Source organism: Pseudomonas sp. LBUM1643 (genome assembly GCF_059716215.1).
Map to the genome: position 1 here is coordinate 5,588,735 of NZ_CP166813.1, position 461,373 is coordinate 6,050,107.

The 461,373-nt window shown below is 58.7% G+C and carries 403 protein-coding genes, 7 tRNA genes, 3 rRNA genes, 5 pseudogenes and 1 riboswitch (1 of these 419 running past the window's edge); of the genes and pseudogenes, 175 read left to right on the plus strand and 243 right to left on the minus strand.

What is annotated here, in order from left to right; all coding sequences use genetic code 11:
- Together gdhA and ettA are read right to left on the minus strand one after the other, a co-directional pair.
- A protein-coding gene (gene gdhA / locus ACA063_RS25260) for an NADP-specific glutamate dehydrogenase (RefSeq protein ID WP_497663786.1) crosses the window boundary here: on the minus strand, nt 1-419 show its beginning. It extends 919 nt beyond the left edge of the window; the window shows 419 of its 1,338 coding nt (coding positions 1-419); the start codon lies at nt 417-419; its stop codon lies beyond the left edge, outside the window.
- 372 nt (nt 420-791) lie between these two features.
- The gene (ettA, locus tag ACA063_RS25265; protein ID WP_162437766.1) at nt 792-2,456 is read right to left on the minus strand and encodes an energy-dependent translational throttle protein EttA; all 1,665 of its coding nucleotides are present in this window, start codon (nt 2,454-2,456) and stop codon (nt 792-794) included.
- Nucleotides 2,457-2,741: 285 nt separating this feature from the next.
- On the opposite strand from ettA, the gene ACA063_RS25270 reads away from it, so the two are divergent.
- The 6 genes from ACA063_RS25270 (at nt 2,742) to ACA063_RS25295 (ending at nt 12,014) form a co-directional block, all read left to right on the plus strand.
- Complete coding sequence (locus ACA063_RS25270; protein WP_497663787.1) at nt 2,742-6,590, plus strand: sensor domain-containing protein; 3,849 nt, start codon at nt 2,742-2,744, stop codon at nt 6,588-6,590.
- 249 nt (nt 6,591-6,839) lie between these two features.
- Nucleotides 6,840-8,093, plus strand: a complete 1,254-nt coding sequence (gene glyA, locus ACA063_RS25275; RefSeq protein WP_497663788.1) for a serine hydroxymethyltransferase — start codon at nt 6,840-6,842, stop codon at nt 8,091-8,093.
- 249 nt (nt 8,094-8,342) lie between these two features.
- On the plus strand, nt 8,343-8,906 hold the full coding sequence (locus ACA063_RS25280; RefSeq protein ID WP_497663789.1) for a hypothetical protein: 564 nt from the start codon (nt 8,343-8,345) through the stop codon (nt 8,904-8,906).
- A gap of 318 nt (nt 8,907-9,224) precedes the next feature.
- Nucleotides 9,225-10,538, plus strand: a complete 1,314-nt coding sequence (locus tag ACA063_RS25285; RefSeq protein ID WP_497663790.1) for a C4-dicarboxylate transporter DctA — start codon at nt 9,225-9,227, stop codon at nt 10,536-10,538.
- 54 nt (nt 10,539-10,592) lie between these two features.
- Complete coding sequence (locus ACA063_RS25290; protein ID WP_162437762.1) at nt 10,593-11,297, plus strand: FadR/GntR family transcriptional regulator; 705 nt, start codon at nt 10,593-10,595, stop codon at nt 11,295-11,297.
- A 27-nt stretch (nt 11,298-11,324) separates the two neighbouring features.
- Nucleotides 11,325-12,014: a GntR family transcriptional regulator gene (locus tag ACA063_RS25295; RefSeq protein ID WP_497663791.1), complete on the plus strand. Its 690-nt coding sequence runs from the start codon at nt 11,325-11,327 to the stop codon at nt 12,012-12,014.
- Nucleotides 12,015-12,144: 130 nt separating this feature from the next.
- On the opposite strand, the gene yjiA is transcribed toward ACA063_RS25295, so the two are convergent.
- The 3 genes from yjiA to ACA063_RS25310 form a co-directional block, all read right to left on the minus strand.
- On the minus strand, nt 12,145-13,116 hold the full coding sequence (gene yjiA / locus ACA063_RS25300; RefSeq protein ID WP_497663792.1) for a GTPase: 972 nt from the start codon (nt 13,114-13,116) through the stop codon (nt 12,145-12,147).
- Between the two features lie 162 nt (nt 13,117-13,278).
- Nucleotides 13,279-13,476 carry a YbdD/YjiX family protein gene (locus ACA063_RS25305; protein ID WP_007895266.1) on the minus strand — a complete coding sequence of 66 codons (198 nt, stop codon included), beginning with the start codon at nt 13,474-13,476 and terminating at the stop codon, nt 13,279-13,281.
- A 15-nt stretch (nt 13,477-13,491) separates the two neighbouring features.
- Nucleotides 13,492-15,558, minus strand: a complete 2,067-nt coding sequence (locus tag ACA063_RS25310; RefSeq protein WP_497663793.1) for a carbon starvation CstA family protein — start codon at nt 15,556-15,558, stop codon at nt 13,492-13,494.
- A 159-nt stretch (nt 15,559-15,717) separates the two neighbouring features.
- On the opposite strand from ACA063_RS25310, the gene ACA063_RS25315 reads away from it, so the two are divergent.
- Complete coding sequence (locus ACA063_RS25315; protein WP_497663794.1) at nt 15,718-16,086, plus strand: PilZ domain-containing protein; 369 nt, start codon at nt 15,718-15,720, stop codon at nt 16,084-16,086.
- A gap of 122 nt (nt 16,087-16,208) precedes the next feature.
- Here the strand turns inward: ACA063_RS25315 and radA are convergent, their stop codons facing one another.
- Nucleotides 16,209-17,576: a DNA repair protein RadA gene (gene radA / locus ACA063_RS25320; RefSeq protein ID WP_162439539.1), complete on the minus strand. Its 1,368-nt coding sequence runs from the start codon at nt 17,574-17,576 to the stop codon at nt 16,209-16,211.
- Between the two features lie 594 nt (nt 17,577-18,170).
- On the opposite strand from radA, the gene mscL reads away from it, so the two are divergent.
- Nucleotides 18,171-18,596: a large-conductance mechanosensitive channel protein MscL gene (gene mscL / locus ACA063_RS25325; protein ID WP_497663795.1), complete on the plus strand. Its 426-nt coding sequence runs from the start codon at nt 18,171-18,173 to the stop codon at nt 18,594-18,596.
- A gap of 34 nt (nt 18,597-18,630) precedes the next feature.
- On the opposite strand, the gene ACA063_RS25330 is transcribed toward mscL, so the two are convergent.
- On the minus strand, nt 18,631-19,407 hold the full coding sequence (locus tag ACA063_RS25330) for a ferredoxin--NADP reductase (RefSeq protein ID WP_497663796.1): 777 nt from the start codon (nt 19,405-19,407) through the stop codon (nt 18,631-18,633).
- Nucleotides 19,408-19,728: 321 nt separating this feature from the next.
- Between ACA063_RS25330 and ACA063_RS25335 the strand changes: the two genes are divergently transcribed.
- Nucleotides 19,729-20,460, plus strand: a complete 732-nt coding sequence (locus tag ACA063_RS25335) for an autoinducer binding domain-containing protein (RefSeq protein WP_497663797.1) — start codon at nt 19,729-19,731, stop codon at nt 20,458-20,460.
- A 157-nt stretch (nt 20,461-20,617) separates the two neighbouring features.
- Nucleotides 20,618-21,742: a methyltransferase gene (locus ACA063_RS25340; RefSeq protein ID WP_497663798.1), complete on the plus strand. Its 1,125-nt coding sequence runs from the start codon at nt 20,618-20,620 to the stop codon at nt 21,740-21,742.
- Nucleotides 21,743-21,801: 59 nt separating this feature from the next.
- Here the strand turns inward: ACA063_RS25340 and ACA063_RS25345 are convergent, their stop codons facing one another.
- The 3 genes from ACA063_RS25345 to ACA063_RS25355 form a co-directional block, all read right to left on the minus strand.
- The gene (locus ACA063_RS25345; RefSeq protein ID WP_247292717.1) at nt 21,802-21,969 is read right to left on the minus strand and encodes a DUF2474 domain-containing protein; all 168 of its coding nucleotides are present in this window, start codon (nt 21,967-21,969) and stop codon (nt 21,802-21,804) included.
- 81 nt (nt 21,970-22,050) lie between these two features.
- Nucleotides 22,051-23,058 (minus strand): cytochrome d ubiquinol oxidase subunit II, encoded by a 1,008-nt coding sequence (gene cydB, locus ACA063_RS25350; protein ID WP_497663799.1) that lies wholly within the window; start codon nt 23,056-23,058, stop codon nt 22,051-22,053.
- A 3-nt stretch (nt 23,059-23,061) separates the two neighbouring features.
- The gene (locus ACA063_RS25355) at nt 23,062-24,501 is read right to left on the minus strand and encodes a cytochrome ubiquinol oxidase subunit I (RefSeq protein ID WP_497663800.1); all 1,440 of its coding nucleotides are present in this window, start codon (nt 24,499-24,501) and stop codon (nt 23,062-23,064) included.
- A 504-nt stretch (nt 24,502-25,005) separates the two neighbouring features.
- On the opposite strand from ACA063_RS25355, the gene ACA063_RS25360 reads away from it, so the two are divergent.
- Nucleotides 25,006-26,244 carry an MFS transporter gene (locus ACA063_RS25360; RefSeq protein ID WP_497663801.1) on the plus strand — a complete coding sequence of 413 codons (1,239 nt, stop codon included), beginning with the start codon at nt 25,006-25,008 and terminating at the stop codon, nt 26,242-26,244.
- On the opposite strand, the gene ACA063_RS25365 is transcribed toward ACA063_RS25360, so the two are convergent.
- The 5 genes from ACA063_RS25365 to ACA063_RS25385 form a co-directional block, all read right to left on the minus strand.
- On the minus strand, nt 26,241-28,442 hold the full coding sequence (locus tag ACA063_RS25365) for a xanthine dehydrogenase family protein molybdopterin-binding subunit (protein WP_497663802.1): 2,202 nt from the start codon (nt 28,440-28,442) through the stop codon (nt 26,241-26,243). The two genes, ACA063_RS25360 and ACA063_RS25365, sit on opposite strands and share 4 nt — an antisense overlap.
- A complete protein-coding gene (locus tag ACA063_RS25370; RefSeq protein WP_497663803.1) occupies nt 28,442-29,428 on the minus strand; it encodes an FAD binding domain-containing protein in 987 nt (328 codons plus the stop codon). Before ACA063_RS25370 ends, ACA063_RS25365 begins: the two co-directional genes overlap by 1 nt.
- Nucleotides 29,425-29,958 (minus strand): (2Fe-2S)-binding protein, encoded by a 534-nt coding sequence (locus ACA063_RS25375; protein ID WP_497663804.1) that lies wholly within the window; start codon nt 29,956-29,958, stop codon nt 29,425-29,427. Before ACA063_RS25375 ends, ACA063_RS25370 begins: the two co-directional genes overlap by 4 nt.
- 138 nt (nt 29,959-30,096) lie before the next feature.
- A complete protein-coding gene (locus tag ACA063_RS25380; RefSeq protein ID WP_497663805.1) occupies nt 30,097-30,648 on the minus strand; it encodes a DJ-1 family glyoxalase III in 552 nt (183 codons plus the stop codon).
- Nucleotides 30,649-30,715: 67 nt separating this feature from the next.
- Nucleotides 30,716-31,162, minus strand: coding sequence for a DUF4879 domain-containing protein (locus tag ACA063_RS25385; RefSeq protein WP_497663806.1), 447 nt, complete (start codon nt 31,160-31,162; stop codon nt 30,716-30,718).
- A 223-nt stretch (nt 31,163-31,385) separates the two neighbouring features.
- Between ACA063_RS25385 and ACA063_RS25390 the strand changes: the two genes are divergently transcribed.
- Together ACA063_RS25390 and trmA are read left to right on the plus strand one after the other, a co-directional pair.
- Complete coding sequence (locus ACA063_RS25390) at nt 31,386-32,681, plus strand: NCS2 family permease (protein WP_162439553.1); 1,296 nt, start codon at nt 31,386-31,388, stop codon at nt 32,679-32,681.
- Complete coding sequence (gene trmA, locus ACA063_RS25395) at nt 32,678-33,757, plus strand: tRNA (uridine(54)-C5)-methyltransferase TrmA (RefSeq protein WP_497663807.1); 1,080 nt, start codon at nt 32,678-32,680, stop codon at nt 33,755-33,757. Before ACA063_RS25390 ends, trmA begins: the two co-directional genes overlap by 4 nt.
- A 54-nt stretch (nt 33,758-33,811) precedes the next feature.
- Here the strand turns inward: trmA and ACA063_RS25400 are convergent, their stop codons facing one another.
- Both ACA063_RS25400 and ACA063_RS25405 read right to left on the minus strand, forming a co-directional pair.
- Nucleotides 33,812-34,258, minus strand: a complete 447-nt coding sequence (locus ACA063_RS25400) for a DUF2442 domain-containing protein (protein ID WP_497663808.1) — start codon at nt 34,256-34,258, stop codon at nt 33,812-33,814.
- On the minus strand, nt 34,255-34,683 hold the full coding sequence (locus tag ACA063_RS25405) for a DUF4160 domain-containing protein (protein WP_497663809.1): 429 nt from the start codon (nt 34,681-34,683) through the stop codon (nt 34,255-34,257). The genes ACA063_RS25400 and ACA063_RS25405 overlap by 4 nt, the downstream gene beginning before the upstream one ends.
- A gap of 304 nt (nt 34,684-34,987) precedes the next feature.
- Between ACA063_RS25405 and aroQ the strand changes: the two genes are divergently transcribed.
- Complete coding sequence (aroQ, locus tag ACA063_RS25410; RefSeq protein WP_497663810.1) at nt 34,988-35,428, plus strand: type II 3-dehydroquinate dehydratase; 441 nt, start codon at nt 34,988-34,990, stop codon at nt 35,426-35,428.
- A gap of 5 nt (nt 35,429-35,433) precedes the next feature.
- Nucleotides 35,434-36,288, plus strand: coding sequence for a shikimate dehydrogenase (locus ACA063_RS25415; RefSeq protein ID WP_497663811.1), 855 nt, complete (start codon nt 35,434-35,436; stop codon nt 36,286-36,288).
- A gap of 57 nt (nt 36,289-36,345) precedes the next feature.
- Here the strand turns inward: ACA063_RS25415 and ACA063_RS25420 are convergent, their stop codons facing one another.
- Together ACA063_RS25420 and quiC are read right to left on the minus strand one after the other, a co-directional pair.
- Nucleotides 36,346-37,023 carry a TetR/AcrR family transcriptional regulator gene (locus ACA063_RS25420; protein ID WP_497663812.1) on the minus strand — a complete coding sequence of 226 codons (678 nt, stop codon included), beginning with the start codon at nt 37,021-37,023 and terminating at the stop codon, nt 36,346-36,348.
- A 102-nt stretch (nt 37,024-37,125) separates the two neighbouring features.
- A complete protein-coding gene (gene quiC / locus ACA063_RS25425; RefSeq protein ID WP_497663813.1) occupies nt 37,126-39,027 on the minus strand; it encodes a 3-dehydroshikimate dehydratase QuiC in 1,902 nt (633 codons plus the stop codon).
- A gap of 458 nt (nt 39,028-39,485) precedes the next feature.
- Here quiC and ACA063_RS25430 point away from each other — a divergent pair, with 458 nt between their 5' ends.
- Nucleotides 39,486-40,802, plus strand: a complete 1,317-nt coding sequence (locus tag ACA063_RS25430) for an MFS transporter (RefSeq protein ID WP_497663814.1) — start codon at nt 39,486-39,488, stop codon at nt 40,800-40,802.
- 45 nt (nt 40,803-40,847) lie between these two features.
- On the opposite strand, the gene ACA063_RS25435 is transcribed toward ACA063_RS25430, so the two are convergent.
- Nucleotides 40,848-41,726, minus strand: coding sequence for a DMT family transporter (locus tag ACA063_RS25435; protein ID WP_497663815.1), 879 nt, complete (start codon nt 41,724-41,726; stop codon nt 40,848-40,850).
- Nucleotides 41,727-41,888: 162 nt separating this feature from the next.
- Nucleotides 41,889-42,665 (minus strand): IclR family transcriptional regulator, encoded by a 777-nt coding sequence (locus ACA063_RS25440; protein WP_497663816.1) that lies wholly within the window; start codon nt 42,663-42,665, stop codon nt 41,889-41,891.
- A 187-nt stretch (nt 42,666-42,852) separates the two neighbouring features.
- Between ACA063_RS25440 and ypfJ (ACA063_RS25445) the strand changes: the two genes are divergently transcribed.
- The 3 genes from ypfJ (ACA063_RS25445) (at nt 42,853) to ACA063_RS25455 (ending at nt 45,699) form a co-directional block, all read left to right on the plus strand.
- A complete protein-coding gene (ypfJ, locus tag ACA063_RS25445; protein ID WP_497663817.1) occupies nt 42,853-43,695 on the plus strand; it encodes a KPN_02809 family neutral zinc metallopeptidase in 843 nt (280 codons plus the stop codon).
- A 150-nt stretch (nt 43,696-43,845) separates the two neighbouring features.
- Nucleotides 43,846-44,739: a KPN_02809 family neutral zinc metallopeptidase gene (gene ypfJ, locus ACA063_RS25450; RefSeq protein WP_497663818.1), complete on the plus strand. Its 894-nt coding sequence runs from the start codon at nt 43,846-43,848 to the stop codon at nt 44,737-44,739.
- The gene (locus ACA063_RS25455; protein ID WP_497663819.1) at nt 44,740-45,699 is read left to right on the plus strand and encodes an alpha/beta fold hydrolase; all 960 of its coding nucleotides are present in this window, start codon (nt 44,740-44,742) and stop codon (nt 45,697-45,699) included.
- Nucleotides 45,700-45,819: 120 nt separating this feature from the next.
- Here ACA063_RS25455 and ACA063_RS25460 read toward each other — a convergent pair whose 3' ends face one another.
- From ACA063_RS25460 to ACA063_RS25470, 3 genes are all read right to left on the minus strand, one after another.
- The gene (locus tag ACA063_RS25460; protein WP_497663820.1) at nt 45,820-46,413 is read right to left on the minus strand and encodes an HAD family hydrolase; all 594 of its coding nucleotides are present in this window, start codon (nt 46,411-46,413) and stop codon (nt 45,820-45,822) included.
- Complete coding sequence (gene tesB / locus ACA063_RS25465) at nt 46,410-47,279, minus strand: acyl-CoA thioesterase II (RefSeq protein WP_497663821.1); 870 nt, start codon at nt 47,277-47,279, stop codon at nt 46,410-46,412. Before tesB ends, ACA063_RS25460 begins: the two co-directional genes overlap by 4 nt.
- A gap of 106 nt (nt 47,280-47,385) precedes the next feature.
- Nucleotides 47,386-47,955, minus strand: coding sequence for a GNAT family N-acetyltransferase (locus tag ACA063_RS25470; protein WP_497663822.1), 570 nt, complete (start codon nt 47,953-47,955; stop codon nt 47,386-47,388).
- 84 nt (nt 47,956-48,039) lie between these two features.
- Here ACA063_RS25470 and ACA063_RS25475 point away from each other — a divergent pair, with 84 nt between their 5' ends.
- On the plus strand, nt 48,040-48,960 hold the full coding sequence (locus ACA063_RS25475) for a histone deacetylase family protein (RefSeq protein WP_497663823.1): 921 nt from the start codon (nt 48,040-48,042) through the stop codon (nt 48,958-48,960).
- A 281-nt stretch (nt 48,961-49,241) separates the two neighbouring features.
- Entirely contained in the window at nt 49,242-50,483 is a 1,242-nt protein-coding gene (locus ACA063_RS25480) for a TIGR03862 family flavoprotein (protein ID WP_497666588.1), read from the plus strand.
- 59 nt (nt 50,484-50,542) lie between these two features.
- Here ACA063_RS25480 and rhlE1 read toward each other — a convergent pair whose 3' ends face one another.
- The 5 genes from rhlE1 to ACA063_RS25505 all read right to left on the minus strand — a co-directional run bounded on the left by rhlE1 (nt 50,543) and on the right by ACA063_RS25505 (nt 55,252).
- A complete protein-coding gene (gene rhlE1, locus ACA063_RS25485; protein WP_462033302.1) occupies nt 50,543-51,877 on the minus strand; it encodes an RNA helicase RhlE1 in 1,335 nt (444 codons plus the stop codon).
- Nucleotides 51,878-51,957: 80 nt separating this feature from the next.
- Entirely contained in the window at nt 51,958-52,884 is a 927-nt protein-coding gene (gene yedA / locus ACA063_RS25490; RefSeq protein WP_497663824.1) for a drug/metabolite exporter YedA, read from the minus strand.
- Nucleotides 52,885-53,241: 357 nt separating this feature from the next.
- Nucleotides 53,242-53,853 carry an exonuclease domain-containing protein gene (locus tag ACA063_RS25495; RefSeq protein ID WP_490147790.1) on the minus strand — a complete coding sequence of 204 codons (612 nt, stop codon included), beginning with the start codon at nt 53,851-53,853 and terminating at the stop codon, nt 53,242-53,244.
- A gap of 22 nt (nt 53,854-53,875) precedes the next feature.
- On the minus strand, nt 53,876-54,355 hold the full coding sequence (locus ACA063_RS25500) for a LabA-like NYN domain-containing protein (protein ID WP_054616703.1): 480 nt from the start codon (nt 54,353-54,355) through the stop codon (nt 53,876-53,878).
- Between the two features lie 141 nt (nt 54,356-54,496).
- A complete protein-coding gene (locus ACA063_RS25505; RefSeq protein ID WP_497663825.1) occupies nt 54,497-55,252 on the minus strand; it encodes a DUF2076 domain-containing protein in 756 nt (251 codons plus the stop codon).
- A gap of 178 nt (nt 55,253-55,430) precedes the next feature.
- Between ACA063_RS25505 and ACA063_RS25510 the strand changes: the two genes are divergently transcribed.
- Nucleotides 55,431-56,105 carry a DUF7847 domain-containing protein gene (locus ACA063_RS25510; RefSeq protein WP_497663826.1) on the plus strand — a complete coding sequence of 225 codons (675 nt, stop codon included), beginning with the start codon at nt 55,431-55,433 and terminating at the stop codon, nt 56,103-56,105.
- A 242-nt stretch (nt 56,106-56,347) separates the two neighbouring features.
- A complete protein-coding gene (locus tag ACA063_RS25515; RefSeq protein ID WP_497663827.1) occupies nt 56,348-57,427 on the plus strand; it encodes an endonuclease/exonuclease/phosphatase family protein in 1,080 nt (359 codons plus the stop codon).
- 197 nt (nt 57,428-57,624) lie between these two features.
- Here the strand turns inward: ACA063_RS25515 and ACA063_RS25520 are convergent, their stop codons facing one another.
- The 5 genes from ACA063_RS25520 to ACA063_RS25540 all read right to left on the minus strand — a co-directional run bounded on the left by ACA063_RS25520 (nt 57,625) and on the right by ACA063_RS25540 (nt 63,541).
- Nucleotides 57,625-58,461, minus strand: a complete 837-nt coding sequence (locus tag ACA063_RS25520; protein WP_497663828.1) for an ABC transporter ATP-binding protein — start codon at nt 58,459-58,461, stop codon at nt 57,625-57,627.
- Nucleotides 58,449-59,252 carry an ABC transporter permease gene (locus ACA063_RS25525; RefSeq protein ID WP_497663829.1) on the minus strand — a complete coding sequence of 268 codons (804 nt, stop codon included), beginning with the start codon at nt 59,250-59,252 and terminating at the stop codon, nt 58,449-58,451. Before ACA063_RS25525 ends, ACA063_RS25520 begins: the two co-directional genes overlap by 13 nt.
- Before the next feature lie 9 nt (nt 59,253-59,261).
- Nucleotides 59,262-60,248: an ABC transporter substrate-binding protein gene (locus tag ACA063_RS25530; protein WP_497663830.1), complete on the minus strand. Its 987-nt coding sequence runs from the start codon at nt 60,246-60,248 to the stop codon at nt 59,262-59,264.
- Between the two features lie 397 nt (nt 60,249-60,645).
- Nucleotides 60,646-62,016 carry an aspartate aminotransferase family protein gene (locus tag ACA063_RS25535; RefSeq protein WP_497663831.1) on the minus strand — a complete coding sequence of 457 codons (1,371 nt, stop codon included), beginning with the start codon at nt 62,014-62,016 and terminating at the stop codon, nt 60,646-60,648.
- 34 nt (nt 62,017-62,050) lie between these two features.
- Nucleotides 62,051-63,541 carry an aldehyde dehydrogenase gene (locus tag ACA063_RS25540; RefSeq protein ID WP_497663832.1) on the minus strand — a complete coding sequence of 497 codons (1,491 nt, stop codon included), beginning with the start codon at nt 63,539-63,541 and terminating at the stop codon, nt 62,051-62,053.
- 225 nt (nt 63,542-63,766) lie between these two features.
- On the opposite strand from ACA063_RS25540, the gene ACA063_RS25545 reads away from it, so the two are divergent.
- On the plus strand, nt 63,767-64,681 hold the full coding sequence (locus tag ACA063_RS25545; RefSeq protein ID WP_497663833.1) for a LysR substrate-binding domain-containing protein: 915 nt from the start codon (nt 63,767-63,769) through the stop codon (nt 64,679-64,681).
- Nucleotides 64,682-64,816: 135 nt separating this feature from the next.
- Here the strand turns inward: ACA063_RS25545 and hrpB are convergent, their stop codons facing one another.
- Entirely contained in the window at nt 64,817-67,336 is a 2,520-nt protein-coding gene (gene hrpB / locus ACA063_RS25550) for an ATP-dependent helicase HrpB (RefSeq protein WP_497663834.1), read from the minus strand.
- Nucleotides 67,337-67,446: 110 nt separating this feature from the next.
- On the opposite strand from hrpB, the gene pmcY reads away from it, so the two are divergent.
- Nucleotides 67,447-67,866: a periplasmic Zn2+ metallochaperone PmcY gene (gene pmcY, locus ACA063_RS25555; protein WP_162439954.1), complete on the plus strand. Its 420-nt coding sequence runs from the start codon at nt 67,447-67,449 to the stop codon at nt 67,864-67,866.
- A 27-nt stretch (nt 67,867-67,893) separates the two neighbouring features.
- Nucleotides 67,894-68,802: a cation diffusion facilitator family transporter gene (locus tag ACA063_RS25560; protein ID WP_497663835.1), complete on the plus strand. Its 909-nt coding sequence runs from the start codon at nt 67,894-67,896 to the stop codon at nt 68,800-68,802.
- On the opposite strand, the gene ACA063_RS25565 is transcribed toward ACA063_RS25560, so the two are convergent.
- The gene (locus ACA063_RS25565) at nt 68,784-69,869 is read right to left on the minus strand and encodes a DUF6515 family protein (RefSeq protein ID WP_497663836.1); all 1,086 of its coding nucleotides are present in this window, start codon (nt 69,867-69,869) and stop codon (nt 68,784-68,786) included. The genes ACA063_RS25560 and ACA063_RS25565 overlap by 19 nt on opposite strands.
- 436 nt (nt 69,870-70,305) lie before the next feature.
- On the opposite strand from ACA063_RS25565, the gene ACA063_RS25570 reads away from it, so the two are divergent.
- On the plus strand, nt 70,306-70,785 hold the full coding sequence (locus tag ACA063_RS25570; protein WP_007937367.1) for an Lrp/AsnC family transcriptional regulator: 480 nt from the start codon (nt 70,306-70,308) through the stop codon (nt 70,783-70,785).
- A gap of 190 nt (nt 70,786-70,975) precedes the next feature.
- A complete protein-coding gene (locus ACA063_RS25575) occupies nt 70,976-71,185 on the plus strand; it encodes a DUF2788 domain-containing protein (protein WP_026077819.1) in 210 nt (69 codons plus the stop codon).
- Here ACA063_RS25575 and ACA063_RS25580 read toward each other — a convergent pair.
- The 4 genes from ACA063_RS25580 to ACA063_RS25595 form a co-directional block, all read right to left on the minus strand.
- Nucleotides 71,180-71,821 carry a pseudouridine synthase gene (locus ACA063_RS25580; RefSeq protein WP_497663837.1) on the minus strand — a complete coding sequence of 214 codons (642 nt, stop codon included), beginning with the start codon at nt 71,819-71,821 and terminating at the stop codon, nt 71,180-71,182. The genes ACA063_RS25575 and ACA063_RS25580 overlap by 6 nt on opposite strands.
- A 70-nt stretch (nt 71,822-71,891) precedes the next feature.
- Entirely contained in the window at nt 71,892-73,391 is a 1,500-nt protein-coding gene (amn, locus tag ACA063_RS25585) for an AMP nucleosidase (RefSeq protein ID WP_178114332.1), read from the minus strand.
- Nucleotides 73,392-73,564: 173 nt separating this feature from the next.
- Entirely contained in the window at nt 73,565-75,214 is a 1,650-nt protein-coding gene (locus tag ACA063_RS25590; RefSeq protein ID WP_497663838.1) for an acyl-CoA dehydrogenase family protein, read from the minus strand.
- A gap of 75 nt (nt 75,215-75,289) precedes the next feature.
- Nucleotides 75,290-77,665 carry a hybrid sensor histidine kinase/response regulator gene (locus ACA063_RS25595; RefSeq protein ID WP_497663839.1) on the minus strand — a complete coding sequence of 792 codons (2,376 nt, stop codon included), beginning with the start codon at nt 77,663-77,665 and terminating at the stop codon, nt 75,290-75,292.
- Nucleotides 77,666-78,105: 440 nt separating this feature from the next.
- Between ACA063_RS25595 and ACA063_RS25600 the strand changes: the two genes are divergently transcribed.
- The 4 genes from ACA063_RS25600 to ACA063_RS25615 all read left to right on the plus strand — a co-directional run bounded on the left by ACA063_RS25600 (nt 78,106) and on the right by ACA063_RS25615 (nt 81,639).
- Nucleotides 78,106-78,903 carry a hydroxymethylpyrimidine/phosphomethylpyrimidine kinase gene (locus ACA063_RS25600; protein WP_162439947.1) on the plus strand — a complete coding sequence of 266 codons (798 nt, stop codon included), beginning with the start codon at nt 78,106-78,108 and terminating at the stop codon, nt 78,901-78,903.
- A 36-nt stretch (nt 78,904-78,939) separates the two neighbouring features.
- The gene (thiE, locus tag ACA063_RS25605; RefSeq protein ID WP_497663840.1) at nt 78,940-79,563 is read left to right on the plus strand and encodes a thiamine phosphate synthase; all 624 of its coding nucleotides are present in this window, start codon (nt 78,940-78,942) and stop codon (nt 79,561-79,563) included.
- 18 nt (nt 79,564-79,581) lie between these two features.
- Complete coding sequence (hemL, locus tag ACA063_RS25610) at nt 79,582-80,865, plus strand: glutamate-1-semialdehyde 2,1-aminomutase (protein WP_497663841.1); 1,284 nt, start codon at nt 79,582-79,584, stop codon at nt 80,863-80,865.
- 225 nt (nt 80,866-81,090) lie between these two features.
- The gene (locus ACA063_RS25615; RefSeq protein WP_194692852.1) at nt 81,091-81,639 is read left to right on the plus strand and encodes a tetratricopeptide repeat protein; all 549 of its coding nucleotides are present in this window, start codon (nt 81,091-81,093) and stop codon (nt 81,637-81,639) included.
- 227 nt (nt 81,640-81,866) lie between these two features.
- Here ACA063_RS25615 and ACA063_RS25620 read toward each other — a convergent pair whose 3' ends face one another.
- Nucleotides 81,867-82,196, minus strand: a complete 330-nt coding sequence (locus tag ACA063_RS25620) for a DUF1820 family protein (RefSeq protein WP_007894425.1) — start codon at nt 82,194-82,196, stop codon at nt 81,867-81,869.
- Nucleotides 82,197-82,331: 135 nt separating this feature from the next.
- Between ACA063_RS25620 and miaB the strand changes: the two genes are divergently transcribed.
- The 5 genes from miaB (at nt 82,332) to lnt (ending at nt 87,815) form a co-directional block, all read left to right on the plus strand.
- Complete coding sequence (miaB, locus tag ACA063_RS25625; RefSeq protein ID WP_169372937.1) at nt 82,332-83,660, plus strand: tRNA (N6-isopentenyl adenosine(37)-C2)-methylthiotransferase MiaB; 1,329 nt, start codon at nt 82,332-82,334, stop codon at nt 83,658-83,660.
- 286 nt (nt 83,661-83,946) lie between these two features.
- A complete protein-coding gene (locus ACA063_RS25630; RefSeq protein WP_497663842.1) occupies nt 83,947-84,951 on the plus strand; it encodes a PhoH family protein in 1,005 nt (334 codons plus the stop codon).
- Nucleotides 84,944-85,438, plus strand: coding sequence for an rRNA maturation RNase YbeY (gene ybeY, locus ACA063_RS25635; RefSeq protein WP_162439941.1), 495 nt, complete (start codon nt 84,944-84,946; stop codon nt 85,436-85,438). Before ACA063_RS25630 ends, ybeY begins: the two co-directional genes overlap by 8 nt.
- A gap of 5 nt (nt 85,439-85,443) precedes the next feature.
- Nucleotides 85,444-86,283 carry a CorC family transporter gene (locus tag ACA063_RS25640; protein ID WP_045062079.1) on the plus strand — a complete coding sequence of 280 codons (840 nt, stop codon included), beginning with the start codon at nt 85,444-85,446 and terminating at the stop codon, nt 86,281-86,283.
- Between the two features lie 8 nt (nt 86,284-86,291).
- Nucleotides 86,292-87,815, plus strand: coding sequence for an apolipoprotein N-acyltransferase (gene lnt, locus ACA063_RS25645; RefSeq protein ID WP_497663843.1), 1,524 nt, complete (start codon nt 86,292-86,294; stop codon nt 87,813-87,815).
- Between the two features lie 124 nt (nt 87,816-87,939).
- Here lnt and ACA063_RS25650 read toward each other — a convergent pair whose 3' ends face one another.
- Nucleotides 87,940-88,701: a YdcF family protein gene (locus ACA063_RS25650; RefSeq protein ID WP_497663844.1), complete on the minus strand. Its 762-nt coding sequence runs from the start codon at nt 88,699-88,701 to the stop codon at nt 87,940-87,942.
- A 119-nt stretch (nt 88,702-88,820) separates the two neighbouring features.
- A complete protein-coding gene (locus ACA063_RS25655; protein ID WP_497663845.1) occupies nt 88,821-89,141 on the minus strand; it encodes a hypothetical protein in 321 nt (106 codons plus the stop codon).
- A gap of 279 nt (nt 89,142-89,420) precedes the next feature.
- On the opposite strand from ACA063_RS25655, the gene leuS reads away from it, so the two are divergent.
- The 5 genes from leuS to ACA063_RS25680 all read left to right on the plus strand — a co-directional run bounded on the left by leuS (nt 89,421) and on the right by ACA063_RS25680 (nt 95,457).
- Nucleotides 89,421-92,027 (plus strand): leucine--tRNA ligase, encoded by a 2,607-nt coding sequence (gene leuS / locus ACA063_RS25660; RefSeq protein WP_497663846.1) that lies wholly within the window; start codon nt 89,421-89,423, stop codon nt 92,025-92,027.
- 88 nt (nt 92,028-92,115) lie between these two features.
- On the plus strand, nt 92,116-92,721 hold the full coding sequence (locus tag ACA063_RS25665) for an LPS-assembly lipoprotein LptE (RefSeq protein ID WP_497663847.1): 606 nt from the start codon (nt 92,116-92,118) through the stop codon (nt 92,719-92,721).
- A gap of 39 nt (nt 92,722-92,760) precedes the next feature.
- The gene (holA, locus tag ACA063_RS25670; RefSeq protein ID WP_497663848.1) at nt 92,761-93,798 is read left to right on the plus strand and encodes a DNA polymerase III subunit delta; all 1,038 of its coding nucleotides are present in this window, start codon (nt 92,761-92,763) and stop codon (nt 93,796-93,798) included.
- A gap of 109 nt (nt 93,799-93,907) precedes the next feature.
- On the plus strand, nt 93,908-94,072 hold the full coding sequence (gene arfA, locus ACA063_RS25675; protein WP_052967114.1) for an alternative ribosome rescue factor ArfA: 165 nt from the start codon (nt 93,908-93,910) through the stop codon (nt 94,070-94,072).
- A gap of 62 nt (nt 94,073-94,134) precedes the next feature.
- The gene (locus ACA063_RS25680; RefSeq protein ID WP_497663849.1) at nt 94,135-95,457 is read left to right on the plus strand and encodes a lytic murein transglycosylase; all 1,323 of its coding nucleotides are present in this window, start codon (nt 94,135-94,137) and stop codon (nt 95,455-95,457) included.
- Between the two features lie 95 nt (nt 95,458-95,552).
- Here the strand turns inward: ACA063_RS25680 and ACA063_RS25685 are convergent, their stop codons facing one another.
- From ACA063_RS25685 to ACA063_RS25745, 13 genes are all read right to left on the minus strand, one after another.
- A complete protein-coding gene (locus ACA063_RS25685) occupies nt 95,553-96,503 on the minus strand; it encodes a S66 peptidase family protein (protein WP_497663850.1) in 951 nt (316 codons plus the stop codon).
- A gap of 177 nt (nt 96,504-96,680) precedes the next feature.
- Nucleotides 96,681-97,706: a lipoyl synthase gene (gene lipA / locus ACA063_RS25690; RefSeq protein WP_497663851.1), complete on the minus strand. Its 1,026-nt coding sequence runs from the start codon at nt 97,704-97,706 to the stop codon at nt 96,681-96,683.
- Between the two features lies 1 nt (nt 97,707).
- On the minus strand, nt 97,708-98,355 hold the full coding sequence (lipB, locus tag ACA063_RS25695; RefSeq protein WP_162439932.1) for a lipoyl(octanoyl) transferase LipB: 648 nt from the start codon (nt 98,353-98,355) through the stop codon (nt 97,708-97,710).
- A complete protein-coding gene (locus tag ACA063_RS25700; protein WP_045062090.1) occupies nt 98,355-98,630 on the minus strand; it encodes a DUF493 domain-containing protein in 276 nt (91 codons plus the stop codon). The genes lipB and ACA063_RS25700 overlap by 1 nt, the downstream gene beginning before the upstream one ends.
- 86 nt (nt 98,631-98,716) lie before the next feature.
- Nucleotides 98,717-99,874, minus strand: a complete 1,158-nt coding sequence (locus ACA063_RS25705) for a D-alanyl-D-alanine carboxypeptidase family protein (RefSeq protein ID WP_497663852.1) — start codon at nt 99,872-99,874, stop codon at nt 98,717-98,719.
- A 180-nt stretch (nt 99,875-100,054) separates the two neighbouring features.
- On the minus strand, nt 100,055-101,068 hold the full coding sequence (locus tag ACA063_RS25710; protein WP_497663853.1) for a septal ring lytic transglycosylase RlpA family protein: 1,014 nt from the start codon (nt 101,066-101,068) through the stop codon (nt 100,055-100,057).
- On the minus strand, nt 101,068-102,078 hold the full coding sequence (mltB, locus tag ACA063_RS25715; RefSeq protein WP_162439928.1) for a lytic murein transglycosylase B: 1,011 nt from the start codon (nt 102,076-102,078) through the stop codon (nt 101,068-101,070). The genes ACA063_RS25710 and mltB overlap by 1 nt, the downstream gene beginning before the upstream one ends.
- Nucleotides 102,079-102,095: 17 nt before the next feature.
- Nucleotides 102,096-103,199, minus strand: coding sequence for a rod shape-determining protein RodA (rodA, locus tag ACA063_RS25720; RefSeq protein WP_497666589.1), 1,104 nt, complete (start codon nt 103,197-103,199; stop codon nt 102,096-102,098).
- Between the two features lie 31 nt (nt 103,200-103,230).
- Nucleotides 103,231-105,126 (minus strand): penicillin-binding protein 2, encoded by a 1,896-nt coding sequence (gene mrdA / locus ACA063_RS25725; protein ID WP_162439927.1) that lies wholly within the window; start codon nt 105,124-105,126, stop codon nt 103,231-103,233.
- A gap of 10 nt (nt 105,127-105,136) precedes the next feature.
- A complete protein-coding gene (rlmH, locus tag ACA063_RS25730) occupies nt 105,137-105,604 on the minus strand; it encodes a 23S rRNA (pseudouridine(1915)-N(3))-methyltransferase RlmH (RefSeq protein ID WP_003185785.1) in 468 nt (155 codons plus the stop codon).
- A gap of 9 nt (nt 105,605-105,613) precedes the next feature.
- Nucleotides 105,614-106,108: a ribosome silencing factor gene (rsfS, locus tag ACA063_RS25735; RefSeq protein WP_162439926.1), complete on the minus strand. Its 495-nt coding sequence runs from the start codon at nt 106,106-106,108 to the stop codon at nt 105,614-105,616.
- Between the two features lie 72 nt (nt 106,109-106,180).
- A complete protein-coding gene (gene nadD / locus ACA063_RS25740) occupies nt 106,181-106,870 on the minus strand; it encodes a nicotinate-nucleotide adenylyltransferase (RefSeq protein WP_268932914.1) in 690 nt (229 codons plus the stop codon).
- Nucleotide 106,871: 1 nt separating this feature from the next.
- Nucleotides 106,872-108,143, minus strand: coding sequence for a glutamate-5-semialdehyde dehydrogenase (locus tag ACA063_RS25745; RefSeq protein WP_497663854.1), 1,272 nt, complete (start codon nt 108,141-108,143; stop codon nt 106,872-106,874).
- A gap of 189 nt (nt 108,144-108,332) precedes the next feature.
- Between ACA063_RS25745 and ACA063_RS25750 the strand changes: the two genes are divergently transcribed.
- Entirely contained in the window at nt 108,333-109,031 is a 699-nt protein-coding gene (locus ACA063_RS25750; protein ID WP_497663855.1) for a DNA-3-methyladenine glycosylase, read from the plus strand.
- Nucleotides 109,032-109,178: 147 nt separating this feature from the next.
- Nucleotides 109,179-110,495: a bifunctional DedA family/phosphatase PAP2 family protein gene (locus ACA063_RS25755; protein ID WP_497663856.1), complete on the plus strand. Its 1,317-nt coding sequence runs from the start codon at nt 109,179-109,181 to the stop codon at nt 110,493-110,495.
- A gap of 159 nt (nt 110,496-110,654) precedes the next feature.
- Here ACA063_RS25755 and ACA063_RS25760 read toward each other — a convergent pair whose 3' ends face one another.
- Genes ACA063_RS25760 through ACA063_RS25770 form a run of 3 tightly spaced genes read right to left on the minus strand, consistent with a single transcriptional unit; the run spans nt 110,655 to nt 112,331 of the window.
- Nucleotides 110,655-111,245: an LON peptidase substrate-binding domain-containing protein gene (locus tag ACA063_RS25760; protein ID WP_162441208.1), complete on the minus strand. Its 591-nt coding sequence runs from the start codon at nt 111,243-111,245 to the stop codon at nt 110,655-110,657.
- Between the two features lie 10 nt (nt 111,246-111,255).
- The gene (locus ACA063_RS25765) at nt 111,256-111,972 is read right to left on the minus strand and encodes an LrgB family protein (protein ID WP_247266967.1); all 717 of its coding nucleotides are present in this window, start codon (nt 111,970-111,972) and stop codon (nt 111,256-111,258) included.
- The gene (locus ACA063_RS25770; RefSeq protein WP_497663857.1) at nt 111,969-112,331 is read right to left on the minus strand and encodes a CidA/LrgA family protein; all 363 of its coding nucleotides are present in this window, start codon (nt 112,329-112,331) and stop codon (nt 111,969-111,971) included. The genes ACA063_RS25765 and ACA063_RS25770 overlap by 4 nt, the downstream gene beginning before the upstream one ends.
- 197 nt (nt 112,332-112,528) lie before the next feature.
- Between ACA063_RS25770 and ACA063_RS25775 the strand changes: the two genes are divergently transcribed.
- The 3 genes from ACA063_RS25775 (at nt 112,529) to ACA063_RS25785 (ending at nt 115,475) form a co-directional block, all read left to right on the plus strand.
- Nucleotides 112,529-112,984 (plus strand): MaoC family dehydratase, encoded by a 456-nt coding sequence (locus ACA063_RS25775; protein ID WP_162439585.1) that lies wholly within the window; start codon nt 112,529-112,531, stop codon nt 112,982-112,984.
- A 103-nt stretch (nt 112,985-113,087) separates the two neighbouring features.
- On the plus strand, nt 113,088-114,806 hold the full coding sequence (locus ACA063_RS25780; RefSeq protein WP_497663858.1) for a C13 family peptidase: 1,719 nt from the start codon (nt 113,088-113,090) through the stop codon (nt 114,804-114,806).
- A gap of 27 nt (nt 114,807-114,833) precedes the next feature.
- Nucleotides 114,834-115,475 carry an oxidoreductase gene (locus tag ACA063_RS25785; protein WP_497663859.1) on the plus strand — a complete coding sequence of 214 codons (642 nt, stop codon included), beginning with the start codon at nt 114,834-114,836 and terminating at the stop codon, nt 115,473-115,475.
- 86 nt (nt 115,476-115,561) lie between these two features.
- Here the strand turns inward: ACA063_RS25785 and ACA063_RS25790 are convergent, their stop codons facing one another.
- The 4 genes from ACA063_RS25790 to ACA063_RS25805 form a co-directional block, all read right to left on the minus strand.
- Nucleotides 115,562-115,846 (minus strand): YceK/YidQ family lipoprotein, encoded by a 285-nt coding sequence (locus ACA063_RS25790; RefSeq protein ID WP_497663860.1) that lies wholly within the window; start codon nt 115,844-115,846, stop codon nt 115,562-115,564.
- On the minus strand, nt 115,839-116,471 hold the full coding sequence (ubiX, locus tag ACA063_RS25795) for a flavin prenyltransferase UbiX (protein WP_497663861.1): 633 nt from the start codon (nt 116,469-116,471) through the stop codon (nt 115,839-115,841). The genes ACA063_RS25790 and ubiX overlap by 8 nt, the downstream gene beginning before the upstream one ends.
- Complete coding sequence (gene mpl / locus ACA063_RS25800; protein ID WP_194692868.1) at nt 116,468-117,817, minus strand: UDP-N-acetylmuramate:L-alanyl-gamma-D-glutamyl-meso-diaminopimelate ligase; 1,350 nt, start codon at nt 117,815-117,817, stop codon at nt 116,468-116,470. Before mpl ends, ubiX begins: the two co-directional genes overlap by 4 nt.
- A 185-nt stretch (nt 117,818-118,002) precedes the next feature.
- Complete coding sequence (locus ACA063_RS25805; protein ID WP_497663862.1) at nt 118,003-119,916, minus strand: sigma-54-dependent Fis family transcriptional regulator; 1,914 nt, start codon at nt 119,914-119,916, stop codon at nt 118,003-118,005.
- 463 nt (nt 119,917-120,379) lie between these two features.
- Between ACA063_RS25805 and exaC the strand changes: the two genes are divergently transcribed.
- The 9 genes from exaC to ACA063_RS25850 all read left to right on the plus strand — a co-directional run bounded on the left by exaC (nt 120,380) and on the right by ACA063_RS25850 (nt 129,772).
- Nucleotides 120,380-121,900, plus strand: coding sequence for an acetaldehyde dehydrogenase ExaC (exaC, locus tag ACA063_RS25810; protein ID WP_497663863.1), 1,521 nt, complete (start codon nt 120,380-120,382; stop codon nt 121,898-121,900).
- Nucleotides 121,901-122,078: 178 nt separating this feature from the next.
- Nucleotides 122,079-123,527, plus strand: a complete 1,449-nt coding sequence (eat, locus tag ACA063_RS25815; protein WP_497663864.1) for an ethanolamine permease — start codon at nt 122,079-122,081, stop codon at nt 123,525-123,527.
- A 51-nt stretch (nt 123,528-123,578) separates the two neighbouring features.
- Nucleotides 123,579-124,973, plus strand: a complete 1,395-nt coding sequence (locus ACA063_RS25820) for an ethanolamine ammonia-lyase subunit EutB (RefSeq protein ID WP_497663865.1) — start codon at nt 123,579-123,581, stop codon at nt 124,971-124,973.
- Complete coding sequence (gene eutC, locus ACA063_RS25825) at nt 124,970-125,806, plus strand: ethanolamine ammonia-lyase subunit EutC (RefSeq protein ID WP_497663866.1); 837 nt, start codon at nt 124,970-124,972, stop codon at nt 125,804-125,806. Before ACA063_RS25820 ends, eutC begins: the two co-directional genes overlap by 4 nt.
- Before the next feature lie 119 nt (nt 125,807-125,925).
- Nucleotides 125,926-126,387, plus strand: a complete 462-nt coding sequence (locus ACA063_RS25830; RefSeq protein WP_497663867.1) for a GNAT family N-acetyltransferase — start codon at nt 125,926-125,928, stop codon at nt 126,385-126,387.
- 287 nt (nt 126,388-126,674) lie between these two features.
- Complete coding sequence (locus tag ACA063_RS25835; protein ID WP_497663868.1) at nt 126,675-127,331, plus strand: DedA family protein; 657 nt, start codon at nt 126,675-126,677, stop codon at nt 127,329-127,331.
- A 6-nt stretch (nt 127,332-127,337) separates the two neighbouring features.
- Nucleotides 127,338-128,150 carry a M90 family metallopeptidase gene (locus ACA063_RS25840; protein WP_497663869.1) on the plus strand — a complete coding sequence of 271 codons (813 nt, stop codon included), beginning with the start codon at nt 127,338-127,340 and terminating at the stop codon, nt 128,148-128,150.
- A 114-nt stretch (nt 128,151-128,264) separates the two neighbouring features.
- Nucleotides 128,265-128,792, plus strand: coding sequence for an inorganic diphosphatase (gene ppa, locus ACA063_RS25845; protein WP_162439598.1), 528 nt, complete (start codon nt 128,265-128,267; stop codon nt 128,790-128,792).
- A gap of 227 nt (nt 128,793-129,019) precedes the next feature.
- Nucleotides 129,020-129,772: a S24 family peptidase gene (locus tag ACA063_RS25850; protein WP_497663870.1), complete on the plus strand. Its 753-nt coding sequence runs from the start codon at nt 129,020-129,022 to the stop codon at nt 129,770-129,772.
- A gap of 429 nt (nt 129,773-130,201) precedes the next feature.
- On the opposite strand, the gene ACA063_RS25855 is transcribed toward ACA063_RS25850, so the two are convergent.
- The 6 genes from ACA063_RS25855 to ACA063_RS25880 are packed head-to-tail and all read right to left on the minus strand — an operon-like array spanning nt 130,202 to nt 140,377.
- A complete protein-coding gene (locus ACA063_RS25855) occupies nt 130,202-131,017 on the minus strand; it encodes a YfaP family protein (protein WP_497663871.1) in 816 nt (271 codons plus the stop codon).
- Between the two features lie 3 nt (nt 131,018-131,020).
- Complete coding sequence (locus ACA063_RS25860; protein WP_497663872.1) at nt 131,021-132,640, minus strand: DUF2300 domain-containing protein; 1,620 nt, start codon at nt 132,638-132,640, stop codon at nt 131,021-131,023.
- Nucleotide 132,641: 1 nt separating this feature from the next.
- On the minus strand, nt 132,642-137,207 hold the full coding sequence (locus ACA063_RS25865) for an alpha-2-macroglobulin family protein (RefSeq protein WP_497666590.1): 4,566 nt from the start codon (nt 137,205-137,207) through the stop codon (nt 132,642-132,644).
- Entirely contained in the window at nt 137,204-137,854 is a 651-nt protein-coding gene (locus tag ACA063_RS25870) for a DUF1175 domain-containing protein (protein WP_497663873.1), read from the minus strand. Before ACA063_RS25870 ends, ACA063_RS25865 begins: the two co-directional genes overlap by 4 nt.
- On the minus strand, nt 137,839-139,536 hold the full coding sequence (locus tag ACA063_RS25875) for a DUF2138 domain-containing protein (RefSeq protein ID WP_497663874.1): 1,698 nt from the start codon (nt 139,534-139,536) through the stop codon (nt 137,839-137,841). The genes ACA063_RS25870 and ACA063_RS25875 overlap by 16 nt, the downstream gene beginning before the upstream one ends.
- A gap of 49 nt (nt 139,537-139,585) precedes the next feature.
- On the minus strand, nt 139,586-140,377 hold the full coding sequence (locus ACA063_RS25880; protein WP_497663875.1) for a YfaP family protein: 792 nt from the start codon (nt 140,375-140,377) through the stop codon (nt 139,586-139,588).
- A 476-nt stretch (nt 140,378-140,853) separates the two neighbouring features.
- Between ACA063_RS25880 and ACA063_RS25885 the strand changes: the two genes are divergently transcribed.
- The 4 genes from ACA063_RS25885 to ACA063_RS25900 all read left to right on the plus strand — a co-directional run bounded on the left by ACA063_RS25885 (nt 140,854) and on the right by ACA063_RS25900 (nt 146,011).
- Complete coding sequence (locus ACA063_RS25885) at nt 140,854-141,096, plus strand: exodeoxyribonuclease VII small subunit (protein WP_003228627.1); 243 nt, start codon at nt 140,854-140,856, stop codon at nt 141,094-141,096.
- Nucleotides 141,093-141,980 (plus strand): (2E,6E)-farnesyl diphosphate synthase, encoded by an 888-nt coding sequence (ispA, locus tag ACA063_RS25890; protein ID WP_497663876.1) that lies wholly within the window; start codon nt 141,093-141,095, stop codon nt 141,978-141,980. The genes ACA063_RS25885 and ispA overlap by 4 nt, the downstream gene beginning before the upstream one ends.
- A gap of 92 nt (nt 141,981-142,072) precedes the next feature.
- Nucleotides 142,073-143,971, plus strand: a complete 1,899-nt coding sequence (gene dxs, locus ACA063_RS25895; protein WP_497663877.1) for a 1-deoxy-D-xylulose-5-phosphate synthase — start codon at nt 142,073-142,075, stop codon at nt 143,969-143,971.
- Between the two features lie 156 nt (nt 143,972-144,127).
- Nucleotides 144,128-146,011: a TonB-dependent receptor domain-containing protein gene (locus ACA063_RS25900; protein ID WP_497663878.1), complete on the plus strand. Its 1,884-nt coding sequence runs from the start codon at nt 144,128-144,130 to the stop codon at nt 146,009-146,011.
- Nucleotides 146,012-146,042: 31 nt separating this feature from the next.
- Here the strand turns inward: ACA063_RS25900 and ACA063_RS25905 are convergent, their stop codons facing one another.
- The 7 genes from ACA063_RS25905 to ACA063_RS25935 are packed head-to-tail and all read right to left on the minus strand — an operon-like array spanning nt 146,043 to nt 153,597.
- Entirely contained in the window at nt 146,043-147,224 is a 1,182-nt protein-coding gene (locus ACA063_RS25905; RefSeq protein ID WP_497663879.1) for a pyridoxal phosphate-dependent aminotransferase, read from the minus strand.
- A 33-nt stretch (nt 147,225-147,257) separates the two neighbouring features.
- The gene (locus tag ACA063_RS25910) at nt 147,258-147,947 is read right to left on the minus strand and encodes an ABC transporter permease (protein WP_497663880.1); all 690 of its coding nucleotides are present in this window, start codon (nt 147,945-147,947) and stop codon (nt 147,258-147,260) included.
- A 12-nt stretch (nt 147,948-147,959) separates the two neighbouring features.
- Nucleotides 147,960-148,673 (minus strand): ABC transporter permease, encoded by a 714-nt coding sequence (locus ACA063_RS25915; protein ID WP_497663881.1) that lies wholly within the window; start codon nt 148,671-148,673, stop codon nt 147,960-147,962.
- A 29-nt stretch (nt 148,674-148,702) separates the two neighbouring features.
- A complete protein-coding gene (locus ACA063_RS25920; RefSeq protein WP_497663882.1) occupies nt 148,703-149,476 on the minus strand; it encodes a transporter substrate-binding domain-containing protein in 774 nt (257 codons plus the stop codon).
- Between the two features lie 54 nt (nt 149,477-149,530).
- Nucleotides 149,531-150,343 carry an ABC transporter ATP-binding protein gene (locus ACA063_RS25925; RefSeq protein ID WP_497663883.1) on the minus strand — a complete coding sequence of 271 codons (813 nt, stop codon included), beginning with the start codon at nt 150,341-150,343 and terminating at the stop codon, nt 149,531-149,533.
- A gap of 33 nt (nt 150,344-150,376) precedes the next feature.
- Nucleotides 150,377-151,960, minus strand: a complete 1,584-nt coding sequence (locus ACA063_RS25930) for a zinc-binding metallopeptidase family protein (protein WP_497663884.1) — start codon at nt 151,958-151,960, stop codon at nt 150,377-150,379.
- 35 nt (nt 151,961-151,995) lie between these two features.
- Nucleotides 151,996-153,597 carry a 5-guanidino-2-oxopentanoate decarboxylase gene (locus tag ACA063_RS25935; protein ID WP_497663885.1) on the minus strand — a complete coding sequence of 534 codons (1,602 nt, stop codon included), beginning with the start codon at nt 153,595-153,597 and terminating at the stop codon, nt 151,996-151,998.
- 255 nt (nt 153,598-153,852) lie between these two features.
- Here ACA063_RS25935 and ACA063_RS25940 point away from each other — a divergent pair, with 255 nt between their 5' ends.
- A complete protein-coding gene (locus tag ACA063_RS25940) occupies nt 153,853-154,971 on the plus strand; it encodes a succinylglutamate desuccinylase/aspartoacylase family protein (protein WP_497663886.1) in 1,119 nt (372 codons plus the stop codon).
- Between the two features lie 2 nt (nt 154,972-154,973).
- Here the strand turns inward: ACA063_RS25940 and ACA063_RS25945 are convergent, their stop codons facing one another.
- The 12 genes from ACA063_RS25945 to nrdR form a co-directional block, all read right to left on the minus strand.
- A complete protein-coding gene (locus ACA063_RS25945) occupies nt 154,974-155,774 on the minus strand; it encodes a cobalamin-binding protein (RefSeq protein WP_497663887.1) in 801 nt (266 codons plus the stop codon).
- Complete coding sequence (locus ACA063_RS25950; RefSeq protein ID WP_497663888.1) at nt 155,774-156,193, minus strand: MFS transporter; 420 nt, start codon at nt 156,191-156,193, stop codon at nt 155,774-155,776. The genes ACA063_RS25945 and ACA063_RS25950 overlap by 1 nt, the downstream gene beginning before the upstream one ends.
- Nucleotides 156,190-156,807 carry a GTP cyclohydrolase II gene (gene ribA / locus ACA063_RS25955; protein WP_162441029.1) on the minus strand — a complete coding sequence of 206 codons (618 nt, stop codon included), beginning with the start codon at nt 156,805-156,807 and terminating at the stop codon, nt 156,190-156,192. The genes ACA063_RS25950 and ribA overlap by 4 nt, the downstream gene beginning before the upstream one ends.
- A 287-nt stretch (nt 156,808-157,094) precedes the next feature.
- Entirely contained in the window at nt 157,095-157,829 is a 735-nt protein-coding gene (locus ACA063_RS25960) for a substrate-binding periplasmic protein (RefSeq protein WP_497663889.1), read from the minus strand.
- Between the two features lie 23 nt (nt 157,830-157,852).
- Nucleotides 157,853-158,356, minus strand: a complete 504-nt coding sequence (locus ACA063_RS25965; protein WP_003228639.1) for a phosphatidylglycerophosphatase A family protein — start codon at nt 158,354-158,356, stop codon at nt 157,853-157,855.
- Complete coding sequence (thiL, locus tag ACA063_RS25970) at nt 158,353-159,318, minus strand: thiamine-phosphate kinase (protein ID WP_497663890.1); 966 nt, start codon at nt 159,316-159,318, stop codon at nt 158,353-158,355. The genes ACA063_RS25965 and thiL overlap by 4 nt, the downstream gene beginning before the upstream one ends.
- A gap of 28 nt (nt 159,319-159,346) precedes the next feature.
- Nucleotides 159,347-159,847 carry a transcription antitermination factor NusB gene (gene nusB / locus ACA063_RS25975; protein ID WP_497663891.1) on the minus strand — a complete coding sequence of 167 codons (501 nt, stop codon included), beginning with the start codon at nt 159,845-159,847 and terminating at the stop codon, nt 159,347-159,349.
- Nucleotides 159,844-160,320 (minus strand): 6,7-dimethyl-8-ribityllumazine synthase, encoded by a 477-nt coding sequence (gene ribH / locus ACA063_RS25980; RefSeq protein WP_003185938.1) that lies wholly within the window; start codon nt 160,318-160,320, stop codon nt 159,844-159,846. Before ribH ends, nusB begins: the two co-directional genes overlap by 4 nt.
- Before the next feature lie 234 nt (nt 160,321-160,554).
- On the minus strand, nt 160,555-161,646 hold the full coding sequence (gene ribBA, locus ACA063_RS25985; protein WP_497663892.1) for a bifunctional 3,4-dihydroxy-2-butanone-4-phosphate synthase/GTP cyclohydrolase II: 1,092 nt from the start codon (nt 161,644-161,646) through the stop codon (nt 160,555-160,557).
- A gap of 16 nt (nt 161,647-161,662) precedes the next feature.
- On the minus strand, nt 161,663-162,328 hold the full coding sequence (locus ACA063_RS25990) for a riboflavin synthase (protein ID WP_162438871.1): 666 nt from the start codon (nt 162,326-162,328) through the stop codon (nt 161,663-161,665).
- A 46-nt stretch (nt 162,329-162,374) separates the two neighbouring features.
- Entirely contained in the window at nt 162,375-163,508 is a 1,134-nt protein-coding gene (gene ribD, locus ACA063_RS25995; RefSeq protein WP_497663893.1) for a bifunctional diaminohydroxyphosphoribosylaminopyrimidine deaminase/5-amino-6-(5-phosphoribosylamino)uracil reductase RibD, read from the minus strand.
- Nucleotides 163,505-163,969 (minus strand): transcriptional regulator NrdR, encoded by a 465-nt coding sequence (nrdR, locus tag ACA063_RS26000; protein WP_003228656.1) that lies wholly within the window; start codon nt 163,967-163,969, stop codon nt 163,505-163,507. Before nrdR ends, ribD begins: the two co-directional genes overlap by 4 nt.
- 128 nt (nt 163,970-164,097) lie before the next feature.
- Here nrdR and ACA063_RS26005 point away from each other — a divergent pair, with 128 nt between their 5' ends.
- The 3 genes from ACA063_RS26005 to trxA all read left to right on the plus strand — a co-directional run bounded on the left by ACA063_RS26005 (nt 164,098) and on the right by trxA (nt 166,260).
- Entirely contained in the window at nt 164,098-164,562 is a 465-nt protein-coding gene (locus ACA063_RS26005) for a YbaY family lipoprotein (RefSeq protein WP_162438869.1), read from the plus strand.
- On the plus strand, nt 164,559-165,218 hold the full coding sequence (locus ACA063_RS26010) for a class I SAM-dependent methyltransferase (protein ID WP_497663894.1): 660 nt from the start codon (nt 164,559-164,561) through the stop codon (nt 165,216-165,218). The genes ACA063_RS26005 and ACA063_RS26010 overlap by 4 nt, the downstream gene beginning before the upstream one ends.
- A 169-nt stretch (nt 165,219-165,387) precedes the next feature.
- Entirely contained in the window at nt 165,388-166,260 is an 873-nt protein-coding gene (gene trxA / locus ACA063_RS26015; protein ID WP_497663895.1) for a thioredoxin, read from the plus strand.
- Between the two features lie 135 nt (nt 166,261-166,395).
- On the opposite strand, the gene ACA063_RS26020 is transcribed toward trxA, so the two are convergent.
- Complete coding sequence (locus tag ACA063_RS26020) at nt 166,396-166,737, minus strand: hypothetical protein (protein WP_497663896.1); 342 nt, start codon at nt 166,735-166,737, stop codon at nt 166,396-166,398.
- A gap of 136 nt (nt 166,738-166,873) precedes the next feature.
- Between ACA063_RS26020 and ACA063_RS26025 the strand changes: the two genes are divergently transcribed.
- The 5 genes from ACA063_RS26025 to ACA063_RS26045 all read left to right on the plus strand — a co-directional run bounded on the left by ACA063_RS26025 (nt 166,874) and on the right by ACA063_RS26045 (nt 171,050).
- Nucleotides 166,874-167,473: a DUF2796 domain-containing protein gene (locus ACA063_RS26025; protein WP_497663897.1), complete on the plus strand. Its 600-nt coding sequence runs from the start codon at nt 166,874-166,876 to the stop codon at nt 167,471-167,473.
- A 139-nt stretch (nt 167,474-167,612) separates the two neighbouring features.
- A complete protein-coding gene (locus tag ACA063_RS26030; RefSeq protein WP_497663898.1) occupies nt 167,613-168,323 on the plus strand; it encodes an ABC transporter ATP-binding protein in 711 nt (236 codons plus the stop codon).
- Nucleotide 168,324: 1 nt separating this feature from the next.
- Nucleotides 168,325-169,590 (plus strand): ABC transporter permease, encoded by a 1,266-nt coding sequence (locus ACA063_RS26035; RefSeq protein WP_497663899.1) that lies wholly within the window; start codon nt 168,325-168,327, stop codon nt 169,588-169,590.
- Between the two features lie 22 nt (nt 169,591-169,612).
- A complete protein-coding gene (locus ACA063_RS26040) occupies nt 169,613-170,131 on the plus strand; it encodes a DUF3299 domain-containing protein (RefSeq protein ID WP_162438862.1) in 519 nt (172 codons plus the stop codon).
- A gap of 220 nt (nt 170,132-170,351) precedes the next feature.
- Nucleotides 170,352-171,050, plus strand: a complete 699-nt coding sequence (locus ACA063_RS26045; protein WP_162438861.1) for an OmpW/AlkL family protein — start codon at nt 170,352-170,354, stop codon at nt 171,048-171,050.
- A 111-nt stretch (nt 171,051-171,161) separates the two neighbouring features.
- On the opposite strand, the gene pgnE is transcribed toward ACA063_RS26045, so the two are convergent.
- Both pgnE and ACA063_RS26055 read right to left on the minus strand, forming a co-directional pair.
- Nucleotides 171,162-172,091, minus strand: a complete 930-nt coding sequence (gene pgnE / locus ACA063_RS26050; protein ID WP_497663900.1) for a UDP-N-acetylglucosamine epimerase PgnE — start codon at nt 172,089-172,091, stop codon at nt 171,162-171,164.
- Nucleotides 172,084-172,968, minus strand: a complete 885-nt coding sequence (locus ACA063_RS26055; RefSeq protein ID WP_497663901.1) for a sugar nucleotide-binding protein — start codon at nt 172,966-172,968, stop codon at nt 172,084-172,086. Before ACA063_RS26055 ends, pgnE begins: the two co-directional genes overlap by 8 nt.
- A gap of 307 nt (nt 172,969-173,275) precedes the next feature.
- Between ACA063_RS26055 and ACA063_RS26060 the strand changes: the two genes are divergently transcribed.
- Nucleotides 173,276-177,580: a DEAD/DEAH box helicase gene (locus ACA063_RS26060; protein WP_497663902.1), complete on the plus strand. Its 4,305-nt coding sequence runs from the start codon at nt 173,276-173,278 to the stop codon at nt 177,578-177,580.
- A gap of 135 nt (nt 177,581-177,715) precedes the next feature.
- Here the strand turns inward: ACA063_RS26060 and ACA063_RS26065 are convergent, their stop codons facing one another.
- Entirely contained in the window at nt 177,716-179,836 is a 2,121-nt protein-coding gene (locus ACA063_RS26065) for a mechanosensitive ion channel family protein (RefSeq protein WP_497663903.1), read from the minus strand.
- 372 nt (nt 179,837-180,208) lie between these two features.
- Between ACA063_RS26065 and ACA063_RS26070 the strand changes: the two genes are divergently transcribed.
- From ACA063_RS26070 to ACA063_RS26085, 4 genes are read left to right on the plus strand one after another with little or no spacing between them, the layout of a single operon-like run.
- A complete protein-coding gene (locus tag ACA063_RS26070; protein WP_497663904.1) occupies nt 180,209-181,135 on the plus strand; it encodes a DUF72 domain-containing protein in 927 nt (308 codons plus the stop codon).
- A complete protein-coding gene (locus ACA063_RS26075) occupies nt 181,132-181,926 on the plus strand; it encodes an endonuclease/exonuclease/phosphatase family protein (RefSeq protein WP_497663905.1) in 795 nt (264 codons plus the stop codon). Before ACA063_RS26070 ends, ACA063_RS26075 begins: the two co-directional genes overlap by 4 nt.
- A complete protein-coding gene (gene clsB, locus ACA063_RS26080) occupies nt 181,923-183,215 on the plus strand; it encodes a cardiolipin synthase ClsB (RefSeq protein ID WP_497663906.1) in 1,293 nt (430 codons plus the stop codon). Before ACA063_RS26075 ends, clsB begins: the two co-directional genes overlap by 4 nt.
- Nucleotides 183,202-184,191 (plus strand): lysylphosphatidylglycerol synthase domain-containing protein, encoded by a 990-nt coding sequence (locus tag ACA063_RS26085; RefSeq protein ID WP_497663907.1) that lies wholly within the window; start codon nt 183,202-183,204, stop codon nt 184,189-184,191. Before clsB ends, ACA063_RS26085 begins: the two co-directional genes overlap by 14 nt.
- A 56-nt stretch (nt 184,192-184,247) precedes the next feature.
- Here the strand turns inward: ACA063_RS26085 and ACA063_RS26090 are convergent, their stop codons facing one another.
- The 3 genes from ACA063_RS26090 to ACA063_RS26100 form a co-directional block, all read right to left on the minus strand.
- Complete coding sequence (locus ACA063_RS26090) at nt 184,248-185,006, minus strand: alpha/beta hydrolase family protein (RefSeq protein WP_162438852.1); 759 nt, start codon at nt 185,004-185,006, stop codon at nt 184,248-184,250.
- Entirely contained in the window at nt 184,996-186,105 is a 1,110-nt protein-coding gene (locus tag ACA063_RS26095; protein WP_497663908.1) for a DUF3182 family protein, read from the minus strand. The genes ACA063_RS26090 and ACA063_RS26095 overlap by 11 nt, the downstream gene beginning before the upstream one ends.
- A 129-nt stretch (nt 186,106-186,234) precedes the next feature.
- Nucleotides 186,235-187,221 (minus strand): GlxA family transcriptional regulator, encoded by a 987-nt coding sequence (locus ACA063_RS26100; protein ID WP_497663909.1) that lies wholly within the window; start codon nt 187,219-187,221, stop codon nt 186,235-186,237.
- A 101-nt stretch (nt 187,222-187,322) separates the two neighbouring features.
- Between ACA063_RS26100 and ACA063_RS26105 the strand changes: the two genes are divergently transcribed.
- The gene (locus ACA063_RS26105; RefSeq protein WP_497663910.1) at nt 187,323-187,877 is read left to right on the plus strand and encodes a cysteine hydrolase family protein; all 555 of its coding nucleotides are present in this window, start codon (nt 187,323-187,325) and stop codon (nt 187,875-187,877) included.
- A 160-nt stretch (nt 187,878-188,037) separates the two neighbouring features.
- Entirely contained in the window at nt 188,038-190,236 is a 2,199-nt protein-coding gene (locus tag ACA063_RS26110; RefSeq protein WP_497663911.1) for an OsmC domain/YcaO domain-containing protein, read from the plus strand.
- A 115-nt stretch (nt 190,237-190,351) separates the two neighbouring features.
- On the opposite strand, the gene ACA063_RS26115 is transcribed toward ACA063_RS26110, so the two are convergent.
- Nucleotides 190,352-190,888, minus strand: a complete 537-nt coding sequence (locus ACA063_RS26115) for a single-stranded DNA-binding protein (RefSeq protein ID WP_162438847.1) — start codon at nt 190,886-190,888, stop codon at nt 190,352-190,354.
- Nucleotides 190,889-190,897: 9 nt separating this feature from the next.
- A complete protein-coding gene (locus tag ACA063_RS26120; protein ID WP_490147839.1) occupies nt 190,898-192,295 on the minus strand; it encodes an MFS transporter in 1,398 nt (465 codons plus the stop codon).
- A gap of 191 nt (nt 192,296-192,486) precedes the next feature.
- Here ACA063_RS26120 and uvrA point away from each other — a divergent pair, with 191 nt between their 5' ends.
- Entirely contained in the window at nt 192,487-195,321 is a 2,835-nt protein-coding gene (uvrA, locus tag ACA063_RS26125; protein WP_162438845.1) for an excinuclease ABC subunit UvrA, read from the plus strand.
- A 62-nt stretch (nt 195,322-195,383) separates the two neighbouring features.
- Here the strand turns inward: uvrA and bfr are convergent, their stop codons facing one another.
- From bfr to tyrS, 56 genes are all read right to left on the minus strand, one after another.
- Nucleotides 195,384-195,848: a bacterioferritin gene (gene bfr, locus ACA063_RS26130; RefSeq protein ID WP_007933692.1), complete on the minus strand. Its 465-nt coding sequence runs from the start codon at nt 195,846-195,848 to the stop codon at nt 195,384-195,386.
- A gap of 149 nt (nt 195,849-195,997) precedes the next feature.
- Nucleotides 195,998-197,452 (minus strand): catalase, encoded by a 1,455-nt coding sequence (locus tag ACA063_RS26135; protein ID WP_497663912.1) that lies wholly within the window; start codon nt 197,450-197,452, stop codon nt 195,998-196,000.
- A 197-nt stretch (nt 197,453-197,649) separates the two neighbouring features.
- Nucleotides 197,650-198,036 carry a 50S ribosomal protein L17 gene (gene rplQ, locus ACA063_RS26140; protein WP_007896790.1) on the minus strand — a complete coding sequence of 129 codons (387 nt, stop codon included), beginning with the start codon at nt 198,034-198,036 and terminating at the stop codon, nt 197,650-197,652.
- 42 nt (nt 198,037-198,078) lie between these two features.
- A complete protein-coding gene (locus ACA063_RS26145; RefSeq protein WP_003186012.1) occupies nt 198,079-199,080 on the minus strand; it encodes a DNA-directed RNA polymerase subunit alpha in 1,002 nt (333 codons plus the stop codon).
- A gap of 22 nt (nt 199,081-199,102) precedes the next feature.
- The gene (gene rpsD, locus ACA063_RS26150; protein ID WP_003210056.1) at nt 199,103-199,723 is read right to left on the minus strand and encodes a 30S ribosomal protein S4; all 621 of its coding nucleotides are present in this window, start codon (nt 199,721-199,723) and stop codon (nt 199,103-199,105) included.
- 18 nt (nt 199,724-199,741) lie between these two features.
- On the minus strand, nt 199,742-200,131 hold the full coding sequence (gene rpsK, locus ACA063_RS26155; protein ID WP_002555466.1) for a 30S ribosomal protein S11: 390 nt from the start codon (nt 200,129-200,131) through the stop codon (nt 199,742-199,744).
- A gap of 30 nt (nt 200,132-200,161) precedes the next feature.
- Nucleotides 200,162-200,518 carry a 30S ribosomal protein S13 gene (rpsM, locus tag ACA063_RS26160; RefSeq protein WP_003186020.1) on the minus strand — a complete coding sequence of 119 codons (357 nt, stop codon included), beginning with the start codon at nt 200,516-200,518 and terminating at the stop codon, nt 200,162-200,164.
- Between the two features lie 129 nt (nt 200,519-200,647).
- Nucleotides 200,648-200,764: a 50S ribosomal protein L36 gene (gene rpmJ / locus ACA063_RS26165; protein ID WP_002555468.1), complete on the minus strand. Its 117-nt coding sequence runs from the start codon at nt 200,762-200,764 to the stop codon at nt 200,648-200,650.
- Nucleotides 200,765-200,792: 28 nt separating this feature from the next.
- Nucleotides 200,793-202,121 carry a preprotein translocase subunit SecY gene (gene secY, locus ACA063_RS26170; RefSeq protein ID WP_008073883.1) on the minus strand — a complete coding sequence of 443 codons (1,329 nt, stop codon included), beginning with the start codon at nt 202,119-202,121 and terminating at the stop codon, nt 200,793-200,795.
- Nucleotides 202,122-202,559, minus strand: coding sequence for a 50S ribosomal protein L15 (gene rplO / locus ACA063_RS26175; protein WP_010467269.1), 438 nt, complete (start codon nt 202,557-202,559; stop codon nt 202,122-202,124).
- Between the two features lie 3 nt (nt 202,560-202,562).
- Nucleotides 202,563-202,739, minus strand: a complete 177-nt coding sequence (gene rpmD / locus ACA063_RS26180) for a 50S ribosomal protein L30 (RefSeq protein ID WP_003186033.1) — start codon at nt 202,737-202,739, stop codon at nt 202,563-202,565.
- Between the two features lie 2 nt (nt 202,740-202,741).
- Nucleotides 202,742-203,242 carry a 30S ribosomal protein S5 gene (gene rpsE, locus ACA063_RS26185; protein WP_007943782.1) on the minus strand — a complete coding sequence of 167 codons (501 nt, stop codon included), beginning with the start codon at nt 203,240-203,242 and terminating at the stop codon, nt 202,742-202,744.
- 3 nt (nt 203,243-203,245) lie between these two features.
- A complete protein-coding gene (rplR, locus tag ACA063_RS26190; protein WP_003186037.1) occupies nt 203,246-203,596 on the minus strand; it encodes a 50S ribosomal protein L18 in 351 nt (116 codons plus the stop codon).
- Nucleotides 203,597-203,606: 10 nt separating this feature from the next.
- Nucleotides 203,607-204,140 (minus strand): 50S ribosomal protein L6, encoded by a 534-nt coding sequence (gene rplF / locus ACA063_RS26195; RefSeq protein WP_003176412.1) that lies wholly within the window; start codon nt 204,138-204,140, stop codon nt 203,607-203,609.
- Between the two features lie 12 nt (nt 204,141-204,152).
- Nucleotides 204,153-204,545, minus strand: coding sequence for a 30S ribosomal protein S8 (rpsH, locus tag ACA063_RS26200; RefSeq protein ID WP_003186040.1), 393 nt, complete (start codon nt 204,543-204,545; stop codon nt 204,153-204,155).
- A 210-nt stretch (nt 204,546-204,755) separates the two neighbouring features.
- Entirely contained in the window at nt 204,756-205,061 is a 306-nt protein-coding gene (gene rpsN / locus ACA063_RS26205; RefSeq protein ID WP_003176414.1) for a 30S ribosomal protein S14, read from the minus strand.
- 13 nt (nt 205,062-205,074) lie between these two features.
- The gene (gene rplE, locus ACA063_RS26210) at nt 205,075-205,614 is read right to left on the minus strand and encodes a 50S ribosomal protein L5 (RefSeq protein ID WP_003176415.1); all 540 of its coding nucleotides are present in this window, start codon (nt 205,612-205,614) and stop codon (nt 205,075-205,077) included.
- Between the two features lie 20 nt (nt 205,615-205,634).
- Entirely contained in the window at nt 205,635-205,949 is a 315-nt protein-coding gene (rplX, locus tag ACA063_RS26215) for a 50S ribosomal protein L24 (protein WP_003176416.1), read from the minus strand.
- A gap of 11 nt (nt 205,950-205,960) precedes the next feature.
- Nucleotides 205,961-206,329, minus strand: a complete 369-nt coding sequence (gene rplN / locus ACA063_RS26220) for a 50S ribosomal protein L14 (protein WP_002555479.1) — start codon at nt 206,327-206,329, stop codon at nt 205,961-205,963.
- Between the two features lie 23 nt (nt 206,330-206,352).
- On the minus strand, nt 206,353-206,619 hold the full coding sequence (rpsQ, locus tag ACA063_RS26225) for a 30S ribosomal protein S17 (RefSeq protein WP_003176419.1): 267 nt from the start codon (nt 206,617-206,619) through the stop codon (nt 206,353-206,355).
- A gap of 2 nt (nt 206,620-206,621) precedes the next feature.
- The gene (gene rpmC, locus ACA063_RS26230; RefSeq protein ID WP_008030901.1) at nt 206,622-206,813 is read right to left on the minus strand and encodes a 50S ribosomal protein L29; all 192 of its coding nucleotides are present in this window, start codon (nt 206,811-206,813) and stop codon (nt 206,622-206,624) included.
- Nucleotides 206,813-207,226, minus strand: coding sequence for a 50S ribosomal protein L16 (gene rplP, locus ACA063_RS26235; protein ID WP_008145497.1), 414 nt, complete (start codon nt 207,224-207,226; stop codon nt 206,813-206,815). The genes rpmC and rplP overlap by 1 nt, the downstream gene beginning before the upstream one ends.
- A gap of 12 nt (nt 207,227-207,238) precedes the next feature.
- Entirely contained in the window at nt 207,239-207,925 is a 687-nt protein-coding gene (rpsC, locus tag ACA063_RS26240; RefSeq protein ID WP_003176422.1) for a 30S ribosomal protein S3, read from the minus strand.
- Between the two features lie 13 nt (nt 207,926-207,938).
- Nucleotides 207,939-208,271 carry a 50S ribosomal protein L22 gene (gene rplV / locus ACA063_RS26245; RefSeq protein WP_003103908.1) on the minus strand — a complete coding sequence of 111 codons (333 nt, stop codon included), beginning with the start codon at nt 208,269-208,271 and terminating at the stop codon, nt 207,939-207,941.
- A 13-nt stretch (nt 208,272-208,284) separates the two neighbouring features.
- The gene (gene rpsS, locus ACA063_RS26250; RefSeq protein ID WP_002555486.1) at nt 208,285-208,560 is read right to left on the minus strand and encodes a 30S ribosomal protein S19; all 276 of its coding nucleotides are present in this window, start codon (nt 208,558-208,560) and stop codon (nt 208,285-208,287) included.
- Between the two features lie 16 nt (nt 208,561-208,576).
- The gene (gene rplB / locus ACA063_RS26255; protein WP_032884535.1) at nt 208,577-209,401 is read right to left on the minus strand and encodes a 50S ribosomal protein L2; all 825 of its coding nucleotides are present in this window, start codon (nt 209,399-209,401) and stop codon (nt 208,577-208,579) included.
- Nucleotides 209,402-209,415: 14 nt separating this feature from the next.
- Nucleotides 209,416-209,715 (minus strand): 50S ribosomal protein L23, encoded by a 300-nt coding sequence (gene rplW, locus ACA063_RS26260; protein ID WP_002555488.1) that lies wholly within the window; start codon nt 209,713-209,715, stop codon nt 209,416-209,418.
- Nucleotides 209,712-210,314 (minus strand): 50S ribosomal protein L4, encoded by a 603-nt coding sequence (rplD, locus tag ACA063_RS26265; protein ID WP_007896707.1) that lies wholly within the window; start codon nt 210,312-210,314, stop codon nt 209,712-209,714. The genes rplW and rplD overlap by 4 nt, the downstream gene beginning before the upstream one ends.
- 12 nt (nt 210,315-210,326) lie before the next feature.
- Nucleotides 210,327-210,962 (minus strand): 50S ribosomal protein L3, encoded by a 636-nt coding sequence (gene rplC, locus ACA063_RS26270; RefSeq protein ID WP_003186059.1) that lies wholly within the window; start codon nt 210,960-210,962, stop codon nt 210,327-210,329.
- A gap of 80 nt (nt 210,963-211,042) precedes the next feature.
- Complete coding sequence (gene rpsJ, locus ACA063_RS26275; RefSeq protein WP_003186070.1) at nt 211,043-211,354, minus strand: 30S ribosomal protein S10; 312 nt, start codon at nt 211,352-211,354, stop codon at nt 211,043-211,045.
- 141 nt (nt 211,355-211,495) lie between these two features.
- Entirely contained in the window at nt 211,496-212,689 is a 1,194-nt protein-coding gene (gene tuf / locus ACA063_RS26280) for an elongation factor Tu (protein ID WP_008145495.1), read from the minus strand.
- Between the two features lie 31 nt (nt 212,690-212,720).
- Nucleotides 212,721-214,826 (minus strand): elongation factor G, encoded by a 2,106-nt coding sequence (fusA, locus tag ACA063_RS26285; protein WP_497663913.1) that lies wholly within the window; start codon nt 214,824-214,826, stop codon nt 212,721-212,723.
- Between the two features lie 30 nt (nt 214,827-214,856).
- Nucleotides 214,857-215,327 (minus strand): 30S ribosomal protein S7, encoded by a 471-nt coding sequence (gene rpsG / locus ACA063_RS26290; protein WP_002555493.1) that lies wholly within the window; start codon nt 215,325-215,327, stop codon nt 214,857-214,859.
- A 117-nt stretch (nt 215,328-215,444) separates the two neighbouring features.
- A complete protein-coding gene (gene rpsL / locus ACA063_RS26295) occupies nt 215,445-215,816 on the minus strand; it encodes a 30S ribosomal protein S12 (protein WP_002555494.1) in 372 nt (123 codons plus the stop codon).
- Between the two features lie 216 nt (nt 215,817-216,032).
- Nucleotides 216,033-220,232: a DNA-directed RNA polymerase subunit beta' gene (gene rpoC / locus ACA063_RS26300; RefSeq protein WP_162438842.1), complete on the minus strand. Its 4,200-nt coding sequence runs from the start codon at nt 220,230-220,232 to the stop codon at nt 216,033-216,035.
- A gap of 64 nt (nt 220,233-220,296) precedes the next feature.
- The gene (gene rpoB, locus ACA063_RS26305; RefSeq protein WP_497663914.1) at nt 220,297-224,370 is read right to left on the minus strand and encodes a DNA-directed RNA polymerase subunit beta; all 4,074 of its coding nucleotides are present in this window, start codon (nt 224,368-224,370) and stop codon (nt 220,297-220,299) included.
- Nucleotides 224,371-224,590: 220 nt separating this feature from the next.
- A complete protein-coding gene (rplL, locus tag ACA063_RS26310) occupies nt 224,591-224,956 on the minus strand; it encodes a 50S ribosomal protein L7/L12 (protein WP_007896630.1) in 366 nt (121 codons plus the stop codon).
- Nucleotides 224,957-225,036: 80 nt separating this feature from the next.
- Nucleotides 225,037-225,537 (minus strand): 50S ribosomal protein L10, encoded by a 501-nt coding sequence (gene rplJ, locus ACA063_RS26315; RefSeq protein ID WP_497663915.1) that lies wholly within the window; start codon nt 225,535-225,537, stop codon nt 225,037-225,039.
- A gap of 198 nt (nt 225,538-225,735) precedes the next feature.
- Complete coding sequence (gene rplA / locus ACA063_RS26320) at nt 225,736-226,431, minus strand: 50S ribosomal protein L1 (protein WP_162438840.1); 696 nt, start codon at nt 226,429-226,431, stop codon at nt 225,736-225,738.
- Nucleotides 226,431-226,862, minus strand: a complete 432-nt coding sequence (gene rplK / locus ACA063_RS26325; RefSeq protein ID WP_008008888.1) for a 50S ribosomal protein L11 — start codon at nt 226,860-226,862, stop codon at nt 226,431-226,433. Before rplK ends, rplA begins: the two co-directional genes overlap by 1 nt.
- A gap of 117 nt (nt 226,863-226,979) precedes the next feature.
- Complete coding sequence (gene nusG / locus ACA063_RS26330) at nt 226,980-227,513, minus strand: transcription termination/antitermination protein NusG (protein ID WP_054052239.1); 534 nt, start codon at nt 227,511-227,513, stop codon at nt 226,980-226,982.
- Nucleotides 227,514-227,522: 9 nt separating this feature from the next.
- The gene (gene secE, locus ACA063_RS26335) at nt 227,523-227,891 is read right to left on the minus strand and encodes a preprotein translocase subunit SecE (protein WP_009045851.1); all 369 of its coding nucleotides are present in this window, start codon (nt 227,889-227,891) and stop codon (nt 227,523-227,525) included.
- 45 nt (nt 227,892-227,936) lie between these two features.
- Nucleotides 227,937-228,012: transfer RNA gene (locus tag ACA063_RS26340), tRNA-Trp, on the minus strand.
- Nucleotides 228,013-228,065: 53 nt separating this feature from the next.
- The gene (gene tuf, locus ACA063_RS26345; protein ID WP_007896619.1) at nt 228,066-229,259 is read right to left on the minus strand and encodes an elongation factor Tu; all 1,194 of its coding nucleotides are present in this window, start codon (nt 229,257-229,259) and stop codon (nt 228,066-228,068) included.
- An 84-nt stretch (nt 229,260-229,343) separates the two neighbouring features.
- Nucleotides 229,344-229,419 (minus strand) — tRNA-Thr (locus tag ACA063_RS26350).
- 26 nt (nt 229,420-229,445) lie between these two features.
- Nucleotides 229,446-229,519, minus strand: a tRNA-Gly gene (locus ACA063_RS26355).
- Nucleotides 229,520-229,542: 23 nt separating this feature from the next.
- Nucleotides 229,543-229,627: transfer RNA gene (locus ACA063_RS26360), tRNA-Tyr, on the minus strand.
- Nucleotides 229,628-229,769: 142 nt separating this feature from the next.
- Entirely contained in the window at nt 229,770-230,210 is a 441-nt protein-coding gene (locus ACA063_RS26365; RefSeq protein ID WP_497663916.1) for a hypothetical protein, read from the minus strand.
- Between the two features lie 8 nt (nt 230,211-230,218).
- A complete protein-coding gene (locus ACA063_RS26370) occupies nt 230,219-230,968 on the minus strand; it encodes a pantothenate kinase (RefSeq protein WP_497663917.1) in 750 nt (249 codons plus the stop codon).
- Nucleotides 230,958-231,917, minus strand: coding sequence for a bifunctional biotin--[acetyl-CoA-carboxylase] ligase/biotin operon repressor BirA (gene birA, locus ACA063_RS26375; protein WP_497663918.1), 960 nt, complete (start codon nt 231,915-231,917; stop codon nt 230,958-230,960). The genes ACA063_RS26370 and birA overlap by 11 nt, the downstream gene beginning before the upstream one ends.
- Before the next feature lie 135 nt (nt 231,918-232,052).
- Nucleotides 232,053-232,168 (minus strand): 5S ribosomal RNA (gene rrf / locus ACA063_RS26380).
- Nucleotides 232,169-232,325: 157 nt separating this feature from the next.
- A 23S ribosomal RNA gene (locus ACA063_RS26385) occupies nt 232,326-235,217 on the minus strand.
- A 239-nt stretch (nt 235,218-235,456) separates the two neighbouring features.
- A tRNA-Ala gene (locus ACA063_RS26390) sits at nt 235,457-235,532 on the minus strand.
- A gap of 10 nt (nt 235,533-235,542) precedes the next feature.
- A tRNA-Ile gene (locus tag ACA063_RS26395) sits at nt 235,543-235,619 on the minus strand.
- Nucleotides 235,620-235,741: 122 nt separating this feature from the next.
- Nucleotides 235,742-237,278, minus strand: a 16S ribosomal RNA gene (locus ACA063_RS26400).
- The 16S, 23S and 5S rRNA genes sit together here with 2 tRNA genes alongside, the layout of an rRNA operon.
- A gap of 495 nt (nt 237,279-237,773) precedes the next feature.
- Entirely contained in the window at nt 237,774-238,973 is a 1,200-nt protein-coding gene (gene tyrS / locus ACA063_RS26405) for a tyrosine--tRNA ligase (RefSeq protein ID WP_497663919.1), read from the minus strand.
- A 212-nt stretch (nt 238,974-239,185) separates the two neighbouring features.
- Here tyrS and ACA063_RS26410 point away from each other — a divergent pair, with 212 nt between their 5' ends.
- Together ACA063_RS26410 and ACA063_RS26415 are read left to right on the plus strand one after the other, a co-directional pair.
- On the plus strand, nt 239,186-240,610 hold the full coding sequence (locus ACA063_RS26410) for a peptidoglycan DD-metalloendopeptidase family protein (RefSeq protein WP_497663920.1): 1,425 nt from the start codon (nt 239,186-239,188) through the stop codon (nt 240,608-240,610).
- 3 nt (nt 240,611-240,613) lie between these two features.
- Nucleotides 240,614-241,705, plus strand: a complete 1,092-nt coding sequence (locus ACA063_RS26415; RefSeq protein WP_497663921.1) for an anhydro-N-acetylmuramic acid kinase — start codon at nt 240,614-240,616, stop codon at nt 241,703-241,705.
- 81 nt (nt 241,706-241,786) lie between these two features.
- Here the strand turns inward: ACA063_RS26415 and erpA are convergent, their stop codons facing one another.
- Together erpA and argC are read right to left on the minus strand one after the other, a co-directional pair.
- Complete coding sequence (gene erpA / locus ACA063_RS26420; RefSeq protein WP_007947969.1) at nt 241,787-242,137, minus strand: iron-sulfur cluster insertion protein ErpA; 351 nt, start codon at nt 242,135-242,137, stop codon at nt 241,787-241,789.
- A 168-nt stretch (nt 242,138-242,305) separates the two neighbouring features.
- Nucleotides 242,306-243,340: an N-acetyl-gamma-glutamyl-phosphate reductase gene (argC, locus tag ACA063_RS26425; RefSeq protein WP_497663922.1), complete on the minus strand. Its 1,035-nt coding sequence runs from the start codon at nt 243,338-243,340 to the stop codon at nt 242,306-242,308.
- 137 nt (nt 243,341-243,477) lie between these two features.
- Here argC and hemJ point away from each other — a divergent pair, with 137 nt between their 5' ends.
- The 6 genes from hemJ to coq7 all read left to right on the plus strand — a co-directional run bounded on the left by hemJ (nt 243,478) and on the right by coq7 (nt 247,997).
- Entirely contained in the window at nt 243,478-243,906 is a 429-nt protein-coding gene (hemJ, locus tag ACA063_RS26430) for a protoporphyrinogen oxidase HemJ (protein WP_497663923.1), read from the plus strand.
- A gap of 33 nt (nt 243,907-243,939) precedes the next feature.
- Nucleotides 243,940-244,908, plus strand: a complete 969-nt coding sequence (locus ACA063_RS26435; RefSeq protein ID WP_497663924.1) for an NAD(P)H-dependent flavin oxidoreductase — start codon at nt 243,940-243,942, stop codon at nt 244,906-244,908.
- A gap of 72 nt (nt 244,909-244,980) precedes the next feature.
- The gene (locus ACA063_RS26440; RefSeq protein WP_497663925.1) at nt 244,981-245,955 is read left to right on the plus strand and encodes a DUF805 domain-containing protein; all 975 of its coding nucleotides are present in this window, start codon (nt 244,981-244,983) and stop codon (nt 245,953-245,955) included.
- Between the two features lie 62 nt (nt 245,956-246,017).
- Nucleotides 246,018-246,806, plus strand: a complete 789-nt coding sequence (locus ACA063_RS26445) for an SDR family NAD(P)-dependent oxidoreductase (protein ID WP_497663926.1) — start codon at nt 246,018-246,020, stop codon at nt 246,804-246,806.
- Between the two features lie 80 nt (nt 246,807-246,886).
- Nucleotides 246,887-247,225, plus strand: coding sequence for a histidine triad nucleotide-binding protein (locus tag ACA063_RS26450; protein WP_008027110.1), 339 nt, complete (start codon nt 246,887-246,889; stop codon nt 247,223-247,225).
- A gap of 124 nt (nt 247,226-247,349) precedes the next feature.
- Nucleotides 247,350-247,997, plus strand: coding sequence for a 2-polyprenyl-3-methyl-6-methoxy-1,4-benzoquinone monooxygenase (coq7, locus tag ACA063_RS26455; RefSeq protein ID WP_162436287.1), 648 nt, complete (start codon nt 247,350-247,352; stop codon nt 247,995-247,997).
- Nucleotides 247,998-248,142: 145 nt separating this feature from the next.
- Here coq7 and ACA063_RS26460 read toward each other — a convergent pair whose 3' ends face one another.
- On the minus strand, nt 248,143-248,565 hold the full coding sequence (locus ACA063_RS26460; RefSeq protein WP_008061600.1) for an OsmC family protein: 423 nt from the start codon (nt 248,563-248,565) through the stop codon (nt 248,143-248,145).
- A 259-nt stretch (nt 248,566-248,824) separates the two neighbouring features.
- Here ACA063_RS26460 and crp point away from each other — a divergent pair, with 259 nt between their 5' ends.
- On the plus strand, nt 248,825-249,469 hold the full coding sequence (gene crp / locus ACA063_RS26465; protein ID WP_194693780.1) for a cAMP-activated global transcriptional regulator CRP: 645 nt from the start codon (nt 248,825-248,827) through the stop codon (nt 249,467-249,469).
- A 45-nt stretch (nt 249,470-249,514) separates the two neighbouring features.
- Here crp and ACA063_RS26470 read toward each other — a convergent pair whose 3' ends face one another.
- The 4 genes from ACA063_RS26470 to ACA063_RS26485 form a co-directional block, all read right to left on the minus strand.
- Nucleotides 249,515-250,213, minus strand: coding sequence for a lipoate--protein ligase family protein (locus ACA063_RS26470; protein ID WP_497663927.1), 699 nt, complete (start codon nt 250,211-250,213; stop codon nt 249,515-249,517).
- 119 nt (nt 250,214-250,332) lie between these two features.
- Entirely contained in the window at nt 250,333-251,169 is an 837-nt protein-coding gene (gene trpC / locus ACA063_RS26475) for an indole-3-glycerol phosphate synthase TrpC (protein WP_497663928.1), read from the minus strand.
- A complete protein-coding gene (gene trpD / locus ACA063_RS26480) occupies nt 251,166-252,215 on the minus strand; it encodes an anthranilate phosphoribosyltransferase (protein WP_162436283.1) in 1,050 nt (349 codons plus the stop codon). Before trpD ends, trpC begins: the two co-directional genes overlap by 4 nt.
- Nucleotides 252,216-252,224: 9 nt before the next feature.
- Nucleotides 252,225-252,818, minus strand: a complete 594-nt coding sequence (locus ACA063_RS26485) for an aminodeoxychorismate/anthranilate synthase component II (protein ID WP_007980194.1) — start codon at nt 252,816-252,818, stop codon at nt 252,225-252,227.
- 407 nt (nt 252,819-253,225) lie between these two features.
- Here ACA063_RS26485 and estP point away from each other — a divergent pair, with 407 nt between their 5' ends.
- Complete coding sequence (gene estP / locus ACA063_RS26490; protein ID WP_497663929.1) at nt 253,226-255,133, plus strand: esterase EstP; 1,908 nt, start codon at nt 253,226-253,228, stop codon at nt 255,131-255,133.
- An 87-nt stretch (nt 255,134-255,220) separates the two neighbouring features.
- Here the strand turns inward: estP and trpE are convergent, their stop codons facing one another.
- The 10 genes from trpE to ACA063_RS26540 all read right to left on the minus strand — a co-directional run bounded on the left by trpE (nt 255,221) and on the right by ACA063_RS26540 (nt 267,589).
- Complete coding sequence (gene trpE / locus ACA063_RS26495; protein ID WP_497663930.1) at nt 255,221-256,702, minus strand: anthranilate synthase component I; 1,482 nt, start codon at nt 256,700-256,702, stop codon at nt 255,221-255,223.
- A gap of 71 nt (nt 256,703-256,773) precedes the next feature.
- The gene (locus ACA063_RS26500; protein WP_162436280.1) at nt 256,774-257,592 is read right to left on the minus strand and encodes a phosphoglycolate phosphatase; all 819 of its coding nucleotides are present in this window, start codon (nt 257,590-257,592) and stop codon (nt 256,774-256,776) included.
- The gene (gene rpe / locus ACA063_RS26505; protein WP_008035979.1) at nt 257,589-258,263 is read right to left on the minus strand and encodes a ribulose-phosphate 3-epimerase; all 675 of its coding nucleotides are present in this window, start codon (nt 258,261-258,263) and stop codon (nt 257,589-257,591) included. The genes ACA063_RS26500 and rpe overlap by 4 nt, the downstream gene beginning before the upstream one ends.
- Before the next feature lie 80 nt (nt 258,264-258,343).
- Nucleotides 258,344-259,492: an iron-containing alcohol dehydrogenase gene (locus ACA063_RS26510; RefSeq protein ID WP_497663931.1), complete on the minus strand. Its 1,149-nt coding sequence runs from the start codon at nt 259,490-259,492 to the stop codon at nt 258,344-258,346.
- 202 nt (nt 259,493-259,694) lie between these two features.
- On the minus strand, nt 259,695-260,519 hold the full coding sequence (locus ACA063_RS26515; protein WP_497663932.1) for an ABC transporter permease: 825 nt from the start codon (nt 260,517-260,519) through the stop codon (nt 259,695-259,697).
- 11 nt (nt 260,520-260,530) lie between these two features.
- Nucleotides 260,531-261,778 carry an ABC transporter permease gene (locus ACA063_RS26520; protein WP_497663933.1) on the minus strand — a complete coding sequence of 416 codons (1,248 nt, stop codon included), beginning with the start codon at nt 261,776-261,778 and terminating at the stop codon, nt 260,531-260,533.
- Nucleotides 261,779-261,944: 166 nt separating this feature from the next.
- Nucleotides 261,945-262,988 carry an ABC transporter substrate-binding protein gene (locus tag ACA063_RS26525; protein WP_497663934.1) on the minus strand — a complete coding sequence of 348 codons (1,044 nt, stop codon included), beginning with the start codon at nt 262,986-262,988 and terminating at the stop codon, nt 261,945-261,947.
- A 43-nt stretch (nt 262,989-263,031) separates the two neighbouring features.
- On the minus strand, nt 263,032-264,156 hold the full coding sequence (locus ACA063_RS26530; RefSeq protein ID WP_497663935.1) for an ABC transporter ATP-binding protein: 1,125 nt from the start codon (nt 264,154-264,156) through the stop codon (nt 263,032-263,034).
- Between the two features lie 340 nt (nt 264,157-264,496).
- The gene (locus tag ACA063_RS26535; RefSeq protein ID WP_162436274.1) at nt 264,497-265,126 is read right to left on the minus strand and encodes a response regulator; all 630 of its coding nucleotides are present in this window, start codon (nt 265,124-265,126) and stop codon (nt 264,497-264,499) included.
- A gap of 66 nt (nt 265,127-265,192) precedes the next feature.
- Nucleotides 265,193-267,589, minus strand: a complete 2,397-nt coding sequence (locus tag ACA063_RS26540) for a PAS domain-containing sensor histidine kinase (RefSeq protein WP_497663936.1) — start codon at nt 267,587-267,589, stop codon at nt 265,193-265,195.
- A 73-nt stretch (nt 267,590-267,662) separates the two neighbouring features.
- Here ACA063_RS26540 and ACA063_RS26545 point away from each other — a divergent pair, with 73 nt between their 5' ends.
- Complete coding sequence (locus ACA063_RS26545; RefSeq protein WP_497663937.1) at nt 267,663-268,646, plus strand: alpha/beta hydrolase family protein; 984 nt, start codon at nt 267,663-267,665, stop codon at nt 268,644-268,646.
- A 67-nt stretch (nt 268,647-268,713) separates the two neighbouring features.
- Here the strand turns inward: ACA063_RS26545 and ACA063_RS26550 are convergent, their stop codons facing one another.
- The 3 genes from ACA063_RS26550 to ACA063_RS26560 are packed head-to-tail and all read right to left on the minus strand — an operon-like array spanning nt 268,714 to nt 271,170.
- A complete protein-coding gene (locus ACA063_RS26550; RefSeq protein ID WP_497663938.1) occupies nt 268,714-269,481 on the minus strand; it encodes a DnaJ domain-containing protein in 768 nt (255 codons plus the stop codon).
- 1 nt (nt 269,482) lies between these two features.
- A complete protein-coding gene (murU, locus tag ACA063_RS26555) occupies nt 269,483-270,154 on the minus strand; it encodes an N-acetylmuramate alpha-1-phosphate uridylyltransferase MurU (protein WP_497663939.1) in 672 nt (223 codons plus the stop codon).
- Nucleotides 270,151-271,170 (minus strand): aminoglycoside phosphotransferase family protein, encoded by a 1,020-nt coding sequence (locus ACA063_RS26560; protein ID WP_497663940.1) that lies wholly within the window; start codon nt 271,168-271,170, stop codon nt 270,151-270,153. Before ACA063_RS26560 ends, murU begins: the two co-directional genes overlap by 4 nt.
- A gap of 130 nt (nt 271,171-271,300) precedes the next feature.
- Between ACA063_RS26560 and ACA063_RS26565 the strand changes: the two genes are divergently transcribed.
- From ACA063_RS26565 to ACA063_RS26615, 11 genes are all read left to right on the plus strand, one after another.
- Complete coding sequence (locus tag ACA063_RS26565; protein WP_497663941.1) at nt 271,301-274,099, plus strand: LPS-assembly protein LptD; 2,799 nt, start codon at nt 271,301-271,303, stop codon at nt 274,097-274,099.
- Nucleotides 274,080-275,396: a peptidylprolyl isomerase SurA gene (gene surA, locus ACA063_RS26570; RefSeq protein WP_194693792.1), complete on the plus strand. Its 1,317-nt coding sequence runs from the start codon at nt 274,080-274,082 to the stop codon at nt 275,394-275,396. The genes ACA063_RS26565 and surA overlap by 20 nt, the downstream gene beginning before the upstream one ends.
- The gene (gene pdxA, locus ACA063_RS26575; protein ID WP_497663942.1) at nt 275,393-276,382 is read left to right on the plus strand and encodes a 4-hydroxythreonine-4-phosphate dehydrogenase PdxA; all 990 of its coding nucleotides are present in this window, start codon (nt 275,393-275,395) and stop codon (nt 276,380-276,382) included. Before surA ends, pdxA begins: the two co-directional genes overlap by 4 nt.
- Nucleotides 276,379-277,197 carry a 16S rRNA (adenine(1518)-N(6)/adenine(1519)-N(6))-dimethyltransferase RsmA gene (rsmA, locus tag ACA063_RS26580; RefSeq protein WP_497663943.1) on the plus strand — a complete coding sequence of 273 codons (819 nt, stop codon included), beginning with the start codon at nt 276,379-276,381 and terminating at the stop codon, nt 277,195-277,197. Before pdxA ends, rsmA begins: the two co-directional genes overlap by 4 nt.
- A gap of 122 nt (nt 277,198-277,319) precedes the next feature.
- Nucleotides 277,320-277,700 (plus strand): Co2+/Mg2+ efflux facilitator ApaG/CorD, encoded by a 381-nt coding sequence (gene apaG / locus ACA063_RS26585; protein ID WP_497663944.1) that lies wholly within the window; start codon nt 277,320-277,322, stop codon nt 277,698-277,700.
- Entirely contained in the window at nt 277,700-278,584 is an 885-nt protein-coding gene (locus ACA063_RS26590; RefSeq protein ID WP_497663945.1) for a symmetrical bis(5'-nucleosyl)-tetraphosphatase, read from the plus strand. The genes apaG and ACA063_RS26590 overlap by 1 nt, the downstream gene beginning before the upstream one ends.
- Before the next feature lie 33 nt (nt 278,585-278,617).
- Entirely contained in the window at nt 278,618-278,947 is a 330-nt protein-coding gene (gene glpE / locus ACA063_RS26595) for a thiosulfate sulfurtransferase GlpE (protein WP_497663946.1), read from the plus strand.
- Nucleotides 278,948-279,244: 297 nt separating this feature from the next.
- A complete protein-coding gene (locus ACA063_RS26600) occupies nt 279,245-281,167 on the plus strand; it encodes a PrkA family serine protein kinase (protein ID WP_046029985.1) in 1,923 nt (640 codons plus the stop codon).
- A 141-nt stretch (nt 281,168-281,308) separates the two neighbouring features.
- Nucleotides 281,309-282,580 (plus strand): YeaH/YhbH family protein, encoded by a 1,272-nt coding sequence (locus ACA063_RS26605; protein WP_162436261.1) that lies wholly within the window; start codon nt 281,309-281,311, stop codon nt 282,578-282,580.
- Nucleotides 282,577-284,139, plus strand: coding sequence for a SpoVR family protein (locus ACA063_RS26610; RefSeq protein ID WP_497663947.1), 1,563 nt, complete (start codon nt 282,577-282,579; stop codon nt 284,137-284,139). Before ACA063_RS26605 ends, ACA063_RS26610 begins: the two co-directional genes overlap by 4 nt.
- A gap of 63 nt (nt 284,140-284,202) precedes the next feature.
- Nucleotides 284,203-285,432 carry a multifunctional CCA addition/repair protein gene (locus ACA063_RS26615; RefSeq protein ID WP_497663948.1) on the plus strand — a complete coding sequence of 410 codons (1,230 nt, stop codon included), beginning with the start codon at nt 284,203-284,205 and terminating at the stop codon, nt 285,430-285,432.
- A 73-nt stretch (nt 285,433-285,505) separates the two neighbouring features.
- Here ACA063_RS26615 and folK read toward each other — a convergent pair whose 3' ends face one another.
- Nucleotides 285,506-286,024 carry a 2-amino-4-hydroxy-6-hydroxymethyldihydropteridine diphosphokinase gene (gene folK / locus ACA063_RS26620; RefSeq protein ID WP_497663949.1) on the minus strand — a complete coding sequence of 173 codons (519 nt, stop codon included), beginning with the start codon at nt 286,022-286,024 and terminating at the stop codon, nt 285,506-285,508.
- Nucleotides 286,015-286,371: a dihydroneopterin aldolase gene (gene folB / locus ACA063_RS26625; protein WP_194693799.1), complete on the minus strand. Its 357-nt coding sequence runs from the start codon at nt 286,369-286,371 to the stop codon at nt 286,015-286,017. Before folB ends, folK begins: the two co-directional genes overlap by 10 nt.
- A 74-nt stretch (nt 286,372-286,445) precedes the next feature.
- Between folB and plsY the strand changes: the two genes are divergently transcribed.
- Nucleotides 286,446-287,015: a glycerol-3-phosphate 1-O-acyltransferase PlsY gene (gene plsY / locus ACA063_RS26630; RefSeq protein ID WP_497663950.1), complete on the plus strand. Its 570-nt coding sequence runs from the start codon at nt 286,446-286,448 to the stop codon at nt 287,013-287,015.
- A 23-nt stretch (nt 287,016-287,038) separates the two neighbouring features.
- Here plsY and tsaD read toward each other — a convergent pair whose 3' ends face one another.
- The gene (tsaD, locus tag ACA063_RS26635) at nt 287,039-288,064 is read right to left on the minus strand and encodes a tRNA (adenosine(37)-N6)-threonylcarbamoyltransferase complex transferase subunit TsaD (protein ID WP_162436255.1); all 1,026 of its coding nucleotides are present in this window, start codon (nt 288,062-288,064) and stop codon (nt 287,039-287,041) included.
- A gap of 199 nt (nt 288,065-288,263) precedes the next feature.
- Here tsaD and rpsU point away from each other — a divergent pair, with 199 nt between their 5' ends.
- The 5 genes from rpsU (at nt 288,264) to ACA063_RS26660 (ending at nt 296,820) form a co-directional block, all read left to right on the plus strand.
- Nucleotides 288,264-288,479: a 30S ribosomal protein S21 gene (gene rpsU / locus ACA063_RS26640; RefSeq protein WP_002551877.1), complete on the plus strand. Its 216-nt coding sequence runs from the start codon at nt 288,264-288,266 to the stop codon at nt 288,477-288,479.
- A 482-nt stretch (nt 288,480-288,961) separates the two neighbouring features.
- Nucleotides 288,962-290,941, plus strand: coding sequence for a DNA primase (gene dnaG, locus ACA063_RS26645; RefSeq protein ID WP_194693801.1), 1,980 nt, complete (start codon nt 288,962-288,964; stop codon nt 290,939-290,941).
- A gap of 67 nt (nt 290,942-291,008) precedes the next feature.
- Entirely contained in the window at nt 291,009-292,859 is a 1,851-nt protein-coding gene (gene rpoD, locus ACA063_RS26650) for an RNA polymerase sigma factor RpoD (protein ID WP_162436253.1), read from the plus strand.
- Nucleotides 292,860-292,981: 122 nt separating this feature from the next.
- Nucleotides 292,982-296,728: an EAL domain-containing protein gene (locus ACA063_RS26655; protein WP_497663951.1), complete on the plus strand. Its 3,747-nt coding sequence runs from the start codon at nt 292,982-292,984 to the stop codon at nt 296,726-296,728.
- A 15-nt stretch (nt 296,729-296,743) separates the two neighbouring features.
- Nucleotides 296,744-296,820, plus strand: a tRNA-Ile gene (locus tag ACA063_RS26660).
- 57 nt (nt 296,821-296,877) lie between these two features.
- Here ACA063_RS26660 and ACA063_RS26665 read toward each other — a convergent pair.
- Nucleotides 296,878-297,558 carry a peptidase M41 gene (locus ACA063_RS26665; protein WP_497663952.1) on the minus strand — a complete coding sequence of 227 codons (681 nt, stop codon included), beginning with the start codon at nt 297,556-297,558 and terminating at the stop codon, nt 296,878-296,880.
- Nucleotides 297,559-297,671: 113 nt separating this feature from the next.
- Nucleotides 297,672-300,026 (minus strand): glucose/quinate/shikimate family membrane-bound PQQ-dependent dehydrogenase, encoded by a 2,355-nt coding sequence (locus ACA063_RS26670; RefSeq protein ID WP_497663953.1) that lies wholly within the window; start codon nt 300,024-300,026, stop codon nt 297,672-297,674.
- Nucleotides 300,027-300,201: 175 nt separating this feature from the next.
- On the opposite strand from ACA063_RS26670, the gene ACA063_RS26675 reads away from it, so the two are divergent.
- The 10 genes from ACA063_RS26675 to ACA063_RS26720 all read left to right on the plus strand — a co-directional run bounded on the left by ACA063_RS26675 (nt 300,202) and on the right by ACA063_RS26720 (nt 311,179).
- Nucleotides 300,202-300,663 carry an Lrp/AsnC family transcriptional regulator gene (locus tag ACA063_RS26675; RefSeq protein WP_046029956.1) on the plus strand — a complete coding sequence of 154 codons (462 nt, stop codon included), beginning with the start codon at nt 300,202-300,204 and terminating at the stop codon, nt 300,661-300,663.
- A 198-nt stretch (nt 300,664-300,861) separates the two neighbouring features.
- Nucleotides 300,862-302,544: a flavin monoamine oxidase family protein gene (locus tag ACA063_RS26680; RefSeq protein WP_497663954.1), complete on the plus strand. Its 1,683-nt coding sequence runs from the start codon at nt 300,862-300,864 to the stop codon at nt 302,542-302,544.
- Between the two features lie 12 nt (nt 302,545-302,556).
- Entirely contained in the window at nt 302,557-303,351 is a 795-nt protein-coding gene (locus tag ACA063_RS26685; RefSeq protein ID WP_497663955.1) for a carbon-nitrogen hydrolase family protein, read from the plus strand.
- 48 nt (nt 303,352-303,399) lie between these two features.
- Nucleotides 303,400-305,826 (plus strand): pyrroloquinoline quinone biosynthesis protein PqqF, encoded by a 2,427-nt coding sequence (gene pqqF, locus ACA063_RS26690; RefSeq protein ID WP_497663956.1) that lies wholly within the window; start codon nt 303,400-303,402, stop codon nt 305,824-305,826.
- A gap of 154 nt (nt 305,827-305,980) precedes the next feature.
- Complete coding sequence (gene pqqA, locus ACA063_RS26695; RefSeq protein WP_009045898.1) at nt 305,981-306,055, plus strand: pyrroloquinoline quinone precursor peptide PqqA; 75 nt, start codon at nt 305,981-305,983, stop codon at nt 306,053-306,055.
- A 71-nt stretch (nt 306,056-306,126) separates the two neighbouring features.
- Nucleotides 306,127-307,038, plus strand: a complete 912-nt coding sequence (pqqB, locus tag ACA063_RS26700; protein ID WP_497663957.1) for a pyrroloquinoline quinone biosynthesis protein PqqB — start codon at nt 306,127-306,129, stop codon at nt 307,036-307,038.
- Between the two features lie 177 nt (nt 307,039-307,215).
- Nucleotides 307,216-307,968: a pyrroloquinoline-quinone synthase PqqC gene (gene pqqC / locus ACA063_RS26705; protein ID WP_497663958.1), complete on the plus strand. Its 753-nt coding sequence runs from the start codon at nt 307,216-307,218 to the stop codon at nt 307,966-307,968.
- Entirely contained in the window at nt 307,965-308,240 is a 276-nt protein-coding gene (gene pqqD / locus ACA063_RS26710; RefSeq protein WP_497663959.1) for a pyrroloquinoline quinone biosynthesis peptide chaperone PqqD, read from the plus strand. Before pqqC ends, pqqD begins: the two co-directional genes overlap by 4 nt.
- A 4-nt stretch (nt 308,241-308,244) precedes the next feature.
- Nucleotides 308,245-309,387, plus strand: a complete 1,143-nt coding sequence (gene pqqE, locus ACA063_RS26715; RefSeq protein ID WP_497666591.1) for a pyrroloquinoline quinone biosynthesis protein PqqE — start codon at nt 308,245-308,247, stop codon at nt 309,385-309,387.
- A complete protein-coding gene (locus ACA063_RS26720) occupies nt 309,353-311,179 on the plus strand; it encodes a S9 family peptidase (RefSeq protein ID WP_497663960.1) in 1,827 nt (608 codons plus the stop codon). The genes pqqE and ACA063_RS26720 overlap by 35 nt, the downstream gene beginning before the upstream one ends.
- A gap of 79 nt (nt 311,180-311,258) precedes the next feature.
- On the opposite strand, the gene ACA063_RS26725 is transcribed toward ACA063_RS26720, so the two are convergent.
- Both ACA063_RS26725 and ACA063_RS26730 read right to left on the minus strand, forming a co-directional pair.
- Nucleotides 311,259-311,417 (minus strand): YqaE/Pmp3 family membrane protein, encoded by a 159-nt coding sequence (locus ACA063_RS26725; RefSeq protein ID WP_003228885.1) that lies wholly within the window; start codon nt 311,415-311,417, stop codon nt 311,259-311,261.
- A gap of 241 nt (nt 311,418-311,658) precedes the next feature.
- Nucleotides 311,659-312,942, minus strand: coding sequence for an aspartate aminotransferase family protein (locus ACA063_RS26730; RefSeq protein ID WP_497663961.1), 1,284 nt, complete (start codon nt 312,940-312,942; stop codon nt 311,659-311,661).
- Nucleotides 312,943-313,111: 169 nt separating this feature from the next.
- Between ACA063_RS26730 and ACA063_RS26735 the strand changes: the two genes are divergently transcribed.
- On the plus strand, nt 313,112-314,041 hold the full coding sequence (locus ACA063_RS26735) for a LysR family transcriptional regulator (RefSeq protein WP_497663962.1): 930 nt from the start codon (nt 313,112-313,114) through the stop codon (nt 314,039-314,041).
- A 228-nt stretch (nt 314,042-314,269) separates the two neighbouring features.
- Here the strand turns inward: ACA063_RS26735 and ACA063_RS26740 are convergent, their stop codons facing one another.
- From ACA063_RS26740 to bioB, 11 genes are all read right to left on the minus strand, one after another.
- Nucleotides 314,270-316,048, minus strand: a complete 1,779-nt coding sequence (locus ACA063_RS26740) for an acyl-CoA dehydrogenase C-terminal domain-containing protein (RefSeq protein ID WP_497663963.1) — start codon at nt 316,046-316,048, stop codon at nt 314,270-314,272.
- Nucleotides 316,049-316,302: 254 nt separating this feature from the next.
- Nucleotides 316,303-318,099, minus strand: a complete 1,797-nt coding sequence (locus tag ACA063_RS26745) for an acyl-CoA dehydrogenase C-terminal domain-containing protein (RefSeq protein WP_497663964.1) — start codon at nt 318,097-318,099, stop codon at nt 316,303-316,305.
- A gap of 90 nt (nt 318,100-318,189) precedes the next feature.
- Entirely contained in the window at nt 318,190-319,479 is a 1,290-nt protein-coding gene (locus tag ACA063_RS26750; RefSeq protein ID WP_497663965.1) for a GGDEF domain-containing protein, read from the minus strand.
- A gap of 287 nt (nt 319,480-319,766) precedes the next feature.
- Complete coding sequence (locus ACA063_RS26755) at nt 319,767-321,875, minus strand: cytochrome-c peroxidase (protein WP_497663966.1); 2,109 nt, start codon at nt 321,873-321,875, stop codon at nt 319,767-319,769.
- 215 nt (nt 321,876-322,090) lie between these two features.
- Nucleotides 322,091-323,896, minus strand: coding sequence for a phenylacyl-CoA dehydrogenase (locus ACA063_RS26760; RefSeq protein WP_162436236.1), 1,806 nt, complete (start codon nt 323,894-323,896; stop codon nt 322,091-322,093).
- 277 nt (nt 323,897-324,173) lie between these two features.
- Nucleotides 324,174-324,434 carry a pyrroloquinoline quinone biosynthesis protein PqqE gene (locus ACA063_RS26765; RefSeq protein WP_497666592.1) on the minus strand — a complete coding sequence of 87 codons (261 nt, stop codon included), beginning with the start codon at nt 324,432-324,434 and terminating at the stop codon, nt 324,174-324,176.
- A gap of 143 nt (nt 324,435-324,577) precedes the next feature.
- On the minus strand, nt 324,578-325,258 hold the full coding sequence (bioD, locus tag ACA063_RS26770; RefSeq protein WP_497663967.1) for a dethiobiotin synthase: 681 nt from the start codon (nt 325,256-325,258) through the stop codon (nt 324,578-324,580).
- On the minus strand, nt 325,255-326,067 hold the full coding sequence (bioC, locus tag ACA063_RS26775) for a malonyl-ACP O-methyltransferase BioC (RefSeq protein WP_497663968.1): 813 nt from the start codon (nt 326,065-326,067) through the stop codon (nt 325,255-325,257). Before bioC ends, bioD begins: the two co-directional genes overlap by 4 nt.
- Nucleotides 326,060-326,791 (minus strand): alpha/beta fold hydrolase, encoded by a 732-nt coding sequence (locus ACA063_RS26780; protein WP_497663969.1) that lies wholly within the window; start codon nt 326,789-326,791, stop codon nt 326,060-326,062. Before ACA063_RS26780 ends, bioC begins: the two co-directional genes overlap by 8 nt.
- Nucleotides 326,784-327,962: an 8-amino-7-oxononanoate synthase gene (gene bioF, locus ACA063_RS26785; RefSeq protein WP_497663970.1), complete on the minus strand. Its 1,179-nt coding sequence runs from the start codon at nt 327,960-327,962 to the stop codon at nt 326,784-326,786. The genes ACA063_RS26780 and bioF overlap by 8 nt, the downstream gene beginning before the upstream one ends.
- 167 nt (nt 327,963-328,129) lie before the next feature.
- Nucleotides 328,130-329,185: a biotin synthase BioB gene (gene bioB / locus ACA063_RS26790; protein WP_497663971.1), complete on the minus strand. Its 1,056-nt coding sequence runs from the start codon at nt 329,183-329,185 to the stop codon at nt 328,130-328,132.
- 91 nt (nt 329,186-329,276) lie between these two features.
- Here bioB and ACA063_RS26795 point away from each other — a divergent pair.
- The 5 genes and pseudogenes from ACA063_RS26795 (at nt 329,277) to rarD (ending at nt 335,411) form a co-directional block, all read left to right on the plus strand.
- A pseudogene (locus ACA063_RS26795) lies at nt 329,277-330,016 on the plus strand (ComF family protein).
- A gap of 311 nt (nt 330,017-330,327) precedes the next feature.
- A complete protein-coding gene (locus ACA063_RS26800) occupies nt 330,328-331,092 on the plus strand; it encodes a TOBE domain-containing protein (protein ID WP_497663972.1) in 765 nt (254 codons plus the stop codon).
- Nucleotides 331,093-331,150: 58 nt separating this feature from the next.
- Complete coding sequence (locus ACA063_RS26805; protein WP_497663973.1) at nt 331,151-333,052, plus strand: PhoX family protein; 1,902 nt, start codon at nt 331,151-331,153, stop codon at nt 333,050-333,052.
- Nucleotides 333,053-333,350: 298 nt separating this feature from the next.
- On the plus strand, nt 333,351-334,325 hold the full coding sequence (locus ACA063_RS26810) for a serine/threonine protein kinase (protein WP_162436227.1): 975 nt from the start codon (nt 333,351-333,353) through the stop codon (nt 334,323-334,325).
- Between the two features lie 198 nt (nt 334,326-334,523).
- Nucleotides 334,524-335,411, plus strand: a complete 888-nt coding sequence (rarD, locus tag ACA063_RS26815) for an EamA family transporter RarD (protein ID WP_497663974.1) — start codon at nt 334,524-334,526, stop codon at nt 335,409-335,411.
- 229 nt (nt 335,412-335,640) lie between these two features.
- Here the strand turns inward: rarD and ACA063_RS26820 are convergent, their stop codons facing one another.
- A complete protein-coding gene (locus tag ACA063_RS26820; RefSeq protein WP_123410579.1) occupies nt 335,641-336,159 on the minus strand; it encodes a glycine cleavage system transcriptional repressor in 519 nt (172 codons plus the stop codon).
- A 615-nt stretch (nt 336,160-336,774) separates the two neighbouring features.
- On the opposite strand from ACA063_RS26820, the gene ACA063_RS26825 reads away from it, so the two are divergent.
- On the plus strand, nt 336,775-338,952 hold the full coding sequence (locus tag ACA063_RS26825; protein ID WP_497663975.1) for a malate synthase G: 2,178 nt from the start codon (nt 336,775-336,777) through the stop codon (nt 338,950-338,952).
- Between the two features lie 175 nt (nt 338,953-339,127).
- Here the strand turns inward: ACA063_RS26825 and ACA063_RS26830 are convergent, their stop codons facing one another.
- On the minus strand, nt 339,128-339,574 hold the full coding sequence (locus ACA063_RS26830; RefSeq protein ID WP_497663976.1) for a response regulator: 447 nt from the start codon (nt 339,572-339,574) through the stop codon (nt 339,128-339,130).
- Between the two features lie 253 nt (nt 339,575-339,827).
- On the opposite strand from ACA063_RS26830, the gene ACA063_RS26835 reads away from it, so the two are divergent.
- The 11 genes and pseudogenes from ACA063_RS26835 (at nt 339,828) to ACA063_RS26885 (ending at nt 351,719) form a co-directional block, all read left to right on the plus strand.
- On the plus strand, nt 339,828-341,768 hold the full coding sequence (locus ACA063_RS26835; protein WP_497663977.1) for a putative nucleotidyltransferase substrate binding domain-containing protein: 1,941 nt from the start codon (nt 339,828-339,830) through the stop codon (nt 341,766-341,768).
- The gene (locus ACA063_RS26840; RefSeq protein WP_497663978.1) at nt 341,765-342,472 is read left to right on the plus strand and encodes a 3'-5' exonuclease; all 708 of its coding nucleotides are present in this window, start codon (nt 341,765-341,767) and stop codon (nt 342,470-342,472) included. Before ACA063_RS26835 ends, ACA063_RS26840 begins: the two co-directional genes overlap by 4 nt.
- 275 nt (nt 342,473-342,747) lie before the next feature.
- Entirely contained in the window at nt 342,748-343,266 is a 519-nt protein-coding gene (locus tag ACA063_RS26845) for an RNA polymerase sigma factor (protein ID WP_162436221.1), read from the plus strand.
- A complete protein-coding gene (locus ACA063_RS26850; protein WP_497663979.1) occupies nt 343,263-344,234 on the plus strand; it encodes a FecR domain-containing protein in 972 nt (323 codons plus the stop codon). Before ACA063_RS26845 ends, ACA063_RS26850 begins: the two co-directional genes overlap by 4 nt.
- 378 nt (nt 344,235-344,612) lie before the next feature.
- On the plus strand, nt 344,613-347,042 hold the full coding sequence (locus ACA063_RS26855; RefSeq protein ID WP_497663980.1) for a TonB-dependent siderophore receptor: 2,430 nt from the start codon (nt 344,613-344,615) through the stop codon (nt 347,040-347,042).
- Between the two features lie 71 nt (nt 347,043-347,113).
- A complete protein-coding gene (locus tag ACA063_RS26860; RefSeq protein ID WP_497663981.1) occupies nt 347,114-348,244 on the plus strand; it encodes a PepSY-associated TM helix domain-containing protein in 1,131 nt (376 codons plus the stop codon).
- A complete protein-coding gene (locus tag ACA063_RS26865; protein WP_497663982.1) occupies nt 348,241-348,420 on the plus strand; it encodes a hypothetical protein in 180 nt (59 codons plus the stop codon). The genes ACA063_RS26860 and ACA063_RS26865 overlap by 4 nt, the downstream gene beginning before the upstream one ends.
- Nucleotides 348,421-348,673: 253 nt before the next feature.
- Nucleotides 348,674-349,303 (plus strand): glutathione S-transferase, encoded by a 630-nt coding sequence (locus tag ACA063_RS26870; protein ID WP_497663983.1) that lies wholly within the window; start codon nt 348,674-348,676, stop codon nt 349,301-349,303.
- Nucleotides 349,304-349,409: 106 nt separating this feature from the next.
- Nucleotides 349,410-349,942: pseudogene (locus ACA063_RS26875) on the plus strand (RHS repeat-associated core domain-containing protein); the annotation flags it as partial.
- A 722-nt stretch (nt 349,943-350,664) separates the two neighbouring features.
- Nucleotides 350,665-351,203 (plus strand): annotated as a pseudogene (locus ACA063_RS26880) (RHS repeat-associated core domain-containing protein); the annotation flags it as partial.
- Between the two features lie 27 nt (nt 351,204-351,230).
- On the plus strand, nt 351,231-351,719 hold the full coding sequence (locus ACA063_RS26885) for a hypothetical protein (protein ID WP_497666606.1): 489 nt from the start codon (nt 351,231-351,233) through the stop codon (nt 351,717-351,719).
- Nucleotides 351,720-351,932: 213 nt separating this feature from the next.
- On the opposite strand, the gene ACA063_RS26890 is transcribed toward ACA063_RS26885, so the two are convergent.
- The gene (locus tag ACA063_RS26890) at nt 351,933-352,283 is read right to left on the minus strand and encodes a DUF6124 family protein (protein WP_497663984.1); all 351 of its coding nucleotides are present in this window, start codon (nt 352,281-352,283) and stop codon (nt 351,933-351,935) included.
- Between the two features lie 526 nt (nt 352,284-352,809).
- On the opposite strand from ACA063_RS26890, the gene ACA063_RS26895 reads away from it, so the two are divergent.
- Entirely contained in the window at nt 352,810-353,883 is a 1,074-nt protein-coding gene (locus ACA063_RS26895; RefSeq protein ID WP_497663985.1) for an RHS repeat-associated core domain-containing protein, read from the plus strand.
- Between the two features lie 254 nt (nt 353,884-354,137).
- Here the strand turns inward: ACA063_RS26895 and creD are convergent, their stop codons facing one another.
- The 3 genes from creD to creB all read right to left on the minus strand — a co-directional run bounded on the left by creD (nt 354,138) and on the right by creB (nt 357,817).
- Nucleotides 354,138-355,508 (minus strand): cell envelope integrity protein CreD, encoded by a 1,371-nt coding sequence (creD, locus tag ACA063_RS26900; protein ID WP_497663986.1) that lies wholly within the window; start codon nt 355,506-355,508, stop codon nt 354,138-354,140.
- 210 nt (nt 355,509-355,718) lie between these two features.
- On the minus strand, nt 355,719-357,137 hold the full coding sequence (gene creC / locus ACA063_RS26905; protein WP_497663987.1) for a two-component system sensor histidine kinase CreC: 1,419 nt from the start codon (nt 357,135-357,137) through the stop codon (nt 355,719-355,721).
- Nucleotides 357,137-357,817, minus strand: a complete 681-nt coding sequence (gene creB, locus ACA063_RS26910; protein WP_497663988.1) for a two-component system response regulator CreB — start codon at nt 357,815-357,817, stop codon at nt 357,137-357,139. Before creB ends, creC begins: the two co-directional genes overlap by 1 nt.
- A gap of 175 nt (nt 357,818-357,992) precedes the next feature.
- Between creB and ACA063_RS26915 the strand changes: the two are divergent.
- Nucleotides 357,993-358,317, plus strand: a pseudogene (locus ACA063_RS26915) (RHS repeat-associated core domain-containing protein); the annotation flags it as partial.
- Nucleotides 358,318-358,825: 508 nt separating this feature from the next.
- On the opposite strand, the gene rloA2 reads toward ACA063_RS26915, so the two are convergent.
- Nucleotides 358,826-359,332: a retropepsin-like aspartic peptidase RloA2 gene (gene rloA2, locus ACA063_RS26920; RefSeq protein ID WP_162436209.1), complete on the minus strand. Its 507-nt coding sequence runs from the start codon at nt 359,330-359,332 to the stop codon at nt 358,826-358,828.
- Nucleotides 359,333-359,540: 208 nt separating this feature from the next.
- Here rloA2 and yihG point away from each other — a divergent pair, with 208 nt between their 5' ends.
- Nucleotides 359,541-360,428, plus strand: coding sequence for a 1-acylglycerol-3-phosphate O-acyltransferase, YihG family (gene yihG / locus ACA063_RS26925; RefSeq protein ID WP_497663989.1), 888 nt, complete (start codon nt 359,541-359,543; stop codon nt 360,426-360,428).
- Nucleotide 360,429: 1 nt separating this feature from the next.
- On the opposite strand, the gene ACA063_RS26930 is transcribed toward yihG, so the two are convergent.
- Nucleotides 360,430-360,984: a DUF2780 domain-containing protein gene (locus tag ACA063_RS26930; RefSeq protein ID WP_497663990.1), complete on the minus strand. Its 555-nt coding sequence runs from the start codon at nt 360,982-360,984 to the stop codon at nt 360,430-360,432.
- 294 nt (nt 360,985-361,278) lie between these two features.
- On the opposite strand from ACA063_RS26930, the gene ACA063_RS26935 reads away from it, so the two are divergent.
- Both ACA063_RS26935 and ACA063_RS26940 read left to right on the plus strand, forming a co-directional pair.
- Nucleotides 361,279-362,274: an RHS repeat-associated core domain-containing protein gene (locus ACA063_RS26935; RefSeq protein ID WP_497663991.1), complete on the plus strand. Its 996-nt coding sequence runs from the start codon at nt 361,279-361,281 to the stop codon at nt 362,272-362,274.
- A 136-nt stretch (nt 362,275-362,410) separates the two neighbouring features.
- On the plus strand, nt 362,411-363,526 hold the full coding sequence (locus ACA063_RS26940; RefSeq protein ID WP_497663992.1) for an RHS repeat-associated core domain-containing protein: 1,116 nt from the start codon (nt 362,411-362,413) through the stop codon (nt 363,524-363,526).
- A 45-nt stretch (nt 363,527-363,571) separates the two neighbouring features.
- Here ACA063_RS26940 and fdhA read toward each other — a convergent pair whose 3' ends face one another.
- The 8 genes from fdhA to ACA063_RS26980 form a co-directional block, all read right to left on the minus strand.
- Complete coding sequence (gene fdhA / locus ACA063_RS26945) at nt 363,572-364,771, minus strand: formaldehyde dehydrogenase, glutathione-independent (protein ID WP_007947729.1); 1,200 nt, start codon at nt 364,769-364,771, stop codon at nt 363,572-363,574.
- Between the two features lie 247 nt (nt 364,772-365,018).
- Nucleotides 365,019-365,876, minus strand: coding sequence for a formyltetrahydrofolate deformylase (gene purU / locus ACA063_RS26950; protein WP_194691087.1), 858 nt, complete (start codon nt 365,874-365,876; stop codon nt 365,019-365,021).
- A 186-nt stretch (nt 365,877-366,062) separates the two neighbouring features.
- On the minus strand, nt 366,063-366,695 hold the full coding sequence (locus ACA063_RS26955; RefSeq protein ID WP_123513157.1) for a sarcosine oxidase subunit gamma: 633 nt from the start codon (nt 366,693-366,695) through the stop codon (nt 366,063-366,065).
- Between the two features lie 149 nt (nt 366,696-366,844).
- A complete protein-coding gene (locus ACA063_RS26960) occupies nt 366,845-369,862 on the minus strand; it encodes a sarcosine oxidase subunit alpha (protein ID WP_497663993.1) in 3,018 nt (1,005 codons plus the stop codon).
- Complete coding sequence (locus ACA063_RS26965; RefSeq protein WP_162436200.1) at nt 369,859-370,188, minus strand: sarcosine oxidase subunit delta; 330 nt, start codon at nt 370,186-370,188, stop codon at nt 369,859-369,861. The genes ACA063_RS26960 and ACA063_RS26965 overlap by 4 nt, the downstream gene beginning before the upstream one ends.
- Before the next feature lie 14 nt (nt 370,189-370,202).
- Nucleotides 370,203-371,453, minus strand: coding sequence for a sarcosine oxidase subunit beta (locus ACA063_RS26970; RefSeq protein ID WP_007947735.1), 1,251 nt, complete (start codon nt 371,451-371,453; stop codon nt 370,203-370,205).
- A gap of 23 nt (nt 371,454-371,476) precedes the next feature.
- Complete coding sequence (gene glyA / locus ACA063_RS26975; protein ID WP_497663994.1) at nt 371,477-372,730, minus strand: serine hydroxymethyltransferase; 1,254 nt, start codon at nt 372,728-372,730, stop codon at nt 371,477-371,479.
- A 291-nt stretch (nt 372,731-373,021) separates the two neighbouring features.
- A complete protein-coding gene (locus ACA063_RS26980) occupies nt 373,022-373,738 on the minus strand; it encodes a TraX family protein (RefSeq protein WP_497663995.1) in 717 nt (238 codons plus the stop codon).
- 131 nt (nt 373,739-373,869) lie between these two features.
- Between ACA063_RS26980 and ACA063_RS26985 the strand changes: the two genes are divergently transcribed.
- The 3 genes from ACA063_RS26985 to ACA063_RS26995 all read left to right on the plus strand — a co-directional run bounded on the left by ACA063_RS26985 (nt 373,870) and on the right by ACA063_RS26995 (nt 376,506).
- Nucleotides 373,870-374,910, plus strand: coding sequence for a threonine aldolase family protein (locus ACA063_RS26985; protein WP_497438997.1), 1,041 nt, complete (start codon nt 373,870-373,872; stop codon nt 374,908-374,910).
- Between the two features lie 367 nt (nt 374,911-375,277).
- On the plus strand, nt 375,278-376,102 hold the full coding sequence (locus ACA063_RS26990) for an SDR family oxidoreductase (protein WP_497663996.1): 825 nt from the start codon (nt 375,278-375,280) through the stop codon (nt 376,100-376,102).
- Nucleotides 376,103-376,308: 206 nt separating this feature from the next.
- Nucleotides 376,309-376,506 (plus strand): hypothetical protein, encoded by a 198-nt coding sequence (locus tag ACA063_RS26995; protein WP_497663997.1) that lies wholly within the window; start codon nt 376,309-376,311, stop codon nt 376,504-376,506.
- 215 nt (nt 376,507-376,721) lie between these two features.
- Here the strand turns inward: ACA063_RS26995 and gbcB are convergent, their stop codons facing one another.
- Nucleotides 376,722-377,822 carry a glycine betaine monooxygenase reductase subunit gene (gene gbcB, locus ACA063_RS27000; protein ID WP_497663998.1) on the minus strand — a complete coding sequence of 367 codons (1,101 nt, stop codon included), beginning with the start codon at nt 377,820-377,822 and terminating at the stop codon, nt 376,722-376,724.
- Between the two features lie 283 nt (nt 377,823-378,105).
- On the opposite strand from gbcB, the gene gbca reads away from it, so the two are divergent.
- Nucleotides 378,106-379,401 (plus strand): glycine betaine monooxygenase oxygenase subunit, encoded by a 1,296-nt coding sequence (gene gbca, locus ACA063_RS27005; protein ID WP_497663999.1) that lies wholly within the window; start codon nt 378,106-378,108, stop codon nt 379,399-379,401.
- A gap of 971 nt (nt 379,402-380,372) precedes the next feature.
- Here gbca and ACA063_RS27010 read toward each other — a convergent pair.
- The 7 genes from ACA063_RS27010 to ACA063_RS27040 form a co-directional block, all read right to left on the minus strand.
- Nucleotides 380,373-380,939, minus strand: a complete 567-nt coding sequence (locus ACA063_RS27010; protein WP_497664000.1) for a GNAT family N-acetyltransferase — start codon at nt 380,937-380,939, stop codon at nt 380,373-380,375.
- A gap of 114 nt (nt 380,940-381,053) precedes the next feature.
- Nucleotides 381,054-381,824: an electron transfer flavoprotein subunit beta gene (gene etfB / locus ACA063_RS27015; RefSeq protein ID WP_497664001.1), complete on the minus strand. Its 771-nt coding sequence runs from the start codon at nt 381,822-381,824 to the stop codon at nt 381,054-381,056.
- 15 nt (nt 381,825-381,839) lie between these two features.
- The gene (etfA, locus tag ACA063_RS27020) at nt 381,840-383,060 is read right to left on the minus strand and encodes an electron transfer flavoprotein subunit alpha (RefSeq protein WP_497664002.1); all 1,221 of its coding nucleotides are present in this window, start codon (nt 383,058-383,060) and stop codon (nt 381,840-381,842) included.
- Complete coding sequence (gene dgcB / locus ACA063_RS27025) at nt 383,060-385,012, minus strand: dimethylglycine demethylation protein DgcB (protein ID WP_497664003.1); 1,953 nt, start codon at nt 385,010-385,012, stop codon at nt 383,060-383,062. The genes etfA and dgcB overlap by 1 nt, the downstream gene beginning before the upstream one ends.
- A 208-nt stretch (nt 385,013-385,220) precedes the next feature.
- Nucleotides 385,221-387,281: a dimethylglycine demethylation protein DgcA gene (dgcA, locus tag ACA063_RS27030; protein WP_045059901.1), complete on the minus strand. Its 2,061-nt coding sequence runs from the start codon at nt 387,279-387,281 to the stop codon at nt 385,221-385,223.
- A gap of 15 nt (nt 387,282-387,296) precedes the next feature.
- Entirely contained in the window at nt 387,297-387,827 is a 531-nt protein-coding gene (locus ACA063_RS27035) for a DUF5943 domain-containing protein (RefSeq protein WP_497664004.1), read from the minus strand.
- Between the two features lie 164 nt (nt 387,828-387,991).
- Nucleotides 387,992-388,969, minus strand: a complete 978-nt coding sequence (locus tag ACA063_RS27040) for a dipeptidase (RefSeq protein ID WP_008033250.1) — start codon at nt 388,967-388,969, stop codon at nt 387,992-387,994.
- A 261-nt stretch (nt 388,970-389,230) separates the two neighbouring features.
- On the opposite strand from ACA063_RS27040, the gene ACA063_RS27045 reads away from it, so the two are divergent.
- Nucleotides 389,231-389,635: a lysozyme inhibitor LprI family protein gene (locus ACA063_RS27045; RefSeq protein WP_490145856.1), complete on the plus strand. Its 405-nt coding sequence runs from the start codon at nt 389,231-389,233 to the stop codon at nt 389,633-389,635.
- A 97-nt stretch (nt 389,636-389,732) separates the two neighbouring features.
- Here the strand turns inward: ACA063_RS27045 and ACA063_RS27050 are convergent, their stop codons facing one another.
- Both ACA063_RS27050 and ACA063_RS27055 read right to left on the minus strand, forming a co-directional pair.
- The gene (locus ACA063_RS27050) at nt 389,733-390,242 is read right to left on the minus strand and encodes a nucleoside deaminase (protein ID WP_497664005.1); all 510 of its coding nucleotides are present in this window, start codon (nt 390,240-390,242) and stop codon (nt 389,733-389,735) included.
- Between the two features lie 60 nt (nt 390,243-390,302).
- The gene (locus tag ACA063_RS27055) at nt 390,303-391,637 is read right to left on the minus strand and encodes a nucleobase:cation symporter-2 family protein (RefSeq protein ID WP_497664006.1); all 1,335 of its coding nucleotides are present in this window, start codon (nt 391,635-391,637) and stop codon (nt 390,303-390,305) included.
- A gap of 189 nt (nt 391,638-391,826) precedes the next feature.
- Here ACA063_RS27055 and ACA063_RS27060 point away from each other — a divergent pair, with 189 nt between their 5' ends.
- Complete coding sequence (locus ACA063_RS27060; protein ID WP_497664007.1) at nt 391,827-392,741, plus strand: LysR family transcriptional regulator; 915 nt, start codon at nt 391,827-391,829, stop codon at nt 392,739-392,741.
- 75 nt (nt 392,742-392,816) lie between these two features.
- Nucleotides 392,817-393,233: a DUF3010 family protein gene (locus ACA063_RS27065; protein ID WP_497664008.1), complete on the plus strand. Its 417-nt coding sequence runs from the start codon at nt 392,817-392,819 to the stop codon at nt 393,231-393,233.
- Nucleotides 393,234-393,425: 192 nt separating this feature from the next.
- Here ACA063_RS27065 and ACA063_RS27070 read toward each other — a convergent pair whose 3' ends face one another.
- Nucleotides 393,426-394,370, minus strand: coding sequence for a GlxA family transcriptional regulator (locus ACA063_RS27070; RefSeq protein WP_497664009.1), 945 nt, complete (start codon nt 394,368-394,370; stop codon nt 393,426-393,428).
- 206 nt (nt 394,371-394,576) lie between these two features.
- On the opposite strand from ACA063_RS27070, the gene choX reads away from it, so the two are divergent.
- From choX to ACA063_RS27100, 6 genes are all read left to right on the plus strand, one after another.
- Nucleotides 394,577-395,521, plus strand: a complete 945-nt coding sequence (gene choX, locus ACA063_RS27075) for a choline ABC transporter substrate-binding protein (protein WP_497664010.1) — start codon at nt 394,577-394,579, stop codon at nt 395,519-395,521.
- Between the two features lie 75 nt (nt 395,522-395,596).
- Nucleotides 395,597-396,484 carry a 3-dehydrocarnitine:acetyl-CoA trimethylamine transferase CdhC gene (cdhC, locus tag ACA063_RS27080; RefSeq protein ID WP_194691076.1) on the plus strand — a complete coding sequence of 296 codons (888 nt, stop codon included), beginning with the start codon at nt 395,597-395,599 and terminating at the stop codon, nt 396,482-396,484.
- Between the two features lie 230 nt (nt 396,485-396,714).
- The gene (locus ACA063_RS27085; RefSeq protein ID WP_497664011.1) at nt 396,715-397,680 is read left to right on the plus strand and encodes an L-carnitine dehydrogenase; all 966 of its coding nucleotides are present in this window, start codon (nt 396,715-396,717) and stop codon (nt 397,678-397,680) included.
- Between the two features lie 124 nt (nt 397,681-397,804).
- Entirely contained in the window at nt 397,805-398,281 is a 477-nt protein-coding gene (locus ACA063_RS27090) for a thioesterase family protein (RefSeq protein WP_497664012.1), read from the plus strand.
- Nucleotides 398,282-398,294: 13 nt separating this feature from the next.
- On the plus strand, nt 398,295-399,458 hold the full coding sequence (locus tag ACA063_RS27095) for a gamma-butyrobetaine dioxygenase (RefSeq protein WP_497664013.1): 1,164 nt from the start codon (nt 398,295-398,297) through the stop codon (nt 399,456-399,458).
- A 386-nt stretch (nt 399,459-399,844) separates the two neighbouring features.
- Entirely contained in the window at nt 399,845-400,108 is a 264-nt protein-coding gene (locus ACA063_RS27100; protein ID WP_497664014.1) for a hypothetical protein, read from the plus strand.
- 114 nt (nt 400,109-400,222) lie between these two features.
- Here the strand turns inward: ACA063_RS27100 and gbdR are convergent, their stop codons facing one another.
- Nucleotides 400,223-401,326, minus strand: a complete 1,104-nt coding sequence (gene gbdR, locus ACA063_RS27105; RefSeq protein WP_162436179.1) for a choline metabolism transcriptional regulator GbdR — start codon at nt 401,324-401,326, stop codon at nt 400,223-400,225.
- 520 nt (nt 401,327-401,846) lie between these two features.
- Nucleotides 401,847-403,223, minus strand: a complete 1,377-nt coding sequence (locus tag ACA063_RS27110) for an L-serine ammonia-lyase (RefSeq protein WP_150785772.1) — start codon at nt 403,221-403,223, stop codon at nt 401,847-401,849.
- Nucleotides 403,224-403,660: 437 nt separating this feature from the next.
- On the opposite strand from ACA063_RS27110, the gene ACA063_RS27115 reads away from it, so the two are divergent.
- From ACA063_RS27115 to choV, 3 genes are all read left to right on the plus strand, one after another.
- Nucleotides 403,661-404,608: a choline ABC transporter substrate-binding protein gene (locus ACA063_RS27115; protein ID WP_162436177.1), complete on the plus strand. Its 948-nt coding sequence runs from the start codon at nt 403,661-403,663 to the stop codon at nt 404,606-404,608.
- A 67-nt stretch (nt 404,609-404,675) separates the two neighbouring features.
- Complete coding sequence (choW, locus tag ACA063_RS27120) at nt 404,676-405,521, plus strand: choline ABC transporter permease subunit (RefSeq protein WP_497664015.1); 846 nt, start codon at nt 404,676-404,678, stop codon at nt 405,519-405,521.
- Nucleotides 405,518-406,696 (plus strand): choline ABC transporter ATP-binding protein, encoded by a 1,179-nt coding sequence (choV, locus tag ACA063_RS27125; protein ID WP_497664016.1) that lies wholly within the window; start codon nt 405,518-405,520, stop codon nt 406,694-406,696. The genes choW and choV overlap by 4 nt, the downstream gene beginning before the upstream one ends.
- Before the next feature lie 269 nt (nt 406,697-406,965).
- On the opposite strand, the gene betT is transcribed toward choV, so the two are convergent.
- On the minus strand, nt 406,966-408,963 hold the full coding sequence (gene betT, locus ACA063_RS27130; RefSeq protein WP_497664017.1) for a choline BCCT transporter BetT: 1,998 nt from the start codon (nt 408,961-408,963) through the stop codon (nt 406,966-406,968).
- A gap of 322 nt (nt 408,964-409,285) precedes the next feature.
- Here betT and betI point away from each other — a divergent pair, with 322 nt between their 5' ends.
- The 9 genes from betI (at nt 409,286) to yccS (ending at nt 423,637) form a co-directional block, all read left to right on the plus strand.
- Complete coding sequence (gene betI, locus ACA063_RS27135) at nt 409,286-409,879, plus strand: transcriptional regulator BetI (RefSeq protein ID WP_162436174.1); 594 nt, start codon at nt 409,286-409,288, stop codon at nt 409,877-409,879.
- 110 nt (nt 409,880-409,989) lie between these two features.
- The gene (gene betB, locus ACA063_RS27140) at nt 409,990-411,462 is read left to right on the plus strand and encodes a betaine-aldehyde dehydrogenase (protein WP_162436173.1); all 1,473 of its coding nucleotides are present in this window, start codon (nt 409,990-409,992) and stop codon (nt 411,460-411,462) included.
- Nucleotides 411,463-411,675: 213 nt separating this feature from the next.
- Nucleotides 411,676-413,376 carry a choline dehydrogenase gene (gene betA, locus ACA063_RS27145; RefSeq protein ID WP_497664018.1) on the plus strand — a complete coding sequence of 567 codons (1,701 nt, stop codon included), beginning with the start codon at nt 411,676-411,678 and terminating at the stop codon, nt 413,374-413,376.
- A gap of 284 nt (nt 413,377-413,660) precedes the next feature.
- Nucleotides 413,661-415,103, plus strand: a complete 1,443-nt coding sequence (locus tag ACA063_RS27150; protein ID WP_497664019.1) for a TldD/PmbA family protein — start codon at nt 413,661-413,663, stop codon at nt 415,101-415,103.
- Nucleotides 415,103-416,440, plus strand: coding sequence for a TldD/PmbA family protein (locus tag ACA063_RS27155; RefSeq protein WP_497664020.1), 1,338 nt, complete (start codon nt 415,103-415,105; stop codon nt 416,438-416,440). Before ACA063_RS27150 ends, ACA063_RS27155 begins: the two co-directional genes overlap by 1 nt.
- 144 nt (nt 416,441-416,584) lie before the next feature.
- Nucleotides 416,585-418,090 (plus strand): multidrug transporter subunit MdtD, encoded by a 1,506-nt coding sequence (gene mdtD, locus ACA063_RS27160; protein WP_497666593.1) that lies wholly within the window; start codon nt 416,585-416,587, stop codon nt 418,088-418,090.
- A 347-nt stretch (nt 418,091-418,437) separates the two neighbouring features.
- Nucleotides 418,438-419,775, plus strand: a complete 1,338-nt coding sequence (gene dbpA / locus ACA063_RS27165) for an ATP-dependent RNA helicase DbpA (protein WP_235992769.1) — start codon at nt 418,438-418,440, stop codon at nt 419,773-419,775.
- 129 nt (nt 419,776-419,904) lie between these two features.
- A complete protein-coding gene (locus tag ACA063_RS27170) occupies nt 419,905-421,083 on the plus strand; it encodes a BaiN/RdsA family NAD(P)/FAD-dependent oxidoreductase (protein WP_497664021.1) in 1,179 nt (392 codons plus the stop codon).
- Between the two features lie 370 nt (nt 421,084-421,453).
- The gene (gene yccS / locus ACA063_RS27175; RefSeq protein ID WP_497664022.1) at nt 421,454-423,637 is read left to right on the plus strand and encodes a YccS family putative transporter; all 2,184 of its coding nucleotides are present in this window, start codon (nt 421,454-421,456) and stop codon (nt 423,635-423,637) included.
- 149 nt (nt 423,638-423,786) lie between these two features.
- On the opposite strand, the gene ACA063_RS27180 is transcribed toward yccS, so the two are convergent.
- The gene (locus tag ACA063_RS27180) at nt 423,787-424,524 is read right to left on the minus strand and encodes a substrate-binding periplasmic protein (protein WP_497664023.1); all 738 of its coding nucleotides are present in this window, start codon (nt 424,522-424,524) and stop codon (nt 423,787-423,789) included.
- 167 nt (nt 424,525-424,691) lie between these two features.
- Here ACA063_RS27180 and ACA063_RS27185 point away from each other — a divergent pair, with 167 nt between their 5' ends.
- Nucleotides 424,692-425,144: a GNAT family N-acetyltransferase gene (locus ACA063_RS27185; RefSeq protein WP_497664024.1), complete on the plus strand. Its 453-nt coding sequence runs from the start codon at nt 424,692-424,694 to the stop codon at nt 425,142-425,144.
- A 133-nt stretch (nt 425,145-425,277) separates the two neighbouring features.
- Here ACA063_RS27185 and ACA063_RS27190 read toward each other — a convergent pair whose 3' ends face one another.
- The 3 genes from ACA063_RS27190 to ACA063_RS27200 are packed head-to-tail and all read right to left on the minus strand — an operon-like array spanning nt 425,278 to nt 428,304.
- The gene (locus ACA063_RS27190) at nt 425,278-425,574 is read right to left on the minus strand and encodes a winged helix-turn-helix domain-containing protein (protein WP_162436161.1); all 297 of its coding nucleotides are present in this window, start codon (nt 425,572-425,574) and stop codon (nt 425,278-425,280) included.
- A 53-nt stretch (nt 425,575-425,627) separates the two neighbouring features.
- Nucleotides 425,628-426,134 carry a M48 metallopeptidase family protein gene (locus ACA063_RS27195; protein WP_497664025.1) on the minus strand — a complete coding sequence of 169 codons (507 nt, stop codon included), beginning with the start codon at nt 426,132-426,134 and terminating at the stop codon, nt 425,628-425,630.
- Between the two features lie 46 nt (nt 426,135-426,180).
- A complete protein-coding gene (locus tag ACA063_RS27200) occupies nt 426,181-428,304 on the minus strand; it encodes a putative bifunctional diguanylate cyclase/phosphodiesterase (RefSeq protein ID WP_497664026.1) in 2,124 nt (707 codons plus the stop codon).
- 322 nt (nt 428,305-428,626) lie between these two features.
- On the opposite strand from ACA063_RS27200, the gene ACA063_RS27205 reads away from it, so the two are divergent.
- Nucleotides 428,627-429,295 (plus strand): polysaccharide lyase family 7 protein, encoded by a 669-nt coding sequence (locus tag ACA063_RS27205; protein ID WP_497664027.1) that lies wholly within the window; start codon nt 428,627-428,629, stop codon nt 429,293-429,295.
- 238 nt (nt 429,296-429,533) lie between these two features.
- On the opposite strand, the gene fba is transcribed toward ACA063_RS27205, so the two are convergent.
- The 6 genes from fba to tkt all read right to left on the minus strand — a co-directional run bounded on the left by fba (nt 429,534) and on the right by tkt (nt 435,947).
- Nucleotides 429,534-430,598 (minus strand): class II fructose-bisphosphate aldolase, encoded by a 1,065-nt coding sequence (gene fba / locus ACA063_RS27210; protein ID WP_046045276.1) that lies wholly within the window; start codon nt 430,596-430,598, stop codon nt 429,534-429,536.
- 290 nt (nt 430,599-430,888) lie between these two features.
- On the minus strand, nt 430,889-431,221 hold the full coding sequence (locus ACA063_RS27215) for an MliC family protein (protein WP_497664028.1): 333 nt from the start codon (nt 431,219-431,221) through the stop codon (nt 430,889-430,891).
- Between the two features lie 56 nt (nt 431,222-431,277).
- On the minus strand, nt 431,278-431,499 hold the full coding sequence (locus ACA063_RS27220; protein ID WP_497664029.1) for a hypothetical protein: 222 nt from the start codon (nt 431,497-431,499) through the stop codon (nt 431,278-431,280).
- Between the two features lie 34 nt (nt 431,500-431,533).
- Nucleotides 431,534-432,697 carry a phosphoglycerate kinase gene (locus ACA063_RS27225; protein ID WP_194691061.1) on the minus strand — a complete coding sequence of 388 codons (1,164 nt, stop codon included), beginning with the start codon at nt 432,695-432,697 and terminating at the stop codon, nt 431,534-431,536.
- Nucleotides 432,698-432,714: 17 nt separating this feature from the next.
- Complete coding sequence (epd, locus tag ACA063_RS27230; RefSeq protein ID WP_162436154.1) at nt 432,715-433,779, minus strand: erythrose-4-phosphate dehydrogenase; 1,065 nt, start codon at nt 433,777-433,779, stop codon at nt 432,715-432,717.
- Between the two features lie 170 nt (nt 433,780-433,949).
- Complete coding sequence (gene tkt, locus ACA063_RS27235; protein WP_497664030.1) at nt 433,950-435,947, minus strand: transketolase; 1,998 nt, start codon at nt 435,945-435,947, stop codon at nt 433,950-433,952.
- A 260-nt stretch (nt 435,948-436,207) separates the two neighbouring features.
- On the opposite strand from tkt, the gene ACA063_RS27240 reads away from it, so the two are divergent.
- The 4 genes from ACA063_RS27240 (at nt 436,208) to ACA063_RS27255 (ending at nt 440,742) form a co-directional block, all read left to right on the plus strand.
- On the plus strand, nt 436,208-437,203 hold the full coding sequence (locus ACA063_RS27240) for an ArsR/SmtB family transcription factor (protein ID WP_497664031.1): 996 nt from the start codon (nt 436,208-436,210) through the stop codon (nt 437,201-437,203).
- An 18-nt stretch (nt 437,204-437,221) separates the two neighbouring features.
- A complete protein-coding gene (gene metK / locus ACA063_RS27245) occupies nt 437,222-438,412 on the plus strand; it encodes a methionine adenosyltransferase (protein WP_162436151.1) in 1,191 nt (396 codons plus the stop codon).
- Between the two features lie 167 nt (nt 438,413-438,579).
- Nucleotides 438,580-440,247: an NAD-dependent DNA ligase LigB gene (gene ligB, locus ACA063_RS27250; RefSeq protein ID WP_497664032.1), complete on the plus strand. Its 1,668-nt coding sequence runs from the start codon at nt 438,580-438,582 to the stop codon at nt 440,245-440,247.
- Nucleotides 440,248-440,346: 99 nt separating this feature from the next.
- A complete protein-coding gene (locus tag ACA063_RS27255; RefSeq protein WP_194691057.1) occupies nt 440,347-440,742 on the plus strand; it encodes a DUF1090 domain-containing protein in 396 nt (131 codons plus the stop codon).
- 50 nt (nt 440,743-440,792) lie between these two features.
- Here the strand turns inward: ACA063_RS27255 and ACA063_RS27260 are convergent, their stop codons facing one another.
- Nucleotides 440,793-441,242, minus strand: a complete 450-nt coding sequence (locus ACA063_RS27260) for a c-type cytochrome (protein WP_497664033.1) — start codon at nt 441,240-441,242, stop codon at nt 440,793-440,795.
- 127 nt (nt 441,243-441,369) lie between these two features.
- On the opposite strand from ACA063_RS27260, the gene mltA reads away from it, so the two are divergent.
- A complete protein-coding gene (gene mltA, locus ACA063_RS27265; protein ID WP_497664034.1) occupies nt 441,370-442,542 on the plus strand; it encodes a murein transglycosylase A in 1,173 nt (390 codons plus the stop codon).
- Nucleotides 442,543-442,643: 101 nt separating this feature from the next.
- Here the strand turns inward: mltA and ACA063_RS27270 are convergent, their stop codons facing one another.
- Both ACA063_RS27270 and ACA063_RS27275 read right to left on the minus strand, forming a co-directional pair.
- Nucleotides 442,644-443,027 (minus strand): MAPEG family protein, encoded by a 384-nt coding sequence (locus ACA063_RS27270; protein ID WP_497664035.1) that lies wholly within the window; start codon nt 443,025-443,027, stop codon nt 442,644-442,646.
- A gap of 40 nt (nt 443,028-443,067) precedes the next feature.
- Nucleotides 443,068-443,184: pseudogene (locus ACA063_RS27275) on the minus strand (EamA family transporter); the annotation flags it as partial.
- Nucleotides 443,185-443,478: 294 nt separating this feature from the next.
- Here ACA063_RS27275 and ACA063_RS27280 point away from each other — a divergent pair.
- A complete protein-coding gene (locus ACA063_RS27280) occupies nt 443,479-444,648 on the plus strand; it encodes an MFS transporter (RefSeq protein ID WP_497664036.1) in 1,170 nt (389 codons plus the stop codon).
- 170 nt (nt 444,649-444,818) lie between these two features.
- Here the strand turns inward: ACA063_RS27280 and ACA063_RS27285 are convergent, their stop codons facing one another.
- The 6 genes from ACA063_RS27285 to ACA063_RS27310 form a co-directional block, all read right to left on the minus strand.
- On the minus strand, nt 444,819-446,681 hold the full coding sequence (locus ACA063_RS27285; RefSeq protein WP_497664037.1) for a DUF3857 domain-containing transglutaminase family protein: 1,863 nt from the start codon (nt 446,679-446,681) through the stop codon (nt 444,819-444,821).
- 98 nt (nt 446,682-446,779) lie between these two features.
- A complete protein-coding gene (locus ACA063_RS27290; RefSeq protein WP_497664038.1) occupies nt 446,780-447,355 on the minus strand; it encodes an SCO family protein in 576 nt (191 codons plus the stop codon).
- Between the two features lie 3 nt (nt 447,356-447,358).
- On the minus strand, nt 447,359-448,501 hold the full coding sequence (locus ACA063_RS27295) for a hypothetical protein (protein ID WP_497664039.1): 1,143 nt from the start codon (nt 448,499-448,501) through the stop codon (nt 447,359-447,361).
- A gap of 12 nt (nt 448,502-448,513) precedes the next feature.
- The gene (locus ACA063_RS27300) at nt 448,514-450,055 is read right to left on the minus strand and encodes a multicopper oxidase family protein (RefSeq protein ID WP_497664040.1); all 1,542 of its coding nucleotides are present in this window, start codon (nt 450,053-450,055) and stop codon (nt 448,514-448,516) included.
- Nucleotides 450,056-450,383: 328 nt separating this feature from the next.
- The gene (locus ACA063_RS27305) at nt 450,384-451,265 is read right to left on the minus strand and encodes a formate/nitrite transporter family protein (RefSeq protein WP_497666594.1); all 882 of its coding nucleotides are present in this window, start codon (nt 451,263-451,265) and stop codon (nt 450,384-450,386) included.
- A 141-nt stretch (nt 451,266-451,406) separates the two neighbouring features.
- A complete protein-coding gene (locus ACA063_RS27310; protein ID WP_497664041.1) occupies nt 451,407-451,811 on the minus strand; it encodes an acyl-CoA thioesterase in 405 nt (134 codons plus the stop codon).
- A gap of 198 nt (nt 451,812-452,009) precedes the next feature.
- Nucleotides 452,010-452,112, plus strand: a riboswitch (S-adenosyl-L-homocysteine riboswitch).
- Between the two features lie 23 nt (nt 452,113-452,135).
- Between ACA063_RS27310 and ahcY the strand changes: the two genes are divergently transcribed.
- The 4 genes from ahcY to rhlE2 all read left to right on the plus strand — a co-directional run bounded on the left by ahcY (nt 452,136) and on the right by rhlE2 (nt 457,733).
- On the plus strand, nt 452,136-453,545 hold the full coding sequence (gene ahcY / locus ACA063_RS27315; RefSeq protein WP_162441071.1) for an adenosylhomocysteinase: 1,410 nt from the start codon (nt 452,136-452,138) through the stop codon (nt 453,543-453,545).
- 234 nt (nt 453,546-453,779) lie between these two features.
- Nucleotides 453,780-454,625: a methylenetetrahydrofolate reductase [NAD(P)H] gene (metF, locus tag ACA063_RS27320; protein ID WP_497664042.1), complete on the plus strand. Its 846-nt coding sequence runs from the start codon at nt 453,780-453,782 to the stop codon at nt 454,623-454,625.
- A 191-nt stretch (nt 454,626-454,816) separates the two neighbouring features.
- The gene (locus ACA063_RS27325) at nt 454,817-455,632 is read left to right on the plus strand and encodes a substrate-binding periplasmic protein (protein WP_497664043.1); all 816 of its coding nucleotides are present in this window, start codon (nt 454,817-454,819) and stop codon (nt 455,630-455,632) included.
- Nucleotides 455,633-455,855: 223 nt separating this feature from the next.
- Nucleotides 455,856-457,733, plus strand: coding sequence for an RNA helicase RhlE2 (rhlE2, locus tag ACA063_RS27330; RefSeq protein ID WP_497664044.1), 1,878 nt, complete (start codon nt 455,856-455,858; stop codon nt 457,731-457,733).
- Between the two features lie 270 nt (nt 457,734-458,003).
- Here the strand turns inward: rhlE2 and ACA063_RS27335 are convergent, their stop codons facing one another.
- The 3 genes from ACA063_RS27335 to ACA063_RS27345 all read right to left on the minus strand — a co-directional run bounded on the left by ACA063_RS27335 (nt 458,004) and on the right by ACA063_RS27345 (nt 461,235).
- On the minus strand, nt 458,004-458,588 hold the full coding sequence (locus ACA063_RS27335) for a YceI family protein (protein WP_497664045.1): 585 nt from the start codon (nt 458,586-458,588) through the stop codon (nt 458,004-458,006).
- A gap of 32 nt (nt 458,589-458,620) precedes the next feature.
- Nucleotides 458,621-459,172: a cytochrome b gene (locus tag ACA063_RS27340; RefSeq protein ID WP_497664046.1), complete on the minus strand. Its 552-nt coding sequence runs from the start codon at nt 459,170-459,172 to the stop codon at nt 458,621-458,623.
- Between the two features lie 299 nt (nt 459,173-459,471).
- On the minus strand, nt 459,472-461,235 hold the full coding sequence (locus ACA063_RS27345) for a flavin monoamine oxidase family protein (RefSeq protein ID WP_497664047.1): 1,764 nt from the start codon (nt 461,233-461,235) through the stop codon (nt 459,472-459,474).
- Nucleotides 461,236-461,373: the final 138 nt, after the last annotated feature.

Genomic DNA, 461,373 nt, shown 5'->3' on the forward strand with positions numbered 1-461,373 from the left:
TCTGCGTCGCTTTTGCCTTTGGGATCGAAGTCCGATCCACCTTTACCGCCGCCCATGGGTAGCGACGTCAGCGAGTTTTTGAACGTCTGCTCAAACGCGAGGAATTTCAGCACGCCGAGGTTTACCGAAGGATGGAAACGCAAACCGCCCTTGTACGGGCCGATGGCGCTGTTCATCTGGATGCGGAATCCGCGATTGACCTGCACCTTGCCGTGATCGTCGACCCAGGAAACCCGAAACACCACCGCCCGCTCCGGCTCGCAGATGCGCTCCAGAATGCCTGAGTTCAGGTAGTGCGGATTGGCTTCGAGAAAAGGCCACAAGCTGCGCAGGACCTCTTCGACGGCCTGGTGGAATTCAGGCTGGTCAGGGTCACGTTTTTTCAGGCGGGCAAGGAAGGATTCAACGGATTCGATCATGAAAAGTCTCGGCGAATTTGTTGTCGTTGGAGGAGATTGAGCCGGACTTTAACAAACGATTCGCGCACAAGAACAGCGCGAAATGTCGCACTTATGAAATTAAATGGTGCACAGGATATAAATAAGGCTGTTTTTTAGACTGTTTTGCACCTGAAGAGGGAGATCGAATCCAAGTAGTGCATCAACAGTTACACCGCCATCGCTAGCAGGCTAGCTCCCACAAGTGACTGGCGGTGAATCGGACTTCAGTGCCTGCACAAAACCCTGTGGGAGCCGGCTTGCCGGCGATGAATTCGGCACGGAGCAACTGACAAATCGCGGACAAAAAAACGGAGCCCGAAGGCTCCGTTTTTTCATGCAACCCACCTGATATCAGGCCAGTTTCTTGTGCCGTACACGATGCGGCTGGGCCGCTGCTTCGCCGAGGCGCTTTTTGCGATCGGCTTCGTATTCGGTGTAGTTGCCTTCGAAGAACACGGCTTGCGAGTCGTCTTCGTACGCCAGGATGTGAGTCGCGACGCGGTCAAGGAACCACCGATCGTGAGAGATCACAATGGCGGCGCCCGGGAAGTCAAGCAAGGCTTCTTCCAGGGAACGCAGGGTTTCAACGTCGAGGTCGTTGGAAGGTTCGTCGAGCAGCAGGACGTTGCCGCCCTCTTTCAAGGTCAGGGCCAGGTGCAAGCGACCGCGCTCACCACCGGACAGGTCCTTGACGAACTTCTGCTGATCGCCGCCCTTGAAGTTGAAGCGACCCACGTAGGTGCGCGACGGGATTTCGTAGTTGCCGATGCGGATCTGATCGGAACCATCGGAGATTTGCTGGAACACTGTCTTGCTGCCATCCAGGTCTTCGCGGCTCTGATCGACGCAGGCCAGTTGCACGGTATCGCCGACTTCGATGGTGCCCGAGTCCGGCGTTTCCTTGCCCATCAGCATGCGGAACAGCGTGGACTTACCGGCACCGTTACCGCCGATCACGCCAACGATGGCGCCTTTAGGCATGGAGAACGACAGGTTGTCGATCAGTACGCGATCGCCATAGCCCTTGGAAACGTTCTTGAACTCGATGACCTTGTCGCCCAGGCGCGGGCCGGCCGGAATGTAGATCTCGTTGGTTTCGCTGCGCTTCTGGAATTCCTGCGATTGCATTTCTTCGAAGCGTTGCAGACGAGCCTTGGATTTGGACTGGCGGGCCTTGGCGCCTTTGCGCACCCACTCCAGTTCTTCCTTCATGGCTTTTTCATGGGCCGACTGCTGCTTGGACTCGGCCGCCAGACGATTGGACTTGGCTTCGAGCCAACCCGAATAGTTGCCCTCGTACGGGATACCGGCGCCACGGTCGAGCTCGAGAATCCAGCCGGCGACGTTGTCCAGGAAGTAACGGTCGTGCGTGATCGCAACCACGGTGCCCGGGAAGTCGTGCAGGAAGTGCTCCAGCCAGGCGACGGAATCGGCGTCCAGGTGGTTGGTTGGTTCGTCGAGCAGCAGCATGTCGGGGGCGGACAGCAGCAGACGGCACAGGGCCACACGACGCTTTTCACCACCGGACAGGAATTCGACCTTGGCATCCCACGCCGGCAGACGCAGCGCATCGGCAGCGACTTCCAGTTGACGATCCAGGTTGTGACCGTCGCTGGCTTGCAGAATGGCTTCGAGCTTGGCCTGTTCTGCAGCCAGTTTATCGAAGTCAGCATCTTCTTCAGCGTAGGCCGCGTAGACCTCGTCCAGGCGCGCCTGAGCGTTCTTGATCACGCTGACCGCTTCCTCGACCACTTCACGCACGGTCTTGGTCGGGTCCAGGATCGGCTCTTGCGGCAAGTAACCGATGTTCAGGTCCGGCATCGGACGGGCTTCACCCTCGAACTCGGTATCGACGCCCGCCATGATTTTCAGCAGCGTGGACTTACCCGAACCGTTGAGGCCGAGCACGCCGATCTTGGCGCCGGGGAAGAAGGACAGTGAGATGTTTTTCAGGATTTCCCGCTTCGGCGGAACAACTTTGCCCAGCCGATGCATGGTGAAGACGTATTGAGCCATGGAGAACCTTGGGTCAGTGACAGATGAATGATTGGAGCGCAGGCGATGCCCGGCCAGACCGTGCGCGTCGTACGATCGATGGGTATCAATGCGTGCGCGCTGAAAAAGTCTGATTCTAGGAGCTGGAACGCTCCCGCGTAACCGGCAAAGCTACCTGATTGACGGAAGGCAGTCCAGCCGAGCAGGGCTGGCACTTTGCCACAACTCAAGGCATGCTAGCCGCCCTTCGGGCGTCCGGCTTATAGTGCACGTCGCGCCGGTCCAGCCCATCCGCAGGATTTCAGTTTGCCTAACGTCCCTCCGTCATCTGCCCCGAGCGCACCGTCTCTTGCGACCGGCTCGCCCCTGCGTGGCACGTTGAAAGGTGCGCTGGCGACGCTCGTATTACTGTTGCTCGCCCTGCTCTTTTGGCAACTGCTCGATCAACTGAGCGAAACCCAGAAAAACCAGCGTCAGTACGCGATCGACTACACCGCCGACCTGGCGTCGCAAGTCAGCCTGAACATGGCACTCAACGCCCAGATTGCGCTCAACCTGCTACCGATCGTCGAGCAACCGCAAAGCGCCGACGAACAGCAGGCGCTGTTGCGCAAGTTGCAACAGTCACTGCCCGATGTCCGCAGCCTGGCACTGCTAAGCCCCTCCGGAAAAATACTCAGCGACAGCGCTGAAAACAGCGACGACGCCGACTACCTGAGCGAACTGGTCCGGCGCAGTCGCGCCCAGGCCCACTATTTCAGCGACGCCGAGGACGGTTCGGTGGTGCATCTGTTGCTGCACCAGGCCAGCGGCAGTACACGGGGTTATTGGGCCCTGCGCCTCACACCGACCTTCTTCTCTTCCCTGACCAAGCAACACGAAGCGGGCATCCGCCCGCTATGGCTGGTGGAAAACCGCCTCACTCATCAGATCATCAGCCGTGATGATGCTTTGCCCATGGCCGAACCCAGAACCCTGACGCCGGACGATCTAACCAACAGCGTGCTCACCGTTCCTCTGAGCAGCAGCGACTGGCAACTGCGTGGGCTGTTCGACCGCCAACGCGTGATCGAGCATCTATTGCCGGCCTTCATCGGCAAATGCCTGCTGGGACTGGCCTTCTCGCTGCTGCCGTTCATCGTTCTGCTGAACATGCGCCGGCGTCAGCGCCAGTTGCACGAGGGCCGTCGACGCTATCAGGATATTTTCGAAGGCACCGGCGTCGCACTGTGCGTGCTGGATGTGTCAGGGCTCATCAGCGTCTTCGAAAAAGCGAAGATCCACAGCAGCGAACACCTCAAAACCTGGCTGGATACGCCATCGCAACGTCAGCAACTGCTGCAGGAATTGCGCATCACCGAGGTCAACCAGGTCGCTCTGCAACTGCTCAACGTCAATTCCTGCGAGCAAGCCTGGCACCTGCTGATCGACGGCAATCCTCTGGACGGCACTGCCATCGGCGACCGGGTACTGGACGCCGTGCTGAACCGACACAAGCAGCTCGAACTGGAAATCAAACTCCAGGACGCCAGTGGTCGCGACCAGCATCTGTGGCTGGTCCTGCGCTTGCCGGAGGATCAGGACGACTACAAAGCGGTGATCCTGAGCATTACCGACATCACCAGCCGCAAGCTCATTGAGCTGTCACTGCTGGAGCGTGAAGGGTTCTGGTCCGACGTAGTGCGCACGGTGCCGGATCACCTGTATGTGCAAGATGTCATCAGCCAGCGGATGATTTTCAGCAACCACCATTTGGGCCAGACACTCGGCTACAACCGCACCGAGCTGCACCAGATGGGCGAGTACTTCTGGGAAATCCTGCTGCACCCGGAAGATGCCGACTTCTATCACCATTCGCGACAGACCCAGCGCCAGGGTGGTTACGGTCAATTGATGCAGTGCCAGCTGCGTTTCCGTCATCGGGACGGCAAATGGCGGTGCTTCGAGACTCGTGAGCAAGCACTCGCGCGGGACAAGGACAATCAGGTCACCCGTATCATCGGCGTGGCCAAGGACATCACTGAACAGATCGAGGCCAGTGAGTCCCTGCGCGACAGCGAACAACGATACCGGATGCTCGCCGAAAGCATCAGCGACGTGATCTTCTCCACCGACAGCAAGCTGTCGCTCAACTATGTCAGCCCGTCGGTGCACGCCGTGCTGGGCTACGACGTCGATTCGATTTTCCAGAACGGCTGGCAATCGACGATTGCCAACCCGCAACAACTGACCGGCATTTATAGCTTGATGGATCGGGTCAGCAAGGCGCTGGACAAGCCGGAGCAGCTTGCGCTGTTACGCAACCAGGTGCAGACCCAGTTGTACCTGTTTGACTGTCTGCGGGCCGACGGTCGCAAGATTCCAATCGAACTGCGCCTGGTGCTGGTCTGGGATGAGCACGACGCCTTCGAAGGTGTGCTCGGCGTAGGTCGCGACATCAGCCAGCAGCGCCGGGCCGAGAAGGACCTGCGCATGGCGGCGACGGTATTCGAGCACTCGACGTCGGCGATCCTGATTACCGATCCGGCCGGCTATATCGTCCAGGCCAACGAAGCGTTCAGCCGCGTCAGCGGTTACGCGGTGGAGCAAGTCCTCGACCAGTTGCCGAACATGCTCACCGTCGACGACCAGCAGGAAGCCCATCTGCGTTACGTCCTCAAACAGCTGAACCAGCACAGCACCTGGGAAGGCGAGGTGTGGCTCAAGCGCCGCAGCGGCGAGCACTACCCCGCCTGGGTGGGGATTACCGCCGTGCTGGATGACGAAGGCGATCTGGCCAGCTACGTGTGTTTCTTCAGCGACATCAGCGAGCGCAAGGCCAGTGAACAGCGGATTCACCGCCTGGCCTATTACGACGCCCTGACGCACTTGCCTAACCGAACGCTGTTCCAGGATCGCCTGCACACGGCGCTGCAATCGGCCGAACGGCAGAGATCCTGGGTGGTGCTGATGTTTCTCGATCTGGACCGCTTCAAGCCGATCAACGACTCCCTCGGCCACGCGGCCGGCGATCGCATGCTCAAGGAAATGGCGACGCGCCTGCTCGGTTGCGTCGACGATGACGACACCGTGGCGCGCATGGGTGGCGATGAATTCACCCTGCTGCTGCAGCCGCGGGCCAACCGTGAAATGGCGCTGAACCGGGCAATACATGTGGCCGAACAGATCCTTGCCAGCCTGGTGAAACCGTTCGTACTCGAAGGCCGGGAGTTCTTCGTCACGGCGAGTATCGGCATCGCCCTGAGCCCGCAGGACGGGAATGAACTCAGTCAGCTGATGAAAAACGCGGACACCGCGATGTATCACGCCAAGGAACGCGGAAAGAACAACTTCCAGTTCTATCAGGCTGACATGAACGCCAGCGCCCTGGAGCGCCTGGAACTGGAAAGCGACCTGCGTCACGCCCTCGAACAGAACGAATTCGTGCTGTATTACCAACCGCAATTCAGCGGCGACGGCAAACGTCTGACCGGTGCCGAAGCGCTGCTGCGCTGGCGCCACCCTCGTCGCGGATTGGTGCCGCCGGGGGATTTTATCCCGGTGCTCGAAGAGCTCGGCCTGGTGGTTGATGTGGGCGACTGGGTGATCAGCGAAGCCTGCCGTCAGCTCAAGACCTGGCATCAAGCCAAGGTTCGCGTGCCCAAGGTGTCGGTCAACATCTCGGCGCGGCAGTTCTCCGATGGCCAACTGGGTACGCGCATCGCCAACATCCTCAAGGACATTGGACTGTCGCCGGCGTGCCTGGAGATCGAGCTGACTGAAAGTATTCTGATGCGCGAAGTCAGCGAGGCGATGCAGATTCTCGACGGTCTGAAAAATCTTGGCTTGAGCATTGCGGTCGATGACTTCGGCACCGGCTATTCCTCGCTCAACTACCTCAAGCAGTTCCCTATCGACGTGTTGAAAATCGACCGCACTTTCGTCGATGGCTTGCCCTCCGGAGAACAGGATGCACAGATTGCCCGGGCAATCATCGCTATGGCGCACAGCCTCAATCTGGCCGTGATCGCTGAAGGTGTCGAGACCCAGGAGCAGCTGGATTTCCTGCGTGAGCATGGTTGCGATGAGGTTCAGGGGTATCTGTTCGGACGGCCCATGCCGGCTGAACGCTTTGAAGAACAGTTCAGCATTGATGCGTTGTTCGTGTTTGATTGAAGCGAGCAATCATTGTGGCGAGGGGCTTGTCGGAACGATGCACCGTCCCGTTTGAGTGCGCAGCGCTCACAGGATTCTGGGGCCGCTTCGCAGCCCAACGGGAGCAAGCTCCCTCGCCACAGGCAACACGATCACCGCTGATCCCGTCATGAAGCCCACTTGTCTGCGACATGATGTCCTTTCATATGCCATCTAAAACCCATTGGGTTAGAATGCCCCCCTTTTCTGCCCCGATCCTTGAGGACCGCCATGTTCAGCCGTGATTTGACTATTGCCAAGTACGACGCCGATCTCTTTGCCGCCATGGAGCAAGAAGCTCAGCGCCAGGAAGAACATATTGAGCTGATCGCTTCGGAAAACTACACCAGCCCTGCGGTGATGGAAGCTCAAGGCTCGGTACTGACCAACAAGTACGCCGAAGGCTACCCGGGCAAGCGCTACTACGGTGGTTGCGAGTTCGTCGACGTGGTCGAGCAGCTTGCAATTGATCGCGCCAAAGAACTGTTCGGCGCCGATTACGCCAACGTTCAGCCGCACGCCGGTTCGCAAGCCAACAGCGCCGTGTACCTGGCTCTGCTGTCGGCTGGCGACACCATCCTGGGCATGAGCCTGGCACACGGCGGTCACCTGACCCACGGCGCCAGCGTTTCGTCTTCGGGCAAGCTGTACAACGCCGTTCAATACGGCATCGACGCCAACGGCCTGATCGACTACGACGAAGTCGAGCGCCTGGCGGTTGAGCACAAGCCGAAAATGATCGTGGCCGGTTTCTCTGCCTACTCGCAGATTCTGGACTTCCCTCGCTTCCGCGAAATCGCTGACAAAGTCGGCGCTTATCTCTTTGTCGATATGGCTCACGTGGCCGGTCTGGTCGCCGCTGGCGTCTACCCGAACCCGGTGCCTTTCGCTGACGTCGTGACCACCACCACGCACAAGACCCTGCGCGGTCCACGTGGCGGCCTGATCCTCGCTCGCGCCAACGCCGACATCGAGAAGAAGCTGAACTCCGCCGTATTCCCGGGCGCCCAGGGTGGCCCGCTGGAGCACGTGATCGCTGCCAAGGCGATCTGCTTTAAAGAAGCGCTGCAGCCTGAGTTCAAGACCTACCAGCAACAAGTCGTGAAGAACGCCAAGGCCATGGCCGGTGTGTTCATCGAGCGCGGTTTCGACGTGGTGTCCGGCGGTACTGAAAACCACCTGTTCCTGCTGTCGCTGATCAAGCAGGAAATCTCCGGTAAAGACGCCGACGCCGCTCTGGGCAAAGCGTTCATCACCGTGAACAAGAACTCCGTGCCAAACGATCCACGCTCCCCGTTCGTCACCTCCGGCCTGCGCTTCGGCACTCCGGCTGTGACCACTCGTGGCTTCAAGGAAGCAGAGTGCAAGGAACTGGCCGGCTGGATCTGCGACATCCTGGCTGACCTGAACAACGATGCGGTGATCGACGCCGTCCGTGAGAAGGTCAAGGCCATCTGCAAAAAGCTGCCGGTATACGGCGCTTAATTGCACCGTTAAATCGCAGCAATAAAAAACCGGCCAGTGATGGCCGGTTTTTTTTCGCCTGTACCAATAAAGCCTTACTCGCCGAGCGCGCAATTACACTCAATGAACAGTCGACACCGACACTTATCCTGGCTCACCCATCACCATTAAAACTTTTGCCACACAGTAAAAACTACAACGCATACAAACATGCTTAAGCTGAAATCCGAACTCTGTGTAAACCCATTACATCAAATAACGGATTTCATTATGAACAGTGATATTGAAAAATCGTTTCTGGCAAATCTATTGATGGTTGGCCATAAGGTAAGTCTCATGGAGTTTCTCCATGGCAAGCCGGCCATGGCAACCATCGGCATGGTCAGCGGTGGTTTTTTCACCGGCAAACCCCAGACACGCGATCATTCCAGCCTGCTCGGTATCCGGCCCAGCGAGGAGGTTGGCCCGGTAAAGGCGTTAAGACTGCACTTTCGGCACACGGCCAATGGCTACATAATTTCCATAAAAAATCGCGGTGAATACTACAATCAGCTCATGAGTGAAAGTTGGCAGGAAGTGGTGGGGGCGAAAGATTGCAACATTGACGAACCGTCGATCTACACCCTGGTCAATCTCCAGAACAAACCCGTCACACTTGAACATCTGCCAGCGGCTCACTCTCCCGTTGCCCTGATGACTGAAGACAATAGTTATTTGGGGGCTATTAGAGTGAGAGGTTCGCCTTACGGTTATATAGGCAAAACCAAAGAGCGCTCAAAAATAACATTTGTCCTGAGCATTCTTGAAAGACAAGTACCCCATACTCATCCCTGATAAAGATCAGGCATTAAAGCCCCCTCGTTGCTCCGCTCTTACACCCAATAAGGCTGGCACCTTCAAGTTTTACTGCATCAACTCCAAAAAAATCGGCGCTTGCGCCGATTTTTTCGTCTGAGTAACCGCTCAACGCCACACTGCTTCGACCAACTGGTATGACCGGTCAAGCCAATCGTTCAATTTCCGCTTGCGATTTCAGAAAAACCTCGCCTAGACTGCGCCTGCACTGGACATACCGGTAAGACCACAATAATTAAGTCCTGAATCTGATGCGCGAAGCGCACGGCAGCCAGGACACCGACCAGGATTCCTCCCATGCTCAGATGGTGCTCGCGTTCAATCTTCCTTCAAGTGGTTCTCGGACTGGTGCTCGGCATCGTCTGCGGGCTGACCCTTCCCGAATACTCCGCTCAGCTCAAACCCCTGGGTGATGGCTTCATCAAACTGATCAAGATGCTCATCGGGCTGATTGTTTTCTGCGTGGTGGTCAGCGGCATCAGTGGCGCGGGCGATCTGAAAAAAGTCGGACGCATCGGCCTGAAGTCGGTGATCTACTTCGAAGTGCTGACCACCATCGCCCTGGTGATCGGTCTGGTGTTCGCCTTCAGCACCGGTATCGGCAGCGGCGCGAACATTCACCTGGACCAGCTCTCCGCTGCCGACATGGGCGACATCGCCCAGCGGGGTCAGCACATGCACACCACCACCCAGTTCCTGATGGACCTGATTCCGACCTCGGTCATCGGTGCGTTTGCTGACAACAACATCCTGCAAGTGTTGCTGTTTTCGGTGCTGTTCGGCAGCGCGCTGAACCTGGTCGGCGAAGCGGCCTCGGGCATTTCCCGACTCATCAATGAGCTGAGCCATGTGATTTTCCGCATCATGGGCATGATCGTGCGCTTGGCGCCGATCGGCGTGTTCGGCGCCATTGCGTTTACCACCAGCAAATATGGCCTGGATTCGCTGCAGCATCTGGGCAGCCTCGTAGGCCTGTTTTACCTGACGTGCCTCGCGTTCGTATCGTTGATTCTCGGGCTAGTGATGCGCCTGTCCGGTCTGCGGATGTGGCCACTGCTCAAGTACCTGCGCGAAGAACTGACGATCGTCATGGGCACCGCTTCGTCCGACGCCGTGCTGCCACAAATCATGCGCAAGCTTGAGCATCTGGGCATCGGCAGTTCAACGGTCGGCCTGGTGATTCCAACCGGTTACTCGTTCAACCTTGACGGTTTTTCGATCTACCTGACCCTCGCCATCGTCTTCATCGCTAATGCCACCGGAACGCCATTGGCGATGACCGATCTGCTGACGATTTTGCTGGTGTCGCTGATCACCTCAAAAGGCGCACACGGCATCCCCGGTTCGGCGCTGGTCATTCTGGCGGCGACGCTGACCGCGATTCCGGCAATCCCCGTGGTTGGCCTGGTGCTGGTACTCGCGGTGGACTGGTTCATGGGCATCGGACGGGCGCTGACGAACCTGATCGGCAATTGCGTCGCCACGGTGGCCATTGCACGGTGGGAAAAAGACATCGATATCCAGCGCGCAAACAAGGTGCTTTCCGGTCAGGTGGGTTATACCTTCCAGCCGAGAAAACCGGTGGCACCGGCCCATCAGCAGGAATTCTAAATAACGTGTGCCTGCCCCGCGGGCAGGCACCTTTATCGCGACATGGAGCGAACAGTGATTACCTCGTCAACCGTCGTAAATTCAGTAGTGGAAAAACTGCGGGCCGCGCTGGTCCGTGGTCAGTGGCGCAAAGGCGAAATGCTGCCCGGGCAACGTGAGCTGGCCGAGCAACTGGGCATCAGCCGCCCGAGTCTGCGCGAAGCCGTAATCGTTCTGGAAACCCTTGGCCTGGTGCGCTCCATGCCGGGCAAAGGCGTGGTGGTGCTGGACGCTCCTCTCGCCGACAGCCAAAGCCATGACAGCGCGGTGGCCGGCGCAAGTCTGGAAGATGTGCTGCAACTGCGCTACACCCTCGAGCCGTTTATCGTCGGCCTGGTGGCGCAGTCGATCAGCAGCAAGGAAGTCGGCCAACTGCGCCTGACCTTGATGGACATGCGCGAAGCACTGGAGGCCAACGACAGCGAGGCCGGCGTGAACGCTTACATCGCCTTCCACGAAGAACTGTTCACGCTGACGTCCAACCCGATTTTCCAAAGCGTGGTGCAGCAAACCAGCAACGCCCTCAAGCAAAGCGCCGAGGTGCTGCGCAATTCCCCCGAACACCTGGCTGAACGCCTTGAAGAAAACGAAGCAGTGGTACGTGCGATCCGTAGCAAGAACAGTGCTCAGGCGAGTGCCGAAATGCGTCGGCATATTCTTCGCGAAGGTCAGCGGATGGGCATTGAACTGAACATCCCGGACGACAACCTCGGCAGTTGACCACCCTACAGACACCGGAGACAGGCCATGAACAGCTTCGCCTCACCCCAGACTCTGACTGCCCTGCCGTTTTCTTTGCCGCAGGACGATCTCTATACGCGGCTGTTCGATGCCATTCTCGAACAACGCATTCACGCGCACAGTCGCTTTACTGAAGAAAGCCTGGCGCAGATGTTTGGTGCTCGACGCAGCGACATTCGTGGCGTGCTGACCCGCCTCTCACATCAACAGATCATTGTCCTCAAGCCCAACCATCGTCCCCGTGTCGCGTCGCTGGATCGCGAGCAAACCCGACAGACGCTGCATGCACGGCGGTTGACGGAAACCACATTGGTACACCTGGCCAGTGAAAGACGTTGCCGGCAAGACTGGAAACGCCTGCATAGCCTGATCGAAAAAGAACGCCTTTGCACCGAACAGGCACCGGCGATTCGACTGTCCGGGGACTTTCATCTGCAATTGGCGGAAATGGCGGGAAATGCTCCATTGGCGCATTTTTTGGACAGTCTGGTACCGTTGACTGCGCTGGCGATTGCGCAGTCTGATGCTCGGTTAGAGGGATATTGCGATTGGCAGGTGCACGAAGGGATTCTGGACGCCATCGAGCGGGGAGATGCGCTTAATGCCGAAAGGTTGCTGACGGGGCATCTGGATTTTCTGGAAAACACGTTACTGAACTCGCCACCGAAACCCAGCAAAAACCGTGTCGCCAGTTAAGCAGTCTTCGCGAGCAGGCTCACTCCCACAATGGTTTTGTGTCGTCCGGCTTAGAGCGGGCAACCTCTATCGAATGAGGGAGCGAGCCTGCTCGCGATGAGGGCTTCATACGCGAAGAGAATTCACGCCCCTACTCCGCCGCCACCTTCGCAAACCCCGCACGGATTTTCTCTTCCGGCAAATCATCGGCAATAAACACGATCACGCTTTCGCGCGGTTCATCGTCCGCCCACTCGGTATCCCAGTCGAAGCCATACAACTTCAACACGCCCTGGAACACCATGCGCCGAGGTTCACCAACAATGTTCAGCACGCCTTTGTAGCGCAGCAATTGCTTGCCGTGGTCTTCCAGCAGTTCGTTCATGAACTCGCTGAGCTTGTCGATATCCAGTGGCTTGTCAGTGCGCAGAACAAGGCTGGAGATTCGATCGATCGAAGGCGCCTTGCCCACCGGACGCAAGCTGATGCCGCCGCCCAGGTCCGCATTGAGGTTGAAACCGCGCACATCGAGCAATTCGGCCAGGTCGATGTTGCCGTGGTCGACCACTCGAATGGGGGCTCGACGGTTGATACGGGTCAAGCGCTCGCTCAACGCGGTGAACGTCGCCTCATCCACCAGATCACGCTTGCTCACCAGCAGGCGATCGGCAAAACCGATCTGCGCCTGGGCGATGGTCTGGGTCAGATGGGTGTCGGCATGAGCGGCGTCTACCAAGGTGATGATGCCGTCGAGAATGTAGCGCTCACGCAACTCTTCATCGATGAAAAAGGTTTGCGCGACGGGCGCCGGATCGGCCAGGCCCGTGCATTCGATCACCAGACGGTCGAAGGCGATCTCCCCGCTGTCCAGACGCTCAAGCAACAGATAAAGCGCTTTGGTCAGGTCGGTGTGGATGGTGCAACAGACACAGCCGTTGGACAGCGTCATCACCTGTACAGGCTCGTCGCCCAACAACTGGGTGTCGATGCCGGCGTCGCTGAATTCGTTCTCGATCACGGCGATTTTCAGGCCGTGTTCGGCTTTGAGCAGATGGCGCAGCAAAGTGGTTTTGCCGGCACCGAGGAAGCCGCTGAGGATCGTTACTGGAATGGGAGAGGACAAACTGGATCTCCTGACTCACAAAATTAAAGTATCAACACAAAATAAATGTGGGAGCTAGCCTGCTGGCGATGGCGGCGGAACATTCAACATCACTGTTGATTGAAAGTCCGCCATCGCCAGCAGGCTAGCTCCCACAAGATTGCTGTTAATCCGACAACCGGATCAACAGCACTTCGGCCCACCCTTGCCACCGTAACGGGCTTCCTGACGCTCCCGGAAGAACATCTCGTAGCTCATCACCGGTTTGTCCGGGTGTTTGGTTTGCATATGCTCGACATAGTTGTCGTAGTCGGGCATGCCGACCATCAGGCGCGCGGCCTGACCGAGGTATTTACCGAGGCGACTCAGGTCATTGAACATGTTTGCAATCCTCGATTACGCATCCGGCACAGCCTGGAATGGCGCTTCTTTATCCGTACGCTCTTTGGTACCCCAGGCGGCAATACCGACCTTGAGTGCATAGAACAGGATGCTGAACACCACAAACAGGAACAGCCCCGTCAGCGTTGCGTTGGTGTACGCGTTGTAGATCACGTGTTGCATCTGGTTGATGTCCTTGGCCGGGGCCAGGATCTGACCGTTGGCCAGTGCATCGCTGTACTTCCTGGCCAGCGACAGGAAGCCGATCGCCGGGTTGGCGTCGAACAGCTTGATGAAGCCTGCCGTCACGGTGCAGATCAGCAGCCAGACAGCTGGCAGCATGGTCACCCATATGTAGCGTTGACGTTTCATTTTGATCAGCACAACCGTTGCCAGCATCAGCGCGATGCCCGCCAGCATCTGGTTGGAGATACCAAACAGCGGCCACAAGGTATTGATCCCGCCTAACGGATCGATTACGCCTTGATACAGCAGGTAGCCCCACATCGCCACGCAACCGGCAGTGGCGATCAGGTTGGCAGTCCAGGATTCGGTGCGTTTCAGCGCCGGCACGAAAGAACCCAGCAGATCCTGCAACATGAAACGCCCGGCACGGGTGCCTGCGTCCACGGCGGTGAGGATAAACAGTGCTTCGAACAGAATCGCAAAGTGGTACCAGAACGCCATGGTGTTTTCACCCGGCAGGACACTGTGCAGGATCTGCGCGATACCGACCGCCAGGGTCGGCGCACCGCCGGCGCGAGCCAGAATGGTGGTTTCACCGATGTCCTTGGCCACCGCTTGCAGGGCTTCAGGTGTGATCGCGAAACCCCAGCTACTGACGGTTTGCGCCACAGTCACCACATCACCACCCACAATCGCTGCCGGGCTGTTCATGGCGAAATACACACCAGGCTCGATCACCGAAGCGGCGACCATCGCCATGATGGCCACGAAGGATTCCATCAGCATGCCGCCGTACCCGATGTAACGGGCATGGCCTTCATTGGCCAACAGTTTCGGTGTGGTACCGGAAGAAATCAGCGCATGGAACCCCGACACCGCACCGCACGCGATGGTGATGAACAGGAACGGGAACAGACCGCCCTTCCACACCGGCCCGGTGCCGTCGATGAATTGAGTCAGTGCCGGCATTTTCAGATCAGGCATGGTGATCAGAATGCCGATCGCCAGGGCAATGATGGTGCCGATTTTCAGGAAGGTCGACAGGTAGTCACGGGGTGCCAGGATCAGCCACACCGGCAGCACCGCGGCCACAAAACCGTAGCCGATCAGCATCCAGGTGATCTGGATCCCGGTAAAGGTGAAGGCTTTGGCCCAGACCGGATCAGCGGCGATCTGCCCACCGAGCCAGATCGAGCCCAGCAGCAAGAGCACGCCAATGACGGAAATTTCACCGATACGGCCCGGGCGGATGTAGCGCATGTAAATGCCCATGAACATCGCAATCGGGATGGTCGCCATCACTGTGAAAATGCCCCATGGGCTCTCTGCCAGCGCTTTAACCACGATCAACGCCAGCACCGCGAGGATGATGATCATGATCAGGAAGCAGCCAAACAGCGCGATGGTGCCAGGGATACGGCCCATTTCCTCACGGACCATGTCGCCCAATGAACGACCGTTGCGACGAGTGGACAGGAACAGGATCATGAAATCCTGAACCGCACCCGCCAGCACCACGCCGGCAATCAGCCACAGCGTGCCGGGCAGGTAACCCATCTGCGCCGCCAACACCGGACCGACCAAAGGCCCCGCGCCAGCGATGGCAGCGAAGTGGTGACCGAAGAGGATGTGCTTGTTGGTTGGAACGTAGTCCAGACCATCATTGTTGAGTACGGCGGGGGTGGCCCGACGTGGATCGAGTTGCATCACATTGTTAGCGATGAACAGACTGTAGTAACGGTACGCGACCAGATAGATGGCCACCGCTGCAACCACAATCCACAAGGCGTTGATCGCCTCGCCTCGGCGCAATGCCACTACGCCCAGGGCGCACGCTCCTACGATTGCCAGCAGCAGCCAGGGTAGATGGCGTAGCAGGCTATTATTATTTTTCATTTTATGATTCCAGCCAGGGTGGACAAGAAAGACAGCCACCCCGAGTTTAGCTCTCCTGACGGCAAAGACCATACCCCGACATTGGTCTAGAGACCTGTCCGCGCTGGCGGCCTTTGACAATGCGGGTCTATAGTCAGCGAACATTTCGAGGATTGCCCCATGAGCGACCACGCTGCCGATCGCCGCCGCTTCAAACGAATCGCATTCGATGCCAAAACCGAGCTGGGCCAAGGGGAAATGATCTGGCCAGTGAAGCTGATCGACCTTTCACTGAAGGGGCTGTTGATCGAACGACCAGCGCCGTGGCTTGGGGATCAAGCCAAGGATTTCTTCGTGAATATTCATCTGACCGATGAAATCGACATCACCATGGACGTACAGCTAACCCATGAAGCCAACGGTCAGCTTGGTTTCGTCTGCAAACACATCAGCCTTGAATCCATTGAACGCCTTCGGCGGTTGATCGAGTTCAACCTGGGAGATCCGCAGGAGCTGGAGCGGGAACTGGGTGCACTGATCGAGGTTTGATCGCTCTACTCCATGTAGGAGCTGCCGCAGGCTGCGATCTTTTGATCTGGATGTTCAGCGTCTTTAAACACGCCAAAATCAAAAGATCGCAGCCTTCGGCAGCTCCTACAGGGGGATTGTGTTTATTCGAATAGAGCGTCGAGGGCTTGCTCAAGACGCGTCACGGCAATGATCTGCAATCCGGCAGGCGCTTCCTTCGGCGCATTACCCTTGGGCACGATGGCGCGCTTGAACCCGTGCTTGGCCGCTTCCTTCAAGCGTTCCTGACCGCTGGGTACCGGCCGCACTTCACCTGACAAGCCCACTTCACCGAACACAAGCAGATCGTGGGGCAACGGCCGGTTACGCAAACTGGACATGACCGCCGCCATCAGCGCCAGGTCGGAAGCGGTCTCCAACACCTTCACGCCGCCCACCACGTTGAGGAACACATCCTGATCGTGGGTCGGAATGCCGCCGTGACGGTGCAGCACCGCCAACAACATTGCCAGGCGGTTCTGATCCAGCCCCAACGTGACCCGGCGCGGGTTGGCGAGGTGACTGTCATCCACCAGGGCCTGGACTTCCACCAGCATTGGCCGGGTCCCTTCCCACGTCGCCATGACCACACTGCCAGGTACTTCTTCCTGCGCGCGCGTCAGAAAAATCGCCGAAGGGTTGGAGACTTCTTTCAGCCCCTTGTCGGTCATGCCGAACACACCCAGTTCGTTAACCGCACCAAAACGGTTTTTCACCGCGCGCAACAAGCGCAACCGCCCATCCGACTCGCCTTCGAAATACAGCACGGTGTCTACCATGTGCTCCAGCACACGGGGACCGGCAAGCGCACCCTCTTTGGTGACATGACCCACCAGGAAAATGGCCGTGCCACTCTGCTTGGCATAGCGCACCAGCAACGCCGCACTTTCCCGTACCTGGGAGACACCGCCCGGCGCCGATTGCAGTTGCTCAGTGAAAATGGTCTGGATGGAGTCGATCACCATGACTTTGGGTTTTTCGACCCGTGCCGTGGCGATGATTGTTTCGATGCAGGTTTCGGTCATCACCCGCAGCTGATCCTGAGGCAGCCCCAGGCGCCGGGCCCGCATCGCGACTTGCTGCTGGGATTCTTCGCCGGTGACGTACAGTGCAGGCATGGTTTTGGCGAGGTTGCATAAGGTTTGCAACAGAATGGTCGATTTGCCGATGCCCGGATCACCGCCAATCAACACCACCGAGCCGTCCACCAGACCACCGCCCAGCACCCGATCGAGTTCACTGGAGGCTGTGGAGAAACGCGGGATTTCTTCAACGCTGACTTCGGCCAGCGTCCTGATCTGTGCCTGCTGGCCAGTCCAACCGGTGCGACCGCTGGGAGGTGCGGCACCACCGCTCTCCACCATGGTTTCGGTCAGGGTATTCCAGGCGCCGCACTCGCCACACTGGCCGGCCCACTTGGGAAAAGTCGAGCCGCACTCGGTGCAGCCGTACATGCGCTTGGCCTTGGCCATTTTAACTCCCGACAAAAAAACGCGATGATAGCGCAGTTGAGCCGGATCAGTTGCCAATGGGTTTGAGCACTTGCCTGATCGAACGACGAGGTTTTATTCACGCAGTGGCTATTAAGAAAAACTTGTACAAACTAATAAACAGATCGGCACTGTACTCAACAACTAATACACAAACCCTGTACAACTCTTTATCTACCAAAACAGACTTGTACAATTTTAACTAACATCGATATTAGAATGCCACCAATCGTCATTATTGATACACATTTGACATGTCGACTGTCAAAGCATTGGCTAATCGTTATCAAACTTACCCTGTGAAAGTACGCGTTTAATCCAAGCCATTCGACTTCCTTCCGGCAGCTGTTTTTCCACCGGATAATAATGGATCAGTCCTCCCAACTCCTCGCAGGCGAGCATCACATCATTCGGTGGAACGAACGCTGATCGTGCAGCGGTGATGGCCTTTTATAAACTTTTTCCGGCGGGTCCGGTCGATTGCAGGCAAGCTCTGTAAGCAGTCGTTTCGGGCAGAACGCTTTCTGCTGATTTACACTGCCTTCACCAACCTCATCTGTAACAAGGAAAAAACCTATGGGCGTGATCAGTGAGTTCAAGGCCTTCGCGGTCAAAGGGAACGTGATCGACATGGCAGTCGGTATCATCATCGGCGCCGCGTTCGGCAAAATCGTGTCATCGTTCGTCGGTGACGTCATCATGCCGCCAATCGGTATGCTGATTGGGGGGGTGGATTTCAGTGATCTGGCGATTACGCTCAAGGCAGCGGACGGCAATATCCCTGCGGTGGTGATGGCTTACGGTAAATTTATCCAGACCATCATTGACTTCGTCATCGTCGCTTTCGCGATCTTCATGGGCGTCAAAGCCATCAATCGTCTGAAGCGCGAGGAAGCCGTGGCGCCAACACTGCCGCCGGTTCCGACCAAGGAAGAGGTGCTGCTGGGCGAGATTCGCGATCTGCTCAAAGCCCGGAACGATCGACCCGGAACGCAAGATTGAAAACAGAAACGGCGCCTTCCCGGCGCCGTTTTTTTTACCAGTAAGTTTCCACAGCCACCTGTCCGGGCCGTCGACTGAGGCTCAGGTGCATGTCGCGCTGCTTCAATACTTTTCGGGTGTCATCGATCATCTGTGGATTGCCGCAAAGCATGACCCGCGAATGTTCCGGCGTTAGCGCCACCCCGGCTGCGCGCTCCAATTCGCCGTTCTCGATGAGCGTCGTGATTCGCCCGTTCAACGCTCCGGGGTACGCTTCGCGAGTGACGGTGGGAATAAACTGCAACTTGTGCGCGAACTCCACCAGGTAGTCACGCTGCACCAGCCCCGCAATCAAGTCTCGATAAGCCAGCTCCCGGGCTTCGCGCACGCTGTAGACCAGGAAGATGCGCTCGAATTTTTCCCAGACTTCGAAGTCCTGCAGGATCGACAAAAACGGCGCAAGACCCGTGCCGGTGGCGAGTAACCAGAGATCACGCCCGTCGACGAAGCGATCAAGGGTCAGGTAACCGAAGGCCTGACGGTCAACCAGCAGCGTATCGCCAACTTCAAGCCGACTCAGCTCACTGGTGAATTCGCCACCCGGCACAACAATCGAAAAAAACTCGAGAAACTCGTCATGAGGTGACGAAACCATTGAATACGCGCGCCATACCGTGCTGCCGTCAGCCTTGGTGACCCCCAGCCGCGCGAATTGACCTGCACGAAAACGAAAGCCGGGGTCCCTCGTAGTCCGTAATGTGAACAGATTCGGGGTCAATGAATGGACATCGAGCAGGGTCTGGCGAGTGAATTTTTCTGCACTGGCGGTCATGGGTCGCTCCGATCAACAGGTAACCCAGTGTCCCGCATAGCACAAAAATTAAACACCGACGGTTTGTAATGGCTTTAACCTCTCCGGCCTGCACTAACCGATTAGTTAAAACAAACAGATAGTTAAAATTACGGATGACATCCAATAACTTCAACTCACTCCATATTGTATTAGAACCGAATCGTCACATCTAAAGCGCTAACAACAGCTAAATAATAACTACTTCTCTGAAGGAAATATCCTACACTTTTCGGGGTGCCGGATCTTGGATCCACTACGCCCCCCCTCGTGTCACCAGCAAACGGTAATTGGAGCTTCACTATGGAACGGTGGAAAGAATCACAAATGGAACAATTGTCCGTTACAACGGACATTCATGTTGCGTACCAGATTTCGCTGACTTTCGCCAAGAACACCGGGTTCCGATTTTGTGCTTTTTCAACCAGTTATTTAGACAAAATAACCACTTCCAGCGTGATCCAGTTCGACAATTATCCTGGCGAATTGAACGCGAAGTATGAGCAAAAAGTCTTCGGAGCACTTAACCCGATAGTGGCGCATTGCAATCAATCGATGTTTCCAATTCTCTGGTCGCAGGAGCTGTTCTCCGACGCTACCTGGATATGGGACGCGCTCGAGCAGCATGGTTTGCAGTACGGGTGGTCTCAATCGTTCTACGATGAGGAAAGTGGTCTGTACAGCATCTTGAGCCTGGCCCGAAGCCATCAGCCGATCACGACGTTTGAGCTCTACGATAATCTGGGTTTTTCGGTATTCATCGGGCGCCATTTGCACGCGCTGGCCGTACGAACGCTGCCCAAACAGGTCACCGAGCGCTCAGTACCGCACTTGTCGGAGCGTGAAATCGATGTCTTGAAATTGGCAGCAGCTGGAAAGACGGCAGGAGAAAGCGCCAAAATTCTCAACGTCACTCCGCGCACTGTCAATTTCCATGTACAAAGCGCAATCATGAAATTCGGCGTCAATAACAAAATTTCAGCAGTGATTGCGGCTGCCAAAGTCGGAATCCTCACCAACACCCTGAGCCGCTGACAAAACCAGCGAGTAATTCAATGGAAAAAATCGTACCATTTGCAGCCTTTCCGAGTGTTGACCTGTAAACCTCTACAGCGCAGTACGCTCGGCCGGATTCGCCCGCAACAATGCCCCTGGCGGCGAGAATTCGTTGATTACCAAGAGCCCCCCGCCCATGCCTTTGCTTGAAACCCCCTTTGCCCAACTCGATCTGATCCGCCAGCCCGAGCAGTCGAACGAGCCGCTACAAGCATTCGATGCTGCAGACGAGTATTTGCTTAACTACCTGGCCGAACAGCAACCCACCGTGCAAACCCGGGTGCTGGTGCTCAACGACAGCTTCGGGGCATTGGCCGCAAGCCTGGCTGGCAAAACGCATGTCACCAGCAGCGGCGATTCGTTCCTGGCTTTTCAGGGGCTGGAAAAGAACCTGCTGCGTAACAGCCACGCATTTGATGCTGTGCCGATGGTGCCTGCCAACCAGCCATTCACCGGGCCGTTTGACCGGGTCCTGATCAGGGTGCCAAAGACCCTGGCCTTGCTCGAGGAGCAACTGATACGCCTTCAGGGCCAATTGGCACCGGGCGCCCAAGTGGTCGCAGCCGCCATGATCAAGCACCTGCCCCGCGCTGCCGGCGACTTGCTTGAACGTTACATCGGCCCGGTCCATGCCTCGCTGGCCGTCAAGAAGGCACGTTTACTGATCGCGACCGCTGAAGCCAGGGTCGCAGCGGTATCGCCCTACCCGACACGCTATCAGCTCGACACACCTGCTATCGAACTGCTCAACCACGCCAACGTGTTCTGCCGCGAAGGTCTGGATATCGGCACACGAGCGTTCCTGCCGCATCTACCAAAGAACCTGGGCGCCACTCGTGTCGCGGACCTTGGCTGTGGCAACGGTGTTCTGGCCATTGCCAGCGCCCTGCAAAACCCTGACGCTCAGTACACGCTGGTCGACGAGTCGTTCATGGCGGTGCAATCGGCTGCTGAAAACTGGCGCGTAGCGCTGGGTGACAGGGATGTCATCGTGCGGGCCGGTGATGGCCTGGCCGAACAGGAATCACAATCGCTGGACGTGGTGCTGTGCAATCCACCGTTCCACCAGCAGCAAGTCGTGGGCGATTTCCTCGCCTGGCGCATGTTCCAGCAAGCCCGGGAAGCGCTAGTGGTGGGCGGCGCCTTGTACATCGTGGGCAACCGACATCTGGGCTATCACAGCAAACTGGCCCGGCTGTTCCGTGGCGTCGAGCAAGTGGCGGCCACGCCCAAGTTTGTGATCCTCAAAGCCCGCAAGTAAATCGCAGGCAAAAAAAACCTCCATACGCTGGAGGTTTTTTATTGAAGGGCTGCAGCAACTCAATGTGTGCTCAGCCCTGCTGCGTTCATGAACATGCGCATCAGGCTCGCGACGATAAACAGCGCGCCCACGCTACCGACCCAGATCATCGCCAGCCATCCGAGTCGCTGCCACAGAGGCTTCTTCTCTGCGGCTTCGATTTCCTGCAATGAATGCTTACCAGTCATGGATTCAAACCCTCCTCTTCAAGGTTGACGGCGTCTGTTTCGACGCCATCGCGAGCAAGCTTTGCTCCCACAGGCCGTGCGCTAGTGGTAGCCATCTTCATGGGTGACCTTGCCGCGGAACACGTAATAGCTCCAGAAGGTGTAGCCCAGGATGAACGGGATGATAAACAGCGTGCCCACCAGCATGAAGCCCTGGCTTTGCGGCGGTGCGGCGGCGTCCCAGATCGAGATCGACGGCGGCACGATGTTCGGCCACAGGCTGATACCCAGACCGCTGTAGCCCAGGAAGATCAACACCAGGGTCAACAGGAATGGCGTGTAATTCGCATTGCGCGCCACGGCCCGGATCAAACCGTACATGGTGACCAGCACCAGGATCGGCACCGGCAGGAACCAGAATAAATTGGGCAGGGTGAACCAGCGCGAGGCGATCTCAGGATGAGCCAGCGGCGTCCACAGGCTGACAATACCGATTACCGCCAACACCACGAAGGCCAATGGCCGCGCGAGGTTGTGCATCTGTTCCTGCAATTTTCCTTCGGTTTTCATGATCAGCCAGGTGCAACCCAGCAGCGCATACGCCACCACCAAAGCAAGACCACAGAACAGGGTGAAAGGCGTCAGCCAGTCCAGCGAACCACCGGCAAATTGACGGTTTACCACCGGTAGCCCATCAATGAATGCGCCCAGTGCCACGCCCTGGAAAAACGTTGCAGCCACCGAACCACCAATGAACGCCTTGTCCCATAGGTGACGCTTGTCGTCTTTGGCCTTGAAACGAAACTCGAAGGCCACGCCACGGAAAATCAGCCCGATCAGCATGAATATCAGCGGCAGATACAGCGCCGACAGAACGACCGAATAGGCCAGCGGGAAGGCGCCGAACAACGCCGCGCCCCCGAGCACCAACCAGGTTTCGTTGCCGTCCCAGACAGGCGCGACGGTGTTCATCATCACGTCCCGATCCGTCTTGCCCTTGATGAACGGGAAGAGAATACCGATACCCAGGTCGAAACCGTCCATGACCACGTACATCATGATGCCGAAGATGATAATCACGGCCCAGATCAGCGGAAGATCAATACCCATGATTCAAATCTCCTTGGTCAGGCTGTGGTCGGCGTCAGCGTCAGCATCGTCTTCCGCTGCGGACAGCGGACGGGCTGGTGTACGTTTCTTGCCAGGACCGCCATCGTTGGTTTCCTTGCCTTCGTCGATCTTCGGTCCTTTGCGCACCAGACGCATCATGTAGCCCAGACCGGCACCGAACAGCGCGAAATACACCACGACGAACATGATCAGGGTGATGCTCATCTGCAGGAAACTATGGTTGGAGGACGCATCCGCCGTTCGCATCAAGCCGTAAACCACCCAGGGCTGACGACCAATTTCAGTCGTGAACCACCCGGCGAGAATTGCGATCAGCCCCGAAGGCCCCATCCACAATGCCAGGTACAGGAACGGACGCGAGGTGTACAGCTTGTCGCTCTTGCGCAGCCACAGGCTCCACAGACCGGTGAAGATCATCAGGAAACCCAAGCCAACCATGACCCGGAACGACCAGAACACGATGGTCGAATTGGGCCTGTCTTCAGGCGGGAAGTCCTTGAGTGCGGGGACCTGTTTATCCAGCGAGTGGGTGAGGATCAGGCTGCCCAGGTAGGGGATTTCGACGGCATACTTGGTTTTTTCAGCTTTCATGTCCGGCCAGCCAAACAGGATCAGCGGAGTCGGCTCATCACCGACGTTTTCCCAGTGCCCTTCGATTGCTGCGATTTTCGCTGGCTGATGTTCAAGTGTATTAAGGCCGTGGAAATCACCGATGACCGCCTGAATCGGCGCGACGATCAATGCCATCCACATGGCCATCGAGAGCATGGTACGAATCGCCGGATTGTCCTTGCCGCGGAGCAAATGCCAGGCTGCCGAGGAACCGACGAAGAAGGCGGTCGCTACGAATGCAGCGGTTGCCATGTGCGCCAGACGGTACGGGAACGACGGATTGAAAATCACCGCCAGCCAGTCCACCGGAATCACTTGTCCATTGATGATTTCGTAACCTTGCGGGGTTTGCATCCAGCTGTTGGAGGCGAGAATCCAGAAGGTCGAGATCAGGGTGCCGATGGCAACCATGACCGTCGAGAAGAAGTGCAGGTTGCGCCCGACCTTGTTCCAGCCGAACAACATGACGCCGAGGAAGCCGGCTTCCAGGAAGAACGCGGTCAGTACTTCATAGGTGAGCAACGGGCCTGTCACCGCACCGGCGAAGTCCGAGAATCGGCTCCAGTTCGTGCCGAACTGATAGGCCATCACCAGGCCGGAAACCACCCCCATGCCGAAGTTGACGGCAAAGATCTTCGACCAGAAGTGGTACAGGTCGCGGTAGGTATCGTTATTGGTTTTCAGCCACAGGCCTTCGAGCACCGCCAGGTAACTCGCCAGGCCAATGGTGATGGCCGGGAACAGAATGTGGAACGAAATGGTGTACGCGAACTGAATTCGGGCGAGATCAAGCGCCTCCAAACCGAACATAAGTCTTCCTCTGTCAGGTAATACCGGCTGAAGGCCTGCGGCCTGCACCCACTGCCCCCACGGATATGGAGTGTGGCGAATTCAAATTCGTTCTTTTTTTACAATCATCACAGCGTAGGGAGTCTGGCCATCTGGCCGCCGGATCATTTCCACAAAGGGTTTTGATCTGGATCAAGCATGGTTCAAAGAGTAGTCCCATTTTTGAGGGTGACCCGTGTGGTCTTTTGCCGCGTGACAGGTTGCCTCATGGCCGCAGCAACTGTTTGTAACACTCCCTGTGGCGAGGGAGCTTGCTCCCGCTGGGCTGCGCAGCAGCCCCATTCTCTTCAGTCAGTGTTGAATATCAAAAATGGAGACTGCTGCGCAGCCGAACGGGAGCAAGCTCCCTCGCCACGGGGGACCAAGTGAGATCGGTGTCTTGCTAACTAAATTTGCCTCGGCCGCAACTTCTAGTTACAGGTTGGTGATAATCTCGGGACTACCCTCGCTCAAGATCCGCCTCAGATGCCCAGCCAAACGCCCCTGCTGTTACGTCATCACCGCCCTTTCATCGCGTTCTGGCTGGCCCGTGTATTCACGGCCAGCGGCTTTCAGATGCTCACCGTCGCCATCGGCTGGAATCTGTATCAACTGACCGGAAACGTGCTCGATCTCGGTCTCGTGGGCCTGGTGGAATTTGCACCACGGGTGCTGTTCATGTTGCACACCGGTCATGTGGCGGACCGTTATGACCGACGCAAAGTCGCGGCGATCTGTCAGTCACTGCAAGCGCTGATTGCGCTGTCGCTGGCTATCGGCAGCGCCACCGATCATGTCACCCGGGAGATGATCTTCATCCTCGCGTTCCTGCTGGGGGCCGCGCGTTCCTTTGAAATGCCGACCACTCAAGCGTTGCTGCCCAGCATTGTGCCCAGCGCCCTGTTTCCCCGGGCGGTTGCCGCCGCACAGTCTGCCCAGCAATCGGCCACCATCGTCGCCCCGGCCCTCGGCGGTTTGCTCTACGCCTTCGGCAGCGTCTGGGTCTATGGTCCGACGGTCATTCTCTACCTCATTGCCTGCGGACTGATGCTCAACCTGCCGGCACGCCAGACACCGTTGAACAAGGGTAAAGCCACCCTGGACTCACTGTTGGCCGGCATCCGTTTCATTCGCAGTCGCCCGGATATCCTCGGGGCGATTTCTCTGGATCTGTTCGCGGTTTTACTGGGGGGCGCGACGGCGTTGCTGCCGGTGTTCGCCAAAGACATTCTGCTGACGGGGCCGTGGGGACTGGGCCTGTTGCGTTCTGCACCCGCTGTGGGCGCATTGATGATGTCGCTTTGGCTCGCGCGGTTCTCCGTGGACCGCAAGGTCGGGCGAGTGATGTTCACTGCCGTAGGCGTGTTCGGTGTCGCGACCATCGCGTTCGGCCTGTCGACTTCATTCTGGTTTTCCCTCGCGGTACTGGTGGTGCTGGGCGCGGCAGACATGATCAGCATGGTGATTCGCGCCTCCTTCGTGCAGCTGGAAACCCCGGACGAAATGCGTGGCCGGGTGAGCGCCGTGAACGGGCTGTTCATCGGCGCTTCGAACCAGTTAGGCGAATTTGAATCCGGCCTGACCGCTCACTGGTTCGGCACCGTACCGGCCGTTGTGATGGGCGGCATTGGCACCCTGGTGGTGACCGGCGTCTGGATCAAACTGTTCCCGACCCTGGCCAACCGCGACCGCATGCATGTGCCTGCGGAAGAAGCCAAGGTCTAAAGCAGTTTGTCGAGGGTGACGGGAAAGTCCCGCACCCGCTTGCCAGTGGCGTGATAGATAGCGTTGGCCACCGCCGCGGCAACGCCAACGATGCCGATTTCACCCACGCCTTTCGAACCGAGGGCGTTGACGATGTCGTCGTGTTCTTCGACGAACAACACGTCAATGTCACCGATGTCAGCATTCACCGGGATGTGATATTCGGCCAGGCTGTGGTTCATGTGACGGCCCAGCGCATGATCGGTTTGCGTTTCCTCGTGCAGCGCCATTCCAATGCCCCACACCACGCCGCCGAGAATCTGACTGCGCGCCATTTTCGGGTTAACCACCCTGCCCGCCGCGATGGCGCTGACCACGCGGTTGACCTTCACCGTTCCCAGGTCCTCATCGACAAACACCTCGACGAACACTGCCGAGTGAGTCGCCGTCGCATACGCCTCGCGTTTTTTGTCCGGCTCGGCATCCACCTGGACCTCCAGCGTGGCTTCGCCACTGTCCCGGACCAGCTCAGCCAGTGACACCCTCGCCTCACCGAACACTAACTGGCCGTCTTCGAAAACCGCCTGCTCCGTCGTCACCGCACTGAACGCCGGGTGCGTCTGCCGCGCCACCGCGAGCAGTTTTTCTTTCAATGCCTCGCAAGCCTGTTGCACGGCAGTACCCACCGACGACACGGTGAACGAGCCACCCTGCAGCGGCGCTGTGGGCAATGAGGAATCGCCGAGGACAAAGGTGACGTCCTTCACCGAAACGCCTGACGCCTGCGCGGCAATTTGCGTCATCACGGTGTAGGTTCCGGTGCCAATGTCCGTCGTCGCGCTGCTGACGGTTAAATGGCCCGCGTGGTCCAGGCAGGCCTTGGCACTGGCTTTCTGCTGCATCGCCTCCCAGACTCCGCCGGCCATCCCCCAGCCCACCAATTGGCGGCCATGGCGCATGCTGCGTGGTTCGGGATTACGCGCATCCCAACCAAACCGCTCGGCACCCTGCGCATAACAGGCGCGCAATTCTTTACTGGAATACGGCTTGTCTTCGTTCTGATTGCGTTCTGAGTAGTTGATCAAACGCAGCTGCACCGGGTCGATCGCCAGCGCACACGCCAGCTCGTCCATGGCGCACTCAAGACCAATCAGTCCGAGCGCGGCCCCCGGTGCTCGCATGTCCAACGGTGTGAACACGTCGAGGGGGACTAACTTGTAGGTCAGTTGCACGTTGTCACAGTGATAGAGCATGCCGCTCCATTCCACGACATGTTCGGTAAAGTCCTCGAAGCGCGAGGTCTGGCCAATCGCGGTGTGCGCCACCGCCAGCAAGCGTCCGTTGGCTACTGCGCCCAGTTGCAGTCGCTGCAACGTGCGAGGCCGATAACCGAAGGTGAACATCTGCTGGCGGGTCAGCGTCACGCGCACCGAGCGCTGAAGTTTGAGCGCGGCCATGACGGCGAGTGGCAGTTGATATTGCGGGCGTAAACCCGAGCCGAATGCACCGCCAACGTAGGCAGCGAAAATCCTGACCTGCTCTTTCTCGAGGCCGAAGACTTTTTGCACGTAGGACTGACAGTTTTGCGGCCCTTGGGTCTTGTCATGAATGTGCAGGCTGCCATCGGACTGATACAGCACCGTACTGGCGTGCGGCTCCATTGGATTGTGATGTTCAATCGGGGTGCTGTAATTCAGATCCAGGCTGATAGCCGCACCGGCAAACTCGGCCTGAAAATTCCCACGGGGCTTGGGCAGTTCGGCGGGCGCGGGATGCGCTTCTTCCTGCAACGACAACAGATCGGTCTGATGGGCTTCACTTTCGTATTCGATCACCACCAGGGAACCGGCATGGCGCGCCAGTTCAAGGTTATCCGCCACCACCAGCGCAAGTGGCTGGCCACTGTAGAGCACCCGGTCGTTATACAGCGGACGAAACGGTGAGCCTTCGGCAGAGTCGGCGTCGTCGTAATCCTCGTCGTAACTGGCGATCTTCGGCCGGCTCACATGATCGATCACCGCGATGACACCGGGCAGTGCCAATGCTTTCGATGCATCAATGCTGATCACCCGACCCCGGGCGATGCGGCTGGAAACAACACTGCCATGCAGCAGTCCATCCTCTGGATGTTCACCAGCGTAGCGTGCCTGCCCCGTGACTTTGAGTGTGCCGTCAACGCGGTCCAGTGGTTGGCCCATGGGTTGAGTAAACGTATTCATCAGGCTTGCCCTCCCAGCGCGGCATCGCTCAGGGCGCGGACGATTGCCCGACGCGCCAGTTTGACCTTGAAAGCGTTGTGTTCGAGGGGTTCGGCGTGTTGCAGCAAGGCATCGGCGGCGGCGCTAAAGGTCTCGCGGCTGACGGCTTTGCCCACCAGGAAACTTTCTACGGCCTTGTCGCGCCAGGGTTTGTGCGCCACACCACCGAGTACCAGACGCGCCTCGCGGATGATCGGCCCGGTCATGTCGAGTGCCGCAGCCACCGAGACCAGTGCGAAGGCATAGGACGCACGATCGCGGATCTTCAGGTAATGGCTGTACTGGGCAAAACCGGCAGCCGGCAACTCGATGGCGGTGATCAACTCGTCGTCGGCCAACTGGTTGTCACGCTCTGGCGACTCGCCTGGCAGGCGGTGGAAGTCGGCGAACTCGATGACTCGCGAGCCTGCGCGCCCTTGAACGTGGACCAGCGCCTCCAGTGCGGCCAGCGCGACACACATGTCCGAGGGATGTGTGGCGACGCACTGCACGCTGGCGCCGAAGATGGCATGAATGCGGTTCAGTCCGTCCTTCGCCGGGCAGCCGCTGCCGGGCTCGCGTTTGTTGCACGGTACGCTGGCGTCGTAGAAGTAGTAGCAACGCGTGCGCTGCAACAGGTTGCCGCCCGTGCTGGCCATGTTGCGCAGCTGCGGCGAGGCGCCCGCCAGTATTGCCTGGGACAACAGCGGGTAACGCTGTTCGATCAAGGGATGCCAGGCCAGGTCGGCATTGCTGACGAGGGCGCCGATCATCAATCCGCCCTTCTCGGTTTCGCGGACCTCTCGCAGGGGCAGCCCGGTGATATCGATCAGGTGCTCAGGACGGGTGACGTTTTCCTTCATCAAGTCCAGCAGGTTGGTACCGCCGGCAATAAACCGTGACGCGGGACCGGCGAGATGAACGGCGTCCTGCACCGAGTCGGGCTTGCTGTAATGAAAGGGATTCATTGGCCACCTCCTTGCCCGTCTTGCTGACGACAGGCGGGAAGCGCCTCTTCGATGGCATCGCGAATGTTGCTATACGCGCCGCAGCGGCAGAGATTGCCACTCATCAGTTCCTGGATTTGTTCCGTGGTCTGCGCGCGGCCTTCGTTGGCCATTCCCACGGCGGAGCAGATCTGCCCCGGCGTGCAGTATCCGCACTGGAATGCGTCGTGCTTGATGAAGGCCTGCTGCATCGGGTGCAGTTGATCGCCGTTTGCCAGACCTTCGATGGTGGTCAGGTCGGCACCGTCGCACATCACGGCCAACGTCAGGCAGGCGTTCACGCGCTTGCCGTTGAGCAGTACGGTGCAGGCACCGCACTGGCCGTGGTCGCAGCCTTTTTTCGTGCCGATCAGGTCCAGTTGTTCACGCAGCAAATCCAGCAGCGTGGTCCAGGGCAACACCTCAAGCTCACGCCTATGACCATTGAGGGTGATGCGCAACGGATGTCGGGCAAAGGACGGCTGCGCCGCCTTGGGGTTGGTCACGCTCATAGTCACCTCACGGTTGATCGTACGTTCGCGGCGTTTTGGCAAACCGCCGTCATAAGGGGTACGACTTCGAGGTGAGTGGAGCGTTCAAGGAAGTTGATCTGTGGCGAAGGAGCTTGGTCCATTGCCACAGAATCGGCGCTAAATGACTAATTCCGCTGCCACAGAGGCACGCGTGGCTTTACCGCAAAGCTGTTCTACAAGCGCCAAAGCAAATGGCAGGGCAGCGCCGGAGCCTTGCGCGGTGATGCAGTTACCGTCGACCACTACCGGTTGATCGACGAAGTTGCAGCCAGACAATTGGTGGCTGGCTGAAGGCAGGCAGGTCATGCGCCGCTGACGCAGGACACCAAAGGCCTGCAATGCCGACGCAGGAGCCTCGGCAATACCGGCAAACAGTCGGCCGGCAGCTGCCTGGTCCTTGATCAGTTGTTGCAGCGGTTGATGCGCCGCCAGGCGCTGTGCCCCGACTGAACCGCCGGGCAGCGCGATCAGGTCAAACGTCTGGGCGAGCAAGTCAACGAGCATTGCATCGGCCGTCAAGCGAGTGCCGCGCGCGCAGGTGAGCATGCGCCGTCCCTCGATGCTGGCCACCACCACTTCGACTTTGGCGCGGCGCAGCACATCGACCAGGGTCACGGTTTGCAGATCATCGATGCCCTCGGCGAGGGTAATCAGGGCTCTAAAGGTCATGGGGGGTGTTCCACAGAATGATCTCTAAAGCGTAGTCAGCTTTCTTGAGCCCTGTTCTGGCTGGCCGTTACTTGATGTAAAGCTGGGTCGACATCGTATTGCCCGGTGCATTGATCGAGGTGTTGCTGAAGGTGAAAGTACCCTCCTGCTTACCGGCCAGATCAAACACGTACAAATAGCCGACCGTTTTTTTTCCGACGGTGCATTCCGTCAGGTTGCCGTTATCAAACGCGCAGATGGGGGTTCGGGTGCCGTTCACTTCGAAACCATCCAGTCCGACTTGAGCCGTACGCCCGTAGCCGACTTCCAGCACATACACCTTGATACTCGGCCCACTGTGATTGCAGCGCGTCTGTTCCTGCCCCTGTGCAATGTCTTCAAAGCCGCAGGCCGGCGATTCGACCTTGAGTACCTTCACCTGGCTCAAGGGGGGCGCCGATGCCGCCGACACCGTTTGTGCCCCAAGGAACACGGCCAAAGCTGTCCCGGACACTCTAAACAGAAGCTTTTTCATGCAGCCCTCATGTCACCCCAAAACCAGCGCGCAGTATGGCTCACTTGGCTTTAACGCAAAACATCGACGACGATCGCAGCCATAAGCAGCCACAGCCCCACGCTGCTGGTATGATGCGCGGCTTTTTCCGACCCACAGAAAATTACCAGGCGCCTGCAGCGGTCTGTGCTTTGCTGTTGAGGTCGATACATTCACGGCGCCGGGCGCGCCACGGGGAGCAGACATGCTGGAAAGGCTGTTTCAACTCAAGGCACACAACACCAACGTGCGGACCGAGATTCTTGCGGGCGTAACGACCTTCCTGGCCATGGCCTACATTCTGTTCGTCAACCCGAGCATCCTCGGCGAGACCGGCATGGACAAGGGTGCGGTGTTTGTCGCGACCTGTCTGGCGGCGGCCATTGGCTCGACGGTCATGGGCCTGATCGCCAACTACCCGATCGCGCTGGCACCGGGCATGGGCTTGAACGCCTTCTTCACCTACACCGTGGTCCTGCACATGGGTCACACCTGGCAAGTGGCGCTGGGCGCGGTGTTCATCTCGGCGGTGCTGTTCTTCCTGCTGTCGATCTTCCGCATTCGTGAATGGATCATCAACAGCATCCCGCTACCGCTGCGTTCGGCGATTGCGGCCGGTATCGGCCTGTTCCTGGCACTGATTGCCCTGCACAACGCCGGCATCGTGGTCAGCAACCCGGCAACAATGGTCGGCCTCGGCGACTTGAAGCAACCGGCGCCGATCCTCGCGACCCTCGGCTTTGCCCTGATCGTGGCTCTCGAAGCCATGAAGATACGCGGCGCTGTGCTGATCGGGATTCTGGTGGTGACCATCGCCTCCATTGCGCTGGGCTTTACCCCGTTCGGTGGCGTGATGTCGATGCCTCCGTCCCTGGCACCGACGTTCCTGCAACTCGATATCAAAGGCGCGCTGGACATCGGTCTGGTCAGCGTGATTTTTGCCTTCCTGTTCGTTGATCTGTTCGACAACTCCGGCACATTGATTGGCGTCGCCAAGCGCGCAGGGCTGATGGGCAAGGACGGCCACATGCCGAAAATGGGCCGCGCGCTCATCGCCGACAGCACGGCCGCCATGGCCGGTTCGCTGCTGGGTACATCGACGACGACCAGCTACATCGAATCCGCAGCCGGCGTGAGTGCGGGTGGCCGCACCGGCCTGACTGCGGTGGTGGTGGCGATCCTGTTCCTGCTGGCGCTGTTCTTCTCGCCGCTGGCCGCCAGCGTTCCGGCGTTCGCAACCGCACCGGCCCTGCTGTTCGTCGCGGTATTGATGACATCCGGCCTGGCCGAAATAGACTGGGACGACATTACCGTTGCCGCGCCGGTCGTTGTCACCGCCCTGGCGATGCCATTCACGTACTCCATCGCCAACGGCATCGCCTTCGGTTTCATCTCCTGGACCGTGATCAAGCTGCTGTCCGGCCGCGCCCGTGAGCTGAATCCGGCGCTGGTGATTCTGTCGATTCTGTTCGTGATCAAGTTGGGTTGGTTCAACGCATGACTTTTGATTCCCAGGCTTACGCTACTCAACTCGAAGAAAAGGTTACGCGCCTGCGTGACCTGCTGACCCCGTTCGATGCGCCCGAGCCGACCGTGTTCGACTCGCCGCTGAAGAACTTTCGCCTGCGTGCGGAATTTCGTCTGTGGCGCGAAGGCGGCGAGCGTCACTACGCGATGTTTTCCCAGGAAGACAAACGCACGCCGATTCTGATCGAAGAGTTCCCGATCGCCAGCCTGCGCATCAACCAGTTGATGCCGCAACTCAAGGCGGCGTGGAAGGCCAGTGCAGCACTGAGCCACAAACTGTTTCAGGTGGAGTTCCTGACCACCCTGGCCGGCGACGCGATGATCACCCTGTGTTATCACCGCCCGCTGGACGAGCATTGGCACACCGCCGCGTCGAAACTGGCAGCCGACCTTAACGTCAGCGTGATCGGCCGCTCCAAGGGCAAACGCGAAGTCATCGGTCACGATTATGTGGTCGAGAAGCTTGAAGTGGGCGGTCGCACCTTCAGCTATCGCCAACCGGAAGGCGCGTTCACTCAGCCCAACGGCACCGTGAATCAGAAAATGCTCAACTGGGCATACGACTCACTGGGCGATCGTGCGGATGATTTGCTGGAGCTGTACTGCGGCAACGGCAACTTCACCCTGCCCCTCGCCACCCGCGTGCGCAAAGTGCTGGCCACCGAAATCAGCAAGGCCTCGGTCAATGCAGCCTTGAGCAACCTCAGCGAAAACGCTGTGGATAACGTCACCCTGGTGCGTCTGTCCGCCGAAGAACTGACCGAAGCGCTGAACGAAGTGCGTCCTTTCCGTCGTCTGCAAGGCATCGATCTGAAGAGCTACGAATTCGGCAGCGTCTTCGTCGATCCGCCTCGCGCCGGCATGGACCCGGACACCTGCGAACTGACCCGGCGCTTCGACAACATCCTCTACATTTCCTGTAATCCGGAAACACTGGCGGCCAACATCGCCCAGTTGCACGACACGCACCACATCACCCGGTGCGCGATGTTCGACCAGTTCCCCTGGACGCATCACATGGAATCCGGAGTGATGCTGACCCGTCGTTGATTGCAGCAGCCACAAACAGAAAAGCCGTCTTCACGACGGCTTTTTTTTGGGTGCTCAGTGGGGGAGATCGGCTTTGCGTGGCCGGCCACCCTTACGACCATTCGCCCGCGCAGCTTCGGATTTTGCCGCACTGCTCTGACTACCATTGCGCGAGGCGATAACCGAGGCAGCCATATGCATCAGCGACTCGCTCGACGAAATCATCCCCGCGATGGAGACGTGCCGATCCTTGCCTTCATGGCATAACGCACTTCCGGAAAAGCCGACTTTCAACTCGGCGAAGTCCTCGGTGGCGAAATCATCGAACTCCGGATAGTTCCGAACCGGCAGCAGCACGCCACTGCCATCGACGAAACTGATTGCCAGGCACGGATTCATAAAACTCACCGACGCCACTTGCAAACCACTTTTATGGCGTAGCTGCCCGCGCTGGACGGCGTCATCCAGCACAGCGTCGGTAACAGGTTGATCGGGCAACATTCCTGCCTTTAACGTTTTCATAGCTGAATCTCCACGCCCTCCGGGATGCCCATGAGCGCCAGCAGGGTCTTGTTCGTCTCGGGCTCATAGCAAGCCGAATGAATCATGCAGGTCGTACTCGCGATCTTTTGTACCACCACGACTTCGTTTGTCTGCCAGTCCCATATTTGCCGGTTGAGGCAGACCGTGCGCAGCTTGTCCCACCAAATTGTCCGGGCTCGCCGCAGGTGGGCGGGTTGTCTGAGTGCATGACGCAGTCCTTCCAGCACTGCAGAAGTTGGCCGTTTTGCGTGTGCAACCACGTCCCACAGCTCGACACTGTTGTGCCAAAAACTGAATTTAAAACGCGCACTCCAACTTCCACCGTCCACATGCGCGTGTGGCGGGCAATGCTCATCGCGCAGCATGATCACCACCGAAATCCCTTTGTAGCGGAACAATTTCATACTAACCCATCCGTTAGGTTATTGAGCTGATTGGCTCGACAATTCCTGAAAAACCGATAGCCGGCTCGCATCGTCAGTCCAGAATCCTGGTTTCAGCCTAGTGCTTGAACTCATTCCGGACGCAGCAAGTCCCCCTGCAAATGAGTAAGCAATCCTTTCACCGCACCCTGTGAAATTGTCCGATCACCGCACACAAACGCCTGCGATCCCGCCTCTGCAATTGACCAAACTAACCAGCTAGTACAATTTATCTCCACAGGCTGAAAACTCGGCCGACGCCAAAAATAATACGTGGAGAGACCCCATGCCCCCTATCGTTCTGGTGCTGAACGGCCCGAACCTGAACCTGCTTGGCACCCGTGAACCGGCCACTTATGGGCACGAAACCCTGGCGGATATCTCGGCGCTGTGTGGACGTGCCGCCGAGGAATTCGGCCTCACTGTGGAATTTCGCCAAACCAACCATGAAGGCGAACTGCTGGACTGGATTCACGCGGCTCGCCAGCGCTGCGCTGGAATCGTGATCAACCCGGCCGCCTGGACGCACACCTCGGTTGCGATTCGTGATGCGTTGGTTGCCAGTGAGCTGCCGGTCATTGAAGTACACCTGTCCAACGTTCACGCCCGTGAGCCTTTTCGCCACCACTCGTTCGTATCGGCTGTGGCGACGGCGGTAATGGCCGGTTTTGGCAGCCATGGTTATCGCCTGGCGCTGGAGCATTTCAGCCTGCGTTTGAAGGGGTGAGCAGCATGGACCAGCACAACGTGGTACTGGCCGGCCTGATCGGTGCCGGCATTCAGGCGTCACGCACTCCAGCGCTGCACGAGCATGAAGGCGATGCGCAGGGCATGCGGTATCTCTATCGCCTGATCGATCTCGACCAGTTGAAACTCGACAGCGCTGCCCTGCCCGAGCTGCTGATGGCCGCGGAGTGCATGAACTTTACCGGCCTCAACATCACATTTCCCTGCAAGCAGACGATCATTCCGTTGCTCGATGAACTGTCGCCGGAAGCCCGTGGCATCGGGGCGGTCAACACGGTGGTGCTTAAGGACGGTAAACGAATCGGCCACAACACCGACTGCCTGGGTTTTGCCGAAGGATTTCGGCGTGGCTTGCAGGGCGCTTCCGTTGAGCGCGTCGTACAAATGGGCGCGGGCGGTGCCGGTGCGGCGGTCGCCCATGCGCTATTGAGCGAAGGCGTCCAACGGCTGAGCATTTTCGATGTGGAAATCAGCCGCGCCGCAGCCTTGGCGCAGAATCTCAATCAACATTTCGGTGCCAGCCGTGCGGTGGCCGGCCACGATTTGCCGAGTGCGCTGGCCCAGTCGAACGGGCTGGTCAACACCACGCCCATGGGCATGAAGAAACTGCCGGGCATGCCCGTTCCCGTGGAACTGCTTCGCAAGGAGTTGTGGGTAGCAGAGATCGTCTACTTTCCGCTGGAAACCGAACTGCTACACAACGCACGTGCCTTGGGCTGCCGGACGCTGGATGGCGGCAACATGGCGGTGTTTCAGGCGGTAAAGGCGTTTGAGTTGTTCAGCGGCGTGGTGCCGGATGCGCAGCGAATGCTCGCGCATTTTCAAAGAATGAACGGCTAAAGATCAAAAAATCGCAGCCTGCGGCAGTGCCTGCAGGCCGCGATCCCAAGGATGAAATCAAGCCTGCAGATAGCGCAAAACCGACTCGCAGATCATTTCCCGATGACGCTGCTTGATGCGCTCGTTCGGCAAATCGATCTGGAACATTTCACTGAGCGTGTGGCGGTTCGAAACGCGATAGAAGCAGAACGAACTCATCAGCAAATGCACATCCAGCGGATCGAGTCCGGGGCGGAACACACCTTCGTCTGCACCCCGGCGCAGGGTCACGCCCAATGCGTCGAGAACGGTGTTGTTCATCGCCTTGATGGCATCTGAACGCTTCACGTACTCGGCGTTGTGGATATTCTCGATGCTGACGATACGCACGAAGTCGACGTTGCGGTCATGGTGATCGAAGGTAAATTCCACCAGGCGGCGAATCGCTTCCACGGGTGCCAGCTCGGACAGGTTCAAACGGTTTTCAGTGTTACGGATGTCACCGTACAGCTTCTCCAGAACCTCGACGTAGAGCTGTTCTTTACTACCGAAGTAGTAATAGATCATGCGCTTCGAGGTGTGGATCCGGTCAGCGATCGCGTCGACGCGAGCGCCGGAAAGCCCCTGCTGGACGAACTCGACAATGGCCTCTTGAAGAATATTCTCGCGGGTTTTTTCCGGATTGTTCTTGCGACTCTTGCGAGGCCCCACCACTGGTTCGTCGGGCACTACGGAGAGTTCTGGGGATATTGTCATTGCGGGCTCACGGCCATCACTGAACAGGCTGGCGATTATGAGCCGCGCCGCACGGCGAAGGAAGCTGTGCGGCAGCGGTTTAACCTCGCGCTTACCAATTTCCTACAACTTTGCCTGACGGACGGCGCCGCTACGTGATTTGGCCATGGCCGCCAGCCGTACCGCTACGTTCGCAGCACCGTAGCCTGTATAGCCGTTCTTGCGCTGGATGATTTCGAAGAAGAAGCGCCCTTCGAACGGCTCGGTGTAGACGTGAAACAGCTCGCCCCCCTGGGAATCCCGGTCGTAAAGCACGTTGTAGTACGCCAGTTCGCTGAGGAATTCGTCGTCAAAATCGAAGCGCGCCGCAAGGTCGTCGTAATAATTGAGCGGGATGTCCAGCAGCGGTACGCCCGCCTCTTTGGCGCGACTGACTTCAGCGAAGATGTCGTCACAATCGAAAGCGATGTGATGCACGCCCGAGCCGCGATAGCTCGACAGTGCGTGTGAAATCGCGGTGTTACGGTTCTCGGAGATGTTCAACGGCAAGCGGATCGAACTGTCACGACTGCGCAGGGCCCGGCTCTTCACCAGACCATACGGGTCAGGAAGCACCACTTCATCGTCGGCTTCGAAGTCCAGCAGGCTTTTGTAAAAAAGCACCCAGCTGTCGAGGCTGTCGGCGGGCAATGCAATGGCCATATGGTCGATGCGTTTGAGGCCGCCGCGAGCCACCGCATCGGGGCGCACATTGAAATCGGTCCCGTAGACATCGGCGTCCTGATCCACCAGATAGATCAGGCTGCCATCCGGTGCGCGCACGGCGGCCAGCTCCAGCTCGTTCGGGCCCACCAGCCCGCGATAGGGCTGACCTTTATAAGCAACGGCGCGGGCCAGTGCACTGCTGCTGTCCTTGACCCGCACGGCCATGGCGCACAGCGAAGGACCGTGAGCTTCGAAAAAGCTGTTGGCAAAGGAGTAAGGCTCGCAATTGAGGATCAGGTTGATATCACCCTGACGCAGCAAGCTCACGCTCTTGGAGCGATGTTGCCCCGCCTTGACGAACCCCAGTCGTTCCAGCCAGTGGGAAAGCTTGGCGCCAAGGCTCTCATCCACCGCAAATTCGAGAAACTCGATCCCGTTGTACTCGCTGGCCTTGGGAGTCTCGAAAAGAATCTCCGGGTTGGCCGCTGGCTTGGCTTCCTGCGCCAGCCGCTCACGGGTTTTCTCTTCCAGGTACAGCAGCGAACGCAACCCGTCGGCGGCGTTGGCTCGAGGCGGTGCGGCGCGGAAGCCATCGTTGAAGATCTCCAGCGACAGTGGCCCGGTGTAACCGCTCTTGATGATGGGTGCGAGGAAACCGGCCAGATCGAATTCGCCCTGCCCCGGGAAACAGCGGAAGTGCCGGCTCCACTCCAGCACGTCCATAGCCAGGATCGGTGCGTCAGCCATTTGGACAAAGAAAATCTTGTCGCCGGGAATATCAGCGATTGCGCTGGGATCGCCCTTGAGCGACAGGGTGTGAAAACTGTCCAGCAGCACGCCGAGACTCGGGTGATCAGCCTGGCGGACGATGTTCCACACCTGTTGCCACGTGTTGACATGCCGCCCCCACGCCAGCGCTTCATAACCGATACGCAGGCCACGCGCCCCGGCGTGCTCGGCGAGCAGACGCAAATCGTCGACGAGAATCTGTTCGTCACCGATGGAATCGGCAGAGGCGTTGCTGCACACCAGCACGAGGTCGGTACCGAGCTCCTGCATCAGGTCAAACTTGCGTTCGGCCCGTTCCAGGTTGCGCGGCAAGCGATCGCGGCGGCAGCCCTCGAAATCCCGGAAAGGCTGAAACAGGGTGATCGCGATCCCGAGATCGGCGCACATCTGTTTGATTTCCCGTGGACTACCGTCGTAGTAGAGCAGGTCATTCTCGAAAATCTCCACCCCGTCAAAGCCGGCGGCGGCAATGGCTTCAAGTTTTTCCGGCAGGGTACCGCTCAAGGAAACGGTGGCAATGGAACGCTGCATATTTCGACTCCCGGTGGTGGAGACAATCTTGTTATCGACATTGCAATACCGCATCTGTAGCAGCTGGCGAAGCCTGCGTCCGGCTGCGAAGCAGTCGTATATTCAGTGAACTCGGTTTACCTGTATGGCCGTATAGCCAGATTAACGACTGCTTCGCAGCCGGACGCAGGCTTCGCCAGCTGCTACAGAGGTTGCGTTGGGCAACGAGTGATGATTTGACGCTGGGTGAATTATTGGCCGAGCACCTCGACACAGCAATCCAAAGTGTACTACCCGGTTAGTTTTTCGTTCGATTATCGAACACTATGGCCGTTGGTGAATTGACGATTTTTTGTCCACTGCGCAACATCAACTGCACATTGAGTCCGGTCATGAACCACCGGGTTCGGTAACCAACGACACAGCACACCCTATAAAAACAATCGGTGGCCTACATGATTCCTTCTCAGAGCTCTTCCATGGAGCGTACCTCCATGACCCCTGCCAGCAGCGGTGTCGGCGACAAGATCCGCGGTGCCATGGCGGTCGGCAAGACCCGCTGGGGCATGCTGGCGCTGGTGTTTTTCGCCACCACCCTGAACTACATCGACCGCGCCGCTCTGGGCGTGATGCAGCCGATCCTGGCCAAGGAAATGAGCTGGACGGCGATGGATTACGCCAACATCAACTTCTGGTTCCAGGTCGGTTACGCCATCGGCTTCGTGCTGCAAGGTCGATTGATCGACAAAGTCGGTGTGAAGCGCGTGTTCTTCTGCGCGGTGTTGCTCTGGAGCCTGGCCACCGGTGCTCATGGTCTGGCCACTTCGGCGGTCGGTTTCATGGTCTGCCGGTTCATTCTCGGACTGACCGAAGCCGCCAACTACCCGGCCTGTGTCAAAACCACGCGGCTGTGGTTTCCGGCCGGCGAACGCGCTGTGGCCACGGGCATCTTCAATGCGGGTACCAACGTCGGCGCGATGTTCACCCCGATGCTGCTGCCGCTGATTCTCCACGTGTGGGGATGGCAGGCCGCGTTCCTGTGCATGTCTGCTCTGGGCGGGATCTGGTTGCTGTTCTGGGGTTTGAAGTATTTCAACCCGGAAGATCATCCGAGCGTTAAACAGACGGAACTGGACTACATCCAGAAAGAAGTGGAGCCGGAACAATCCCGCGTGCCCTTCTCGAAAATCCTGCGCATGCGCGGCACCTGGGCATTTGCCCTCGCCTACTCGCTGACCGCGCCGGTGTTCTGGTTCTATCTCTACTGGCTGCCGCCCTTCCTCAACCAGCAATACAACCTGGGAATCAACGTCACCCAGATGGGTATCCCGTTGATCATCATCTACCTGACCGCTGACTTCGGCAGCGTCGGTGGCGGGATCCTGTCCTCGTTCCTGATCGGTCGCGGCATGAATCCAATCAAGGCACGCCTGCTGTCCATGTTCCTGTTCGCTTGCTGCATCGTCGGCGTGATCATGGCAGCGGGGTCCAGCAATCTGTGGGTCGCCGTCTTTGCGATCTCGCTGGCCATCGGTGCGCACCAAGCCTGGACCGCGAACATCTGGAGCCTGGTGATGGACTACACGCCCAAGCACATGATGAGCACAGTGTTCGGCTTTGGTGGCATGTGCGCAGCCATCGGCGGGATGTTCATGACCCAGTTGGTGGGCCATATCCTGACGGTGACGAACAACAACTACACCGTGCTGTTCACCATGATCCCGGCGATGTACTTCATCGCGCTGATCTGGATGTACTTCATGGCACCGCGCAAGATTCCGACCGTCACTGACTGATAGTCCTTCCTCTCGCGGGTCTGATTCCAGGCCCGCTTCTCTACGTCATCGCCGGCGCTGTTGCCACACCGCAGCCAACCCGCTGCAGCAGATCACCGCGATCCCGACCACCGTGGTCAGGGTCGGCGTGTGAGAAAACAGCAGCCATCCCAACAAACCTGCAAAGACGATCTGGCAATAGCCGAAAGGTGCCAACAAGGCCGGTGCGGCGTATCGGAATGCCTGGGTCAGCAACAAGTGAGCCGTCATCCCGCAGGCGCCTAGCGCCACCATCAGACACCCATGAAGCAACGTAGGCACCTGCCAGAAAAACGGTACCAGCGCGCTCATCACCAAGGTATTGCACAGACCGGCGAAAAAGTTACTGGTCGTCGGGCTGTCGATTTCACTGAGCTTGCGCGTGAGCAACTGATAGAAGCAGAAGAACAGCGCCGAACACAAAGGCAGCAACACCGCCGGCGTGAACAACTCCCCACCGGGATGGACAATGATCAATACGCCTATGAACCCGCAGATGACCGCGACCCATTGGCCACGGGTCACATGCTCTTTCAAGAGCGGCACCGACAGCGCAGTCACCAGCACCGGGGCGAGAAAGTTGACGGCCGTGGCTTCGGCCAGGGGGATGTATTGCAAGCCGGTGGTGAAAAACAGACTGGTGCCCAGCAGGCACAACGCCCTGATGAACTGCAGCATCGGTCGCTTGGTACGCAGGACACGCAACCCCGATTGCGGCAGGAAAATACCCGCCATCAACAAGGTATGAACCACATAGCGGGCCCAGACCACCATGACGATCGGGTAGAAACCCGACAGGTACTTCGACAAGGCGTCATGGCTCGAGAAGAGAAAGGTGGCGATGACGATCAGCAAAATCCCTTTCAAGGGATGGTTAACGCCTGAGAGCGGAGTGCTGACGGTCATGAATGTCCCTTACGTCCTGAAATCAAAAACATCGTCGCATCGTCCTCTCGTGATTACCGTCAGAATAGATCCATCTCGACAATTTAGAACCTGATTCCATTTTCTATCACAGACGAACAGCGAAAATGTGCGAACAACGCACAGGTTTTTCCTCGAATCAGTCTAGCCAAACAACTCGGAGGCCAGACTCGCCGCCGACAACTCCTCTGTAAATTTCAACAAGACCGGCGCCAATTCATGCAACCGTGCTCCCGGCATCCGCGCGCTGGGGCCGGCGATGCTCAACACACCAATGACTCGGCCATCGCCGGGATGGCGCACTACCGCCGCTATCGCCGACGTGCCCACGGCCGAGCTTTCTTCTACCCACGCATACCCTTGTTCCCGCGCCAGACGCAAGCGTTCGAGGAGTTCGATGTTGGAACGAGGTGCGTTCGGACCGAGATCCTTGGGTTGTTCCGCACCCTGACGCTCCACCAATGACAGGGCTTCGGCATCGCTCATGCACGCCAGCCACGCATGCCCGGAAGCCGTGTAAAAAAGCGGCGCATCACGGCCCATGTCGGGGTCATAGCGCAAACCGGACCGAGCGCCCTGGGCTTTGGCAATCCAGGTCTGGCGCTCACCTTCGATCACGCCCAGGCGTACCAGTTCACCGGTTTCCTGGGCAAGCCGATCGAGCACAGGCTGGACAATGTCGGCACCGCTACTCGACAGATAACGAAACCCCATCGCCACCAGTTTGGTCGACAGCTGATAGCGCAGGTTCTCCGGGTTTTGCCGGACGTAACCCAATCGAGTTAGTTCGGCAAGCAAGCGGTGCGTCGCACTTTTCGGGATGTCCAACTGCTCCGCGAGCATCTGCAGGGGCACGCCGCGGGGGTCGCTGGTGAGGCTTTCCAGGACGCTGAAAACTCGTTCGATCTGACTGCCGGCCATGGGGGTTCCAACGAAAAGATTTCGATGATTCTAAAAGACAATGGGGTGAATGCGAAATCTGGAACTAGCGGCCACAGTGATCATCCCTAACGCTCGCTTACACATTCAGCCCGCACTCCCAGGCAGATACGGTTATTCATGGACAGGGCGATTACCCGCCTTCATCAATCCATGAGAGACCACCACCATGTTATGGAACAAGGCAAGACGCAGCACCAACGTTAACGACACTCGCGAGGGCAAGGATGCCCGCAAACCTACAGGGTTAGTACTCGGCGCAGGATTGGCGTTCGCACTCACAGGCGCCGGCGTGTACACGGCGCTGAGCCCACCGCAAGACATTCCACCCGTGCAGAACACCTCTGGCTTTCCCGTGCCCGCCATCGACCCGCAACTGACGTTCGTTCAGGCCGTGCTGGGCGATACCGAAGACACCTGGAAGGACCTCTTTGCCCAAACCGGAAAACACTACCCCGAACCGACGTTGACCCTGTTCGGCAATGGAGTGAATTCGGGATGCGGTTACATCGGCTCCGGGGGCGGCCCGTTTTATTGCCCGACGAACAAGCAGGTTTATCTGGATCTCGATTTTTTCCGACTCATGTCCGAGCGCCTTTCGGTGGTGGGCGATTTTGCCCAGGCCTACATCATCGCTCACGAGGTCGGTCATCATGTGCAGCTTGAACTGGGTCTGTCCGAGCCATTGGAAAAAGCCCTCATCGAACAACGGCCCGTGACGGGTGACGGCGGCCTCGAGGTTCGCGGCGAACTGCAAGCCGACTGCCTGGCCGGAATCTGGGCGCACCATGCGCAAAAGCGGCACGAGTGGCTGGAACCGGGGGATATCGACCTCGCGCTGAACGCCGCGTCAACCTTCGGTGACGACTACCTGCAGGCGCTGCGTAAAGGCAACGTTTTGCCTGAGACGTTCAGCCACGGTACCTCGCAGCAACGCCAGCACTGGTTCACCCAAGGTTTTACCGTGGGTACGATAGACGCCTGCGATACCTTTACTGCCGAAACCCTGTAATCCCCTTCGTCAGCTCAAATCGCTGATATCACCCCAGGCACAGAACCGCCGCGCCATAAGGCTGTCAGACGACCGGACTGGCGCGGCACCTGCTCACCAGCAACACTCATCACCACGTTTGTTCATCACGCAAGGAAAGAGGATTCCCACATGCTATGGAAAAAAGGCCGACGCAGCGACAACGTGGTAGATGCCCGTGGCGATGACGTCGGCGGTGGTGGCGGTGGGATGCGCTTTGGTGGCGGCAAAGGTTTGAGCCTGACGGCCATCATCCTGATCGTCGGCATCGGCTGGATCACCGGGCAGGATCCCTTGCAGATCCTCGGGCAATTGACCGGGCAGATGAGTGAGCAATCGGCACCGGCGACCACCCAGACGCGCAAAGCGCCACCGGCCAACGATGAGAGTGCCGAGTTCGTGCGCTCGATCCTGGGTGATACCGAAGACACCTGGGGCCAGATTTTTCAGCAGGCGGGACGGCAGTATAAAAACCCGACCCTGGTGTTGTTCAGCAACCGCGTCAACTCGGCGTGTGGTTTGGCGACGTCGGCGACCGGCCCGTTTTATTGCCCCGCAGACCAGAAGGTTTACCTGGACATGAGTTTCTTCCAGGAAATGTCCCAACGCTTTTCCGCAGCCGGCGACTTTGCACAGGCTTATGTAATCGCTCACGAAGTCGGCCACCACGTTCAGACGTTGCTCGGGGTGTCGGCGAAAATTCAGGCTGCGCGCCAGCAAGGTCGGCAGATGGAAGGTGACGGCGGTTTGCTGGTTCGCCAGGAGCTTCAGGCCGATTGCCTGGCCGGCGTCTGGGCAAACAATGCGCAGAAACGCCTGAACTGGCTTGAGCCCGGTGATATCGAAGAAGCCTTGAACGCCGCCAACGCCATCGGCGACGACCGCTTGCAACAGCAAGGCCAGGGTCGCGTGGTGCCGGACTCGTTTACCCATGGCACGTCAGCGCAAAGGGTGCGCTGGTTCAAAACCGGATTTGCGCAAGGCCAGGTTGGCCAGTGCGATACCTTTGCGGCGAAAAATCTGTAAATGAAAAATTGGCTGTTGATGCTGTTGTTTACCTGCGCAAGTACCCTCGCCGCCGAGCATGGCGTGAAAGAAGTAAGCCCCGGGCGGTTGTTGTTGAAAGAAGGTGAGATGGCCGTCGGCATCGGCCCGGCGCCTGCGAAGATCGAACGCGTACTGATCATCCTGCATGGTCGGTTACGCAATGCTGAAACCTATCGCCAGAGTGCCGAACACGCGGCCGAACTGGCCGGACAAACGTCCACCACGCTGGTGGTCGCCCCCCAGTTCCTCAACGAAACAGATCTCGCCCTGCACCCATTGCCCGACACCGTGTTGCGTTGGAAGGGTAATGAGTGGATGGCGGGCGGTTTATCCACCGCGCCGTTTCCTCTCAGTTCCTACGCAGCGCTCGACCAAATCATCGGCCGGTTTGCTGACCGTCGACAGTTTCCAGACGTGAAGGAAGTCATCATTGCCGGGCACTCCGGCGGCGCTCAGGTGGTGCAACGGTATGCACTGCTGAGCAGCGATCAGCCGGACCTGGAAGCGGCCGGCGTGCACGTGCGTTACGTGATCGCCAATCCTTCTTCCTATGCGTATTTCGATGAGCGACGACCGGTGGCGTTCAACCATGCGGCCTGCCCCGGTTTCAACCGCTGGAAGTATGGGCTCGCGGATTTGCCTGCCTATGCACAAGGACAAACCCCTGCGACGCTTGCGCAGCAATACGCCAAGCGTGACATCGTTTACCTGTTGGGCCAGCAGGACACCGACCCGAATCATCCGGCGCTGGACAAGGGGTGCGAGGCGAAAGCTCAAGGCCCGAATCGGCTGATGCGCGGGCGCAATTATTTCGAGTATTTAAAGCGCGAGCGTCCTGAGGGGTTGAACCAGCAACTGATCGAGGTGCCCGGGGTTGGGCATGATGGGGCGGGGATGTTTACGTCACCGGAGGGGCTGAAGGTATTGTTGGGTCAGTAAACGTTGGCGCCTGGATTGACGCCATCGCTAGCAGACTAGCTCCCACAGGGTTCTTTGCTGATCGATAGTCCTGAGGTTGATTCAGTCAATGTGGGAGCTAGCCTGCTAGCGAAGAGGTCCTCAAACTGAAATCATTTCCCGCAATGCCACACAATCCGCCGCATGCCAGTCCGTCAACTCCGGCCACGGATTGTCCGGCAGGTTCACCAACACCGTCCGCGCACCCGCCGCCCGGCCGCAATCCAGATCAAAGCGGTAATCGCCCACCATCACCATCTCGCTGGCCGGCACGTTCCAGGCTTCAGCCAGCTTCAACAACCCGCCCGGATGAGGTTTCGGCGGCGCCTCATCGCGCCCCAGCACATCTTCCATCGCGAAACAGTCAGCCAGGCCGATGGCCTCCAGCGTCACATGCGCCAGTTCCCGCGCGTTACGCGTAAGGATACCCAGACGGTAGCCGCGTCCTGCCAATTCACGCACCAGCTCCACCGCGCCCGGCGCCGGTGTTGAACCTAGCGCCAGATCACGTTCGTGCTCCAGCAGCCACGCATGTTTTGCCGCCGCTTCCTCAGCCGGGAGTGCGGCGAGGTGGGTCAGGATATCGTCCTCGGCAGGGATCGACAGCGCCACGCGAATCGCCGCGAAGTCGTGCACAGCCACCGTCAGGGTGCCGTCCATGTCGAACACCCAATGGCGCACCTCGCCCAGACTCATGCCCAATCCTTGCGGTGGCGAATCAGGCCTTCCTGCGTGACCGACGCCACCAGTTGCCCGGCGCGGTTGAACACGCTGCCACGGGTAAATCCGCGGGAGTTGCCGGCCCACGGGCTGTCCATCGCGTACAGCAACCAGTCATCGGCGCGCAGATCCGCGTGGAACCACAGCGCGTGATCCAGGCTGGCGACCTGCATGTCCTTGTGCCAGACCGATTTGCCATGGGGCTGCATCGAGGTGGTCAGCAAGCCAAAATCCGACGCGTAGGCCAACAGGTATTTATGCAGCGCCGGCGAATCGGCCAAGGCACCGTCGGCACGAAACCAGACGTACTTGACCGGATCGGACGGTGCCGGGTTGTAGGGGTCTTTCTCGGTAATCGGCCGGAATTCGATGGGTTTGGCGCACAGCAGTTTTTCGCGCATGTGTTCCGGGATCAGGTGCGCACGCTGCTGGGCCAGTTCGAGCTCTGACGGGAGGTTTTCCGGACCGACCACCACCGGCATCTCGGCCTGATGCTGGAAGCCTTCCTCGTCATACTGGAACGACGCGCTGCAGGTAAAAATCGGGTTGCCCTTCTGAATCGCCGTCACCCGACGTGTACTGAAACTGCCGCCGTCACGCACCCGGTCCACCTGGTAAACCACTGGCAGAGCGGAATCGCCCGGACGCAGGAAATAACCGTGCATCGAATGCACATGGCGCGCTTCTTCAACCGTCTGACTGGCCGCCGACAGGGACTGACCGATGACCTGACCGCCGAACAACTGGCGAAAGCCCAGATCCTGACTACGGCCACGAAACAGGTTTTCCTCGATCGGTTCCAGGGTCAGCAGGTCGACCAGATCATCCAACACTTGGCTCATTCAGACTCTCCTAACACAACGCAATGCCGCGCAGTCTTGGCTGCGGCGGCCGATTCAATTTCTGGCCAGCGCCATTATGGGAGCCATTGTAAACATCCAGGCGAGCTTAGCCATGCAAGGTTTGCAGCCATTGTTCACGGGTGATGCGGTACAGCACATGGTGACGCAGAGGATGGCCGAGGGCGAGCTTGGGATGCTCAAAGTCATCGGCTGAATCATGGTGCATGCCGATGGCCTGCATGACTTTCTCCGATGGCAGGTTGGATTGCGCGGTGAAGGCCACCACTTCTTTCAATGCCAATCGGTCAAACCCGCAGCGCAGAGCGGTCCAGGCCGCTTCACTGGCATAACCCAGCCCCCAGTGTTCACGCGCCAGGCGCCAGCCGATCTCGATGGCCGGCGTGAAGGGCGCGTCGAAACCGACCACACCCAGCCCGGTAAAACCGATAAAAGCCCCCGTGTCCTTGCGTTGCAGTGCCCAGAGACCGAAACCATGCTCGGCAAAATGTCCACGAATGCGACCGATCAACGAGGCGCTTTCAAGCCGACTCAAGGGCGCCGGGAAGTAACACATCACTTGTGGGTTGGCGCACATCGCCGCAAATTCCGGCAAATCCTCATCGCGCCATTGCCGCAACAGCAGGCGTGCGCTCTCGAGTTCCAGTATCGGCTCCATCGTGCTCCCCCTTTCCATGTCTCAAGTTTACATCGCTGGTAGGATCCTTCATTCATTCCTGCACGCATCCAAGATAAATCAGCCATGCCCCTGCCGTTGATCTACCACGAAGACTACAGTCCTGAGTTCCCGGCGGATCACCGCTTTCCCATGGACAAATTTCGCCTGCTGCGCGATCACCTGGTAGACAGCGGGTTGACCCGGGACGCCGACCTGTTGCGTCCGGAACTGTGCCCGCCAGAGATTCTCGCCCTCGCTCATGACCCTGCGTATATCGAACGCTACATGGGTGGCGAGTTGTCCCGTGAAGACCAGCGGCGTCTCGGCCTGCCCTGGAGCGAAGCCCTGGCACGCCGGACGATACGGGCGGTTGGCGGTTCACTGCTGGCGGCCGAGCAGGCGCTGGAACACGGATTGGCCTGCCACCTGGCAGGCGGCACACACCATGCGCATTACGATCACCCCGCCGGTTTCTGCATCTTCAATGACCTGGCCGTCATCAGCCATTTCCTTCTGCAAAGCGGTCGGGTGAATCGAGTGTTAATTTTCGATTGCGATGTGCATCAGGGCGACGGGACGGCGCGGATTCTGCACAACACCCCTGAAGCGATCACCGTTTCCCTGCACTGCGAGAAGAACTTTCCTGCACGCAAGGCCGAAAGCGACTGGGACATTCCCTTGCCAATGGGCATGGGCGACGCCGATTACCTGAAAGTCGTGGACGATGCGCTCAACTATTTGCTGCCGCTGTACCAACCCGACCTGGTGTTGTACGACGCCGGCGTCGATGTGCATAAAGACGACGCGCTCGGCTACCTGAAGCTGACAGACGAAGGCGTCGCCGCACGGGACGAAAGCGTGATGCGGCATTGCCTCGGCAGGGATATCCCCGTGGTCGGGGTCATCGGCGGCGGCTACAGCAAAGACCGCAAGGCCCTGGCGCGTCGACACGGGATTCTGCACCACAGCGCGCAACGGGTCTGGCTGTCATCAGGGTGTCATTGAGCTGTGGATGCTTTACCCACAATGCCTGTGGAACTGCCTGTGGATAACCTGAGTGAAAGGGACTGCAGGCCTTGATGTATATAGCCTGCAAAGTGGTGGTTGTTTTTTGATCAGCTCCAGAAGCATTCACTTCCCCCTGTGGGAGCGAGCCTGCTCGCGATGGCGATTTATCATTCAACCGTGATGTCGACTGAATGACCGCTATCGCGAGCAGGCTCACTCCTGCATAGATTCGTGCTGATAGAATGCGCGCCTTATTCCGCCACACCGCAGCGCTCGCCATGACCAAACCTTCACCCTTCTCTTCCTCTCACGTCGCCATCATCGGCGGCGGCCCCGCTGGACTGATGGCGGCCGAAGTGCTGAGCCAGGCCGGGATCAAGGTGGACCTGTACGACGGCATGCCTTCGGTAGGGCGAAAATTCCTGTTGGCCGGGGTTGGCGGCATGAACATCACCCATTCCGAAGCCTACCCGGCGTTTCTCTCCCGGTATGCCCAACGCGCTCCACAGATCGCCCCGCTGTTGCGCTCATTCGGCGCTGATGCCCTGTGCCAGTGGATTCATGATCTGGGCATCGAGACCTTTGTCGGCAGCTCGGGCCGAGTGTTTCCTACCGACATGAAAGCCGCTCCCCTGCTGCGTGCCTGGCTCAAACGCTTACGCGAGGCTGGCGTAGTTATCCACACCCGCCACCGCTGGCTGGGCTGGGATAACAACGGCAGCTTGCGCATCGACAGCCCCGACGGCGAAAAAACCGTTAAACCCGACGCTACCCTGCTCGCACTGGGCGGTGGAAGCTGGTCGCGCCTGGGTTCGGACGGCGCGTGGATGCTGCCATTGGAACAACGCGGCGTAGGACTGGCGCCATTGCAGCCCAGCAATTGCGGCTTCGAGGTGCAGGCCTGGAGTGATTTGATGGTCAGTAAATTCGCTGGCGCGCCGCTGAAAAATATCGCCATCGGCCTCAATGACGACGTCCCACGGCTCGGCGAATGCGTGATAACGGCGACCGGGATTGAAGGCAGCCTGGTTTACGCCCTGTCGGCTCCGATCCGCGAAGCCATCAATCAGCACGGCTCAGCAACCGTTCATCTGGACCTGTTGCCGGGCCGCCCTGTGGATAAAGTCCAGGCGGCACTGGATAAACCACGGGGCTCACGCTCCCTGTCCAAACACTTGCACAGTCAGCTCGGGATTGATGGCGTCAAAGCGGCGCTGCTGAGAGAACTCACACCGGCTGAAACCTTTGCCGATATGGCGCTGCTGGCCAAAGCGATCAAAGCGCTGCCACTGACCCTGGTGAAAACCCGCCCACTGGACGAAGCCATCAGCAGTGCGGGTGGTGTGTTGTTCGAAGCGATGGATGAACGTTTGATGCTCAAGCAAGTGCCTGGCGTGTTTTGCGCTGGGGAAATGCTCGATTGGGAGGCGCCGACGGGGGGGTATTTGCTGACGGCGTGTTTCGCCAGTGGGCGTGCGGCGGGTTTGGGGATGGTGGACTGGCTGAGGCGTATTAGTTAAGACCGAGTTGCTCCGGGCGGCGATCCGACGATCGGCGCAACTCGGTCTCAAGCAGCGAATTAAGGCTTCTTCTTACGCGGACCAGTATTGAACACCGGGACTTTTCGCACAGGCTTGATCGAAGGTTCCGGCGCCGAAGCATCCCCACTCTCGACCCACTTGCCCAGGTTGCGTTTGCCGCCGCCGGAGGTTTTTGGCTTCTTCGGCTTTTTCGGTTTCTTCACGACCTGACCGCTGGCATCGGTGTCCGGCACGCGGTGTTCGGGTTCGAAATCGTGCTCCATCTGCCGAGGCAACGTCTGACGCGTCAACGTTTCAATGGCCGACAGCAGATTCACTTCATCCGCACAAACCAGCGAAATCGCCTGTCCGGTTGCACCTGCACGACCGGTACGACCAATGCGGTGAATGTAGTCTTCCGCCACGATCGGCAGGTCGAAGTTGACCACCAACGGCAAATCTTCGATATCCAGACCGCGGGCCGCCACGTCAGTAGCTACCAGGATCTGTACTTCGCTGGCCTTGAAACGGTCCAGTGCACGCTGGCGCGTCGCCTGTGGTTTGTCCCCGTGGATGCCGTCGGCGTTGATGCCCAGGCCCTGGAGTTTTTCCACCAGCGCGTCCACACCGTTACGGGTCTTGGCGAACACCAGCACCTGCTTCCACTTGCCCTTGCGCAGCAAATGGATGAACAGCTCCGGCTTGCGCTTCTTGTCCACCACCACAACCCATTGCTTGACGGTGCTGGCGGCAACGTTGCGCGGGCTGACCTCGATGCTCAGAGGGTCGTTGAGCATTTGCCCGGCCAACAAACGGATGGCGTCGGAGAAGGTCGCGGAAAACAACAGCGTCTGACGTTGCTTCGGCAGCACGCGGTAAATATTCCCCAGCTCTTCCGAAAAACCCAGATCGAGCATGCGGTCAGCTTCGTCAAGAATCAGGGTTTGCAGCTGATTGAACTTGAGGGCCTTCTGGCGATACAGGTCGAGCAAACGACCCGGGGTCGCCACCAGCACGTCGACACCTTTGCGCAGCTTCATCATCTGCGGGTTGATGCTGACGCCGCCGTATACCGCGTAAGTGCTCAACGGCAGATTCTCGGCGTACTGACGCACGGCTTCGTGAACCTGTTCCGCCAATTCACGAGTCGGCACCAGGATCAGTGCGCGCACCGAGTTGGACGCCACTTTCGGCCCTTCCATGGCCAGCAATTGCAGGAGTGGCAGCGCGAAACCGGCGGTCTTGCCTGTCCCCGTCTGGGCGGCGGCCATCAGGTCGCGACCGGCCAGCACCGCTGGAATGGCTTGCGCCTGGACCGGCGTCGGGGTCTGGTAGCCGAGCGTCTCAAGAGAGCGCAGCAAGGGTTCGATCAGGCCAAGGGTGGCGAAAGTCATGGGATTACCGTAGGAAAATTCAGCGCGGGTTTTTCAAAACACAAGTGTGCAAAACATGATGCAATGCCGCGCAGTTTACCCTAATTCACTCGGGATTCTGTCGACACCGCTGCAGCGGGTTTGACCGGAGCGCGGCGCCACTGCGGCAACCCGATCAGGACCACGGCGCTGATGATCACGGCCATGGCCAACGCTTCTTCAATTCCGATGGTCTCACCGACAAACACAATCCCGAGCAATACCGCGACCGCCGGGTTCACGTAGGCATAGCTTGTGGCCGCCGCAGGTCGCACGTTTTTCAACAGGTACATGTATGCGTTGAACGCGATGATCGAGCCGAAGAAGATCAGATACGCCAGGGCCACCCAACCTTCAACCGGTGGCAGGCTTTCCAGGCGTTCGCCGCTTACGGCGCTGCCGATCAACAACACAACGCCGCCCACCAGCATTTCCACCGCGCTGGCCATCGCGCCCTGGGGCAACGGCAGGTGTCTGCTCCAGACCGACCCAAAAGCCCATGCCGCTGCGGCGAAGACCAGCAAAGCTGCGCCCGTCGGGCTCGATTGCAGGTTGGAGCCGAGGTTCAACATGCCAATGCCGATCAACCCAAGCACAATCCCGGCCCATTCGAGACGGGTATTTCGCGCGCCCCAGAAGTATCCGCAGAGCAAGGTAAACAAGGGCACCGTCGCCACTGCCAAAGCGGCTACACCTGAAGCAACGCCTGTATGTTCGGCAATACTGACCGCGCCGTTACCGCAGCTCAACAGCAGAATGCCTATGATGCCTGCCGCTTTCCACTGCGCCCAGGTCGGTGCAGGTGCCCCGCGCCAGCGCAGAAACGCGTACATCAGCGTGCCCGCAATCACGAAGCGAATACCGGCGAGCAGCAACGGCGGCCAGTATTCCACGCCAATGCGAATCACCAGGTAGGTAGAGCCCCAAATCACGTACAACGCGAAAAATGCGGCGATCAACGGTAAGGGGAAGCGACGTAAGCCAGGCATGGGGCAGCTCGAAGGCAAGACAAAAGAACGGTTATTCTAGAAAGGCCAGCGGTTAAAGATAAGTTACAAAACCGGTTTTTAGCGCCAGTACACTTTAAAAACAAAGTGGTAGGAACCCTGTAGGAGCTGTCGAGTGAAACGAGGCTGCGATCTTTTGATCTTGATTTTTGAAGACAAGATCAAAAGATCGCAGCCTCGTTTCACTCGACAGCTCCTACAGGGGTTCGGGGGGCCGGGGTTTCAGGGGTTCGGGGGTTCGGGGGTCGGGGGTTCGGGGGTCGGGGGTTCAGGAAGTCAGGGATGCGGGAGTTCGAGGGGGCAGGCGCTCAGCAGTTCAGCGGATCTACCGTGTTTCTGTCAGAACCCGCGATGCCGCTTCAAATGCTCATTGATCTTCGCCGCCGGCACTTTCTGCAAACTGCACAGCAAATCATGGGACAGCTCGCGCAGCCCATGCTTCTGCCGTAATTCCTGGGCCAGGTGCGCCGTCAGGTTGGCCGCCATCTCCGCATCGGCCATGGCCCGGTGAGCCTGGCCCGTGTGGGGTAGTTGCGCGAAGGTGGTGAGGGTGCCGAGTTTATGGTTCGGCGCCGCCGGCATCAGACGACGGGCGAGCAGCAGTGAACAGGCAAAGTTCTGCAAGCGGGTGCGCTTGATGCGCCCCATCTCGAAGTCCCAGAACTTCTGGTCGAACGCCGCGTTGTGCGCCAGCAGAGGCGTGATGCCAACGAACTCGTTGACCTCATTCATCACTTTCTCGGCCGAGGGTGCGGTACGCAGCATGGCGTTGCTGATGCCGGTGAGTTGTTCGATGAATCCCGGCACACGCACGCCAGCGTTCATCAGGCTCTGGTAACGCTCGACGATGCGCCCCTGTTCAAGGATCACCACGGCGATTTCCGTGGCCCGGCAACTGCTGCTCGGTGAGATCCCGGTGGTTTCAAAGTCGATGACTGCTATGCGTTCCAAACCTGTTTCAACTCCGTATAAATCAATTCTTGAGCAGCAACGCGCCTTCGATCGGCACGTAGCGGCTGGCGGCGCGGATCAGCGAATTGGCGGTCAGGCCAGGTACGCCGTAAGCCACGGCTTGCACGCCGTGCTTGCTGATGATGCGCTCGAGCAGCATGTCGAAATCACCGTCGCCGGAAGCCAACACGACTTCGTCGACATGATCGGCGGCGTCCATGATATCGAGGGTAATGCCCACGTCCCAATCACCCTTTGCCGAGCCGTCGCTGCGCTGGATATAGGGTTTCAGCTTCACGACGAAGCCCAGGTTGCGCAGGATCTGCTGGAACTGCTGCTGTTTGCTGTCGCCACGATCGATCGCGTAGGCATAAGCCTCGACAATCTCGCCCTGTTTGCTGATATCAGCCCACAAAGCGGCGTAGTTGAAGTGGCAACCATAGGCCTGACGCACGGTGTAATAGAGGTTCTGGACATCGGCGAACACTGCGATTTTTTTCACCGTTCATCCTCGTTCGCGCGCAGACGCGCAGGCTGGATCAGGCACCAGGCCCGAAAGGGAGCCCAGTATGCCAGCACGAAGGAATGTTCCGCGAATAATCAGCCATGCGGCGAGAGAGGTTGCCCCCTCGCCGCAACGGAATCAGACGAAGGAGTCGTCATCTGCGCCAAAGAATGACGAACTGTCGTCACTGTAATCAGCATCGGCATAACCGCCCTGATCGCTGGCGCTGTTGTCAGCGACGCGCTGGTCATCGCCCCAACCATTGTCGCCGCCGCTCTGATCGTTGACCTGAGCCGGTTCTTCCTTGATCACTTCAACCACTTCGGGCTGCTGATTGTGATTGAACAGGCTGCTGATGCCTTGTGCCAGCATCACGCCACCCGCCACGCCGGCTGCCGTTTTCAGGGCGCCCCCGAGAAAACTGCCGCCCGCCGGTTGCTGCGCGGCGTAATTCTGCTGAGGGGGTGCAGCACCGAAGTTCTGCTGAGCGGGCTGTGAATTGAACGAAGGACGCGCCGGCTCACGCCAGCCTCCACCGCTCGACACCGGTGCCGATTGAGTGGGCGCTGGCTGCGGATCGCGGGAACCACCGCCGAAGATGCTCGACAGGAAACCACCACTCGCGGGTGCCGACGGCTGTGCTTTGGCTTGCTGCAGCTCGGCCTGCAATTGCTGGACTTGCTGGGTGAGTTGCTTGTTCTGCTGGTCGAGGCTCTTGAGGGCTGCCTCTTGCACCAGAATCGCCTGGGTCATGAAATAGCCTGCTGCGGGCTGGCGAGTCAGGTGTTCCTTGATCCGCGCCTCGGCCTGGGCGTCACGCGGGGCTGAATCCGTTTCGGCCTGCTGCAGCCGGGAAAACAGTCCATCGATCAGGGTTTGTTCTTCGCTGTTCATGGCGACCTCGTAGATTGCCGGGAATTTCGTCGTCCTCATCCACTGTGGATAAGGTGCCTACTGGTAATGGAGGCTGATACAGGATGTTTCAATGACCTTTACCGAACGTTTACGTTTGCGCCGCCAAGTGCATCATCGGTTAAAGTGAGCCACTGCTTTCAACCTGCGATACCGACTGATGAATTCCTTCGATGTACTGCGTGACTCTCTGTATTTCTTCAAGCGCAATCTGGGCCAGATCGTGCGGCTGTGCCTGCCGTTGGTGATCTTCGAGGCGCTGTTGCAACAAGTGGTCGACTACTCCACTGAGCCGGACAGCTTTCCCGGCATCAGCGTGATCGTCGGTTTGTTGATCTACCCGCTCTATACCGCCGCACTGATCCTGTTTCTCGACGCCCGCAGTCGTGGCGAATCGCCGCGCACCCGTGACCTGCTGGCGATGTCCGCGACCTTGTGGCCGCGCTTCGCCCTGCTGACGGCCCTTAACACGCTGCTGATCCTGCTCGGCTTGTCGCTGTATTTCCTGCCAGGCATCTGGCTGATGGTGACCCTGGCCTTCGGCGAATACCTGCTGGTGCTGCGTGGATTGGCCCCGCTTGCCGCCATGAAGGAAAGCCTGCGCCTGACCCGGGGGCATTTCCTGAGAATCCTGGTGTGCATTCTGTGTGTGATGGGCCCGTTGTGGGTGCTCAAGGGCGCGACGCTGGCGATCTACCCCGACCCGCAGAACCCGGTCATTTCACTGCTGATCGACAGCGCTCACAGCTTCCTGCAACTGTTCACCAGCGTGGTGCTGTTCCGTTTGTTCATGTTGATCAGCGAACAACCGGCCAAAACCGATGGCCCGCTGTAACAGACGCCGCAAACTACCTGTAGCAGCTGGCGAAGCCTGCGTCCGGCTGCGCAGCAGTCGTAGAAATCTTTGGTCGCGGTGTTTCAGGCAAACCGCGTATACCGTTTACGACTGCTTCGCAGCCGGACGCAGGCTTCGCCAGCTGCTACAAGGGGCGGGTGATCACGCTAACATCCTTGGGATTACGCCCGACGCTCGGTTATGCTCGGGCTCATCTTTTGTAACGCGATAAAAGCCGAGCCATGACCCGTCTACTGCGCTACACCTTGCTGGGCCTGCTGATCGCGATCGCCCTGGTCGCCCTGCTGATCTACAACCTGACCTGGCGCCCAGGGGCCAAGGAAATGTTGCCCGTCAGTTGCAACGCACAGGCCCCCACGCTGGTGCCTGGCCAAGCGCTGAAGATAATGACCTGGAACGTCCAGTACCTGGCAGGCAAGCGCTATGTGTTCTGGAACGACCTGGCCCAAGGCAATGACGAAAATCCCACGCCGGAAGACATGGCATTCAGCCTCGATGAAGTCGCGCGGGTGATCCGTGACGAGCAGCCGGACATCGTGCTGTTGCAGGAGCTGGATGACGGCGCCAAAGCCAGTGATTACCAGAACCAGCTCAAACTGCTCCAGGAACGGCTCGCCGATCTCTACCCCTGCAGCGCCCACGCGTTCGACTGGAAGGCCGAATTCGTTCCCGAGCCCCACATCTTTGGCGCCGTCGGCCGGCAACTCGCCACCCTCAGCCGCTACCAGATCGAACACGCCGAACGCCTGCAATTGCCTCTCGAGCCCGTCAACTTCATCAGCCGTCAGTTCAAACCGAAAAACGCTCTGCTGGTCACGTATCTGCCGTTGAGCGATGGCGGCCAGATCGCCGCGCTCAATACGCATCTGGACCGCGCCACCCAATCGGATGAAACGCTGCAAGACCAGGTGACCGCCGTGGGCAAGGTGCTCGACCGATACGAAAGCCGAGGCACACCATGGCTGATTGGCGGTGATTTCAATCTGTTGCCGTTGGGGCAATTCCAGCGCCTGCCCAACGAACAACGCACGCCCTACTCCGCAGACAGCGCGCTGCATCTGCTGTGGGACAAGTACCCGATGATCCCCACCAACAACGAAGCCAGCGGTGCCGACCGGGCGCTGTGGCTGACGCATTACCCCAATGATCCGGGCTTGAACGGCCCGGACCGAACGGTTGATTACCTGTTCTACAGCCCGCGAATCAAACGGGTCGAGGCCATGGTGAGGCAGGACGATACGTTGCGCATTTCCGATCACTTGCCGGTGATCGCGCGGTTTCTGTTGCCGGCAGCACCGTAATCTTTGGCTGAACACAAAACTGTGGGCGAGCCTGTGTGGCGAGGGAGCTTGTCGAATCGTCGCACCGTCCCGCTGGGTCGCGAAGCGGCCCCAACAGCTTTGAATCTGCTGCGCAGCCGAGCAGGACGGTGCGACGATTCGACAAGCTCCCTCACCACACAGGCTCACTCCCAAAGGTGGATTGTGTTTGGCCGATATCAATGCGCCTCTTCCAGCTCATCATGCAGCAACCCGAAAATCTCGCGTTTCATCTCGATAAATGAGCGCTCCATGACCATGTTTAAGTGGCGTGGACGTTCGATCGGCACATCCAGAATCTGCTTGATCCTCCCCGGCCGCGCGCCCATCACGTAGACCCGATCCCCCAACAGAATCGCCTCGTCGATATCGTGGGTCACGAACAGCACGGTTTTTTTGCTGTTGCCCCAAACCCGCAATAACAGCTGCTGCATTTGCAGGCGAGTCTGGCTATCGAGGGCACCGAAGGGCTCGTCCATCAGCAGAATCTGCGGATCGTTGGCCAGCGCGCGAGCAATCGCCACACGTTGCATCATGCCGCCGGACAGCTGCTTGGCGTAGTTGTCGGCAAAGCCGGTCAAGCCCACTTCATTGACGTAGTAGTCGACGATTTCCTTGCGCTGCGCGGCCGCCATACCCCGCCGTTTGAGACCGAATTCGACGTTCTGGCGCACGGTCAGCCAGGGGAACAGGGTGTAGCTCTGGAACACCATGCCGCGATCCGCACCCGGCCCCTGCACTTGCTGACCGCCCACGTAGATCTCGCCTTCCGTGGGTTCGTTGAGCCCGGCGGTGAGGTACAACAGGCTCGACTTGCCACAGCCTGACGGCCCGACCAGCACCGCGAATTGTTGATCGGGCACCTCGAACGACACCTTCTCCAGTGCGGTAAACATCCCCCCGTCAGGCTTCTGGTAGCGCAGGCTGACCTTGTCCACTTGCAACCGTGGCGCGGCCTGTACCGGAGCCGACTGGGACGTGACGAAACGAGTGTTGACTGCGGTTACTGAGCCCATGCGGCGATCCTCAGACGTAGGAAGCGGAACAGTTGATCGGTGAACAGGCCAAGCAGGCCGATGATCGCGATAGCCAGGAAGATCACGTCAACCTGAAACCCGCGCATGGCTTTGAGGCTCAGGTAACCCAGGCCACTGGACGCCGCTACCAGCTCGGCCACCACCAGGTAAGTCCAGGCCCAGCCCATGGTCACGCGCAGGGTGTCGAGCACACCGGGCAACGACGCTGGCGCGATCACGTGCAGCACCGCATCGCGACGAGTTGAACCGAGGGTGTAGGAGGCGTTGATCAGGTCTTTGGAGATGCCTTTTGACACGTCGGCGATCATCACCAGTTGCTGGAAGAACACGCCGAAGATGATCACCGAAACCCGTTGCTCCAGGCCGATGCCGATCCACAGAATGAACAGCGGCACGAACGACGTCACCGGCAGGTAGCGAATGAAGTTGACCATCGGTTCGAGGAACGCCTGAACGATGCGGAAGCTGCCCATCAGCAACCCCAGCGGCACGGCCACCAGCGACGAGATAATAAACCCGACCATCACCACTTCGAGACTGGCCCACACGTGTAAACCGAGCGTGCCGTCGCGGCTCAGGCGCACGGCGGCTTCAACCACCGCACCCGGTGTCGGCAGGAACATCCCCGGCACCACACCGCCGTAAGACAAGCCGGCCCACAAGCCCACCAGCAACACCCAGGCCAGGCCGCTGGCGCTCCAGATCACCTGCACCGGCAGACCGGTCTTGGGCGTGATGCAGCGGCTCAGCCATGAATTGCGCTTGAACATGCGAACCTCCTACAGCGGGGTGACGAAGCGGTTGTCGATCAGATCGTCATTGCTGACGTTGTAGGGTTTACCCTGCAATTCACTGGCGGTTTCGTTGGCCAGTTTGATCAACGCCTCGCTGTCCCCAGGCGCACCCGGCGCGCCCAGAAGTTTCTCGCTCATCGCCTGATCGTAGAACCGCACGCCTTTCGCGGCGGCGGCCAGTTCCTTCGGATCGGCCAGGTAGCCACCAACGCCCTTGGCCATGATCTTGTAGGCTTCTTCCGGATGATCCTTGGTGTACTGGACGGCCTTGTACAAACCTGCGACCAGCGCCTTGACGTCTTCCGGCTGCTTCTCGATGACCGAGCAGTTGAGCGCCACCACGTCGACAATCACTCCCGGAGTACTGCTGCTGTCAATCAGCACCTTGCCTTGCTGTTTGCTGCGCACCATCGACAGATGCGGTTCCCACGTCACGGCAGCCGGCACGCGCCCGGCGATGAACGCGGTGGCGGCATCGTCAGCCGTCATGTTCTGCACGGTGATGTCGCTCATGGTCATGCCGTGTTTTTTCAGCAGATAAGACAACCAGAACTGCGACGTCGACCCTTCGTTCACTGCCACCGCTTTGCCTTTCAGCTCCTGCAGACTCTTGACGTCCTTGCCCACCAGCACGCCGTCGCCACCATGACTGTCGTCCAGGGCGGCCACGGCCTTGAAGCAGAATTGCGGACGGTATTTCAGCACTTCGTCGATGGTCGACGCCGAGCCCGACAACTCCCCCGAGGCCTGCGCGGCCATGTACATGGAGGCTTCTTCGACGACGGGCAATTCGACGGTCAGGCCGTTTTCCTTGAAGTAGCCCAGGTCCTGGGCCAGATAAAGCGTGCCGTAGCCCACCCAGGTGGTGTGACCGATAGAGAGGGTGCCGGCCTGGGCGCTGGTGGCGACCGTGGCGGCGATGGCGGTGAGCGCCAGTGGATGGGCGAGACGGGTAAGCAAGGACTTGATCATGGAGCACTCCCAAAGCTGTTGATTTAGTTTTGATGGGCAGTACGGCCAGCGGCTCTGGACATCAGCTGTCACCTCGGGTCTCTGATGGACCTTGCGGTGGGCAGCTTAGGGCTGACTGGTGAAGTCGATGTTGGCCCAGTGCGGGGAGAAGGAAAATTAGGAAATATGTCGCTGGGAGTGATGAAAAAACTGGGTAGAGTGCCCGGTAAAAGGGCGGTGTTGGCGGGGGTGCACGGGGTGGGTGCAAAACATGAAACGTCGTGGGTTCGGCTACCGCAATCGCGAGCAGGCTCGCTCCCACAGGAGGGCTGCGTCAGCCACAAAAATAGTGATCAACACAAATCCTCTGTGGGAGTGAGCCTGCTCGCGATAAGGTCCGCAGGACCTTCCTGCGATGTCAGATCCGGCCGTACTCCTGCGCTGTGCGATCAAGCGCTTTCAAGGTCTTGCCCACCAACTCATCAATCTCCTCACGACTGGCAATCAGCGCCGGCGCCATGATCATCCGCCCCAACGTCGAGCGAATAATCACCCCTTCTTCAAAGCCAATCGTGCGGCAACGCCAGGCAATGTCGTTCTCATTGGCGAAGCGCTTGCGGCTGGTCTTGTCCTCGGCCAATTGCAACGCCGCGACCATGCCCACGCCCTGAATATCGCCCACCAACGGGTGATTGCCGAACACCTCGCGCAAGCACTGTTGCAGGTACGGGCCGATGTCATCCTTGACGCGCGTCACCACGCCTTCATCGCGCAATGCCTTGAGGTTGGCAATCGCCACCGCCGCCGCCACCGGGTGCCCGGAATAGGTCAGGCCGTGGGCAAACACCCCGCCCTGCTCCACCAGCACCTGGGCCATTTTTTTCGACAGGATCAGCCCGCCCATGGGGATGTAGCCGGAGGTCAAACCCTTGGCGATGGACAAGGTGTCGGGTTCAAAACCGAAGTACTCATGGGCGAACCATTCGCCGGTACGACCGAACCCGCCGATCACTTCATCAGCACACAACAGCACGTCGTACTGGCGGCAGATGCGCTGGATTTCCGGCCAGTAGCTTTCCGGTGGAAAGATCATGCCGCCCGCGCCCTGGAACGGTTCGGCGATGAAGCCCGCGACCTTGTCCGCGCCCAATTCGAGAATCTTCGCTTCCAGTTGCTGCGCCGCCCGCAGACCGAATTCCGCCGGCGTGAGATTGCCCTCGTGGGCGAAAAAATACGGCTCGTCGATGTGTTCGATGTCCGGGATCATGCCGCCCATTTCATGCATGAATTTCATCCCGCCCAGCGCAGTCGCGGCCAGGGTAGAACCGTGGTAGCCGTTCCAGCGACCGATCATGATTTTCTTCTCGGGCTTGCCGAGCACCTGCCAGTAACGGCGCACGGTGCGGATCAGCACCTCGTTGGCTTCAGACCCGGAGTTGGTGTAGATCGCGTGGCTGTAGTGCCCCGGCAACAGGCTGAACAGCAGCTCCGAGAGCTCGATCACCTGCGGGTGGGTGGTGTGGAAAAACATGTTGTAGTACGGCAACTGCTCAAGCTGCCGGGTCGCCGCCGCGGCCAGATCCTTGCGTCCGTAACCGAGATTGGTGCACCACAAACCGGACATGCCATCCAGGTAACGCCGACCATCGTTGTCCCACAGATGCAGACGCTCGCCGCGGACCATCACGCGCGGTCCTTCGTCGTTCAGGGCTTTTTGATCGACGAAGGCGTGGATGTGGTGCGCAGCGTCGGCGGCCTGATAGTCGCGGGTTTCACGTGGTGTGGTCATCGCCAGTTCTCCGTTTTGTTGTGAGCGGCTGTTATCAGCGCAGCTGAAACCAGGTGGTCTTCAGCTGGGTGTATTTATCGAATGAGTGCAGCGACAGGTCGCGGCCGAATCCCGACTGCTTGCCGCCGCCAAAAGGCACCGTCACGTCCAGCGCATCGACGCTGTTGACCGACACCGTGCCCGCTCGCAATTGTCGCGCCACACGGTGGGCGCGATTGAGGTCGTCGGTCCACAGCGAAGCGGCCAGACCGTAGACGCTGTCGTTGGCCAGTTGCAAGGCCTGTGCCTCGTCATCGAACGCCGTAACGGCCAGCACCGGGCCGAACACTTCATCGCGAAACAGCGACATGTCCGGGCGCACACCGGTGAAGATCGTCGGTTGAATGAAATTGTCGGAGCCGTTGAAGATCGACTGGCGACCGCCACACACCTTCGTCGCGCCCTGGCGTTCGGCCTGTTCGATAAACGTCATGATGCGCGCGGTCTGGCGGCTGTCGACGATCGCCCCGGCGCTGCTCGACGGGTCCAGTGGATCGCCCGGAAGCCAGCGTTCAGCCTGGGCTTTGAGGCGCTCGACAAAGGCGTCGTGAATCGAGCGCTCGACTAACAACCGCGAGTTGGCCGAACACACTTCGCCCTGATTGAAGAAGATCCCGAACGCGGCTTTCTCGGCGGCCAGATCCAGGTCCTGGCAATCGGCGAACACCAGGTTGGCGCTCTTGCCGCCGCACTCCAGCCACACCTGTTTCAGGTTCGATTGCGCGGAATACTGCATGAAGTATTTGCCAACTTCCGTGGACCCGGTGAACACCAGGCAATCGACGTCCGGGTGCAAGCCGAGGGCTTTACCGGTCTGCTCGCCAAGCCCGGGCAACACGTTGAGCACGCCTGCTGGCAAGCCGGCTTCCAGCGCCAGTTCGGCCAGACGCAGGGCAGAAAAGGGTGATTGTTCAGCGGGCTTGAGGATCACCGAATTGCCCGCCGCCAGCGCCGGTGCCAGTTTCCACGCCGCCATGTCCAGCGGGAAGTTCCACGGCACGACGGCCGCGACCACGCCCAACGCTTCACGGGTGATCGTGGCGAGGACGTTTGGCGCGCTGGGGGCGATTTGATCGTAGAGTTTATCGAGGCTCTCGGCGTACCAGCGAAACACTCCGGCGGCGCCGGGGACGTCGATGTTGTAGGCATCCATCACTGGCTTGCCCATGTTCAGCGAATCCAGCAGTGCCAGCTCTTCACGATGGGTCATGAGCAGGTCAGCCAGACGCAGCAGCACTTGCTTGCGCTCAACCGGTGATCGGCCCGACCACGTGCCGGCCTCGAACACCTGCCGTGCGTTACGCACCGCGGCGTCTACCTCTGCTTCGCCGCACGCGGTCACGTTCGCCAGGCACTGGCCGGTGGCCGGATTGATTGCCGCGAAGGTCTGCCCTGTCTGCGCCGTACAGTGTTTACCGTCGATGACGGCCTGATCGGAAAACCGCAGGGCAGCGGCTTTATTTTGCCAATATGCAAGCTCGAACACGTTCAGACGCTCCAAAGGCTTTCTTGTGCCTGGATGTTGGCTCAGGTACGAGTCCAGCAAAAATAGTAAAAATGTCTTCGCAGACGATAAAAAAACGGGGTAGTCATTCTCCCCAGCCGGGTTGCTTGTGGTTATTGTTCAAGCAACAAAAACACCGTCGTCAGAACGGATGCGGGCGGCTCGCAATTTGCTTGGATGTCGACATCATCCACCCCGAGGTTTGCCGTGGCTGCCTACAACCTGCGTCAACTGAAATACTTCATCACCACCGTCGAGTGCGGCAGCGTCGCCGAGGCTTCGCGCAAGCTGTACATCGCCCAGCCGGCTATTTCCACGGCAATCAAAGGCCTGGAGGACAGCTTCGGTGTGCAACTGCTGATCCGGCATCACGCTCAAGGCGTGTCGCTGACGCCCAGCGGCGCGCGCTTTTATCGCAAGGCGCAGGAACTACTGCGCATGGCCAAGGAGTTCGAGCAGAACGCCCTGGCCGACAACGATGTGGTGTCCGGACAAATCGATATCGGCTGCTTTGAAACGGTCGCGCCGTTGTACTTGCCGCAGCTGATCGCCGGGTTTTCGGCGCTGTATCCCGGGGTGAAGATCCGCATCCGCGACGGTGAGCAACAAGAGCTGGTGCAAGGCCTGACATCGGGCGCCTTCGACCTGGCCATCCTGTATGAACACGATCTGGACGCCACCATCGAAACCGAGCCGTTGATGCCGGCGCAACGACCCTATGCGTTACTGCCAGCGGACCATCGCTTTGCCCAGCTCAAGCAAGTATCGCTGCGGGATTTGTGCCTGGAGCCGATGATTCTGCTGGACGTGCAACCGAGCCGGACTTACTTCGTCAGCCTGTTTGAAGAGTTGGGTCTGACCCCGCACATCGCGTTCAGCTCACCGTCGATCGAGATGGTCCGGGGGATGGTTGGCCAAGGGTTTGGCTTCTCCATTCTGGTCACGCGACCGCACTCGGAATGCACGTATGACGGCAAGAAAGTGGTGTGCGTGGACATCGTCGAAGACGTCACCGGGTCCGGGCTGGTCGCGGCGTGGCTCAAACGGGGGCAGCTGACCAAACCGGCGCAGATGTTTGCCGATTATTGTCGGGAGCAGTTGACGGCCAAGGCCACGTCTTGAACATCAACGTCAAAAGATCGCAGCCTCGTTTCACTCGACAGCTCCTACAAGGGATACGCAATACATGCGGGCGCTGTGTAGGAGCTGTCGAGTGAAACGAGGCTGCGATCTTTTGATCTTTTGATCTTTTGATCTTCAGCTTTTACGGGGTTTGATCCGTGCAGTGGCCTCGGCCACCAACGGATCATCCGGCCAATAATGTTTCGGATACCGCCCCTTCAGATCCTTCTTCACCTCGGCATACGTGCTGCGCCAGAAGTTCGCCAGATCCTGGGTCACTTGCACCGGTCGCCGCGCCGGGGACAATAAATGCAGCTTCACCACTTGACGGCCACCGGCGATACGCGGGGTGTCGGATAGGCCAAACAGCTCCTGCAGCCGCACCGCCAGAATTGGCGGATGCTCGCTGTAATCCAGACGAATCGACGAGCCCGATGGCACGGACAAGTGATGGGGCGCTAGTTCGTCCAGCCGTTGCGGGAGTGGCCAGGGCAGCAGGTTATGGACGATGCTCGACAGGTCCAGATTGGCGAAGTGACTGAGGCGCGAGACCTTTCCCAGATACGGCATCAGCCAATTTTCGAGGTTTTTAATCAACGTAGCATCGCTGACATCCGGCCATTCGCTCTCGCCTTTGCTGCCCAGATCCAGTTGGCGCAGTAACGCCACACGCGCCTGCCACTGACGCAGCTCCGGGGTCCAGGGCAACAGCTCCAGGCCCTTGCGTCGCACCAGATTGACCAGCGCCTGACTGCGCGCGGTTTCATCCAGACCGGTCAGTGGTTCACGGCTGAGAATCAACTCTCCGACCTTACGCTGCCGCTCGGCGCGCAGCACGCCTTCGCGCTCATCCCAATCCAACTGATCGACCACGCGCACTTGTTCGGCCAGCACGGAATCGAACAGCGCCGGATCGAAATCCGCCGCCAGATAAATCCGCTCCTCTCGCTGCCCCTGTCGACTGCCCAGATCGGCGATCACCAGCCAGGGTTGCTTCATCAAACTGTCGGCCTCGGCGAACAGCGCGGCGCGACCGTTTGCCAGACGATACTCAGCGCCACCGGCACGCCGCTGCTGGGCGACGCGGTCGGGATAGGCCAGCGCCAGCAATGCGCCCAGCCAACGCGGATGATCCGGGTTGCTGACCGGTTCCGACGCTTTGCCCCGCAGATAGCCGCGATACTGCCGCGCCAGTTGCCGGGCACGCTGCACGCCGCCCTGAGCCCCCCGTGCAGCGCGCTCTTCGCCGGACAACAGCACCAGCCGACTGTGCAGATCCGCGCCGGCGCCGCGCAAGATGTCCCGCTCACCGAGCAATGCCGCGACATCGCAAGCCATGTCCGCCAAGCCCAGCGCCTGACCACGCAATAACAAATGCGCGATGCGCGGGTGCGCCGGCAGCTCGGCCATGGCCTGGCCGTGACGGGTCAACGCCTCGCCATCCAGCGCGCCCAAGCGGTCGAGCAGGTCCTGCGCCTGCGCATAGGCTGCGGCGGGCGGTACGTCGAGCCAAACCAGCTGCGTCGGTACCACACCCCATCGCCCGAGCTGCAACGCCAAGCCTGCAAGGTCCGCAGAAAGAATTTCCGCACTGGCGTATGCCGCCAGTTGTTCGTGCTGATCCTGGGACCACAGGCGGTAACACACACCCGGTTCCAGTCGCCCTGCACGGCCCGCGCGCTGAGTAGCACTGGCGCGGGAGATGCGTTGAGTATCGAGGTGAGTCATGCCGCTGCCGGGATCGAAGCGCGGTACCCGTGCCAGTCCGGCATCGATCACCACGCGCACGCCGTCGATGGTCAGGCTGGTTTCGGCGATGTTGGTTGCCAGTACCACTTTACGTTTGCCCGCCGGCGCGGGGTCAATGGCAGCGCGTTGCGCAGCCAGGTCCAGCTCACCGTGCAACGGGCACAGCAGAACCGGCGTGTGATCACCCAGCGCGTCGACCAACTGCTGGTGCACCCGACGGATTTCCGCCTGTCCCGGCAAGAACACCAGCACACTGCCGGTTTCATCGTTCAGCGCTTCAAGAATGGTCTGCACCAGCCGCGGCTCGATGAATTCACCGGGCTGGAACGGCCGGCCCCAACGCATCGCCACCGGGTACATGCGCCCTTCACTGCGCAGGATCGGTGCGTCATCGAGCAATCCGGCCAGACGTTCGCCTTCCAGGGTGGCCGACATCAACAGAATTTTCAGCGGTTGATCTTCACGGAACAGCTCCCGACCGTTCAGGCTCAGGGCCAATGCCAGGTCGGCGTCGAGGCTGCGTTCATGAAATTCGTCGAAGATCAGCAGGCCCACGCCTTCCAGCGCAGGATCGTCCTGCAAACGCCGGGTCAGAATGCCTTCGGTGACCACTTCGATGCGGGTATTGGGGCCGACCTTGCTGTCCAGCCGAATGCGATAACCCACGGTTTCGCCGACCTTCTCGCCCAGTTCGCTGGCCAGACGCTCCGCCGCTGCCCGCGCCGCCAGACGACGCGGTTCAAGCATCAGAATGGTCTGCCCGGCCAGCCATGGCTCGTTGAGTAGGGCCAACGGCACACGGGTCGTTTTACCGGCACCGGGCGGTGCTTCGAGCACGGCTTCGTGGCGTGTAGCCAGGGCTTCACGCAGGGCGGGTAAAACTTCATCGATCGGCAGAGAGATCATGCTGGCTCCAAAACAGAGGGCCGAGTATAACGGCGAACTGCCTGGCGTTAACCACGGTCCTAATTCATACCGACGACGCTTCGTTTCCAGATGACCCAAGGAGGTTTCCCATGCGTGTTCCCTTTCGCCTGATTGGCGGTGTTTTGGTAGCGACTCTGCTGACACAAGTCACCGCGTGCGGATCGATCTTCTACCCCGATCGCCGCGGGCAGATCGACGGCAAGATCGACCCGGCCATTGCTGTGCTCGATGCCGTCGGTTTGCTGTTCTATGTCATTCCCGGACTGATCGCATTTGCCGTCGACTTCGCCACCGGCGCGATTTACTTCGAACCGGGCAAGACTGCCCAGGTGGCACCGGAAAAACTTCAGGAAGCCATCGGTGCTGATGGCAAGGTCGATAACCGCAAATTGCAGACTATTCTGGAAACCGAGTTGGGCCGCAGCTTCCCGCTGGACGATCCACGCCTGATCCAGCACAAGGGCAGCACCCAGCAACTGGCCATGTTCGGTCTGCAACCTGCCGCCTAACCTCTATTGAAAGGAATTGCCGGACTCATGATCTCCAGCGCAGAACACGCCCGCCTGTTGCGGCTGGCGACCCGTGCCTCGGTGGCAGTGGCGTGCACGCTGATCGTCGCCAAAGCGATTGCCTGGTGGTTGAGCGGGTCGGTGAGCATGCTCGCCGGCCTGACCGACTCGACCCTCGACGGCGTGACGTCGTTGCTCAACCTGCTGGCGGTGCATTACGCCCTGCGCCCGGCGGATGACGATCACCGTTATGGGCATGGCAAGGCTGAATCACTGGCGGGCATGGCTCAGGCACTGTTCATTGGCGGCAGTGCGGTGCTGATCGCCCTGCAGGCGTTTGATCGATTGAAACATCCGGAGCCGGTGGGAGCGCCCTGGATCAGCATCGGGGTGATTATCTTCTCCCTCGGGCTGACCCTGGCGCTGCTGATTCTTCAGCACCGGGTCGTCAAGGCGACCGGCTCCAACGCCGTGCGCGCCGACTCGCTGCATTACCGCTCGGACATGCTGCTCAACGGCAGCATTCTGGTGGCGCTGATACTGGCTGGATTTGGCTGGCATCAGGTGGATGCGTGGTTTGGCTTGGGGATCGCCGTCTACATCCTCTGGAGCGCGATTCAGATCGCCCGGCAAAGCTTTACCGTGCTGATGGACGAAGAGCTGCCGCCGGATGTCAGCCAGCACATGCTCGAACTGGCCTGCAACGTGCCGGGCGTTCTGGGTGCGCATGACTTGCGCACGCGGGTCTCCGGCAACCAGTGGTTTGTGCAACTGCACCTGGAGTTGCCGGGGGACCTGACCCTGTCAGTCGCCCACGGCATCAGCGACCAGGCCGCCGATGCCATTCATGCCGTCTACCCGAAAGCCGAAGTGCTGGTGCACGCCGACCCGCAGGAAGTGGTGCAGGCCGCCAGGGCTCAGAACGTAACCCGGTAACCGCGACTGCTCAGGCAGTTGCCCTGGGCCTGCCGGTACGCTTGCACGGCCGACGGGTCTGGCTGGTAGGTATCGGCCCGGGGATCAAAGCCGCTCTGCTCGACGGCGTATCGATAACAGTCGTAGCCATCCTGATTGACCACTTCGGGTGACTGCCCATTGGCTGGATACGCTTCCACGTCGTAACTGTTGCTGGCCGATTGCGGCAGCGGCTGGCCCGCAGGCTCGACCACGACGTAATCCTGAGTGTTCTCCTGGTAGGCGTAGTACGAACCTGCTGCCAGGAACAGCAGCGAACCGCCAATCCACACTTCCCGTGCGTAGTCGGGCAAGTAACTGACGCGAATGCCACGCGGTGGCTGCACCACCACGTAACGCGGCCCCTGCGGGCGATACCAGTAGCCACCGGAATAGAAATAATCCCGACCACCGTAAGGCACTCGATAATCGCGGTCCGGGAAGCGGTCGATTACGTGACCTGGTCGATACTGTGGGCCAGTCCCCCAACCGTTGCCGTGGCCATCCGGACGACCCGGCCAGCGATGGTCATCGGGACGTGATCCCGGACCGCCCGCCTGCCAGTGCTGGTTGTTATTGTTGCGCTGTGGAACATCCTGGTAGTAACCACGCTGCGGCTGCTGAGTCTGGCGCACGCTGTCGGGCCGGCCCTGTATCGGCAGGTCATTGGCTGGCAGCTGCGGCGGCGGAGGTGGCGATCGGACCCGGCTGTTGTAGTCGGGTTGCGGACGGTTTTGTCCGTTCTGATGCTGGCCGTCCTGTTCGAATTGACGGCTGTTGTCGCCACGAATGATCTCGTTGTTTTGCGGGCGCGGTTGATTCTGCTGCGGAGCGTTCTGCCCGTGCGGCTGATTATTCTGTTGAGGATTGTTCTGCGGGCGCTGCTGGTTATTGTTGCCACCATGCCCCTGATTGTTGCCCTGACGGCCATCACCCCCGCGTTGCCCGCCATCGGGGCCGCGGTTTGGCGGGTCATCGGCCAGCGATTGCGCAGTGACACTGATACACAGCAAACCAACACCGGCCAACTGCCAGATGCGCGACTTCATGCTTTTCCTCACTGCGGTTTAGGGCTTGTACATAAGACTTGGAAAGCACAGGCCGGTTCTGCGACAGATTATCAGTCACGCAACTTATTTATTGAGGGGCTGGCGATAAATAGCGGGCAAAAGAAAAGGGAGACCCGTCGGCCTCCCCTTGAGAACTTCGTCCGTGCTCGACGCTTTTGACGTCGGCTCACCTCACGCCGTCTTCTGGACAGTGTGTAGCTCGGGGGCCGGCACATCCCCTGTGGGGGTGGCGACCGCAGCTGGCCTGATTGGGCGAGCCGCACTGGACTGTTTGTCCGAGCAGTGATTCTGGTGATAAGAATAGGCTCGCGACGCCGGCAGAGGATTGCGAAGATTGCTGAATTAAACATCACTTGCGCAATTTTTAACCCTGGATAGATAATCTGCCGCAATAGTTATGACAAAGGCCTGACTGATGAGCAAACTCGACAGATACGACTTGAGCATTTTGGCGGAATTGCAGCGTGACGCGCGCATCTCCAATCAGGAGCTGGCCGAACGCATCGGCCTGTCGCCTTCGCCCTGTTCCCGTCGGGTCAAGCAACTGGAAGACGACGGCTACATCTCGCGCCAAGTCGCTTTGCTGGATCGCAAGATGCTGGGCCTGAGCCTGACCGCGTACGTGCTGATCGGCATGGATCGCCACACGCCTGAGCGGTTCGAAAACTTTGAAGCCGCGATTCGCACCTTGCCCCAGGTGCTTGAATGCAGCCTGGTGACCGGGATGGATGCCGACTATCAGCTGAAGGTCGTTGTGCCAGACATGGACCACTATCAGAAATTGCTGCTGGGGCATTTGACGCGGATTGAAGGCGTGACGAGCGTGCGGTCGAGTTTTGTGTTGAATCAGGTGTTGAACAGCACTGAGTTGCCGTTGACCCACCTGCGCAGCTGATTGTTCTGTGGCGAGGGGATTTATCGGAATGCCGCACCACCCCGTTGGGTTGCGCCGCGACCCCAAGACTTTCTGCCAGCGCTACGCACTGGAACGGGGATAAATCCCCTCGCCACACAATACTGCGCGAACCCTGCCTGGCGTATACTCGCCCCCGCCCTTTTAGCCCCGCCCGCGCTGGAGATGTTCGATGGATCCTGCAGTATTCGAAGAGTGGATGATGACCGGCCTGGTCTCCATCCTGATCATTTTCATGGGTTTCATCGTTTGGGATCTGGCGAAGAAGTCCAAGGCCGGACGCTTCGGCTCGATGATTTTGTTCTTCGTGCTGGGCCTGGGCGTCGCTGCGTTCATCATCAAAAGCGTCGTGATCGGCCTGATTGAATCCGGCGCCTTATAAGCGCGCGGGCACTTCCTTCCACTGGCCCTGATCGAGCCCTTCGATCGTCCAGTTACCGATCCTGACCCGCACCAGCCGCAATGTCGGCAAGCCGACGGCCGCGGTCATGCGCCGCACCTGGCGGTTGCGCCCCTCGCGGATGACCAACTCCAGCCAGCTGGTTGGCACGCTTTTACGAAAGCGCACTGGCGGGTTGCGAGGCCATAACTGTGGCTCCTCAAGCTGCCGCGCCTCGGCGGGCAAGGTCATGCCATCGTTCAGTTCGACGCCATCGCGCAGCCGCTGCAACTGTTCGGGGCTCGGCTCGCCTTCCACTTGTACCCAATACGTCTTGGCCAACTTGTGTTTCGGATCGGCGATCCGCGCCTGAAGCTGTCCATCGTTGGTCAGCAACAACAAGCCTTCACTGTCACGGTCCAGGCGCCCTGCCGGATAAATCCCGGGAACATCGATGTAATCCTTGAGCGTCGCGCGCCCTTCTCCGTCGCTGAACTGCGTCAGCACATCAAAAGGTTTGTTGAACAGAATCAGTTTCGGCTCGGCAGGCGGCGTTTTGGCAACCCGGCGTGGAGCTGAGGAGGATGGTGCAGGCTTCACGCCAGGGCGGTGTGAAACAGGGCGAGGTGGACGGGGCATGGCGAAATGAACATCTAACGGTCAGGGCTGCTAATGCTAGTAGCCCGACCGTTAAATAACCATCGGCAAATCAGCGGAACGGCGGCTCGTCGAAGCTACGCAGTTTGCGCGAGTGCAGCGAGTTGAGTTCGGTGCGCAACAAATCCACCGCCTCGATGCCGATCTTCAAGTGCTGGCTGACCGCGCGCTCGTAGAAAGCGTTGGCCGAACCTGGCAACTTGATTTCGCTGTGCAGCGGTTTGTCCGAGACACACAGCAACGTGCCATACGGCACCCGCAAACGATAACCCTGGGCGGCAATGGTGCCGCTTTCCATGTCCACCGCCACGGCGCGAGACAGGTTGATCAGCGGACGCTCCTGAGCCCAGCGCAGTTCCCAGTTACGGTCGTCGTAGGTCAAAACGGTGCCGGTGCGCAGACGCTTCTTCAGCTCGTCGCCCTTCTCACCGGTGATGTTCGCCGCCGCTTGCTGCAGGGCCATCTGCACTTCGGCGAGGGCAGGAATCGGGATGTTGGGCGGCACGACCCGATCAAGAATCCCGTCGCGGCGCATGTAGGCGTGAGCCAGGACGTAGTCGCCGATGGTCTGGGACTGACGCAAACCGCCGCAGTGACCGATCATCAACCAGCAATGCGGGCGCAGTACGGCCAGGTGATCGGTGATGTTCTTGGCGTTGGACGGGCCGACGCCGATGTTCACCAGCGTCACGCCATGGCCATCGCTGGCGATCAGGTGATAGGCCGGCATCTGGTAACGATGCCAGACAACGCCAGCGGCAATCGCCGAGGCTTCGCCGTGGTCCATGCTCTTTTCGATGATCACATTGCCCGGCAGGACCATACGTACGAAGCGCGGGTCACTGCGCAACTGTTCCAGGCCATGGACGATGAACTGGTCGACATAACGGTGGTAGTTGGTCAGCAGAATCCACGGTTGCACATGACGCCAGTCGCTGCCGGTGTAATGCACCAGGCGACGCAGGGAGAAATCCACCCGTGCCGCATCGAACAGGGCCAGGGGCAGCGGATCGGTGTTTTCCCAATCGTACAAACCATCGGCAATACCGTCAGTAGCGGCGGACAGGTCGGTACTCGGAAACACGCGCGCCAGCACGGCGGCCGTCACACCCGAACCGGCCAGCTCATCACCCTGCTCGACGACGTATGGATATGGAATGTTTTGCTGACTGACGCCGACTTCCACGGTCACGGTAAAGTCGTGCATCAGGGGAACAAGTTGTTCCAGCAGGTACTTACGGAAGGCGGCCGGATGAGTCACGGTGACGCTGTAGGTCCCTGGCAGTTGAACCTTGGCGTAGGCGCGAGTGGTTTGCGGGACTTCGCCCTGGCAGTGATAGGTCAGGCGCAGCTCAGGATAACGAAACATCGCACGCTGTTCGGCATCCGGCTCGACACGATCCTTGAGGTAACGCTTGAGCGCCTGGTTCAGCGCGGTGGTTGCACGATTGTGCAAGAGCGCAAGCCGGTCCACGGCTTGCTCGGCGGTTTGAACGACAATAAAAGCTTCGGTCACGATCAGCATCCTGTGTTCTGACTTGCAGAGCTTCATCTTGCCTGTATCGGTGCGTCACGGGAACAGTGGCCTCAACACAAATGCCAAGTCCAGCGCAGATCCATTGTAGGAGTGAGCCTGCTCGCGATAGCGGTGTGTCAGCCAACAATTGTGTTGACTGACACACCGCTATCGCGAGCAGGCTCACTCCTACAATGGTTTTTGGGGGGTCAGAACCTTTGCGGAGTCGAACGCGCCACAATCGCTTCCACATCCAGGCCCCGCGGTAACGCACCGTACACCCGCCCCGCCGAACCCAGCCGGCTGGCGATGAATGCGTCACTGACCGCCGCATTGCCGGCCTCCAGCAACAGCTTGGCCTGCAACCCCAAGGCTATGTCCTCGGTGAGTTGGCGAGCACGGTATTGAATGTCGCCGGTATCCTTGAACGCCGCCTGCAATTGGTTGATGTGCGTGGCCAGACGCTTGTCGCCATGACCGTCACCCAACTCACTGAACAGCACATCAAGCACGCCCGGTTCTTTCGACAAGGCGCGCAGCACATCGAGGCATTGCACGTTGCCGGAGCCTTCCCACGTCGAATTCACGGGCGCCTCACGGTACAACCGCGGCAGGATGCTTTCCTCGACATAACCCGCCCCGCCCATGCATTCGGCGGCTTCGTTGATCATCGCCGGCGCGCGTTTGCAGATCCAGTACTTGCCCACCGCGGTCACCAGTCGGGCGAATTTCGCTTCATGGCCGTCGTCCAGATGGTCCAGCGCGCGCCCCATGCGCAGGCTCAAGGCCAGGGCCGCTTCGCTTTCCAGGGCCAGGTCGGCCAGGACGTTCTGCATCAAGGGCTGCTCGCTGAGCAGTTTGCCGCCGACACTGCGGTGAGCGCAGTGATGGCTGGCCTGGGTCAGGGCCTGACGCATCAATGAGCTGGAACCGACCATGCAATCGAAACGGGTCATGGCGACCATTTCGATGATGGTCGGCACGCCACGCCCCTCTTCGCCGACCATCCATGCCAGCGCCCCCCGAAACTCCACTTCGCTGGACGCGTTGGAACAATTGCCGAGCTTGTTCTTCAGGCGCTGTATGTAGAACTGATTTCGCGTGTCGTCCGGACGATGCCGTGGCAGCAGAAAGCAAGTCAGTCCCTTGTCGGTCTGGGCCAGAGTCAGGAATGCATCACACATGGGCGCCGAGCAGAACCACTTGTGCCCCACCAGTTCATAGGCCTGGCCCGGACCGCTCGCGCCGACCGGGTAGGCCTTGGTGGTGTTCGCCCGAACATCAGTACCGCCCTGCTTCTCGGTCATGGCCATGCCAATGGTGACACCAGCCTTATGGGCCATGCCGACGTTGCGCGGGTCATATTCGGTGGCGAGGATTTTAGGTAGCCATTGATCCGCCAGATCCGGCTGCAGGCGCATCGCCGGAACGCTGGCGAAGGTCATGGTGAGCGGGCAACCACTGCCGGCTTCGGCCTGGCTGTGCAGATAGGTCATCGACGCGCGAGCAACATGGGCACCGGCCTGTGGATGCGCCCAAGGCAATGAGGTCAATCCGTGTTCGACTGCCGTGCGCATCAACTCGTGATAGGCCGGGTGAAACTCCACCAGGTCGATGCGATGGCCGTAACGATCATGGCTGACAAACACCGGTTTGTTCTGATTGGCCAGAAACCCTGCTTCCATCAGCGGCCCGCCGGCCAATGCGCCATACGCGTCGATTCGCGACTCGGCCCAACCCGCGCCAAACCGCCGCGACCACTCCTGCAACGGAAGGTCGATGCGGTACAGGTTGGTACCGTCCAGCGACGGGGGTTGATTGGTGACTTCGTGGGTTTCGGCGAACTGATGCAGGTTCATGACGGGAGCTCCTCTGGGTCAGCCAAGGGGTTTAGTTAAGCATCGCCCCATGACCGATCAAAGTGTCATATCCGCCTAACTGCCGGCGCTTTCGCCATGCTGCGGACTGAGCACTCGACGATACAGAGCAGCTTGCAACATCTCGAATTTCACCGGTTTGCTCAGATAATCGATCTGGTCACCCGTTGGGCAGCGTTCTCGATCGTTGCTCAGTGCCAGCATGAAGACGGGCAACTGCGAACAGCCTGGCAAGGCCCGAATCTGGCAGCAGACGGAGATCCCGTCCGAGGCAGGTAACTGACAGTCCAGCAGCACCGCATCAAAGGTTTCACGCTGCAGGCAGTCGATCGCGGCCGCTCCACTGTCAGCGATACGCACCTGGAACCCGAGCTTGAGCAACATGCCGCGCATCACCAGTTGGTTGATGCCGTTGCCATCCACCAGCAATACCGTGCAATCGCGAGGCATACGCAGGCGCGGGAAAAGACGGTCCTGGGTTGGCGGCTCTATTTCCGGCAGTTCGAACTCGACGTCGAGCTGGAAGCGACTTCCGCGCCCTGGTTCGGAACGATGAGTGAGCCGTCCACCGAGCAATTCGACCAGTTGCCGACAAATCGCCAGCCCCACACCCAGGCCGCCGTGCTCGCGCGTCATCGACCCGTCGAGCTGGAAAAACCGCTGGTACATCGTTGCTTCGCCCAAATCAGTGAAGCCGATGCCGGTATCGATCACGGCGAACGAGAGCGCCAATCGCCCCGGCTCTGCAGGTTTGCCTGTCACTCGCAGTGCCAGCCCGCCAATCCGGGTGAACTTGATCGCGTTGTCCAGCAGGCATTCCAGGCATTGGGTCAATTTGACGCTGTCGCCGTGCAACCGGTCTGGCAATCCGGTTGCGATATCCACTTTGAAGTCCAGGGACTTGCTCAACGCGTTGCCTTCGAACTGCACGCGCAGGGCTTCAACCACGCTACGCAGGCTGAATGACGACGCAGTGGCCTTCAGTTTGCCGGCCTGCAATTCAGTCAGGGTAAGGATGCCGTTGACCATCCGCATCATGTCGCGTGCAGACCCCGCGGCTGTCTGCTGATACTGCGCCAGCTCCTGATCCATCTCGACGGTCTGCATCAACTCCAGAGAACCGATGACACCATTCATTGGTGTGCGCAGTTCATGGGTCAGGGTGGCAAGGAATTCATCCTTGAGCTGGTTGCTGTGCGCCAGTTGCTGGTTCAGTACTTCGAGCTTTTGACCTGCGTCGAACAGGGTCTGTGCCTGCTGCTCGCGCATGGAATTGATGCGGTCAGCCAGGGCCAGGGACAGCAGCGCCACTTCGATGGCCGAACCGATCTGGCTGGAATACATGGTCAGGAAAACATTCGGCAGGTAACCCAGCACCATCAAGGTGTTGATGATGCCGCCGAGCAGGAAAGCCGACCAGGCGATGATGAAATAACGCGCGACGCGCAATCCGCGGACCCAGGCGAAAATACCGGCCGCGAAAATCACCACGGTGAAGGTCAGCGCCAGCGCCGTCGCCAACCGCAGGGCCAGGGCGTAACTGGTCATCAATGAGAGCCCCACGACCACCGCGCCAAACATCACCAGTGCCAACAGCAAGCGGTCGAGCCAGCGACTGTGCACCGCTGTCTGCAGGAAGCTGCGGGCGAACTGACTGCCAAACAGGCCGGCACATCCAATGAAGAACGGCGTCGAAGCGTTGGCCCACCAGGGATTGTTCGGCCAGAAGTACTGTACTGCCGCACCGTTCACCGACAGCTGATACAGGCCGAACGAGGCGATGTAGAAGATGTAATAGAGGTAGCTGGTGTCTCGCACGCTGAGATAGATGAACAGGTTGTAGACCAGCATCCCGAGCAATACGCCATAAATCAGCCCAAGCACATAAAGGCGCAATGGCTGCTCTTCGAGGAACGCGGTGCTCGACCACAACGTGACAGGGGCCTGGATGGAGCCTTCGCTTTGCAGACGCAGGTACACGGTTTGCACTTGGTCCGGGGTGAAGTTCAGATCAAACAAATAGTTGTTCTGGCGAATTTCGCGACTGTCGAACGGTAATGCGTCACCCGTCTGTCGGGCCAACTGGTAGGTTCCGGCAGCATCGGGCAAGTACAGATCAAGGTGATCGAGGGGCGGATAGGCCAGTTCCAGTAGCCAGGTTCGTTGCGCAGCGGGATTATGCGGACGGTAATGCAGGTCGATTTTGAGCCAGAACACCGAACGCGAATAACCGGCGTTCAAGGTGTCTTTATCGTGGGGTTTTAAGTTTCCGGCCGCCGCTTGCGCACGTACGTCGGCAATGGTCGCCTGACCACTCGGGTCTTCGAACACTTGCAAGGAGCGACCCAATGGAAGGCTTTGGGTGGACTCGTCGAACTCGACTGCGCTCGCCAAAAGGGGCAAGCAAAGCAGCAACATCAGCAAATAGCGCATTTAAGCCCCAGCGTGGCCGCTCCGGTTATCCAAGGAAGCCCCTCATTCCTTTTGAGTAGACGTAAAACCGGTATTACCTGTTATTGGTTTGGATCCACTCTAGCATGGCGTTGATGGCCTTTGAACACCATTGTAAAAATTCGTACAACAGCTCTAGCACGGGCGTTTCAGCGCGATGAATTGAAATAGCGCTGATTACTCGGTGAGATTGCCTCCCCCCAAACCCTGTAGCAGCTGGCGAAGCCTGCGTCCGGCTGCGAAGCAGTCGTAAATACCCCCCCACAGTGTCTCGGTTAGATCGCGGGTGACGTATAGGCGACTGCTACGCAGCCGAACGCAGGCTTCGCCAGTTGCTACAGGACGGTGTTCGACGCAGGTGTCGTTCGCAGCCAAATGGACCTTCATGACTGATGGGTCGACTGGTGGTAAGCTCGCGCACCATGAATATCTACAGCTCTCGCCCCGTTGTCCTCTGTCTCTCCGGCCACGACCCCAGTGGTGGCGCCGGCTTGCAGGCAGATATCGAAGCCTTGCTCGCGCAGGGCTGTCATGCGGCTCCGGCCGTCACCGCCCTGACCGTGCAAAACACGGTCAATGTCACTGACTTCCGCGTCCTCGACCGTGAGTGGGTGTTGGCTCAGGCCAATGCCGTGCTCGACGATTCCGAAGTCGCCGCCGTCAAACTGGGCATGCTCGGTTCTCTGGAAATGGTCGACACCGTCGTCGAACTGCTTCAGGCGCACCCGCATTTGCCGATGGTCTGTGACCCGGTGCTGCGCGCAGGTGGCGGAGGACGACTGGGCAAGGATGAAGTCGGTTACGCCATGCGCGAGCGCTTGCTGCCGCTGGCAATCATTGCCACCCCTAACCTTCCCGAAGCCCGCATCCTCGCCGAACTGCCGGAAGGCACCGCGGACGAGTGCGCTGAAAAACTCCTGCCGTTCGTTAAGCACCTGTTGATCACTGGCGGTCACGGCGATGAACAGGACATCCACAACCGCCTGTACAGCCGCGACGGGCTTCGCAAGACGTTTACCTGCCAACGCCTGCCCGGTAGCTACCACGGTTCGGGCTGCACATTGGCGAGCACACTGGCCGGTCGTCTGGCCCTGGGTGAAAACCTCGTCAGCGCTGTGCAGACCGCGCTTAACTACACGTGGCGCACCCTGCGCGATGCAGAGCAGTTGGGTAAAGGGCAGTTCGTACCGCGGCGTCTACCGCTGGATTTCTGCTCGTAACTTCCTATTGGTTAGTAATGCGGTGAGGCTTGTCCGATGAAATTACGTGGCCTTTACGCCATTACCGACAGCCAGTTGCTGGCCGGGAAATTCCTGTCGTATGTGGAGGCGGCGCTGGAAGGCGGCGTCACCTTGCTGCAGTACCGTGACAAGAGCAGCGACGAGGCCCGCCGCCTGCGTGAGGCCGAAGCCCTGCGCGACCTGTGCGATCGCTATAAGACCCGGCTGATCATCAATGACGATGCCGAATTGGCAGCGCGCCTGAACGTCGGCGTCCACCTGGGCCAGACCGACGGCCCACTGACCCCGGCCCGCGCCCTGCTGGGCCGTTCGGCGATTATTGGTTCGACCTGCCATGCCCAGCTCGATCTTGCCGAACAAGCGGCCAAGGAAGGCGCCAGTTACGTCGCCTTCGGCCGCTTTTTCAACTCCAGTACCAAACCTGGCGCGCCGGCGTGCGATCTCGATCTGCTGGACCAGGCGCGCAGCAAACTGCACCTGCCGATCTGCGTCATCGGCGGTATCACCCTGGAAAACGCCGCGCCATTGGTTGCCCACGGGGCCGATCTGCTGGCGGTCGTTCACGGTCTGTTTGGCGCCGAGAGTACGGCGCAAGTGACCCGCCGCGCCCGCGCCTTTAACGAATTGTTCAAATCCTGATTTTTTGAGAGCCCGATCATGTCTCGTTCCGAAACCCTGTTTGCCAACGCCCAGAAACACATTCCCGGCGGCGTGAATTCGCCTGTTCGCGCGTTCAAGAGCGTGGGTGGCACGCCACTGTTTTTCAAACACGCTGAAGGCGCCTACGTCACTGACGAAGACGACAAGCGTTATGTGGATTACGTCGGTTCCTGGGGCCCGATGATTCTCGGCCACAGCCACCCCGACGTGCTGGACGCAGTGCGCAAGCAGCTTGAGCACGGGCTTTCCTACGGCGCACCGACCGAAATGGAAACCCAGATGGCTGATCTGGTGTGCTCGCTCGTGCCGTCGATGGAAATGGTGCGCATGGTCAGCTCCGGCACCGAAGCGACCATGAGCGCGATTCGCCTGGCCCGTGGCTTCACCGGTCGCGACAGCATCATCAAGTTTGAAGGCTGCTATCACGGCCACTCCGACAGCTTGCTGGTAAAAGCCGGCTCCGGTGCGCTGACCCAAGGCGTGCCGAGCTCGGCCGGTGTGCCGGCAGCATTTGCCAAACACACGCTGACCCTGCCGTTCAACGACATCGAAGCGGTCGAAACGATGCTTGCCGAAGTCGGCCAGGACGTAGCGTGCATCATCGTCGAGCCGGTTGCCGGCAACATGAACTGCGTGCCTCCGGCCCCCGGCTTCCTCGAAGGCCTGCGCACGTTGTGCGACAAGCACGGCGTGGTGCTGATTTTCGACGAAGTGATGACCGGTTTCCGCGTGGCCCTCGGCGGCGCACAGGCGCACTACGGTGTCACGCCGGACCTGACGACCTTCGGCAAGATCATCGGCGGCGGCATGCCGGTGGGCTGCTTTGGCGGCAAGCGTGAAATCATGTCGCACATCGCACCGCTGGGCCCTGTTTATCAGGCCGGCACACTGTCGGGTAACCCGCTGGCGATGGCAGCCGGTCTGACCACCTTGCGCCTGATCAGCCGCCCTGGTTTCCACGCAGAATTGACCGACTACACCAGCCGTCTGCTCGATGGTCTGCAACAGCGCGCCGATGCGGCAGGCATTCCGTTCGTGACGACCCAGGCAGGTGGCATGTTCGGTCTGTACTTCAGCGGCGCCGACGACATCGTGACCTTCGATGATGTGATGGCCAGCGACGCTAAGCTGTTCGGACGCTTCTTCCATCTGATGCTGGAAGGTGGTGTGTACCTGGCGCCGAGTGCATTCGAAGCCGGCTTCACCTCGATCGCTCATGGCGAAGCCGAGTTGAAACTGACGCTGGATGCCGCCGAACGCGCTTTCGCTGCATTGAAATAACGCAGTGCCGCTGACGTTGGCGAGTGCCAGCGTCAGCTTTTACCTACATCCGTGCCCTTATTCCTACTCATCTGCCAGGAATCACCCATAAAGTGGGCGATATATTCCCCGTGCAGCAGAAAAACGAGTAAAGACTTTGTAAGGTTGGCCCTGCTTATTTCATAATGCGCGCTTATTGGATCCCCTCGATGGGTCCGCGTGCCCTTCAGAGGTAAGTCGATTCCCATGAACCGCACCGGCCGCGCCCTTGCATTGGGCTGCCTGTTGCTCCTTCAGCCCTTGCTTGTACAAGCAGGCGGCAACTCGTTGTTAATCCCAGCGATGGGTCGTTGCACCCTCAATACTCAGCCGCAAGATCTGGCACAGGCCCTCGCTGCCTGCCAGAAGGCGTCGGATGAAGGGGATGCGCAGGCACAATACGAGTTGGGTGAGTTCTACTACGACGGCAAAAATGCGCCGCGCGACCTCAATCAAGCCCTGAGCTATTTCGAAAAAGCCTCGCTGCAAGGCCATGCCCAAGCGCAATTCAAACTCGGCACCATGTTCTTCCACGGTGAAGGCGTGACGGCCAATAATGTTCAGGCGTATATCGTGCTGAAGATGGCGGCGGTCAATGGCGCAGAAGATGCGCTGGACACCGCGGATGAAGTGGCCGAAAAAATGCCGCGCGAAGAACTTGAGGTTGCCACTCAGGTGCTCGGGCAGATCTTTCGTAAATACCTGATGGAATTGCAAAGCGCGGACGGGCGTACGCCGTTTTCGCCACTTCCCTAACGCACTCACGGCCCCTGCGGTGAGGGGATTCTGTGGCGAGGGGATTTATCCCCGTTCGACTGCGCAGTAGTCGTAAAGCAAGGGCGCGTTCTGGCATAAGGAGTGTACTTGCCGGGAGCAGGGCCGCTTCGCAGCCCAACGGGGATAAATCCCCTCGCCACAATAAGTCCTCTCGCCACAATAACTCTCTAGCAAGAAGAGCATCCTGTCAGCTTCGAGACTGCTGCCTACTTCTCAGGCATCGGCATCGGGAACGGCATGACATTGCCGACCGCGCCACGGGCTTCGCTGATTTTCGGCGTACCGAGACGCTCCACTTCATCGATTCGCACAATCGAGTGCATCGGCACAAAACTGCGCACCACACCCTCGAACTGAGCCTTGAGCTTTTCTTCGCTCGGATCGACGACCACTTGCGTGCGCTCGCCAAAGACGAATTCTTCCACTTCCAGGAAGCCCCACAGATCACTTTGATAGATCTGCTTGGCATACATTTCGTACACCTGGCCCTGGTTAAGAAAAATCACCTTGTAGATTGGAGCTTCACGTTTGGTCATGGTGGGCGAGCAACACATCGGGGGATAAAAATGAGGGCGCGAACTATAGCATAGCCGCCGGACGCACAGCGGTAGGAACCTTGGAACATGTTCCCTATAATGCGCGGTTCTTTGAATCACGTGATGACTCTGTCCATGGCCAAGAAGCTTTACATCGAAACCCACGGTTGCCAGATGAACGAGTACGACAGCTCGCGCATGGTCGACTTGCTGGGCGAACACCAGGCCCTGGAAGTCACCGCTCGCGCTGAAGATGCCGACGTGATCCTGCTGAACACCTGTTCCATTCGCGAACGCGCCCAGGACCGGGTGTATTCCCAGCTCGGCCGCTGGCGCGAACTCAAACTGGCCAACCCGGACATGGTAATCGCCGTCGGCGGTTGCGTGGCCAGCCAGGAAGGCGCCGCCATCCGCGACCGCGCGCCGTACGTCGACGTGGTATTCGGCCCGCAAACATTGCACCGTTTGCCGGAAATGATCGACGCCGCGCGCGCCACCAAGCTGCCGCAAGTCGATGTCTCGTTCCCGGAAATTGAAAAATTCGATCATTTGCCCGAGCCGCGCATTGATGGCCCGAGCGCTTATGTGTCGGTGATGGAAGGCTGCAGCAAGTACTGCACGTTCTGCGTCGTGCCTTATACACGCGGCGAAGAAGTCAGCCGCCCGTTCGACGACGTGATTGCCGAGATCATCCACCTCGCCGAGAACGGCGTGCGCGAAGTGACCCTGCTGGGTCAGAACGTCAACGGCTATCGTGGCACCACCCATGACGGTCGTCTGGCCGATCTGGCCGAATTGATCCGGGTTGTCGCCGCCGTCGATGGTATCGATCGCATCCGCTACACGACTTCGCACCCGCTGGAATTCTCCGACAGCCTGATCCAGGCCCACGCTGATGTCCCGGAACTGGTGAAACACCTGCATTTGCCGGTGCAATCGGGTTCCGACCGGATTCTCTCAGCGATGAAGCGCAACCACACGGCGCTGGAGTACAAGTCCAAGCTGCGCAAACTGCGCGCGGCCGTGCCGGGGATCTGCATCAGTTCGGACTTTATCGTCGGTTTCCCGGGCGAGACCGAAAAAGATTTCGAACAGACCATGAAGCTGATTGAAGACGTCGGCTTCGACTTCTCCTACTCGTTTGTCTATAGCCAGCGTCCGGGTACGCCCGCCGCTGATCTGGCGGACGAGACGCCGGAAGCGCTGAAGAAAGAACGCCTGAATGCGCTGCAACATCGCCTCAACCAGCAAGGTTTCGAGATCAGCCGACAGATGGTCGGATCGATCCAGCGGATCCTGGTGACCGATTACTCGAAAAAAGACCCTGGCGAGTTGCAAGGCCGGACCGAGAATAACCGGATCGTCAACTTCCGCTGCGACAATCCGACCTTGATCGGCCAGTTCGCCGACGTGCACATCGATGCCGCGCAGCCGCACTCGCTGCGGGGCTCGTTGATCCAATAGCACCACATTGCAACTGTTGGATGGGGCTTTTTGTGGTGAGGGGATTTATCCCCGTTGGTTGGCGCAGCCGACCCAAAACTGCAAGCCGGTAGTTCTGGCGTACCGCGCACGCTGGCTTTGGGTGCGCTTCGCGCGCCATCGGGGATAAATCCCCTCGCCACATAAGCTCCTTTAGCCACCGAGAATGGGTTCGAACGCGACAGCGTTATTTAAGAGCTTTCGCACCCGCCTTACTGGCGTTATCCTTGATTTCATCTTAATTGCCCCAGGGCGGCTAAATACGACCTTGAACGCACCCATCGAACCACATCGTTTCATGCTCGAGCCCTTTGAGGCTCGCCGCTTCGCCAATCTGTGCGGGCAATTCGACGAGCATTTGCGCTTGATCGAACAGCGCCTGACCATCGAGATCCGCAACCGCGGAAACCAGTTCGAACTGATCGGCGACCCCAAGCACACCACCTCCGCGGAAAACCTCCTGCGCCGCCTGTACCGAGAAACCAAAGGTACCGAGCTGTCGCCGGACATGGTTCACCTGTTCCTGCAGGAATCGGCCGTCGAAGAGCTGGACAACGTTTCCCCGTCCGAACCCTCCGTCGCCCTGCGCACCAAGAAAGGCATGATTCGCCCTCGCGGCTTGAATCAGCTGCGCTACGTGAAGGAAATTCTCGGTAACGATATCAATTTCGGCATCGGCCCGGCCGGTACCGGCAAGACGTATCTGGCCGTTGCCTGCGCGGTAGACGCGCTGGAGCGCGAGCAGATCCGCCGCATCCTGCTGGTACGTCCGGCGGTTGAAGCGGGCGAAAAGCTCGGCTTCCTGCCCGGCGATCTGTCGCAGAAAATCGATCCGTACCTGCGCCCGCTCTACGACGCGCTCTACGAAATGCTCGGCTTCGAATACGTGGCCAAGCTGATCGAGCGCCAGGTGATCGAAGTCGCGCCGCTGGCTTACATGCGTGGCCGGACTTTGAACAACAGCTTCATCATTCTCGATGAAAGCCAGAACACCACCGTCGAGCAGATGAAGATGTTTCTGACGCGGATTGGTTTCGGCTCGACGGCGGTCATTACAGGTGACATCACCCAGGTCGACCTGCCGAAAGGTACCAAGTCCGGGCTGCACCATGTCATCGAAGTATTGAAAGACGTTCCAGGCATCAGCTTCACCCATTTCAAGCCCAAAGACGTTGTGCGCCATCCATTGGTGCAACGCATCGTCGAAGCCTACGAGCGCTTCGAAAATCGCGTGGCCGACGAAGCACCCAAGGACAGCCGCCGCGATGCTTGAGCTTGATCTGCAACTGGCTACCCAAGCGTCTGCCCCGAGCGAAGCCGAGTTCCGCCAATGGTGCGAACTGGCCCTGCGCCAGCGCACAGCCGACTCGGAAATGACCATTCGCCTGGTCGATGAAGAAGAAGCCCGGGAGCTCAACCACACCTGGCGGCAAAAAGATTACGCCACCAACGTTCTATCGTTTCCGGCCGATGTGCCAGACGAATTCCTCGACATTCCACTGCTGGGCGATCTGGTGATCTGCGTGGCGGTGGTGGAGCGCGAAGCGGCTGAACAAGGCAAGGAACTAAAGGCCCATTGGGCGCATCTGGTGATTCATGGCTGCTTGCATCTACTGGGTTACGACCATATAGATGACGACGAAGCCGAAGAAATGGAAGCACTGGAACGAACGTTGCTTGCCGAACTGGGTCATCCGGACCCGTACGCGGACGACGAAATTGAAACATCCCCTATCGTTACAACAAAGGATTCAGAGTAATCGCTATGAGCGAAGATCGATCGAGCAACGGGCAGAAGTCATGGCTGGGTAAGCTCACCCAGGCTTTTGCCCACGAGCCGAAAAACCGCCAGGAGCTGCTTGAGCTGCTGCGCGATGCACACCAAAACAAGTTGCTGGACAGCGAAGCGCTGGCCATTGTCGAAGGCGCCATTCAGGTGGCTGACCTGCAAGTACGGGACATCATGGTTCCGCGCTCGCAGATGATCAGCATCAAGGCGACCCAGACACCTCGCGAGTTCCTGCCTGCCGTGGTCGATTCGGCCCACTCCCGCTACCCGGTGATCGGCGAAAGCCACGATGACGTGATGGGCGTGTTGCTGGCCAAGGACTTGCTGCCGCTGATCCTCAAGGAGAACGGCGACAGCTTCAACATCAAGGACCTGCTGCGCCCGGCCACGTTCGTGCCGGAGTCGAAGCGCCTGAATGTGCTGCTGCGTGAGTTCCGCGCCAATCACAACCACATGGCTATCGTCATTGACGAATACGGCGGCGTGGCCGGTCTGGTGACCATCGAAGACGTGCTGGAACAGATCGTCGGCGACATCGAAGACGAGCACGACGTCGAAGAAGACAGCTACATCAAGCCGCTGCCAAGCGGTGACTTTCTGATCAAGGCCCTGACGCCGATCGAGAACTTCAACGAGTTCTTCGACAGCGAATTCTCCGACGACGAGTTCGACACCGTCGGCGGATTGGTGATGAGCGCGTTCGGGCACTTGCCTAAACGCAACGAAATCACTGAAATCGGCCCCTATCGCTTCCGTATCCTGAACGCCGACAGCCGTCGGATTCACCTGCTGCGTCTGACACCCATTGCCCGTTAAGGATTGACATGCTCCGCGTAACCCGCCCCGGCTGGCCCGGTAACCTGCTGGCCGTGGTGGCCGGTGCACTGACTACCCTGGCCCTGGCGCCGTTTGATATCTGGCCGTTAGCCTTGCTGGCGGTCGGGTTCTTTTATGCCGGGTTACGCGAACTGAATCCCCGCCAGGCCTTGGGCCGTGGCTGGTGTTACGGTTTTGGCCTGTTTGGCGCCGGCACCAGCTGGATCTACTACAGCATTCACCACTTCGGTGGTGCTTCAGTGCTGCTGGCCGGCTTCCTGATGCTGATTTTCACGGCGGCCATTGCCTGGTTCTTCGCCCTGCCCGCCTGGATTTGGGCGCGCTGGCTGCGTCGTAACGAAGCGCCGCTGGCCGACGCTCTGGCGTTCGCGGCCCTGTGGGTCGGCCAGGAAGCCTTTCGCGGCTGGTTCCTGACCGGTTTCCCGTGGCTCTATTCCGGTTACAGCCAGCTGGACGGCCCCTTGTCCGGACTCGCACCGCTCGGTGGAATGTGGCTGATCTCGTTCACCCTGGCACTCACCGCCGCGCTCCTCTACAACGCGTTGCCGCTGGTTCGTACCGGGCGCAAGGGCTTCATTGCTGCCGGCGCGGTGCTGTTGATCGGCCCATGGGTGGCCGGCATGGCGCTCAAGGAACATGCCTGGACCAGCCCCTCGGGCGCGCCGCTGACCGTGGCAGCGATTCAGGGCAACATCGAACAAAGCATGAAATGGGACCCTGCGCAGTTGAACGCGCAACTGGCGCTGTACCGCGACATGAGCCTCAGCTCCAAGCGCGTGGACCTGCTGATCTGGCCGGAAACGGCCGTCCCGGTGCTCAAGGAGTCCGCCGAGGGCTACCTCACCATGATGGGCAAGTTTGCGGCGGAACGTGATTCGGCGTTGATTACCGGCGTACCTATTCGCGAAGAAGTCCGGCACGAGAAACGTTTTTTCAACGGCATTACCGTGGTCGGCGAAGGCGACGGTACGTACCTGAAGCAGAAGCTCGTGCCATTTGGCGAATACGTACCGCTTCAGGACGTGCTGCGCGGTCTGATAGCTTTCTTCGACCTGCCGATGTCCGACTTCGCCCGAGGCCCGGCTGATCAGGCTCTGTTGCAGGCGAAGGGCTATCAGATCGCCCCGTTCATTTGTTACGAAGTGGTGTACCCGGACTTCGCCGCCAGCCTTTCGGCGCGCAGCGATCTGCTGCTGACCATCAGCAACGACACCTGGTTCGGCACCTCAATCGGCCCGCTGCAACACTTGCAGATGGCGCAGATGCGCGCGCTGGAAGCCGGCCGCTGGATGATCCGTGCGACGAACAACGGCGTGACTGGCTTGATCAATCCGTTTGGCCAGATCACCGCTCAGATCCCGCAATTCGAACGCGGCATCCTGTACGGCGAAGTGGTACCGATGCACAACCTGACGCCGTATCTGCAGTGGCGCTCGTGGCCACTAGTCATCTTCTGCGTGCTGTTGTTTGGTTGGGCGTTGATTGCGAGCAGGATGGCCAAGACCGTTTGAAGCGGACAAACTTTCGTGGTGAGGGGATTTATCCCCGTTGGACTGCGCAGCAGGCCTATTTTCAGGGCTGCTGCGCAACCCAACGGGGATAAATCCCCTCACCACAGATTATCGCTGCGCAACCCTATCGGTAAAACAACGAATACCCCACCTGCCCCACCGCCTCGTTCATCAACTGGCCGCTCTGCCAGATCGACTTGAACTCCGGCATCCAGCCGCCCAACGGTCGGGCATTGTCGCCGCCCAGAAACCCAACCGGCGCAGGCACTACCTCAAACCCGGCCTTCTCAAAACTCCAGACCGATCGCGGCATGTGGGCAGCTTGAGTCACGACCACCACGCGTTTGATGCCTTGCGGCAATAAGACCTGCGCACTCAACTGCGCATTCTCCCAGGTCGTGCGGCTGAGCCCTTCCTGCCAACGCACTGTCACGCCGAAATCATCCAGTAACGAATCGGCCATTATTTTGGCCTCACTGGGTGGCGTGTCGTAGTGCAATCCGCCACTGGTCAGAATCGGCAGCCCCGAGGCCTTGGCGAGTCGCGCCGCATAACGCTCGCGCTCCAGGCCAATGCCGGTAGGTTGATCCGAGCCCCAAGCCAGATCGCCCCGTTCGCGCCCCGAACCCAGCAACACGATGGCGTCCGCTCGTTGCCCAAGCGTCGCCCATTCATCGCGAGCCAATGGGGGCACTCGCTCCAGGGCATTCGCGCTCCATTGCACCACAATCGGCAAACTCATCAACCAGAAGCCGCCCAGGCCCAGCGCAAAACACACGCCGGCAAGGCGAGGTCTAGAGCGGCGGAACCACCAGGCAAGCGCCAGGAGCAGCAAAAGGATGCCGGGCGGCAGCAGAAGTTGTTTCACGAAATAACGAAAAGGCATCGAGCATCTCCAAAGATGCTCGAAGCCTAAGTGCGTTGACGCTCTGCGACAACATATTCGAAAGGACTGTGCGTTGAACTACTGTTGAAAAAGCAGTCGGGACATCGCCTCAAGTGCCCTTATTTGAATTGCAGTGACCGGACCTTTACCGCGTCCCTGCCAGGTGCCTTGTCCTTGAGCCAGATGATCTTGGCCGAACGTGGTGCGTCGAGTTGCTTCACTGCATCTGACAAGCATCCCTGTGTTTCACGTTCACTACGGTCCAGATACGCTTTGACCAATGCAAACTCTGCAGGACTCAGGCCACGTAGTTCCAACTCCAGGGGGCGCTCATCGCGCAGCCGGTTAGCAGTTTTTGCCGCGTCCAGGGCCATCCCAAGACGATCGATCAGTCTTTCATACAGCTCCGGTTTTGTGACTTTTCGCTGTGACTCAACCATCCCTCACCTCATTGAAGATAAGTCTTGCTCCCCATTTAGAGCTTAGCTTCCATGATCAAACCAGCTGAGTGCTGCGACCAACGGCCCTCGCAGCGTGTTTCACAAGATCTGCGGCAGCAATCAGGGTTTCCCTCGGTAGAGCGCGGTCATGTATGCTACGGCGCTTCCTGTAACTCCACTTCCAGCTCGTCTGGACACCGAAACGCCGATTTGGCGTACTCACCGTCCAGCGTCGCATTGAAGAGGATTAGGCCACCCCTATTCAGTTCAAAAGTAGCCATGCACGAACAATATCAGCCCCGTGAAATCGAAGCCGCCGCCCAGTCGTTCTGGGACGAGCAAAAGTCCTTTGAAGTCAGTGAACAGCCAGGCAAGGAGACGTTCTATTGCCTGTCGATGTTCCCTTACCCCAGCGGCAAGCTACACATGGGGCATGTGCGCAACTACACCATCGGCGACGTGATCTCCCGCTATCAGCGCATGCAAGGCAAGAACGTCCTGCAACCCATGGGTTGGGACGCCTTCGGCATGCCGGCAGAAAACGCCGCCATGAAGAACAACGTAGCGCCCGCCAAGTGGACCTACGAAAACATCGCCTACATGAAAACCCAGCTGCGCAGCCTGGGCCTGGCGGTGGATTGGTCCCGTGAAGTGACCACCTGCAAGCCGGATTACTACCGCTGGGAACAATGGCTGTTCACTCGCCTGTTCGAAAAAGGCGTGATCTACAAGAAAAGCGGCACCGTGAACTGGGACCCGGTCGACCAGACCGTTCTGGCCAACGAGCAAGTGATCGACGGTCGCGGCTGGCGTTCCGGCGCACTGATCGAAAAGCGCGAAATCCCGATGTACTACTTCAAGATCACCGCGTACGCGGATGAACTGCTGTCGAGCCTCGACGATCTGCCGGGCTGGCCTGAACAGGTCAAGACCATGCAGCGCAACTGGATCGGCAAGTCCCGCGGCATGGAAGTGCAGTTCCCGTACAACGTCGATTCCATCGGCGAAGCCGGTACGCTGAAAGTCTTCACTACCCGTCCAGACACCCTGATGGGCGCGACTTACGTGGCCGTGGCCGCCGAGCACCCATTGGCCACCCTGGCCGCGCAAAACAACCCTGAGCTGCAAGCGTTCATCGCTGAATGCAAAGGCGGCAGCGTGGCCGAGGCCGATGTTGCCACCCAGGAAAAGAAAGGCCTGCCGACTTCGCTGTTCGTCGAGCATCCGCTGACCGGTGAGAAACTCCCGGTGTGGGTCGCCAACTATGTGCTGATGCACTATGGCGATGGCGCAGTAATGGCAGTTCCGGCTCACGACGAACGCGATTTCGAGTTCGCCACCAAGTACAACCTGCCGATCAAATCCGTGGTTCGCACCAGCACCGGTGACACCAACCCGGCACCTTGGCAGGACGCTTACGGCGAGCACGGCACGCTGATCAATTCCGGCGAGTTCGACGGCCTCGATTTCGCAGGCGCTTTCGACGCCATCGAAGTTGCGCTGATCAAGAAAGAACTCGGCGCCTCGCGCACTCAGTTCCGCCTGCGCGACTGGGGCATCAGCCGTCAGCGCTACTGGGGTTGCCCGATCCCGATCATCCATTGCAAAACCTGCGGTGATGTACCGGTCCCGGAAGACCAGCTGCCGGTCGTACTGCCAGAAGACGTCGTTCCGGACGGCGCCGGTTCGCCATTGGCGCGCATGCCCGAGTTCTACGAGTGCCAGTGCCCGAAATGTGGCGCACCGGCCAAGCGTGAAACCGACACCATGGACACCTTCGTCGAGTCCTCGTGGTACTACGCCCGTTACGCCTCGCCACACTATGAAGGCGGGCTGGTGGAAAAATCCGCGGCTGACCACTGGTTGCCGGTTGATCAGTATATCGGCGGTATCGAACACGCGATTCTTCACCTGCTCTACGCGCGCTTCTTCCACAAGCTGATGCGCGACGAAGGCCTGGTGAGCTCCAACGAGCCGTTCAAGAACCTGCTGACCCAAGGCATGGTGATCGCCGAGACTTACTATCGTCGCGAGGCCAACGGTGCTTACACCTGGTTCAACCCGGCGGACGTCGAGCTCGAGCGCGACAGCAAAGCCAAGGTCATCAGCGCCAAGCTGATCGCAGACGGCCTGCCGGTAGAAATCGGCGGCACCGAGAAGATGGCCAAGTCCAAGAACAACGGCGTCGACCCACAGTCAATGATTGACCAGTTCGGCGCAGACACCTGCCGCCTGTTCATGATGTTCGCCTCGCCACCTGACATGAGCGCGGAATGGTCTGACTCCGGCGTGGAAGGCTCGCACCGCTTCCTCAAGCGCGTCTGGCGTCTGGCTCAAGCGCACGTCACCCAGGGCCTGCCGGGCAAACTGGACGTTGCCAGCCTGAACGACGAACAGAAAGCCGTTCGCCGCTCGATTCACCTGGCCATCAAGCAAGCCAGCCACGACGTCGGCCAGAACCACAAATTCAACACGGCCATCGCCCAGGTGATGACGCTGATGAACGTGCTGGAAAAAGCCGCACAAGGCACCGACCAGGACCGTGCTCTGGTTCACGAAGGTCTGGAAGCCGTGACACTGCTGCTGGCGCCGATCACTCCGCACATCAGCCACGAACTGTGGAATCAACTGGGTCACGCTGAACCCGTGATCGACGCTGGTTGGCCGGTGCTGGACGAGACGGCGTTGGTGCAGGACAGCCTGACGCTGGTGATCCAGGTCAACGGCAAGCTGCGTGGCCAGATCGAAATGCCGGCCAGCGCAACGCGCGAAGAAGTCGAAGCCGCTGCCCGTACCAATGAGAACGTGCTGCGCTTTGTCGACGGCCTGACCATTCGTAAAGTGATTGTCGTGCCCGGGAAACTGGTCAATATCGTCGCCAGCTAAATTGGATCAGGCGCCAGGTGAGCCTGGCGCCGAGTAAAACCTTTCGGGCCGCATGATCGGCCCACCTGGTTTCAAGGGGAGCAACAAGATGATCAAACGCAATTTGCTGGTGATGGGCCTGGCAGTCCTGTTGAGCGCGTGCGGTTTCCAGCTGCGCGGCACCGGCAACACTGAACTGGCGATCAAGGAGCTCGATCTGAGCGCCCGTAACGCTTATGGCCCAACCGTGACCCAATTGCGTCAGGTGCTTGAGGGCAGCGGCGTCAAAGTCGTCACCGGTGCACCTTACAAGCTGGTGCTGACCGACGAGCAGGAAACCCAGCGCATTCTCAGCTACGCCGGTGCCGGCCGTACTGGCGAATATCAGCTGAGCACGGTGCTTAGTTACGACATCCGCGGCCAAGGTGGCGTGGACCTGCTGAATGACAAGATCGAAGTGCAGAAAGTGTTCATCCACGACGGTAACAACCTGGTGGGTTCCGAACAGGAAGCCGATACCGCTCGCGTGGAAATGCGCCGCGACCTGGTTCAACGCATGATGGTCCGTCTGCAACAGCTCACGCCGGCTCAGCTGGATCAAATGCAACAGACCGCCGACGCCAAAGCCAAGGCTGAAGCCGCGGCCATTGAAGCGGCGCAGAAGGCTGAGGCGCAAACACCGCGCCAGTCGCCTCTCGAACTGCCTCAGCAGTAAGACTTACGGGGCGCTCCGGCGCCCCGTTCGCCCTTTCTTATGAAACTCGCCCCCGCCCAACTCGGTAAACACCTGCAAGGCGCACTTGCGCCGGTCTACATCATCAGTGGCGACGACCCGCTGTTGTGCCAGGAAGCCGCCGACGCCATTCGTGCCGCCGCCCGCCAGCAAGGCTTCGACGAACGGCAAGTGTTTGCCGCCGACGCCAGTTTCGACTGGGGGACGCTGCTGCAGGCAGGCGCGAGCATGTCGCTGTTCGCTGAAAAGCGTTTGCTGGAGTTGCGCCTGCCCTCGGGCAAGCCTGGCGACAAGGGGGCTGCCGCATTTATCGAATACTGCTCGCGACCTGCTGAAGACACGATATTGCTGATCAGCCTGCCGAAGCTCGATGGCAGTGCTCAGAAAACCAAGTGGGGCAAGGCGCTGGTCGAAGGTCAGCAGACCCAGTTCGTGCAGATCTGGCCAGTGGATGCCAATCAGCTGCCAAGCTGGATCCGTCAACGGTTGTCCCAGGCCGGGCTGTCTGCCAGCCAGGACGCCGTTGAGCTGATTGCTGCACGGGTCGAGGGCAACCTGTTGGCCGCGGCGCAGGAAATCGAGAAACTCAAGCTGATGGCCGAAGGTGGCCAGATCACTGTTGAAACCGTTCAGGTCGCGGTGGCTGACAGTGCGCGTTTTGATGTGTTCGGCCTGACTGATGCAATTCTAAATGGCGAAGCCGCCCACGCCCTGCGCATGCTAGAAGGCCTTCGGGGAGAAGGTGTCGAACCACCGGTGATTCTCTGGGCCTTGGCTCGAGAGTTGCGTTTGCTGGCCAACCTGTCGCTGCAATACAGTCAGGGCGTGCCTTTGGACAAGGCGTTCAGCTCCGCCCGACCGCCCGTCTGGGACAAGCGCAAGCCACTGATGAGCAAAGCCCTGCAACGTTACTCGGCGCAACGCTGGGCGCAGCTGTTGCTGGAAGCACAACGCATCGATGCGCAGATCAAAGGCCAGGCCGCCGGTTCGCCGTGGATGAGCTTGAGTCGGTTGTCGTTGTTGATGGCGGGTCAAAGGTTGTCGTTGCCTGCCGAATAAATTCAAAAGATCTTGCTTCCTGCACAAAGCCACAATTCGCACTATGGACAGAAGCCAAATTTCGACCGATGATTCGCTCCGCAAAACTCACTCACTTGCGAGAACCATAATGAGCAAAAAGCCATCCAGAAATGGCCCGAACAAGGCCAAATCCATCATCGCCCAGCCACTGTTCCGCAGCCGTCAGGAACGCGCCGGCAAGGGCAAAGGCAGCTACCGCCGCGAAGCCTTCCAGTCTAATAGCTGGGAGGCTTCTTACTTTCTGGCGGCCTGAAAGGCAAGCGCACGCTCAACATGTTAAGGTCTGCACCTGATTCGTATTCCCTGGACCTGTGCATGCCCCCTAGTCTTTCCCGTCGTTGGCACCTACGCCAATTGATTGCTGCCTCCAGCCTCGTATTGCTTGTCGCCTGCGCGGAAAAACCGACCGCCGCCGACGCCGAACCGCTTCAGACCCGCCCCGTCGCGACAGCCCCAGCGGTGATTCCTCCCGTTGTGCCGACCGGCGAAAATCTTGATATTCAGCCGACGCAGACCTTTGCCGAATGGCAAGCGGGCTTCCGCAAGGACGCACTGGCTGCCGGCATCCGCGCCGATCTCTTCGACCGTGCCTTCGCCAATGTCAGCCTGGACCCTAGCGTCATCCGCGCCGATCGCAGCCAGCCCGAATTCTCCCGCCCGGTGTGGGAATACCTCGATGGCGCCCTGTCGCCATTGCGCGTACGTAAAGGTCAGGCACTGGTCGGCCAGTACGCCGACATCTTGCAAAGCATCGAACAGCGCTACGGCGTCGATCGCCAGGCTCTCGTCGCGGTGTGGGGCATGGAGAGTAACTTCGGGCAATTCCAGGGCAGCAAGTCAGTGATCAATTCCCTGGCAACCCTGGCCTATGAGGGACGCCGCCCAGGTTTTGCCCACGCGCAATTGATTGCTGCGCTGCAGATCCTGCAGCAGGGTGATATCGAGCCAGACATGATGCTTGGCTCCTGGGCCGGCGCCATGGGTCAAACCCAGTTCATCCCGACGACCTACAACACTCACGCCGTCGACTTCGATGGCGACGGTCGCCGCGACATCTGGGGCAGTCCTGCCGACGCCCTGGCCTCGACCGCGCATTACTTGCAAAGCTCCGGCTGGCAGAAAGGCCAGCCGTGGGGTTTTGAAGTGCAGCTGCCGAGCGGCTTCGACTACGTTCTGGCGGATGGCACGATTCGCAAGAGCGTCGCCGAATGGCTGCAGCTGGGTGTGAGCTTGCCTGGTGGTGCTCAGGTGCCAGCCGGGGCTGAACACTTGTCAGCCGCCCTGCTGCTGCCAGCAGGTTATCGTGGCCCGGCGTTCCTGGTGCTCGACAACTTCCGCGCGATCCTCAAGTACAACAATTCGTCGTCCTACGCATTGGCGGTGAGCTTGTTGTCGGAACGCTTCAGCGGTGGGGGCCTGATCAGCGGGACTTGGCCGAAAGACGATTTGCCATTGAGCCGCACTGAGCGGATCGAATTGCAAAGCCTGTTGAGCGCGCAGAACTATGATGCGGGCACGGCTGACGGGATTATCGGTGCCAACACCCGCAAGGCGATTCGCAGTGCGCAACAGTCGTTTGGCTGGCCGGCGGACGGGTATCCGACGCACAAGTTGCTGGAAGGTTTGCGTAACCGCTGAAACAGCATCGCGGGCAAGCCCGACTCCCACAAGTTATTCGCTAATCCTGTGGGAGCGGGCTTGCCCTCGAAGACTGACTATCAGGCAACGGCGTTCTAACGCTTGATCACCACATCCTGCTCCAGAACCAACGCCTTGTTCCCCGCATCGAGCCTCACCAGCGCCCCCATCGGCAACGTCAGGTTCGGGTCGCAATGCCCGCTACGCCATCCAGCCAGCACCGGTATGCGCAAAGGCTCGAAAGTCTGCTTGAGCAAGCGAGCCAGCGCGTCGGCGTCCACGCCTGCCACATCCCCTACCAGAACCCCCCGCAGCTTGCCCAGCGTACCTGCCAGACGCAGGTGGGTGAGCAGTCGGTCGATGCGATATAGCGGCTCGTTGATGTCCTCGATGAACAGGATGACGCCTTCGGCATCAATCTCGTAAGGCGTGCCCATGGTCGCGGCAATCATCGACAGATTGCCCCCCAGCAAACGCCCGTGGGCGATGCCCGGTTCGATGGTAGTCAACGGGTATGCCACCGGGTGCGCAAGCACGCTGCCAGCCTTCACCTGCCCTCGGAGCATGTTGAAAAACGAAGACTCGGTTGGCTTTTGCTTGTCACCCAACAAATCGGCATTCAGCAGCGGCCCATGAAACGTCACGAAACCGGCATAACGACTGATCGCCAAATGCAGGGCGGTGATATCGCTGTAGCCTATGAATGGCTTGGCGTTATCGCGCAGCAGTTCGAAATCAATCCGGTCGAGTAAGCGCGGCGTACCGTACCCGCCACGAAGACAGATGATGGCATCGACTTCGCTGTCAGCGAACGCCGCATGCAAATCATTGAGCCGCACATCGTCAGTGCCGGCCAGGTAGCCATCCTTTTCATACACCCCTGCAAACACCCGCAGCGAATAACCGCGAGCGCGCATCCAGGCGATGGCTTTATCCGTGTCCAGCCCTGCAGGGCCGGCGGGTGCAATAACGCCAATCAACCCTTGCGCTGGCAAGGCCGGGACAGGCGCGTGAGGAAAAAGAGTGTGGTGCGGTCTAGCGGTCATCCTTGAATCTCCCTGCGTGAATACATCAAACACACAGTAGTCAGGAACGGGGACAAACAGAAGAGGTTCGGTCGCCCCGCGAGTTGCGGGAAAAGGCAGCGGGCACTGTGAGACAGGCAAAAAAAGCCCGCAAGGCCGGATAAGCCATGCGGGCGTTTTATTTCTTGCACCGGCAAATTACAACGACGCGATCAGCTCGGCCTTGACCAGTTTCGCCTGCTCGTCGGCATGGTACGAAGAACGCACCAGCGGGCCGGAAGCAACGTTCTTGAAGCCCATCTTGTAACCTTCCTCGGCGAACCAGGCGAAGGTGTCCGGGTGCACGAAGCGCTCGACCGGCAAGTGGCTACGGGAAGGTTGCAGGTATTGGCCCAAGGTCAGCATGTCGATGTCGTGTTCGCGCATGCGCTTCATGACTTCGATGACTTCGTCGTCGGTCTCGCCCAGACCCAGCATCAAGCCGGACTTGGTCGGAATGTGCGGCATCATCTGCTTGAAGCGTTGCAGCAGGGTCAGCGACCACTGGTAGTCCGAACCCGGACGCGCGGCCTTGTACAGGCGCGGTACGGTTTCCAGGTTGTGGTTGAACACATCCGGTGGCTCGGCTGCGGTGATTTCCAGCGCAACGTCCATGCGACCACGGTAATCGGGAACCAGGGTTTCAAGCTGTACGTTTGGCGACAGTTTGCGAATCTCGCGGATGCAGTCGGCAAAGTGCTGGGCACCGCCGTCACGCAGATCGTCGCGGTCTACGGAGGTGATCACCACATACTTCAGCTTCAGGTCGGCAATGGCGATGGCCAGGCTTTCCGGCTCGTTGACGTCCAATGGCTTCGGACGACCGTGGCCCACGTCGCAGAACGGGCAGCGACGGGTGCAGATGTCACCCATGATCATGAACGTCGCAGTGCCGCCGGAGAAGCACTCACCCAGGTTCGGGCAGGACGCTTCTTCGCACACGCTGTGCAGCTTGTGTTTGCGCAGCAGGGCCTTGATACGGTCGACTTCCGGAGAAACCGGGATGCGCACGCGAATCCAGTCAGGTTTCTTCGGCAGTTCGGTCGTCGGAATGATCTTTACCGGGATGCGTGCAACCTTCTCGGCGCCGCGCAGCTTAACGCCGGCTTCAACCTTGGCACGCGGGGCCGGGCGCTCGGTGACATCCAGCGTCGGGATCATGGTTTGCACTGCATCAGTAGTCATATCAGTCGATTCCGCCCGTTAGGGTCGTCTGCTCAGCATAGTCGAGGTGTTTGACGAGCTGCGCGCGCAGCCGGGCACTTACCTCGGCAAATTCAATCGATCCTGCGTGATCGCTCAGCTGGGTCATCGCCAGCCCGGCGTAGCCGCAGGGATTAATCCGTCGAAACGGTTCCAGGTTCATGTCCACATTCAGGGCCAGGCCATGAAAGGAACACCCGTGGCGAATACGCAGCCCCAAGGACGCTATTTTCGCCCCGTTGACGTAGACACCCGGTGCATCCGGCTTGGCCGCTGCCGTGACGCCATAGCTGGCCAGCAGCTCAATCAGGCAGTGCTCCATGCGGGTGACCAGGTCACGCACGCCGAAGCCAAGCTTGCGAACATCGAGCAACAGGTAGGCCACCAGTTGACCGGGACCGTGATAGGTCACCTGTCCGCCGCGATCAACCTGCACCACCGGAATATCACCCGGGAGCAACAAGTGTTCGGCTTTACCGGCCTGACCCTGGGTAAACACCGGCGGGTGCTCGACCAGCCAGATTTCGTCCGCAGCATCTGTGCCGCGTTCATTGGTGAAGCGTTGCATGGCATGCCAGACCGGCTCGTAAGCCATCTGGCCGAGCTCGCGAAAGCCCAGCGTGCCAGACATCACAGCACCATGTGCACGAAACCGGTAGCCCGCAACTCGCTGTTGATGTCGTACAGCTGTTCTTGACCGGTGGCGATGATGTGCAGCTGGATGGTCGTGTACTTGCCGTTGGTGCTCTGGCGTTCAGCAAACGTCTTGAGGTCAACGGTCGCGTGTTTTTCAAGAATCGCGATGATCCTGTCCTTGAAACCCACGCCGGTGTCGCCGATTACTTTAATCGGGTAATCCGCGCAGGGAAATTCGATCTTTGGCGCCTTTACTTCGGTATCGGTCATGGCGTAACGGCCTCGTGAGCGTAAGCCGTGGCAACGAACAGGGCCCCGCTCCTTATTGGAACGAGGCCATGCAGGTCCACACTAAATCAGTTGAACAAGCCGTAGAAGAATAGACGGATGCTATCCCACATGCGACGGAAGATACCACCCTCGTCAACCGCGTCCAGAGCGATCAGGTCTGCGCTGTGCACAACCTTGTCGTCCAGTTTCACTTCGACTTTACCGATCACGTCGCCCTTGGCGATTGGCGCAATCAGCTGTGGGTTCATGGTCATGCTGGCGACGAGCTTTTTCAGCTGGCCTTTTGGCAGGGTCATGGTCAGGTCTTCAGCCAGGCCGGCCTTGACTTGATTGGTGGTGCCTTTCCAGACAGGAGCCTGAGCCAGCTCGGCGCCTTTCTGATAGAAGGTCTGTGTTTCGAAGAAGCGGAAACCGTAAGTCAGCAGCTTCTGGGTTTCGGAAGCACGTGCCACTTCGCTGTTGGTGCCGAATACCACGGCGATCAGGCGCATGCCGTCACGTACAGCCGAAGACACCATGCAGTAGCCGGCTTCGTCGGTGTGACCGGTTTTCAGGCCGTCGACGGTTTTGTCGCGCCACAGCAGCAGGTTACGGTTAGGCTGCTTGATGCCGTTCCAGAAGAACTCTTTCTGCGAATAGATCGCGTAGTGAGCCGGGTCTTCGTGAATGATCGCGCGAGCCAGTACTGCCATGTCATGAGCCGACGAGTAGTGCTCAGGGTTCGGCAGACCGGTCGGGTTCATGAAGTGGCTGTTGGTCATGCCCAGGTCGGCCACGGTTTTGTTCATCATGTCGGCGAAGGCGTCTTCGCTGCCGGCGATGTGCTCGGAGAGCGCAACACTGGCGTCGTTACCCGACTGAATGATGATGCCGTGCAGCAGGTCGCTGACAGTCACCTGCGAGCCAACCTTGATGAACATCCGCGAACCACCGGTACGCCAGGCGTTTTCGCTGACGGTTACCGGATCGTTTTCGCCGATCTGGCCACGACGGATTTCCAGGGTCGCGATGTAGGCGGTCATCAGCTTGGTCAGGCTGGCCGGAGGCAGACGCTGGTCACCGTTGTTCTCTACCAGCACGTTGCCGCTGCTGGCGTCCATGAGCACATAGGATTTAGCGGCCAGTTGGGGTGGCGATGGCATCATCTCAACCGCGAACGCGGCAGGCGAGATGAGCAGCGGTACTAGCAGGCACAGTCGTTTGGCAAAGGTGGTGATGTTCATCCGTCTCTCGAAATCGCTAATGGTACTGCCCAGAGGCAAAACTAATCAGACAACCTTCTAACGGGTCGTCGCGTGTTCAGCTGTTCACTCAGAGCCCTTGCCGGGCTTTTGTTCTTCAACGAGCCAACAACCAGGTCCACCCCCCAAATAGCAAGTGAACCGTCATTCAAGTACCGCGTACTACTCGGCAGTGACCAGGCTCGGCGAACCGAGATTGGCCAGCCGCACGCTGTTCTGCACTTGCTGGATTTCACCCTGCGAGCCGATTGGCCCCAGGCGAACCCGATGCAGTGTCTGTTGATTGCGCACGATCGAACTGATGAACACCGGAGCGCTCACCATTCCGCTCAGCTTCGATCTCAGGAGTTCTGCAGCGTCCGGGTTGGCGAACGCGCCCACCTGCAGATACTGGCCAGACGCTGGTACAGAAGCGTTTTTTTTTGCATCGATCTGCACGGGCACTACGGCCGCTGCGTGCTGCTGCGGCGGTGGCGTCCATTGTTCGACCGTACCGGCCGACGCGGTAATGACCGGGGCCTTATTCTGCGCAACCTGCGGTTCGTTTAGCATCAACGGCGCCGGACGACCCTTGGCGGCCCACCACTGCTGCGGATCGATACCTTCGACCTTGACTCGCGCAGTGCCGGTTTCGGCATAGCCGAGCTTCTTGGCAGCCGCGTAGGACAGGTCGATGATCCGGTCCGAATAGAAGGGTCCACGATCATTGACCCGCAGAACTACCGTCTTGTTATTGTCCAGGTTGGTCACCCGAACGTAACTTGGCAGTGGCAGGGTCTTGTGAGCGGCGCTCATGCCGTACAGGTCATACACTTCGCCGTTGGCGGTGTTCTGACCATGGAACTTGGTGCCGTACCAGGACGCCGTGCCCGAGGCCACATAGGTCTTGGACTCTTGCAGCGGGAAGTAAGTCTTGCCCAGCACGGTGTACGGGTTGGCTTTGTATGGGCCGGTGTGCAGGGTTGGCGTGGCATCCGGGATGCGCGATACGTCGACGTCCCACCATGGCGCGCCGTCCTTGTGAGCACGGTTGATGTCCAGCCCCGGCGTCGCGCGCACGGCAGTGGATGAGGATTTCTGAGCCGGCGCACGGCTGGTCGAACAACTGGCGACCAGCACTGCCAACGCGGCGAATGCCATCAGCTTCAGGGGTTTATTCATAGGCAATGCCCGCATTACTTGACGCCCCGTGCTTGGACCAGCTGTTCAGACAGTTGATGTACGGCCATGGCGTACATCACGCTGCGGTTATAACGCGTGATCGCGTAAAAATTCTTCAGGCCCATCCAGTATTCAGGGCCGTTGTCACCTTCCAGGCGGAAAGCGGTGACCGGCATATCATCGCGCAGCGCATCATGACTTGACCACCCCAACGCTCGCAACTCCCCGACGGTTTTAGTCGGTTCAATGCCAGTGGTCAAACCTTCCTCTACCTGATCGCCACGAACATCGGCGCGACTGACCACCGGCTCACCGGCGACCCAGCCGTGACGCTTGAAATAACTGGCGACGCTGCCGATGGCGTCATCCGGGTTGTTCCAGATATTGATGTGGCCGTCACCGTCAAAGTCCACTGCATAGGCGCGAAAGCTGCTGGGCATGAACTGCGGCAGGCCCATCGCCCCGGCGTACGAGCCCTTGAGGGTCAACGGATCGACTTGCTCTTCACGGGCCAGCAGCAGGAACTCACGCAGTTCCTTGCGGAAAAATTCGGCACGAGGAGGATAGTCGAAGCCCAGGGTCGACAACGCGTCGATCACCCGGAAATTGCCGGTATTACGTCCGAAAAAGGTCTCAACCCCAATGATGGACACGATAACCTGCGCCGGCACTCCGTATTCCTGCTCCGCGCGGGCCAGCACGGCCTCGTGCTGACGCCAGAAATCCACGCCCCGGGCGATACGCGCATCGGAGATGAACATTGGCCGGTACTCGTTCCACTGCTTGACCCGCTCGGCAGGCTTCGAGATCGCGTCCAGAATCGACTGCTTGCGCTCGGCTTCGCGGAACACGCCCATCAGCTGCTCACCGGCGAAACCGTAGTCGCGGGTCATTTCACCGACGAATTCAGCCACCTGGGGTGAGCCTTCGTAATCGCCGGCCAGCGCATCCTGCGCTGTGCCAAGGATGCTTACCAGGCCGACCCACGGCGCATATCGAGTCGCCCAGCCACGCATTACTTGCATTGAAATCTTCACCTTATTCAAACTTGTGCGATCCACTTACGATGGGTATGGATCGACATCAAAACCCCAAACGCTGACAGCAGCGTCACCAACGAAGTTCCTCCGTAGCTAATGAACGGCAACGGCACCCCTACAACCGGCAACAGGCCACTGACCATACCGATGTTGACGAAAACGTAAACAAAAAACGTCATGGTCAGGCTGCCCGCGAGCAATTTGCCGAACAATGTCTGGGCCTGGGCGGTAATTACCAGCCCGCGACCGATCAATAAAAGGTAAATCAGCAGCAGCGCACAAATGCCCACCAGGCCGAATTCTTCGCCCATTACCGCGATAATGAAGTCCGTGTGACTTTCCGGCAGGAAGTCCAGGTGAGACTGGGTGCCCAGCAACCAGCCTTTGCCGAATACACCGCCGGAACCGATGGCCGCCTTCGACTGAATGATGTTCCAGCCAGTGCCAAGCGGATCGCTCTCAGGGTCGAGGAACGTCAGGATTCGCTGCTTCTGGTAGTCGTGCATGATGAAAAACCACATGGCGACGGCCACAGGCACTGCGGCTGCCAGCACACTGATAATCCAGCGCCAGCGCAGTCCGCCCATGAACAGCACGAAGGCGCCGCCCGCAAGAATCAGCAGCGAGGTGCCCAGGTCGGGCTGCCGCACGATCAGGATGAAGGGCAGTCCGATCAGGAACAGACTGACGCCCACATGCTTGAGCTGCGGCGGCAAGGTGCGCTTGGACAGGTACCAGGCGATGGTCGCCGGCATCAGGATCTTCATGAATTCCGAGGGCTGGAAGCGAATCACCCCGGGGATGTTGATCCAGCGCGTCGCACCCATGGCGTTGTGGCCCATGACGTCCACCACCACCAGCAAGAGCACGCCGACCACATAACCGACCGGCACCCAGCGAGCCATGAAACGCGGTTCGAACTGGGCGATAACGACCATCGACACCAGGCCGATGCCAAAGGATGTGGCTTGTTTGGCCAGCAGATCCCAGCTCTTGCCACTGGCTGAATAGAGGACGAACAGGCTGCCGGCGGCCAGGGTCAGCAACAGGATCAGCAACGGGCCATCGATGTGCAGTCGTTGCAACAGCGTCGCCCGGCGACGCATCACATCCTCACTGGAGAGCATGCGATCAAAATTATTCATCACGGGCCGTAGCCTCCGCACTGATAGGGCTGGCGTATTCGGCTTTCAATCGGCCGTCCTGGCCCAGAAGCCAGGCATCCATCACTTGGCGTACCACGGGTGCGGCGACACCGGAACCGGACTCGCCGTTCTCGACCATCACCGACACGACGATTTTCGGGTTGTCGGCCGGCGCAAAGCCCACGAACAAGGCGTGGTCACGGTGACGCTCCTGAACCTTCGAGCGGTCGTACTTCTCACCCTGTTTTATGGCGACCACCTGGGCCGTACCACTCTTGCCGGCGATTCGGTACTGGGAACCTGCAGCGGCCTTGCGCGCGGTACCCCGAGCGCCGTGCATCACTTGCTGCATGCCGTGGTTGACCTTGTTCCAGTCGGACGGGTCACGCAGGACGATATTCGGCATCGGGTTTTCATCTTTCGGCCTCTCACCTTCGACGGTCTTGGCCAGGTGCGGGCGGTTCCAGATGCCTTTGTTGGCGACCAGCGCCGTGGCTTGCGCCAATTGCAGTGGCGTCGACTGCATGTAGCCCTGACCGATCCCGAGAATCAGTGTTTCGCCCGGGAACCACGCCTGACGACGGGTTGCACGCTTCCATTCACGGGACGGCATCAAGCCCGGTGACTCCTCGAACATGTCCAGGGAAACCTTCTGGCCGATGCCGAACTTGCCCATGTACGCGGACAGTCGATCGATGCCCAACTTGTGGGCCAGGTCATAGAAGTAGGTGTCGTTGGAGCGCATGATTGCCGTATCGAGGTCCACGAAGCCGTCGCCGCTGCGGTTCCAGTTACGGTACTTGTGATCGTAATTGGGCAGCTGGTAATAGCCGGGATCGAAGACTCGGGTCGACGCAGTGACCACACCGGAATCCAGTCCTGCGATGGCCACGGCGGGCTTGATGGTCGAGCCAGGCGGGTACAGGCCTCGCAGGACACGGTTGAACAGCGGACGATCAATGGAGTCACGCAGCTCCGCATACGCCTTGAAGCTGATGCCTGTAACAAACAGGTTCGGATCGAAACTCGGCTGACTGACCATCGCCAGCACTTCGCCGGTCGCCGGGTCCAGCGCCACAACGGCGCCACGCCGACCGCCCAGCGCCGCTTCTGCGGCTTCCTGCAATTTGATGTCCAGGCTCAGGACAATGTCCTTGCCGGGAATCGGATCGGTACGCTTGAGCACACGCAACACGCGGCCTCGAGCATTGGTCTCTACTTCCTCGTAACCCACCTGACCGTGCAACTCGGGCTCGTAGAAGCGCTCGATGCCGGTTTTGCCAATTTGATGGGTGCCGCTGTAACTCACCGGGTCCAGAGTCTTCAGCTCTTTCTCGTTGATCCGCCCCATGTAACCCACGGAGTGTGCAAAATGCGCACCCTGCGGATAGTGACGGACCAGCTGCGCGACCACTTCTACCCCCGGCAGACGGAACTGGTTCACAGCGATTCGCGCAATCTGCTCTTCGGTCAACTCGAACAGGATCGGCACCGGCTCGAACGGCCGACGCCCCTGCCGCATGCGCTTCTCGAAAATCACCCGATCCTCAGGCGTCAGCTCCAGCACCTGGACGATCACGTCGAGCACTTGCTGCCAGTCGCCAGAGCGCTCACGGGTCATGCTCAGGCTGAAGCTGGGCCGGTTGTCGGCAATGACCACACCGTTGCGGTCGAAAATCAGCCCACGGGGTGGCGGAATCGGCTGCACATGGACGCGGTTGTTTTCCGAAAGGGTCGAGTGGTACTCGTACTGAATCACCTGGAGGAAATACAGCCGCGCGATCAGCACACAAATCAGCACCACCACCGCAATGGCCCCGAACACGACGCGGCCACGCACCAGACGGGCGTCTTTTTCGTGGTCCTTGATGCGGATCGGCTGAGGCATGAGGGCAGAACTACTTGTGGTAAGGGTGGCCGGACAGCACTGTCCAGGCACGATACAGCTGTTCGCCGATCAGGATCCGCACCAGCGGGTGCGGCAACGTCAACGGCGAGAGCGACCAGCGCTGATCCGCCCGCGCGCACACTTCAGGCGCCAGCCCTTCCGGGCCACCGACCATGAAATTCACTGTGCGCGAGTCCAGCCGCCAGCGATCGAGCTCGACCGCCAGCTGCTCGGTGCTCCAGGGCTTGCCGTGGACTTCGAGTGTGACAATCCGCTCGTTCGGCCCGACCTTGGCCAGCATGGCTTCGCCTTCCTGACGGATGAAACGAGCCACGTCGGCGTTTTTGCCACGGGTGTTGAGCGGTATTTCCACCAGTTCCAGCGCCAGCTCGGAAGGAAGACGCTTGGCATATTCATGCCAGCCTTCTTCCACCCATTTGGGCATGCGTGAACCGACGGCGATCAGTCGCAGTCGCACAGCGAACCCTTATTGCTGGTCTTTGTTGAGCTTGGTGAAATGCTCATGGGTGTTCTCTGGGCTGTGGTGTGCAGCGCTGGCCGAACGGCTTTGCTCGGCACCGGCCCACAGACGCTCCAGGTCATAGAACTGACGGGCAGAGGCCGTCATCATGTGCACGATGACATCATCCATGTCCAGCAGGACCCAATCGCTGTCGCCCTTGCCTTCTTCACCCAGTGGCTTGACGCCTTGGGCTTTGACGGCTTCGCGGACTTTGTCGAGCATCGCGCCGATCTGGCGGTTGGACGTACCGGTCGCGATGATCATGAAGTCGGTGATGCTCTGCTTTTCACGAACATCGATGACCTGGATGTCCTGGCCCTTCACGTCTTCCAGGGCTGCTACGGCAACCTTGACCAGTTCTTCGCCACGCAGCTCCGGCCCGGTTTGGACTTCTACTGGCAGCGGGGCGCTCTTGAACGTGCCTTTGCGCTTTACTTTGGTTTGGTCTTTGTCAGTCATATAAAACTCGTTTTGCTCGTATGTTCAGGCGCTTCAATACACGTTGTTGCACGTGCCTTGAGGCACTCCTATTCAGTTCGACGCACGGTAAAGTCCGTGCGCATCGATGTAGGCCAGGACCGCGTCGGGCACCAGGAAACGTACCGACTTACCGCTGGCCAGCAGTTGACGGATCTGGGTGGCGGATACCGCAAGCGGTGTCTGCCAGACGAATGCAATCTGTCCGCTCGGCCCTTTGAGGGCCAGCGGGTCGCTCACCGAGCGCGCTGCCAGCAGGTTGCGCAAGGCATCCGGCGGTTCGCTGTCGGCATCCGGGCGTTGCAGCACCAGGATGTGGCAATGCTGGAGCAACTCTTCCCAGCGGTGCCAAGTGGGCAGGCCGCAAAAAGCGTCCCAGCCCAAAAGTAGAAAAACCTGGTCTTCAGCGGCCAGCTCGGCACGCATCAGTTCCAGGGTATCGATGGTGTAGGACGGTTTGTCCCGCTGCAATTCGCGGGCGTCCACTACCAACGGCGCCACACCGGCCACCGCGCACTCAACCATCGCCAGACGGTCTTTTGCCGACACTTGCGGCGTGCCGCGATGAGGCGGCCGGGCACTCGGCGTCAGTCGCAACTCATCCAGCGCCAGCGATTCGGCGACTTCCAGTGCACCGCGCAAATGGCCGATGTGCACCGGGTCGAACGTCCCACCCAGCATGCCAATGCGTCGCGGAGCGGGCTCGCGGGCAGGGACCGGCGTTGTCAGGTCAAGGTCGCCCAAGTCAAACAGACGCCTGGCCGCGCAACTGGCCATCACCGACCACGATGTACTTCTCGCAGGTCAGACCTTCGAGACCCACCGGGCCACGGGCGTGCAGCTTATCAGTAGAAATGCCAATCTCGGCACCCAATCCGTATTCGAAGCCATCGGCGAAGCACGTCGGGGTGTTGATCATCACCGACGCCGAATCGACTTCCGCCACAAAACGCCGGGTATCGCCGACGTTTTCGCTGACGATCGAATCGGTGTGATGGGAGCCGTACTGATTGATGTGTTCGATCGCCTGGTCCAGGCCATCCACGATACGAATCGACAGAATCGGCGCCAGATATTCGGTATTCCAGTCTTCTTCCGTCGCCGCCACCGCATCGATAATTGACCGGGTGCGCTCACAACCGCGCAGCTCAACGCCTTTTTCACGGAACTGTGCAGCCATGGACGGCAGGAAATCCCTGGCGACGGTTTGATCCACCAGCAGCGTTTCCATCGCACCGCAAATGCCATAACGGTAGGTCTTGGCATTGAAGGCGATGCGCTGGGCTTTCGGAAGATCGGCATGAGCACTGACATAAACGTGACAGATGCCGTCCAGATGTTTGATCACCGGTACACGGGCATCGCGGCTGACACGCTCGATCAGGCCACGGCCACCACGGGGCACGATGACGTCGACGTATTCCGGCATGGTGATCAGCGCGCCAACGGCGGCACGGTCGGTGGTTTCGACGACTTGCACGACGGCGGCCGGCAGTTCGGCCTCGGCCAGCCCGCGCTGGATACAAGCAGCAATCGCCCGGTTGGAATGAATCGCTTCGGAGCCGCCACGCAGAATGGTCGCGTTACCGGACTTCAGGCACAGGCTTGCAGCGTCGATGGTCACGTTGGGGCGGGATTCATAGATGATCCCGATCACACCTAGCGGTACGCGCATCTTGCCGACCTGAATACCCGAGGGCCGAAAACTCATGTCGCGTATGGCACCCACCGGGTCCGGCAGGGCCGCGACCTGGCGCAAGCCGACGATCATGCCGTCGATGCGATCCGGCGTCAGCGCCAGGCGTTCAAGCAATGCGGGCTCAAGACCATTGGCGCGGCCAGCAGCCAGATCCAGTTCATTGGCAGCGGTCAGCTCGGCACGTGCAGCGTCCAGCGCATTGGCGGCAGCTTGCAGGGCGCGGTTTTTCTGCGCGGTGCTGGCACGGCCGATGACGCGGGAAGCTTCGCGAGCAGCGCGACCCAGGCGGGTCATGTAGTCAAGAACGGACTCAGTCATGGTCTTGGCGAGGTCTTAGATAAGGTTTGATAAAGAGTAAAGCGGCAGATTATAGCTGTCGTGTCTCCTGACTAACAGCAGTGACGGGCGGATGGTCGAAATGGAAGGCCATTTGCCGACGTTCAGACGTGATTAAGCTTCAAATTGTTATCATCACGACTCATTCACCGCTGATAAACGCTACTGATCATGACCAATCTGACTCTTCGAGCATCCGCTACGCGGCAGCCCAAGGCGCTTCCAGATGCGTTTTTCAACCGCGACGCCCAAACGCTGGCCCGGGATTTACTCGGCAAAGTTATCCGCCATCGGGTCGATGACCTGTGGCTCAGTGCCCGAATCATCGAAACCGAGGCCTATTATTTCGACGAAAAAGGCAGCCACGCCTCACTCGGCTACACAGAAAAGCGTAAGGCTTTGTTTCTGGATGGCGGTCACATCTACATGTATTACGCCCGAGGTGGCGACTCCCTGAACTTCAGCGCCCACGGTCCCGGCAACGCCGTACTGATCAAATCGGCCTATCCATGGACAGACGAACTGAGTGGACCGGCAAGCCTGGCGCAGATGCTGCTCAACAGCCCCGACGCCCAAGGACGCCCTCGCCCCTCGCAAAAGCTGTGTGCCGGCCAGACCCTGTTGTGCAAGGCGCTGGGGCTGAAAGTCCCCGTATGGGATGCCAAGCGCTTCGATCATGAGATATTGCTGGTGGAAGATACCGGCCCTGCCCCTACCCACATCATTCAAACCACACGACTGGGCATCCCCCATGGACGTGACGAACACCTGATGTACCGCTTCGTTGATGGTGCCTACGCGCCCTATTGCACGCGGAACCCGTTGCGACGCGGGCAGGTCGAAGGGCGGGATTATTTTTTGCTGACTTGAACGATGGACGGACCACTTGTGGGAGCGAGCCTGCTCGCGATAGCAGACGGACAGTCGACGCAGATGTCGTCTGACATTCCGCCATCGCGAGCAGGCTCGCTCCCACAAGGAGATGAGATCAATTGAACATTCAATGGAGTTGTATGTATGGGCCCATGGCTCGATAGCGTGACCGGTTGGTTGACGGTGAATCCACAATGGCTGGCTGCGGCGGTGTTCATCGTGGCGTTTGTGGAATGCCTGGCGATTGCCGGCCTGATCGTGCCTGGCACGGTGCTGCTGTTTGCCGTCGCGGTGCTCGCAGGCAGTGGAGCGTTGTCACTGAGCGAAACGCTGCTGCTGGGATTCCTGGCCGGCGTTCTGGGCGATATTGTTTCCTACTTTGTTGGACGTCATTTCCATCAGAACATCCGGCGCCTTCCGGGGCTGCGTCACCATCCAGAATGGATCGCCGGGGCCGAGACCTATTTCCAGCGTTACGGTATCGCCAGTCTATTGGTCGGACGCTTTATCGGCCCGCTACGCCCCATGCTGCCAATGGTCGCGGGGATGTTCGACATGCCCTTCCCGCGCTTTCTCGCCATCAGCCTGCTGGCTGCTGCAGGCTGGAGTGTCGCCTATCTTCTGCCCGGTTGGGCCACGGGCGCGGCAATTCGCTTGCCGCTGCCGGAAGGGTTCTGGCCTGAAGCAGGTATCGTCGCGGGCAGCATTGCGGCAATGGTCGGCTTGAGTATCACCAGCAGCATGCGTCGCCACCGCAAAGCAACGGTGCTGATTGCCGGTATGAGTTTTTTGATTCTTGTCGGCCTGTTCATCGGGTATCCGCACCTGACAGCCCTTGATCAGGGCGTGATGACGCTCATCCAGGAACATCGTAAACCGGTGCTCGATGAGGTCGCCGTCACGTTCACGCTGATCGGCGAATTCCGCAACATGCTGATGTTCAGCGCCCTGCTGACAGGCCTGCTGCTGCTTACCCGACAGTGGCGACAAGCGATTTTCGCTTGCAGTACCTTGCTCTTCACGGCGCTGGCCAATACGGCGACGAAGCAATTTTTCGCCCGCGTGCGTCCTGAGGTGTTGAGTGATCCGCTGGTGAGCTACAGCATGCCTAGCGGGCATGCCTCGGGCTCTTTCGCGCTGTTCCTGACCCTGGCTGTGCTGGCCGGGCGCGGACAACCGCCGCGGCTGCGTCTGACGTGGTTGCTATTGGGATGCCTGCCGGCGTTGTCGATCTCCCTGTCACGGGTGTATCTGGGCGCGCATTGGCCGACCGATGTGGTGGCCGGTGCGATGCTCGCCGCGTGCGTATGTGCTGCAAGCCTTTGGCTGATTCAGCGCAAGGAACCTCTCAACGCCATGCCGCCCCGGGTCTGGTGGCTGGTGCTGCCGGCCCTGACGATACTATTCGGCTTTTTCGCGCTGAGGCATTTGCCCCACGCGATGTTGAGATATGCCTACTGAAGCCCAGCCGCGCCTCTGTAGCAGCTGCCGAGCCTGCGAGGCTGCGTTCGAGGACGCAGTCCTCGCAGTTATTCCCGACGGCGGCTTCGCCACCGAACGCAGCCTCGCAAGCTCGGCAGCTGCTACAAGTCCTACAGCGGTTATAAAAGCTCGCAGCGTTCAGGCAAACAACTCACCTTGCAACTCATCCAGCAGCGCTTGAATGGCATCCAGCCGCTGCTGTGGATCATCGAGTTGCAGCAGATCAATCTTGTCCACTTCGGCAAACGGCAGCAGATAGGCAAGCTGGTTGGCCAGAGACTGCTGACCGGTGGCTTCGGTGCCCATGTTCAATGCTTCCACCATCGGATGTTCGGCCAGAGCCTTGAGCAAGGCGACCAGATCGGCATCCTCATCCTGCAAAGGTTGTTCTGGCTCGTCTTCCAGCCACTCGACCTCGGCAATCGTCAACTGATCGCGCTGGACCTCGGTGCGCAACACATTGAAACGCCTTCCGCCCTGCACGCGAATACCCAACAAGCCATTTTCTTGCTGCTTGAAGTCGGTGATCAGTGCTTCACAGCCCACCAGTGCATAACCCTCGGGGGCTAGACCGACCTCTTCGCCGTCGAGGATGCATACCACACCAAAACCGCCGCCCTGTTTCATGCAGCGGCCGATCATGTCCAGGTAGCGCGCTTCGAAGATCTGCAAATCGAGAATGCAGCCGGGAAACAGCACTGTGTTCAGCGGAAAAAGCGGCAAGCTCATAGACATTTCCTTACACCACCATCGACACCGCCAACGGCAGGAACACCGCCGTGGCCACGCCCATCAAACTCATCGCCAACGCCGCGAAGGCGCCGCACTCTTCACTTTCCTGCATCGCCACCGCCGTGCCGACCGCGTGGGCGGTCATGCCCAGGGCCATACCGCGGGCTTCGGCGCTGTGCACGCCGAGTCGGGTCAACAGGCTCGGCCCGAAGATCGCCCCGATCACGCCGGTGATCAGCACAAACACCGCCGCCAACGCCGCGACACCACCAATCTGCTCGGCCACCAACATGGCGATCGGCGACGTCACCGACTTTGGCGCCATCGTCATCAGGATCATGTGTTCGGCGCCAAACCACCAGCCCAGCAACACGCCCATCCCCGTGGCGACGACACCGCCTATCACCAGCGTAGTAAATATCGGCCAGAACAACTGCCGAATCCGTCGCAGATTCAGGTAAAGCGGAACGGCCAGTGCAACCGTCGCCGGCCCTAACAGGATGCTGAGAATCTCGGTGCTTTTTCGGTATTCGGCGTAGGTCAGACCACAACTGATCAAGACACCGATTACCAACAGCATGGAGACCAGCACCGGCTGCAAAAAGATCCAGCGGGTTTTCTCGAACGCCGCCAACACCAACTGATAAGCGCCAAGCGTGATCCCGATACCAAACAACGGATGGTGAATTACCGACGTCCAGGCGCCGTGCCAATCGAAAATCATTGGCCGTCCTCGGGATGGGCGTGACGCTTGACCATGCGCTGCATCAGCACGCCGGTAAACGCCATGGACAGCAGGAGCGACAACACCAGGGCGCCAACGATGGCCCAGAAGTCAGCGGCAATGTCCTTGGCATACACCATCACGCCCACTGCTGGCGGTACCAGCAGCAACGGCAGATAACGCAGCAGACTGCTGGCTGCCAGGTTCAGAGGTTCGCCCACCTGACCACGGATTATCAGGAACACCAGCAGCAACAGCAGGCCGACAATAGGCCCCGGCAGCACCGGCAAAAACAGGTGATTGATCGCTGTGCCGAGCAACTGAAACAGCACCAGCCAGGTTAAACCTCGTAACAACATCCTTAAATCTCCTGCAGAACCCGTCCCCGCGGTAGCGGGCCGAGCATTATAAGCACGTCATCGCTATAGACCGGCATTCGCCAAAAGCATGGTCAGTTGACCTTGGCCCATTGCCATGTTGATCTAAAGTGGTAATTCGGGAGGTCAAATCCCCCCACCTAAAAACTATAAAACCGATGAACCCAAGGAGAGTCTCAATGCCCTATGTTCCCGTTGCAGAGCTCAAAGATTATGTCGGCAAGGAACTTGGATGTTCCGAATGGCTCACCATCGATCAGGAGCGCATCAACCTGTTCGCCGAAGCCACCGGGGATTATCAGTTCATCCACGTCGACCCGGTCAAAGCCGCGCAAACGCCTTTCGGCAGCACTATCGCCCACGGTTTCCTGTCGCTTTCACTGATCCCGAAACTGATGGAAGACATCCTCGTCCTGCCTGAAGGCCTGAAGATGGTGGTCAATTACGGCCTCGACAGCGTGCGGTTCATTCAACCGGTCAAGGTCAATTCCAAAGTACGACTCAAGGTCGAACTGAGCGAAGTCAACGAGAAGAAACCCGGCCAATGGCTGCTCAAAGCCACCGCCACGCTTGAGATTGAAGGCTCGGACAAGCCGGCGTACATCGCCGAACCACTGTCACTCTGCTTCGTGTAAACCATCCCGGATGCGAAGCAGCTCATGCTGTTTCGCGCCCCCTCTCTATATATAAGTGATAGAGCTGCGGCATACTCGGTCGCCTAATTGCCCGGATCCCGCTATGCGCTCGATTGCCCTCCTCGCCTTGACCCTGATGCTGACCGCTTGCGGCGACGGTGAATCACTGTTGCCCCCTGACGCTCGTCTGCCGGACGGTGGGCGTTATCGCGGTGAATTGGTCAACGGACTGCTGCAAGGCCAGGGTCGCATCGACTACCCGAACAGCAGCTGGTACGCCGGCGAGTTCGACAAAGGGCAATGGCATGGCCAGGGGGAATGGCACGGGAGCAACGGCGAGGTCTATCGCGGGCAATTCAATCAAGGGCTCTTCGACGGCCAGGGCACGCTGACCACCAATGGCAGCAGCTACACCGGCGGGTTCAAGGCGGGGCGGCGGGACGGCGAAGGCACCCTCAAAGAAAACGGCATGACCTACCGTGGCGAATTCAAGGCCGACCAGTATTCCGGGCTCGGCCGACTCGAACTCGACGACGGCAGTTCGTATCAAGGTCAGTTCGCGCACGGCAAACCCAACGGTGAAGGTCAGCGCGGCGACGCCAGCGGCAATCAATTCACCGGGCATTTCGTCGACGGTCAGCTGGAAGGTAACGGAACGTTCAACAGTGCTGACGGCGACATGTATGTCGGCAGCTTCAAAAACAATCAATTGCACGGCAAGGGTCGCTACGAAAACTCCGACGGCGATGTCTGGCTTGGGCAATTCAAGGAAGGATCGCTGAACGGCAAGGGCGAGTTGATCGGCGCCGATGGCAGTCACTACATCGGCCACTTCAGCGACTGGCGCTTTAGCGGCCCAGGTCGACTGAACCTGCCAGACGGCAGTTTCTACATTGGCCAGTTCGACAACGACAGTTATTCGGGGCGCGGCACCCTGGTATTGACTGACGGCACCGTGCAAAGCGGCACCTGGATCAATGGCCAGCGAGTCCGCGACGCTGACGGCAAGCTGCTGCCCGACAGCCTCGAACTCGGTCTTTTGGCTCAGGGCCGCTTGCTCGAAGAAACGCTGGCCAGCGTGCCCGCCTCGACCCCGGCGATCGAACTCTACACTCTGACCCTCGGCGGTGATGGCAAGCAGAGCGTGTTCCTGCGTGAATCCGACTATGTCAGCAACATGCTCAGCAGCCGATTTGGTGCTTACGGCCAGATTCGCCTGGTCAACCATCGCGACCATCTCGTCGATCGGCCGATGGCCACTCGGGAAAACCTGCGCCGCGCCGCCGCAACCCTGGCCGAACGCAGCGGACCGGAAGATTTGATCTTCATCTACCTGACCAGCCACGGCAGCAGTGAGCACGAACTGGTGCTCGACCAGCCACGCATGGAGCTGTCAGACCTGCCGGCCGACGAACTCGCCGCCGTGCTGGCCCCGCTGAAAAACCGCGACAAGATCATTGTCATCTCGTCGTGCTATTCCGGTGGTTTCATCCCGATGCTCAAGGATGAACGCACCCTGATCATGACGGCGTCCCGCGCCGACCGTGTGTCGTTCGGTTGCTCGGAAGAAGCCAACTTCACCTACTTCGGTGACGCCCTTTTCGCCCAGGCACTGAACCAGACAGACGACCTTGAGCAGGCGTTCAAGCTGGCCAAGGCTACGGTGGCCGAGCGTGAGCTCGCGGACAACTTCGAGGCCTCTGAACCGCAGATCTGGGCGCCGAAGACGGTCCTGTCCCACTGGCAGTTGTTGCGCAAACAACAAGCACGCAAGGCACTGCAAAGTGTCTCTATCAGCAGCAAGGATGCAAAGAGCAACTAAGCTGAACAGTATCAAGGGAGAAACACTATGTACTTGACGCCTCAGCACGTACTGCTTGCCGGAGCTACCGGGTTAACCGGTGAACACTTGCTTGACCGCTTGCTTAACGAACCCACGATTACCCGGGTTTTGGCCCCTTCACGCCGGCCATTGGCCAAACATCCCCATCTGGAAAATCCCGTCGGCGACCCGGCCGTGTTCCTGCCCCAACTCAACGGCCGCGTCGACATTGCCTACTGCTGCCTGGGCACCACGATCAAACAGGCAGGCTCGGAAGAGGCATTCCGCGCAGTAGACCTGGACATGGTGGTGGCCTTCGCCAAACGTGCCCGGGAGATGGGTGCACGGCACCTGATTGTGATCAGCGCGCTGGGGGCCGATCGCAGGTCCTCGGTTTTCTATAACCGGGTCAAAGGCGAGATGGAATACGCCCTGCGTGAGCAAGACTGGCCGCAACTGACCATTTGTCGCCCATCACTGCTGCTGGGTGATCGGCTGGAACCGCGTTTCGCCGAAAAAGTGGCAGGCCCTTTGTCTCGACTGATCCCGGGTAAATATCACGGCATCGAAGCTTGCCAGCTGGCCCGCGCAATGTGGCGGTTGGCATTGGAAGAGCAGGATGGGGTGCGGGTGGTTGAGTCGGATGAACTGAGGAAGCTGGGCAAATAAGATCAAAAGATCGCAGCCTGCGGCAGCTCCTACAGGTGTACACATTTCCCCTGTAGAAGCTGCCGCAGGCTGCGATCTTTTGCCTTTTACAACCCACCCGTCGCCTGAAAACCCACGCCGAGCACCGTCAACACAGACAACGGCAACAACAGCGTATCGAGCAACGCACTCGCTGGCAGATCAATACCCGGATAGCTCGGAGCCTCAGCGCCAAAGCGGTCCATTGCACAGCAACCGCCGTTCATGGCGTACAGATCCAGTCGAGTCCCTGAGTACACAACCGGCGCCCCTGGCTTGGCGGCATCCAGCGTGCGCGCCGTGGCACAGCCCGCCAATTGCAACGCCAGGATGATCGTCAGCAATCTATTCATCGCTGGTCAGATGGTGCTCGCCCCAACGCGGCAACATGTCCTGCGGAATGTTCAGCAGATTGAGGATCCGCGCCACCACGAAGTCGATCAGGTCATCGATGGTCTGCGGCTGATGGTAGAAGCCCGGCGACGCCGGCAAAATCGTCACGCCCATGTTCGACAACTTGAGCATGTGCTCCAGATGAATGCTCGAATACGGCGCCTCACGCGGCACCAGAATCAACTGGCGGCGCTCCTTCAACGTCACGTCGGCGGCACGTTCGATCAGGTTGTTGCAGGCTCCCGTCGCGATTGCCGACAAGGTTCCGGTCGAACAGGGCACGACCACCATCGCCGCCGGTGCGCCAGAGCCAGAGGCCACGGGCGACATCCAGTCTTCCTTGCCGTACACGCGAATTTGCCCGGCGGCAGCACCGGTGTATTCGGTGAGGAAGGCCTGCATCATCTGGGTTTTGGGTGGCAGGGTGACGTCAGTCTCGGTGGCCATCACCAGCTGCGCGGCCTTGGAGATGAGGAAATGTACCTCGCGGTCCTCGCGCACCAGACAGTCCAGCAGGCGCAAACCGTACTGGGCGCCCGAAGCGCCGGTCATTGCCAGCGTGATGCGTTCCGGACCGTTGTTCATTGCAGGGCCTCGGCGAGTTTTCCGTGCAGGCCGCCGAAGCCGCCGTTGCTCATGATCACCACGTGAGTGCCTGGCTGGGCCTGGCTTTTCACGCGCTCGATGATGCCTTCCAGCGTATCGCTGACGATCGAGGGCACGGTGCACAGCGCGGCAGTGCCCGCCAGGTCCCAACCGAGGTTGGCCGGCGCGTACCAGATCACCTGATCGGCATCGTTCACACTTTCCGGCAAGCCATCGCGGTGCGCGCCAAGCTTCATGGAGTTGGAGCGAGGTTCAATGATCGCAATCAGCGGAGCGTCACCGATGCGCTTGCGCAGGCCGTCGAGCGTCGTGGCAATGGCCGTCGGGTGGTGAGCGAAGTCGTCGTAAATAGTGATGCCACGGACTTCGGCAACTTTCTCCATCCGGCGCTTCACGCTTTTGAATGCGCTCAATGCAGCAATCCCCATGGACGGCACAACACCGACATGCCGCGCCGCAGCTAACGTCGCCAGCGCGTTGGCAACGTTGTGCTGACCGGTCATGTCCCACTCGACCACGCCTTGAACCACGCCTTCGAACATCACTTCGAAGGCAGAACCGTCTTCGCTGAGCAACTTGACCTGCCACTGACCACCCGCACCGGTGGTTTGAACCGGCGTCCAGCAACCCATTTCGATCACTCGCTGCAACGCGGGCTCGGTGGTCGGATGGATGACCAGGCCTTCGCTGGGAATCGTTCGCACCAGATGATGGAATTGGCGTTCGATTGCCGGAAGATCAGGGAAGATATCCGCATGATCGAACTCAAGATTGTTCAGGATCGCGGTGCGCGGACGGTAGTGAACAAACTTCGAGCGCTTGTCGAAGAAGGCACTGTCGTATTCATCCGCTTCGATCACGAAAAACGGTGTGTCACCCAGTCGGGCCGACACCGAGAAGTTTTGCGGGACACCACCGATCAGGAAGCCCGGGCTCATGCCGGCATGTTCCAACACCCAGGCCAGCATGCTGCTGGTGGTGGTCTTGCCATGAGTGCCGGCGACGGCCAGCACCCAGCGGCCTTGCAGCACGTGATCCGCTAGCCATTGCGGGCCGGAAACGTAAGGCAGACCTTTGTTCAGTACATATTCGACGGCCGGGTTGCCGCGGGACATGGCGTTGCCGATCACCACCAGATCCGGTGCCGGATCCAGTTGGGAGGGGTCGTAACCCTGGGTCAGTTCAATGCCTTGAGCCTCAAGCTGAGTGCTCATCGGCGGATAGACGTTGGCATCGGAACCCGTTACGTGATGGCCCAGCTCTTTGGCCAGAACCGCCATCGAGCCCATGAAAGTGCCGCAGATACCAAGAATATGAATGTGCATAGTCGACCTCGTAAAACATGGCCGCAGGTTAGCGTAGGGTGGGAAAATTCGCACCTTTGTTTCGCCCATTCCGATGCCATCGCCAGCAGGCTGGCCCCCACAGTGGATTTGAGTAGGCTCCCAAATCGTGAGTCCAGCCCATTACCCTGTGGGAGCTAGCCTGCTGGCGATGGCCGCGCCACGGTTTATCGGGCTATGCCGTGTTTACGCAGCTTGCGGTAAAGCGTATTGCGACTCACCCCTAACTGTTCAGCCGTATGCGTCATATGCCATCGCGTCTGCTCCAGTGCATTGAGCAATGCCAGCCGCTCGGCGTCTTCAAGGGGATGGTCCGATGCCACGTCGTCTGCAACGACCGGTGTCGGGCGAGCCTGCTGAATCATCACAGGCAAATCGTCCAAACCGATCCTTCCACCGTCACACAACGCCGCCAGCGTGCGCAGCACATTACGTAACTGCCGAACGTTACCGGGCCAGGCAAAATCCAGCAGCGCCTGTCGTGCCAATCCATCGATGACCACCGTTTCCCCGCCAGCCTCTTCCGCCAGCAAAAAGTCGAGTAGCTGTGATTTATCGGTTCGTTCGCGCAACGCCGGCAATCCGACCTCCAGCCCGTTGAGCCGGTAATACAAATCCTCGCGGAAACTGCCGTCCTGCACCCGCTCCATCAAATTGCGGTGAGTGGCGCTGATGATCCGCACGTTGACCGACTCCGGCTCACCACCGATAGGCACCACCTGCCGGTCTTCCAGCACTCGCAGTAGCCGAGTTTGCATGGCCAGCGGCATGTCGCCGATTTCATCGAGGAACAGCGTGCCGCCATCGGCTTGCTGCAACTTGCCGCGCATGCCTTCCTTGCGTGCGCCCGTGAAGCTGCCGCCGCGGTAACCGAACAATTCACTCTCGATAAGGCTTTCCGGAATGGCCGCGCAGTTAAGCGCCACGAACGCTTTTTCGGCCCGTTGACTGGCGTTGTGCACAGCCTTGGCGAACGCTTCCTTGCCGGAGCCGGTTTCGCCATTGATCAACAGCGGCACGTCCCGCTCGAAGACTCGCAAGGATTTTCGGAAGTCTTCCTGCAGCGATGCATCGCCAAGACAAATGCCGGACAAGCGTGGACGGTCGGCAATGATCGGGCGCTGCACCACGGGCACCGGGATGCTGCGGGGTTGTCCGCGCAGCAGCGCAAACAGGTGCCGCCCGTCACGCGTGCGCAACGGCCAACTGGCACTGGCGTTGATGCTGGCGCGGCCCAGCAGCTCATCCAGAGAGCAGTCGAAAAACGCCTCGACCGGCTTGCCCAGCAGCCCGCCGCGTACATGCCCCAACAGATTCAAGGCACTTTGGTTGACGGCGCTGATCCGCCCTTCCCCGTCGAACGCCAGCAACCCTTCGCTGAACAGCCCGACGGATTCTGCCTGCAGGTGAAAACGGAGTAACCACTGGTTGTCGAAGTAGCGCAGGAAATAGCAGCTTTCGATCATCTTCGCCGAAAGATTGACCAAGGCCATGGTATGGAACTGGCTCTGGCGCGAGACATCATGACGCGCGGAAGACACGTCCAGCACGGCCAACAGCTCGCCATGCGGATCGAAGACCGGGCTGGCCGAACAGGTCAAACCGGTGTGGCGACCACGAAAGTGTTCGTCCTGGTGGATGGTCAGAGACTGCCGCTCCACCAGGCAGGTGCCGATACCGTTGGTGCCTTCGCAGGCTTCGCTCCAGTCGGCGCCCAGCCACAGGCCGGCGCGTTCGAAAATCTTCCGCTCGGTGGGGGCCGTGACGCAATTGAGGATGACGCCGCGAGCGTCGGTCAGCAGCACCGCATGTCCGGCGCCGGAAAGTTGCTGATGGAGACTGGTCATTTCAGTGCCGGCAATCTGCAGTACTTGCTGCAAGCGTTCGCGGCTTTCCAGGACGCGGCCGTGTTCCAGCACCGTCGGCGCAATCGTCAGGGCCGGGTCGAGGTGATAATCCTCAAGACAACGTAGCCAGGAACGGGCAATGGAAGGGTCACTGCCAGGACCGCGCAGCCGGGACTTCCCCTGGGTCACGGTCAAGACTTGCTGGGCATGGCGACTTAAATGGTTGTCGTGCATTTTCTTGTACTTCTCCCTGCCGGGTCTGGTTCGCCCCGTGTAGCAGCTGCCGAAGGCTGCGTTCGGCTGCGGAAGGCTGCGTTCGGCTGCGGAAGGCTGCGTTCGGCTGCGGAGCAGTCGTAAAACCGTATTCGATGCTTCCATGCTAAACCGAGGCGAGTGCTTCGCACTCGAACGCAGCCTTCGGCAGCTGCTACAGACAGTGTGTGGCCGAGCATCCTCCAGCCCGGCGAGTATTGCAATGCTCGCAAGACTGTCCGGTCACACACTGCGCCACAACCGGTACAAACTGTCACATAGCCTGTACCGATACCGTCACATCCACCGTCCGCCCGTCCGACTTAAACCCGGCAACACCTTGATTTGCCTGACCTGCAAGGCAGTGGCCCGACCTTTGCTCTACGCTTATAACAAGCGCACAAGCGCTCTCCCTTATAAGCACAAAAGCCAAGGAGAAATCACCATGCGTTACGCTCACCCCGGTACTGAAGGCGCTATCGTTTCGTTTAAAAGCAAATACGGTAACTACATCGGCGGCGAGTTCGTCGCGCCTGTCAAAGGTCAGTACTTCACCAATACTTCGCCAGTCAATGGCCAGCCCATTGCCGAATTCCCACGCTCCACGGCCGAAGACATCGACAAAGCCCTGGATGCTGCCCACGCCGCCGCCGACGCCTGGGGCAGCACTTCTGCCCAGGCACGCTCGCTGGTGCTGCTGAAGATTGCCGACCGTATCGAGCAGAACCTGGAACTGCTGGCGATCACCGAATCCTGGGACAACGGCAAAGCCGTTCGCGAAACCCTGAATGCCGACATCCCGCTGGCTGCCGACCACTTCCGCTACTTCGCCGGTTGCATCCGCGCTCAGGAAGGCAGCGCCGCCGAGATTGATGGCAACACCGTGGCCTATCACATTCATGAACCGCTGGGCGTGGTCGGTCAGATCATCCCGTGGAACTTCCCGATCCTGATGGCGGCCTGGAAACTCGCTCCGGCGCTGGCCGCCGGTAACTGCGTGGTGCTCAAGCCTGCCGAGCAAACGCCGCTGGGCATCACCGTGCTGATGGAACTGATCGGCGACCTGCTGCCGCCGGGAGTGCTCAACGTGGTGCAAGGCTATGGCAAAGAGGCCGGCGAGGCGCTGGCCACCAGCAAGCGCATTGCCAAGATTGCGTTCACAGGGTCCACTCCGGTGGGCTCGCACATCATGAAATGCGCCGCCGAGAACATCATCCCGTCCACCGTGGAGCTGGGTGGCAAGTCGCCGAACATCTTCTTCGCCGACATCATGCAAGCTGAAGAAACCTTCATCGAGAAAGCCGCTGAAGGCTTGGTGCTGGCGTTCTTCAACCAGGGCGAAGTCTGCACCTGCCCTTCCCGCGCACTCGTGCAAGAGTCGATCTACGACGACTTCATGAAAGTGGTGATGAAGAAGGTCCTGTCGATCAAACGTGGCGACCCGCTGGACACCGACACCATGGTCGGCGCCCAGGCGTCCGAGCAGCAATTCGACAAAATCCTTTCGTACCTGGAAATCGCCAAGGGCGAAGGCGCCGAGCTGCTGACGGGCGGCAAGGTCGAGAAACTCGAGGGCAATCTGTCGACCGGGTATTACATCCAGCCGACCCTGCTCAAGGGCACCAACAAAATGCGCGTGTTCCAGGAAGAAATCTTTGGCCCGGTGGTGAGCATCACCACCTTCAAGGACGAAGCTGAAGCCCTGGCCATCGCCAATGACACCGAGTTCGGCCTGGGTGCCGGTCTCTGGACCCGCGACATCAACCGCGCCTACCGCATGGGCCGCGCCATCAAGGCCGGTCGCGTCTGGACCAACTGCTATCACCTGTACCCGGCGCACGCCGCGTTCGGTGGTTACAAGAAGTCCGGCGTCGGTCGTGAAACCCACAAAATGATGCTCGATCACTATCAGCAGACCAAAAACCTGCTGGTGAGCTACGACATCAATCCGCTGGGTTTCTTCTAAAACCGTTCTCGAGCAAGCACCAATCCCTGTGGGAGCGGGCTTGCTCGCGAAGGCGGTCGATCATGCAACATCAATGTGCATAGCAGACCGCAATCGCGAGCCAGTTCGCGCCTGCAAGGGAGCCTTCGCCCTACCCGGCAACTTGGCCGGCCAAAACAATAAAAACAGGTGAACTCTTATGCCCAGCGAACCTACGCCCGCTTCGGCGACTGGCTCCTCTGTCGACTTCGAAAAAGTCGGCTCCGAGTATTTCCAGCAACGTGAATTGAAAAAAGGTGCAGCAGGCTGGGTCCTGCTGGTGGGCCTGGGGGTGGCCTATGTCATCTCCGGCGACTACGCGGGGTGGAACTTCGGCCTGGCCCAAGGTGGCTGGGGCGGGATGTTTCTTGCCACGTTGCTGATGGCGACCATGTACTTGTGCATGTGTTTTTCCCTCGCTGAATTGTCCTCCATGATTCCCACTGCGGGTGGCGGCTACGGTTTTGCCCGGAGTGCCTTCGGCCCCTGGGGCGGATTCCTGACCGGGACGGCGATCCTGATCGAGTACGCCATCGCCCCGGCAGCGATTGCCGTGTTTATCGGCGCCTACTGCGAGTCGTTGTTCGGCATCGGTGGCTGGATGATCTATCTGGCCTTCTACATCATCTTTATCGGCATCCACATATTCGGTGTCGGCGAAGCGCTGAAACTGATGTTCGTCATTACCGCCGTTGCCGCCCTGGCACTGGGGGTTTTCCTGGTGTCGATGGTGCCGCACTTCAGCGTCGCCAACCTGCTGGACATCCCGGTTACCGAGGCCAAGGGCGCGAGCAGCTTCCTGCCGTTTGGCTATGTCGGCGTGTGGGCAGCCATTCCTTACGCGATCTGGTTCTTCCTGGCGGTCGAAGGCGTTCCATTGGCAGCAGAAGAAACCAAAAACCCGAAACGCGACCTGCCTCGCGGCCTGATCGGCGCCATGCTGGTGCTGGTGAGCTTTGCGCTGCTGATTCTGGTGATCGGGCCCGGTGCGGCTGGCGCCAATGCCCTGCTGACATCCGGTAATCCGCTGGTTGAAGCATTGAGCAAAGCCTATGGCGGCTCGACCTGGATGGGCAGCTTCGTCAACCTTGTGGGTCTGGCGGGCCTGATCGCCAGTTTCTTCTCGATCATTTACGCCTACTCACGGCAGATCTTCGCCTTGTCCCGCGCCGGCTACCTGCCGCGCAAACTGTCGGAAACCAACAAAAGCAAGGCGCCGGTGCTGGCGTTGATCATTCCCGGGATTATCGGTTTCGGCTTGTCGCTGACCGGTCAGGGCGACTTGCTGATCCTGGTGGCCGTGTTCGGCGCAACCATCTCCTACGTCCTGATGATGGCCGCGCACATTACGCTGCGTATTCGTCGCCCCAAAATGGATCGGCCATACCGCACACCGGGCGGCATCTTCACTTCTGGTGTAGCGTTGGTATTGGCGTGCATCGCTGTCGTGGCAGGATTTCTGGTGGATCCGCGGGTGGTGATTGGTGCAGCGGTCATCTATGGAGTGTTAATTGCTTACTTCGCTTTCTACAGTCGGCATCACTTGGTAGCAGGCACGCCCGAGGAAGAGTTCGCGGCGATTCAGGCCGCTGAAAAAGCCTTGCACTAACAGCCGCAAATCACGGCGCAGGCCTGGTCTGCGCCGTCACGGAGAATCTGTATGGCTAGTTTTGCTCACACTGTCGGCAACCAGACCTATCGCTTCGAGAGCCTCAAGGACGTCATGGCCAAGGCCAGCCCTGCGCGGTCCGGGGATTTCCTGGCAGGCGTCGCCGCCCTCAACGATGGTGAACGGGTGGCCGCGCAGATGGCCCTTGCTGATATACCGCTGAGTCATTTCCTGCAGGAAGCGCTGATTCCTTACGAGGACGATGAAGTCACCCGCCTGATCATCGACACCCACGACAAACAGGCTTTCGCCGGAGTCAGCCACCTGACCGTCGGCGGTTTTCGCGACTGGCTTCTCAGCGATGCCGCTGACGAGCAAAGCCTGCGCGCGCTCGCCCCCGGCCTGACCCCGGAAATGGTGGCCGCCGTTTCAAAGATCATGCGCGTGCAGGATCTGGTGCTGGTGGCGCAGAAAATCCGCGTGGTGACCAAGTTTCGCGGCACGATGGGCCTGCGCGGCCGCTTATCCACCCGTTTGCAGCCCAACCACCCCACCGATGAACCCGCCGGCATCGCCGCGAGCATTCTTGACGGTCTGTTGTACGGCAACGGCGATGCAATGATCGGAATCAACCCGGCCACCGACAGCATCGCCTCGATCTGCGCGATGCTGGAAATGCTCGATGCCATTATCCAGCGCTACGACATTCCTACTCAGGCTTGCGTGCTGACTCACGTCACTACGTCCATCGAAGCCGTGAACCGCGGGGTGCCACTGGACCTGGTGTTCCAGTCGATCGCGGGCACTGAAGCGGCCAACGCCAGTTTTGGCATCAACCTGAACGTACTCCAGGAAGGCTACGACGCGGGTTTGAGCCTGAATCGCGGCACACTGGGCCAGAACCTGATGTATTTCGAGACGGGCCAGGGCAGCGCCTTGTCCGCCAACGCCCATCACGGCATTGATCAACAGACCTGCGAAACCCGAGCCTACGCCGTCGCACGACATTTCAAACCGTTTCTGGTGAATACCGTCGTAGGATTTATCGGTCCGGAATACCTCTACAACGGTAAACAGATCATCCGCGCCGGCCTTGAAGACCACTTCTGCGGCAAGCTGCTGGGTGTGCCCATGGGTTGCGACATCTGCTACACCAATCACGCCGAAGCGGACCAGGACGACATGGACACCCTGCTGACGCTGCTTGGCGTGGCCGGGATCAACTTCATCATGGGCATCCCCGGCTCCGACGACATCATGCTCAACTACCAGACCACCTCGTTCCATGACGCGCTCTATGCGCGGCAAACCCTGGGTTTGAAACCGGCGCCGGAGTTCGAGCAATGGCTGGCCAAAATGGGCATCTTCACCCAGGCGGATGGCAAGGTTCAGTTTGGCAACAGCCTGCCGCCGGCATTCCGCCAGGCCCTGGCGCAACTGGGATGAGTGTTGATATGGATAAACCACCCGTTGACCCGCAAAACCCTTGGTTGGAGCTGCGCCGACTGACACCGGCGCGAATTGCCCTCGGTCGAACCGGCACCAGCATGCCCACCGGTGCGCAGCTGGACTTCCAGTTTGCCCACGCCCAGGCTCGAGATGCCGTACACCTGCCGTTCGATCATGCAGGTCTTGGCGCTCAGCTGGCCGAACGCGGGCGTGAGAGCGTGCTGCTGCACAGCGCAGCCACTGATCGCAACAGCTATTTGCAGCGTCCGGATCTGGGTAGAAAGCTCAGTGACGAGTCGGCACAGACGCTGCGAGATTACGCGCAAGCCCATCCCGGCGGCGTGGATCTGGCGATTATCGTCGCCGACGGGTTATCGGCACTGGCGGTTCATCGCCACACGATGCCCTTTCTGGAGCGCATGGAAGAGCAGATCACGGCTGAAGGCTGGTCCGTGTCGCCGGTGATCCTGGTTGAACAGGGCCGCGTGGCCGTCGCCGACGAGATCGGCGAGCGACTGGGCGCAAAAATGGTCGTCATCCTGATCGGCGAACGCCCCGGGCTCAGCTCGCCAGACAGCCTGGGGCTGTATTTCACCTACAACCCAAAGATCGGCCTGACGGATGCCTATCGCAACTGCATTTCCAATGTCCGGCTGGAAGGATTGAGCTATGGAATGGCGGCGCACCGTCTGCTGTATCTGATGCGTGAGGCCTGCCGACGGCAGCTGTCAGGGGTGAATTTGAAGGACGAAGCCCAAGTGCAGACGCTGGAAACAGAACCAGGCGTGGAGATGAAAAGTAACTTCCTGCTGAGCCCGCCCGAAGCCTGAACCGTTTCCGCATTGCGTTTGAATGCGGATTTCAGGCAGGATCGACGCACGGCTGCCCGAGTGAGAACCGTTCGCCGTCAGAGCACGTGAAGACAGCCACTTGAAGACGAGACCTATCGATGCGGATTATTCAAGCGACCCTCGAACACCTGGACCTGCTGACCCCGTTGTTCGTCAAATATCGGGAGTTTTATGGTTCCCTGCCGTATCCGGACTCGTCCCGGGCCTTCCTTGAAAAACGCCTGCGCCGCAAGGAGTCGGTGATCTACCTGGCACTGTCCGATGACGACAACAACCGGCTGATGGGTTTTTGCCAGCTGTACCCGAGTTTTTCATCGCTTTCACTCAAACGCGTGTGGATCCTCAACGACATCTACGTCGCCGAAGATGCCCGCCGCCAACTGGTCGCCGACAACCTAATTCGCACTGCGAAGAAAATGGCCAAGGACACCAATGCCGTGCGTATGCGCGTGTCCACCAGCAGCGACAACGAAGTCGCGCAAAAAACCTACGAATCGATCGGATTCAAGGAAGACACCGAGTTCAAGAACTACGTACTGCCGATCAGCGACGAGCTTTAAGCCTCACAGCCTTCAGGAGCAAAGCTTGCACGCGATAGCGGTTTCTCATTAAGCGCATCTGCTGCTGACACACCGCTATCGCGAGCAAGCTTTGCTCCTGCAAAAAAAAGAAACCGCACCGTCCGTCTCCGCGACATCCCCCGCTACAAACTCGACGCGCTTTTCAGTTGTCTGTCCGTATAATGCCGACCTTTCCGGCTTGTAAGAAAAACTACACCCGTCTGTAGCCTTTCGCGAAGTCATCCGCACAGGCCTGCAGAGTCGGGCCGTCACCACAGGTGCTTTCCATGGATTTCAACCCGCTTGACCTCATCTTGCATCTCGATGTTTACCTCGACATGCTGGTCACCAATTACGGGCCATGGATCTACGCCATTCTGTTTCTGGTGATTTTCTGCGAGACCGGACTGGTGGTGATGCCTTTCCTGCCAGGTGATTCCCTGCTGTTTATTGCGGGCGCCGTAGCGGCGGGCGGTGGCATGGATCCGGTGCTGCTGGGCGGGCTGTTGATGCTGGCCGCGATACTCGGCGACAGTACCAACTACGTGATCGGACGAACGGCCGGAGAACGCTTGTTCAGCAACCCCAATTCGAAAATCTTCCGCCGTGACTACCTGCAACAAACCCACGACTTCTACGACAAGCACGGCGGCAAAACCGTGACCCTGGCGCGCTTCCTGCCGATCATTCGGACCTTTGCACCGTTCGTCGCCGGTGTTGCAAGAATGCCTTACCCGCGCTTCTTCGGTTTCAGCGTCCTCGGCACGATCCTCTGGGTCGGCGGCCTGGTAACCCTCGGTTACTTCTTCGGCAACGTACCGTTCATCAAGACCAACCTGTCGCTGCTGGTCGTCGGCATCATTCTCCTGTCGTTGGTGCCCATGATCATCGGTGTGGCACGCAGTCGCTTTGGCAGTTCGAACTCAAAAGCCCAACCGCGCTGATCGTCGATGTGGTCCCTTAGCGCCTGGCGTCGCCAGCGCATCCTGGCCAGACACCCGATTGCCGACGACATGTGGCAACGGGTGCGTCACCACCTGAGTTTTCTCGACGGAATTACCGTTGCCCAAGACCAGTGGTTGCGTGAAGCCAGCGTACTGTTCCTCGAAGACAAACACCTGACCGCCCTGCCCGGCGTGGAACTGCACCAGGAACAACGCCTGTTGCTGGCGGCTCAGGCGCAATTGCCACTACTGAACCTGGGCGATTTGAACTGGTATCAGGGTTTCCACGAAATCGTGCTCTACCCCGACGACTTTCTCAGCCCCCAGCGTCATCGCGATGCCAGCGGCGTCGAACACGAGTGGGATGGCGAGCACAGCGGCGAAGCCTGGCAGCAAGGCCCGATCATCCTTGCCTGGCCCGGCGTAATGGCCAGCGGCGGTTGGGAGGGCTATAACCTGGTCATTCACGAGCTGGCGCACAAGCTGGACATGCTCAACGGTGACGCTAACGGCCTGCCACCTCTGCATGCCGACATGCGGGTCAGTGACTGGGCGAAGGTCATGCAGGACGCCTACGACGATCTCGATCAGCAACTGGAGCGTAATCCCGACGCCGAAACCGCCATTGATCCGTACGCAGCGGAAAACCCGGCAGAGTTCTTCGCCGTCACCAGCGAATACTTTTTCAGCGCCCCGGATTTGCTGCACGAGGCTTATCCACAGGTCTACGAGCAGTTGAAGCGTTTCTATCGGCAGGATCCTTTGGACAGGCTGCGGCAACTTCAGGCCAATGACCCGGTCTATCAGGCACACGACTAAGGTCTCTACGACCCTGTCGCGCATGGCATCGGCGGCGGAATATGCCTATAATCGCCGCCACTTTTTGGTCAATCCGGCCAAGTGTTTTTGGTCAACTAACGGGGGCACCGCCCAATGAGCTACAGCAAGATTCCGGCTGGCAAAGACCTGCCGAACGACATCTACGTCGCGATCGAGATTCCGGCCAACCACGCGCCGATCAAATACGAAATCGACAAAGACAGCGATTGCCTGTTCGTTGACCGTTTCATGGCCACCCCGATGTTCTACCCGGCCAACTACGGTTTCATCCCGAACACCCTGGCTGACGACGGTGATCCCCTCGACGTTCTGGTTGTGACCCCTTACCCGGTTGCTCCAGGCTCGGTCATCCGCGCTCGTCCAGTCGGCATCCTGAACATGACCGACGACGGCGGCGGCGATGCCAAAGTCATCGCAGTACCCCATGACAAGCTGTCTCAGCTGTACGTGGACGTGAAGGAATACACTGATCTGCCACCGCTGCTGCTGGAACAGATCAAGCACTTCTTCGAGAACTACAAAGATCTCGAGAAAGGCAAATGGGTGAAGATCGAAGGTTGGGGCGACGCAGAAGCTGCCCGCGCCGAGATCATGAAGTCGGTTGCAGCCTACAAAGGCTGAGAAGCTCCAGGCTTCTAGCAACAGGCATCAAGAAAAACCCCGGTTGATCCGGGGTTTTTTGTAGACGCCTATAAATCACCATAAACGTTTCGTTTAACTCGCATCCGTTTTGGTTTTTTCTTGTTTAATTTCCCTACATTACGTCTTACATCCGGTCGTAAAATTCCCTCGATATTTGAACGGCTCGTTGATTCAAAGCCTTGCCCCGCGACATTAGACTCGCGTTTATGAAAAAGAATAAAACCTGCGGTAAACGATTCAAGGTTCTCCTCAAAGAGGCAAAAATCTCGACGACGGCATTTGCCGATTTCTTGAACATCCAACAGGCTCAAAACGTTCACAACTGGTACACCCGCGGTGTGCCCGAATATCGAATGGAAGAAGTCGCCAGAATTCTTTCCGTTAAAAGCGAATGGCTGAAAACCGGCGAAGGTCAAAAAGACGCCAAAGAACTGCGACTGACCGACGAATCCGGCAACGCCCTGGACGCCCAAGCGATCCGCGGCTCGTACCGGGTTATCGAGCCAACCGATGTCGAACTGCATTTCTATAAAGAAGCCCCCGTCACACCCGGCGCCACTAAAACCCATGTCATCAAAGATCCAGACCAAACCATCCGCCTGCCCCGCAGCGATCTCGACTCCCTGGAAATCAAGCACATCGACGCCATCTGCGTTCGCATGACAGGCAACAGCATGGCCGAAAAAATTGACGACGGCTCCATCGTCGCCATAGACCGGGGACTGACGCAAATTATCGATGGCGAGATTTACGCAATAGAACATGACGGCATGCTGTTGATCCGCTACCTGTATCGGGTACCGGGCAATGCGATACGCATGCGCAGCCACAACTACAACCGATACCCGGACGAAGTTTTTCGCCCACCGCAAATTGATGAGCAAAACATACGCGTCATAGGCTGGGTGTTCTGGTGGTCGACCCTGAACAAACGACGACCGCCTATTCCATTTTTGTGAATATGTCCTGAAGCAGCTGGCGCAGCCTGGGTCCAGCTGCACAGCAGTCGCAAAAGCATCCACCGCAATCGCAACAAGCGCACATCAAGCTGGGATTTCCGTAAAAAAATCAGTATGCTGCGCCCCACATTTGCGCATCGACCCTCCCAGAGGCTCAGATCGCACCGACCAGGCAGATGATTTTCTCGCCGAGTCCCACAGCCGGACGCAAGATCCGGGTGTACGTTTTGAAGGCTGGCGCGGTTTACCAAAAATGAATCAAGCCAGTCCCCGAGAAGCCGGCCACAAGCCGGCTTTTTAATGCCTGAAAACCAGCCTAAACCAAAGCATCTGCGATTCAATCCGTGAAACAAGGTTAACGACCGGGATTACGCCGCGCCTGTCAGGTGCACAGGCGTCGGCAGAAATACTGCCAGGGCTGTCCCCTCATCACGGATAACTAAACCCCTTCACCAACGTCAATTCCCCCACCGCCCGCATCGGCACCAGAAACGTCTCCATCTTTTCGTTCGGCGTCCCCTCCTCCGTTATCACCGTGACCTGCGCCGTCGTCAGCGGCTGAACCGCGTCTTCCTGCCCGTCTTCATCACTGCGATAACCGCCCCCGAAGTAGTTCACATACACCAGGTACTGCCCCTTGATCGGTGCAGGCATGGCGAAGATTTCCGGTCCGTAGCCGGTGGTGACGTCGACATCGAGTGCGGCGCCGTTGGGGGCGACGCGGTCGCCGTACCAGATGTGTGCGCCGTCGGGGGTGATCAGGTGCAGATCCAGGTCGGTGTTGTCGCTGTCCCACGCCAGCAGCACCCGCAATTTGGCCGGGGTGGCGCCGCCGCTGCTGTTGAGGAATTGCGTGCGACGCCGTTGCTGGCCGTCCGGACTGCGGACCTCGACGCTGTTGCTGCCGTTGGGGAATGAGAACGGGCGATCAAAGCGGCCGGCGTCATCGATTTTCAAAGGCATGCTGACGCCGTTGACGATCAGCCGTCCCGGCTCGGCGGACTTGGGCGTGGTTTTGATCTGCCCGGTGATGCGTGCCGTGTTGGCCTGGCCTGCCGGGGTGTTGACCGATGATGCGGGGTAATTGACAGTCTGGCGGAAGTTTTCACCTTCCCCCTCGACGGCGCCGGTGCGCCATCCACCGACGGGAGTGTCGAGTTTGACGGCGTTGTCGGCGGCGAAGGCCGTGGGGCCAACGCAGAAGGAGCAGAGGAACAGGAAGACCTGTGGATAACGGAGTTTCATGGCCTATTCCAGCAAGAGGTGGCGGGCGAGCCCTTCGATGTAGGTTTCATCCTGGCCGTTGGGATGTGCTTCGAAGGCCAGGTGCAAGTATTCGTGGGTCAGGTCGAGTCGATCCTGCAGCGACAGCACGCCACGCACGTAGATGCGCTGGCGTTCGCGGTCGACGTAGGGTCGGCCAAATGCGAGGCGGCACACCGCGAAGGTGCTGACCTCGTTGTAGCCGATTTCGCCTTCAAGACGTGGGCGCCAGCCGCGGCGCTGGTTTTGCAGCCAGTCCTGTGCGGCGGGCAACGCTTCGCAGGAGGCGACGGGATTGTCCCAGCGGCTCAGGCTCGCACGCGGGTAAGCGTGCAGCAGGATGGCGTCGTAGCGTTGGCCGGCATTGGCTTGTTCGACGGCTTGCTGCCAGGAGAGTTTGTCGGGGCCAGGTGCGTCGGAATGGTAGGTGACGGTGCTGCCCGCGAGCACCAGGTCACTGGTCCACGCCGCGATGGCGCGGGATTCAAGGGTGGCCGGGCGTGGGGCGACGCGTTGACGACTGCTGCTGTCGTCGATATTCAGGCAGTCGCCGTTGCGCGTGGCGTTTTGCAGCAGGTAGGTTCGGATCGCGACAGCGAGTGCCTTGGCGGCTTCAGCGGGTTCGGGCGTGGCTTCTCGCTGGAGGACGCGGGCGACGTATTCTTCGCGGTCCACACGGGCGACCAATTGGTTGTTCATCAAAAACAGTTCGCCATCGCTGTGAATATCAAGCTGATTACCGTTGCTGAATTCGACGCGATAATCACCCTGCAGCGCCCCGGAAGAAACCTCCCGATCCCCCACCAGTACACGCTTGATCGGATAGCGTGAAAACAGCCCGACCTCGACGCATCGTCCCGCCTCTGCTGGCCAACCCACCGGCAGCACCGAAGCCAACGCCGCACTGTAATGCTTCAAAACCATCTGGCTGGTGCCACGACCACCGGCCCAGATCGGCGTGCCATCCGCCGTCCAACCAGCAAACCCGCCCTGACGCGACGCAGGGTCCTGATCCCCCAACCAGCTCCAGGTTTTCGCCCGCAACCGGCTGCCGAGTTCCCCCACGACGTTGCCGTCAGCGGCGTTCAACACCACGTCCAGCAGCACCCGCCGCGCTTGATCCTGCGCCGGCATCACGGCCAGTACTTTCAGCAACTCAGCCACGGAGACTCGCGTGGAAGGCTGCAACGAGGGCAAGTTCAGCAACCATTCCGGCGCCTGTCGCGCTTGCCAATACGTGCGCCAATCCGCGCCGACGATACCCAACCGCGTCGGCTCAAAATACAAGCCGCACGACTTCACCAGCGCCTGATCGCGGTCGATCTTTCCACCGGCAGTGCAGCAGTAAACTTCTTCCTTCGACTGCCCGCGGCACTCGTACGCAGATTCCCGCGCACCAGTGTTCACCAGCCAGCCATAGACAAACAGCTTCCACACACTGCCCAACGGCGTTTGCAGATCAGCAGGCAACGGCTCGCGTGCGATCACCTGAGTCCGGTTCAAAGACAGCAATTCCCCGTTGAAGGCCAGGCGCAGTGGCTCGTCCTGCGCCGTTGCCAACGCAGAGATCAAGACCATCAGCCACCCGACCAGAACCCGGGGCATATCAGTGGACCGTGACCTGGCCGAGCGCCGGTTTCTGTTCCTGAGCCTGATGCTGTGGCGCGTAGACCTGGGTGAAACGCACGGGCGGCAGATTGAACTGGCCTTTTTGCGAGAACCGCACCAGGTGCCGCAGGCGCAGCTCACCGCTCAACGCATCAATCGGAATCGCGTAGGCCATTTGCCCCGGTTCGAAACGCGCCTTCTCCAGCGCGGAGGACTCCGTGCCCGCCTTGCCCATGAGCTTGATGCCCCACGTGGTGCGCTCAACATCGGCGCCCGGTGGCAGCGGCACTTCGAGCATGCCGTAACGCAGCGGCTTCCCGGCTTTGCTGGTGAGGATCACTTCGTCCAGATACAGGCTGTCGCTGGACAACGGTTGGTTACCGACGGCTTCCAGCTTGAAGTTAAATGCTTCATCTCCGGGCACCAGTCGGGACAGGCGACGGGTGATGGTCACGGCCATCGGATCGAATGGCGGTTGTTGGGTCCGGTAGCTCAAAGCCGCCCGCAATGGACGCTCTTGCGTTCCAGACAACGTCAGCACCACAGGCACTGACGAAGCGCCTTGCCACGTCCAGTACAGCTCACCGGTCGCACCATGTTCCTTCTTCCAGCCTTCACCCGGCGCCAGTGCAATCGTGGGCGATGCCTGCTCGATGCTGCGCTGCAACCAGGTCAGCGCCAAGGCACGTTCCAGCGTCGATTGCTGTGGCAGCAAGCGCTGCAACAACGCTTGAGCGTGTGCCTGATCGAAGGGTTGCAGCGACAGGTTCAAGGCTTCGGCGAACGGCTGTGAACTGACCGCCAGGCGCTGTTGTGCATCCGGCAGTTGGCGACTGAAGGCGTCCGACAAAGCGACCTTCGACTGCCTGGCCAAAGAGGCCGTCAACGCACGCGCCGCCGCCAGGCCGAGCGCCGAATCCGGATCGCTCATGACGAGGCTGTCTTCTCCGTCCTCCAGCAGATTGGCGGCGTTGCCCTCGCCCGCTTTCGCCAGGTCATCCATCAGGCCACTGAGCAACGTGTTGACCGGCAATTGCATCTGTTTGGCGAAGGACAGAATCAGCGCCCGTTGCAACAGCGGCGTATTTTTCGCCTGCTTCGCATACACCTCCAGCACGCGCTGCCAATGCTCCGGCGGCAGACTGAGTTCCAGCACTTGGCTGGCGTGCCAGTCGGCGTAATAGGCGTAGGCGGTGAGGAAGGCATCCGGCTCGCCGTCCATGCCCCACCAGGTGAAGCTCGCGGAAGGCCCGGCCATTTGCACAAGACGCAGGCGGCTGTTCTGCATGATCAGACGCAAGCGATCGCGGATCTGCGGGTTCGACGCCAAGGTCGGATACGCGATGCTTAATGGCAGCAAACGACTGGCTGTCTGCTCGACGCCACCGTACGGATAGCTCAACAGGTCATCGAGGGCCGAGCGGAACAGCGCTTGCGGACTGTCATCCAGACGCAGGCGAATATCACTGGCGTCTACCGGCAATGTCAGCGGCGTATCACCGCTGGCCACCTCCAGGCTTTGGCTTTGTGTCACCTGCCAGCCTTCACCGGTCGCGCTCAGGCGCACGGCCAGGGCGTCGGCGATTTTGCCGTCCTGCACCAGCTCGGCGGTCCACTCGCCACGGGTCAGCGCGAATGCCGGAAGCGCGATGTAGTTGATGCCGTTGTTCAGCGTCACGGGTACACGTTGATCAGTGCCGCCGTAATGAATTACCAGCTCAGCCTTGACCGGTTTCTCAGCCTGGCTGAAGGCGAATACACCGAGATCCGGTTTATCGCCGTTGCGGAAATTCGTCGGGCCGCTCCACTTCAGGTACAGCGGTTTTTCCGAGCGCACGAACTGTTTCTTCTGACCGACCTGGCCGTCATCGGCAATCGCCCGCGCGGTGATGCGCCAGCGGGTCAGCGAGTCCGGCATCGTGAACGTAAAGCGGGTTTTGCCGTTGGCATCGGTCACCAGTTCCGGCTGCCACGCCGCGGTGTCGACATCTTCGCGACGCGGCCGCTCAAGCACTTTTACACCGCGCTCGCTGCGATTGGCTTTGCCCGGTGCACCTGGGCTACCCGGCAACGCCACGTCATAGCTGATGAAGGACAGGCTGGCGCTGGTGCGCACGTTATTTCTGCGCGGGTGATAGAAGAACTGGTCGATGGTTGGCGCGACTTCCGGTTGCAGCGCGTAGACCATTTCGTCGACCACACTCACCGTCAGGTGCGCTGGAACCGCTTTGCCGGCGAACTGCGTGGTCAGGTCCACGGTCACTGTGTCGCCCGGCTGATACGCCTCTTTATCCGTGGCGATGGCGACATCGATTTGTGGCGCAACCACCTTGATGCCCGCGTTCTGGAAGCTGTACTGACCACCCTTGGTGTACAGCACCGAGAAGGTCAGATTAGGTGCGAAGTTATCTTTCACCGGGATGCGCGCGCGGTATTGGGTCTCGCTGAGTTTTTCCATCTTCAGCCAGTCGCCGCCCTTGGACAGCAGCGCCGTGGCCTCGACCTTGTCGCGCTCCAGCGACAGCAGCGCATCGCTGACCGGCTCAGGGAAGGTGATCAGTGCCAGGGCCTCATCGCCTGCCTTGTACTCCGGTTTGTCGAGAACGATTTCAACGGTGCCGGGCACGGCTTTCACGCCCTCGCCGGTGACCGAATGCCCGGTGGCGCCGACGACGCGGCCATGATCATCTTTCAACGTGAGGTTGTAAGTGCCCGGACGATCGAAGGCCAATGTGAACCCTTTGTCCGTCGTGGCGAGTTTGCCTTCACCGGTGGACTGATCCTCCAGTCGCACCCAGCCGAAGCTGCTCGGCGTAACCGCTTTGCCTGACTCGCTGCCGCCTTCGTTGATGTAGCTGAAAGCCACCTTGTCGCCCACCGCACTGAAGCGTTGCGGCGCGCTCAAGCGGAAACTGGCGGCGCCACGGTCGATGAGGATTTCCTTGGTGGTCTTGACCCGATACGCCGCGCCATCACTGGCGAACACTGTGAGCATGTAGCGGCTGGGTTTCTCGGCTGCGGGCAGGTCCAGGGTCGCGTTGCCCTTGGCGTCGGTGGTCAGTTCGGTGCTGGTCAGCTCTACCGGAAACTGTCCGAGGTATTGCAGTTCGTTGTCGACCATCGACAGTTGCTGGGCGCGCAGGCTCAGACTCAACTTGGCATTCGCAACAGGTTTGCCGTCCGGGTACAGCAGCACCAGGCTGCCTTTCACCGGCTCGCCCGTGCGGTAATCCTGCTTGGCCAGGTTCAGCGATATTTCGAAGTGCGGCTTGATGTACTCAGCGACGCGGAAAGCGCTGCTGTAAGCCTGATCCTTGTAGCTGAAACGCAGTTCATAACCGCCCGCCACCGCGTTGTCCGGCAACTGGAAACGCCCTTGGGTACCGGCCTTGGAATCAAGTTTCAAGGCCAGTGATTGCAAGGCGGTGCCGGTGGCATCGAGCACGGTCACGTTGACGTCTGCAGCGGTCGGCAGCACCGAATCCCGGGCATTCTTGAACTCGCGCCCGATTATTTTCAGCGACACCCAATCTCCCGGTCGATACAGCGGTCGGTCGGTAAACGCGTAGAGCTTGGTGTCGTAGATTTCACTGTCGTAATAGAAGTTCTCGGAGACGAACACTCCGCCCTCTTCGTCTTCGCCGATGACGAATGAGCGTTCAGGGCTGACGTGTTTGAGACGGAGCAAACCATCGGTATCGGTAGCGCCGCTGCTCATGACGCCCAGGCCATCAGTCCACAGCACATTGACCTTGGGCACCGAGCTGCCTTCGTGTTTGCGTGCGGCCCACACCACCAACTCATCACCGGCAATCTTGCTCACGGCCACGGTGTTGGAGACGAACACCATGGTGGTCGCACGGTATTTGCCGATCAGCGCTTCCACCAGGTACAGCCCCGGTTTCAGGTTGCCCAACGGGATGTAGACGTTACCCGGCGCAACGCTGACGAATTCGCTGGAAGAACCGGCCAGGTTCACACCGGCCGGCGGCTGGATGGGTTTGGCTTCCCACAATGGATAGCGGAATTGACTGACGACCGGCAGGCCCGGGATCAACGCGAATTGCGGCTGAGCATCGTAAGGCGTCGGCGCGGCGATGGCGGTGCCCATCTTCAGTTCCGGCACTTGCTCGGTGACGTGTTGGCGCGACTCGTAGGAAAACGCCCGCTGCATCACGCGCCGGGATTTGCGGTACCAGTTGTCCCACAGGTACGCGAGGGTATTCGACAGGCCTTCGCCCTTGAACTGGCCATCGCTGACCACGCGGTGCAGGTTCTTCTGGCGCTTGAGGAAGTCCAGCGGCTTATCAATCCGATACACCCGAATATCCGCCCCGCCGTAAGGCTCCATGCGGAACCGGCGATAGTCGCGGCCCGGCGCTTCGAGTCGCACCATGGCCTGCTCGTCGCTGGCGAAACTGCTGTCGGCCAGCAGGAAAAAACTTTCACCGGCCACCGGCGTGTAGCCACTTGGCTCGACGGTGTCTTCAGCGTGAACCGACGAAAAAGGCAGTACCAGGACCAACAGCAAAGGCAGAAAACGCAGCATGCGGGCACCGATCATTGGGAGAGAAAATTCAGTCGATAGACGCCGATGAAGTTGGGGTTGGCTGCGTCGGGTATCCATCGGGTGTCCTTCCATGTCATGAGTTGCTGCAGGCTCGCGGAGCGCATGCCGTTGTCAGTCGGGGTGGTGGTGCCGGTGTGATAGGCGATGTTGCGGCCCATCCAGATCATCAAATGCTGGTCGTCACCCTGGTCGAAAAACATCAGGTCGCCAGGCCTTGCCTGGGCAACGTCGCGGCCGACCAGGTGGCTGTTGAACTGGATCAGCTTGATCGCATTGACGTACGGCCCGGTCTTGCCGCCGCCTTGTTGCCATTGCTGGGCGAGACCGCGTTGCACCTCGCTCAATTGCAATTCGGGCGGCAGGTAGCGATTGGACAGGCCATTGCTGCGCAGCCATTTGTCGTCGTGGACTTTCAGCGCTTCATTGGCGGCAAACCGCACCAGTCCGGCGCAGTCCTGCTGATACCAGCGCGGGCTCGGGCCCTGGGTCAGTTGCTCTTGAGCGATGCGTACGAACCAGGCGCGAAATACCTGGGATTGCTGCACATCGAGCGGCGGCGCTTCGAGGGCGAATACCCGACTGCCCAGCAACATCGCCAGCAGGCCAAGACCTCGGATGAGTGCAGTCACAGGGCTTTCCATTCAAGCGGCAGCCATTGCCAGTGGCCGTCGGGCTCACTGCCCGCGGGCAAGGTCAGGGCATATTTGCCGTACCCGCCGAGCGTGCGCAGTTTCGGAATCAGGTAGGTTTGCGCGGCGTTGTAGAACACCGGCTCCATGTCCTGCGGCAGGCTGTCGAGGGTTTCCTGTTGCATCAGCTGCGCCATGGAATCCGGGCCGAAGTAGACCGGCATCAGCAGGTCTTTCGGCACCACATCGGCCATCGGCGGGAAGCGCTTGTCGAGGGTGCCAAGGGCTTTGTCCACGAGCTTGTCGTCGAGGGAAAACAGCAGGGTCGAACCGTGACGGGCCAGGCTGACTTTCATGAAGGCCTTGCCCGAAATCGCCTCCGGATTTTCAGCCTCCTTGGCTTTGTAGGGACCGAAGTTGGAGCTGACCTGACGCTGCCACTGGCGGGTTTCGCCTTCCTGTTTCTCGATCACCGGGAACACATGCTCTTCGACGTTGCCTTCATAGGCACCGACCATCGATCCGAACAGGTTACCGAGGTCGTCGTCGAGCTTGGCGCTGTCATCGTCATCGAGGCTGGCGACCAGCAGCGGCGTGTACAACCGCGAATCGGCGTACCAGCAAAGGCCGGCAGCGCCCGCCATGTGTTCGGTCAGCGCCTGGGCCACTTTATCGTCGGCGCCTAGCTTCACCAGCAACGGCTTCTGTTGCTCGGCCGCGAGCGGCAACGCCACGCAAGCGCTGGCGCCCATGGGCATGGCTTGCCAGATCGGTTTGAAATCGAAGTCCGGCTGGTTATCCAGTTCGTCCATTGCCAGGAAGCTGTGCCACCCCTTGTCGTCCATGTCGAAACGCAGGCCCGCGAAGTTCGGGATGAAGCGTTGATACCCCATGGCCAATACACTGGAATTGACCGACAGACGCTGTTTCACCTCCGGCGCGCGGGGTTGCAGGCCAAAGGCTTCCGGGAACAGTTTTTCGCCATTGAGCAATGCGGCGATGGCCTTGTTTGAAACGCTGCCGGGTTCTTCCTCCGCGCCGTTTTCAGGGTCATACAGCTTGGCCGGATTGGACAGCACCACCAGTTTGTCGCCATGGGAGGCAAACAACAGCGCCTTGCCGGCGTTGTAGGTGAGTTGATAGAGCGGCACGTCGTCAGCACCGACTTTCACGTCGCTGAGTCTGGTCAACTGTGAATCATCCAGCGCCACTTTGGCCAACGGCTCCAGCACCTTGGCCAGGCCACCGCGATCCATCACCAGAAGAAAGTCTTTCAGGCGACCGTCCGCCCCGCGCCACAGCGCTACGTCTGCCGGCTGATCGAAAAGCTGTTCGATCAGGCTGTCCTGCAACTTCAGGTCGTGCTCGTAAATGATCCGCCGCAGACTGCCGATCAAACCGAGGCGGTCGGCATGGGTCTCGTAATAGAAGACGAAATCTTCGGTCAGGGTTTCCTTGAGGAAAGGCACCGCCAGCAGGTCTTTGGGCAATTGGCTCAGGGAATGGGTTTCCAGCAGCCCGTCCGGTCGGCTCATGCCCAGCTTGTCACTGGCCAACTGCGCCACCGGCGCCTTGGGTTTGTGCATGAACCAGCCGAGCCCGGCCGCCACACCCGCCACCAGGCACAACCCGACCAGCAGCGCCGGCCAGCGACGGGAAGTGGGGGCCGGCGGGGTAACAGTGTTATCGCTCATGTTCACGCTCATTGTTCACAAAGCACAATTCACCCGGGGTGCGGGAGGCTTAATAGTTGAAAGTCTTGACCAGCAGCAGGTCGCCTATCGCGCGTAACGGCACGATGAAGGTTTCGCGTTTTTCGTCGACGGTGTTTTCGTTGAGCACCAGATTGATTTGCGAGGTGATCACTTCGTTCTGGTTGCTGGTCTCATCGAAGTTATAGCCTTCGCTGCCAAAGTTGCCCCAATAGTTCACGTAAACCAGATAAGTGCCATGCATCGGCGCGGTCATGGTGAACATTTCCGGGCCTGGGCCATCGACGCCATCCGGGTCCAGGCCGCCACCGTTGGTCAACGCCGTATGGGCGAAAAACGCATGCTGGCCGTCGGGGGTAATGATGTGCAGATCAAGTTCTGCCTTGGGATCGTCCCAGCCCAGCACCACGCGAATACGCGCCGGGGTGCGCAGGTTGTTGGCTTCATAAAATTGAACGCGCTTGAGCGACTGGCCTTCGGCACTGTGCACTTCGACGCTGTTGGACCCCGCGCCGAACGTATACGGCCGGGCAAAACGCCCTTGATCGTCGGTGTACAGGTTCAGCGGATTGCCGTTGACCGCCAGCGTGTGCGGCCCACGCTGAGTGCCGATGGCCTTGAGTTGCCCCTCGATCATTGTGCGATTGCGCTGCACACCCCGGTCAATGGGCGGTGTCGGATAGGCAACTTGCGGGTATTCACTGCGATCGAGCAGGCCGTTATAGCGCCAGCCGCCCACCGGCTCGGACAACCCGGCCGTCGGCTCGGCACTGGCGGCGGTCGCGCCGAGCCAGGCGATCAGCAGTAAAAGAAATGAACGCATGTAACGCCTCCTGCCATGCACAACGAAACCTTGCGCCTGATCCTCGGCGCGTAACAGATAAAAACTGTGTTTCGTCAGAAAGACCCATGACCGACGGGTCGTTGTTGGGGCGAAGGTTAGACAGTCGGCCGGTTTTTAACAATCAGAGACATCTGACGTGCGGTAGCGATCACGGATATTTTTTAGAGATGAGCCGAATAGCGGGTTTATTCGGCTCATGTAGTGAGCCGAATACGTCAATACTCAGCCAGGGAAAGCATCCCGATGATTTTTGAGCGACAGACACTGAATGCGGTATTCCTGAAAAAGTTAGTTGGATGGTTTCGGGGCCGCTACGCGACCCAGCGGGAGTAAACGCCCTCGCCACAGGGTTGTTTTCAACGCAGGACCGAGTCTCGAACTCCCCGGCTCATTTGCCCATAACCCCCATGTCTGCTAGTGTCGCGCCGGTTTAACGTCAACCGGAAATAGCCGCCATGGCCCGCAAAAAAGCTGCACTGGATTTCGAACAATCCCTCGCTGACCTGCAAACGCTGGTAGAGCGACTGGAGAACGGCGAGTTGTCGCTGGAAGACTCGCTGACGGCTTTCGAGCAAGGCATCGGTCTGACCCGCGATTGCCAGGCAGCGCTGGCCCAGGCTGAGCAAAAGGTTCAAGTGCTGCTCGAGCGCGATGGCGAGCTCGCCGAGGAACCCTTCGACGCGGAACAACCAGAATGATTGCAGCGTATTCGGCGACCAGCCAGGCTCGGGTCAACGCAGCATTGGAACTCCTGTTCAACGCGCCGAGCCCTGAGCTTGCACGCCTTTACGAAGCGATGCGCTATAGCGTGATGAATGGCGGCAAACGCGTTCGCCCGCTGCTGGCCTACGCCGCGTGCGAAGCACTGGGCGGCCCGGCCGAACAAGCCAATGGCGCAGCCTGTGCGGTCGAACTGATTCACGCTTATTCCCTGGTTCACGACGATTTGCCAGCCATGGACGACGACGATCTGCGTCGTGGCCAGCCGACGACCCACAAAAAATTCGACGAAGCGTGCGCGATCCTTGCCGGTGACGGTTTGCAGAGCCTGGCCTTCAGCGCCCTGCTCGACCCGCGCCTGAGCACGCTCGATGCCGAGATCCGCCTGCAAATGGTCAGTGCCCTGGCACAAGCGGCCGGTCCAGCGGGCATGGTCGGCGGGCAAGCCATCGACCTTGGCTCGGTAGGCCTGAAGCTCGATCAGAAGGCCCTCGAATATATGCATCGGCACAAGACCGGGGCATTGATCGAGGCCAGCGTCAAAATCGGCGCCCTGGCCAGCGGCCGTGCCGAGAAAAGCGAACTGAAGTCCTTGCAGACTTATGCACAGGCCATCGGCCTGGCTTTTCAGGTTCAGGACGACATTCTCGACGTCGAAAGCGATACCGAAACCCTGGGCAAACGCCAGGGTGCGGACATCGCCCGCGACAAGCCGACCTACCCGGCCCTGCTTGGCCTCGATGCAGCCAAGGCCTACGCCCTGGAATTGCGCGATCAGGCGCTGCACGCACTGCGACCGTTTGACGCGGATGCAGAGCCGTTACGCGACCTTGCCCGCTATATCGTCGAGCGGCGCAGCTGAAGGCGTATCCGCCAAGTTAAAACCAACGCGTGGGCAGGGGGCGATGCATCAGGTAAACTGCCGCATCTTTTATACCTATAACGATTCGCCTGATGCCCACGACGTTTCATGAGATTCCCCGCAAGCGCCCGACCACGCCCCTGCTCGACCGTGCCAACACGCCGGACGGCCTGCGCCGGTTAGGCGAAGCCGAGCTGGAAACCCTGGCTGATGAGTTGCGCCTGGAATTGCTCTATACGGTCGGTCAGACCGGCGGGCATTTCGGTGCCGGCCTGGGTGTCATCGAGCTGACTATCGCGTTGCATTACGTTTTCGACACCCCGGATGACCGGCTGGTGTGGGACGTGGGTCATCAGGCTTATCCGCACAAAATCCTCACCGGCCGTCGCGAGCGCATGGGCACCCTGCGCCAGAAGGACGGCGTCGCTGCCTTCCCGCGTCGTTCCGAGAGCGAGTACGACACCTTTGGCGTCGGCCATTCCAGCACCTCGATCAGCGCAGCGCTGGGCATGGCAATTGCCGCCCGCCTGCAGAACAGTGATCGCAAGGCGATCGCCGTGATCGGCGACGGCGCGTTGACCGCGGGTATGGCGTTCGAGGCGCTGAACCATGCGCCGGAAGTGAACGCCGACATGCTGGTGATCCTCAACGACAACGACATGTCGATTTCGCGCAATGTCGGCGGACTGTCGAACTACCTGGCGAAAATCCTTTCCAGCCGCACCTACGCCAGCATGCGCGAGGGCAGCAAAAAGGTCCTGTCGCGCCTGCCGGGCGCCTGGGAAATCGCACGCCGTACAGAAGAATATGCCAAAGGCATGCTGGTTCCCGGCACGCTGTTCGAAGAACTGGGCTGGAACTACATCGGCCCGATCGATGGCCACGACCTGCCGACCCTGATCGCCACCCTGCGCAACATGCGCGATCTGAAAGGCCCGCAGTTTCTGCACGTCGTCACCAAGAAAGGCAAAGGCTTCGCCCCGGCGGAAGTCGATCCGATTGGTTACCACGCCATCACCAAACTCGAACCCGTCGATGCCCCGGCCGCTGCGCCGAAGAAAGCCGGCGGACCAAAGTACTCAGGCGTGTTTGGTGAATGGCTGTGCGACATGGCCGCTGCCGATCCGCGTTTGGTCGGCATCACCCCGGCCATGAAGGAAGGTTCCGACCTGGTGGCGTTCAGCGAACGCTTCCCGCTGCGCTATTTCGACGTAGCGATTGCCGAACAACACGCCGTGACCCTGGCCGCCGGCATGGCGTGCGAAGGCGCCAAGCCCGTCGTGGCGATCTACTCGACATTCCTGCAACGGGGCTACGACCAGCTGATACATGACGTCGCGGTGCAAAACCTCGACGTGTTGTTCGCCATCGACCGTGCCGGTCTGGTGGGCGAAGACGGCCCGACTCATGCGGGCAGTTTCGATCTGTCGTTCCTGCGTTGCATCCCCGGCATGCTGGTCATGACCCCGAGCGACGAGAACGAGCTGCGCAAAATGCTCAGCACCGGCCACCTGTACAACGGTCCGGCAGCCGTGCGTTATCCGCGCGGTAACGGTCCGAATGCCACCATCGAAAAAGACCTCGAACCGATTGAAATCGGCAAAGGCATCGTTCGCCGTCAGGGCAGTAAAGTTGCCTTGCTGGTGTTCGGCGTACAACTGGCCGAAGCGTTGAAAGTTGCCGAGACGCTGGACGCCACCGTGGTCGACATGCGTTTCGTCAAACCATTGGATGAAGCACTGGTTCGCGAGATCGCCGGCAGTCACGAGTTGCTGGTGACCATCGAAGAGAACGCGATCATGGGCGGCGCCGGTGGTGCGGTGAGCGAATTCCTGGCGCGCGAGAATATCCTCAAGTCGATGCTGCACCTGGGCTTGCCGGACATCTACGTCGAGCACGCGAAGCCAGCGCAGATGCTGGCTGAGTGTGGGCTGGATGAAGCCGGGATCGAGGCTTCGATTCGCGAGCGCCTGGCGCTGCTCAACCTGTAAACCCGATCCCCTGTAGGAGCTGCCGGAGGCTGCGATCTTTTGATCCTGGTCTTCGGTGGCTCCAAATCTGTCAAAAAAGCAAAATCAAAAGATCGTCCGAACGCGGCCCGAGCCTTCGGCAGCTCCTACAGGGTTTTGCATCAGCCATGGATCGCCATGAAACTCTCCCGCCTCGCTCTAACGCTGACGCTGCTGCCAGCAGGTCAACTCCTGGCCGACACCTTCGAACGCGACCAGGCCCTGAAGCTGCCCGACGTGTTGATCAGCGCCAATCGCCAGGTCGAAGCACGAAACGACAGCAGCGCCGCCAACACCGTGTTCACCCGCGAAGACATCGACCGCCTGCAACCGAACAGTGTCACGGACTTGCTGCGGCGCGTACCAGGTGTACAAGTCGGGCAAACCGGCGGGCGCGGCAGCCTGCCGGGGATTTACATTCGCGGCACCAAATCGGCGCAGAGCCTGGTACTGGTGGACGGCCAACGTATTGGCAACTCGACCTCCGGCGACAGTAACCTGCAGCACATCAACATCGAACAGGTCGAGCGCGTGGAAGTACTGCGCGGCTCCCGCTCGGTGATTTATGGCAGCGATGCGATTGGCGGGGTGATTCAGATCTTCACCCGCCGGGGTACCGAACAAGGCCTGCAACCGCGCCTGCACGTTGGTTTTGGCAGCAACCAGACCTGGGAGCGCAGCCTCGGACTGTCCGGTGGCGATGAGCAAACCCGCTTTAATCTTGGCGCAAGCCTCGATGAAACGGCCGGGATCAATCGCACCCATGAGTCGTATCCCAGCGACGGCGACCACGATGAGTACCGCAATAAATCGGTCAGTTTAAGCCTGAGTCACGCCCTCACCGATGACATCGAAATTGGCGCCAACGTACTGGATAACCGCGGTAAAAGTGAGTTCGACAACCCGTTTGGCCGCTTCGACTTGGACACTTTCGAGTCAGTTCAGCAGCAGCCCTACAGCGATTTCGCCGTGAGCAGCATTAGCAGCTACGTAGACGCTCGGGTTAATGACCTGTGGAAAACCCGCATCGAGTTCGGCCACAGCGAAAACCGCGAAAAGACCCTCGATAAACTCAGCGATGAGCGCAGCGTGTTCAACACCTACCGCGATTCGGTGACCTGGCAGAACGACCTGACGCTTAACGAGCGCAACAGCCTGATCCTTGGCGGCGACTGGTACGAAGACCGCATCAACAGCAGCACGCCGTTCGACGAAGACAGTCGCTGGAATCGCGCGGCATTTATCCAACATCGCTATCAGGCGGACAGTTTCTCCACGGAACTGGGACTGCGCCGCGACCAGAACCAGCAATTCGGCGGCCAGAACAGCTGGAGCGGTACGTTCACGCTGCCGCTGAACCCGGACAACGATGTGCTGCTGACCTACAGCGAAGGCTTCCGCGCGCCAACCTTCAATGACCTGTATTACCCGGACTTCAGCAACCCGGATCTCAAGCCGGAGACCTCGAAAAGCTTCGAACTGCAATGGCGCAGCCAGTTGACCGAGACCAGTCGACTGGAGGCTTCGCTGTATCGCACGGACCTTGAAGACGCGATTATTTTCGGCAGCAACTCACGACCGCAGAACGTTGCCTCGGCACGTATCAACGGTTTTGAGGCGGCATTGAAGCAGGAATTTTTCGGCTGGCAGAGCAACCTGGGTGTGGCGATCATCGACCCTCGGGACCGCGACAGTGGGCACACCCTCGCCCGCCGGGCACGGCGCACCTTGAGTCTGGATCTGGATCGGCAGTTTGATCAGCTGGGTCTTGGCGCCAGTTGGCAGGCGGTGAGCAGCAGCTATGACGACGAAAACAACCTGCAGCCGCTGGGTGGTTATGCGTTGTTAGGGTTGCGCAGCAGCTGGGTGTTGAATCGCGAGATTCAGCTGGAGCTGAAGGTGGACAACCTGCTGGACAAGGGTTACAGCCGTGCGCTGTACAGCTATGACAGCAGTCAGTATGGGTATCACGAGGAAGGTCGGGCGTGGATGTTTGGGGTGACCTGGACGCCGCAGCTCTGATCCGGAGAGATCAGGGCCGCGGCTGCGGCTATCAGATGCGCGCCTGAAGACTGTCGACAAACCGGGCGATACGCCCACAGGCATCGCTCAAGGCAACATCCGAGACCGTGAAGGATATCCGCACAAACCCGTCAGTGCTGGCGCCAAACGCACTGGCGTCGAGGACCGCAACCCCGGTTGCACGAAATAGCTGCCAGGCGAAATCGGTGCTCGACAGACCGGTTTCACGCACATCCACCAGCATGAACATTCCGGCCTCAGGCACCTTGCACTTGAGCAGCGGCACATGCCGCAGGCCTTCGACCACCAAGTCACGACGCCGTCGGTACAGGGTGCGCGCCTCACCGACCACTTGCTCATCGAGCTCCAGCGCCTTCAACGCCGCCGCCTGGATAAACCCCGGCAAACCATAGAGCATGCACAGCAGCAGGTTATCCAGATGGCCGATCAGTTCTTGCGGCCCGACCACCCAGCCGACTCGCCAGCCCGTCATGGCGTGGGATTTTGACAAGCTGTTCAACACCACGGTGCGATCGGCCATGCCTTCGAGCGTGGCGACGCTCTGGTGCGGACGGTCGTAAGTCAGCTGGCCGTAGACCTCGTCGCTGATCACCCACAGATTGTGACGCTGAGCAACCAGCGCCACCGCCTCCAGTTCCGCGCGGGTATAGACATTACCGGTCGGGTTGTTGGGAGTCGCCAAGGCGATACCGCGGGTCTTCTCGGTAATCACCGCTTCGATGGCCGCCAGGGTCAGGCGGAAGTCGTTTTCCGCCGGCTGGGCAATCGGCACCAACAGCGCGCCTGATGCCTGGATGCTCGCGGCATACGTCAGGTACATCGGCGCCGGCACCAGCACTTCGTCACCCAGCTCGAACAGACACATTGCGGTGGCGTACAGGCCGTTCTGCGCCCCGGCCACCAGCGCCACGTTGTCGGCGGACACCGGCTGGCCAAGCAAGGCCGTCTGTTTGGCGGCAATGGCTTCACGCAGTTCAGGGCGACCGATCACATGGGTGTAGTGCGTGTCGCCCGCATGGATCGCCTGGACCGCTGCCGCGCAGATTTCATCGTCGGTGGCAAAATCCGGATCCCCAATACTCAGCACGATTGCGTCTTCACCCCGCGCCTGTGCGTCGCACGCGGCGTAGTGAATATCCCAGGCAGTGACGGTTTCGCCGCTGATGCGCTTGACCATGGACGAGTATTTCATTTGAAACTCCTTAAAAAACCTCAGGCCGACACGTCAGGCCTGACGTTGAGGCGTTTTGCCGATACGGGCAAAGCCTTGTTCGATAATGATCGCCAGAATGATGTAGATCACCGCCACCACCAGCAGGGGCTCGTAGACCCGCAACGTCTGGGCACGCACCAGGTTCGCCGCACCCAGCAGATCGGTGACGGCCACGGTCGACGCCAATGCAGTGGCCTTGAGTAGCATCACGCTCTCGCCAGCCAGTGTCGGGCGCAGCATCTGCAGCGCACGCGGCATCCATACCCGGCGCAGCACCAGCCACGGTCGCATGCCATAGGCCCGCGCCGCTTCCAGCTCGCCACGGGGCACCGCGCGCAGACCGCCGCGCAGCACTTCACCGACGTACGCCGAAACGCTGAGGGTCAGGGCAAACGCGACATACCAGAAACCTTCGCGCAGGTACGGCCAGAACATACTGCCGCGTATCAACGGAAAGGTCGCGAACACGCTTCCGACGCCGTAATACAATACGTAGATCTGCACCAGCAGCGGCGTGCCGCGCAGAACGCTGGTGTAGAAACGCAAGCCGTTGGCCAGGAAGCGGTTCTTCGACAACCGCCCCAGCGCCACGCCCACCGCCATCAGAAAACCGAAGAACGCCGAGATCAGCAGCAGTTGCAGGGTCAGACCGGCGCCCCTGACCAATTCGCTGTAGAAACTGCTCAACCAGTGAAAGTCCATGACCTGCCCTCCCTATGCGTGCCGTGGCATCCAGCGCTCGAAGCGAACTTCGACCTGCCGGAACACCGAACTGGAAACCAGCGTGATCAGGTAATAGAACGCGCCCACCGCGAGGTAGAACAGCAAGTAGTGCTTGGTCGACGCCGCCGCCTGACGGCCCGCTGTGAGCAGCTCGCTGTAACCGACCACGCTGATCAGAGCGCTTTCCTTGACCAGTACCAGCCACAGGTTGGACAAACCGGCGATAGCAAACGGCAACATGGTCGGCAGGATCACCCGCCGCACCAGTAAGCTGCGGTTGAGGCCATAGGCCCGTGCCGCTTCGATTTGGCCGTGGGGAATCGATTCGATGGCGCCACGGATGATTTCACCCGAATAGGCTCCCTGCACGATCCCCAACACCACGATGGCCGCAATGAATCCGTTGATTTCGACGCTCGGTTGCCCGAACGCCGCCATCGTCCAGTTGATCAGGTCGGCACCGGCGTAATACAGCAGCAGGATCAGCAACAATTCCGGCACCGCGCGATACAGCGTGGTGTAGCAATTGGCGCAGACCACCATCCAGCGCGGCCCCTTGAGCTTGACCATCGCCACGATCAACCCGATCGCCAGACCCAGGACGAAGGCCCCCAGGGAAATCCCAAGGGTTTTCACCATGCCTTGCGACAACGCCTGAAGCCAGCCATCGGTGAAAAACAGCCGGGTAATGTCAGAAAAATTCATGAACACACCTTTGCAGGACAACCGGGTGACTAGAGAGCCGAGATGTCGGTCTTGAAGTAGCGCTCACGGATTTTTTCGTAGCTGCCGTCGTCACGCAGGGACTTCAACGCTACGTTCAAGCGCTCGCGCAACGCATCGTTGCCCTTGCGCACACCGGCGCCCACGCCGTCACCGAACAACGGATCGAGCGGTGCCACGCCCTTACTGGCGAGCATCGAGTTGTCGGGTTTGTCCAGCAGCGGCTCGACCATCAACTGATCGGCTAGCATGATGTCGACGCGACCGCTGCGCAGGTCGGCGAGGATGTCGTCCTGGTCGTTGTAGTAACGGATGGTCGATTCTTCGCCGTAGTACTTCTTGACGAACGCGGCGTGGGTAGTCGAGCCCTGCACACCGATGATCTTGCCCTTGAGGCCGGCCGGCGTCGGGTCGAGTTCCAGGCTGCGGTCACCGACCCACAGGGCGCGGGTGAAGAAGTAAGGCTGGGTGAAATCAATCACCTGCTGACGTTCCGGGGTAATCGACAGCGAGTTGAGCACCACGTCCACCTGTTGCGACTTGAGAGCCGGAATCAAGCCGTCCCAAGACATTTCGTTGAGCGTGCAATCGGCTTTCATACGTGCGCATACCGCGGTGATCATCTCCGGTTCGAAGCCACTCCATTCGCCCTTGCCGCTTTTGAACGAGAACGGCGGATAGGGCTCCATGGCGATGCCGAACACCAGTTTGTCGGCGGCGAATACGCTATGTGCGATGCCGGCCAATACGACGGCTTGCAGGGTAACCAACAAAGTTTTTTTCATGGCTGAGTGCCTCTTTCTGGTTTTTGATATCGAGGTTGAAAAAATTGCTGCGGGTTATCCGCGGTTGTCCTGCGCCATCACAAACTGCCGGCAACGTTCGCTGCGCGGATTCAGCAATACCTGCGAAGGAGGGCCTTCTTCCTCGACCCGGCCCTGATGCAGGTAGATCACCTTGCTCGATACATCGCGGGCAAAGGCCATTTCGTGGGTCACCAGAATCATCGTGCGGCCCTCTTCGGCGATCCCCTGGATGACGCGCAAGACTTCGCCAACCAGCTCCGGGTCGAGGGCCGAGGTCGGCTCATCGAACAGCATCACTTGCGGGCGCATGGCCAGGGCTCGGGCGATGGCCACCCGCTGCTGCTGACCACCGGAAAGGAACGACGGATAGACGTTGCGCTTGTCGATCAGGCCGACTTTTTCCAGCAGGTGTTCGCCATGGGCAATGGCTTCCTTGCGGTCCTCGCCGAGCACGTATACCGGTGCCTCGATGACGTTCTCCAGGACCGTGCGATGCGGCCACAGGTTGAAGCTCTGGAACACCATGCTCAGCCGGGTGCGCAGGCGTTCGACCTGACGCGGATCGGCGACTTGCGCGACGCCGTTGCGACCGGTCTTCAAGCCGACGGTTTCACCGTTGATCTTGAGCGTACCGCTGCAAGGAATTTCCAACAGGTTGATGCAGCGCAGCAAGGTACTTTTGCCCGAGCCGCTGGAGCCGATCAGCGAGACCACCTCCCCCTCTTTGGCGCTCATCGAAATGCCCTTGAGCACATGGTGATCGCCATAGCTTTTGTGCAGGTCGTCAATGGCGACGACCGAAGTGTCCGTGTCCTGCTGCGGGATTTTCACGTTGAGTGCTTGCACGTCTGTCTCCTCGAATTCTTTTTGTATTGGGGACTATTCGTCTTCTCGCGCGGGAATCCACCACTCTTCACCCCGAGCGGTGCGGACGTACTCCGGCCAGCGGAAGCGATGAGGTGCCTGGAAATCCGCCGGCAGCAACGGTGCCTGCCAATGTTCGCCACCGATGCCGCCGCCGGTGCGCTGGTTGAATTCAGCTTTGGCCGCGCTCAACAGCTCGTCGCGGCAGAACAGGTCGAGCAAGGTGGTGGCAATGGTTTTGGCGGCGACGTCGATCATCGGATCGATGGTCTGGGGAATGCCACCCAAAGCGTTCGAGACCCAGTCCGGATACACATGACCGGTCGGCGCGGCGAGCATCGGGCGTGCCACCAGCAGACGCACGGTCGGGCAATGCCAGGTGTATTCGGGATAGTCGTCGGAGGTCAGGTACTTCTGCCATGCCGGCATTTGCAGGCGCATCTGCCGTTCGCATTCCTGGGGCTCGATCAATTGCTCGATAGCCGGCAGGAACGGTTCGGCCATCGGCTCCAGGCCAAGATTGCTCTGAATTTCCCGGGCAATCTCACAAGCCTCGGCACCCCAGCGCGGGGCACCAACGGCCGCCAGGTTGTCGTAGGTGGCCTGGGCCAGCACATGGTTGGCCAAGCCGCCCCGGGACTTGCACACCCAGGTCTTTTTCCACTGGCAACCGGTGGCCATCGCCGCCGCGGCGGCGTTGTTGTCCATCACCGAGGAGATTGTTTCCGCCTGTTCGATCGAGTCGCAACGCAACAGGTACTGGATTTGTGAAAGGTGCGGCGGCAGGTTGTCCGCCGTGGCCTGGCCAGCGGTGAGGATTGCTTCGTTGTAGCTCCACAGTCCGGTAAACGGCAGGGTGGAGCGACGCAGGCTTTCGTTGAGGTTGTAGAAATGCATCAACGCATCGTTGGCCCCCGGCGCCCGTGCCGCCAGATGATTCTGCGGAATCGGGCTGTAACGGTCGGCGGCAATCCAGTTTTCCGGATCTTCGCAGGTGAAGGTGTAGATGTAGGCGTAAGCGATACCGCAATGCGTATCCCAAGTCGTGGTGTTGTTCAGCGGCAGCATGTACGTGGGGTGAAAGCTGATCGCCGCGTCCAGGCCGTCGTAGTAGCCCTTGGCGGCATGCACGGGTTTGGAGGCGCGGAGTTTTTCGGCCGGCTCGCCAAAGAATCGGATCGTGCCCTGTATGCCGAATTCGATCATCGTCGCCTTGGCGGCCAGCACACCGCCCAGGGCACTGATCCCCAAGGCCGAATGTGGGTCGGTATGGCCAGGCGCGAAGCGCGACAAGCCATCACGGGGCATCTTGCGTGTGGTAGCGGCCTGGCAGTTGCCCGGCACCGCGTCGTATTCGGCATAGGTCGCCAGCACCGGGCCTTCACCGTTCGTGAAAGTCGCGCAGTAGGCGGTCGGCATGCCGCCGCTGCCCTCTTCCACCGTGAAACCTTCCTTGCGCAGTAGCTCGACATACCAGGCGCAGGATTTGTATTCGCGAAACGCCGGTTCCGCGTAGTGCCAGATGATCTGATGCCAATTCGACAGTTGTTGGCGATGCCTTTCAATCCAGTTCAGGGCGAATCTTTTTTGCAATTCCATGCGGTTCTTTCCCAAAAAAATCAGCGGCGTTGAGTTCAGGCAGAAAGGAAGGCGGCGGCGTCCAGTTCCAGCAGCACGGGCTGGCGTGTGTCGGCAAGGCTCCTGAGCACTTCGCGCAACTGCTCGCGACTGCGCACCGGTAAATGCTGCACGTGGCAGGACTTGCCCAGGGCGGCAAAATCCGGCGGCAGAATATCGACGCCCAGCGGCGCAATATCGCGGGCCGTCATGTAGTCACGTATCTCGGCGTAGCAGTGGTTGTTCCACAGCACCACGATCACCCCGACCTCGGCTTCGCGCGCAGCGATCAGTTCGGCACTGGAGAACTGCACGCCGCCGTCGCCCACCACCGCAATCACATGGCGCTCGGGCATCGCCAGCTTGGCGCCGATGGCAGCAGGCAAGCCGTAACCCAAGGTGCCGAAACCGGTGCCGGCGTTAAACCAGCTATTGGCCTGCGGTGCGCGATAACCCAGCGCCCCCTGATAAACCGGTTGAGTCGAGTCGCCGACCACAATCGGTGCCGGCAGACTGTCGCGAAGGGTGTCGAGCATGCCCTGCATGACGTTTTGCTTGCTGCTCCAGCTGGCACGTTCCGCGGCGTTGACCCGCGCCACGCTCGGTTGCGCCCAGTCGCTGGCGCCTGCATCCGGTAGCGCGGCCAGGAGTGCTTGCACGCCTTGCTCGGCATCACCCAGCAAACCGACGTCGGCCCGCATTGCACCGAGAATCTGCAGGGGATCAATGTCCAGGCGAATCAGCGGTGCATTCAGCGTCAACGGCCCCAAACCAAAAAAGTCGTAGTCGGTTTCCCCCAGCTCAGTGCCCACCGCCAGCACCACATCCGACTCGGCAAACAGCGCCCGGCCATGGGCCGAAGATTGCACGCCGTCGAGCAATAACGGGTGCTCAGGGGCCAGCAAACCCCGGGCGTTGGTGGTCAGGGCGACCGGGGCCTGGAGGCGCTCGGCCAGCGTTTGCAACGCCGGGCCGGCACGCCGCGCACCGCCGCCAGCGAGGATCAACGGCTTGCGTGCCGACGCCAGCAACTTCACCGTCGCTTCGATATTCGCCGCCGCCGGAGCCGGTGCTTGCGGCAAGGTGCGTGGCCGCAGGTCGAGGCCATCGGCGGACATTTCCAGCACGTCCAGCGGGATCTCGATATGCACCGGACGCGGCCGCGCACACTTGAACAGGGCGAACGCACGAGCCAGCACTTCCGGCAATTCCTGCGGACGCTGCAAGGTATGGCTGAAGGAGCACACCCCGGAGACCACGGCTCGTTGGTCGGGCATCTCGTGCAGATAGCCGTGGCCCAAGCGCTGGTGCTCGCGGCGGCTGGTGGTTGAAATCACCAGCATCGGTACGGAGTCGGCGTAGGCCTGGCCCATGGCGGTCAGGATATTGGTCATGCCCGGGCCGGTGATGATGAAGCACACGCCCGGCTTGCCGCTGGCACGGGCATAACCGTCGGCCATGAAGCCGGCGCCTTGCTCGTGGCGCGGGCTGATGTGGCGCAGCGAGCTGCCGTGCAGGCCTCGATACAGTTCTACCGTATGAACACCGGGAATGCCGAACACCAACTCCACACCGTAGCCTTCAAGTAAGCGAACGAGCGCCTGGGCACAACTGGTCATGCGAGCACCTCTTGTTTTTTCTTATTGGATGCTAGGCGTCGAGCGCCTGAATCGAGGGCTCTAGTATTGGTGACAAAATAATTACATCAATCAAAATAAATTTGCGCAATTGTCCAATTTAATTGAACAGACATTCCCTTCCTCAAGGGTTCGAAAGGATCATTTTGCTCACCAGTGATGGGCAAATTATTCGATTGTGGGCACCCCTGGTTTTCATAAAGATGCAATCGACCAACCTCCACAAGGACGACTCCGATGCGTGTCGAGCACCATCCCCTGTTGACCCGCAATCCGTGCACCCGACGCCAGTTGATCAGCCTGCATTACGGCCACGCAGGTGGCGCCGGCAAGGTATACCTGCAAGCCAGCCTGCACGCCGACGAACTGCCCGGAATGCTGGCGTTGCATCATCTGCGGCAATTGCTGGACAGCGCCGAAGCGCGTGGGGAGATTCTTGGCGAGATAGTGCTGGTGCCGATTGCCAATCCGATCGGCCTGGAACAGACGCTCATGCACGATGCCATGGGCCGTTTCGACTTCAACAGCGGCGAGAATTTCAACCGCCGCTACCCTGATCTGGCGTCGATGATTGCGGGACGAATGGTCGGTGAGCTGACTGACGATGCGGATGAAAACCGCAGCATCATCCGTCGTGTCATGATCGAGGTACTGCAACAGATGCAACCTGGCAGTGAAATCGACTCCATGCGCCAGGCCCAGTTGCTGCTGGCGGTCGATGCCGATGTCGTCCTCGATCTGCATTGCGATGCCCAGGCCATTGTCCACTTGTATGGTGAGACACCGTACTGGCCGCAGACCGAACCGTTGGCACGCTACATTGGTGCCGAGGCTTCGCTGCTCGCCGAGGGCAGTGGTGCCGGCTCGTTCGACGAGGCCTGCGGTCAGCCATGGTGGCGACTGGCGGAACAGTTCTGCGGGCGCTTTCCGATCCCGTCGGGTTGCGTCGCCGCGACGGTAGAGTTACGCGGCGAAGCGCAGGTCGAGCATGCGCTGGCAGCCCAGGACGCCGCGGCGCTCTACGCCTTTTTGCAGTATCGCGGCATCATTGCCGGCACCCCACCGCCACTGCCCGCGCTGCCCCGACCAGCCACGCCGTTCGATGGATCGTTGACCCTGCGCGCGCCGTGCGCCGGGCTGGTGGTGTTCCTGCAGCAACCGGGCGCCTGGATCGAATGCGAGCAACCGGTGGTGCACCTCATCGACCCGGTGAGCGGTGCTACCCAAGTGGTCTGCAGTTCAGTGAGTGGCGTGATGTACATGCGCAGCGCCATCCGCTTTGCAGCGGCCGGGGTGGAACTTTGCAAGGTCGCGGGAGCGACGGCAATGGCAGGAGGCGTGACGGTTTCGGCCTGATCTCAGCGATCAGGCGCAATCAGCTTACAAAGCTTCGCTGTCGCTTCGATCATCTGGCCGCTCGGCCGCTCCAGGCCTTTGTCCGTGACGAGCAGCAACTGCCCGTGCGCCACGGCGGTCACTTGCGGCCAGGCTTTCCAGGCATCGAGCTGCGCTTGATCACTGGCCAGAATCACGTCGGGATTTCGCTGCAAGACCGCCTCGACGCTGACCTGAGGCGCAGGGAGCGCCAGGTCGGCAAACACATTGCGCGCCCCACACACTTGCAGCGCATCACTGATGACCTGCCCGCCACCGACCGTGTACAGCGGCCGATCCCAGACCTGATAAAACACTTTTAACGGCTCATCCCGCTGATAGCGCTGACGCAGGGAATCCAGCCGTTGGCGCAGGTTTGCTGCCAATACCACGCCCCGTTCGGGTCGCCCGAGCTGTGTGGCAATCGCCTCAATCTGCCGAGTGAGTTGCTCCAGGTTATGGGGTTCGGCTACGTAAGTGGGGATGTTCAACCGCGCAAGCTGTTCACGTTGCGCCGGCCCGACGCTGCCGGGCCAGAGCAGCAGCAAGTCAGGTTTCAGACTGAGCAGGCGCTCCATGTCTAACTGGCCGTAGCGGCCCACGGAAGCAAGGTTCTTGATCTCGACAGGACGCTCGCCGGCATCCAGCACGCCCACCAGCAGGTCGGCCGAATGCAGTTCAACGACGATTTCCGAGAGGGATGGGGCAAGGCTGACAACCCGCTCTACCGCGATAGCTGAGCCACTGGCGGCCAGCAACACAACCGCCAGCCAATGACACCGCATCAGCCGAGTTGACGCGGAATACGGTAAAGGTAGAACAGCACCATCGTCGACAGCGCCAGCAACATCAGCGGCACAGCTTCCAGACCGACGAAAACGGCCAGGACACCGATCCAGGCGGGTAAAGATGCAACCAGGAACGCCACACGACGCTTGGCGGCCAACGCAATCCAGGCGGCGGGCTCTTCAGGCGTATCGAGGGCTTTCTGGGTGGCGATCAGCGCATGCTTGTAGCCACCAAAGAATTTCAGGCTGACAAACATCGAGGCAACACCGGCAATGAACATCGGCATTGCCAGCACCGGCAGGATCGCCTCGCTTTGACCGAAGACGCCATTGATCACGAACAGTGGCAACAAGGCCAGCGCCAGGTATTGCCACCAGTTGACGGACAGTCGCCGCCGGACCTGACCGCGGGTCACGCCCGACCCACCTCGCCCTGATGCTCGTTGCCCATCATGTGGTCGAGCTTGCTGGCCTTGGTGGCCAGGTAAAGTTTGTTATGCGGGTTGTGCCCGGTGTGCAGCGGCACGCGCTCGGCGACCACGATGCCCATGTCGGTCAAGGCTTTGACCTTGCGTGGGTTGTTCGTCATCAGTCGCAGGGACTTCACGCCCAGATGCTCAAGCATCGGCAGGCACATGGCGTAGTCACGCTGGTCGGCGGCAAAGCCCAGGCGCTCGTTGGCTTCAACGGTATCGGCACCGCCGTCCTGCAACTCGTAAGCGCGGATCTTGTTCAGCAGGCCAATGCCACGGCCTTCCTGACGCAAGTAGAGCAATACGCCACGGCCTTCACGGGCGATGGCTTGCAACGCCGCCTCAAGCTGCGAACCGCAGTCGCAACGCTGGCTGAACAAGGCATCGCCCGTCAGGCATTCAGAGTGCAGCCGGCCGAGTACCGGGGCACCATCGTCGAACTCACCCAGACTCAGCACGACGTGCTCGCGGCCGTTTTCCTCATCGAGAAAGCCGTGCATGGTGAATTGCGCAAAAGGCGTTGGCAGCTTGGAAGCGGCGACAAAAACGACAGGCACCGGTGTGCTCCTGATCTAAAGGTACTGGAGATTCGCAGACGCGGCATTGTAACAGCAGGTTCCAGCAGACGCTTAGGCTGAATTATGGGGCATAACGATCAAAATGTTTGATCTCAAGCACCCACGGTCTCCACGACACGCCCCTTGTAGCAGCTGGCGAAGCCTGCGTTCGGCGGCGCAGCCGTCGTCAATTCATACCACACGGAGTGTCAGACAGACCGAGTCGCCAGGTTTTACGACGGCTTCGCCCTCGAACGCAGGCTTCGCCAGCTGCTACAGGGTTTGTGTCAATTGGAGGTGAATGGATAAGGTTGTTTCCAGCGTTCGAAGATCGGTTTCAGCTGGCCGCCTTTTACCAACAGTTCCATGCGTCGATCGAACAACGCCATCAAGGAGCGCGCCTGAAGTGTATTGGCGAAACAGAGATAAAGCGGCAATTCCGCGATATGTGTTCGGCGGAACTGCGACGGGTCCTTGGCCCGACTGACCACATAGTCCACCTCGGTCAGCGCGTCGATGTAGTAGTCCGCGCGATCGTGGGTGAGCATCGACAGGATCCCGGTACGTCGGATGACTTCGTTGTACCGATGCACGTTGGGCAGGTAAGCCTGATACTGGTAACCCCGGACCCAGGCCAATCGATAATTGCCCACGGTTTCCAGCGTCGGCTCCGGGTTGCTGGCCAATCCCAGGGCGTAGATGTGGTCGGTATCGTAATTCCAGCGCGGATAAAGCAGATCGCTCACTTCATCCCGATAACCGCCGACGCAAGCGTCCACTTCGCCGCGCTGTGCCAGGCCGATAGAGCGTGTGTAAGGTTCGGAGCGGATGTCCAGTTTGACGCCGGCGGGCTCGAAAACTTCACGCAACACGTCCCAGGCCAGGCCGTGGCCATCGGCGGCGGTGTAGTCTTCCCATTCTTCGCTGGCCAGATGAATCACAGAGGGTGTCGGTGTTTCGCCCGCCTGAACCAGCGAGCAAAACAGTGCGAAAATAATCATCGCCAAACCGCGTCGAGCCATCCCTTGTCCCCCTGATCAGTCCCTCAGGCAAAAATCCACACCAGGCCTTGCATCGCCAGCCAGGCAAATACACCGGCCAATACATCGTCAAGCATGATCCCTACGCCACCGTGCACATGCCGGTCGATCCAGCGAATCGGCCAAGGCTTGAGGATGTCGAAGAACCGGAACATCAGGAACCCCGCGAGCAACCAGTACCAGCCTTCGGGCACCAGCCACAGGGTGATCCACATGCCGACCATTTCGTCCCAGACGATACCTTCGTGGTCGTGTACCCGTAAATCGTCGGCCACCTTGCCGCACAGCCAGAAGCCGAACAGCATGGTGATGCCCAGCATCAGCCAGTAACCCCAGTCGGGCAGCATCTGCCATAGCGGGATAAAGGGTAGCGCAACCAATGACCCCCAGGTGCCCGGTGCTTTTGGCAGGGTGCCCGAGCCGAAGCCGAACGCCAGGAAATGCCATGGATTGCGCCAGACCGACGGCGGTACGAATTCCGCCGGGACCTGTTTGGGATGATCTGTCACGGTGTCTCCCGAAAATGTTGGTAGCCCCGGGTTTGCGGGGTGATGTCTTGTCCATCGGCATCCAGCAGCATGACGCCCTGCCCCGTTACTACACGTCCGACCACATGGATTGGCCAGCCGTCGGCCAGCAATGCGGGTAACTCGACGGACGGTAACGTGAAGGCCAGCACATAATCGTCACCGCCGCTCAAGGCTGCGGCTTCGGCACCCGATTGGCCGAGGAAGGCGACCAGGGCTTTGGACAACGGCAGCTTGTCCTTCACGACTTCAATGCCGACCTTTGACGCGAGGGCGATATGCCCACAATCGGCCAGCAGGCCATCGGAGATGTCCAGCGCCGAAGTGGCCTTGCCCCGTAGCGCCCTGCCCAACTCAAGCTGCGGTTGTGGTGACCAGTAATGCGCCAGCAGTGGATCGGCGATGGCCGCCTCGGCAGTTCGCTGGCCAAGCACGAGCGGCAAGGCGCCTGCGGCATTGCCTAGCTCTCCGCCGACGCACAGCAAGTCACCCGGCTTCGCGCCGCTGCGCACGTGAGCCCGGCCCGCTGGCACACGACCGAATACGGTCATGGTCAGGCTCAGCGGTCCACGGGTCGTATCGCCGCCCACCAGCGCCACGCCGCAGCGTTGGGCCATGAGGTTCAAACCACGGGCATACGCATCCAGCCAATCGGCGGTTACCGTGGGCAAAGTCAGGGCAAGGGTAAAGGCAACGGGCGTGGCGCCCATGGCAGCCAGATCGCTGACCGCGACGGCGAGCGAACGCTGGCCGAGTAGAAAAGGGTCGCAAGGATCTGCGAAATGCACACCGGCCACGAGGGTGTCGGTAGAAATGGCCAACTGTTCCCCGGGGGGAACAGCCAGCAAGGCGCAATCGTCGCCGATGCCAAGAGCAACGCCCTCGCCGCCTTGCGCACAAGGCGCGGCGGCGAAGAAATTGCGGATCAGCTCAAACTCGCCCATGGCTGCGTGCCGACAGTACAAGCGCCGATTAGCGCTTGTACGCCTTCACTTCAGCTTCACGCAGACGGGGAGCCAGCTTGTCCAGTACACCGTTGACGAACTTGTGGCCGTCAGTGGAACCGAAGACTTTCGCCAGCTCGATACCTTCGTTGATCACAACGCGGTACGGCACGTCGACGCGCTCGAGCAGTTCCCAGGTGGACAGGCGCAGAACGGCCAGCTCAACCGGGTCCAGCTCTTCGATCGTGATGTCCAGGCACGGCGCCAGTGCGGCGTCGATGCGGTCTCTCTGAGCCGGTACCCCATGGAGGATTTCACGGAAGTAAGCACCGTCGACATCACTGAAATCGTTATCGACCCGGAACTGCGCTTCGATCTCGTTCAGCGATTGCTTGGCCATGTGCCATTGGTACAGCGCTTGAGTCGCGAGCTGACGGGCTTCACGACGCTTGACGCTTTTCGATGGTTTACCAGCATCCGCAGGCTTTGGATCGCGCGGGTTGAAACGATCGCTTTCGTCGCTAATCACTTGGCCTCCAACTGCGCCAGCAGGCTGACCATTTCCAGAGCGGACAAGGCAGCTTCAGCACCTTTGTTGCCGGCCTTGGTGCCGGAACGTTCGATGGCTTGCTCGATGGAATCGACGGTCAGCACGCCGAAGGCAACCGGTACGCCGAACTCCATGGACACCTGGGCCAGGCCCTTGGTGCATTCGCCAGCCACGTATTCGAAGTGCGGAGTACCGCCACGAATGACTGCGCCCAGGGCGATGATTGCCGCGTATTCGCCTTTCTGAGCAACTTTCTGCGCAACCAGCGGAATTTCGAAGGCGCCAGGTGCGCGGATGATGGTGATGTCGCTTTCGCTCACGCCATGGCGAACCAGGGCATCAACTGCACCGCTGACCAGACTTTCAACGACGAAGCTGTTGAAACGGCCTACTACCAAAGCGTAGCGGCCTTTAGGGGCGATGAAGGTACCTTCGATGGTCTTCAGGGTCATTCGTTAGATCTCTTAAAGAGCCGGGACGCGTTTTCTACGCATCCCTCAGTGATATTAGCCACGAACACGCAGCCGGAAAAATCCGCATTGCTGCTCGAATGCACCCCTGTGGCGAGGGGATTTATCCCCGTTGGGCTGCGCAGCGGCCTCTATTTTGGGACTGCTACGCAGTCCAACGGGGATAAATCCCCTCGCCACAACGGGTACACACCAGCAATACGAATCTCCGGGTCATTATTCGGAGGGCACGTATTCTACAACTTCCAGATCGAAACCGGATATCGCATTAAATTTCATTGGTGCACTCATCAGGCGCATTTTTCGCACACCCAGGTCCCGAAGGATCTGCGAACCGGCACCGACGATGCTGTAGGTGGTCGGTTTTTTCACCGCCGTCTGATCAGCGGTTTCGCGAATGTGCGCGAGCAACACGTCGCCATCGAGCGGATGCCCGAGCAACAGCACCACACCACTGCCGGCCTCGGCGACCGCAGCCATCGCGGCACGCAGGCTCCAGCGGCCTGGCTGTTTGACCATCAGCAGGTCGCGCAGCGGGTCCATGTTGTGCACGCGAACCAGGGTCGGTTCATCGGCGCACACGGTGCCCAGGGTCAGTGCCATGTGCACGTCGCCTTCCACGGAATCACGATAGGTCACCAGGTTGAATTGGCCCAGTTCGCTGTCCAGCGGCTGCTCGGCAATCCGCTGAACGGTACGTTCGTGGATCATCCGATAGTGGATCAGGTCGGCAATGGTGCCGATCTTGATGTTGTGTTCAGCGGCAAACGCTTCCAGTTCGGTGCGACGGGACATGGTGCCGTCGTCGTTCATCACTTCGCAGATCACGCCGCTTGGCTCGAAACCGGCCATGCGCGCCAGGTCGCACGCTGCTTCGGTGTGGCCGGCACGGGCCAGGGTGCCGCCGGCCTGGGCCATCAGCGGGAAGATGTGACCGGGGCTGACAATGTCTTCAGCCTTGGCGTCTTTCGCGGCAGCCGCTTGCACGGTACGCGCACGGTCGGCGGCGGAGATACCGGTGGTCACACCCGTAGCGGCTTCGATGGACACGGTGAACTTGGTGCCGAAACCGGAACCGTTGCGCGGCGCCATCAATGGCAGCTTCAGCAGTTCGCAACGCTCACGGCTCATCGGCATGCAGATCAGGCCACGGGCGTGCTTGGCCATGAAGTTGATGTGTTCGGGCTGGCAGCACTCGGCGGCCATGATCAGGTCGCCCTCGTTCTCGCGATCTTCGTCATCCATGAGGATGACCATCTTGCCTTGGCGGATGTCTTCAACCAGTTCTTCGATGCTATTGAGCGCCACAAGGCACCCCCTTGAGTCAGGATTTGAGGTAGCCGTTTTGGGCCAGAAAGCTTTCAGTGATGTTGCTGCCGGCGGCTGGCTCTGCGGCCTTGTCGCCCAACAACAGGCGCTCCAGGTAACGGGCCAGCAAGTCAACTTCCAGGTTCACTCGGCGACCCGGCTGATACGACGCCATGATGGTCTCGCTCAGGGTGTGCGGAATGATCGTCAGCAAAAATTCAGCGCCATCGACCGCGTTCACGGTCAGGCTGGTGCCGTCGACGGTGATCGAGCCTTTATGGGCGATGTACTTGGCCAGTTCTTTCGGTGCGCGGATGCGAAACTCCACAGCCCGGGCGTTTTCGGTGCGGGTCACTACTTCACCCACGCCATCGACGTGACCGCTGACCAGATGCCCGCCCAGGCGAGTGGTCGGGGTCAGGGCTTTCTCCAGGTTGACCGGGCTGCCGCTTTTCAGGTCATTCATGGCGGTGCAGTCGAGGGTTTCGCGACTGACGTCCGCCGCAAAACCGTTACCTGGCAGTTCAACCGCGGTCAGGCAAACGCCGTTGACCGCAATGCTGTCGCCCAGTTTGACGTCGCTCAGATCGAGCTTGCCGGTTTCTACGTGTACCCGCACATCTCCGCCTTTTGGGGTCAATGCACGAATACTGCCGATGGATTCGATGATGCCGGTAAACATGGAGTCCTCCTCGAGAACAGGCCAGCGCTGTGGCGATGGCCGGGAATTATACGCTCGCTGCTGGCACAGGAATGGCAGTGACCCGCCAGTCATCGCCAACCGCGCGAATTTCGGTGATTTTGAGCTCGGGCGCGTCTTTCATTTGCGCGAGCGGCCAGTCCAGCAGTGGGCGTGCCGAAGAGCCCAGGAACTTGCCCGCGATGAAAATCAGGAATTCATCGACCAGGCCTTGCTGGGCAAAAGCACCCGCCAGTCGCGGGCCGGCTTCCACCAGCACATCGTTGACACCGCGCGCCGCCAGTTCAACCAGCAGTTTGCGCAGGTCAACCTGGCCATCGTTGCCGGCCACGATCAGGCATTCCGGGCCGTTGGCATATTGTTCTTCAATGGCCATGCAGGTGGCCACCAGAGCCGGCCCCGCTTTGAAGAACGGCGCATCAAGCGGCACGCGCAGGCGGCCATCAATCAACACACGCAAGGGCAGACGGCTCATCACCTGCGCGGTTTGCTCGGCGTCCAGACCCAACTCATCGGCGCGCACGGTCAAACGCGCATTGTCTGCCAGCACGGTGTCAGCGCCGGTCAGGACCACACTGGCCTCCGCGCGCAGACGCTGAACCGCAGAGCGTGCCGCCGGGCCGGTGATCCATTGGCTTTCGCCGCTTTCCATCGCCGTGCGCCCGTCGAGGCTCATGGCCAGTTTGACCCGCACGAACGGTAAACCGTGTTCCATGCGTTTTAGGAAACCCTGATTAAGCTTTCGGGCCTCACCTTCCAGCACACCGCTTTCGATGGATACTCCGGCCTGGGCCAAACGCTGCATGCCACGACCGGCGACCGACGGATTCGGGTCCTGCATCGCGGCGACCACACGTGCCACACCGGCGTTGACCAGCGCATCGGCGCAGGGCGGCGTACGCCCATGGTGGCTGCACGGTTCGAGGGTCACGTAGGCAGTGGCGCCACGGGCCTTGTCGCCGGCGGCACGCAGGGCGTGGACTTCGGCGTGAGGCTCTCCGGTGCGCACATGCCAGCCTTCGCCGACAATCTGCCCGTCACTCACGATCACACAGCCCACCCGCGGGTTGGGGTGCGTCGTGTAGTGACCTTTGCGCGCCAGTTCCAAAGCACGGGCCATGTAGTGAGCGTCGAGGATGGTTTGTTCGGGAGAGGTGGTCATTCTTTTACCGGCTCACGGGCCAGGCGATCGATCTCTTCGCGGAACTCGTTGAGGTCCTGGAAGCGGCGATACACCGAAGCGAAGCGGATATAGGCGACTTCGTCGAGCTTTTGCAGCTCGGCCATCACCAGTTCACCGACCACGAGGGATTTGACCTCGCGCTCACCGGTGGCTCGCAGTTTGTGTTTGATGTGCACCAGCGACGATTCGAGGCGCTCGACACTGACCGGGCGTTTCTCGAGGGCGCGCTGCATGCCGGCGCGAAGTTTTTCTTCGTCGAACGGCTGACGACTGCCGTCGGTTTTGATCAGGCGCGGCAACACCAGTTCAGCCGTCTCGAACGTCGTGAAACGTTCGCCGCAGGCCAGGCATTCACGCCGGCGGCGCACCTGTTCGCCCTCGGCGACCAGACGCGAGTCGATGACCTTGGTGTCGTTGGCACCGCAGAAGGGACAGTGCATGGTGGCAGGCAACAAAAAAAGGGAGGGCCATGGTAGCGCATCCCGGTGGCAAGACAAGCCATAGGGTTTGCGGTATACAGACGGGCTATATAGATCGATCCATGGATTTCACCTTGCTGGAGCCGCAAATGTCACTCAGACCGCTCGTTTTGCTCAGTCTTTTCAGCCTGCTGGTGGCCTGCAGCAGCGATGCGCCAAAGCCCCAGCCACCGACGCCAGGCCCCGCGCCGCAGGCTGCGCAGAAAAAAGCCCAGGAGTCGGCCAACCTCGGCCCGCTGCCGGCGTACCAGCGTGAATTGAGCGGCACCCTGCAAGGCGTGCCGGCCGGCGCTGAAGTCGAACTGGCGCTGCTGGTGATCGATAGCAAGGATCGCCCGCAACAATTGCTCGCCAGTTCCAGCCTGATTGGCACCAACCAGATCCTGCCTTTTCACCTGCGCTTCAATCCGGATTCCTTTCCGGCAGGTCAGCGAGTGGAATTGCGGGGCCGCGCCAGCCAGTCCGGACAGTTGATCCTGCATTTGCCGTCACAAGTCATTACGCAGCCAACGACTCAGACCGTGGGCCAGCTGCAATTCGTCAAAGCGCCATGATTGCACCGCTAGACCTGCAACACGCGTTGGGTGAGCTGCTCGGTGATGCGCAGCTTGTCCCCGTCGCATTGCCCGGGACTGAACTGAAGCTCTGGTTGATCGACGGTGACAAGATGGACAGAGCCTTCAGCCCGGAAGAAACCCGACGGATTCTGCACGAGCCACCGTACTGGAGTTTCTGCTGGGCCAGTGGCCTTGCCGTGGCCCGCTACCTTGCGCAAAACCCGCGGTGGGTCGAAGGCAAGCGCGTGCTGGACTTCGGTGCGGGTTCCGGTGTGGCAGGGATTGCCGCACTCAAGGCCGGGGCACTCGAAGTGGTGGCTTGCGATCTCGACCCACTGGCGATTGCCGCCTGTCGGGCGAATGCCGAACTCAATAATGTAGAGCTCAGCTACTCGACGGACTTTTTCGCCGAGGCCGATCGCTTCGACCTGATCCTGGTCGCCGATGTGTTGTACGACCGGGCGAACCTGCCGCTGCTCGACGAGTTCCTGACGCGCGGGCGGGAAGCATTGGTCGCGGATTCGCGGGTGCGTGATTTCAAGCATCCGCTGTATCAGCGCATCGAAATACTGGAAGCCATGACATTGCCGGATCTGGCCGAGCCGGAAGAGTTCCGGCATGTGAGCCTGTACCACGCGCGGCGCCCTGCCTGACGCGATCGCCAGCAGGCTGGCTCCCACAGTTGACCGCATTCCATGGTGGGAGCCAGCCTGCTGGCGAAGCGTCAGATCAGGCGATACAACTCTCCCGGTCACCCCCCGCTTCCGGCCACCCCCCGCCAAGCCTTATAGTGACCCCATTCACGCTTTTACGAGATCCCCCATGAGTCAGGAAACGCCGTACATCTTCGACGCCACGACTGCCGATTTCCAACAGTCGGTGATCGAGAACTCCTTCCACAAGCCCGTGCTGGTGGATTTCTGGGCCGAATGGTGCGCGCCCTGCAAAGTGCTGATGCCGATGCTGCAGACCATTGCCGAGAGCTATCAGGGCGAGTTGCTGCTGGCCAAGGTCAACTGCGATCTGGAACAGGACATCGTCGCCCGTTTTGGCATTCAAAGCCTGCCGACCGTGGTGCTGTTCAAGGATGGCCAACCAGTCGATGGCTTTGCCGGTGCGCAGCCGGAATCCGCCGTGCGCGCGATGCTGGAGCCTCACGTGCAGATGCCGCCACCGGCAGCGGCCGACCCGTTCGAACAAGCCCAGGCGCTGCTCGACGACAGTCGCTTTGCCGATGCAGAAGCGGTACTGGCCGTGCTGTTGGGCGAAGACAACACCAACGCCAAGGCGCTGATCCTGTATGCCCGTTGCCTGACCGAGCGTGGCGAACTGGGTGAAGCCCAAACCGTGCTCGACGCAGTGAAGAGCGATGAGCACAAGGCCGCCCTGGCCGGTGCCAAGGCGCAGATCCAGTTTCTCGGCCAGGCCAAGGACCTTCCCGACGCGGCGGACCTGAAAGCCCGTCTGGCGAAAAATCCTCAGGACGACGAAGCCGTCTATCAGCTGGCGATTCAGCAGTTGGCCCGCCAGCAGTACGACGCGGCGCTAGATGCACTGCTGAAGCTGTTCATCCGCAATCGCAGTTACAACGAAGGCCTGCCGCACAAAACGTTGCTGCAGGTGTTCGAACTGCTCGGCAATGACCATCCGCTGGTGACCACGTACCGCCGCAAGTTGTTTGCCGCGTTGTATTGATGGCAACCCCGATCTCGTAGGAGCTGCGGCACGCTGCGATCTTTTGATCTTGTTTTTTACGGTGCTGAAAATAACCGAAGATCAAAAGATCGCAGCGTGCCGCAGCTCCTACATGAGATGTGTATTTTTCGGGGTTTATCCGATCCAGCTGTAAAGCGGCGTATCCCCGCCGCTTGTCACCTTCACATCCGCACAGTGGCGCAAACGCACCAACAGGCGCTTGCCCGATGCTGCGCTCCCGGTCAGCCCTTCCAGCTGCTCAAGCAAATCCGGCCCGCTCAATTGCCCGGCCTTGCGCAGCAGGTCCTTGGTGATCTGCCAAAGCGCATCGTCCTGATTGACCGGTTTCGCCGTGGCCGCACTGGCCTCGGGCTGGGTGACCTGCAACTGCGCGCCAAGCCGCGCCCAATCGCCGTCGTCCATCTCCAGCGTCAAATCCACCGGCCAATCGCCGATGCTTCCGCGTATACGCAACATAAGCTCGCTCCTGCACATTTCTTCCCTGCATGCTCCCATGGGACTTGTGCAACGCCAAGCAGCCGGGCAAACTCTCCGCACTTACGTTATAAGATTACATAACAATATTTTTATCTTTCTATCCGGGGATCCTCACATGCGTCGTCTGCTGCTCGCTCTGCCGTTTGCCCTGTTACCGCTGGCTGTCGCCCATGCGGCGCAAGAACATGATCACGACCATGAACACAGCAGCCTCGCCGCCCATGAGCACGGCGTCGGTCGCTTGAACGCGGCGCTGGATGGTCAGACCCTGGATCTGGAGCTCGAAAGCCCGGCAATGAATCTGGTGGGCTTCGAACACGTTGCCACCACCGACGCTGACAAGGCCAAAGTCGCCGCCGCTCGGGCGCAACTGGAAAAACCCCTCACCCTGTTCAACCTGCCAAAAGCCGCCGGTTGCGTGGTCGCGACACAGAAACTGGAAAGCCCGCTGTTTGGTGACAAGCCGCACGCCGATGATGATCACGATGAAGATGACCACGATAAAGATGCGAAAGACGAGCATCATCACGACCACAGCGAGATTCACGCCCAATACCACTTCACGTGCTCGGCACCGGGTGCACTGACATCTCTGGACCTGGCGAACATTTTCAACACGTTCCCGGCCACCCAGAAAATCCAGGTACAACTGATCGGCCCGAGCGGGCAGCAAGGTGTTGAAGTGACGGCCAAGGCGGCTGCGCTGAAATTCTGAATCCACCCTGATCCCTGTAGGAGCTGTCGAGTGCAACGAGGCTGCGATCTTTTGATCTTGATCTTTAAAGTCAAAAGATCGCAGCCTCGTTGCACTCGACAGCTCCTACAGGGTTATCTGCGCTCATGAAACTGGTGTTATGACCCAACCACTCATCGAACTATCCGACCTGGGCTTCAGTTGGCCCGGCCATCCGCTGCTGCTGGACATCCCGGCTTTTCGCCTGGAACCGGGCGAAACCCTGTTCCTCAAAGGCCCCAGCGGCAGTGGCAAAACCACCCTGCTGGGTTTGCTCGGCGGCGTGCAGAAGCCTGATCGCGGCAGCATCCGCCTGCTTGGTCAGGAACTGACCGAGCTCGGTGCCGGCGCCCGCGACACGTTCCGCGTCGATCACACCGGCTACATTTTTCAGCAGTTCAACCTGCTGCCGTTTCTCTCGGTGCGGGAGAACGTCGAGTTGCCCTGCCACTTCTCCAGACTGCGCGCCGAACGGGCGATCCAACGCCACGGCAGCGTCGATCAGGCAGCGGCCACCCTCCTCGCCCACTTGGGCCTGAAGGATCAAAACCTGCTCAGCCGTCGTGCCGATTCCCTGTCGATCGGTCAGCAACAACGCGTGGCGGCCGCACGCGCGTTGATCGGCCAGCCAGAGCTGGTCATTGCCGACGAGCCGACGTCAGCCCTGGATTACGACGCCCGCGAGAATTTTATTCGCCTGCTGTTCGCCGAATGCCGTGAAGCAGGCTCGAGCCTGTTGTTCGTCAGCCACGACCAAAGCCTCGCGCCACTGTTTGACCGTCATCTGTCGCTGGCCGAACTCAATCGCGCCGCCACGCCCGAAGAGGTTTGAGATGTATTTGTTTCGTCTGGCCATGGCCAGCCTGGCTAACCGCCGTTTCACCGCCATCCTCACCGCTTTCGCCATCGCCCTGTCGGTGTGTCTGTTGCTGGCCGTCGAACGCGTTCGTACCGAGGCCAAGGCCAGTTTTGCCAGCACCATCAGCGGTACCGACCTGATCGTCGGCGCACGCTCGGGTTCGGTGAACCTGTTGCTGTATTCGGTGTTTCGCATTGGCAATGCAACCAACAACATCCGTTGGGACAGCTTCGAGCACTTCGCCAACAACCCGAAAGTGAAGTGGGCCATCCCGATGTCGCTGGGCGATTCTCACCGCGGCTATCGAGTGATGGGCACCACCGAGGCGTACTTCGAACATTATCAATACGGTCGCCAACAGCATCTGGAATTGGCCGATGGCCGTGCGTTCGCCACCGACCCTTTCGAGGTGGTACTCGGCGCCGAAGTGGCGGATGCGCTGCACTACAAGCTCGGTGACAAACTGGTGCTGGCCCACGGTGTGGCGGTGATCAGCCTGGTAAAACATGACGACAAGCCCTTCACCGTCGTCGGCATTCTCAAACGCACGGGCACCCCGGTTGACCGCACGTTGCACATCAGCCTCGGCGGCATGGAAGCGATTCACGTCGATTGGCACAACGGTGTGCCGGCCCAGGGCAAAGGCCGGATCAGTGCCGATCAGGCGCGCAACATGGACCTCACGCCGCAAGCGATCACGGCGTTCATGCTGGGTCTCAACAGCAAGATTTCGACCTTCGCCGTGCAACGGGAGATCAACGAGTTCCGTGGTGAACCGATGCTCGCCATCCTGCCCGGCGTCGCGCTGCAGGAATTATGGAGCCTGATGAGCACGGCGGAAAAAGCCTTGTTCGTGGTGTCGCTGTTCGTGGTGCTGACTGGCTTGATCGGGATGCTCACGGCGATTCTCACCAGCCTCAACGAGCGCCGTCGGGAAATGGCCATCTTGCGTTCGGTGGGCGCTCGGCCGTGGCATATCGCATCGTTGCTGGTGCTGGAGGCGTTTGCTCTCGCCTTGTCCGGAGTGATTGCCGGCGTGGCGCTGCTGTATGTCTGCATCGCTGCAGCCCAGGGTTACGTGCAGGCAAATTACGGTTTGTTTCTGCCAATGGCGTGGCCGAGTGAATATGAATGGACGCTACTCGGTGGCATTCTGATCGCCGCGTTGTTGATGGGCAGCGTGCCGGCCTGGCGTGCGTATCGCCAATCTCTGGCCGATGGCCTGTCGATCCGATTATGAAGGCTCCATGAAGAGACTGAATATGCCCCGCGCTCTGCTTGCGCTGTTGATGCTGGTCGCCCTGCCCCTGTGGGCGGCCGAGCCGAAAGACCTGACCTGGTCGGAAATGATCCCGCCGGACGCCGCGCCTGAAGTCCCCAACATGACGCCGCTGCATGACCTATCGCAGATGAGCAACGCGCTGTCCGCCGAATCGGCACCAGCGGCGAAACAGGACATGCCCAATGCGCCGGTGGTGAAAGGTCTCGACGGTCAGAGCATCCGACTGCCCGGCTATATCGTGCCACTGGAAGTCAATGAAGACGGGCGCACCACCGAGTTTTTGCTGGTGCCGTATTTCGGCGCGTGCATCCACGTCCCGCCACCGCCGTCGAACCAGATCGTGCATGTGAAAAGCGAGGTGGGCGTGAAGCTGGATGAGCTGTACCAACCGTACTGGATCGAGGGGGCGTTGCAGGTCAAAGCCTCCACCAGCGAATTGGCGGATGCGGGGTATCAGATGGAGGCGGACAAGATTTATGTGTATGAATTGCCGGAGTGAATCCGGTGGTCTTGTGTTGTCTGGTCAATTGCCATCGCGGGCAAGCCCGCTCCCACAGGATTCAGGTGATCACTGTGGGAGCGGGCTTGCCCGCGATGGGTCCCTCAAAGTTGCACAAAAAGCTCGACTATCAGCGTTTCATTGAGCTGTATCAAAAGACCGGATTGTTAGCCGCCTTACCATTGGACATCGAAAACTTTTAACGTCCTTTGGAGCCCCCATGCACAAGTCCTTGCTCAGCGCTTCGCTGTTTGCCCTCGCGCTCGCAGCCCCGCTCGCCTACGCCCACGAAGCGGGTGACATCATCGTTCGTGCCGGTGCGATCACCGTTAACCCGAAAGCTGACAGCTCCAGCGTCAAGGTCGACCAAGGCCCGTTGGCAGGTGCCGATCTGGGTGGCAAGGCCACTATGAGCAGCGACACGCAGCTGGGTTTGAACTTCGCTTACATGCTCAACAACAACTGGGGCATCGAGTTGCTCGCAGCCTCGCCGTTCGAACATGACGTGAAGCTCAAAGGCACCGCCCTGGGCGCGGCCAACGGCAAACTCGGCACCCTGAAACACCTGCCGCCCACCTTGAGCATCGTGTACTACCCGCTGGACCATAAGTCCGCGTTCCAGCCTTACGTCGGTGCCGGTATCAACTACACCTGGATCTACGACGAGCACGTCGGCAGCGAAGCCAGCGCCAACGGCTTCAGCAACTTCAAGGCGGAAAACTCCTGGGGCATGGCGTTCCAGATCGGTGCCGACTACATGATCACCGACAACATCATGCTCAACGCCCAGGCGCGTTACATCGATATCGACACGACTGCGACTGTGGAAAACAACGCTGTGGCGCCGGGCACCCGGGCCAAGGTCAACGTGGATGTGGACCCGTTCGTGTACATGGTTGGCCTGGGTTACAAGTTTTAATACAGACGTGAACTGCTTTTGTGGCGAGGGAGCTTGCTCCCTCGCCACAGCGGACCGGACTCATCGCAAAAAAAAGGCGCCTCGAAAGGCGCCTTTTTTTGGTCGGGACAATCAGCGCCCCAACAACCGCGCCAGCCCGACGCTCATGGGTGTCTGCTCTGGATAGGTAAAGCGCTCCAGCAAACGGCGGTTATTCGCTCGCGAATGACGAATGTCACCGGAGCGCGCCGGGCCGTAGCTCACTGGCGGCAACTCTCCCACCACCGCTTCAAGTGCCTCAAGCATCTGCTTGAGCGTGGTGGCCTGATTCCAGCCGACATTGACGGCGCCCACTTCAACCTGCGGTTTCTCGATGGCTTGCACCAGCAAGTCGACCAGATCTTCGACGTAAACAAAATCCCGGGTCTGCTCGCCATCTCCAAACACGGTGATCGGCAGACCTTTCTGCGCACGTTCGCTGAAAATACTGATGACCCCGGAGTACGGCGAGGAGGGATCCTGACGCGGTCCGAAGATGTTGAAGAAGCGGAAGACCACCGGTTCCAGTCCATGCTGGCGGCGGTAAAAATCGAAATAGTGCTCGCTCGCCAACTTGTCCGAAGCGTACGGCGTCAGCGGTGCTTTTGGCGTGTCTTCGTCGATCGACTCGCCCTCACCGTTGTTGCCATAGACCGCTGCACTGGAGGCAAACAACACGCGTTTGACGCCCGCCTGCCGCATGGCTTCGCAGACGTTGAGCGAACCGATGAAGTTGCTTTGATGGGTTTTTACCGGATCATCGACCGACGCCTGTACCGAAGCGACCGCCGCCAGGTGCGCCACCGCGCTGCATCCGGCCATCGCCCTGGCCACCAGATCGGCGTCGGCGACGTCGCCCAGGATCAATTCGACCTTGGGATTGTCCAGCGGCAGGTTGCTGCGTTTGCCGGTGGACAAGTCATCGAGAATGCGCACCGAATGCCCCTTGGCAAGCAATGCGTCGGTCAAGTGCGAACCGATGAAACCGGCACCGCCGGTGATCAAAACTGGGCCGTCAGCCATGGCGATAGAACCTATCCAGTAAACCCGGGAGCGCCGCACGCCAGGCGCGTGGTTTGATCCCGAACGTGTGCAGAATTTTCTTGCAAGCCAGCACCGCGTGTTGCGGTTCTTCGCCAGCATCCGGGCGCGCAGCGTGAGCCTGGGCGGTCGGTGCTTCGATAGCCAGCGGATGCAGGTTACGGGCTTCGGTGAGGATAGCCTGCCCCAATGCCAGCGGCGTGGTCGCCTCATGCCCGGCGTAATGATAGGTGCCCCACAGCGGCGCTGCACAATCGAGTTGCTTGAGCACCGAAATAATCACACGGGCCGCATCATCGACCGGCGTCGGGTTGCCCCGGCGGTCGTCGGCCATCAACAGCTCTTCGGGCTTTTCCGCCCGAGCGAGGAAACGTCCCAGTGCGCCATCGGGGCTGTCATCGAGCAGCCAGCCGAAACGCAGCAGCACGTGCTGCGGGCACGTGGCACGGACGCTTTGTTCGATGCGCCACAAGGCCTGACCGCGCAGGCCCAAGGGTACGGGTTCATCTTTTTCGCTGTAGGCGGTCGCCCGGGAGCCATCGAATACGCGATAGCTCGATGGTTGCACCAGCACGATGTTGTGGTGCTGACACAGTTCGGCCAGACGCTCGATCGCGCGTTCCTGCCCGGCCAGACGCTGTTCGCTGACCGTCTCCGCCTGAAACCAGTCGAAGTAATAGGCGAGATTGATCAGCGCGTCCGGACGGGTGTCGTCGAGCAGTTGCGTCAAGCTCGCGGCATCCCAGCCGTCTTGCGGTGGGCGGGGGGCGAGGAAGCCGATATCTTCCTCCGCACCGAGGCGAATCAGCGCCTGCCCAAGGGCATTTCCGCCGCCCAGTAACATAAGGCGCATTCGCATAGAGTCAGCAGGCCCAGTCTGATTGGAACGATGGCTGTATCGACAGTGCCCGTAGGCGATGTCGTTGATAGTTGCCGGAATCGTTGCATTTTGCGGGTTTAGTGCGCAACCGTCATCCGTAAAGTGTAGATACACAGGGTTTTTGGTGCCTGAGCTGGCCTCATCGCGAGCAGGCTCACTCCTACAAGGGATTTTGTGTGCGCCCTGATCCATGTGGGAGCGAGCCTGCTCGCGATGTGGCCCTCAAAATCAACACACATCCCGAGCGGTACTTGCATCTTCACGACCCCACCCGCATAAATTACCCATGAATCTGCCCATTCCCCCGGACGGCGCTCTGGCAGGCTTTCACCCTGCCGTCAGCGCCTGGTTTCGCAATACGTTCCCGACGGTCACCGCCGCCCAGGCACGGGCTTGGCCGTTGATTCGTCAGCGCCGCTCGACCTTGATTGCCGCGCCCACCGGTTCCGGTAAAACCCTCACGGCGTTTCTAGCCGTGATCGACGATCTGGTCCACCGAGGTCTGGAGACTGAAGGCGGGCTGCCCGATGAAACCCTGGTGGTCTACATATCGCCGCTGAAAGCACTGTCCAACGACATCCAGATCAACCTGCAAAATCCGCTGGCCGGCATCACCGAACAATTGCGCGCCATGGGCTTGCCACCCTTGCGCATCAACACCGCCGTGCGCACCGGCGATACGCCGCAAAAAGAACGCACGTCAATGCGCAAGACAGCGCCACACATTCTGGTGACGACGCCGGAATCCTTGTACGTGCTGCTCGGTTCCGACTCGGGCAGAAAAATGCTCAGTACCGCACGCACGGTGATCGTCGATGAAATCCATGCCATCGCCGCCAGCAAACGCGGCAGTCATTTAGCGCTCAGTCTTGAGCGGTTGCAGGCGCTGTGCGCCACCCCTCTGACACGCATCGGCTTGTCCGCCACGCAAAAACCCATCGAAGCCGTGTCGCGCTATCTGGTTGGCCGGGATCGCCAATGCGAAATCATCGACATCGGACACGCCCGTACACGAGATCTGGGCATCGAAGTGCCGCCAGTGCCGCTGTCGGCGGTCATGGCCAACGACGTCTGGGAACTGGTCTACGACCGCCTCGCCGTTCTGGCCCGAGAACACCGCACCACACTGATCTTCGTCAACACCCGGCGCCTGGCCGAGCGCGTCAGCCGACACCTGAGCGAACGCCTGGGTAAAGACGCGGTGGCCGCTCACCACGGCAGCCTGGCCAAGGAGTTTCGTCTGGATGCAGAGCAACGGCTCAAGCGCGGCGAACTGCAAGTGCTGATCGCCACGGCATCGCTGGAATTGGGGATCGATATCGGTGACGTCGACCTGGTGTGCCAGATCGCCTCGCCGCGCTCTATAGCCGGTTTTCTGCAAAGGGTCGGGCGCTCCGGTCACCAGGTCGGTGGCACGCCAAAAGGCCGGTTGTTCGCGACCACGCGCGACGACCTGATCGAATGCACCGCCCTGCTCGACTGTGTACGTCGCGGTGAGCTCGACACCTTGCAGATTCCCAAGGCGCCGCTAGACGTGCTGGCCCAACAGATCATCGCCGAGGTCAGTTGCCAGGAATGGCCAGAACAGGCACTGCTGGACATGTTCCGCAAAGCCTCGCCCTACGCTGAACTCGACGAAAAACATTACCAGGCACTGCTGCAAATGCTCGCTGAGGGTTACAACGGCAGTCAGGGCATCCGCAGCGCTTACCTGCATCGCGACGCCGTGACCCGCACACTGCGTGGTCGCCGTGGCAGCAAGCTGACAGCCGTGACCAGCGGCGGGACCATTCCCGACAACGCTGACTACAGCGTGCTGCTGGAACCCCAGGGGCTGAACATCGGCAGCGTCAACGAAGACTTCGCGGTGGAGAGCATCGCCGGCGACGTCTTCCAGTTGGGCAATACGTCTTATCGAATCCTGCGGGTCGATAGCGGTAAAGTGCGCGTCGAAGACGCCCAGGGCATGCCGCCGACCATTCCATTCTGGCTCGGTGAAGCCCCGGGGCGCAGTGCCGAATTGTCATTCGCCGTGGCCCGACTGCAAGCGCAACTCGATGACTTGCTCAGCGCCACACCGGGCGACTTGCAACCGGCCCTCGACTGGCTGATCGACACCCTCGGCTTGAACCTCGACAGCGCCGAACAGTTGGTGGATTACCTGGCCCGCGCGCGACTAACCCTGGGTGCCTTGCCGTCCCAGGATACCCTGCTGATGGAGCGGTTCTTCGATGAATCCGGTGGCACGCAACTGATCATCCACACGCCGTTCGGCAGTCGCATCAACCGTGCCTGGGGCCTGGCTCTGCGCAAGCGTTTCTGCCGCACGTTCAACTTCGAATTGCAGGCCGCTGCGAGCGAAGATGCCATCGTGTTGTCGCTGTCCACCAGCCACAGTTTTGAACTCGATGATGTGTGGCGCTACCTGCACAGCAACAGCGCGGAGCATCTGTTGATTCAGGCGGTGCTCGACGCCCCGTTGTTCGGCGTGCGCTGGCGCTGGAACGCCAGTGTTGCACTGGCGCTGCCCCGTTACACCGGTGGCCGGAAAGTCGCGCCGCAGATCCAGCGGATCAAAAGTGATGACCTGATCGCCAGCGTGTTTCCCGATCAGATTGCTTGCGTGGAGAACCTGGCTGGCGCACGCGAAGTGCCCGAGCATCCGCTGGTGGAACAAACCCTGGACGATTGCCTGCACGAGGCGATGGACAGCGAAGGCTGGCTGAACCTGCTGCGACGCATGGAGCGTGGCGAGGTGCGTTTGATCAGCCGCGACCTGCCGGCGCCGTCGCCACTGGCGGCAGAAATCCTCAGCGCCCGCCCCTACACCTTTCTCGACGATGCTCCACTGGAAGAGCGTCGCACCCAAGCCGTGCTCAACCGCCGCTGGACCGATCCCCAGTCCACCGACGACCTCGGCGCACTCGATGTCGAGGCGATCCAGGCGGTGCGCGAAGAAGCCTGGCCGGCGCCCACCAGCCTCGATGAAATGCATGAAGCGCTGATGAGTCTGGCGTGCATCACCGAAACCGAGGCGCAGGCCAATATCCATTGGCCCGGTTGGCTGAACGCCTTGGCCGAGAGCGGTCGCGCCAGCCGTATCAATGAATCACTGTGGTTTGCTCTGGAGCGGCTGACCTGCCTGCGGTCGATTTATCCACAGTCGAAGTTGCATCCACCCCTTGAGGCGCTACCAGGATTCGATGAAGTCTGGGACGCGGACGAAGCCGTGCTGGAAGTGATCCGCGCACGGCTCAGCGCGTTTGGTCCGCTGCCGTTGCGAGCGATCGCCGACCCGCTTCGATTACCCGCCATTCAAGTCACTCAGGCCCTGGCTCAACTGGAGCGTGAAGGGTATGTGCTGCGCGGCCAGTTCACGCCGGGCACCACGGAGGATGAATGGTGCGAGCGGCATCTGCTCGCGCGGATTCATCGCTACACGGTCAAGCGCTTGCGCCGGGAAATCGAGCCGGTGGCTTTGCAGGATTTCATGCGTTTTCTGTTCGACTGGCAGCACCTGTCAGCGGCGACTCAAGGCCAGGGCAGCGCGGTATTGCCGGCAATCGTCGCGCAATTCGAAGGCTACCCTGCCGCTGCATCCGCCTGGGACAGCGACATTTTGCCAGCGCGCATCAAAGGCTACTCCGCCAGCTGGCTGGATGATCTGTGCCGCAGCGGCAAACTTGTCTGGACACGGCTGACCGCGCGCAACAAAAGCGCCACCACGGCCCTGCGCAGCACACCCATCCTGTTGCTGCCACGCAGTCAGGTCGGGTTGTGGAGCAGCTTGACCGAACAGACTCCGGTGAGCGACCTGTCACTCAAAACCCAAAAGGTTCATGAGACTCTCAGCCTGCAGGGTGCCTTGTTTTTTGATGAGCTGATTCACGAGGCGCATCTGCTGCGCTCGGAACTGGAAATCGCCTTGCAGGAACTGGTGGGCGCCGGGCTGGTGAACGCCGACAGTTTTGCCGGGCTGCGCGCGCTGATCACTCCGGCCAGCAAACGTCAGGCCCGCACCAGCCGTCGTGGTCGCGGCGCGTTTATCGGTGGAATGGACGATGCCGGTCGCTGGGCGTTGTTGCGACGCGGTCCCGCCGCCCCGGTTGTGGATAACAAACGTCCGGCGCCCACCCCCGCCGATACGCTGGAACACATCGCCATGACCCTGCTTCGACGTTACGGCGTGGTGTTCTGGCGCTTGCTGGAGCGCGAGGCGGACTGGTTGCCCAGCTGGCGGGAATTGCTGCGCACCTTTCATCGGCTGGAAGCCCGTGGCGAGATTCGCGGCGGCCGGTTTGTCAGTGGTCTGGCGGGTGAGCAGTTTGCGTTGCCTGAGGCCATTGCGTTGTTGCGCGAAGTAAGGCGGCGGCCCCATGACGGGAGTCTGGTAGCGGTGTGCGGGGTCGATCCACTCAACCTTGCCGGCACGCTTTTGCCTGGGGCGAAGGTGCCAGGGTTGGCGAGCAATCGGTTGGTGTATCGGGATGGGGTGCCGGTGGCGGCGGTGATTGCGGGGAAACCGCAGGTTTGGGGGGAGCTGGATCAGGAGGTCGGGGCTGAGGTGCGGAGCAAGCTGATCCAGCGATGATGGTGTCGGGGCTTGCCTCATCGCGAGCAGGCTCGCTCCCACAGTGGAATTGTGTCGCTCACAAAACTATGGTCGGACAAATATCCTGTGGGAGTGAGCCTGCTCGCGATTGGGCCAGCAAAATCAATAATATAGTTACTGACTACGCGGCTGATCCGGCAGCAACACCGACCCATGCTCTGGCTTCTGTCCCGCATCCTCAGACTCTTCCACCTTCCGTTCGGGCAGCAGAACCTGCTGTGGATAAGTCTGCGCGAAGTGCACCCACGGGCTGTTATCCACAAGCTTTTTCAAACGCTGATTGAACGCCCGGCTCACTGCATATTGCCCGCCCGAGACGGTGCGGAATTGCGCCGTGAGCACCACGCCGTTGAGGTCCATCTTGTCGACGCCGAACACGTCCAGCGGACCTTGCAGGTTGTATTTGAGGAACGCGTCTTCGCGAATCGAATCCCCCGCTTCACGAATCAGTTCAATGGCTTTATCGACATCCGTGTCATAGGTGAACTGCACCGAGAAAAACGCGTAGGCAAATTGCCGCGACTGGTTGGTCACCGCCTTGATCTGGCCAAACGGCACCGAGTGCACAAAGCCCTTGCCGTCACGCAGACGCAAGGTCCGGATGGTCAGGCCTTCGACAGTGCCCGCGTGGCCGGAGTCGAGCACCACCCAGTCGCCAATCGATAGCGTGTCTTCGATGATGATAAACAGACCGGTGATCACGTCCTGCACCAGTTGCTGCGAGCCAAAACCGATGGCCAGACCGACCACCCCCGCACCCGCCAGCAATGGCGCGACGTTGATCCCCAGGTTGGCCATGGTGGTGATTGCGCAAATCACCACCAGGATGATTTTCATCGCGTTGCGCAGCAGTGGCAGGATAGTTTTCACCCGAGTGCTGGGCTGGCGGGCCGAACGCTTGTTGACCGGGGGTTTCAGTGCTTCCTGAATGGCGGTGTCGAGCACCACCCAGAACAGCCATGTCACCAGGAAGATCAAACCGATGCGACTCAGCGAATCGCTGATCGCCCGCCCTATCGAGTTGCTCACGGCAAATTCGAACAGCGACACGCCCCAGATTCGTCCGAGGATTTCGATGAACGCCACGGCCATGACGATCCTCAGAAGGGCATGCAGCAGGCTGAGAAAACGTTCCTTGTACGCGCTGCTGCGCTGAAGCGCCTCGGCTTTTCTGGACTTGAACAGGTGCTGGAAAATCGTGCTGAGAAATACCGTTCCGATCAGCAAAATGGTGGTGAACAAGGCACAACGCAGGGCTTTCTGATTGTCCTCGCCGACGCCGATCAGGTTGATCGCTGAAACCATCACCATCAGCAGAATCGGCCAGTACCAGAGCCCGGAAAAGATCCGCAGGGACTCTTGCATCGAAGGCTGTTTGAGGCGCTGAACCAACGGTCGGTTACGGATCAGGTGCGCCACCGGGCGGCGCAGACGAATCACCAATAAACCAAAGATGATCGAGGCAAAAAGCCCGGTGAATACCGCAACGCTGCTGGTGATATTGCCGCCCAGTTGCCGGGCGATCTGCGGGCTGGTCAACGCATCGCTCAGCGCGGCGAGGAAGCCGATCAGGAACAGCGGTCTGGGGCAATAGTCACGAATGATCTGCACCGCTGGGCGCTTGTGCCCGGTGTTGAACATGACGATCACGCACAGCAGCATCGAAGTCGAAAAAATACCGCTGCTGGTAGCGTAGGCAAAACACATCGCCAGCGCGCGACCTACCGAGGCTTGCAGGAAATGACTGGCATAGAGCGTTACCGGCAGACAGATGACCGCCGGCAGCGTGTAAGGCAGCACATAGTTGAGCAGGGCCTGGCTGCGCTGGCGGGTTCGCAGCCAGCGTCCCTGGTTCAGGCGCTTGGCCAGAAGACCGCCCAGCACCGTCAGCAAGGCAAAGAGCCCGAGCCAGATGCCGGACAGCAGCAGGAAATCGCCAACGACACTCATGGGCGAGCGAGCCGACGGCTGATTCACCAGCTTGTCGACTTCATCCGCAGCCCTGTCGGCTCGCAGACGCCAGGCGTCCACCAAATTTTCGTTGAGATCGAGTTTTTCCTGCACGTCGTCGATGCTGGAACTGATGGCCCCAAGCAGCCCGCCTTGCACCAGTGGCTCAGGCTTGGCCGACTCTTCACTGGCAGCGGGAACACCCGGTAGCGTGGCGGCTTCCAGTTCGTTGCTGCCCAGGATCAGCAACGCTCCCAGCAGTATCGCGGTTTTGAATTTGAGCAAAACGCAAGGCTCCTTAAAACGCATCAGTTAGGAACTGATCGAAAAATGGTCAGCAAGTTCGGTTATAGCTGATAGAAACCCACCCTTGCGGGTCCGGTAAGCGCAACTGGATGAGGTTCAACACGAATCGTCGCCAGACTTAACCCCTGTAGGAGCTGCCGCAGGCTGCGATCTTTGATCTTTACGATCGAAAATCAAAAGATCGCAGCCTGCGGCAGCTCCTACGCAATCAAAGGCCGCGTATCGCCAGTCGATACATCAAAGGCCGTGCATCGCCTGCGGATACCATCCGTAGCCCCGTCGAAACTTTATCCCGTTCTGTGCAGTCATCAAAAGACAGAGGCAACCGAGGACCATTAGACGGGAGGCGACATGGCGGCGATTCACATCGGTATTTCAGGTTGGCGTTACGTGCCCTGGCGCGGGGATTTCTACCCAAAGGGCTTGACCCAGAAACGTGAATTGCAATTTGCGTCGAGGGCGGTCAACAGCATCGAAATCAATGGATCGTTTTACGCCCTGCAACGGCCTGAGCGTTACGCCGAGTGGTATGCCGAAACGCCGGCTGATTTTGTCTTCAGCGTCAAAGCCCCACGGTTTATCACCCACATCAAGCGCCTGCGGGATGTGCACAAACCCTTGGCGAATTTCTTCGCTTCCGGGGTGCTGGAGCTCAAGGAAAAACTGGGACCGATCCTTTGGCAGTTTCCGCCCAACTTCAAATTCGACGCCGAACTGTTCGAGAGTTTCCTGGAACAACTTCCGCACAACACCCAGCAGGCCGCCGCCCTCGCCCGCCAACATGATTCGCACCTGCATGGTCATGCCAGCGTGAAGGCTTACAAAAAAAAGCCCCTGCGCCACGCCGTGGAAATCAGGAACGACACCTTCATCGACCCCGCTTTTGTCCGCCTGCTCAAGCGCTACAACGTCGCTTTGGTCATTGCCGACACGGCGGGTAAATGGCCGTACCGCGAAGACCTCACCAGCGATTTTGTTTACCTGCGCCTGCATGGGGCCGAAGAACTGTATGCCAGCGGTTACACGACCGAGGCGTTGAAACGCTGGGGCGATCGGATTGATGCCTGGAATCACGGGAAGCAACCCACGGATCCGCAGCTGATTGCACCGCGGCAAAAACCCCAGGCACGTAAGTCCCGCGAGGTGTTCTGCTATTTCGACAATGACATCAAGGTCCGCGCGCCTTTTGATGCGCGACGTCTGCTGGAGCGCTTTCATCTCGATGACAGCCTGGCCACGAAACCCGGAGAGCCAGCGGCCGAAGGAGTGCTGCCATGAGCATTTCCGAACAGCCCGATGCTCCCGAGCAACTTCAAACCCACACTGCCGTGCGCCGTTTCACGGTGCTGACGGTTAATACACACAAGGGGTTCACCGCGCTTAACCGGCGATTCATCCTGCCGGAATTACGCGAAGCGGTGCGCAGCGTGTCGGCCGACGTGGTGTTTCTGCAGGAAGTCCATGGCACCCACGAACACCATCCTCAGCGCTACGACAACTGGCCGTCGATGCCGCAATATGAGTTCCTCGCCGACACCCTCTGGCCGCAGTTCGCCTATGGCCGCAACGCGGTGTACCCGGCCGGCGATCACGGCAACGCGCTGCTGTCGAAATTCCAGATCATCCGCCATGACAACCTCGACGTGTCCATCAGTGGTCATGAAAACCGCGGCATCCTGCATTGCGTACTGCGCCTGCCGGGTGACGGGCCGGAAGTTCATGCGATCTGCGTCCATTTGGGCTTGCGTGAAACCCACCGAACCGAGCAACTCGAATTGCTCGCGCGCCGCCTCGCGGAGTTGCCAAGTGATGCGCCCGTCATCGTCGCCGGCGACTTCAACGACTGGCGCCAACGTGCTGATGCCCTGCTTGAACCCTGCGGCTTGCGCGAGGTATTCGCGCAGCACCACGGCAAACCTGCGCGTAGTTTCCCGGCACGACTGCCGATGCTACGCCTGGACCGCATTTACGTGCGAAACCTCAAGGCCAGCCGTCCGCAAGTGTTGGCTGCGCGACCCTGGTCTCACCTTTCCGACCACGCACCGCTATCGGTGGAGATTGAGCTATGAGCGTCCCGTCGATGGAGAAAAGCACCGTGGAACACATTTCCGAGCCTCCTGTTCGCGAGCCCGCAGCGGTCGACGTCGAATACGGCTGGCAAGGGAATAATCGGGTTGTATTGCTGGAAAATGGTGAAGCGTATTTCCCGAGGGTCTTCGAGGCCATGCGTGAGGCCAAGACTGAGATTCTCCTGGAAACCTTTATTGTGTTTGAGGACAAGGTGGGCAACGAGCTGCAGGAAGTGCTGATCGAGGCGGCAAAACGCGGGGTGCGTGTCACCGCCAGCTTCGATGGTTTTGGCTGTGGAGAGCTGACGACCGGTTACCTCACTGCACTCAGCGAAGCCGGTGTGCGCATCCAGATGTTCGACCCGGCCCCCAAGCACCTGGGCATACGCACCAACTGGTTCCGTCGGCTTCATCGCAAAATTGTGGTGGTCGATGGCACGGTCGCGTTCATTGGCGGGATCAACTTTTCCGGTGACCATCTGGCCGACTTTGGCCCAGAGGCCAAACAGGATTATTCGGTTGAAGTGCAGGGCCCGGCTGTGGCCGATATTCATCATTTTGCATTGCTGCAAAGCGGCCGCCCGGCTCGCGCCAAGTACTGGTGGCAACGGCGACGTCAACGGCGCTCAGAGCTCGCGTTCAGCGACCATGATGGTCAGGTCCGGCTGGTGTATCGCGACAATGGCGATCATCAAACCGATATCGAAGAGGTCTACCGGCAAGTGCTGCGCAGTGCCCAGCGCCGCGTGGTCATCGCCAACGCTTACTTCTTTCCCGGTTATCGACTGCTGCGTGAGATCCGTAACGCTGCCCGTCGTGGCGTAGAAGTACGGCTCATTTTGCAAGGTCAGCCGGACATGATGGTGGCCAAGCTCGCCGCGCGCATGACCTATGACTATTTGCTCAAATCCGGTGTGCAGATTCACGAATATTGCGAGCGCCCACTGCACGGCAAAGTGGCGTTGGTGGATGAGGACTGGAGCACGGTCGGATCGAGTAATCTCGACCCGTTGAGCCTGTCGATGAATCTGGAAGCCAACGTGTTGATTCGTGACCGCGCCTTCAACCGCGAACTGTTCGAACGTCTCGAAGACCTCAGCAACAATCACTGCAAGGCCATGTCAGCCGATAAATCCCCACGCGGTCGCGTCTGGCACATGACCGTGGGCTTTCTGGTTTTCCACTTCTTGCGACACTTCCCGGCGTGGGCCGGCTGGCTTCCCGCGCATAAACCACGCCTGAAACTGTTCACTCATCCAACCGGGAGCAAACACCATGAGCCGCGCTGAAGCCCAACCGGCGCAGCATGCCGAAAGCCCGGGGAAATCTCGCTGGAGTCGCTGGAAGCGCCCGTTGACGATGCTGTTTTTTCTGGCGCTGATCGTGCTGTTCACGATGCTAGCGCGGCGTATCGAATGGAATGAAGTGTTCGAGACCCTGGCCGATTTCAAGGTACGCACCTTGATTATCGCCTCGGGGCTGACGCTGTTGAGTTTTCTGGTCTACGCCTGTTTTGACCTGATCGGTCGCACGTACATCCGCCAGGACCTGACCTGGAAGCAGATCCTCCCGGTCGGGATCATCAGCTACGCCTTCAACCTCAACCTGAGCGCCTGGGTGGGTGGAATCGCCATGCGCTATCGGCTGTATTCACGACTGGGAGTGAGCAAATCCAACATCGCGAAAATCCTCGGCCTGAGTCTGGCGACCAACTGGTTCGGCTACATGTTGATTGCCGGCGTGGTCTTCAGCAGTGGGCTGGTGCGCATGCCGCCGGGCTGGAAACTCAGCAGCGATGCGCTGCAAGGCGTGGGCGTGTTGTTGTTGCTGGTGAGCGCGGGTTATCTGGCGGCGTGTCGGTTTTCCAAGCGTCGCGAGTGGGCAATTCGTGGCGTGGAAATCAACCTGCCGTCGTTGCGCATGGCGATTCTGCAATTGGCGTTGGGCGCGTTGAACTGGTCGTTGATGGCGGCGGTGATTTTCACGCTGCTGCCGAGCAAGCTGGATTATCCGCTGGTGCTGGGCGTGCTGTTGATCAGCGCCATTGCCGGGGTGATTACGCACATTCCAGCAGGGCTGGGCGTGTTGGAGGCGGTGTTTGTCGCGCTGCTGCAACATGAGGCTTCACGCGGAAGTCTGGTGGCCGGGTTGCTGGCGTATCGGGCGATTTACTTCATCTTGCCGCTGTTGATTACGTTGGTGATGTACCTGGTGGTGGAGGCCAAAGCCAAGTCGTTGCGGATTTCGAAGAAGCCCAGGGATTGAACACATCCCTTTGATGAGGACGGGCTGGCGTGTGGCGAGCCCCTTCCAGGCACTGCTCATTTCGATTGAATAATGCTCAACCGCTCGCCCACGACCATTTCGGTGATCCAGTCCACCAGAATCGAGGTGTAGGCCTGTTGTGAAACAGGCTCGCTCAAGGCGTGATCGGCACCGTCGATGATTCGATGAGTCAGGGAGTGCGTCTGCTGGCAAGCGGCGCGGTAACTCATGATGGTGGCGTGGGGTACGTAGTCGTCCGTCTCTGATTCGACCAGCAACACGTCGCCGGTAAATTGCGAGCATGCATGCAATGCACGATTGCTGTCGGCACGGATCAGCGTGCTGCGGTAATCGCGCAAATCCGTCTTGTCCAGTTCACGCTTGGGCGTGTGCCATTGTTCATCCCGATACAGCGCAGGCACCCGCAGCGCCAGCCAGCGGACCGGGCGTAGAGACGTCAGAATCGAGGCAAGATAACCGCCGTAGCTGGTGCCCACCACTGCGATGGCGGACGTGTCGAGCGCCGGATGCGCAAGCAGCCGATCGTAGGCGGCGAGCAAATCGCGCAGATTATCTTCACGCGTGACGCGCGTCAGCGGGATGCCGCTGCCACCGGTGTGGCCACGCAAGTCGAACGTCAGGCACACGCAACCCAGACCGGCGATGCCTTTGGCGCGCTCCAGATCGCGCTCCTGACTGCCGCCCCATCCGTGTACGAAAAGAACCCCTGGGACTTTGGATTTGGGACTCAGGAAAGTCCCGACCATCTGTTCATCGTCGATGTCGATTTGAATGGTTTCGCTTCTAGCCGTCATAGGATTTAACCGTCACGTACTTGAGAAGAAAGTCACTGTTTTCGGCCGGCCCGCGGTACACCTCGATGGCGTCTGCCGGCAGCGGTTGATCGATGTAGGTTTCCACCGAAGAGACACGAATCGCGCGCATACCCGGATCGTTGACGAAACTCTGCAAGGCCGCCACCTCGGCGCTGCTGGCGCCGCCCATGCGCCAGGATTGTTCGAGCACCCCGCTGCGACTCTGGCCGTTGCTGTCCAGTCCCTGGGCGATGTCGTAGTTGCGCCGCGATGCATAAAAACCGGGATAAGCTTCGTCAGCCGCGCTGTCGAACACCTGGGCCTGGCGGATGGCCAGTTGCACGTCGTCAGCCAATGGCAATTCGAGCAAATCGTCGTAATACCCCTGCACAACCAACAGGTTCGAGCCTCCATAAACCTGCTCGCCATGGCCGTCTTCGGTCAAGTATTGATCGCCGCAGTAACTCAGAACCCTGTCGCCGATGAAGCTCTGGCCGACGCTATGGGTGATGACATTTTGCAGGTCCTGCTCCAGCACGACGCCTTCGACAAACAACGTCCTGGCATCGGGTCGGGCGAGGATGGCATCGAACTGATCAAGGCTCTCGACGACTTCCTGCCCACGCCCGGCGCAAGCGTGAACCGGTTTGAGCCGGATCGGGCCGTTGTACAGCAGGTGCTCCGCCGCAGGCCGGGCATCTTCCAGGGAAAACACGCTGAGACCGTCGAGCACAACGCTGCGCACCCGTTCGGAAAACAACGGCGACCAGCCTTCAGGCGCGCAAGCGTGGCGGTTGAGCAAGCCATGACTGATGGCTTTGGTGCAGATGAAATCGTGATCGACGTACCCGCCCCACAGATCCTCAGGACCTTTCACGCCCAGCTGACGGGCGGCAGCGGCGCCGACCAATGTCTGGGTGGGCAAAAGGTATAGGTCGCGGCCGCTGTGCGCGTCGACGTCGTAGCTGCCACCGAATTTGAGCCCGAGGATCTGTGCCAGCCATCGAGCCAGTGCACGGTTGGTTTCCACTTCGTGCAAAGGCGCCTCGGCGCGAACCGAGTGAGCAACGACCAGTTTCTTGCGATTCGTTGGGGTCATGCATCCCCCTTCAATCTGCGCTGGGTGAATGTGGCAGGGCCGGTGCCGGGATCGAACCAGGCACCGCCTGCTGGAAACCGTTACTGAATCCGCCGGTTAATCACTCCGACATTTTGCACCCTTGAGCGTTCAACTCTGACCGGCACCGACGCCAAATCGGTTGCGGTAATCACTCGGCGCCAGCCCGGTGATTTTCTTGAAGGTCGCCCTGAATGCACTGGGGTCTTGATAGCCGACGGTCCAGGCGATGTGATCGATGGTGCCATTGGTGAATTCAAGCATTTCCCGCGCCTTGCCGACCCGCAGATGCTGGCAATACTCGGTGGGTTTGAGGCCGGTTGCCGCGCGAAAACGACGTAGAAAAGTGCGCTCTTCCAGCCCTGCCCGCTCGGCCATTGCGGTCAGTGATACCTCGGTCGCACCCGTGCTTTGCAGCCAGTGCTGAACCTTCAGAATCGATGCGTCGCCGTGATTGAGAATAGGTGAGAAGTTACTGCCGCATTCGCTTGCGCTGTCACTGTGCTCGACCACCAGGAACCGCGCAGTTCCGGTAGCGATACTTGGGCCGAGCAGACGGTCCACCAGGCGTAACCCCAGCTCGGACCATGCCATCAGCCCGGCGGTGGTGATCAGGTCGCCATCATCGACAATGGGAGTGTCGGCCTTGAGCTTGATCGCCGGATACCGCTCGGCGAAGGTTTTGGCTGACGTCCAGTGGGTAGTGGCACTGCGTCCGTCGAGCAGGCCACTTTCGGCCAGCAGGATCGAACCGACGCAGACGCCGCCGAGGGTGGCGCCGTTCGCATGGTGCTGCCGCAGCCATTGAATCAAAGCGTGCGGGGCCTGCCCCTCGGAGAAGCCGGCAATCGACGGCGGAATCAGCACAGCCACCAGTGCCTCGTCTGGTGCGGGATGGCTGTCATAAACGCACTCAGGCGCTTGTTCGCCATTGACCTGCCAATGGCTGACCCGCAGCAGCGGCAAGCGCGTAGCCTGATGCTCGGCGGCAATACGGTTGGCCACCCCGAACAAGTCCGTCAAACCATGCACCGCCGCCATTTGCGCACCGGGATAAATCAGTACGCCCAATTGCGCAACAGCCCTTTGTGCATCCATTGTCAGTTTTCCCCCTTCTATTGTCGGTGCGGCCAATCCTCGGGCGGCCTGCCAGGGCCAATACTTCATTCACACCCACTACACACTTCGAGGAAACAGTCATGGCCAAGCAAGCACTCATCGTAGTCGATATCCAAAACGACTACTTCCCCCAAGGCAAGTGGCCATTGGTGGGCGCCGATGCCGCTGCCGATAACGCCGTACGTCTTTTAAAAGCCTTTCGCGATGTGGGTGATTCGGTGGTGCATATCCGCCATGAATTCACTTCCGACGAAGCACCTTTCTTCACCCCGGAATCAGAGGGCGCAAAGCTTCATCCCAAAGTCCTCAACCGCACGGATGAGCCCGTCGTGCTCAAGCACTTCGTCAATTCGTTTCGCGAAACCGAGTTGAAGACGATCCTTGACGAGCAAGACATCAAGGAACTGGTGGTCGTTGGCAGCATGAGCCACATGTGTGTCGACGGCATCACTCGCGCCGCCGCCGATATGGGCTACACCGTCACCGTGATCCATGACGCCTGTGCCAGTCGTGACCTGGAGTTCAACGGCCTGACGGTTCCGGCAGCCCACGTTCACGCCGCGTTCATGTCAGCTTTGGGCTTTGCCTATGCGAGCGTGATCTCGACTGACGAATTCCTGGCTGCCAGCCACTAAAATCGCAACGTCCGCATCGAAGTCCGAAAGCTCGACGTGCCCTTCCGCGGCTCATTAAAACGGCCCGGAGGGGACATATCGTCAGACGCCCGCGAGACTTACCGTTGAAATGCCGGATAATGGCGGCCAAATCGACTAGCCCGCTATTCTGGTAACCCCCATGGAAATCAAGGTCAACTTTCTCGACAACCTTCGACTTGAAGCCAAGTTCGATGACTTCACGGTGGTGGCTGATCAACCTATCCGCTACAAGGGCGATGGCTCGGCACCGGGCCCGTTCGACTACTTCCTCGCTTCGTCGGCGTTGTGCGCGGCGTACTTTGTAAAGTTGTACTGCAGCACGCGCAACATACCCACCGACAATATCCGCCTGTCACAGAACAACATTGTTGACCCGGAAAACCGCTACAACCAGATTTTCAAGATCCAGGTCGAGCTGCCGGCAGACATTTCCGAGAAGGATCGTCTGGGCATTCTGCGTTCCATCGACCGTTGCACCGTGAAAAAAGTGGTGCAGGCAGGCCCTGAGTTTGTGATCGAAGAGGTGGAAAACCTCGACGCCGACGCTCAGGCGTTGCTGATGCCAGCGTCCAGCTCAGAGGCGAGCACCTATATTGCCGGCAAGGATCTGCCACTTGAGCAGACCATCGCGAACATGTCGGCCATCCTCGCTGACCTGGGCATGAAGATTGAAATCGCCTCGTGGCGCAATATCGTGCCTAACGTGTGGTCGTTGCATATCCGCGATGCGCATTCGCCGATGTGCTTCACCAACGGCAAGGGCGCGACGAAGGAAGGCGCGCTGGCGTCGGCATTGGGCGAGTTTATCGAGCGACTCAACTGCAACTTCTTCTACAACGACCAGTTCTGGGGCGAAGACATCGCCAATGCAGCATTTGTGCACTACCCGGACGAACGCTGGTTCAAGCCGGGCCGTAAAGATGCGCTGCCGACTGAAATTCTCGATGAGTACTGCCTGAAGATTTACAACCGCGACGGCGAGTTGCGTGGCTCCCATTTGATCGATACCAACTCGGGCAATGAGGAGCGAGGTATCTGCTCGCTGCCGTACGTGCGGCGTTCGGACGGTGAGGTGGTGTACTTCCCGTCCAACCTGATTGAAAACCTTTTCCTGAGCAACGGCATGAGTGCCGGTAATACGCTCGCCGAAGCCCAGGTGCAGTGCCTGTCGGAGATCTTCGAGCGCGCGGTAAAACGCGAAATCATCGAGGGTGAATTTGCCCTGCCGGATGTGCCGGCCGATGTTTTGGCGAAGTTTCCCGGGATTCTGGCCGGTATTCAGGCACTGGAAGAGCAAGGGTTCCCCGTGCTGGTCAAGGATGCGTCCCTGGGCGGTGAATTCCCGGTGATGTGCGTCACGCTGATGAACCCGCGTACCGGCGGCGTATTCGCCTCGTTCGGCGCGCACCCGAGCCTGGAAGTGGCGCTGGAACGCAGCCTGACCGAATTGCTTCAGGGCCGCAGCTTCGAAGGTCTCAACGACCTGCCACAGCCGACGTTTGAAGGTCATGCAGTGACCGAGCCGAACAACTTCGTCGAGCACTTTATCGACTCTAGCGGCGTGGTGTCGTGGCGCTTCTTCAGCTCGAAATCGGACTACGAGTTTGTCGAGTGGGATTTCTCTGGCCAGGGCGAAAACTCGAATGTCGAAGAAGCCGCGACCTTGTTCGGCATTCTCGAAGGCATGGGCAAGGAAGTGTACATGGCGGTGTACGAACACATCGGCGCGACGGCGTGCCGCATTCTGGTGCCGGACTATTCGGAAATCTATCCCGTAGATGACCTGATCTGGGATAACACCAACAAAGCGCTGTTCTTCCGCGCCGACATCCTGAACCTGCATCGTCTGGACGAAGAGGAGCTGCGAGCGCTGGCTGAGCGTCTGGTGGAAAGTGAGCTCGACGACTACACCGACATCACTTCCTTGATCGGCATCGAGTTTGACGACAACACGGCTTGGGGACAGCTGACGATCCTGGAGTTGAAGCTGCTGATTTATCTCGCCCTGCAGCAATTTGAAGAGGCGAAGGAAGCGGTGGAGATGTTCCTGCAATACAACGACAACACGGTCGAGCGTGGCTTGTTCTATCAGGCTATCAATGCCGTGTTGGAGATGAAGCTGGACGAAGACCTGGAACTGGAAGACTACGAGGCTAATTTCCGCCGGATGTTTGGTAACGAGCGCATGGACGCAGCGATCGGATCGGTGGATGGCAGCGTTCGCTTCCATGGCTTGACGCCGACCAGCATGAAGCTGGAAGGGCTCGACAGGCACCTGCGCCTGATCGACAGCTACAAGAAACTGCACACGGCGCGGGCGAATGTGACTGCTCAGTAGGAACGCCGCACGGACGCTCCTGCAAAAAGGGCGCACAAAAGAAAACCCCCGACCAGTCGAGAGGACTGATCGGGGGTTTCGAGGCTAGACCTTACAAACAAGTCCAGGCTGTATCCTAGAACGGGATATCGTCATCGAAGCTGTCGAAATCCGGAGCCGGTTGCGGCGCAGCCTGCTGAGGAGCCGGACGCGACTGTTGTGGGGCGGACTGCTGCGGTGCCGACTGCTGTGGGCGCGGAGCCTGCTGGCGCGGTGCCGGAGCGGACTGCTGGTAGTTATTGCCCCCGCCTTGTTGGTCGCCCTGTTGTGGACGGCCGCCTAGCAGTTGCATGGTGCCTTGCATGTCGACCACGATTTCGGTGGTGTAACGCTTGATACCGTCTTTTTCCCACTCGCGGGTTTGCAGCTTGCCTTCGATGTACACCTGCGAACCTTTACGCAGGTATTCGCCGGCGATTTCGGCTACTTTGCCGAACATCGATACACGGTGCCATTCGGTCTTCTCGACCTTCTGACCGGTTTGCTTGTCAGTCCACTGTTCGCTGGTCGCCAGACTCAGGTTGGTCACGGCGTTACCGTTAGGCAAGTAGCGAACTTCGGGATCCTGGCCGCAAGTGCCGACCAATATGACTTTGTTAACCCCACGGGCCATAACGTTCTCCTAGGCTTCGCACGCTGTCGAGGCCGGGTTGTTCACCAGGCGCTCAAGGGTGGTGCGATCCAATAGTTCGGTGTCCAATTTGATGTAAATGGCCGCTTCATCAGCGACCACGACTGCATCTGTTACCCCTACGACGGCCAACAGGCGCTCGACCAGACCCGCTTCGCGGATCGCTTCGGGCGACAACGGCAAGCGCAGGCTCGTCACGTAGGGAGGTTCGCGCATGGTAACAGCAAAGGCTAACCAGAGGGCAGCCAGCCCGGCGCATCCAAGGAACACAACCGACAAACCGCCATGCTGGAACATCCACCCGCCCATGATCCCGCCCAACGCCGAACCCAGGAACTGACTGGTGGAATAAACCCCCATTGCCGTGCCCTTGCCGCCTGCCGGTGAAACCTTGCTGATCAACGATGGCAACGAAGCTTCCAGCAGGTTGAACGCGGTGAAGAACACCACCGTACCAATCACCAGAGCCCGCAAGCTATCGCCGAACTGCCAGAAGAATAGCTCAGTGAGCATCAGCGTCACGACGGCGCCGAGTAAAACTCGTTTCATTTTGCGTTTCTTCTCGCCATAGATAATGAACGGGATCATGGCGAAGAAAGAAATCAGCAGCGCGGTCAGGTACACCCACCAGTGCTGCTCCTTGGGCAGGCCGGCTTTTTCGACCAGCGCCAACGGCAAGGCGACGAAGCTCGACATCAACATCGCGTGCAACACAAAAATGCCCAGGTCCAGACGCAACAGATCCGGATGTTTGAGCGTCGGCAACAGCGCCTGTCGCGCAACACCGGATTCACGATGCTGCAACGGCCCGGTGGCGCGAGGCACCATGAACATCACGATGACGATGCCGATCAGTGCCATACCGCCCGTGGCGAGGAATAGTCCCGACAGGCCAAAGGCGCGGGTCAGCAATGGCCCTACGACCATGGCGACAGCGAACGACAAGCCGATGGTCATGCCAATCATCGCCATGGCTTTCGTGCGGTGTTGTTCCCGGGTCAAGTCCGACAGCAGAGCCATGACCGCTGCAGAAATGGCACCGGCACCTTGCAGGATTCGTCCGGCAATAACTCCCCAGATCGAATCCGCATTAGCGGCCAATACACTGCCCAGGGCGAAAATGATCAGCCCCAGGTAAATCACCGGACGTCGCCCGATGCGGTCGGAAATGAAACCGAAAGGAATCTGGAAAATCGCCTGGGTCAGGCCGTAAGCGCCAATCGCCAGCCCGATAAGAGCCGGGGTCGCGCCTGCCAGATCCATCCCATAGGTCGCCAAAACCGGCAACACCATGAACATGCCAAGCATACGGAAGGCGAACACCAGGGCCAGACCGCTTGCTGCGCGGGTCTCACTGCCACTCATGCGTTCGCTGTGGGGATCGTGCATGGATAAACCTCATGTGAACCGGCGGCGATTCTACCAGTCCCATCGATTGACAGGGTATATCGCGACGCTTTGCCGCGCTCTGCTGACAGACTCTTCATGTAAGACAACAATCCGCTCGTTTGATAGTGTGCATCCATCCAGTATTTGGCCGTATACTCCTACGTTTTCGACGCCCGCCAAGCGAGGCCACTTTGGACAAGATCCTGATTCGTGGGGCCCGAACCCACAACCTGAAGAACATCGACCTGACCCTGCCACGGGACAAACTGATCGTCATCACCGGCCTGTCCGGATCCGGCAAGTCGTCCCTGGCATTTGACACGTTGTACGCCGAAGGCCAGCGCCGCTACGTCGAATCGCTGTCCGCCTACGCGCGACAATTCCTGTCGATGATGGAGAAGCCTGACGTCGACACTATCGAAGGTTTGTCGCCGGCAATCTCCATCGAACAGAAGTCGACCTCGCATAACCCACGCTCCACCGTCGGCACCATCACCGAAATCTACGACTACCTGCGCCTGCTCTACGCTCGCGTGGGTATTCCGCGTTGCCCGGATCACGATATTCCGCTGGAAGCACAGACTGTCAGCCAGATGGTCGACCTGGTGCTCGCCCAGCCGGAAGGCAGCAAGCTTATGCTGTTAGCGCCGGTGATTCGCGAGCGTAAAGGCGAACATCTGTCGGTCTTCGAAGAGCTGCGCGCCCAAGGCTTCGTCCGCGCACGAATCAATGGCCGGCTTTGCGAGCTGGACGAGCTGCCGAAACTTGATAAACAGAAGAAGCATTCGATTGATGTCGTGGTTGACCGCTTCAAGGTTCGCGCCGATCTACAGCAGCGCCTCGCCGAGTCGTTCGAGACCGCGCTGAAACTGGCGGATGGCATTGCACTGGTTGCTCCGATGGACGACGAGCCTGGCGAAGAGATGATCTTCTCCGCGCGCTTCGCCTGCCCGATTTGCGGTCATGCGATCAGTGAGCTTGAGCCCAAGCTGTTTTCCTTCAACAACCCGGCTGGCGCCTGCCCGACGTGCGATGGCCTTGGGGTGAAGCAGTTTTTTGATATCAAGCGACTGGTCAATGGAGACCTGACACTGGCCGAGGGTGCGATACGCGGCTGGGACAGGCGCAACGTCTATTACTTCCAGATGCTCGGGTCGCTGGCGTCTCACTACAAGTTCAGCCTGGAAGTGCCATTCAATGAACTGCCGGCCGATCAGCAGAAGTACATCCTGCATGGCAGCGGTTCGCAGAATGTCGACTTCAAGTACCTGAACGACCGTGGCGACATCGTCAAACGTTCGCACCCGTTCGAAGGTATCGTGCCGAACCTGGAACGTCGCTACCGCGAAACCGAATCGGCTTCGGTACGCGAAGAGCTGGCCAAGTTCCTCAGCACCCAGCCTTGCCCGGATTGCCGTGGCACCCGTCTGCGTCGCGAGGCGCGGCACGTCTGGGTAGGTGAGAAGACGCTTCCGGCAGTCACCAACCTGCCGATCGGTGATGCATGCGAGTACTTCGGCGGACTGAAATTGACGGGCCGCCGCGGCGAAATCGCCGACAAGATCCTCAAGGAAATTCGCGAGCGCCTGCAGTTCCTGGTCAACGTAGGCCTGGATTATCTGTCGCTGGATCGCAGCGCGGATACCCTATCCGGCGGTGAAGCTCAACGAATCCGCCTGGCCAGTCAGATTGGCGCCGGGCTGGTGGGTGTCCTGTACATTCTCGATGAGCCGTCGATCGGCCTGCACCAGCGCGACAACGATCGTTTGCTCGGTACGCTCAAGCACCTGCGGGACATTGGCAATACGGTCATCGTGGTCGAACACGACGAAGATGCCATTCGTCTTGCCGACTATGTGGTGGACATTGGCCCGGGTGCTGGCGTTCACGGTGGACATATCGTTGCCGAAGGCACGCCAGCCGAAGTCATGGCTCACCCTGATTCGCTGACTGGTAAATACCTGTCGGGCCGGGTCAAGATTGCGGTTCCAGCCAAGCGTACGCCGCGCAACAAAAAGCTGTCTTTGTCCTTGAAAGGCGCGCGCGGCAACAATTTGCGCAATGTCGATCTGGATATTCCGATTGGTCTGCTGACCTGCGTCACCGGCGTATCCGGCTCGGGCAAGTCGACGCTTATCAACAACACGCTGTTTCCCCTGAGCGCCACGGCACTCAATGGCGCAACGACGCTCGAGGCTGCCGCACACGACAGCATCAAGGGTCTGGAGCACCTGGACAAGGTGGTCGACATTGACCAGAGCCCGATTGGTCGTACGCCGCGCTCAAACCCGGCGACGTACACCGGCTTGTTCACACCGATTCGCGAATTGTTCGCCGGCGTGCCGGAGTCCCGTTCCCGTGGATATGGTCCGGGGCGATTCTCCTTCAACGTGAAAGGCGGTCGTTGCGAAGCGTGTCAGGGCGATGGTCTGATCAAGGTCGAAATGCACTTTCTGCCGGACATCTATGTGCCGTGCGACGTCTGCAAGAGCAAGCGCTACAACCGCGAAACCCTTGAGATCAAATACAAGGGCAAGAGCATTCACGAGACCCTCGAGATGACCATCGAGGAAGCACGAGTGTTCTTCGACGCGGTTCCGGCGCTGGCGCGCAAGCTTCAGACGTTAATGGATGTTGGCCTGTCGTACATCAAGCTGGGGCAATCGGCGACCACATTGTCTGGTGGTGAAGCGCAACGGGTAAAACTGTCTCGCGAGCTCTCCAAACGCGATACCGGCAAGACGTTGTACATCCTCGATGAGCCAACCACTGGCCTGCACTTCGCAGACATCCAGCAGCTGCTCGATGTACTGCACAGACTGCGCGACCACGGCAATACTGTGGTGGTGATCGAGCACAACCTTGACGTGATCAAAACGGCCGACTGGCTGGTGGACCTTGGACCCGAGGGTGGCTCCAAAGGTGGGCAGATCATTGCCGTTGGTACGCCGGAAGAAGTCTCTGAGATGAAGCAGTCGCACACTGGCTTCTACCTCAAGCCGCTCCTGGCTCGCGACCGGGACTGATCCGGCCCCATAAAAAAGCCCCTGTCACTTCATCAGTGACAGGGGCTTTTTTTTGTAGCTGATTAAAACTGCGATTGCAGGTAGTTCTCGAGACCGATCAACTTGATCAAACCCAGCTGTTTTTCCAGCCAGTAGGTGTGATCTTCTTCGGTGTCGTTGAGCTGAATGCGCAGGATCTCGCGGCTTACGTAATCTTTGTGCAACTCGCAAAGCTCAATGCCCTTGCAGAGAGCAGCGCGGACTTTGTATTCAAGGCGTAGATCGGCGGCGAGCATATCAGGCACGGTTGTGCCGACATCCAGGTCGTCCGGACGCATGCGCGGCGTGCCTTCAAGCATCAGGATCCGACGCATCAGCGCGTCAGCGTGCTGTGCTTCTTCTTCCATTTCATGGTTGATACGTTCGTAGAGCTCGGTGAAACCCCAGTCCTCGTACATCCGCGAGTGGATGAAATACTGATCACGCGCCGCCAGCTCGCCGGTCAGCAACGTGTTGAGGTAATCGATAACGTCTGGGTGGCCTTGCATCGCCCTACATCTCCCTGCTTGAAAGTCTGTAGTTTGAACCAAGGCGACTGTTTGGTCACTCCGTTTACGCGATAAAAGCGAAGATATTCTGAGAAAAGTAGTTTAAATAGCGCAAAAACCGCCCAAATGAGGGCGGTTCTGCTTCTCGTTTAGACTTCGTTAATCTGTACGTTGAGTGCCTTTGCGATTGCTTCTCCATACGCCGGATCGGCCTTGAAGAAATGCTGCAACTGGCGATCAACCACGTCGCTTGAAACCCCTGCCATCGCTCCGGCAATGTTGTTGATCAGCAGGGTTTTCTGCTCATCACTCATCAAGCGGAACAGCGCACCGGCATGGCTGTAGTAATCGGTGTCTTCGCGATGGTCGTAACGGTCCGCGGCGCCGTTCAATGCCAACGCAGGCTCAGCATAACGAGGGGCCTGTTTTGGCGACTCGATGTAGCTGTTTGGCTCGTAATTCGGCGCACTGCCGCCGTTGCTGCCGAATGCCATCGAACCGTCACGCTGGTAGCTGTTCACCGGGCTATGTGGGGCATTCACCGGCAGTTGCTGGTGGTTGGTGCCGATGCGGTACCGGTGGGCATCTGCGTAAGCGAAAACACGCCCTTGCAGCATACGATCTGGCGACAGCCCGACACCCGGAACCATATTGCTCGGGCCAAAAGCGGCTTGCTCGACTTCCGCAAAATAGTTCTGTGGATTACGGTTCAGTTCAAGTTCGCCGACTTCAATCAACGGAAACTCTTTCTGCGACCAGGTCTTGGTCACGTCGAACGGATTCTCGTAGTGAGTAGCAGCCTGGGCCTCGGTCATGATCTGAATGCAGACGCGCCATTTCGGGAAGTCACCGCGCTCGATCGCACCGAACAGATCCCGCTGAGCGTAATCCGGATCGGTACCCGCCAGACGTGCAGCGTCAGCCGGCGCCAGGTTCTTGATCCCCTGCTTGGTCTTGTAGTGCCATTTCACCCAGTGCCGCTCGCCGTTGGCATTAATCAGGCTGTAGGTATGGCTACCGAAGCCGTGCATATGACGGTATCCGTCGGGGATACCACGGTCCGAGAACAGAATAGTGACCTGGTGCAACGCCTCCGGCGAGTGCGACCAGAAATCCCACATCATCTGCGCGCTTTTCAGGTTGCTGTGCGGCAGGCGCTTTTGGGTGTGGATAAAGTCAGGGAATTTGAGCGGATCACGGATGAAGAACACCGGCGTGTTGTTGCCGACAATGTCCCAATTGCCTTCTTCGGTGTAGAACTTCAACGCAAATCCACGTGGATCGCGCTCTGTGTCGGCGGAACCGCGCTCACCACCCACGGTAGAAAAACGCAGGAAGGTTGGGGTTTGCTTACCGACGGACTCAAACAGCTTGGCGCTGGTGTACTCGGTTATGTCACGAGTCACCGTAAATGTGCCGTAAGCACCCGAGCCTTTTGCGTGCACTCGCCGCTCAGGAATGTTCTCACGATTGAAGTGAGCGAGCTTCTCGATAAGATGGAAATCATCAAGCAACAGCGGTCCGCGTGGGCCGGCAGAGCGGGAATTCTGATTATCGGCGACTGGAGCGCCACTGGCGGTGGTAAGGGTTTTATTTTGGCTCATTGATATCTCTTCCTCTTTCTGTCTACGAACTACCGCTGATCGGCTAGAGGAGAGTATCGACCACGAACGTTACACGTACAAATTCATTAACCCATGCATAGCGATAGATTTTTTCTAACGAGTGGGGGCTCGGCCGACATTTTCGAGCGCACAAAAAACCGGGCACTAGGCCCGGTTCTTCGTTTCAGACTGACGTCTTACTCAGCGGATACAGCTTCACCGCCAACTGGACGATCAACCAACTCAACGTACGCCATAGGCGCGTTGTCACCAGTGCGGAAGCCGCACTTGAGGATGCGCAGGTAGCCACCCTCACGGGTAGCGTAACGCTTGCCCAGGTCGTTGAAGAGCTTACCAACGATAGCTTTCGAACGAGTACGGTCGAAAGCCAGACGGCGGTTAGCCAGGCTGTCTGTCTTGGCCAAAGTGATCAGCGGCTCAGCAACGCGACGCAGTTCTTTAGCTTTCGGCAGTGTAGTTTTGATCAGCTCGTGCTCGAACAGCGACACCGCCATGTTTTGAAACATGGCCTTGCGGTGCGAGCTGGTGCGGCTCAGGTGACGACCACTTTTACGATGACGCATGGTTCATTCCTTACCAAACACAACGTTCGGTGATTACGACGATCAGGCAGTCGCCTTGTCGTCCTTCTTAAGACTTGCAGGCGGCCAGTTGTCGAGGCGCATGCCGAGGGACAGACCGCGGGAGGCCAGAACGTCCTTGATTTCAGTCAAGGATTTCTTGCCAAGGTTCGGAGTCTTCAACAGCTCTACTTCGGTGCGCTGGATCAGGTCACCGATGTAGTAGATGTTTTCCGCCTTAAGGCAGTTAGCCGAACGTACAGTCAGTTCCAGATCGTCAACCGGGCGAAGCAGGATCGGATCGATCTCGTCTTCCTGCTCGACAACCACTGGCTCACTGTCACCTTTGAGGTCGACGAACGCAGCCAACTGCTGTTGCAGAATGGTTGCAGCGCGACGGATAGCCTCTTCAGGATCCAGGGTGCCGTTGGTTTCCAGATCAATAACCAGCTTGTCCAGGTTAGTACGCTGCTCGACACGGGCGTTTTCCACCACGTATGCGATACGGCGAACCGGGCTGAACGAAGAGTCAAGCTGCAAGCGACCGATGCTGCGGCTTTCGTCTTCATCGCTCTGACGCGAGTCTGCCGGTTCATAACCACGACCACGAGCTACGGTGAGCTTCATGTTCAGGGCGCCGTTAGACGCCAGGTTAGCGATTACGTGATCGGGGTTAACGATCTCGACATCATGATCCAGCTGAATATCGGCAGCGGTAACCACCCCCGAACCCTTCTTCGACAAGGTCAGCGTAACTTCGTCACGACCGTGCAGCTTGATAGCCAGACCTTTAAGGTTCAACAGGATTTCAATTACGTCTTCCTGTACGCCTTCGATGGCGCTGTACTCATGGAGTACACCGTCAATCTCGGCCTCGACTACTGCACAGCCGGGCATTGAGGACAACAGGATGCGGCGCAGCGCGTTGCCCAGGGTGTGGCCAAAACCACGCTCGAGAGGCTCGAGAGTGATTTTGGCGCGGGTTGGACTGACAACCTGCACATCAATATGGCGGGGTGTCAGGAACTCATTTACCGAAATCTGCATGGATGCACCTATTTTCTAGCCCTTACTTGGAGTAGAGCTCGACAATCAGGCTTTCGTTGATGTCGGCGGACAGATCACTGCGAGCAGGAACGTTCTTGAAAACGCCCGACTTCTTCTCAGTGTCTACTTCTACCCATTCTACGCGGCCACGTTGGGCACACAGATCGAGAGCTTGGACAATGCGAAGTTGGTTCTTTGCTTTCTCGCGGATCGCGACCACGTCACCAGCACGAACCTGGTAAGACGGTACGTTTACGGTCTGACCGTTAACGCTGACGGATTTGTGCGATACCAGCTGACGGGATTCGGCACGAGTAGAGCCAAAACCCATACGGTATACAACGTTGTCCAGACGGCATTCGAGCAGTTGCAACAGGTTTTCGCCAGTTGCACCTTTCTTGCCAGCAGCTTCTTTGTAGTAGCCGCTGAATTGACGCTCGAGAACGCCGTAGATACGACGGACCTTCTGCTTTTCACGCAGTTGGGTGCCGTAATCGGACTGGCGACCGCGGCGTTGGCCGTGGATACCAGGTGCTGCTTCGATGTTGCACTTCGATTCGATCGCGCGCACGCCGCTCTTCAGGAAGAGATCGGTGCCTTCGCGACGAGCGAGTTTGCATTTTGGACCAATGTAACGAGCCATTCTTTACAATCTCCTGGATTACACGCGGCGCTTCTTCGGCGGACGGCACCCGTTGTGCGGGATTGGCGTCACGTCGGTGATGCTGGCGATCTTATAGCCACAGCCGTTCAAAGCACGGACAGCAGACTCACGACCTGGACCTGGACCCTTGACGTTAACGTCGAGGTTTTTCAGGCCGTATTCCAGCGCAGCTTGACCAGCACGTTCAGCAGCTACTTGAGCAGCAAACGGGGTGGACTTGCGGGAACCGCGGAAACCCGAACCACCGGAGGTAGCCCAAGAAAGCGCGTTACCTTGACGGTCGGTGATGGTCACGATTGTGTTGTTAAAAGATGCATGGATGTGGGCGATGCCATCAACCACTGTCTTTTTAACTTTTTTACGAGGACGAGCAGCAGGTTTTGCCATGATAATTTTCCTGTCGATTCGCTGGGGCGATTACTTGCGGATCGGCTTACGCGGACCTTTACGGGTACGCGCGTTAGTCTTGGTACGCTGACCGCGTACTGGAAGACCACGACGATGACGCAGACCGCGATAGCAACCGAGGTCCATCAAACGCTTGATTTTCATGTTGATTTCGCGACGCAGGTCACCTTCAGTGGTGAACTTCGCCACTTCGCCACGCAGCTGTTCAATCTGCTCGTCGCTCAGATCTTTGATCTTTGCGGCTGGGTTTACCCCAGTCACTGCGCAAATTTTCTGCGCAGTAGTGCGACCAACACCATAGATGTAGGTCAGCGAGATAACAGTGTGCTTGTTATCTGGAATGTTAACGCCTGCAATACGGGCCATTCAGTGGGACTCCAATTGACAGCTACCTACGCCCCGGAAGCCAAGAAATAGGGCGCGAGATAATATCGCTGTAATAACAAATAATCAACCCGGCAGCGCACTAGCTGCCGGGCTTCAAGCGGATCACACTCAGCCTTGGCGCTGTTTGTGACGCGGTTCCGCGCTGCAAATTACTCGAACAACACCTTCGCGGCGAATAATCTTGCAGTTACGGCACAGCTTTTTCACCGATGCACGAACTTTCATCACCAACTCCTCTCACCTTATGGGTACTTCAGCGAAGCATGCCGCTGCCGTAGCCCTTCAGGTTGGCTTTCTTCATCAGGGATTCGTACTGGTGCGAAACGAGGTGCGATTGTACTTGGGACATGAAGTCCATCACAACCACGACGACGATCAGCAACGAGGTCCCGCCAAGGTAGAACGGAACGTTTGCCGCAACCACCAGGAACTGGGGCAACAAGCACACGGCCGTCATATATAGAGCACCGAACAGGGTCAGACGAGTCAGAACGCCATCAATGTAGCGCGCAGACTGCTCACCTGGACGGATACCCGGAATAAAGGCACCGGACTTCTTCAGGTTTTCCGCTACGTCTTTCGGATTGAACATCAACGCCGTATAGAAGAAGCAGAAGAAAATAATCCCTGCACTAAACAGCAGAATATTCAACGGCTGACCAGGAGCGATCGACTGCGAGATGTCCTGCAGCCAGCCCATACCTTCAGACTGACCAAACCAGGTACCCAACGAAGCCGGGAACAGCAAAATGCTGCTCGCGAAAATAGCCGGAATAACACCGGCCATGTTCACCTTCAGCGGCAAGTGGCTAGTCTGTGCAGCAAAAACCTTGCGGCCCTGCTGACGCTTGGCGTAGTGAACAGCTATACGACGCTGACCACGCTCAATGAACACCACAAAACCGATAATCGCTACTGCCAGCAAACCGATGGCAACCAGGGCGAAAATATTGATATCACCCTGCCGCGCAGACTCGAAAGACTGCCCGATCGCTCTCGGAAGACCGGCGACGATACCTGCGAAAATCAACATCGAGATACCGTTGCCAACACCACGCTCAGTAATCTGCTCACCCAGCCACATCATGAACATCGCACCAGCCACAAAAGTGGATACCGCGACGAAATGGAAGCCAAAGTCACCAGTGAACGAAACACCCTGCCCTGCCAGACCAATGGACATGCCAATTGCCTGAACCAGAGCGAGGACGACAGTGCCGTAGCGGGTGTACTGGGCAATCTTGCGACGCCCAGCTTCACCTTCCTTCTTCAACTGCTCGAGCTGCGGGCTGACGGCGGTCATCAGCTGCATGATGATCGATGCCGAAATGTACGGCATGATCCCCAGTGCAAAGATGCTCATCCGTTCCAGCGCGCCGCCAGAAAACATGTTGAACAAGCTAAGAATGGTCCCCTCATTCTGTCGAAACAGGTCCGCGAGTCGGTCCGGGTTGATACCTGGAACCGGGATGTGTGCGCCTATTCGGTAGACGATAATCGCCAGGAACAGAAAACGCAGACGAGCCCAGAGTTCAGACATACCGCCTTTGCCGAGCGCAGAGAGAGCACCTTGCTTAGCCATTTATTCCTCGAACTTGCCGCCAGCTGCTTCGATAGCCGAACGCGCACCTTTGGTGGCGCCGATTCCCTTTCCGATGGTAACAGCGCGAGTAACTTCGCCGGACAGCATGATTTTCACACGCTGAACGTTGACGTTGATCACGTTGGCATCTTTCAGGGACTGCACGGTAACGATGTCGCCTTCCACTTTAGCCAGCTCGGACAAACGCACTTCTGCGCGATCCATGGCCTTCAGGGAAACGAAACCGAACTTTGGCAGGCGACGATGCAGCGGCTGTTGACCGCCTTCAAAGCCTGGAGCAATGGTGCCACCGGAGCGGGAGGACTGACCTTTGTGGCCACGGCCACCGGTCTTGCCCAAACCACTACCGATACCACGGCCCGGACGATGCTTTTCGCGACGGGAACCCGGCGCTGGACTCAGATCATTGAGTTTCATCGATTAACCCTCGACACGCAGCATGTAGTAAGCCTTGTTGATCATCCCGCGATTCTCGGGAGTATCAAGTACTTCTACAGTGTGACCGATGCGACGCAGACCCAGACCCTTAACACACAGTTTGTGGTTAGGGATGCGGCCGGTCATGCTTTTGATCAGCGTAACTTTAACGGTAGCCATGATCAGAAGATCTCCTTGACGCTTTTGCCACGCTTGGCGGCAATGGATTCAGGAGACTGCATAGCTTTCAAACCTTTAAAAGTGGCGTGAACCACGTTTACCGGGTTAGTCGAGCCGTAGCACTTGGCCAGAACGTTCTGAACACCAGCAACTTCGAGGACAGCACGCATAGCGCCGCCAGCGATGATACCGGTACCTTCAGAAGCAGGCTGCATGTACACCTTCGAAGCGCCGTGACCGGACTTCATTGCGTACTGCAGGGTAGTGCCGTTCAAGTCAACTTGGATCATGTTACGGCGAGCAGCTTCCATTGCCTTCTGGATCGCAGCAGGCACTTCACGTGACTTGCCACGGCCGAAGCCAACACGCCCTTTACCATCACCAACCACGGTCAACGCGGTGAAAGTGAAGATACGGCCGCCTTTAACGGTTTTGGCTACGCGGTTAACTTGAACCAGCTTCTCAATGTAGCCTTCGTCGCGCTTTTGGTCGTTATTTGACATAACTTAGAACTCCAGCCCAGCTTCACGAGCAGCATCAGCCAGCGCCTTGACGCGGCCGTGGTACTTGAAGCCAGAGCGGTCGAAAGCCACCTGCGAGACGCCAGCGGCTTTAGCACGCGTAGCGACCAGCTGGCCAACCTTAGTGGCCGCGTCGATGTTGCCAGTGGCGCCATCACGCAGTTCTTTATCCAAAGTCGAGGCAGATGCCAGGACTTTGTTGCCGTCGGCCGAAATGACCTGGGCGTAAATGTGCTGCGACGAGCGGAACACGCAGAGACGCACGACTTCGAGTTCGTGCATTTTCAGGCGTGCTTTGCGAGCGCGACGCAGTCGAGTAACTTTTTTGTCGGTCATTTGCTATGCCCTACTTCTTCTTGGCTTCTTTACGACGGACGACTTCGTCCGCGTAGCGCACACCTTTGCCTTTGTACGGCTCTGGTGGACGGAAGTCGCGGATCTCGGCGGCCACTTGACCTACCAGCTGCTTATCGATGCCCTTGATCAGGATATCGGTCTGGCTAGGAGTCTCAGCGGTGATGCCTTCCGGCAGTTCATAATCCACTGGGTGCGAGAAGCCAAGAGCCAGGTTCAGCACTGTGCCTTTTGCTTGCGCTTTGTAACCAACACCGACCAGCTGGAGCTTGCGCTCGAAGCCTTGGCTTACGCCTTGGACCATGTTGTTTACCAACGCACGAGTGGTACCAGCCATTGCGCGAGTCTGTTGATCGCCATTGCGAGCAGCAAAACGCAGCTCACCGGCTTCTTCAACAATCTCAACGGACGAATGGATGTTCAGTTCGAGAGTGCCTTTGGCACCCTTCACCGAAAGCTGTTGGCCTGCGAATTTGACTTCGACACCGGCTGGCAGCTTAACGGGGTTCTTAGCGACGCGTGACATGCTTATCCCCCCTTAGAACACAGTGCAAAGAACTTCGCCGCCGACACCGGCAGCGCGCGCAGCACGATCCGTCATCACACCTTTGTTGGTGGAGACGATAGACACACCGAGACCGCCACGAACTTTCGGCAGATCATCGACGGACTTGTACTGACGCAGGCCTGGACGGCTAACGCGCTTCACTTCTTCGATGACCGGACGGCCTTCGAAATATTTCAGCTCGATAGACAGCAGTGGTTTGATTTCGCTGCTGATCTGATAACCCGCAATGTAACCTTCGTCCTTCAGGACTTTGGCAACAGCTACCTTCAAAGTAGAAGATGGCATGCTTACGACGGACTTTTCAGCCATCTGGGCATTACGGATTCGAGTTAGCATGTCCGCTAACGGGTCCTGCATACTCATGGGCTAGACGCTCCTAATACACAAAAAATTAGCCTTGCGGCTACTACGTGTCGCCGAGTACATCCATGCGAAAAAAGCACGGGCTCAGGCGAGCCGGGTATTCTAGACACACCCCACAAATGAATCAAGCCCCAAAAGGGGCTTGATTCAAGTTCAAGGTCACCGGTGGTCAGGATCTTTCGATCCAAAGCACCGAGACTTTGATATTGCTTACCAGCTGGCTTTAACCAGACCAGGTACGTCACCACGCATTGCAGCTTCACGCAGCTTGTTACGGCCAAGGCCGAACTTGCGGTAAACGCCGTGTGGACGACCGGTCAGGCGGCAGCGGTTACGCATGCGCGAAGCGCTTGCGTCACGTGGCTGCTTCTGCAGAGCTACTGTAGCTTCCCAACGTGCTTCTGGACTTGCGTTCAGATCAACGATGATAGCTTTCAGTGCTGCACGCTTTTTGGCGTACTTGGCAACCGTGAGCTGACGCTTCAGCTCGCGGTTTTTCATGCTCATCTTGGCCATTTTCCTACTCCAATCAGTTGCGGAACGGGAATTTGAAAGCACGCAGCAGCGCGCGACCTTCATCATCGTTCTTGGCAGTGGTGGTCAGGGTAATGTCCAGACCGCGGAGAGCATCGATCTTGTCGTAGTCGATTTCCGGGAAGATGATCTGCTCTTTTACGCCCATGCTGTAGTTACCACGACCATCGAAGGACTTGGCATTCAGGCCGCGGAAGTCGCGGACCCGAGGCAGGGAGATCGACAGCAGACGATCCAGGAATTCATACATACGCTCACGGCGCAGAGTCACTTTGACGCCGATCGGCCAACCTTCACGGACTTTAAAGCCAGCGATGGATTTCCGAGCGTAAGTCACAACGACTTTCTGACCGGTGATCTTTTCCAGGTCGGCAACAGCGTGCTCGATGACTTTTTTGTCACCGACCGCTTCGCCCAGACCCATGTTCAGGGTGATTTTGGTAACGCGTGGAACTTCCATCACGTTCGAAAGCTTAAGTTCTTCCTTAAGTTTCGGTGCGATTTCCTTCCAGTAAATCTCTTTTAGTCGTGCCATGGTCTTCTACCTAGCAGTGTTCAAGCATCAACCGCTTTTTGGGTCGACTTGAAGACACGAATTTTCTTGCCGTCTTCTACTTTAAAACCAACGCGATCAGCCTTGTTGGTTTCGCCGTTGAAAATGGCGACGTTAGAAGCATCCAGCGGAGCTTCTTTTTCGACGATACCGCCTTGCACGCCCGACATAGGGTTAGGCTTGGTATGACGCTTAACCAGGTTCAGACCGCCAATAACCAAACGGTTGTTAGCGAGAACCTTAAGCACCTTACCGCGCTTACCTTTGTCTTTGCCGGCGATCACGATGATCTCGTCGTCACGACGAATCTTTTGCATGTCGGATCTCCTTACAGCACTTCTGGGGCGAGCGAGACGATCTTCATGAACTTCTCAGTACGAAGTTCACGGGTCACTGGCCCAAAGATACGGGTGCCGATCGGCTCTTGCTTGTTGTTCAGAAGAACAGCAGCGTTGCCATCAAAGCGGATAATGGAGCCATCAGCACGGCGTACGCCGTGACGAGTGCGGACTACAACAGCAGTCATCACTTGGCCTTTTTTCACTTTACCGCGAGGAATTGCTTCCTTCACGGTAACTTTGATGATGTCACCGATACCAGCGTAACGACGATGGGAGCCACCCAGCACCTTGATGCACATAACGCGGCGAGCGCCGCTGTTATCGGCCACATCGAGCATGGATTGAGTCTGAATCATATAATTTCTCCGACCCCTAGTCCTTAGACTTCCACAGCGCGTTCGAGAACATCAACCAGCGCCCAAGACTTGGTCTTGGCCAAAGGACGAGTTTCACGAATAGTGACTTTGTCGCCGATGTGGCACTGATTGGTTTCGTCGTGCGCGTGCAGCTTAGTCGAACGCTTAACGTATTTACCGTAGATCGGGTGCTTAACGCGACGCTCGATCAGAACGGTGATGGTCTTGTCCATTTTGTCGCTGACAACACGGCCAGTCAGCGTACGGACGGTTTTTTCGGCTTCAGCCATGATTACTTACCTGCCTGCTGTTTGAGCACAGTCTTCACGCGAGCGATGTCACGCTTAACTTGCCGGAGCAGGTGAGACTGCCCCAACTGGCCAGTTGCTTTCTGCATACGCAGATTGAACTGGTCGCGCAGCAGGCCGAGCAGTTGCTCGTTAAGCTGCGGCGCGTCTTTTTCACGAAGTTCATTCGCTTTCATCACATCACCGTCCGTTTAACAAAGGCGGTGGCGAGCGGCAGCTTTGCAGCAGCCAGGGCAAAAGCCTCACGCGCCAGCTCTTCAGTTACACCCTCGATTTCATACAGGACTTTACCTGGCTGAATCTGGGCAACCCAGTACTCCACACTACCCTTACCTTTACCCATCCGAACTTCGAGTGGCTTCTTGGAAATAGGCTTGTCCGGGAATACACGGATCCAGATCTTGCCGCCACGTTTAACGTGACGGGTCAGAGCACGACGCGCTGACTCGATCTGACGAGCGGTGAGACGACCACGAGCTACAGACTTCAGCGCGAACTCGCCGAAGCTGACTTTGCTACCGCGCTGAGCCAGACCACGGTTGTGGCCTGTCATCTGCTTGCGGAACTTCGTACGCTTTGGTTGCAACATTTGGCGTACCCCTTACTTAGCAGCTTTTTTACGAGGCGCTGGTGCTTGTGGTTTCAGCTCTTCTTGGCGACCACCAATTACTTCGCCTTTGAAGATCCAAACCTTTACACCGATCACACCATAAGTGGTGTGAGCTTCGTAGTTGGCATAGTCGATGTCGGCACGCAGGGTGTGCAGTGGCACACGACCTTCGCGATACCATTCAGTACGTGCGATTTCAGCACCGCCGAGACGACCGCTCACTTGGATTTTGATGCCTTTGGCACCAATGCGCATGGCGTTTTGTACAGCGCGCTTCATAGCGCGACGGAACATTACGCGGCGCTCCAGCTGCTGAGCTACGCTCTGCGCAACCAACATACCGTCGAGTTCCGGCTTGCGGATTTCTTCGATATTGATGTGCACAGGCACACCCATTTGCTTGGTCAGGTCCTGACGCAGTTTCTCAACATCTTCACCTTTCTTCCCGATAACGATACCTGGACGAGCGGTGTGGATGGTGATACGTGCAGTTTGAGCCGGACGATGGATATCGATACGGCTTACGGACGCGCTTTTTAGTTTGTCTTGGAGATACTCACGCACCTTCAGATCAGCGAACAAATAGTCCGCATAAGTCCGACCGTCTGCGTACCAGACGGAGGTGTGCTCCTTGACGATTCCCAGGCGAATGCCAATGGGATGTACTTTCTGACCCATCTCTTCGACTCCGTTACTTGTCAGCAACCTTGACAGTGATATGGCAAGACCGCTTGACGATGCGATCAGCACGGCCTTTGGCTCGTGGCATGATTCGCTTCAGCGAACGCCCTTCGTTGACGAAAACGGTGCTGACTTTAAGGTCATCAACGTCTGCGCCTTCGTTATGCTCGGCGTTGGCTACGGCCGACTCCAGCACTTTCTTCATGATCTCGGCGGCTTTCTTACTGCTGAAAGCCAACAGGTTGAGCGCTTCGCCCACCTTCTTCCCGCGGATCTGGTCGGCGACCAAGCGGGCTTTCTGGGCGGAGATTCGAGCGCCCGACAACTTAGCGGCTACTTCCATCGTTCCTTACCCCTTAACGCTTGGCTTTCTTGTCTGCCACGTGCCCACGATATGTGCGGGTACCGGCAAACTCGCCTAGTTTGTGGCCGACCATGTCTTCGTTCACGAGAACTGGAACATGTTGACGACCGTTATGCACTGCAATGGTCAAACCGACCATTTGTGGCAGGATCATCGAACGACGCGACCAGGTTTTAACTGGTTTGCGATCGTTCTTTTCCGCCGCCACTTCGATCTTCTTCAGTAGGTGAAGATCAATAAAAGGACCTTTTTTCAGAGAACGTGGCACTGTCGTATCCCTCTATTTACTTGCGACGACGGACGATCATTTTGTCGGTACGCTTATTACCACGAGTCTTCGCGCCCTTAGTCGGGAAGCCCCATGGCGATACCGGATGACGACCACCAGAGGTACGACCTTCACCACCACCATGTGGGTGGTCAACCGGGTTCATGGCAACACCACGAACGGTTGGGCGAACGCCACGCCAGCGTTTGGCACCAGCTTTACCCAGCGAACGCAGGCTGTGCTCGGAGTTCGAGACTTCACCCAGGGTCGCGCGGCATTCAGCCAGCACTTTACGCATCTCACCAGAACGCAGACGCAGGGTCACGTAGACACCTTCACGAGCGATCAGCTGAGCCGAAGCACCAGCGGAACGAGCGATTTGCGCGCCTTTACCTGGCTTCAATTCGATGCCGTGTACGGTGCTACCAACTGGAATGTTACGCAGTTGCAGAGCGTTGCCCGGCTTGATCGGCGCCAAAGCACCTGCGATCAGCTGGTCGCCAGCACTCACGCCTTTAGGGGCGATGATGTAGCGACGCTCGCCATCTGCGTACAGCAGCAGAGCGATGTGAGCAGTACGGTTTGGATCGTATTCAATACGCTCGACAGTGGCAGTGATGCCATCTTTGTCGTTGCGACGGAAATCGACCAGACGATAATGCTGCTTATGGCCACCACCGATGTGACGAGTGGTAATACGACCATTGTTGTTACGACCACCAGTCTTCGATTTTTTCTCGAGCAGCGGTGCGTGAGGAGCGCCTTTATGCAGCTCCTGGTTGACCACCTTGACCACAAAACGGCGGCCAGGGGAAGTCGGTTTGCATTTAACGATTGCCATGATGCACCCCTTCCTTACTCAGCACTGCTGCTGAAATCGAGATCTTGGCCTGGCTGAAGGGAGATAACTGCCTTCTTCCAGTCATTACGCTTGCCCAGACCGCGAGCAGTGCGCTTGCTCTTACCCAGAACATTCAGGGTAGTAACACGCTCTACTTTCACGCTGAACAGGCTTTCGACGGCCTTCTTGATTTCCAGCTTGGTTGCGTCAGTTGCAACCTTGAAAACGAACTGGCCTTTCTTGTCAGCCAGAACCGTAGCCTTCTCGGAAACGTGCGGGCCAAGCAGAACTTTAAATACGCGTTCCTGGTTCATCCCAGCAGCTCCTCGAATTTCTTCACGGCCGACACGGTGATCAACACCTTGTCGTATGCGATCAGACTAACTGGATCGGAACCTTGCACGTCACGTACATCAACGTGTGGCAGGTTGCGAGCAGCCAGGTACAGGTTCTGATCAACCACTTCAGACACGATCAAGACGTCAGTCAGGCCCATGCCGGTCAGTTTGTTCAGCAGATCTTTGGTCTTCGGTGCATCAACAGCGAAGTCCTGAACCACAACCAGACGATCAGTACGCACCAGCTCAGCAAGGATGGAACGCATTGCTGCGCGATACATCTTCTTGTTCAGCTTCTGGGTGTGATCCTGAGGACGAGCTGCGAAAGTGGTACCGCCGCCACGCCAGATTGGGCTACGGATAGTACCGGCACGAGCACGGCCAGTACCTTTCTGACGCCATGGGCGCTTACCGCCACCACGAACGTCGGAACGGGTCTTTTGCTGCTTGCTACCTTGACGGCCGCCAGCCATGTAGGCCACGACTGCTTGGTGAACCAGCGTCTCGTTGAATTCGCCGCCAAATGTCAGTTCGGAAACTTCGATCGCTTGAGCGTCATTTACATTTAATTGCATGTCAGCTTCCCCTTAACCGCGAGCCTTGGCTGCTGGACGTACAACCAAGTTGCCGCCAGTAGCGCCAGGAACAGCGCCCTTGACCAACAACAGATTGCGTTCAGCGTCCACGCGCACTACTTCGAGGGACTGCACGGTCACGCGCTCAGCGCCCATATGACCGGACATTTTTTTGCCCTTGAATACACGACCAGGAGTCTGGCACTGGCCGATAGAGCCTGGAACGCGGTGGGACACGGAGTTACCGTGGGTATTATCTTGCCCGCGGAAGTTCCAACGCTTGATCGTACCCTGGAAGCCTTTACCCTTGGACTGACCGGTTACATCAACCAGTTGACCAGCAGCGAAGATTTCAGCGTTGATCAGATCGCCGGCCTGGTACTCGCCTTCTTCAAGACGGAATTCCATTACGGTACGACCAGCGGCAACGTTCGCCTTAGCGAAGTGGCCAGCCTGAGCAGCTGTAACACGCGAAGCACGACGCTCGCCTACAGTGACTTGCACTGCACGATAGCCATCGGTCTCTTCAGTTTTGAACTGGGTGACGCGATTCGGCTCGATCTCAATGACCGTGACCGGAATGGAGACACCTTCTTCGGTGAAAATACGGGTCATACCGCATTTACGACCGACTACACCAATAGTCATGTTGTAAACCTCATGAGTGTACGGGGCTTTCACCCGCTATGGCCGCCCATTTCAGAGCGTTACACGACTAAGACCGAGTCTTAGCCGAGGCTGATCTGCACTTCCACACCGGCCGCAAGATCAAGCTTCATAAGAGCATCAACGGTTTTATCCGTTGGCTGGACGATGTCCAGAACGCGCTTATGAGTACGGATCTCGTACTGGTCACGCGCGTCTTTGTTGACGTGCGGGGAGACCAGAACGGTGAACCGCTCTTTACGGGTAGGCAGTGGAATTGGACCACGCACTTGAGCACCAGTACGTTTCGCGGTTTCCACGATTTCCTGGGTGGATTGGTCGATCAGGCGATGGTCAAAAGCCTTCAACCTGATACGGATTTGCTGATTTTGCATTGGATTTCAGACTCCGGCTGCTATTCCCAGCGAGCGCAATACGCCCGTTAAAAGGAGGCGCAATTCTATAGACGGGCTACTACAGTGTCAACCCAATAAAAAAGCCCCCGCTAGGCGGGGGCTTTTTCAAGTCATCACTTATTAAGCGATGATTTTGGCTACGACGCCAGCGCCGACGGTACGACCGCCTTCACGAATAGCGAAACGCAGACCATCTTCCATTGCGATGGTTTTGATCAGGGTGACAACCATTTTGATGTTGTCGCCTGGCATTACCATTTCAACGCCTTCCGGCAGTTCGCAGTTACCGGTCACGTCAGTGGTCCGGAAGTAGAACTGTGGACGGTAGCCTTTGAAGAACGGAGTGTGGCGACCGCCTTCTTCTTTGCTCAACACGTACACTTCAGCTTCGAAGGTAGTGTGCGGCTTAACCGAACCTGGCTTGACCAGAACCTGGCCACGCTCAACGTCGTCACGCTTGGTGCCGCGCAGCAGCACGCCGCAGTTCTCGCCGGCACGACCTTCGTCGAGCAGCTTACGGAACATTTCAACACCGGTGCAGGTGGTGACGGTAGTGTCACGCAGACCAACGATTTCCAGTGGATCCTGAACCTTGACGATACCGCGCTCGATACGACCAGTCACAACAGTACCGCGACCCGAGATCGAGAATACGTCTTCGATTGGCATCAGGAACGGCTTGTCGATAACACGAACTGGATCTGGGATGTAGCTGTCCAGAGTCTCAACCAGTTTACGAACGGCAGTGGTGCCCATTTCGTTGTCATCTTGGCCGTTCAGAGCCATCAGAGCGGAACCGATGATGATCGGGGTGTCGTCGCCTGGGAAGTCGTAAGTGCTCAGCAGATCGCGCACTTCCATCTCAACCAGTTCCAGCAGCTCAGCGTCGTCTACCATGTCAGCCTTGTTCAGGAAGACAACGATGTACGGAACGCCAACCTGGCGGGACAGCAGGATGTGCTCACGAGTCTGTGGCATCGGACCATCAGCGGCCGAGCAAACCAGAATAGCGCCGTCCATCTGTGCAGCACCGGTGATCATGTTCTTCACATAGTCAGCGTGACCTGGGCAGTCAACGTGAGCGTAGTGACGGATCAGCGAGTTGTATTCAACGTGCGCGGTGTTGATGGTGATACCACGAGCTTTTTCTTCCGGAGCGCTGTCGATTTTGTCGAAAGCAACAACGGCCGAACCGAAAACTTCGGAGCAAACACGAGTCAGAGCAGCGGTCAGCGTGGTTTTACCGTGGTCGACGTGACCGATGGTGCCAACGTTGACGTGCGGGAGGGTACGGTCAAATTTTTCTTTAGCCACGACAATTAACTCCTAGCCTAAAGGGGCTGAATCAGCCTTGTTTTTTGGTAACGGTTTCGACGATGTGCGACGGAGCCGTATTGTATTTTTTGAATTCCATAGAGTAGCTTGCGCGACCTTGGGACATGGAGCGAACGTCGGTTGCGTAACCGAACATCTCACCCAACGGAACCTCGGCACGAATTACTTTGCCGGAAACCGTATCTTCCATACCCAGGATCATGCCGCGACGACGGTTAAGGTCGCCCATCACGTCACCCATATAGTCTTCAGGTGTAACAACCTCTACCGCCATGATCGGCTCAAGCAACTCACCACCACCCTTCTGGGCCAGTTGCTTGGTCGCCATGGAGGCAGCCACCTTAAACGCCATCTCGTTGGAGTCGACGTCGTGGTAGGAACCATCAAACACAGTAGCCTTCAGGCCGATCAGCGGATAACCGGCAACAACGCCGTTCTTCATCTGCTCTTCGATGCCCTTCTGGATAGCCGGGATGTATTCCTTAGGAACCACACCACCCACTACTTCGTTCACGAATTGCAGACCTTCCTGACCTTCGTCAGCAGGAGCAAAACGGATCCAGCAATGGCCGAACTGACCACGACCGCCGGATTGACGAACGAACTTGCCTTCAATCTCACAGCTCTTCGTGATGCGCTCACGATAAGAAACCTGAGGCTTACCGATGTTGGCTTCGACGTTGAACTCACGGCGCATCCGGTCAACCAGGATGTCCAGGTGCAACTCGCCCATGCCGGAGATGATCGTTTGACCAGTCTCTTCATCAGTCTTGACGCGGAAAGATGGATCTTCCTGAGCAAGCTTGCCCAGAGCGATACCCATTTTTTCCTGGTCATCCTTGGTCTTAGGCTCAACGGCAACCGAAATAACCGGCTCCGGGAAGTCCATGCGAACCAGGATGATTGGCTTGTCAGCGCTGCACAAGGTCTCACCAGTGGTGACGTCCTTCATGCCGATCAAGGCCGCGATGTCACCAGCGCGTACTTCCTTGATTTCTTCACGGGCGTTTGCGTGCATTTGCACCATACGACCCACGCGCTCTTTCTTGCCTTTAACCGAGTTGATCACGCCGTCGCCGGAGGCCAACACGCCCGAGTAAACTCGAACGAAGGTCAAAGTACCCACGAATGGGTCGGTAGCGATTTTGAAAGCCAGAGCCGAGAACGGCTCGCTATCGTCTGCGTGACGCTCCATTTGCTTTTCCTCGTCATCCGGGTCAGTACCCTTGATGGCGGGAATGTCAGTTGGAGCTGGCAGGTAATCGATAACGGCGTCGAGAACCAGGGGAACACCCTTGTTCTTGAAGGAAGAACCACAAACAGCCAAGACGATCTCACCAGCGATAGTACGCTGACGCAGAGCCGCCTTGATTTCCGCGTTGGTGAGTTCTTCACCTTCGAGGTACTTGTTCATCAGTTCTTCGCTGGCTTCGGCCGCAGCCTCAACCATGTTGCCGCGCCACTCGTCAGCCAATTCCTGCAGTTCAGCAGGGATAGGCTCGCGACGTGGAGTCATGCCTTTGTCAGCGTCATTCCAGTAAACAGCTTCCATGGCCATCAGATCGATCTGACCCTGGAAATTGTCTTCGGAACCGATAGCCAACTGGATTGGCACCGGAGTGTGACCCAGACGCTGCTTGATCTGGCCGATCACGCGCAGGAAGTTCGCACCAGCACGGTCCATCTTGTTTACGTAAACAAGACGTGGAACGCCGTACTTGTTGGCTTGACGCCATACGGTTTCCGACTGAGGCTCAACACCCGAGGTGCCGCAGAACACAACAACCGCGCCATCGAGAACACGCAGGGAACGTTCAACTTCAATAGTGAAGTCAACGTGGCCCGGGGTGTCGATGACGTTGAAGCGGTATTGGTCCTTGTGCTGCTTCTCGGAACCCTGCCAGAAGGCGGTAATGGCAGCAGAAGTAATGGTAATACCACGCTCCTGCTCCTGAACCATCCAGTCTGTGGTCGCGGCGCCGTCATGCACCTCGCCCATTTTGTGACTTTTGCCAGTGTAAAAAAGGACGCGCTCGGTGGTGGTGGTTTTACCAGCATCCACGTGAGCAACGATACCAATGTTACGGTAGCGATTAATCGGTGTTGTACGAGCCATAAAGCCCTCGCAAAATTAGTGACGCTAAAATTAGAAGCGGTAGTGCGAGAAAGCCTTGTTGGCTTCAGCCATACGGTGCACGTCTTCACGCTTCTTAACTGCAGCACCTTTACCTTCGGCAGCGTCCAACAGTTCGCCAGCCAAACGCAGAGCCATAGACTTCTCGCCGCGCTTACGGGCGAAGTCTACCAACCAGCGCATTGCCAGGGCGTTACGACGGGACGGGCGAACTTCGACCGGAACCTGGTAAGTAGCACCGCCTACACGGCGCGACTTCACTTCGACCAGCGGAGCGATGGCGTCGAGAGCTTTCTCGAAGATTTCCAGGGGGTCGCTGTTCTTGCGTTCTTTAACCTTTTCCAGCGCGCCATAAACGATACGTTCGGCAACGGCTTTCTTGCCGCTTTCCATAACGTGGTTCATGAACTTGGCCAGAATTTGGCTTCCGTATTTTGGATCGTCAAGCACTTCGCGCTTGGCTGCTACGCGTCTTCTTGGCATGGATAAGCCCTCAAACGGTCTTCAGGTTCGCTCGGAATCGGTGCCCTTACGGGACGCCTCCGACCTTACTCTTATCGACTCAGAAAAATAGAAAATCAGTTTTACAAAAAGCCGCTACTACTTAGGCTTCTTGGTACCGTACTTCGAACGACCCTGGTTACGACCTTTAACGCCGGAAGTATCCAAAGAGCCGCGTACGGTGTGATAACGAACACCTGGCAAGTCTTTTACACGACCGCCGCGGATCAGTACCACGCTGTGCTCTTGCAGGTTGTGGCCTTCACCGCCGATGTACGAGGAAACCTCGAAACCGTTGGTCAGACGCACACGGCATACTTTACGCAGTGCCGAGTTAGGTTTTTTCGGCGTGGTGGTATACACACGAGTGCATACGCCACGACGTTGCGGGCAGTTCTGCAGCGCAGGTACGTCGGATTTCTCGACGATACGCTTACGCGGCTGACGTACCAGCTGGTTGATAGTTGCCATCTACTAGCTCCACTGTTGTCTTGCGACGCTATTGTCTTGCAAGAAAAGCAAAATGGCAGGAACGAATTCCCGCCAAATTTAGGGGTACAAGAGTCTAAAGAGGATCTTGTCCCCAGTCAAGGCAAGGCCCCGACCTTCCCGCTCATCCAACCTCGACAAAATGTCTGGATTCGATGAACGGAACGATCAGGGCCTCACGCTCATTTATCGCAGAACTCAGTTACCGCTAGAGTTCAGCGCTTCGGTCAGTGCTGCTTCCACTTCACTGGCGCTTACGCGCAATGGTTTGTCTGCATCACGGCGACGCTTACGCTCGCTGTGATAAGCCAGACCAGTACCTGCCGGGATCAGACGACCCACGACCACGTTTTCTTTCAGGCCGCGCAGGTAATCGCGCTTGCCGGTTACCGCCGCTTCGGTCAATACGCGAGTGGTTTCCTGGAAGGAAGCCGCCGAGATGAACGATTCGGTGGACAACGACGCCTTGGTGATACCCAACAGCACGCGAGTGAACTTGGAAACGAATTTCTCGTCGCCAGCCAGACGCTCGTTCTCTACCAGAACGTGAGTCAACTCCATCTGGTCGCCCTTGATGAAAGTCGAGTCGCCGGATTCAGCGATTTCAACCTTACGCAACATCTGACGCAGAATGGTCTCGATGTGCTTGTCGTTGATCTTCACGCCTTGCAGACGATAAACGTCCTGGATCTCGTTCACGATGTACTTGGCCAGCGCACTCACACCCAGCAGACGCAGGATGTCGTGTGGATCGCTCGGGCCGTCGGAGATAACTTCGCCGCGGTTTACCTGTTCGCCTTCGAAGACGTTCAGGTGACGCCACTTCGGAATCAGCTCTTCGTACGGATCGGTACCGTCGTTCGGGGTGATAACCAGACGGCGCTTGCCTTTGGTCTCTTTACCGAACGCGATGGTGCCGCTGACTTCAGCCAGAATCGAGGCTTCTTTCGGACGACGTGCTTCGAACAAGTCGGCAACACGCGGCAGACCACCGGTGATGTCACGGGTCTTCGAAGTCTCTTGCGGAATACGAGCGATAACATCACCGATCGCAATCTTCGCACCATCCGCAACACCGACCAGGGCGTTGGCTGGCAGGAAGTACTGAGCGATAACGTCAGTACCTGGCAGCAACAGATCCTTGCCGTTGTCATCAACCATTTTCACAGCAGGACGGATATCTTTACCGGCAGCTGGACGGTCTTTGGCGTCGAGTACTTCAATGTTGGTCATACCGGTCAATTCGTCAGTCTGACGCTTGATCGTGATGCCTTCTTCCATGCCCACGTAGGTCACGGTACCTTTCATTTCGGTAACGATTGGGTGAGTGTGCGGATCCCACTTGGCCACGATTGCGCCAGCGTCGACCTTGTCACCTTCTTTAACCGAAATCACAGCACCGTACGGCAGCTTGTAACGCTCGCGCTCACGACCGAAGTCATCAGCGATTGCCAGCTCACCGGAACGGGATACAGCGACCAGGCAACCATCCACTCGCTCAACGTGCTTCAGGTTGTGCAGACGGACGGTACCGCCATTCTTCACCTGAACACTATCAGCTGCGGAGGTCCGGCTTGCCGCACCACCGATGTGGAACGTACGCATGGTCAGCTGGGTACCCGGCTCACCGATGGACTGGGCAGCGATAACGCCGACCGCTTCACCGATGTTCACCTGGTGACCACGAGCCAAGTCACGGCCGTAGCACTTGGCGCAAATGCCGTAGCGGGTTTCGCAGCTGATCGGCGACCGCACGATCACTTCGTCGATGCTGTTCAGCTCGATGAACTCGACCCACTTCTCGTCTACCAGTGTACCGGCAGGAACGATGATTTCTTCGGTACCTGGTTTGAACACGTCACGGGCGATAACTCGACCCAATACGCGCTCACCCAACGGCTCAACAACGTCACCGCCTTCAATGTGCGGAGTCATTACCAGACCATGTTCGGTGCCGCAATCGATCTCGGTCACAACCAGATCCTGCGCCACGTCTACCAGACGACGAGTCAGGTAACCGGAGTTCGCAGTTTTCAACGCGGTATCCGCCAAACCTTTACGAGCACCGTGAGTCGAGATGAAGTACTGAAGTACGCTCAAACCTTCACGGAAGTTCGCAGTAATCGGCGTCTCGATGATGGAACCGTCCGGCTTGGCCATCAGGCCACGCATACCGGCGAGCTGACGGATCTGCGCAGCAGAACCCCGTGCGCCCGAGTCGGCCATCATGTACATCGAGTTGAAAGACTCTTGGTCGACTTCGACGCCATGGCGGTCGATGACTTTCTCTTTCGAGAGGTTAGCCATCATTGCCTTGGAAACTTCGTCGTTCGCCTTGGACCAAAGGTCGATCACTTTGTTGTACTTCTCGCCCTGGGTTACCAGGCCGGAGGCGTACTGACTTTCGATCTCTTTCACTTCATCAGTAGCAGCATTGATGATGCGGGCTTTTTCATCCGGGATAACGAAGTCGTTAACACCGATGGAAACGCCGGAAATGGTCGAATAGGCAAAACCGGTGTACATCAACTGGTCAGCGAAGATCACGGTCTCTTTCAAACCAACCACGCGGTAGCACTGGTTGATCAGCTTGGAGATCGCTTTTTTCTTCATCGGCTGGTTGACGACGTCGTACGACAGACCAGGTGGAACAACCTGGAACAACAGCGCACGGCCGACAGTGGTGTCGACGATACGGGTGTTCTTGACGCTGCCACCATCACGATCGTTGACGGTTTCGTGGATCCGCACTTTGACTTTAGCGTGCAGTGCGGCTTCGCCGGCACGGAACACACGGTCAACTTCTTGCAGATCCGCGAACACACGACCTTCGCCCTTGGCGTTGATCGCTTCACGAGTCATGTAGTACAGACCCAATACAACGTCCTGCGAAGGAACGATGATTGGCTCACCGTTGGCTGGCGACAGAATGTTGTTGGTCGACATCATCAACGCACGCGCTTCCAACTGGGCTTCCAGTGTCAGCGGTACGTGCACGGCCATTTGGTCACCGTCGAAGTCGGCGTTGTACGCAGCACAGACCAGAGGGTGCAGCTGGATAGCTTTACCTTCGATCAGTACCGGTTCAAACGCCTGGATACCCAAACGGTGAAGGGTCGGTGCACGGTTGAGGAGAACCGGGTGTTCACGGATCACTTCAGCGAGAACGTCCCAAACCTCTGGCAGTTCGCGCTCGACCATTTTCTTGGCAGCTTTAATGGTGGTAGCAAGGCCACGCATTTCCAGCTTGCCGAAAATGAACGGCTTGAACAGCTCGAGAGCCATTTTCTTCGGCAGACCGCACTGGTGCAGACGCAGGGTCGGACCAACGGTAATTACCGAACGACCCGAGTAGTCAACACGCTTACCGAGCAAGTTCTGACGGAAACGACCCTGCTTACCCTTGATCATGTCAGCCAGGGATTTCAGAGGACGCTTGTTCGAACCGGTGATAGCGCGGCCACGACGACCGTTGTCGAGCAGTGCATCGACGGCTTCCTGCAACATACGCTTTTCGTTGCGCACGATGATGTCCGGAGCGGACAGATCGAGCAAACGCTTCAAGCGGTTGTTACGGTTGATCACTCGACGATACAGATCGTTGAGGTCGGAAGTCGCGAAGCGACCGCCATCCAGCGGGACCAGTGGACGCAGATCTGGCGGCAGAACCGGCAGAACGGTCAGCACCATCCACTCTGGAAGGTTGCCGGAACCCTGAAAGGCTTCCATCAACTTCAGACGCTTGGACAGCTTCTTGATTTTGGTTTCGGAGTTGGTTTGCGGAATTTCTTCACGCAGACGACCAATCTCGTGCTCCAGGTCGATAGCGTGCAGCAGTTCGCGGACAGCTTCGGCACCCATGCGGGCATCGAAATCGTCGCCGAACTCTTCCAGCGCTTCGAAGTACTGCTCGTCGTTCAGCAGCTGACCTTTTTCAAGAGTGGTCATGCCTGGATCGATAACGACATAGCTCTCGAAGTAGAGAACGCGTTCGATATCACGCAGGGTCATGTCCATCAGCAAACCGATACGCGACGGCAGCGATTTCAGGAACCAGATGTGGGCAACTGGCGAGGCCAGTTCGATGTGCGCCATGCGCTCACGACGAACTTTAGCCAGCGCGACTTCAACGCCGCACTTCTCGCAGATCACACCACGATGCTTCAAGCGCTTGTACTTACCGCACAGGCACTCGTAATCCTTTACCGGGCCAAAGATCTTGGCGCAGAACAGGCCGTCACGCTCAGGTTTGAACGTACGGTAGTTGATGGTTTCCGGCTTTTTAACTTCACCGAACGACCACGAACGGATCATCTCAGGCGATGCCAATCCAATACGGATGGCGTCGAACTCTTCGACTTGACCCTGGTTTTTCAGCAAATTCAGTAGGTCTTTCAAGGCCTTTCCTCCTGACGGAGCAGAGAGCGGGCAATCCTGCCCCGCTCTCGATTCGCGTCACGTGTTATTCGGTTTCCAGATCGATATCGATGCCGAGGGAACGAATTTCTTTGATCAACACGTTGAAGGACTCGGGCATGCCCGGCTCCATACGGTGATCGCCGTCCACGATGTTTTTGTACATCTTGGTCCGGCCGTTCACATCGTCCGACTTCACTGTGAGCATTTCTTGCAGAGTGTAAGCAGCACCGTATGCTTCCAGTGCCCAGACCTCCATCTCCCCGAAACGCTGACCACCGAACTGCGCCTTACCACCCAGCGGTTGCTGGGTAACCAGGCTGTACGAACCGGTAGAACGAGCGTGCATCTTGTCGTCTACCAAGTGGTTCAGCTTCAGCATGTACATGTAGCCAACAGTAACCGGGCGCTCGAACTTGTTGCCGGTACGGCCGTCAGTCAGCTGCATCTGGCCGCTTTCTGGCAGGTCCGCCAGTTTGAGCATGGCCTTGATTTCGCTTTCCTTGGCACCGTCGAACACTGGAGTGGCCATTGGAACACCGCCACGCAGGTTCTTCGCCAGATCCAGGATTTCCTGGTCGGAGAAGCTGTCCAGATCTTCGTTGCGACCGCCGATCTCGTTGTAGATCTCGTGCAGGAACTTGCGCAGATCGGCAACTTTACGCTGCTCTTCGATCATGCGGTTGATCTTCTCGCCCAGACCTTTGGCCGCGAGGCCCAGGTGGGTTTCAAGGATCTGACCAACGTTCATACGCGAAGGTACGCCCAACGGGTTGAGGACGACGTCGACCGGGGTGCCATTGGCATCGTGCGGCATGTCTTCAACCGGCATGATCACGGAGACCACACCTTTGTTACCGTGACGACCGGCCATCTTGTCGCCCGGCTGGATGCGGCGACGGATAGCCAGGTAAACCTTGACGATCTTCAGCACGCCTGGAGCCAGGTCATCGCCCTGCTGCAGTTTGCGCTTCTTGTCTTCGAACTTGTCGTCCAGCAGACGGCGACGATCAACGATGTAGGCCTGGGCTTTCTCGAGTTGCTCGTTCAGAGCATCTTCAGCCATGCGCAGCTTGAACCACTGACCATGCTCAAGACCGTCGAGAATTTCGTCGGTGATGTCCTGACCTTTCTTCAGACCGGCGCCGCCTTCGGCTTTGTGGCCGACCAGAGCGGAACGCAGACGTTCGAAAGTTGCGCCTTCAACGATACGGAACTCTTCGTTCAGGTCCTTGCGGATCTCGTCGAGTTGAGTCTTCTCGATCGACAGTGCACGAGCATCACGCTCAACGCCGTCACGAGTGAAGACCTGTACGTCGATGACGGTACCCTTGGTGCCGGTAGGCACGCGCAGGGAGGTGTCTTTAACGTCGCTGGCTTTTTCACCGAAGATGGCACGCAAGAGCTTCTCTTCCGGAGTCAGTTGGGTCTCGCCTTTCGGAGTGACCTTACCAACCAGGATGTCGCCTGCGCCAACTTCAGCACCTACGTAAACGATACCGGCTTCGTCCAGCTTGTTCAGTGCAGCTTCACCCACGTTCGGGATGTCTGCAGTGATTTCCTCTGGCCCAAGCTTGGTGTCACGCGCCACACAGGTCAGTTCCTGGATGTGGATCGTGGTGAAGCGATCTTCTTGAACAACTCGTTCCGACAGGCAGATGGAGTCTTCGAAGTTGTAACCGTTCCAGGCCATGAACGCGATGCGCATGTTCTGACCCAGCGCCAGCTCACCCATATCGGTGGACGGACCATCAGCCATGATGTCGCTACGCTGAACCCGATCACCTTTACGCACCAGCGGACGCTGGTTGATGCAGGTGTTCTGGTTGGAGCGGGTGTATTTGGTCAGGTTGTAGATGTCGACACCGGCTTCACCGGTTTCAACTTCGTCATCAGCAACACGAACCACAATACGGCTTGCATCAACGGAATCGATTACGCCGCCACGACGAGCCACGACGCAAACGCCGGAGTCACGAGCTACGTTACGCTCCATGCCGGTACCGACCAGCGGCTTGTCAGCGCGCAGGGTTGGTACAGCTTGACGCTGCATGTTCGAACCCATCAACGCACGGTTGGCGTCATCGTGCTCGAGGAACGGGATCAGCGACGCAGCAACCGAAACTACCTGCTTCGGCGATACGTCCATCAAGGTGACGTCTTCCGGCGCCTTGACGGTGAATTCGTTCAAGTGACGAACAGCTACCAGTTCGTCAATCAGCATTTTCTTGTCGTTCATGGTGGCCGAAGCCTGAGCGATCACGTGATCAGCTTCTTCGATGGCGGACAGGAACACGATCTCGTCGGTGACCAGAGCGTCTTTCACCACACGATACGGGCTTTCGAGGAAGCCGTACTGGTTGGTGCGCGCATAAGCGGCCAGGGAGTTGATCAGACCGATGTTCGGACCTTCCGGCGTTTCAATCGGGCATACACGACCATAGTGAGTCGGGTGTACGTCACGAACTTCAAAGCCAGCACGCTCACGAGTCAAACCGCCAGGGCCGAGTGCAGAAACACGACGCTTGTGGGTAATCTCGGACAGCGGGTTGTTTTGGTCCATGAACTGGGAAAGCTGGCTGGAACCGAAGAACTCTTTCACCGCCGCAGCTACAGGCTTGGCGTTGATCAGGTCTTGCGGCATCAGGCCTTCGCTTTCAGCCATCGACAGACGTTCTTTGACCGCACGCTCAACACGTACCAGGCCAACGCGGAACTGGTTCTCTGCCATCTCGCCTACGCAGCGAACACGACGGTTACCCAGGTGGTCGATGTCATCGACGATGCCTTTACCGTTACGGATGTCGACCAGAGTCTTCAAGACCGCAACAATATCTTCCTTGCACAACACGCCCGAACCTTCGATCTCGGTGCGACCGATACGACGGTTGAACTTCATCCGACCGACCGCAGACAGGTCGTAGCGCTCAGGGCTGAAGAACAGGTTGTTGAACAGAGTCTCGGCAGCGTCTTTGGTTGGCGGCTCGCCTGGACGCATCATGCGATAGATCTCGACCAGCGCTTCCAATTGGTTGCTGGTGGAGTCGATCTTCAGAGTGTCGGAGACGAACGGACCGCAGTCGATATCGTTGGTGTACAGAGTTTCGATGCGAACAACCTGGCCCTTGGCGATTTTTGCCAGGATCTCGGTGTTCAGCTCGGTGTTGCACTCTGCCAGGATTTCGCCGGTTGCCGGATGCACGATGGCCTTGGCGGTAGTGCGGCCCAGGACGTAGTCAAGAGGCACTTCCAGGGTCTTGAGACCGGCTTTTTCGATCTGGTTGATGTGGCGCGCAGTAATACGGCGACCAGCCTCAACGATGACCTTGCCCTTCTCGTCCTGAATATCAAGAACAGCGATTTCACCACGCAGACGCGAAGCAATCAGTTCCAGACTGAGGGTTTCGCCGCTCAGGTGGAAAACGTTAGTGGTGTAGAACGCGTCGAGCACTTCTTCAGTGGTATAGCCGAGCGCGCGCAGCAGTACCGATGCAGGCAGCTTGCGACGACGGTCGATACGCACGAATACGCAGTCTTTCGGGTCGAACTCGAAGTCCAGCCACGAACCGCGGTAAGGGATGATGCGCGCGGAGTACAGCAGTTTGCCGGAGCTATGCGTCTTGCCGCGGTCGTGGTCGAAGAACACGCCCGGGGAACGGTGCAGCTGGGAAACGATTACACGCTCGGTACCGTTGATTACGAAGGTACCGTTTTCAGTCATCAGGGGGATTTCACCCATGTAGACTTCTTGCTCTTTGATGTCCTTGATCGCTTTGTTCGACGATTCTTTGTCGAAAATGATCAGGCGCACTTTTACCCGCAAAGGTACGGCGTAAGTTACACCGCGCAATACGCATTCTTTGACATCAAATGCCGGTTCGCCCAGGCGATAACCGACGTACTCCAGCGCAGCATTGCCGGAGTAGCTGATGATCGGGAAAACGGATTTGAAGGCCGCATGCAGGCCCACGTCGCGGAACTGATCTTTAGTCGCTCCCGCCTGCAAGAATTCACGATACGAATCCAGCTGGATTGCCAGGAGATACGGCACATCCATGACGTCCGGCAACTTGCTAAAGTCCTTGCGGATACGTTTTTTCTCAGTATATGAGTAAGCCATCAGCGTTCCCCAGCTTGGTCACCTGCTTGTTTGGCCCCTCCCGACGGGAGCAGCCAGAAAATCGTGCAAACCCCATGGTTTGCTCCACCGCATCGGGTGGTTACAGCTCGTTATCAGCACCGACCCAGTCGGCTGCCAATAACGGAAAAAGGCCGGTGGCAAGAGCCACCAGCCATCAGCCTTTCGCTTTACGCTCGGGCTGGAGGTGCAAAGTCGATGCTTATTTCAGCTCGACTTTAGCGCCTGCTTCTTCCAGAGTGGCTTTTGCTTTGTCAGCTGCGTCTTTCGAAACAGCTTCCAGAACGATGCCAGGAGCGCCGTCAACTACTGCCTTGGCTTCTTTCAGGCCCAGACCGGTCAGTTCACGTACTGCCTTGATCACGTTAACTTTCTTCTCGCCAGCTTCGGTCAGCATGACGTTGAATTCAGTTTGTTCTTCAACAACGGCAGCAACAGCAGCTGGACCAGCGGAAGCAGCAGCAGCGGAAACGCCGAACTTCTCTTCCATGGCCTTGATCAGCTCAACGATTTCCAGAACGGATTTTTCGCCGATTGCTTCGATGATTTGGTCGTTAGTCAGAGACATGACTATAAATTCCTGTATTGGGGTGACAGCCTACGCGGCCATCGAAATAAACAATAAACGCTGAAAGGAGTGGCTCAGCCTTAGGCTGCAGCAGCTTCTTTCTGGTCGCGAAGTGCCGCCAGAGTACGAGCCAATTTGCTGGTTGCGCCTTGAATCACGCTCATCAGCTGAGAAATTGCTTCGTCACGGGTCGGCAGACTTGCCAGTACGTCGATCTGATTAGCTGCGAGGAACTTGCCCTCGAACGCAGCTGCCTTGATCTCGAACTTGTCCTGACCTTTTGCGAACTCTTTGAAAATACGAGCAGCAGCGCCCGGATGATCTTTAGAGAATGCAATCAAGGTCGGGCCGGTGAACACGTCGTTGAGCACGTCATATTGAGTGCCTGCAACGGCGCGCTTGAGCAGGGTGTTACGTACAACACGTACGTAAACGCCAGCTTCACGAGCCTCTTTACGGAGTCCGGTCATAGCGCCAACTGTCACGCCGCGGGCATCAGCCACAACAGCAGACAGGGCAGCATTGGCAGCCTCGTTGACTTCAGCGACGATGGCCTTCTTGTCTTCGAGTTTAATTGCCACGGGTTTAACTCCTGCTTGTTACCGTTTCATCCAACCGAGGCCGGATGTCGTTTTGGTGTCTGATTCGGTAAGGAACCGGGAGCACCATCTGCGTAGGCTTGAGGTTTAAGACTTGCGTCGCCTACGGTCTTGGATAGCCCCCGCCAGGCAGGGACCCCAATCTTTCAATTGACGCAATCGCTTGCGCCAACCTTTGTCTTACGCGTCGAGCGAGCCTTGGTCGATGACCAGGCCTGGACCCATGGTGGTGCTCAGGGTAACGCGCTTGACGTAAATGCCTTTCGAGGAAGCTGGCTTGATACGCTTCAGATCAGCGATCAGGGCTTCAACGTTTTCCTTCAGCTTGACGGCATCGAAGCCAATCTTGCCAACGGAGGTGTGGATGATGCCGTTTTTGTCGGTGCGATAACGAACCTGACCAGCCTTGGCGTTTTTAACCGCGGTAGCTACGTCTGGAGTTACAGTGCCGACTTTAGGGTTAGGCATCAGACCACGTGGACCGAGGATCTGACCCAACTGACCTACAACGCGCATTGCATCCGGGGATGCGATAACTACGTCATAGTTCAGGTCGCCGCCTTTCATTTCGGCAGCCAGATCGTCCATACCTACACGGTCAGCGCCGGCAGCCAGAGCGGCCTCAGCAGCTGGACCCTGGGTGAACACAGCAACGCGAACGGTCTTGCCAGTGCCGTGTGGCAGCACAGTAGCGCTACGAACAACCTGGTCAGATTTACGCGGGTCAACGCCCAGGTTTACAGCAACGTCGAACGACTCGCTGAACTTGACAGTCGACAGCTCAGCCAGCAGAGCAGCAGCGTCTACAAAATTGTAGGACTTGCCTGCTTCGATTTTGCCGGCGATAGCCTTTTGACGCTTGGTCAACTTAGCCATTACACACCCTCCACGTTAAGGCCCATGCTACGAGCAGAACCGGCGATAGTACGCACGGCTGCTTCCATATCAGCTGCAGTCAGATCCGCGTTTTTGGTTTTCGCGATTTCTTCCAGCTGAGCACGGGTCACGGTGCCAACCTTAACGGTGTTCGGACGAGCAGAACCGCTAGTCAGACCAGCCGCCTTCTTCAGGAGAACCGAAGCAGGGGTGGATTTGGTTTCGAAAGTGAAGCTACGGTCGCTGTAGACAGTGATGATCACTGGAGTCGGCAGGCCTGGCTCAATACCCTGAGTACGGGCGTTGAAAGCTTTGCAGAATTCCATGATGTTCACGCCGTGCTGACCCAATGCAGGACCAACAGGTGGGCTTGGGTTAGCCTGAGCGGCCTTCACTTGCAGCTTGATGTAAGCGGTAATCTTCTTGGCCATGAGGCACTCCAATTACGGGTTCGAACGCCTCGAAAGGCTCCCCGGTTACTTGCGCGTTTATCCCAGTGACGACAAAACCCCACAGCCTAAGGCTGCGGGGTTGGGATGCTTGCTCAGCTAGACCTTTTCGACCTGGCTGAACTCTAGCTCTACCGGAGTAGAGCGACCGAAAATAAGCACTGCCACTTGGATCCGGCTCTTTTCGTAGTTAACTTCTTCGACCGTGCCAGTGAAATCAGCAAACGGTCCGTCATTGACCCGTACCGACTCACCCGGCTCGAACAACGTCTTCGGCTTCGGCTTGTCGCTACCATCAGCAACGCGACGCAGAATCGCTTCTGCCTCTTTATCAGTGATTGGTGCAGGCTTATCAGCAGTACCGCCAATGAAGCCCATCACCCGAGGTGTATCCTTGACCAAGTGCCAAGTACCCTCGTTCATATCCATCTGGACCAGCACATAACCAGGGAAGAATTTGCGCTCGCTTTTGCGTTTCTGGCCATTACGCATTTCAACCACTTCTTCAGTGGGAACCAGAATTTCGCCGAAGCCATCTTCCATGCCAGCCAGCTTTACGCGCTCTAACAACGAGCGCATGACATGCTTCTCGTAACCGGAGTAAGCATGCACAACGTACCAACGCTTAGCCACGGGACACCCTTAGCCGACAATCAAGGAAACAAGCCAGCCGAGCAGGGAATCAAGCCCCCACAACAGCAACGCCATAACCAGAACAACAGCCACTACGATCAACGTGGTCTGCGTGGTTTCTTGGCGAGTTGGCCATACGACTTTACGAATCTCGGTGCGAGCTTCCTTAACCAGTACAAAGAAAGACTTGCCCTTGGCTGTCTGCAGGCCTACAAAGGCAGCTACAGCAGCAATGGCGAGCAATGCAAGTACGCGATACAGGATCGGCGAAGCAGAGTAATACTGATTGCCAACAACGCCAACAACCACCAAAGCGACTACTACTAGCCACTTGAGCAGATCGAAGCGAGAGCCTTGAGCTTCAGCTTTAGGAGTCATCTATGAAGATCCTGTGAAAAGAAAGCCAAACCCACCAAGTGAATCTGGCAGGTCAGGAGGGAATCGAACCCCCAACCTACGGTTTTGGAGACCGTCGCTCTGCCAATTGAGCTACTGACCTAAAACAAAATCAGGCCGACCATTATGCCGGCCCGAAAAAGACATTACAACAACTTACTCGATGACTTTCGCTACGACACCCGCGCCGACGGTACGACCGCCCTCACGAATTGCAAAACGAAGACCATCTTCCATCGCGATGGTTTTGATAAGGGTAACGGTCATCTGAACGTTATCACCCGGCATCACCATCTCAACACCTTCTGGAAGCTCGCAATTACCAGTCACATCAGTTGTACGGAAGTAGAACTGCGGACGGTAACCCTTGAAGAATGGCGTATGACGACCGCCCTCTTCCTTGCTCAGAACATAAACTTCAGCAGTAAACTTGGTATGCGGCTTGACAGTGCCCGGCTTGACCAGTACCTGGCCACGCTCAACATCATCACGCTTGGTACCACGCAGCAATACGCCGCAGTTCTCACCCGCACGACCTTCGTCGAGCAACTTGCGAAACATCTCAACACCCGTACACGTTGTCTTGACCGTATCACGCAACCCAACGATCTCGACTTCTTCCTGGATGCGGACGATGCCACGCTCTACACGACCAGTCACAACAGTGCCGCGACCGGAGATCGAGAATACATCCTCGATCGGCATCAAAAACGGCTTATCAATAGCGCGCTCAGGCTGCGGAATATAGCTATCCAGGGTCTCGACCAACTTCTTGACGGCGGTGGTGCCCATCTCGTTATCGTCTTGACCATTCAGCGCCATCAGCGCCGAACCGATGATGATTGGAGTGTCATCACCAGGAAAATCGTAGGTGCTCAACAGGTCGCGCACTTCCATCTCAACCAACTCAAGCAGCTCCGCATCATCTACCATGTCAGCCTTGTTCAGGAAGACAACGATGTATGGAACGCCAACCTGGCGCGACAGGAGAATGTGCTCACGGGTTTGAGGCATCGGACCATCAGCGGCCGAGCAAACCAGAATCGCACCATCCATCTGTGCAGCACCAGTAATCATGTTTTTTACGTAGTCGGCGTGACCAGGACAGTCAACGTGTGCGTAGTGACGCACGGCCGAATCGTACTCAACATGAGCGGTGTTGATAGTAATACCACGAGCTTTTTCTTCTGGGGCGCTATCGATCTTGTCGAAGTCAACCTTTGCCGAACCGAAAACTTCGGAACAGACGCGGGTCAAGGCTGCAGTCAGAGTAGTTTTACCGTGGTCGACGTGACCAATGGTGCCTACGTTAACGTGCGGCTTATTACGTTCGAACTTTTCCTTAGCCATCGAAATCACCCTCAGGAGAAGAATTTTACAAGTCAAACAAGCCATTAAAACAAAGGCAGATATTTTCATATCTGCCTTGTTATATGGAGCTCTTGAGCGGATTTGAACCGCTGACCTCACCCTTACCAAGGGTGTGCTCTACCAACTGAGCTACAAGAGCGAAACACTGCGCAAGATCTGCAAACATGGAGCGGGTAGCGGGAATCGAACCCGCATCATCAGCTTGGAAGGCTGAGGTTCTACCACTAAACTATACCCGCGAGATTGCAACTCTCGCTAAAAATGGTGGAGGGGGAAGGATTCGAACCTTCGAAGTCGTAGACGTCAGATTTACAGTCTGATCCCTTTGGCCGCTCGGGAACCCCTCCTAAGCGAGCCGGCATTCTATATTATGCCAGCCTTCTGTCAAGCATTTTCTCATTAAAAACCTAAGGTTAGCTGCGTTGACCTCGCTTCGCACTGATCACCTCTAAAGGTCTTCACTGCGAAGCGGGCGCCATTCTATGCAAACTAAACTGCGGGCGCAACCCCCTCACAAGGCATTATTTTATGTTTTAACTCATTGAATTCTCTGGAAAGGTTTTGAAGCTGCACATCATCAAGCCAGCGGCGGCTTTCTGGTGCCACGCGCACCCAGTAGCCAGGATTATCAGGCAGATCCTTCGGCAGCGCCTGAAACCTGATCTCCATTCCGGTCAATCGTCGCTCGATTGCCTGAGCCACCTCCTGACGTGAATACCCTCCTACATATAGGCACCCACTATCCGGTTGAACCGTCCTGGCCTTGTCACGCGCCGCATCCATGGATTCGCTCAGCAAGCGAATATCTTGCTGCGAACCCCGGTAAAGGCTCAACGGCGTCACGTCCTTGGCTCGAAGAGGAGCCTCTTGTTGATGCCAGATGTAATAAAACACATTGAGGACAAGCAGGAGCAGGAACAACCAACGCATAAAACACCTCAGATCAGGGGGCACGCCATCGCCAGTCCCACGAACACAAGGTCCGGAACCACTCGAGCCTCGGGCACTACTGCAGCTACCAGATCGGCATCTCCGCCGGTCAGGAATACGCAAAAGCCCTCTCCCCAGTAGCTGCGTGCTAGCTCCAACTGAGTCAAGACAAAGCCCCTGAGCATCAACGAACATCCACGCTCCACCGCTTCGACGGTTGTGCGACCTGGAGCGAGACTTTCCAGCGCCCGCTCGGCGGCTAGATCCCCATATCGGATCTTTCGTGTATGAGTACGCAGTTGATTGCGCATCAAAGGCATCCCAGGACAGATAAAACCTCCGAGATGCTCGCCATCTCCACCGATGAAATCCGCGGTAACGGCTGTACCAAAATCCAGCACAAGGCAGGGGCCCGACGCGAGATGAAATCCTCCCAGCATCGCTAGCCAGCGATCAAGCCCCAACCGCTCGTATTCCTCATAGCCGTTACGAACACCGGACATTTCGCGAGACGGTGTGGCGCAGGCAACCGATACGCCATAGGCGCTCACGAGCAAGACAGTCAGTGCGTCGGTTTCTTCGGCGGTCCTGACACTTACCAAACGGCAAAAGGACAGGGACAGGTGCTCTATCGTATTCAGACTCTCCAGCAACGCCAGATCCGAATCGACAACGCCCTCTCCCACCGTTTTACCGGCACCGTCGCCGAGAACACGCCATTTTATAAAGCTGTTTCCACAGTCGAGCTCAAGAATCATCACGCAACCTCAGGCTGAGCTCACCACCACTAAAGCTCTTTTCCACACCATCAACCTTCAAGCGCAAAGCGCCTTGTTTATCAATTCCCAGCACTTCGCCATCTATCTGGTTAACTCCAGCAATCAGCGATACCGCTCGCCCTTGCCATAGATGATTTTGCTCCCATTCCGACTGGATAGCGGAAAATCCTTCAACCTGGTGCCGGTGCAAATAGCGCTGTAGCTTTTCACTCAACACCGCGACCATCTGATTGCGATCAAACACCTTGCCGGCCTCCAACCGCATCGACGTCCACTGCTGATCAACCTCATCGGTCATCTGCATATTTACGTTAATGCCAACTCCCAGTACCACGTGACATACATCGGCCGGATCGCCGACCAGCTCGAGCAGTATGCCCGCTATTTTTTTCTGCCCGACCAAGACGTCGTTAGGCCACTTAAGACCTGCAGCCGAAACACCAAGCTCGCGCAAGGCCTGCATCACCGCAAGGCCGACGACCAGACTAAGACCTTCCAGCTGGCGCATTCCTCCTTCAATGCGCAACACCAGGCTGTAATAGACGTTTTCAGCGAATGGGCTTACCCACTTCCGCCCGCGCCGCCCACGACCTGCCGTTTGCCGTTCAGCAAGTACCAGGAACGGGGCAGTCTGTCCTCGCTCGATAGCTCGCAAAGCCTCGGCATTTGTGGAATCGATAGAGTCGAAGACCAAGACTGACCAATCGCAGGAAGGGCTCGCCTCGCTTATGCCTATAGGGTCAAGCAGCATCAATGGCGCCGCCAGCTGATAACCACGGCCGCGCACCTTGTGTATGGACAGACCCAGCTCAGCCTCCAGGAGCTGAAGCTGTTTCCAAACTGCGCTACGACTGACACCCAAGGCAACGCCCAGAGCCTGGCCAGAGTGAAACCGGCCATCCTTAAGAAGCTTCAACAACGTCAGCATGAAAGTCTCGCCTCACAATGAGGCCCGCATGATAGCCATGCCCCGAGCCGTTGCATAGAAACCCGTCGAGCGAGATTTTTCGCGGGCAAAACAAAACCCCTGTTCGCGTTAGCAAACAGGGGTTTCGGAATTTAATCTTGACGATGACCTACTCTCACATGGGGAAACCCCACACTACCATCGGCGATGCATCGTTTCACTGCTGAGTTCGGGATGGGATCAGGTGGTTCCAACGCTCTATGGTCGTCAAGAAATTCGGGTACCGAGTCGTGGCCGGGTGGCCGCGCTTCAGCAAATTGGGTATGTGACAGGTTTCGGTGTTTGCAAGGTCTCGAACTTTCGGTTCGTTTCGTCTTCACACACCGCAATCTGATGCTCTTTCGAGTAGTCAAATTGCTTGGGTGTTATATGGTCAAGCCTCACGGGCAATTAGTATTGGTTAGCTCAACGCCTCACAGCGCTTACACACCCAACCTATCAACGTCGTAGTCTTCGACGGCCCTTCAGGGGACTCAAGGTCCCAGTGAGATCTCATCTTGAGGCTAGTTTCCCGCTTAGATGCTTTCAGCGGTTATCTATTCCGAACATAGCTACCCGGCAATGCCACTGGCGTGACAACCGGAACACCAGAGGTTCGTCCACTCCGGTCCTCTCGTACTAGGAGCAGCCCCTCTCAAATCTCAAACGTCCACGGCAGATAGGGACCGAACTGTCTCACGACGTTCTAAACCCAGCTCGCGTACCACTTTAAATGGCGAACAGCCATACCCTTGGGACCGGCTTCAGCCCCAGGATGTGATGAGCCGACATCGAGGTGCCAAACACCGCCGTCGATATGAACTCTTGGGCGGTATCAGCCTGTTATCCCCGGAGTACCTTTTATCCGTTGAGCGATGGCCCTTCCATACAGAACCACCGGATCACTAAGACCTACTTTCGTACCTGCTCGACGTGTCTGTCTCGCAGTCAAGCGCGCTTTTGCCTTTATACTCTACGACCGATTTCCGACCGGTCTGAGCGCACCTTCGTACTCCTCCGTTACTCTTTAGGAGGAGACCGCCCCAGTCAAACTACCCACCATACACTGTCCTCGATCCGGATAACGGACCTGAGTTAGAACCTCAAAGTTGCCAGGGTGGTATTTCAAGGTTGGCTCCACGCGAACTGGCGTCCACGCTTCAAAGCCTCCCACCTATCCTACACAAGCAAATTCAAAGTCCAGTGCAAAGCTATAGTAAAGGTTCACGGGGTCTTTCCGTCTAGCCGCGGATACACTGCATCTTCACAGCGATTTCAATTTCACTGAGTCTCGGGTGGAGACAGCGCCGCCATCGTTACGCCATTCGTGCAGGTCGGAACTTACCCGACAAGGAATTTCGCTACCTTAGGACCGTTATAGTTACGGCCGCCGTTTACCGGGGCTTCGATCAAGAGCTTCGCGTTAGCTAACCCCATCAATTAACCTTCCGGCACCGGGCAGGCGTCACACCCTATACGTCCACTTTCGTGTTTGCAGAGTGCTGTGTTTTTAATAAACAGTCGCAGCGGCCTGGTATCTTCGACCGGCATGAGCTTACGGAGCAAGTCCTTCACCCTCACCGGCGCACCTTCTCCCGAAGTTACGGTGCCATTTTGCCTAGTTCCTTCACCCGAGTTCTCTCAAGCGCCTTGGTATTCTCTACCCAACCACCTGTGTCGGTTTGGGGTACGGTTCCTGGTTACCTGAAGCTTAGAAGCTTTTCTTGGAAGCATGGCATCAACCACTTCGTGTTCTAAAAGAACACTCGTCATCAGCTCTCGGCCTTAGAATCCCGGATTTACCTAAGATTCCAGCCTACCACCTTAAACTTGGACAACCAACGCCAAGCTGGCCTAGCCTTCTCCGTCCCTCCATCGCAATAACCAGAAGTACAGGAATATTAACCTGTTTTCCATCGACTACGCTTTTCAGCCTCGCCTTAGGGACCGACTAACCCTGCGTCGATTAACGTTGCGCAGGAAACCTTGGTCTTTCGGCGTGGGTGTTTTTCACACCCATTGTCGTTACTCATGTCAGCATTCGCACTTCTGATACCTCCAGCAAGCTTCTCAACTCACCTTCACAGGCTTACAGAACGCTCCTCTACCGCATCACCTAAGTGATACCCGTAGCTTCGGTGTATGGTTTGAGCCCCGTTACATCTTCCGCGCAGGCCGACTCGACTAGTGAGCTATTACGCTTTCTTTAAAGGGTGGCTGCTTCTAAGCCAACCTCCTAGCTGTCTAAGCCTTCCCACATCGTTTCCCACTTAACCATAACTTTGGGACCTTAGCTGACGGTCTGGGTTGTTTCCCTTTTCACGACGGACGTTAGCACCCGCCGTGTGTCTCCCATGCTCGGCACTTGTAGGTATTCGGAGTTTGCATCGGTTTGGTAAGTCGGGATGACCCCCTAGCCGAAACAGTGCTCTACCCCCTACAGTGATACATGAGGCGCTACCTAAATAGCTTTCGAGGAGAACCAGCTATCTCCGAGCTTGATTAGCCTTTCACTCCGATCCACAGGTCATCCGCTAACTTTTCAACGGTAGTCGGTTCGGTCCTCCAGTTAGTGTTACCCAACCTTCAACCTGCCCATGGATAGATCGCCCGGTTTCGGGTCTATTCCCAGCGACTAGACGCCCTATTAAGACTCGCTTTCGCTACGCCTCCCCTATTCGGTTAAGCTCGCCACTGAAAATAAGTCGCTGACCCATTATACAAAAGGTACGCAGTCACCCAACAAAGTGGGCTCCCACTGCTTGTACGCATACGGTTTCAGGATCTATTTCACTCCCCTCTCCGGGGTTCTTTTCGCCTTTCCCTCACGGTACTAGTTCACTATCGGTCAGTCAGTAGTATTTAGCCTTGGAGGATGGTCCCCCCATATTCAGACAAAGTTTCTCGTGCTCCGTCCTACTCGATTTCATGACTAAGAGATTTTCGCGTACAGGGCTATCACCCACTATGGCCGCACTTTCCAGAGCGTTCCGCTAATCTCAAAGCCACTTAAGGGCTAGTCCCCGTTCGCTCGCCACTACTAAGGGAATCTCGGTTGATTTCTTTTCCTCAGGGTACTTAGATGTTTCAGTTCCCCTGGTTCGCTTCTTAAGCCTATGTATTCAGCTTAAGATACCTAACTTATGTTAGGTGGGTTCCCCCATTCAGACATCTCCGGATCAAAGTCTGTTTGCCGACTCCCCGAAGCTTTTCGCAGGCTACCACGTCTTTCATCGCCTCTGACTGCCAAGGCATCCACCGTATGCGCTTCTTCACTTGACCATATAACCCCAAGCAATCTGGTTATACTGTGAAGACGACATTCGCCGAAAATTCGATAATACTCAATTAAGAGCAACTCACAAATTTTACCTTAGCCTGATCCGTTACCAGTGAAAGTAACGTCCAGTCTATCTTTCTATCACATACCCAAATTTTTAAAGAACGATCTAATCAAAGACTAGAAATCAATATTCACTTCAGAATATTCATTTCTAAACTCTAACAGCAGAAACAGTTAATGGTGGAGCCAAACGGGATCGAACCGTTGACCTCCTGCGTGCAAGGCAGGCGCTCTCCCAGCTGAGCTATGGCCCCATAACAAAATTGGTGGGTCTGGGCAGATTCGAACTGCCGACCTCACCCTTATCAGGGGTGCGCTCTAACCAACTGAGCTACAGACCCAATTTCGAGCGCAACTGATTAGCTAAGAGCTATCAGCTTGGAGCTTAAAGCTGCTTCTATCGTCTTCTTCAATGAATCAAGCAATTCGTGTGGGAACTTATGGAGCAGCTGATGTCGTCGATTAAGGAGGTGATCCAGCCGCAGGTTCCCCTACGGCTACCTTGTTACGACTTCACCCCAGTCATGAATCACACCGTGGTAACCGTCCTCCCGAAGGTTAGACTAGCTACTTCTGGTGCAACCCACTCCCATGGTGTGACGGGCGGTGTGTACAAGGCCCGGGAACGTATTCACCGCGACATTCTGATTCGCGATTACTAGCGATTCCGACTTCACGCAGTCGAGTTGCAGACTGCGATCCGGACTACGATCGGTTTTCTGGGATTAGCTCCACCTCGCGGCTTGGCAACCCTCTGTACCGACCATTGTAGCACGTGTGTAGCCCAGGCCGTAAGGGCCATGATGACTTGACGTCATCCCCACCTTCCTCCGGTTTGTCACCGGCAGTCTCCTTAGAGTGCCCACCATTACGTGCTGGTAACTAAGGACAAGGGTTGCGCTCGTTACGGGACTTAACCCAACATCTCACGACACGAGCTGACGACAGCCATGCAGCACCTGTCTCAATGTTCCCGAAGGCACCAATCCATCTCTGGAAAGTTCATTGGATGTCAAGGCCTGGTAAGGTTCTTCGCGTTGCTTCGAATTAAACCACATGCTCCACCGCTTGTGCGGGCCCCCGTCAATTCATTTGAGTTTTAACCTTGCGGCCGTACTCCCCAGGCGGTCAACTTAATGCGTTAGCTGCGCCACTAAGAGCTCAAGGCTCCCAACGGCTAGTTGACATCGTTTACGGCGTGGACTACCAGGGTATCTAATCCTGTTTGCTCCCCACGCTTTCGCACCTCAGTGTCAGTATCAGTCCAGGTGGTCGCCTTCGCCACTGGTGTTCCTTCCTATATCTACGCATTTCACCGCTACACAGGAAATTCCACCACCCTCTACCATACTCTAGCTCGACAGTTTTGAATGCAGTTCCCAGGTTGAGCCCGGGGATTTCACATCCAACTTAACGAACCACCTACGCGCGCTTTACGCCCAGTAATTCCGATTAACGCTTGCACCCTCTGTATTACCGCGGCTGCTGGCACAGAGTTAGCCGGTGCTTATTCTGTCGGTAACGTCAAAACACTAACGTATTAGGTTAATGCCCTTCCTCCCAACTTAAAGTGCTTTACAATCCGAAGACCTTCTTCACACACGCGGCATGGCTGGATCAGGCTTTCGCCCATTGTCCAATATTCCCCACTGCTGCCTCCCGTAGGAGTCTGGACCGTGTCTCAGTTCCAGTGTGACTGATCATCCTCTCAGACCAGTTACGGATCGTCGCCTTGGTGAGCCATTACCTCACCAACTAGCTAATCCGACCTAGGCTCATCTGATAGCGCAAGGCCCGAAGGTCCCCTGCTTTCTCCCGTAGGACGTATGCGGTATTAGCGTCCGTTTCCGAGCGTTATCCCCCACTACCAGGCAGATTCCTAGGCATTACTCACCCGTCCGCCGCTCTCAAGAGAAGCAAGCTTCTCTCTACCGCTCGACTTGCATGTGTTAGGCCTGCCGCCAGCGTTCAATCTGAGCCATGATCAAACTCTTCAGTTCAAACATCTTTGGGTTTTTAAGAAACCCTAAACTTGGCTCAGCAATCGTTGGTTACATCTTTGATTTCTCGCGGAGTAACTTGTGATGCTGATAATCTTGTTGACTATCAGTCTGACTCCACAAGCACCCACACGAATTGCTTGATTCAGTTGTTAAAGAGCGGTTGGTTAAGATCTTTCGTCTCAACCGAGGCGCGCATTCTACAGCAGCCTCTGTTGCTGTCAAGCGGTTATTTTCAGAAGTTTTCAAAGTTTCCTTTGTAACTTCAACCACTTGCGCTTTCGATCTCTCGTTAGCGGGAGGCGAATTCTACAGCGTTACTCGCTGCTGTCAACACCTCTTTTTCAACTCCTTTCGCGCTTCGATGACCTGAAGCAACTCACTGCCGAAAACTGCGTAACTCTTTGTTTACCAAGGAGTTTTCCGTTTCGACTGCGCCGGAAGTGGGGCGAATTATAGACCGTTACAATTCGCCGTCAACCCCTTATTTCACCTTTATTCCGATTTTAGCGTAATGCGCGCAAATGCCTTCTTTCCAGCCTGACAGACATGGGTCGCGCCCAGCGCGTATATAAAGGTGCGATCGACAACCTCACCATCTATACGCACACCACCTGCACTCAGGAGATCACGCGCCACAGCCGAGTTCTTGACCAAGCCTGCCTTATTAAGGACGGCCGCAATCGGCATATCCTCAGCAGCAATCAGCTCGATCTCCGGCAAGTCCTCCGGCAGCTCGCCATCTTTCATGCGATTACCTGCCGCACGGTGAGCGTTGGCCGCAGCCTCTTCACCATGAAAACGCGCCACGATCTCTTCGGCCAGCTTGATCTTGATGTCACGCGGATTGGCACCCGACTCCACATCCACACGGAACGCATTGATCTCATCCATGGAACGGAAGCTGAGCAACTCGAAATAGCGCCACATCAGCGCATCCGGAATAGACACCAGCTTGCTGTACATAACCCCCGGCGCTTCCTGGATACCAACATAGTTACCCAGCGACTTGGACATCTTCTTCACGCCATCCAGACCTTCCAGCAACGGCATGGTCAGAATGCACTGAGGCTCTTGACCATAACCACGCTGTAGCTCACGCCCCATTAACAGGTTGAACTTCTGGTCGGTGCCGCCCAACTCGACATCCGCGCGCAACGCAACAGAGTCATAACCCTGCACTAACGGATAGAGGAACTCATGAATAGCGATCGGCTGATTAGTCGTATAGCGCTTGTCGAAATCATCGCGCTCGAGCATGCGAGCGACGGTGTACTGCGAAGTCAGCCGAATGAAGTCAGCCGGTCCCATCTGATCCATCCAGGTGGAGTTGAATGCCACTTCGGTCTTGGCTGGATCGAGAATCTTGAAAACCTGAGTTTTGTAGGTTTCAGCATTTTCGAGCACCTGCTCGCGAGTCAGCGGAGGACGCGTTGCACTTTTCCCGCTCGGATCGCCGATCATTCCAGTGAAATCCCCTATAAGGAAGATCACCTGATGCCCAAGCTCCTGGAACTGACGCAGCTTATTAATAAGCACGGTGTGACCCAGGTGCAAATCCGGCGCAGTCGGATCGAAGCCTGCCTTAATACGCAGCGGCTGGCCGCGCTTGAGCTTTTCAACAAGCTCTGACTCGACCAACAGTTCTTCCGCACCACGTTTGATCAGCGCTAGCTGCTCTTCAACCGACTTCATAACAGACCCGCAAGGCTCGAATTCAAAGGGAACCAACCATACAAGATCACGCCTCAAATACAAAGTTTGGTCGGCGCAATGACGCCAATCCGCTGGCAGAGTAACCACGGACTTGCTTCAGAGATGATTTGGTTATATTTTATACAGTTATTTCATCTTCATCATGTCATTCATCTATTCCAATTCATCTTCTTCAAAGTCAAAAATTACCTATGACCAAAGAATCGTCTAAAGCGCCGCCGCTTTACCCGAAGACCCACCTGCTCGCAGCAAGCGGTATTGCCGCCCTTCTGAGCCTGGCGCTTCTGGTATTCCCTTCCAGTGATGTTGAAGCCAAAAAGACAACCCTGAGTCTTGAACTGGAAAGCCCTGCTGAACAACTGACACAAGATCAAGACGCTGCTGAAGCCGTTCAAGCCACAAATGAGTCAGCAACCTCCCCGTTCGCGCAGATTGAAAACAGCGCTGAAGAACCTCAGGAAACCGCTCAGGCAGATCCCGCACCAGCGCCCGTTGTTGAAGAAAAGAAAGCCCCCAATCACCGGGAAGTGATCGTTTCCAAAGGCGACACACTCTCAACCTTGTTCGAGAAAGTCGGTCTGCCGGCAACGTCAGTGCATGAAGTGCTGGCCAGCGACAAGCAAGCCAAGCAATTCAGCCAACTCAAACATGGTCAGAAACTTGAATTCGAACTGAACCCGGAAGGTCAGCTGACCAACCTGCACAGCAAGATCAGCGACCTTGAAAGCATTACCCTGACCAAGAACGACAAGGGTTATACGTTCAATCGCATCACCGCCAAGCCCACCGTACGCTCCGCCTACGTTCACGGCGTGATTAACAGTTCGCTGTCGCAGTCTGCCGCCCGTGCAGGCCTGTCCCACAGCCTGACCATGGACATGGCCAGTGTGTTCGGCTATGACGTCGATTTTGCTCAGGACATCCGCCAGGGTGACGAGTTTGACGTGATCTACGAGCAGAAAGTCGTCAATGGCAAGGCCGTTGGTAACGGTCCGATCCTGTCGGCACGCTTCACTAATCGGGGCAAGACCTACACCGCAGTGCGCTACACCAACAAACAAGGCAATAGCAGCTACTACACCGCTGACGGCAACAGCATGCGGAAGGCGTTCATTCGTACTCCGGTAGATTTCGCCCGCATCAGCTCCAAATTCTCCATGGGCCGCAAACACCCGATTCTGAACAAGATTCGCGCTCACAAAGGGGTCGATTACGCAGCCCCACGCGGTACTCCAATCAAAGCTGCGGGCGATGGCAAGGTGTTGCTGGCCGGGCGCCGCGGCGGCTACGGCAATACAGTGATCATCCAGCACGGCAATACCTACCGTACGCTGTACGGGCACATGCAAGGTTTCGCCAAAGGCGTAAAGACTGGCGGTAGCGTCAAGCAAGGCCAAGTCATTGGCTACATCGGCACCACCGGCCTGTCCACCGGCCCGCACTTGCATTACGAGTTCCAGGTCAACGGCGTACACGTCGACCCGCTGGGCCAGAAGCTGCCAATGGCCGATCCGATCGCCAAAGCTGAGCGCGCACGCTTCCTCGCGCAGAGCCAGCCGCTGATGGCGCGCATGGATCAAGAGAAGGCCACCATGCTCGCTTCGAGCAAGCGCTAAACCATGGCCCTCTATATAGGCGTGATGTCCGGGACCAGCCTTGATGGATTGGACATTGCGCTTGTAGAACTGACCCCGGCGATCAAACTGATCGCCACGCACTACATCCCTATGCCGGACTCACTGCGCGCCGAGTTGCTTGGCTTGTGCGCCAGCGGCCCAGACGAAATCGCCCGTTCCGCCATCGCCCAGCAAAACTGGGTGAAGCTGGCCGCCCAAGGCATCCACGCTCTCCTCGAACAACAAAACCTGAAACCTGAGGACATCCGCGCCATTGGCAGCCACGGCCAGACCATTCGCCACGAACCGGCGCGCGGTTTTACCGTGCAAATTGGCAACCCTGCCCTGCTGACTGAGCTGACGGGTATCACCGTGGTGGGCGACTTCCGTAGCCGCGACGTAGCCGCCGGCGGGCAAGGTGCTCCACTGGTGCCAGCCTTCCATGAAGCATTGTTTGAAGAGCAGGCCGGCAACCGCGCAGTGCTGAATGTCGGAGGTTTCAGTAACCTCAGCCTTATCGAACCTGGCAGACCCGTTGCGGGATTCGACTGCGGCCCGGGAAATGTTCTTCTGGACGCCTGGATTCATCAACAACGCGGCGACAACTTTGATCGCGACGGCCTTTGGGCTGCCACCGGCGAAGTCGAACCTGTCTTGTTGAAAGCGCTGCTGAGCGATCCGTTCTTCGTCACCAAAGGCCCGAAAAGTACCGGCCGAGAAGTGTTTAACCTTCCGTGGCTGACACAACATCTTTCACTGTTGCCTACGTTCGCCACCGAAAACGTGCAAGCAACACTGCTGGAACTGACCGCCCTGACAATCATCGAGTCGTTGCAAAGCGCTCAGTCAGATACGCGCGAGTTGCTGGTCTGCGGGGGCGGCGCGCACAACGCCACGCTAATGAATCGCCTGTCCCGTCTATTGCCCAACGCAAAGGTCTACAGCACTGCCGCTTACGGCGTCGACCCGGACTGGGTTGAGGCAATGGCCTTCGCCTGGCTAGCCCACTGCTGCCTGGCAGGTATTGCTGCCAATCGCCCAAGCGTCACTGGCGCTCGAGGCTTGCGGGTACTCGGCGCTATCTATCCCGCCTGACTGCTCCCCACCAAACTCCAGACGCCAAAACGCCGCAAAACCCTCAGGTTATGCGGCGCTCGGTATTATCTTGAAGTGTATTCAGATCGAGAACGAAGAACCACAGCCACACGTGGTCGAAGCGTTCGGATTCTTGATGACAAAACGCGAACCCTCCAGACCTTCCTGGTAGTCCACTTCGGCACCTGCCAGGTACTGAAAGCTCATCGGATCAACGACAAGACTCACACCCTCGCGCTCGACGATAGTGTCGTCATCGGCTACTTCTTCATCGAAGGTGAAGCCGTACTGAAACCCGGAACAACCACCGCCCGTAACAAATACGCGCAGTTTCAAGCGATCATTCCCCTCTTCATCGACCAGGCTCTTCACCTTGTGCGCAGCACCGTGGGTGAATTGCAAAGCCGTGGGGGTGAAGGATTCGACGCTCATGCTAACTATCTCCCGGCGTTACGCCGCCATAATGCGTGATGACGCGCATTATCCGCTTCTCCTAGAAAATCGGTCAACTATTGTTACGGTATATCAATCAAGCAAATCGTCAGACAAGAATGCAAAAAGGCCTGTAACCCAGGCCTTTTAGCTAAGCGGGATAAAGCGTTACGGCAACATGCCGGCGTGGGAAAGACCCAGGCGCTCATTCAGGCCAAACATAATATTCAGATTCTGCACCGCCTGCCCCGACGCACCCTTCACCAGATTGTCGATAACCGACAACACCACGACGAGATCCCCATCCTGAGGACGATGCACAGCAATCCGGCACACATTGGCACCACGCACGCTACGGGTTTCCGGATGGCTGCCGGCTGGCATCACATCGACGAACGGCTCGTTGGCGTAGCGCTTTTCGAACAGCGCCTGCAGGTCCACCGAGCGATCCACGACGGTCGCATAGAGAGTCGAGTGAATGCCGCGGATCATCGGTGTCAGGTGCGGCACGAAGGTCAGACCAACGTCCTTGCCCGAGGCACGGCGCAGACCCTGGCGGATTTCCGGCAAATGACGGTGACCTTTGACGGCGTAAGCCTTCATGCTTTCCGATGTCTCCGAGTACAGAGAACCTACGGCAGCGCCACGACCGGCACCGCTGACGCCGGATTTGCAATCAGCGATCAAACGCGTGGTGTCGGCCAGCCCCGCTTCGAGCAATGGCAGGAAACCCAGTTGGGTTGCAGTCGGGTAGCAACCAGGAACAGCAACCAGACGAGCCTGTTTGATTTGCTCGCGGTTGACTTCCGGCAAGCCATAAACAGCCTCTTCAAGCAATTGCGGAGCACCGTGCGGCTGTCCGTACCACTTCGCCCACTCATCAGCGTCTTGCAAGCGGAAATCCGCCGACAGGTCGATGACCTTGGTCCCTGCCGCTAGCAGCTCACCCGCCAGGGCGTGCGCGACGCCGTGAGGCGTGGCGAAGAACACCACATCGCAGGCACCCAGGGTTTTGATGTCCGGAACGCTGAACGCCAGACCGTCGTAATGGCCGCGCAGGTTTGGATACATATCAGCCACGGCCAGACCGGCCTCGGATCGGGAAGTGATGACGACCACTTCAGCTTGCGGATGCTGTGCCAACAGACGCAGCAGTTCGACACCGGTGTAACCCGTGCCGCCGACGATACCGACCTTGACCATAAACCTGCCCTCAAACGAAACCACTGGAAAGCCGTCGATAATAGGGCCCGCATCGCCCTGCGACAACCGGCAAGGTGACGTGCGGAGCCTCAAGCCTCTACTATCCAGGCTACCGTGAACCTGGGAATACCTAAAAAATGCTTTATCTATGGCTCAAAGCTTTTCATATCGTCAGTCTGGTCTGCTGGTTTGCCGGTCTGTTCTACCTGCCACGCCTGTTTGTCTATCACGCCCAAAGTGAAGACACCGTCAGCAAGGAGCGTTTCAGCATCATGGAGCGCAAGCTCTACCGCGGCATCATGGGACCGGCAATGATCGCCACGCTGATCTTTGGCATTGCACTGATTGCCATGAACCCCAGCATATTCAGTCAGGGTGCCTGGATTCACGCCAAGCTGACACTGGTAGTGATCCTGATCGGCTACCACCACATGTGCGGGGCGCAGGTAAAACGCTTTGCCCGTGGCGAAAACACCCGCAGCCATGTCTTTTATCGCTGGTTCAATGAAGTGCCGGTTCTGATATTGCTGGCTATCGTAATTCTGGTCGTGGTTCGACCGTTCTAACTTCACTACGCGCTACTTTTCGGGGTACCTACAATGTCGCTGCCCGCTTTGCTTGAACAACGTTTGCGCCTGCCTGTGGTGGCGGCGCCGATGTTCCTGATCTCCAATCCGCAATTGGTACTCGCTTGCTGCCGTAATGGTGTAGTGGGCAGCTTCCCCGCGCTCAACCAGCGCGAGAGCAGTGGCTTCAAGGCCTGGCTGGAAGAGATTGAAGCGGGTTTGGCGACACTGGAAAATCCAGCGCCCTATGCAGTAAACCTGATCGTCCACAACAGCAACCCAAGGCTGCAAGCGGACCTCGCGATCTGTGTCGAACACAAGGTTCCGATTGTGATCACCAGCCTTGGCGCTGTGAAAGAGCTAGTGGACGCGGTTCACAGCTACGGCGGGTTGGTGTTTCACGACGTGACGACCCGTCGCCATGCCGAAAAAGCTGCAGAGGCCGGGGTAGACGGCTTGATTGCAGTGGCGGCGGGCGCCGGTGGACATGCTGGCACCTGGAGTCCATTTTCCTTGATTGCCGAGATTCGCCAGTTCTTCGATAAAACGCTACTGCTGGCCGGCTGTCTGAACCACGGCCACGAGATTCTTGCCGCACAATTGCTCGGCGCGGATCTAGCCTACTTCGGTACTCGATTTATCGGCACAACCGAAAGTCACGCGCCCGATGCCTATAAAGAAATGCTACTGAGCTCCAGAGCAGCCGACATCGTTCATACTCCAGCAGTGTCGGGTGTGCCGGCGAGCTTCATGCGTCAAAGCCTTGAGGCTGCCGGTTTCGACATGGCGGCATTGCAAGGCAAAGGGGAAGTCAACTTCGGTTCCAAACTCAAACCTGTAAGCGATGAAGCAAAAGCCTGGAAGACCGTATGGTCCGCCGGCCAAGGCGTTGGTGAAATCGATGATTTACCTGGCGTTGATGAACTGGTCGCGCGCCTCGACAGCGAATACCGCAAGGCGCTGGAACTGGCCGCAACGCTGCCGAAGCGCTGGCCTCGCTAAATGCAGAAACCGGTCGCTTGCGATCGGTGTATGCATCTCTCATTCAAACACTCGCGACAAGGATGCCTCGCAATGAGCGAAAACCGTTTCAAGATCGTATTCGACGGCGCTCTGCTGCCAGGCGTCGATGCCACTACGGCCAAGCTCAATCTCGCCGAGCTGTTCAAAAGCGATGTAACGGCCATCGAACGACTGTTCAGTGGTCGCCCGGTTTCACTCAAGCGCGACCTGTCGCAAGCCGATGCCCAGACGTATTTACAGGCACTGGTGAAAACCGGCATTGATGCGCGGATCGAAAGCGAACCAACGATCGAGCTGGATTTGGCCGACGTTCGCGAACCGGCCCCGTCCTACGCGTCCCCCCCGCCGGATCAGGATTCGCCCTATGCCCCGCCCCGCGCCGCGGTCGGAGAAGCATTGCCCGACTTTGCTCCCCTCAAGCCGTTCAGCTTTCAGGGACGTATCGGACGCTTACGCTTTCTTGCCTGGACGATGGTCCTGACGCTCGTGACGCTCGGCATCGGGATCGTGCTTGCGCTTTTTGGTCTGGCGCTTCTCAGTTCGGACTCGAATGCCGGGCTGATTCTTGCGGGTCTGCTGGCGTTCATCCTCGTTGCTGCGCTTGGTTTTGTCAGCATCCAGTTCAGCGTCCAGCGTCTGCACGATATCGGTTGGTCTGGCTGGTTGTGGCTGCTGAACCTCGTTCCCTTTATCGGTAGCTTCTTTCCGTTCGTGATGATGGTTATGCCGGGGAACAACACGGCCAATCGGTACGGTGCACCGCCACCACCCAACAGCAACGCGGTAAAAGTGCTCTCTGCGTTGTGGCTGGTGTTTATCGCGATCCTGTTCATTGGAGGGTTGGCGGGTGGCCTCACGGCAATTCAGGATGAATACGAAAACGCCACCCAGAGCAGTTACGAAAGTGACTCCGTCACCACCGAAGAGATCGAAGATCAGACCGCAGTGGAAGTAGAGCCGGCGCCAAATACAGCTGACGAAGCAGCAGAAGAAGCCCAGCCCACTGTAGACTCTGCGAAAGAATGAACAGCGCTCCCCGCACGTGACACCCGCGTCACTGGCGCGGAGCTGTTGCGATGGAGAACTGAATGACCCGTTACGCTCTGATCACTGGCGCTTCCAGCGGCATCGGCCTGGCGATGGCCGAAGCGCTGGCCCGCCGTGGCCGCAGCCTGCTACTAGTGGCCCGACAGCGTGATCAGCTGGAAAGTATTGCGATAGAACTGACCCAGCGTTTTGGTGTGGAGGTACTGTTCCGAGCCTGCGATCTGGGTGAGCCACTGCGGCTGTCCGGATTTCTGCTGGAACTCGAAGAAGGCGACCGGCAGATTGACCTGCTGGTGAACTGCGCCGGTATTGGCACCTCTGGTCCTTTCCTGGCTCAGGACTGGATGACCGAACAGGACCTGATCGAGGTCAACATTCTGGCCCTTACTCGCCTGTGTCACGCCATCGGCAACACGATGGCCTTGCAGGGTGGCGGGCAGATTCTGAACGTTGCCTCCTTGGCGGCCTTCCAGCCTGGCCCATGGATGAGTACCTACTACGCCAGCAAGGCCTATGTGCTGAATTTTTCCGAAGGCTTGCGGGTGGAACTCAAGAAATGTGCGATCAAGGTTTCGGTGCTCTGCCCCGGTCCAACCCGCACAGCGTTTTTCCGCACGGCACAATTGGACACCGGCAAACTTGAAAGTAACAAGCGCCTGATGAGCGCAGAAGAGGTTGCTCTTTACACCGTGCGGGCACTGGAGAAAAATCGCGCCATCATTATTCCGGGTCAGCGCAACCGCTGGTTAGCTTTCTTGCCGCGCCTCGGCTCTCGCTGGCTAAACCGGACAATCGCAGGCATGGTCAACAAGGCCTACTGCCCTCGCTGAACGGCCCTACGGCATAACACTGGGATGGTGTAGCTTGCGTGGGTACACTCAGGACTGCCTAAACAACGGAGAAAACAGCTGTGGATACTCTGTTCACCAAGATCATCAACCGGGAAATCCCGGCGAAGATCATTTACGAGGACGACCAGGTTCTGGCCTTCCACGACATCGCCCCGCAGGCACCCGTACATTTTCTGGTGATTCCGAAGAAACCGGTGCGCACCCTGAATGACCTCACCGAGGATGACAAGGCACTGGCCGGGCATATTCTGTTCACAGCCCAGCGTCTTGCTCTGGAACTGGGTTGCGAAAAAGGCTTCCGCGTCGTGATGAACTGCAATGAAGAAGGCGGTCAAACCGTCTATCACATCCATATGCATGTGTTGGGTCAGCGTCAGATGCACTGGCCGCCGGGCTGATTGCGCAAATCCCTGCGGGAGAGGGCTTGCTCCAGGAGACGCCCTCTCCCACAAATGACCCAACGCAAACCTTCACCGGCCGATTCGGTTAAACTGGCCGCCGAGATTCTTCCCGGAGGTCAGCATGACTACCCAACGTCACTACTCGCCGATTGACCGTCTACTGCTGCAAGCCGATGCGGCGATGCGTACCCTGCTACCATTCAGTGGCCAGCCGTACCGTCCGTCCCCGGCTATCGTGCAGCCTGATGTGCAAATGAGCGACGAAGACACCCGGCACGTTGCCGGCCTGATGCGCATCAACCACACCGGCGAAGTCTGCGCCCAGGCGCTGTACCAAGGCCAAGCCCTTACGGCGAAACTGCCGCAAGTGCGTGCCGCTATGGAACATGCCGCCGAAGAAGAAATCGACCATCTGGTCTGGTGCGAACAACGCATCCATCAATTGGGCAGCCACACAAGCATTCTTAATCCGTTGTTCTACGGCATGTCGTTCGGAATAGGTGCGGTTGCCGGTTTGATCAGCGACAAAGTCAGCCTTGGGTTTGTCGCCGCTACAGAGCATCAAGTGTGCAAACACTTGAACGAGCACCTCGAGCAACTGCCAGCGGAAGATGAAAAATCCAGAGCAATTCTTGAACAGATGCGCACGGATGAAGAGCATCACGCGCAGAGTGCGCTGGATGCTGGGGGCTTTCGCTTCCCGGCTCCGGTGAAATTCGGGATGAGCTTGTTGGCCAAGGTCATGACCAAGAGTACTTATAGGATCTGACCTCAGGAGTAAGGCTGCTCTGCGATAGCGATACCCAGGACGCAATCGCGGGCAAGCCTTGCTTCTACTGGGGATTTTGCATCAACCAGTAAAAAGGCGACTGCCGTGAGGTAGTCGCCTTTTTTGCATCTGGGGAATCTCGATTTCAACCGAGCTCGATGATCTCGTAGTCGTGGGTAATCTCCACGCCTGCCGCGCCGAGCATGATCGACGCCGAGCAATACTTCTCGGCCGACAGCTCAATGGCGCGTTTGACCTGAGCTTCTTTCAGCCCGCGGCCCTTGACCACAAAGTGCATGTGGATCTTGGTAAATACCTTCGGATCTTCGGTGGCGCGCTCGGCTTCAAGGAAAGCTTCGCAGCTCTCTACCGCCTGACGGGACTTCTTGAGGATGCTGACCACATCGAAGTTGCTGCATCCGCCAACACCCAACAAGAGCATCTCCATCGGACGGACACCCAGGTTGCGACCGCCGGCATCAGGGGGACCGTCCATGACCACGACATGACCGCTGCCGGATTCGCCGAGGAACATGGCTTCGCCAGCCCATTGGATGCGTGCCTTCATCGCCAAGACTCCACTACATAAAAAAGGGTCGCCAGCTTAGCACAGGGTCCTTGATTGACAGCGCTCACCTCCGTAGGACATAACCTTCGCCTGCGTAGGCAAAATCTCGAATGTTGCAGAAAGTGTCTGTTATGCTGGCGCCAATTCACTGGCGCATAGCCAGCTTGAAGCGAATAAGCAGTCCGTCCGTTCGCGGTCCGGGCCTTCACAAGCGCCTAAAAAAACCAAACACACCGTGCAGTCTTTTCGGGATACAACCATGGTTGCTATTGCTCCCGCCCCAAAAATCAAAAACCTCGACAAGCTGCTGATGCATTGCCAGCGCCGCCGGTATCAGGCCAAGAGCAACATCATTTGTGCCGGCGATCGCTCGGAAACGCTGTTCTTTATAATCAAAGGCTCGGTCACCATCCTTATAGAAGATGACGATGGCCGTGAAATGATCATCGCGTACCTTAACTCCGGAGACTTTTTTGGAGAGCTCGGCCTGTTTGAACAGGCCGGTCTGGAACAGGAACGCAGTGCCTGGGTCCGGGCCAAGATCGAATGCGAAGTCGCGGAGATCAGCTACGCGAAATTCCGTGAACTGTCCCTGCAAGACCCCGACATTCTTTACGTGCTTAGCGGACAAATCGCACAGCGTCTGCGCAATACAACGCGCAAAGTGGGCGATCTGGCGTTTTTCGACGTGACCGGCCGCGTTGCCCGCTGCCTTTTAGAGCTGTGCAAGCAACCCGATGCCATGACGCATCCCGACGGCATGCAGATCAAGGTGACGCGTCAGGAAATCGGGCGGATTGTTGGCTGTTCACGAGAGATGGTCGGTCGCGTGCTCAAGGATCTGGAAGAGCGCAACCTGGTGGACGTCAAAGGCAAGACCATGGTGGTCTTCGGTACACGTTGAGTTTCGCGTCGCGTTACGCGTCAAGTTACGCGTCAAGTTCGAAAACTAAGCCGCAACCACTTCCGCCAGCAACTGACGATAAAGAGCATCGAGCCGCTCCAGCGCATCAGGCGCTGCGAACTTTTCATGTAAGGCGATGTGGCTCTCAGCGCGAACCCGTTGATCCAGACCGCACGCCTCGTTGAACCGATTGACGGCTGCAACCATCGACTCACGCTCGTTATCCAGCAACAACGCTCCGTGCACCAGGCCGACAGGTCGAGTACCGCCCTTGCTTTGGCGCCAGCGCTGAGCAGTGCCGACCATCTTGCGCCCGTCGAGGTTGACGTTAAAACGACCGTCGCAGAACGCGCCGTCGACTTCACCCAAGGACGACACGCCCCCCAACTCATCCAGAAGCTGACAGATCGGATCGCAAAGGCGCCGGTACGCGGTTTCGATGCGATTCAAATCCCCTTCGCGAGCGGGCGGTGCGTAAACCAGGGCAATGTTGATGGTCGATGCCGACTGAGGCACTGGCTCACCGCCGGTTTCACGCAGCAACACAGGCCAGCCTGCAGCCGCCGATGCATCGCAGGCAGCCTCGAAACCAGGCAGGCGACTCAGGCGTCGAGGCATGACCAGCGCTTTATCGCTGGGTTGCCAGAACAACAGGCCGAATTCCGATTCACCGGAGCAAACCGAGGCCAGCAGATCCTGTTCGGCGAGCAATCCAGCTTCTACGAGTAGCGAGGTCGGGAGCATAAAACAGTCCGTCTGACGGGTCATTCCATGGTGCATCTGAAGCCATCTTCGCCAGCAGGTTCACGCCCACATCAAGCCGCGCTCATTGTGGGCGTGAACCTGATCGCGAAGAGGTCGAGTCAGTCGAGTGTAGAACCGCTGATTGCAGTGCCGCGCTCAGGGAAAAACAGACGCTGCAATTCAGTGCCCGGGCTTTCAGCGCGCATGAACGCCTCCCCGACCAGGAACGCATACACGTCGCTGATTTCCATCAGTTCAACGTCGGCGCGATTAAGAATGCCGCTTTCCGTGATCACCAAACGATCCCGCGGAATTCGCGGCAACAGGTCCAGCGTGGTTTCCAGACTCACATCGAAGGTATGCAGGTTGCGGTTGTTGACGCCCACCAACGGCGTATCGAGAGTTTTCAAGGCCCGCTCCAACTCATCGTCATCGTGCACTTCCACCAGCACATCAAGGCCGACGCCTTTTGCAACGGCTGCCAACTCGGCCATCTTCACGTCATCCAGTGCGGAGACGATCAACAACACGCAGTCCGCACCCAACGCTCGGGCTTCGATGATCTGGTACGGATCGATCATGAAATCCTTGCGAATCACCGGCAGTCTGCAAGCGGCGCGAGCCTGTTGCAGGTACGCGTCGGCACCCTGGAAGTAATCGATATCGGTGAGTACAGACAGACAGGTCGCGCCGCCCTTTTCGTAGCTTATGGCGATGTCGGCAGGAACGAAGTTTTCGCGAATCACGCCTTTGCTTGGCGAAGCCTTCTTGATTTCAGCAATCACCGCCGGCTGTTTCAACTTGGCCTGAGCGATCAACGCCTCGGCAAAACCACGGGGTGCATCGGCCGCCTTGGCCAGACGTTCCAGCTCGGCAAGGCTCACACGAGCACTGCGCTCGGCGACTTCTTCGACCTTGCGCGCCAAAATGTTTTCCAGAACCGTCGGTACACTCATCCCTCATTCTCCACTCTGAATACCGCGGTAAATGCACCCAGCTCCTCAAGCTTTTCTCGAGCAAGACCTGTATGCAGCGCATCGTGCGCCAGGGCAACGCCCTCTTTCAAACTGGTGGCATGGTCGGCAGCGTAAAGCGCCGCACCGGCATTGAGCACAATCATTTCCGCCGCTTTCTGACCGTTTTCGGTCTTGCGCTTGCCCAGGGCATCACGGATCAGTTCCAGCGAAGCCGCCGGGCTCTCGACCGCCAGGCCATGCAAACTCTGGCTCTTCATGCCCAAATCTTCTGGCTCGACCCAATACTCTGTGATCTGGTCGTTCTTCAATTCCGCTACAAAGGTCGGTGCCGCCAGACTGAACTCGTCCAGGCCGTCCTTCGAGTGCACCACCAGCACATGCTTGCTGCCAAGTCGCTGCAAGACCTCGGCCAATGGCCGGCACAACGCCTGGCTGAACACGCCGACCACCTGATGTTTCACGCCAGCCGGATTCGTAAGCGGGCCAAGCATGTTGAACATCGTGCGCAGGCCCAGATCACGTCGTGGGCCGGCGGCGTGCTTCATCGCACTGTGATGGGTCTGGGCAAACATGAAGCCGATGCCGACGTTATCAATGCAGCGCGCCACCTGAATCGGCGTCAGGTTCAGATAGATACCGGCCGCCTCCAGCAGATCAGCGCTGCCACTTTTGCCCGATACCGCACGGTTACCGTGCTTGGCCACGGTGCAACCCGCAGCGGCGACCACAAACGAGGACGCGGTCGAAACGTTGAAGATATTGGCACCGTCGCCGCCTGTACCCACTACGTCGACCACGCCGTCCAGCGTCTTGAGTTCGACCTTGTCCGCCAACTCGCGCATGACCGATACGGCACCGACGATCTCGTCGATGCTTTCGCTCTTCATGCGCATGGCCATCATGAACGCGCCGATCTGCGCGTCCGTGCATTGCCCGGTCATGATTTCGCGCATGACATCACGCATCTCATCAGTGCTCAGGTCGAGGTGGCCGACGATACGGCTCAGGGCTGTCTTGATATCCATGGAAAGTCCTTAGCGCGTGCCGCCGGTTTGTTTGAGGAAGTTGGCGAACAGTTCGTGACCTTGTTCGGTGAGGATTGATTCGGGGTGAAATTGCACGCCTTCGATGTTCAGCGTCTTGTGGCGCAGGCCCATGATCTCGTCGACCGAACCGTCCTCCAACTGGGTCCATGCCGTCAGTTCGAGGCAATCGGGCAGAGTTTCACGCTTGACGATCAGCGAGTGATAGCGGGTCACCGTCAACGGACGATTCAGACCTGCAAAAACGCCCTTGTCCTCATGGAATACCGGACTAGTCTTACCGTGCATCACTTGACGGGCGCGGACCACGTCACCACCAAAGGCCTGGCCAATGGACTGGTGACCGAGGCAAACACCCAAAATAGGCAGCTTGCCGGCAAAATGCTTGATCGCTTCAATGGAAATGCCTGCTTCGGTCGGGGTGCAAGGACCCGGCGACACGACGATGCGCTCCGGGTTGAGCGCTTCGATTTCGGCAATGGTGAGTTCGTCGTTGCGCACGACTTTGACTTGGGAGCCGAGCTCACCAAGGTACTGCACAACGTTATAGGTAAAAGAGTCGTAATTATCGATCATCAGCAACATGGCGCTTGGAACCTCTTGAATTCACTGACTTTGAACATGACCTTCAAACGATTACCCGCGGAGCGCTGCGCTTTGTCAGGTGCTGGAGTGGCGCCAGCAAAGCGGCAATTAAAACGGGTAAAGAAGGTAAATCGGTACAGGACCGGCGAGGCCGGCAAAGGAATTCAGGCGCGCCAACGCCAGCGGGCGTGTGCCTTGATGACTTGATCCAGAAGTTTGCTGATGATCAACACGGGGAAGGTCTCATTCATACGTCTCGGCACAGTAACTTAGCTGGGCGGAGCGTGCAATATGGTGGGGCCGGCGGCTGGGGAAACTATCGGAGGGTTCGCGACCGATGGCAAAAGGCCGGGAGATTTTGGTACTGTCGTTTCGTTCACTACAACAATAAATAAACGGACTTGCTCATGATCAAACAGACGCTGTTTGTACCGCTCGCCGGATGCCTGCTCGCAATGGCCTGCGCCCAGGCGATCGCCGCTCCAAATCCTTATTCGAATTTCGTCGTCTTCGGCGACAGCCTCAACGATGCCGGGACCTTTACCGACACGGGCGGTCCTGCCGGTGCGACCCAGCGCTACACCAACCGGACCGGACCGCTCTATCAGGATGGCAGCGGCGAATTCCGCTCGCTCAATTCCACGCAGTTGCTGGGTGGACGGCTCGGTTTCACTCCGGACGAGACTGCAGCTTCGAGCTCAGCCGTACGCGCCAATCAGGGCCTGCCGGATGGCAACAACTGGGCAGTAGGCGGGTATCGCACCGATCAGATCCTTGACTCCATTACCACCCAATCCGCCACGGGCGAACGCACCCGAGCCGGTTACCTGCCATCGAACAACTTCCGCGCCGATCCAAACGCGCTTTACTACCTCTCCGGTGGTGGCAACGACTTCCTGCAAGGGCGCATCCTCAGCCCAGCTCAAGCCAACGCGGCCGCAGATCGACTGGCGGACAGCGTGCAGGTCCTGCAAACCGCTGGCGCGAAGTACGTCATGGTCTGGCTGCTGCCTGACATCGGCCTGACCCCAGCCATCAACGGCACGGGGTTACAAACAGCGGCCACACAGCTCAGCAACCAGTTCAACCTGCAGCTGGTGCAACGCCTGCAGGGCATCAACGCAGAAATCATCCCATTGAACATTCCGCTGTTGTTGCAGGAGTCGTTCGCGGATCCGGGCCGGTTTGGCCTCGCCACTGACCAGAACCTCACGGCCACTTGCTTCAGCGGTAACGGCTGCACCGAAAACGCCAGATACGGCATCAACAGCGCCACCCCGGACCCAAGCAAGCTGATCTACAACGACGGGGTTCACCCAACCGAGGCCGGGCAAAAACTGATTTCCGATTACGCCTACTCCTTATTGGCAGCGCCATGGGAACTGACGCTGTTGCCGGAAATGGCCCTCGCCACATTACGTGCTCACCAGGACGAATTACGCAGCCAATGGCAATCGGATTGGGAGAGCTGGCAGGCTGTAGGTCAATGGCGGGCGATCGTCGCTGGTGGCGGTCAGCATCTTGATATCGATAGCCAATCAAGCGGCGCCAGTGCCGATGGCAGCGGCTACAACCTGAACATCGGTGGCAGCTATCGTCTTAATGACGCCTGGCGTGTCGGCGTAGCGGCAGGCTTCTATCGTCAAACCCTGGAAGCCGGCAGCAACGATTCGGACTACAAACTCAACAGCTACCTCGCCACCGCCTTCGCCCAGTTCCAGCAGAACCGCTGGTGGGCAGATGCCGCGTTGACCGGCGGCAAGCTGGATTACGACAACCTCAAACGCAAGTTCGACCTGGGTGCCAGCGAAGGTGCGGAAAAAGGTGACACTGACGGCCATCTCTGGGCGTTCAGTACTCGCGTGGGTTACGACATCGCGCAACCTGGCAGCCAATGGCACCTGTCACCGTTCGTGAGCGCTGATTATGCCAAAGTAGAGGTCGACGGATATTCGGAGAACAGCAACCGCGCCACCGCGTTGAATTTTGATGATCAGACCCGTGATTCGAAGCGCCTGGGCCTGGGTCTGCAGGGCAAATACCAGATCACTTCGCAAACCCGGGTGTTTGGTGAATACGCCTACGAGCGCGAGTACGAAGACGATGTGCAGAAAGTGAACATTGCCCTCAACAGCTTGCCGGCCAACGACTTCAAACTCGTAGGCTATACACCGCAAAGCCATTTAAACCGGGTGAACGTGGGCGTCAGCCACAACCTCACGAAGGACTTGGCACTGCAGGCAAGCTACATCATTCGCAAGGATGATGACTTTACCCAGCAAGGCGTGAACGTGGGCGTTGCGCTGGATTTCTGATCCGGTACACAGCAGGCAAAAAAAAACGCGGCGCCCTCTCAGGCGCCGCGTTTTTTTGGATTGAGCAAAATCCCGGCGGGAGCGTACTCAGCTTTCCGGCGTTTGCTCAGCCAGCGCCACAGCGCGGAACATCGCACGACGCTTGTTCAGGGTTTCTTCCCATTCCAGCGCCGGCACCGAGTCGGCAACGATGCCGCCACCGGCCTGCACATGCAGCTCGCCGTTCTTGATCACGGCGGTGCGAATCGCAATCGCGGTGTCCATGTTGCCGTTCCATGCAAAGTAGCCCACCGCACCACCGTAGACGCCACGCTTGACCGGCTCCAGCTCGTCGATGATTTCCATCGCGCGGATTTTCGGCGCGCCGGACAACGTGCCGGCCGGCAGAATTGCCCGCAGCGCGTCCATCGCCGTCAACCCGGCTTTCAACTGCCCGGTGACGTTGGAAACGATGTGCATCACGTTAGAGTAACGCTCGATCACCATCTTCTCGGTGAGTTTCACCGAGCCGATTTCCGAAACGCGGCCGGTGTCGTTGCGACCCAGGTCGATCAGCATCAAATGCTCGGCGATCTCCTTGTCATCGGACAGCAGGTCTTTTTCCAGCGCCAGATCGGCCTCTTCGTTGGCCCCACGTGGACGGGTGCCGGCAATCGGTCGTACGGTGATCAGATTGTCTTCGACCCGCACCAGCACTTCCGGCGAACTCCCCACGACATGGAAGTCGCCGAAGTTGAAGAAGTACATGTAAGGCGTCGGGTTGAAGCAGCGCAGCGCCCGGTACAGATCAATCGGCGCGGCCTTGAAGTCGATCGACATGCGCTGGGACGGCACGACTTGCATGCAGTCACCGGCGAGGATGTATTCCTTGATGGTGTCGACGGCTTTTTCGTAATCGTCCTGGGTGAAACTGGAACGGAAGATCGGGTCAGCAGACTGCTGCTTGCTGAAATCCAGCCCACGGCGCGGGGTGATCGGTTGGCGGAGTTTTTCCAGAAGCTCCTGCAACCGTGCCTGACCTTGTTCGAATGCATCCTCTTGGGATGGATCGGCCAGAACAATGGCGTGCATCTTGCCGGCGAGGTTATCGAACACCACCACAGCGTCGGACACCATCAGCAGAATGTCCGGCACGCCCAGCGGATCCGGGTTCGGGCATTTGCCCAGACGCTTCTCGACATAACGCACGCAGTCGTAACCGAAGTAGCCCACCAGGCCGCCATTGAAGCGTGGCAAGCCGACGATGGTCGGCACGTTGTACCGGGCCTTGAAGGCTTCGACGAAGGCCAACGGGTCTTCGGCTTCGTGGCTTTCGATCTCGATGCCGTCATGGGTCACGCTGACGTGATGGTCATGGACCCGCAACACGGTGCGGCATGGCAAACCGATGATCGAGTAACGGCCCCACTTTTCTCCGCCCTGAACCGATTCCAGCAGATAGGAATTAGGCTCGTCAGCCAGTTTCAGGTAGATCGACAGCGGCGTGTCGAAGTCGGCAAGGGTTTCGCAGGCAAGCGGGATACGGTTATAGCCGGCAGCGGCCAAACGCAGGAATTCTTCGCGGATCATGGGGTAGCCTCGTGGCTTGAGGGTCTAACAGTCAGGTATGCAAACGCGCCGGATAACCGGCCAGAATCGAGTCAGGCGCGCCAACGCCAGCGGGCCAGGGCCTTGATGACTTTCATCCAGAGTTTGCGAGTGACCACCACGATGGCGTTTCCAGAAGGGGGTTGAACAGCGTCGGGCAACGTTATCCCAGAGGCTGAATCCAGGCAACCGGGAATTAGCTTGCGCAGATCGTCGATGACCAGCGCCGGCAATTCTTCGGCAATCGGCCGGCCATGGTTATAGCCATAGCTGAGCGCTACGCACTTGACCCCTGCCGCTTTCGCCGCCAGCACATCGCTGCGCGAATCGCCGACGAACAAGGACTGTGAAGCCGGGATGTTGGCCATCTTCATCACAAAGAACAGCGCTGCAGGATCGGGTTTCTTCTGCGGCAAGGTATCGCCGCCGATGATCCATTTAAAGTAGCGACCGATCTTCATCTGATCCAGCAGCGGCGCGACGAAGCGCTCCGGCTTGTTGGTGATCAGAGCCATTTCCACGCCTTGCTTGTGCAGCCATTTCAGGGTGTCGCGCACGCCGGGGTAAACAACGGTCAGCTCATGGCTCTCGCTGTAAGCCTCCATGAAAATCTCCAGCGCGCCTTCCGCCTCGCCGTCATCGACCGTCGAATGGTCAATGCCACCCGCCAGCGCTCGACGAACCAGCACCGGAGCACCATTGCCGACCCATTCGCGGACAGCGTTCAGGCCGGCAGGCTGTCGACCGAGCTTGAACAGCATGTTATCCACAGCCACTGCAAGGTCCGGGACCGAATCGATCAGCGTGCCATCCAGATCGAACATCACCAGCCGCGGCAGAGACCCCGGGAACAGCTGTTCAAAGCCACTCATGGGCGAGCCAGCGCCAGCTCGGAACGCATCTTCTCGATCACTTCCTGATAGTTCGGCGCATTGAAGATGGCCGAGCCCGCAACGAAGGTATCGGCGCCAGCAGCGGCGATTTCACGGATGTTGTTCACGTTTACACCGCCGTCGATTTCCAGGCGAATGTCACGACCGGAAGCGTCGATCAGGGCGCGTGCCTCACGCAGCTTGTCGAGGGTGCCTGGAATGAATTTCTGCCCGCCGAAACCCGGGTTTACGCTCATCAGCAGGATCATGTCGACCTTGTCCATCACGTACTTGAGTACATCCAGCGGCGTTGCCGGATTGAACACCAGGCCCGACTTGCAGCCGCCCTCGCGGATCAGTTGCAAGGAGCGGTCGACGTGCTGCGTGGCTTCCGGGTGAAAGGTAATGTACGTCGCCCCCGCCTCGATGAAGTCACCGACGATACGGTCTACCGGGCTGACCATCAGGTGCGCGTCGATCGGCGCGGTCACGCCGTACTTGCGCAGCGCCGCGCAGACCATCGGGCCGATGGTCAGGTTGGGTACGTAATGGTTGTCCATGACATCGAAGTGCACGAAGTCGGCGCCAGCGGCCAGGACGTTGTCCACTTCTTCACCCAGTCGGGCGAAGTCAGCGGAGAGAATCGACGGAGCAATTACGAAGGGCTGCATGACGCACCTTTTCTGAGCAGAATCACGATGGCGCGCATTGTATACCTCATGCTTTGACGCGCGCACCGTGAGCGCGATGATCAGTAAGCCGCTCGGTAGATCTTCTCGATATCGACGGCACTCAACTTGCGTGGATTATTGCGCATCAGGCGTTCGATCCCGGCGGCTTCCACGGCCATGGCCGGGATCGCGTCTTCGGGCACGCCGAAACTGCGCAGTCCCTGAGGAATTTCCACCGCAGCGCACAGCTCGGTCATCGCCTCGACCGCTTTATCCGCCGCTTCGTTAGCGCTCAGATGAACAGTCTTCACCCCCATGGCCTCGGCAATATCTTGCATGCGCTCGACGCAGGCCATCTTGTTCCACGTCATCACATAGGGCAGCAGCAGCGCATTGCTGACACCGTGGGCAATATTGAACCGCCCGCCCAGGGGATACGCCAACGCATGCACCGCGCCAACACCGGCATTACCAAACGCCATGCCGGCCATCAGACTGGCGGTGGCCATGTCTTCGCGTGCCTGCAGGTGGGTCGGGTTGGCGTAGGCCTTGGGCAATGCCTTGGCGATCAACTTGATCGCACCAATGGCCAAGGCGTCGGTGATCGGCGAGGCATTGACCGACAGATAGGATTCGATGGCATGTACCAGCGCGTCGACGCCACTGGCCGCGGTGACACTGCGGGGGCAGGTCAGGGTCATCTGTGGACTGACCAGCGCCACGTCCGGTAATAGATAGTCGCTGACGATGCCTTTCTTGAGTTGCGCAACCTTGTCGGAGAGGATCGCTACATTGGTCACCTCCGAGCCGGTACCCGCAGTCGTCGGGATGGCAACCAGCGGCGGACCTTTGCGGGGCACCTGATCGATACCGAACAAATCCTCCAGCGCGCCGTGATAACCCGCATAGGCCGCAACGCTCTTGGCGATGTCGATCGCACTCCCGCCGCCCAACCCGATCAAGCCGTCATGCCCGCCGTCACGGTAAACCCGCATGCAGTCTTCGACGATGGCGACTTCCGGGTCCGGTAGCACCCGGTCAAATATTTCGTAGGTCCGACCGCCCAGCTGCGCCAGCACCAGCTCGACTGTGCCGGATTTGACGAGGGCGGCATCGGTGACGATAAGCGGGTTGTCGACATCCAGGCGTGTCAGCTCAGCGGCCAACTGCTCGATGGCACCTGCGCCGGTGATCAGTTTGTGAGCGATTTTGAAAGAGGAAAGACTCATGTGCGCAGCCTCTTATAGATAGGGGAGCTGGGCACAATAGTAGCTGGGGATTGGGGTTTGTCTGGTATTCAGGCCATGAATGACCAGCGATCCCGAGAAACACAAAAAACAACTGTAGGAGCTGCCGCAGGCTGCGATCTTTTGATCTTAAAGAATCAAAGTCAAAAGATCGCAGCCTGCGGCAGCTCCTACAGGGACCGCGTTACACCTGTGCTGTACGCAGTTTCTCGCTGCGCCCCCGCAGCCATTCCAGGGTCAGCAGCAGGATCACCGAGAAAGCAATCAATAGCGTCGCCGCAGCGGCAATCGTCGGGCTGAGGTTTTCGCGGATGCCGCTGAACATCTGCCGAGGCAAGGTCGCTTGTTCAGGACCGGCGAGGAACAAGGTCACCACCACTTCATCGAATGAAGTCGCGAAGGCAAACAGCGCACCGGAAATCACGCCGGGGGCGATCAACGGCAACGTCACTCGACGAAACGCAGTGAGTGGCGAAGCGCCCAGGCTGGCCGCCGCACGCACCAGGTTGTGGTTAAACCCCTGCAATGTCGCCGACACCGTAATGATCACAAACGGCACACCCAGTACCGCGTGCACCACTATCAGCGAAAAGAAGCTGTTGCCCAGCCCCAGCGGCGCAAAAAACAGGTAGCTGGCCACACCGATGATCACCACCGGCACCACCATCGGTGAAATCACAAGCGCCATCACCAAGGCTTTGCCCGGGAAGTCGCCACGGGTCAATCCAATCGCCGCCAGCGTGCCGAAAATCATTGCCAACACGGTGGCTGCCGGTGCGACGATGATGCTGTTCTTCAACGCGCGCATCCATTCCGCCGAGGCGAAGAAGTCCTGGTACCAGTGCAGTGAAAAACCTTGCAGCGGATACACCAGGAAACTCCCGGAGTTGAACGACAACGGAATGATCACCAGCACCGGCAGAATCAGGAACAACAGGATCAGTGCGCAGAGGATGCGCAAACTGTAGAACCACACCCGCTCGATGGGCGACATATAAGGATTCAGCATTTCGTTCTCCCTTAGCTAAGGCGCAGGCGACTGGCGCCCACCAGCCAGCTGTAAATCAGATAAAGCACCACAGTCGCCAGCAGCAGCAACCCTCCGAGTGCGGTCGCCATGCCCCAGTTGATGCTGGTGTTGGTGTAGAAGGCGACGAAGTAGCTGACCATCTGATCGTTCGGGCTACCGAGCAAGGCCGGGGTGATGTAATAGCCGATGGCAAGGATGAACACCAACAGGCAACCGGCACCGACGCCGGCATAGGTCTGCGGGAAGTACACCCGCCAGAAACTGGCAAACGGGTGGCAGCCCAGGGAAATCGCGGCGCGCATGTAAGTCGGCGAGATGCCTTTCATGACGCTGTAGATCGGCAGGATCATGAACGGCAGCAGGATGTGCACCATCGAGATGTAAACACCGGTGCGGTTGAACACCAGCTCGAGTGGCTTATCGATAATGCCCATGGCCATCAGGCCGCTGTTGATCAAACCACCCGACTGCAGAAGCACGATCCAGGCCGCAACCCTGACCAGAATCGAGGTCCAGAACGGCAGTAGCACCAAAATCATCAGCAGGTTGCTTTGACGGGATGGCAGGTTGGCCAGCAGGTAGGCCAATGGATACGCCAGTACCAGGCAGATCGCCGTGATGATCAGCCCCATCCAGAAAGTCCGGGCGAAGATGTCGAGGTAGATCGCCTGATCAGGCGTCGCCGGGGCAATTTCGCCGAGGTCGTCGATACGGTGATCGACAGCTGCCAGCAAGTAGTACGGCGTGATGTTGCTGGTGTTACGGCGCACCGCCTGCCAATAGGCCGGATCACCCCAACGCTCGTCGAGACTTTCCAGCGCTTCCTTATAAGAGGCGGGCTCGGTGGCGAACGGCAAGGCGCGGGCGGTTTTGGTCAGCAGGCTGCGGTAGCCGGCCAACTCCATGTTCAAGCGCTTGGACAGATCGCCCAAGGTCTGGTTTTTGCGGGCTTCGGCGAGGTCTTCGCTGGCAGCTTTGTAAACCGGTTCAGCGGGCAAGCCGCGGCCGTCCCAGCTGGCAATGGCAGCCACGGTACGCGGCATGCCGCCGACAACTTCCGGGTTACCCACACTTTTGTAGAGCAGCGCCACGATCGGCACCAGGAACACCAGCAACAGAAACAGCACCAGTGGCGCGATCAAGGCCTGGGCCTTCCAGCGGTTGATCCGCTCGGCATGCTTGAGCCGCTGCTTCAAGGTGGGATCAGTGCCCGCGTTCAGGGGAATGGCGGTAGCCATGGCGTACTCCGGAAATCTTTGGATGGGCGACATCACCCTGGGTGATGCCGCATTGCATCAACTCGCACCTGTAGGAGTTGTCGAGTGCAACGAGGCTACGATCTCTTGATCCTGGAAAATCAAAGTCAAAAGATCGCAGCCTTCGGCAGCTCCTACAGACGAAGCATTACTTCGCAGCCCATGAATTGAAGCGCTGTTCCAGTTGCTCACCGTTGTCAGCCCAGAAGCTGACGTCGATCTGCACCTGGTTGGCGATGTTTTCCGGGGTAGTCGGCATGTCTTTCAGGACATCCTTGGCGAGCAACGGCACCGCTTGCGTGTTGGCCGGGCCGTAAGCGATGTTTTCCGAATAGGTCTTCTGCTGCTGCGGCATGACCGAGAACGCGATGAATTTCTTCGCCGCTTCAGCCCGCGCCTTGTCCAGACCCTTTGGAATGGCCCATGCGTCGAAGTCGTAGATACCGCCGTTCCAGACAACTTTCAGATTGCTTTCTTTTTGCACCGCAGCGATTCGGCCGTTATAGGCCGAGCTCATGACCACGTCACCGGAGGCGAGATATTGCGGCGGTTGCGCACCGGCTTCCCACCACTGAATGCTTGGCTTGAGCTCATCGAGCTTCTTGAACGCGCGATCCTGACCGTCTTTACCGGCCAGTACTTTGTAGACGTCCTTCGGCGCAACGCCATCGGCCATCAAGGCAAATTCCAGGGTGTACTTGGCGCCTTTACGCAGGCCACGCTTGCCCGGGAATTTTTTGGTGTCCCAGAAATCCACCCAGCTGGTCGGTGCGGTTTTCAGCTTGTCGGCGTTGTAGGCCAACACTGTCGACCAGACGAAAAAGCCAACGCCGCAAGGCTGGATGGCGCCTTTGACGTAGTCTTCGTTCTTGCCGAACAGCGCAGGGTCGAGCTGCTCGAACATGTCTTCGTCGCAACCACGGGACAGTTCCGGCGATTCAACTTCCACCAGGTCCCAGGACACGCTCTTGGTGTCGACCATGGCTTTGACCTTGGCCATCTCACCGTTGTATTCGCCGGCCACGATCTTACCGTTACCCGCCGCTTCCCAAGGCGCGTAGAAGGCTTTGACCTGCGCGGCCTTGTTCGCCCCGCCAAAGGACACCACGGTCAGATCCGGCCCCGCTGCCATCGCGTGTGCCGCACCGATCATGCCCATTACCAGGGCTGTGAATTTCAGGGATTTCAACATTTATATTGTTCTCCACGTGCAGGGTTGGTGTAGCAGGGGGCGATCAATTCGCCTCTAGAAGCGGGTCGAGTGCACGAACGTGTTCGACCTGCCAGCCAAGCGGTACCACGTCGCCGACGGCCAGCGCGGGATCGAGCTCGGCAATCGGTTGTTTCACAAAGAAGTCGGTCTTGCCGCAGACTTCCAGACGAACCCGGACGTGGTCGCCCAGATAGATAAATTCCGCCACCCGCCCCGAGAAACGGTTGACGCAGGACTCGCTCGAACCATTGAGGCTCACGCGTTCCGGTCGAATCGACAACGTAACGGGCTCACCGGTCTTGCCGACATTGACCGCCAGGGCTTCAACCTTCTCACCACGCGCCAGCTCGACCACGCAGCGATCACCCGTCTGGCTGTGCAGGCGCCCATTAAGGCGGTTGTTCTCCCCGATGAAATTGGCAACGAAGGTGTTCTTCGGCTCTTCATAGAGGGAGCGCGGCGGCGCGATCTGCTGGATCTCGCCCTGATGGAACACCGCGACACGGTCGGACATGGTCAGGGCTTCTCCCTGGTCGTGGGTCACGTACACCACGGTCACGCCGAGACGCTGGTGCAGATGCTTGATCTCCATCTGCATGTGCTCACGCAGTTGCTTGTCGAGTGCGCCGAGAGGTTCGTCCATCAGCACCAGTTGCGGCTCGAACACCAGTGCGCGGGCCAGCGCCACACGCTGCTGCTGGCCACCGGACAGTTGTGCGGGATAACGCAGGGCGAAGGCGTCGAGCTGAACCATGCTCAGGACACGTTTGACCCGGTCGCTGACATCGCTTTTGTTCAAACCGCGCACGGTCAGCGGGAACGCGAGGTTCTCGGCCACCGTCATGTGCGGGAACAACGCGTAGTTCTGGAACACCATGCCGATATCACGTTTATGTGGCGGCACGTTGTTGATGGAACGACCACCAAGCAGGATCTCGCCTGCGGTCGGCGTTTCGAAACCGGCGAGCATCATCAGGCTGGTGGTCTTGCCGGAACCGGACGGGCCGAGCAAGGTGAGGAATTCACCTTTGCGAATGTCCAGGTTGAGGTCTTTGACGATCAGGTTCTCGCCGTCGTAGCTCTTTTGCACTCCACGAAAGCTGACCAGAACATCGCTGGCCCCTGCGCTTGAATCGACCTGGCTCATACCCACACCTTTGTTAGTGATGACTGCTGTGGACTAAGCCTAGTGGACGCCGGGAGCCACGCAAATCGGGGGGCAGGAGAGATTCGCCTCAGCCGGATGGAAGGTTGGGGGTAGGGATTGCCCTACAAGGATGGCGCGTTTTGGCAAGCCCCGCGGCAAGCGATCAGCTACAAGCCGCAAGAACAGGCAAATACTCGTGAACGGGGTGTCGCAGATGGATATGTCGACGCGATCCCTTGTAGGAGCTGCCGAAGGCTGCGATCTTTTGATTTTGGTGCCAGAAAGAAAGATCAAAAGATCGCAGCCTTCGGCAGTTCCTACAGGGAATCCATATGCAGATTTAGAGGAGTTTGTGTTCCATCGCGTACTTCACCAGTTCCGCCAGGGAGGTGATGTTAAGCTTCTGCATCAGCCGCGCCTTGTGGGTGCTGATGGTTTTGCTGCTCAAGGCCAATTGCTGGGCGATATCGTTGACGTTGGCGCCTTGGGCGAGGCGTTCGAACACCGAAAACTCTCGCTCCGAGAGCAATGAATGCAAGGGCCGGGAATCGGTCAGACCTACCTCGAACACCATTCGGTCAGCCAGGTCCGGATCGATGTAACGCCCACCGGCCGCGACTTTGCGGATCGCCGTCAAAAGCAGTGCGGGGTCGCTGTCCTTGGTTGCGTAGCCCGCTGCGCCGACCTTTAAAGCCCGGGCGGCCATTTGCGCCTCATCGTGCATCGACAACACCAGGATCGCGGGCGGATTGTTCAGCGCCCGAATCCGTGGAATGGCTTCCAGGCCGTTGACGCCAGGCATGGAGATATCCAGCAGCACCACCTCGCAGGGCACATGTCGCAAGATCTCGAGCAACTGCTCGCCATTGCTCGCCTCCCCCACCACCAACAAATCCTTGGCCAGGCCAATCAACTGCTTGATGCCTTCACGAACGATGGTGTGGTCTTCGGCTACCAGTACACGGATCACAGACTTCTCCATTCTTCTTAATGTCAGAGCCAGGAACATTCGCGAGCAGGTGCTCCAACAAATACCTCAGGCCGCCGCCAAAGGAACACGCACGATCAACGTCGTACCCTCCCCCGGCTCACTGTCGAGCGACAACTGCCCGCCCATGATCAACACACGTTCACGCATGCCGACCACACCAAAGGATGTTGGCCGACCGGTCGTGGCGACAAATCCTACGCCGTCGTCGCTGACGGTCAGACACAGTTCGTCGCCTTCACGCACCAATGTCAGTTCGACAGTATGCGCTTGGGCATGCCGCATGACATTGGTTAGCGCCTCCTGAAGAATCCTGAACAAGCCGATGGCCATCCCATCACTGAGCGCGGGCAGATTGTCCGGTACTTGCACCAGACACGGAATCTGCGTACGCGCTTCGAAACGCCGGGCCTGCCATTCAATTGCTGAAGCAATACCGGCGTCGAGAATCGGCGGACGGAGCGCCGTCGCCACATCGCGCACGAGCTGGAACAACTGGGCGATCAAACGCTTCATGCTGTTCAGGCGCTCGTTCAGACCAGGGTCCAATTGTGCGTAGGCCAATTCGCACATGGAAGTTTCCAGCTTCAATACGGTGAGCATCTGACCCAACTCGTCGTGAACCTCACGCGCGATACGAGCTTTCTCCTCCTCCCGCACGCTTTCCAGATGTGCAGACAATTCACGCAGTTGCTCGCGGGAACCCGCGAGCTCGAGTTCGATGCGTTTGCTCTCGCTGATGTCCCAAACGATCCCGTCCCAGACGTAGGCGCCATCCTCAAGGCGTCGGGTAATCGCCTTGATTTCAGCCCAGCGTTGCTCGCCCTGGCGGGTCAGGATTCGTCCTTGCCATGACCAGTCACTGTCGGTGTCCAGAGCACGGTCCTGGGTCTGGTGATAGCTCGCCTTGTCATCGGGATGCACCAGACTGCGCAGGCCTTTGTCGCGATGAGCCAACGTCGCTGGCGAATAGCCAACCAGACTCTCGCTGCCTTCACTGATGTAGGCAAAATCGACCTGCCCTGTCACCGGCGCTCGCTCCAGTCGAAAGACCAGACCCGGAACGTTAGCGGCAATCCCTTGCAGCCGCGCTTCACTTTCCTGCAACGCAGCCAGAGCACGACGGCGCTCGGTGACGTCATTGAGGTACACCACCAGGTATTCGCCGTCGCGAAAACGCAGGAAACTCAGCGACACATCCGTCGGCAGAATGCTGCCATCGGCACGCACACAGTTGGTTTCAAAGGATTGCGGCCCCTCTTCGCTGGCCCTGGCGCGTTTCCACAGGTTCAACCAGCGATCCATGTGCAAACCTGGCTCGAAGTCGATCAATGGCCGATCAATGATCCCGTCCGCCGTATAACCGAGCATGGTTTCGGCGGCACGGTTGGCATAGCGCACATGACTGTCCCAATTCACCCACAAGATACCGACCGTACTTTGGTCGATGGAAAACTGGGTGAGTCGCAAGGCCTCTTCGCTGGCCGTGCGCAACGCAATATCTTCTCGTGCGGCCAAAAGGCGCTGCTCCAGACTGTGCTGCTGCCGACGCTGCCAAAACACAATGGCCATGCTGCTCAGCATGATCACGGCCAACAGAAGACAGAGGTTTTGCCAGAACCCCGGAGACTCGGTCAGGCGCGGGTATTTGGGTTGCAGCCATTGGTTGTGCAGTTGCTCCAGGTCCTTGGCAGGGATCGCTCGCAGGGCACTTTCGACGATCCCCGCCAGTTCAGGCCAGTCACGACGCGTGGCCACCCGCAGCAACTGCGGTAAGCCGATGTCGCCGACGACCACCAGCCCCGCGAACTCGGGCTCGGCGGACAGCCGTCCCAATTGCGCTTCGTCGACCACGGCGTAACTGGCTTGTTGACTCAACAGGAGTTGCAACGCCTGGCGCTCGATGGGCACGCCTTGCAGATTCAAATGCGGAAAATTGCTACGCAGGTAGTCAGCCGTGGCACCCGGCATGCGCACTGCCACCCGGGTCTGGCTGTCGAGTTTTTCCAGCTCCACTGCACCGTTGCTTTTCTGGTCGCTGACGACCAATTGCGGCACCCGCATGTAGGGGTCTGAAAACTGCCAAAGACGCAAACCACCGGGGGTTTGAGTCAACCCCGGCGCGAGGTCGATCTCCCCTTCGCGCGCAGCCGTTTCCAGTTGCGCAAGGTCGGGATAGTTTCGCCAGCTCAGCTCGATCTTGAGCGCTTTGGCCAACCACTTCATCAGCTCGACGTTGACACCGGACAGGCGCTGCAAGCGACGATCGTATTGGGCATAGGGCGCCTGCAGAACCAATCCAACCCGCAATTCGCGGTGGTCTTCCAGCCATTGCTGTTGCCCCTCTGACAACTGGGCAACGTGTGCCGGTGGCGCGGACGCCGCCCAGCTCATCAAGGGAACCCAAAAGCAGCCGATAACCCACAGGCAGCGAAAACGCATCATTGAAGCTCCGCACACTGACAAACACTGACCAACCCATTAGGCTGCCCGAATCACTTCTGGCCTGGAATATCCGATGCCCCCTGTCTACCGCCTGGCACTGCCAGCATTGTGCCTGTCGCTGATCCTGCCTTGCGCCTTTTCAGTTGAGGCGGCTGATCCGGTTCCGGCGCAAACACCCACCGAAGCAAAACCGGTCGAACGCGAGCCGCTGCCTGAACGCAGCCAGGAAGAGGCCGCAGCGCTGGAGCGAACGATCCCCGCAGCGGAACAGCAACAACTGCAAGCCGGCGCCGACACGTTTCTGTCGCTATGGAAACCGGCCAATGTCGCTGAGCCCAAAGGCGTAGTCATTATCATCCCGGGCGTCGGCGAAACAGCTGACTGGCCTCAAGCAATCGGTCCATTGCGACGCCAATTACCGAACGCCGGCTGGAGCAGCCTGAGTATCACCTTGCCGGACTTGCAAAGCGATGTCATTGCGCCTCGAGTCCTCGACGTACCGCCCACCATCAAGGCACCGGATGTCGGGAGCAAGGATTCCACGACCGCCGCGCCTATCGAACAAGCGGCAGGCGGGGAAGCGGACGTGGCTGACAAAGTCGTGGTCGACAGTAGCGAAGAACACGCCAAGGTCGACGCCGAACGGATTTTTGCGCGCCTGGATGCCGCTATTGCCTACGCCGAACAGCAAAGCGCCCCCAGCATCGTGGTATTGGGGCACGGCACTGGTGGTTACTGGGCAGCTCGATATATGAGCGAAAAGCAACCGTCGCAAGTCGAGAAACTGGTGATGGTCGCTGTCCAGACACCCGCCAAGGCGAAACCCGAACTGACCGAACTCACGCCAACCCTGAAGCTACCCACAGCGGACATCTTCTACATGGACAAGCCGCTCGATCGAAACGCAGCGCTGGAGCGATTGCAGGCGAGCAAGCGATTGAAGACGTCGGCGTTCAGTCAGGTGTCGCTGAAATCACTGCCGGGTAATGCCAAGGATCAACAGGAGCAACTGGTGCGCCGGGTACGTGGCTGGTTGAGTCCTAATGCTGCTGATTGAGCGAAAAAGCAGAAGATCGTCCGAAGGCACGGGATGCATTCGGACGATTGTTTGATCTTGTGGATGGCTAACGAAAATCCCGCCGCTGACGAATCAACGTGTAGGCGTTATGCAACTCCCGCGTTTTGTCAGTCGCCTCCCGAACCTGCATCGCCGTCGCGCCACTGCCGGCAATTTTGTCCGGATGATGACGACTAAGCAGGCGCCGATAGGCGTGCTTGATCTGCGCCGGATCGCTGGTAGCGGACACGCCCAATAACCGCATTGCGTCCTGATAGGTCAGCGTACTGCTGACCAACGGACGTTTCTGTGGCTCGTAATCGGTCGCCAGTGCCTGTACCTGCCGGGAACTCCAGCCCAGCCACTTGCCCCACAGCGCAATCAGCTCACGCTCACTGCGCCCCGCCTGGCCGTCGGCCCAGATCATTCGCCAGCAGGCGCGCAACACCCCTTCTGCCGCGAAAGGCTGGGCGCTCAAGCGCCTCAAATGACCGCGCAAACGGTCATGCCCGGATTTGCCTCTATTGAAAGCGGCAATCGCTCGGCGCTGGGCTGACTCGGTCATTTCCAGCGCGCGCATTTCCTGACGGGCTTGCTGGATGTGCCCATCCACGACGCGCCCGTCACACTTCGCCAGCCGTCCAAGCAGCACAAACAACAGTTCGTCGTTACGCAGTACAGGACGGCCACCGAGCTTTTCCCGCAAATGCCCCCAGCTCTGCAGCTGCAAACGCCGGTCAAGCGCCTGCCCTAACAAGGCGCCGAGCATGGCCCCCGGGATGCTGGCTATGGCAAAGCCGGCTCCGGCTCCAATCAGAGTCCCTGGCCACAACATGTCAGCGGCTCGCTTCTATCAAGGTTTCCACTTCAGCCAGGCGCTCGTGAGTACCCACATCTACCCAGTGTCCGCTGAGGCGTTCGCCGGTGACCTGCCCGGCCGCCATCGCTGTGCGCAGCAGCGGCGCGAGTTTGAAGGCGCCTGCCGAACACCCGTCGAACAGCTGCGGATGCAGCACGGCAATGCCGCTGTAGGTCAATGTTTCAGCACCCGGCTCACCGTCGCGAACGTGACCGTCGCTCAGACTGAAATCGCCGGTCGGGTGATGAGGCGGGTTGTCCGCCAGCACCAGATGCGCCAACCCGGAGATAGGCTGGTGCAACATGCTGAAGTCATAGTCGGTCCAGATATCACCGTTGACCACCAGGAACGCATCGTCGCCCAATAGCGGCAATGCACGGAAAATACCGCCGCCAGTTTCCAGTGGCTCACCTTCCGGCGAGTACTGGATTCGAACGCCGTACTGCGATCCGTCACCCAGATAGTTTTCAAGCTGCTGACCGAGCCAGGCGTGGTTGATCACAATTTCGGTGAAGCCCGCGATTGCCAGGGCCTTCAAGTGATACTCGATCAGCGGCACACCACCGGCACGAACCAGCGGTTTGGGCGTGGTCAGGGTCAGCGGGCGCAAGCGCTCGCCTTTGCCTGCCGCCAGAATCATCGCCTTCATGCTGTTACTCCGCCGCGCAGGCTGTCCAGCAAAGCCCTTAGCTCAGCCAGCTCAGGTCGGCGCGCGACAACGTTCTCTATATAAGCAAAGAATCGCGGTACGTCCGCCAGATAACGCGGCTTGCCGTCGCGGTGACAGATGCGGGCGAAGATGCCGATGACTTTCAAGTGACGCTGCACGCCCATAAGATCACTGGCGCGCAGGAAATCTTCTACATCCGGCTGAACCGGAATGCCCAGAGCGCCCGCTTGTTGCCAGTAATCTTGCAGCCAACCGCGTACACGCTCTTCAGGCCAGCTGAGAAAAGCGTCCTTGAACAGACAGGTCACGTCGTAGGTCACTGGGCCATAGACCGCGTCCTGAAAATCCAGCACACCGGGGTTGGGTTGGCTGAGCATCAAGTTGCGCGGCATGTAATCGCGGTGGACCAGCACTTTCGGCTGTGCCAGTGCGCTGTCGATCAACAGATCGCTGGCTTTCTGCCAGAGTGCTTGCTGAGCGGAATCGAACTCGATGCCCAATTCATGCTTGACGTACCACTCTGGGAACAATTCCAGCTCACGCCGCAGCAAGGCCACGTCATAACTTGGCAACGGCGCCACCATTGGCAGTTGCTGAAAAGCCAGCAACGCTTGCAGCGCATCCTTGAACAGATCATCGGCGTTTTCGCTGTTGATCACGTCCAGGTACGTCTTGTTTCCAAGGTCATTCAGCAGAAGAAAGCCGCGTTCAAGGTCTTCGGCATAAATTTTCGGCACGTTAATTCCGGATTTCTCCAGCAAAAAAGCAATATCCACGAAGGGTTTGCAGTTTTCCTGAGGCGGAGGTGCGTCCATCACGACGAAACTCCTGCCCTCGCCCTCCCAGCGAAAATACCGCCGAAAACTTGCGTCACTGCTGGCAGCAGTCAACGTGGCCGGGGGTACGGCACCCCAGCCCTGATCTGCGTAGTGAATCGCCAATTGCTCATCGAGCCAAACTTTCAGGTGTTGCAAACGTACATCTTGGTCAGGCATTGCAAGGGTCTCCGACGGCGCTAGCCGTCAAGCGGGTCATGCTTTATTATCCAGCATCTTTTTCAGACCATCGAGAGGCGTGCGGCCCACACCGCGGGCAGATGGCACGCAGGAAGCCCGGACTAATAAGATGGCATTGAAATCCCCCGCGTTTCGTAAAAAATTTCCGTTGTTGGTAACCGGCAGTCTGCTGGCCCTGCAACCCCTAGCCACTTCGTTCGTGGTCGCCGCGGAACAGTATGACTGCTCAGTCTCTGCTTCGGGTGCCTGGGACTGTGCGCCAAAATCGCCAGCGGCTGCCCTGCCTCCTCGCCCCGTCCATGACGGCAGTGCGGTAGGCGCGAGCGGCGAGACACCAGCCGACGGCGGTTCCAGCGAAGACACCGGCGCCAAAACGGCACTGGTGACCGAGGCCAAGGGACGCGGATTGAAGTCGCGCAGTGCAGACTACAGTCACCTCGACTGGGTTCCACGCGAAAACCTCACAGCAGCACAATTGGCCGAAACAGGTCCTTACTGCTCTGGTTCCTATATCGAACCGATTCGTCCTGGCATGAATGACAAGACGAGTAAAAGTGACGCCCCGACCTTCCTCGGCGCCAAAGCCTCCCGGTACAAGCAGGATGAGCAGGTCGCGACCCTGGCCGGTGACGTCGTCATGCGTCAGGGCAGCATGCAGGTCGAAGCCGACGAAGCGAATCTTTATCAGGCTGAAAGCCGTGGCGAACTGAGCGGCAATGTCCGGGTTCGTGACAATGGCGCCCTGATCGTCGGCGACCACGCTGATGTCCAGCTCGACACCGGCGAAGCCAAGGTCGACAACGCCGAGTACATTCTTCACAAGTCACGTATTCGCGGTAGCGCCCTGTACGCCAAACGTGCCGAGAACGCGATCATCCGCCTGAAGGATGGTACGTACACCACGTGCGAACCGAACAGCAACGCCTGGCAGCTCAAGGGTAATAACATCACCCTTAACCCGGCCACCGGCTTCGGCACCGCGACCAACGTGACACTGCGGGTCAAGGACATTCCGGTTCTTTACACGCCGTACATTTACTTCCCGATCGATGACCGTCGCCAGTCCGGCTTCCTGCCGCCGACTATCGGCACCGGCACCGATACCGGCTTCATGCTGGTCACGCCGTACTACTTCAACCTGGCGCCGAACTACGATGCCACGTTGTACCCGCGTTACATGAGCAAGCATGGCTTGTTGATGGAAGGCGAGTTCCGCTACCTGACCCCGTCCAGCGAAGGTCAGTTCGGTGCTGCTTACCTCAACGACGAGGACACCGAACGCAGCCAGCAGAGCGATTACGAAAAAACCCGCTACATGTACAACTGGCAGCACAAAGGTGGCCTCGACTCGCGCGTCTTCACGCAGGTCGATTACACCAAGATCAGCGACCCGTATTACTTCCAGGATCTGCAGACTGACCAGATTGGTGTGAAAAGCGCTGATTATGTGAACCAGCAGGGTTCCGTTAGCTATCGCGGCGACAGCTATACCGCTCGACTGAATGCCCAGGCTTATCAGCTGGCAACTGTCTCGAACATCACGCCGTATGACCGTTTGCCGCAGATCACCTTCAATGGTGCACTGCCCGAACAGCCAGGCGGCTTGAATTTCTCCTATGACACTGAGCTCGTGCGGTTTGATCGCGACCTGAAAAACGGCAACTTCACCGATGAAGATGGCAACGTTTCTCCGCGACTGGATACCAACGTACAAGGCCTGGCACGCGCCAATGGCGATCGCCTCAACCTTGCACCCGCTGTCAGCCTGCCGCTGGACTGGTCCTATGGTTTCCTGAAACCACAGCTCAAATACCAATACACCCAGTACCAGCTGGATCTGGATAGCATCGGTAAATCTCAGATCGCCGCTCAGAATGCTGAACAGGACAAGCTCAACGGCACCTTCGACACCAACCAGAATCGTGGCGTACCGATTGCCAGCATCGACAGTGGTCTGTACTTCGATCGCAAAACCACATGGTTTGGCAAAAACTACAACCAGACACTTGAACCGCGTTTGTACTACCTCTACGTCCCAGAGACGGACCAGGAAGACATTCCGGTATTCGACACTGGCGAATACACCTTCAATTATTCGTCACTATTCCGTGACAACCGCTTCTCCGGTGCCGACCGCGTCGGTGACGAGAACAAGCTGGCCCTGGGCATCACCAACCGCTGGATCGAAGACAACGGTTTCGAGCGTCAACGCATCAGCGTCGGTCAGGCGTTCTATTTCAAGAACCGCGAAGTCCAGTTGCCAGGTATCGACGCCAAGACCCGCGAAGATGCGAAATCCAAGGTTTCGCCTTATGCGCTGGAATACGAATATCGCTGGAACCGCGATTGGCGTACGACCGCCGATTACAACTGGGACCCGGATACCCGCAGCCCTCGCTCGGGCAGCGCGATGTTCCATTACCAGCCTGAAGACAACCCGAACAAGGTTATCAACGCCGGTTATCGTTATCGCAACGACCAGATCCGCTACGACCAGAACACCGGTAAGTGGCAAGTGGGCGGCGGTGACTACGGTACTCCAGGCCAACCTGGCTACGTGAAGGACTATTACAAGATTCAACAGCACGACTTCTCGGTGATCTGGCCGATCGTGCCGCAATGGAACCTCATCAGCCGCTGGCAGTATGACTACAACCGTAACCGTACCCTGGATGCCTTCGGTGGCTTCGAGTACGACAACTGCTGCTGGAAACTGCGCGTGATCAACCGCTACTTCGTCGACTACGACGAAACCAGCCAAGACGCTCCGCAAAACGAAAAAGGCGACCATGGCGTCTTCCTCCAAATTGTTCTGAAGGGACTCGGCGGCCTCACCGGCGCCAAAGTAGAGAGCTTCCTCGACAAAGGCATCCAAGGTTATCGTGAACGTGAAGACCAAGCTTTCTGATTGTCTGCGCCCGCTAGTACTGGGCGCGCTGTTCCTGGGTACCGCGGCCAACGCCGCGGTGCAGTCCATCGATAAAGTGGTGGCCATCGTCGACAACGACGTGGTCATGCAGAGCCAACTGGACCAACGGGTTCATGAAGTTCAGCAAACCATCGCCAAGCGTGGCGCCGCTGCGCCGCCGCCTGGCGTGCTGGATCAGCAGGTGCTAGAGCGCCTGATCGTCGAAAACCTGCAACTGCAGATCGGCGAACGCTCCGGCATCCGTATTACCGATGAAGAACTGAACCAGGCTGTCGGCACCATTGCACAGCGCAACAACATGACCGTGGATCAATTCCGCGCAGCCCTGACTCGCGATGGCTTGTCTTACGACGACGCCCGTGACCAGATCCGTCGCGAAATGATCATCAGCCGTGTACGTCAGCGTCGCGTGGCCGAGCGCATCCAGGTGTCCGAGCAGGAAGTGAAAAACTTCCTCGCTTCCGACCTTGGCAAAATGCAGCTGTCCGAAGAGTTCCGCCTGGCCAACATCCTGATTCCTACACCGGAAAGCGCCAACTCCGACGCGATTCAGAATGCTGCCAAGCAAGCGGACGCGGTGTACCAGCAGCTCAAGCAAGGCGCTGACTTCGGTCAGTTGGCAATCGCCAAATCCGCCAGCGAGACAGCACTGGAAGGTGGCGACATGGGCTGGCGTAAAGCTGCTCAATTGCCACCACCGTTTGACCGGATGCTGAGCACAATGGCGGTTGGGGACATCACCCAGCCAATGCGCACTCCAGGTGGCTTCATCATCCTGAAGATTCTCGACAAGCGTGGCGGCGAGGCCCAAGTGCGTGACGAAGTTCACGTGCGTCATATCCTGGTCAAACCTAGCCCGATCCGTGATGAAGCAAAAACCAAAGCCCTGGCTGAGTCGCTCTACACACGTATCGAATCAGGCGAAGACTTCGGCGAGCTGGCCAAGAGCTATTCGGAAGACCCGGGCTCTGCCCTCAACGGTGGCGACCTGAACTGGATCGACCCGAATGCACTGGTGCCTGAATTCCGTGAAGTGATGGCCAACACCCCGCAAGGCAAGCTGTCCAAGCCGTTCCAGACTCAATACGGCTGGCACGTCCTGGAAGTCCTTGGTCGCCGCGCTACCGACAGCACCAACCAGGCTCGCGAGCAGCAAGCAATGACCGTACTGCGTAATCGCAAGTACGACGAAGAGCTGCAAACCTGGCTGCGTCAGATCCGTGACGAAGCGTACGTAGAGATCAAACTCCCTGGTGCAGACCAGGCAGCGCAGTGAAACCCCAACGTTTCGCTCTGACACCCGGCGAACCAGCCGGCATAGGTCCTGACCTGTGCCTGCTGCTCGCCTCGCAAGCCCAGCCACACCCCCTGATTGCCATTACCAGCCGCGACCTGCTCCTTGAGCGCGCCGCGCAGCTGGGTGTGGTTGTCGATCTGCTTGCAGTAACTCCCGACAATTGGCCAGATACCCCGGCACCGGCAAACAGCCTGTACGTGTGGGACACTCCGCTCAACGCCAAAGTCATCGCCGGGCGACTGGACAAGGCCAATGCTGCGTTCGTGCTCGAAACCTTGACCCGAGCGGGCCAAGGCTGCCTGGACGGGCATTTCGCCGGCATGATCACCGCGCCCGTCCACAAAGGCGTGATCAACGAGTCGGGGATCGCCTTCTCCGGGCACACGGAATTTCTCGCCGACCTGACACAGACCGCGCAAGTGGTGATGATGCTGGCGACTCGCGGATTGCGCGTGGCGCTTGTCACCACTCACCTGCCCCTTCGCGAGATTGCCGATGCAATCACACCGGAGCGCCTGGAGCGGGTCACTCGAATCCTGCACGCCGATCTGCAAGAAAAATTCGGCATTGCCCAGCCACGTATCCTGGTCTGCGGACTTAACCCGCACGCCGGCGAAGGCGGTCACCTGGGCCATGAAGAAATCGACATCATAGAACCTACATTAGAGCGCCTGCGTGGCGAGGGCATGGACCTTCGCGGCCCCCTCCCCGCCGACACTCTGTTTACCCCCAAATATCTGGAGCACTGCGACGCGGTGCTGGCGATGTACCACGACCAGGGCCTGCCAGTGCTGAAGTACAAAGGCTTCGGCGCGGCAGTGAACGTAACTCTGGGCTTGCCAATCATCCGCACGTCGGTCGACCACGGCACAGCCCTGGACCTGGCCGGCAGCGGAAGAATTGACACCGGCAGCCTGCAAGTCGCCCTGGAAACCGCCTACCAGATGGCCGAGACCCGTTTATGACCGAGCATTACCAACACCGCGCGCGCAAGCGTTTTGGCCAGAATTTTCTGCACGATGCGGGTGTTATCGACCGTATCCTGCGTTCCATCCATGCCAAGACTGAAGACCGCCTGCTTGAAATCGGCCCGGGTCAGGGTGCACTGACACAAGGCCTGCTCAGCAGTGGCGCGCAACTCGACGTGGTTGAACTGGACAAAGACCTGATCCCGATCCTGAACCAACAGTTTGGCGGCAAGAGCAACTTCAACCTGCACCAGGGTGATGCACTGAAGTTCGACTTCAACAGCCTGAATGCAGCCCCGGGCAGTCTTCGGGTCGTCGGCAACCTGCCGTACAACATTTCCACGCCGCTGATCTTTCACCTCCTGCACAACGCCAGCCTGATCCGTGACATGCACTTCATGTTGCAAAAGGAAGTGGTCGAGCGCATGGCTGCTGGCCCGGGTGGCGGTGACTGGGGTCGTCTGTCGATCATGGTTCAGTACCACTGCCGCGTGGAGCACTTGTTCAACGTAGGCCCTGGCGCGTTCAATCCGCCGCCTAAAGTCGATTCGGCCATCGTGCGCCTGGTGCCTCATGCGGTGCTTCCGCACCCGGCCAAGGATCACAAACTGCTGGAGCGCGTCGTGCGCGAAGCCTTCAACCAGCGCCGTAAAACCTTGCGTAACACCCTGAAGCTGCTGCTCAGCAATGACGAGATCGAAGCGGCCGGAGTCGATGGCAGTCTGCGCCCGGAGCAACTCGATCTGGCCGCGTTCGTACGCCTGGCCGACAAGCTCAGCGAACAAGTCCTACAGAAACCCGCCGCAGACTGAGACGAACGAACGTTATCGGGTAAGACACCAGCCGTCAGGTCTGGTTTACTACCCGATACTTGGCCTAGACTGAGTCCTATCAGCTACGCCCCGCGTCCCGCTTCGTTTTTAAGGCCTCTTGCATGTCCGATCCTCGCTATCAGGTCGACGTCAGCGTCGTCACCCGCTATCTGGCAGAACAATCGCAACCCGAGCACGAACGCTTTGCCTTCGCTTACACCATCACCGTGCAGAACAATGGCGAACTACCCGCCAAGCTGCTGTCGCGGCACTGGGTAATCACCGATGGTGACGGGCATGTCGAGGAGGTTCGTGGTGCGGGCGTCGTTGGCCAGCAACCATTGATCGATCCGGGCAAGAGCCACACCTATAGCAGTGGCACGGTGATGACCTCCAAAGTCGGCACAATGCAGGGCACCTATGAAATGATCGCTGAGGACGGCAAACACTTCGACGCTGTCATCGCGCCATTTCGTTTGGCGGTGCCCGGAGCCCTGCACTGATGGCAACGTACGCCGTTGGTGACTTGCAGGGCTGTCTTGAGGCATTGCAATGCCTGCTTGAGAAAGTCGCCTACGACCCGGCTAAAGACCGTTTGTGGCTGGTAGGCGATCTGGTCAACCGTGGCCCCCAATCCCTGGAAACCCTGCGCTTTCTCTATAGCATCCGCGAATCGCTGGTGTGCGTACTCGGCAACCATGACCTGCATTTGCTGGCCGCGGGAAAGAACATCGAACGCCTGAAAAAAAGCGACACCCTTCGCGAAATTATCGAAGCTCCCGATAGCGCAGAGTTGCTGGATTGGTTGCGCCAGCAGAAGCTCATGCATTACGACGAACAGCGCAACATCGCATTGGTGCATGCCGGCATTCCGCCGCAATGGTCGCTGCGTAAAGCCCTGAAGTGTGCCGCTGAGGTCGAGGCGGCCCTGCAAGACGACAACCTGCTTCCACCCTACCTCGATGGCATGTACGGCAACGACCCAGCGAAGTGGGACAGCGACCTCAAAGGCGTCACGCGCCTGAGGGTGATCACCAACTATTTCACCCGCATGCGTTTCTGCACTGCTGAAGGCAAGCTCGATCTCAAGAGCAAGGAAGGCGTCGACTCTGCACCGCCAGGTTACAAGCCCTGGTTTCAGCACAAGGAACGCAAAACCAAAGACGTGAAAATCATCTTTGGTCACTGGGCCGCGCTGGAAGGCAAAGTGCTTGAACCGGGCATTTCGGCGCTCGACACCGGCTGTGTCTGGGGCGGTGCACTGACCCTGATGAATGTCGACAGCGGCGAGCGCCTGTCCTGCAAATGCGACGAGCATGGCCATGTAGCCAAACCGCCAGTCGCCCAGACTATTTCCGAATCATCGTCAGCCAGCGCCCAGCGCTAGACTGCGCTTTCAGCCGAGCCACAGGAGCCCGCCATGAGCGAATTCAAACGTATCCCCCCCGAACAGGCCCAGGCCCTGCGTGAACAAGGCGCAGTGGTGGTCGATGTTCGCGATCCGCAAACTTATGCTGCGCTACACATCGCGGGCTCCAAACATCTGGACAACGTTTCCATCTCGGATTTCATCCGGGCAGCCGACCTCGATGCACCGACCGTCGTGGTCTGCTACCACGGCAACTCAAGCCAGAGCGCGGCGGCGTACCTCATCAGCCAGGGCTTCTCTGACGTCTACAGCATGGACGGCGGTTTTGAGTTGTGGCGTACGACTTATCCTTCAGATACCGCGCAAGGCACTTCTGAATAATATTTTTGTAACGCGCAAGCCCACGTCTCCCGTGGGCTTGCGCCGAGGCAGACGAACGGTCAGCCACAACTAATTACGTATCTCGCCTTTACCTCCCGAATTCCCAACTATCCTTAAGCCCAGGCCATCCAAAACAGGGGAGAGCCGGTACACCGGCGCGCGGGTCATCGGGAGTAGCTTTCGCAGTCGTCAGCTGTGAAAGAGTTCTGGGGGGTAAACAGCGACTGCCTGTTCGGTTGCTGCCAGCATCGACTGAGTGATCCGGCGTCGGCTCCACGTATCGAGCGAGGTGACGTCATGAGTATCTTTAGCCACTTCCAACAACGCTTCGAATCCACACGCCAGGAAGAACTCTCGCTGCAAGAGTATCTTGAGCTGTGCAAAAAGGACCGCAGCGCCTATGTATCCGCCGCCGAACGCTTGTTGCTGGCTATCGGTGAACCGGAGCTGCTCGACACCTCGACCAACTCGAGGCTGTCGCGCATCTTCTCCAACAAGGTTATTCGTCGCTATCCGGCCTTTGAAGACTTCCACGGGATGGAAGAATGCATCGACCAGATCGTGTCGTATTTCCGGCATGCCGCTCAGGGCCTCGAAGAGAAGAAACAAATCCTCTATCTGCTCGGTCCCGTGGGTGGCGGTAAATCGTCCCTCGCCGAGAAGCTCAAACAGTTGATCGAAAAGGTGCCCTTCTACGCGATCAAGGGTTCACCGGTGTTCGAATCGCCCCTGGGTCTGTTCAACGCCACTGAAGATGGCGCGATCCTTGAAGAAGACTTTGGCATTCCGCGGCGCTACCTCAACACCATCATGTCGCCATGGGCCACCAAGCGCCTGGCCGAATTCGGCGGCGACATCAGCCAGTTCCGCGTGGTGAAGCTTTATCCATCGATTCTCAACCAGATTGCGGTGGCCAAAACCGAGCCGGGAGACGAGAACAACCAGGACATCTCCGCGCTGGTGGGCAAGGTCGACATCCGCAAACTGGAGGAATACCCACAGAACGACGCCGATGCTTATAGCTACTCGGGCGCACTGTGCCGGGCCAACCAGGGCCTGATGGAATTCGTCGAAATGTTCAAGGCGCCGATCAAGGTGCTGCACCCGTTGCTGACCGCCACTCAGGAAGGTAACTACAACAGTACCGAAGGACTGGGGGCCATTCCTTTTACCGGGATCCTGCTTGCTCACTCCAACGAATCGGAATGGCACACCTTCCGTAACAACAAGAACAACGAAGCGTTCATCGACCGGATCTACATCGTCAAGGTGCCGTACTGCCTGCGGGTCAGCGATGAGGTGAAGATCTACGACAAGCTGCTGTTCAACAGTTCGCTGGCCAAAGCTCACTGCGCGCCCGACACCTTGAAGATGCTGGCCCAGTTCACCGTGCTCTCGCGCCTCAAAGAACCGGAGAACTCCAACATCTATTCCAAGATGCGGGTGTATGACGGCGAGAACCTGAAGGACACCGATCCGAAAGCTAAATCGATACAGGAATATCGCGATAACGCCGGTGTCGACGAGGGCATGAACGGGCTGTCGACGCGTTTTGCATTCAAGATCCTGTCGAAGGTCTTCAACTTCGATCCGCACGAAATCGCCGCCAACCCGGTCCACCTGCTTTATGTACTTGAGCAGCAGATTGAACAAGAGCAATTCCAGGCCGAGACACGCGAACGCTACCTGCGCTTCCTCAAGGAATACCTGGCACCGCGTTATATCGAATTCATCGGCAAGGAGATCCAGACCGCTTACCTCGAGTCTTACAGCGAGTACGGCCAGAACATCTTCGATCGCTATGTGCTGTACGCAGACTTCTGGATTCAGGATCAGGAATACCGCGATCCGGAAACCGGCGAGATCCTCAATCGCGTGGCGTTGAACGAAGAGCTGGAAAAGATCGAAAAACCTGCAGGCATCAGCAATCCGAAGGATTTCCGCAACGAAATCGTCAACTTCGTACTGCGCGCCCGGGCCAACAACAACGGCAAGAACCCGACCTGGCTCAGCTACGAAAAACTTCGCGTGGTTATCGAGAAGAAAATGTTCTCCAACACCGAAGATTTGCTGCCAGTTATCAGCTTCAACGCCAAGGCGAGCAAAGAGGATCAACAGAAACACAACGACTTCGTTACACGAATGGTCGAGCGCGGGTACACCGACAAACAGGTGCGACTGCTGTCCGAGTGGTATCTGAGGGTTAGAAAGTCCCAATAAGGGAGCGGCAAGCGGCAAGCGACACATCTCTAACGAACACGCGCTGTTTGCGTAATCGTGGCCATATGTCGCGCGCCGCTTGTTTCTGAAGCTTCTGTCTTGCAGCTTGAAGCTTATGACTCGAAGCTCCCCGGAGGGCCTATGAGCTATGTGATCGACCGACGTCTCAATGGCAAGAACAAGAGCACGGTGAACCGCCAACGGTTTCTGCGGCGCTACCGTGATCACATCAAGAAAGCCGTCGAAGAGGCGGTCAGCCGGCGTTCCATTACAGACATGGAACATGGCGAACAGATCAGTATTCCCGGTCGCGATATAGACGAGCCGGTGCTTCATCATGGCCGTGGGGGCAAGCAGACTGTCGTGCACCCCGGCAACAAGGAATTCACCAGCGGCGAGCATATTGCACGTCCGCCGGGTGGGGGTGGCGGTAGAGGTCCAGGCAAGGCCGGTAACTCGGGTGAAGGGATGGACGAGTTCGTCTTCCAGATTACCCAGGAGGAATTCCTTGAATTCATGTTCGAGGATCTTGAGTTGCCGAACCTGGTCAAGCGTAATCTGACTGGCACAGACACCTTCAAGACTGTCCGAGCAGGGATCAGTAACGAAGGTAATCCATCGCGGATCAACATCATCCGCACCCTTCGCTCAGCCCATGCCCGGCGCATTGCATTGTCCGGCAGCAGCCGGGCAAAGTTGCGTGAAGCGAAAGAAGAATTGTTGCGACTGAGACGGGATGAGCCCGACAACTTCGGCGATATTCAAGAAATTGAAGCTGAAATCGAAAAGCTCAGCGCGCGAATCCATCGCGTGCCATTTCTCGACACATTCGACCTCAAGTACAACCTGCTCATCAAGCAACCCAACCCAAGCTCGAAAGCAGTGATGTTCTGCCTGATGGACGTTTCCGGCTCCATGACCCAGGCGACCAAGGACATCGCCAAGCGTTTCTTCATCTTGCTGTACCTGTTTCTCAAGCGAAACTACGACAAGATTGACGTCGTATTCATCCGCCACCACACCAGCGCCCGGGAAGTGGACGAGGAGGAGTTCTTCTACTCGCGGGAAACCGGCGGTACCATCGTCTCCAGCGCTTTGAAACTGATGCAGGAAATCATGGCCGAGCGCTATCCAAGCAATGAGTGGAACATCTACGCCGCTCAGGCTTCGGACGGTGACAACTGGAATGACGACTCGCCGATCTGCCGCGACATTCTGATCAATCAGATCATGCCGTTCGTGCAGTACTACACTTACGTCGAGATTACCCCACGCGAACATCAGGCTCTGTGGTTCGAGTACGAACGGATTGCCGAAGCCTTCTCTGAAACGTTTGCCCAGCAACAACTGGTCTCGGCCGGCGATATCTATCCGGTCTTCCGTGAACTCTTCCAGCGCAGGTTAGTGACATGACCGCCAAAGAGCAGAAGCGCCAACCCATTTCCACCGGCTCTGAATGGACGTTCGAGCTGATCCAGGCCTACGACCGTGAAATCAGTCGTATTGCAGCTCGCTACGCACTCGATACGTACCCTAACCAGATCGAAGTGATCACTGCTGAGCAGATGATGGATGCCTATGCCTCGGTAGGTATGCCACTGGGTTACCACCACTGGTCCTATGGCAAACACTTTCTCAGTACCGAGAAATCCTATAGTCGAGGCCAGATGGGGCTCGCGTATGAAATCGTGATCAACTCAGACCCGTGCATCGCTTATCTGATGGAAGAAAACACCATCTGCATGCAGGCGTTGGTGGTTGCGCATGCCTGCTACGGGCACAACAGCTTTTTCAAAGGCAACTACCTGTTCCGCACCTGGACGGACGCCAGCTCGATCATTGATTACCTCGTGTTTGCCAAGCAGTACATCATGCAGTGCGAAGAGCGCCATGGAATCGATGCCGTCGAGGATCTGCTGGACTCTTGCCATGCATTGATGAACTACGGAGTGGACCGCTACAAGCGCCCCTATCCGATTTCAGCGGAAGAGGAACGCCGTCGGCAAAAGGACCGAGAGGAACATTTGCAGAAGCAGATCAACGATCTGTGGCGGACGATTCCAAAAGGCGCGGACAAATACAGCGACAAGGACAATGCACGCTTCCCCGCCGAACCTCAGGAAAACATCCTGTATTTCATCGAAAAACACGCTCCACTGCTTGAGCCATGGCAGCGGGAAATCGTACGAATCGTGCGCAAGATCGCTCAGTATTTTTATCCGCAACGCCAGACTCAGGTCATGAACGAAGGCTGGGCCACGTTCTGGCACTACACGTTGATGAATGACCTGTATGACGAAGGTCTCGTCACCGACGGTTTCATGATGGAGTTTCTGACTTCACACACAAGTGTGGTCATGCAACCGGGTTTCGATAGCCCTTACTACAGCGGCATCAACCCGTACGCATTGGGATTTGCCATGTACAGGGACATTCGGCGCATGTGCGAAAGCCCCACGGAGGAGGATTACCGCTGGTTCCCGGAAATTGCCGGTACGGACTGGCTGTCGAGCATCAAGTTCGCCATGAGCAGCTTCAAGGACGAGAGCTTCATCCTGCAGTACCTGTCGCCGAAAGTGATTCGCGACCTGAAGCTCTTCAGCATTCTTGACGATGATCAGAAAGACGATCTTCTGGTTCCCGCCATTCATGATGAAGGAGGCTATCGCACTATTCGCGAAACCCTGGCAGCGCAGTACAACCTGGGCAATCGCGAGCCCAATGTGCAGATCTACAGCATCGATCGGCGTGGTGATCGCTCCTTGACGCTGCGTCATCAGCAGCACGACCGCAAGCCTTTGGGAGAATCGACCGAGGAAGTGCTCAAGCATCTGCATCGGCTCTGGGGCTTCGACATACACCTGGAGACCCTGCAAGGGGATCAGGTTACGAAGACTCATCATGTGCCGCCAAGAGGTGAGCATTCCGAAAGTGATTATGGCCGGCTGGACTTGGCCGTCATTCATCTTTGAACCGGTTTCGGCCTCCGTTAGCTCGACGCAAAGGTTATTCTGTCGAGCTAACGGAGGTTTTTTATGCAGATTTATAAAGTTGGTGGCGCAGTACGTGACCGCCTGCTGGGCAAACCTGTCACCGACATCGATTGGGTCGTCGTCGGGGCCACCACCGAGGAAATGCTCGCCAAGGGGTTTCGTCCGGTGGGATCTGATTTCCCGGTCTTTCTTCACCCAAAAACCGGTGAGGAATATGCGCTTGCTCGCACTGAACGCAAGAGCGGACGCGGCTATGGCGGCTTCACCTTCCATGCCAGCCCCGAAGTTACCCTTGAAGAAGATCTGGTTCGCCGCGACCTGACAATTAACGCGATGGCCGAAGACGCCCAGCAAAATCTGACGGATCCTTACCAAGGTCAGAAAGACTTAAAAGAGCGCCTGCTACGCCACGTCTCCCCGGCGTTTGCCGAAGATCCCCTTCGTGTATTGCGCGTTGCCCGCTTTGCCGCCCGTTACGCGGCGCTGGGTTTTACCGTCGCGTCCGAGACTTTGGAGTTGATGCGTCAGCTCAGCGAGTCCGGCGAGCTGGAAGCCTTGACCGCTGAACGCAGCTGGAAGGAAATTTCCCGCGCCTTGATGGAAGACCAGCCGCAAGTATTCATCGAAGTACTGCGCGAATGCGGCGCGCTCAAGGTCCTGATGCCTGAGGTCGATGCATTGTTTGGTGTACCGCAGCCTGAGGTTCATCACCCGGAAATCGACACGGGTGCACATACACTCAGCGTCCTTGAGCAATCGGCCCTCCACAAGCAACCGCTTACAGTGCGCTGGGCCTGCCTGCTGCATGATTTGGGCAAAGGCCTGACGCCAGAGGAGGAATGGCCGCGCCACATCGCTCACGAACACAAAGGTCTGAAGCTGATAAAAGCGGTTAACCAACGCTTCAAGGCGCCGCGAGACTGCCAGGAGCTGGCGCTGTTGGTGGGCCAGTACCACACCCATGGTCATCGCGCTTTGGAACTGAAGCCTTCGACCTTGCTGGAGTTGCTGCAAAGTTTTGATATCTATCGGCGACCACAGCGGTTCGAAGAATTTATCGCGGCGTGCGAGATGGACGCCCGAGGACGCAAAGGTCTGGAGCATAGAAGTTATCCACAAGCAGATTATTTGCGTGGCGCGGCAACTGCCGCCAGAAGTGTGGCCGTTCAGCCGTTGCTGGAGAAAGGATTCAAGGGGCCGGAGCTGGGGGAAGCCATCAAGCGCGAGCGTTTGAAAGCGCTCAAGGCTTACAAGGACGCAGCGTCGGCTTGAAAAGCATCGCGGGCAAGCCCGCTCCCGCTGGTACAGTGTCGACCTTGTGGGAGCGGGCTTGCCAGCAATAGCGTCACAGCAATTCTAAGGGGGTCAGCTGCTCACCGCGCCACTCGAACGCCACTGGCGCCAACACTTGATCGATACGCGCCTCGCGCCACAACGCCGCAAAGCTTTTGCCCACGCCCGGATGCACGCGACCCGGGGCAATGAGCGACAAGGGCCAAAGCACGAAGGCATTTTTCAGGATTTCTGCTCGCGGCAGGATCAAGCCATCGAAGTTGCCTACCAGGTCGCCGAACAACAACACATCGATGTCCAGGGGCAAACCCTTGCGGTCCGGTGCGTAGCGACCATTGTCCGCCTCGATGAATTTCAGCCGTCGATCAAGCTCCATCAACGACAGATCGGTAAACGCCGAAACCACGAAGTTGAAAAATGGCCCGCTCTTGATCCCCACCGGCTGGCTTTCGAAGACTGCCGAGCAGCGGATATCCACCAGAAAACCTGCGAGCGCATCCAGACCCGCCTGTAGATGGGTTTCGCGCTCGATATTGCTACCAAGCCCGAGATACACCTGAGTCAGCGACATCCGCGCTCAATCTCCACGCCCACACCACCTTTGGCAGCGGGAACTGCACCCGGCTTGGTCAGTTTGAGGCGCACCCAAGTGATCTTGAATTCACTCATCAAAACTTCAACCAGGCGCTCGGCAAAGGTTTCGACCAGCTGAAACTGAGCCTGCTCGGCAAACGCCTGAATACGCGATGAGACGCTGGCGTAGTCAAGCGCCAGCGTCAGGTCGTCACCGGCGGCAGCAGGGCGGTTGTCCCAGGCAAAACTCAGATCAAGACGCAAGCACTGTCGGATGCCTCGCTCCCAGTCGTAGGCACCAATCACGGTGTCGACTTCCAGGCCCTCGATAAACACTCTGTCCAAGCACTTCTCTCCGCTGCACGACAAGGGCGCAATGCGCCGTTAGAATCAGGGCGTCCTCGCCCGGAATAGTTAGCATGTTTTGGTTACTGGCGACTCTCGCCTACCTGCTCGGCTCGCTGTCCTTCGCCATTTTGCTCAGCCGCCTGACCGGTAACCCCGATCCGCGAATGAGTGGCTCGGGCAATGCCGGCGCCACCAATATGTTGCGCCTGGCGGGCAAAAAACTCGCCGTGCTGACCTTGCTGGGCGACCTCTGCAAAGGCTTGCTGCCAGTACTGATCGCAAGTCTTGCAGGCCTTTCACTGCAAGAACAGGCCTGGATCGGCATTTGCGCCGTGATCGGTCATCTGTTCCCGCTGTATTTCCGCTTTCGAGGCGGCAAGGGTGTCGCCACCGCTGCCGGCATGCTGTTGGGGCTTTATCCACCCGCAGCGTTGCTGGCGGTCTGCGCGTGGGTCCTGACGTTCTACCTGACCCGTACAAGCTCACTGGCGGCACTGATCGCTACACCACTGACCCTGCCCCTGTTCGCCTGGCAAGAGCCGGCTGCATTGCTGCCCATGAGCGTGCTCACCGGGCTGATTGTCTGGCGTCACCGCGGCAATCTACGCGACCTGTTTGCCGGGCGCGAACGGCATTTTTAAATGCCGCGCATGAGTACCGCTCATCAGAGAGGCGACAACTGCTCCATCGGCCACCGCGCCTGTACGCTGATCGCCAGACTTTCGTGCTGGCCGGCTTGCAGTCGCTGGCAACCGGCAAACGCAATCATCGCCCCGTTGTCGGTGCAGAACTCCGGACGCGCGTAAAATACATCGCCTTTCAAGTCGCCGAGCATCTTTTCCAGCGAAGTGCGCAGTGCCTTGTTGGCGCTGACGCCCCCAGCGATCACCAGACGCTTCATACCCGCCTGTTTCAGGGCACGCTTGCACTTGATGGTCAAAGTCTCCACCACGGCCTGCTGGAACGCCAGCGAGATGTCGCAACGGGCTTGATCACTGTCGTCCCCGGCGCTGACACACTGTTGCCAGGTGTTTAAAGCGAAGGTTTTCAGACCACTGAAACTGAAAGCCAGACCCGGCCGGTCGCACATCGGACGCGGGAAAGTGAAACGCCCCGCAACTCCCTGCTCTGCCAGACGGGCAATTTCCGGTCCACCCGGATAATTGAGGCCCATCATCTTCGCGGTCTTGTCGAACGCTTCACCGGCTGCATCGTCGAGCGTCTCGCCCAACAGGGTGTATTGACCGATTCCGTCGACCTGAACCAACTGCGTATGACCGCCCGACACCAACAAAGCGACGAACGGGAATTGGGGGGGCTGCGCCTCCAGCATGGGCGCCAGCAAGTGACCTTCCATGTGGTGCACACCAAGGGCCGGAATGCCCCAGGCAAAGGCCAATGCCTGGGCACACGAAGCCCCTACGAGTAAGGCACCCACCAGGCCAGGACCCGCGGTATAAGCGATGGCGTCGATCTCGGTAGGCACACAGCCCGCCTCTGCCAACACCTGGCGAATCAAGGGCAGCATGCGTTTGACGTGATCACGCGACGCCAGCTCCGGCACCACACCGCCATAGGCACGATGCAGGTCAATCTGGCTAAACAGCGCGTCGGCCAACAAACCGCGTTCACTGTCGTAAAGTGCGACACCAGTTTCGTCGCAAGAAGTCTCTAATCCCAGTACTAGCATGGGTTTGCGCCTTGTTTAGGCTGAATTCGAAGGCGCGCATAATAGTCCCCACGCGATGCCCCGACCAGCGGTTTTCGATCAGAGGCTTTGCATTCCGAGCGATGAGGGGTTAACATCCGCAACCCTTAAAAACCGACGTCTTCAAGTGCTCTTTTGCCGCGAGGATGTTGACCCCGGTAATGAATGAAGGTAGCTCTGGATGCCAGCCGTCAAAGTAAAAGAGAACGAACCCTTCGACGTAGCTCTGCGTCGTTTCAAGCGCTCCTGCGAAAAAGCCGGTGTACTGGCTGAAGTTCGTAGCCGCGAATTTTACGAGAAGCCAACTTCTGAGCGTAAGCGTAAAGCAGCAGCCGCTGTTAAGCGTCACGCGAAGAAAGTTCAGCGCGAACAGCGCCGCGCCGTTCGTCTGTACTAATACACAGACGTTCGTAGCAAGCTTCTGCCAAGCCCGGCCCTCAGCCGGGCTTATGGCATTTGCGGTAAACGCTTGATGCTTCACCGTCAAAGTCGCAGACGCGACCTAGACAAATCTGCTTCACAGCGTCAGACCTGGCTCTTTTGCCAGCGGTGCACGTCTTTTCTGACGAGCCTTCCAAGGCTACTGACGAGCACACCCACTGATTCCTCTCACGACGATCAGCCCAAGGCACCTTCTTGCGTGCCCGCTTATGAGCTATCCGAGGCCATTGACTGGCCGCTGCGGAGTTCAGCGCAATACTTTCAAAAAGTCGAATACTGATTGGTACTAACGTCAGTGGATTTTCGGCAGATACACTTCCCGACAGCGATTACGCAAACGACACCGTTTGAGCCGCCTACTTTGCGCGTCTCAAGCAACGAACCACGCTCGTTCGTCGTAAGTTTTGGATCCACTTCATCGCAGATGACGAGAACGCCATGGCCGGGCTAATTCCCCAGAGCTTCATTGACGACCTTCTGAACCGCACCGACATCGTCGATGTAGTCAGCTCGCGCCTGCAAATGAAAAAAGCCGGCAAGAACTACACCGCCTGCTGCCCGTTCCACAAAGAAAAAACCCCCTCCTTCAGCGTCAGTCCCGACAAGCAGTTCTATTATTGCTTCGGCTGCGGCGCTGGCGGCAATGCACTCGGCTTCATGATGGACCACGACAACCTGGACTTCATCCAGGCTGTCGAAGAACTGGCCAAAGCCGCCGGCATGGAAATACCCCGGGAAGAAAGTGGCCGACCGCACAAACCGCGACAGCCAACCGACTCCCCCCTGTACCCACTGCTCACCGCCGCTGCCGACTTTTATCGTCAGGCACTCAAAAGCCATCCATCGCGCAAAGCCGCTGTGGATTACTTGAAGGGACGCGGATTGACGGGCGAGATCGCACGGGACTTCGGTCTCGGCTTCGCACCACCCGGCTGGGACAATCTGTTCAAACATTTGAGCAGCGATACCCTGCAGCAGAAAGCCATGGTCGACGCCGGCCTATTGATCGAGAACGCCGAAACCGGCAAACGCTATGACCGCTTTCGCGATCGCGTCATGTTCCCGATTCGCGATAGTCGGGGGCGCATCATCGCGTTCGGCGGGAGGGTATTGGGCGATGACAAACCGAAGTACCTGAACTCTCCAGAGACCCCGGTCTTCCATAAAGGCCAGGAGCTCTACGGCCTTTACGAAGCGCGCAAGAACAACCGCAACCTGGACGAAATCATTGTTGTCGAAGGTTACATGGACGTTATCGCCCTCGCCCAACAAGGTCTGCGCAACGCCGTCGCCACCCTGGGCACCGCCACCAGCGAAGAGCACTTGAAGCGATTGTTTCGCGTCGTACCCAACGTGCTGTTCTGCTTCGATGGCGACCAGGCTGGCCGCAACGCTGCCTGGCGTGCACTGGAAGCGACGCTGCCGTGCTTACAGGACGGACGTCGCGCTCGCTTTCTTTTCCTGCCCGAGGGCGAAGACCCGGACACCCTGGTTCGCTCCGAAGGCACTGACGCGTTCCGGGCTCGCATCAATCAGCACGCTCAACCGCTGGCCGATTACTTTTTTCAGCAGTTGACCGAAGAGTCGGACCCACGCTCGCTTGAAGGCAAGGCTCACATGGCCACCCTCGCTGCGCCGCTGATCGACAAGGTACCTGGTGCAAACCTGCGCATTCTGATGCGTCAGCGCCTGACCGAAATTACCGGTCTCAGTGGCGAAGCGGTGAGCCAGCTAGTGCAAAGCGCACCTCAAGATGCGCCGCCGGCCTACGATCCGGGCATCGATTACGATGTCATGCCTGACTACAGCGACTACCATCAGCCGCAAGCGCAGGACATGTACGCGCCGCAGCAGGAATGGACGCCGAAAAAACCCGGCGCCGGCGGCAAGAAGTGGGACAAGAAGCCCTGGGACAAAAATGGCAAACGCGGCGGTGATCGTGATCAACCCCGCGCGCCACGCACGCCAATTGCGGTGGAAGCCCCAACGCTGATCGCGCTGCGCACCCTTATTCATCATCCCGATCTGGCTGGCAGGGTAGAAACCGCCGACCACTTCGCCAATGAAAGCAACACATATGCACAGTTGCTGGTCGCCCTTATCGGGGCCGTGCAAAAAAATCCTAAGCTAAACTCAATTCAGTTGATGGCCCGTTGGCACGGGACCGAACAAGGACGTTTGCTCAAGGCATTAGCGGAAAAGGAATGGCTGATTGATGGCGACAACCTTGAACAACAGTTTTTAGACACCATTACTAGGTTATCGGCAGCTCAACACACGGATAGCCTGGAAGCACTCATCAGAAAAGCCAGGCAGCCAGGATTGAGTGCAGAGGAAGCAAATCAGATCGCAAATCAGATGCGCGACCTATTAAAACGCAATATGGCTGTATCAAACCCGACCTCAACTGGCGCGTGAGGTCATAGCTCAGGTATAATCCTCGGCTTGTTTTTTGCCCGCCAAGACCTTCAGTGGATAGGGTGTTATGTCCGGAAAAGCGCAACAGCAGTCTCGTATCAAAGAGTTGATCACACTTGGTCGTGAGCAGGGCTACCTGACTTACGCGGAGGTCAACGACCACCTGCCGGAGGATATTTCAGATCCGGAACAGGTGGAAGACATCATCCGCATGATCAACGACATGGGGATCAACGTATTCGAGGTTGCGCCAGATAAGGATTCCCTTATGCTGGCCGACGCCGATACCGACGAAGCCGCGGCCGAAGAGGCAGCAGCAGCGTTGGCAGCGGTCGAGACCGACATTGGTCGCACCACCGACCCAGTGCGCATGTACATGCGTGAAATGGGTACGGTAGAGCTCCTCACACGTGAAGGCGAAATCGAAATCGCCAAACGTATTGAAGAGGGCATCCGCGAAGTGATGGGCGCAATTGCGCACTTCCCTGGCACGGTTGACCATATTCTCTCCGAATACACTCGCGTCACCACCGAAGGTGGCCGCCTGTCCGACGTCCTGAGCGGTTATATCGACCCGGACGACGGCATTGCGCCGCCTGCTGCAGAAGTGCCACCGCCTGTCGATCCGAAAGCCGTGAAAGCGGACGACGACACCGAAGACGATGACGCCGAAGCAACGACTGATGACGAAGAAGAAGCCGAAAGCGGTCCGGATCCGGTCATCGCAGCACAGCGTTTTGGCGCTGTCTCCGATCAGATGGAAATCACCCGCAAGGCGCTGAAAAAGCACGGTCGTGGTAACAAGCTGGCAATCGCCGAGCTGGTGCTTCTGGCTGAGCTGTTCATGCCGATCAAACTGGTTCCGAAGCAATTCGAAGGCCTGGTTGAGCGTGTTCGCAGTGCCCTGGATCGTCTGCGTCAGCAAGAGCGCGCGATCATGCAGCTTTGTGTTCGTGATGCCCGCATGCCACGTGCCGACTTCCTGCGCCAGTTCCCGGGCAATGAAGTTGACGAAAGCTGGACCGATGCGCTGGCCAAAGGCAAAAGCAAATACGCTGAAGCCATTGGTCGCCTGCAGCCGGACATCATTCGTTGCCAGCAAAAGCTGACCGCGCTGCAAACCGAAACCGGTTTGACGATCGCCGAGATCAAGGACATCAACCGTCGCATGTCGATCGGTGAGGCCAAGGCCCGCCGCGCGAAGAAAGAGATGGTAGAAGCGAACTTGCGTCTGGTGATCTCCATCGCCAAGAAGTACACCAACCGTGGCCTGCAATTCCTCGATCTGATCCAGGAAGGCAACATCGGCTTGATGAAAGCGGTAGACAAATTCGAATACCGTCGCGGCTACAAGTTCTCGACTTATGCCACCTGGTGGATCCGTCAGGCGATCACTCGCTCGATCGCCGACCAGGCCCGCACCATCCGTATTCCGGTGCACATGATCGAGACGATCAACAAGCTCAACCGCATTTCCCGGCAGATGTTGCAGGAAATGGGTCGCGAACCGACCCCGGAAGAGCTGGGCGAACGCATGGAAATGCCTGAGGACAAGATCCGCAAGGTATTGAAGATCGCTAAAGAGCCGATCTCCATGGAAACCCCGATCGGTGATGACGAAGACTCCCATCTGGGTGACTTCATCGAAGACTCGACCATGCAGTCGCCAATCGATGTCGCCACCGTTGAGAGCCTTAAAGAAGCGACTCGCGAAGTTCTGTCCGGCCTCACTGCCCGTGAAGCCAAGGTCCTGCGCATGCGCTTCGGTATCGACATGAATACCGACCACACCCTCGAGGAGGTTGGTAAGCAGTTCGACGTGACCCGTGAACGGATTCGTCAGATCGAAGCCAAGGCGCTGCGCAAGCTGCGCCACCCGACGAGAAGCGAGCATTTGCGCTCCTTCCTCGACGAGTGACAACAGAACCCCCGGCCCATGCCGGGGGTTTTGCTTTATGCAGATTAAATCCCCCGCTCCTCCCTCCCTGCGAATTGCCCGTCTACACTCGAAACATTCCCCCGAGCCATAACGAGACCGTTATGCCCAGACTGCCGACCGTGCTTTTTTTGCTGTCGCTGATGACCTGGACCGCAACGGCTGGCGCGCTGACTCTGACCGACGAAGAACGTAGCTGGCTGACGGCCCACCCAGACCTGCGTCTGGGTGTAGATGCGTCATGGCCACCCTTTGAGTACCGCGACGACCAGGGCCGTTACCAGGGCCTTGCAGCGGACTATATCGACATGATCCGCCAACGCCTGTCCATCAAGCTCACCCCCATCGAGCCCGTCAACTGGACAGTCGTTCTGGAGCAAGTCAAGCAAGGCAAGATCGATCTGTTGCCGGGCATCATGTCGACTCCGGAACGCCAGACCTATCTGTCGTTCACCCGCCCTTACCTGGATTTCCCGATCGTCATCCTTGCCCACGTCGGCGGCGCCCAACCACGCAAAATCGAGGACCTGTACGGGCTGAAAATTGCCGTCGTCGAGAACTATGCCCCTCACGAACTGCTGCGCAATCATCATCCCGACCTGAATCTGGTGGCGATGCCCAACGTCAGCTCGGCTTTGCAGGCACTGGCCACCGATGAAGTGGACGCGGTGGTCGGCGATCTCGCTTCAAGCGTCTGGAGCCTGCGTCAGCTTAAGCTCGAAGGCCTCTATGTCAGTGGCGAGACCCCTTACCGCTACCAACTGGCAATGGCCGTACCCAAGGACAACAAGATACTGGTCGGCATTCTGGACAAAGTCCTGGCAGACATGTCCCCGACAGAAATCAGCGCCATTCAGGAACATTGGATTGGCAATGTCCTCGATCAACGGACCTTCTGGTCAAATCTACTGGTGTATGGCCTGCCGGGTTTACTGTTGCTGATCACTGTGCTGGTCGTGGTGATACGGATCAACCGTCGACTGAGCTCGGAAATCGCCAGGCGCGTCGATCTGGAACAAGAACTGCGCAGCAGTGAATACCACTACCGCGGGCTGGTGGAGAGCCTTTCCGCGATTGCCTGGGAAGCGCGCATCAGCGACTTCACCTACAGCTACGTGTCGCCTCACGCCGAAGACTTGCTCGGTTACCCACTGTCCCACTGGCTGATTCCGGGCTTCTGGCGCAGCATCATTCACCCCGCCGACCTGACCCGCGCCCAGACCTTCTGCGATCACGAAGTCCTGGCCGGACGCGATCACTCAGTGGATTACCGGGTGATCACCGCCGACGGCAGGTGCCTGTGGGTGCGCGATATCGTCAGCCTGATCGAACATGGCCATGAACCGGTCCTGCGCGGCTTGATGATCGACATCAGCGACGCCAAACGCACCGAAGAAGCATTGCGCCTGTCGGAGCAGAAATTCGCTTCGGTGTTCCAGCAATGCCCTGACATCCTGGTGATCGCGCGACTCTCCGACGGCTGCCTGATGGAGGTCAACGAGGCGTTCGAGGAACAGATCGGCCTCACCGCTCAAGAAGTCATCGGCCAGACGGCCACTGACCTGAACATCTGGGGCATACCCGGCGTCGGCCCGGGACTGCTGCAGCGGTTGCAGGCCGGCAGCATTCGCAACCTGGAAATGCCCTTCCGCCGCAACAACGGCCAAGTGTTCACCGGCCTGATCTCCGCCGAACCGTTCGATCTGGATACAACCCCGGCACTGGTCGTAGTCGTGCGCGACATCAGCCAACTCAAAGAAACGCAGCAGCAACTGCAAATCTCAGAAGAGAAATTTGCCAAGGCCTTCCATGCGTCCCCGGACGGATTGCTATTGTCGCGTCAAAGCGACGGCTTGCTTCTGGAAGTCAACGACGGCTTTAGCCGCATCACCGGTTTCAACAGCGCGATGTCGGTGGACCGGTCGTCTCTGGAGCTCGGGATCTGGGTCAACCTCAATGAGCGCAAGCAAATGCTTGATTTGCTCAAGCGAGATGGCTTCGTTCGTGACTTCAGTTGCCACATCCGCCGCAGCGATGGGCAAATCCGCCTCTGCGAAGTGTCCAGCCGCCCGCTGCCGATCGGCAATGAAGACTGCATGCTCACCATCGCCCGGGACATCACCGAGCGCCACCTCATGCAGGAAAAGCTGCAACAGGCCGCCACCGTATTCGAAAGCACCGCCGAAGGCGTGTTGATCACCGACACCCAGCAGCACATCAGTGCGGTCAATCGCGCGTTTACCGAAATCACGGGCTACAGCGAAAGCGAAGCATTGGGCCACACCCCTCGCCTGCTCGCCTCAGGCCTGCACGACAGCGCTTTCTACGCGGCCATGTGGCATCAGCTCACCGCCGAAGGCCATTGGCAGGGCGAGATTTCCAACCGGCGCAAAAATGGCGAGCTGTACCCGAGCTGGCTGACGATCAGCGCGGTGCGCAACCGGGACAAATTCATTACTCACTTTGTCGCCGTGTTTGCGGACATCTCCAGCCTCAAGCATGCCCAGGCCAAGCTCGACTACCAGGCGCACCACGATCCGTTGACCGGGCTGCCCAACCGCACACTGTTCGAAAGCCGACTGCTCACCGCACTCAACAATCAACAAGAGAACGGCGGTCAGGGCGCCGTGCTTTTCCTCGATCTGGATCGCTTCAAACACATCAATGACAGCCTTGGTCATCCGGTCGGCGACTTGCTGCTCAAAGGCATTGCCGTTCGATTGAAAGAGCAACTGCGCGACATCGATACCGTGGCGCGCCTGGGCGGCGACGAATTCATCATCCTGCTTCCCGGCCTGCAACAGTCCAGCGACGCCGATCACATTGCCAATAAACTGCTGAATTGCTTCGCCGCCCCTTTCCAGGCCGGTGAGCACGAGTTTTTCATCAGCGCCAGCATCGGCACCAGCCTGTATCCAAAAGACGGCTGCGACGTCGCCACGCTGGTCAAAAACGCCGACGCAGCAATGTACCGCTCGAAGGCAAAAGGTCGCAACCGGGTTGAAAGCTACACGCGCGATCTTACCGCCCAAGCCAGCGAGCGCGTGGCGCTGGAGCACGAACTGCGACGCGCCATTGAGCGCAACGAGTTGCACCTTCATTACCAGCCGAAAATCAGCCTCGACGACCATCGCCTGGTCGGGGCCGAAGCACTCATTCGCTGGCGTCACCCAACCTTCGGCGATGTACCGCCGGAACACTTCATTCCGCTGGCCGAAGAAAACGGCATGATCCTGCAAATCGGCGACTGGGTGCTCGAAACCGCCTGCCGACAGATGTTCGAATGGAACCAGGTCTACCAGCCCCTGGGCCCGCTGTCGGTCAACCTCGCGGGCGCACAACTGCGCCAGCCGAACCTGCTCGGACGCATCGAGCAACTGCTCAAGGACAACCGACTCAGACCCGATCTATTGCAACTGGAAATTACCGAAAACTTCATCATGAGCCAGGCCGAAGAAGCCTTGGCCGTGCTGCACCAACTCAAAAACCTGGGTGTGCAGCTGGCGATTGATGATTTCGGAACAGGTTATTCGTCCCTGAGTTATCTCAAACGCCTACCCCTGGACATCCTGAAAATCGATCAGTCTTTCGTCCGAGGCCTGCCTGATGACCCTCACGACGTGGCGATCGTGCGCGCAATCATTGCCTTGGGAAGCAGCATGCAATTCACCGTGATCGCCGAGGGCGTCGAGACGCAGGCACAGCAACAGTTCCTCGCGGCGGAAGGTTGCGAACAGATCCAGGGCTACATCGTCAGCCTGCCACTTCCACCCGACGAATTTGCCGCGACGTTTCTTCGTATAGCAGTTTCAGACTTTTCGGATAGCACAGCAGAGAAACCGTCGTTATAATCCGCGACCTACTGAGGGCCTATAGCTCAGTTGGTTAGAGCAGAGGACTCATAATCCTTTGGTCCACGGTTCAAGTCCGTGTGGGCCCACCAAACAAAAAAGCCGTGCAATTGCGCGGCTTTTTCGTGTCTGACGTTTGGTTTTGTTCGCTATCTGCAGCGCTGAGCAACATCACTGTAACTGTCAGTCCAAACACCGGATAAAGGGATCGCTTGCACCGCGCGCAGCCGCTCCAGCATCGGCCCGGTGTACACAACCTCATACGTATCCGCCGCTCGCCCCCATTGCTCCACCAGGGTCATAGCGTCCACCAGCGTCCCTGCCAGTTCCGATATCGTATCGGCCTGATCTTCGATGATTTCCTGAGTCCGAAACCACAGCCGATCGGTCATCGCTTTAAGCTGCGCTGCTATGCGCTCGTCCGACGCAGGAACGGTTTCCGGGTAGGCGATGTTGCGCAGCAGATGCTGAAGCTCCCTGATTTTTGCGTAATCCTGCTCCGCACCCTGCTCACCTTTGAGGATGGCTCTGGCTTTGGGCTTATCGACGCGCTTGGCGGCTGAAGGTTTTGAAGGCAGTGTTTGCGCCATCGCGCCAGCCAAGAGAACCATCATCCGGGCGCCCAGATGTTCCTTCATGGCGTCCATCGACGTAACTGGCCGCACCAAGCCAATGGAAGCGCCACCTTTATGCCTCAAGTCTATCGTCACCATCAGGGTCACACCGCCCGTTTCAAATCCCAGCGCGCGGGCCACGACGTAGTGACCCATTTCGTGTTGGGCGACTTGTAATGCACGGTCGCGTACTGCGGTAGGTAGCGTTGTTGTCATGCCCTTCACCTCGCACCCTCGCCTGCCTCAATCCTAGTCGATTTTTACACCCTCTTATTCGCCCAACAAAAAGCCGCGCAATGGCGCGGCTTTTCGTGTCTGCGATTCAACCTTTACTCAGGCAACGCATACGCAATCACATAGTCCCCCCGATCCGGCGACTGACGCGCGCCACCCACGGTGAGCAAGATGTACTGCTTCCCGGTTTTCGGCGAAACATACGTCATTGGCCCGGACTGGCTGCCGACCGGCAAACGGGATTTCCAGATCTCATTGCCGTTGCCGGTATCAAAAGCACGCAGGTAAAAATCCTGGGTTCCCGCGAAGAACAGCAAACCGGACTGGGTGGCCAGCGACGCGCCAAGGGTCGGCATGCCGATCGGAATCGGCAAGTGCATGCGAATACCCAGCGGGCCGGTGTCCTGAACGGTGCCAACCGGCACCTGCCAGACCAGTTTGTGGGTCTTGAGGTCGATGGCGGACATCGTTCCGAACGGTGGTTTCTGGCAAGGAATCCCGGCCGCCGAAAGGAAACGTTCGCGCATCGCCCCAAACGGCGTGCCTTCCTGCGGCACCACGCCCATTTCGATACCACTGGCGCCCGCAGCGATCTTGTCGCGGGGGATCATGTAGTTGGCCAGGCCCAGGCGCATGTCGTTGACAAACATGTAATGGGTGTTCGGGTCCACCGACACACTGCCCCAGTTCATGCCGCCCAAGGATCCCGGGAATTGCAACGCACGATCAAGGCCGGGCGGGGTATACACACCTTCGTGACGCATGCCCTTGAACTGAATCCGGCACATCAACTGGTCGAACGGCGTGGCGCCCCACATGTCCGATTCGGTCAGTTTCTGATTACCAATCGACGGCATATCGACCGAGAACGGCTGGGTCGGCGAGTAGCGCTCACCGGGCACGTTACCTTGCGGCACCGGACGCTCTTCTACACGGGCGATCGGCACGCCGGTTTCACGGTTGAGCAGGAAGATCTCGCCCTGCTTGGTGACCTGTGCCAAAGCAGGCTGCATGACGCCCTTGTCATCCGGCACGTCGTACAGCAACGGTTGCGCAGGCAGGTCGAAGTCCCACAAGTCGTGGTGGGTGGTCTGGAAGTGCCAGCGCACCTGGCCTGTTTTCACGTCGATAGCGACGATGGACGAGTTCCATTTGTCATCGAATTCGGTGCGCTGACCGCCGAAGAAGTCCGGAGTGGCATTGCCGGTCGGCAAGTAAACCAGACCCAGTCTGGCGTCGTAGGACATCGCCGACCAGACGTTCGGGGTGCCGCGGGTATAGGTCTCACCCGCAGGAGGGCGTTTGGTCGTGTTCGGGTTACCTGGATCCCACGCCCACACCAGCTCACCATTGCGCACGTCATACGCACGAACCACCCCTGGCGGCTCGCCGGTGGAATAGTTGTCCGCCACGCGACCACCGACAATCACCACATCACCGGCCACCAAAGGTGTCGAGGTTTGCTGGTAGTAGCCCGGTTTCACTTCGCCCATGTCGGTTGTGAGATCAACCGTTCCCTTGTTGCCAAACTCTTCGCACGGCTTACCGGTCTCGGCATTTATTGCAATAAGACGCGCATCGCCGGTCGGTAGAAACAGGCGTTTCGTACAGGCCGTTGGCTGATTTTCCGGGGCCGCAGGGGTTTCTGAATAACCCAGGCCTCGGCAGCGTTGCCAGTTCGGCGCAGTGCCTTGCGGGTCGAACTTCCAGCGCTGTGCCCCCGTGTCAGCGTCGAGTGCAAAGACTTTGCCGTACGCCGTGCAGGTGTAGACGGTGTCGCCGATTTGCAGCGGCGTGTTCTGGTCTTCTGCGCCTGCGCCGGTGCTTTGCGGCAGGTCACCGGTGCGGAAGGTCCAGGCGACCTGAAGCTTGTCGATATTGCCCTTGTTGATCTGGTCCAGTGCAGCGAAGCGGTTGCCCGCCGTCGTATTGCCCCAATGGGCCCAGTCCTTCTGCTCGGTACCCGGTGTCACCGGCGTCACCGATGGTTCACTAGTGGCCTTGACCACGTGGGTCGGCACGAACATATAGGCCAGCGTCGCAACCACGCCGACGCCCAGAATACCTGCCAGGCCATAAGCGCCACGCCCCGCCGCTGCGCCGGAAGCACGCACCAGTGTGGGGTAGATCAGTGCAACAACCAGTCCGATCACGGCAAATGTCAGCACGCGCGACACCAGCGGCCAGTATTCAAAACCGGTGTCCCACACAGCCCAAAGCGCGGTAAGGATCAGCGCCAGGCCATACAGCCAGGCCCCTTGCGGTTTAAGACGAGCGATCATCAGCCCGGAAACCAGCATCGCCAACCCCATGAGCAGGAAGTACCAACTTCCACCCAGCGAGGTCAGGTAAGCACCACCACCAGCCAGGCCAAGCCCGATCAAGGCAATCAGGACACCCAGCCCCCGCAGCAACCATTGGCTGCCGCCGGCAGCCCCAGAATTATTCATGTCGATCATTTTCCCCATGTGTGACAAGCGCGAAATAATGTACTACCTAGTTACTTATGGCAAATTGTCGCAGCTGAAAATGTCCTGAACGGTACTGATTATGGATCAGGGATCCGTTGTGCGAGCGGTGCCTGTAACATGCCCATCCACCGATCTGTGCCGCTGGAGACGCCCCTTGCCTGACATTCGCCCGCCCGTTCTTGACGAAATCGATCGCCAACTGATCGCCGCCTTGCAGATCAATGCCCGCGAAAGTGTGGCCATGCTCGCTCGCCAACTGGGCATCGCCCGTACCACGGTGACTTCGCGACTTGCCCGACTGGAAAAAGCAAAAGTCATCACCGGTTACGGCGTGCGACTGGGTCAGCGCGTAGTGGATGGCGGATTGCAGGCGTATGTCGGGATCACCGTGCAGCCTCGCTCGGGCAAAGAAGTGCTGAGACGGCTCAGTGCGATGGCGCAGGTTCAGCAATTGTGTGCAGTGAGTGGTGAATTTGATTACGTGGCGTGGCTGCGCACGGACTCGCCCGAGCAGCTGGATCAGTTGCTGGATCAGATCGGGAGTGTGGACGGCGTGGAGAAGACCACGACGTCGATCATCCTCAGTAGCAAGATTGACCGGGGGCAACCGGTTTAAACACGATTCCTTGTGGGAGCGAGCCTTCTTGCTCCCACAGTCGACAGAATGTATGGATAGGTCGTCGTTTTGATAAGCAGACAGGCAAAACGACAACACTTTGCGTCTTATTAACGTGTTCTACGCTCTCTAGAATGGCTGCCATCTTTTCCTATACTCAGATGCGCCTACCGCGTCGGGTCGCCAGCAAGGTCAGCCATGAACAAGAATAATCGCCATCCTGCAGACGGTAAAAAACCAGTCACCATCTTTGGTCCTGACTTTCCTTTCGGCTTCGACGACTGGATTGAGCACCCGGCTGGCCTGGGTAGCATTCCCGCACACAACCACGGTGCTGAAGTCGCGATTGTTGGTGCTGGCATCGCGGGCCTGGTGGCAGCCTATGAATTGATGAAACTGGGCCTCAAGCCCGTCGTTTACGAAGCCTCGAAAATGGGCGGACGTCTGCGCTCTCAGGCATTCAACGGCGCCGAAGGCATCGTCGCCGAACTCGGCGGCATGCGTTTTCCGGTGTCATCCACTGCGTTTTACCATTACGTCGACAAGCTCGGGCTGGAAACCAAACCTTTCCCGAACCCGCTGACGCCTGCTTCGGGCAGCACCGTCATCGACCTGGAAGGTAAAACCCATTACGCAGAGAAACTGGCGGACCTTCCGGCGCTGTTCCAGGAAGTCGCTGACGCCTGGGCAGATGCGCTCGAAGCCGGTTCGCAGTTCTCCGATATCCAGCAAGCCATCCGCGACCGCGACGTGCCGCGCCTCAAAGAGCTGTGGAACACCTTGGTTCCGCTGTGGGACGACCGCACCTTCTACGACTTCGTCGCCACCTCCAAAGCCTTTGCCAAATTGTCGTTTCACCACCGAGAAGTGTTTGGCCAGGTAGGTTTCGGCACGGGTGGCTGGGACTCTGACTTCCCTAACTCGATGCTGGAAATCTTCCGCGTGGTGATGACCAACTGCGATGACCACCAGCACCTGGTCGTCGGCGGCGTGGAACAAGTCCCCCTCGGCATCTGGCGCCATGTGCCGGAACGTTGCGTGCATTGGCCGCAAGGCACGAGCCTCAGTTCACTGCACAGCGGTGCGCCGCGCTCTGGCGTGAAAAAAATTGCCCATGCGCCGGGCGGACGTTTTACGGTCACCGACAACTACGGCGACACCCGTGAATACGCGGCTGTTTTGACGACCTGCCAGAGCTGGCTGCTGACCACCCAGATCGAATGCGACGAAACCCTGTTTTCGCAAAAGATGTGGATGGCCCTCGATCGCACCCGCTATATGCAGTCCTCGAAAACATTCGTGATGGTCGATCGGCCATTCTGGAAGGACAAGGACCCGGAAACCGGCCGCGACCTGATGAGCATGACCCTCACCGATCGCCTGACCCGCGGCACTTACCTCTTCGACAATGGCGACGACAAGCCAGGTGTGATCTGCCTGTCTTATTCGTGGATGAGCGACGCGCTGAAGATGCTCCCGCACCCGGTCGAAAAGCGCGTAAAACTGGCGCTGGACGCCTTGAAGAAGATCTACCCGAAAGTCGATATTGCTGCGCGGATCATCGGTGACCCGATCACCGTGTCATGGGAATCCGATCCGCATTTCCTGGGCGCATTCAAAGGCGCCCTGCCGGGCCACTACCGCTACAACCAGCGCATGTACGCGCATTTCATGCAGCAAGACATGCCCGCCGAACAGCGCGGGATCTTCATCGCCGGCGACGATGTTTCGTGGACGCCAGCATGGGTCGAAGGCGCGGTGCAGACCTCCCTCAACGCGGTGTGGGGCATCATGAAGCACTTCGGCGGTGAAACTCACGCCGAAAACCCGGGTCCAGGAGATGTGTTCAACGAGATCGGTCCGATCGCCTTGCCCGAGTAAAAGGAGTTCCAAATGCGCGTAGCCCTTTACCAATGTCCGCCGCTGCCCCTTGATGTTGCCGGCAATCTGCATCGCCTGCATCAGCTCGCGCTGGAGGCCAAGGGTGCAGACTTGCTGGTGCTGCCGGAGATGTTCCTGACCGGCTACAACATCGGCGTCGATGCCGTCAGCGTGCTGGCCGAAGTGCACAACGGTGAATCGGCGCAGCAGATCGCGCGCATTGCCAAGACAGCCGGGATCGCCATTTTGTATGGCTACCCCGAGCGCACCGAGGACGGTCAGATCTACAACTCGGTGCAACTGATCGATGCCAACGGTGAGCGCCTGTGCAATTACCGCAAGACCCACCTCTTCGGCGATCTTGATCACTCCATGTTCAGCGCCGGCGGTGACAAGTTACCGCTGGTCGAGCTCAACGGCTGGAAGCTCGGCTTCCTGATCTGTTACGACCTGGAGTTTCCGGAAAACGCTCGTCGCCTTGCCCTGGCGGGTGCCGAACTGATTCTGGTGCCCACGGCGAACATGGTGCCGTACGACTTCATCGCTGACGTCACCGTCCGCGCCCGAGCCTTCGAAAACCAATGCTATGTGGCCTACGCCAACTACTGCGGGCACGAAGGCGAGATTCACTATTGCGGCCAAAGCAGCATCGCCGCGCCGGATGGCAGCCGCGTTGCCCAGGCCGGTCTCGATGAAGCACTGATTGTCGGCGAGCTGGATCGCCAGTTGCTGGTCGACTCGCGCGCCGCGTATCACTACCTTATCGATCGTCGCCCTGAGCTATACGGCGAGCTGAACAAGCGCTGATCCACCGTTATCCGCTAGCATTAGCGCTTCTCTGTTCTGGAAGTGCTCATGCCTGCGTTGAATCCCTCCCGCCCCCACACTGAAACCCTGGCCAACGGCCTGCGGGTGACGCTGCGTCATGCGCCACACTTGAAGCGTTGCGCCGCTGCGTTGCGGGTTGCTGCAGGCAGTCACGACGTGCCATTGGCATGGCCGGGGCTGGCGCACTTTCTTGAACACCTGCTGTTTCTCGGTACCGAGCGTTTCCCCGCTGGCCAAGGGTTGATGGCCTACGTGCAAGGTCACGGCGGCCAGGTCAATGCGCGGACCAGCGAACGCACCACTGACTTCTTCTTCGAACTGCCGGCGCAGGCATTTGCCGGTGGACTGGAGCGTCTGTCGGACATGCTCGCTCATCCGTGCATGAACCTGGACGATCAGTTGCGGGAACGGGAAGTACTGGAGGCGGAGTGTGTTGCCTGGTCTCAGGACGCGGCGGCTCAACAGAAGCGCGCGCTGTTCGACGGACTCTCGGCGACTCATCCGCTGCGGGGCTTTCATGCGGGCAACCGCGACAGCCTGCCCGTCTCGCAACCTGAGTTTCAGCAGGCATTACGGGGCTTTCATCAGCACTTCTATCAAACCGGACAGATGACGCTGAGTCTGGTCGGGCCACACAGTATCGATGAACTGCAAGCGTTGGCCGAGACCTTCGGCAACGTCATTGCGGCGGGTGTAAAAGTCCCGCAACAAACGCCTCCTGCGCTGATGGATGCTGCAGAAAAAAGTTATCAACAGGCTGCTGACCATCGGCTGGATCTACTGTTTGCCTTCGAAGCACTTCCAGATTCGTCGTCCGAAGCGCTGGCCTTTCTGTGTCATTGGCTCAACGCGGCAAAGCCCGGCGGCCTGCTGGCCGAGCTGCAGGCACGCGGGTTAGCGGAGCATATGAACGCCACGCCGCTGTATCGGTTTGGCGGCCAGGCCCTGCTGGACATCGAATTCGCGACCACTCAATCGCAGAAGGCACTGCGCGAACCGCTTCTGGATTGGCTCGGATTTTTTGCCTCCCACCAACCCTGGGATGGATTGCGTGAAGAATACAGCGCGCTCCTGCACCGCGAGCAGCAGGTGGCTCGCGCGTTGCAATTGGCTCAACTGGATGTCACGCAGCAGGAACCCGGATTATCCAACCAGGGCGTTATCGCACTGCGAGAAATTCTGAAGCAAATGGGCGCTGTGGATAACTTCAGCGGCAAATGGCAACTGCCAGCACCCAACCCGTTTCTGCGCAACGAGGCGCCAGCCCAGAACGCCGGCCTGATTCGCGGTCAGACCAGCAAACACCGAGGTCTGCGCACTTTTGCTCAGGATCGCTCGCGCACCCGTCGTGAACATTCGCCGATGCAATTCAGTCAGGCATTGCCGGATCACACCGATATAGGCGCGGTGTACCTGCGCTGGCAACTGACAGCGACCCCAAACAGCAGCCTTCAAGCGAACCTGGAGACACGTCTGCAGCCATTACGCGAAGACGCGCGTCAAGTCGGTGTCGACTTCTCCTTCAGTGCATCAGGCAATCAATGGTTACTGAAGATGACCGGCTTGCAAGAACCCATGCCGACCATCCTCGGACATGCGCTGAAAGAGCTGACAAAATCCGATGCGGACGCCCCGCTGCCAGCACCGCAGAAGATGGCACTGATTCCGATTCGGCAGCTGCTTCAAGCGCTGCCCGACCACTGCCTTGAGCGCACCGCTGACTCGGACGACCTGCAGCAACTCTGGTCTGGAGCGCGCTGGGATGGACTCGCGACCGGTCTGTCCGCGCAAACACAAGCGGCGATGGGCTTTGCCTTGAGCCGGGTGCCGGGCACTGCGGACGGTCAATCGACGCCCGCGCCCTCGATCCACTCTCAGCACCTGTGGACCGCCATCGACACGCAGTCCAATGAGCATGCGTTACTGCTTTTCTGTCCGTCTCCGACCCGGGACATCGCTGATGAAGCCGCCTGGCGTTTGCTCGCGCATGTTTGCCAGACACCGTTCTATCAGCGCCTGCGTGTGGAACTGCAACTGGGATATGCGGTGTTCAGTGCCCTGCATCAGGTCCATGGGCAGACGGGAATTATGTTCGGTGTGCAGTCGCCGACAGTGGCGCCGGTAGCGCTGCTGGAGCACATAAAAACATTTCTGAACGACTTGCCGGGCATGATCGAACGCATCGACGAAAACACCTTCATTGCTCAGCGCCAATCCTTGGCCGATCAATTTGACAGCGCCACGCTTCCCGACACTCAGGCGGCTGAACTGCTCTGGCAAGGAAAGCTGGGCGGCCACTCGTCGGATTATCTGGCGCGTCTGCCGCGTGCCATTCTGACGATCGACCGGCAAGTTTTAATGACTGCTGCACATCGACTGATTCAAGCCGACGGCCCATGGCGCTGCCTGGCCAGCGGGGCGAGCCCAGGCTCACCTTGGCAAGTGGCAAAATGATCTTTACCGGTGGCGCAATTAGCTTTCTCAAAGTTTCATGGGCAAGGACTCTGTAATTTTGAGTAACATAGCCACCTAACTATCTGAACATCTCCGCGTGAGGTGGACTATATGTATAGATCTCAACCGTCCCATCACTTGAAGGAGCACTCCTATGTCCTGGTCCAAACCTGCTTACACCGATCTGCGTATCGGCTTTGAAGTCACCATGTACTTCGCAAGCCGCTAAGATCTCTCGCGGTTCAACGCCTCGGTTCACCGGGGCGTTTTTATTTTCAGATTCGAAATGATGGAGCGACCATGTTTGTCCAGATTCTAGGCTCCGCCGCTGGCGGTGGTTTCCCCCAGTGGAACTGCAACTGCGTGAACTGCGCAGGCTTTCGCGACGGCAGCTTACGGGCAACAGCGCGCACCCAGTCGTCCATCGCGATTTCCGATGACGGTGTGAACTGGGTTCTGTGCAACGCCTCTCCGGACATCCGCGCCCAGCTCCAGAGCTTCGCCCCGATGCAACCGGGCCGCGCCCTGCGCGATACCGGTATCAGCGCGATCATCCTGATGGACAGCCAGATCGACCACACCACTGGCCTGCTCAGCTTGCGTGAAGGATGCCCGCACCAGGTGTGGTGCACGGACATGGTCCACGAAGACCTGAGCACCGGTTTTCCGCTGTTCAACATGTTGACCCACTGGAACGGCGGATTGAGCTGGAACCGTATCGAACTCGACCAGAGCTTCACCGTCCCCGCGTGCCCCAATCTTCGCTTCACCCCGCTGCCTCTGCGTAGCGCCGCGCCCCCCTATTCGCCGCACCGCTTCGACCCGCACCCAGGCGACAATATTGGCCTGATCGTCGAAGACGTGAACACCGGCGGCAAGCTGTTTTACGCACCGGGCCTGGGTAAAGTCGACGCGCCACTGCTGGAGATCATGGCGGGCAGCGATTGCCTGCTGGTGGATGGCACGATGTGGGATGACGACGAAATGCAGCGCCGCGGCGTCGGTACGCGCACCGGTCGGGAAATGGGTCACCTGGCGCAGAACGGCCCCGGCGGCATGCTCGAAGTGCTCGAACAATTGCCACAGCCGCGCAAAGTACTTATCCACATCAACAACACCAATCCGATTCTCGATGAGGATTCACCCGAGCGCGCGGAGCTGGTGCGGCGCAATGTTGAAGTGGCGTATGACGGCATGAGTATTGTGTTGTAAGAAATCGAGACCGCTGCGCGGTCTATCGCCAGCAGGCTGGCTCCCACAGTTGATCGCATTCCCTGTGGGAGCCAGCCTGCTGGCGAGTTGATCGCATTCCCCTGAGGGAGCCCGCCTGCTGGCGATGAGGCCGGTACAGGCGCTACAACTTCTACGGTGATGCCCCGGAGAACCGAAATGACTGACACCCCGATGTCCCCCGCCGAATTCGAAGCCGCCCTGCGCGCCAAAGGCGCCTACTACCACATCTACCATCCCTATCACGTGGCGATGTATGAAGGCCGGGCGACCCGCGAGCAGATCCAGGGTTGGGTCACGAACCGCTTCTACTATCAGGTGAATATTCCCCTGAAGGACGCCGCAATCCTCGCCAACTGCCCGGATCGCGAGATCCGCCGCGAGTGGATTCAACGCTTGCTTGATCATGACGGCGCTCCCGGCGAAGACGGTGGCATCGAAGCCTGGCTACGCCTGGGCCAGGCCGTCGGACTCGATCCGGATCAACTGCGCTCTCAGGAACTGGTGCTGCCCGGTGTGCGCTTCGCCGTGGACGCCTATGTCAATTTCGCCCGCCGGGCCAGTTGGCAGGAAGCCGCCAGTAGCTCGCTGACCGAATTGTTCGCCCCGCAGATCCACCAGTCACGTCTCGACAGCTGGCCGCAGCACTACCCGTGGATTGATCCGGCCGGCTACGAATACTTCCGTACTCGCCTGGGCCAGGCACGGCGCGATGTCGAACACGGACTGGCGATCACCCTGCAGCACTACACGACGCGTGAAGGCCAGGAGCGCATGCTGGAAATTCTCCAGTTCAAACTGGACATTCTTTGGAGCATGCTCGATGCCATGAGCATGGCCTACGAACTGAACCGCCCGCCCTATCACAGCGTGACCGAACAGCGGGTCTGGCATAAAGGAATCACCTTATGAGTTTCGACCGCAGCAAGACCCCGACCTGGCGTACCGGCTACCGTTATCAGTACGAACCGGCACAAAAAGGCCACGTGCTGCTTTACCCTGAAGGCATGATCAAACTCAACGAAAGCGCCGCGCTGATCGGCGGTTTGATCGATGGCAAGCGCGACGTTGCGGCGATCATCGCCGAACTTGATGCGAAGTTTCCCGGCGTGCCCGAGCTCGGTGAAGACATCGAGCAATTCATGGAGGTCGCCCGTGCTGAGCACTGGATCGAACTCGCCTGACACTGTGCCGGGCACGTTGCCGCCCAAACCTGAAATCGGCCTGCCCCTGTGGCTGCTGGCCGAGCTGACCTACCGTTGCCCGCTCCAGTGCCCCTACTGCTCCAACCCGCTGGATTTCGCCGAGCAGGGTAAAGAGTTGAGCACCGAGCAGTGGGTCAAAGTGTTTCGCGAAGCGCGGGAAATGGGCGCGGCTCAATTGGGCTTTTCCGGCGGCGAACCGCTGGTGCGCCAGGACCTTGCCGAGCTGATCGCTGAAGCGCGCAAGTTGGGTTTCTACACCAACCTGATCACCTCGGGCATTGGCCTGACCGAGCAGAAAATCAGCGATTTCAAGGAAGCGGGTCTGGACCACATCCAGATCAGTTTCCAGGCCAGTGACGAGCAAGTGAACAACTTGCTGGCGGGTTCGAAAAAAGCGTTCGCCCAGAAGCTGGAAATGGCTAGAGCGGTGAAGGCCCATGGCTACCCGATGGTGCTTAACTTCGTCACCCACCGGCACAACATCGACAAGATCGACCGGATCATTGAGCTGTGCATCGCCCTTGAGGCCGATTTCGTCGAGCTCGCGACGTGTCAGTTTTACGGTTGGGCGCAGCTCAATCGGGTCGGTTTACTGCCGACCAAAGAGCAACTGGTCCGCGCCGAGCGCGTCACCAACGAGTATCGCGCCAAGCTCGAAGCCGAAGGGCATCCGTGCAAGCTGATTTTCGTCACGCCGGACTATTACGAAGAACGCCCGAAAGCCTGCATGAATGGCTGGGGCAGTATTTTTCTGACTGTCACGCCGGACGGAACCGCCTTGCCCTGTCACGGGGCCCGCCAGATGCCGGTACAGTTTCCCAACGTGCGCGACCACAGCATGCAGCACATCTGGTACGACTCGTTTGGTTTCAACCGCTTTCGCGGCTACGACTGGATGCCCGAGCCGTGCCGCTCTTGCGACGAGAAGGAAAAAGACTTCGGCGGCTGCCGCTGCCAGGCCTTCATGCTCACCGGTGACGCCAGCAACGCCGACCCGGTGTGCAGTAAATCGCAACATCACGGCGTGATTCTCAAGGCCCGCGAAGAAGCCGAACACGCGACTCAGACCATCGAACAACTGGCCTTTCGCAATGAACGAAACTCACGCCTCATCGCTAAAAGCTGAGCCCTTCAGCGCTGCCAAAGCCGTCGCTGCCGGTGTCGATTTTGCCGAATTGCAGGTCGGTCGACATGGCCTGTTCTGGAACGAATACCGACCAGATGATGGCGCTTGCCGAATCTGGCATTGGCAAGAGGGTCAGGCGCACTGCCTGACGCCACCAGGTTTCAGCGTGCGCAGTCGGGTGTATGAATATGGCGGCGGCGCGTTTTGTCTGACCGATGACGGGGTTGTGTTCGTCAACGAAGCCGACCAGCAGCTGTATCGACAGCCGCTAACGGGCAAGACGCCAGAGGTGCTGACGGGCGGCGAGTGCCGTTATGGCGATTTGCAGTACGCCAACGGACAGGTCATGGCCGTCGAGGAGAACGGTGACCAGCATTGCCTGGTGGCTATCGATGTCGCTGATGGCGCGCGTCAGCTGCTGGTAGAGGGAGCCGATTTTTATGCGGCACCGACATTGAGTCCCGACTCGCAACGCTTGGCCTGGATCGAATGGAGCCGACCGGATCAGCCGTGGACAGCCACTCGCCTGATGGTCGCCGAGCGTCTCGACGATGGCGGCTTTTCCCTGCCGCGGTACGTGGCCGGCGACAACGTTCAAGAATCGCTGCAACAACCCAGGTTCGATCGCAGTGGCCGACTGTATTGCCTGACGGATCGCGCCGGCTTCTGGCAGCCCTGGGTGGAATCTGCAGAAGGTTTGACTCCGCTGCCCAGTGCAGAAGCCGATCACGGGCCCGCCCCTTGGCAACTCGGCGGCTGCACCTGGCTTGCGCTCAGTGAAGACAGCTACCTGGCGAGTTGGACCGAAGATGGATTCGGCAAATTGGGCCTGGTCGGTGACGTCAGTGAAGACTTCACGGGCTCTTACAGCCGCTTCCGTCATTTGGCGATTGACGAGCACTTTATCTACTGCATCGCCGCATCACCGGTCAGCTCATCGGCCGTCATAGCGATCGATCGCAGCACCCGCCAAGTGAAGGTATTGGCCGGTGGCGTCACACCGTTGCCCGTCGAACACATCAGCATTCCACACACCTTGCGTTACCCCAGTGGCTCAGGCGAGGCCCATGGCTTCTTCTACCCGGCGATGACCGGTGAGGCGAAACCGCCGCTGGTGGTGTTTATCCATGGCGGGCCGACCTCCGCTTGCTACCCGATGCTCGATCCACGCATTCAATATTGGGCGCAACGCGGCTTTGCTGTGGCCGACCTCAACTATCGCGGCAGCAGCGGCTATGGCCGGGCCTATCGCCAGGCATTGCATTTGAGTTGGGGCGCGGTGGACGTCGAGGACGCCTGCGCGGTGGTCTCTTACCTGGCGAACCGCGGGATGATCGACGGCGACCAGGCGTTCATTCGTGGCGGCAGTGCCGGCGGTTACACCACCCTTTGTGCCTTGGCCTTTCACAACGTGTTCCGCGCCGGCGCCAGTCTTTATGGCGTCAGCGACCCGGTTGCACTCGGCCGCGCGACCCACAAGTTCGAAGGTGATTATCTGGACTGGCTGATCGGCGATCCCGAGAAGGATGCCGAGCGCTACAAGGCGCGAACACCATTGCTACATGCGAGCAACATCCAGGTCCCGATGATTTTCTTTCAGGGTGAACTGGATGCCGTGGTGGTGCCGCAGCAGACCCGGGACATGGTCAAGGCGCTGCAAGACAACGGTATTCTGGTGCAAGCGCATTACTACGCCGACGAACGCCATGGCTTTCGCAAGGGAGGCAATCAGGCACATGCGCTGGAGCAGGAATGGTTGTTTTATCGAAGGGTAATGGCGCTCGACAGCTGATGACTCAAGACATGCGACCGGCTCGTCCCCTGTGGGAGCGAGCCTGCTCGCGATAGCGATTTAGTCAACGCTGCTAATTTCAGCGCTTGGCGATGATGTACACCGCATGCACGATCCCCGGAATGTATCCGCACAACGTCAGCAAAATGTTCAGCCAGAACGCCCCGCCGAAACCCACCTGCAGGAAAACACCCAGTGGCGGCAACAGAATGGCAATGATGATTCGAATGAAGTCCATGGGTCAGCTCCTGATTGAAATCGGCTCGTGCGAGCCACACAGCTAATCGACACGCGCCGTTCGTCAGGGTTCAGTGTGGATCTTCAGGCCAGTATTTCCAGTCCGTGTTTCTGAACGATGCTCAGCAGTTTAAGAATTGGAAAACACAGCGACAAAAAAACGCCCCACGCCAAAAGAATCAGGCGTGGGGCGATGCGTTATACCGCGAGACGGTTCGGGAATTCGTGTAGGGCGAGTCCGATCAGACTGCAATCCCTTTGCGACACTGCAGTTGCGCGGTACGCACGCGCGAGAAAGCGCGGGCCAGGCGCAGGAGCATTTCGTCGATGCTGGATTTACTGACGGTGAGTGCCGGGGTAAAACGCAGGGAATCAGGCTGTGGGGCATTTAGCAGCAAGCCCTCGTGCAAAGCCGCCTTGACTACCGCATCAGCCGAGTCGTCGGACAGGGTCAACCCCCATAGCAACCCTCGCCCGCGCAATTCGCCGTGACCGTAGCGATGGGCCAGACGAGCCAGACCTTCACGCAGGTGCTGACCGGTTTTGTCGACATGATCGAGGAAGCCTTTGTCCTGCACGCTGTCGAGCACAGCCAAGCCAGCCGAGGTCATCAACGCGTTGCCATGGTGGGTCCCGGTCAGTTCGCCGATGTCGAAACAACAGGCTTTGCCACGCGCCAGCAACGCCGCCAAGGGAACGCCGCCACCCAGACCTTTCCCCAGCACGACGATATCTGCCCGCACGCCGTAGGACTGTTCCGCAAGCAAGGCGCCGCAACGGCCCATGCCGGTCTGCACTTCGTCGAAGATCAACAGGATGCCAAGCTCGCGGCACAACTGCTGGACGTCTTTGAGGTAACGCTCGGTGGCCGGGATAACCCCTGCATCGCTTTGAATCGGCTCAAGCATGATTGCCACGGTCTGGGCATCAACTGCCGCATGCAGGGCCGGCAGATCATTGAACGGCACATGACTGAAACCGGGCAGCAGTGGCTCGAATCGATTGGTCAGCGTTGTACTGTCCGACGCCGAGATCGTGGCAAGACTCCGTCCATGGCACGCGTTGTTTGCAACGATGATCCTTGACGCGCCGCCGCGATATCGCTGACCCCATTTACGGGCCAATTTGATCGCCGCTTCACAGGCTTCGCTACCGCTGTTGAGCAGGTACGCCTGATCACTGCCGGTGCTCTTGCACAGCCGATTGGCGAGGTTGAGTACTCCGCGATGCTGTAAACCGAAACCGGCGTTGATCAGCGATTGCGCCTGCTCGGTGATCGCATTGACCAACACCGTTGGACTGTGCCCCAGGCTGTTGGCGCCGCCGCCTTGGGAGAAGTCCAGATAGGCACGGTCATCGCTGTCCCACAGCCACGAGCCCTGACCGCGAACGAATACTTGCTCAGGTCGCTCGACGCTAGGCATCAGGCAATCGCTGGACGGCTTATCGTCGCGGGAAGCCTGAAACCTGCCTTCCATAAGGTCATCGAGACTGGGTGGACTACGACGCAAATTGAACAAATTCATCCGATCAAGCCTCGTTCGAGGTTTTTTGCCTTGCCTATGCAAATGCCATCGACATCAACGGTATTCATCTCGGTTTCTGGCCCTGCAAGCCTTTTGAATGCGGTTAGACTAGGCTCAGGCACGGCTCTGAGCCATTTCGATTTACCAGCATTTTCGATAAGAGTTACTTATGGATTTCAAGCAACTGCGATATTTCGTCGCGGTCTACGAAGAAGGCCATGTGGGCCGTGCGGCCGAGCGACTGTCCATCTCCCAACCCGCCCTGTCCCAGCAGATCCGCCACCTCGAACAAAACCTCGACGTCGGCCTGTTTGAACGCAGCAGCAAGCGGCTGCTGCCCACGCTGGCGGCCCATACGCTATACAACCACGCACTGCCCTTGCTCGATGGCCTGCAACGCGCGCGCGAAGCGTTGGGTAATTTCAAGGGGCAGGCGCTGCGAACACTGGCCATCGGCGTCTTGCAAACCGTGCACACCAGCCTGGTACCGCAGATGCTCGAACGGGTACGCAAGGCGCAGCCGCATCTTGTCGTGCAGATTTATGAGTTAACGGGACTGGAAATCGAGCGTCGGTTGCTCAACGGCTCATTGGACATCGGCATCAGCTACCTGCCGCCACGCCAGCCGGGGTTGCACGGGGTAATGCTGTATGAAGATGAGCTGACGCTGGTCATTCCGGCGGATCACCCATTGCGGGAATTCAAGAAAGTCTCGATGAGCCAGGCGGCCGGGTTGCCGATGTTGCTGCTGGGGGAAGAGTTTCAAGTCCGGCAGATCTGGCAGACACAATTGGCCAGCCTGGGACGGCGACCGCAGGTGCAGGCGGAATTGAACAATATGGCAGGGATTCTCGACAGCCTGCCGCATACCCGACTGGCGACGGTCCTTCCGGGGCGCTCGCAAAAGACACTGGGCAACACCGAGTTGCTTTGGAAACCGTTGACCGAACCACGGGTGCCATTGAAAGTCGGGCTGGTGTGCCGGGATGTGCAGCGCCAACAAGCCTCTCTGGCTTTGTTGCGCACACTGTTGGAAGAAGTCATCAACGGGCCGATTGATCGCTTGAACAACCCGCTCAACATCGACGTGCTCAGCTGACCACTTTTCTGCGGGCAAAAGAAAACCCCGCCGAAGCGGGGCTTTGCAGACTGTTTCCCTGACATCCATTTCGCTCCGCCATCCTGGCAGAATCCTACGTGTCCATGTTGTTGCTAGTGCGCTTCCTGCGCTACGTCCATGTGAAGTAGATTAGCTCTGGATCCAATTTTCGCATAGGGCAGAAAGGCAGCACGTCATGTAAGAGAATGCTTACATGACGTTACATTTTTAGAACTGTGCTGCATCCAGCAGGAACAACGATTCACTGCCCGCCTTCACTGACGCACTCAACGAGTGGATCCGCGGCAACAGACGCGCGAAGTAGAACCGCGCCGTGCCCAGTTTGCTCGCGTAGAAATCCTCCTGCGCTTCCTTGCCGAATGCGGCCTTGGCCATCAGTGCCCACATGTAGGCGTAAGCCACGTAGCCGAAGACTTGCAGGTACTCGACCGAGGCGGCACCGATTTCATTCGGGTTGTTTTTCGCCCGATCCAGCAACCAGCCGGTCAGCTCGTCGAGCGTGGACACGGCATCGTTCAGCGGCTTGGTGAACTCCGCCAGATCAGCGCTGGCCGTCGTGGTGAAATGACGAATCTCGTCAGCGAACAGGTTGTAGAAGGCCCCGCCGGTACCGACGATCTTGCGGCCCACCAGATCGAGCGCCTGGATGCCGTTTGTGCCTTCGTAAATCTGCGTGATACGCACGTCGCGCACCAGCTGTTCCTGGCCCCATTCACGGATATAGCCGTGGCCGCCGAACACCTGCTGGCCATGGACTGTCGTTTCCAGGCCAAGATCAGTCAGGAATGCTTTGGCAACCGGCGTCAGCAATGCCACCAGGTCTTCCGCACGTTTGCGGGTCGTGGCGTCTTCGCTGAACTTGGCGGTGTCCAGCTGCATCGCCACGTAGGTGGAAAATGCGCGGCCGCCTTCGTTCGAGGCTTTCATGGTCAACAGCATGCGACGCACGTCCGGGTGAACGATGATCGGGTCAGCGACCTTGTCCTTGTTCTGCGCACCGGTCGGCGAACGGCTTTGCAAGCGGTCACGGGCGTACTCGATCGCGTTCTGATACGAACGCTCACCCGTGGCGAGACCTTGAATACCAACACCCAGACGCTCGTAGTTCATCATGGTGAACATTGCCGCCAGGCCTTTATTCGGCTCGCCGACGATGTAACCCACGGCGTCATCAAAATTCATCACGCACGTCGATGAAGCCTTGATACCCATCTTGTGTTCAATCGAACCGCAGTTCGCCGCGTTACGCGCGCCCAGGCTGCCATCGGCATTGACCATGAACTTTGGTACCAGGAACAACGAAATACCTTTCGGCCCTGCCGGTGCGTCCGGAAGTTTCGCCAGTACCAGGTGGATGATGTTCTCGGTCAGGTCGTGTTCACCGCCGGTGATGAAAATCTTGGTGCCGCTGACCTTGTAGGAACCGTCGGCCTGAGGTTCGGCCTTGGTGCGAATGATCCCAAGGTCCGTACCGGCGTGTGGCTCGGTCAGGCACATGGAGCCTGCCCAGACACCGGCATACATGTTAGGCAGGTACGCGGCTTTGAGTTCTTCGCTGGCGTGGGCATTGATCGACAGGCAAGCACCGGCAGTCAGCATCGGATACAGACCAAACGACAGACTCGCGGAGTTGACCATTTCCTCGACCTGGGCCGACACCGCCTTGGGCATGCCCATGCCGCCGTAAGTCGGATCGCCACCCACACCAACCCAGCCGCCTTCAGCGTAAGTCTGATAAGCCTGTGGGAAACCTGCCGGCGTGGTGACAGCACCGTCCGCCCAATGGCAACCTTCCTCGTCAGCCGCACGGCTCAATGGCGCAATGCTTTTGCTGGTGACCTTGCCGGCCTCTTCCAGAATGGCTTCAACCGTTTCTGCATCGACCGTCTCGGCCAATGCAGGCAACTCGGCCCAGAGTTTAGCGACCTCGAACACTTCATTGAGGACGAAGCGCATATCGCGCAGGGGCGCTTTGTAGTCAGCCATGGCAAACCTCGCAGGATCTTTACAGTTGATTCAAATGAAGGGTGTCTTTGTTGAGTCCGAGTGTAACTCAACAACTTTTGCGACACATAGGGTCATGCAGTGACTATTTTGTTATTTTTAGTCACTGAATAGAATAGGGAGGATCGAGAAGAACGTGTGGCGAGCGAGCTTGCTCGCGCTGGACTGCGCAGCAGTCCCAATCGTGAGTGCTGCGCAGCCCGGCGCGAGCAAGCTCGCTTGCCACAGAGAAAAAGTCAGAGCCCGAACAACTCCGCCGGCAACTTCATCAAACAATCACTCCCCGCCTCGATGGCCGCCCGATGAGCGGCAGTACGTGGCAGCAATCGCTTGAAGTAAAACTCGCTGGTCGCCAGTTTGCCCCGGCAATAATCGGCATCGCCGCTACCGTCGTCGATCTGGGCCTGTGCCACCAGCGCCATGCGCAGCCACAAATAGCCGAGGATGATGTAACCGCTGTACATCAAGTAGTCCACCGACGCGGCACCGACTTCATCCGCATTCTTCATCGCAGCCATGCCCACCCGGGTCGTCACCTCACCCCACTGCCGATTCAAATCGTTGAGCTGCGCGACGTAGGGCGCGAGTTGCGGATGCCCGACGTTTGCTGCGCAGAACTTATGGACGATTTTAGTGAAGCCCCGCAGCAATTTGCCCTGGCTACCGAGCACTTTGCGTCCCAGCAGATCCAGCGCCTGGATGCCATTGGTGCCCTCGTAGATCGGGGCAATCCGACAATCACGAACCAACTGCTCCATGCCCCACTCACGAATGAAACCGTGGCCGCCAAACACCTGCATCCCGTGGTTGGTCACTTCCAGCCCGGTATCGGTCATGAAGGCTTTGCAGATGGGTGTCAGGAACGCCAACAAATCCTCAGCATCCTGGCGTGCCGTTTCATCGGGACTCAGATGCGCAGTGTCCAGCAACTGTGCGGTGAAGTAAGTCAGCGCCCTGTTGCCTTCGTTGAAGGCCTTCATGGTCAGCAACATCCGACGCACGTCGGGATGAACAATGATGGGGTCAGCAGGCTTTTCGGGCGCTTTCGGGCCGGTCAACGAGCGCATCTGCAAGCGATCGTTGGCGTACTTGATCGCGCCCTGGAAGCTCGCCTCGCCCAAGCACAATCCCTGCATACCGGTGCCAAGACGGGCGTGGTTCATCATGGTGAACATGCAGTTCAGGCCCTTGTTCGGCTCACCGATCAAGTAGCCCTTGGCGTCGTCGAAGTTCAGTACGCAAGTGGCCGAGGCCTTGATGCCCATTTTGTGTTCGATAGAGCCACAGGAAACGCCGTTGCGCTTCCCCGCTTCACCGTCGCCATCGGGCAGGAATTTAGGAACGATAAACAGCGAAATCCCCTTGGTCCCTGCTGGCGCATCCGGCAGTTTCGCCAACACCAGGTGAATGATGTTGTCACTCATATCGTGCTCGCCGGCGGAGATGAAAATCTTGCTGCCGGAGATCGCGTAACTGCCATCGGCCGTCGGTACGGCGCGGGTCTTGATGATGCCCAGGTCGGTGCCGCAATGGGCTTCGGTCAGGCACATGGTGCCCGTCCACTGCCCGGCGGTGAGTTTGCTTAGATAGGTGAGTTTCTGTTCTTCGGTGCCGTGGGCGTGAATGGCCGACATCGCACCGTGGGTCAATCCCGGGTACATGCCCCAGGAGGTGTTGCTGGAGCCGACCATTTCGCTGATCACCAGCCCCAGAGAACTGGGCAATCCCTGGCCGCCGTAAGCAGGATCCGCTGCCAGACCGTGCCAGCCGCCTTCAACGTATTGGGCGAAGGCCTGCTTGAAACCTGCTGGCGTTGTCACCACGCCATTGTCGAAATGGCAGCCTTCTTCGTCGCCGCTGCGATTGAGCGGCGCAAGCACGTTCTCACAGAATTTCGCGCCCTCTTCGAGGATCGCCGCCACCATGTCCGGGCTGGCGTCAGTGGCGCCCAGAGCCTCGTAGTTGCCGTGAAAATCGAAGACGTGGTCGATCAGGAAGCGCATGTCGCGCAGGGGAGCTTTGTACTCGGGCATGGCATTTTCTCCGTCAGCAGATCACCCAAACCTACTGCCGCCAACCACGCCCTACAATCACAGTCCAGACGCTGAATGCGCCATCATCACTCAATTCGTAGCGGCGTCCATACGCACGGCGCCGCGACGATTCTGACCAAAGGCCACCACGCAGTTTCGCCCGGCTCCCTTGGCGCTGTAGAGCGCTTCGTCAGCGGATTTGAGCACTTGTTCCGGGCTGCGCTGCTCAAGTCGATCCGCAACGCCAATGCTGACCGTGACCGACACACTTGAAGCACTCGAACCGGCCCGGCGCTGCCGCCCTTGCTGATCGTCCTGAGGGCGACTGTCCTGGTTGCGCAAATGGATGTTGTATGTCGCGATGGATTCGCGGATGACTTCCAGGTGCGGCAGGCACTCCTCAAGGGTCTTGCCGGCGAACACCAGCGCAAATTCCTCACCGCCATAGCGATATGCCCTGCCGCCTCCGCCGATTTTCGACAGCTTGCTGGCCACCAGCCGCAGCACCTGGTCACCCACATCGTGGCCGTGCGTGTCGTTGAATTTCTTGAAGTGATCAACGTCGCTCATCGCCAACACGTAATTGCGACCCAGGCGCTGCATGCGTTCATTCAACGCGCGGCGACCCGGCAACCCCGTGAGCTCGTCGCGGAAAGCCATTTGATAGGCTTCATGAGCCACCGCCGCCGCAATCATCAACATCACCTGGCTGCACATGATGTTCAGCGTGAACGGCAGGATGAACGTTTTCGGCAACATCCAGAACAAACCCAGCAAACCCACAAGCTGTGCGGCGTGCAAGGGTCTCGGCTTGCGCCAGTACTGCCAGCTCAAGAGCATGAACATGGCGATGAAAACGGGATACGACAGCTGGATCAGGCTCATCCAGGCGCCATGCAGCGCGGGCCAGCGGATTTCAGCCAGCCACATCAACAGCGCCTGTGGGTAACTCTGCTCCAGCCCCAACGCCACGCTGCCGACGGCCAGCAACACGGCGAAGCGCGCCACCATGTCCTGGAACAGATGGGTGCGTTCCTGCCAGGCTGCGAACACACCGAACATCAGGGGCAGTAGCAGGCACACCAGATGAAAAATCACCGCGGCGTCATCACGTACCTTGCCGTTGTCGCGGTAATAGTCGGTCTGCGTGTCCAGCAAGTAGTAGGCGATGTACACCGTGACCATCAGGAACAATTCGCGCTGGCGGCGATAAACCGCGCAGTAGGCCCCGCCTAGCAACAACACCAGTGTTGGCAATACGTTGAACAGCGAGGTGAAGAAGACATTGAGGTCTTTGACGTAGGCAGCCGCGAGCCCTGCCAGCAAAAGCACCAACGACGGCAGGAAATGGCTGAAACGTACAGCGGAAGAACGCGGCAAGGGTAAAAGCTCCGACCGTCATACAGATTGATGGCATTGTGCCCTCTCCTTGTAACGGCAGATACCGGGACTTTCTGAGCGATTTAGTCAGGTTTTTTTAGGCGGTGCATTTCAACAGTCACAACACGAACCCTGTAGCAGCTGGCGAAGCCTGCGACCGGCTGCGAAGCAGTCGTAAACCCAAGCACTTCGGTATGTCAGAACCACATCGTATTCGGGAATGACGACTGCTGCGCAGCCGGACGCAGGCTTCGCCAGCTGCTACAGGGTTAGCGTTGTGGCTCAACTCAAAGGTCGTTATAGAACGGCTGCAGCGGGCCTTCCTCGGCTTTGCGCCCCTCGGCACCGATGGGTTTGAGCGTCACCAAAGCGTCCGTGGCTTGCCTGGTCGTTATCTTCGGACTGACCGGCTTGGGCGTTACCGCGTTTTCATCGCCCAGATGACCTTGGGGAAGGACCAGCGAAGGATGATCGAACGGCGCTTGCTCCCAGGCCACGCGTGGATCGGTCAGCCCGACTTCCATGAATTTGACCAAGGCATCGACTTCATCGGGTGCCAGGTTCAGGGAGGTCATGTCCGGATCGAGGTTCGAGGTGTTGTGCTGATTCACACTCGGATGCTCGAAACCGCTGGTGTTGTTGGCTTCCGAACCACGCCGGTCACCGCCGCGGTTGTAGAACTCCATGACCTGCTTGAGGGTCGCCCGGCTGCCATTGTGAAAGTACGGACCGGTCAGCGCGATGTTGCGCAGCGTCGGCGTTTTGAATGCACCGTCGACCGCATCGCGGAAACCCACAGTGGGTTTGAGCGTCGCGTCACAGGGCAACGCCGAACTCAGGGGCGCCTCGAATGTGCACACGTCGACGTCCAGCGGGTCAGGCACTTTCGCGCCCTGGATTTGCGAATTGTATTCACGGGTGAAGGCCAGTGGATTGCCCCAGGCGTCCGTCCCGCCCAGCGCCAGGTCTTCAGAAGTCGGGCGCACGCCAGTGTTGTAGAAACCATTGTCATAGAGTGTCGTCAGGTTGTCGGCCATGACCATCCGTTCGATGCGCTCCCGAGGATGGAACAGCAAACGGCTACCGGCGTTGGTCAACTCCGCCCCGCCGTGGCAACTCACGCACTTGCCCTTGCCAAGGAACAGGTTCATGCCTTGGACTTGCTGCTCACTCATGGCCGAATGATCACCCTGCAAATAGGCGTCCAGCGGTGCCTGATCCGAAATCAGGGTGGATTCGTACATCTGGATCGCGAGCCCGAAGAACAGCGGAAAATTCGCTTCTATCTGTGTGTACGGAGCACCACCGAGAGACACCTGCTGCGTGGCGTTCCATAGCCGTGGCTGGAAGGCGGCTTTGATCAGCTCACGGTAAGTCGGACGACGTGCACCGGACACCGGCCCAAGCACCGAATCGGTGGATGAAATCCGCTGTTGCTTGAGCATCAGCGTGTCGAGCATGCGCCGGCCAATGTCGGCAAAGGTGCGACCGCCACAGGACATTTCAACCGCACTGCCCGGAGGTCCCACGGCCTGCGAAGCCGCAGAGGCATCGTTGAGCGCCAGCCGTACTTTTGTCGCGACGCCGCTGCGATCGCTGGTGACGAAGATCCCGGCATCAGGGTCGCGATTGCCAAACGGCGAGAAGCCATTGAAGACGTTGTTGGCCCGCCCGTCCCAGAAGTTGCGCACGTTGAAGGCGGCGTTGATCACCGACGGAGCATTGCGCCCGGTCGCACGACGGACATTGACGCCGTTCACCTGAAAGATGCCGTCCGGTTGCTGGGTGCACTTGTCGAAACGCGGCTGGTTCGGCTTGACGAAGTTGGCGTCGAACACACCCTGCGAGCCGATCACATCGTCGCTCGAGTACACAATCGGCGAATTTCGGTTCAGTGGATCAGCCAGCACGTGAGTGGGGAAATCAGTCTTCTTCAACGTGTAGTTCGGCCCGCCTTTACCCGCTGACAACGTTGCATAGGACGCCACGTCACCCGGAATGTCGGATGCCACGAAGGGCTTGTTGAAAATCGACGCTACGTTCGCATTGGTGTGCGCCTGACCCGGATTGATCTGATTGGTGATGCGATGGTCAACACCGGCGTGGAAGTGGCAGGACGCGCATGCGGTGGCGCTATCGCTGCCCACCTCCATGTCCCAGAAAAGCGCCTTGCCCAGCAGGATCGCGGCACTACGATTGAGGACGTAGTCGGTCATTAGATCGACTTTGCGTCCGCCCTCGGTTCCAGAGGGATCGGGCGGTGTCATACCGCGCAGCGATTGCAGGGAGGGGATCTCGGGGACTGGCGGCTCAACGTCTGGCGCAGTCGCGGCAAATGCACCCTGAGCAGGCAGAGTGATCATGAAGGTCAAACTAAGTAGTCGAAGGATGTTCATGCGCGTCACCCTGATTGCTGCCGGATATCAGCGATTTTGCAATTAGTCTGCCAAGCGCTCCGCCATTTGTTTCAAGGTGTTTCAAGCGCCTGAATAAATGCTTTACCGGGGAAATGAGGCCCATTCATGGGTCTTCTTCACCAGTGTTGAGTCACAAGCCAAAAAAAAACCGCCACTCCCGAAGGAGCAGCGGTTTTTTAGAACAGCGCTAAGACTTAGTAGCCCAGCGCGAAGTTCTCTTCTTTCATGTCCATCAGGTTGTTAGCGCCCGACAGCATGGTTGCCACGTGAGTGCGGGTACGCGGCAGGATGCGCTGGAAGTAGAAGCGCGCAGTCTGCAGCTTGGCGGTGTAGAACGCCTCTTCGGTGGTGCCGGCAGCCAGTTTCTCAGCAGCCAGACGCGCCATGTCAGCCCAGAAGTAGGCCAAGCAGGCGTAACCGGAGTACATCAGGTAATCCACGGACGCCGCGCCGACTTCTTCGCGGTCTTTCATGGCCGCCATACCGACCTTCATGGTCAGCTCGCCCCATTCTTTGTTCAGCGCAGCCAACGGCTCGACGAACTCTTTGACAGCTTCGTTGCCTTCGTTGGTCTGGCAGAACTTGTGGACGATCTTGGTGAAGCTTTTCAGAGCTTCGCCCTGGGTCATCAACACTTTACGGCCCAGCAGGTCGAGTGCCTGGATACCGGTGGTGCCTTCGTACAGCATCGAAATGCGGCTGTCGCGAACGTTCTGCTCCATGCCCCACTCAGCGATGAAACCGTGGCCGCCGTAGATTTGTACGCCATGGTTGGCGGACTCGAAACCGACTTCAGTCATGAAGGCTTTAGCGATTGGCGTCATGAAGGCCAGCAGTGCGTCGGCTTTCTTCTTCTCTTCTTCGTCCACGCCGTACTTGACCACGTCAACTTGCTTGGCGGTGAAGTAAACCATCGCGCGGTTGCCTTCGGCGAACGCCTTCATGGTCAACAGCATGCGACGTACGTCAGGGTGAACGATGATCGGGTCAGCGGCTTTTTCCGGCGCTTTCGGGCCAGTCAGGGAACGCATCTGCAGACGATCACGAGCGTATTTCAAGCCGCCCTGGAAGCCGATCTCGGCGTGCGCCAGACCTTGCAGCGCGGTGCCCAGGCGAGCGGTGTTCATAAAGGTGAACATGCAGTTCAGGCCTTTGTTCGCCGGGCCGATCAGGAAGCCGGTGGCCGCGTCGAAGTTCATCACGCAGGTGGCGTTACCGTGGATGCCCATCTTGTGTTCCAGGGAACCACAGGTCACGGCGTTGCGAGCGCCGATCGAACCGTCAGCGTTCGGCATGAACTTGGGAACGATAAACAGCGAAATGCCTTTGGTGCCAGCCGGTGCATCCGGCAGACGTGCCAGCACGATGTGGACGATGTTATCGGCCATGTCGTGTTCGCCGGCCGAGATGAAGATCTTGGTGCCGGAGACTTTGTAGGAGCCGTCGGCCTGAGGTTCAGCCTTGGTACGCAGCATGCCCAGGTCGGTGCCGCAATGCGGTTCGGTCAGGCACATGGTGCCGGTCCATTCGCCGGAAACCAGCTTGGTCAGGTAAGCCTCTTGCTGCTCAGGCGTGCCGTGCTCGCTGATGGTGTTCATCGCACCGTGGGACAGGCCTGGGTACATGCCCCACGACCAGTTGGCTTCACCGACCATTTCGCTGACCGCCAGACCAAGCGATTCCGGAAGGCCTTGGCCGCCGTGCTCAATGTCGTGAGCCAGGCTTGGCCAGCCGCCTTCTACGAATTGCTTGTAGGCCTCTTTGAAGCCAGTCGGGGTTTTAACGCCGGACTCGCTCCAAGTGCAGCCTTCGGTGTCACCCACGCGGTTCAGCGGAGCCAGTACCTGCTCACAAAACTTGGCGCCTTCCTCAAGAATGGCGTCAACCATGTCCGGAGTTGCGTCCGCACAAGCCGGAAGGCTCTGATAGTGCGCTTCGTAGCCGAGCAGTTCGTCACGAACGAAGCGAATATCACGCAAGGGGGCCTTGTAGTCAGGCATAGCGATAAACCTCTGCTGATGTAACCGGGAATGAACGACCGTAATGAGTTGTTGTGACGGTCAAACAGTTGTTTGAAACATACGTTTACGACCAAATCTTGTCAAGCGTCGATCTTTTGCCGTTCGTCATCACGGCTTTTGCATCGTGCACGCGCAGCCGTGTACGGCCGTTGATGGAGCAACGGACGCTAGGGAAAAGATTAGTTGAGCGAGAAGGACTTACGCAGAAAAACGCCGCGAACAATCGCGGCGTCGGAAGTGCGGATGCAGCGAAAAATCAGGCGTAGGTATCGATCAACGTGCCGAGCATTTCATCGGAAGCCTTGGCCACCTTTACGCCCAGCTCGAGTTGAAGCTTGCCCTGAGCCATCTCCACCGTGTTGCTGGCCAGGTTCGATTGCTGACTGCGGTCGACGCCTCGCAGACGATCGACCTGAACGTCGGACGACTGGCTGACCACCGAACGGTCGACGGTGGCGCCGGCGATTTGCCCGGCAGCTTGATCGACGCGGTTCTGCCCAGCCTGAACAGTGCTCAGACCGGCCTAAAAAGCGGTGTTTCCTGAGATTTCCATGGGAGAACTCGTCCTTGTGAAGGATCAACAACCGGCATTGAAACAGACACGCGGGCAAAAGGCCCGTCAATAACACTAATGGCACAGTGCCTTGTCATAGGCAAAACCTAGTCCAGCAGATCCAGCTGTAAATGCTCGGCCACCGCTTCTGCAGTCACCAACTTGAGCTTGGGTACTCGCCCCAGGCACGGCGCGGGAATTCGCTCGGCCAGTGTCGCCAGGTTTTCTTCCAGGCGCGACGTCTTTGAATCGATGATATTGGCCACCCACCCCGCCAGTTGCAGGCCATCCCGTGCAATCGCTTCCGCCGTCAGCAGCGCATGGTTGATGCAGCCCAACCGCACGCCGACGACCAGAATCACTGGCAGGCCAAGCGCGATTGCCAGGTCCGACAGGTTGTCCTGATCCGCCAGAGGCACACGCCAGCCGCCAGCGCCTTCTATCAGGGTGAAGTCCGCCTGCATGTCCAGAATCTGCCGCATCGGCACCAACAAGGATTGCACGGTCAACGCCACGCCAGCTTCCCGCGCGGCCAGATGCGGTGCGATCGCCGGTTCGAACGCTACCGGATTGACCTGCGCATAGGTCAGTGGCAGCGAGCATTCCGCCAGCAACGCCAGTGCATCCGAATTGCGCAACCCCTTGGGCGTCACGTCGCAGCCGGACGCCACCGGTTTGCCTGCGGCGGTGCTCATGCCTGCCGACCGCGCGGCGTGAAGCAAACCGGCGGCAACGGTGGTCTTGCCGACATCGGTGTCCGTACCGGTGATGAAATAGGCTGCACTCATAAGGGTTTCTCCAGAACGGCGTAGACCACTTGATAAGTCGCGGGCAGACCTTCGGCCTGTCGAAATTGCTCGTAAGCCTCGATCAAGCCGAGGATTCGCGCCCGACCGGTCAAACCACCCGGCCGACCGGGGTTCAGGTTGTGCGCACCCAATGCCTTGAGTTCATGGGTAAGGCTGCGCACGTCCGGGTAATGCAGTACATGCGGACACACTTGCAAACGCGCAATCCTCAGTCCGCTGTCAGCGCACAAATGCTGATAAACCTCGAACTCACGGAAACGGTTGACGTGCACCCTGCCATCCACCTGACGCCAACTGTCGCGCAACTCGAACAACGTACCCACGCACAGACTAGCAAACGCGAAAATCCCCCCCGGTTTCAACACCCGATGGGCTTCACCGAGCACCGAAGCAAAATCCGCGCACCACTGCACGGCCAGACTGGAGAAGATCAGGTCGCAGGTCGAATCCTGCAGCGGCAAATGCTCTGCGTCCCCCGCGATGAAATGCGTGGCGCCGCCCAGCGGCCGTGCGTGATTGAGCATGCCTTCGGCAATGTCCAACGCCATCCCTTCACCTGCTGGAAAACGCTCGCCCAACGCACGGCTGAAATAGCCGGTGCCGCTGCCCAGGTCCAGCCAGCGATCAGGTGAAAAACCCTCAGGCAAGCGACTCAATAATTGGCTACCCACATCACGCTGCAACTCGGCAACGCTGTCATAGCTCGCCGCCGCGCGGGAAAAAGAGGCTGCCACCTGACGTTTGTCGGGCAAGACTAGGGGAATGTTGGGAAGAGAGAGATCAGTCATCACCGCACTCATGCAAAAAAGCCTGGATCGCCCCCGCCACACCGTGAGGATCTTCCAGAAGAAACGCGTGACTGGCCTGTTCAATCAGACCAATTTCGACATCTGGCAGCAGCGACAGCAAATCGCTCGCCGCTTCGGCTGGAACCAGCGCGTCCATGCCCGCAAATAAATGCAGTTGCGGGCCCCGAAACGCCTGCAACGCTGCACGGGCATCCAGTTGCGCCAACAGTTCCAGGCCGCTCATCAACACTGACGAAGCCGTATGCGGCGCGCCGCCCAGCATCAGCCTCGATAGCCCGCGTGAGTCCTCGGCGCCTTGGGCGCAGAGTAGCGAGAACCGTTTCAAGGTCATTCGTGGGTCAGCGTTGCAACCCGCCAGAAACGCATCGAAGGTTTCACCGGGCATCGCGCTGGGCCACTGCTCGTGGGCGACAAACGAAGGGTTGCTCGCCAGGGTCAGTAGACCGCAGCAGCGATCCCCTCGCCGCGCGGCCAGTTCGGACGCGAGCATGCCGCCGAGGGACCAACCGCCGAGCCACGCGTCCTGGGGCACGGATGAGTCGAGCTCATCCAGCCATTCTTCAAGATCGCTGGACTCCAACTCTGGCAACGGCTCGATCTCGACCCGAAGGTGCTCATCCAGTCCCTGCAACGCGGCGGCCAAGGGCTCCAGCGGCGAAACCCCGAGGCCCCAGCCCGGCAGCAGAATCAGTCGATTACGCATGGCTTGGCTCCGGTCCCAGTTTTGCAAAACAATCGGCCAGTCCATTTAACAATAGCTGTACCTGCGCCTCGCTGTGCGCGGCGCTCAAGGTCACCCGCAGTCGAGCGCTGCCAGCGGGCACGGTCGGTGGGCGGATCGCGGTCACCATCAGTCCGCGTTCGCGGAGCATCTGTGACAGGCGAACCGCTCGCCCTGCGTCGCCGATCATGATCGGCTGGATCGGGGTAAAGCTGTCCATCAGCTCCAACCCGATCTGCTCGGCACCGTGGCGGAACTGGCGGATCAACGTTTTCAGGTGTTCACGCCGCCAATGCTCAGTGCGCAAAAGATCGAGGCTCTTCAGCGTCGCGCAGGCCAGGGCCGGTGGCTGGCTGGTGGTGTAGATGTACGGGCGAGCGAACTGGATCAGACTTTCGATCAGGTCTTCGCTGCCTGCCACAAAAGCCCCTGCCGTTCCAAAGGCCTTGCCCAGGGTGCCGACCAACACCGGTACGTCGTCCTGGCTGAGGCCAAAATGTTCGACGATCCCGCCGCCATGGGCGCCCAGCGGACCAAAACCGTGGGCATCATCGACCATCAACCATGCGCCTTTGGCCTTGGTTTCCCGCGCCAGCGTCGGTAAGTCCGCGAGATCGCCGTCCATGCTGAACACGCCGTCGGTGACCACCAACGTGTTGCCGGTGGCTTTTTCGAGGCGTTTGGCCAGGCTCACGGCATCGTTGTGTAGGTAGCGATTGAAACGTGCACCGGACAACAAACCGGCATCGAGCAAGGACGCATGATTGAGCCGGTCTTCCAGCACCGTATCGCCCTGCCCCACCAGCGCGGTGACCGCGCCAAGGTTGGCCATGTAGCCTGTGGTGAACAGCAGCGCGCGAGGGCGACCGGTCAAGTCGGCCAACGCCTCTTCCAGTGCGTGATGCGGGCCGCTGTGGCCGATCACCAGGTGCGAAGCGCCGCCACCCACGCCCCAGCGCGAAGCGCCCGCGCGCCAGGCTTCGATGACCTGTGGGTGATTGGCCAGCCCCAGGTAATCGTTGTTACAGAACGCCAGCAAAGGCTGGCCATCGACCACCACTTCCGGTCCTTGAGGACTTTCGAGCAGTGGACGCTGGCGATAGAGGTTTTCGGCACGACGGGCAGCAAGGCGTGCGGCGAGATCGAAAGACATGCAGGCCTCGGTGTCAGATCGCAACGTGCAAAAGTTGCACGACCCCCTGTGGGAGCCAGCCTGCTGGCGATGACGGACTGTCATTCAACATTGATGTCGACTGACCTGACGCCATCGCCAGCAGGCTGGCTCCCACAGGTTTTGCATTTCTCGAGAAGGATTGGCGGTCAAACAGCCGCGTTATAAAACTGCTCGCTGCTCTTCTGTTCCACCAAAGCCTGCTCGATCGCGGCCTGATGCACCTCGTCCGCGTGCTCTTCGCGCGATTCCGGCAAGATGCCCAGGCGCGAGAACAGTTGCATGTCCTTGTCGGCCTGCGGGTTGGCCGTGGTCAGCAGTTTGTCGCCGTAGAAAATCGAGTTGGCACCGGCAAAGAACGCCAGGGCTTGCATCTGCTCGTTCATCGCTTCGCGGCCAGCGGACAGGCGTACGTGGGATTGCGGCATCAGGATGCGCGCGACGGCCAGCATGCGAATGAAGTCGAACGGGTCGATATCTTCGGCGTTTTCAAGGGGAGTTCCGGCCACTTTTACCAGCATGTTGATCGGCACCGACTCCGGATGCTCCGGCAGGTTGGCCAACTGGATCAGCAGGTTTGCACGGTCATCGAGGGATTCGCCCATGCCGAGAATGCCACCGGAGCAGATTTTCATCCCCGAATCACGCACGTAAGCCAGGGTTTGCAGGCGCTCGCCGTAGGTGCGGGTGGTGATGATGCTGCCGTAGAACTCCGGCGAGGTGTCGAGGTTGTGGTTGTAGTAATCGAGGCCGGCCTGGGCCAGCGCTTCGGTCTGGTCCTGATCGAGACGACCGAGGGTCATGCAGGTTTCCAGGCCCATGGCTTTCACGCCTTTGACCATCTCCAGTACGTAAGGCATGTCTTTGGCCGACGGGTGTTTCCACGCCGCGCCCATGCAGAAACGGGTCGAACCGATGGCCTTGGCGCGTGCAGCTTCCTCAAGGACCTTCTGCACTTCCATCAGCTTTTCTTTTTCCAGGCCGGTGTTGTAGTGACCGGACTGCGGACAATATTTGCAATCTTCTGGGCAGGCACCGGTTTTGATCGACAGCAACGTCGACACCTGGATCCGGTTTGCGTCGAAATGCGCACGGTGCACCGTCTGCGCCTGGAACAACAGGTCGTTGAATGGCTGAACGAAGAGTGCTTTGACCTCGGCCAAAGACCAGTCATGACGCAGGGTTGCAGTGGTGCTGGCGCTCATGGGCGTTTCCTTGTTTTATGCTTGGCGAGCGACTGGGGAACGTAATACCCACAGGCGCGACACGGATGTTCGGCATATTTAAGGAAGAGCGATGAGCTGTCAACCATGTTACGACAAACCGGTTTACATCTGGTTAAAAAACAACCAATCGTGTTTGCTCTGCAACGAAGCCTCCGAAGACAACGCGCCCATCTGCATGGCCTGCGAAACCGAGCTGCCGTGGCTCGGCGATCAATGTGAAACCTGCGCCTTGCCGCTACCGATTCCGGGCATGACGTGCGGCCAATGCGTGAAGCAACCGCCCGCTTTCGAACGGGTTGCGACGCCATGGGCCTACAGCTTTCCCGTCGACACGCTGATTACCCGGTTCAAACACAGCGCGAAATGGCCTTTTGGCCACCTGCTCGGCGAACTTCTCGTGCAATTCCTGCAACATCGCTTCGATGAAGACCTGTCGCGACCGGATGCTCTGGTCCCGGTGCCGTTGTTCACAAAACGCCTGCGTCAACGAGGCTTCAATCAGCCACCATGCTCGCCCAGTGGCTCAGCGCCGGCCTCGGCATTCCCTGTGATGAGCAGCTGGTGCTACGAATTCAGGACACCAGCGCGCAACAGGACCTGAAGGCAGATGCACGTAAGAAGAACCTGCGTAACGCCTTCGCCTTGACGCCGGATGCTGCGATCAAGGGGCGTCACCTGGCCTTGGTCGACGACGTCTTGACCACCGGCGCCACGGCCCACGCCCTGGCACGTTTGCTGATGGAGGCCGGCGCCGCACGGGTCGACGTCTACTGCCTGGCACGCACACCCAAACCCGGTGACGCTGGGTGATTTGAGTACATAGCCCCCTGTGGTAGCGAGCCTGCTCGCGATGGCGGTTGGTCATTCAACATTGATGCGACCGACACACCGCAATCGCGAGCAGGCTCACTCCCACAGGATCACAGCCTGACTTGACTCCCGCACCGCAAGCCGCCAACGTCCTCTGCATCGTCCCGTTCAGCTGCACTGTGGCGAGGGGATTTATCCCCGTTCGGCTGCGCAGCAGTCGTAAAGATTTTGGGGCCGCTGCGCGACCCAACGGGGATAAATCCCCTCGCCACAACAGGCCACATAGCCATTACAATCCCGAGCGCCGAACCATGTCCATGCCGTCGTTATTATCCCAGCACATTGTCCGCCGTCCGCAGCGCATCGCCCTGCTGCAGCACATCGCCGAACAAGGCTCGATCACCCGCGCTGCTAAAAGCGCGGGCCTCAGTTATAAGGCTGCCTGGGACGCCATTGATGAGCTGAACAACCTCGCGCAAAAACCCTTGGTGGAACGCAGTGTCGGCGGCAAGGGCGGCGGCGGCGCGAAATTGTCCAGCGAGGGCGAACGTGTGCTGCGCCTGTATCAAAAGCTGCAAGCCTTGCAGGCTCAGGTACTCGAAGCCGCTGAAGATGCGAGCGACCTGGACCTGCTCGGTCGCCTGATGCTCAGAACCAGCGCCCGCAATCAGTTGCACGGCAAAGTCGTCGCGATCGATGCTCAGGGACGTAATGACCGGATCCGTCTTGAACTGGCCGCCGGCTTGATCATTGATACGCAGATCACCCACGACAGCACCCTGCGCCTGGAGCTGGAAACCGGCACCGAAGTGGTGGCGCTGATCAAGGCCGGATGGCTGGAGCTGCTGGGCATCGACAACCCGACAGCACCTGGAAACAACTGCCTGCAAGGCACCCTCGAAGAAATCCTCGACGCCGAAGATGGCCCCAGCGAAGTCCGAATCGGCCTGCCGAACGGCCAGACACTTTGCGCACTGGCCGAGCCATTTCACTTGCGCACGCTTGGCCTGACCCTCGGCGCCCCCGTGCAAGTGCAGTTCGCACCGTCGAATGTCTTGCTCGGTACACCGCTCTGAAACATAAGCGTCATTAACGCTCTTTAAGGTGTCTGCAAAAACCAGCAGGGAGCCTGATGTGAGCCTATTAGAAGACAATCAATCCACTGACCTCGAAAAGATGGTCGGTCTCAGCCGTCGTGGCTTCATCAGCGCAGGCGCGCTCTGCGGCGCCGCCATGTTCATGGGTGGCAACCTGCTGAGTCGCAGCGTGCTGGCCGCGAGCGTCAGCGCAGGCACCAGCAAACTCCTGGGTTTTGACAGCATTCCCGCCGCCACCAACGACGCCATCAGCCTGCCGCCAGGTTACAAATCCTCGGTGCTGATCAGTTGGGGCCAGCCTCTGCACAAAGATGGCCCGGCGTTCGACCCCAGTGGCAACGGCACAGCCCGGCAGCAGGAAGTCCAGTTCGGCGACAACAACGACGGCATGAGCCTGTTCGAGTTTCCCGGCGAGCACGACCGGGCGCTGATGGCGATCAACAACGAATACACCAACTACCGCTACCTCTATCCCCACGGCGGCATGCCGCAGTCGGCCGACGAGGTGCACAAGGCGCTGGCCTGCGAAGGCGTGTCGGTGATTGAAGTGCAGCGCAAGAACGGTCAGTGGCATTTTGTCCAGGGTTCGCGCTACAACCGTCGCATTCACGGCAATGCACCGATCAGCCTGAGCGGTCCCGCCGCCGGCCATGCCCTGGTGAAAACCAGCGCCGACCCTCAAGGCAAAAACGTCCTCGGCACGTTTCAGAACTGCGCCAACGGAAAGACACCGTGGGGCACTTACCTGACGTGCGAGGAAAACTTTACCGACTGTTTTGGCAGCACCAATGCCGAGCAAACCTTCGATGCCGCGCAAAAGCGCTACGGCGTGGTGGCCGCCAGCAAAGAAATCAACTGGCACCCTCACGATCCACGCTTCGACATGGCGAAGAATCCCAACGAACTCAACCGTCACGGGTGGGTGGTGGAGATCGACCCGTTCGATCCTCAGTCGACCCCGGTCAAACGCACGGCGCTGGGTCGTTTCAAACATGAAAACGCCGCACTGGCAGAAACCGCTGACGGGCACGCAGTGGTGTACATGGGCGACGACGAGCGCGGCGAATTCATCTACAAATTCGTCAGCCGCGACAAGATCAACCACAAATCCCCAAAAGCCAACCGCGACCTGCTGGACCACGGCACCCTGTACGTGGCGCGTTTCGACGCGGGCGACGGTAATGCAGATCACCCGAAAGGCAAAGGTGAGTGGGTCGAGCTGACCCACGGCAAAAACGGCATCGATGCCAGCAGCGGCTTTGCCGATCAGGCTGAAGTGCTGATCCACGCACGCCTCGCTGCCAGTGTCGTCAAAGCCACGCGCATGGACCGCCCGGAGTGGATCGTCGTCAGCCCCAAGGACGGCCAGGTCTACTGCACCCTGACCAACAACGCCAAACGCGGAGAAGACGGCCAACCGGTGGGCGGGCCGAACCCGCGGGAGAAGAACATCTACGGGCAGATCCTGCGCTGGCGTACCGACCGTGATGATCACGGCGCGAAAAGCTTCAGCTGGGATTTGTTTGTGGTCGCCGGTAATCCGGGGGTTCACGCGGGCTCGCCGAAAGGTGGCTCCACGAACATTACGCCGCAAAACATGTTCAACAGCCCGGATGGTTTGGGGTTCGACAAGGCTGGACGGTTGTGGATTCTCACCGACGGTGATTCGAGCAACGCTGGTGATTTTGCCGGCATGGGCAACAACCAGATGCTCTGTGCCGACCCGGTGACCGGCGAAATCCGCCGCTTCATGGTCGGGCCGGTCGGTTGCGAAGTCACGGGGATCAGTTTCTCGCCGGACCAGAAAACCCTGTTCGTCGGAATCCAGCACCCGGGAGAGAACGGTGGCTCGACGTTCCCTGAGCACCTGCCGAACGGCAAACCCCGGTCTTCGGTGATGGCCATTTCCCGCGAAGACGGCGGCATCGTCGGCGCCTGATAGGCCCTCATCGCGAGCAGGCTCGCTCCCACACTGGATCTACTTTGTGCCCGCAATCCCGTGCACTCCATAGAACCAATGTGGGAGCGAGCCTGCTCGCGATAGCGTCAGCCTAATCACCACAAACTCAAACAATACGCACCAAATCTTGGCCACACAGCAGATCACCTGTGGGAGCGAGCTTGCTCGCGATGGCGTCAGCCAAGACAACCCACACCTCAACCCAACCCCTAAACACGCCCCGTCTGCGCTACCATGCTTGGCCGGACGCGGCAGCCTGCTGCGCGCAGGAGTCAGCATGGCCCACCCGTTTGCAACCCTCACCCCAGATCTTGTACTCGATGCCGTCGAAAGCATCGGTTTTCTCAGCGACGCCCGCATTCTGGCGCTCAACAGCTACGAAAACCGCGTCTATCAGGTCGGCATCGAAGACTCCGAGCCGCTGATCGCCAAGTTCTACCGCCCTCAGCGCTGGACTAACGAAGCGATTCTCGAAGAACACCAGTTCACCTTCGAGCTCGCCGAATGCGATGTACCCGTGGTCGCGCCGATGATCCACAACGGAGCCAGCCTGCACGAACACAACGGTTTCCGATTCACCCTGTTCCCCCGCCGTGGTGGCCGCGCGCCGGAGCCGGGCAATCTCGATCAGCTCTATCGCCTGGGGCAACTGCTGGGTCGACTGCACGCTGTAGGCGCTACCAAACCGTTCGAACACCGCGAAGCACTGGGCGTGAAGAACTTCGGCCATGACTCGCTGAACACCTTGCTCGAAGGCAATTTCATACCCCGTAGCCTCCTGCCAGCCTACGAATCGGTTGCGCGCGACCTGCTCAAGCGCGTGGAAGAGGTTTACAAGGCCACGCCGCACCAGAACATCCGCATGCACGGCGACTGCCACCCCGGCAACATGATGTGCCGTGACGAGATGTTCCACATCGTGGACCTTGATGACTGCCGAATGGGCCCTGCGGTCCAGGACATCTGGATGATGCTGGCCGGCGATCGCCAGGAATGCCTCGGACAGCTGTCGGAGTTGATGGATGGCTACAACGAATTCCACGACTTCGACCCCCGGGAACTGGCGCTGATCGAACCGCTGCGAGCCCTGCGCCTGATGCACTACAGCGCCTGGCTCGCCCGTCGCTGGGATGACCCGGCATTCCCCCACAGCTTTCCGTGGTTCGGTACCGAGCGGTATTGGGGGGATCAGGTGTTGGCATTGCGCGAGCAACTGTCTGCGCTGAATGAAGAACCGCTGAAGCTGTTCTGATCAAAAGATCAAAAGATCAAAAGATCGCAGCCTTCGACAGCTCCTACAGGATGTGTGAAATACCGGAATAACCGGGATGGACACCGGTCCCCTGTAGGAGCTGCCGAAGGCTGCGATCTTTTGCTTTTCACAAGCGACACATCTATACAACCCCCCTACAATCCCCCTCTTTGTTAGCTGCCTAAGCAAGGATTCTTCATGCAAGCCGCCAACCCGCGTCGCGGGTACATCCTGGGCCTGAGCGCCTACATCATCTGGGGACTTTTCCCGCTCTACTTCAAAGCCATCGCCAGCGTGCCAGCCGTGGAAATCATCATCCACCGAGTGCTCTGGTCTGCGCTGTTCGGCGCATTACTGCTGATGGTCTGGAAGCATCCAGGCTGGTGGCGCGAGCTGCGCGAGAACCCGCGACGCCTGGCAATCCTGGCGCTGAGCGGCACGCTGATCGCGGCCAACTGGCTGACCTACGTCTGGTCGGTGAATAACGGACGCATGCTTGAAGCCAGCCTGGGGTACTACATCAATCCGCTGGTTAACGTACTGTTGGGGATGCTGATTCTTGGCGAACGGCTACGGCGCATGCAATGGCTGGCAGTAGGCCTGGCCGCGGTAGGCGTGGCACAGCAGGTCTGGCAAGTCGGCAGTTTGCCTTGGGTATCCCTGGTGCTGGCGCTGACCTTCGGCTTCTACGGCCTGATCCGCAAGCAAGCCCCCGTCAAAGCCCTGCCCGGCCTGGTGGTCGAGACCTGGATGCTGGTGCCGATTGCGGTTGCCTGGTTGCTGTTCAATCCCGCCGCGAGCAGCGCTCAAGCCGAGTTCTGGACCACATCGCAAGCCTGGTGGTTGGTGGCCGCAGGTCCGGTAACGCTGGTGCCATTGGTATGTTTCAACGCTGCCGCACGGCATTTGCCCTACACGACGCTGGGATTTCTCCAATACCTGGCACCAACGTTGGTGCTGTTGCAGGCCGTCTTGCTGTTCGACGAACACCTGTCGTCCAGCACGCTGGTGGCGTTCATCTTTATCTGGGCGGGTTTGGCGGTGTACAGCGTTGACGCGTGGATAAGTCTGCGTCGTCGCCGCTGATCAAAAAACACACAAAGCTCTACAGGCCACGAAACACGTGGCCTGCGACTATCTGCCCCAAGGTTATCCACAGCGTGATCCCCGGCGATTGTGCGCAACCTATTGAAACTGCTGGTTTTTTGATCAAGTCTTGAAGAAGCCCGGCCCGCGTGGGCTGGCGGGCTGTCTCTACAGGTTATCCACAGGCAGGTGCACGTTTAACTTGGATAACCTTTTTTGACTAATCCTGTCAGGGCTCGCTGCGCAGCACCAATTCGACCATCAGATCGTCAGCCAGGGTTTCCAGGCGCGACTGCAAGACATCCAGAGACAGCGTCAGGGGTACGGCCAGAATCGCTTCGGCGTGGAACAGCGGTTCGCTGCTCATCGGCGCCGGACGCACTTCGGTCACCAACCGTTCCAGGTTGACGCCTTGCTCACTGAGCAACCGGGTGATGTCCCGCACAATGCCCGGACGATCATTGCCGACCAACTCCATCGCGATGGGCTTCCAGGTGCAGGATTGTTCGATGCCGCTCTCGGCAATCAGCACCCGAATGCCATGGGCCGACAACGCCTGCAGGGCATCTACCAATTCATCGTAGGCCTCCGCTGGCACGCCCACCCGCAGAATCCCGGCAAACTGTCCGGCCATGCGCGACATACGGCTTTCCAGCCAGTTGCCGCCGTGCTCGGCAATGCACTGGGCGATGCGCTCGACCTGCCCAGCCTTGTCCGGAGCGAAAACAGTGAGTACGAGGTGGTCCATGGCGCAGCCCTCTTTTGTTATAGAAAAGGAAGTATAGGCAAGGGCCCTGATTCAGCGCAGTAACGCTTTTGCATCAAGGAGCCTGGCTCGGCGCAGTGCCGCTTTTTGTGGCGAGGGAGCTTGCTCCCGCTCGGCTGCGCAGCAGCCGCAAACAAGGTCCGGCAGAAGATATGGGGCCGCTCCGCGCCCCAGCGGGAGCAAGCTCCCTCGCCACAGAAACCAAAGCTCCATAGCAGTGCATCAAATATTATGTGTACAACTTCTGATATTTAACTGGAACAATCCGATGGTTTTTTGAGAACATCCCGTTCCCCGACGCGACCGCAATGCGTCATGGGGTCGCAGAACGACGTAATTAGTCTAATTTTCACAACCGCAATTCATCATGTAGTATGCCGCAGCGCGCACTACATAACGTTGGATCGATGTCTGCCAAGGCGCAGTCGCAACCCTGAAAGCCCCGTCAGCAAGGCCCCAAGCCGTTGATTGGACCAAATCCCAGCCGCCCGCAATGGCATGTACTGGTGAACGGGTTTGTGGTTTAAATGGCCAGAGGCTTCATTGTCATAATTGAAGAGCTGAAAAGCGAAATAGCTGAGCAGAGTGAGGCAAGCAATGACTGAACACGTTCAAGTCGGTGGCCTGCAGGTCGCCAAAGTCCTGTTCGACTTCGTTAACAACGAAGCCATTCCCGGTACCGGCCTCACCGCCGATAAGTTCTGGGCCGGTGCCGACAAGGTCATTCATGACCTGGCGCCGAAGAACAAAGCCCTACTCGCCAAACGCGATGATTTCCAGGCTCGTATCGATGGCTGGCACCAAACCCGTGCCGGTCAACCCCATGATGCCGTGGCCTACAAAGCCTTCCTGCAAGACATCGGTTATCTGCTGCCAGAAGCGGCCGATTTCCAGGCAACGACGCAAAACGTCGATGACGAAATCGCCCGAATGGCCGGTCCGCAGCTCGTGGTGCCGGTGATGAATGCGCGTTTCGCCATCAACGCTTCGAACGCCCGCTGGGGTTCGCTGTACGACGCCCTCTACGGCACCGATGCCATCAGCGAAGCTGACGGCGCGGAAAAAGGCAAAGGCTACAACAAGGTTCGCGGCGACAAGGTGATTGCCTTCGCTCGCGCCTTCCTTGACGAAGCGGCGCCATTGGCAGCCGGCTCCCACGTCGATTCCACCGGCTACAAGATTGTCGATGGCAAGCTCGTAGTTGCCTTGAAAGGCGGCAGCAACACCGGCCTGCGCAACGATGCCCAACTGATCGGCTTCCACGGCGATGCTGCGGCACCGACCGCGGTCCTGTTGAAGCACAACGGTCTGCATTTTGAAATTCAGGTCGATGCCACCACCCCGGTTGGCCAGACTGATGCCGCCGGTGTCAAAGACATCCTGATGGAAGCCGCGCTAACCACCATCATGGACTGCGAAGACTCCGTGGCCGCCGTCGATGCTGACGACAAAGTGGTGATCTACCGCAACTGGCTCGGCCTGATGAAGGGCGACCTGTCGGAAGAAGTCACCAAGGGCGGTAAGACCTTCACCCGCACCATGAACGCCGACCGCACCTACACCGGCGTTGACGGTAGCGAACTGAGCCTGCACGGTCGCTCGCTGTTATTCGTGCGCAACGTCGGTCACCTGATGACTATCGACGCGATCGTCGATAAAGAGGGCAACGAAGTGCCGGAAGGCATTCTCGATGGCCTGGTAACTTGCCTCGCGGCAATGCACAACCTCAACGGCAACACGTCGCGCAAAAACACCCGCACCGGCTCCGTTTACATCGTGAAGCCGAAAATGCACGGTCCTGAAGAAGCGGCGTTCACCAACGAGCTGTTCGGCCGTATCGAAGACGTGCTGGGCCTGCCGCGCAACACGCTGAAAGTCGGGATCATGGACGAGGAGCGCCGTACCACGGTCAACCTCAAGGCCTGCATCAAGGCTGCTGCCGAGCGCGTGGTGTTCATCAATACCGGCTTCCTCGACCGCACCGGCGACGAAATTCACACCTCCATGGAGGCCGGCCCGATGGTGCGCAAGGCCGACATGAAGGCTGAAAAATGGATCGGCGCCTACGAGAACTGGAACGTCGACATCGGCCTGAGCACCGGCCTGCAAGGTCGCGCCCAGATCGGTAAAGGCATGTGGGCAATGCCCGACCTGATGGCCGCGATGCTCGAACAGAAAATCGCTCACCCGATGGCCGGCGCAAACACCGCCTGGGTCCCATCGCCGACCGCTGCCGCGCTGCACGCGCTGCATTACCACAAGGTCGACGTGTTCGCCCGTCAGGCCGAACTGGCCAAGCGTGAGCGCGCTTCGGTGGACGACATCCTGACCATCCCGTTGGCGGTGAACCCGAGCTGGACCGCGGAACAGATCAAGAACGAACTGGACAACAATGCCCAGGGCATTCTTGGCTACGTAGTGCGCTGGATCGACCAGGGCGTCGGTTGTTCGAAAGTGCCGGACATCAATGACGTCGGCCTGATGGAAGACCGTGCAACGCTGCGTATTTCCAGCCAGCACATCGCCAACTGGCTGCGCCACGGTATCGTCACCGAAGAGCAAGTCATGGAAAGCCTCAAGCGCATGGCGCCCGTGGTTGACCGTCAAAACGCCAACGACTCGCTGTACCGTCCACTGGCACCGAACTTCGACAGCAACATTGCCTTCCAGGCAGCCGTCGAACTGGTGGTAGAAGGCACCAAGCAGCCAAACGGCTACACCGAGCCAGTGCTGCACCGTCGTCGTCGCGAGTTCAAAGCTGCCAATGGCCTGTAACTGAGCGCTGATGCCGGACAAAAAAAGGCCCTGATCGAAAGTTCAGGGCCTTTTTTATTTGGAGCAAGATCAAAAGATCGCAGCCTGCGGCAGCTCCTACAGGTGCATGCGGTCCCATGTAGGAGCTGCCGAAGGCTGCGATCTTTTGATCTTTGATATTTGATCTTTCAGCCCCTCACAAATCCATCCCCAACTCATGCTTCACCAAACCCAGCAACTTGCCGGTATCTATCGGCTTGAGCAGGAAATCCACCACGCTCAAATGCATCGCCGCGATGGCGTCCTTCACGTCGGCGTCGCCGGAAACGATGATGATCGGCAGCGCCGCCCGTTCCGACTCACGAACCTGACGAATCAAGTCCAGCCCATCGACATTGCCCATCCGCAGATCTGTAATCACGAGCCCGATCGAGGGTTTCTCACCCAGCATCTTGAGTGCAGTTTCACCACTGGCGGCGGTCATGCAGCGAATGCCGTCCAGGCCAAGAATCTCTGACAGCAACTCACGTGCGTCTTTATCGTCATCAACGATCAGCACTCGCTGCGGCGGCAGATCGGGTTCGAGCATGACGGCACTTAGCGCCTCGCGCTCGGCATCACTCAAAATATCGTGGTCAGACATGGCTTTCTCAAAGGTTTCAAAATCGTTCCTGGCCCAGTGGTGAGACATCGCCAAATAGACGTTCAATGTGCACTTCGTCGGAAATATTTCCAATAGGGGAACGGTGGGATTTTTCCCACAGTTACGTAGGGTTTCTCCGACGTTTGCTCACGTCATTTGCCTACCTAGACTTACGTCCAATGGGCACCCTGCGGATAGGGGCCGACCATGGCTGAGTCATCCGACAACAACAATTCAAAAAAAGACTGCGGTAATGGTTATGAGTAAAGCGGACGCCTTCACACAGGCAGGGAAAACCGCGGTGTTGCAGAACATCCAGGGCACTTTGCAATTCCTTCAGCGTTTCCCGCCGTTCAATCAGATGGAACATGCCCACCTGGCCTATCTGGTAGAGCAATGCCAGCTACGTTTCTATGGCCCTGGCGAAAGCATTATCAAGCCCGCCGATGGCCCCGTTGAACATTTCTACATCGTCAAACAAGGCCGGGTCGTGGGTGAACGTCCCCACACCGCGAAGGGCGGAACCGAAACCACCTTCGAAATCACCACTGGCGAATGTTTTCCGCTCGCGGCGCTGCTGGGTGAACGAGCGACGCGTACCGAACACCTCGCGGCCGAAGACACCTTTTGCCTGCAGCTGAACAAGCTGGCATTCATCAAACTGTTCGCGCTTTCCAGCACCTTTCGCGACTTCGCCCTGCGCGGCGTCAGCAGCCTGCTGGATCAGGTCAACCAGCAAGTCCAGCAAAAGGCCGTGGAAACCCTTGGCACTCAATATTCCCTGAACACCCGACTGGGTGAATTGGCCATGCGCCATCCGGTGACGTGCAGCCCGGCCACACCTCTTCGTGAAGCCGTGACCCTGATGCACGAACAGCAGGTCGGCAGCATCGTAATCGTGGATGAGCACAAGGCTCCGCTGGGCATTTTCACCCTGCGCGACCTGCGCCACGTGGTAGCCGAGGGCATCAACGATTTCAGCGAATCCATCGAACGGCACATGACCCAGGCGCCGTTTTACCTGTCGCCAGACCACAGTGCGTTTGATGCAGCCATTGCCATGACCGAACGGCACATCGCCCATGTGTGCCTGGTCAAGGACCAGCGCCTGTGCGGCGTGGTGTCTGAGCGGGACCTGTTTTCCCTGCAACGGGTCGATCTCGTGCACCTGGCCCGGACGATCCGCAGCGCGCAACGCGTGGAAAACCTGGTGGCGTTACGCGGCGAGATCGGCCAACTGGTTGAGCGCATGCTGGCCCACGGCGCGTCTTCGACCCAGATCACTCACATCATTACCCTGCTCAACGATCATACCGTTTGCCGGGTGATCGAACTGACATTGGCTGAGAAAGGCGACCCCGGCGTGCCGTTCAGCTGGCTGTGTTTTGGCAGCGAGGGTCGCCGCGAACAAACCCTGCACACCGATCAGGACAACGGCATTCTGTTTGAAGCCCGTGACGCCGCCCACGCGGCAGAAATACGCGGCAAGCTGCTACCCATTGCGCATCAGATCAACCAGAGCCTGGCGCTTTGCGGTTTCACCCTGTGCAAAGGCAACATCATGGCCGGCAACCCTGAGCTGTGTTTGTCCCGGGCCGAATGGGCGCGTCGGTTTTCGGCGTTCATCCGCGAAGCCACGCCGGAGAACCTGTTGGGTTCGAGCATCTATTTCGATTTGCGCGTGGTGTGGGGCGACGAACAGAGTGGCGACCAACTGCGTCGGGGAATTCTCGATCAGGTGGCAGACAACCGATTGTTCCAGCGGATGATGGCCGAAAACGCCCTGCGCAATCGTCCACCGGTAGGACGCTTCCGCGAGTTTGTACTGGCCCGCAAGCATGGAGAGAAAGCCACGCTGGATCTGAAAGTCCAGGGGCTCACCCCGTTCGTTGACGGGGCACGATTGCTGGCGCTGGCTCATGGCATCGAGGCCAATAACACCCTGGAGCGTTTCCGCCAACTGGTCGATAAAGAGGTCATCGAGCGGCTGGACGGTGCCGCCTATGAAGAGGCGTATCACTTCATTCAGCAAACCCGAATGCAGCAACACCAGCTACAAACCCGGGAGAACTTGCCGTACTCGAACCGGGTCGATCCTGACAGCCTCAATCACCTTGATCGACGCATCCTGCGTGAATCCCTGCGTCAGGCCCAGCGTCTGCAAAGCAGCCTGACCCTGCGGTATCAGCTATGAGCCTGTTTTCATGGCTGCGCCCGGCCAGTCCGAGTTTGCCGGGTGAACTGCTACAGCGTATCCGCCAGTTGCCGGCGGTCGCCGGATTGGCTGAATGCAGCCTGCGCGAGCAACGTTGGGTCGTGCTTGACCTGGAAACCACCGGGCTGAACCTGAACAAGGATCGTGTGTTATCCATCGGCGCAGTGGTGATTGAAGACGGCGCGATCGACTTCAGCCAGCAATTCGAGCGTACGTTGCAATGCGCCGACTTGAAGTTGGCTCCCAGCGTTCTGATTCATGGCCTGGGGCCGAGCGCGATTGCGGCCGGCAGTGACCCGGCCGAGGCACTGGTCGATTTCATGGAGTTCCTGGGCGACAGCCCGGTGCTCGCCTTTCACGCACCGTTTGATCAGCACATGCTGGGGCGGGCGCTGAAAGATCATCTGGGCTACAAGTTGCAGCATACGTTTCTGGATGTGGCCGACATCGCCCCGCTGCTGTGCCCGCAGGCGAACATCCGCGAGGCCGGGCTGGATGAATGGATCGACCAGTTCAAGCTCGAAGTCTTCGAGCGACACAATGCCAGTGCCGACGCGCTGGCCACCGCAGAACTGGCGCTGATCCTCTTCAGCCGCGCACGGCAGCAACAGATTCATAGCCCGTTGAACCTGCAGCAGCGGTTGAACCAGTGGAAGCGCAGGCAGCAAGCACCGTCCTTTTAAATCACCACGATCCCTTGTAGCAGCTGCCGAAGGCTGCGTCCGGCTGCGCAGCAGTCGTCAACCCTGCCGTCTCGGTTTACCTGATGCACCGCGAACACTGATTTCACGACTGCTGCGCAGCCGGACGCAGCCTTCGGCAGCTGCTACAAGGGATCGCGTCGGGCGCTTGAACAGGAACATTCCTACCCGACCAGCGCCAATTGCTTACCTCCCCCGCCTCTGACACAATCGCGAACTATTCTCGTTAGTTAACCCTTCCCAATCGGTGATGCTGCGTGTCGTCAGTCCAAAGCCCCCACAACAACCTCGTCGGTGCGTTATATCGCGACCATCGCGGCTGGCTGTTGGCGTGGCTTCGACGCAACGTGGCCTGTCCGCAACGGGCCGAAGACCTGAGCCAGGACACCTTCGTCCGGCTGCTCGGACGCGATGAACTCAAAGAGCCACGCGAACCCAGGGCCTTCCTGGTTGCGATTGCCAAAGGCCTGCTGTTCGACTATTTCCGTCGCGCCGCGCTGGAACAGGCTTACCTCACTGAGCTGATGCTGATTCCCGTAGGCGAACACCCCTCGATCGAAGAGCAGCAGCTCATCCTCGAAGACCTGAAAAACATCGACCGCCTACTCGGCAAGCTATCCAGCAAGGCCCGCGCCGCATTCCTCTATAACCGCCTCGACGGCCTTAGCCACGCGCAGATCGCCGAGCGCCTGGGTGTATCGGTACCCCGCGTGCGTCAGTACCTGGCCCAAGGCATCCGTCAGTGCTACATCGCGCTTTATGGTGAACCGGTATGAGCCCGGTCAGTTCCAAACCCGTCTCGGCGCAGGTGCTGGATGCGGCCATTGCCTGGCAATTGTCCCTGGATTCCGGCAACCCGGTGGAGCGCGAAGAGTTCGCCAAATGGCACGCTGCCCACGAAGAACACGCTCGCGCCTGGCGCCAGTTGGGCATGCTCGATCAGCGCTTCAACGCCGCCAGTGGCCCGGCTCGCACCGCGTTGCTGCAATCGCGCGAAGGTATTCGCCGGCGGGTGCGCAAGCTCGGTAGCGGCCTGGCCAGTATTGTCGCGGTGGTTGGCCTGGCGCTTTTTGCCGGTGAGCGTTACCTGCCGATCGACTATTGGCTGGCGGACGAGCGCACCGCCACCGGTGAGCAACGCACTTTGCACCTGGCCGACGGCACGCTGATCAACCTCAACACCCACAGCGCCGTGGACGTACGCTTCGATGAGAAGCAACGACTTATTGTGCTGCAGGAAGGAGAAATCCTCATCGAGACAGGCCACGGCGATGCCCGGCCTTTCATCGTCGAAACCCGCGAAGGCAGCATGCGCGCACTGGGCACGCGTTTCCTGGTCAAGCGCGAGGACGACGGCACACGCCTGAGCGTATTGAAGTCGGCGGTCGCTGCGCATCCGCAGTCGAGTCCCGAAGAGCAGATCCTGCGCGAGGGCCAGCAAGTGCTGATGCGCAGTAACGGCCTCGGCCCGATCCTCGCGCTCAACCTCGGTGCCGATGCCTGGACCCGCGGCATGCTGGTCGTGGATAACGCACGGCTCGAAGACCTGATCCATGAACTCGGTCGCTACCGACGTGGATACCTTGGCGTCGCGCCCGAGGTCGCTGATTTGCGCATCACCGGGAGCTTCCCGCTGCACGATACGGACAAGGCCCTGAGCGCCCTGCTACCCACGTTGCCGGTACAGATCGAACAGCACACCCAATGGTGGGTGACGGTGGCGAAGGCTGAAGCCAAGCCCTGAGATTTGTTTCGACAGATTGATCGCCATCGCGAGCAGGCTCGCTCCCACAGGGGATTGATGCCACTCACGGTATCTGCGTTCACAGCAATTCCAATGTAGGAGCGAGCCTGCTCGCGATGAGGCCATCACCTCAACCTCAATGGCGACTGACACTCCGCCATCGCGGGCAAGCCCGCTCCCACAGGAGTTTGGTGCCAGGCGCCGTAGCGGGGTTCACTGCAAATCCAATGTGGGAGTGAGCCTGCTCGCGATGAGGCCATAAGCCTCACCACAAGATTTGTTTAATGAATCGAAATTATTTTCATCCAGCCCTATCACTTTTGGATTCTCGTTCGGCACCTAGGCAATTGAGAAGTATTCCCTTTCAGGAGCCGCTGTATGTCCCGTTCGCTAGACACCTTGTTGCGCCCCGGTTTGCTGGCTGTCGCCATTGCACTCAGTGCCCCTCTGCTTAGCGCTCAGCTGATGGCCGCCGATCAAGCGTCGAGCGTTCGCGCCTACAACCTGCCGTCCGCTCCCTTGGCCAGCACGCTCAACCAGATCGCCAGCCAGGCCGGTCTTGCCCTGTCACTGAACCCATCGCTGGCAGCGGGCAAAACTTCGGCACCAGTCACGGGCCAGTTCGACGCCACGGGCGCCCTGCGCGAAGCCTTGCGCGGCACGGGGCTGCAACTGGAACAAAGCAGCGCCGGCACCTTCAGCCTGGTGGCCGTGCCCGAGGGCGTAATGGACCTGCCGACAACCAGCATCATGGGTGTGGAAAACACTGAAAGCGCCTGGGGCCCGGTAGAGGGTTACCTGGCGACTCGCACCGCCGCCGGCACCAAGACCGACACCGCACTGGTCGAAGCACCGCGCTCGATTTCGGTTGCGACGCGCCAGCAGATGGACGACCGCAACGTTCAGAACATCGATGACGCCGTGCGCTACATGCCCGGCATCGTCGCCAGCAGCTACGGCAGCGACACCCGCGCCGACTGGCTGCGCGTGCGTGGCTTCGAACCGACCCAGTTTCTCGATGGCCTGCCCTTGCCTAAGGGCGTTTACGCCAACCCGAAACAGGAAACCTGGAACCTTGACCGCCTCGCCCTGCTGCGTGGCCCGGCCTCGTCCGTGTACGGCCAGACCCCGCCGGGCGGTTTGCTGGACATGGTCAGCCGCCGTCCCAGCGCCGAGTCGAGCAATGAAATCGAAGTGCAATATGGCAGTGACAATCATCGCCAGATCAACTTCGCCAGCACCGGCAAAATTGATGAAGAAGGTCAGTTCCTCTACGGCCTGAGTGGTGTCATCCGCGACAGCGGCACGCAGATCGACCACGTCGACAACAAGCGCTACAACATTGCGCCGAGCCTGACCTGGAACATCGACGAAGACACAAAATTCACCCTGCTGTCACAGTTCACCCGCGACGATACCGGCATCACCAGCCAGTTCCTGCCGGTACAAGGCACCAAGATCCGCTCGCCGCTGGGTGATATTTCCCATCACAAAAATCTGGGTGACCCGGACTGGGAATACTACGACCGCACTTACTACGCCCTGGGCTACGCGTTTGAACATCGCCTGAACGATGTCTGGCAGTTCAAGCAGAACCTGCGCTACACCAAGTCGGACCTGTCCTTCCAGGCACTCACCCCCGGCGCCTACCCGTTCACGCAGGTCGATGCCGAGGGCAACGTGGGTCGTTCGAGCACCAGCGTGGACGAGGACATCAGCCAGTTCGCCGTGGACAACAACCTCCAGGCCGACTTCGCCACCGGCGACGTTAGTCACACCCTGTTGATCGGCCTCGATCACCAGCGCACCAACACCAACTACACCTCGATCTTCGGTGACGGCCTGACGACCAACGTCAACAACCCGATTTATGGCCTGCCGATCGTTCGTCCGCCACGTTCAGATGCGTTCTACGACTACGACCAGAAGACCTATCAGACCGGCCTGTACGTCCAGGACCAAATGGCTCTCAACCAGTGGCGCCTGACCCTTGGCGGACGTGAAGACTGGGTCCATACCAGCACCAAGTTCTTCAATAAAGGCGATGCCACCAACACTGATCGTAACAAAAACTTCAGCGGTAACGCTGCGATCAGCTACGTGTTCGATTCCGGTTTCGTGCCGTACCTGTCCTATGCCGAATCATTCCAGCCAGCAGGCAACGCCGATACCTCGACGACGGAATCGTTCAAGCCGACCGAGGGCAAGCAATGGGAACTGGGCATCAAGTACCAACCGCCTGGCAGCAACACCCTGCTGACCGCGGCGGTGTACGACCTGACCCAGAAAAACGTCTCCGTCACCACGATCAACTCGGACAACGTGTCGATCACCAGCCAGACCGGCGAAGTGAAAGTCAAAGGTCTGGAACTGGAAGCCGTATCCGACGTGACCGATAACCTCAAGGTCCTCGCCGCGTACACGCTGGCCAAATCCGAAGTACAGGACGGAACGTTCAAGGGCAATCGCCTGCAACTGATGCCCAACCAACAGGCTTCGTTGTGGACCGATTACACCTGGCACAACGGCGTCCTCGACGGCTTTGGCGTCGGCGCAGGCGTTCGCTACACCGGCAACACCTACGGCGATCAGGCCAACACCGAGCTGGGCAAGGCTGATGCCTACACCGTGTTCGACGCCGCTGTTCACTACGACCTCGGCCGTCTGGACAACAGCTTGAAAGGTGCGTCGCTGGCACTGAATGCAACCAACCTGTTCGACAAGGACTACATCTCTACCTGTGACAGTTTCTACTGCTACTACGGTGACCAGCGCAGCGTCGTCGCCAGTGCCACCTACAAGTGGTAACGGTCTGAACGGACACACCCAAGACCCGGCCGTCCTCCATGGACGGCTTTGGTATTTTTGAAGGTCTGGAAATGAAAAGTAAAACAATCCGCCGCTGGTCGTTCGTCCACACCTGGACCAGCCTGATCTGCACGGTCTTTCTGCTGATGCTGGCACTGACCGGCTTGCCGTTGATCTTTCATCACGAGATCGATCACCTGCTCGGCGATGCGGCCGAACTCAAACAAATGCCGGCCGACACGCCCCAGCTCAATCTGCAACAACTGGTGCTGGCAGCCGAGAAACATCGTCCCGGCGAAGTCATGCAGTACTTCGGTTACGACGACGAAGATCCCAACGGCATGATCGCCATCATGGCGGCCACGGCTGGCACCGAACCGAACTCGTCCCATACCTTCATGCTCGACGCCCGCACCGGCGAAGCGCTGGAGATGCCATCGGCCAACGGTGGTTTCATGATGTTCATGCTGCGCCTGCACGTGGACATGTTCGCCGGCCTGCCGGGCAAGTTGCTGCTGGCGTTCATGGGGGTACTGTTTGTCGTGGCGATCGTGTCCGGCGCGGTGCTGTACCTGCCGTTCATGCGCCGGTTGAAATTCGCCGCCGTACGCCAGGACAAATCCACCCGCTTGCGCTGGCTCGACCTGCATAATCTGATCGGCGTCGTGACCCTGACCTGGGCGCTGGTGGTCGGCGTTACCGGCGTTATCAGTGCCTGCGCGGACCTGCTGATTGCCGCGTGGCGCACCGATACCCTTAGCGCGATGATCGCGCCCTACCGCGACGCGCCACCGCTGACACAACTGGCGCCGGCGACACGCCTGCTCGATATCGCCAAGGAAGTCGCACCGGGCATGCAACCCGATTTCATTGCGTTCCCTGGCACCCGGTTCTCCAGCGAACATCATTACGCCGTGTTCATGAAAGGCAGTACGCACCTGACCTCCCACCTGCTCACGCCGGTGCTGATCGACGCCAGTACCCTGCAAGTCACCGCCGTGGCCGAACGACCGTGGTACATGGACGCCATGGGCATGTCGCAGCCGCTGCACTTCGGTGATTACGGCGGGATGCCGATGAAAATCCTCTGGGCGACGCTGGACGTGCTGACCATCATCGTACTCGGCAGTGGGGTTTACCTCTGGATCGTGCGACGCAAAGCAGCGAATCCCGTGGCGGACATTGCGCAGGCCCAAGCATGAGGCCGCGTCAGTCGAACTTCTGGAAAGTCTTCGCCCTTCCCACCGTCATCGGTCTCTTCAGCGCTGCCGGATTGTTCGCAGCGTTGCTGGGCGACGGCGTCTGGGATGCCCTGAGCTGGCTCGGCCTGGGCATCCCCGCCTTCATCGCCCTGCGTGGATTACTGCAACGCCGCTGACGTTTTGTACGTCGCCGAATCCCTGTATGCCAATCCGAGAACCTATGTAGGAGCTGCCGAGTGAAACGAGGCTGCGATCTTTTGATCTTGCTTTACCCCATCGAAAACAAGATCGAGATCAAAAGATCGCAGCCTCGTTTCACTCGACAGCTCCTACACAGCGCCTACACAGCGCCTACACAGCTCGAACAGGGTTCGACCCTCGAAAGTTACACGCTATGCTGCCGGCACTGCCATCAATCGAGACGTCACCATGTCCACCCCGAGCATGACGCTGTACCACAACCCTCTTTCGCCCTTCGTTCGCAAAGTCATGGTGCTGCTCCACGAAACCGGTCAGCAAAACCGCGTGGAGTTGCAATCCAGCGTACTTACCCCCGTCAGCCCGGATCCGACCCTCATCGAAGACAACCCGCTGGGCAAAATCCCCGCCCTGCGCCTGGCCGATGGCAGCGTCATCCATGACAGCCGGGTAATCCTCGATTACCTCGATCACCAACACGTCGGCAACCCGCTGATCCCCCGTGACGGTTCGGCCCGCTGGCGGCGCCTGACCCTCGCTTCCATGGCCGACGGCATCATGGACGCGGCGGTGTTGACCCGCTACGAACTGGCCCTGCGCGCGCCGGAAAAACACTGGGACGAATGGCTGGACGGCCAGCGCGACAAAATCCGCCGAGCCTTGGCCGTGCTGGAAGCCGACGCAATTGCCGAGCTGACCAGCCATTTTGATGTGGCCGCAATCAGCGTGGCGTGTGCGTTGGGCTATCTGGATTTGCGTCACCCGGACCTCGAATGGCGCGAGGCAAATCCAAAGCTGGCGGCCTGGTATTTCGAGGTGAGCCAGCGGGCTTCGATGCTGGCGACGATGCCTAAGGTATGACTCCGCATAGGGCAAAACCCTAACAGATCTGATAGGTAGGCAAAGGCTGGGAAAGGAATGATGCTGAAGGCTCGGCTTTTTCGACCTTTGCACGGAGCTTCAGTCAATGCCTACCCCTCACCGCGAGACCCTGTTGTGTCGGTACCACTACGATCCGCTTGATCGGCTGGTCAATAGCACTCCCTTTGAACAACCCACCCAGCGCTATTACTGCAAAACCCGCCTGGCCACTGAAATACATGGCGGTGTGCATCGAAGCATCCTGCAGCACGAAGATCAGCTATTGGCGCAGCAGCAGCGCGATGGCACCAACGCGACCTCTACGCTACTGGCGACCGATCAACAGCGTTCGGTCTTGAACGCGCTCGATGCAAACCAGCCCAAACCCCTCGCCTACTCACCCTACGGTCACCGCCCCCTGGAGAATGGCTTACTCAGTCTGCTTGGGTTTAACGGCGAACGGCCGGACCCAATGACCGGGCATTATCATTTGGGGAATGGCTATCGGCAGTTCAATCCGGTTTTGATGCGGTTTAACAGCCCGGACAGTTGGAGCCGTTTGGGGAGGGGGGGATTAATGCGTATGCGTATTGCGGCGGCGACCCCAGAAATAGGTATGATCCGAACGGGCATGTTTTTAAGTTCTTTATCCCCTTCCTCAACAAAACGGATGTTGTAGATTTATTACCCAAAGCAACGTTCACATCTAGGAAAACAGCACCCATTATAAACAAGGCAACATCAACGCCAATTTCTTCAACTAACAAAGCTGTTAACACTATGGCTAGCAGCGATGCTATAGAAGGCGTCACCCAATCTACTAACCCCACAAACATGACATCTCGCAGCAGTGGGCCTATAGATAAACCTGACTACGCACTTTCCCATATAGAAAAACTTCGCAATGACCTGACCACCGACATCAACCGGGCATCCAGAAAATTAGAAATGTTCCAAGTACAATACGACCTTCGCGAGGTAAATAAGCTTGCACGACATTCACACGGCGCTACGCACGCCCAACGCATGGAAAATATAGCAAACAACGTAGATGAAAAAGTTAAATACCTGACAAATTTAAATAAGAACATACGCAATTTTAGCTCTGAAGAATTGATAGACACCAGAGCACATCTCATACGCGATAATTACCTTCCGAGGTAAAAAAAGGGGACAGATTTATTGGTGCTTATTTTTCAGTCAATAAATCTGCCCCCTTTCCTTTCAACTTCAGCGCTGGTCGATACCGATGGAATTCACTCAGAAACAGCAAAACCCTAACAGTTCTGATAGTAGGCGACGACCAAAAAAATGAACGAAGCTGAAGACTCGGTTTTTGAACCTCGCACGGAGTTCAGTCAATGCCCACCCCCACCCGCGAGACTCTCTTGGCTCGCTACCGTTACGACCCGCTTGATCGCCAGGTCGGTTGCACGCCCTTCGACCTGGCTGCCATTCAGCGCTATTACTGCAAAACCCGTCTTTGCACCGAAATACAAGGCACGGTTCAACGCTCAATCCTGCAGCACGAAGACCAGTTGTTGGCGCAACAGCAGCGCGAAGGCGGCAAGGTAGCCGCCACGCTGCTGGCAACCGATCAACAATGTTCGGTCTTGAACGCGTTCGATGCAGACAAGCCCAAAGCCTTCGCCTATTCGCCCTACGGCCATCGCCCGTCGGAGAATGACCTACTCAGTCTGCTCGGGTTCAACGGCGAACGACCGGACCCGGTGACCGGGCATTATCATTTGGGGAATGGCTATCGGCAGTTCAACCCGGTGTTGATGCGGTTTAACAGTCCAGACAGTTGGAGTCCATTTGGCGAGGGGGGCTGAATGCGTATGCTTACTGTGCTGGCAACCCAATTAATCGGAGAGATCCAAACGGTCATGTTTTTCTTAGAGCAAAAATATTCGACGAATTTTTCATGAATACTTATAAACTTATGAAAAACAAAAATCTAAGATACACGCAACTTTCAACAGCAGCACAAGAAGCGGCACACCAGTTCGGAGGTTTTGACAACCTGAAAAAACTGGCTCAAGCAACGGACAAAGAATCTCATGCCATCATCGCCAGCGTGCTATCCAATCGCAAAAACGCCGGTCGTCTTAACGAATACAACCCAGACCATAAAATATTCGACTACCTAAATGTCGCCGACGAACATCTTAGAGAAACACTTAAAAATAGAAATATCATCCACGAACTACTACAACCGGAAAATGGTTACTTTAAATATTTGGACGACGCTCAACGGAGAAACCTCGCCGTCTCGAAAATCGAGTTTCAAAACGAACTCAATCGTTCAGTTCAATACGTACTAACGCTGCGCATTGAAGGTCCCAGCATCATGGGTGAATCTTTCAACAACGACAATTGGTTGAAGGTTGCCTCCGAAATAAGAAAATCATGAATACTTCATCCAATACTAACCCGCCGCAACCCGGCACAGCTGTTTGCAAAAAGTGGATAACATTATTTACACAAGTGAAAAGATAGCAGGACAGATTTAAAATCAAACAAAACTGTCCCGCTTTACCTTTCGCGTATTTTTTTGCGTTCGCCTCAAGCCCCCTGTGGGAGCAAGCCTGCAGGCGAATGCAATATCAACAACCGACTATTCCCATCAGTCTTGGGCCTGCTTCATCCCCAAACAATCAATCGACCGATCAACCATGGCCTTGGCAATCTCCAGCAAGTGCCAGATGGAAAACACCATGGCCCTGTCGGCGCCTTTAAGGTGATCGCCACACTGGTAAGCCGTAACCGAAGCACAGCGCAGCAGGTCGGCGATATAGAGTTGGGTGTCTTCAAAGCTCACGTCGTTGCTGACGTTGTAGAACCGCAGTTCATCCGGTGCCGACGGTTGTTCGCCCGTCAGGTAGAAATCGATGGCACGGTAGAGGGCGGAGCGGTCTCTGAGCAGATCGTCATTTCTGGTTGAATTGGAGGGTGGATCGGGGACTGGCTTTTTCATAGGTAAAACTCCAGGGTGATAATAGGAGCCAACCGATTTCGCGACTAAACGAGAGGGGGTGGCGGCTGCGCACAGGTTAGTCGACCGGTCACCTGGAACCCGGCGCACCCGAAGGTGCCCTGCGCACAGCCACCATAGATTTCAGGCGATAAAAAACACCTGAACAGAGGTAGCGCTGTACGCCAAGTGATAGCCGGGCGACTAAACCCGATCACTGATGAGCAGTGACGGACGGAGATTAGGCACGGAAATCTGTCGGCGCAAGCGTGCGGAATAATCTAGGAAACGTCCTGCAAAAGGAAGGGATTGGCGCTGTAGGAGGCCAGTTTTTCCTGTAGGAAAACTTACTTTTCAAAGCGAGAAGTACCCTGTTCCGACCAGCAACGGGCGGGATGTGTGACGCTGGCAACGATGTCCGGCGAGGAGATCTCCACTCCAAAAACCTAACAGTTCTGATAGTAGGCAACGACCGGAAAAGGAACGAAGCTGAAGTCCCGGCTTTTTGACCATGCACGGAGCTCAATCAATGCCTGCCCCTACTCGCGAAACCCTCTTGTGTCGCTACCATTACGACCCGCTGGATCGTCTGGTCAATAGCACACCCTTTGAACACCCCACCCAGCGCTACTACTGCAAAACTCGCCTGGCCACTGAAATTCAAGGCCGTGTGCATCAAAGCATCCTGCAGCACGAAGATCAGCTATTGGCGCAACAGCAACGTGAGGACGGCAAGATCGCCGCCACGCTGTTGGCAACCGATCAACAACGTTCGGTTTTGAACGCGCTGGATGCCAACCAGCCCAAGCCCATCGCCTACTCTCCCTACGGTCATCGTCCTCTTGAGAATGGCTTACTCAGTTTGCTCGGATTCAACGGCGAACGACCGGACCCGGTGACCAGGCATTATCATTTGGGCAGTGGCTATCGGCAGTTCAATCCGGTGTTGATGAGATTTAACAGCCCGGACAGCTGGAGTCCATTTAGGGAGGGCGGGTTGAACGCGTATGCATATTGCGCGGGGGATCCGATCAATCGGCAAGATCCGAACGGGCACAAATGGTGGAGTTTTTTATTGTGTGGAACTACTCCGACACCCCGGACCGGTGCGTCAGGTTCTATTTCCAGAGCAACACGAGGCGTGGTAGAAGTAACAATCGCCTCGCCAAGCTCGCCAAGCGTGCCAAGCGTGCCAAGCGTGCCAAGCGTGCCAAGCGTGCCAAGCGTGCCAAGAGGAGTATCAGCTCCGCAAACTCCCACGCCACTAATTCCAGCGAGTCCTGCCCTGAGCGAAATATCAGATAGCGCATATGCTGCCGTAATACCCTCGTTTCATAATCCGTTTAATCCTGAGATCCGAGCACTATACGCAACGCTTGCTCGCGATCATCAAAGGGGCTATGCACAGCCGCCTACAGTTGCTGTGACCCTGGGACGCTCATTTTCTGACATGCCTTCAGCACCTCCTGCACCCTCATCGCCCCCACCTTACGATTCACCACTACATAACTTTCCTCAGCAACCTAACAGTCAGACTAATGGCCCTCCTCCACATTACAATTTCGGGCTAAACGACTTGAATGTCGATGTGCGCCGTAACTAGTGTCCGCATAGGCGACCATCGCTAACGACGCAAGCGTCTGTCAAAGCTTGCGCTGGCTTCACCTGCCTTATCGCTAGCGGTTCACTCCTACATGTTGATCCCCCGTGCACACGAACCCGTGTCCACCCGAAATCTCATGTAGGAGCGAGCCTGCTCGCGATGGCACCGCACCGGATCTACCGGAAACAATCGAAAAATCAGCGTCGCCAACACCTTCCCTTCCCGCTGATCCTCACGCAATCCCAGCGACCGGCTCATTCCACCGCCCCAATATCAAACGCCAGCGGCTTAGCCGCCTTCTGCCCAACCCCATACCAATCCAGCTTGCGCGTCAGCACCATGAACACGCCCAGCAACCCGAACAGCAACAACGAGCCCATCAACAACGCGTAATCCTCGGCACTCAACAAGCCATAAAGCAAGCCATACAACGCCGCCAGCCCCGCTGAAAAACTCAACCCGTGACGCACGCTGCGCAGCACGTGGCAGACATAGAACCCGATCAACAACACGCAACCACTGGCCGACAACAGATACGCCAAGGCAAAACCAATGTGCTCGGACAGCGACAACAGCAGCAGATAGAAGAACGCCAATGCCACACCTACCAGCGCATATTGCACCGGGTGCACCGCCAGGCTTTTCAGCACTTCGAAGAGGAAGAATCCGGCGAAGGTCAGGACGATGAACAGCAGCGCGTATTTGATCGCCCGATCGCTTTTCAGGTACTGATCCACCGGGTCGATAAAGCTCACGCCGAAGCTGCGGCTATTGAAGACTTCGCAGTTTTTACCGGAAACGCAGCTGTTCATGGCTTCTTGCAGATTGGTGGAGAAAAACGATGTTTGCCAATGGGCGGTGAAACCTTGATCGGTGACTTCACGCTGGGCCGGCAAGTAGTTGCCGACGAAGCTCGGGTGCGGCCAGTTGGCGGCCAGCGACACCTTACTGGTCTTGCCCACCGGCATAACCTGCAATTGACCGGTGCCTTGCAGGCGCAGGTCGAAACCGAAAGTCAGTTCAGTCGGCTGCCTGGCGTCCAGGGCAGGCAGCGTTACGTGCACGCCCTCGCCCAACCATCTAACCTGGCTGCCTGGAACGAAGTCCAGACGCTGGCCGTCCAGCTCAAGCTTCAACGCGTTCTCGATGCCGCGAATGTCGCTGATGCCAACGGCCAGAAAGGGTTGGTCGAACTGGTAATCGGCGAAATCTTCCTTGATACCCAACTGCGCCGGCAGCGAGAAATGCCCGGAGATGCGATTGTCGGCGTGAAACAGCCGCGCCTCGTAAATCCCCCGCTTACGCAATTCCGTCTGAACCTGACCATCAAGCTCGAAGCGTTCCGGCAGAAAGTACAAACGACCCCGCTCTTCACCGAGTTCCTGATAACGCTGGTTGGTTTTCTCGTTGAGCTTCCAGGTGCGCACCACCTTGCGATACGGCACCACCATCACAGGGCCGCTGAGTTGCTGGCTGTAACTGGAACTGCGGGCGATGTCTTCGAGCACGCCATCGCGCAGTTGCTGACGGTCCTGGATCACGCCGCTGATCATCAGCAAGGGAATGAGCAACAACAGAATCAGCAGGGCAATGGCCCCGAGTTTGAGGGTCAGGCTTCGGTTCATGGGACTCTCCTTGTTTGGATGGGGAGAGTCTGGGTTGGCTGTATGGGGGATTTATGTGGGGGATATGGAGACTTTGTGGAAATCCCGGAAAAGATCGCAGCCTCGCTTCACTCGACAGCTCCTACAAGGTTTTGTGTCAGCGCCAGATTGCATTCCAAACCTGCTTCCATCCTCTGTAGGAGTTGCCGAAGGCTGCGATCTTTAGCGGCTTTAGGGCAGACGCAAAATCACCTGCACGCCGCCCTCAGTATTACCTACCATCAAACTTCCACCATGCAGCTTCACCACTTCCTCGACAAAATTAAGCCCAAGCCCGGTACTTTTACGCCCACTGTCCGGACGCGGCAGGGAGTAAAAGCGCTCAATCAAACGCGGCAACGCGTAGTCGGGAATGGGCTCGGCCTGATTGAATAGCTGGAGCTCGATCTGCCCCTCAACTCGCTCGGCACTGAATCGCAGCACGCCATGAACCGGCGTGAAATCCAGCGCGTTCTCCAGCAAATTACCCAGCGCCTGACGCAATAGAAAAGGCTCACCGTGCAATTCAAGTTCCGGGGCAATTCGCTGTTCGACGCGCAGCTGCTTGCCCTCGATCCTCGCCGCCTGCGCAGTTAACAGCTCATCCACCAAGCCAGCCAACGGCACCGCCACCCGTTCTTCCAGCCCTTGCCGTTGTTCCACCTGCGCCAGGTTCAACAAGCGCTCAATCAACTGCTGCATCCGCACGCTTTCGCTGTCGATGTTGTCGACGAACCGCTGCCGCTGCGCTAACGGCATCTCGCCTTGCAGTAATTCCGCAGCGCCCCGAATCGCCGCCAGCGGGCTCTTCAGTTCATGGGTCAGTGTGTGGACATAACGCTCCACGTAAGCCTTGCCTTCGAGCTGGGTGCGCATCTGTTCCACCGCTGTCGCCAGCTGTTCCAGCTCGCCGCCACGATAGTGCGGCACCTCAACGCGGCGGCCTTCACTGACCGCCTGCGCGTACACCGTCAACCGGCGTAACGCCGCGCTCAGCCACCACGACAACAGCGCGCCGAACAACAGGCCGAGGCCGATCAATCCGGCGCCGTACGTCAGCAGTCGTCGTTCGGTGCGATCAACATAAGGTTGCAACGAGCTATTGGGCTTGGCCACGGTGACCACGCCGATGATCTGACCGTTGTCGCGGATCGGCGCGCCCACGTGCATCACCGAGGACGCGGCATCCTGCGGGTCGCTGCGAGTAGAGCGCGCGCCGTACTCTCCGCGCAGGGTCAGGTAGACGTCGTTCCAGCGCGAGTAATCCTGGCCCACCGCCACCCCGCTGGAGTCCAGCACCACGATGCCGTTGGCGTCGGTGACGTAGATGCGATGGTTGACCTGATTCTTTGGCAATCCCCAAATGCTCGCCTTCGGCTGCCGCTCACCGTAGGCCTTGAGCAGCTGCGGCCAACGGTTCTGATTGAGGGTGCCGGCCCTGAAGTCATCACGCAGAATTTCGGCCATGAGGTTGGCCGTATCGACGAGGGTTTCTTCGGTGGATTGGCGCACACCGGGGCGGATCTCTTCCATGACGGTGCTGAGCACGAAGTAACCGGTCAGCCCGATAAACAGTACAAAGACCAGGAAAATCCGTATCCCCAGCCGCATCAGCTGCGCCCCGGACTGTAGCTGTAACCGAGGCCACGATGAGTCTGGATCGGCTCTGCATCAGCCTTCACCAGGCGCAATTTGGCGCGCACGCTCTTGATGTGGCTGTCGATGCTGCGCTCGTACCCGGCATCGGCAGCGACACCCAGCGCGTCCAGCAACTGCTCGCGGCTGAATACACGCTCAGGCTGATCCAGCAGGCATTGCAGCAGACGGAATTCATGACGGGTCAGGCTAAGCGACTGGTTGCGATAGCTGATCTGCACGCGCTCGCTATCGATGCGAAACGGGGCCGATGTCGCCTCGGGCACTGCTCGCGGTGCCATACGCTTGAGAATCGCCCTGACCCGCGCCGCGACTTCACGAGGGCTGAACGGTTTGACGACGTAATCGTCAGCACCAATTTCCAGGCCTACCACGCGATCGATTTCCCCGTCCCGGGCACTGAGAAACATCACCGGCACTTCGCTGAAGCGCCGCAGTTGCTTGCAGGTTTCAAAGCCGCTGATGTCGGGTAAACCAATGTCGAGAATGATCAGATCGGCCGGCGTCTGGCGCTGATGCTCAAGCGCCGCCGCGCCGAGGCTCACCCAGGAGGTAGTAAAGCCCTCGCCCTGCAAGGCGAAAATCAGGGTGTCGGCAATCGCCGCTTCGTCTTCGACAATCAGGATATGAGGCATGGCAACCGGGCGCGGCAATTGAATGGGCGAACGGTGAACCAAGGAGGGTTGGGCGTCAATCGGCAGTGAACCTAGCAGTTCTGATAGTAGGCAGGAGCTGATATAGAGTTGAAGCTAGGGCACCCGCTATTGGGATCTTTTACGGAGATCAGCGATGTCTGCACACACTCGAAAAACACTTCTGCTGGCGACCGATCAACAGCAGTCTGTGTTGAACACCCTGGATGGGAACGGACCTCGGTCTATCGCCTATACGCCCTATGGTCATCGCTCTCCGGGAAATGGCTTGCTCAGTCTGATCGGGTTTAACGGTGAGCCGCCGGACGCGCTGACCGGGCATTATCATTTGGGGAAAGGGTATCGGCAGTTCAACCCGGTATTGATGCGGTTCAACAGCCCGGACAGTTGGAGTCCGTTTGGGGCGGGAGGGTTGAATGCTTATGCGTATTGTGGGGGGGATCCACGTAATCGAGTGGATCCGACAGGGCACATTTGGGGAATAGGGACATTTTTCCGACGGATATTGGGTATGAAACCCAAGCCCTCTAAAGCCCCGAGCTCCGTGGCAACAGGTTTTAATAGCGCAAAAGAAAACGTGCCTGTGTCCGCACGCAAAATAACGCCGCTCGAATCTGCGCCAGAGTTCGATATTAAATTCACGCCTGACGAACGCACACAACAAATAGCGATATTCGACCAAATCGAAAGCTCAACAATTCGGACACTACCTACTAAACTAAAACCAGAATTGGCTACCCAAAGGACAAGCGTTGAAGAACTTATAGCCAACAAAACACAGGAACTAAAAGTTCACCTTTCAACATTACCCAACGATAAACTTTTTTCTGAACTTGAAAGGGTGCAGTCCGCATCAAAAAAAGCAGGTCCTTCTTCCAACATTCTGATTGAAAGTGTTTTGGCAAATGAAATTATTCGCCGAAAGTTTTAGCTCACGGCGGCCCCTCCTTCACAACATCACATGAAAGTGGAGCTAGATGAAAACAACATTCAACAATCCGGCTTATCCGCCGTAAACCGCCGAGCCGGATTCACCGCCGCGCCAAACTCACGCAGCGCTTTGGCCCCGATCAACAACGGATAGTTAAAGCTGCTGCGGTCCGTCAGATTGACCTCGACCGTGCGCTTGACGTTACCCAGGCACAGCTCCAGATCAACCACTGGCCGCTTGGTCGGCGCGGTCGCTTCATCGTCATCCGCGTCCTCTTCCGAACGGGTCTTGATCTTGCTGATCCGCGCGATCTTGTGTTCGTAGACCTTGTTACTCGCATCCTTGGTGGCAAGACGAAAACGCACCCACTCATCGCCATCACGGGTAAACATCTCGATGTCCTTGGCGGACAGCGACGCGGTCAGCGCGCCCGTGTCCATCTTGGCCTTGAGCACTTCGCCACCGATTTCCGGCAGTGCAATGTATTCGTAACGACCGTACAGCGTCGGCTCGGCAGCCAGAACCGGCAGGGCCACGAGGGAGAGCAGTGCAAGAAGGGATTTCACGTAATGGGCTTCCTTGGAAAGGTGGGCAGCGGGATTTTAGACACTCTGTGAGTAATTCGTTCGCCCGCGAGACCGCATCGCTGGCACATTCAACACAACGTTTGAGCAAAGCATACCCAGCCAAAAGTGAAACATTCGTCGTCGCCGATTTGGCCTGTCGCCCGAAGCTGCTTATCATGGCGCGCCCAAATGATTCCAAGAGTTACTTATGCGCCGCCTGCTCACCGGCTGTTTCGTCACCCTCCTGCTGTTGCTCAACACCCTCGTCCTGATCGGACCGCTGATGATGTTTGCCCTGCTCAAACTGGTCCTGCCCGGCCGCTATCGCGATGTCGCCTCATGGGTAGTGATGTGGATCGCCGAGACCTGGGCCGAAATCGACAAGCTGATCTTCCGCCTGTGCATCCCCACGCAGTGGGACATTCGCGGTGGCGATGATCTGCGGCGCGATACCTCCTATCTGGTGGTCAGCAACCATCAATCCTGGGTCGATATTCCAGCACTCATCCAGACGTTGAACCGACGCACGCCATTCTTCAAATTCTTCCTCAAGAAAGAACTGATCTGGGTACCGTTTCTGGGACTGGCCTGGTGGGCACTCGATTACCCATTCATGAAGCGCTACACCAAGGCCTTTCTGGCAAAGAACCCGGAGCTTGCGGGTAAGGATCTGGAGATCACCAAAGCCGCGTGCGAGCTGTTCAAGCGCCAGCCGGTCACGGTGGTCAACTATCTGGAAGGCACACGGTTTACGGCGGCGAAAAGCCGTCAGCAGCAATCGCCGTTCACGCACCTGCTCAAACCCAAGGCGGGTGGCGTGGCGTTCGTGCTGGCCGCCATGGGTGAACAGCTGGACGCCATTCTCGATGTGACGGTGGTGTATCCGCAGCAGCAGATTCCGGGGTTCTGGGCGTTGATCAGCGGCAGCGTGCCAAGGGTGATCATCGACATCAAGACCCGCGAACTAGACCCCGCCCTGTGGCAAGGCGACTACGAAAACGATCCGGTGTTTCGCGAAAAAATCCAGAACTGGGTCAATCAGCTCTGGATCGAAAAAGATCAGCGCATCGACGCGTTGCGCGCCGAGCGCCGCTGAATCAGCTACCGGTACCGGCGCCCCAGATTCCGCCCAGGCTTTGCAGCAGCGAACCGCCAACGCCTTGCTGACCGAGGTATTGCAGGATCACCGGGGCAAACTGGCCGATCATGCCGCTGTCCATGCCCAACGCGCTGAAGGCGTTGTTCAAGTCATTGGTGTCCTTGACGGCGCCCAAGGCGTTATCCAGGCCGGCCGACTTGCCAGACGAACCCAGCAACCCGGCGAGGGCGCCCAGTTCTCCACCGCCCGACAGCTTGTCGATCCCCGGTACGCTTTTGGCCAGCTGCGAATAGTCAGTCGAGCTCAATTGATTTTTCGCCAACCCCAGCATCGCGCTGGTACCGCCAACGGCCTGCTGCGGCGTCACGTTCAACTGGCTGAGCGCACCCAATAGGTCCGCCGTCTCCGAAGTCGGCGCGGCCGCTGTCGCTGCGTTATTACCCTTCATGCCCGAAATGGCATTGGCCGCATCGGTCAGGCTGAACTGAGCAAAGACCGGACTGGCCGCCAGACTCATCAGCGAAGCCAGTGCAAAACCGCGTGAAATCTTCATCCAGACATCCTCTTGCGTCATGAAAAACCGCCCACTCAGGAACGGAAAAAACTGCCGATTGGACCGGGCATCAGCCAGCATGTTCCTCGGCCATGCATCCATATTCATGCAGGGTACGTATATGAAGTGTGAAACCCCGGATGCTGTGCGATGAATGGCAGGTCGTGATGCTGCGACGAAGGGTCGGGGACACCTGAAAGCACTTCGACCCTAACAGTTCTGCTAGTACCCAATACCAGTGGATTAGGTCACAGTTTATCCCTGATCGATGCCCACTTCAGGGAGCCCACGCCCATGCAGACCTACAGCAAAACGCTGCTTTGCCGCTACCACTACGACCCTCTGGATCGACTGGTAGATTGCAAATTGTCGGGACAGGAAAGCACTTGGCGCTTTTATCAGAAAGATCGTCTGACCACAGAGATCCACGGCGCCCTGAAGCGCTCGATCATGCAGCATGCAGACCAGCTACTGGCGCAACAACAGCGCCCGACGGACACTGTGGAAACCAGCCTGCTCGCCACCGATCAACAGCGTTCAGTATTGAACGTGCTCAACGCATCCACTCCTCAGCCAATCGCTCACACACCCTACGGTCACCGCCCATTGGCCAGCGGCTTGCTCAGCCTGCTCGGCTTCAATGGCGAGCGGCCTGATCCGGTGACCGGTCATTATTTATTGGGTAATGGATATCGTGCGTTTAATCCGGTGCTCATGCGTTTCAATAGTCCAGATAATATGAGTCCGTTTGGGGCAGGAGGCATCAATGCGTACGTGTATTGCATGGGGGATCCGATCAATCGGGAAGATCGTTCCGGCCATACGCCGATACTTATCCTCCTAATGGATTTTTTCAGGTCAGCCACACATAAGCGGTTCCGTCGTTTATCAGCGAGTTCAGAATCGGTAAGCAACTCGGCATCGAGTTTGAGAACTGCACCTTCCAGCACTGTAGACGTACCCGTAGGAGTCATAATACCCGAGCTTGATGCACCCCCTGTACATGGAGCCGAGACCGCAATAGCAGAAGCAAAGAAACTTCAGTACTCCGGACGAAAACTAAAGAAGCTCGAGCATTCAACATCCACATTAAAAAACTACGAACAGAACAGCGACAAATTCATACGTAGAGTTGAAACTCGAATTCTTGAAGATTATCCCGATCCAGACATCCAACCTGCCGCCTACCACACTGACGCAGTGGAAATATTCAATCGTGAATTAACACACCAGAAGGACAAAGTTATTCGGAGAACCGAAAAGTTAAACAAAAAAATCCGAGAGTTATAATTTACAAACTACTTCGCAACTTAACGCCACCGTCAGATCTGGCAGGCAGGCAGGCAGGCAGGCAGGCAGGCAGGCAGGCAACGTTCGCCGATTGCGTAACAATAATCCCCTGAATTGACTCATTCTTCGAGAGCACATGACCATGCCATCGAACCGAAATACGTTGCTTTGCCGCTACCACTACGACCCGCTGGATCGACTGATCGATTGCGCACTTTTGGGGCAAGAGGTCGCACAGCGCTTTTATCAAAAGGATCGTCTGGCCACAGAAATCAGCGGCGTCGTACAGCATTCAATCATGCAGCATGCAGACCAGTTGCTGGCGCAACAAAAGTGCAAAACCGACACCGTAGAAACCAGCATGCTGGCCACCGATCAACAGCGCTCAGTGTTGAACGTACTCGGCGCGTCCACTTCCCGATCAATCGCTCACACACCCTACGGTCACCGCCCCATGGCCAGCGGCTTGCTCAGCCTGCTTGGCTTCAACGGCGAACGGCCGGATCCGTTGACAGGATGTTATTCGTTGGGGAACGGCTATCGGGCTTTTAACCCGGTGTTGATGAGGTTTAACAGCCCGGACAGTTGGAGTCCGTTTGGGAATGGAGGGTTGAATGCGTATGCGTATTGCGTCAGAGACCCGGTGAATCGCTCGGACCCAACTGGGCACGTCCCCTCGTGGTTGAAAGCCGCTCTTCGATCTGCCGGATTGATGAGGGATAGAAAACGACCGCTCGTCAGCGATTCTACCGTTTCCACCGGGCCTTCTCGAAATCCAACGGCAAATCTGCGCCCTCCCGCTTCCAACACAAAGACGCCGGCATGGACGACCCAGGACAATTTGGCTTTCGCTGGGACCGAAGCACGTCACCCTGGTGCTCCAAATTTTTCCAACTCACAACAATCATTAAACGGGTACGCAAGCGACAGCTCTCAGGCCTCATTTCGTGACATTCAACCACTTTCCGCTCACCAATCAACGTCCGGCGGTACACCGCCTCGAAGTAGGCGTGGAGCCGTTACCTATGACGAGCAGATGGAGGGAATCGTAGCCGCTTTGAGAGCCAGGCACGAGGAGGACAATCTCACAACGCATTTAGCCGAGCCGGCACCTGGCTATTTCCAATCGTTTCGCCCACCGCCGAATTACGGCAATCAGACTTTACCTTCTTATCAGCAAGCCTTGACTAACGCCGCCCACCTTCAGGATTTATACAAACAATTAAACCGGGTCCGAAGAGCAACAATATAAATGAACATAAAAAGGCGCCTCGAAAGGCGCCTTTAATTGTGAGCCTTACGCCGCACTAAACAACTTATGCGGATCAATCACAAATTTCTTAGGCACGCCCGCATCAAACTCGCCATACCCACGCGGCGCATCATCCAGGCTAATCACTTCCACACCCACGATGTCCGCGATATGAATGCGATCCCACATGATCGCCTGCATCAATTGACGGTTGTACTTCATCACTGGCGTCTGCCCAGTGTGGAAGCTGTGGGATTTAGCCCAGCCCAAACCGAAGCGGATGCTCAAGCTGCCCATTTTCGCGGCAGCGTCCACGGCACCTGGATCTTCGGTGACGTACAGGCCAGGGATACCAATTTTGCCGGCAACCCGCACCACGCCCATCAACGAGTTGAGCACAGTCGCCGGCGCTTCGTGCTTCACGCCATCATGGCCGTGACCACGCGCTTCGAAGCCCACGGCGTCGACGGCGCAATCCACTTCCGGTTCGCCCAGCAGTGCAGCGATCTGTTCGTGCAGCGGGGTGTCCAGAGACAGGTCTGCGATTTCGAAACCTTGAGCCTTGGCGTGCGCCAGGCGAACGGTGTTGACGTCACCAATGATCACCACGGCTGCGCCCAACAGGCGAGCAGAGGCGGCAGCCGCCAGACCGACCGGGCCAGCGCCTGCGATGTACACGGTGCTGCCTGGGCCAACGCCAGCAGTCACTGCACCGTGGTAACCGGTGGGCAGGATGTCGGAGAGGCAGGTCAGGTCGCGGATTTTCTCCATCGCGCGATCGCGGTCCGGCAGTTTCAGCAGGTTGAAGTCAGCGTACGGCACCATCGCGTATTCAGCCTGGCCGCCAGTCCAGTCGCCCATGTCGACATAGCCATAAGCGCCACCAGGACGCGCCGGGTTAACACTCAGACAAACGCCGGTGTGCATTTCTTTGCAGGAACGGCAGCGCCCGCAAGCCACGTTGAACGGTACGGACACCAGGTCGCCGATTTGCAGGTTTTCGACGTCGCTGCCCTTCTCGATCACTTCACCGGTGATTTCGTGGCCCAGGACCAGGCCGGTCTGAGCGGTGGTGCGACCGCGCACCATGTGCTGATCGGAACCACAGATGTTGGTGGACACCACGCGCAGGATGACTGCGTGGTTGATCTTCCTGCCGCGCGGGTCCTGCATTTTCGGATAGTCGATTTTCTGTATTTCGACTTTGCCATTGCCGAGATACACCACACCACGATTGCCAGACATGCTTTCACCTCGCTGTTGTTTTTATGTAGCGCTCGCGTCGCCATCGATGGGCGGCGCGTTGTTTGCTCGGGTACAGATGCTGTTTATGGGTTGCTTGTAATGGCCTCATCGCCAGCAGGCTGGCTCCCACTTTGATTTGGGTGAACACAAGATTTGTGAACCCCCAAAAAACCTGTGGTTTCGGGTGAACACAGGATTTGTGAACACTGCAAAACCCTGTGGGAGCTAGCCTGCTAGCGATGACGACCTAAAGAACAACAGTTCTATTGGCGTTCAAAAACACTCGCCGCTCAATGTGATACCCAACGGCCCGCGCCAACGTCAGCCCCTCGATATCCCGCCCCTTGGCGATCAAATCTTCCGGGTAATGACTATGGTCCACCGCCTCCACGCCCTGGGCGATGATCGGGCCTTCATCCAGGTCGTTGTTGATGTAATGCGCCGTCGCGCCCACCAGTTTCACGCCCTTGTTGTAGGCCTGGTGATAGGGCTTGGCACCCTTGAAACCCGGCAGCAGGGAGTGATGGATATTGATCGCCTTGCCGTCGAGTTTGCGGCACAGCTCTGGCGAAAGGACCTGCATGTAGCGGGCGAGAATCACCAGTTCGGCGCCGGACTCTTCGATGACCTGCCACACCTGACGTTCCTGGGACGGCTTGTCGTTCGGGTCCAGCGGGAAGTGGTAATACGGAATCTGATGCCAGTCGGCCAACGGTTTGAGGTCGGGGTGGTTGGAGACCACAGCGGCCACGTCCATCGACAGCTGGCCGATGCGCTGGCGGTAGAGCAAGTCGTTGAGACAGTGATCGGCCTTGGACACCATGATCACCACTTTCGGCCGATAGTTCGGCGCGGTCAGTTCGAAGATCATGCCAAAGGCTGCACCGCGCTCTTGCAGACCGGCGCGGAACGACTGTTCGTCGAAGCCGTCGGGCTGGCGGAATTCGACGCGAATGAAAAAACGCCCGGAGAGGCGATCATCGAAGGAATGGTGCTCGGTGACGTAGCAGCCCTGCTCGAACAGAAAGCGGGTCACCGCATCCACGGTGCCGAGGACGCTTGGGCAGTCGGCGGTCAGAATCCATGTGTCTGGTGCGCGGCTCATAGTGCGGTGACTCCTGTTCGAAAAGTAGCAGCAACGCAGCTTTATGTAGCAGCTGCCGAAGGCTGCGTTCGGCGACGAAGTCGTCGTGAAACCTGCGGCAGCGCTCTTTCAGATTGACCCGGAACTCAGGGTTTACGACGACTTCGTCGCCGAACGCAGCCTTCGGCAGCTGCTACAGGGCTCTCTTTAAGCCTGAACACTCAGCCCATACTCAGCCGCCGCATCCTGCAACCACAACCACCAGTAATCCGAGAAACTGCGGCGAATCAGCAATTCCCAGGTGTCTTCAGCGGTATGGCGAATCACCAGCTGTGATTTGGCAAACACCGTACCCACCGCTTTACCCACCGGGAAGCTGTTCGGGTGCACGTCATAGCTGGTGGATTTCATCAGCACCTGACGCACGTTCGGGCCGCTCAGTTCGAGGATCTGCTGGCCGCCACTGACGTTGACGATTTGAATGTGCAAATCGCCCAGCGCTTCACGGAGTTTTTGTTCGGCGGCGAATTCTTCACCGGTTGGCACGATCAGCAGCCATTCATCCGGCCCCATCCATTGCAGGCTGGTTTCGCCTTTGACGATCACGCTGAGGGCGCCTGGCAGTTCGATGCCGAGGGCCTTGTGCACGCCGGCGCTGAACGCCGCATCGTGACCATCCCCACGAATAGTCAGATGACCGAGGAGTTTTTTCTCACGCACGATCACACCGGCGTTTTTGCGCCCTTTGCCCACCAGGCTGGCGAGGTCGGCATGGTGCAGCGACGACTCGGCCTTGGCCCCGGTGGTTGGACGTTGTTGGTAAACATTGGCTGCGGTCATAAAGCACCTTTCCTGAATTCTGTTGATTCCTGTAGTGGCTGCACTGCCGTCATCGCCAGCAGGCTAGCTCCCACATTCAACCGCGTTCCCCTGTGGGAGCTAGCCTGCTAGCGATAGCGGTAGCCGACTCTCCACAGGACCCGAGGCCACTAAACGTTCTGGTGCTCACCCTTCGGATCGAAGAACACCGAAGAAACGATTTCCGCCTCGATCACGCTGCCGTCAGCCAGTGGTGCGAACACTCGCTCACCCATCCGGCTCAGCCCGCCTTTCACCACGCCCATGGCAAACGAATAGCCCAGGGAGTTGTGCGCATAGCTGGAAGTCACGTGGCCGACCATGCTCATCGGAATCGCTTGCTTGGTGTTGAACACCAGCTGCGCGCCTTCCGGCAGCCATTTGTTCGGATCGATCGGCTTGAGGCCCACCAACTGCTTACGCTGATCCCGCACACAGTCTTCACGGTTCATGCCGCGCCAGCCGACCCACGAGAACGGTTTGGTGCGACCTACACACCAGCCCATGTTCAGGTCGTCCGGGGTCATCGAGCCGTCAGTGTCCTGGCCGACGATGATGAAGCCCTTCTCGGCCCGCAGTACGTGCATGGTTTCGGTGCCGTACGGCGTCAGGTTGTACTGCTTGCCCGCCTCGACAATTTTTTCCAGCACGCCCATCGCATAGTCGGCCTGAACGTTGACTTCGTATGACAGCTCACCGGTAAACGAAATCCGGAACACCCGCGCCGGCACACCACCGACCAGGCCTTCTTTCCAGGTCATGAACGGGAACGCTTCATTGCTCAGGTCGATGTCGGTCACTTCGCTGAGCAGCTTGCGGCTGTTCGGCCCGGACAGGGTCATGGTCGCCCAGTGATCGGTGACCGACGTGAAGTACACCTTCAGGTCTGGCCATTCAGTCTGCTGGTAGATCTCCAGCCACTGCAGCACGCGTGCTGCGCCGCCGGTGGTGGTGGTCATCACGAAATGGTTGTCGGCGAGGCAGGCGGTTACGCCGTCGTCGAACACCATGCCGTCTTCTTTGCACATCAGGCCGTAACGCGCCTTGCCCACGTCGAGCTTGGTCCAGGCGTTGGTGTAGATACGGTTGAGGAACTCACGCGCATCCGGGCCCTGGATGTCGATTTTGCCCAGAGTCGAGGCGTCCAGCAGGCCGACGCTGTCGCGCACGGCTTTGCATTCGCGCTTCACGGCGGCGTGCAGGTCTTCACCGTTTTTCGGGAAATACCATGGACGTTTCCACTGACCGACGTCTTCGAACTCGGCGCCATTTTTCACGTGCCAGTGATGCAGCGCGGTGAAGCGCACAGGTTCGAAAATGTGCCCGCAGTGACGACCCGCCACGGCACCGAAGGTCACCGGCGTGTAGTTGGGACGGAACATCGTGGTACCCATCTGCGGGATGGTCACGTTCAGCGAACGGGCGGCAATGGCCAGACCGTTGACGTTGCCCAGCTTGCCCTGGTCCGTACCGAAGCCCAGCGCGGTGTAGCGTTTGACGTGCTCGACCGACTCGAAGCCTTCGCGGGTCGCCAGTTCGATGCCGCCAGCGGTGACATCGTTCTGGAAGTCGACGAATTGCTTCGGCGCTCGTGCAGAGTTCTTTTCATGAGGCACCTGGAACAGCGCCAGGGTCGGCTCTTCGAGACGGCTAAGGGCCTTCGGCAACGAGCCTTCGACCGCACCGAAGCCGGCTTCGCTGGCTGCGCGTGCGCCACCTTCGAAACCATCGGCCAGGGAATCGCCGAGACCGTAAACGCCATTGATTCCGCCGACGCACACACGCTTCTGCGGTGCTTCCCCCGGTACAAAACCGAGAATATCTTCACGCCAGGTCGGCTTGCCGCCCAAGTGCGAAGCCAGGTGAACCACCGGGCTGTAACCGCCGGAACTAACGACCAGGTCGCAATCAAGCCACTCACCCGGGCTGGTCACTGCGTGAGCTTTGACATCAATCGCCGCCACACGAGCAGCGGTCACGCGCTTGGTGCCACGGGCTTCGATCACGGCGCTGCCGGTCAGGATGCGAATGCCTTTTGCGCGTGCTTCTTCAACCAGTGCACCACGCGGATTGCTGCGAGCATCGGCGATGGCCACGACTTGCAGGCTGGCGTCGAGCCAATCCAGCGCCACGCGGTAGGCGTGATCGTTGTTTGTCGACAGCACGAGTTTTTTGCCCGGTGCCACGCCGTAACGACGCACGTAAGTCGACACAGCGCCGGCGAGCATGTTGCCCGGCACGTCGTTGTTGCCGTAAACCAGCGGACGCTCGTGAGCGCCAGTCGCCAGGACTACACGCTTGGCGCGAACCCGGTGGATACGCTGACGCACCTGGCCAATCGGCGCGCGGTCACCAAGGTGATCGGTCAGGCGCTCGTGAATGGTCAGGAAGTTATGGTCGTGGTAACCGTTGACCGTAGCGCGGGGCAACAGCAGCACGTCCGGGGTGTTTTTCAGTTCGTCGAGGACGCTGGCAACCCATTCCACGGCCGGTTTGCCATCGAGGCTTTCGCGGGAATCGAGCAGGCTGCCGCCGAACTCTTCCTGTTCATCGGCAAGGATCACCCGGGCGCCGCTGCGGGCCGCCGCCAATGCAGCGGCGAGACCTGCGGGACCACCGCCGACAATCAGCACGTCGCAGTGCTGGTTCATGTAGTCGTAGGTGTCCGGATCGTTCTCGGTCGGCGAGCGGCCAAGACCGGCAGCCTTACGGATGTACTTCTCGTACGTCATCCAGAACGATTGCGGGTACATGAAAGTTTTGTAGTAGAAGCCCGGTGGCATCAGCTTGCCGCCGACCTTGCCGAGAATCCCCATCATGTCGTTGTTCACGCTCGGCCAGCCGTTGGTGCTGGTGGCGACCAGACCTTGATACAACGCTTGTTGCGTGGCGCGCACGTTCGGGATCTGCGTGGCTTCGGTGGCACCGATCTGCAGCACCGCGTTCGGCTCTTCCGCACCGGCGGCGAAGATGCCCCGTGGACGGGAATACTTGAAGCTGCGGCCGATGATATCCACACCGTTGGCGATCAGGGCGGCAGCCAGGGAGTCGCCTTCAAAGCCTTTGTAGGTCTGGCCGTTGAAGGTGAAGCTCAGCACTTTGTTGCGGTCGATCCGTCCGCCGTTGGACAGGCGATTGATCTGGCTCATACCTTCTCTCCCAGAGCCGTCGTGGCCGCTTTCGGGCTATCGGTCTTGTCGGTGAATTGTGGCTTGGTGCCGATCTTGTAGGTCTCGAGAATCTCGTAGGTCACGGTGTCGCGGGTCGCGTTGAAGTACTGGCGGCAACCGGCAGCGTGAATCCACAGTTCGTGGTGCAGACCGCGTGGGTTGTCGCGGAAGAACATGTAGTCGCCCCACTCCTCGTCGGTGCAGGTCGTCGGGTCCAGTGGACGCGGGATGTGCGCCTGACCGGACGCGTGGAATTCCTCTTCGGAGCGCAGCTCGCCGCAGTGAGGACAGAAGATATGCAACATGGGGATTTCTCCTGTTAGTGGGCAACCGCAGCAGCGCCGTGTTCATCGATCAACGCACCGTTGTGGAAACGGTCGATGGAGAAAGGTGCGGCCAATGGGTGCATTTCACCCTTGGCCAGGCTCGCGGCAAATACGTTGCCTGAGCCAGGTGTAGCCTTGAAGCCGCCGGTGCCCCAACCGCAGTTGAAGAACATGTTCGGTACCGGGGTTTTCGAGATGATCGGGCAGGCATCCGGCGTGGTGTCGACGATGCCGCCCCACTGCCGGTTCATGCGTACGCGCGACAGCACCGGGAACATCTCGACGATGGCCTGGATGGTGTGCTCGATCACCGGGTACGAACCGCGCTGGCCATAGCCGTTGTAGCCGTCGATACCGGCGCCGATCACCAGGTCGCCCTTGTCGGACTGGCTGATGTAACCGTGCACGGCGTTAGACATGATCACGCTGTCGATAATCGGCTTGATCGGCTCGGACACCAGCGCTTGCAGCGGGTGGGATTCGATCGGCAGGCGGAAACCAGCGAGCTTGGCCATGTGCCCGGAGTTACCGGCAGTCACTACGCCGACGCGCTTGGCGCCGATGAAGCCCTTGTTGGTTTCGACGCCGATGCACACGCCGTTTTCCTTACGGAAACCGATCACTTCGGTCTGTTGGATCAGGTCCACGCCCAAGGCGTCAGCGGCACGGGCAAAACCCCAGGCCACGGCATCGTGACGGGCCACGCCGCCGCGACGCTGAACAGTCGCACCCATCACCGGGTAGCGGGTGTTTTTCGAGCAATCGAGGTACGGAATCTCGTCAGCCACTTGCTTGGCATCAAGCAGTTCACCGTCGACGCCGTTGAGGCGGTTGGCGCTGACCCTACGCTCGGAATCACGGATGTCCTGCAGGGTGTGGCACAGGTTGTAGACGCCGCGCTGGGAGAACATCACGTTGTAGTTCAGGTCCTGGGACAGGCCTTCCCACAGTTTCATCGCATGCTCGTACAGGTGCGCCGACTCGTCCCACAGGTAGTTGGAGCGAACGATAGTGGTGTTGCGCGCGGTGTTACCGCCGCCCAACCAGCCTTTCTCGACCACGGCCACGTTGGTGATGCCGTGCTCTTTGGCGAGGTAGTAAGCGGTCGCCAGACCGTGGCCGCCACCGCCGACGATGACCACGTCATAGACCTTTTTCGGGGTCGGCGTGCGCCACATCTTCTGCCAGTTTTCGTGATGGCTGAGGGAGTGTTTGAAGAGGCCGAAGCCTGAGTACCGTTGCATAGTCATTTACTCCAAAACCGCACTCAGCGATAAACCGGGAAGTCCGCGCACAGAGCCGAAACCTGCTGGGCAACATTGGCCTCGACATCGGCGTCGCCGAGGTTGTCGAGGATGTCGCAGATCCAGCCGGCCAACTCGACACACTGCGTCACCTTGAAGCCGCGCGTGGTCACTGCCGGGGTGCCGATCCGCAGGCCGGAGGTCACGAATGGGGACTGTGGATCGTTCGGCACAGCGTTCTTGTTCACAGTGATGTGGGCACGACCGAGTGCCGCATCCGCCTCTTTACCGGTGAGGCCCTGACGGATCAGGCTGACCAGGAACAGGTGGTTATCGGTACCGCCGGACACTACATCGTAGCCGCGTTTGATAAATACGCCGGCCATGGCCTGGGCGTTGTCGATGACTTGTTGCTGGTAGGCCTTGAAGCCCGGCTCCAGCGCTTCTTTGAAGCACACTGCCTTACCGGCGATCACGTGCATCAACGGTCCGCCCTGACCACCGGGGAACACGGCAGCGTTGAATTTCTTTTCCAGCTCTTCGTTGGCCCTGGCCAGGATCAGACCGCCACGTGGACCGCGCAGGGTTTTGTGGGTGGTGGTGGTGACCACATCGGCGTACGGCAGCGGGTTCGGGTACAGGCCAGCGGCGACCAGACCGGCCACGTGGGCCATGTCGACGAACAAGTACGCGCCGACCTTGTCAGCGATCTGACGGAAACGCGGGAAGTCCAGGGTCTTCGAATAAGCCGAGAACCCGGCGATGATCATTTTTGGTTTGTGCTCGACTGCCAGGCGCTCGACTTCGTCGTAGTCGATCAGGCCGGTGGTGGTGTCGATGCCGTACTGCACAGCGTTGTAGAGCTTGCCGGAGAAGCTGACTTTGGCGCCGTGGGTCAAGTGACCGCCGTGGGCCAGGCTCATGCCCAGCACGGTGTCGCCTGCATTCAGCAGCGCGAGGTAAACAGCAGCGTTGGCCTGGCTGCCGGAGTGCGGTTGCACGTTGGCATAGTCGGCACCGAACAGTTGCTTGGCGCGCTCGATGGCCAGGGCTTCAACCTTGTCCACGTGCTCGCAGCCACCGTAGTAACGCTTGCCCGGATAACCCTCGGCGTATTTGTTGGTGAGGCCACTGCCTTGCGCTTCCATGACGCGTTTGCTGGTGTAGTTCTCTGACGCGATCAGCTCGATGTGATCTTCCTGACGTTGCTCTTCGGCATTCATCGCCGCCAGCAGTGCATCGTCGTAACCCTGGATCTGGTCTTGCTTGCTGAACATCGCGTCTCTCCCAGCGGCGGTGGTGCGCCATTCGTCTCGGTGAGGCATGTACCTTTCGGCCGTGCCCTTTGAATGCGATGGTATGACCGGCGCAGACAGGCCAAATGCCTACGGACGCCACGCAAAGGTGCGTTTACGACATGACACGAAATGACCTGAAGAGGGCCGCTGGACGTGGCGAGGGGATTTATCCCCGTTGGAGTGCGTAGCGCTCCCCTGCACTCCTCGATAACTGACTTTGCGACTGCTTCGCAGCCGAACGGGGATAAATCCCCTCGCCACAGGGGAAGGTCAGACCAGGAGTTGGCGCAAGGCCAGGAGCGCCAGGAAATGCGCGGGATAGAGCGCATATGCCCAGCGTCGCATTGGCGGCGGTTGGAGATGCCTGGCATGTCGCAACAAGGACAGCCCGATCAATGGCGCGACCAGACAAGCGACGGCGCCGGATATGGCTGCATTGCTGCCCAACCGCGCGGCCTGATACAGCACCTCCCACTGATTGGCGGCGAGGCATACGACCCCCGGCAGCAGGCTGAAATACCAGGGCCGTCTGATCACCAGCAACATTGCCAGCGGCAACAGCACGCCGAAGAAACCGAACATCAGTCGCTCCGGGAACAGGGCCGCCAACACCACGGCACCCACCGCCAGCAGCCGCGTTTGCAGTGTGCCGTGCTGCCAGCCCCGCGCCACCAGCAAGCCCAACACCAACGTAGGCATCACGTTCAAGGTGTCGGGATCCGGTATGAAGAGGCGATAAGGAATCTCGCTGATGGCACTGAACAGCAGCAGCCAACCGAGGTATCGCCACTGGCCCTCTTGGGTCATTGCACGCGCCCGAGCCAGATTTGCGGCCATCGCCAGACAAAACCACGGGAACGCCAACCGCCCGGGCACATACAGCAGATCAACGGAGTAACCGACATATCGCAGGTGATCGAGCACCATGCTCAACAGCGCCAACCACTTGAGCAGATCGAGTGCACCATCGCGGTGAGTCATGTGCATAATTGCCCATCGTTTTTGTGTTTTTCTGACAGATACATCGCGTGTGCTCCCCGGACGATCTTCGGTAAAGTGCGCACCATCATTGACCACGAAGCCCTTCACCATAAGAGCTTCGCACACGGAAGCCGGCCATGACCGACAAGAGCCAACAATTCGCCAGCGACAACTATTCCGGTATTTGCCCTGAAGCCTGGGCTGCCATGGAACAGGCCAACCACGGCCACCAACGCGCTTACGGCGACGATGAGTGGACAGCCCGCGCCTCTGATCAATTCCGCAAACTGTTCGAAACCGACTGCGAAGTGTTCTTCGCCTTCAACGGCACCGCCGCCAACTCCCTGGCCCTGTCATCGCTGTGCCAGAGTTATCACAGCGTAATCTGCTCGGAAACCGCCCACGTCGAAACTGACGAATGCGGCGCGCCGGAGTTTTTCTCCAACGGCTCCAAGCTGCTTGTCGCCCGCACTGAAAACGGCAAGCTGACCCCGGAATCGATCCGCGAAGTCGCCCTCAAGCGCCAGGATATCCACTACCCGAAACCGCGCGTAGTGACCCTGACCCAGGCGACCGAAGTCGGCAGCATCTATACCCCCGAAGAAATTCGCGCCATCAGCGTCACCTGCAAAGAACTCGGCTTGAACCTGCACATGGACGGCGCGCGATTCTCCAACGCTTGCGCTTTTCTTGGCTGCTCCCCAGCAGACCTGACCTGGAAGGCCGGCGTTGACGTGTTGTGCTTTGGTGGCACGAAAAACGGCATGGCGGTGGGTGAGGCGATCCTGTTCTTCAACCATAAACTGGCCGAAGATTTCGATTACCGCTGCAAGCAGGCCGGTCAGCTGGCTTCGAAGATGCGCTTTCTGTCGGCGCCTTGGGTCGGAATTCTGGAAAATGACGCATGGCTCAAATACGCCCGTCACGCCAACCATTGCGCGCAGTTGCTGGCTGAACTGGTCAGCGACATTCCGGGCGTGGAACTGATGTTCCCGGTGCAGGCCAACGGTGTATTCCTGCAACTCTCGGAACCGGCCATCGCGGCCCTGACCGCCAAAGGCTGGCGCTTCTACACCTTTATCGGCAATGGTGGCGCACGCTTCATGTGCTCGTGGGATACCGAAGAAGAACGCGTACGGGAATTGGCGGCGGATATTCGCGAAGTCATGTCCCGCTAAGCTCACCTGCGGAAGCATCCGTAAACGCCCTGTAAATGCCCTGCAGCACTGTAGGATTTGTAGGATTTGTAGGGCTTGTAGGACTGTAGGAGCTGTCGAGTGAAACGAGGCTGCGATCTTTTGATTTTAAAGATCAAGATCAAAAGATCGCAGCCTCGTTTCACTCGACAGCTCCTACAGATCCACAGACCACAGATCCACAGGTCCACAGGTCCACAGGTCTACAGGTCTACAGGTCTACAGACCACAGATCACAGATCACAGATCCACAGATCCACAGATCCACAGGTCTACACAGCTCCTTGCTCCCCTGGTCTACATTGTGTGTCGAGCCCTTGCTCGCAAAACAATAATCAGGAGCGCACGCATGTCATTACAAGGCAAAACCCTGTTCATCACCGGCGCCAGCCGCGGGATCGGCCGTGAGATCGCGCTGCGGGCTGCGCGCGACGGGGCCAATATTGTGATTGCCGCCAAAAGCGCCGATCCACACGCCAAACTGCCGGGCACGATTTTCAGTGTCGCGAAGGAAGTCGAGGACGCAGGCGGCAAAGCGCTGGCCTTGCAAGTAGACGTGCGTGATGAAGTTGCGGTGCGCGAGGCACTGGCTCAAGCCAATGAACATTTCGGCGGCATTGATGCACTGATCAACAATGCCGGCGCGATCAAACTGACCGGCGTTCAGCACATCGAACTCAAGCGCTTCGACCTGATGCATCAGATCAACACTCGCGCCGTGTTGCTGTGCAGCCAGGCCGCCCTGCCCTATCTGAAAAAAACCAATGGCCACATCCTCAACCTGTCGCCTCCGCTGAATCTGGCGACCAAATGGTTCGCCCAATACAGCCCCTACACCGTGACCAAATACGGCATGAGCATTCTGACTCTGGGCATGAGCGAGGAATTCAAGAACTATGGCATCAGCGTCAACTCGCTATGGCCGCAGACTATGATCGCCACAGCCGCCATCGAATTTCAGCTCGGGTCGCGGGATTCGTTCAAGCATGCGAGGACGCCGGCGATCATGGCGGATGCGGCTTACGTGATTCTGGACAGCCGTGATCGCAGCATCACGGGGCGGTTGCTGATTGATGAAGAAATTCTGGGTGAACACGGGGTGACAGATTTTGGACCGTATCGATTTTCACCGGACTCCACCGACAGACTGATGCCAGACCTGTTTGTCGACTAGCTCGGGCGCTACAAAATCGTCATAAGCAGCGCGGCATCACGAAACGATACCGCACCGCTCATCGGTTCTGTCATTTATGACAGTTCTCCTCCCTACATTACTGGCATAGCTTCTGAGTACCCGCGAAGAATTTACGCAGTCTTTCGGGAACAAAAACCTGTCGAACGTTCGACGGTAAAGCCATGTATTAGTAGAGAGTGATCCAAATGAGCAACCAACCCTTAGGTAAACTGCTGAAAAACGATTCGGGTACCACCGCCACTGAAGTGGATTGGGATGAATTTCAAAAACTTGCACAGATCGGCGAAACCTATAAAGCAACTGGCGGACAGTACAAAATTGTGGATAAGGTTTACGAGGAAACCATGTCAGGCTCAATCGCAGTAAAACTCTTCTACGAGTGATTGTAGTTAACGACTCCAGCGGCTCACGTCACGGATCGATGGCGCCACGTTGACCGGCACCGGCAACTCGCAAAGTGACGCTGGGCCAAACTCGCAACCCGTCCACTACGGAGAAGAGAAATAACCCCTCACCATAAGATCGTGTTCATTGCGTCTATCTCGCATCAAAACGGCATTAGCCTATCTACGAGATCAGCCTGCCGTCATCGGTCGCGCTAGAACTCGATCCGCACATCCCCTTTCGGCACGCTGCAGCACGACAGGATGAACCCCTCGGCTTCGTCTTCCTCGGTGATCCCGCCGTTGTGCTCCATCTCCACCTCGCCGCCCAATTTCAACACCTTGCACGTCCCGCAAATCCCCATCCCGCAGGCTTTCGGAATCAGCAGGCCGAGCTTGGCGGCTGCCGCATGCACGGTTTCCCCGGGCGCCACACGAATGCTTTTCCCGGAAGCAATGAATTCCACCTGGTGCAGATCCGCCAAGTCCACTTCTGGCGCATCCGCTGCTATCTCAGCTTGCTCCACCGCATCGGCACGGGCTTCCGGTGGCGTCGCGCCGAACGACTCCTCGTGATAACGCGACATGTCGAAACCGACCGATTCGAGCATGCGTTTGACCGCATTCATGTACGGCGTCGGTCCGCAGCAGAACACTTCGCGCTCCAGGAAGTCCGGCGCCATCAGTTCCAGCATTTTGTGGTTCAGGTAACCGCGATAACCGGCCCAGGGCTCGCCCAGACCATGCTTCTCGCAGATCAGGTGCAAGCTGAAGTTGTCGATCCGCGACGCCATGTGCTCCAGCTCGCGGTGATAGATGATGTCTTTGGGTGAGCGGGCGCTGTGGATAAACACCATGTCGACGTTGCCATTGGTGTCATAGAACCAGCGCGCCATCGACATCACCGGTGTAATGCCGACGCCGCCGCTGAGGTACAGCACTTTCGGCGCGGTGAAGTCCATGGCGTTGAACAGCCCGACCGGTCCGTGCACCGCCAGCTCCTGACCTTCATGCAGGGTGTCGTGCAACCAGTTGGACACCTTGCCCCCCGGCACGCGCTTGATCGTCACCGAAAAGCTGTAAGGCACCGACGGCGAGCTGGAAATGGTGTACGAGCGCATGATCGGCACGCCCTCGATTTCCAGCTCAAGGGTGACGAACTGCCCCGGTTTGAAGAAGAACAGAATCGGCTGGTCGGCCATGAAACAGAAGGTGCGCACGTCCCAGGTTTCCTGGATGACTTTGACGCAACGGACGATGTGTCGACCATTGGCCCAGGTCTGGGTCGTTACCGGATTCAGGAAGCTGTTGGACATGCTGTTCTCCACCGCCGATGCTCGGCCTTATGTTGGCGATTCTGCGTATAGCGCGAACCACCCATTTACCTATCTGCGACATTCACATACTTATCGCGACCAGCCCCCAACTACCGGGGGTTGCGCGTCGGGAACAGATTGGGCCATGTCGCCCATGGATAAGGTTCCGGGTAGCGCCGGCCCCACACTCGCTTCACACCACTACTGTTTCTTTACACCTTGCGTAGCAAACCTGATTAGCCACTTTCGCCGGCCTCACAGAAAGGCCATGAGGATCAAATCGATGGACGTCACCGCAAAAATCAGCCTGGGCGATCCGCTGGAACCCGCACGCAAGGCCACCGCGCAAATGCTCCAGGAGCGCGAACGCACTTACTCGCTGCCGCAGCCGTTTTACTCTGACGAGCGGCTGTTTGATATCGACATGCAGGAGATCTTCCAGAAAGAGTGGTTGATCGCCGGCATGACCTGCGAGATCCCGACCAAGGGCAACTACCTGACCCTGCAGGTCGGCAAAAACCCGATCATCGTGATTCGCGGTGCAGAAGGCGTGGTGCATGCGTTCCATAACGTCTGCCGCCACCGTGGTTCGCGCCTGTGCACCAGTGAAAAAGGCAAAGTCGCCAAGCTGGTCTGCCATTACCACCAGTGGACCTACGAGCTGGACGGTCGTCTGTTGTTCGCCGGCACCGAGATGGGCTCCGACTTCGACATGAAGCAGTACGGCCTCAAACCGGTGAACGTGAAGACTGCCGGCGGCTACATCTTCATCAGCCTGTCTTCGACCCCGCCAGCCATTGATGATTTCCTGTCGACGCTGAACCATTACATGGAACCGTACGACATGGAGAACACCAAGGTGGCAATCACCACCACCTTGATGGAAAAGGCCAACTGGAAGCTCGTGCTGGAAAACAACCGCGAGTGCTATCACTGCAACGCGTCGCACCCGGAACTGCTGAAAACCCTGCTGGAATGGGACGACGTTACCGACCCGCGCGCCGATCAGGCATTCAAGGACCACGTCGCCGCCTCCGCTGCATCGTGGGAAGCCGAGAAGATCCCGTACGCTCACGCCAGCTTCGGCCTGCGTAACCGCATCGTGCGCATGCCACTGCTTAAAGGCACCGTGTCGATGACCCTGGACGGCAAACAGGGCTGCGCCAAACTCATGGGCCGCATCAAGAATCCGGACCTGGGCTCGATGCGCATCCTGCATTTACCGCACTCGTGGAACCACTGCATGGGCGACCACATCATCGTCTTCACGGTGTGGCCGATCAGCGCTAAGGAAACCATGGTCACGACCAAATGGGTTGTGCACAAGGACGCCGTTGAAGGCTTGGATTACGACGTCGACCGCATGCGTCAGGTCTGGGACGCGACCAACGACCAGGACCGCCGTCTGGCCGAAGAGAACCAGCGAGGGATCAACTCCACCGCTTACCAGCCAGGTCCGTACTCCAAGACTTATGAGTTTGGCGTGGTGAACTTTGTGGATTGGTACAGCGAGCGGTTATTGAGCAATCTGGGGGCTGAGCCTGCGCCGTATCTCAAAGGGGTTCCAGTCCAAGGCTAACGCTACCGCCCCTGTAGGAGCGAGCCTGCTCGCAATGAACCTGAGAACACCGCGGAGTCTCAGGTTTCCAGCGCCATCGTTGGAGCCCATCGCGAGCAGGCTCGCTCTTACAGGCCATAGCACTGTACGAAATATGACCTATACCGTTCGGACCTATACCCACCGTGCCTCCCAGCCTTCCGCAAACAACTTATCCACACCTCCACCCACAGCTAATGGGGACAAGTGTGGGTTTGCGCAAAACTTTCTCCTCAGAACCCGAAGAAAATCCGTGACTTATCCAGATTCACGGTTTTGAACAGCGATTGGCTGTTTTTTGACCACAAGCCTGAAAGGCACGCCTGACGTGGCCTGTAGACGACCGCGAACACCTTATCCACAGAAGCGCCAACAGACTTTGGGGGCAACTTGAACGACGCTGTGGAAAACTGCTGAAACCCCCGGGTTTTCTGCGTTCGAGGGCTGATTCAAGTCTCAAACAGCACGTTTGATCGTTTTTTAACCAAGGCCATGAAATCCACGGTTTACAGGGCCTGCAGCGGACAGCGAACATCTTATCCACAGAAGCGCCAACAGAGATTGGGGGCAAGTCTCGCGCTTATTCTTTCTATTGCTCAGGAAAACGCGTTAAAAAACGACAACTTAGGCTGGTTGTTTTTTGATCTTACGGCTACAGGTCACGATTTGCATGGGCTGTAGCAAGGGACGAACATGTTATCCACAGATACGCTAACAGGGACTGTGGGTAAACTGGCCGGACATGTAGCAGCTGCCGAGCCTGCGAGGCTGCGTTCGCGGACGCAGTCCTCGCCAGCGGTAATTTTTTTGGTGAAGGAATTACGACCGCTTCGCGGCCGAACGCAGCCTCGCAGGCTCGGCAGCTGCTACAGAAAGCCAGGTTGCAGGGTTAGCGAACCCTACTTCGATCAATGCCTCAGACATGGCAAGGCAAAAAAACCGCAGCCTCTCACCTAAGGCCGATGCATCAGATAGGCCTCGCCCGTCACCCGAATCATCGGATGCGGCGTGACCTGGCAGGTATCGACGATACGAAAGCCATGTCGCTCGTAAAATCGCCGGGCGCCGGTGTTCGCGGCGTAGTCGATCAGGCTCAAGCCGTTGAGCCCGAGCTGACTTACACGGTCATAGGCATAGGCGAGAAACTGCTTGCCCAGGCCCTGATTTCGCCAGCCCTCATGCAGCGCCAGGCTGGAAATATAGAGGGTGTCGTGGATTTCCATCGTGGCATACGGGGCCAGTACCGGATCGGTCGTGGTTTCTGCCAGCGGATCGTGACGCATCACGTAACTGTGCATCATGCCAATGACCTGCCCGTCCGCTTCGGCAATCAGGCAGTTCTGGTAAGAAAAATCCACATCTTCACGAGCGTAGCGAATTGCGCCGACATCCAGCAGATCCTGGCCGGGCTCTGCTATCTGGCTCCAGATGTAATCCGAACAGCCTTCGGAAGAAATCTGAAACAAGCGGGCAATCTCTCGCGCATCCGCGCGCACTGCCGAGCGAAACTCAACGGCCATTGAACAGCACTCCATAAAAACAAAAGAGCGCCCGATTTAACGCGGGCGCTCATGGTGCGGCAACTCACCTGATGGAAGGTTGTATATTCAGATATTGCAACCTGAATCCCTGCGTCATCGGACCACGCCTTCTTCGATCAGCAGCTTGAGGATCGCATCGGCACCGGCTTGAGCAGTAACACCTTTGAGCACTTGCCCACCCCCACCGCTAGCCTTGGCTGTTGCGGCCTTCATCCGGTCGGCGCCGCTCTTGGCCTTGATCACCTTCAAGCGTTTCGGCCGTGGTTTCGCCGGTTGCAGGGTAGCGACCGCGAGCAGTTCATCGTCGATCACTTCAATATCATCGGCCTGCAAAATACCCCTGCGTGCTGGGCCATAAGCACTTTGCCGGGGTTTGGGCGCAGCGTTATCCACAGTCGCCAAAAACGGCAGACGCACTTTCAGGCGACGCCGCTGACCACGCGGCAACGCTTGCAGAACAAGCGCCGAGCCTGCGTCGATGGATTCCACCTGAGCCAGCCCCACCACCAGCGGCCAGCCCAGGCTTTCGGCCAGCAGGAACGGCAGCATGCCCGAGCCCTCACCCGTTTCCGCCTGGCTGCCGGTCAGGACGACTTGCGCCCCGGCTTCACGCAGGTACGCGGTCAACGCCGGCAAAGCGTCGGAACCCGACGGCTGTTCCAACACATGCAACTGCTCCAGCCCCATGCCCAAATACGCACGCAACGCGGGCTCTGCGACGTCGCCGGCATGCAGCACTTGCAGGTTATCCCCAGCCAGTTGCAGACCCAGCTCCACCGCTCGCGCATCCTGCTCGGCGCGACGTGGCCGGCCGGAGGTCGGGTGGGCGCCGATGGACACCAGGCTGATGATTTTCGTGCTCATAACCCTTTCCTTCCCTTAGGCCGCATCGCGCTTGGCGTCGTTGCGGTAGGCCGCTATCGCATCGATCAAGGCTTGAAGAATCTCGGCGCTCTCGCCGATTACCGACAGGTCGGCCCGTTTGATCATGTCGCAGCCCGGATCGAGGTTGATCGCCACCACCTTGTCGCAGGCACCAATACCCTGCAGGTGCTGAATCGCGCCGGAAATCCCCACGGCCACATAGACCCGCGCAGTGACCCAGGTGCCCGAGGCGCCAACCTGCCGATCACGCGCCATAAAGCCATCGTCCACCGCCACCCGGGATGCGCCTTCGGTGGCGCCGAGGGCTTCGGCGGTCCTGTGAAAAAGCTCCCAATCCTTGACACCATTGCCGCCGGAAAAAATGAATTCGGCTTCCGCCATCGGAATGGCCGCTGGGTCTACCGCGACCGCACCCAAATCTTCGATACGGGAAAGGCTGCGCGCCACGGTTGTGGATAACTCCACGGGCAAGGCTTCGTGACGGGTTTCACTCACAGGTTCGGCACACTCGACGGCGGCCAGAATCAAGCGCGCAACCGGTCGCGCCAGGTCTTGCAAGCCAGCACCGGCACGGCCGATACATTCCTGATCCTTGACCTGCCAGACCCGCGTCGCCGGGCGTTCGCCCAAGGCTGCGGCAAAGCGCCGACCCAGTTCACCGCCGCCGCTGCGGCTGTCGGGCAGCAGCCAGTGACGCGGGCTGAACTGGTTATCCACAGCTCGCAAGCCCTGGACCCGCTGTTCCGGTGCATAACCGCTGAACGCCTCGCCGTCGAGCACCAGCAACCGATCCACGCCAGCGGTAGCGAAGGCCGCTTCCTTGTGCTCGCCAAAAATCACGGCCAACACCGCGCCATCCTGACCGGCCAGTTGATGCGCCAGACCCAGCAGGTCGCGATCGTGGCTGCTCAAGCGTCCACCGACCATGTCGGGCACCACGCTGATGTAAAACGCTGGCTGCGGTACTTGATGCAGTGGCAGTTGCACTTCAACCGTGGCCGAGCGTTTGGTCGCTCCGCCCTGCTGTGCGCCGCTGCGGTCGATACGTTTGATGCCGTTTGGACCAATGAAACCCATGCCATGGGGATTCTTGCGGATGACCCCATTGGGCCCCATCCAGCTGTGTTGCGCCGGCTGCATGGCCGCGTGCAGCGGGTGCAGGCGGTTGCGGGCGATCCATTCGGCGCGGGGATCGCGGCGGATAATGTCGCTCATCAGTGGGCCTCCGCAGGTTCTTCACGTTTCAGCGGCGCATTCGGTTTGCTCGGTGCTGCATCTTCGAGCAACGCGTCGGCTACCAGTTCGGCGATGTCCTTGATCAGTGGACGCGGTTCGACCACGCCTTCGAGCATCGCCGTGCACTGTGGACAACCCACGGCCACCAACTCGGCGCCCGTCTCGCGGATGTCTTCCATGCGCATGTCCGGAATCCGTTGTTTGCCCGGAATGTCGGTGATCGGCGCACCACCGCCACCACCGCAGCAGCGCGATCGGAAACCAGAGCGTTGCATCTCTTTCACTTCGATGCCGAGGGCGCGCAATACCTCGCGCGGCGCCTCGTATTCGCCGTTGTAGCGGCCGAGGTAGCACGGGTCGTGATAGGTCACGCTGCTGCCTTTGTGCTGACCGAGATTCAGGGCACCCGCACCAATGATTTCCGCCATGTAGGTGCTGTGGTGCTGCACGAGGTAGTGGCCATCGAAAGCGCCGTACTCGTTTTTCAGCACATGGAAGCTGTGTGGATCGCAGGTGACGATGCGGTTGAAGCTGTATTTGACCAGGGTCTGGATGTTGCGTTTGGCCAGCAACTGGAATGTCGCTTCATCGCCCAGGCGTCGTGCTACGTCACCGCTGTCGCGCTCTTCCAGGCCCAGTACCGCGAAGTCGACCTTGGCCGCTTTCAGCACTTTGACGAAGGCGCGCAAGGTGCGCTGGTTGCGCATGTCGAAGGCGCCATCGCCGACCCAGAACAGCACGTCGACCGACTTTTTCTCGCTGAGCAGATTCAAGTTCAGATCCGCCGCCCAGTTCATCCGCCCGCCCGGTGCGAAGCCGCCAGGGTTGTCGGTCGCAATCAGGTTTTCCAGGACTTCGGCGCCCTTGTTCGGGGTCGCACCTTTTTCCAGAGTCAGATGGCGGCGCATGTCGACGATGGCATCGACGTGCTCGATCATCATCGGGCATTCCTCGACGCAGGCCCGGCAGGTGGTGCAGGACCACAGGGTGTCGGCGTCCACCAGACCGTTGACGATCGGTTGATGTGGATTGCCGGCGTGTTCGCCAATGGGTTTTCCTGGATACGGGCTACCGGCGAACTTGGCGTCGGTGCCACCGGCCAGGCCAACCACCATGTCCTGAATCAGTTTTTTCGGGTTCAACGGCTGACCGGCGGCGAACGCCGGGCACGCCGCTTCACACTTGCCGCACTGCACGCAGGCGTCAAAACCGAGCAGTTGATTCCAGGTGAAATCCTTGGGTTTTTCCACGCCCAGCGGCGCGGTTGGGTCGTTGAGGTCCAGCGGTTTCAAACCCGTGGAGCGGCCACCGCCAAAGCGTTCGGCGCGACGGTGCCAGGCCAGGTGCAACGCACCGGCGAAGGCGTGTTTCATCGGCCCGCCCCAGGTCATGCCGAAGAACAGCTCCGACACGCCCCACAGCACCCCGACAAAGAGGATCGCCGCCAGCATCCAGCCACCAAAGTTTTGCGGAAGAATGCCGGCCACCGGCAGGGTCAACAGGAAGAAGCTCGCCGAGAACGCCAACAGGCTTTTCGGCAGACGCATCCATGGCCCTTTGGACAGGCGAGCCGGTGGGTTGCGACGACGCAGGTACATGAAAATCGCACCGACGAACATCACCGCCGAGGCAATCAACAGGGCAACGCCGAGAATGCGGCTGTGCAGGCCGAAACCGTGAACCAGTATCGCCAGCACAATGGACGCTACCGCACCACCGGCCGTGGCGACGTGGGTGTTGGCAATGTATTTGTCCCGCGCAACGACATGGTGCAAATCGACCATGTAGCGCTTGGGCATGGCGAACAGGCCACCGATCAGGTCGACCTTCGAGGCTCGTCCCCGGCGCCACATAGCCACCCGCCGCACCGCGCCGAGGACAGCCAGGCCCAGGGCAGCGAACAGCAGGATTGGAAGAAGGGTGTTCAACATGGTGGAGCTCCCAAAGACCTCGGGGTCATGTGCGCGCCGGTAAGAGCGACGTACCTACTTGTGGCGAGGGAGCTTGCTCCCGCTGGAGCGCGAAGCGCTCCCAACAGCCGCTGGTGTCTATCTGATACACCTCGACTGCCGGTTTTGGGGCCGCTTCGCAGCCCAGCGGGAGCAAGCTCCCTCGCCACAGGTGATGGAGGTGATGTCGTTAGAAATCCTTGCACAGCCGCAGTGCGTCGTAGATCGCGGCATGCACGTTGCGTTGCGCCACACAGTCACCGATGCGGAACAGCAGGTAACCGTCACCGCTCTGTTCCAGGCAAGGTTGCGGCTTGATCGCGAACAGGGCTTCGACGTCGATCTGGCCTTTGTTGCGCGAGCCTTCCTTCATCGCGTAGTAGATTTCTTCGTCCGGACGCACGCCGTTTTCCACGACCACCTGGTCCACCACCCGCTCCTCTTTGGCGCCGGTGTATTCGTTCTCCAGCACCGCCACCAGCTTGTCACCTTCGCGGTAGACCTTCTCCAGCATCATGTCGCCGGTCATGATCACTTCTTTCGGGTACATGCTGCGGTAGTAGGTCGGGAACGAGGTGCCACCGATCGCCACGCCAGGCTTGATGTCATCGGTAACGATCTCGACCTGACTGCCTTTGTCGGCCAGGAAGTCGGCGGTCGACATACCGGTGAACTCGCAAATGGTGTCGTACACCAGCACGTTTTTACCCGGCGCGACTTTGCCATCGAGAATGTCCCAGCTGCTGACAACCAGGCCTTCAGCCGCACCCCAGTGCTCGTTCTGCTCCAGGAATGGATGCCCGCCAACCGCGAGCACAACCACGTCCGGACGCAGGTCCATAATGGTCGGCGCATCCGCCGCCACGCCCAGGCGCAGGTCGACTTTCAACCTCGCGAGTTCAAGCTGATACCAGCGCGTGATACCGGCGATCTGGTCGCGCTGCGGTGCTTTCGAGGCGGTGGTGATCTGCCCGCCGATGAATTCTTTTTTCTCGAACAAGGTCACGTCGTGGCCACGTTCGGCGGCCACGCGGGCGGCTTCCATCCCCGCCGGCCCGGCACCCACCACCACGACCTTGCGCTTCACGCCGGTGGTCTTTTCGATGATGTGCGGCACGCCCATGTATTCACGGGAGGTCGCGGCGTTCTGGATGCACAACACGTCCAGGCCTTGGTACTGCCGGTCGATGCAATAGTTGGCGCCGACGCACTGCTTGATCTGGTCTATCTGGCCCATCTTGATCTTGGCGATCAGGTGCGGATCAGCGATGTGCGCACGGGTCATACCGACCATGTCCACATAACCGCCTTCCAGAATTCGGGTCGCCTGGTTCGGGTCCTTGATGTTCTGTGCGTGAAGCACCGGAGCCTTGACCACTTCCTTGATACCGGCCGCCAGGTGCAGGAACGGCTCCGGTGGATAACTCATGTTCGGGATGACGTTGGCCAGGGTGTTGTGAGTGTCGCAACCCGACCCCACCACACCGATGAAGTCCAGCATGCCAGTGTCGTCGTAGTACTTGGCGATCTGCTTCATGTCCTCGTGGGACAAGCCGTCCGGGTGGAATTCGTCGCCGCACAGACGGATGCCGACGCAGAAATCCGGGCCGACTTCAGCCCGCACAGCCTTCAATACTTCCAGGCCGAACCGCATGCGGTTCTCAAAACTGCCGCCCCACTCATCGGTACGCTTGTTGACGCGCGGGCTCCAGAACTGGTCGATCATGTGCTGGTGCACAGCGGACAGTTCGACGCCGTCGAGACCACCGGCCTTGGCCCGGCGAGCAGCCTGTGCGTAGTTGCCGATCACCCGCCAGATTTCTTCCGGCTCGATGGTTTTGCAGGTGGCACGGTGCACCGGTTCACGCACGCCCGACGGTGACATCAGGGTCGGCCAGTTAAAACCGTCCCAGCGTGAGCGACGGCCCATGTGGGTAATCTGAATCATGATCTTGGCGCCGTGCTTGTGCATGGCGTCGGCGAGGTTCTGGAAGTGCGGAATGATCCGGTCGGTGGACAGGTTCACCGAACTCCACCACTCCTGCGGGCTGTCGATGGCCACCACGGAGGAACCGCCGCAAATCGCCAGGCCGATCCCGCCCTTGGCTTTCTCTTCGTAATACTTGACGTACCGGTCGGTGGTCATGCCGCCGTCGGTCGCGTAGACCTCGGCGTGCGCAGTGCTGAGCACGCGGTTACGGATGGTCAGTTTGCCGATCTGGATCGGCTGGAACATTGCTTCGAAAGCCATGGCGGGTTCCTCGACTTACAACGGCTTGACGGTGAACAAACCGTCGTCGTGGCCTTCTTCAGAGCCACCGTAGACTTGTTCGGCAACGGTACGGATGTCGCTGCCGCGGGCTTGCAGAATCTGGTCCATGGCACCGGCAAACCAGCCGGTGAACATGTAGTCGACCTTGCGCCCGACCTTGCCGTACACGTAAACGAACGCCGAGTGTTCGAGCTTGACGCTGGCAGTGCCTTTGTCGAGGTCGATGTCCTGAATCTTGAACAGGCCCCAGCCGCGTTGCGACAGGCGCTTCATGTAGTGCTCGAACACCGCGACGCCTTCAAGGCCGTGGCATTCGGCTTCTTTCTCACACCAGTGCCAGGCAGATTTGTAGCCGGCCTTGTAGAGGATTTCGGCGTAGGCATCAGCGCCCAAAACCTCCTCGATGCCCATGTGGTTGTTGACGAAGAAGTGACGCGGTACGTACAGCATCGGCAGGGCGTCAGAGGTCCAGACACCGGTCTCGCTGTCGACTTCGATTGGCAATTGCGGGGCGATCTTGGCCATGGAAACTTAACTCCAGAAAAATTCGTTGTGTTGTGTCGTCGTGTAGCAGCTGCCGAGCCTGCGAGGCTGCGTTGCGGTCCGCAGGACCGCCCTCGGGGGCCGCTTCGCAGCCCAACGCAGCCTCGTGCCTCGGCAGCTGCTACAGGGTTGTTGGGAGGCCGGTTTTATTCGCCCCAGACGTCTTTCAGGACATTCACCCAGTTCTCGCCCATGATCTTGCGCACCACGCGCTCGGAATGACCGCGCTTGAGCAGGGTTTCGGTCAGGTTCGGGAACTCGCCGACGGTGCGGATGCCCAGCGGGTTGATAATCTTGCCGAAGCTGGTCAGGCGGCGTGCGTAGCCTTTGTCATGGGTCAGGTATTCGAAGAAGTCCTGGCCATGGCCCTGGGTGAAGTCGGTGCCGATGCCAATGGCGTCTTCGCCGACGATGTTCATCGTATATTCGATGGCTTCGGCGTAATCGTCGATGGTCGAATCGATGCCCTTGGCGAGGAATGGCGCGAACATGGTCACACCGACAAAACCGCCGTGATCGGCAATGAACTTCAGTTCTTCATCGGATTTGTTGCGCGGGTGAATCTTCAGGCCCGACGGCAGGCAATGGGAGTAGCACACCGGCTTCTTCGATTCGAGGATGACTTCTTCCGAGGTTTTCGAACCCACGTGGGACAGGTCGCACATGACGCCGACACGGTTCATCTCCGCGACGATTTCACGACCGAAGCCCGACAGGCCGCCATCGCGCTCGTAGCAGCCGGTACCGACCAGATTCTGGGTGTTGTAGCACATCTGCACGATACCGACGCCCAGCTGTTTGAACACCTCGACATAGCCGATCTGGTCCTCAAATGCGTGGGCATTCTGGAAGCCGAAGAGGATGCCGGTCTTGCCCTGCTCCTTGGCCTTGCGGATGTCGGCGGTGGTGCGCACCGGAATCACCAGGTCGCTGTTCTCGCGAATCAGTTTCTGGCTGGCGGCAATGTTGTTGACGGTCGCCTGGAAGCCTTCCCATACCGACACGGTGCAGTTGGCCGCGGTCAGACCGCCCTTGCGCATGTCTTCGAACAGCTCACGGTTCCACTTGGCAATAATCAGCCCGTCGATAACGATGCTGTCGGCGTGCAATTCGGCTGGGCTCATCAGGCTGTCCCCTATTAGCGATTCGTGCGCCGAATCGTGTGCCGGCGCTTTGGGGCCAGCATATGCCTCGGTGCCTCGGCAGCCGGGTGCAAAAACGACAGGGGAATTGCCGAAAGCGTCAATCCGCGACAAAGGGTCGTCGACGGGCCTGATCGCCCGCCTGTTCAAGCCCCTCCGCTTGGGCCAGAATTCGCCGCATCACTGGATGCTTCAATAACGCGTTACTGAAGCTTTGAATGGAATAAAGGGGACGGCAGCGCTATGAAAACGATTTTTCTGGTCTTGGCACTACTGACGGCGACGGGCGTACAGGCCCAGGAAGAGTCCGACAGCACCCCCTGCGATGCCGTCGAAAACGACGTCCAGACCCTGGAATGCTCGGCCTACAGCCGAACCACAGCCGAAGACCTGCTCAAAGACAACTATCAAAGCCTGGCGGAGCGCATGCAGACGCTCTACGGCAAAAACCCGTCGCAACTCACCGACATCACCGCCAGGATCAAAGCCTCGCAACAGCAATGGTTAAAGACACGGGATGCCGATTGCGCCGTCGAAGCGTTCCCGGCGACGAGCGGCAGCAAAGCATTCACCATCGCGCAGAATGATTGCGTGGCGCGGATGAGTGATGAGCGGTCGGAGTTTTTGGAGTCGATTGGGCAGGAGTGAGTGATTCGCGCTGATCAGCTTAAGCTTTAGAAACCTCCAGAAAATCGCGGTACACGATGGATCCTGTGGCGGTGCGCCCGCCACAGTTTCCCTTCACCTACTTCCAGAACCCTTCATGCGCCTTGGCCGCCTCGGCTTCAAGCATCGGTCCGAACGTCGGGATCTGCCGCTGACCGCGTGCGAACACTTCACGGCAAGGCAGCGAGAAGGTCGGGTTCTCCGGATGATCGCCGGTGAGTCCGAGCAAGGCATGTTCGGACAGTGCGTAAACCACGCGTCCGATGCCCGTCCAGTAAATCGCACCGGCGCACATGCAGCAGGGTTCGGCACTGGTATAGAGGGTGCAGCGGGCCAGATCGGCCGGGCTGAGCAGCTTTGCGGCCTGGGCGGCAGCGGCCAGTTCAGCGTGCTGGGTCGGGTCGCCTTCGGGCGGCATGGAGTTGTTGCCCGCCGTCGCAATGACGTTACCGTCCTCATCCGCTACCAACGCGGCGAACGGGTGACGACCACGGGCCTTGGAGTCTTCAGCCAGCGCGAGGGAACGACGCAGCAGTTGCAGATCAAGTTCGGTGATGCCGGCAGGTACAGCGCAAGTGAAGCGTGTCATGTGAACTCCTTATTGTTTTCAACTGAGCCCTTCACCTGTCGGGATCGGGGCATTTTTCCTTCAGTCGGCCAGCTCGGCGCCTTGGGCCGCTGGCTCGTTTTTGGGTTGTGGGTTGAGTAGAACGTTGAGCACGATGGCGGTGATCGCCCCAAGGAATATCCCGCTTTCAAGCACCAGCTTCAGGGTGCCGCTGGCGTGTTCGAACAACGCAGGAAAGGACATCGGCAGCACACCGACGCTGACTGACACCGCAACGATAATGCCGTTGCGCGTACCCTCGAATTGCACGCGCGATAACTCCTGAATGCCCGCCACCGTGGTCATGCCAAACATCACCACGGCGCAGCCGCCCAGCACCGGCGTCGGGACCGCGGCAATCAACGCGCCCAGTTTGGGAAACAAGCCCATGAGCACCATGATTGCCCCCGCCGACGCCACGACGTATCGGCTTTTGACGTTGGAGAGTGCGATCAGGCCGGTGTTCTGCGTGAACGCGTTATACGGAAAACTGTTGAACAAACCGCCGAGCATCGTCGACAGACCGTCGGCCCGGAATGCATTGCCCAGGGTTTGCTGCGTGGTGGTCTTGCCAGTCAGCTTGCCGATTGCCAGGCAGTTACCGGTGGTCTCGGCCATGATCACCAACATCGCTAACGTCATCACCAGAATCGGCATCAGCGAAAATTGCGGCATGCCAAAGGCCATGGGCGGGCTCAGTTCAAACCAGGCCGCACTGCTCACCTGGCCGAAGTGCGTCATGCCGAATGCCGCCGCGATCAGGCTGCCAACGAACAACCCGATCAAGACACTGAGATTGCCGATGAAGCCGGAGAATTTGGCATAAATCACCAGCGTCACGCTCACCGTGGCCAGACCCAGCAGCAGATTCGACGATGAACCGAACTCTGCCGAGTCCGGATTGCCGCCGCCGAGCCAGATAGCGGCGGCGGGCATCAAGGAGATGCCGATGATGGTAATCAGGCTGCCGATCACCACCGGTGGGAAAAACCGCAACAGGCGGCTGAACACCGGCGCCATGGCGATCGTGATCGCGCCAGCGGCGATGACCGCGCCGAACACTTCGGTGAGCCCGAATTCCTTGCCGATCATGATCATCGGCGCCAGGGCAATAAATGAGCAGCCTTGAATCAGGGGCAAACGTGCGCCGAATTTCCAGAAGCCCAGCGTCTGGATCATCGTCGCAATCCCCGAGGTCAGCAGGTTCGCGTTAATCAACATGACTACCTGCGCCGACGTCAGCCCCAGTGCGCTGCCCAATATCAGCGGCACCGCTACCGCCCCCGCATACATCACCAGTACGTGCTGCAAACCGAATGTCACCAGTTGGCGGATGGGCAGTACTTCGTCCACCGGATGAACCTGTGAATTGCTCATATCGAATGTCTCCCGAGTGCTTTTTGTTGTTGTCCTGAGGGCGTCCGCAGGCTAGGCACAGCGCAAATCGATGCAGCAGAAGAACTGACGTCAGGGGCGATATTCTCTGCTTGTATCCGATGGAGCAAATGAGCAACCATCGTTTATAACGATGGATGAAAAGGCGCTTTTGCCTTTGAGGAATGACCGATGCAGTTCTCGCTGGATCAGTTGCAAATGTTTGTGCAGGCCGTGCAATGCGGGTCGTTCTCTGCGGCGGCGCGCAAGCTGGGCAAGACTCAATCGACCGTCAGCGTGGCCATCTCCAATCTGGAGGATGATCTGGGCGTGGAACTGTTCGATCGCTCCAATCGCAGCCCGATCCTGACGCCCGCCGGCCACAAGATGCTGCTGCAGGCGCAGTCAGTGCTGGAGCGCTGCCTGACGTTGCAGGCACATGCCGATTGCTTGTCCGACGCGGTCGAGCCCAGCCTGTCACTGGCGATTGAAACGCCGTACAACGCCGTCATGCCGGTGCTGCTGGAGTTTGAACAGGTGTTTCCCTATGTCGACCTGATCATCCGCCACCCGGTGTACGGGGATGTCAGTGAACTGGTGGCCAAGGGGCAGGCCGTGCTGGGCATCGCCTTCTCCCAACCCCGCTACCCGCCTGAGCTGGAATTCCAGCAGTTGGGCAAGTTGATCATGCTGCACGTCTGCCACCCGGGACATGCGCTGGCGAAACTGGACAGCGTGAACTTCGACGACCTGCACGTGCACCGTCGATTGGCGTTCAGTGCGCATGCCGAAAAACTACCCAGCAGCGAATACCTGCGGTCTACCCGGATCTGGCAGGCCGAGAACTACCTGGCTTTGCTTGAAATGGTCCGCGCGGGGCTCGGCTGGGCAACGTTGCCGCGCCAGCTGATGCAGCGTGAACTGGCCAATGGCGAATTGGTCGAACTGCAACTGGACGCCTATCCCCACACGGACTGGCACGTCGCTGTCGACCTGCTGTGGGCCCGGACACGCAAAATGGGCAAAGCGGAACGCTGGCTCAAGGCGCGCCTGCAACAGAACAAAGTCTTCGAGCTGGATCGTCGCGGGCAGTCGACCACTCTCTAGCACTCGCCCCGTGACTTAACACCCAGGCTGGGCCACCATTCATACACTTCACCGACCGACCGAAAAGGGCTCGAAATGAAAATCTGCGGCATCGAAATCAAAGGCAGCGAAGCAATCATTGCCGTGGCCTCCCTCGACGGTCAGGCGCTGAGTCACCTTCCCCTCGCCACCAAGAAAATCGCGCTGGAAGACGACGACGAAGCGGCCAACGTCAAAGTCTTTGCCGCGCAGGTGGCATCTTTTGTTCGTGAGAACTCCATCGACCGGATCGCGATCAAGAAGCGCAGCAAGAAAGGCGAGTTTGCCGGCGGACCGACCACGTTCAAGATCGAGGGCATTTTCCAGTTGCTGGAGAGTTGCGAGGTGACGCTGTTGTCGCCGCAGACGATCAATGCGCAGGCCAAGAAGCACGGGTTTGAGCCACCAGCGACGCTGAACAAGTATCAGCATGAGGCGTACAAAGCGGCGTGTTCGGCGTTGATGAAGAAATAAGATCAAACCGCACCTCTGTGGGAGCCAGCCTGCTGGCGATAGCGGTGTATCAGTCAGCATCTTGATTGACTGACACACCGCTATCGCCAGCAGGCTGGCTCCCACAGGGGGTCTGCGTCAGTTATTCAACATTGATGTTGCCTGACCCACCGCATTCGCGAACAAGCCAGCTCCCACAGTTTTTTCGGTTGTTCATGCTTTTGCGGTACGCCGGTCTTCCCGCGGACAACGCTCGAACTTCGCCCGATAACTTCGGGTGAAATACGACGGCGATTCAAACCCGCATGCGATGCTCACTTCCAGCACGCTCATGTCCGTCTGCCGCAACAATTGCTGGGCCTTCTCCAGCCTTAATCGCAGGTAAAAGTTGCTCGGCGTGTCATTCAGGTGCAGTCGAAACAAACGCTCCAACTGTCGCCGCGTCACCTTGATCGACTCCGCCAACGCCAGCGTGGTCAGCGGCGGTTCGCTGTGTTGCTCCATTTCCCCGATCACCTGGACCAGCTTCTTGTTACGGATGCCATAACGGCTGGCCACTTCCATGCGCTGGTGGTCTTTGCGAGGGCGGATGCGGCCAAGTACGAATTGTTCGCTGACCTTGATCGCCAGTTCCGGGCCATGGGCCTGGCTGATGAGGTCGAGCATCAGGTCGATGGACGCCGTACCGCCTGCCGACGTGATGCGCTTGCGGTCGATTTCGAACAGCTCCTGGGTGACGCTGAGCTGCGGATACGATTCCTTGAAGGCGTCGATCGCTTCCCAGTGCAGGGTCAGGCGATGGCCATCGAGCAAACCGGCTTCGGCAAGGACAAAGCTCCCGGTGTCGATGGCGCCGAGGGTCACGCCGTCGATGTCCAGTCGGCGCAGCCAGTGCTCCAGTGCGGGCGTGGCAAATTTCAGCGGTTCAAACCCCGCGACAACCAAGAGCGTCGCACCTTTTTTCAACGGTTCCAGTGCGGCGTCGGCGTTGACCGACATGCCGTTGCTGGCCAATACCGCACCGCCGTCTGCGCTCAGCACATGCCAGCGATACAGCTCGCCGCGAAAGCGATTGGCGACCCGCAACGGTTCAATAGCCGAGATAAAACCAATGGCCGAAAAACCGGGCATCAGCAAGAAGTAGAAATCCTGGGACATGGAGCGCACTCAATGGCTGGTAGCGAGAGGGCGGGAAGCGTGCAGACGTTGATACGCCACTTGCGAGCGGCATTCAAGAGCACAGGTCGCTGCAGTGCAAGAGCTGGTCGCCGTAGTGCGCTTCCACGGGCCTATAGCTGCGTAACTTGGCATCACCGGTGCGCAGACACCGGAACCCACAATAACGACCTGCCGAGGAACCCGACATGAAACGACTGATCAGCAGCTGTGTTCTTGCACTCAGCGGTACCGCTTTCTTGAGCGCCAGCGTCATGGCGGCCGAACCCGCGTCCTGCCAGAACGTGCGCATGGGCGTGGTGAACTGGACCGACGTGATCGCCACCAGCGCCATGACCCAGGTCCTGCTCGACGGCCTCGGCTACAACACCAAACAAACCAGCGCGTCCCAGCAAATCATCTTCGCCGGGATCCGTGATCAGCGACTGGACCTGTTCCTGGGTTACTGGAACCCGCTGATGACCCAGACCATCACGCCGTTCGTCCAGGCCAACCAGGTCAAGGTGCTTGAAGCACCCAGCCTGAAAGACGCCCGAGCCACCCTCGCCGTACCGACTTATCTGGCGGACAAGGGTCTGAAAACCTTCGCTGATATCGCCAAATTCGAGAAAGAACTGGGCGGCAAGATCTACGGCATCGAGCCCGGTTCGGGCGCCAACACCCAGATCAAGGCGATGATCACCAAGAACCAGTTTGGTCTCGGCAAGTTCCAGTTGGTCGAGTCCAGCGAGGCCGGCATGCTCGCGGCGGTGGATCGTGCCGTGCGTCGCAATGAAGCGGTGGTGTTCTTCGGTTGGGCGCCGCACCCGATGAACGTCAACGTGAAGATGACCTACCTCACGGGCAGTGACGATGCGCTCGGTCCGAACGAAGGCATGGCGACCGTCTGGACCGTCACCTCGCCGAAGTATGCCGAACAATGCCCGAACATCGGCCGCTTGCTCAGCAACCTGACCTACACCGCCGAAGACGAGAGCCGGATGATGCAGCCGCTGCTGGATCACAAAGACGCTTTCGAGTCGGCCAAGCAATGGCTGAAAGATCACCCGCAGGACAAACAGCGCTGGCTCGAGGGCGTCACCACCTTCGATGGCAAACCTGCCGCTGAAAACCTGCAACTCACCACCAAATAAATCCTGATTGAACCGTCGAATCGCAGCCCGTATGGGCTGCGAACGAAATCATCACGCCTGCAAGGAACCCGCATCATGAACCACGACGTCATCATCACCTGCGCACTCACCGGTGCTGGCGACACGACCGCCAAAAGCCCACACGTGCCGGTCACCCCGAAACAAATCGCCGCCGCTGCTGTAGAAGCCGCGAAGGCCGGCGCCACGGTGGTCCATTGCCACGTGCGCAACCCCGAAACCGGCAAGTTTAGCCGTGACGTGGCGTTGTATCGCGAAGTGATGGAGCGCATCCGCGAGGCGGACGTCGACATCATCGTCAACCTCACCGCCGGCATGGGTGGCGACCTGGAAATCGGTGCGGGCGAGAACCCGATGGAGTTCGGCCCGAACACCGACCTGGTCGGCCCGCTGACGCGTCTGGCGCATGTCGAAGCGCTGCTGCCGGAGATCTGCACCCTGGATTGCGGCACCCTGAACTTCGGCGATGGCGACACCATTTATGTATCGACGCCGGCTCAACTGCGTGCGGGTGCCAAACGCATACAAGAGCTGGGTGTGAAGGCCGAGCTGGAAATCTTTGACACCGGTCACCTGTGGTTTGCCAAACAACTGATCAAGGAAGGCCTGCTGGACGATCCGCTGTTCCAGCTGTGCCTGGGCATCCCGTGGGGCGCGCCGGCAGATACCACCACCATGAAGGCGATGGTCGATAACTTGCCGGCCAATGCGGTTTGGGCGGGCTTTGGTATCGGTCGCATGCAGATGCCGATGGCGGCTCAAGCGGTGCTGCTGGGCGGCAACGTGCGGGTCGGTCTGGAAGACAACATCTGGCTGGACAAAGGCGTACTAGCCACCAACGGCCAACTGGTCGAACGCGCCAGCGAAATCCTCAGCCGCCTCGGTGCCCGTGTCCTGACCCCTGCCGAAGGCCGGGTAAAAATGGGCCTGACCAAGCGCGGTTAATTTCACACACAAGACCTGTAGGAGCCGGCTTGTGTGGCGAGGGAATATGTGGCGAGGGGATTTATCCCCGTTGGGTCGCGAAGCGGCCCTAAACCTGGAAAGACGAAACCGCATTTCGCAGGTTTGCGACTGCTTCGCAGTCGAACGGGGATAAATCCCCTCGCCACATATCCCCTCACCACACAGGCCTGCTCTTACAGGGGATCATCGAATTCATTCAGGACGACACCATGACCTTCATCACCGAAATCAAAACCTTCGCAGCACTGGGCAGCGGTGTCATCGGCAGCGGCTGGGTGTCCCGCGCACTCGCCCACGGCCTCGACGTAGTAGCCTGGGACCCGGCACCCGGTGCCGAAGCCGCGTTGCGCAAACGCGTGACCAATGCGTGGGGCGCCTTGGAAAAACAAGGCCTGGCAACCGGCGCGTCGCAAGACCGCCTGCGCTTTGTCGCCACCATTGAAGAGTGTGTTCGTGATGCGGATTTCATTCAGGAAAGCGCCCCGGAACGCCTCGATCTGAAACTGGACCTGCACAGCAAAATCAGCGCGGCAGCCAAGCCCGATGCGCTGATCGGCTCCAGTACGTCAGGGCTCTTGCCGAGCGAGTTCTACGAGAGTTCGACGCACCCGGAACGCTGTGTCGTCGGTCACCCGTTCAACCCGGTTTACCTGTTGCCATTGGTGGAAGTGGTCGGTGGTAAAAACACCGCCCCCGAGGCTGTACAGGCGGCCATGAAAGTCTACGAATCCTTGGGAATGCGTCCGCTGCATGTGCGCAAGGAAGTGCCTGGATTTATCGCCGACCGCTTGCTCGAAGCCCTATGGCGCGAGGCCCTGCACCTGGTCAACGACGGGGTGGCGACCACCGGTGAAATCGACGATGCGATTCGTTTTGGCGCGGGACTTCGCTGGTCGTTCATGGGTACGTTCTTGACCTACACCCTGGCGGGTGGCGATGCGGGCATGCGGCACTTCATGGCGCAGTTCGGACCGGCGTTGCAGTTGCCGTGGACGTACTTGCCGGCCCCGGAATTGACCGACAAGTTGATCGATGATGTGGTCGATGGGACCAGCGATCAATTGGGCACCCACAGCATTTCGGCGCTGGAGCGCTATCGTGATGATTGCTTGCTGGCGGTGCTCGAGGCGGTGAAGACTACGAAAGAGAAACACGGGATGGCGTTCAGCGAATAATCGACTATCAGGACTGGCCCCATCGCCAGCAGGCTGGCTCCCACAGGAGAATGCATTCCAATGTGGGAGCCAGCCTGCTGGCGATGACGGCATTCCAATCACAATCTGTTCTGGATCAGCCATCATGCCCGCACTCACCACCTACCAAACCCGCATCATCCCCGACTGGGTCGACTACAACGGCCACCTGCGCGATGCCTTCTACCTGCTCATTTTCAGCTACGCCACCGACGCACTGATGGACCGCCTCGGCATGGACAGCAGCAACCGCGAAGCCAGCGGCAACTCGCTGTTCACCCTTGAACTGCACCTCAATTACCTGCACGAGGTGAAGCTCGACGCTGACGTTGAAGTGCACACCCAAATCATCGCTCACGACAGCAAACGCCTGCACCTCTACCACAGCCTGCACCTGATCGGAGACGACCAGACGCTGGCGGCTAACGAACAAATGCTGCTCCACGTCGACCTCGCCGGACCGCGCTCCGCACCGTTCAGCGACGACACCCTGAACAAGCTGCAAGCCATCATCGCCGGACAAACCGACCTGCCTGTTCCTGACTACGTTGGCCGAGTGATTGCTTTACCCCCAAAAAAATAACAAGGAGATCGCCATGAACACCGCCGCCGCTTTTGCCGACTTCCGTACCTACCCGTTGATCAGCGCATTGACCGCCGTGCAAACCCTGGCGGACCGCGTTCAGGTGACCTGGGCCGACGGGCGGATCAGTCCGTTCCATCACCAGTGGTTGCGCGACAACTGCCCGTGCCCACTCTGCGTCTACACGGTAACTCGCGAGCAAGTGCTGGAAATCGTCGACGTCGCAGAGCATCTGATACCGACCGAGACCCGCATTGATGCAGACGGCTGCCTCAGTGTCGATTGGCAGGACGGCCACCTCAGCCGCTTCGATCCGGGCTGGTTGCGGGCGCATGCGTATGACGATGAATCCCGCGCCGAACGTCGAGCCCGCAAACCCAAAGCCACGCTGTGGCACAGCGATTTGCAGCTGCCGGTGTTCGAATATTCGGCGCTGATGAACGACAACGACGCGTTGTTGCAGTGGCTCCTGGCGGTACGGGATATCGGCCTCACCCAAGTCCGCGGCGTACCCACGGAGCCCGGATCGCTGAAGCTGATCGCGCAACGCATTTCCTTCATCCGCGAGAGCAATTTCGGTGTGCTGTTCAACGTGCAATCCAAGGCTGATGCTGACAGCAATGCCTACACCGCCTTCAACCTGCCACTGCACAGCGATTTACCGACCCGGGAGCTGCAACCGGGACTGCAATTTCTGCACTGCCTGGTGAATGACGCCGACGGTGGCGAGAGTATTTTCGTCGACGGATTTGCGATTGCGCACGCCTTGCGCCTGGAGGATCCCGAGTCGTTCCACAGCCTGTGCAACATCCCCGTGGAATTCCGCAACAAGGACCGCCACAGCGACTACCGGTGCCTGGCGCCGATCATCGCGCTGGATGCGTTGGGGCAGGTGTCGGAGATCCGTATGGCGAACTTTCTACGCGGGCCGTTCGATGCGAACGTGGATGAGATGCCCAGGCTCTATCGCGCGTATCGGCGCTTAATCGCGATGACTCGCGAGCCTCGGTTCAGGCTGATGCAAAGACTCAATCCCGGGGAGCTGTGGTGCTTCGATAACCGCCGCACCCTGCATGCGCGCAATGCGTTCGACCCTGCCAGCGGGGCCCGGCATTTCCAGGGGTGCTATGTGGATCGGGACGAGTTGTTGTCGCGGATTCTGGTGTTGCAGCGCTAGACCGAGTCATCGTTCATCGCGAGCAGGCTCACTCCCACATTCAACCGAGTTCCTACCAGAAGAATGCGGTCAATGTGGGAGTGAGCCTGCTCGCGATGGCGTTGGCACAGACTGCACATCCTTCTGATTCACAGGCAAAAAAAACCCCGATCAAGCCGTGACAAGATCGGAGCTGAGGAGGGTACTGTTGAGGAGCCGTTGCGCGAGGGTGACCAAACCTTCGTGAAGCCAGCTGACTCCAGTGTGCCCACTCCCCTCCTCGCCGAGTTAGCCGAAAACGACCTGTTCATAGGTATACCGGCCATTGCGACAAATCGTCCTTGCCGCCACCCCTCACCCCTACGAGAATCGAGCCACGACACCGTTCCCTGAAGAAGGATTGCGTCATGATGTACGCCGATTTGATTGACCAGGAAGACCTGTTGGGCCAACTGAAGTCGTTGGGTTTTCAAGTACCGAACGGCGCCACCGCCGAGCAGGCTTGCGAGTGTGCAGTGCGGGGGATGAATAACGAACGGGCCATTGAGCTGCGCACAATGGTCAAGCAGATGTACACCAGCAGCGCCACGATCCTGCCGGCCGTGCGCCAGGCCATCGATAGGCAATTGCTGCCGGCGTTGGCGGAGTTTCAGCAGAGCCGTAGCGCCTGACAGATCCAATCGCGAGCAGGCTCGCTCCCACAGTGGTTTTGCGTCGTTCACACAATGGGTGCATCGACACAAAACCTGTGGGAGCGAGCCTGCCCGCGATGATGGCCCCTCGGTTTAGAGCCTTACACTGGCAAACGTCGACTCGTTCCGCGCCTGGCTCAACGCCGACAACGGTCCCGACAACGGCGACAGCACCAAGGCTTGCGGCAGCGGCATCATCGCTACTTGCTGCGTGGTGTTGGAACCTACGCGCTCGTCACGTGGCGGAATGCCGAAGTACTCGCGGTAGCACTTGGAGAAGTGCGGCGTAGACACAAAACCGCACACCGACGCCACTTCGATGATCGACATCGGGGTTTGCTTGAGCAACTGCCGAGCGCGGATCAAGCGCAGTTTCAGGTAGTAACGCGACGGCGAGCAGTGCAGGTATTTCTGGAACAACCGCTCGAGCTGACGACGCGACACAGCCACATACACAGCCAGTTCGTCGAGGTCGATCGGCTCTTCCAGATTGGCCTCCATCAGCGCGACGATTTCCTGCAGTTTCGGCTGGTTGGTGCCAAGCATGTGCTTGAGCGGTACGCGCTGGTGATCCTGCTCGTTGCGGATGCGTTCGTAGACGAACATTTCCGAGATCGCGGCCGACAGTTCACGTCCGTGATCGCGGCTGATCAGGTGCAGCATCATGTCCAGCGGCGCAGTGCCGCCAGAGCTGGTGAAGCGGTTACGGTCGAGGGTGAACAATCGAGTGCTCATGGCCACACGCGGAAACGCTTCCTGCATTGAGGCCAGGCATTCCCAGTGCACGCTGCAATCAAAACCGTCCAGCAAGCCGGCACAAGCCAGGGCCCAGCTGCCGGTGCAGACCGCACCGAGACGACGGGACTGACGCGCCTGGCTTTGCAACCACGACACGTGCTCACGGGTGACAGTGCGCTGAATACCGATGCCGCCGCAGACGATAATGGTGTCAAGCGCCGGGGCTTTGTGCATGGAGCAATCGGGGGTGATCTGCAGACCGTCACTGGCCCAGACCTGACCGCCATCCACGGTAAGTGTGGTCCAGCGATACAGCTCGCGACCGGACAATTGGTTGGCCATGCGCAGGGGTTCCACTGCGGAGGCCAGAGAAATCAGCGTGAAATTGTCCAGCAGCAAAAAGCCGATGGATTGAGGCGCACGGTTCTGGGGTTGGGCCCCGGAGTTGGACGTCGTCATCGCGGTATCTCCTCACACAAAGCGGGTGATGGCCTCAGGCGGAGGCTCTTGTTATTGCCATCGTTCTCGCGTGGGAGACGGGCTTTGTAATGACAGAGCAATTGCCATGCCTAAAATTGAATGCGCGTTCAATAACTCCTGAAAACGACGTCGGGATGTGTCTGGATATGACGCGCAGAGAGTGGGGATATAAATGGCCATCAAGGCCGACAAGCGCCTCGCACCGAGAGCGGTGAGCAAATCGGTAGCACTTGTGGGAACAGGGCTGCGGCGCGTTCTGAAAGAGTGTCACCACAAGCACGGGTGACGGGCGGTAAAGGCAGACTTGGATCCTGATCTCGAGAAAATCGCTTATCTGTAAGCGACGCGCCAAAAGGTGGCGCGTTTTGGATCGGGTGTTCAGTTAGCGCGCAGTTTTGACTGGTCTGTTGCAATCGCCAGCAGGCTGGCTCCCACAGGTTTGTGGACGACCCAGATCTACTGTGGGAGCTAGCCTGCTAGCGATGGGGTTGACGCGGTGTCAACACTCAACCGCACTCACCGCCAACCCGCCCCGAGATGTCTCTTTGTATTTGTCATGCATGTCCGCCCCCGTATCACGCATGGTGCGGATCACGCGGTCCAGCGAGATGAAGTGCTGCCCGTCTCCTCGCAACGCCATCTGCGCCGCATTGATCGCCTTCACCGCCGCAATCGCATTGCGCTCGATGCACGGCACCTGCACCAGCCCACCCACCGGGTCGCACGTCAGACCGAGGTTGTGCTCCAGGCCGATTTCCGCCGCGTTGCACAGTTGTTCAGGCGTGGCACCAAGAATCTCCGCCAACCCCGCCGCGGCCATCGCGCAGGCCGATCCCACTTCGCCCTGGCAACCGACTTCGGCACCGGAAATTGACGCGTTCTTCTTGCACAGGATCCCGACCGCCGCAGCGCCGAGGAAATAATCGACGACATTGGCGTCGGTCACCGCTTCGCTGAATTTCATGAAGTAATGCAGGACTGCCGGGATGATGCCCGCCGCGCCGTTGGTCGGTGCCGTGACCATGCGCCCGCCTGCTGCGTTTTCTTCGTTGACCGCCAGGGCGAACAGATTCACCCACTCCATGGCGCTCAGGGTCGAGCCGATCACATTGGGCTTGCCCAACTCCTGCAGACTGCGATGCAACCTGGCAGCACGACGGCGAACGTTCAGGCCGCCCGGCAGGATGCCTTCGTGCTTGAGGCCTTGTTCGACGCAATCCTGCATGGCCCGCCAGAGCTTCATCAGACCGCTGCGGATTTCGTCTTCGCTGCGCCAGACCTTCTCGTTGGCCAACATCAGTTCGGCCACGCGCAGGTTGTGTGTCTGGCAGAGGCTGAGCAATTCGGCCGCACTGGAAAAGTCGTAAGGCAATACGGTGCGATCCATGTCGACCACGCCGCTGCTGGCTTGCGCCTCATCCACGACAAAACCGCCACCGACGGAATAGTAGGTGTCACGGTGCAGCTCGCCGGCGTCGCCTTCGACAATCAGCGTCATGGCGTTGGGATGAAACGGCAGGTTCTCGTCGATCAGGCGCATGTCCCGCGCCCACATGAACGGCACCGGTAAACGACCATCCAGCAGCAACTCGCTGGTTTCACGCAGGGTGGCGATGCGGATGCCGATTTGAGACGGATCGATCGCGTCCGGCCACTCGCCCATCAACCCCATGATCACGGCGTTGTCGCTGCCATGTCCGATGCCTGTGGCCGACAGCGAGCCATACAGCTGAACTTCGACGCGCCGCACTTGCTCCAAAAGACCCTGTTCGCGCAAACCTTGCACGAACAGCGCTGCGGCGCGCATCGGCCCCACAGTGTGCGAACTGGAAGGGCCAATGCCGATTTTGAACAGGTCGAAAACGCTGATAGCCATTACTGCAGAACTCCTGGATATGCCCAACTCCAGACGCAAAAGCGCCCAGTGACGGAGCTGCTACGCTCAAGCTGCAATCCGCCGATATGGCTGCATCATCAGGCTTTTACCCTGTCGTTCGGCGTCTCTAACCGACGCACTCTTGTCCACGAACGCCGCAGGTCGTCCACGCTGCGTTTTCGCCGTTTTTTTACGGTGCAGAGGAGCAAAGGGGGCTAAAAAAAGCTGTAAACGACGTCACCGACACTGGATGCGACCCTCCCTGTACTGGATACGACGCACCCTGTAGGCGTCTGATTTTCACTGGTACATGATCGTATCGACTCGATTGCAAGGCGCCGCGGTAGAGCTGTCCCCAAAAACGCCATCCAACCGCAACCTATAAGTGCGGTGGTCCAGTCGGAACACTGCCAAAAAAAACACCAAGGAGTCAGTCAATGAAAGGTTCCCCGTCGTTGTTGTTGGCCGCCATGCTTAGTCTGCCGGTTCTGGCGCAAGCTGCAGAACCGGCCCAATGCAGCACCGTAAACTTCTCCGATGTCGGCTGGACCGACATCACCGTCACCACAGCGACCACCAGCGTCGTCCTCGACGCACTGGGCTACAAGACCAAAACCACAATGATTTCCGTGCCGGTAACCTACAAGTCACTGGCCGACGGCAAGAACATGGACGTGTTCCTGGGTAACTGGATGCCGACCATGGAGAACGACATCAAGGCTTATCGCGATGCCGGCACCGTGGACACCCTGCGCGCCAACCTGGAAAACGCAAAATACACACTCGCCGTCCCGGAAGAGTTGTATAACAAAGGTCTGAAAGATTTCGCCGACATCGCCAAGTTCAAGAAAGAACTCGACGGCAAGATCTACGGCATCGAGCCTGGCAACGACGGCAACCGTCTGATCCAGAGCATGATCGACAAGAACGCCTTCGGCCTTAAAGACGCCGGCTTCAAGGTGGTCGAGTCCAGCGAGGCAGGCATGCTCTCGCAAGTCGATCGTGCACAGCGGCGCAACACCGCCGTGGTGTTCCTGGGCTGGGAACCACACCCGATGAACACTCGATTCAAGATGAAGTACCTGACCGGCGGTGACGATTATTTCGGCCCGAACTTTGGTCAGGCGACCATCTACACCAACACCCGCAAGGGCTATGCACAGGAATGCAGCAACGTCGGTCAACTGCTGAAGAACCTGCAGTTCACCCTGAACATGGAAAGTACGCTGATGGGCAACGTCCTGGACGACAAGATGAAGCCTGACGCGGCCGCCAGGGCCTGGCTGAAAAAGAATCCACAGGTGCTCGATACCTGGCTCGCTGGCGTGACCACCATTGACGGTAAACCTGGCCTGGAAGCCGTGAAAGCCAAGCTCGCTCAGTAAAATCGCTTACGCCGGGCGACTTCGGTCGTCCGGGCTGTTTTTTCCTTGCATGCGGACGTTCACTACCATGCTGATTGATCAGAAAATCCCTTTAGGCCAGTACATCGCAGGCTTCGTTGAATGGTTGACGCAAAACGGCGCCAGCACCTTCGACGCCATCGCCGTGTCACTGGAAACGATGATCCACGGCGTGACTTTTGCGCTGACCTGGTTCAACCCGCTGGCATTGATCGGCCTTATCGCACTCCTCGCGCATTTCATTCAACGCAAATGGGGACTGACGGTTTTCGTCATCGCCTCCTTCCTGCTGATCCTCAATCTGGGGTACTGGCAGGAAACCATGGAAACCCTTGCCCAGGTGTTGTTCGCCACCCTGGTCTGCGTGGTCATCGGCGTGCCGTTGGGCATCGTCGCCGCGCACAAACCCATGTTCTACACACTGATGCGTCCGGTGCTTGATCTGATGCAGACCGTACCGACGTTCGTGTACCTCATTCCTACCCTGACCCTCTTCGGGCTGGGCGTGGTTCCAGGCCTCATTTCCACGGTGGTGTTCGCGATTGCCGCGCCTATCCGCCTGACCTACCTGGGTATTCGAGACGTTCCACAGGAACTGATGGACGCCGGCAAAGCCTTCGGCTGCTCGCGTCGTCAATTGCTTTCACGGATTGAATTGCCTCACGCCATGCCAAGCATCGCGGCCGGCATCACCCAGTGCATCATGCTGTCGTTGTCGATGGTGGTGATCGCGGCACTGGTGGGCGCCGACGGCCTGGGCAAACCCGTGGTCAACGCACTGAACACTGCTGATATCGCCTTGGGCTTCGAAGCGGGCCTGGCGATCGTACTGCTGGCGATCATGCTCGACCGTATTTGCAAACAACCCGACGCTAAAGTAGGGGGTGACGCATGAGCATTATTCGCTTCGAAGACGTCGACGTAATCTTTTCCAAAGACCCGCGAGAGGCGCTCAAGCTTCTCGACCAGGGCATGACGCGCGACCAGATCCTGAAAAAAACCGGACAAATCGTTGGCGTTGAAAAAGCCAGCCTGGACGTCGAAAAGGGTGAAATCTGCGTCTTGATGGGCCTGTCCGGCTCCGGCAAGTCCAGCCTGCTGCGCTGCATCAACGGCCTGAACACGGTCAGCCGTGGCAAGTTGTTCGTGGAGCACGAAGGCAAGCAGATCGATATCGCGTCCTGTACTCCGGCAGAGCTGAAAATGATGCGCACCAAGCGCATCGCGATGGTGTTCCAGAAGTTCGCCCTGATGCCGTGGCTGACGGTGCGCGAGAACATCAGCTTCGGCCTGGAGATGCAGGGCCGGCCGGAGAAGGAACGCAAGAAACTGGTCGATGAAAAACTCGAACTGGTGGGCCTGACCCAATGGCGTAACAAGAAACCTGACGAATTGTCCGGGGGCATGCAGCAACGTGTGGGTCTCGCCCGAGCACTGGCGATGGACGCCGACATTCTGCTGATGGACGAACCGTTCTCGGCACTCGACCCGCTGATCCGCCAGGGCCTGCAAGACGAACTGCTGGAGCTGCAAAGCAAGCTCAACAAAACCATCGTGTTCGTGAGCCACGATCTTGATGAGGCGTTGAAGCTGGGCAGCCGCATCGCCATCATGAAGGACGGTCGAATCGTCCAGTACAGCAAGCCGGAAGAAATCGTGCTCAACCCGGCGGACGACTATGTACGCACCTTTGTCGCCCACACCAACCCGTTGAACGTGCTGTGCGGTCGCAGCCTGATGCGCACCCTGGACAACTGCAAACGCATCAACGGCTCGGTCTGTCTCGATCCGGGTGGCGATTCGTGGCTGGACCTGGCTGAAGGCAACACGATCAAGGGCGCCCGTCAGAACGGTGAGAGCCTGGACCTTCAGAACTGGGTGCCGGGGCAAGCGGTCGATGGTCTGGGTCGCCGGCCAACGCTGGTGGACTCGAACATCGGCATGCGTGATGCGCTGCAGATTCGCTATCAGACCGGGAACAAGCTGGTGCTGCATGACAACAATCATGTGGTGGGCATTCTTGGGGACAGCGAGCTGTATCACGCGCTGCTTGGCAAGAATCTGGGGTAAGGACCACAGACACAAAAACGCCGCGAGAGGATCGCGGCGTTTTTGTTAGTGCAGATATTCAGTATTTGAATGCTGACACCTGTGGCGAGAGGAATTTTCGTGATGGGGAGGCTCTCGTGGCGAGGGGATTTATCCCCGTTCGGCTGCGCAGCAGTCGTTAAATTATTGGGGCCGCTGCGCGACCCAACGGGGATAAATCCCCTCGCCACAAAAACTCTTCACCACAGTGAGAGCTGCGGCGCATTCACTGCACCGCATCACCTCAATTTTTAGCTATACACCCGGCCAAGGAGCTGCCGATGGCTTTCAAACTGATCGAGCACGTCACGGGTGATCTGCTCGTGGGTGAAGCCCATCAAGTCATAGTCCTGGCTGCCGTTGTGCAGGTACACCTCGGCGCGGTAGTAGCGCTGACGCGTCTCATCGGACTGAGCCGATTCGGTCGGCGTGGCCAGGTAACCATCCAGGCTCACTTCGTAGACAAAAGGGTTGCCCTCTTCCATCTCGATCCGCAGGCCCATGCAGCGTTTGGACTTGCCCACCAGTGTCTGAACTTCCAGACCTTGCGCGCGCATCTGCGCGGCGGCCTCTTCCAGCGCCGGGGTGACTTGCTTGTCCATGAAACGCTGCACGATCGACTGGTTCGGCTGCAAATCCAGCTGCGTCAGACGCTCGCTGAAACCCCGTCGACCACGCGCTGCAAGCTCCGCCTGCTCCTGTTCGATCTGCACGTCCTGGCGCATGGCCTTGTGCAAGCCGAACATGAAGAACACCAGCACCACCGAGAACGGCAGACCGGCCAGCACCACCATGGTTTGCATGGCTTCGAAGTTACCGGCGAACAGCAGGCCGATAGTCACCAGAGTGATCACCGCCGACCAGAAAATCCGCAGCCAGTGCGGCGCATCTTCATCGACATTGCCGCCCTTGCACGAAAGGTTCGCCATCATCACCGCGCCGGAATCCGCCGGGGTCAGGAACAAGACGAAACCCACGAAGATCGAAACGCCGATCACCACTTTCGATGCCGGGTAATGCTCAAGCAGCTGGTAGATCGCCATGGACGGCTGCTCCAGCGCCGTCTTCCCGAGCTCCACCGCCCCATGGTTCATCACCAGGTCCAGCGCCGAGTTACCGAAGATCGACAGCCACGCCAAGGTAAAGCCCAGTGGAATCAGCAGCACGCCGGCCACCAGTTCGCGCACCGTACGACCACGGGAAATACGCGCGATGAACATGCCCACGAATGGCGCCCAGGAAATCCACCAGGCCCAGTAGAACAGGGTCCACAAGCCCATCCAGCGCTCGGTTTTCTCGGCACTGCCTTCATACACATACAGGTCGAAGGTTTTCAGCACGATACCGTTGAGGTAATCACCAACGTTCTGCACAAAGCCGTTGAGCAGGTGCAGGGTCGGGCCGAACAGCAGAACGAAGATCAACAGGCCGCTGAACAGCACGATGTTCAGGTTGGACAGACGGCGAATGCCGTTTTCCACACCGGACACGGCGGCGATGGTCGCCACGGTGCTCATCACGATGATCACGATCAGCAGGTTGGTGTTGCTGTGTTCCATGCCGAACAGGTTTTCCAGACCGGAGGACACTTGCAGCGAACCAATCCCCAGGTTCGTCACCAGGCCCAACAGGGTCACAAACATGCCAAAGCCGTCCACCGCATGGCCGGCCGCGCCTTTGACCCAACGCTCGCCCACCAGCGGATACAACGCCGAACGCAACGCCAGCGGCTGGTTGTGACGGTAGGCAAAGTAAGCAACGGCCAGACCGACCAGCGCATAAATTGCCCAGCCATGCAGGCCCCAGTGCAGGAATGTCAGCTGAACGGCCTGACGAGCGGCCATGTTGCTGGCGGCCATGCCTTCAGGGGGGTTGAAGTAGTGATCCAGCGGCTCGGAAGCGCCGAAGTACAGCAGCGAAATGCCGATACCCGACGAAAACAGCATTCCTGCCCAGGCGCCGTAGCTGAAGTCCGGCGTGTCGTCCTTGCTGCCCAGTTTGAGTTTTCCATACGACGAAAACGCCAGGCCGACGACAAATACCAGATAGGCAGCAATCACCACCATGTAGTACCAGCCGAAGCTGCGGGACAACCAGGCCTGAGCGATACCGAGCACCCTGCCCGCCTCTTGCGGGGCGATGATCAGAATGGCGGTCAACAGCAGAACCAGCGCGGTAGAGGTGTAGAACACCCAACCGTTGACCGTCACCTTCTCGGGTGGGGTCTTTATAAGAGAGGCAGAACTCATGGCACAGAAGCTCCGGGCAGTGCGAGAGAAGGACACAAGGCAACGCGTTACCCGACCAATCGGTTAGTTGGCAGCCGACCGGCGGGTGATATAAAGACACCCCGAAAATGCCCGAAAGCCCAGAAGCACCGGGGCGTATAGGTTTCGAGCGGTTTTGGATGTCGGTTTATCGCCATTCACACGTAGGAAAAATCTGTAAATAGCGACGATTTGTCGCAGAGCTTATTCTTTGTTGATTGAACGTTCAATCAAAACAAAATAGACTGGCCCTCAATCCGATAGACGTTCGACGTCTGCCGGAAGGCCTAAGGAGATGTGCAAGATGCCCAAGGTCGGTATGCAACCCATCCGCCGTCAGCAGTTGATCGAAGCCACATTGCTGGCCGTCGATCAGGTCGGAATGGGGGACGCCAGCATTGCGCTGATCGCCCGTTTGGCCGGCGTCTCGAACGGCATCATCAGTCACTATTTTCAGGACAAGAATGGCCTGATCGCCGCCACGATGCGGTATCTGATGAGCGTCCTTAGCGAGAACGTCACCGCGCGCCGCCTGGCGCTGACAGATGAAAGCCCGCGGGCGCATTTGCAGGTGATCATCGAAGGCAACTTCGACGCCAGCCAGGTCAATGGCCCGGCAATGAAAACCTGGCTGGCCTTTTGGGCCACCAGCATGCACCAGCCGTCTTTGCACAGGTTGCAGCGGATTAACGATCACCGCCTGTATTCCAACCTGTGCTGCCAGTTCCGCCGTGTATTGCCGCTCAACGACGCGCGCAGTGCAGCTCGGGGCCTGGCAGCCCTCATTGATGGCTTGTGGTTGCGCGGCGCACTGTCGGGAGATGCTTTCGACACTGAGCAGGCGCAACAGATCGCTTACGAATACATGGATATCCAATTGGCCAAGCAGGTGAGTTAGAGCACACATAAACGCTCAACCCCTGAACTGCTACCGATCGGTGTTGCCACAACCATATGGCATCACCGCGGTGGTTACCGCCAACCTACTGATGCTCTTGCGAGGACTTTATGGCCCGTTTCGAACTGCAAAAACTTTACATTGATGGCGGCTACAGTGACGCCAGCAGCGACGCTACATTCGAAGCCATCAACCCGGCTAACGGTGAAGTCCTCGCAAACGTCCAGCGTGCGACCAAGGAAGACGTTGAACGCGCCGTGGTCAGCGCCGAAAAGGGCCAGAAAATCTGGGCCGCGATGACCGCCATGGAGCGTTCACGCATCCTGCGTCGTGCCGTGGACATCCTGCGCGAGCGCAATGATGAACTGGCCGCCCTGGAAACCCTGGACACCGGCAAGTCGTTCTCCGAAACCAAGTACGTCGACATCGTCACCGGCGCTGACGTGCTGGAGTACTACGCTGGCCTGGTTCCGGCAATCGAAGGCGAGCAGATTCCGCTGCGCACCACTTCTTTCGTTTATACCCGTCGCGAGCCGCTGGGCGTTGTGGCCGGTATCGGCGCGTGGAACTACCCGATCCAGATCGCCTTGTGGAAATCCGCGCCAGCCCTGGCAGCCGGTAACGCAATGATCTTCAAGCCGAGCGAAGTCACTTCCCTGACCACGCTGAAACTGGCCGAGATCTACACCGAAGCCGGCGTTCCGGCTGGCGTGTTCAACGTACTGACCGGCAGCGGCCGTGAAGTCGGCACCTGGCTGACCGAACACCCACGCATCGAAAAGATCTCCTTCACCGGCGGCACCGACACCGGCAAGAAGGTCATGGCCAGCGCTTCCAGCTCGTCGTTGAAAGACGTGACCATGGAACTGGGCGGCAAATCCCCGCTTATCATTTTCGACGACGCCGACCTCGATCGCGCCGCCGACACGGCCATGATGGCCAACTTCTACAGCTCCGGTCAGGTCTGCACCAACGGCACTCGCGTGTTCGTACCGACTCACCTGAAAGCGGCTTTCGAAGCCAAGATCGCTGAGCGCGTAGCGCGCATCCGCATCGGCAACCCGGAAGACGAGAACACCAATTTCGGTCCGCTGGTCAGCTTTGCCCACATGGAAAGCGTGCTGGGTTACATCGCCAAAGGTAAGGAAGAAGGCGCTCGCGTTCTGTGCGGCGGCAGCCGTCTGACCGAAGGCGACCTGGCCAAAGGCGCATTTGTGGCACCGACCGTGTTCACCGACTGCACCGACGAGATGACCATCGTTCGCGAAGAAATCTTCGGCCCGGTCATGGCGATCCTGACCTACGACACCGAAGACGAAGTGATCCGTCGTGCCAACGACACTGATTTCGGCCTGGCTGCCGGTATCGTCACCAAGGACCTGAACCGCGCTCACCGCGTGATTCATCAACTGGAAGCCGGTATCTGCTGGATCAACGCCTGGGGCGAGTCCGACGCCAAGATGCCGGTCGGTGGCTACAAGCAGTCGGGCGTGGGCCGTGAAAACGGCATCAGTTCGCTGAACAACTTCACACGCATCAAATCGGTACAGGTCGAACTGGGCGATTACGCCTCGGTGTTCTGATCTGACGCGGTGCGGAGCGGCTATTGTGGCGAGGGAGCTTGCTCCCGCTGGGCTGCGAAGCAGCCCCCACTCCAGGCACCGCATCCCTTCAGACAGAACTCGGTCGCTTATTTTGCGACTGCTGCGCAGCCGAGCGGGAGCAAGCTCCCTCGCCACAAGTAAGTGGCAGCTCGGTCACCGCGACCTGAACCAACTTCAAAGAGGGTGCATTCAATGTCCCAAGAATTCGATTACATCATCATCGGTGCCGGTTCGGCCGGTAATACCCTGGCGACCCGTCTGACTGAAGACGAAGGCGTCACTGTCCTGCTGCTTGAAGCCGGTGGCCCGGACTACCGTCTGGACTTCCGCACGCAAATGCCTGCCGCCTTGGCGTTTCCGCTGCAAGGCCGTCGCTACAACTGGGCCTACGAAACCGATCCAGAGCCACACATGGACGGCCGCCGGATGGAATGCGGTCGCGGCAAGGGCCTGGGTGGTTCTTCGCTGATCAACGGCATGTGCTACATCCGCGGCAACGCGATGGACTACGACAACTGGGCCAAGCTGCCAGGTCTTGAAGACTGGGATTACCTGAACTGCCTGCCGTATTTCCGCAAGGCCGAAACCCGTGACATCGGCCCGAACGACTACCACGGTGGCGAAGGTCCGGTCAGCGTGACCACGCCGAAGGCCGGCAACAACCCGCTGTTCCACGCGATGGTTGAAGCAGGCGTACAAGCCGGTTACCCGCGCACCGAAGACCTCAACGGTTATCAGCAGGAAGGTTTTGGCCCGATGGACCGTACCGTGACGCCGAACGGTCGTCGCGCCAGCACCGCTCGCGGTTACCTGGACACGGCCAAGAAGCGCTCGACCCTGACCATCGTCACTCACGCCCTGACCGACAAGATCCTGTTTGAAGGCAAGCGTGCAGTGGGTGTGCGTTACCTGATCGGCGCGGCTGAAGAGCGCATTGAAGCCCGCGCTCGCAAGGAAGTGCTGCTGTGCTCCGGCGCCATCGCGTCGCCGCAGATTCTGCAACGCTCCGGCGTCGGCCCGGCCGAACTGCTGAACAAGCTCGACATCCCGGTGGTCCACGACCTGCCAGGCGTCGGCGAAAACCTGCAGGATCACCTCGAGCTGTACCTGCAATACGCGTGCACCCAACCGGTCTCGCTGTACCCGTCGCTGCTCTGGTACAACCAGCCAGCCATTGGTGCCGAGTGGCTGTTCAACGGCACCGGCATCGGCGCCAGCAACCAGTTCGAAGCGGGCGGTTTCATCCGTACTCGCGAAGATTTCGATTGGCCGAACATCCAGTACCACTTCCTGCCGGTTGCCATTAACTACAACGGCAGCAATGGCGTGAAAGAGCACGGTTTCCAGGCGCACATGGGTTCCATGCGTTCGCCGAGCCGTGGTCGCATCCAGGCCAAGTCCAAGGATCCGCGCGAGTACCCAAGCATCCTGTTCAACTACATGGCCACCGAACAGGACTGGCAGGAATTCCGTGACGGCATCCGCCTGACCCGCGAAATCATGCAGCAACCGGCGCTGGATGCTTTCCGTGGCCGGGAAATCAGCCCGGGCATCGACGTGCAATCCGATGAGCAGCTGGACAAGTTCATCCGCGAACACGCCGAAACCGCGTTCCACCCGTCCTGCTCGTGCAAGATGGGCACCGACGAAATGGCCGTGGTCGATGGCGAAGGTCGTGTGCATGGCATGCAAGCACTGCGTGTGGTCGATGCTTCGATCATGCCGATCATCACCACCGGCAACCTGAATGCGCCAACGATCATGATCGCCGAGAAAATCGCCGACAAGATCCGTGGCCGCCAGCCTCTGCCGCGCAGCACTGCCGATTACTACGTGGCCGGTGATGCACCGGTGCGTGGCAAGCCGATGCGGGATGTGAGTCTTACTGCTTAGTAAGACCGTTACACCGAGGCGCTGCCATCGCGAGCAGGCTCACGCCTACAAGGGACTTCTAGTGAACACACATTTTTGTTCACCGGAGCCCCCTGTAGGAGTGAGCCTGCTCGCGATGAGGCCCTACTAGCCAATACATCTTCCTCTGACACGTCCCAGTATTCCCTCCCCACAGCTTTGCACCCTTGATCCTCCCTCCCCGCAGGCCTAATCTAGCGCCACGCAAACGTTTCACCCCCTCGCAACACTGCTGCACCGCCACTCCATACCAAGGAGGTTTCCGAATGTTCGATTTCCACCCCCAGCTCAAGCAGCGCTTTACTGCCTTGCGCACGGGCACTGAATTCTTTTCGCTGCGTTATGTGCGCGAGTCCGGCCAGTACCTGTCGGTGCGCAAGAACGTCGCCGAACCTCCGAGCCTGAGCCGTGATGAAGGTGCGATGCTGACGGTCCGGGTCAATGGCGTCGAAGCCTATGCCGCGACCAACGACCTGTCGCAACAAGGCCTGCAAGCCGCCCTCGAAAGAGCCGAGCGACAGGCACGACACCTCAAGCCTCACGCGCTGCTGGACCTTCGCGAACAAGCCGTTTCCAGCGACCGCGCCGACTACTTTTCGCCGAACCTCGACCAGCCCTTCCCGTCCCTGAGCGACTGCTATCAGTTGCTCGGCGCCGAATCCGCGGCCGTGCCCAAGGACGAGCGTCTGGTGAACTGGCAGGTGAGCCTGGGCATCACCCACGTCGAGCAGATCTATCTCAACAGCGCAGGCGCCGAATTGCGCCAGGCCCAGCGGTTTGTCTACCCGGGCCTGGACGTGACCGCCTACGACGGCAATGACAGCCAGACTCGCAGCCTCGGCCGCGAAAACTTTGGCCAGCAGGGTGGCGCCGATGTAATTAGCCGCTGTGGACTGGTGGGCGCCGGTCCGCAAGTCGCCGATCAGGCACTGCAATTGCTCCTCGCGCCGAACACCCCGCAAGGCCCGCGCGACCTGCTGTTGATGCCCGACCAGATGATGCTGCAGATCCATGAATCCATCGGCCACCCGCTGGAACTGGACCGCATCCTCGGCGATGAGCGTAATTACGCCGGCACCAGCTTCGTCAAGGCAGAAGACTTCGGCCACCTGCAATACGGCTCGAAGCTGCTCAACGTGACGTTCGACCCGGACATTCCCGAACAGCTCGCCAGCTACGGTCATGACGACGATGGCACGGCGGCCAGCAAGCAGTTTCTGATCAAGGAAGGCCTGCTCCTGCGTCCACTGGGCGGCGCCCTTTCGCAGTTCCGTGCCGACATGGACGGCGTTGCCAACAGCCGTGCCTGCGGCTGGAACCGCCCACCGATCGACCGCATGGCCAACCTCAATATCGAGCCCGGCGATCAGCCGCTGGCGCAGCTGATCGGCAACATCGAGCACGGCATCCTGATGAGCACCAACCGTTCGTGGTCCATCGACGATGCGCGCAACAAGTTCCAGTTCGGCTGTGAATGGGGTCAGTTGATCGAGAACGGCGAGCTCAAAGGCGTGGTGAAAAATCCGAACTACCGGGCCATTTCCGCGCACTTCTGGAAAAGCCTCAGCGCCGTCGGCGATGCCGGCACCTTCAAGGTCCTGGGCACACCGAACTGTGGCAAAGGCGAGCCGAACCAGGTAATCCGCGTCGGCCATGCTTCGCCCGCGTGTGTGTTCAGCCATGTGGATGTGTTTGGAGGAGACGCCTGATGAGCCCGTCGAAAAATCAAGCCGAGTCGTTCAAAGCCTTGGTCAACGGGTTGCGCGACGCTATTCGCGAGCCGGAACAGTTCACCCTCAGCTACGCCGCCGAGTCCTCTGCCTTCGTGCGTTTCAACCACGCCAAAGTGCGCCAGGCCGGTCAGGTGCAGCAGGCGAGTATCGGCTTCAAGCTGATCAACGAAGGCCGCCATGCGGACCTCGACATCACGCTGTCGGGTGATGCGCAGGTTGACCTGCAGCGTCTCGCCGAAGGTTTGCAACAGTTGCGCGACACGTTGCCGCTGCTGCCGAAAGATCCCTACCTGTTGCTCAACTTCAACGGCTGGCAGAGCAAAAACGTGCAGGATCATGCGCTGCCGGACACCGAGCAGGTGGTCGCTGAAATCACCCAGGCCGCCGAAGGCCTGGACCTGGTTGGCTTCTACGCCGCAGGCCCGATCAGTCGCGGGTTTGCCAGTTCTGCGGGCGCGTTCGGGTGGCATCAGGCCAACAGTTTCAACTTCGATTTCAGCCTTTTCCACGAAAACGGCCAGGCAGTGAAAGCCAGCTACGCCGGGCACGACTGGAGCAGCGACGGGTTCGCCAAACGTTTCCAGCAGGCCCGCGAGCAGTTGGAATTTCTCGGTCGCCCATTGCGCACGTTGGCACCCGGTCAGTACCGCGCGTACCTGGCCCCGGCCGCGCTGGAAGAAATCATGGGCATGCTGAGCTGGGGCGGGTTCTCGGCGCAGTCGATCGCCAGCAAGAGCAGCCCGTTGCAGAAGCTCTACGCTGGAGACCAGGCCTTCAGCCCGCTGGTGTCGCTGGACGAGAAAGTCAGTGGTTCGTTGAGCCCGGCGTTTTCGGGTGAAGGCTATCCACGCAGTGACCTGAAGCTGATTACTGAAGGTCAGGCCGGCGATCAATTGGTCAGCTCTCGCAGCGCCGCCGAATATGGTGTGACCGCCAATGGCGCTGGCGGCGGTGAATCGCCAGGCGCATTGAACATGGCGGCCGGAACGTTGCCGAGTTCGGAAATCCTCAAGCAACTGGGCACCGGTCTGTACATCAGTAACTTGTGGTACCTGAACTACTCGGACCAGCCGGGCGCGCGCATGACGGGCATGACACGGTTCGCGACGTTCTGGGTCGAGAACGGCGAGATCAAGGCGCCGGTCAGCACCATGCGCTTTGATGACAGTGCGTACAGCTTGCTTGGATCGCAGCTGGAAGCGTTGACCCAAGAACGGGAACTCCTGCTGTCGGCCAGCACCTACAGTCAGCGGGCGACGGATTCGGCGCTGTTACCGGGGGCGCTGATCAGCCGACTTACTCTAACGCTGTAATCACAGCATCCCAATGCCATGGGAGACCCTGTGGCGAGGGGATTTATCCCCGTTGGGCTGCGCAGCGGCCCCCAAATTGGTAACCACGATTTGACAGACAGATCGCATCAACCGGATTGACGACTGCTTCGCGGCCGAACGGGGATAAATCCCCTCGCCACAGGATCCCCTTGCCACAGCGTCAGCCATGACCTTGCAGCCACTCCAACCACAAGAGGTCCCATGCCCAACCGCCCACCTCTCGACGCCGTCACCGCCCGCTGGTTGCCGTGGGTTGTCGCCATCGCGTTCTTCATGCAGTCCCTCGACGGGACCATCCTCAACACGGCCCTGCCGGCCATGGCTCGCGATCTGGCGGAAGATCCATTGCGCATGCAGGGCGTAATCATCGCCTACATGCTCACCGTCGCCTTGCTGATCCCGGCCTCGGGCTGGATTGCCGACCGCTTCGGTACCAAAAAGATATTCTTCGGCGCCATCCTCCTGTTCAGCTTTGGCTCATTGCTCTGCGCCCTGTCGAGCAGCCTGAGCATGCTGATCGGCGCTCGGGTGATTCAAGGCCTGGGCGGCGCATTGATGTTGCCGGTCGGGCGCCTCGTGGTGCTGCGAGCCTACCCGCGTTCCGAACTGGTGCGGATCATGGGCTTCATCACCATTCCCGGATTGCTCGGCCCGCTGATCGGCCCGACGATGGGCGGCTGGATGGTCGAATACCTGACCTGGCACTGGATCTTCCTGATCAACCTGCCCGTGGGCGCTGTCGGTTGCTACGCCGTGTGGAAATTCATCCCCGACTTGCGCGGCACTGAACGCACCCGTTTCGATAGCCTCGGCTTCCTGCTGTTTGGCGCCGCGATGGTACTGATCACCATCGCCATGGAAGGCCTGGGCGAACTGCACCTGCCGCACTTGCGTGTGATGCTGTTGCTGTTCGGTGGTATGGCCTGCCTCGCTGCGTATTGGTTGCGGGCCGGACACATCGACAACCCGCTGTTCGCACCGTCGCTGTTCAAGACGCGGACCTTCGCCGTGGGCATCCTCGGCAACCTGTTCGCCCGACTGGGCAGCGGTGCACTGCCGTTTCTCGTGCCATTGCTGCTGCAAGTGGCGCTGGGTTACTCGCCGTCTCAAGCGGGGATGAGCATGCTGCCATTGGCCGCTGCGGCGATGGTTGCCAAGTCGGTGGCGCGGCCGCTGATTGAACGGTTGGGCTATCGCATCGTACTGACCGGCAACACGCTGGCACTGGGCGCGATGCTGGCGAGCATGGGCCTGGTCAGCGAGCAGACGCCGTACTGGCTGCTGCTGGGGATGCTGGCGGTTCTCGGCGCGATCAACTCGTTGCAGTTCACGGCAATGAACACCGTGACCCTGATCGACCTCGATGACGCCAGCGCCAGCAGCGGCAACAGTTTGCTGTCGGTAGTCGCGCAGTTGTCCCTCAGCCTTGGCGTTGCTTGCGCCGGTGCGCTGCTTGGCGGCTTTACCGCAGAGGTTGGAAACGATGGCGTGGACACAGTACTGGGCGCGTTCCAGCTGACCTTTGTAACGGTCGGGATCATGGCGATGCTGGCTGCGACGATCTTCTCGCAACTCTCAAAGGAAGACGGACGGCGTGCCAAACGGCCGGAAGAGCACATCGAACCCTGAACAGCGCAATCGGGGTGAAGGATTTATGTGGCGAGGGGATTTATCCCCGTTGGGGCGCGAAGCGGCCCTTAAAAAGATGAATGCGATCAATCTGAACCACCAAAGTGGCAGATCCAAGGGGCGCTTCGCACCCCAACGGGGATAAATCCCCTCGCCACAGATAAAACTCCTGACAACAGATAAATCCCCTGGCCTCAGGTCAGGCTCCTCACCACAGGGTTTGCGTTCGTCCAGAACATTCGAGATAAGTGGTCGTAGACTGATACACTGCGCGACATTTTGTTTTGCAGGCCAGTCCCGTGACCACCATCGCCACCGCTTTTAATACTTTGCCGCTGTCCGCCGCCATGCTGGCTAACCTCGACTCCCTCGGTTATGCCCAGATGACGCCGATCCAGGCGCAAAGCTTGCCGGTGATCCTCAAGGGAATGGACCTGATCGCTCAGGCCAAGACCGGTAGCGGCAAGACCGCCGCCTTCGGTGTCGGCCTGCTGAACCCGATCAATCCGCGCTTCTTCGGTTGCCAGGCACTGGTCATTTGCCCGACTCGCGAGCTGGCCGACCAGGTCGCCAAGGAAATCCGTCGTCTGGCCCGTGCCGAAGACAACATCAAGGTACTGACCTTGTGCGGCGGCGTTGCATTCGGGCCGCAGATCGGTTCGCTGGAGCACGGTGCGCACATCATCGTCGGCACCCCGGGTCGTATCCAGCAGCACCTGCGCAAGGGCTCGCTGATTCTTCACGGCCTGAACACGCTGATCCTCGATGAAGCTGACCGCATGCTCGACATGGGTTTCTACGATTCCATCGAAGAAATCATTGCGCAGTGCCCTGAGCGCCGCCAGACCCTGCTGTTCTCCGCCACGTACCCGGTGGGCATCAAGCAACTGGCGTCGAAGTTCATGCGCAACCCGCAGATCGTGAAGGCCGAAGCGTTCCACGACGACACGCAGATCGAGCAGCGCTTCTACGAAATCTCCCCGGAAGAGCGCATGGACGCCGTGGTCAAAGTCCTCGCGCACCATCGCCCGGCCACCTGCGTCGCATTCTGCTTCACCAAGCAGCAAGTACAGGAAACGGTTGATCACCTGACCTCCAAAGGCATCTCTGCCGTCGGCCTGCACGGCGATCTGGAGCAGCGTGACCGCGACCAGGTGTTGGCGATGTTCGCAAACCGCAGTACTTCGGTACTGGTTGCCACTGACGTCGCCGCTCGCGGTCTGGACATTGATGCGCTCGACATGGTGATCAACGTCGAACTGGCCCGCGACTCGGAAATCCACATTCACCGTGTTGGCCGTACGGGCCGCGCCGGTGAGAAAGGTATTGCGATCAGTCTGGTTGCTCCGTCCGAAGCGCATCGCGCCCAGGCCATCGAGCAACTGCAGAAGTCGCCGTTGAGCTGGGACCAGTTGGACAACCTCAAATCCCAGGGCGGCGCACCGCTGCTGCCGGTGATGAGCACGCTGGTGATTGGCGCGGGCCGTAAAGACAAGGTTCGTCCGGGCGATATCCTCGGCGCACTAACAGGCGATGCCGGTATCCCGGGCGCTCAGGTTGGCAAGATCGCGATTTTCGACTTCCAGGCGTATGTGGCGGTTGAACGTGGCATTGCCAAGCAAGCCTTGCAGCGCCTGAACGACGGCAAGATCAAGGGCCGTTCGCTGCGCGTTCGTATCTTGTAAAAACAACGCAGTTCCCCCTGTAGGAGCTGCCGAAGGCTGCGATCTTTTGATCTTGCTGTTAAAAACAAGATCAAAAGATCGCAGCCTTCGGCAGCTCCTACAGGGTTTTTCTATTCCGAGGACACCGTCTTGCGCTCTACCGAAGTCGTGATCATTGGCGCTGGCGCCGCAGGGTTGATGTGTGCGCTGACCGCCGCCGGGCGCGGGCGCAAAGTGATGTTGCTTGACCATGCGAACAAGGCCGGCAAGAAAATCCTGATGTCTGGCGGTGGGCGCTGCAATTTCACCAACATGTACACCGAACCTGGTAATTTTCTCTCGCAGAACGAACACTTCTGCAAATCAGCGCTGGCCCGATACACCCAATGGGACTTCATCGGGATGGTCGCCGAACACGGCGTGCCTTATCACGAGAAAAAGCTCGGCCAACTATTCTGCGATAACAAATCCAGCGACATCCTCGACATGCTCCTCGATGAGTGCAATCAGGTCGGCGTCAGCCTGCACCTGGATACCTCGATCCAGACCATCGAGAAGCTCGAGAACGGTTACCTGCTGGACACCACGCTGGGCCAGATCAGCTGTGAGTCCCTGGTGATCGCCACGGGCGGCCTGTCGATTCCGACCTTGGGCGCTACCGGTTTTGGTTATCAGGTGGCGAAACAGTTCGGCCACGACCTGCTGCCGACCCGCGCCGGCCTGGTGCCATTCACCATCACCGATCAACTCAAAGAGCTGTGCACCGAGCTGTCCGGTACGTCGGTGGATTGCCTGGTGAGCTGCAACGAGCAGAGTTTCCGCGAGAACATCCTGTTCACCCACCGCGGTCTGAGCGGTCCGGCGATTTTACAGATCTCTTCGTTCTGGGAATCGGGTGACACGGTAGAAATCAACCTGATGCCCGATCACGACGTGCCAGGCTGGCTGCAACAGCAACAGGCCGAGCGCCCGAACAGCGAGTTGAAAACCCTGCTGGGTGAGATCTTCACCAAGAAAATGGCCAACCTGCTGGCGGACAACTGGTTCGTCTCGAAACCGATGAAGCAGTACACCCATGCGGAAATCGCCGACATCGCCGAGAAACTGGCGAGCTGGAAAGTCGTACCCGCAGGCACCGAAGGCTACCGCACCGCCGAAGTGACACTGGGGGGTGTTGATACCCACGAAGTGTCGTCCAAGACCATGGAATCGCTGAAAAGCCCTGGCTTGTATTTCATTGGTGAAGTACTCGACGTGACCGGACACCTGGGCGGTTTCAATTTCCAATGGGCCTGGGCCTCGGGTTACGCGGCCGCGCAGTACGTCTGATGGCACTGATCCCTGTCTGACGACACTGATCCCCCGTCTGACGACACTGATCCCCCGTCTGACGACACTGATCCCCCGCCTGACGATACTGATCCCCCGTCTGACGGCACTGATCTTCTGTAGGAGCTGTCGAGTGAAACGAGGCTGCGATCTTTTGATCTGGCTTTTCAAAAACAAGATCAAAAGATCGCAGCCTCGTTTCACTCGACAGCTCCTACAGAGTTACGGCATAGCCTCTACACAGCTCCTACAGAAGAGCGCGGTTGCCAAAGAAGGAACAAATTTTGCTGCCAGATGTGATCGACGCCATTGCGTCGACGTCATTACTGGCTCAATTTAGCGGCATTGCCTCGGAAGGCCTTCGCACTTCATGTCATCGACCCCACTTCATCAGTCTCTGCGTCGCCTCTGGGCGCTGGATAAATTCAGCTACAGCGTGCGGGTGTTCATCGCCCTGACCGGCAGCATGGCGCTGTGTTGGTATCAGGATGAAATGGGACTGCTGATCCCGCTGTTCCTGGGGATCATCGCCAGTGCCCTGGCCGAGACCGACGACAGTTGGCAAGGTCGCCTCAACGCGCTGGCCGTGACGCTGGTGTGCTTCAGCGTCGCCGCGCTCTCCGTCGAATTGCTCTTCCCCTACCCCATCGTCTTCGTCATCGCCCTGGCACTGGCGAGCTTCGGCCTGACCATGCTCGGCGCGCTGGGCGAGCGCTACGGTGCGATTGCCTCGGCGACACTGATCCTGTCGGTCTACACGATGATCGGCGTGGACCAGCGCGGTGGCGCGGTCACTGACTTTTGGCACGAGCCGCTGCTGCTGGTCGCCGGTGCCGCCTGGTACGGCTTGCTGTCGGTGTTGTGGCAGGCGATGTTTTCCAATCAGCCGGTGCAACAGAGCCTGGCGCGGTTGTTTCGGGAGTTGGGGTTTTACCTGAAGCTGAAATCATCGCTGTTCGAGCCGATCCGTCAGATGGACGTGGAAGCGCGCCGCCTGGAACTTGCCCAACAGAATGGTCGCGTGGTTGCCGCACTGAACGCCGCCAAGGAAATCATTCTGCACCGGGTCGGCAATGGTCGACCGGGTTCGAAAGTCAGTCGCTACCTGAAGCTGTACTTCCTCGCTCAGGACATCCACGAACGCGCCAGCTCCTCGCACTATCCTTACAACGCGCTGGCCGAGGCCTTCTTCCACAGTGACGTGCTGTTCCGCTGTCAGCGCCTGCTGCGCCAACAGGGCAAAGCCTGTCGAGCACTGGCCGAGTCGATCCAGATGCGCCAGCCGTTCATCTACGACGCCAGTTTCGCCGAAGCACTGAGTGACCTGGACGCCTCCCTGGAACACTTGCGCGGCCAGAGCAATCCGGCCTGGCGTGGCCTGTTGCGTTCATTGCGGGCATTGGCGGCCAACCTGGGCACCCTCGACCGACTGCTCAGCGATGCCAGCAACCCGGATGCCTTGGCGGACGCCACCGACAGCAGCTTGCTCGACCGCTCGCCACGCAGCCTCAAGGATGTGTGGATTCGTCTGCGCACGCAGCTGACACCGACCTCTTTACTGTTCCGCCACGCCCTGCGATTGCCCCTCGCGCTGAGCATCGGCTACGGCATGGTGCATTTGATTCACCCGTCCCAGGGTTACTGGATCATCCTCACCACACTGTTTGTCTGCCAACCGAACTACGGCGCCACGCGACGCAAACTCGGCCAGCGGATCATCGGCACCGCCATCGGCCTGACAGTGGCCTGGGCGCTGTTCGATCTGTTCCCGAATCCACTGGTTCAGTCGTGCTTCGCCATTGCCGCCGGGGTGGTGTTCTTTATCAACCGCACTACCCGCTACACCCTGGCAACCGCCGCGATCACGCTGATGGTGCTGTTCTGCTTCAACCAGGTGGGCGATGGCTACGGGCTGTTTCTGCCAAGGTTGTTCGATACCTTGCTCGGCAGTCTGATTGCCGGTCTGGCCGTGTTCCTGTTCCTGCCGGACTGGCAGGGACGACGCTTGAACAAAGTGCTGGCGAACACCCTGACGTGCAACAGCATTTACTTGCGCCAGATCATGCAGCAATACGCCGCCGGCAAAAGCGACGACCTCGCCTACCGCCTGGCGCGACGCAACGCCCACAACGCCGACGCAGCCCTGTCGACGACGCTGGCCAATATGCTCATGGAGCCGGGCCATTTCCGTAAGGAGGCGGACGTGGGCTTTCGTTTCCTGGTGCTGTCGCACACCTTGCTCAGTTATTTGTCTGGGCTGGGTGCGCACCGTGAGACGCAGCTGCCAGCGGACATTCGAGAGCATTTGATTGAGGGGGCCGGGGTGAAACTGGCCGCCAGCATTGACGAGATCGCCCAAGGCCTGGCGAACAAAACACCGATCGCGATTCAGAGCGATGAGGAAGAGGCACTGGCCAACGAGCTTGAGCAGATGCCGGATGAAATCGATGAAGGGCAGCGGTTGGTGCAGACACAGCTGGCGTTGATCTGCCGACAGCTTGGGCCGTTGCGGACGTTGGCGGCGCACCTCATCAAGGATACCAGCGCGCAGTGATGGATAGCTTCCTGTAGCAGCTGGCGAAGCCTGCGTTGGAGCGCGAAGCGGTCCCGATTTTCAAGCCGACATCACAGCGCCTGGAGAGCGACCGCTTCGCAGTCGGACGCAGCCTTCGGCAGCTGCTACAGGTGCTTCTGTACGCGATTTCACATCCCATGCTGCTTCATCAACCGATCATAACTTCCGTCGGCTTTCATCGCCGCGATCTCGCGATCAAATCCCGCGACGATCTGTTCATGCCTGGGATTCTTCAGGCTGACCAGTATGTGCAGGCTGTTCTCGCTCAGTGGCTTGGGCAGAAACTCCACCGCGTTGCGCACTTTTGAAGATTCCCTGGACAAGTAATAGCGCGCGACGAATTCGTCTTCCAGGGTCAACTTGACCCGGTCGGCCGCGACCATGCGCACTGCCATGGCGAAGTTGTGAACCGGGACTTTCTGCAGCGACGCATCCTCATCAAATGCCGCCGAATAGGCATAACCGCGCACAACCGCAATCGGGTAGGTGTGCAGTTGCTGCAGATTGTTGTACTCGATGGCGACGTCTTTGCGCTTGAGAAAGCGCACCCGGTTAAGCAGGTATTCGCCCGAGAACTGACCAAGCTGGGTGCGCTCCTGGTTGTACCAGGCATTCACCAGCACGTCGTAACGCCCCTCGCCGATGCCGAGCAAGGCTCGCGCCCAGGGCACTTGCTCGAAATCGCTGGCATAACCGGCTCGGGCCAATGCGGTACTGACGATGTCCGTGGCCAGGCCGCCGTTAATCAACGTGGCGTCCGTAAAGGGGGGCCAGGCATCGGCGACCAGTCGCAACTTTTCCGCCACCGCACTCTGAGTCAGCAACAGCAATCCAATCAAAGCAAAGGCTCGATGCACTCGCGGCATGCTGGAAAATCCTTGGCGGGCGGACTGTCATCGAAGATTACACAAAGAAAACAATCCCGCGCGAAATGAATGATGGCATTTTGGCCTTTGTCACAGATTCGACCGCCATAAAGACATCTTTCATCAGGGAGCTTAGTATCGGGCGACGTTGATCAAGGAATGTGGACATGACTATTGATTGGGTGTGCAAACACCACAGCGATTTGGGCAAAGAGCAGCTGTACGCCATTCTGCAACTGCGGGCGGAGGTCTTCGTCGTTGAGCAGAAGTGTGTGTATCAGGACATCGATGGTCAGGACCTGGAAGGCGACACCTGCCATTTGATGGCTTGGGAGGGAGATCGCCTGGTGGCGTACCTGCGCTTGCTCGACCCGGAGCTTCAGGGCGGTGACGTGGTGATCGGCCGGGTGATCATTGCCCCTCAGGCACGCGGAACCGGGCTCGGGCATGAGTTGATGGCCCAGGCGCTCAAACAGGCTGCAAAGCACTGGCCGGATGTGCCGATCTATCTGTCAGCCCAGGCTCATCTGCAGGGGTACTACGGGCGGTACGGGTTTGTCGTGGCGGGTGAGGAATACATGGAAGACGGAATTGCGCATATCGGGATGCGTCGCCCTTGAGGGCCCTATCGCGAACAGTCTCACTCCTGCAGGGATGCATTTCAAATGTGCTACTGAGACTGTCTCAAAGGACAATGCATTCCAATGTGGGAGTGAGCCTGCTCGCGATGGCGTCAGACCGAACACTGCAAATTCAGGGATACTCGAGCACGGCTTTCACCTGCCGCAAATTACGCTCGATCCAGCCGCGATCAATCGCCCCCCACTCGCGTATCCGATAGCGCCCGGCATGATTGCGCGCGCCCTCTTCCTGCTCGAACTCGCACACGATGTCCAGATCCGCCAGCGCAGCAATCGTGTCCTGCGCCGTGCGCCGAGGCATGCCGGTGACCTCGGTCAATGCAGGAACGCTGCTGGCCAGCCCACTGTCGATCAGGTAAGCCACGTATAGCCGGCGGTAGAAACTGGTTTTGGTCTTGCTAACGTCCATCCATTTACCCCGCATTCATTGGAAGATCAAAAGATCGCAGCCTGCGGCAGCTCCTACGCGCCCGTGGGCGCTGGCATATCCCGCCACGTCAGGTACACCCGCAGATCGAACTCCACCTGGTGATACCCCGGCAACATGTGTTCGCACAGCTTGTAGAACGCCTTGTTGTGATCCGATTCTTTGAAATGCGCCAGTTCATGCACCACGATCATTTTCAGAAACTCGGAGGGTGCGTCCTTGAACAGCGAGGCCACGCGAATTTCTTTCTTGGCCTTGAGCTTGCCACCTTGCACCCGGGAAATGGTGGTGTGCAGGCCGAGGGCGCGGTGGGTCAGGTCCAGGCGATTGTCGAACAGCACTTTATCGATGGCCGGCGCGTTACGCAGGTATTCCTGCTTGAGGTCCAGCGCGTAGGTGTACAGCGCCTTGTCGCTCTGTACCCCGTGCTTCTCGGGGTAACGCTGGCTCAGGTAATCGCCCAGCCGACCTTCGCTGATCAGTTGGCGTACTTGGTCCTGCAATGCTGCGGGATAGGCCTGGAGGTATTTCAACGCGGTCATCGGGGCGGGCAACATCAATCACGAAAAGGTCGCCAGTGTAGCGAATTCAGAGGGTCAGCGCGTTCCAGTCAAACGGCTGCACGAAGTCGATGACTTCCTCGGCGATCATCGGTTGTGCCACCAGAAATCCTTGCACGTACTCGCAGCCATGGGCTTGCAGCCATTCATATTGCGCAACGGTCTCGACGCCCTCGGCAATGATCAGCAACCCGTACTGCTTGCACAAGTCGATCACGTTTCGCACCAGCGCCGCATCCCGCGAGGAGTGCGGCAACCGCGCAATCAAGTGCCGATCGATTTTCAGCGTGTCCAGTTCCAGGTCGCGCAAGCAGGACAGCGAGCATGCGCCAGATCCAAAATCATCCAACGCCACCCGCACGCCAAGATTGCGCAGCAACCGCAGCTGCTTGCGGGTTTCCTCAGGGTTTTGCGCCAACGCTTCTTCGGTCACCTCGACTTCCAGATAGCGCGGCTGCAAACCGTGGCGCTCCAGCACCTGGCGCAATTCGGTGACGAGGTGGGGCATGCCGAACTGGGTGCTGCTCAAGCTGACGCCCAGCACCAGATCCGAAGCAAATACGGTTTCCCACGCCTTGCGCTGCCCTGCCCCGTGCTGATAAATCCAGCTGCCGAGACGACTGATCAGCTGCGCTTCTTCCAGCAAGGGCAGAAACAACCCGGGCGGGACATCGCCGACGCTCGGATGCTGCCAGCGCAGCAGGGCCTCGAAGCCGCGCAGGTGTCCATCGGCGATGGACACCTGCGGTTGATACACCAGATTGAAATCACGATTCTCGATGGCGTCGCGCACGCTCTCTTCCAGCATCAATCGCGAGCGAGCGCGGCCATTCATCTCATGGTCATAGAAACGGTACTGCTGACGGCCGGCGCGCTTGGCTTCGTACATGGCGATGTCCGCCGCTCGCAGCAAACCATCCAGATTGGAACCGCAGTCCGGGAAGGTGGCGATGCCGATGCTGGCACCCAGCGCGATGTCCAGGCCTTCGATTTGCTGACAGGCCGAGACTCGATCGATGAGTTTCTCGGCAATCTTCGCCGCCTGCTCGGGAAATTCCAGGTCAAGCAACGCCGTAAACTCGTCGCCACCCATACGCGCAAGCACATCCAGGGGCCGCAGCGAGCCTTTCAACTGCTCGGAGACCCAGCGCAGCACCCGGTCGCCAGCATCATGACCGAGTGAGTCGTTGACCCGCTTGAAGCCGTCCAGATCCAGGTACAACAGCACCCAGGCACCGTCGGATCGTTCGCCACGCAGCAACAGGTTTTCAACCGTTTGATAAAACCCCCGCCGGTTGAGCAGCCCGGTCAACGGATCGGTGACAGCCTGGAACTCCAGTTGCTTATGAAGATGACGCACCACCGACATGTCCAGCACCGTCACGACCATGGCGCGCTGCTCGGCCGGCAACGGCGCGCAGGACAGGGCTACAGGGACCTGTTGATTGGGCGCGGTACGCAGCAGCGCATCGTGCAGGCGCAGGGTCTCACCGCGTTTGTAACCGGCCAGCCACTCGGAATCGGCCCAGATCGGAATGTGCGGTTTTTGCAGAAAATCCAAGAACTCCTTGCCCTGCAGCTCTTGCACCGTGGCGCTGAGCATCCGTGACATGGCCGGATTGGCAAACTGGATCAGACCATCCTCACCGACCACCAGAATGCCTTCGGCGGCGTTTTCCAGTACCGAGGCGTTGAAGGCGCGTGCGGCTTCCAGATCGTGGCTGAGGCGTTGCAGATCGCGACGATTGCGCTGATGTTCAAGCAGCGCCTGGACTTTGGGCTTAAGGATTAGCGGGTCAAACGGCTTGAACAGGTAATCCACCGCGCCGCTGGCGTAGCCCTTGATCACGGCGTCCTGGGACTGTTCGTTGGCAGTGAGGAAGATAATCGGCGTCAGGCGAGTACGTTGGCTGCCGCGCATGAGCCGTGCGACTTCAAAGCCGTCCATGCCGGGCATCTGCACGTCCAGCAGCACCAGGTCGACATCGTGTTCGAGTAACAGGCTGAGGGCTTCGAAACCCGAGAGCGCGGTCATCACTTGCCAGTCCTGACGCTCCAGCAACGCACGCATGCTGACGAGGTTCTCAGGGTAATCGTCAACGATTAACAGGATAGGCTTGCCTTCACCTGGCGTAAGTTGCCCGCATTCCATGCTGCTTCTCTTTGTTCGGGGAGTCAGGCCGGTTTTGGGTAAAAACCGGACAATTACCAAGACCTCACTCTAGACCTGGATCCAGGAAAGCAGTAGCTGTCAGAGCGCCATCATTCTACGAAAGCGTTAATTCGCCGACTAACGGTCGCGCCTACAGGCCGCTAAAATCGGGGAAGATGGCCTTTTAACAGGATTTTGACGTCATCCATCTGTCAGTTCGACGTTAACAATGTTGCCTTCTGCGCTTATAAAGACCGCCCTCTAAGGCGCGTGCTAGAGCTTCTGGCACGTGCGTGCAGCAAAATTTGTGGAAGCTTTGTCTATGATCGATCTCGCAACCTGGAACCTCAGCGTTCCCGTCGGCAACCCGCCCTACACCGTTGAAACTGCAAAACTGGTGAAGGGGTTCAAGGATCAATACTTCCATTCCGATACCGGTACCTTGTTTTTCTGGTCGCCGGTCACTGGCTCCAAAACTGAAAACGCGAAATACCCCCGCACTGAACTTCGCGAAACCTACAGCAACGGCACCCTGCGCAACTGGCTTTACCCGGACGCCGACAACTCCCTGCGCGCTACGTTGGCGGTGAATCAGGTGCCAAGCTCGGGCAAGATCGTTATCGGTCAGATTCATGCCTATGAAAGCCAGAAGCCGATGGTGAAGGTCGAGTATCAGTACAAGACCAGCACGCAGTCAGGCAACATCGTCGCCAAAGTGCGCATGCACCCCGACGACGGTGAAGGTCGAGTCATCACCATCGCTACCGGGGTGAAGCTGGATCAGCAATTCAATTACCTGATTCACCTGAGTCCCGGCGGAGCGTTAGGCATCAGCGCGGCGGGCTATCAATGGGACACTGATATCAGCAAGACCTGGCGAGACAAGCCGCTGTACTTCAAGGCCGGGGTGTATGTTCAGGATCACACCGGTTACACCAGCGAAGGCGGCAAGGTGACGTTCAGCAAGCTGGATATCGATCACGATAAGTAAATTCCAAATCGCACCCGATCCCTGTAGCAGCTGCCGAGCCCGCGAGGCTGCGTTCGATTGCGAAGCAGTCGTAAACCGACACCGCATTCTTTGGGGTAACGCGGGCTTAACTATCTGGCGAGGACTTCGTCCTCGAACGCAGCCTCGCGGGCTCGGCAGCTGCTACAGGGGCAAATGTCAGCCCACAAAAAACCCGCATCGCTGCGGGTTTTTTGTGGGTGCTGATTGACGCTGAGGCTTAGTTGACCTTGGCGTTCAACTCACCTTTGAGGTAACGCTGGTACATCGCTTCCAGGGAGATCGGCTTGATCTTGGAAGCGTTGCCTGCGGTACCGAAAGCTTCGTAACGAGCGATACAAACATCACGCATCGCAGTGACGGTAGCGCCAAAGAATTTACGCGGGTCGAACTCGCTCGGATTGGTGGCCATCAGGCGACGCATCGCACCGGTGGACGCCAGGCGCAGGTCGGTGTCGATGTTGACCTTGCGCACGCCGTGCTTGATGCCTTCGACGATTTCTTCAACCGGTACGCCGTAGGTTTCTTTGATGTCGCCGCCGTACTGGTTGATGATCGCCAGCCAGTCCTGAGGCACCGAAGACGAACCGTGCATGACCAGGTGAGTGTTTGGAATTCGCTTGTGGATTTCTTTGATGCGGTCGATCGCGAGCACGTCGCCGGTAGGCGGCTTGGTGAACTTGTAGGCGCCGTGGCTGGTGCCGATGGCGATCGCCAAGGCGTCGACCTGAGTGCGCTTGACGAAGTCAGCCGCTTCTTCCGGGTCGGTCAGCATCTGGCTGTGATCAAGCACGCCTTCTGCACCGATGCCGTCTTCTTCACCGGCCATACCGGTTTCCAGCGAACCCAGGCAGCCCAGCTCGCCTTCTACCGAAACACCGCAGGCGTGAGCCAGGGCTACGGTTTGTTGAGTAACGCGGATGTTGTAGTCGTAGTCGGTCGGCGTCTTGCCGTCTTCGCCCAGGGAACCGTCCATCATGACCGAGCTGAAGCCCAGCTGGATGGAACGCTGGCAGACGTCAGGGCTGGTGCCGTGGTCCTGGTGCATGCACACCGGGATGTGCGGGAATTCTTCGATTGCCGCCAGGATCAGGTGACGCAGGAACGGGGCGCCTGCGTATTTGCGAGCACCGGCCGAAGCCTGGACGATCACCGGGGAGTCAGTCTTGTCAGCGGCTTCCATGATGGCGCGCATCTGCTCAAGGTTGTTGACGTTGAAGGCTGGAACGCCGTAGCCGAACTCGGCTGCGTGGTCCAACATCTGGCGCATGCTGATAAGTGCCATTGTGTATGTCTCTCCCGGTTTAGGGTCGTTAATCGTGCCAGCCTGCCGTAGCGGCGGCGGCTATTCAAGTTATTGCAGATCGGGGGTTGGCCCGGGCTGCGAATTCGGTACTACATAAACCTGTGTGTGACGAAGAACCCTGTGGCGAGCGAGCTTGCTCGCGCTCGGCTGCGAAGCAGTCGAAAACCGTTGACGCGATATTCTGAAATACCCTGTCGACTGGCTTTGGGACCGCTTCGCGCTCCAGCGGGAGCAAGCTCCCTCGCCACAAAAGCCTGTGATTGGCGTTTCTACTGCGCCTTACAACCCCGCCCAATCAAATCATTGGTGGCGACCCAGTAAACCAGGCCTTCCTCGCCTTTGATGTGAAACGCCAGCATCTCGTTGCTGTACAGCGAACCCGACGCGCCGGGTTCCTGCTTCAGACGATAGACCTGGTCGGCGCCGCCAAGCCGCACATCGACTTCCTCGCGCGCAGCATCAGCATAGCGCCATACCACTTTGGCCTGGCTGTCGCAGGTCCAGGTGGTCCAGTTGTCCGCTGGGGCTGAACTGTTGAACAGGTTGAAATTCGAGCAACCTGCCAGCAGAGCCAGCGCCATGACGGCGATAAAACCTTTCATCCATGCTCCTCGACCAACGGCGCACGCCGCCGGCCTTGAGTAATGAGTCAGACCCGTCAAGGGCAACCACGTTCCTTGGCGGGGGTCTGTGTCTCGTATTTGTCCAGGCCATCAGGCCCGGAACGCTTGTTGATCACCGGGTTGGTTTCCGCCTGCCAGTCAGCCTGGTAGCAGCCTTTCTCCACCTCGGACGGAGCAGGTTCCGGGGTGGCTTTCGGGTTACTCCCGCAAGCCGCCAGTAAACCCGCGACGATCAACAGCGCTAACGTCTTGACCATGTGAACACTCCCTTTCCTGGTCAAATGAACCGCCTCAGGCCTTGGCCCGACTTTCCAGGACTTCAACGGCCGGCAGCACTTTGCCTTCGACGAATTCGAGGAATGCGCCGCCACCGGTAGAAATGTAGGAGATCTGGTCGGCAACGCCATATTTATCGATGGCTGCCAGGGTGTCGCCGCCGCCAGCGATGGAGAACGCCGAGCTTTCTGCGATGGCCTGGGCCAGCACTTTGGTGCCGTTACCGAACTGGTCGAATTCGAACACGCCTACCGGGCCGTTCCACAGGATGGTTTTGGACGACTTCAGCAGCTCGGCGAAATTCGCCGCGGTCTGCGGACCGATGTCCAGGATCATGTCATCTGCGGCCACATCAGCGATCAGCTTGACGGTCGCGGTCGCGCTTTCAGCGAATTCCTTGGCAACGACGACGTCGACCGGCAATGGCACGCTGACCTTGGCGGCGATTTCGCGCGCGGTGTCCAGCAGGTCCGGCTCGTACAGCGACTTGCCGACCGGGTGACCGGCAGCAGCGAGGAAGGTGTTGGCGATGCCACCACCGACGATCAGTTGATTGCAGATCTGGCTCAGGCTGTTCAGCACGTCGAGTTTGGTCGACACCTTGGAGCCGGCAACAATGGCTGCCATAGGCTGGGCCGGGGCGCCGAGGGCTTTACCCAATGCGTCCAGCTCTGCAGCCAGCAGCGGACCCGCCGCAGCGACTTTGGCGAACTTGGCCACGCCATGGGTCGAACCCTCGGCGCGGTGAGCAGTGCCGAAGGCGTCCATCACGAACACGTCGCACAGGGCAGCATATTGCTGGGCCAGGTCGTCAGCGTTCTTTTTCTCGCCTTTGTTGAAGCGCACGTTTTCGAACAGCACGATGTCGCCGGCTTTCACGTCGACGCCACCCAGGTAATCAGCCACCAGCGGCACTTCGCGGCCCAAGGCCTTGCTCAGGTAGTCAGCCACTGGCTTGAGGCTGTTCTCGGCCGAGAACTCGCCTTCAGTCGGACGGCCAAGGTGCGAGCAGACCATCACGGCCGCGCCTTTTTCCAGGGCCAGCTTGATGGTCGGCAGCGAGGCCAGGATTCGCGCATCGCTGGTGACAACACCGTCCTTGACTGGGACGTTGAGGTCTTCGCGAATCAGTACGCGTTTACCTTGCAGATCGAGGTCGGTCATCTTCAACACGGTCATGGGTCGCATTTCCTGAGTTACGGCTTTTGAGAAGCAGAGAGTGGAGAAGCTGTTTGCAGATAGTGCTCTGCAACGTCCAGCATTCGGTTGGCAAAACCCCATTCGTTGTCGAACCAGGCCAGGATATTCACAAGCTTGGGCCCGGAAACCCGGGTCTGACTGGCATCGACGATCGCCGAATGAGGGTCATGGTTGAAATCACAGCTTGCGTGCGGCAACTCGGTATAGGCCAGCAAGCCTTTGAGCGGGCCGCTGGTGGCAGCCTCGCGCAAAATCCGGTTGATCTCGGTGGCGTCCGTCGCGGTCGCGGTCTGCATCGTAATGTCGAGGCAGGACACATTCACCGTCGGCACCCGCACGGCTTTGGCCTGAATTCTCCCGGCAAGTTCCGGTAACAGGCGTTCGATGCCACGTGCCAGACCAGTGGACACCGGAATCACCGACTGGAACGCCGAACGGGTGCGGCGCAGGTCTTCGTGGTGATAGGCGTCGATGACAGGCTGGTCGTTCATTGCCGAATGGATGGTGGTGATCGACACGTAATCCAGGCCAATGGCCTTATCCAGCAAGCGCAGCAGCGGCACACCGCAATTGGTGGTGCATGACGCGTTGGACACGAGCAGCTCGTCGCCCGTCAGGCAATCCTGGTTCACGCCGTAGACGATGGTGGCGTCGACATCGGCCTCGCTGGCCATCGGCTGGGAAAACAGCACCCTCGGCGCGCCGGCGTTGAGGAACCGCTGGCCGTCTTCACGGGTGTGGTAAGCGCCGGAGCATTCCAGCACCAGATCGACGTCCAGCGACGCCCAATCGATGCCTTCGGGGGTGGCACTGCGCAGGACCTTCACGCAGACGCCATTAATATGCAGACAATCGCCGTCGACCTTCACCTCACCGGGGAAACGCCCGTGGGTGGAGTCGAAGCGTGTCAGGTATTCGATGCTGGCCATATCGGCCAGATCGTTGATCGCAACAATTTCAAACCCGGCCTTTTCGCCACGCTCGAACAACGCACGCAAGACGCAACGACCAATCCGGCCGTAGCCGTTTAGTGCAACTTTGTAGGGACGCGGTTGGGGCATGGGGTTCTCGATGGACGCAGGCAGACGAATTCTTATTAACAACACAACCTCTGTAGGAGCTGCCGAAGGCTGCGATCTTTTGATCTTCCAAACGATCAAGATCAAAAGATCGCAGCCTTCGACAGCTCCTACAGGGGACCGCGGCGGTCATAAAAACCGCCGCGTCGTGCTTAGTCTTCCAGCAGCTCTTCAGCCTGACCCAGGATATTTTCCAGGGTGAAGCCGAACTCTTCGAACAAGGCAGGCGCAGGCGCCGACTCGCCGTAGGTGGTCATGCCGATGACGCGACCTTCCAGGCCCACGTACTTGTACCAGTAGTCCGCATGAGCGGCCTCGATGGCGATACGGGCGCTGACCTGCAACGGCAGAACCGCTTGCTTGTAACCGGCGTCCTGAGCATCGAACACGCTGGTGCAAGGCATCGAAACAACACGCACCTTACGACCTTGTTCGGTCAGTTTGTCGTAAGCCTGAACGGTCAGGCCGACCTCGGAACCGGTGGAGATCAGGATCAGCTCAGGCTCGCCCTCGCAGTCCTTCAACACGTAACCGCCACGAGCGATGTCGGCGATCTGGCCGGCGTCACGCTCCTGGTGCTGCAGGTTCTGACGCGAGAAGATCAGCGCCGAAGGGCCGTCCTTGCGTTCCAGCGCCAGTTTCCAGCAAACGGCCGATTCAACGGCATCGGCTGGACGCCAGGTGTCGAGGTTCGGCGTGCTGCGCAGGCTGGTCAATTGCTCGACCGGCTGGTGAGTCGGGCCGTCTTCGCCCAGACCGATGGAGTCGTGGGTGTAGACGAACACCACGCGCTTCTTCATCAGCGACGCCATGCGTACTGCGTTGCGTGCGTATTCCATGAACATCAGGAAAGTCGCGCCGTAAGGCACCAGACCGCCGTGCAGGGACACGCCGTTCATGATCGCGCTCATACCGAACTCGCGAACGCCGTAGTACATGTAGTTGCCGCTGGCATCTTCAGCCGAAACGCCCTTGCAGCCTTTCCACAGGGTCAGGTTGGAGCCGGCCAGGTCAGCGGAGCCGCCCAGCAGTTCAGGCAACAGCGGGCCATAGGCATTCAGTGCGTTCTGGCTGGCTTTACGGCTGGCGATGGTCTCGCCCTTGGCCGCGACTTCAGCGATGTAGGCAGATGCTTTTTCAGCGAAGTCAGCCGGCAGTTCGCCGCTCAGACGACGGACCAGTTCGTTGGCCAGCTCAGGGAAAGCAGCGGAGTAGGCAGCGAAACGCTGATCCCATTCGGCTTCAGCCGCGAGGCCTGCTTCCTTGGCGTCCCACTCGGCGTAGATGTCAGCCGGGATTTCGAATGGACCGTGGTTCCAGTTCAGCGCTGTGCGGGTCAGCGCGATTTCCGCGTCACCCAGCGGGGCGCCGTGGCAGTCTTCTTTACCCTGCTTGTTCGGCGAACCGAAACCGATGGTGGTTTTGCAGCAGATCAGCGTCGGTTGCTCGCTTTTGCGTGCGGTCTCGATGGCTGTCTTGATTTCTTCAGGGTCGTGACCGTCGACGTTGCGGATCACCTGCCAGTTGTAGGCTTCGAAACGCTTCGGCGTGTCGTCGGTGAACCAGCCCTCGACTTCGCCGTCGATGGAGATGCCGTTGTCGTCGTAGAAAGCGATCAGCTTGCCCAGGCCCAGGGTGCCGGCCAGGGAACCCACTTCGTGGGAAATGCCTTCCATCATGCAGCCATCACCCAGGAACACGTAGGTGTGGTGGTCAACGACGTTGTGGCCAGGACGGTTGAACTGCGCCGCCAGCACTTTTTCTGCCAGGGCGAAACCGACGGCGTTAGCCAGGCCTTGGCCCAGTGGACCGGTGGTGGTTTCAACGCCCGGGGTGTAGCCGAATTCCGGGTGACCCGGCGTACGGCTGTGCAGCTGGCGGAAGTTTTTCAGGTCATCGATCGACAGGTCATAGCCGGTCAGGTGCAGCAGCGAGTAGATCAACATCGAGCCGTGACCGTTGGACAGCACGAAGCGGTCACGGTCGGCGAACGATGGATTGCTCGGGCTGTGCTTCAGGAAGTCACGCCAAAGTACTTCGGCGATATCCGCCATACCCATAGGGGCACCGGGATGGCCGCTGTTGGCTTTTTGCACGGCATCCATGCTGAGGGCACGAATGGCGTTGGCACGCTCACGACGGCTGGGCATCGCTGTTCTCCTGGGGATTGATTAAAACGAATCGGAAAAAAGGCGAGCATTTTCCCTCACCGACCGGCCTCGGGGCAATGACAGATAGTCATCCGGGGACGTTTTTCCCATGGATAGCGGTGGTTTCGGTTGGTGAAACCTTTCCGCTGCTCGTTTGTAGAGTGGACCAGGCACGCAGAAGTGCCATCTATCGAGCAATATCAAAACTTTTTGATATTGCCCTTGCGGTGTTTTCGACCCGTGACTAGACTGCCGGCCTTATGAATTTACGCGCGCCTTCCATTCGACATGACGATTGCGACGATCTGTCGGCCCTCTGCAAGGCCGCCGGTGATCCTCTGCGCCTGAATGTATTGCGTGCGCTGGCCAACGATTCGTTTGGCGTACTGGAACTGGCGCAGATCTTCGGTATGGGCCAATCGGGCATGAGCCATCACCTCAAGGTGTTGTCCCAGGCCGGGCTGGTGGCGACTCGCCGTGAAGGCAATGCGATCTTCTACCGTCGCGCCCTGCCCCACACCGACCTGCCAGGCGGCAAGCTGCACGCCGCCTTGCTCGAAGAGGTCGACAACCTGACCCTGCCTGCGGACGTTCGCTCTCGTATCGCCCAGGTTCATGGCCAACGAGCAGCGGCCAGCCAGGATTTTTTTTCACGGGTCGCGGAGAAGTTTCGCGCTCAGCAAGACTTGATTGCCGGCCTGCCGCAGTACCGCGAAAGTGTGGTGGCCCTGCTCGACAAGTTGAGTTTCAACGACGGCGCCACAGCTATTGAAGTCGGCCCCGGTGACGGCGCTTTCCTGCCGGAACTGGCGCGCCGCTTTACGCAGGTCACAGCGCTGGACAACAGCCCGGCAATGCTCGAACTGGCGCGCCAGGTGTGCGAGCGCGAGTCGTTGGCTAACGTCAGCCTGCAGCTGGCCGATGCATTGAATGGCGTCAGCCTAGAGGCCGACTGCGTTGTACTGAACATGGTGCTGCACCATTTTGCCGCGCCGGCTGATGCGCTCAAGCACATGGCCGGCTTGCTGAAACCGGGCGGAAGCCTGTTAGTGACAGAGTTATGTAGCCACAACCAGAGTTGGGCCAAGGAGGCCTGCGGTGATCTCTGGCTGGGGTTTGAACAGGACGATCTGGCCCGTTGGGCCACCGCTGCGGGACTCGTTCCCGGGGAAAGCCTCTATGTAGGCTTACGTAATGGTTTCCAGATTCAGGTCCGCCATTTTCAGCGACCGCCTGGCGACACTCACCATCGGTAAATTCAGGAAAACATCGAGATGAGCGAATACTCCCTCTTCACCTCCGAGTCCGTGTCTGAAGGGCATCCGGACAAAATCGCCGATCAGATTTCTGACGCGGTGCTGGACGCAATCATTGCTGAAGACAAGTTCGCCCGTGTGGCGTGCGAGACTCTGGTGAAAACGGGTGTGGCGATCATCGCCGGCGAAGTCACCACTTCGGCCTGGGTTGACCTGGAGCAGATCGTCCGTGACGTGATCACCGACATCGGCTACACCAGCTCCGATGTTGGCTTCGACGGTGCGACTTGCGGCGTGATGAATATCATCGGCAAGCAGTCCCCTGACATCAACCAGGGTGTCGACCGCGCCAAGCCTGAAGATCAGGGCGCCGGCGACCAGGGCCTGATGTTCGGCTACGCCAGCAACGAAACCGACGTGCTGATGCCAGCGCCAATCACCTTCTCTCACCAGTTGGTGCAGCGTCAGGCCGATGCGCGCAAATCCGGCCTGTTGCCTTGGCTGCGTCCGGACGCCAAGTCCCAGGTCACCTGCCGTTACGAAAACGGCAAGGTTGTCGGTATCGACGCCGTTGTTCTGTCGACCCAGCACAACCCGGAAGTGTCGTACAAAGACCTGCGCGAAGGCGTGATGGAGCTGATCGTCAAGCACGTGCTGCCTGCCGAACTGCTGCACAAGGACACCCAGTTCCACATCAACCCGACAGGTCAGTTCATCATCGGTGGCCCGGTGGGCGACTGCGGCCTGACCGGTCGCAAGATCATCGTCGACACATACGGCGGCATGGCCCGTCACGGTGGCGGTGCGTTCTCCGGTAAAGATCCATCGAAGGTTGACCGTTCGGCAGCCTACGCCGGTCGTTACGTAGCCAAGAACATCGTCGCTGCGGGCCTGGCCGAGCGTTGCGAGATTCAGGTTTCCTACGCGATTGGCGTTGCACAGCCGACGTCGATCTCGTTGAACACCTTCGGCACCGGCAAGATCAGCGATGAAAAAATCATCAACCTGGTCCGTGAAGTGTTCGACCTGCGTCCTTACGCAATCACCACCATGCTCGACCTGCTGCACCCGATGTATCAGGAAACCGCTGCCTACGGCCACTTCGGTCGCACGCCGCAAACCAAGACCGTGGGCGACGATACGTTCACCACGTTCACCTGGGAAAAAACCGATCGCGCCGAGTCTCTGCGCGCTGCTGCCGGTCTGTAAAGCTTCCCCGGCGGTACCAAAAGCCCTGCACGGTTCGCCGTGTGGGGCTTTTTATTGACGTGCGCGTGGCACCGAGTCGCATCAGAAACACCAGGCAAAACACCCACACTTCCACCCAGGCAATACTGACTAATCTTTGAGCACCCCATTGAGCAAGGACGCTCACGATGCGCTTATTGATCGCTTTCCTCCTGACGTTCTCCTGCATGGCCATCAACGCCACCGAATGCCCCGACTGGCACACTCCCCGCGCCCAAGCTGAAATCACCAGCCTGCAAAAAAAAATCGATCTATGGGACGACACCTATCATCGCCAGGGCCGTTCACTTGTTGCCGACGAACTCTATGACCAATCCCTCGCGCAACTGACAACGTGGCGTAAATGTTTCAACCTCAGCACTCCCGCGAAACCGTTGCGCACCGCTGGCGGCCCCGTTGCTCACCCCATCGTCCACACCGGCCTGGAAAAGCTGAGTGATGCACGCGCCGTCAAAGCCTGGTTGAAGGATCGCAACGATGTCTGGGTGCAACCAAAGGTCGACGGCGTGGCGGTCACGCTGGTTTACCAAAACGGTCAACTGACTCAGGCGATCAGCCGTGGCGACGGGGTCAAAGGGCAGGATTGGACGGCGTCCGCTCGCCAGATCAAAGACATCCCCCAGCAACTGCGCCAACCACTGGACCTGGTGCTGCAAGGCGAGCTTTTTTGGCGCCTGACCGATCACGTCCAGGCCACGGCCGGCAGCCTCAACGCACGGGGCACGGTAGCCGGATTGATGGCCCGCAAGGAACTGAGCGCTGAGCTTGCCGCGGGTATCGGTTTGTTTGTCTGGGATTGGCCACAGGGCCCGGCCAATTTGCCCGCACGCCTGGCGGCACTGGACAAATTGGGTTTCCCGGGGACGGCGCGCTTCAGCCACCCGATCCGGGCTTTTGCCGACGCCGAGCGCTGGCGTGAACACTGGTATCGCTCTCCACTGCCCTTCACCAGCGACGGTATCGTCTTGCGCCAGGAGCAACGTCCCCCGGCGGATCGCTGGCAAGCCAAAGCGCCTTACTGGATTGTGGCCTGGAAGTATCCATTCGCCCAGACGCTGGCCGAGGTGAGCAAGGTTCAGTTCAAGATTGGCCGGACCGGGAGGATCACACCGGTGCTGGATTTGGCACCGGTTTGGCTCGATGACCGGCAGATCAAGCGTGTCAGTGTCAGCTCCCTGCGACGCTGGGAGGAGATGGATATTCGTCCCGGCGATCAGGTGTCCATCAGTCTGGCGGGGCTGACCATTCCCAGACTGGACAGCGTTGTGCTGCGCAGCACCGAGCGTGTTGAGTTGGCCGTGCCGCTGGCAGCAGATTTTCATCAGCTCAGTTGCTGGCAACCCACGCCGGGATGCGAGGGTCAGTTTCTCGCGCGTCTGACCTGGCTCAGCGGCAAGCAGGGACTGGCCATGCCCCATGTCGGCCCCGGCATCTGGGAGAAACTTCTCGAAACAGGCCGTCTAAACAACCTGTTGGATTGGTTGACCCTCGATGCTCAAGAGCTTGCTAACATTAACGGCTTCGGCGAGCGCAGCACGGCTCGTCTGTTAAACAGTTTCAACAGTGCCCGGGAACGTCCCTTCTCGCACTGGCTCAAAGCGCTGGGTTTACCGCCGACGGGACAGGCAGTACTTGCGGATTCATGGCAGGAGCTGGCGCAACGAAACACCGAACAATGGCAGGCTGAAGCCGGTATCGGCCCGGGACGCGCGGCGCAATTGAGCGCCTTTTTCCGCGACCCGCAGGTCCTGGCCTTGAGCGAAACATTACGTATGGCGGGCATCGACGGTTTCTAGCAGCCGGCGATGTCCAACCACCCGGGAACCCAAAGTGTCGACAAGGGCTCAAACAGCCCGACGCCACTCGACCCGTTTGCCTCTGCACATGGAGCTTTTATGAAATTTCTTTCTTCGCTCGCCCTGCTGACCCTTTGCAGTGCGATGGCTGCTCCACTGATGGCCGCCGAAGAGGCCCCGGGCCTGACCGGTTGCGCGGCCAAGAAACAAGGCATCATCAACCAGATCGAACTGGCCAAGTCTCACGGCAACGCGGATCAGCAGGCCGGGCTGGAAAAAGCCCTCAGCGAAGTCACCGCTCATTGCACCGACGCCTCGCTGCAAAAGGAACGGGAAAACAAGGTCCTCGACGCCAAGCATGAAGTCAGCAAGCGTCAGGCGGATCTTGATAAGGCCATGAAAAAAGGCGACCCGGAAAAGATCAACAAGCGCAAAGACAAACTCGCCGAGTCCCGCAAGGAATTGCAGGAAGCGCTGGACGAGCTGGATAAGTAACATCGTTCAAGATCAAAAGATCGTCCGAACGCGGTCGATCTTTTAATTAATCAATGATCCCGAAACTCTTTATGGCACGCACTGCAGGCGTCTTCGACTTTTTGCACCGCCGGCCCAAGGTTGCTCACCTTGTAAGGTTGAACCTGGCTGGCGATCACCAGTTCACCGGTGGCCGCTTCAAGGTGGCGGGCCATTTCCTGGAAGCGTGCCTGTTTCTGCCAGACATCATCCTTGGCGCTGGTGTGATCTTCTTCGCGCACCTGCGGGAAATGTTTCCATGGTTCACGGGACAACGCATCAAGCTTCACGGCGCCCTCGGCGAACTTCGGACCGTCGAACGGAATACGACCGCGCAACATGCCACCCAGGTCTTCGCCGGTCTTGAGCATTTGTTTGAAGATCGCCTTGCGCTGGCCCAGTGGGGAGTTCGGGTCGACACCGCCGCAGGCAGACAACGTCAGGCAGGCCAGCAATACAACTGAAAATCTTTTAAGAATCATGGTGGCTTCAGGTCACGGGAACGGCGGCCAGTATCCTCGCGTCATCGATAAAGACCAATAGCCCTATTATCAATACGGGTTGTTCGAGCGCATGGAGCACTCGGGCAACCGTCAAAGGAATTACTCCATGATTAGCCGTATCAAGGCATGGCGTCACAGCCTGGCCTGGACCCTTCCGATGGTAGCCGTGCTCGCGGGCTGCACCGGTGGCGAAAACAACACCCCCAAAACCCACGCACTGGCGACCTATTCCAGCGCTACCTGGGAAGCACTGCCGGCAGTCTCCGACAGCGATCTGATCGCCGGTTTCGGCTCATGGCGCAGCGCCTGCAACCGGCTCAAGGCCGACCCGGTCTGGGGCTCGACCTGCGCGGCTTCTGCCAATGTGCCGCAAACCGCCAACGAGATTCGCGGGTTCCTGAAACAGCACCTGGATGTCTACGGGCTGCGCGCCGCCAATGACAACCCCAACGGGTTGATCACTGGCTACTACGAGCCGGTCTACCCCGGCAGCCTGACGCAAACCGCGGCGGCGAACATCCCGGTGTACGGCGTGCCCGAAGACATGATCATCGTCTCTCTGGACAGCATTTATCCCGAGCTCAAGGGCAAGCGCCTGCGGGGACGCCTCGAAGGTCGCGTGCTCAAGCCATACGACGATGCCGCCACCATTGAAACCAAAGGGGTCAAGGCACCTGTCGTGGCCTGGCTGACCGATCCGATGAACCTGCAATTCCTGCAGATCCAGGGTTCGGGTCGTATTCAGCTCGATGACGGACGCCAGTTGCGCATTGCGTATGCCGATCAGAACGGTCACCCGTATCGACCGATCGGCCGCTGGCTGGTGGAGCAAGGCGAGCTGAAGAAAGAAGACGTGACCATGGGCGCCATCAGCGATTGGGCCAAGGCCAATCCGCTGCGCATCCCGGAACTGCTCGGCAGTAACCCAAGCTATGTGTTCTTCACCCGAAATCCCGACAGCAACGAAGGCCCTCGCGGCTCGTTGAACGTACCGTTGACGGCCGGCTACAGCGCGGCGGTGGACCGCAAGGTGATTCCGCTGGGCAGTCTGCTGTGGCTATCAACAACGCGACCGGACGGCACGGCACTGGTTCGCCCGGTAGCGGCTCAGGACACCGGCGGGGCGATTGCCGGTGAAGTACGTGCAGATCTGTTCTGGGGCACCGGTGAAGCGGCCGGACAGTTGGCCGGGGACATGAAACAGCAGGGACAGATCTGGATGTTGTGGCCTAAGGGCGCGGCGCTGCCGCAGGTCCCTCAGGTGGCTGACAAAATTTAAAGTCAAAAGATCGCAGGCTTCGCCAGCTCCTACAGGGATACGCACCTATCCCTGGTAGGCGCTGTCGGGTGAAACGAGGCTGCGATCTTTTGATCTTGTTTTCAGGCCGACACCACAAAGAAACTCACAATCAAGCCCATCCCCACAAACCACACCAACGAGCGAAAGATCGCCCAGTCCGCCAGGTAGCAAATGATGAACAGCAGCCGGCTGGTAATGAACAATACGGCCAGCACATTGACCGTCACCAACTGGGCGGTGCCCACCAGGTGAGCCACGATCACCGCCGCAGCAAAAAACGGGGTCACTTCGAAGCTGTTCAGTTGCGCCGCATAGGCGCGCCTGCCCAAACCGTTCAGTGAATCGAGAAAGTCCCGGGGATCATGATTGTCTTTCAGCGTGAACCGGCCGCTGATCTTGGCAACACCCGTGCAAAGGTAAGGCAGGCAAAACGCGATCAATACGCACCACAGAGCAACCGTCATAAATCAGTCCCTTTTTCAGTATTTGAATTTTTATCAGTCATTAAAATTTCATCATCAACATGCCGATCAGTAGCCGCCCACAGGCTAAGAACCGTGGTCGGCCGAAAGGTTCTTTCAGGTAACGCATACCAACCAACATCATCAGCATCACACTGATCATGACGTGTAGGGGCTGTCGAGTGAAACGAGGCTGCGATCTTTTGATCTTGTCCTTGAAAAAGCAAAATCAAAAGATCGCAGCCTCGTTTCACTCGACAGCTCCTACGAGGTTTGCGCGGAGAATTGATTCGCGATATGTCAGCAGCTGTTTATACTGCAAGCGACCACGCCGCACTCAGTTGCGCACAGACTAATTCCAATAATTTTTGCCCGCGCCCGTTCTGATCCAGATCGGACGTCGGCATGCGTATGCCTGATCACAGCGTCAAGACTACCGACAGAGACCTTGCGCATGCCACTCGCTTTGCTTGCCCTTGCTGTTGCCGCATTCGGCATCGGCACCACTGAATTCGTCATCATGGGCCTGCTACCCGACGTCGCTCGCGACCTCGCTGTGAGCATTCCCCACGCCGGCCTGCTGATTACCGGTTACGCCCTGGGCGTGGTGTTCGGGGCGCCAATCCTCGCGGTCGGCACCGCCAACATGCCGCGCAAAGCCACGCTGCTGGGCATGACCCTGATGTTCATCCTCGGCAACATCCTTTGCGCATTGGCGCCCAACTACGCCACGTTGATGGCCGCGCGTGTGGTCACGGCGCTGTGCCACGGTGCATTTTTCGGCATCGGCTCAGTGGTGGCCGCCGGCCTCGTGGCACCGAACAAACGCGCCCAGGCGATTGCCATGATGTTCACCGGACTGACCCTGGCCAACGTGCTTGGCGTGCCGTTAGGTACTGCGCTCGGACAATACGCCGGTTGGCGCTCGACGTTCTGGGCGGTGTCGGTGATTGGTGTGATTGCCGCTATCGCGCAGTGGGTCTGGCTACCAAAGGACATCGCCATGGACAAAGCCAACCTGGCCAGCGAGTTCAAAGTGCTGGGCAAGGGCAACGTGTTGATGGCGCTGGGCATGAGCGTGCTGGCATCGACCAGCCTGTTCAGCGTGTTCACCTACATCGCGCCGATCCTGCAGGACATCACCGGCGTCAGCCCGCATGGCGTGACCATCATGCTGCTGTTGTTCGGCGTAGGTTTGACGGCGGGCAGCATGCTTGGCGGTCGACTGGCGGACAGTCGTTTGCTGCCGTCGCTGGTGGGCATGGCGCTGGCGACAGTCGTGGTGCTGGCCGCCTTCACGCAGACCAGCCATTCGGTGATCCCGGCGGCAATCACGCTGGTGTTGTGGGGGATTTTTGCCTTCGCCCTGTGCCCGATCCTGCAACTGCTGATCATCGACCAGGCCCATGAGGCACCGAACCTGGGTTCGACGCTGAACCAGAGTGCGTTCAACCTCGGCAATGCGGCGGGCGCCTGGATCGGTGGGCTGGTCGTGGCCAGCGGCGCCGACCTGGCCGACCTGCCCTGGACCGGCGCGCTGGTCAGCTGCGTGACCGTGCTTGCCGCGCTGTACTTTATCTATCGGCAACGGCGCGAAGCACAGCTGGCCAATGTGGTGGGCTGAAACAACCCTAATCTTTCGGCTAACAGAAACATGTGGCGAGGGAGCTTGCTCCCGCTGGGCTGCGCAGCGGCCCCGCTTTTATCAAAAAGAATGGGACTGCTACGCAGTCCAGCGGGAGCAAGCTCCCTCGCCACACATTCAGTGCGACCCTCGACTAACAGGATTCGTGATCAAAGCGCCTGCACAATAATCTGGCTTTTCAGATCATTGATCATCAGCTCCGCCGTCGCCCTCATCGCCTGAAAGTCCTCAGGTGTGCACACCGCGCGTGGGTGCTTGAACGCGAAACGCCGTTTGACCACCACCGCGTTGGCCTCACGGGCGTACGTGGCGCTGTAGTCGAAGCGTTCCCCGCTCAACGAAACCGCTTTGGGGGCGGCGAGAATGCTCACATCTTTCGGAAATTCGAAACGCGCCTGCTCCTCAGTCACGCCGGATATACAGGTGAATGCCTGAGTCCGATCCTGCTCCATGAGAAAGCCAAATACGTTTTGCGCAATGCCGCCGGACAGACTGCTCATGGTCAACACACCGATGGGACCGGGCAGGTTGACCAGGTTGTCCACGCGCCCCGCCAGCTTCATTTCATAATCGTCACCCGTGCCTTCAAGCTCCCCGGCATTGAACTTGCCCGTGCCATTGAGTCCGTACGAGGCGAGGACCTGCTGGATCATCTGATCGCGATTGGTCGGCGTCATGGACTTCATGCCGTAGCGGTTCATTTCCGCCGCCCAACCGACCACACGGGACGTGTGAGTGAAGTCTGCCGCGCCCGTTTTCGAGACCTTGTACAGCGTGTCGTTTTTCACCAGGCCATCCTGCTCGGCCGGTGTGCGCCCCAGATCGCCCGACTTGGTCAGCACCACCGGTTTATCCAGTACCAGCACCGGCAGGTAGCCGCCAGCAACGCCCTCGGCGGTCGAGTCCAGGTACAGGTTCAGGCTCGGCACATAAGTGATCGCGTGGTTCAGTACGCCCAGGGTCGGCACCTTCGGTAGCTCATAGGCATTGCCCAAGCTGACAAGGGCAGGCGTGCTTTCGATCCCTGCTGCGACCAGCAACGCTTCGAGCAATGCCACGTGGTCCTTACAGTCGCCATAACGATTGCCCAGAATCGTTTCCACCGAATGCGGCACGACACCGCCCGCGCCGACATAAACAGCCACATAGCGAATGTTCCTGCGCACCCATTCATTCAGGGCGATGGCCTTGGCCCGAGGGGTGTCGAGTTTAGCGGTAATGGTTTTGGCCAGTTCGCGGACCTGCGGCGTGACATTGACGTGGGCCCGGGAATCGTAGGCTTTGGCGAACTCGGCAAAATCAGTGAAGGTGGAGACCGCCAGGTATTGGCCGTAATCCAGATACGACACCGCCCCCTGCTCTATCCGCGCCTTGTCGGCAGGCACGTAGTCCCAACGATAAATCCTGCGACCGGGCGCCGCGGTCTCCGATGACGCACTGAATCCTTTTGCGTCCGCGTTCAGGTGCATTTTCTCAGGCAGGTCATAGATCAGCGTGAGTTGCCGGGTGGGGTAGAACATCGGAGCGGTCAAGTCTTCAAACTGATTGGGAAACAACGCCGTCACGCGATTCTTCTTGTACTGGAGCACCAGGCGATCACCCACGGCGACCTCCGGAAAGATCACCACTTTCACCCGCGTATCCTGAAACATCGGCGCCTGGGTAGAGGCCTGTTCCTGTTGTTCCTTGATCTGCTCGGGCTTGACCACGACTTTGCGGCCATCGGACTTTTGCGTATAGGCCTCAACCACATCCAGGGTTTCGAGGGTGCGGTTGTAGCTCAGTGAGCGTTGCGCATGTTCCTTGATGGCCCGCTCTTCATTGATCAGGTAAACCGTGTCACTGGTGACGACAAAACTGCCATCGGCATTGATGACATTCGCCTGGATTTCTTTCTCGATCGTTACCGAAAGGTCGGTGCCATCGTCCTTGGCCTGAGCCGTGCCGAACGTCATGACCATCAGTACAAACGCGCCAAGAAGGCGCGCTGGAGGGGAAACTGAAAATTGCATAAAGATCCGTCTTCAATAAATGGGAAGCGTTCGCAATATACAACAAACGCTGTGCCATCATTCCGACAGGTTAAAAATTTATCTTTGATTTCATGCGCTTATCTGCCCGCCTCTTGATCCGCCAACGCGGTCACTACCTGCTTCTCGATTTCCTTCTCATCGAGTCCGCGACCGAAGTGTTTGAGGTAGCGTCCCTGACTGTCGAGCAAAAACAGAATCGTCGAGTGATCCATCATGTATTGCCCCGGTTGATCACCGTAAGGGGCTTTCTTGTAATACACGTGATAGGCATCGGTAATGCGGGCGATCTCCTGTGCCGAACCGGTCAGTCCCACAAAGTCGCTGGCGAAGTACTTCACGTAGACCTTGAGCTTGTCCGGCGTGTCACGCTCCGGGTCGACCGTGACGAACACCGGACGCACCTTGATGCCCTGCTGCTGTTGCAGCTGGCGACTGATGCGGGCCATTTTCGCCAGGTCCGTGGGGCAGATATCCGGGCAGGTGAGGAAACCAAAATAGAGCAGTGTCGGCTCGCCAAAGCTGCGTTCAGTGACGCGCTGGCCATTCTGATTGGTCAGTTGAAACGGCCCGCCGATATCGGTGCGCGTCGCGGCCACCGCATCGGCCGCCAACCCCATCAAGAGCATCACGCTGGCTGCCAGTAATAGCTTCATCGGTCAGAACCCTCCCGAATACGTGAGCGCCAGGCCCATCAGTTCCGACATCTCGCCATCCTCTTTCTGCGTACCCGCCGACAGCCCGAGTTTGACCTGGCCGGTGATGTTGTACGTCAGGCTGAGTTCGTTGAGGTAATCCTGCCGATCCGCGCTGCCCGTTGACTCACGATGCTTGTCGGTGCGAGTCGCACCCAGTGCCCAGTCACCGAAGTCGAAGGTCAGGGACGTGGTCAGGTAGCGCGTGTCATTGCCTTGAATCGCGTCTTCGTTTTCGACATCGGCGAATTCGATGAAGGGCACGATATCGAAATATCGTCCGTCCAGTGTCGGCTCCAGTTCCGTACTGGGCGCATAGGCCCAGATGTAGCGCGCCGAGGCGATCTTGATTTTCTCATCCGCCGCCTCCCCGAACGGCGGGCCGGACTGCACTACGTCATCCCCTTTTTTGTTCTCCATGTACCCCACCTGCATTTCGAGAAAGGGGATGGCCGGGATCGCCAGCCAATTCACCGACACGGCGTAGGAGTCGAGTTTGCCGGTGTTGGACGGACCGCCATCGGAGCGCTCGAGCTTCTCGCCGTGGCGCAGGTAGGGTCGGCCGAGGACCGTGTTGTCAGCGGTGTAGAGGCTGACGTTGGGCTCGATCATGCCCAATTGCTGATCGAAAAATCGATACGCCACCGTGCCACCGAGCATGCCGTCCAGGTCGTAGGTGCTGACGAAATCCTCGGTGTAGAGCCCCGGCGCCTGATCCTGCGCACGACCGAAGGGCACGTGGTATTTGCCGACCATAAAGGCTGAATTGGCGTTGTTCTGGTAATAGTTGAGGTCGTTGATCACCAGCCCCACGTCTTCAAAAAACCGCTTTTGCCCAGGCTCGGGCCCTTGCACAGGATTGATCTCGGTTGACAGCTGAATCTGCTGATCGTGGGTAAAACGGAAATAGAAGGTGCTGTTGATATCCGGGTACGCATCGGTGCTGTTGCGGTTACCACCTTGAGGGGTGTCGCCATGCACATGGTCGTACTGAAACGTCGCGTCGTAATCCATGCCCACGTTGGGGTATTGCCCGTCATCGGCCAACACCAGGTCAACGCCCCATACTGATCCCAACAGCAACACAGCCAAGCGATAGTGACTCATGGCGCTCCCCCCTTATTTGACGAGCGGGATCGACGGGCTGGACGTTTTCGGGTCCTGTCCGGTGTTGCGCAGGAAGGCGCACAACTGATTGTTTTCGCCGTACAGGCCGCCCAAGGGTTCGAGCTTGACCGCTTGCTCGTAGTCTTCGGGTTTGACCACCTGGATCGCCTGCATCATGCCGCCGTCCTCGTGTTCGAGGATGTGGCAGTGATAGACGAATTTGCCCAGGATCACCGGATCGCGAAACGGAATGCGCACGGTGATCGAGCCGGTGGCGGGGATAAACACATTGTCCCGGTAGCCACTGAACTCCACGGATTTGCCGTTGATTTCGGTGACCTGAAAATCCACCTGGTGAATGTGGAACTGGTGCAATTCCTGAGACGGGTTCAACAGGCGCCACTCTTCCACATCCCCGAGCTTGACCGTGGTGTTGACCTTGTCCAGTTCGAAGCGGGTGCCATTGATCAGGAACGCATTGGGGTCGGTGTCGGAATCCTGGAAGACGAACTGGCGCGTCTTGTTCACCGCCTGTTTGCTGAAGTCTTCGGCCGGTGGATAAGGGCTGGTGATCTGCCGGGTCGCTACCCGTTCACCACTGGAGCGCAGGATCGCCAGTTTGGCCGCCGGATAACTGTCCCCCGCCGGCCCGGTATCGGCCTCTCCCAAATCGACATCGTAGGAGCCCGCCGGTGGACCCACCACCAACACGCTGAACCGCGCCGACGGGCCAATCAGCACCTGGTCATCATCGACCCGGCGCGTGACGGTGTTGCCGTCCCGGGACAGGATCTGCATCTTCTGGCCGTTGATGCGAATCCGGAAATACTGGTTGGCGGCAATGTTGATGAAATGCCAGAGCTGGGTTTCGCCCGGCTTGATGTCGATGGTGGGCACTTCCTGGCCGTTGACCGTGCGAATCGACGGGGCGCTGGTGATGATTTCGCTCGCCACTTTGCCGGTCAGGGTTTTCTGGAAGTTACGCAGGACCAGCACTTGTTCCTTGATGCCCTTGAGCTCGGGGAATGGATCGAGCATGCCGTCAACCAGGATCGGCCCGGCAATCCCGGCAGACACCTGGCGCTGGGAGCCACCGTGGAAATGACTGTGATACCAGTAGGCGCCGGGGCTGTGCTCCGGGGGCAGCTTGACGTTGTATTCGCCCACCTGATGCGGCTGGGTCATGCGGAAAATGTTATCGCCCTCGTCCAGCGGCGACACCTGCATGCCGTGGAAATGCAGGTTGGTGATCTCGTCCATGCGGTTATCCAGGCGGATCGCCATGGTTCCACCCGGTCGCGTGCGGATCAGCGGGGAATCGTAATCGCCGTTGAACACCAACGAGACGTAACGCTCGTTACCCACATTGACCTGCTGCTCGGCCGCCGTCAGCGTGGCATGCGTGACGCCGCTGGCGTCGTAGGAAAACTCGGGATTCTTGCGCAATGGCTGGGATGCGGGCTCGGTGGCCTGTTGAGTTGTGCAACCGCTCAGTACCAGGGCTACCAGGCATGCGTAAAGCGTAAATCGGCAAACGCTTAAGGCTCTGGCCATGATGGTGACCTTCGGTGGCATCGTTGGAATGACATCTCTAATTCAATCCGCCTGCGCGTTGCCGAAGGTGACAAGTCGTCACCACGAAAGGCTCGAGGACACGTCTTTCGGGGCTCTACGTCATTTTTCGTGCAACTTTTGCAGTTTAGAACAGGTCCAGACCGGCGCAAGCCATCGGATCCAACGCCCTGAATGCAGGCGATAATCGGTCTGATTTCGATCATTTTTATCTTTAAAGCGGTGTTTTGGAGGGGGTAAACGTCAGCGCAGCGGGGTTGTCACTGACTCGTGAGGGCCTGTGCCAGTGGCACAGGCCGGGCATCACTGATTATTTTTCGGGCTTTTGCCCATTATCCTGCTGATCCGAATTCTGCTTCGGCGGCCCGCTCTCGCTGCGAATTTGCGCATGGCTTAACAGCGCAAAGATGAAGCTGCCACCGATGATGTTGCCTGCCAGCGTCGGACCGGCGAACACCATCCAGAAATCTCCCCACGACAATTCACCCGCAAAAACCAGATAGGACACTTCGGCGGAACCGACGACGATGTGGGTGAAGTCCCCCAATGCCATCAAATAAGTGATGAGGATGATGATCCACATCTTGGCGCTTTCCATGGACGGGATCATCCAGACCATGGTGGCGATCATCCAGCCCGAGACGATGCCTTTGGCGAACATCTTGCTGGCATCGTTCTCCATGACCTTGCGGCCGATGTCGAGGAACGCCATGTCGGTCTTGGTATCGAAAATCGGCAGATGCAGCATCACGTAGGCGACCAGCAAGGTGCCGCACAGGTTGCCCACCAGCACCACGCTCCACAGGCGGATCAGCCGACCGAAATTGTTCAGCGTGGGCTTGGTCATGACCGGCAGCACGGCCGTGAGGGTGTTTTCGGTAAAGAGTTGCTGGCGGGCGAGGATCACCGCGAGGAAACCGGCGCAGTACCCGAAACTGGCGATCACCTTGAAGGCTTCGCCGTCCGGCAAGCGGGAATTGAGCAGCCCCATGGCCATCAGCGACAGGCCCATGGTCAACCCGGCAGCCAGGGCCGACCACCAGAGCGCGGCGACGCTACGCTCGAGCTCCTGATCACCTTGGGTTCGGATGATTTCGTGCAGCACCGCCGCGCGCGGGGGCTGGTTTTTGTCGACGTCGTGCTTCTCTTGAGCCGAGAGGTTCGGGGTCTTGCCGTCTTTTTGAGTGTCCATGAATTCCGGAACCGGTGGCGTGTCGTTTAAGTACGACATTCGCGGCTGGGATTCCGTTCTGTAGGTACTGCCGAAGGCTGCGATCTTTTTAAAAACAAAATCAAAAGATCGCAGCCTCCGGCAGCTCCTACAGGGCTCGCATTACTCGCTTAAGCCGTCATCCTTGAACTGGTCTTTGACGTACAGGATCTCGGTACGACCGTGAGGAGCGGGCAAGCCGTCTTCGCCGAGGTTGACGAACACCATCTTCTCTACCGTCAGGATGCTTTTGCGGGTGATCTTGTTGCGCACTTCGCAGGTCAGGGTGATCGAGGTGCGACCGAATTCGGTCGCGGTGATGCCCAGCTCGATGATGTCGCCCTGGCGCGAGGCGCTGACGAAGTTGATTTCGGAAATGTACTTGGTGACCACGCGCTGATTGCCCAGCTGGACGATGGCGTAGATAGCCGCTTCTTCGTCGATCCAGCGCAACAGGCTGCCGCCGAACAGCGTGCCGTTGGGGTTGAGGTCTTCTGGTTTTACCCATTTGCGGGTGTGGAAATTCATATTCACTCCTGACCGTCTTGCCGATTGATGCCGCACATCATGGCAGAGCCCGGGCTAGAGCTCTATTAAGCTTCGACTATGGTCGCGATTACCGTTCAGGCATTGACCTGCAGAAAGACTTTGGAAGATCAGCTTAGCCCGCTATAATCGCCACCGTTTCAAAACGGTCATCATCGATAGATACCGTTTTCCCGCCACCTGTCCGAGGGGCGCTGCAGCAGGTTCGACCTGTCAGGCTCGGATGGGGCGTTGCCCGGTCGTCATTGACCGGACACTAAACGCACAACGGCGCCCATTCGCATACATTACGAATGGAGGCTCATCATGAGCGCTGTCATCACGCCTGCAGATTTTAACGATTACAAAGTCGCCGACATGTCCCTGGCTGCCTGGGGTCGTCGCGAAACCATTATCGCCGAATCCGAAATGCCAGCCCTGATGGGTCTGCGCCGCAAGTACGCCGGTGAGCAACCGCTCAAAGGCGCGAAGATTCTCGGCTGCATCCACATGACCATTCAGACTGCCGTGCTGATCGAAACCCTGGTTGCCCTGGGTGCCGAAGTACGCTGGTCGTCCTGCAACATTTTCTCGACTCAGGATCAGGCCGCTGCCGCTATCGCCGCTGCCGGCATCGCTGTTTACGCCTGGAAAGGCGAGACCGAAGAAGAGTACGAGTGGTGCCTGGAGCAAACCATCCTTAAAGATGGCGCGCCTTGGGATGCCAACATGATCCTCGACGACGGCGGCGACCTGACCGAGCTGCTGCACAAGAAATACCCGGCGATCCTGGACCGCGTCCACGGCGTTACCGAAGAAACCACCACTGGCGTTCACCGCCTGCTGGACATGCTGGCCAAGGGCGAACTGAAAATCCCGGCCATCAACGTCAACGACTCGGTGACCAAGAGCAAGAACGACAACAAGTACGGCTGCCGTCACAGCCTGAACGACGCGATCAAGCGTGGCACCGACCACCTGCTGTCCGGCAAGCAAGCGCTGGTCATCGGTTACGGTGACGTGGGCAAGGGCTCGGCCCAGTCCCTGCGTCAGGAAGGCATGATCGTCAAAGTGTCCGAAGTCGATCCGATCTGCGCCATGCAAGCCTGCATGGACGGTTTCGAACTGGTTTCGCCATTCATCGACGGTATCAACAACGGTACTGAAGAAAGCATCGACAAAGCGTTGCTGGGCAAGATCGACCTGATCGTGACCACTACCGGCAACGTCAATGTTTGCGATTCGAACATGCTCAAAGCCCTGAAGAAGCGCGCCGTTGTCTGCAACATCGGTCACTTCGACAACGAAATCGACACGGCTTTCATGCGCAAGAACTGGGCATGGGAAGAAGTGAAGCCACAGGTACACAAGATCCACCGTACTGGTCCTGGCGCATTCGACGCTCAGAACGACGACTACCTGATCCTGCTGGCCGAAGGCCGTCTGGTTAACCTGGGCAACGCCACCGGCCACCCAAGCCGCATCATGGACGGTTCGTTCGCCAACCAGGTTCTGGCGCAGATCTTCCTGTTCGGCCAGAAATACGCCGACCTGTCGCCAGCCCAGAAAGCCGAGCGCCTGACTGTTGAAGTACTGCCGAAGAAACTCGACGAAGAAGTGGCCCTGGAAATGGTCCGCGGCTTCGGCGGCGTCGTGACTCAACTGACCAAGACCCAGGCCGACTACATCGGCGTGACCGTCGAAGGTCCGTTCAAGCCGCACGCTTACCGTTACTGATCGGTCCTGCTGCCTGCTCTCCCTAGGGGAGCGGGCTTTGTGGCGAGGGGATTTATCCCCGTTCGGCTGCGAAGCAGTCGCAAAACCAGTGCACGTGGTGTATTTGATACTGCGCTGCTGCAGTTTTGGGGCCGCTACGCGACCCAGCGGGGATAAATCCCCTCACCACAAAAGCTCGCTCTCACATTGGGATGTGCAAGCCTCACAGGCTTACGAGTTTCCAAGGATACGACCATGTCCCAAGACCGTCGCTACAGCTTCGAGTTCTTCCCTACGAAGACCGACGCTGGGCATGAAAAGCTGCTCGCCACTGCCCGTCAGCTGGCTACATACAACCCCGATTTCTTCTCCTGCACCTATGGCGCTGGCGGCTCGACCCGTGATCGCACCATCAACACCGTGTTGCAGCTGGAAAGTGAAGTCAAAGTCCCGGCCGCACCGCATCTGTCTTGCGTAGGCGACAGCAAGGATGATCTGCGCGGCCTGCTGACTCAGTACAAGGCTGCCGGCATCACGCGTATCGTCGCCCTGCGCGGTGATTTGCCGTCAGGCATGGGCATGGCCAGCGGTGAACTGCGCCACGCCAATGACCTGGTGGAATTCATTCGTGAAGAAACCGGCGATCATTTCCATATCGAAGTCGCCGCTTACCCGGAAATGCACCCGCAAGCGCGTAACTTCGAAGACGATCTCGCCAACTTCGTTCGCAAAGCAAATGCCGGCGCCGACAGCGCGATCACCCAGTACTTCTTCAACGCCGACAGCTACTTCTACTTCGTCGAGCGTGTACGAGCCCTGGGCGTGAACATCCCGATCGTGCCGGGCATCATGCCGATCACCAACTACAGCAAGCTCGCGCGCTTCTCCGATGCCTGCGGTGCGGAAATTCCGCGCTGGATCCGCAAGCAGCTGGAAGCCTACGGCGATGACACCAAGAGCATTCAAGGTTTCGGTGAGCAAGTGATTACCGAAATGTGCGAACGCCTGCTGCAAGGTGGCGCGCCAGGGTTGCACTTCTACACCTTGAACCAGGCTGAACCGAGCCTGGCGGTGTGGAACAACCTGAAGTTGCCGCGTTAATACACAGCACAGCAAGATCAAAAGATCGCAGCCTTCGGCAGCTCCTGCACGGTTTGTTTAACCTCTGTAGGACCTGTCAAAGGCTGCGATTTTTTGCTTTTAACGCCCTGTTTTTGTGCGCCAATACACGGAGTTAGAGCTTCTGCGGCCAGTTTCTGGCTCTTTCCGGTTTCTCGTCGTAATCTCAAGCCATGCCTTTGATCTCACAGTTGCTGACAGTGATTTTATTCACGTGCCTGAGCTTTACCGCTCGGGGCGAGAAACTGCGCATTGTCACCGAGCCCTGGGCACCTTACGTGTACGAGGAGAACGGTAAAAAGCTGGGGCTGGACTACGAAACCACCTCAATTGTCTTCAAGCGCCTGGGCATCGAAGTGGAATGGCAATTCCTGCCGTGGAAGCGCTGCCTGTCGATGCTCGAGCAGGGGCAGGCTGATGGGGCGCTGGATATTTTCCGCAGCGACGAGCGCGATGCGACCCTGCTCTACCCCAGCGAACCCCTCTCGCAAGTGCAATTCGTGATGTTCTACGCCAACGCCCGCCCTCACCCGTTCAGCACCCTCGACGGTTTGCGCGGGCTGAGCGTCGGCACCTCACCGGGCTATCTCTACAGCACGGATTTCAGCGAGTCGACGCTGTTCACACGGGAACCCGCGCCGAGCCACGAAGCCAACTTCGGCAAACTGGTACGGGGCAGGATCGACCTGCTGATCACCGACCGCCGAGTCGGCCAGCACCTGATCGACGAGTTGAACATCCGCGACGAGATCACCGAAAACCCGCTGATCATCAGCGAGCAAAGCCAGTACCTGGCGGTACGGCGCAACGCTGGTATGGACTTATTGGTGCAACGCTTCGGCGCCGAGCTCAAACGCTTCAAGCGGGAGCCCGCCTACGCGGAACTGAGCGCTCGATACGGCGCCGGACACGCCGCCAATGCCAACGCCGCCAGCGTCACCCGTGCCAGCGGAAAAACCGTTGAGCAGCAGGAAAGCAGCGCGCAGTGATTGCTCTGTTATACTCCGGCCTTCCCGCCAGGCTCACGCCCGGACGCTCGGACTTGTTCAAGGCATCTCGACCCCGCTACAGCGCAGCTTTTCAGCCCGCGCGAGCGCTCCAGACGAGCTTTCAAGGCCCAGCAGGACCGGACGGGGTTGCGTTCTTCTTAAACGCGATTCGCGCCAGGCAAGACTCCCATTGGGCCAAGCCCTAACTAAAACAGGATTACTCATGTCCTTTGCTTCCCTCGGTCTCTCCGAGGCTTTAGTCCGCGCCATCGAGGCAGCGGGCTATACCGAGCCTACTCCGGTGCAACAGCGGGCTATTCCCGCCGTGTTGCAAGGTCGCGACCTGATGGTTGCGGCTCAGACAGGTACTGGTAAAACCGGTGGCTTCGCCCTTCCGATCCTGGAGCGGTTGTTCCCTAATGGTCATCCGGACAAGTCCCAGCGTCATGGCCCGCGCCAACCGCGCGTACTGGTCCTGACCCCTACCCGTGAACTCGCCGCTCAAGTACACGAAAGCTTCAAGGTCTATGCCCGTGACCTGAAGTTCGTCAGCGCCTGCATCTTCGGCGGCGTCGGCATGAACCCACAGGTTCAGGCCATGTCCCGCGGTGTCGACGTGCTCGTCGCCTGCCCGGGCCGCCTGCTCGACCTCGCCGGCCAAGGTAGCGTCGATTTGTCCCACGTGGAAATCCTCGTGCTGGACGAAGCGGACCGCATGCTCGACATGGGCTTCGTCCATGACGTGAAGAAGGTCCTGGCTCGCTTGCCGAGCAAACGTCAGAACCTGCTGTTCTCGGCGACGTTCTCCAAAGACATCACCGACCTTGCCGGCAAGCTGCTGCATAACCCGGAACGCATCGAAGTCACGCCGCCGAACACCACGGTCGAGCGTATCGAACAGCGCGTGTTCCGTTTGCCTGCCAACCACAAGCGTTCGTTGCTGGCACACCTGATCACCGCTGGCGCCTGGGAACAGGTCCTGGTGTTCACCCGCACCAAGCACGGCGCCAACCGTCTGGCCGAGTACCTGGACAAGCACGGTCTTTCCGCCGTCGCGATCCACGGCAACAAGAGCCAGAATGCGCGTACCAAAGCATTGGCCGATTTCAAGGCCGGTGAAGTGCGCATCCTGGTTGCCACCGACATCGCCGCTCGCGGCCTCGACATCGACCAGTTGCCACACGTGGTCAACTTCGAGCTGCCGAACGTCGACGAAGATTACGTTCACCGTATCGGCCGTACTGGCCGTGCCGGTCGTTCGGGCGAGGCAATCTCGCTGGTTGCCCCGGACGAAGAAAAACTGCTGAAAAGCATCGAGCGCATGACCAAGCAGAAAATCGCCGACGGCGACCTGATGGGCTTCGATTCCAGCGCTGTGGAAGCTGAAAAACCTGAAGTCCGCGAGCGTCCGGATGTGCGTAACCCGCGCAACCCACGTGGCCCGCGCGGCGACGGTCCAAACGGCGGCGGCGGTGGCGGCGGTCGCAAGGACAAAGGCAAGGACAAGGGCGGCAAGGAAAAACCTGCTGCCACTGGCCGTGGCGATCGTCCGGCACGTGAGCACAAACCACGTGAAGGCACCCCGGCTCGCGAGCAACAACGCCCGGCTCCACGCGCGGCCTCTGCTGATCGCGCCCCGGACGAGTTCCTGGACGACGACATCGATAACTTCGGTAATCGTGTCGACTACGTTCCACAGGCCAAGCCAGCCCAGGGTCGCGGCCGTCGTCCAAGTGCTCCTGCACAGGGCACGACAGCAGGCGCAGGTGCCCCGCGCACCGGTGGCAAGCCGCAGGGTCGCCAAAGCGGTCCGCGCAGCAGCGATGGCGCCACCACCGGCACACCGCCAGCCAAGCGCAGCGGCCCACGCAGCGGTGCTCCACGTGACGGTCAGGCCCGTCGCGAAGAAGGCCGCAACCGTCGTCCCGCTCGTGATGACCAACCGCGTTCGGAACCTGCCGTGCAGAACCCGCGCGGTCCAGCGCCGAAGATCATTCACAAGGAGTCGAAAACTGATCGTTTCCCGACACCTGAACAGCTTGATCAATTGCCAGGCCGTCCTCGCGGCGAGAAACCGGCGTTGCTGACCCGCAACCGCTGATTTGACGCTGCAATAAAAAATGCCCCGGATCTCACGATCCGGGGCATTTTTTTGCCTTATCCAAACCCCGTGGGAGCAGAACCTCAACCCCTTGTAGGAGCTGTCGAGTGAAACGAGGCTGCGATCTTTTGATCTTGTTTTAAAGAAAAGATCAAAAGATCGCAGCCTCGTTTCACTCGACATCTCCGACAGATGCCGGGTTCTTCCGGGAGCCATAAAAAAACGCCCCCGATCGCGAGATCGAGGGCGTTTTTGTGTCAGCGGCGAATGTTATTTCGCTTTCACACCTTCAAACGAGATGTACAGCTCCACTGCATCGGACGCTGCGCCGAGGTCTTTCTGCTTACCGAAGTCCGAACGCTTGATGCTGGTGGTGCCTTCGAAGCCGGCACGGTAGCCGCCCCATGGATCTTTGCCTTCACCCAGGAAAGTGGCTTTGACCACGATCGGCTTGGTGACGCCAAGAATGGTCAGGTCGCCGGTCACGTCAGCAGTGTCTTTGCCAGCGGCGTTTTTGCCGGTGGGTTTGACGCTGGTAGAAACGAACTTGGCTTTGGACCCGTCCAGGAAGTCTTTGCTGGCGATGTGTTTGTCACGTTCTGCGTGGTTGGTGAATACGCTGGCAGTATTCACATTGAACTCGATCTTGCTGTCTTCAGGCTTGGCAGCATCGAAGCTGAACTTACCGTCGATATCCTTGAAGGTACCGGTAATGTAGCTGTAACCCAAGTGACTGATCTTGAAGTCAACGAAGGCGTGCTGGCCTTCTTTGTCGACAGTGTAGTCAGCCGCCATCACGTTAGCGGACAGCAGAGCAGAACCGATTGCCAGAGCGGCGAGAGTCTTTTTCAACATGCTTTCTATTCCTTTGGAGTCGAGGTTGAACTTCAAGCTTTGCGGCCCAGCATTCGCGTCAGGGTCGCATCACGGTCGATAAAGTGGTGTTTCAATGCTGCCAACGCATGGAGGCCGGAAAAAATTACCAGCACCCATGCCAGGTAGAAATGGATGACACCGGCGGTATCCGCCTGGTCCGGTAGCCCGGAAATCAGTGCAGGCATTTCGAACAAGCCAAACACCGGAATACCGACACCGTCTGCGGTGGAAATCAGGTAACCGGCAATCATCACAGCGAACAAGGCAAGGTAGAGAAACGAATGCCCGAACCTGGCGCCAAGGCGCGTCATTCGGCTATAGCTTTCCAATGTTGGTGGCGGCGGGCTGATAAAGCGCCACACCACCCTTACCAACATCACGGCAAACAACACCAGTCCAATGCTTTTGTGCAGATCCGGCGCGTCTTTGCGCCAGGTGCTGTAGTAGTCGAGACCGACCATCCACAAGCCCAACGCGAACAATCCAAAGACTGCCAGCGCTACACCCCAGTGCATGAAGACGCTGACCCAACCGTAGCGCGAGGAAGAATTACGTAGTTGCATTGCCCAAATCCTGTGAGAACTGCGACCAAGACTATCGAGTTATCTATCGAATTAAAGCGGAAAATTTCGCTTTGAAATATCGAGAAATACGATGAAGAGTCTGAAATAGCTTAGTTAAGGAAAGATTAAAGGCCAAAGTGTGGCGGGATGTTTAGTGGCGAGCAGGGAAATGGATGTCGACAGTGGTGCCGGATACCAATGGCAAACGCCCCCTGCAGGAGTGAGCCTGCTCGCGATAGCAATCCACCAGGCAAAAAAAAGCGCGGCCCTTAAGCCGCGCTTTTTTTCACCCCAGAGCCTTACTGCGCTTTGGTATCTGTCGCCGCCGGAGTCGTCGCAGCCGGCTTGGCTGCCGGCTTCTTCGCCGGTTCAGCCTTTTTCACCGGAGCCTTTTTAGCCTCTGTTTTTGCCACCGGCTTCTTCACCGGTGCCTTCGCAGGCGCCTTTTTAGCAGGCTCGGCTTTCACCGGTGCCGCAGGCTTTGGTGCTTCGACCGGAGCCGGTGCCGGGGTCGGCGCAGGCGTTGGTGCCGGCGCCACTGGAGCAACTGGCGCTGGAGCCTTGGCCGGCTCCGGCTTCTTTTCGTCATCCGAGCCGCCGAACAGGTTGGTGAAGAAGTTGCCCTTCTTCGCCGCCACAGCACCCGCCGCAACAGCGGCTGCTGCCGGGACAACCTTCTGCGGTTCAAACGATTTGCCAGCGGCCAGGTCTTCAACCTGACTCGCCGCGCGCTGACCGGTACGCAATGCGCCTTCAAGGGTGCCCGGGTACAGGGTGTCGGTGTGCTCGCCAGCGAACGCTACACGCTGCAGCGGACGCTCCCACAGGCGCCAGTACTTGCTGATCTGGCCGGGACCGAAGGCCAGGTAGGCGCCCCCCATCGAAGGGTCGGTGCTGTAGCGGCGGATTTCATAACCGGTGAACGAACCACGGGCCTGTGGATAAAACGCGTGCAGACGGATCAGTACCTGATCGACCATCTGCTTGTCGCCGAAAGCCTGCATCACGCGGGCGTTATCGCCGGACAGGTTGATCACCACGTTGGCGCCACCCTTCAGCGCTGGCTCAATCCACAGCATGCCCAGACCGGTATTGCTGTAGATCTCGCCGGACATGCGCGCCTTGGGTTCCCACACCGGCGTCTTGAATTTCAGCATGATCTGGTCGCGCCAGCCGTAGTTGGTGCCCTTGATCGCGCCCATGTGCTGGGCATCCAGCGACGGGATCATCGAAATCTTGGCCAGTGCGCGCAAGGGCACTGCCACGATCACGTAGTCAGCCTGATAGCCAACGCTACCGACCCTGACGGTCACGCCGTCCTTGTCCTGGGTAATGGACGAAACCGGGGAACTGGTCTTGATCGTTTTCAGCTGTTTGACGAATGCCTGGGCCAGCACCGGGCTACCGCCGAGCAGGCGCGATGCGCGCAAGTCACGGTCGGAAACACCCAGATAAACGCGGCTTTGCTGTGCGAAGTACAGCAGCGACAGACGCGAAGGTTCGTCATAACGAGTGCGAATTTGCTGGTTGATCAGCTGACGGGCCGTGGCAGGCAGCGTCAGGCGGTCGAGCCAGTTGGATACGTTGATCTGATCCAGTGCGTGCAGCGTGTTGTTCGCGGCCGGGTTCTGTGGATCTTCGATCGAGCGAGCCAGATCATCCACGGTCTTTTCGTAGCGCTTGAGCGCTTCGGCGGTGGTTGGATCTTTGGCGGTCAGATCAGCGGCGGTGTAATACACGCCGTCGATCAGATAGCTCGGCGTACGCACGAATTCCGGCGCTGGCGTGGTGCTCAGCTTGAAGTTCGACACGTACTTGTTCAATACCGGCTGAGTTTTGTCGTTACCGATCCACTCGCTGGTGGCCATGCCGGAACGCCCGCCCAGACTCGGCTTGGCTTCCAGCAGGGTCACCTGCCAACCCTTGTTTTGCAGCTCGTAAGCAGCCGTCAGGCCCGACAGGCCGCCGCCGATCACGATAGCCGTTTTATCCTTGGCCAGCGCAGACACGCTGAACAGCCCCAACATCACCAGCGCACAGGCGCGCAGCCAACCAGCAGACATTCAGAGAACTCCGGAAATACACAAGGAAACAGTTTTTTCGAGTCAGACGACTCAAGGAACGGCGAAGAATACGTCAGCCATCAAATGGCCGCCAGCGACGTCTATCGCCCCATACAAAGTAGCTCAATTGACACAATG

What these genes read in the sequence shown, in the direction of transcription:
- ACA063_RS25700 (WP_045062090.1), bottom strand. Translation starts at nt 98,630, where the DNA reads ATGACCGATACCGAAGTAAAGGCGCCAAAGATCGAATTTCCCTGCGCG.
- ACA063_RS26530 (WP_497663935.1), bottom strand. Translation starts at nt 264,156, where the DNA reads ATGAGCCAGGTCGATTCAAGCGCAGGGGCCAGCGATGTTCTGGTCAGC.
- ACA063_RS26965 (WP_162436200.1), bottom strand. Translation starts at nt 370,188, where the DNA reads ATGTTGCATATCTTCTGTCCTCACTGCGGCGAGCTGCGCTCCGAAGAG.
- betT (WP_497664017.1), bottom strand. Translation starts at nt 408,963, where the DNA reads ATGAGTTCTGCCTCTCTTATAAAGACCCCACCCGAGAAGGTGACGGTC.
- ACA063_RS26500 (WP_162436280.1), bottom strand. Translation starts at nt 257,592, where the DNA reads ATGAGTGGCTTTGAACAGCTGTTCCCGGGGTCTCTGCCGCGGCTGGTG.
- rpsC (WP_003176422.1), bottom strand. Translation starts at nt 207,925, where the DNA reads ATGGGTCAGAAAGTACATCCCATTGGCATTCGCCTGGGAATCGTCAAG.
- ACA063_RS27065 (WP_497664008.1), top strand. Translation starts at nt 392,817, where the DNA reads ATGAAAATCTGCGGCATCGAAATCAAAGGCAGCGAAGCAATCATTGCC.
- ACA063_RS26755 (WP_497663966.1), bottom strand. Translation starts at nt 321,875, where the DNA reads ATGAACATCCTTCGACTACTTAGTTTGACCTTCATGATCACTCTGCCT.
- trmA (WP_497663807.1), top strand. Translation starts at nt 32,678, where the DNA reads ATGACTTTTGATTCCCAGGCTTACGCTACTCAACTCGAAGAAAAGGTT.
- ACA063_RS25920 (WP_497663882.1), bottom strand. Translation starts at nt 149,476, where the DNA reads ATGAAAAAAACTTTGTTGGTTACCCTGCAAGCCGTCGTATTGGCCGGC.
- leuS (WP_497663846.1), top strand. Translation starts at nt 89,421, where the DNA reads ATGCACGAACAATATCAGCCCCGTGAAATCGAAGCCGCCGCCCAGTCG.
- ACA063_RS25945 (WP_497663887.1), bottom strand. Translation starts at nt 155,774, where the DNA reads ATGCGGTGTCATTGGCTGGCGGTTGTGTTGCTGGCCGCCAGTGGCTCA.
- ACA063_RS25780 (WP_497663858.1), top strand. Translation starts at nt 113,088, where the DNA reads ATGCGCTCGATTGCCCTCCTCGCCTTGACCCTGATGCTGACCGCTTGC.
- betB (WP_162436173.1), top strand. Translation starts at nt 409,990, where the DNA reads ATGGCCCGTTTCGAACTGCAAAAACTTTACATTGATGGCGGCTACAGT.
- ACA063_RS26100 (WP_497663909.1), bottom strand. Translation starts at nt 187,221, where the DNA reads ATGGATGCACAAAGGGCTGTTGCGCAATTGGGCGTACTGATTTATCCC.
- ACA063_RS26890 (WP_497663984.1), bottom strand. Translation starts at nt 352,283, where the DNA reads ATGAAAAAGCCAGTCCCCGATCCACCCTCCAATTCAACCAGAAATGAC.
- ACA063_RS25915 (WP_497663881.1), bottom strand. Translation starts at nt 148,673, where the DNA reads ATGAATTTTTCTGACATTACCCGGCTGTTTTTCACCGATGGCTGGCTT.
- ACA063_RS26985 (WP_497438997.1), top strand. Translation starts at nt 373,870, where the DNA reads ATGACCGACAAGAGCCAACAATTCGCCAGCGACAACTATTCCGGTATT.
- ACA063_RS25665 (WP_497663847.1), top strand. Translation starts at nt 92,116, where the DNA reads ATGATCAAACGCAATTTGCTGGTGATGGGCCTGGCAGTCCTGTTGAGC.
- tyrS (WP_497663919.1), bottom strand. Translation starts at nt 238,973, where the DNA reads ATGAAGTCGGTTGAAGAGCAGCTAGCGCTGATCAAACGTGGTGCGGAA.
- apaG (WP_497663944.1), top strand. Translation starts at nt 277,320, where the DNA reads ATGTCCGATCCTCGCTATCAGGTCGACGTCAGCGTCGTCACCCGCTAT.
- ACA063_RS25905 (WP_497663879.1), bottom strand. Translation starts at nt 147,224, where the DNA reads ATGAAATACTCGTCCATGGTCAAGCGCATCAGCGGCGAAACCGTCACT.
- ACA063_RS25380 (WP_497663805.1), bottom strand. Translation starts at nt 30,648, where the DNA reads ATGACCTTTAGAGCCCTGATTACCCTCGCCGAGGGCATCGATGATCTG.
- rpoD (WP_162436253.1), top strand. Translation starts at nt 291,009, where the DNA reads ATGTCCGGAAAAGCGCAACAGCAGTCTCGTATCAAAGAGTTGATCACA.
- ACA063_RS25680 (WP_497663849.1), top strand. Translation starts at nt 94,135, where the DNA reads ATGCCCCCTAGTCTTTCCCGTCGTTGGCACCTACGCCAATTGATTGCT.
- ACA063_RS26085 (WP_497663907.1), top strand. Translation starts at nt 183,202, where the DNA reads ATGAGCCGCGCTGAAGCCCAACCGGCGCAGCATGCCGAAAGCCCGGGG.
- choX (WP_497664010.1), top strand. Translation starts at nt 394,577, where the DNA reads ATGAAACGACTGATCAGCAGCTGTGTTCTTGCACTCAGCGGTACCGCT.
- ACA063_RS26970 (WP_007947735.1), bottom strand. Translation starts at nt 371,453, where the DNA reads ATGCAACGGTACTCAGGCTTCGGCCTCTTCAAACACTCCCTCAGCCAT.
- ACA063_RS27060 (WP_497664007.1), top strand. Translation starts at nt 391,827, where the DNA reads ATGCAGTTCTCGCTGGATCAGTTGCAAATGTTTGTGCAGGCCGTGCAA.
- ACA063_RS25930 (WP_497663884.1), bottom strand. Translation starts at nt 151,960, where the DNA reads ATGGAATTGCAAAAAAGATTCGCCCTGAACTGGATTGAAAGGCATCGC.
- ACA063_RS25830 (WP_497663867.1), top strand. Translation starts at nt 125,926, where the DNA reads ATGCGGATTATTCAAGCGACCCTCGAACACCTGGACCTGCTGACCCCG.
- rhlE2 (WP_497664044.1), top strand. Translation starts at nt 455,856, where the DNA reads ATGTCCTTTGCTTCCCTCGGTCTCTCCGAGGCTTTAGTCCGCGCCATC.
- ACA063_RS27240 (WP_497664031.1), top strand. Translation starts at nt 436,208, where the DNA reads ATGAATTTACGCGCGCCTTCCATTCGACATGACGATTGCGACGATCTG.
- ACA063_RS26040 (WP_162438862.1), top strand. Translation starts at nt 169,613, where the DNA reads ATGCCCCGCGCTCTGCTTGCGCTGTTGATGCTGGTCGCCCTGCCCCTG.
- ACA063_RS26560 (WP_497663940.1), bottom strand. Translation starts at nt 271,170, where the DNA reads ATGCCTGACCAAGATGTACGTTTGCAACACCTGAAAGTTTGGCTCGAT.
- plsY (WP_497663950.1), top strand. Translation starts at nt 286,446, where the DNA reads ATGTTTTGGTTACTGGCGACTCTCGCCTACCTGCTCGGCTCGCTGTCC.
- erpA (WP_007947969.1), bottom strand. Translation starts at nt 242,137, where the DNA reads ATGAGCGTCGAATCCTTCACCCCCACGGCTTTGCAATTCACCCACGGT.
- glyA (WP_497663788.1), top strand. Translation starts at nt 6,840, where the DNA reads ATGTTCAGCCGTGATTTGACTATTGCCAAGTACGACGCCGATCTCTTT.
- ACA063_RS27040 (WP_008033250.1), bottom strand. Translation starts at nt 388,969, where the DNA reads ATGAGCCCAGCCGAATTGCACGCCGACAGCATCGTTATCGACGGGCTG.
- ACA063_RS25335 (WP_497663797.1), top strand. Translation starts at nt 19,729, where the DNA reads ATGGAACGGTGGAAAGAATCACAAATGGAACAATTGTCCGTTACAACG.
- ACA063_RS25685 (WP_497663850.1), bottom strand. Translation starts at nt 96,503, where the DNA reads ATGACCGCTAGACCGCACCACACTCTTTTTCCTCACGCGCCTGTCCCG.
- pqqF (WP_497663956.1), top strand. Translation starts at nt 303,400, where the DNA reads ATGCCTGCGTTGAATCCCTCCCGCCCCCACACTGAAACCCTGGCCAAC.
- rsmA (WP_497663943.1), top strand. Translation starts at nt 276,379, where the DNA reads ATGACCGAGCATTACCAACACCGCGCGCGCAAGCGTTTTGGCCAGAAT.
- thiE (WP_497663840.1), top strand. Translation starts at nt 78,940, where the DNA reads ATGAAATTACGTGGCCTTTACGCCATTACCGACAGCCAGTTGCTGGCC.
- ACA063_RS26410 (WP_497663920.1), top strand. Translation starts at nt 239,186, where the DNA reads ATGACCAAAGAATCGTCTAAAGCGCCGCCGCTTTACCCGAAGACCCAC.
- trpD (WP_162436283.1), bottom strand. Translation starts at nt 252,215, where the DNA reads ATGGATATCAAGACAGCCCTGAGCCGTATCGTCGGCCACCTCGACCTG.
- rplO (WP_010467269.1), bottom strand. Translation starts at nt 202,559, where the DNA reads ATGAAACTCAATGATCTGAGTCCAGCGCCGGGTTCCCGTCGCGAAAAG.
- ACA063_RS25885 (WP_003228627.1), top strand. Translation starts at nt 140,854, where the DNA reads ATGGCCCGCAAAAAAGCTGCACTGGATTTCGAACAATCCCTCGCTGAC.
- ACA063_RS27090 (WP_497664012.1), top strand. Translation starts at nt 397,805, where the DNA reads ATGCCCGCACTCACCACCTACCAAACCCGCATCATCCCCGACTGGGTC.
- ACA063_RS26460 (WP_008061600.1), bottom strand. Translation starts at nt 248,565, where the DNA reads ATGAAGGCACGCATCCAATGGGCTGGCGAAGCCATGTTCCTCGGCGAA.
- rplF (WP_003176412.1), bottom strand. Translation starts at nt 204,140, where the DNA reads ATGTCACGCGTCGCTAAGAACCCCGTTAAGCTGCCAGCCGGTGTCGAA.
- ACA063_RS26990 (WP_497663996.1), top strand. Translation starts at nt 375,278, where the DNA reads ATGTCATTACAAGGCAAAACCCTGTTCATCACCGGCGCCAGCCGCGGG.
- ACA063_RS27110 (WP_150785772.1), bottom strand. Translation starts at nt 403,223, where the DNA reads ATGGCTATCAGCGTTTTCGACCTGTTCAAAATCGGCATTGGCCCTTCC.
- ACA063_RS26685 (WP_497663955.1), top strand. Translation starts at nt 302,557, where the DNA reads ATGCGCGTAGCCCTTTACCAATGTCCGCCGCTGCCCCTTGATGTTGCC.
- ribD (WP_497663893.1), bottom strand. Translation starts at nt 163,508, where the DNA reads ATGACCACCTCTCCCGAACAAACCATCCTCGACGCTCACTACATGGCC.
- ACA063_RS26810 (WP_162436227.1), top strand. Translation starts at nt 333,351, where the DNA reads ATGGCCCACCCGTTTGCAACCCTCACCCCAGATCTTGTACTCGATGCC.
- ACA063_RS26980 (WP_497663995.1), bottom strand. Translation starts at nt 373,738, where the DNA reads ATGCACATGACTCACCGCGATGGTGCACTCGATCTGCTCAAGTGGTTG.
- holA (WP_497663848.1), top strand. Translation starts at nt 92,761, where the DNA reads ATGAAACTCGCCCCCGCCCAACTCGGTAAACACCTGCAAGGCGCACTT.
- ACA063_RS25765 (WP_247266967.1), bottom strand. Translation starts at nt 111,972, where the DNA reads ATGATTTTCGATTGGCACGGCGCCTGGACGTCGGTAATTCACCATCCG.
- rpsD (WP_003210056.1), bottom strand. Translation starts at nt 199,723, where the DNA reads ATGGCTCGTTACATTGGTCCAAAATGCAAACTCGCTCGTCGCGAAGGC.
- ACA063_RS26610 (WP_497663947.1), top strand. Translation starts at nt 282,577, where the DNA reads ATGACCGCCAAAGAGCAGAAGCGCCAACCCATTTCCACCGGCTCTGAA.
- rhlE1 (WP_462033302.1), bottom strand. Translation starts at nt 51,877, where the DNA reads ATGACTTTCGCCACCCTTGGCCTGATCGAACCCTTGCTGCGCTCTCTT.
- ACA063_RS25600 (WP_162439947.1), top strand. Translation starts at nt 78,106, where the DNA reads ATGAATATCTACAGCTCTCGCCCCGTTGTCCTCTGTCTCTCCGGCCAC.
- ACA063_RS26510 (WP_497663931.1), bottom strand. Translation starts at nt 259,492, where the DNA reads ATGAGTCTTTCCTCTTTCAAAATCGCTCACAAACTGATCACCGGCGCA.
- rpsN (WP_003176414.1), bottom strand. Translation starts at nt 205,061, where the DNA reads ATGGCCAAGATGAGCATGAAAAACCGCGAGCTGAAGCGTCAGCTCACG.
- ACA063_RS25615 (WP_194692852.1), top strand. Translation starts at nt 81,091, where the DNA reads ATGAACCGCACCGGCCGCGCCCTTGCATTGGGCTGCCTGTTGCTCCTT.
- eat (WP_497663864.1), top strand. Translation starts at nt 122,079, where the DNA reads ATGCCCAGCGAACCTACGCCCGCTTCGGCGACTGGCTCCTCTGTCGAC.
- pqqB (WP_497663957.1), top strand. Translation starts at nt 306,127, where the DNA reads ATGTTTGTCCAGATTCTAGGCTCCGCCGCTGGCGGTGGTTTCCCCCAG.
- miaB (WP_169372937.1), top strand. Translation starts at nt 82,332, where the DNA reads ATGGCCAAGAAGCTTTACATCGAAACCCACGGTTGCCAGATGAACGAG.
- ACA063_RS25745 (WP_497663854.1), bottom strand. Translation starts at nt 108,143, where the DNA reads ATGACTGAGTCCGTTCTTGACTACATGACCCGCCTGGGTCGCGCTGCT.
- ACA063_RS26830 (WP_497663976.1), bottom strand. Translation starts at nt 339,574, where the DNA reads ATGTCTGACCACGATATTTTGAGTGATGCCGAGCGCGAGGCGCTAAGT.
- ACA063_RS27220 (WP_497664029.1), bottom strand. Translation starts at nt 431,499, where the DNA reads ATGGTCAAGACGTTAGCGCTGTTGATCGTCGCGGGTTTACTGGCGGCT.
- ACA063_RS25820 (WP_497663865.1), top strand. Translation starts at nt 123,579, where the DNA reads ATGGCTAGTTTTGCTCACACTGTCGGCAACCAGACCTATCGCTTCGAG.
- bioB (WP_497663971.1), bottom strand. Translation starts at nt 329,185, where the DNA reads ATGAGCGCCAGCACCACTGCAACCCTGCGTCATGACTGGTCTTTGGCC.
- rpsK (WP_002555466.1), bottom strand. Translation starts at nt 200,131, where the DNA reads ATGGCAAAACCTGCTGCTCGTCCTCGTAAAAAAGTTAAAAAGACAGTG.
- ACA063_RS25400 (WP_497663808.1), bottom strand. Translation starts at nt 34,258, where the DNA reads ATGAAAACGTTAAAGGCAGGAATGTTGCCCGATCAACCTGTTACCGAC.
- ACA063_RS25910 (WP_497663880.1), bottom strand. Translation starts at nt 147,947, where the DNA reads ATGGACTTTCACTGGTTGAGCAGTTTCTACAGCGAATTGGTCAGGGGC.
- rplL (WP_007896630.1), bottom strand. Translation starts at nt 224,956, where the DNA reads ATGTCTCTGACTAACGACCAAATCATCGAAGCAATCGGCGAAAAATCC.
- rpmD (WP_003186033.1), bottom strand. Translation starts at nt 202,739, where the DNA reads ATGGCTACCGTTAAAGTTACGCTGATCAAAAGCATGACCGGCCGCATC.
- ACA063_RS26415 (WP_497663921.1), top strand. Translation starts at nt 240,614, where the DNA reads ATGGCCCTCTATATAGGCGTGATGTCCGGGACCAGCCTTGATGGATTG.
- ACA063_RS25520 (WP_497663828.1), bottom strand. Translation starts at nt 58,461, where the DNA reads ATGGGCTCAGTAACCGCAGTCAACACTCGTTTCGTCACGTCCCAGTCG.
- amn (WP_178114332.1), bottom strand. Translation starts at nt 73,391, where the DNA reads ATGAAGCTCTGCAAGTCAGAACACAGGATGCTGATCGTGACCGAAGCT.
- folK (WP_497663949.1), bottom strand. Translation starts at nt 286,024, where the DNA reads ATGTCGCTGACTCAGGTGTATCTCGGGCTTGGTAGCAATATCGAGCGC.
- bioC (WP_497663968.1), bottom strand. Translation starts at nt 326,067, where the DNA reads ATGACTGATCTCTCTCTTCCCAACATTCCCCTAGTCTTGCCCGACAAA.
- ACA063_RS25590 (WP_497663838.1), bottom strand. Translation starts at nt 75,214, where the DNA reads ATGAACCTGCATCAGTTCGCCGAAACCCACGAAGTCACCAATCAACCC.
- ACA063_RS27295 (WP_497664039.1), bottom strand. Translation starts at nt 448,501, where the DNA reads ATGAGTCACTATCGCTTGGCTGTGTTGCTGTTGGGATCAGTATGGGGC.
- lipA (WP_497663851.1), bottom strand. Translation starts at nt 97,706, where the DNA reads ATGACTACTGATGCAGTGCAAACCATGATCCCGACGCTGGATGTCACC.
- ACA063_RS27205 (WP_497664027.1), top strand. Translation starts at nt 428,627, where the DNA reads ATGATCGATCTCGCAACCTGGAACCTCAGCGTTCCCGTCGGCAACCCG.
- ACA063_RS25900 (WP_497663878.1), top strand. Translation starts at nt 144,128, where the DNA reads ATGAAACTCTCCCGCCTCGCTCTAACGCTGACGCTGCTGCCAGCAGGT.
- ACA063_RS26105 (WP_497663910.1), top strand. Translation starts at nt 187,323, where the DNA reads ATGGCCAAGCAAGCACTCATCGTAGTCGATATCCAAAACGACTACTTC.
- ACA063_RS26115 (WP_162438847.1), bottom strand. Translation starts at nt 190,888, where the DNA reads ATGGCCCGTGGGGTTAACAAAGTCATATTGGTCGGCACTTGCGGCCAG.
- ACA063_RS26995 (WP_497663997.1), top strand. Translation starts at nt 376,309, where the DNA reads ATGAGCAACCAACCCTTAGGTAAACTGCTGAAAAACGATTCGGGTACC.
- tkt (WP_497664030.1), bottom strand. Translation starts at nt 435,947, where the DNA reads ATGCCCAGCCGTCGTGAGCGTGCCAACGCCATTCGTGCCCTCAGCATG.
- ACA063_RS25530 (WP_497663830.1), bottom strand. Translation starts at nt 60,248, where the DNA reads ATGATCAAGTCCTTGCTTACCCGTCTCGCCCATCCACTGGCGCTCACC.
- ACA063_RS26515 (WP_497663932.1), bottom strand. Translation starts at nt 260,519, where the DNA reads ATGCTGAATCCTTATATGTCGCCCATCGAGCGGGTGTGGTTCTACAGT.
- creC (WP_497663987.1), bottom strand. Translation starts at nt 357,137, where the DNA reads ATGCGGCTGGGGATACGGATTTTCCTGGTCTTTGTACTGTTTATCGGG.
- rplX (WP_003176416.1), bottom strand. Translation starts at nt 205,949, where the DNA reads ATGCAAAAGATTCGTCGTGACGACGAGATCATCGTGATCGCCGGCAAA.
- ACA063_RS26095 (WP_497663908.1), bottom strand. Translation starts at nt 186,105, where the DNA reads ATGACCCCAACGAATCGCAAGAAACTGGTCGTTGCTCACTCGGTTCGC.
- ACA063_RS25385 (WP_497663806.1), bottom strand. Translation starts at nt 31,162, where the DNA reads ATGAAAAAGCTTCTGTTTAGAGTGTCCGGGACAGCTTTGGCCGTGTTC.
- ACA063_RS26365 (WP_497663916.1), bottom strand. Translation starts at nt 230,210, where the DNA reads ATGCGTTGGTTGTTCCTGCTCCTGCTTGTCCTCAATGTGTTTTATTAC.
- ACA063_RS26010 (WP_497663894.1), top strand. Translation starts at nt 164,559, where the DNA reads ATGATTGCACCGCTAGACCTGCAACACGCGTTGGGTGAGCTGCTCGGT.
- ACA063_RS25835 (WP_497663868.1), top strand. Translation starts at nt 126,675, where the DNA reads ATGGATTTCAACCCGCTTGACCTCATCTTGCATCTCGATGTTTACCTC.
- ACA063_RS27150 (WP_497664019.1), top strand. Translation starts at nt 413,661, where the DNA reads ATGTTCGATTTCCACCCCCAGCTCAAGCAGCGCTTTACTGCCTTGCGC.
- etfB (WP_497664001.1), bottom strand. Translation starts at nt 381,824, where the DNA reads ATGAGCACGAAAATCATCAGCCTGGTGTCCATCGGCGCCCACCCGACC.
- ACA063_RS27185 (WP_497664024.1), top strand. Translation starts at nt 424,692, where the DNA reads ATGACTATTGATTGGGTGTGCAAACACCACAGCGATTTGGGCAAAGAG.
- pqqD (WP_497663959.1), top strand. Translation starts at nt 307,965, where the DNA reads ATGAGTTTCGACCGCAGCAAGACCCCGACCTGGCGTACCGGCTACCGT.
- ybeY (WP_162439941.1), top strand. Translation starts at nt 84,944, where the DNA reads ATGCTTGAGCTTGATCTGCAACTGGCTACCCAAGCGTCTGCCCCGAGC.
- ACA063_RS26590 (WP_497663945.1), top strand. Translation starts at nt 277,700, where the DNA reads ATGGCAACGTACGCCGTTGGTGACTTGCAGGGCTGTCTTGAGGCATTG.
- ACA063_RS26145 (WP_003186012.1), bottom strand. Translation starts at nt 199,080, where the DNA reads ATGCAGATTTCGGTAAATGAGTTCCTGACACCCCGCCATATTGATGTG.
- ACA063_RS25415 (WP_497663811.1), top strand. Translation starts at nt 35,434, where the DNA reads ATGGACCAGCACAACGTGGTACTGGCCGGCCTGATCGGTGCCGGCATT.
- tuf (WP_007896619.1), bottom strand. Translation starts at nt 229,259, where the DNA reads ATGGCTAAGGAAAAGTTCGAACGTAATAAGCCGCACGTTAACGTAGGC.
- ACA063_RS26520 (WP_497663933.1), bottom strand. Translation starts at nt 261,778, where the DNA reads ATGGCTACCGCCATTCCCCTGAACGCGGGCACTGATCCCACCTTGAAG.
- ribH (WP_003185938.1), bottom strand. Translation starts at nt 160,320, where the DNA reads ATGACCCTGAAGACCATCGAAGGTACCTTCATCGCCCCTAAAGGCCGC.
- ACA063_RS25865 (WP_497666590.1), bottom strand. Translation starts at nt 137,207, where the DNA reads ATGATCGGTGCCCGCATGCTGCGTTTTCTGCCTTTGCTGTTGGTCCTG.
- dxs (WP_497663877.1), top strand. Translation starts at nt 142,073, where the DNA reads ATGCCCACGACGTTTCATGAGATTCCCCGCAAGCGCCCGACCACGCCC.
- lipB (WP_162439932.1), bottom strand. Translation starts at nt 98,355, where the DNA reads ATGTCTGGCACGCTGGGCTTTCGCGAGCTCGGCCAGATGGCTTACGAG.
- ACA063_RS25365 (WP_497663802.1), bottom strand. Translation starts at nt 28,442, where the DNA reads ATGAATACGTTTACTCAACCCATGGGCCAACCACTGGACCGCGTTGAC.
- ACA063_RS25330 (WP_497663796.1), bottom strand. Translation starts at nt 19,407, where the DNA reads ATGACCGCCAGTGCAGAAAAATTCACTCGCCAGACCCTGCTCGATGTC.
- ACA063_RS26670 (WP_497663953.1), bottom strand. Translation starts at nt 300,026, where the DNA reads ATGAATAATTCTGGGGCTGCCGGCGGCAGCCAATGGTTGCTGCGGGGG.
- rarD (WP_497663974.1), top strand. Translation starts at nt 334,524, where the DNA reads ATGCAAGCCGCCAACCCGCGTCGCGGGTACATCCTGGGCCTGAGCGCC.
- ACA063_RS25305 (WP_007895266.1), bottom strand. Translation starts at nt 13,476, where the DNA reads ATGTTCAATGACCTGAGTCGCCTCGGTAAATACCTCGGTCAGGCCGCG.
- rplR (WP_003186037.1), bottom strand. Translation starts at nt 203,596, where the DNA reads ATGACCGACAAAAAAGTTACTCGACTGCGTCGCGCTCGCAAAGCACGC.
- creD (WP_497663986.1), bottom strand. Translation starts at nt 355,508, where the DNA reads ATGAACCGAAGCCTGACCCTCAAACTCGGGGCCATTGCCCTGCTGATT.
- ACA063_RS26035 (WP_497663899.1), top strand. Translation starts at nt 168,325, where the DNA reads ATGTATTTGTTTCGTCTGGCCATGGCCAGCCTGGCTAACCGCCGTTTC.
- ACA063_RS25505 (WP_497663825.1), bottom strand. Translation starts at nt 55,252, where the DNA reads ATGAACAGCGAAGAACAAACCCTGATCGATGGACTGTTTTCCCGGCTG.
- ACA063_RS27260 (WP_497664033.1), bottom strand. Translation starts at nt 441,242, where the DNA reads ATGATTCTTAAAAGATTTTCAGTTGTATTGCTGGCCTGCCTGACGTTG.
- ACA063_RS26120 (WP_490147839.1), bottom strand. Translation starts at nt 192,295, where the DNA reads ATGCACGATCCCCACAGCGAACGCATGAGTGGCAGTGAGACCCGCGCA.
- radA (WP_162439539.1), bottom strand. Translation starts at nt 17,576, where the DNA reads ATGGCCAAGGCCAAGCGCATGTACGGCTGCACCGAGTGCGGCTCGACT.
- ACA063_RS26655 (WP_497663951.1), top strand. Translation starts at nt 292,982, where the DNA reads ATGCCCAGACTGCCGACCGTGCTTTTTTTGCTGTCGCTGATGACCTGG.
- ACA063_RS25760 (WP_162441208.1), bottom strand. Translation starts at nt 111,245, where the DNA reads ATGAGCTTGCCGCTTTTTCCGCTGAACACAGTGCTGTTTCCCGGCTGC.
- gbcB (WP_497663998.1), bottom strand. Translation starts at nt 377,822, where the DNA reads ATGTCCAACAGCTTCCTGAATCCGGTAACGACCCAGACCTGGGCCAAT.
- ACA063_RS26550 (WP_497663938.1), bottom strand. Translation starts at nt 269,481, where the DNA reads ATGTTGTGGCCAGGGACTCTGATTGGAGCCGGAGCCGGCTTTGCCATA.
- dgcA (WP_045059901.1), bottom strand. Translation starts at nt 387,281, where the DNA reads ATGGCTTTCGAAGCAATGTTCCAGCCGATCCAGATCGGCAAACTGACC.
- ACA063_RS25470 (WP_497663822.1), bottom strand. Translation starts at nt 47,955, where the DNA reads ATGGAGCCGATACTGGAACTCGAGAGCGCACGCCTGCTGTTGCGGCAA.
- mltA (WP_497664034.1), top strand. Translation starts at nt 441,370, where the DNA reads ATGATTAGCCGTATCAAGGCATGGCGTCACAGCCTGGCCTGGACCCTT.
- dbpA (WP_235992769.1), top strand. Translation starts at nt 418,438, where the DNA reads ATGCTGGCTAACCTCGACTCCCTCGGTTATGCCCAGATGACGCCGATC.
- ACA063_RS26680 (WP_497663954.1), top strand. Translation starts at nt 300,862, where the DNA reads ATGAACAAGAATAATCGCCATCCTGCAGACGGTAAAAAACCAGTCACC.
- exaC (WP_497663863.1), top strand. Translation starts at nt 120,380, where the DNA reads ATGCGTTACGCTCACCCCGGTACTGAAGGCGCTATCGTTTCGTTTAAA.
- ACA063_RS25790 (WP_497663860.1), bottom strand. Translation starts at nt 115,846, where the DNA reads ATGAATAGATTGCTGACGATCATCCTGGCGTTGCAATTGGCGGGCTGT.
- ACA063_RS25655 (WP_497663845.1), bottom strand. Translation starts at nt 89,141, where the DNA reads ATGGTTGAGTCACAGCGAAAAGTCACAAAACCGGAGCTGTATGAAAGA.
- aroQ (WP_497663810.1), top strand. Translation starts at nt 34,988, where the DNA reads ATGCCCCCTATCGTTCTGGTGCTGAACGGCCCGAACCTGAACCTGCTT.
- ACA063_RS25640 (WP_045062079.1), top strand. Translation starts at nt 85,444, where the DNA reads ATGAGCGAAGATCGATCGAGCAACGGGCAGAAGTCATGGCTGGGTAAG.
- nrdR (WP_003228656.1), bottom strand. Translation starts at nt 163,969, where the DNA reads ATGCACTGTCCCTTCTGCGGTGCCAACGACACCAAGGTCATCGACTCG.
- ypfJ (WP_497663817.1), top strand. Translation starts at nt 42,853, where the DNA reads ATGTTATGGAACAAGGCAAGACGCAGCACCAACGTTAACGACACTCGC.
- rpsL (WP_002555494.1), bottom strand. Translation starts at nt 215,816, where the DNA reads ATGGCAACTATCAACCAGCTGGTACGTCAGCCGCGTAAGCGTATCGTC.
- gbdR (WP_162436179.1), bottom strand. Translation starts at nt 401,326, where the DNA reads ATGACGACGTCCAACTCCGGGGCCCAACCCCAGAACCGTGCGCCTCAA.
- rpmJ (WP_002555468.1), bottom strand. Translation starts at nt 200,764, where the DNA reads ATGAAAGTTCGTGCATCGGTGAAAAAGCTGTGCCGTAACTGCAAGATT.
- ACA063_RS26090 (WP_162438852.1), bottom strand. Translation starts at nt 185,006, where the DNA reads ATGACGGCTAGAAGCGAAACCATTCAAATCGACATCGACGATGAACAG.
- fba (WP_046045276.1), bottom strand. Translation starts at nt 430,598, where the DNA reads ATGGCACTTATCAGCATGCGCCAGATGTTGGACCACGCAGCCGAGTTC.
- rpsE (WP_007943782.1), bottom strand. Translation starts at nt 203,242, where the DNA reads ATGTCAAATAACGACCAAAAGCGCGACGAAGGCTACATTGAGAAGCTG.
- secE (WP_009045851.1), bottom strand. Translation starts at nt 227,891, where the DNA reads ATGACTCCTAAAGCTGAAGCTCAAGGCTCTCGCTTCGATCTGCTCAAG.
- ACA063_RS26870 (WP_497663983.1), top strand. Translation starts at nt 348,674, where the DNA reads ATGTCCACCCCGAGCATGACGCTGTACCACAACCCTCTTTCGCCCTTC.
- ettA (WP_162437766.1), bottom strand. Translation starts at nt 2,456, where the DNA reads ATGGCTCAATACGTCTTCACCATGCATCGGCTGGGCAAAGTTGTTCCG.
- ACA063_RS26045 (WP_162438861.1), top strand. Translation starts at nt 170,352, where the DNA reads ATGCACAAGTCCTTGCTCAGCGCTTCGCTGTTTGCCCTCGCGCTCGCA.
- epd (WP_162436154.1), bottom strand. Translation starts at nt 433,779, where the DNA reads ATGCCCCAACCGCGTCCCTACAAAGTTGCACTAAACGGCTACGGCCGG.
- ACA063_RS27345 (WP_497664047.1), bottom strand. Translation starts at nt 461,235, where the DNA reads ATGTCTGCTGGTTGGCTGCGCGCCTGTGCGCTGGTGATGTTGGGGCTG.
- ACA063_RS27270 (WP_497664035.1), bottom strand. Translation starts at nt 443,027, where the DNA reads ATGACGGTTGCTCTGTGGTGCGTATTGATCGCGTTTTGCCTGCCTTAC.
- tesB (WP_497663821.1), bottom strand. Translation starts at nt 47,279, where the DNA reads ATGAGCCAAGTGTTGGATGATCTGGTCGACCTGCTGACCCTGGAACCG.
- ACA063_RS27035 (WP_497664004.1), bottom strand. Translation starts at nt 387,827, where the DNA reads ATGGCCAAGATCGCCCCGCAATTGCCAATCGAAGTCGACAGCGAGACC.
- fdhA (WP_007947729.1), bottom strand. Translation starts at nt 364,771, where the DNA reads ATGTCTGGCAATCGTGGTGTGGTGTATCTCGGCAATGGCAAAGTCGAA.
- rplA (WP_162438840.1), bottom strand. Translation starts at nt 226,431, where the DNA reads ATGGCTAAGTTGACCAAGCGTCAAAAGGCTATCGCCGGCAAAATCGAA.
- ACA063_RS26525 (WP_497663934.1), bottom strand. Translation starts at nt 262,988, where the DNA reads ATGTTGAAATCCCTGAAATTCACAGCCCTGGTAATGGGCATGATCGGT.
- ACA063_RS26760 (WP_162436236.1), bottom strand. Translation starts at nt 323,896, where the DNA reads ATGCCTGACTACAAGGCCCCCTTGCGTGATATTCGCTTCGTTCGTGAC.
- ACA063_RS25560 (WP_497663835.1), top strand. Translation starts at nt 67,894, where the DNA reads ATGATCTCCAGCGCAGAACACGCCCGCCTGTTGCGGCTGGCGACCCGT.
- ACA063_RS25860 (WP_497663872.1), bottom strand. Translation starts at nt 132,640, where the DNA reads ATGCCCCGGGTTCTGGTCGGGTGGCTGATGGTCTTGATCTCTGCGTTG.
- ACA063_RS26865 (WP_497663982.1), top strand. Translation starts at nt 348,241, where the DNA reads ATGAGGCCGCGTCAGTCGAACTTCTGGAAAGTCTTCGCCCTTCCCACC.
- ACA063_RS26885 (WP_497666606.1), top strand. Translation starts at nt 351,231, where the DNA reads ATGAATACTTATAAACTTATGAAAAACAAAAATCTAAGATACACGCAA.
- ACA063_RS25575 (WP_026077819.1), top strand. Translation starts at nt 70,976, where the DNA reads ATGGATCCTGCAGTATTCGAAGAGTGGATGATGACCGGCCTGGTCTCC.
- ACA063_RS26605 (WP_162436261.1), top strand. Translation starts at nt 281,309, where the DNA reads ATGAGCTATGTGATCGACCGACGTCTCAATGGCAAGAACAAGAGCACG.
- ACA063_RS25285 (WP_497663790.1), top strand. Translation starts at nt 9,225, where the DNA reads ATGCTCAGATGGTGCTCGCGTTCAATCTTCCTTCAAGTGGTTCTCGGA.
- metF (WP_497664042.1), top strand. Translation starts at nt 453,780, where the DNA reads ATGTCCCAAGACCGTCGCTACAGCTTCGAGTTCTTCCCTACGAAGACC.
- ACA063_RS26725 (WP_003228885.1), bottom strand. Translation starts at nt 311,417, where the DNA reads ATGGACTTCATTCGAATCATCATTGCCATTCTGTTGCCGCCACTGGGT.
- ACA063_RS27085 (WP_497664011.1), top strand. Translation starts at nt 396,715, where the DNA reads ATGACCTTCATCACCGAAATCAAAACCTTCGCAGCACTGGGCAGCGGT.
- ACA063_RS26030 (WP_497663898.1), top strand. Translation starts at nt 167,613, where the DNA reads ATGACCCAACCACTCATCGAACTATCCGACCTGGGCTTCAGTTGGCCC.
- ACA063_RS26615 (WP_497663948.1), top strand. Translation starts at nt 284,203, where the DNA reads ATGCAGATTTATAAAGTTGGTGGCGCAGTACGTGACCGCCTGCTGGGC.
- ACA063_RS27155 (WP_497664020.1), top strand. Translation starts at nt 415,103, where the DNA reads ATGAGCCCGTCGAAAAATCAAGCCGAGTCGTTCAAAGCCTTGGTCAAC.
- ACA063_RS26005 (WP_162438869.1), top strand. Translation starts at nt 164,098, where the DNA reads ATGTCACTCAGACCGCTCGTTTTGCTCAGTCTTTTCAGCCTGCTGGTG.
- ACA063_RS27215 (WP_497664028.1), bottom strand. Translation starts at nt 431,221, where the DNA reads ATGAAAGGTTTTATCGCCGTCATGGCGCTGGCTCTGCTGGCAGGTTGC.
- ACA063_RS26835 (WP_497663977.1), top strand. Translation starts at nt 339,828, where the DNA reads ATGGTTATGAGTAAAGCGGACGCCTTCACACAGGCAGGGAAAACCGCG.
- ACA063_RS27325 (WP_497664043.1), top strand. Translation starts at nt 454,817, where the DNA reads ATGCCTTTGATCTCACAGTTGCTGACAGTGATTTTATTCACGTGCCTG.
- ypfJ (WP_497663818.1), top strand. Translation starts at nt 43,846, where the DNA reads ATGCTATGGAAAAAAGGCCGACGCAGCGACAACGTGGTAGATGCCCGT.
- mrdA (WP_162439927.1), bottom strand. Translation starts at nt 105,126, where the DNA reads ATGCCTCAGCCGATCCGCATCAAGGACCACGAAAAAGACGCCCGTCTG.
- cydB (WP_497663799.1), bottom strand. Translation starts at nt 23,058, where the DNA reads ATGGGTATTGATCTTCCGCTGATCTGGGCCGTGATTATCATCTTCGGC.
- rplC (WP_003186059.1), bottom strand. Translation starts at nt 210,962, where the DNA reads ATGACTATTGGTGTAGTCGGTCGTAAATGCGGTATGACCCGTATTTTC.
- argC (WP_497663922.1), bottom strand. Translation starts at nt 243,340, where the DNA reads ATGGTCAAGGTCGGTATCGTCGGCGGCACGGGTTACACCGGTGTCGAA.
- tsaD (WP_162436255.1), bottom strand. Translation starts at nt 288,064, where the DNA reads ATGCTAGTACTGGGATTAGAGACTTCTTGCGACGAAACTGGTGTCGCA.
- rpsQ (WP_003176419.1), bottom strand. Translation starts at nt 206,619, where the DNA reads ATGGCTGAAGCCGAAAAAACCGTCCGTACGCTGACTGGCCGTGTTGTC.
- ACA063_RS25705 (WP_497663852.1), bottom strand. Translation starts at nt 99,874, where the DNA reads ATGAACATCACCACCTTTGCCAAACGACTGTGCCTGCTAGTACCGCTG.
- mpl (WP_194692868.1), bottom strand. Translation starts at nt 117,817, where the DNA reads ATGCACATTCATATTCTTGGTATCTGCGGCACTTTCATGGGCTCGATG.
- ACA063_RS25960 (WP_497663889.1), bottom strand. Translation starts at nt 157,829, where the DNA reads ATGGCTCGACGCGGTTTGGCGATGATTATTTTCGCACTGTTTTGCTCG.
- ACA063_RS26545 (WP_497663937.1), top strand. Translation starts at nt 267,663, where the DNA reads ATGCCCCCTGTCTACCGCCTGGCACTGCCAGCATTGTGCCTGTCGCTG.
- lnt (WP_497663843.1), top strand. Translation starts at nt 86,292, where the DNA reads ATGCTCCGCGTAACCCGCCCCGGCTGGCCCGGTAACCTGCTGGCCGTG.
- ACA063_RS27290 (WP_497664038.1), bottom strand. Translation starts at nt 447,355, where the DNA reads ATGAAGCTATTACTGGCAGCCAGCGTGATGCTCTTGATGGGGTTGGCG.
- ACA063_RS25710 (WP_497663853.1), bottom strand. Translation starts at nt 101,068, where the DNA reads ATGCGGGCATTGCCTATGAATAAACCCCTGAAGCTGATGGCATTCGCC.
- ACA063_RS27195 (WP_497664025.1), bottom strand. Translation starts at nt 426,134, where the DNA reads ATGACCGCGTTGAAATACCTCCAGGCCTATCCCGCAGCATTGCAGGAC.
- ACA063_RS25840 (WP_497663869.1), top strand. Translation starts at nt 127,338, where the DNA reads ATGTGGTCCCTTAGCGCCTGGCGTCGCCAGCGCATCCTGGCCAGACAC.
- ACA063_RS26720 (WP_497663960.1), top strand. Translation starts at nt 309,353, where the DNA reads ATGAACGAAACTCACGCCTCATCGCTAAAAGCTGAGCCCTTCAGCGCT.
- ACA063_RS25475 (WP_497663823.1), top strand. Translation starts at nt 48,040, where the DNA reads ATGCCCCTGCCGTTGATCTACCACGAAGACTACAGTCCTGAGTTCCCG.
- ACA063_RS25375 (WP_497663804.1), bottom strand. Translation starts at nt 29,958, where the DNA reads ATGAGCGTGACCAACCCCAAGGCGGCGCAGCCGTCCTTTGCCCGACAT.
- rplW (WP_002555488.1), bottom strand. Translation starts at nt 209,715, where the DNA reads ATGAACCAGGAACGCGTATTTAAAGTTCTGCTTGGCCCGCACGTTTCC.
- ACA063_RS26940 (WP_497663992.1), top strand. Translation starts at nt 362,411, where the DNA reads ATGACCATGCCATCGAACCGAAATACGTTGCTTTGCCGCTACCACTAC.
- rplP (WP_008145497.1), bottom strand. Translation starts at nt 207,226, where the DNA reads ATGTTGCAACCAAAGCGTACGAAGTTCCGCAAGCAGATGACAGGCCAC.
- rplV (WP_003103908.1), bottom strand. Translation starts at nt 208,271, where the DNA reads ATGGAAGTAGCCGCTAAGTTGTCGGGCGCTCGAATCTCCGCCCAGAAA.
- glpE (WP_497663946.1), top strand. Translation starts at nt 278,618, where the DNA reads ATGAGCGAATTCAAACGTATCCCCCCCGAACAGGCCCAGGCCCTGCGT.
- rpsJ (WP_003186070.1), bottom strand. Translation starts at nt 211,354, where the DNA reads ATGCAAAATCAGCAAATCCGTATCAGGTTGAAGGCTTTTGACCATCGC.
- ACA063_RS25460 (WP_497663820.1), bottom strand. Translation starts at nt 46,413, where the DNA reads ATGAGTCTGGGCGAGGTGCGCCATTGGGTGTTCGACATGGACGGCACC.
- ACA063_RS25770 (WP_497663857.1), bottom strand. Translation starts at nt 112,331, where the DNA reads ATGTTGTTACGAGGTTTAACCTGGCTGGTGCTGTTTCAGTTGCTCGGC.
- ACA063_RS25295 (WP_497663791.1), top strand. Translation starts at nt 11,325, where the DNA reads ATGAACAGCTTCGCCTCACCCCAGACTCTGACTGCCCTGCCGTTTTCT.
- yccS (WP_497664022.1), top strand. Translation starts at nt 421,454, where the DNA reads ATGTCATCGACCCCACTTCATCAGTCTCTGCGTCGCCTCTGGGCGCTG.
- ACA063_RS27045 (WP_490145856.1), top strand. Translation starts at nt 389,231, where the DNA reads ATGAAAACGATTTTTCTGGTCTTGGCACTACTGACGGCGACGGGCGTA.
- dgcB (WP_497664003.1), bottom strand. Translation starts at nt 385,012, where the DNA reads ATGTTGAACACCCTTCTTCCAATCCTGCTGTTCGCTGCCCTGGGCCTG.
- ACA063_RS25280 (WP_497663789.1), top strand. Translation starts at nt 8,343, where the DNA reads ATGAACAGTGATATTGAAAAATCGTTTCTGGCAAATCTATTGATGGTT.
- ACA063_RS26895 (WP_497663985.1), top strand. Translation starts at nt 352,810, where the DNA reads ATGCCTGCCCCTACTCGCGAAACCCTCTTGTGTCGCTACCATTACGAC.
- rodA (WP_497666589.1), bottom strand. Translation starts at nt 103,199, where the DNA reads ATGCGTCGCCGGGCGACGCTGTTGCAACGACTGCACATCGATGGCCCG.
- mscL (WP_497663795.1), top strand. Translation starts at nt 18,171, where the DNA reads ATGGGCGTGATCAGTGAGTTCAAGGCCTTCGCGGTCAAAGGGAACGTG.
- rplK (WP_008008888.1), bottom strand. Translation starts at nt 226,862, where the DNA reads ATGGCCAAGAAGATTACCGCTTACATCAAGCTGCAAGTGAAGGCCGCT.
- ACA063_RS26825 (WP_497663975.1), top strand. Translation starts at nt 336,775, where the DNA reads ATGACTGAACACGTTCAAGTCGGTGGCCTGCAGGTCGCCAAAGTCCTG.
- ACA063_RS26850 (WP_497663979.1), top strand. Translation starts at nt 343,263, where the DNA reads ATGAGCCCGGTCAGTTCCAAACCCGTCTCGGCGCAGGTGCTGGATGCG.
- ACA063_RS25580 (WP_497663837.1), bottom strand. Translation starts at nt 71,821, where the DNA reads ATGCCCCGTCCACCTCGCCCTGTTTCACACCGCCCTGGCGTGAAGCCT.
- rpe (WP_008035979.1), bottom strand. Translation starts at nt 258,263, where the DNA reads ATGCAGCCCTTCGTAATTGCTCCGTCGATTCTCTCCGCTGACTTCGCC.
- ACA063_RS27180 (WP_497664023.1), bottom strand. Translation starts at nt 424,524, where the DNA reads ATGCCGCGAGTGCATCGAGCCTTTGCTTTGATTGGATTGCTGTTGCTG.
- ahcY (WP_162441071.1), top strand. Translation starts at nt 452,136, where the DNA reads ATGAGCGCTGTCATCACGCCTGCAGATTTTAACGATTACAAAGTCGCC.
- dnaG (WP_194693801.1), top strand. Translation starts at nt 288,962, where the DNA reads ATGGCCGGGCTAATTCCCCAGAGCTTCATTGACGACCTTCTGAACCGC.
- ACA063_RS27095 (WP_497664013.1), top strand. Translation starts at nt 398,295, where the DNA reads ATGAACACCGCCGCCGCTTTTGCCGACTTCCGTACCTACCCGTTGATC.
- hemL (WP_497663841.1), top strand. Translation starts at nt 79,582, where the DNA reads ATGTCTCGTTCCGAAACCCTGTTTGCCAACGCCCAGAAACACATTCCC.
- ACA063_RS27055 (WP_497664006.1), bottom strand. Translation starts at nt 391,637, where the DNA reads ATGAGCAATTCACAGGTTCATCCGGTGGACGAAGTACTGCCCATCCGC.
- rpsG (WP_002555493.1), bottom strand. Translation starts at nt 215,327, where the DNA reads ATGCCAAGAAGACGCGTAGCAGCCAAGCGCGAAGTGCTTGACGATCCA.
- ppa (WP_162439598.1), top strand. Translation starts at nt 128,265, where the DNA reads ATGAGCTACAGCAAGATTCCGGCTGGCAAAGACCTGCCGAACGACATC.
- arfA (WP_052967114.1), top strand. Translation starts at nt 93,908, where the DNA reads ATGAGCAAAAAGCCATCCAGAAATGGCCCGAACAAGGCCAAATCCATC.
- trxA (WP_497663895.1), top strand. Translation starts at nt 165,388, where the DNA reads ATGAGTCAGGAAACGCCGTACATCTTCGACGCCACGACTGCCGATTTC.
- ACA063_RS27070 (WP_497664009.1), bottom strand. Translation starts at nt 394,370, where the DNA reads ATGTCCCAGGATTTCTACTTCTTGCTGATGCCCGGTTTTTCGGCCATT.
- ACA063_RS26840 (WP_497663978.1), top strand. Translation starts at nt 341,765, where the DNA reads ATGAGCCTGTTTTCATGGCTGCGCCCGGCCAGTCCGAGTTTGCCGGGT.
- ACA063_RS26070 (WP_497663904.1), top strand. Translation starts at nt 180,209, where the DNA reads ATGGCGGCGATTCACATCGGTATTTCAGGTTGGCGTTACGTGCCCTGG.
- rplD (WP_007896707.1), bottom strand. Translation starts at nt 210,314, where the DNA reads ATGCAATTAAATGTAAATGACGCTCAAGCGATCGAAGTTTCCGAACTG.
- ACA063_RS25360 (WP_497663801.1), top strand. Translation starts at nt 25,006, where the DNA reads ATGCCCAGCCAAACGCCCCTGCTGTTACGTCATCACCGCCCTTTCATC.
- purU (WP_194691087.1), bottom strand. Translation starts at nt 365,876, where the DNA reads ATGAGCCGCGCACCAGACACATGGATTCTGACCGCCGACTGCCCAAGC.
- ACA063_RS26600 (WP_046029985.1), top strand. Translation starts at nt 279,245, where the DNA reads ATGAGTATCTTTAGCCACTTCCAACAACGCTTCGAATCCACACGCCAG.
- rpmC (WP_008030901.1), bottom strand. Translation starts at nt 206,813, where the DNA reads ATGAAAGCGAATGAACTTCGTGAAAAAGACGCGCCGCAGCTTAACGAG.
- glyA (WP_497663994.1), bottom strand. Translation starts at nt 372,730, where the DNA reads ATGTTCAGCAAGCAAGACCAGATCCAGGGTTACGACGATGCACTGCTG.
- ACA063_RS26935 (WP_497663991.1), top strand. Translation starts at nt 361,279, where the DNA reads ATGCAGACCTACAGCAAAACGCTGCTTTGCCGCTACCACTACGACCCT.
- ACA063_RS25650 (WP_497663844.1), bottom strand. Translation starts at nt 88,701, where the DNA reads ATGCCTTTTCGTTATTTCGTGAAACAACTTCTGCTGCCGCCCGGCATC.
- ACA063_RS25870 (WP_497663873.1), bottom strand. Translation starts at nt 137,854, where the DNA reads ATGGAAAGCCCTGTGACTGCACTCATCCGAGGTCTTGGCCTGCTGGCG.
- rpsU (WP_002551877.1), top strand. Translation starts at nt 288,264, where the DNA reads ATGCCAGCCGTCAAAGTAAAAGAGAACGAACCCTTCGACGTAGCTCTG.
- bfr (WP_007933692.1), bottom strand. Translation starts at nt 195,848, where the DNA reads ATGCAAGGCCACCCAGACGTTATCGATTACCTCAACACGTTGCTGACC.
- secY (WP_008073883.1), bottom strand. Translation starts at nt 202,121, where the DNA reads ATGGCTAAGCAAGGTGCTCTCTCTGCGCTCGGCAAAGGCGGTATGTCT.
- ACA063_RS25535 (WP_497663831.1), bottom strand. Translation starts at nt 62,016, where the DNA reads ATGACCACACCACGTGAAACCCGCGACTATCAGGCCGCCGACGCTGCG.
- ACA063_RS25515 (WP_497663827.1), top strand. Translation starts at nt 56,348, where the DNA reads ATGACCCGTCTACTGCGCTACACCTTGCTGGGCCTGCTGATCGCGATC.
- pmcY (WP_162439954.1), top strand. Translation starts at nt 67,447, where the DNA reads ATGCGTGTTCCCTTTCGCCTGATTGGCGGTGTTTTGGTAGCGACTCTG.
- ACA063_RS26745 (WP_497663964.1), bottom strand. Translation starts at nt 318,099, where the DNA reads ATGCCCGAGTACAAAGCTCCCCTGCGCGACATGCGCTTCCTGATCGAC.
- ACA063_RS26110 (WP_497663911.1), top strand. Translation starts at nt 188,038, where the DNA reads ATGGAAATCAAGGTCAACTTTCTCGACAACCTTCGACTTGAAGCCAAG.
- yihG (WP_497663989.1), top strand. Translation starts at nt 359,541, where the DNA reads ATGCGCCGCCTGCTCACCGGCTGTTTCGTCACCCTCCTGCTGTTGCTC.
- ACA063_RS26565 (WP_497663941.1), top strand. Translation starts at nt 271,301, where the DNA reads ATGGCATTGAAATCCCCCGCGTTTCGTAAAAAATTTCCGTTGTTGGTA.
- ACA063_RS26955 (WP_123513157.1), bottom strand. Translation starts at nt 366,695, where the DNA reads ATGACCGCAGCCAATGTTTACCAACAACGTCCAACCACCGGGGCCAAG.
- ACA063_RS25405 (WP_497663809.1), bottom strand. Translation starts at nt 34,683, where the DNA reads ATGAAATTGTTCCGCTACAAAGGGATTTCGGTGGTGATCATGCTGCGC.
- estP (WP_497663929.1), top strand. Translation starts at nt 253,226, where the DNA reads ATGATCAAACAGACGCTGTTTGTACCGCTCGCCGGATGCCTGCTCGCA.
- ACA063_RS25990 (WP_162438871.1), bottom strand. Translation starts at nt 162,328, where the DNA reads ATGTTTACCGGCATCATCGAATCCATCGGCAGTATTCGTGCATTGACC.
- ACA063_RS26735 (WP_497663962.1), top strand. Translation starts at nt 313,112, where the DNA reads ATGGATTTCAAGCAACTGCGATATTTCGTCGCGGTCTACGAAGAAGGC.
- choW (WP_497664015.1), top strand. Translation starts at nt 404,676, where the DNA reads ATGCTGATTGATCAGAAAATCCCTTTAGGCCAGTACATCGCAGGCTTC.
- ACA063_RS26820 (WP_123410579.1), bottom strand. Translation starts at nt 336,159, where the DNA reads ATGGACCACCTCGTACTCACTGTTTTCGCTCCGGACAAGGCTGGGCAG.
- ACA063_RS25755 (WP_497663856.1), top strand. Translation starts at nt 109,179, where the DNA reads ATGGGCCCATGGCTCGATAGCGTGACCGGTTGGTTGACGGTGAATCCA.
- ACA063_RS25750 (WP_497663855.1), top strand. Translation starts at nt 108,333, where the DNA reads ATGACCAATCTGACTCTTCGAGCATCCGCTACGCGGCAGCCCAAGGCG.
- mltB (WP_162439928.1), bottom strand. Translation starts at nt 102,078, where the DNA reads ATGCAAGTAATGCGTGGCTGGGCGACTCGATATGCGCCGTGGGTCGGC.
- ACA063_RS27305 (WP_497666594.1), bottom strand. Translation starts at nt 451,265, where the DNA reads ATGGACACTCAAAAAGACGGCAAGACCCCGAACCTCTCGGCTCAAGAG.
- fusA (WP_497663913.1), bottom strand. Translation starts at nt 214,826, where the DNA reads ATGGCTCGTACAACACCGATTAATCGCTACCGTAACATTGGTATCGTT.
- rplN (WP_002555479.1), bottom strand. Translation starts at nt 206,329, where the DNA reads ATGATTCAGACTCAATCCATGCTCGATGTGGCCGATAACAGCGGCGCT.
- ACA063_RS25355 (WP_497663800.1), bottom strand. Translation starts at nt 24,501, where the DNA reads ATGTTCGGTTTGGAGGCGCTTGATCTCGCCCGAATTCAGTTCGCGTAC.
- choV (WP_497664016.1), top strand. Translation starts at nt 405,518, where the DNA reads ATGAGCATTATTCGCTTCGAAGACGTCGACGTAATCTTTTCCAAAGAC.
- rplB (WP_032884535.1), bottom strand. Translation starts at nt 209,401, where the DNA reads ATGGCAATCGTTAAATGCAAACCGACTTCCCCTGGCCGCCGTTTTGTG.
- hemJ (WP_497663923.1), top strand. Translation starts at nt 243,478, where the DNA reads ATGCTTTATCTATGGCTCAAAGCTTTTCATATCGTCAGTCTGGTCTGC.
- rpsM (WP_003186020.1), bottom strand. Translation starts at nt 200,518, where the DNA reads ATGGCCCGTATTGCAGGCGTTAACATTCCAGATAACAAGCACACTGTT.
- ACA063_RS25935 (WP_497663885.1), bottom strand. Translation starts at nt 153,597, where the DNA reads ATGACCAGTTGTGCCCAGGCGCTCGTTCGCTTACTTGAAGGCTACGGT.
- murU (WP_497663939.1), bottom strand. Translation starts at nt 270,154, where the DNA reads ATGAAGGCGATGATTCTGGCGGCAGGCAAAGGCGAGCGCTTGCGCCCG.
- ACA063_RS25775 (WP_162439585.1), top strand. Translation starts at nt 112,529, where the DNA reads ATGCCCTATGTTCCCGTTGCAGAGCTCAAAGATTATGTCGGCAAGGAA.
- ACA063_RS27340 (WP_497664046.1), bottom strand. Translation starts at nt 459,172, where the DNA reads ATGCAACTACGTAATTCTTCCTCGCGCTACGGTTGGGTCAGCGTCTTC.
- ligB (WP_497664032.1), top strand. Translation starts at nt 438,580, where the DNA reads ATGCGCTTATTGATCGCTTTCCTCCTGACGTTCTCCTGCATGGCCATC.
- ACA063_RS27010 (WP_497664000.1), bottom strand. Translation starts at nt 380,939, where the DNA reads ATGGCCGTTGAGTTTCGCTCGGCAGTGCGCGCGGATGCGCGAGAGATT.
- ACA063_RS26435 (WP_497663924.1), top strand. Translation starts at nt 243,940, where the DNA reads ATGTCGCTGCCCGCTTTGCTTGAACAACGTTTGCGCCTGCCTGTGGTG.
- ACA063_RS27200 (WP_497664026.1), bottom strand. Translation starts at nt 428,304, where the DNA reads ATGGAATGCGGGCAACTTACGCCAGGTGAAGGCAAGCCTATCCTGTTA.
- ACA063_RS25430 (WP_497663814.1), top strand. Translation starts at nt 39,486, where the DNA reads ATGGAGCGTACCTCCATGACCCCTGCCAGCAGCGGTGTCGGCGACAAG.
- rpoB (WP_497663914.1), bottom strand. Translation starts at nt 224,370, where the DNA reads ATGGCTTACTCATATACTGAGAAAAAACGTATCCGCAAGGACTTTAGC.
- ACA063_RS25805 (WP_497663862.1), bottom strand. Translation starts at nt 119,916, where the DNA reads ATGCACGACAACCATTTAAGTCGCCATGCCCAGCAAGTCTTGACCGTG.
- ACA063_RS25390 (WP_162439553.1), top strand. Translation starts at nt 31,386, where the DNA reads ATGCTGGAAAGGCTGTTTCAACTCAAGGCACACAACACCAACGTGCGG.
- gbca (WP_497663999.1), top strand. Translation starts at nt 378,106, where the DNA reads ATGGACGTCACCGCAAAAATCAGCCTGGGCGATCCGCTGGAACCCGCA.
- ACA063_RS25850 (WP_497663870.1), top strand. Translation starts at nt 129,020, where the DNA reads ATGAAAAAGAATAAAACCTGCGGTAAACGATTCAAGGTTCTCCTCAAA.
- betA (WP_497664018.1), top strand. Translation starts at nt 411,676, where the DNA reads ATGTCCCAAGAATTCGATTACATCATCATCGGTGCCGGTTCGGCCGGT.
- ACA063_RS26440 (WP_497663925.1), top strand. Translation starts at nt 244,981, where the DNA reads ATGAGCGAAAACCGTTTCAAGATCGTATTCGACGGCGCTCTGCTGCCA.
- etfA (WP_497664002.1), bottom strand. Translation starts at nt 383,060, where the DNA reads ATGAGCGACATTATCCGCCGCGATCCCCGCGCCGAATGGATCGCCCGC.
- ACA063_RS27310 (WP_497664041.1), bottom strand. Translation starts at nt 451,811, where the DNA reads ATGAATTTCCACACCCGCAAATGGGTAAAACCAGAAGACCTCAACCCC.
- ACA063_RS25570 (WP_007937367.1), top strand. Translation starts at nt 70,306, where the DNA reads ATGAGCAAACTCGACAGATACGACTTGAGCATTTTGGCGGAATTGCAG.
- ACA063_RS25420 (WP_497663812.1), bottom strand. Translation starts at nt 37,023, where the DNA reads ATGACAATATCCCCAGAACTCTCCGTAGTGCCCGACGAACCAGTGGTG.
- ACA063_RS26025 (WP_497663897.1), top strand. Translation starts at nt 166,874, where the DNA reads ATGCGTCGTCTGCTGCTCGCTCTGCCGTTTGCCCTGTTACCGCTGGCT.
- ACA063_RS26540 (WP_497663936.1), bottom strand. Translation starts at nt 267,589, where the DNA reads ATGATGCGTTTTCGCTGCCTGTGGGTTATCGGCTGCTTTTGGGTTCCC.
- ACA063_RS26800 (WP_497663972.1), top strand. Translation starts at nt 330,328, where the DNA reads ATGTCCATGCCGTCGTTATTATCCCAGCACATTGTCCGCCGTCCGCAG.
- coq7 (WP_162436287.1), top strand. Translation starts at nt 247,350, where the DNA reads ATGACTACCCAACGTCACTACTCGCCGATTGACCGTCTACTGCTGCAA.
- hrpB (WP_497663834.1), bottom strand. Translation starts at nt 67,336, where the DNA reads ATGATCTCTCTGCCGATCGATGAAGTTTTACCCGCCCTGCGTGAAGCC.
- ACA063_RS25525 (WP_497663829.1), bottom strand. Translation starts at nt 59,252, where the DNA reads ATGTTCAAGCGCAATTCATGGCTGAGCCGCTGCATCACGCCCAAGACC.
- bioD (WP_497663967.1), bottom strand. Translation starts at nt 325,258, where the DNA reads ATGAGTGCAGCCTATTTCATCACCGGTACGGACACCGATGTCGGCAAG.
- ACA063_RS27100 (WP_497664014.1), top strand. Translation starts at nt 399,845, where the DNA reads ATGATGTACGCCGATTTGATTGACCAGGAAGACCTGTTGGGCCAACTG.
- ACA063_RS25785 (WP_497663859.1), top strand. Translation starts at nt 114,834, where the DNA reads ATGTACTTGACGCCTCAGCACGTACTGCTTGCCGGAGCTACCGGGTTA.
- ACA063_RS27225 (WP_194691061.1), bottom strand. Translation starts at nt 432,697, where the DNA reads ATGACCGTGTTGAAGATGACCGACCTCGATCTGCAAGGTAAACGCGTA.
- ACA063_RS27285 (WP_497664037.1), bottom strand. Translation starts at nt 446,681, where the DNA reads ATGCAATTTTCAGTTTCCCCTCCAGCGCGCCTTCTTGGCGCGTTTGTA.
- ACA063_RS25620 (WP_007894425.1), bottom strand. Translation starts at nt 82,196, where the DNA reads ATGACCAAACGTGAAGCTCCAATCTACAAGGTGATTTTTCTTAACCAG.
- ACA063_RS26060 (WP_497663902.1), top strand. Translation starts at nt 173,276, where the DNA reads ATGAATCTGCCCATTCCCCCGGACGGCGCTCTGGCAGGCTTTCACCCT.
- metK (WP_162436151.1), top strand. Translation starts at nt 437,222, where the DNA reads ATGAGCGAATACTCCCTCTTCACCTCCGAGTCCGTGTCTGAAGGGCAT.
- ACA063_RS25315 (WP_497663794.1), top strand. Translation starts at nt 15,718, where the DNA reads ATGAGCGACCACGCTGCCGATCGCCGCCGCTTCAAACGAATCGCATTC.
- cdhC (WP_194691076.1), top strand. Translation starts at nt 395,597, where the DNA reads ATGAACCACGACGTCATCATCACCTGCGCACTCACCGGTGCTGGCGAC.
- ACA063_RS25480 (WP_497666588.1), top strand. Translation starts at nt 49,242, where the DNA reads ATGACCAAACCTTCACCCTTCTCTTCCTCTCACGTCGCCATCATCGGC.
- ACA063_RS26075 (WP_497663905.1), top strand. Translation starts at nt 181,132, where the DNA reads ATGAGCATTTCCGAACAGCCCGATGCTCCCGAGCAACTTCAAACCCAC.
- ACA063_RS25340 (WP_497663798.1), top strand. Translation starts at nt 20,618, where the DNA reads ATGCCTTTGCTTGAAACCCCCTTTGCCCAACTCGATCTGATCCGCCAG.
- ACA063_RS25595 (WP_497663839.1), bottom strand. Translation starts at nt 77,665, where the DNA reads ATGCGCTATTTGCTGATGTTGCTGCTTTGCTTGCCCCTTTTGGCGAGC.
- thiL (WP_497663890.1), bottom strand. Translation starts at nt 159,318, where the DNA reads ATGGGCGAGTTTGAGCTGATCCGCAATTTCTTCGCCGCCGCGCCTTGT.
- ACA063_RS25310 (WP_497663793.1), bottom strand. Translation starts at nt 15,558, where the DNA reads ATGAAAAATAATAATAGCCTGCTACGCCATCTACCCTGGCTGCTGCTG.
- pqqC (WP_497663958.1), top strand. Translation starts at nt 307,216, where the DNA reads ATGACTGACACCCCGATGTCCCCCGCCGAATTCGAAGCCGCCCTGCGC.
- ACA063_RS27300 (WP_497664040.1), bottom strand. Translation starts at nt 450,055, where the DNA reads ATGGCCAGAGCCTTAAGCGTTTGCCGATTTACGCTTTACGCATGCCTG.
- ACA063_RS27050 (WP_497664005.1), bottom strand. Translation starts at nt 390,242, where the DNA reads ATGACACGCTTCACTTGCGCTGTACCTGCCGGCATCACCGAACTTGAT.
- ACA063_RS25565 (WP_497663836.1), bottom strand. Translation starts at nt 69,869, where the DNA reads ATGAAGTCGCGCATCTGGCAGTTGGCCGGTGTTGGTTTGCTGTGTATC.
- rsfS (WP_162439926.1), bottom strand. Translation starts at nt 106,108, where the DNA reads ATGACTGACAAAGACCAAACCAAAGTAAAGCGCAAAGGCACGTTCAAG.
- pgnE (WP_497663900.1), bottom strand. Translation starts at nt 172,091, where the DNA reads ATGGCTGACGGCCCAGTTTTGATCACCGGCGGTGCCGGTTTCATCGGT.
- ACA063_RS26020 (WP_497663896.1), bottom strand. Translation starts at nt 166,737, where the DNA reads ATGTTGCGTATACGCGGAAGCATCGGCGATTGGCCGGTGGATTTGACG.
- ACA063_RS26485 (WP_007980194.1), bottom strand. Translation starts at nt 252,818, where the DNA reads ATGTTGCTGATGATCGATAATTACGACTCTTTTACCTATAACGTTGTG.
- ACA063_RS26445 (WP_497663926.1), top strand. Translation starts at nt 246,018, where the DNA reads ATGACCCGTTACGCTCTGATCACTGGCGCTTCCAGCGGCATCGGCCTG.
- rpsH (WP_003186040.1), bottom strand. Translation starts at nt 204,545, where the DNA reads ATGAGTATGCAGGACCCGTTAGCGGACATGCTAACTCGAATCCGTAAT.
- ACA063_RS27335 (WP_497664045.1), bottom strand. Translation starts at nt 458,588, where the DNA reads ATGTTGAAAAAGACTCTCGCCGCTCTGGCAATCGGTTCTGCTCTGCTG.
- ACA063_RS26135 (WP_497663912.1), bottom strand. Translation starts at nt 197,452, where the DNA reads ATGAGCCAAAATAAAACCCTTACCACCGCCAGTGGCGCTCCAGTCGCC.
- eutC (WP_497663866.1), top strand. Translation starts at nt 124,970, where the DNA reads ATGAGTGTTGATATGGATAAACCACCCGTTGACCCGCAAAACCCTTGG.
- ACA063_RS25440 (WP_497663816.1), bottom strand. Translation starts at nt 42,665, where the DNA reads ATGGCCGGCAGTCAGATCGAACGAGTTTTCAGCGTCCTGGAAAGCCTC.
- ACA063_RS26740 (WP_497663963.1), bottom strand. Translation starts at nt 316,048, where the DNA reads ATGGCTGACTACAAAGCGCCCCTGCGCGATATGCGCTTCGTCCTCAAT.
- ACA063_RS27190 (WP_162436161.1), bottom strand. Translation starts at nt 425,574, where the DNA reads ATGGACGTTAGCAAGACCAAAACCAGTTTCTACCGCCGGCTATACGTG.
- crp (WP_194693780.1), top strand. Translation starts at nt 248,825, where the DNA reads ATGGTTGCTATTGCTCCCGCCCCAAAAATCAAAAACCTCGACAAGCTG.
- ACA063_RS25370 (WP_497663803.1), bottom strand. Translation starts at nt 29,428, where the DNA reads ATGAATCCCTTTCATTACAGCAAGCCCGACTCGGTGCAGGACGCCGTT.
- ACA063_RS26860 (WP_497663981.1), top strand. Translation starts at nt 347,114, where the DNA reads ATGAAAAGTAAAACAATCCGCCGCTGGTCGTTCGTCCACACCTGGACC.
- ACA063_RS25875 (WP_497663874.1), bottom strand. Translation starts at nt 139,536, where the DNA reads ATGAGCGATAACACTGTTACCCCGCCGGCCCCCACTTCCCGTCGCTGG.
- rplQ (WP_007896790.1), bottom strand. Translation starts at nt 198,036, where the DNA reads ATGCGTCATCGTAAAAGTGGTCGTCACCTGAGCCGCACCAGCTCGCAC.
- ispA (WP_497663876.1), top strand. Translation starts at nt 141,093, where the DNA reads ATGATTGCAGCGTATTCGGCGACCAGCCAGGCTCGGGTCAACGCAGCA.
- quiC (WP_497663813.1), bottom strand. Translation starts at nt 39,027, where the DNA reads ATGCAGCGTTCCATTGCCACCGTTTCCTTGAGCGGTACCCTGCCGGAA.
- ACA063_RS27255 (WP_194691057.1), top strand. Translation starts at nt 440,347, where the DNA reads ATGAAATTTCTTTCTTCGCTCGCCCTGCTGACCCTTTGCAGTGCGATG.
- ACA063_RS26055 (WP_497663901.1), bottom strand. Translation starts at nt 172,968, where the DNA reads ATGCGAATGCGCCTTATGTTACTGGGCGGCGGAAATGCCCTTGGGCAG.
- ACA063_RS25345 (WP_247292717.1), bottom strand. Translation starts at nt 21,969, where the DNA reads ATGACTGGTAAGCATTCATTGCAGGAAATCGAAGCCGCAGAGAAGAAG.
- clsB (WP_497663906.1), top strand. Translation starts at nt 181,923, where the DNA reads ATGAGCGTCCCGTCGATGGAGAAAAGCACCGTGGAACACATTTCCGAG.
- trpE (WP_497663930.1), bottom strand. Translation starts at nt 256,702, where the DNA reads ATGATCCGCGAAGAATTCCTGCGTTTGGCCGCTGCCGGCTATAACCGT.
- ACA063_RS26730 (WP_497663961.1), bottom strand. Translation starts at nt 312,942, where the DNA reads ATGAATTTGTTCAATTTGCGTCGTAGTCCACCCAGTCTCGATGACCTT.
- ACA063_RS25855 (WP_497663871.1), bottom strand. Translation starts at nt 131,017, where the DNA reads ATGAAACTCCGTTATCCACAGGTCTTCCTGTTCCTCTGCTCCTTCTGC.
- ACA063_RS25940 (WP_497663886.1), top strand. Translation starts at nt 153,853, where the DNA reads ATGCGTGTCGAGCACCATCCCCTGTTGACCCGCAATCCGTGCACCCGA.
- birA (WP_497663918.1), bottom strand. Translation starts at nt 231,917, where the DNA reads ATGCTGACGTTGTTGAAGCTTCTTAAGGATGGCCGGTTTCACTCTGGC.
- ACA063_RS25455 (WP_497663819.1), top strand. Translation starts at nt 44,740, where the DNA reads ATGAAAAATTGGCTGTTGATGCTGTTGTTTACCTGCGCAAGTACCCTC.
- ACA063_RS26960 (WP_497663993.1), bottom strand. Translation starts at nt 369,862, where the DNA reads ATGAGCCAGATCAATCGCCTGTCCAACGGCGGACGGATCGACCGCAAC.
- ACA063_RS25880 (WP_497663875.1), bottom strand. Translation starts at nt 140,377, where the DNA reads ATGCGTTCATTTCTTTTACTGCTGATCGCCTGGCTCGGCGCGACCGCC.
- ACA063_RS27280 (WP_497664036.1), top strand. Translation starts at nt 443,479, where the DNA reads ATGCCACTCGCTTTGCTTGCCCTTGCTGTTGCCGCATTCGGCATCGGC.
- ACA063_RS26855 (WP_497663980.1), top strand. Translation starts at nt 344,613, where the DNA reads ATGTCCCGTTCGCTAGACACCTTGTTGCGCCCCGGTTTGCTGGCTGTC.
- betI (WP_162436174.1), top strand. Translation starts at nt 409,286, where the DNA reads ATGCCCAAGGTCGGTATGCAACCCATCCGCCGTCAGCAGTTGATCGAA.
- ACA063_RS26665 (WP_497663952.1), bottom strand. Translation starts at nt 297,558, where the DNA reads ATGACAACAACGCTACCTACCGCAGTACGCGACCGTGCATTACAAGTC.
- ACA063_RS26470 (WP_497663927.1), bottom strand. Translation starts at nt 250,213, where the DNA reads ATGCTCCCGACCTCGCTACTCGTAGAAGCTGGATTGCTCGCCGAACAG.
- trpC (WP_497663928.1), bottom strand. Translation starts at nt 251,169, where the DNA reads ATGAGTGTACCGACGGTTCTGGAAAACATTTTGGCGCGCAAGGTCGAA.
- creB (WP_497663988.1), bottom strand. Translation starts at nt 357,817, where the DNA reads ATGCCTCATATCCTGATTGTCGAAGACGAAGCGGCGATTGCCGACACC.
- bioF (WP_497663970.1), bottom strand. Translation starts at nt 327,962, where the DNA reads ATGTCTTTCGATCTCGCCGCACGCCTTGCTGCCCGTCGTGCCGAAAAC.
- ACA063_RS25435 (WP_497663815.1), bottom strand. Translation starts at nt 41,726, where the DNA reads ATGACCGTCAGCACTCCGCTCTCAGGCGTTAACCATCCCTTGAAAGGG.
- ACA063_RS26780 (WP_497663969.1), bottom strand. Translation starts at nt 326,791, where the DNA reads ATGCGTAATCGACTGATTCTGCTGCCGGGCTGGGGCCTCGGGGTTTCG.
- ubiX (WP_497663861.1), bottom strand. Translation starts at nt 116,471, where the DNA reads ATGAACAACGGTCCGGAACGCATCACGCTGGCAATGACCGGCGCTTCG.
- rplE (WP_003176415.1), bottom strand. Translation starts at nt 205,614, where the DNA reads ATGGCACGACTAAAAGAGATTTACTGGAAGGAAATCGCACCGAAACTT.
- ACA063_RS26930 (WP_497663990.1), bottom strand. Translation starts at nt 360,984, where the DNA reads ATGAAGATTTCACGCGGTTTTGCACTGGCTTCGCTGATGAGTCTGGCG.
- ACA063_RS27115 (WP_162436177.1), top strand. Translation starts at nt 403,661, where the DNA reads ATGAAAGGTTCCCCGTCGTTGTTGTTGGCCGCCATGCTTAGTCTGCCG.
- ACA063_RS25510 (WP_497663826.1), top strand. Translation starts at nt 55,431, where the DNA reads ATGAATTCCTTCGATGTACTGCGTGACTCTCTGTATTTCTTCAAGCGC.
- ACA063_RS26370 (WP_497663917.1), bottom strand. Translation starts at nt 230,968, where the DNA reads ATGATTCTTGAGCTCGACTGTGGAAACAGCTTTATAAAATGGCGTGTT.
- yedA (WP_497663824.1), bottom strand. Translation starts at nt 52,884, where the DNA reads ATGCCTGGCTTACGTCGCTTCCCCTTACCGTTGATCGCCGCATTTTTC.